Origin of the sequence: Sorangium sp. So ce693 (genome assembly GCF_051521375.1) — a bacterium.
Taxonomy (GTDB): Bacteria; Myxococcota_A; Polyangia; order Polyangiales; family Polyangiaceae; genus Sorangium; species Sorangium atrum.
Genome location: NZ_CP150347.1, coordinates 9,131,017 through 9,592,389, shown reverse-complemented (window position 1 = coordinate 9,592,389; position 461,373 = coordinate 9,131,017). Strand labels below are relative to the sequence as shown.

The following is a 461,373-nucleotide window of genomic DNA, read 5'->3' as shown; positions in this document are numbered from 1 at the left end:
GCGGGCAGCCCCGAGACAGAAAACTCGAGCGGCGCCCGGCCGGTGGCGGGGATGGCGAACAAGAACGGCGACGAGGGCGCGGCACCGTACACGAACGGGCCTTGCAGGCGCGGCGTGGCGGGCGCCTCCGTCATCGAGATGTCGATGCTCGACTGCGCACGTGCGGCGCCGCTCAGGGCGCTGGTCGTCGCGAGCGTGGCCCCAGCCAGAAGAAGGAAGGCGCGAGGTCGTTGCATGATCTCCTCTGAGCTCTTGGATGCATGTCAGGATGGCGTTCGGCGCACGAGCGCCGATGCCCGTGCGTCGCGCCGTGAGCGGTTGCGGCAGCTAGCTCCTGCGGGGCGCGTCGAAGCCCTGGACAGTGATGGGCTCACCGGGCGACTGGGTCGCGTGGTCGAAGACGGCGTAGCGGCAGCCCATCAAGAGCTCATCCGTGATCGCATCGGAGACGTCCGAGCGAACGGAATCAGCGCCGAGAGCGATCGGATGACGAACGCCTCGGTGCGCATGACGACCCATGCAGGGCGAAGCAAACAGATACGATTCAGGCCGATTGTGAACGTTCACATTGTCCGCGTCAATTCGAATCGACCGGCCCGCAGGCATCGTCCAGCCCGAGGGAGGACACGTGATGGTTCGAACGACGGATCCCGTCTCTCGCCTCCCCGCCTCCCCGTGAATCTCTCCTTCTTCCTCTCCTTCCAAAAATTTTCTCGCCCCCCGTATCCTTCCGGCCGTGCCGTTCGTCGGTGGGCCATGACGACGACAACCCCGACCGAACGACGCCTCTACGTCTCCATGATCACCTCCCTCGACGGCTACATCGAGGGCCCGGGCCGCGAGCTGGACTGGTTCCAGGACGGCAACCCGCAGTTCGAGCGGTACTGCGACGAGATGATCGACTCCGTCGGCCTGGCCGTGTACGGGCGCACCTCCTACGAGCTCATGCTCCAGTACTGGCCCGACGCCGAGGCGCGCCCGCGCTCGCCGCAGGACCTCGCGTTCGCGCGCAAGATGAACGCCCTGCCCAAGGTGGTGCTGTCCCGGACCCTGACGCACGCCGCGTGGGCCAACACCCGCGTGGCTGGGACGCCGAGGACCTGGTGCAGGACACCATGGCCCGCGGCTTCGTCACGCTCGGCACCCTGTTCCATGAGCTGCCCAACCCGCGCGCCTGGCTGTTCCGGGTGGCGTCGAACCTCTGGATCGACCGCGCCCGGCGGCAGCGGCTCGAGCGCGACGCGATCGGTGAGCCCGCGGCGCCAGGGCACGCGCCCGATGAGCGGGCGTCGCGCGAGGCCGCCGGCGCCCTGGTCGCGCACCTGTCGCCCCAGGAGCGCGCGGCGGTCGTGCTCAAGGACGTGTTCGATCTCTCGCTCGAGGAGGTCGCCGCGTCGCTCTCGACCTCGGTCGGCGCCGTGAAGACGGCGCTGCACCGCGGCCGCGGCAAGCTCGTGGCGCCCGAGGCCGACGAGCCCCGGGCGCCCGCGCCGGGCGTGCTCGACGCCTTCTGCGCCGCCTTCAACGCCCGCGACCTGCAGGCCCTGACCTCGCTGCTCCTCGACAGCTCGATCACCGAGATCGTCGGCGTGGTGACCGAGTATGGGCGCGAGCCCCCGGCCGATCCGCGCACCGGGTCGTTCGTCGGGAGCCTCTCGCCGATCACGACCACCGACGCCGGCGGGGTCGATGCCCGTCACCTGGTGGGCTACCTCGGCGGCCCGCCCCGCTGCGAGGTGCGCGAGCATCGCGGCGAGCTCTTGCTGCTCCTCTGGTTCGATCACGACACCGGGCCCGCTGTGCGCACCGCCTGGACCGTCGAGACCGACGGTGAGCACATCGCCCGCATTCGCAACTACTTCTTCACCCCCGATGTGATCGCCGAGATCTGCCGCGAGCTCGACGTGCCCTTCCGCACCAACGGTTACCGCTACTGGATCCACGGTTAGTACTGCAGTTGCGGCGGCCGAGCGGCCCCGGCTGCCCGAATGGCCCGCCTGGCGCCCCCCCGCTCTCGGGCGGATCGGCTCTCTGCGCTGCTTACGGGAGCGGCTTGTTCCGGAGAGCCTCGTTCTTGATATAGGCAGCCTTGTAGGCGTCGTGGCACGTTTTGCAGTCGGCCTTCACGTCGTCCGTCTTGTTGGCCCTGGCGTCGTCGGCCGTCTTCTTGGCCATCTTGGCCCAGTCCGTCATGTCAGGACCGCCGAAGTTGCCCGCCTTCTCCATCGCCTTCACAACCGCGAGGAGGTCGCCGGATGCCATGGGCGTACCTGCGTTGTCGCGCATCCACTGCTGGAGCGGACAGGGCTTCGCCTTGCCGTCGCACTTCCCCGCGGCGATCGCTGCGCTCGGGAGCGCCGCGGCACCGGCGCCCCCGGCCACGGCCGCCACCAGGATAGCCAGCCACACTTTCTTCATCCTTACCATGAAAGAACCCTCCAGATTGAGCCTAGAGCGACAAATGGGTTGAAACTGCCTGAAAAACGCAGGATTTTGAACGCCAAGGCGCCATGAGACGCCAGGAGACGCCAAGGTATTTGTTCTTCTTATGGCGTCTTCTGGCGTCTCATGGCGCCTTGGTGGTTCATTTCTCGCTTGAGCAACGTAATCGATATTCTGGCCAGGGCGTCGTGTTCGCCAGGAATGCGGCGCCCTGACGAGGATCAGATGACGCAGAGGGGCCAAGCGAACCATGTGCCATGCTCGTCGCATCGGTTTGCCTGCGGGAAACATGGGTTACGGGGGTGCCGACGGCTGCGTTGATGGGTGCCCTTTCGGGGCCGCGCCTGCCTCGCCGGGGCCGCAGGTGATGACGGGAGGCTGCGGCCTCGGCGCATCACTCGGCGCATCTTCTCCGGGGGATCGAGGCGGCTTCGCGCAGCCCGGCAAGCCGATCGTCGCGTGGGCCGGGCGCAAGGGGAGCACGGCCAACGAGGCCAAGAGACGATCCGAGAAGTACGCGCTGGAGATCTCCCCGACAAAGAGCGCAGAATGGCCCGCGCGATGAGGGCGACCTCCCGATCTGGCTTCAGGCTCACCAGCCGCCGCGTCGCGAGGCGCCACGAGGCCCTCGGCCGCATCTTCGGAGGCCTCGCGCTGCTCGCGATCGTGGGGCCCTTCCTCGTCAGCGTGATCGCCTCGGTCCTCGCAGGCGTGCTCCACGATCCGAGCCTCGGCAGGTTCGCGGTCAGCGCTCTGTTCCTGACCCTGCCCGGCGTGCTCGTCGCCTTGGGCCTCTCCTTCTTGAGCGCCCTGTTCGCCACCACCGCCGTCGGCGGGAAGGGGCCGGCGCATGTGACCGCCGACGCGGCCGGCCTGCGCTTCACCTCCGGCGCCGTGAAGCGATCGATCCCGCGCACCGACATCCGCTCTGGCCTGGTCCTGTCGGATCCGCACGTCCGCGTGGAGCTATGCCTGCGCCGCGGGCAGGTGATCGAGGTGCACGTCGCGCGCGAGGAGGAGGGGGCGCGCCTGCTCGCCGCCCTCGGGATCGGCCCCACGGAGCGGCGCGTCGCGGTCTCGCTCGGCAGCGTCCACCGCGAGCTCGCAGCCGGCTGCGTCGGTGTGCCGGTCTTCACGATCCTCTGGCTCATCGTGATCTCGGCGCTCACCAGGCCGCTGTCGAACCCCGGCAGCTTCTGGCCGGTCGTGGTGTGGGCCGGCCTCGCCCTGGTGTCGACGTGGCTCCTTCGCCGCGCTGCGCGCAGCACCCAGGTCGTGGTGGGCACCGACGGCGTGCGCGTCGAGCGGCCCTTCTCGACCGCCTGGATCCCCTACGCCGAGCTCGCCGCGGTCCGGACGCTCGGCGAGCGGCTCCTCCTCTCTCGCCGGGGCGGCGGCTCGGTCGTGCTCCGGGCAAAGGACACCCTGACCGAGGCGCTCGCGCAGCGCATCCGCGATGCGCACGAGGGCGCCACCGCGGGCGGCGCGGCGCTGCGCGGCGCCGAGGCGTTGGAGCGGCGCGGCCGCGAGCTTGGGGCCTGGCGCGAGGACCTCCGCAAGCTGCTCGCCGCCGGCGATTACCGCGCCGCCGGCCTGACCCCCGAGGACGCGCTCCACGCCCTCGACGACGCCAGCGCCCCGCGGGATCGCCGGGTGGGCGCCGCCTTGTTCCTGCGCGTCGCCGGCTACCCCGAGGCGCAGGAGCACATCCGCGTCGCCGCCGGGGCCACGGCCGACGATGCGTTGCGCGCGGCGCTCGAGCACGCCGCCGAGGAGGAGGTCGACGACGCGGCGCTCGCGCGGGTCCTGCGGTGAGCCGCGCGCCGCTGAGCCACTCTGAGCCACGCGCGACGGGGGGGCAGGCGGCGCTGTAGAAGGCGAGATCTTCAGGGATATCCGGCGATAGCGAGATGGCACATGCCCTGCACGCTGACGCCAGCGGAGGTGTTCATGTCACGTAGCTTTCTTCCGGACGATGCAGCCTTGTTATCGCCGCTGCCCACGCCGCCGCCTAGGACGGCGGCCCTGGTGCAGCGGGTGTCTCGAGCGGCCGCAGCGGCTGCTGCCGTCTTCGTGGTCGCCTGTGGTCCTGCGGGCGTCGACGAGGGACACGACCCGGGCGATCAAGGCGAGATCATCCCGCCGATGCCGCCGCCGCCTCCGGACGAGGAGATCATCCCGCCGATGGCGCCGCCGCCGGACGGGGAGGATGGCGAGATCATCCCGCCGATGCCACCGCCTCCTCCGGATTGCGAGGGTGGGGAGATCATCCCGCCGATGCCGCCGCCGCCGCCGGACGGGGAAGATGGGGAGATCATCCCGCCGATGCCGCCGCCTCCTCCGGACGGGGAGGATGGGGAGATCATCCCGCCGATGCCGCCGCCGCCGCCGGACGGGGAAGATGGGGAGATCATCCCGCCGATGTCGCCGCCTCCTCCGGATTGCGAGGGTGGGGAGATCATCCCGCCGATGCCGCCTCCTCCCCCGTGCAAGTGAGGCGCTCGATCGTCGCACCGTTGCGCTCCCCAACATCGTGAGGTCGAAGATGGGCGAACAGGAACGCGAGCTGGAAGTTGCGCCCGAGTGGTGGCGCTGGGCCACGGAGAACCTGCTGCGGGGCGTGCCCGAGGGCGTGATCTCGCAGCAGCTCCAGGCGGCCGGCGTCAGCAGCGCGCAGGTCGGAGAGTTGCTCTCTGCCATCGTCCGTTCGCCCATCTTCGTCGCCGCTCGGCCCTTCGCCAGGTCGGCGCGGCGGCACGAGATGCTGGCGCGGCTCCAGCAGAGAATGGCGTCGACCGCATGCGACCCGACGCGAATTCCGCGGCGCTCCGGCGTGTCTGGCGAGGAGCTCCGCGACGTCTATGTCGCCGGCAACATCCCGGTCATCCTGACCGACGTCGTGACCCGCTGGCCCGCCTTCGGCCGGTGGACGCCGGACTACCTCTCCGAGCGCTTCGGCGATGTCGTGGTCGACGTCACGACAGGACGCCAGAGCGATCCCGACTACGACATGCACGCGGCGCGGCACACGGAGAGCACGCGGCTGCGCGACTTCGTCGCGCGCATCGTCGGCGCCGCGCGCGAGGAGACGAACGACTTCTACATGGTCGCCAACAACCGCGTCCTCGAGCGGACGAGGCTCGGCGCGCTGCTGGACGACGTGGTGCTCCCGGACGGGTACTGCGCCGTTCAGCGGCTGCTGGGCGCCTCGGCGCTCTGGCTCGGCCCTGCCGGGACCGTCACGCCGCTGCACTACGACACGTCCAACATCCTGTTCGGGCAGGTGTACGGCAGGAAGCGTTACCGCATGATCGCGCCGTTCGAGACGTCGCTGTTCGACGGCGCACGCGCGATGTACGCCGATCGGGACCCGGAGCAAGGCTCGATGGCCCCGGTGCTCGTGAAGGACGTCGTGCTCGAGCCGGGCGAGGCGCTCTTCATCCCGGTGGGCTGGTGGCACCACGTCCGCGCGCTCGACGCCAGCATCAGCCTGGGGATCAACAGCTTTCCGTTCCACAACAACTTTGACTGGTACCGGCCGAGCAACATCGGTTAGCCGAAACACTCGGCCGTCGTTCACCAACGTGAACGTCAACGTCAACGTCAACGTTTACGTGGTCGTGGTCGTGGTCGTGGTCGTGGTCGTGGTCGTCAACGGTAGGCCGTGAACGACCACGACCACGACCACGACCACGACCACGATTACGACCACGACCACGATTACGACCACGACCACGACCACGACCACGACCACGGGCAAGGCGTTCGAGACCTGGCTCCGCGCCCAGATCGCCGAGCTCACCGGGGTCCTCACGGGGCGCGCCCAGCCCGACCTCACCTTCGGCGACCTCCAGGCCCTCGCCGCGCAGCACCCGGGCAGGGCGCGCGCGCTCTACGTCGTGACGACCAACCTCACAAGGCAGGTGGCCGAGGTCTTCTCCGCCGAGGCGCAGGCGGACGTCCCCGTCTACCAGGCCGTGCGCATGTCGATGAGCATCCCTCTCTTCTTCGAGGCCTATCCCTTCCGCGGCGACCTCTACGTGGACGGCGGCGTGTCGTGGAATTACCCCATCGACCTCTTCGACGGCACGCACCGCCGGCCGATCCTGGGCCTGCTCGGCAAGGCGGTCGGCGTCAACCCCGGCACGCTCGGCTTCAGCCTGGGGACGAAGGCGCAGATCGACTCCGCAAAGGACGGCTGGCGCCCTCTGCCGGCTCGCATCGACGACCTGGAGGGCTATGTAAAGGCCCTTACCTCGTTCATCCTCGATACCTCGACCCTCCTGCACCTCGACAGCGCGGCCATCCAGAGGACCGTCTTCATCGACAACGCGAACATCCCCACCACCGATTTCGAGATCACCCCCGCCCAGATGGACGCGCTGATCGAGAACGGCGCCGCGGCCACCCGGCGCTGGTTCGAGGCGCACCCGCTGGCCAGCTGGGCGGCGGCCAGCCGCTGAGACGCCGCGCGCGGGGCTCGTTGTCGACGAGGAGGTCTGCTCGACCGGGCGCTGGAAATTCTGCGAAATGCGGGCGCTCGGACTCGGCGAGCGTCGCCATGGCGCCGTGCCTGCCGCGCAGTACACTGCACGGTGGAGGCAAAGGGGGGTTGGCTCGAGGAAGCCCTCGGTGCCGCCCGATGGGTACACGTGCCGCCCAACCCGAAATTGGTTCTTGCGGCCGAGACGCCCGGGCAAGCGCGAGCCAGGCACGCGCACCTGCGGATCCTGGCAAAAGCCGCGAGTCGGCTCGTCCTCTGCGACGAGCCTTCGGCTCTCCTCGGATCCCTCTTCGAGGAGCTGGCAAACGACCTCGGCGTCGAGCTCTACTTCAATTACATGATCGGCGACGAGCCGAATACCCTCGTCCTCGAGTCGGCCGCGGGCATCTCGCCCGAGGACGAGCAGCGATATCGGACGATCAGGTTCGGCCAGTTCATGTGCGGGACCGTGGCGGCGACCCGGATGCCCCTCATCGCCTTCGATCTCCAGCGCTCGACCCTGGAATGCGGGTCGGAGCTGAAAAAGGCGGGCGTTCAGGCCTATGCGGGATATCCGCTCATCTCGCACGACCGACTGCTCGGGACCCTGGCCTTCGCCACCAGCAAACGCTCGCACATGGACGCCGACGAGCTCTCGCTCATGCAGACGCTGAGCGTGCAGGTGGCAGCCGTCCTCGAACGCAATCGCCTCTGCAGGAGCTTGCGCGCGAGCGAGCAGGCCGCGCAGCGCCACCTCGCGCTCCTGCAGAACGTGTATTCGACGGCCCCCGTCGGCCTCTGCTTCCTCGACCGGGATCTCCGGTACGTGAGCGTCAACGAGACGCTCGCGCGCATCACCGGTCGGCCCATCTCCGAGCACCTCGGCCGCACGCTCGGCGAGTTCATCCCCGAGGTCACGCCTTTCAAGGACCTCTGCGAGCGTGTCCTCGAGACGGGGCAGGAGGTGACGGATTGCGAGCTCCGGGTTGCGCGGCCCGAGGGGGACCACGATTGGCTGGTCAGCGTCCACCCCGTGCGCGACGAGGCGGGCACGATGCTCGGCATCAACGTCGTGGTGCAGGAGGTGACCGAACGAAAGCAGGCAGAGCAGGCGCTGCTCGAGAGCGAGCAGGCCCTCCGGGCGGCCGATCGCCGCAAGGACGAGTTCCTGGTGATGCTCGCCCACGAATTGCGCAATCCGCTCGCGCCCATTCGCACGGCCATTCAGGTCCTCGACATCACCGGCGGCGACGCGCCCGAGGCCGTCCGGACGCGCGAGATGATCGAGCGCCAGGTGGCGCACATGGCCCGGATGATCGACGATCTGCTCGACGTGTCGCGTATCGCCCGGGGCAAGATCGAGCTGCGAAAGGAGCCCTGTGATCTCGCGCGGATCGTCCGTCAGGTCACGGACGATTATGCGCCGACGTTCCGGGGCAATGGCATCGAGCTTCTGGTGTCCCTCCCGGACGAGCCGGTCTGGGCCTCCGGGGATCACACGCGCCTCGCGCAGGTCATCGGCAACCTCCTGCACAATGCGCTCAAATTCACGGACGCGGGGGGCCGGGTGGGCGCCTGCCTGGAGACGGATCCGGCGACGAACACCGCGGTGATCGTGGTGGAGGATTCGGGGATCGGCATGGATCCATCGATGATCCCGCTCGTCTTCGAGACCTTCAGTCAGGCCGACAGCAGCCTTGATCGACGGCGCGGCGGCCTCGGCCTCGGGCTCTCGCTCGTGCACAGCCTGATCGCGATGCACGGCGGATCCGTCGAGGCCCACAGCGAGGGCCCAGGGCTCGGATCGACCTTCCGCGTCCGATTGCCGCTCTCCTCCGCGCCAGTTCGTTCCATCCGACGACCGGAGCCCGTCCGGCCTGCGACCGCGTCGCGGGAGGAGTCGCTCCGGGTGCTCGTGGTCGAGGACAACCGCGACATGGCGGACATCCTCAAGCAATTGCTGGCCCTCCTCGGGTATCAGGCCGAGGTCGCGTACACGGGCCCCGCGGGGCTCGCCATGGGGCGCACGCTCGCGCCCGACGTGGTGCTCTGCGACCTCGGATTGCCGGGGATGGATGGGTACGCCCTCGCGCGGGCGCTGCGCGCCGATCCCGCCACGGCGCGGGCCTACCTCATCGCTCAGACCGGGTACGGCCACGCGGAAGATCGCCGCCGCGCCCGGGAGGCGGGGTTCGATCTGCACATGACGAAGCCAATCGATCCCATTGAGCTCGAGCGGGTCCTCTCCTCCGTCGGCACCCGCGCTCAAGTCAGAACGTCCGCAAGCCAATCGTGACGCCGGGCCAGCCGAGGACGGGGTTTGCATCGTCCAGCGGGAGGCCCGAGCTGGCTGCCCGCGCCGGGCAGCGCCGCAGCTCGGTCCCGCGGTGATCGTGGTGATGGGCCGAGGCCGCCCGCTTCAGGCGGCGGGGAAGCGAACGCGCAGCGAGCTCGGCCCGCGGTCCTGCAGGTTCGAGCCGGCGTAGCTCAACGTCTGTTCGGCGAGCTCCCAACGCGGCAGCGAGAGCAGGGCGCGCACCGACTCCTCCACTTCCATCCGGATGAGCGGGGCACCCGGGCAGTAATGAGCGCCGCTCCCGAAGGTCAGGTGCCGGCTCTGCTGCCGGGTGATATCGAAGCGGTCGGGCTCGGAGAACAGCCCGGGATCGCGGTTCGCCGCGGCGATCATCGCGAAGACGAACTGCCCCTCGGAGACCCTGGTGCCCCGGATCTCCGTGTTCCTGGCGCACATGCGGCTGAGGGAGAGCACGGACGGCTCGAAGCGCAGGCTCTCCTCGACCGCGCCGCGGACGAGGCCTGGCGCCTCCCGGAGCTTCGCGAGCTCAGCGGGGTGGTCGAGGAGCGCGAGCACGGTGTTCGCGATCTGGTTCACGGAGGTCACGAATCCCGCGGCGACCATCTGGAAGCATTGCATGGCCGCCTCGCCCGCAAGCTCGGTGTCTCCGTCCTCTGCCTCGATGAACCGGCTCGCGACGTCTTCGCCCGGCGCCTTCCGGCGCTCCTCGACGAGCCGCATCATGTAGTCGACCATGTCGCAGCAGCTCTGCTTCACCGCCCGCTTTTGCTCCTCCGAGCTGACCCCGCCGCCTGCGAGCTTCAGGAGGTCCGTCGACCATCTCATGAACTGCGGCCGATCGGACTCCGGTATCACGAACATCTCGGCGAGCGTGTTGAGCGCCACCGCCTCGGAGAACGCCGAGACGACATCCATCTCGCCGTCGCGCCGCGCCTCCTCGACGGCGCGCTGCACGAGCCCCACGACCCGCGGGCGCATCCACTCGACGGCCGACGGCGAGAACCCTTTCATGATGAGCTGTCGAAGCTTCGTGTGGCGCGGCGGGTCCTGAAAGAAGGCGAGCCGCGACAGGGAGTCGAACATTTTTCTCGAGAGCTCGTCCTCGCCGAGCATGCCGAGGCCGCCGAGGAGCGCCGTCGCCCGCCGCGCGGTGAAGCTCGAGTCCTTCACGAGCCCCTCGATATCGGCAGGAGCGGTGATGATGATGCACTGCAACGGCTCGAAGAAATAGACCGGCGCCTCGGTGCGGAGCCGATCGAGCGTCGGGAATGGATCGGCGAAGAAGCGTTCGCTCGTGAGGTCGAAGCCAGAGGTGACGGCCATGGTCCTTCTTTCCTTGGGGCGCTCGCGGCGCGGCGGAGAGCCACGGCCAGGCTAGGGTATCGCCACGCCGCCGTGAAGCAGCCTGCCTGCGCGCCGATCGCCGCGGGACGGCGGCCGAGATGGGCGCGCGAGGCTCCGCGCGGCGCGCCCTGCGAGGCGCTGGCCCGGGGCGACGCTGCCGCCCTCGCCGACGTGGGCGCCGAGCGGGACCTCAGCGAGCAGGCGCCATGGCCAGGACGATCTTGCCACGCGGGCGGGGGCGGATGCCATCGAGCATCTCATGCGCGTCGCGGACCTCGGCGAGCGGGAGTACGGCGCCGATGTCGACCGAGAGCTCGCCCGCGTCGAGCAGGGCGGCGATGCGGTCGAGGTGCGCCGTCGTGACGTCGACGAGAAAGAAGCTTGCCCGCACGCCGCGGCGGGCGGCCTCCTCCTGATCAGGGGGCGACACCGCCGAGACCAGGGTGCCACGTGGCTTGAGCACGGCGAAGGACCGCGCCTGCGTGTCGCCACCGACGAGGTCGATGACGGCATCGACGGCCTTGGCGGCATCCTCGAAGCGCTCGCTCCGGTAGTCCACGACGACGTCCGCACCGAGGCTGCGGACAAAGTCGCGATCCTTGGCCGAGGCCGTCGCGATCACACGGGCGCGGGCCCGGCGCGCGAGCTGCACCGCGTACGCGCCGACGCTGCCGGCCGCGCCGTGCACCAGCACGGTCTGTCCGGCCTCGAGCTGGGCCTGATCGAACAGCGCCTGCCACGCCGTGACGGCGATGACCGGCACGGAGGCGGCCTGCACGTCGTCGAACCGGAGAGGCTTGCGCGTCACCCTGCACGCCTGCGCCACGGCATAGCCCGCCTGCGCGCCGGTGAAGCGCCTGTTGGCGGCGCCAAAGACCGCTGCGCCCGGCGCGAGGCCAGTCACCTCGGGGCCGACCGCGACCACGGCACCGGCGAGGTCCGAGCCGAGCGTCAGCGGCAACGGCTGGGGCAGCACGCTCTTGCCGGCACGAATCCAGGCGTCCCACGGCCCGACCCCGGCCGCCGCGACGCGGACCAGCACCTCGCCCGGGCCGGGCAGCGGGACCGGCACCTGTTCGATGGTGATGACCTCGGGGCCGCCGAACCGGTGGACTCGGGCGGCGTCGGTCGAGCTGGGAGGAAGCATCGTCGTGAACATGGTGTGGCCCTCGCGAGCGTCGAGGGGGGCGCGCCGGCAGAGCCAACGCGCCCGCGCAGAGCCCGCCCGCGGGGCCCGCGCCGCTCGAACGCCCCGGCTTCGGCGCGGGACTCAAGGCCATGCTGGGCGGCTACGGTTCCCTCTTCCCTGGCGGCGGCTCGGGCGGGCGCGTCTGCCGCTGTCCGAGCCGCCGCGTCGGCGGGGCGCGAGGTCAGAATTGCGTGAAGAAGCTCCAGATGGCCGAGCTCGCGAAGCTCGGTGTCTGGTGGTCACCGGGGAACTCGCAGCGGTGCACCGGGTATCCCTCCCGGCACCCTTGATAGGCGACGCACGAGTTGGGGCCCACGGGGGTCGTCGCGGTGCTGCAGCCGTTCTTGCGGACGAAGACGTCGAGCGCCGCCCTTCCGTCCGAGACAGGGACGACGCTGTCGGACAGGCCGTGCGACATCCAGACGGCGACGGGCTGGGTGTTGGATTGGTTGCAGCCGCTGTAGAGGGCGCCGGACATCGGCGCGATGGCCCGGAAGACGTCGGGCATATCACAGCCGAGCGCGTTCGACATCATCCCCCCGAAGCTCCACCCGGTCGCGAAGACGCGGCTCGTGTCGACGCAGAGGTTGGCTTTGAGGGAGTCGACCATGGCGCGGGCGAAGGCGATGTCGCGCCCGCCCGTGTTGGCCCAGCCGTTGTCGATGCCGTTCGGCGAGACGAAGATGGCGCTGCCGTTCGCCAGCGCCTTGAGCCCATAGTACCCGTTGTTCACGACGTCGTTGGCCGATCCGCCGCGCCAGTGCCAGCCGAACACCAGCCGATACGCCTTGTTCGGGTCGTAGTTCGCCGGAATGTCGAGCACGTACTGGCGCGTGGTGCCGTTGACGTTGATGGTGCGGTTACCGCTGGTGAGGGAGGTGGGAATGCCGCAGCCGGCGCTGCGCGTGCCGGCGGAGCCGCCGCCGCCACCGGAGCCGCCGCCGCCACCGGAGCCGCCGGAGCCGCCGGAGCCGCCGGAGCCGCCGGAGCCGCCGGAGCCGCCGGTGCTGCTGGTGCTGCTGGTGCTGCTGGTGCCGCCGGTTCCCGAGCCCACGGGTGTGAGTCGGAATTGCTGATTGGTGCCGCCGTTCGACGCCCATTGAATCACGGCGGTGCCGTCCGCGGTGCCGCGGCCGTAGACGTCCAGGGACTTGCCGCTGTGGCGCGCGGTGAGGCGCACGACGCCGCTGGCGACGTCCGTGAACGACCACTGCTGGTTTTGCCCGGTCCAGCAGGAATATTGCTGGACGGCGGCGCCGTCGCTGGTGGAGGCGCCCGTGACGTCCATGCAACGGTTGCTGTTGACGTTGCGGATGCGATAGTAGCCGCCGCCTGCCGATTCCATGCGGAACTGTTGCCGCGTCGAGCCGTTGCAACCGGCGATCTGCATGGCCGCTGCATCAGCGGTGCTGCCTCCAGCCACCTGCACGCATTTTCCACTCTGGACGCCGACGATCGTGTAGACCGCGTTCGCATCGATCGTGATGGCGCCCTCGAGCGAGCCTGCCTCCTCGATCTCGGCGTCGTACGTCTCGTCGGGGCCGATGACGCACGACACGGCGAGGATGCCCGTCGCCGCCGCAAGCAAGCTCAGCTTGGTTCCGAATCTCATCTTGTCCTCCTCATCATATCAAGTAAGTGAAACTGCCCTAGGGCAGATTGGCAGAAGAGACCTGCCAGGTTCTGTCGGTGCAGAAGCGACAGCTCGGGCCGACGAGCATGCCCTTGCCGGTGGCCGATTCGTCGCCCTTGAGCCACCAGTTGAGCCACGCCAGGTTGACCTGAGTGAACTCGCCGCCGTTCCGGGCCCACAGATCGCCCCCATGATCCGCGCCGACCTTGGCGAACATCATGACCGGGATATCACCCAAGGCGGCGATGTTCGCGAAGTCTCTCGCTCCGTTCGCGTTCGCACCCAGGCTATCCGCGGTGCCGGTGACGATCAATACGGGTGTGTGAATCGAGTTGTAGAATGACTGATTCGCCGAGAAAGAGCCGCTGCTCGTGTGTCCCCATGTCGTCATTCTGGGATCTGCAGCAGTCCCCGCCGCCATCAAGCCCCCGCAGGAGAAGCCGTTCGCGGCGACCTTCGTGGTTTCGATTTTCTGGTAGTAGGCGCTGCAAGGCTTCTCGTTCTGGGCGATCACCCAGTCGACGTAGGCGCGCAGCACCTCGCCTCCGCTCCCGAGGTCGCGGTTGGGCTGGCTGTTGACCGGTGTCCCGTCCGCCACCACGAAGTAGCCATGCGAGGCAATTTCGGCCATGGCCGCTTGATTCGCGAGCCCGTCTCGCGAGCATGCGCCCTCCCCCCAGACGAATATCGGATACTTGGCGCCTCCACCGAGATCCGCCGGACGAAAGATAGTGCCCTGGTTGATGCCCGGGTCCGAATTCGTCTCGACGACCACCCTGTGAGGGCCGCTCCCCGACACGTTTCGACCAGTCGGTTGTGACGCGGTGCACGTGCCGCCGGAGCCGCCCGTGCCGCCGGAGCCGCCCGTGCCGCCTGTGCCGCCGGAGCCGCCGGAGCCGCCGGTGGCGCCCGTGCCGCCGGAGCCGCCGGAGCCGCCGGAGCCGCCCGTGCCGCCTGTGCCGCCCGTGCCGCCGGAGCCGCCCGTGCCGCCGGTTCCCGAGCCCACGGGTGTGAGTCGGAATTGCTGATTGGTGCCGCCGTTCGACGCCCATTGAATCACGGCGGTGCCGTCCGCGGTGCCGCGGCCGTAGACGTCCAGGGACTTGCCGCTGTGGCGCGCGGTGAGGCGCACGACGCCGCTGGCGACGTCCGTGAACGACCACTGCTGGTTTGTCCCGGTCCAGCAGGAATATTGCTGGATGGCCGCACCGTCGCTGGTGGAGGCGCCCGTGACGTCCATGCAACGGTTGCTGTTGACGTTGCGGATGCGATAGTAGCCGCCGCCTGCCGATTCCATGCGGAACTGTTGCCGCGTCGAGCCGTTGCAGCTGGCGATCTGCATGGCCGCTGCATCAGCGGTGCTGCCTCCAGCCACCTGCACGCATTTTCCACTCTGGACGCCGACGATCGTGTAGACCGCGCTCGTATCGATCGTGATGGCGCTCTCAAGCGAGCCTTTCTCCTCGATTTCGGCGTCGTACGCCTCCTCGGGGCCGATGACGCACGACACGGCGAGGACGCCCGTCGCCGCCGCAAGCAAGCTCTGCTTGGTTCCGAATCTCATCTTGCTCTCCTCGTTATATCAAGTAAGTGAAGCTGGAGTCTTCTCACTGCTCAATGCTGCCCCTGCGCAGGTCGGGGTCGCTCGCCGCACGCTCAAGGCTCCCGAGCGGGCCGCCGCGCTGGCCATTGCCGCTGCGGATGATTGCCGAGATGCGCGCAGAGTGGATAAGTTCAGTTCGCGCGCGCCAGGCAGCGCGAAGGGGGTATCTATTGTTCTGGGCTGGCAGGTCCGTCAAGCCGATTGTGCATCGCGAGGGGACCTGATCCTCATGAAGGTGCGATAAGCTCAGATGCGGAGTCACGATGGTGGCTTGACGCCGACATGGGGCCGAGTCCTTGACGGACGCGATCGCCCGGCGCGCCAGGCGCGCGAATCTCGTGCGAAACTCGTCGAAAATCGCCTGCGACCAGCGGGCCGCGCCGGCCGCGCTGAGCATGCGAGCGCGCTCGAAAAGCTGGAGTGAGATGGACGATGTGCCGGGAGCCAGGAGATCCAGACGCGGAGATCAAGCCCCTCGCAGCGGCCGTCCCATCGTACCGCCATGCTGCACGTTGGTCGGCGTAGAGAACCTTATTCGAGCTGCCTCACTCCTGGAAAAGTGATGCTGTATCAAACTTGTGCATGCATCGAACGGGCCCCCTTCACGCACAGCCTGCAGGCTCCGACAGGACAATGAAGCGCACGAGCAGTAGCCACACCATCATCGAGCAGCTGGCGTTGCCGTGCAACACAACCAGAATGTTCGTGGTGCAGCCCCCCGGGAAAGGCTTGCTGCTGGGCGGGATACGTCGGGTCGCTTCCGGGGTTCCCTCCGCTGCCGGCTGCACCGGGGTCCCACCACCGCTGGGATCGTTGCTTCAGCCACGGTCACCGCTGGCCAGGACAGCGAGCCCAGCCGCGAGCAACATGACCGATCGCTACTTCATGACCGTCTCCTGGATGCGCATGACGGCCCATCCGGAGCGAAGCAAAAGCATGACGACCGGTCGACACTGTGAGCGCTCACATGTCCGGTGTCAACTTCGATCGACCGGCCTGCCGCTCGGCTAGCGAGGTGCGCGCTGCTGTGAGCATTCACAATTTCACCCAGCCAGCGCGCTCGCGTGCTGAGCCGCGGCACGCCAGTTCGTGTCAGCGCGAGCTTGCGCACCTCCGGTGCCACAGGCGGCCTGAGCAGCCGCCCGATCGCCTCGTGAACGACTCGGACCGCCTTTTCATCCCCGAGCGCTACGGCACGGCTCCGGAAGCCGGCGAGCGAGGCAACGATGGCGGCCCGAGGCGAGTGGTCGGTCGGCGCCGGCTCTCCATGCCCGGGTGTCGGCGATTGGGCCCGGGTTGGGGCCATGCCCTCCCACAGGGACGATCGGTGGTCTGGTGCCCCCAAGATCGGGGCAAATGCGACGGAGCGCGCCGGTTCGCCACCACGAAATCGTTGCCCAAGAACTTCCCTGGTTCCGCGCTCATGGCAGGCCCCCGGGCGGCTTGGCGCCACCTCACACGCAGCCACGCAACAACCTGGGCGACGAGCCGCTACACATCCGGAGCTCGTCCTGGGCTAGGGTAGCGATCGCTGGACCGAGGCGACGCCCCGCGCACCCCCGCCCAGCGCTGCGAAGGAGCCCCCCCGATGAGCCTTTATGCCGACCATGAACCCGCCTGCGTGGACTCGCCCACCGAGGCCATCGAGCTCGTCATTGACGCACGCTCCCGCGATCTGGGCGGCTTCTCGGTGCGGCGCGTGCTGCCGTCGGTCCGTCGCCGGCTCGTCGGCCCGTTCGTCTTCTTCGACCACATGGGCCCTGCGCGCTTCGCGCTGGGACAGGGCATCTCGGTGCGCCCGCACCCGCACATCGGGCTCGCGACGCTGACGTACCTGTTCGAGGGGGAGATCCTCCACCGCGACAGCCTCGGCACGGCGCAGCCGATCCGGCCGGGCGACGTCAACTGGATGGTCGCCGGGCGCGGCATCGTCCACTCCGAGCGCGGCGACCTGGCGCACGAGACGCACCTCCACGGCGTCCAGTGCTGGCTCGCGCTGCCGATGGAGCACGAGGAGGACGCGCCCCGCTTCGAGCACCACCCGGCGGCGACGATCCCCGTCGTCACCCGGGACGGCGCCGTGCTGCGCGTGATCGCGGGGGAGGCCTACGGCGCGCGCTCGCCGGTCGGCGTCGTGTCGCCGACGCTCTACGTGCACGCGGAGCTCGACGCGGGCGCGACGCTGCCGCTGCCCGAGGAGCACGCGGGGCGCGCGGCCTACGTGATCGACGGGTCGGTCGGCTGCGAGGGCCAGCGCTTCGGGGAGGGGACGATGCTCGTGTTCCGCGCCGGAGCGCGGCCTGCGCTCCGCGCGCTCTCGCAGAGCCGCGTGATGCTCCTCGGCGGCGCCCCGCTCGACGGCGACCGCCACATCCTGTGGAACTTCGTCTCGAGCTCGCCGGAGCGCATCGAGCGGGCGAAGCAGGACTGGAAGGCCGGGCGCTTCCCCACGGTGCCGGGCGACGACATCGAGTTCATCCCGTTCCCCGACGGGTGAGGGGGCGCGAGGGCCGGAGCGGCGCTCCCAGGCGCCGCGTTCGAGGGAGCCAGAGCGGCGCTCGCAGGCGCCGCGTTCGAGGGAGCCAGAGCGGCGCTCTCCAGCGCCGCGTTCGAGAGAGGTAGACGGGCCATGTTGAACGGAGCTTGTTATTGCGGTGCCGTGCGCTTCGAGGTCGACGACGCGTTCGGCTACGCCTTCTACTGCCATTGCTCGAGGTGCCGGAGGCGCACCGGCGCCGCCTGCGCCGCCGTCGGCGGGATCGAGATCGACAGGCTCCGCGTCACCGCAGGGCGGGAGCACCTGCTCCGGGTCGGCGAGTCCGAGGACGGGTACCGCTGCCTCTGCAAGCAGTGCTTCTCGCCCGTGTACGACGTCGTCCGCGAGCAGCGGTTCGCTCACGTGCAGCTCGGCACGCTCGACGGCGCGCCGACGAAGGGGCCCGATCACCACATCTACGTCGGCTCGAGGGCGCCCTGGCATCAGATCACGGACGCCTTCCCCCAGTTCGAGGAGCTGCCGACGTAGCGCGCGGCCCGACCCGGGCCCGGGATCGCCGCGGCCTTCCCCCCGGAACTCGGTCGACTACATTTGTAGTTGACGAACGGTCGCCCATGAACGACACTTGTCGTCGTGGGAACCGAAGCGCTGACCGATCTGCAGCTCGCGGTGATGAAGGCCCTCTGGGCCGTCGGGGAAGGCTCCGTCGGGGAGGTCGTCTCGGCGATGGCGGAGGACGGGCGGGAGCTCGCTCCCACGACGGTGGCGACCTTGCTGCAGCGGCTCAGCCAGCAGGGGTGGGTGGAGCGCAAGCGGTCTGGCAGGCAGTTCGTGTACCGCGCGTCGGTCGACCAGAAAGAGGCGGCGAGGGGCGTGCTCCACCGCGTGCTCCGCTCGTTCTTCGGCGGCAGGGCGTCGGCCCTCACCGCGCAGCTCCTGGAGTCGGAGCAGCTCAGCCCTGAAGAGCTCGAGGAGATGCAGCGGCTGATCAAGGAGAAAGGCGCGTGATCCTGGCGCTCCACCTGCTCGCAGGGCCGGGCGCCTGGTCCGGCATGGCGGCCCTCTGGCTGGCGCTGCTGCTCACCTGTTCGGCCCACGCCGCGGTGTGGACCGGGGCGGCGGCGCTCCTGGCTCGCCGCAGATCCCTCTCGTCCGCCACGCGGCACCTGCTCTGGAAGATGGCGCTGTTCGGTCCGCTCGCGACGCTGCTGCTCGCGGCGGCGATGTCATGGGGCTTCGAGCGCGCGCCCGGGGACACCGCATCTGCTGGAGAGATCGCTGTCCTGTCGCTCGAGGACGCTCCCGCGCCGGCGGTCCTCGATGCCGCGCCGGAGATGGGCGGTTCGACCAGGGAGAGCGCCGGCGCCGCATCGCCGGCGCGGCGCGCGGGGGGAAGCCCGGGGTGGAGCCTGCTCGCTGCGTGCACGGCCGGAGCGGCCGCGCTGGGGCTGCTGCGGTTCGCCACGTCGGCGCTGCTGCTGTGGCGTGGCCTCCGCGGGCGCAGGGAGGTGCAAGACGCGCGGCTGCTCCAGCGGCTGGAGCGGCTGCGCGCCCGGATCGGAATGCGCCGGGTCGCGCTGACGGAGAGCGCCGGCATCGGCAGCCCGCTCGTGATCGGAGCCTCCGAGATCTGCATACCGCTGGCGAGGCTCGCAGCCCTCACCGACGCCGAGGTCGACGCCGTGTTCGCGCACGAGCTGGCGCACATCGAGCGCCGCGACGGGCTGTGGTTTCCGGCCGCCGGCCTCGTGCAGTCGCTCCTGTGGGCGAATCCTCTCGTGCACTGGGCGTCGTCCCGCTTCCGCCAGACAGCGGAGCTGGCCTGTGACGATCGCGCCGTCGAGCTCACGGGGGATCCCCTCGGTCTGGCGCGCGCGCTGGTCCAGGTCGCGTCGGGCGCGTCGCTCGCCCCGCGGCGCGCGCTGGTCCCGGCCATGGCGCGCTCGGCGGGCGCGCTCCTTCCGCGCGTCAGGCGCCTCCTGCATGCGGGGAGCCGGGCGCGCTCCACGCCGAGCCCTCGGGGCCGGCGGCGGGCCATCGCCAGCCTCGCCGCGGCCGGCGTGATGGCTGCGGGCCTGAGCGTCCAGGTCGCGCGCGCGCGGCCGCCGCTGCTCGCGGCAGGCGCGGGCGACGCGCTCGCGCGGGATCGCGGCGCTGCCCTCGACGCGACGGCATCGCCGCCCGACGCGGCCGCTGCGAGCGAGCAGATGGTCGAGCTCGCGCGCCGCGAGCAGGAGATCGAGGCGCGTCTCGAGGAGGCGCTGCTCCTCCCCGACGCGCAGCGCGAGGACACCCAGGCTGCCGTTCTGGTGCTCGAGCTGCGCCAGGAGCTGAGGCACGCGCGCGCCGCGAAGGCCTGGATCGAGGAGCGATTCGTCGACGAATGGACGACGTGGGAGAGGCGCCCGCGGGCGTCCGGCAGCGCGCCTCGATAGCGCGCCCCGCACACCGCACGAGCCTGTCCAGAACAGGCCGAGAATCCCCCTCGTTTTGCAGCCATTTTCAGCGGGAAATTGAACAGGGAGGCGGGGAAACAGGGAGTATTTGAAGACTTCCCTCCCTGTCTCCCCGTCTCCCTCTGAATTTCCGAAGCAACTGAGGGGATACCTCAGCAGAACAGGAGCTGACATGTCGATCATGAACAGGACGCCGAGCGCGCGGCGCACGGCTGCGCGCTCGGCGCGTGCGGGGTTGACCGCCCGGGCGCTGTGCGCGGTTGCGACGATCGGGCTGACGGCCGCCGGCTGCGCTCGCACGGAGGTCGTCACCCTGGAGCGCACGGGACAGCCCATCACCGTCCACAGGCCGGCGCTGTATCCGGAGACGATCGAATTCGACAGCAGCAGAGGCAAATTCCTTGTGAGCTCGTTCAGGGAGGGGGCGATCTACGCGGTGGACGGCGACGGCGGCGTCTCCCGTGTCGTCGACGACCCACGCCTCTGCTCGGTGCTCGGCATCGCCGTGGACGTCGAACGGGGGCGCCTCTGGGCGGTGAGCTCCGATCTCGGCGCGAGCGTCAAGCCGTCTGCCGCGGGGCCGAAGAACGTGGCCGCCGTGGGCGTCTACGATCTCTCCACGGGCAAGGCCATCCACTACGTGGATCTCGCGCCGCTGTCCCCCGGCGCTCACCTCGTGAACGGCATCGCCCTCGACTCGGCCGGCAATGCCTACGTCACCGACAGCTTCTCGCCGACCATCTACAAGGTCGATTCGCAGGGAAACGCGGCCGTCTTCCTGCGGGACGAGCGATTCACCGGCGATGGGATCAACCTCAACGGGGTGGTCGTCCATCCCGATGGCTATTTGCTGGTCGTCAAGAAGAGCGATGGCACCTTGTTCAAGGTGCCCCTCGCGGACCCCTCGCGGTTCTCCAGGGTCGATGTCGCCGAGCGGTTCGTGGGCGGAGACGGGCTGACCCTGGTGGGGAAGAAGGATCTCGTGGTCGTCGCGAACCAGGCCGCCGGCGTCGCGTCGAACGCCGCGTTCTCGCTGTCGAGCGAGGACGGCTGGAGCACCGCGAGGTTGCGCGCGGTCCAGCGGCTCGGCGACGTCTATCCGACGACCGGCGTGCTCCGGGATGGAAAGCTCTATGTCATCTACAGCAAGCTGAACGAGCTTATCCAGTCGTCTCCGGAGCAGCGAGAGCGGCTGCAGGTGGAGGCGACGATCCAGCAGATCGGGAGCGCTGCGCTGTAGCCGCGGCGCGCCTCGCGGCCGGCCCGGGGCGGGCGGAGGGCCCGCGGGGCGCGCCTTGCGGCGGCGTCAGGGCTGGTCTTCGCCCTGGTCTTGGCCGTCGTCGGTGTTGCCGAGATCGGGGCATTTCTGCGCGATGACGTCACACGCCGCGACGGGGGCCTCGAGCGCGCTCGTCGCGGAGTCGCAGCTGAGCGCTCGGACCTTCTCGGCGTTCCCAAGCATGCACGCCTCGTACTCGGCCACCGTCGCGGTGCAGCCTGCGCGCGTCTCGGCCGGCGGCAGACAGCTCGCCGTGGCCGTATCGTCCGCTCGCGCCGGCGGCTGCTGGCCCTCGGCCAGGCACTTGTCCCTCACGACGGTGCACTCCTGCCCGACCGTGGACCACAGGAGTCCGACGAACTCGCAGGTGTCCTCCCTGGTGAGCACGAGGCTCGGCGTGAGCGACTGGCACGTGGTGTCTTCGTCAGCGGTCGTCAGGTCCTTGAGCTGCTTGCTGCTCAGCGCGGCGGGGATCGGAGCGGCCGCCACGTCCTTGCCGCCCCAGAGGACGAGCGACAGGAAGGCCGAGAGTGCTCCGAGTCGAATCAGTCGATTCATTCGTTCTCTCCCTTGTACGAGCGGCCGGCTCCGGCCGCGGACGGGCTCGGAGCAACCGACGTACCCGGGGCCGCGTTGTGCACGACGGGGCCGCGCGGGTCACCGTCGCCGCCCGCGGCGCGACGATCGAGGACCAGGCGCTCACGGGTCTTCCAGGCTTCTCTCCCTTCGCGATCGCGCGCTCTGGCGGGATCCCATCCAATCCACCCTGGCGGCCTGTCCTTCGGTGTGTGTGTGCGCGCGCTCGCCGGCGCGGGCAGGATCGGTACAGGGCCGCTCGCCCCGCCATGGCGGCGACGGGCTCACAGGGGAGGGCGCTCTGGTGCTCGGATGAAGTGAATACGAGCCATCCGGCGCAAGGACGCCAGGGAGAGAAAATCCTGGCTCTCTTGGCGGCCTTGGCGTCCCGGTGAACTCCCGACACGCGCTGCCGCGTCGGCCGCGGTGAGCGCCGCGCCGGAGCGAAGGGCGGCCGGGAACGGGGCCGTCAGAAGAGGTCCCGCTCTCCGCCCGGATACACGAAGGAGCTGCGGGGCGAGTACCATGAGGCGGTCTTCACCACCTGGATCGGGCTCCCGGGCCGCAGCGCGTACACCGGATGATCCTTCGCGAGGAACTCGGCGGCGAGGAGCTCGTACGGGTCGGCCATGTCCGCGATATAGGGGTAGTTGCCGGCGACGAGCCGCCCGCCGACCTTCGTCACGTAGGCGAGGTGGCCGCGCGCGACCACGGCGATCTTGTTGCCGACGAGCGCCCTGGTCCGGATGATGGGCACGCCGTCGACCGAGGTGGTCGCCACGAGCTCTCTGCCGTGCAGCTCGAGCGTCGTCGCCCCGGGCGACGCCGGCACGCCGCGCTCGCGCACGTACCCGAGCACCGTCTCGGAGGAGTTGAAGTAGTGCGTGAAGAACCGGGCCGGGCTCCCGCCGTCGGGCGTCGTGTGATCCGCGAGATCCAGCCCCAGGTAGGTGAGCGAATAGGCGCCGAAGCCGGAGGTCTGCTCCGGTTTGTCGACCACGTACTGGTTCATGTAGATGGCCTTGTTCTCCGCCGGCCTGATGCCGTCCGGCAGGAGCGCCGCGGCGGCGGCCGGATCCGCTGGGACCCAGCTCGAATAGAGCATACGGCTGTCGATGACCATCTGCGGCGCGGCGAGCTTCGACTCCGACATGGTGCGTTCCTTCTCCCCCCGGGGAGACGAGCAGTATCACAACTCGGCGCCCGGCGACCCGCCTCGACGGCCGGCGGGCGGCACGCCTGTGAGCGACCTCGGCCCGCCGCGGGACTTCGTAACAGCTGTTCTCCAATCCCCCGTCCTGGGTCGAGCGAGGGGTTCAGGCGTGGGTGTGCGTCGTCCCTTCGCGCTCGAGGCGACCGGCGCGAGCGCCCGCTTCAGGGCGTCGCTCGGCTGGGTGATGGGGAGGAAAAAGTACAGCAAAGCTGGAAGGCGAACAATCGACGTCGAGCCGTGCCCAAAGCGGGACCCCTGCGGTCTCTCCATGTCGAAGGGGCCAGCGAAGGCGGGGCGCCCTCTGGGGCGCCGCGCTGCACCGAACGGCAGGCGTCCCGCCGTGCCTCCAGGAGAGCTCCGTCGGCGGCGCGACCGCACCACGGCGGTGACGGCGCGCGCTGCGCGCGGCGTCCTCTCGCGGATGGCTGGTTTGCTCGTTCACCATGGCTCGTTGTTCTTTTCTCAAGGAGAGATGTCATGAAGCATCGTTCGATTGTCTCTTTTGCGCTCCCGCTCCTGCTCGCCGCGTGCGGCGACCCCCAGGTGGGCTCCGACTATCCGGGCGAGGCGCTCCTGACGGTCGAGGGCACGATCGTCAATGAGCTCGACGTCGCGCCGACGGGGCCGGTCGACGCCGTGCTGGTCTGGAACACCCAGGGCGATGTCGAGAACTTCCCCGTCCAGACGGCGGTGACCGGGAGCTTTCCCGCGAGCTTCACGCTGTCGATCCATGCGCCCCCGCCGGAGAGCGCGCTCAACGATTTCAGCGAGTTCGGCGTCGTGGACACCCGGGTCGGCATCGCCACCGTCGAAGCGGCGCTCGACGAGGCCTCGGCCGGGGAGGGCACCTCGCTCGGCGTCGATGAGGACCATGTGATCGTGTACGTCGAGAGCGAGATGGCGGAAGACAGCTTCTGGTCGAATCTCTTCGGGGGACCGCTCTCCCCGGGATTCCATGTCATGGATGTGTTCAGCCGCGAAGGCGACGTGGACGCAGAGCTGCAAGCTGCCTTCGACGCCTGCGACGCCGCGGCGACGACGGAGGCGGAGCACAACGCCTGCGCCGGCTATGACGTGAAGATCAAGATCCGTCCCTCGGCCAGCGGGTCGAGCGCGGCGCTCACCGTCCGGATGGCGCCTGCCGAGGATTTGACGTACCCCGACTGGCACTGATCGTGGTACACGCTCGGACGTGGAGGATCGCGAGGCGCTGGTGTCGCTGATCGAGGCGGCTTACCGGCAGCATGGGCACATCGTGCTGCGCCGGGCGCGGCGGCTCCTCGGGAACGAGCAGGAGGCGCGGGAGATCCTCCAGGATGTCTTCGCCTCCCTGCTCGGCGAGCCCGGGCAGCTCGACGGCAAGGGCCCGATGGTGGGCTGGCTCTACGGCGCCACCACGCACGCATGCCTGAACCGCATCCGCGATCACAAGAACCGGCTGCGGCTCCTCGACACCCACGTTGCACCCCTGCAGCAAGAGAGCGCGGCGGCGTCCGCCGAGAACGCCCTCCTCACGCGGGAGCTCCTCGCGCAGCTCCCGGGCGACCTCGCGCAGGTCGCCGTCCACTATTACTCCGATGAGATGACCCACGAGGAGATCGCGCGCGTGATGGGCTGCTCCCGCCGGCACGTCGGCAATCTGCTGGAGCGGCTGAAGGCCACGCTCTCCGACCGGATGAGAGAAGGGAGTTCGAGTCCATGACGCCAGCGCGACCCGAAGGGTGCCTCTCGGATCTGACGCTCGACGAGCTCATGGCGGGCCAGCTCGACGCGGCCGCGGGGCAGGAGGCGAGCGCGCACGTCGCTGGCTGTCCGCGGTGCTCGGCGCGGCGCTCCGAGATGGAGGCGGCGCGGGCCTCGTTCGCGGCGTCGGCGCCGCCCCTGCGGCTCGCCCGCGGCGCCCCGGCGGCCCGCGCCGCGGAGAAGGTCCGCCCGGCGCGCCGATGGCTGGCGCCCGCGGCGGCGAGCGCGCTCGCCGCGGCGGCGGCGGCGCTCTTCTTCTTCCGCTTCCACGCCGCGCCGGAGGGGCGAGACGCGGAGATCCCGGGAGAGCGCATCAAGGGAGCGGAGCGCATCGGCTTCTACGTCAAGCGCGGCGGGAGCGTCCTGCCCGGCGGCGCCGGCGAGCGGCTCCAGCCCGGCGACGCGATCCAGTTCACGTACTCCAGCGCGGAGGCGCGATATCTCGTGATCCTGAGCGTCGACGGGGCCTCCCAGGCGAGCGTCTATTACCCGAGCGGTCCTGTCGCGGCGCGGATCGAGCCGGGGCGGGAGGTCCTCCTCCCCCAGAGCACGGTGCTCGACGACACGCTCGGGACCGAGCGGATCTTCGGGCTGTTCTGCTCGGAGGCGATCGCGGTCGAGCCGCTCCGGGCCGCGCTCGCGGCTCACCCCGACGCGCCGCCCGCCCCGCCGGGCTGCGACGTCGACGCGCTCACGGCGGAGAAGGCCGCGGCGTCGCCGTGATCCGCCGTCGCAGAGCGGCGCTCGCCGCCGGGGCGTGCGGCCTGGCCGTCGCTGCCTCGGCGGCCCCGGCCGAGGCGCGTATCGAGCGCTTCGCTGTGCTCATCGGCAACAACGCCGGAGAGAAGGGCGAGGTCGAGCTCCGGTACGCGGAGGACGACGCGGCGAAGATGTACGACGTGCTCAAGGACCTCGGGGGCTTTCCCCCGGCGAACCTGGTGCTCTTGCGGAGCGAGGGCGTAGAGACGGTCCGGCGCACGCTCATCACGATGAACGACCGTGTCCGCGCGGCCATATCGAGCCCGGACACCGATGTGCTCTACCTCGTCTATTACTCTGGCCACGCCGACGCGAACGCGCTTCACCTCGGGACGACGCCGCTCTCGCTGACGGAGTTCGAGCAGCTCGTCCGCGGCTCGGCGGCCTCGGCGCGGCTCTTGATCGTCGACTCGTGCCGCTCCGGGGCGCTGACGCGGGTCAAGGGCGGCGCGAGCGCGCCGCCCTTCGTCATCAAGCTCGATCAGCGGCTCGCCGGGCAAGGGATGGTGACGCTCACGTCGAGCTCCGGAAACGAGGACGCTCAGGAGTCCGATGAGCTCAAAGGGTCGTTCTTCACCCACGCGCTCGTCTCGGGGCTGCTCGGGACGGCCGACGCCGATCGAGACGGCGCCGTCTCCCTCGAAGAGGCGTACCGCCATGCGTACGAGAGCACGCTGCGCGCCACGAGCCGCACGTGGGCCGGGGCGCAACACCCCACCTTCCGTTACGACCTCCGCGGCCAGGGCAAGCTCGTCCTGACGGAGCTGCCTGTCCGTGCGTCGCTCCGGGGCATGCTCCGATTTCCTGCCGGCAGGGCCTACCTCGTGATGCGGGACTCCAGCGAGGGCGCGGTGGTGGCCGAGGTGGGGGCGAGCGACGCGACGCGGACCGTCAGCCTGCGCCCTGGCCGTTACTTCGTGCGGGGGCGAGGCCCCGACTTTCTCCTGGAGGGGAGCGTCGAGGCCGGGGCCGGGGAAACGATGGATGTCGGCGACGAGCGATTGAGCCGCGTCATGTTCGCTCGGCTCGTACGCAAGGGCGGCGGCGTCCGCGAGGTCGCGCACGGGCCGGTGGCGGGCTATCAGCTCAGGACGCCCCTTGTCCCGGGGGATTCGCTCTGCCACGGCGGCTTCGTCGGATACGGGATCGAGCTCCAGCACCTCGGCGTCGCGCCCCGGCTCAGCGCGTGCCGCAGCGCCTTCCAGAACGAGCACCTCACGGCGAGCGACGATGAGCTGGGCCTGGACGTGCGCCTGTCCCGCTCCTGGGATCTGCCCGTGATCAGCCTCGGTGTCGGCGTGGACGTGGGCCTCGCCGTCATGAGGCAGCGGTTCGAGACCGCCGGGCGCGCGCCCGACCGCCATGGCCTGGCAGGGGCGTTCGGCGTCGATACAGGGGTGAACCTCGATCTGGCGGAGGGCTTCTACCTCGGCGTCGAGGCGGCGGCGCAGACGTACGTCTTCAAGCAGCAACGCGCGGGAAGCGACGAGGGCGAGGTCGGCGCCGCGGTGGCCATGCGGCTCCGCGTGGGCGTGGGCATGAGCCTTTGACGCCGCCAGAGACGCTCGGCGTATTCCCGGCGGCCCGTCGGGCGGATGGCCCAGGGTCATTCGGTGGGCACGTGCAGGACGAATGCGTCCGACGTGGTAAAGAACAGGCCGGTGTACCCGGCGACGTACAGATTGCCGTCGGCGCCTGAGGCCGCGGCGAGCGCCGTGTCGCTGCGCGGCGTTCCGATCTCCTTGGTCCATTGCGCTGCGCCGCTCGCGTCGAGCTTGCGCACGTAGACGTCCTCTTCGCCGCTGCTCGTGGATCCCACGAGGTAGACGTCGTCCTTGCCGTCGATGGCCAGGGCAAAGCCGTAGTCGTAGGACGCATTGCCGGCGTGGTGAGTCCATGACGTCGCGCCGCCTGCGTCGAACTTGCGCACGAAGGCTTCTGGGGATCCCTCGCTCGGGCCGCCGACCTCGCCGGCGGTGCTCCCCGCAACATAGAGGTTCCCGCTGCCGTCCACGCGCGCTGCGAAGACGAAGTCGTTCTCCGTGGAGCCGAACTGCCGAGTCCATGACGTCGTGCCGCTCGAGTCGAGCTTGCGGACGAAGGCGTCCCGCTGTCCTCGGTCCGAGTCTGCGACGACGCCACCGGAGGTGTATCCGCCGACGTAGGCGTTGCCGCTGCCGTCGACCGCTACGGCCATGGCCTCGTCCTCGTCTGGCCCACCAAACAGCTGAGTCCACGCTGGCGCGCCGTTCGTGTCGATCTTGGTCACGAACGCCTCACCCGTGTTCTGGGGGCCCCCGTAGCTGGTTCCGGCAACATAAGCATTTCCTTGGCCATCGACAGCCAAGGCGTTCGCCGACTCCGAACGCCACGTGGCAAGCTGCCGTGTCCACAGCGTCGCGCCGCTCGAGTCGAGCTTCCGCACGAACGCGTCGCCAAAGCCTCCGTTGGCACCCTCGAGCGCGCCCCCCGTGGTTCCAGCCACGTAGACGTTGCCGCTGCCGTCGACCGCCACGCCCTTGGCATGGTCGTCGCTCGATGTCCCAAACCGCTGAGTCCACACAATGGATCCATGCGCATCGAGCTTGCGGACGAAGACGTCCGATTCACCGCCGTCCGCTCCGAACGCGCCGTAGGTGTTTCCCGCGACGTAAACGTTGCCGCCGCCGTCGACCGCCACGGCAAAGGCCACGTACAAGCCCTCCGAACCGAACTTGAAATAAGGGTCGGCGCATACGGCATCGGCGGTCGCTGTTCCGGGGGTCGCCACACCGCCCTGTGGCCATGAACTCGAAGCCGGCGCGCAACCCGTCCACGGCGAACACTTGTCCATGTTGGAGGACTGGCTGAAGCTGCCAGACGGGCAGCCCGTGCACTCTCGATCCGTGGCCGCGCTGCCTGCGCGCGAGACGTACGTGCCGGCAGCACACGTGGCCCACGGGGAGCAGCACGTGGCAGGATCACCGTCGTGATCCCAGGTGCCGCTGTCGCAACGCACCTGGGGGGTGAGCCCGCCGGCGCAGTCATCGCCGGCGTTGCAGGCCTCACAGTCGACCGGTGTGGTTCCTTCGCCCGTTGCTCCGCCTGAGGTCCCTCCGCCTTCGCCGGTTGCTCCGCCCGACGCCCCTCCGCTGCCGCCCGAGTTGCCCGCGGCGGCGGTCGTGTTCCCAGCGTCGCTCCCAAGGCCGCCGCTCGCGCCCGTTCCTCCGCTCGATGTTCCGCCGCCTGTCGCTCCGGTGCCTTCCGCGTGACCCGTGCCTCCGGAAGAAGGCCGGGTGTCCTCCTCGCGGACCGTGCTTCCGCAGCCGAGAAGGACGATTCCGCTGATGAGGAAGCCGCTGACCTGGCGGTGCGCTGGCCGCTGGCGCTCGTGGTTTGAATGCATGCTGACCCCACTGCCCCCGCGCAGCGCGAGTGCTGAAGTATCGTACGCCACTCTGCCGAGGAAGTCGGTTGGTTCCTCGAGCTGGCCCGCGCTTTCAGTGTGAATGATAGGTTGTGGTATCGCTGCTCGCGGCGATGTGCCGGCGCCGCGATGCGAGCGCCCCCTGCGGCGTACTTTCGTACGCCTCACTCGCCTACCTAGCGGCTGAGCCCGTACCACACGAACCCTGCTCCCCGCTGTAGTCGTCCTCGCGGGGGCATGCCGGCCCTCCTGGAACAACGACGCTGGTTCAACGACCAGTCCGCGTCGCGACCCGAGGCGACGCCGCGCCGCTGGACGGCGCCCGCGGATACGGCTAGCTCGAGGCCATGGACCTCACCAACGTCATGCGGGACCTCGCCGCGCTGAGCAATGACAAGATGCGCGAGGTCAACGCCCGCGCGGGAGACGCCCACGGCGTGAACCTCACCCAGCTCCGCGCGCTCGCGAAGCAGCTGAAGACGGACCACGCCCTGGCCGGCGAGCTGTGGCGCACCGGGGACCCCGACGCCCGCCTCCTGGCGACGCTCGTGTTCAAGCCAAAGGCCTTGTCGGCGGACGAGCTGGACGCGATGGTCCGGGAGATCGGCTATCCCAAGCTCCTCGACTGGTTCATCGTCAACGTGGTCAAGGCGTCGCGGTACGTCGAGGAGCTGCGTGTCCGCTGGAAGGACTCCGCGAGCGAGCTGGTCGGGCGTGCTGGCTGGAGCCTGACGACGGATCGCGTCGCGAAGAGCCCAGCCGGCCTCGATCTCTCCGCGCTGCTCGACCAGATCGAGGCGGAGATGAAGGCGGCGCCGGGCCCGAAGCAGTGGTCGATGAACCACTGTCTCGCCGAGATCGGCATCCACAACCCCGGGTTGCGCGCCCGCGCAGTGGCCATCGGCGAGCGGCTCGAGGTGCTCAAGGACTACCCGGCGTCGCCTGGCTGCACGCCGCCGTTCGCGCCTGTCTGGATCGCGGAGATGGTGCGGCGGCAGAAGGCGGCGAAGACGCGGGGCAAGTGAGGGGGCGGCTCGATCTGGACGGTGGGTTGCGGGGAGTCGTACAGCCGCTCTGCGCGATTTCCGGGGGCACGCACCAGCCATGATAGCGCCGCTCCGGCCGGCCGGCCGAAGCCGGCCAGCGGCCGGCCTGCGCGGCGCTCGGCCTACCGTGCGTTCACGGCTTTCATGAGCGCCTCACCAGACCGTCGTAGGGCTTGAGCGTGAACGGCAGCGTCAGCGCTCCGAAATCTGGTAAGCCGTCCATGGTGGCGTCCTCGGTCGGCGGTCCGTCTTGCCTGGCGTCCTGCTCCAGCGCGATGTCCTGATTGCGAGTCACGTAGGCGCGCAGGTCGTCCTCGTACGAGGCGATGCCGCTCACCAGATCATCCCTGTGCGCGGCGAGCTCACCCGCCAGGACGTAGGAGCCGACCATCGCGACCGAGGTGGCTTGACCCGTGCCCAGAGAGACGGCGTATCCAGCATCGCCGACCAACACGATGCGCCCGCGCGACCAGGTGCTCGTGCGGACCTGGTTCAGCGAGTAGAAGTGGAAGTCGGTCGCGCGCATCATGTGCTCGACGATCTGCGGGATCACCCATCCAGCGCCCGCGACGCGCTCGGCCAGCATCTGCTTCTGCGCGGCGATGTCACGAACGTCGTAGGCGAGCCCCTCCGGGGCGTTGAAGCCGAGATAGGTCCTCGCGTCGACATCCTTCCGCAACCCCATGACCAGCGCGCCCACGGAGTCAGGCTGCCGGTACATCACCTGCCAGCGCTCGAGGCCGAGGAAGTTCGGCATGCCGAAGGTGGCGACGTACAGGTCACCGACCGTACGGAGGAACTGCTCGTCGGGGCCGAAGGCAACCCGCCGCACCCCCGAATACAGTCCGTCGGCGCCAATCACGAGGTCGAAGCGGCGGGGCGCGGTGGCGGCGAACGTGACGTCGATGCCCGACTCGTCCTGGGTCAGCGACGCGATGGAGTCGCCGAAGACGTACTCGACCCGATTCCCCACGGCTTCGTGAAGCACCTGACAGAGGTCGTCCCGCAGGATCTCGACATCAGGGCTGTCGAGCCGGCCGCCCGTCAACGTGCTCTCGGTGCTGCGGAAGAGCTCGCTGCCCTCCGCGTCGACCAGGGCGATGCCCGTCAGCCTCGTGCTGCGATCGCGGATCGTGGGGAGGATGCCCATCCGCTCCGCGACCTCGATGGCCGGACCGCGCACATCGAGCGCGTGACCGCCCGGCCGCAGGTGCGGCGCGCGTTCGACCACGGTGACCTCGAAGCCATAGCGGGCGAGCCAGTAGGAGGTGGTGAGACCGGAGATGCTGGCGCCGGACACCAGCACGCGGGGGGACTTTGGACTCGTGGTGCTCATGGGAGCTTACGTACGCTTCCGATATCGAGCCGTCCAAGACATTGATTGTGATTGTATGATACCTCCAAGGCAACGGTCGAACCCATGGAACTCCGACACCTGCGCTACTTCGTGATCATCGCCGAGGAGCAGAGCTTCCGGCGGGCCGCCGAGAGGCTCCACGTCTCGCAGTCGCCGCTGAGCCGGCAGATGCAGGACCTCGAGGAGGAGATGGGCGTCGAGCTCTTCGAGCCCGAGGGACGTGGCATCAAGCTCACCGCCGCCGGGAAGTCCTTTGCCGAGAGGGCCCGGAGTATCCTGGCGAGCGTCGACGCGGCCGTCGACGAAGCCAAGGGGATCGCCGAAGGAAGGCTCGGCACCGTGGTCATCGGCTTCGAATCGGGGACGACCTTCATGGGGGCGCTCTTGTCCCTCGTCGCGGCCTTCCGAAGGCGAACGCCCCGCGTCGGGCTGCAGCTCGTCCCCATGAGCAGCGTCGAGCAGTGGACGGCGCTGCGGCAAGGGACGATCGCCTTCGGCTACGGCGCCTACGCGCCCAGCGACGACGCCCTCGGCCACCTGGAGATGACCCGCGACCGACTCGGCCTGCTCCTCTCGCCTGACCACCGGCTCGCGCGCCTCAAGAAGGTTCGACTTCGCGACCTCGAGGGCGAGCGCGTGCTCCTCCAGCCACGTCAGCTCTATCCGCGGCTCCACGCGGACCTCATCACGGCGGCGCGCGCCCAGGGCGTGACCTTGCACGTGACGGCGGAGGTGATCGATCTCGAGGCGCTCATGGCGCTGGTCGCGATCGGCGATGCGGTCACCTTCGCCGGGGAGAAGATCTCGGACATGGCTTCGCAGGCCTCGATGGTGTGGCGCCCCATCGAAGGCCTCCTCCTCAACCTGAGCGAGTTCGTCACGTGGCGCGCCGAGGATTCACGCGCGCCCGTCGTGCGAGCGCTGATCGAGAGCGCACGAGAGGTCCGGCTCCCCGCGCGACACGATGCGGCCCACGTGGCGTCCAGCCCATCGAACCCAGGGCGACGCAAGAAGCGCTGAAGCTCGAGCGACGTGTCCCCTCCGCGCTCAGGAGCGCGAGCGACAGCCCTCGCGCGCCGCGCGTCGCGCGTTCATGCCGGTAGAAAGGCCTGCTTCGAGGAGAGGAGCGCGTCCATCAGGGCCTCTCGCTCCGCGGGCGGCTGCGCCGCGACCCGCTCCCACGCCTCCCTGCGGAGGCTCGCCTTGGCGAGGCGGAACGCCGCGGCGGGGCGGCCGCACGCCGTGGCGAGGAAGCGGCGCGCGTCCTCGAGCGGGTCGGCGGAGAGCGCGTCGCCGACGCCCATGTCAAAGAGGCTCGCGGGGGAATGGAGCTCCGCGCCGAAGACGAGCCTCCGGAGCGCGCGGGGGGGAGAGGCGGCGCGGGCGATCTCGAAGGCGACGCGCGGGAAGGCGATGCCCACGGCGAGCTCGGGGAGACCGACCTTGTAGTCGCCGGCGCCGAGGGCGAGGAAGTCAGCGCACATCGCGAGCAGGAGCCCGCCCGCGATCGCGTGGCCGTGAACGGCGGCGGCGAACGGCTTCGGAAAGCGGAAAGCGGCGCCGAACGCGGCGTCGAAGTCGTCGAGGAAGCTTCCAAGCCCCTCTCGATCGAGCGACGCGACCTCGCGGAGATCGAGACCCGCAGACAGGCAGTTGCCGGCGCCCCGGACGAGCACGCCGCGCGCGGCGTCGTCCTCCGCCAGCCGCTGGAGGACGTCGGCCAGCTGGCGGAGCACCGCCTGGTTCATGGCATTGACCTTCGGTCGGCTCAGCGTGACCTCGGCGATGCCGTCTCTGGTGATCACCTCGACGAATTGCATGGCGAGAAGATCGCGCAGAGACGAGCTCGGCGCAAGCTCGCGCGCCGTGGCTCCCGGGCCGCGGCCCGTGGTGATCAGGCTGCGTGTGCGGGATCGCAGGCGATCCCTTCTTCAGACGCGGCGCTCTATCAACAGATGATCCATGCGACGAACGAACAGCGTTGACTCCACAGCCACCCTGAGCGGACCTGTCACAGGTCCCGGACGAGCGAGACGGGCATGATGCGCTCCGCGTCGCCTGCAAAATTTCCGTGCTGTAACCGCACAGTTCCAGCACCCGGTCGTTCTTGACGCGGGATTGCTGTGAGCCCAACCTCGCGGCATGCGGAACCCGTGGTGGGTGGGCGTGTTTGCGGCGATTGCGCTCGCGTCGGCCTGTGGGGCCCGGGATGACCTTGACGTCGAAGGACCGCCGGCGGAGGGAGACGAGGTAGGATCGATGGCAGGGGCTGGCGGTGCCGGCAGTGCGTCATCGAGCTCGGGCGACCCGGCGATCGGCGCGAGTGCCAGTTCAGGCGGTCAATCCTCGGGTGGCGGGCCGGGCGTCGGTGGCGCGGGTGCCGGGGGCGCAGGTGCCGGGGGCGCGGGGGGCGCCGAGCAGGGGTGCGACCCGACCCGCGTGGAAAACGGGACCTGGAATGTCAATCGCCAGGAGGATCTCGAGAAGCTGCGCGGCGTCACTCGGCTCAATGGCAGGCTCAACATCGGCGGCGAGGTCTCCGACCTGTCCCCGCTCGCGTGTCTGACGACCATCACGGGCCGCCTCGTGATCAGCGACACCACGGTGTTGTCGAGCCTCGACGGTCTCGACTCCCTTTCCGTCGTCGGGGCGCGGCTGGAGGTGGCGCGGAACGCGTCGCTGCTCCGCCTCGGCAAGCTTCCGAACCTGCTCCAGGTGAAGGGACTCATCGAGATCCGCGAGAACCCCATCCTCGAGAGCGTCGCCGGCGTCGGGCTGAACGCACATGAAGTGCACGTGGTCGACAACGATGAGCTCGATTCCTTGTCAGGCTTCGAGAGGTTCGAGGAAGGGGTGCTCTTGATCCAGGGCAATGACCACCTCGTGTCGCTGGACGGGCTTCAGGGCCTCCGCCGGGGGACGCTCCGCCTTGTGGACAACGATGCGCTCCTGTTCTTGCCAGGCGTCGAGAACTTCGAGGAGGGGGAGCTCTGGATCGAGGGCAACGACGGGCTGGCGACGCTGCGCGGGGTGGAGAGCCTGCGCAGCGGGCGGCTCAGCGTGATCGACAACGACGGGCTGACCAGCCTCGACGGCCTCGGGGCCGTCGAGGATCTCGAGGAGCTCGCCATCAGCGGGAACGACGGGCTCCGCGAGCTGAACGGTGTCTCGCGGCTCTCGACCGTCCAGAACCTCGTGTTGGCGGAGAACCCGCAGCTGACCTCGCTGTACGGCCTCGACCAGCTCCGTCACGCGGGATCCATCTCCATCGCGCGGAACGAGCGTCTCCGGCACCTGGTCGGGCTCGGGGGGCTCGAGACCGTCGACGGTCTCATCATCACCGGCAATTCATCGATGGGCACGCTCACGGGCATGCTCTCGCTCCGTGGTGTCCTGTATGCCGTTATCGAATCGAATCCCGAGCTGGTGATCGCCGACGCTCTCGCGTACATTCGCTCGGACTCGGGCGATGCGCCGTCGCTCTATCTCACCTCCAACCCCAAGCTCACCGGGATCGATCTCGGCGGCGTGACGCGCCTGCGAGAGCTGTTCATCACCGATTGTGGCTCTCTGGCGGACCTGTCCGACCTCGCCGGCGTGACCGAGCTGTCGGTGCTCTCCCTGGGCCATAACGCCGGGCTCGTGAGCCTTACAGGCGTGGAGCAGATCTCGGCTCTCTCTCTGCTGTCGATCGCGTACAATCCCCGGCTCACGGATCTGCGGCACCTGAGCGGCCTCCGCGACGTCCGAAACGGGATCGAGATCGTCGGTAACCCCGCGCTGACCAGCCTCGACGGGCTCGGTTCGTTCAGCGCGGGCGACGGCGTGACCGAGGTCGTGAGGCTCGAAGGCAACGGATCGCTCGTGGACATCGACGCTCTGCGTGGCCTGGTCCGGGTGAGCCAGCTCGTCATCCAGGACAACGACGCGCTGCTCGGGTTGACCGGACTCGAGGGTCTGGCCGAGCTCGATAGCCTCATCGTCGAGGAGAACCGCTCGCTCGCGACGCTCCGTGGCCTGGGCGCCCGGACGATCGGTGGTTGGATCGAGATCATGGGCAACGAGAGCTTGCCGAGCTGCGAGGTCGACGCGCTCGTGGAGCGCCTCGACTGGCCGCCCGAGAGCGTGCGCGAGGAGAACAACGGCACCGGCGCCTGCGCGCCCTGAGCCGGCGGGGAGCCGGCCGCCGCGCGCGAACGACACCGTGGCGCGCCACGCTCGGGCGCTCGAAGCGGCATTGTGCTGCGACGGCATTGGCGCCCAGCGATCCTGTTTTCCCGCCCTGCCGAGTCCGAATGATTGTACGGTGACGCGCGTGAAAATGCGCCTCGTTGCCATTCTCCTCCCGTCCTGCGCCGCGGTTTCGCTCCTGGCCTGCGGTCCATCGGCTCCGCCCGCAGACGCCCCGCCCGCGCAGGCGCCCCCTGGTGCGAGCGGCGCGGCGCCTGCCCCGGTCGTGAGCCCGGCGCCCGCCGAACCCGCGTCGAGCGCGGCGACCGCGGCCCCCGCGCCGGCGAAGACGTGCAGCGATGCGCAGGACATCGACACCTGCGAGACCGAGTGCTCGGCGGGCAAGGCGGCCGCATGCGAGACGCTGGGCGACCTCCACGCGAAGGCGGAAGGCAAGGAGTCTCCGGGGTTCTCGCTCGGGTCTGCGCTGCGGGCGTTCGGCGAGGCGTGCAAGCTCGGCGCGAAGAGCGCGTGTGACAAGCGCGAAGCCCATCTGAAGGAGCTCCGCGCCGCCTGCCAGAAGAGCGCGAAGAGCTGCTTCGCGCTCGGCCATGCGCTCTCGGGACAGGACGGCCACGACAAGGAGGCCGACGAGAGCTTCGACCGCGCCTGCAACGCAGGAGACGTCGCCGCCTGCGAGGAGCGCGGCGAGCTGCACATGGACCTCGAGCCCGAGAAGATTCACGCGGCGATCGCCGAGAAGGCCCTGGATCGAGCGTGCGCGAGCGGCTCGGCGCACGCGTGCTGTTCGCTCGTGAAGGTCTACACGGACACCGACCGCGAGAAGAAGGCCGATGCGGCGAGGGCGCGGGTCGAGGCCGCGAACGACAGGTCGCAGCAGGGCCGGATCGCGTGCGACGTCTTCCGCATGGGAGGCAAGCCCAAGGTGCGGGTGATCGCGAAGGCAAACGCGGAGAGCGCGAAGGCCTTGAGCAAGCAGGAGATCGCTCTGCTCGAGGAGGTGCTGTCGCGCCGAGTGCCGTATTGCTACGCCGAGCCGCCGAAGGGCCCCGCCGAGCTCGACATCGAGCTCAGCCCGGATAGCGCTGCCAAGCTGGCCGGCTACACGGGGGTCGACAGAGAGCAGTGCGTGAGCCGCATCGTGGAGAGGATCCACCTCGCGGGCGCGGCACCGCGCCGCGCCCGCTTCGGGCTCAGCTTCGAAGCGGCCAAGTAGCGCCCCATCCTTGGGGCCTGGTCGTCGCCAGGTCCAGGGGAGGGCGCCCGAGGCTCTTCAACCTCTTCCACGTCGATGGGGAGGTCAGGGTCTTCGATGACGCGAGCGAGAGAGAGGTGCTGGGGACGATCGAACCTCAGTTCGACGAGCTATGGTTCGATTGGGATTACCGTGGCAGGGATCCGCTGGGCTATCACGAGCAATTCGACATCTTCAAGGATTGAGCGGCGGCGACGCGGGGCGCGCGTGACGCGTAGGACGCCTGCCGGGCCGATTGCCCCGGGGCTCCAGGCGGCGGCGAGAGGGCCCTCCTCGCGGTGACGGCGAAGGCGGCCAAACGGCCGCAGGTCCTGCGGGCTCCGCTCGCCTATTTCAGATCCACCTCGCGCCGCAGCCATCGAGACGCTGTGCGCGCGCGTGCCCTGCAACCGAACCGTACAGCCGACCCCAGCAGCTCCGTGAGCCCGTCCCTCCCGCATTCGGCGCCGCAGCCCGGCCGTGCAGCCCGCCGCGGGCGGCCACCAGGACGAACGCGCGTGCCACCGCTGTCGCATCTCCTCCTCTCTTCTGCTCCGCCAGTGCTCGACTCCACCCTCCCTCACGCTCCCGCGCCTCCCGCGCTGCGCAGGGCCGCCGCCCGCGACGATCGGGCCTCCCGCCCGAGTTAGGGCCCCGTCCCCGAGCCCATTTACCCATTTGGGAAACGCTCCTGTTACCTTGGGCAGCGCTCCGCAGCGCACTGCGGGCGCAGGTTCGACGGCAGCGCCGGCACGCCGGCCCCTTGCACCACCGCCAGCCGAGGTCCGGATCCACATGCAGCAGGACACGAAGAGCGCGCGCGTCTCGTTCCGTATCGACAACCTCGAAGCCGCGCTCGAGCAGGGGATCGACAACGAGGCGGCCGCGCTCGACGTGCTCGTGGCCGCGGCGGCGAAGGGGAGCCTGCACCCCGAGCTCTGGACGAAGCTCCACGAGGCCTCCGCCCGCCACGACCGGTTCTCCGAGCTCGCGTTCGCCTACGAGCGCCTCGTCGGCGAGCGGCGGTTCGGGATGCTCCCGCAGGCCGCCCAGGCCGAGGTCCTCGTGCGCGCCGCCGAGTTCCTCGCCGACTCCTTCGGCGACCCCGGCGGCGCTCGCCCCTACCTCGAGCGGGCGCTCTCGGTGCTGCCCTCGCATCAGGAGGCGTTCTTCCGGCTCGAGCGCATCCTCCAGGAGGCGAACGAGCCGCCGAAGCTCGCGGACCTCTACGCCCTCGCCGCGGGCCACCGCGCGGACCGCGCCGAGCAGCTGTCGCTGCTCCACCGCGCGTTCGAGCTCGTCGACGTCAACGGAAACGGCGCCAATGACGAGGAGCGCGCGATCAAGCTGCTCCAGCAGATCCTCAAGGTCGACCCGGGCGACTCCTCGGCGCGCTGGGAGCTCGAGGCGCGCTACGCGCGCGCCGGGCGGCACCAGGAGATCGCGAGGATGCTCGAGCAGGCGCTCACCGCGGAGGCGCCGCCGCCCGACGCGCTCGAGATCCGCGCGCGGCTCATCGACCTCTACAGCGGCCCGCTCAAGGAGATCGAGCGGGCGCTGCCGCACGTCGAGGAGGTGCTCGCGCAGAACCCGGACCACGAGGCCGCCCTCCGCGCCGGTGAGGCCCTGCTCGCGCGCAAGACCGTCCTCGTGCGCGCGGCCGCGGCGCTCGAGGCGGCCCACGCGCGCCGCGGGGACGCCCAGGAGGCGGCGCGGATGATGGCCCTCCAGATCGAGAACCTGCGCGGGCCGCGCCGCGTCGAGGTGCAGAAGCGGCTCGTCGAGCTGCAGTTCCAGCGGCTCGGCGATCTCGCGTCGGCGTTCTCGCTGTCGGAGCAGATCCTCGCGGTCGACCCGTCCGACGAGGCGGTGCGCGAGCGCTTCGTGGCGCTCGCGTCGGCGCTCGACCGCCAGGCCGACGCGGCGCGCGTGCTCGTGCGCGCGTCGTCCGGCGCCAAGGAGAAGCCGCTCAAGGCGCGCATCGCCGCCGAGCTCGGCGAGCTGTACGAGGGCCTCGGGGACGGCAGGAAGGCGCGCGCGTCCTTCCAGCAGGCGCTCGACGGCGAGCCCGACGACGCGGCCGTGCGGCGCGCCGCGCGCGGGCTCGCGAAGCTCTGCGAGCGCGAGCGCGACGCGCGCGGGCTCGCGGGCGCGCTCGAGCGGCTCGCCGGGGCCGAGCCGGAGGCCGACGCGCGCGAGGCCGCGGCGGAGCGGCTCGCGCGGCTCTACGAGGAGGAGCTCGGCGACGCCGCGGGCGCGATCGCGGCCTACCGCAGGCTCGCGGAGTCGGGCTCCTCGCGCGAGCCGGGCGCGCTCGCCGCGCTCGAGCGGCTGTACGAGGCCACCTCGGCGCACGAGGGCCTCGCGTGGGTGCTCGAGCGGCGCGCCGAGGCGGAGCCGGACCGCCGCGCGGCGCGGGAGCTCGCCTTCCGCGCGGCCGAGCTGCGCACCCGGCTCGCGGATCTGCCCGCCGCCGTCGCCGCCTGGCGCCGCTACCTCGCGGCGTTCGGGGCGTCGCGCGAGGCGCACGCGCGGCTCATCCCGCTGCTCGAGCAGGAGCGGCGCTGGGCCGAGCTCGAGGCGCTCCTCGAGGCCGAGGCCGAGCTCGCGGCCGGGCAGGAGCGCGCCTCGGTGCTCGCCCGGATCGGCGCGATCCGCGTGGCGCGGCTCGACGATCCGGCCGGCGCGATCGCCGCGTACCGCCAGGCGCTCGCGCTCGATCCGGCCGACCGATCGAGCCGGCTCGCGGTCGAGAAGATGCTGGGCGCGCCCCCGGGCAACGGCGCCGCCGGCGCGGAGTCGTCGCGGCAGAGCTCCCACCTCCTGCTGACCGACGATCAGCGGCTCGCGGCCTGCGCGGTGCTGGAGCCGATCGCGCGCGCGGAGAAGGCGGCGCCGCTGCTCGTGCGCGTGCTCGAGACGAAGGCGGAGCTCGGGCCCGTCGCGTGGGCCCCGGGCGCGTCCGCGCCGACGCCGGCCGACGTGTCGGGCAGGCTCGCGGCGCTCGAGGAGGCGGCCGCCGTGGCCGAGCGCGAGCTCAGGGACCCGAAGAAGGCGCTCGATCTCTCGGCGCGCGGGCTCTCGCTCGCGACCGCGTACGCGCCGGAGAGGCTCGCGCGGTGGGTCGCCGAGGTCGAGCGGCTGACGGAGCACGGCAGCGAGTCCGCGCGCCGCGCGCCGGCGCTCGCGGGGGCGCTCGGGGATCGCGCGGTGGACAGCCCGGCGCTGTCGCACCTCGCGCGGCGCGCGGGCGAGGCGCTGCTCGCGAGCGGCGACGTGACGCAGGCGCTCGCCCTCTACCGCCGCGCGCTCGCGTTTGAGCCCTCGTCGCTCGAGCTCATCGCGCGCGTCGACGCGCTCCTGCGCGAGCAGGGCAGCCCCGAGGAGCGGCTCGCGCTCTACCGCGAGGCGCTCGCGCAGCCGTGCGCGCCCGCGCGGCGGCGGGAGCTCTTGCACGCGATCGGCACCATCCAGCGCCGCGACGTCGGCGACCTCGCCGGGGCGGCCGCGACGTACCGCGCGGCCATCGAGGACGACCCGGGCGACGACGCGGCGTACGAGGCGCTGCTCGAGACGTACGCGGCGGGCGGCGCGTGGGGCGCGCTCTACGGCGCGCTGGCCGAGCGGCTCCCGGGCGTGGCGCCCGACGCGCGCGTCGCGCACGAGCTGCGCATGGCGGACGCTGCGGCGAGGGGCGGGGAGGTCCCGAGCGCGGTCGCGCACTACCGCGCGATCCTCGCGAGCGGCGCGGCGATCGAGGGCGCCGCGCTCTCCGCGATGGAGGCGCTCGCGCTGTCCGCCGGCGACGCGGCGCTGCTCCGCGAGGTGCTCGAGCGGCGCGTCGCCGCCGCGGGCGATCCGCAGGACGAGGCGCTCTGGCTGGAGCGCCTCGGCGAGCTCGCGGCGTTCGGCATCCGCGCGCCCGACGCGCCCGACGCGCCCGATACCCGAGCGGCGCAGGCCGCTCCGGGCGACCTCGACGCCTCGGTGACGGCCTGGCAGCGCGCCGCCGGGCTCGCGGAGGGGCCGCTCGCGGATCCGGAGCGGGCGCAGAAGCTCTACGAGCGCGTGCTCTCCGTCGCGCCGAAGCACCGCGACGCCGCCGCTCGCCTCGCGGCGCTCTACCGCGGTCAGGGAGCCTGGGCACGGCTCGCGGCCGTCTGCGAGGTCCTGATCGAGACGGCGGCGTCCGACGACGAGGCGCTCGCAGCGCTCGCGGCGCTCGAGGACGCGGCGATCCGGGCGCGCGCGACGTCGCGCTTCGTCGACGCCGCGCTCGATCTCCGTGATCGCATGAGGGCCGAGGGGGAGGGGAGCGCGCCCGCCGGCAAGGCGGCGGCGCGGGTCCGGGCGATCGAGGCGGCGCTCGCGCGCGTGCTCGCCGCCGATCCCGAGCGGCAGGACGACGCCGCGTCCGTCTACCGGCGCCAGCTCTCGCCGCAGGACGACGGCGACGCCGCGCCGGGCGCGCTCGACGCCGCCGCGCTCGAGGCGTTCCGCGCGTTCCTCGCGCAGAGCCCCGACACGCTCGCGCGCCGCGTGGACCGGCGCTGGCTCTTCACGCTCCTCGTGGAGCGCGGGCGCGAGGGCGAGCGCCCGAGGGCGCTCTCCGCGTGGGCCGCGTGGGAAGAGGAGATCGGCAACCGCGCGGCGGCCGCGGCGCTCTACGCCCGGCTGCTCGAGGCGGATCCCGAGAACGACGACGCGCTGGCGGCGCGGGGGCGCCTCCTCGCCGAGGTGGGCGATCACGAGGGCGCGGCGGAGGTGCTCGCGGTGCGCCGCGACCGGAGCCAGGGCGGCGCGCGGGTCGCGCTCGACGTCGAGCTCGCGACGCTCCTCTTCGATCGGCTGGATCGGCCGGCGGACGCGCTCGACGCGGTCGCGCCCGCGATCGAGGCCGGGACGATCGAGCCCGCGGTGCTGGAGATCGTGCAGCGCGCGCTCGGGCGCCCCGAGACGCAGGCGCGCGCGGCGCTCCTCCTCGAGCGCGCGTGCGACGCGGTCGACGACCCCGAGGCGCGCGTGGCGCTGCTGGAGGCGCTCCTCGCGAGCTCGCCGGCGGACGCCGCGCCGGGCGCCGCGCTCGACGCGGGCAGCCTCGCGGCCGCGCAGCGCGCCGCCGTCCGCCGCGGCTGGTTCGAGCGCCTGCTCGAGCACCACGACCACGACGCACCGCGCGGCCTCGACGTCGCCCTGCGCGCGGTCTCCGAGCTGCCGGGCGAGCTCGACCTCTGGGATCGGCTCGAGGAGCTCGGCCGCCGGGCGAAGCAGCCCGAGCGCGTCGCGGCCGCGCACGCCGCGGCGCTCGACGCGGGCGCCGCGCTCCCGCCCGACATCGCCGAGGAGATCGGCCGGCGGGCCGTCGAGCACCACGAGGAGTGGTTCGACGCGCCGGAGGCCGCCCTCGCGCTGCTCCGCCGGCTCGTCGAGCTCGTGCCTGGCTCGCTCTGGGGCTTCGAGCGGCTGAAGCTCGCCTACAACGCGGCCGAGCGCTGGGAGGACCTGTTCGCGCTCTACGACGCGATGCTCGAGCGCACCTCGGCGGCCGACGAGCGCGTCTTCCTCCTGGAGGACGCCGCGGCCGTCGCGCGCGACCTCGCCGGCGACGGCGAGCGAACGATGCGCTACCTCGAGCAGCTCCTCCCGCTCCAGGACGACGCGCGCACCCGCGCCGCGCTCGAGCGGCTCTACGAGCGGCACGGCAGGCACCGCCCGCTCATCGATCTCCTGTCGGCCGAGCTGCCGAGGCTCTCCGGCGACGCCGCGGATCGGCTCCGCGAGCGCGTCGCGCTCCTCTGGATCGAGGGGGTCGGCGACGCCGCGTCGGCGCTCCCCGTGGTCGAGGAGCTCCTCGACGCGCCCCCGGAGCCGCGCGCCGTCCGCGCGGCGCCGCGCTCCGTCGACGCCTTCGCGCTGCTCGAGCGGATCCTCGGGGCGCTGCCGCCCGAGCAGGCGCCCGCCGGCGAGGCCGGCGCGAGGCGGCGATCGGCCGCGCTGCTCGCGAAGCACTACCGCGAGGGGGCGAGGCCCACGGACCTCGTGCGCGTGCTCGAGATCCAGCTCGAGGGCGCCGACGTCGGCGATCGCCCGGCGCTGCTGCGCGAGATCGTGCGGCTCCGCCGCGACGCCCTCGGCGACGAGCCGGGCGCGTTCGCGCGGCTCGCCGAGCTCGTCGAGCTCAGGCCGTCAGAGGCCGGCGATCGCGCGGAGCTCGCCGAGCTCGCCGAGCGCCTCGGCCGGCACGACCGCCTCGCCGAGGTCCTCGCCGCGGCCGAGCCGCGCGCCGGCGACGCGCGGCAGGCGCTCTCGCTCGTGCGCGACGCCGCGCTCCTGCGCCGCGACCGGCTCGGCGACGCCGACGGGGCGATCGCGCTCTTCCGCCGGCTCTTCTCGCTCGCCGAGGCGAGCGGCGACGCGGAGGCCGCGCGGGACGCCGCCCGCGCGCTCGATCGGCTCTTCGCGGAGGGCGACCGCGTCGCCGAGCGGTGCGACGTGCTCGACACGCTCGCCGCGATCGAGACGGACCCGGCGGCGCGGCGCGAGGCCCTCGGGGAGCTCGCGCGGCTCGCCTCCTCGCGGCTCGGCGACGAGGCGCGGGCGATCGCGGCGTACTCGGCGCGCCTCGTCGACGACCGCCAGGATCTCGCGGCGCTCGACGGCCTGGCGGCGCTCCTCGAGGAGGGCGGGAGGTACCGCGAGCTCGCGGCCGTGCTGGAGCGCCGCGCGGCCGTGCGCGGCGGCGCGGGCGGCCGGCGCGATCTCGGGCGCGTCGCGCGGCTCTTCGAGCGCGAGCTCGGCGACGCCGACGAGGCCATCGCCACCTGGCGCCGCATCCGCGAGGAGCTCGCGCCCGACCCGGAGAGCGGGGACGCGCTGGCCGCGCTCTACACGCGCGCGGAGCGCTGGGGCGACCTCGTCGCGCTGCTCGAGGTCGAGGCGTCCGCGGCCGGCGCGCTCCCCGGCGGGGCGGGCGCGGCGCGCAGCGTGGAGCTCTTCCAGCGCCTCGGCGACACGCACCGCGATCGCACGCTCGCGTGGGAGCTCGCCGTGAAGGGCTACCGCCGCGCGCACGAGGCCGAGCGGGACGCGCGCCGCGCGGGCGGCGAGGGCGGCGGCGGTGCGGCCGACGGCGTGGGCGAGCGCGCCGCGCGCCCGCCCGCGCCGCGCGCGGGGCTCGAGGAGCTGCTCCGCCGCATCGACCCGGCATCGGCCGAGCACCGCGGCGCGCTCGTCGCCGCTGTCGGCGCGTTGCTCGAGATCTGCGCCGACGCAGACGACTGGCGCGGCCAGATCGCGCTGCTCGAACCGCGGCTCGCCGCGGCCGGGACGGGCGCCGAGCGGGTCGCCATCCTGAAGGCCTCCGCGGCGCTCCTCGAGGAGCGAGGCGACGACCGGGAGGGCGCCTTCGAGCTCGCCTTCCGCGCGTTCCTCCTGTCGCCCGGCGCCGAGCCGCCCGAGGACCTCTTGCGGCTCACGGACCTCGCGGGCCGCTGGCACACGATCGCCGACGCGCTGCCCGAGCTCGAGCGCCGCGGCGACGTCCCTGCCGCCACGCTCCGCGACCTCACGGCCCGCGTGGGCCGCTGGCACCGCGACGCGCGCGCCGACGAGGACGCCGCCGAGCGCGCCTTCGAGCGCGCGCTCCTCCACGACCCGGCGAACCGCGCCATCCTGCTCGATCTCGCGGAGCTTTTGCGGCGGCGGCGCGGGCCATCGCTCGTCCCGACGCTGCTCCGGCTCGCCGCGGCGACCGGGCACGACCTCGCCCTCTACCGCGAGGCCGTGGAGGCGGCGCGCGACGCGGGCGACGCGGCGCGTGCCCGCGAGATCGCGGCGGAGCTCCTCGAGATCGCCGTGCAGCGCGTCGGCGACGAGGCGGGGCAGCCCCCTGGGCCCGGCGCGTGGCCGGCCTCGCGCGCCGCCCTCTGGGCGATCGACGCGCTCGTCGGCATGCTCGCGGGCGCGGGCGACGGGCCGCAGATCGTCGCGCTGTGCCGGCGCGGCGCCGCGCTCCCGTTCGCGCCGAGCGAGCGGCGCCGGCTGCTGCGCGTCGCGGCCGAGGCGGCGGAGCCCGGCGAGGCGATCGCCCTCTACGGCGGGCTGTTCGCGGACGATCCGACGGACGAGCCGATCGGCGAGAGCCTCGCCACGCTGCTCCGCGCGGCCGGTCGTCGCGAGGAGCTCGTGCGCCTGCGCGAGTTGCAGATCGAGGTCTCTGGCGATCTCGAGCGCCGCGTCGCCCTCCGCTACGACGCCGCGGAGCTCCTCGCGGACGCCACGCGCGCGTCCGAGGCGATCGCGCTGCTCCGCCTGAACCTCGCCGAGAGCCCGGGGCACGGCCCGTCGGTCGACAGGCTCGCCTCGCTCCTCGAGGCGGGCGGGCTGCACCGCGAGCTCATGCTGCTCCGCGAGGAGCAGGCGGCCGCGCGCGGGTCGGCGGACGCCGGCGGGGCGGCCGCCGAGCTCTGGCTCCAGGCGGCGTCCCTCGCCGAGCACGAGCTCAACGAGCCCGAGCGCGCGATCGCGAGCTACCGCCGCGCCGCGGACATCGGGTCCGTCGAGGCGCTCGACGCGCTCGCCCGGCTGCTCGCGCGCCGCGGTGAGCACGCGGCCGCCGCCGAGGCGCTCGAGCGGCTCTGCGCCGGCGCAGGGCCCGAGGAGCTGCACCAGGCGGCGCTCCGCCTCGCGGACGCGTACCTCGCCGCCGGCGAGCCCGATCGCGCCCGCGCCGCCCTCGAGCGAGCGCTGCCCCGCGCCGCGCAGCCCGCGCCGCTGCGCGAGCGGCTCGCGTACCTCTACCGCGCGTCGGGCGCGTGGAGCGCCCTGGCCGCGCTCATCGCGGGCGACGCCGCGCGCGCCGACGAGGCGCCGGCCCGGCTCTCGCTCCTCCGCGAGGCCGCGGACCTCTACCTCACGCGCGGCGGCTCGCCCGCCGCCGCGATCCCGCTGTTCGACGAGGCCATCGCGCTCGCGCCGGACGACCTCTCGCTGCGCCTCGCGCGGAGCCGCGCCCTCTCCGCCGCCGGCCGGACCGACGACGCGACCGCGGCCCTGCGCGGGATCATCGCCGACTTCGGCGCCCGCCGCCCCAAGGAGCGCGCGCTCGTCCACTACGAGCTCGCCCGGGTCGCGCTCGCCACGGGCGATCGCGCCCGCGCGATGGCGGAGTTCGACCTCGCGCTGCGCGTCGACCCCGCGCACCCCGACGCGCTCCACGGCCTCGCCGGCCTCGCCCTCGAGGACGGCCAGCTCGAGCGCGCGCACCGCGCCTACCGCGCGCTGCTGCTCGTCGCGCGCCGGCCCCGCGACGAGGGCGAGGGGCTCGTCGGCGCGCGGCGCAGCACGATGCCGCCGACGCGCTCCAGCGTGGGCCTCCCGTCGGCCACCTCGTTCAGCCGGGCCGAGGTCCTGCTCGCGCTCGGGGAGATCGCGCGCCGGCAGGGGGCGCCCGACCGCGAGGCGGAGTACGTCGAGTCCGCCTTCGAGGCGGCGCGCGAGAGCGACGCCGAGCACGAGAAGCTCCTCGCCGCGCTGCGCTCCCGCGGGCGCCACGACCTGCTCGCGCGCGCCCTCGAGGCGCGGCTTGCCGGCCCTGCGCTCGAGCCCACCGAGGACGCCGCCGCGGCGCTCGGCGAGCTCGCGTCGCTCTACGAAGGCCCGCTCGATCGCCCGGAGCTCGCGCTCTCGGCCCGCTTGCGCGTCCTCGATCTCACGCCGGGCGCGGGCGCCGCGCACGACGCCGCCCTCGATCTCGCGCGCCGCTCGGGCCAGGCGCAGCGGTACGTCGACGTCGTCGAGCGGCTCGTCGCCCGGGCGGCCTCCGAGCCGTACGAGGTCGCGCTCCTGCTCCGCTTCGGCCGCGCCCTCGAGCTCTCGCCGGCCGATCAGGAGCGCGCCGCGGCCGTCTACCGCCGCGCGGAGGCGAAGATCGCGGCCGGCGCGCCCTTCCACGACCGCGCGGGCCGCGACGCCGGCGCCGACATCGAGCAGCTGTGGCGCTCGCTGGAGGCCATCTACGAGCGCCTCGGCGACCGCGCCGCGCAGGCGGACGTCCTCCGCAAGCGCATCGGCCTCGCCGACGCGCCGGCCGCCCCCGCGGGCGGCGCGGATCGCGCCGGGCCGCGGTACCGCCTGGCCGCGCTGCTCGCGGCGGACGCGGCGGACGTCGATCAGGCGATCTCGCTCCTCGAAGAGGCGCTCGAGCTCCACGCCGATCCGGACCGGGCCGAGGCGATCCTGCGCGACGCGCTCCGCACCGATCCGAGGAACCCGCGGGCGATCCGCCTCTTCGAGCGCCTCGCCCGGCAGAGCGGGCGGCCGCGCGCCCTCGTGGACGCGCTGCTGCTCCTCGCCGAGGTCGAGGGCCCCGGGGTCCTCGAGGAGGCCGTCCGCACCGCGCGCGCACTCGGCGATCGCGAGCTGGCCGAGTCGATCCTGCAGCGCATCGTCGGCTCGGGCGCGCGGTCTTCGTCCGATTCGTCGGATCCGTCCGGCTCCGCGTGGGCGCTCGTCGCGCTGGCGGAGCTCCGCGAGGAGGCCGGCGATCTCGCGGCCGCCGCGTGGCTCTCCGAGCGCGCCGCGCGCGCCTCGGCGCCCGAGGAGGAGCGCGCGCTGCTCCTGCACGCCGCGGAGCTCGCCGCCGGCCCGCTCGCCGACCTCGTCCGCGCGGCGCGCCTCTACGAGGAGCTCCGCGCCCGCGAGCCCGCCGAGCGCGAGATCTGGACGCCCCTCGCCGGCGTGTACCGGCGGAGCGGCGACGCCGCGCGCCTCTCCGCGCTGCTCGAGGAGACGGCGCCCCTCGTCGACGATCTCTCCGAGCGCTGCGCGCTGCGCCTCGAGCGCGCGCGCCTCCTCGCGCAGGGGTCGCCGGAGAAGGCGGCGGCCCTGCTCCGCGACATCCTCGACGAGGATCCGACCCAGGTGGAGGCCGCCATCCTCCTCGCCACGATGCTCGAGGAGGCCGGCCGCACCGACGAGCTCGGCGAGCTCTTCGCGCTGCAGCTCGACGCCGCCAAGGATCGCGCGGACGTCGCCTCGATCGCGTCGCTCTCGATGCGCCTCGGCGCCCTCCTCGAGCAGCGCGGCGACGATCGCGGCGCGCGCGACGTCTACCTCGGGGCCGCGGACTGGGACGGCGCGAACCGCGACGTGCTCCGCGCGCTCGTGCGCCTCAGCCGGAAGCGCGACAACGCGGACGACCTCACCGACGCGCTCGAGAAGCTCCTGCGCACCGAGCAGGGCGGCGAGGCGGCCCAGCTCGCCCTGGAGCTCTCCGAGCTGCACGGCGCGCGCGGCGACGACGCCGCGGCGGAGGCCGCCCTCAAGGCCGGGTACGCCGTCTGCCCCACGAACGACCGGCTCCGCGAGGAGCTCGCGTCGCGCTACGCGGCCCGCGAGGCCTGGCGCGCCCTCGCCGAGCTCCACGTGCTCACGGCGCACGTCGCCGACGCCGACGAGGCGCGCGTCGAGTCGCTCTGCCGCGCCGCCGAGATCCTCCGCGATCGCGCGGGCGACGCGGCGGCGGCGGCCGAGCTCCTCGAGCGCGCCCTCGGCGTCGCGCCCGGGGATCGCGACGTCTTGATCGCGCTCATCGACGCGTGCGGCGCGGTCTCCGACCACGCCCGCGCGGCCCGCGCGCTCACGGCGACGCTCGAGGCGAGCCCGGACGACCCGTGGCTCCACCGCGCGCGGGCCGAGGTCCACGGCGCGCTCGGCCAGGGCGATCGCGCCCTCGCCGATCTCGAGCGCGCCTACGCGCTCGGCGGCGCCGAGTACGCCGCCGAGCTCGTCGCCGAGCTCGAGCGGGCGCTCGCGCGCGCGGACCACGCGGGCGCGCGGTCCGCCGAGGCCGAGGCCGCGGGCACGCCCAGCGAGGCCGCGGCGGAGGGGGCGGGCGCCGCCTCGCCGCGCGCGCTCCGGCTGCGCCTCGCCGACATCCTCGCGCGCTCGGGCGACGTCGAGCGCGCGCGCGCCCACCTCGGCGATCTGCTCCACGCCGACTCCAAGGACCGCGCTGCGCTCAAGGCGCTCGCCGGCCTCGAGGAGTCCGCCGCGCGGTGGGACGCCGCGAGCGCCGTCTACCGCAGGCTCATCGCGCTCGAGGAGGGCGACGCCCTCGTCGCGACGGCGCTCCTCCTGGCCGGCGCGTGCGCGCGCGCGGGCCACCTGGGCGACGCCCGCGGCGGGCTCGAGCGCGCGCTCCGCGCCGCGCCGGGCAACGCCGAGATCCGCGACCGCCTGCGCGCGCTCTACGCCGAGATCGGCGCGAACCGCGAGCTCGCCGCCATCACGCTCGAGGACGCCGCCGCCGCCTCCGACGTGGCCGGCCGCTTCACGCTCCTCGTCGCCTCCGGCCGCCTGCTGCTCGACGTCGGCGACGCCGCGCAGGCGGCCGCGGCGCTCCGGGAGGCGCGCTCCCTGCGCCCGGAAGATAACGAGGTCGCCCTGCTGCTCGTCGATGCGCTCATCGCCGCGGGCGACTCGAGGGAGGCGCGCGCGGTCACCGCCGAGCTCATCGTGGCTGCCAAGGGGCGCCGCTCGCGGCACCTCGGCGCCGTCTACCACCGCGTCGCGCGCATCGAGGACGCCGAGGGGAATCTGCACGAGTCGCTCACGGCGCTCACGAGGGCGCTCGAGAACGATCCTCAGAACGGCGAGCTCGCCATGGAGCTCGGCGAGAGCGCGCTCGGGCTGGGGGAAGAGGACATCGCCGCGCGCGCTTACCGCGCGGTCACCCTGATGAAGATTTCCCCCGAGCCCGGCGAGGGAGGCACGACGCCCGCCGCGCGGGCGCTCGCCTATTACCACCTCGGGGCGATGGCGCTCGCGGCCGGTGACCGCCGGAAAGCGCGCTTGATGCTCGACAAGTCCGTCTCGGAGGACGGCTCGCTCGAGGCAGCCCGGGCGCTCCTCGACGAGCTGCGCGCCGGCTGAGGGCTTGTCCCGCGCGTCTCCGCGGGTATGCCCAGGTCGCGGCGGCCGCCTGCGCGGCCGCCCCAGGCGGCGCGCGCATGACGTGGAGCGTGCAAAACCGCGCCACTCCAGGCGTTTCTTGACGCTCTCCGGCCCGCGATGGCGCCGCGCCGCCGCCCTTCCCGGCGGCTGGTTCCCCCTCTGGCGCACCGCTCCGGCGCGGTCTTTCAGGGGTCCGCGCGATGCCCCGTCTCAGAAATCGCTATTTCTCCCCGCATTTTTGTCTTTTTTTGTCCTGTGTCGTGTGTAAGGTTCACTGAGGCTGTGCGCGGCGAGGTGTCGCGCGCGAGCTCATGTCCGAGGAGAGTGCCATGGCAAGTAAGAAGACGGCCGGGGGCGGCGCGAAGAAGACGTTGAGCAAGAGCGGCCTGATCCAGGCCATCACCGAAGCTGCCGGTGATGAGCTGAGCCGCAAGCAGGTGAAGAACGTTCTCGAGTCCCTCATCACGATCGGTCATCGCGAGCTGAAGAAGTCGGGCGTGTTCACGCTGCCCGGCTTCGCGAAGTTCCGGGTGGTCAAGCGCCCTGCGACGAAGGCGCGCCAGGGGATCAACCCGTTTACCAAGCAGCCGATGACCTTTGCCGCGAAGCCGGCGAGCAAGTCGGTCCGCGCTCGGCCGATCAAGGCCATCAAGGACGCGCTCCTGTAGTCTTACGGGATCTCCCAGCGGAGCGCAGGGCGGCCACGGCGACGTGGCCGTTCTTGCTCCATGGCCTCGGCGCACCATCGCCGGGGCGGCGGAAGGGCGTCCAGCGCGCAGCGGGGCGGCCCGCGTCGCGTGCCGGCAACGCGCGCCGCCGCCGGGGGGCCGGGCGGATTGATGCCGCCGCCGCCCCCGCGGCGAGGTCAGCTCACTTCTTGCGGCTGTAGGCCTGCGCCGCCACCGGTCCCGAGCCGGTGCGCGCCTTGACAACCAGCTTGGCCGTCGCCGCGATGGGGAACGGCCATTGGTAGCAGCTCTGCTTGGCTCCGATGGCGGCTGTCGGTCCGGTGTCCGAGTCGACGGCGAGCACCGGTTTCAGGTTGAACGCAGCGAGCCCTGGCTGCCCTCCGGCGTTCAGATCGAGCTCCAGCTGGATGTCCACCTCGGTGACGGTGGGGAGCGCCTGCGCCAGGAACGTATAGCAATAGCCGGGCTGGAGCATGAAGGTCTGCCCCGAGGCCGTCTGTCCCTCGGGCACCACGCTGCAGACGGGCGCCCCTTCCGGCTGCATCTTCGGCGCCTCGCCGGCGGCGCGGCCCTGGAACATGGTGGTCATCGCGAGCGACTGGACTCCATCGCAGGGCGCCACCGTGGGCGCCGCCGCCGGGGGCAGGCCGGCGTCCGGGGGCGGCACGGACGCTGTCGGCTGCGGGGGCGGCGGCGTCCCCGCGTCCGGGGCGTCGTCCGCGAACTCGGACTCCTTGCTGCTGCCGCCGCAGCCCAGCGCTGCCGCCCAGAGAGCCAGGAGCACTGCTGAACCCAACGACCTACCCGTCACCGTCATCTGCGGCCTCCTCGCGCACAGCCCTGCCGCACGCCGCGGCCCCTCGTTGGGACAGCTGTGCTCGCGGCGCTCATACACCCGCCAGAGGGCGGGGGCTATGTGCGAGGCGTCTTGCGCGGCTGCGTCGGCGGCGCAAGCCCGCAGGCAAGCCGGCACGGGCGTTCGGCCCCTCGCGCCGCCGCGCCGCTCAGCCGCCGGGCTCGCCCACGAACTCCCGCAGGATGCACATGCGCGCAATGAGCAGCGCCTCGGGTCGGATCGCCTGATCGAGGTACGCGGCCGAGTTCGCCTCCACCAGCGACTCGCGCAGCATCCCCTGCTCCAGGAACGTGACCGCGCGTCCGAGGTGCAGCCGCGCCCTGTCGGCCGCGATCCCCATGCCGGCGCTCGCCAGCATCTCTCGTTCCAGGAACCACTCAGCAAACTCTCCGGGACGATCGGGCTTCGCTCGGGAGCCGTGGTCGGTCATGCCGTAGGCTACCTCACTTTTTGGCCCCGGCCAGCCGCGCCTGGCCGCAATAACCCGGGAAATCATGGCAGAAACAGCATCAATCCGTCGGATGGGCGCGATGAAAGCGAGGGCGTGCCACGTCCAAAGCGACATCCGGCGGACGGACCTGGAGCTCGGTTGAGCGGGCTTCGGGGGGCGCGCCGGGGAGCTCCCCGCGAGCCACCCGTTGCGTCGCGAGCCCGTCAGTGAGATTGAACGCGGCGTTCTGCCGGAAATTCGAGGAGGTTCTTTTGCTCCGTACGATTGGCGTCCTGCCCGCCCTGGTCCTCACCGTCGCCCTCGCTGCTGGTTGTCAACAGCGGGAGGCGTCCACGCCGCCGAGCTACGCGAACCAGCCCCCGCCCGGCTACTACCAGCAGCCCGGGTACCAGCAGCCTGGCTATCAGCAGCCCGGGTATCAGCAGCCTGGCTATCAGCAGCCCGGGTACCAGCAGCCTGGGTATCAGCAGCCCGGGTACCAGCAGCCGGCCCCGACGCAGCCTGCCCCCACGCAGCCCGCCCCGACGCAGCCTGCCCCGACGACGACGCAGCCCGCCCCGACGGCGCAGCCTGGCGGCTTTCCCTGGCCGTTCCCGATCCCAGGCCAGCAGACCGGCGGGCAGCAGCCGGCCCCGAGCGGCGGGAGCAGCTCCGGCAGCGCGTCGGCGATCGATCCGAACCTCGCCTCCGCCGCGACGATCCCGCTGAACAACCTCGCTGCGACCGAGGCGCCCGGCATGACGAAGGAGGGAGGGCCGATCGCGGGGCAGTTCAGCGCCGGACAGACCCTCGAGCAGCAGATCCAGCTGATGCCCGGCAAGTGCTACACGATCGTCGGCGTCGGCGCGGGGATCACCGAGCTCGACATCAGCCTCGTCGCGCTGACCCCGATCCCGATGGGCTCCTCGGTGCTGGCGCAGGACAACTCGAGCGGCTCGAACGCCGTGCTCGGCGGCCGCGGCAACTGCTACCGCTGGTCGCTCCCCGTCGGCATCAACGCCAAGTACATCGTGAAGGCCACCGCCGGTTCGGGCGTCGCCGCCGCGCAGCTCTACGTGAAGTGACGCTGGCAGGGCGCCGAGGACGCCGGGAGATCGCTCTCCGTGGCGTCCTCGGGCTCGGCCACAAAAACGCCGAGGACGCCAGGAGATCGCTCTCCATGGCGTCCTCGGTGGCGGCGCCGTGGCTCGCCGCAGGGCCGGCTAGAGCCGGATGCCGGGCGCCGGGAAGCCGCGGCAGAGCTCCGCGACCTCGGCGGCGATGCGCGCGATGCGCGCCTCGTCGTTCACGTTCTGCGCCACCTCATCCATCCATGCCGCGAGGCGCTCCATCTCGGCGGCGCCCATCCCGCGCGACGTCACCGCCGGCGTGCCGATGCGGAGCCCCGACGGGTCGAACGGCTTGCGCGGATCGAACGGGATCGAGTTGTAGTTCGCCACGATGCCCGCGCGATCGAGCGCCTGCGCGTACGGCTTGCCCGCGATCCCCTTCGGCGTCATGTCGATGAGGAGCAGGTGGTTGTCGGTCCCGCCGGTGATGAGCCGGAAGCCGCGCGACTCCAGCGCGCGCCCGAGCGCCTGCGCGTTCGCCACGATCTGCTTCGCGTAGGCCCGGAACCCTTCCTCCGAGGCCTCCTTCGCCGCGACCGCGATGGCCGCGGTCGTGTGGTTGTGCGGACCGCCCTGGAGGCCGGGGAACACCGCCTTGTCGATCGCGCTCGCGTGCTCCTTCTTGCAGAGGATCATCGCGCCGCGCGGGCCCCGGAAGGTCTTGTGCGTCGTCGACGTCACCACGTCGGCGATGCCCACCGGCGACGGGTGCACCCCCGCGGCCACGAGCCCCGCGATGTGCGCGATGTCCGCCGCCAGGATCGCCCCCACCTCGTCGGCGATCGACCGGAACGCGGCGAAGTCGAGCGTGCGCGGGTACGCCGTCGTCCCGCACCAGATGAGCTTCGGCCGGTTGGCGCGCGCCAGGTCGCGGACCTGATCCAGGTCGATGCGGTGATCGCTCTCGCGAACGCCGTACGGGACGCTCTTGAAGTACTTCCCGGTGATGCTCACCGACCAGCCGTGGGTCAGGTGCCCGCCCGCGGGCAGGCCGAGGCCCATGATCGTGTCGTTCGCCTGGGCGAACGCCAGGTAGACGGCCAGGTTGGCCGGGCTGCCGGAGTAGGGCTGCACGTTCACGTGGTCGGCCCCGAACAGCTTGGCCACCCGCGTCCGCGCGAGCTCCTCGACCACGTCGACCTGCTGCTGACCCTCGTAATACCGCTTCTGCGGGTACCCCTCGGAGTACTTGTTCGTCAGCACCGAGCCCGTCGCCTCGAGCACCGCCCGAGACACGTAGTTCTCGCTCGCGATGAGCCGGAGCGTGTCCGCCTCCCGCCGCTCTTCCAGGCGGATCAGCTCGGCGATCTCCGGATCGACCTCGCCGAGCGCCCGCAGGCCCTGAATTTCGCTTGTCGCGCTCATACCTCGAACTCCCCGCGTGTGAGGATGTCGGTGACGCGCCAGAGGAACGAGTTCGCCAGCACGCCGTCGATGATGCGGTGGTCGTACGAGAGCGCGAGGAACATGACCGGATGGATCGCGATCGAGTCCTCCTTGTCCTTCGTGACCACCACGACGCGCTTCTTGATCTCCCCCATCCGGAGGATGCCCACGTTCGGCTGCGAGATGATCGCGCCGCCGAAGAGGTTCCCCTTGAGGCCGGGGTTCGAGACCGTGAAGGTCGTGTTCGCGAGATCGTCGGCCGTGATCTTGCCGGACTTCGCGCGCCCGGCCAGCTCGTCGATGCTCCTCGCGATGCCGCGCAGCGACAGCTCGTCCGCGTGCTTGATGCTCGGGACGATGAGGCCGCCGGGCGTGTCCACCGCCACGCCGAGGTTGACGTCGCGCAGCACCACGTACGAGTTCTCGAGCACTCGAGCGTTGAACTCCGGGTGCTCGCGCAGCGCGCGGACGGCCGCGGCGCAGATGAAGGACAGGAACGTGAGCGACACGCCCGCCTTCTTGAACTCGTCCTTGTGGAGGTCGCGCAGCTTCGACGTCTCGTGCAGGTCGACCTCGGCGACCGTCACCACGTGCGGCGACGTCACCTTGGAATAGACCATGTGGTCGGCGGTGATGCGGCGGCGCCGGCTGAAGGGCACCACCTTGTCGCCGGGCTTCGGGGAGTAGGGCGGCACCTTGTACGCGCCGTACCCGACGCCGGGCACCGGCGGCACGAACCCGCCGCTCGCCTGGATGAGCTGCGACAGCTCCGCGGCCGCGCTCGCCGGCTGGGCCGCCGCGCTCGGCGGAGGCGCCGGCTCGGCCGGCGCGCCGTGCGCCGCGCGCATCACGTCGTCGCGCGTGATCCGGCCGTGATCGCCTGTCCCGTGCACGTCGCGCAGGTCGACGCCCGACTCGCGCGCGAGCTTCTTCGTCGACGGGCTCGTCAGGGGGCGGGCGCTCTCGTCGTGCCCGTTGCTGCCGGGCGCCGGTGCGGCGGCCGGCGCCGGCGGCGCGCTCGCGCGCTGGGCCGTCGCCTGGGCCTCGCCCTGCGCCGTCTCGTCGATCTGACAGAGCAGACCTTCCTTGGCGACGACGGTACCCTCGGCCACCGCGATCCGCGAGACACGACCCGCGACGGGCGCCGGGATCTCCGTGTCTGCCTTGTCGGTCGCAACCTCGAGCAGCGGCTGCTCGCGCTTGACGAAGTCGCCCTCGCGCACGAGCCACCTCGAGACGGTTCCCTCGACCACGCTCTCGCCGAGCTGTGGCATGCGGACTTCGACCATCGCTTCTCGCGCCTCCAACGCGCGCCGCCGTGAGCGCCCGTTTCACCTCTCCGGGCAAGGCGGCACGGTCGTATACGCCGCCCGCCCTTCGAGAGCAACGACACAGTGTTCGTCCGGTGTGTATCCTTTGTCGACGCACGTAGACGCTGGCGGGCCCCAGCCGGTACAAGGGCCCCGTGCGTGACGCCGCGCCGGATGCGACCGCAGCCCCCGTCCCCCTGGCCCCCTCGAGCGAGAGCGCGCGCCAGCTCCTCGCCGCCGGGCCGCCGCGCGTCGTGGGGGCGCGGGCGATCCGGGCGGCCTCGCTCGGCGTCATCGCGTTCCTGCTGCTGCAGGTGCTGACCTACGGCTACGGCCGCGATCAGGGCATCTACGCCATGGTCGCGCGCGCGGTGCTCGACGGCGGCATGCCTTACAGGGACGCGTTCGACTTCAAGCCGCCCGGCATCTTCCTCATCTACGCGCTCGCCCGCGCCGTCTTCGGGCCCGCGCAGTGGGGCATCCGTGTCATCGAGGTCCTCGGCCTCGCCGGCATGTGCCTCGCGATGGCGTCGCTCGCCGCTCGCCTCTTCGGCGACCGGAGGATCGGGGTCGTCGCCGCCGCGCTCGCCGTGCTGGTGCACGCCCAGCTCGATTTCTGGCACACGGCGCAGCCCGAGTCGTTCGGCGGCATGCTCACCATCGCCGCGCTGCTCGTCGCCACGCCGCGCGGCCGCGACGGCGCGTCACGAGCCGCGCCGCGCGGCGCCGCGCTTGTCGTGTCGGGCGCGCTCTTCGGCGCCGCCGGCCTCCTCAAGCCGCCCCTCGCCGGGGGCGGCGTCGTGCTCGCCGTCGCGCTGGCCGCGCCCGCCCTCGCCGAGCTCGCGCGGCGCGGCTCGGAGCGGGCCGCCGTCCAGCGCCGGAGCGACGCGGGTCCGACCGCGATCCAGGGCGAGCCGGCGCGCTCTGCGACGCCTGCGTCCGGGCCGGTCCGATCGACGGCGGCCGCGCTCCTCTGGGCGGCGCTCCGGCCCGCCTTGCTCATCGCGCTGGGCGGCGTGCTCCCCGTGCTCGCCTGCGCCGCCTGGTTCGCCCTGAGGGGCGCGCTCGGCGATCTGCGGGAGGTCCTCTTCGTCTTCACGCCGCACTACACCGCGCTCGGGTGGCGCGGAGCGAGCGTGCTCGGCATGGCGTGGTACGGCGTCTGCGAGTGGCTCGTCCACTACTCCGGCCCGCTCGCGTTCGGCCTCGCCTGCCTGGTCGCGCTGCACCCCGAACGCCACGAGCGGGCGGGCGTGGCGCTGCTCGCGGGCGTGATCGCCATGCACCTCGTCGGCGTCGTGATGCAGGCGAAGTTCTTCCCCTACCATTACGGCGCGACGTGGCCGCTCACCGCGATGCTCGCCGCGCTCGGCCTCTGGAAGGCGTGGCAGCGGTGCACGCGGTCCGGCGTGAAGGCGGCCGCGGCGGCGCTCCTCGCGGCGCTCGTCGCGACCGCCTTCGCTCGCTCCGCGACCAAGGACGTCGCCGACGACTACATCGAGCGCTGCGCCAAGCGGCTCGCGGTGCTCGCCACGGGCGCGAGGGACCAGGCGCGCCTCGACCGCCTCGCGTCGGTCGCCGACGTCAACGCCGCGGCGAACCGGGAGGTCGCCGCGTGGCTGCGCGAGCGCGTCGCGCCGGGGCGCCCCGTGTTCGTGTGGGGCTTCGAGCCGGTGATCTACGATCTCGCCGATCGCCCGCCGGCGACGCGCTACCTCTACAACGTCCCGCAGCGCGCGGCGTGGGCCCGGCAGGAGGCGCGCGACGCGCTGATGCGCGACCTCGCCGCGAGCCCGCCGGCCGCGATCGTGGTCGAGCGCCACGACGTCTTCCCCTCGGTGACCGGCGACGTGATCGACTCGCGCGACACGCTGAACGGGTTCCCCGAGCTCGCGGGGCTCATCGAGGCGCGCTACGAGCTCGCCGTGAGCATCGAGGATTTCGACGTCCACCTCGAGCGCTGAGCTCCGGAGCCAGCGCTGGGCGGCGGCGCGGCACGCCGCGCCTTCAGGGGCAGGGGAGGGTGTTGGGCCTGCGAGGGGTCGGCGCCGCCGCCCCGAAGCGGCGGCCGTCGCGGAGGCCGTCGGCGCAGCGCTGGATCGACTGCGTCTGCGACAGCGCGGAGGTCGCGCCCTCGCTGACCTGAACGCGCCCCGGAGCGCTGGAGATCAGCGCGTTCAAGAGCTGCGTGTCCTCCTCGGCCGCCGGTCCGTAGACCACCGCGTCGATGAGGCGCGCCGCCGTGGCCGGCGTGGACGTGGGGAACTCCGCGGGCAGCGCCTGGTACAAGGCGACCGCGTCCGGGCCGTTCTGCAGGGTGTTGGTCGGGAAGACGAGGGCGGGCGCGGGTACGACGCCGCTGTTGCCGACGAGCAGGAGGCCGCCCACGTCCGTCGTCGCGTTGAGCTCGATCGCGCGGTAGGAGCCGTCCGTGGCCCCGTTGTAGAGCACGAGCGTGTAGCCGGCGAGGTTCACGTACCGCCAGCCCGCGCTGATCTCGATGAACTCGAGCACGTCACTGCTGTCCGCCGTGTCGGCGTCGATCTCGTTGATCTGGAGCTGGATCACCGTCACCGGGAACGACGTCCACCGCGCCCCCGGCCGGTTCACGACGATGTCCATCGAGCCGATCGGCGTCTCGTTCGAGAGCGCGGGGATCGTGATCTGCGTGTCGGAGTCGACCGTGAAGGGCTGCGGCGTGAAGCCAACGGTCACCCCCGTCGCCCCGGTGAAGCCGGAGCCGGTGAGCACGAGCGCGCCGCCGACCGCGATGACCGGATAGTCGACGGACGTCACCCTGGCCGGCGCTCCGCACGGAGGGCAGGAGCTGCCGCCGCAGTCGATGCCGCCCTCGTCGCCGTTGCGCAGGCCATCCTCGCACGAGGCGACCTGGCAGACGTAGTTGATGCACACCTCGGTCGGGCAGTCCGTGTCGACGAGGCACTGCACGCAGACCCCGGCGGGGTTGCACAGCCCGCCGTCGGCCCGGGAGCACCAGGTGCCGGTCTCGACCGGGGCGTTGATCGGCGAGCCGCCGCGGCAGGAGTCGACCGTGCACTCGCTGTGGTCGTCGCGCACGTCGCCGTCGTCGTCGACCTCCGTGACTGCGCCGTCACCGTCGCAGACGCGTTCGCGGCAGTCGCCGTCCACCTGCACCTTCACGGACGTCCCCGAGGCCACGGGCTCGGTCGTGCATCCACCGTCGGTGCACCTCGCGATCGCGCACTCGCTGTCGGGCGCGGGGCAATCGGTGTCGCCGGTGCACGGGACGCCGCCCCCGCCGCTGCCGCCGGAGCCGTCGCTGCCGCCCGCTCCGCCGCCCCCGCCGGGTCCCTCGCTGCCGCCTGCTCCGCCGCCGCCGCCTGCTCCGCCGCCGCCGCCTGCTCCTGCGTCGCCGCCGTTGCCACCGTTGCCGTCGACTCCGCCGGCGCCACCGTCGCTTCCGCCGTTGCCACCCCCGGAGCCACCATCGCCACCGCCGGAGCCACCGTCGCCACCGCCGGAGCCACCGCCGCCGTCGCTGCTCCCCCCGCCGTCATTGCCGCCGGAGCCACCGATGCCGCCCCCTCCGCCCGTGCCTCCCTGTCCGCCGCCCCCTCCCGTGTCCTCATTGATGAGGCCGCGATCGGGCATCGTCGCCATCTGGCAGCCCGCGGTGGCCACCAGCGAAATGCTCAACGCGAGCGCGGATCCGTAACGATTCGATCTCGAAGTCATTGACCACCTGTGTGCAGATTGGCTGGGGCGCTCGGGCTCTCGACGGTCCCCGCGCTGCCCCGCGCGCAGGAGCGAGCGGGAGGGCGCATCCTAGACGCACGGGACGCCTGAAGAAAGCGCCGCACCGCCGCTCGTTGGTTCGGATCGCGCTGGCCTGGCGGGCGCCGCGCTGCGCGGCGCTGCGTCTGCTGCGCAGCAGCTGTCCTCGCGCGCTCCCTCGGCCGGGCAGGTGGAGAGCAGCCCGCTGGCATGCTCGTTGATGGGTCCCGGTTGCGGGTATGCGCTCCGCTGCGAGCGGGGGCGAGCATGGCGCCCCGGTCGCGGCGCGGCGACCGAGGAGCAAAGAGCATGCGGATCGCGATCGTCTCCACCCCGTTCATCCGGGTGCCCCCCTCCGGGTACGGCGGGACCGAGCTGTTCTGTCACGAGCTGGCCGAGGGGCTGTCGGCGCATGGACACGAGGTCACGCTCTTCGCGACGGGAGATTCGGTGGTCACCTGCCGTCGCCGGTCCCTCTACGGGAGCCCGATCTGGCCCCCGATGCCGGAAGACGAGGTCAACCACGTCGCCTGGGCCTTCGTGGAGATCGCGCGCGAGGACGGGTTCGACGTGATCCACGTGAACAGCCCGATCGCCGTCCCGTTCACCCGCTTCGTCCGCGTCCCGGCGGTGCACACCCTGCACCACGCGCCCTGCGGCGAGAGCTCGCGCATCTACGCGCGCCACCCGGAGGTCGCGTACGTGGCGATCAGCGCGCGGCAGCGCGCCCTGGAGATCCCGCTGCCGCGCTCGTGCGTCATCCATCACGGCGTCACGCCGGCGCGTTATCCGCCGAGCCTGAGCGACGAGGGCTACCTCGCGCACCTGGGCCGTTACGCCGAGGAGAAGGGGACCCACCTGGCGCTCGACATCGCGAGGGCCGCGGGCCTGCCGATCAAGCTCGCGGGCCGCGCGCACCCCAAGGACCAGATCTATTATCTCCAGGAGGTCGTCCCGCGCCTCCGGGAGAGCGGGGTATCGGATCTCGGGGAGATGGGCCACGACCGCAAGGTCGCGCTCCTGCGCGGGGCCCGCGCCGTCCTCTGCCCGCTCCAGTGGGAGGAGCCGTTCGGGCTGATCGCCATCGAGGCCATGCTCTGCGGCACCCCGGTGCTCGGCTTTCGCCGCGGTTCCTTTCCCGAGATCGTCGACGAGGGCGTCACCGGCTACCTGGCGCCGCCGGGCGACCTGTCGCGCCTCGCCGCGCTCGCCGCGGGCCTGGCCCGCTTCGATCGCGCCGCCTGCGCGCGCCGCGCGCGCGAGCGCTTCAGCAGCGCCGTGATGGTGGGCAAATACGAGGAGCTCTACCGGACCGTGACCGGCCCGCGGCGCGCCGAGGGCTCCCGGGCCGCGTGATCGATGCGCGGAAGATCGAGGGGCTCAGTTGACCTGGGGTGGGATGGCCACCTGGCACTCGTTGGCCGGCGTCATCCATTTGATGGCGTTCAGCCAGAAGCGCTCGACCTGATACTCGGGATGATCGACCCACTCGCTGTTGTAGGTGATCCACTCGTCGCCCCAGACCAGGACCCGGCCATTGCCGACCTCCAGCGCCTTCAGCACGTCGTAGCCGTCGCCGGTCGCCAGCGTGGTGCCCTCGCCGACCACCGGGTAGCCGGTGTCCACGCCGACAGCCTCGATCCCGTCGAGCACCGGGTGCCCTCCGCTCCACTCCGTGATGGGGACGGTGGCGCCGCCTCGCCTCGGGAGGATCTGCTCTTCGCCGTAGCTGACGCCGAGCGGAGCGAGCAGCGTGTTGACGTTCGCGCGCTCCCTGGTCTGGCCGTACCCGATCAACGTCATGAGGCCGCCGCCCTTCGAGAGCCAGTCGCGGAGCGCCTCGACCTCGGCGTCCGAGTACGTGCGCCCGATGTCGCTCACGTCCTGGATGACGATGACCTGGTGCTTCGCGAGCTCCTCCGCGGTGAGCTCGGCGTCGTTCAGGCCGACGGCACCGTTGATGCTGCGCTCGTTCAGCCAGGACTCGAAGACGTCGCCGTCGCCCCACCGGCCCGGTTTGCCCAGCGTGGCGATGCGGAGGCAGTCGCAGACGCCGTCGCCGCCGACGTCGACGTCGTCGACGATGCCATTGCCGTCGTTGTCCAGGCCATCGCAGGTGTCCTCGGTGCTGGGCGTGCCGCTCCCCGAGCTGCTGTTGCCGCTGCCGGCGCCCGTGGTCAAGCCGCCGAAGTCGTCCCCGCCGGTGCCCGCGGCCGCGCCGCCGACGTCGTTTCCGCCGCTGCCCGCGCTGCCCACGCTCCCCGAGCTCCCTGTCGTGCCGCCGCTGTCCCCGGCGCTGCTGGGGCCATCGTCGCTGGAGCACGCGGCCGCTTGCAGCGCCGCGCCGATGCACGCGACGCGCAGCAGATGTCCGACCGGAACCCGACCGAAGGACGACAGGCGAGATCTCGATTTCATGGCTCTCTCCAAGAGGTCAAGCGTTGATGGCGGCGGACCCGGCGAGCCGCCGAAAGCACCAGAGCGAGGCTTCATAGTGTCTTCCCGGCGGGGCATTGCGCAACGCGAAATAGCGGTTCTCATGACAGACACTTTGGTCGGCAGTGTGTGCCATGGCCTCTCGGTGTGACGTCGCACCGTGAAGCATTGTAAATTTCAACCCCGACGCGGCCTTCGACAGAGCTCGCGCCCAGGACCTCGTCGTCCAAGTCCATCCATGGTCGCGCGCCTCCGGCAGGCCCCCTCCCAGGGGGCCGGGCAGTTCAGCGAGACCTCACGCCCGACCGGAAGTCCCTGTCCTCGCGCGGCCAGGGCTCCCCTCAGGGTTGCACGAGCTCGACGCCGCTGAACTCGATGGGAAAGGTGATGACGGTCGTGACCCCGCCCTGGGGCGCGGGGAACTGCATCTTCTCGAACGTATCGGCCACGCAGCGATCGACCTGCTGATTCTTCGCGGTCGACCTCACCACGTCAGCCTTGTTCACCTTGCCGGTCGGGCCGATGGTCGCCTTGACGGTCACCTTCCCCGTGAACTTCGGCGAGCTCTTGACGCCGATCTTGTAGCACTCGTCGAACAGCTCGCCGTGCTTCTCCACGACGTCGCGGACCTGCGATTCGGAGATGTTGCCCCCCAGCGTGCCGGTCGCGGTGGCCTGGCCAGGCCTCACGTTGCCGTCCGGTCTCCCGGTGGCCGGCGGCGGCGGGGCCGCCTCGACCGGCGTGGCCGCCGCGGGGGCCTGCGCGTCCGGCGGGGGCGCCGCGGGCTTCGGCGCCGGGGGGGCCGAGGTCTCCGGCTCCGGGGACGTCGAGCCGGTCGGCCCTTCTGACGCGGGCTGCGCCGGCGACGCGGGCTGCGCCGGCGACTGGGCGGCTGGCGGTGGTGCGCCGCAGCCCGCGGCGAGCGCGAGGATCAGAACCAACCCTGTTCGGCGAGAGCTCATGCCCGAAGGTAAAACCGGAACGCGGGGCCTTGTCCACGGGGATAGCGGCGCGTGCCCGCTCATCGCAGCCGCAGGACCTCGACCTCCGACGCGCCGCCGCGATCCACGAGCTTCGGCGCGCGGCCGCGCTCGCGCGCCGTCAGGGACGCCCAGAACACCTCCGTCCCTGGCCGCTTCCGGATCGGCACCGGATCGGCATAGAGGAAGCCTGCCCTCCAGCGCTGCGGCGAGATCGCCGTCGGCAGTCCGACCTCGCGGACGACCGGGTCCGCCATCGTCGTGGACAGCGGGGCGCGCTCGACGACCCGGGAGCGCACCGCGAGCGCCACGTCGCTCGCCGCCGGGCCCCCCGCGCGCACGAAGATCGTGAGGAGCGAGCGGGCGCCCTCGTGGAACGTCGTCCCGAGCAGCTCCGTGCCGTCGTCGAACCGCGCCCCGATCGGCGCGAGCGCGGCGCTGATCTCCCCGAAAATCGCCGCCGCGCGCGCGCCGTCGCCTGCGGCCAGCGCCATGTTGTGCGCGATCCGCTTCTGCTCCAGCGTCTCGGGCGGCGCGGCCGGCGGCTCCGCCGGCTGTCCGAAGTGCGTGCGGAGCTCCCACGTGAGGAACGGATCCGGCACAATCTCGCGCTCGGGCTCTGTGCCCGAGACGAGGTACCAGGCGAGGAGCCCCGGCTCTCGCTCGCGGAACGAGAACGCCTCGATGCCGCTCGCCGAGGAGGTGCGCGCCCCGTCGCCCGCGCCGAGCGCCCAGAACGGGCCCACCGCCGTCACGGCGAAGCGCTGCGCGAGGCTCGCCTGATCCCGATCGAGCATGAACCGCGCGTCCACGAGGTAGGCGCCGCGCGGCGGGGCTTCCTTCGGCGGGGGTCGGTTGGGCGCCACGACGCGCCCGCCGAGCGCCCAGACCTGGGCCCAGGTGGCCTTCATGCTCTCGTGCATCGCGACGGGCGCGTCGGTCGGCGTCCCCGGCAGCCTCGGCGCGAGCCATCGCAGGAACGCCGTCTTCGCCCCGTCGGAGTCGATGAGGTGCCCCCGCTCGTTGAAGCGCCCGCCCGTCTCGCGCGCATAGCGCAGCGCCGGGATCCCGTCGCGCAGGATGGCGGCGAGCGGCACGAGCCACAGCGCGAGCGCGGCGAGCGCCGGCCCCCCTGGCGGCGTGGCGAGCGCCGGCCCGCCTGACGGCGCGTCGAGCGCCGGCCCGGCCGACGGCGTCGCGATCCGGGCGGCTCGCCGCGCGGCGGCGGCGCGCTCCAGGAGCAACGCGCCTGTGTCGACGAGGGCGGCGGCGGCGAGGGAGAAGTAGGCCGCGAAGTAGTGCGGCCAGAAGATGTGGATGTCGGCGCCTTGCCGGAAGACGACGTACTGCACCGTCGCGGTCGCGAGGTAGAGCAGCGGCAGCGCGTCGTGCTCGCGCCGGAGCAGGGCGAGCCGCGCCGCGCAGACGATCGCGGCGAGCTTTCCGGCGGCGATGGCGATCGGCGTGAACGAGAGCTCGAGCCAGTACCGCCGGCTCTCGAGCACCTTGCTGAGCGGCTCGGCGTTCCCCGAGGAGCGGAGCCCGTAGCTCGTCAGGAGGTCGCCGAGCTTGCCGGCCTGCTGGAAGAGGGCCAGGTAGAGCGCGGCCGTCAGCGCGGCGATCGAGGCGGTGAGCACCCACCACGCGGCGTAGCGCCGCTCGGGGAGCGGGCCGAAGACGCGCCTCGGGAGCAGGTAGGCCCGGATCGCGCCGAACGCGAGCAGCCCGCCCGTGAGCACGAACGCGGGCCAGTCGGCGTGCATCCCGAGCGCGAGCCCGAGCGCGCTCACGGCGAGGTAGCGGCGCCTGGACGTCTGTAACAGGCGGACGTAGCCGAAGAGCCCGAGCAGCGTCCAGGCCATGACCGGGACCTCGAGCGCGTTGAAGTTCGCGAACGACAGCGTGATCGGCAGGACGACGAACGCCGCCGCCGCGGCGGCCCCTGCGGCGGGGCGGTAGATGCTCCGGCCGAGGGCGTAGAGCAGGGGCGGCGTCGCGGCGCTCAGCAGGACGGCGGGCAGACGGCAGACGACGTCGTGCCGCCCGAGGACCTTCATGAACGCGGCCGTCGTCCAGAAGATCCCCCACGGGTGGTGGCAGTAGTACATCCCGGGCGCCGGCCGGCTCGCTGTGTACTCCCAGACGGGTCCGGGGATCTTCCAGCGGAGCATGTTCTCCGCGATGATCCCGACGCTCGCCGACGACGCGTAATGTCCGGCGAGGACGGGGCCGAACATCTCCCACGCCGCCGCGAGCGCGAACCACGCCGTGGCGAGCGCGGTGACGGCGAGCGCCGCGCGGGCCTCGCGGCGGGACGCGGCGGGGAGGCCGCGCAGGTCGGTCGGATGGGGGGCGAGGCGCGGGGGCAGCAACGTGGGCGCAGCCTATCGCGTCGGCGGCGTCGCGCGGGCAGGTGCAGCGCCGAGGAGCGGGCCCCGCGCGCCGCAGCGGCGCGGGTCGATGCGCGAGCCCCGGTCGGGTAGGATGGGGCATGTCGACCGAGGCGCACAGGCAGGTCCATCGGCGGGCGCACCGTGACGGCAAGGAGCGTGATCCGACGTTCTATCCCGTAGAGAAGAAGATGGGGGAGGACTCCCTTCAGACGTGGATCGTGGAGCTCCTCCGTCCTCTCATCGAGCGCTGGTACGAGGCGCTCGGTCGGCCGAGGTTCGTGGGGGCGGACCAGTTCATCTATTATCGGCAGTTCGATCCTTCCAAGGTCGTGGCCCCGGACGTGTACGTGCTGCCTGGCGTGCCGCCGGGCCGGCGCGTGCGGAGCTGGAAGGTGTGGGAGACGGGCATCGCCCCGAGCTTCGCGCTCGAGGTCGTCTCGTCCGACGAGCCCTACAAGGACTACGTGGACGCGCCCGAGCGCTACCGGGAGCTCGGGGTGAAGGAGCTCGTGATCTTCGATCCCGACTGGGAGCGGGGCCGCGATCGGGTGCGGTGGCAGCGCTACCGGAGGCTGAAGACGCGCGGCTTCGTCCGGGTGGAGACGACGAACGTCGACCGGATCCACGCGCGCGTGCTCGGCTGCTGGCTGCGGGTGATCGGCGCCGGCGAGGAGGCGCGCCTCCGGCTGGCCACGGGGCCCGAGGGCGAGGAGCTCTTCCCGACCGCCGCGGAGGCGGAGCGCGCGGCGAAGGAGGCGGAGCGCGCGGCGAAGGAGGCCGCGCTGGAGCGCGTGGCGGCGCTCGAGGCCCAGATCGCGAGCGCCGCGGGGGCGAGGGGCAAGGGACCCGGGGCGCCGTGAGCTTCGCGCGGCCCGCGGCCGTTCAGGCCCGGAGCAGCGTCACCTGCCGGCCGGACGGCGTCCGGGCCTCCTCGATCCGCGTGCGTGCCTCGACGTCGCCCGCCGCGGCGCGGCGGTCGAACAGCACGAGCACGCCCTCGTCGAGGCCGAGCTGGGCGAGGTAGCCGTCGAGCTGCGCGAGCCCCTTCGGCGTGGGATCCTTCTCTCCCTCGCGCCAGACCTTGAGCTCCAGCGCCGCGCGCTGCACGGCGCGTGACCCGTCCGGCGCGCGGTAGGGCCACCGGACCAGGAGGTCGATCCGCCCCCGGCCGAGGCCGTACTCCCGCTCGATCAGCCCGCCGCCGTTCACCACCCGCTGCAGGAAGGCCATCAGCACGAGCTGCGGGGCGACCTCGTGGTAGCCGAGGTTGCCGGAGAGCGCCTCGCCGTGCTCCCTCCAGAAGGCGGCGAACTCCCGGAGCAGGCGCGCGACGTCGAGCTGGCCGTCGGGCAGCACGAAGCTCCTCGGCTCGGCCAGGATGACGGGCTCCACGTCGCCGGCGAGCACGCGGGCGATGACCTCGCGGTAGATCGGGTTCGCGATGCGCGCGGGGTTGTCCGGCGCGATCAGCCCGAGATCGCGAGCGTACTGGAGATCGTCCTGGTAGGCGTCGCCGACGATCGCGAGCGTGCCCGAGAGGATGGGCTCGAGCACGCGACGGACGCGCGGCTCGTGCAGGCGGGCGACGAGCGAGTCGAGGTGGGTGGCGCGCGCCAGGATGAGGCGCTCCTTGGCCGTCTCGACGTGCGCCGTGGTGATCGGCTCGCTCGCGGGCACCGCGAGCTCCTCCACGATCTCGCGGGCGAGCGCGTTGACGAGCCACGGCTGCCCGGCCGTGAGCGCGATGGCCCGCTCGACCGCTTCTTCAGCAAAGACCTGGCCGGTGTCGGCCGTGTGTTGGGCGTAGAGCTCGCGCACCTCGCCGGGGTCGAAATCGCCGAGCTTGAGGGACTTCAGCTTGACGTTGAACGGGCTGGCCGTCCCGAGGCGGCCCGGGTCGCCGCCGCTCGCCGCCTTGTACTCGCGCACGTCGCGCAGCCCGCAGAGCGCCACCGCGGCCGGAAAGTCGGCGGGGCGATCGGGAAAGCCGGCGCGCAGCTGGCGCAGCACGCTGAGGAGGCTCTGGCCTCGCAGGGCGTCGATCTCGTCGAAGAGCAGCGCCAGCGGCCGCGGGCAGGCGCGGGCCCAGGCGCGCAGCGCGATCTCGACGCGGTTGCCCTCCGGGGCGTCGGGGAAGGCAGGCGGATGCAGCGCGGGGGGAAGGGTGAGCTCGGCGCGCGCCCGGAGCGAGCTGAGCAGGATGCGCTCAGCCGCGCCGTAATCGTCGCCTGCCGCCTCACCCGCCTCGCAGGAGAAGTGCAGCGCCGCCCAGCGGCCGGAGGCGGTGAGCTGATCGGCGAGCGCGCGGAGCGCCGTGGTCTTCCCCGTTTGCCGTGGCGCGTGGACCACGAAATAGGCGCCTTGCTCCACCAGGCCGGGCGCCTCGGGCAGGCGCCGCTCGGCCGGGATCATGTAGTGCAAATCGGGGCGGCAGGGGCCGGCCGTGTTGAAGCGGCGTGCCATGCGCGCAGCTTGCGTCCCGGAGCCGGGTGGCCGCAAGGGCCGCGCGGCGGGGTTGGCGTGGCGGCGCTGGCGTCGCCGAGGTGGAGCCGGCATATCGCGACCTCTGCGCGAAGGCATCCGAGGCCCTGGGACCGGTTCCAGAGCGACCGAACCCCCTCGGGGAGGGGGAGCCAGCACATCGTGACCTCTCCAGGTGGGCACCCGAGGCCCCATGTTCGGTTCCAGATCGACCGAACCCCCCTCGGAGAGGGAGCCGGCACATCGCGACCTCTCCCGGCGGGCATCCGAGGCCCCATTGTCGGTTCCAGATCGACCGAACCCCCCTCGGGAGGGGGAGCCGGCACATCGCGACCTCTCCAGAAAGGCCTCCCGGGGCCTCGGTTCGGTTCCGAGATGGTAGCTTCCCGCCACCTTGGGTACCCCGTCCCCTCCGGCGGAGCCTCTGGCGGCGCCCGCTCCCGAGCGCCGCGCGCCCTCCAGCCTGCTCCGCCGCGGCGCGAGCTCCGCGCGCCGCGCGCTCTCCGGCCTGCTCCGCCGCGGCGCGTGTCGACCGCGCGCCGCGGCGCGTGTCGGCGGCGCGCCGCTCAGCGCGGCGCTCGCCCTCGTCGTCGTCGCCGCGTCCGTCTATGTGATCGCCGTCCCGCTCGCGGTCGTCCGCTATCCGCCGATGACCGATCTCCCGTTCCACGCGGCCGAGACGGCGGCGTTCAGGCACTACCTCGACCCGGCGTGGCACTTCCGCGAGCAGTTCACGCTCCAGCCGCTCGCCGTCCCGTACATGTCCATGTACGCGCTCGGCGCCCTGCTGATGCTCGTCCTCCCTCCCGTGGCCGCGGTGAAGGTCGCGGCGGCGGCGATGCTCGCGCTCCTGCCCGCGGGCCTCGCCGTCCTCTTTCACGGCCTGAAGCGGAGCCCGCTCCTCGGCGTCCTCGGCCTGCTCCTCGTCTGGTGCAACCTCACCCACTGGGGCTTCCTCAATCACATGGGCGCGCTCGGCCTCTTCGCGATGGTCGTCGGCCTGACGCTCCTGCTCCTCGATCGCCCCTCGCGCGGCCGGCAGATCGCGCTCGCGCTCGCGCTCGTCGCCCTGTTCTTCACGCACATCTTCCGCTTCCCGTTCGCGCTCGCCGCCGTCGTCGGCACGGCGATCGTCGTCTTCCCGGCGACGCGGCGGCTCCGCCCCATCGCGCTCCCGCTCGCGCCCTCGCTGGCCCTCTTCGCGGCGTGGCTCGCGGTCAGGACCGACACGCTGCACGCGGCGCCCATCGCGCCCGCGCTCCACTGGGAGCGGCTCCGCGAGGTCCCGTCGCTCCTCTTCACGAGCTTCACCGATCCCGCCGAGGCGGCGGCCGCCGGCCGGGCAGCGCGCTTCGTGCTCGCCGCGCTGCTCGTATGCGCCGCCGGCGCCGCCGCACGGCTCGCCGGCGCCAGCGCGGCGCGCTCACCCGCAGGCGCCAGCGCCAGCGCCGACGCGGCGCCCGCAACCGCCAGCGCCGACGCGGCGCCCTCACCCGCGACGGACGCGCCGCAGCTGTCCTTCGCGCGCCTCGCCGCCCTCGTTCCGGTCGCCTGCGCGGCCGTGTTCCTGGGCCTGTTCCTGACCCTGCCGCTCCAGATCGGCCTCTGGTGGTACGTCTACCCGCGCGAGATCGTCGCCGCGCTGTTCCTGGCCCTCGGCGCCTTCCCGGACCTGCCGCGATCGCCCTGGCTCAAGGTGCCGGCCGTGCTCGCGCTCTCGGCCGCCGCGCTCTCCCTCGGCGCCGTGGTCCGCGACAACTACCGCCGATTCGACCAGAGCACGCGGGACTTCGACGCCATCATCGCCCGCATCCCGCAGGCGCCGAGGCTGCTCTACCTCGTCTTCGATCACGGCGGTTCGACCCGGACGACGACGCCGTTCATCCATCTCCCCGCCTGGGTGCAGGCCACGCGAGGCGGCTGGCTCAGCTTCCACTTCGCCGTCTGGGACGCCTCGCCCGTCGCCTACAGGCTCCGCGAGGAGCCGGGCGCCGTCGTCCCGCCGCCCACGCCGCTCCGGTGGGAGTGGACGCCTTCGATATTCGACGTCCGCCGCCACGGCGCCTTCTTCGACTGGTTCCTCGTCCGCCGGCGAGCGGGGGCGAGTCACCTCTTCGCGAACGACCCGAGCATCGTCGCCGTCGACCACGTCGGAGACTGGTGGCTCTACCAGCGCAGCCGAGCGCCCTAGCGGGCACGCCGGCTCCGACTTTGGGTTACCATGTCGCCGATGCGCTCCTCGACTGCGTCTCCCCTCGTCGCCGCCGGCCTCGCCTTCCTTGCCCTGTGCGCGTGCGGCTCCGACGACCCGATCGACCCTGGCGGCGCGGGAGGCGGCGGCGCGGAGGGCGGCGGGCTCCCCGCCGGGCCCGTCTGCTCGGAGCCCACGCCGGTGCCCTGCGAGGACGAAGTCTTCCAGCAGATGAACCTCCAGGACACCGTGGCGGCAGGGGAGATCCTCAACGAGCAGGACGGCGCCGGCATCCGCTCCCTCGTCGACGCCACCGCGGGCGGCCCCTTCGCTTCCGATCCCGACGCCTACGTCTATGCCCGGTTCACGGACGCCGGCCTCGAGAAGGTCGAGATCTCCGACGAGGCGTCGCTCCAGTCCATGGACTGGGACATCGCCTTCCGGCGCTACATCGTGCGCATCAACAGCGGCCACTCCGGGCCGTCCTGCGTCACGGCGGCGCGGCTCCCGGGCACCCCGGACTACGATGGGATCACCGAGGCGCCCGGCGAGCTGAGGCTCCGCAGCGACGAGTATTTCACCGAGAGCTGCGAGCTCATCCCCGACGGCTCCGGGCTGGACTCCCCGGCGACGGCGCTCTCCGGCTACTGGACCTACCCCGGGTGCGTGAAGATGACCGGCCTCGTCTACGTGCTCCGGCTCGCCGATGGCCGGAGCCTCAAGCTGACCGTCACGCACTTCTACAACGAGCAGACGCAGGCGCAGTGCCAGGAGACCGGGATGGTCCCGATGGAGAACACCGGCTCCGCCAACTTCCAGGTCCGGTGGGCGTTCCTGCCGTGACGCGGACCGCCGGCGCTGAGCCTGCGTGGCGCAGCGGCCTGGCCCGCGCCGCGGCCCCGTGGCGCCGCCTGGGCCGCGCCGCGGCCGTGCTCGCGGCCTGGCTCGCGCCGTCGCTCGCGGGCTGCGGCGCGGACGACACGGCCGCGCCGCCTCTCGACGGGCCCGCCGCGGCGCCGCTCGACCGGCCCGACTCGCGCGGCACGGGCCTCCAGTTCCGGTTCGATCCGGACGACGTCGTCGAGACCTTCGCGTCGGCGTCGGGGAGCTTCCTCGTCCATTTCGCGCGCGAGGGGCGCTGCGCGGTGCCCGCCGCCGACGACGACGCGACGGGCGTCCCCGACTTCGTCGAGGAGGTCGCCGCCGTCTACGACGAGGTGATCGCCCACTACCGAGACGTCCTCGGCTTCCGGCCGCCGAGGAGCGACGAGGACCTGCCCGACAACGGCGGCGACGGCCGCTTCGACGTCTACCTCGTCGACTTCGCCGGCGTCGGCGACGGCGTGTTCCGCGTCGACGCCTGCGCCGAGGACGCCGGGGACCGCTGCGCGGGCTTCATGACCCAGGAGAACGACTACAGCGGCTACGGCTATCCGTCGACGCTGACGGCGAACCGGATCCTCGGTAGCCACGAGCTCTTCCACGCGGTGCAGGCGGCCTACGACCACGGCCAGGACACGCTGATCACGGAGGGGACCGCGGTCTGGGCGACCGAGTCGTTCGACCCCTCGCTGAAGGACTTCGAGGGCTTCGTCGACGGCTACCTCGCGAACACGGATCGGTCGCTCGACGTGCCCTTCACCGGCCCTGTGGACCCCTTCAGCTACGGGAGCGCGCTCTTCTTCCAGTTCCTCGAGGAGCGCTTCGGGGACGGCACGGTCCGCGCGCTCTGGGAGCGCCTCGAGGACGGCGCGAACGGCGAGGCGGAACCTGTGTGGTTCGAGCAGCTCGACCCCTTGCTCTCGTCGCAGGCGCAGACGACGTTCGCCGAGGCGTTCGTGGAGTTCGCCGCCTGGAACCTGCTCACCGGATCCGCCGCGGATCCCCAGCGCTCCTACGCCGCCGGGTCCGGCTACCGCGGGCTTGCCCCGGAGGAGGTCGCGGCGCCCTACGCGGACGGGCTGCGCGTCTTCCATGCGTCGGCGCAGTACTTCAGCGTCCCCCCCGCGGGGCGCGCGACCATGACGGCCGCGCTCGCGGCGCCCGCGGACGATCCGGCGCAGCTCTCCGGCCTCGCGCTGCTGCTCGCGGCGCGGCGCGGCCGCGTGTACGGCGAGGTGGTGCGCGCCGGCGACGTCGCCTCGGGCGAGGCGCTCGTCGACACGGCGGGCGCCGATGACCTTGCCGTGATCGTGGTGAACGGCCTTCAAGAAGGCGAATCGCGCAAGCCGACGCTGTGCATCGGCACGCCGGACGAGGTTGCCGCGTGCCGGGCCGATGCGGAGGCCACCGGCGGCGGTGGCGGCGGCGCCGGCGGCGAGGCGCCTGCCGAGGGGGCAGCGGGCGTCGACGACGGCGGGTGCGGCTGCCGCGTCGTGGCGCCGGCCGCCGCGCCCGCGAGCTCCGCCGCGGCCTTCGGCTGCGCGCTGGGCGCCTCGCTGCTCGCGCTGGCCGCGCGCCGGCGCAGGCGCTGAGCGGGGGCTTATGCGCCGGGCGACGCGCGGAGCGGCGGCGCGCGGAGCGGCGGTCGGTGAGGCGCGTCACCCGGCGAGCGCTCTCCCGCGCCGGCCCCGCGAGCGCTCGTCTTGCGGTGGGCCGAATGCGCTAGCCTGCGGGAGATGAGCGAGCCCCGTTCCGAGGACACGTGCCGTTTCCTCCGCGAGGACGCCGACGGCTTTCTTTGTTTCGCCATCGAGGGCGATATCTCGGAGGAGATCGCGCGCTCTCTCTGCGCCGTGTTCAGGCGCGTGGCGGACAGCGGCCGCGAGGTCTTCGTGCTCTCCGACTCCCGCCGCGTCGGGACCCTGACGGCGGCGGCGCGCAGCGCGCTGGCGGAAGAGCTGCGCGGCGTGCGCTTCAGCGGGGTCGCGGTCTTCGGGGCGAGCTTCTCCCTGCGCGTCGTGACCACGCTCGCCTCGAGGAGCGTGCAATTCTTCACGGGCGAGGTCTATCCGCTGGCGTTCTTCGACACGGAGGACGAGGCGCGCGCGTGGCTGCTCGCCCAGCGAGACGCGCTCCGTGCCACGCAGCGGCAGGGCGCATAACGCCCGCCGCCCTCCGGGGCGCGCGCCATCGGCGCAGCGCCGGCGCGCGGGAGGCCGGGCGGCGGATCCAGGCGTGACGTCACCCTCCGCGGCGGGCCCGCGGGGGCAGGACGTGCGTCTTCTTCGCAGGCTCCACGTCCGATGTTCCACGCGTCGCCGCGGCGCGCCAGCGTCTCCCCGGCGGGCGCGCGAGCCGTGACGGACGCGCTCGCGCGGCGCGGATGATCCGGCGCATGCGCGGGCCCTGAACGGCGACCCACGCGCTCGATCGGCCGCTCCGCCGGTCGTCGCGCGGGTGGCGTCCGTGATCGAGCGAACGTCGTACCGCCGCGCAAACGAGCTACCGTGCAACGCCATGAGCGACCCCCGCATCGACGACGCAAGCCAGGCCCTCCGCGAGGACGCCGACGGGATCCTGTGCACCGCCATCGAGGGCGACATCTCGGACGACACGGCGCGCGCGATCTCCGCCGCGTGCAGGCGCCTGTCGGAGGGCGGCCGCGCGGTCCTCGTGCTCTCCGATGCGCGCCGCCTCGGGACCATCTCGGCGTCGGCGCGCAAGGTGATGGCGGAGGAGCTCCGCGGCGTGCGCTTCGACGCGATCGCGCTGTTCGGCGCGAGCTTCGCCGTGCGCGTCGTCTCGACGCTCGCCGCGAAGAGCGTGCAGATCCTGTCGAGGCAATCCTATCCAGTCGAGTTCTTCGAGACCGAAGGCGAGGCGCGCGCATGGCTGCTCGCCCAGCGGGATGCGCTCCGGGCCGCGCGGCGGGGCGCATGAGCGATCCCCGACCGGAGGGCGCGCGCCTCGACCTCCGCGAAGAGCCCGACGGCGTCTTGTTCATCACGGTCGTGGGCGATATTTCGGAGCAGATGGCGCGCACGATCACCGCGGCGTGCCAGCGCCTGAGGGACAGCGGCCGCGACGTCCTGGTGCTCTCCGATGCGCGAGGCAACGGGGCGATCTCACCTCCGGCGCGCAAGGCGTTCGCGGAAGGGCTGAGCTCGGCGCGCCTCGATGCGGTCGCGCTCTTCGGAGCGAGCTTCTCCCTCCGCGTCATCGGGACGCTCATCTTCAAGAGCATGAACCTCCTCGCGCAGCGCTCGCACGCCATTGCGTTCTTCAACACGGAAGGCGAGGCGCGCGCGTGGCTGCTCGCGCAGCGGGACGCGCTCCGGACGGGGCGGCAGCCCGGAGCCTGACGTCATCCTCCGCGGCGCGCGCGGGCCGCGCCGCGCCGGCGCGCCGCCGCGGCCAGGCCGAGGAGCGCCGCCGCCGCGAGGCCTCGCCGCTCGCCCGAGCCCGCGCCGGCCGAGGCGCACGCGCAGCCGGCGTGCTGGTCGTCGGCGCCCTCGCCGCCTCCTGCCAGCGGCGGCGGCGCGTCCCCGAGCACCTCCGTGAGCGCCGCGACAGGGTCGATGATCCCGTGCCCGAAGATGGGATCGTGCCCGCTCTCGTCGGGGACCGCGTACGGCGCCAGCCGCGCCGTCCGGATCATGACGTCGTAGAGCTCGCCCGCGGTCCGCTCGGGCGCGGCGCTCACCAGCAGCCCCGCGACGCCGGCGGCGACAGGGCACGCCGACGAGGTGCCGCCGAACCGAGAGGTGTAGTCGCTCGCGTCGTCCCCCTCGCTCCCGGCGATATCGGTGCTCAGCGTCCCCGTGGGCGCGACGAGATCGAGGGATCTCCCGCGGTTCGTGAACGGCGTCGCGTCTTCCAGGTGGTTGACGGCGCCCACGGTAAGGACGCCCCGCACGGCCTGGAGCTCGTCGTCGAGGATCTCCCGGTCGTCGTTGCCGGCGGCGAACAGGACGAGCGCCCCCTTCCCGTTGCGCCCGGCGTCGAAGAGGCGGTTGATCGCGGCTTCGACCACCCTGGGGACGGGCATCGGATCGGCGTACCCCCAGCTGTTCGACACGACGGCGGCGTTCACCTGCAGCGCGAACTCGAAGGCGTCGACCGAGGCGGAGATCGGCCGTGGCTCGTCGTCGAGCAGCCGCACGCACCGCAGCCTGCAGGCGGGGCAGCCGCCCGCGATGCCCACGCCGTTGTCGGTGACGGCGGCGATCAGGCCCGCGCAGGCCGTCCCGTGGTTCACGCTCTGTCCGCCAGGCTGGTAGGTGGGGTCGTCGTCGCCGTCGATGACGTCCAGGCCTGGATCCATCTTCGCGGCGAGGTCCGGGTGATCGAGGTCGCAGCCGGTGTCGATGACGACGATGGAGGTGGCCGCGTCCCCCTGCGTGCGCCCCCAGGCCTCTTGCATCCGGAGGTCGTCGAAGTACCACTGGTCGGGCAGGCGCGGGTCGTCCGGCGCGAACGGCGCGCCGTGCGCCTTGAGGCGCACGTGGAGGTCCGGGATCGCCTCGCGCACGAAGGCCGGGCGCGCCGCGCCCTGGAGGCGCAGGGCGAGGTCGAGGCCATCGCCGCCGCCGGTGTCCCTGACGAGCCACAGCCCGATCGAGGGCATCAGCGGCCTCACCACCTCCACACCTGCGGCGCCGAGCGCGCCCTCGGCGCCAGGCTCGACCTCCACGATCGCTGTCGCGCCGACGCTCGCCTGAACGGTCCGGCCGCCTGGATAGCGGAGCCGCACCGGCGCGAGCGCGCGCTGCGTCGAGGACGCGCCCAGCGCGGCTGGACCGAGCCGCTCGACGTCGACGCGGCGCCCGCCGTCCATGAACCACGCGTCGCGTGCCTGCTCGCGCACGGCCGCGCGCGGGCTGGCGAGGCCGTCGCCCGCCATGGCGGCGAGGAGGAGCGCCGCCGAGGAGAGCACGATCGAGGGCGTGTGTCGCATCGCTCTCCTGGATCTACCGGACCGCGCGGCGTCCTACCAGGGCCGCCCTGGAGCGGCGCTCGGGCGAGAAAGATGCAGACCGTCAACCGGTGCTCGGGCAAGGAGGATACAGACCGCCAAGACGCCAGAAGACGCCAATAAAGAGGGAGGTTTCCGGGGTCTCTCGGCGTCCTTGCCGACTCGGAAGTTCCTCGCTTCGAGCGCCAGCGACTCTATCCCTGAATCAGGTCCGCAGCGCGCCGACTGCCCTTCGACGCTGGCGTGCGCGCCGGATCATCGGTGTCGGGCGAGGTCGTGCGCCGTCGAAGCGGACTGTCCGAAGAACCACGTGTGCGATGCGACCGGTGCGTGCGCCCGCACGGCGTGCTCGAGTGACGCCGATTGCGAGGGCTTCTGCGTGCTCGGGAGATGCGAGGAGAAGCCGGGGATATGTTTCCTGTACTGACCCGCTTCGACGGAGGCCCAGCGGGGCTCCCGCAACGTCGTCCCTGATTCCGAGCCGCGCGACGACCCCCCTCCCGGGGGCATACGCGTTAACCAAGCTCGTTCGGCCACCAACGTGAACGTTTACGTGGTCGTAGTCGTGGTCGTGGTCCTGGTCGTTCACGGCCAACCGTTGACGACCACGACCACGACCACGACCACGACCACGACTACGACTACGTAAACGTTCGGATGTAGGAGAACGCGGCGGGGTGCTTGGTTAACGCCTATACCTCCCCGGGAGCCGGGAGCCCCGGCAAGACCTCCCGCGCAGGACGACCCCTGGGCGGCGCTGCTACCCCTTCCCCGGGCCCCGGATCACCATCGACACGAGCAGGTCCCTCAGCTTCGAGAGCTCGTCCCGCACCGCTCCGTCGTCGGGGAGCGACGTCAGACGCAGCGTGACGCGCTCCAGGAACTGCTGCCTCGCCCTCTCGAAGCCCGGCACCTGCTGGTCGTGCAGCGCGCAGGTCACCAGCTCGTGATCGAGCAGCCGCCAGAAGAACTTGCCGTCGACGGTCGTGGCGCCGAGCCTCCCCGTGAAGCCGACCACCGCCCGCGCCCCCGCGTCGAGGAGCCTGTCGAACAGCGGCCCGTTCGCTGTCTCGCCACAGCAGAAATAGAGCACGCGACCGCGCGCCCAGAGCTCGATCTCCTGCGCAGGGCTCTCGTGCGAGAGCAGGATGCCGTCGGGCGACTCGTCGTCCACAACGCAGCTCGTCTTGCCGTGGGACGACACCACGATCGCCCGGAATGGATTGCCGGTGCTTTCGGCGCGCGCGATCTGGCGGAGTATCCTCCGCCGCTCCGCGCTGGCGCGTCCGAACGGTACGATGGAGAACTGCTCGCCCATACGCCCGTAGAGCTGGGTGCGTCCGGCCGCGAACCACGCGCTGTCCGGGTCGAAGGATGTGTCAATCGAGAGTACAGGTCGAGCCGTCATCCTACCTCCTACCTCCGTCGAAGATCCCCGGTGAGCGTCGGGCATCGCTCGCTCGCACGCCAGACTGCGCCCGCTGCGCCGAGCAGCTGGCGTACGGCATCAGGCCCTGCCCATCGGCTTCTTCGCACCATGCTCTCTTCCCGCGACCATTCCGGACCACCGCCACGAGACTCGCAGCAGTCTAGAATAACGACCATAGGGAAATTCCTACTAGAAAAATCGCATTCGCTCCGACGAATTTCTCGGGTTTCGATGACTTGTAGGGTGGCGCCGGCGCCTGCATACGGCTCAGGTTTTTACGTCCGGCTCGAGCACGCGCGTGTTGCGTGAGGGTATCTTTTCTAACAGCCGTCGCGTGGGCTTGCGTGGGCGGGCGCCGCGTCCGGGCGCTCACGGCGCCGGGGGCCACCGAGGAGAGGGGGCTGGAGGGGCATGGGTTCAGGGGAGGGGCGCTGCGGCGTCGGTCTGGCCCAGGACGAGCCTGCGGGGCTCCCCCTGCTGCAGCGCGCGCATCCTCGCCTGCATCTGCTGCCCGAGCGCTTCGCGCGCGCCGTCGTCAAGGAGCTTCCTGACCTTGGGGAACAGGTGCTCTTCCTCCTCCTTGTGGTGGTGCTCGAGCTGCTCGGCGAGCACATGGACCTTGGCCCCGAACGTCTCGTCCGCGGCGTCGAGGGCCACGAGATCGGCCAGCACGCGCTTGATGGACAGGTGCTCCTCCAGCGACTCGAGGAGGATATCCTCGGTGCGGCGAGCCCGGACCGCCGGGTAGAAGTCCTGCTCTTCGATCGTGATGTGGGTGGCGAGGAGGTCGGCGGCAGCGGTGAACTGCGCCGCGGTGACGGAAGAGGCCTCCTTCAGCTCGGAGAATCGCTGCTCGAGCTCGCGGTGGTGGCTTACGAGGAGATCGATGGCATCCATGAGACCTCTATGGAGCGGATGCCGCCGACGAGCAAGCGGGAGAGGCGCGCAAAGCCTGCCAGATCGAGACGCACGGATTCAGCTGCCTCCTGGCGTCGGACCCGCAGCGCGGCGGCGACATCGCGCCTCTGCGGGGGTCGAGCGAAGGGGGACGATGATCATGGCGGTGGTTCGAGCCGCCGCCCGCAAGGTGCCTGTTTGCCCCAGGGAGCTCCCTTGCAGGCGGCAGGCTTCTCCTGATGCCGTGGAGCATGCGCGAGCTCGCGCTGTTTCATCTGTCTCTTTGAGCCGCCGCCGAGCGGAGGGAGCGAGAGCCGCCCCTCAGGCGAGGTCGAACAGCAGCACCTCGCCCGCGCCCTTCCCGACGAGGTGGAGCGACTGACCTGCTCCTCCCGCGCCGGCTGCGCCGATGGCCGCCGCATCTCCGGCCTCGAGCAGCGTCCCGTTCAGCTCGACGCTGCCGCGCGCGACGTGGACCCAGGCGTTTCGACCGGCCGGGAGCTCGTAGCGCGCCTCTTCGCCTTGCCCGAAGAGCCCCGCGAACAGGCTCACGTCCTGGTGGACCGTGACCGAGCCCTCGCGCCCGTCCTGCGAGGCGACGAGCCGCAGCTTGCCCTGGCGCTCTTCCTTCGAGAACGCCTTCTGCTCGTAGCTCGGCGTATATCCGCGCCGATCCGGCACGATCCAGATCTGCAGCAGGTGGGTCGGGCCCGCCTGCGAGGTGTTGTGCTCGCTGTGGTACACGCCCGTCCCCGCCGACATGCGCTGGACCTCGCCTGGGCGGATGATCGACCCGTTCCCCATGCTGTCCTTGTGCGCGAGCTCCCCCTCCAGGACATAGGTGACGATCTCCATGTTCTGGTGCGGGTGCATCCCGAACCCCCGCGACGGGGCGACGCGGTCGTCGTTGATGACCCGCAGCGCACGGAAGCCCATGTGCTCCGGATCCTGGTAGTCGGCGAACGAGAACGTGTGGAACGACTGCAGCCACCCGTGGTCGGCATAGCCGCGCTCGCCAGAGCGCCGGATCACCATCGAAGAAGTGTTGTTGGTCATGACCTCAGCATGCGCCCGCCGATCCATCTTGTGAATCGGCATTGTTCTCATAAGAACCATCTACAAGATAGATGGATGCCCCCGGGGCACCTTCGGGTCAGACGACCTCGAGGTTGGTCGTCTCGGCGTCCAGCCATGGCCCGCCCTTCGGGTGGATCACGAACGCGTCGAAGGTCGCGGCCGTCGCGCGCACGCCGGCTGGCCTCAGCTGGTCCTGGGGGACGATCGCCAGGTTCGGCGCGCTCACCACCGGCGCGGTCGCCTCCCCGGCGAACACCTCCGACGCCGCGCGCATCACCGCCGCGAGCCGATCGGCGGTCGGCTCCGGCAGGAAGAGCGTGTCGACCGTCGCCACCCGGTCGATCCCACGAGCGGTCGCGATCTCCGACAGGAACACCGCGGCGGCGCCGACGGCCCGGCCTGCCTCCTCGACGAGCAGCAGCCGGCGCGGACGCGGATCGCGCAGGCCGTGCTCGAGCTGGGCCGCGTCGGGCGCCGACCACAGCACGCGCTCGTCGCCGCACGCCCCCATCACGGCGAGCGCGTCTTCCAAGGCCCCCGCCGGCGTGGCCACGGCCCGCGGCGGCGCGGCGCCGGCCCGGGGGAGGAAGCCGTGGTTCCGGCACGCGGTGAGCTGCTTCAGCTCGAGGCCCACCGCCGCCACCGACTTGAAGAGCACGCGCTGCGCAGGCGCGGACCGCGCCTCCACGAACACCGCGATCGGCAGGCCGGTCGCCCGGAGGCCGGCGAGGAGCTCCGTGTACAGCCGGCTCGCCAGCCCTTGCCCCTGGAACTTCGGCCGCACGCTCACGAACGAGAGGACATATGCCTCCGACGTGACGCCCCGGAAGCGGAAGCGGCGCGGGGCGACGCCGATGAAGCCGGCCGGCTCGCCGCCCTCGCGCGCGAGCACCGCCTGCGGCGCCGGTCCGGGGGAGCCGAACTGCCACCTCAGGTAGTCGGCCGTGTAGTGGAGGACCGGCAGCGGCCACGCCTCGCGCAGGACGAAGCTGGCCTCGTCCGCCGCCGCGACCGGATCGACGCGCTCGAGCTGCATGGCAGCGAAGCCTCTCTACAGACTGGCCATCTCGGGAGACCGCCGCACGACTTCGGGCCAGCCTGTCGGATCATTGCCGTGCTGGGCCAGGAACGCGTAGACCCACCGCTCCAGGCCGAACGCGATGCACACGCTGTGCATCGGGCCCGCGCCCTCGACATTGCAGCTGAACGCGCGGCCGAAGAAGTCGGTGTGGTAGTTCAGCGAGCCGGCCGCCACGCGCTCGCCCTCCGGGAGCATCAGCGAGATCTCGTACTTCGTCTCGCTGCTGATCTGGAAGTACGTCTTGGCGGCCGCGTCCGGCGCGATGAAGAACGGGTCGCTCGCCGTCCGGATCTCGCCGGCGAGCCGGTGCTCGTCGAGGTAGCGCGCCACGAGCTCGTTCCCCTGCTCGCGCAGCGCGAGGACCTCCTCCCGCGACCCGAGGAAGACGATCTCCCGCATCGTGAACTCCCAGAGCCGCCGCAGGTCGACCATCTTGCTCGACTCGTAGCGGAAGCAGCGGCCCGCGAGGGCGTAGCGCGCGCCGCCCGCCGGCAGCACCCGGTCCCGGTTCGCCGCGTACACGTGGTAACAGACCGCCGGCGAGAGGCACACTTCCGGCTGCGCCATGTCGCTCAGCGCGCGCTCGTCGAGGGTGTCCCGGTCCTGGTGCCGCGCCCGGAAATCCTCGATGAGGGGCATGTCCTCCGGCAGGTGACAGGTGAACGTGACGATGTGCGGGAACGAGCGGAAGTAGTCGCACTTCGCCAGCGTCGCCGCCGGGATCAACGTCGGCACCAGGATCGGGCTCGGCGAGAAAGGCGCGCCGAGCGCCTCCAGCGAGCGATCGAAGTACCGATAGAGCCGCAGCGGGATGCCCTCGAGGGCGACCTGGCCCTGGCCCATCTGCGTGATCCCGCCCGGGAGCGCGCCGCCGCGGAACTCCACCCGATCACACGCCGGGCTGCGGTACACGAGCTTCCGCTTGAGCTGGCGCAGGCTGCGCTGCATGGTGCGCGCGAGGCCCTCGGCCGCCTTCGCGAGGGCGCCGGCCTGCTCCTCGGGGGCCTCGAACTCCAGCGCGGCGCCCTCGCGGACGAAGCGGATGTTCGCGATCTCCTTCGAGAGGAAGGCGATCTGCTTCGGGATCTCCTCCTGCGCCATCTCGGTCGCAGGCGTCGCGAGCTCGACCGTGACGACCCTCCTCACGGGGCGAGCTCCTGGATGAGAGCGCTCAGCGCGCGCGGCGTGCGGGCGACGCTGAACCTGTCGTCGGGGAGCGCCACGTTGAACCGATCCTCCAGCTCGGTGAGCAGCTGGAGCGCGCGAATCGAGGAGAACCCCGCGTCGTAGATGTCGTCGTCGGGCTTGATCTCAGCGGGCAAGCTGCCGACCGTGACGATGACCTCGATGACCTTCTCCACCTCGATCGCCATGTAAAGAGCTCCAGGGTCAAGATGCGCTGTCGGAGACCGAGCGCCTGCCCGCGTCGTCCGCGCCGTGCTTCTTCGCGTCGGCGCGGTTCGCCTCGGGCGCCGGCTCGGTCCGCAGTGATGCCACCCGTCGGGCCGGATTGCCAGCGACGACGGTGTACGGAGGGACATCGGCCATCACGATGGCGCCCGCCGCCACCACGCTGCCCTCGCCCACCGTGACCCCCGGGAAGATCATCGACCGGGCCCCGAGCCACACGTTGTCCTCGATGACGACCGGCCGCACCTCGGCGTCCGAGGGCGGCAGGCCCTGCTTCCGGGCCTCCGGATCGCTCGGGTGGCCGCTCGAATCGAGGATGAAGACGCTCCCCGCGATGCGGCAGTGCTTGCCGATGGTGATCGACTTGCCGACGATGATCCGGCAGCCGTGCCCGATCCCGGTGTTGTCGCCGATCCGCAGCGTGGGGCGGTCGCAGAACCGCCGGGCGAAGACGAAGTTGATCTTGCCGTCGAGCACCACGTTGTCGCCAAGGAGGATGTCGCCCCGCCCCTGGATGTAGTGGATGAAGTTCCCCGTCCGGACGCCCTTGCCGTACTGCGCGCAGTGCGACTTGAAGTGCGGCTCGCAGACGAGCACGCGAGCGCCGAAGTAGTACGCCTCGCGCGCCGCCTCGAACGCCATGCGCATCGGGACCACGACCGGCCGCGGCGCGGGCAGGGTGAAGCCGCGGACCTGCTGGCGCACGTGGCGAACGGCGCGGGCGACGTCGTGATCGGAGGAGGCGAGGAAACGAACCAGGTTCTTCATAGAGGGTCGCTCGGCGCGGACTGGCCCAGTCCGCGATGTTCAGCGGGACGCGCCCGGCCAGAAGGACGAAAGGAACGCCAGGGGGTCGGAGACTATAACCCGAAACTCGTCGCGCCGAACGTTCTCCCAGCAGACCTATCTCTCTTTGGGCTCGTTGGCCGCTTTGACGCTTTTGACGCTGTCGACGCTTTTGACGCCGTTCACGCCGTTCACGTCGTTCACGTCGTTCACGTCGTTCACCTGGTGGCAAACCATGCGCCAACGGCCATAACCCACAGCGTCTTTCTGCAAAACTTTGCAAATACCGTGACGGTTCCGCGATGGCGAGCCGCGTTAAGCCGCGTCATGTCGATTCATCCCTGGCGCTGGAGGGGGAAGCGCTCGAGGCCGCAGCGTCGGTGGGGCGCTTTGCCTCCATATGGGGCAAAACGCCCCGGAGCAGGGCCAGGCCCAGCGCGGCCTCGACGAGGGTGAGCGCCACGGCCCACGTCGTCGTCGAGGCGGCGATGGCGGCCAGGCGTGCGTCGCGCGTCGCGCCGGCCGCGAAGCCCTCGAAGAGCGCGGCGGCGAGCACGTCGCGCGTGCCGAAGCCTTGCGGCGTGATGGGGAGCGTCACCGCCACCATCAGGATCGGGATGTACGTGAGGGCGGCTCCAAGGGGAATGCGCACGTCGAAGAACCAGAAGGGGAGCCAGGTGCCGGCGAACAGGACGAGGAGGTGCGGGATACGCGCGGCGAGGGCGACGAGGTGGCCGCGCACGCCCGCCTCGAAGAGCGGGGCGAGGAGCTTCGTGCGGGCGAGCCGGGCGGGGCGGAGCGCGAGAATCGAAAGGTAGAGCGCGCCCGCCGCGAGGAGCAGGGCGGACCCGGCGAGCGACCCGCCGTTCGCGGGCACGGCGACGGCGCCGAGGAGGAGCAGGCAGCCGAGCCACGACGCGTACACGACGAGCGTCGCGCCGGCGACGCGCGCGAGCGGCACGGCGTGCACGCGCGCGAGGAAGACCGTGATGAAGGCCTGACCGACGTGGTGGTTGAGCAGCGACGGGAGGTAGGAAGCGCCGCGGAGCACGAGGAAATCGCGGAAGGCGACGGGCGCGATCAGCCGGCGGTAGACGAGGACGGTCGCGAACGTGTCGGCGCCGAGGAGCGCGAGGACGAAGAGGGCGGCGAAGGCGACGAAGAGCGGCGCATCGACGTGCGACAGGGCGGCGAGGAAGGCGTCGAAGTCGAGCCGGCCGAGGACGAACGCGACGAGCGCGGCCGCCAGCGCGAAGGGCAGGGCGCGGCGCGCGCGCCCCGCGAGGCGCGGCGCGGGACGCTCCTGCAGGTCGCCGTCGCGCGGGCGCGGTGACGGAGCGTCGGCGAAGGTTCCAGTGTGGGTCGAGGAGCGCAACGGCGGGACCGTAGCAGAATCCCCGCGCCGGTGGCCGAGCCGAAGCCGAAGGGAGCGGAGGCCGAGGGCGCGGCGACCGCACGGCGCGCGGCGACCGCGCCCCGCATGGGGCATAGTCGTCCGCCATGTCCAAGTACGATTACGATCTGTTCGTCATCGGCGCCGGCTCCGGCGGCGTGCGCGCAGCCCGCATGGCCGCTTCCTACGGCGCGCGGGTCGCCGTCGCCGAGTCGCGCCACCTCGGCGGCACCTGCGTCAACCTGGGGTGCATCCCGAAGAAGCTCCTCGTCTACGCCTCGCACTACGCCGAGGACTTCGAGGACGCCGCCGGCTACGGCTGGACGGTGCCCGGCCACGGCGCCAGCGGGAACGGGCATGCCGGCCCGTCGTTCGACTGGCCGACGCTCCTCCGCAACAAGGACAAGGAGATCGAGCGCCTGAACGGCGTCTACGAGCGGCTCCTGAAGAACTCGGGCGCCGACATCCGCCGGGGGCACGCCCGGGTCGTCGATCCCCACGCCGTCGAGATCGACGGTGCCAGGATCACCGCCGAGCGGATCCTCATCGCGACCGGCAGCTACCCCTGGATCCCCGATCTCCCCGGGCGCGAGCTCGCCGTCAGCTCCGACGATCTGTTCCACTTCCCGACGATGCCGCGGCGGGCGGTCATCGTCGGGGGCGGCTACATCGCGGTCGAGCTCGCCGGCATCCTGCACGGCCTCGGGGCCGAGGTGTCGCTGGTCCACCGCGGCTTGCACCTCCTGCGCGGCTTCGACGACGACATCCGGACGTTCCTTGCCGCCGAGATCCAGAAGAAGGGGCTGGACCTCCGCCTGGGCGCGACCATCGAGAGCCTCGAGCGGCGGGGCGACGCGGTCTGCGCGATGCTCGCCGACGGCACCGAGCTCGCGGCCGACTGCGTGCTGTACGCGACGGGGCGCCTGCCGAAGACCAGGGGGCTCGGCCTCGAGGAGGTCGGGGTGAAGCTCGACGAGGACGGCGCGGTCGTTGTGGACGACGCGTTCCAGACGTCGGTCCCGTCCATCTATGCGCTCGGCGACGTGATCTCGCGCGTGCAGCTCACCCCGGTGGCCATCGCCGAGGCGATGGCGCTGGTGAAGACGCTCTTCCGCGGCGAGCGCGCGAGCGTGGACTACGCCGGCATCCCGACCGCCGTCTTCAGCCAGCCGAACGTCGGCACCGTCGGCCTGTCCGAGGCGCAGGCGCGAGAGCACCACGACGTCGCCATCTACCTCTCGACCTTCCGCGCGCTCAAGCACACCCTCTCCGGGCGCGAGGAGAAGACGATGATGAAGCTCGTCGTCGACCGCGCGACCGACCGGGTGCTCGGCGTCCACATGGTCGGGCCGGACGCCGGCGAGATCGTCCAGGGGTTCGCCGTCGCGCTGAAGTGCGGCGCGACCAAGGCGCAGTTCGACGCCACGATCGGCATCCACCCGACCGCGGCCGAGGAGTTCGTGACCATGCGCGAGCCGCTGCGGAACCTCGAGCGCAGCCCCCCGATGGGGATCGCGCCGAGCTCCGCCTAGCCCGCCGTCGCTCGGGGCGGCTCCGTCCGCGCCCGTCCGCTTCGGTCGGCCTGCGAGCGCTGGCGTTCGTCTCCGTCCGCTTGTGGTGGGAGAACTCCCCCACGCTCCCGGAATGATGGAACCGCCAAGTCGCCAAAAGACGCCAAGAGACGCCAAATTTTGTTGTTTTCTTGGCGTCTTTTGGCGGCTTGGCGATCCAAGAGCCCCCACCTCTGTCCGCTTCGATCTGGCCGTGAGCGCCGGCGCTGCTCTCCGTCCGCTTCCGTCCGCTCCCGTTCGCTGATCCGAGGTCGCCCGCTCGCGTTCGCGCTCGGCGCGCTCCTCTGGTATGGACCGCGCGATGTCGTCCCACGCCTCGAGCCACTTGAAGCCCGTCGGCCTGCTCGCCCGCACAAGCGACCGATCGTTCTACGCCTTCAATGCCGTGCTCTCCGCGGCCGCGCTGGCGTTCCTCGCCTACATCCTGATCATCCGGCGGGGCGCGGGCGGCGCGGATCTCCGCTTCATGCCCCCGTTGAACGCCGCCTTGAACGCGACGGCCGCCACGCTCCTCGTGGCGGGCTGGTTCGCGATCAAGCGCCGCGCGATGGTCGTGCACAAGTACCTGATGGTCTCGGCGTTCGCCGCATCGTCGTTGTTCCTCGTCGGCTACCTCGCCTATCACTTCGTCCACGGCGACACGAAGTACCAGGGCACCGGACCGCTCCGCGCCGTCTACTTCGCCGTCCTCATCTCGCACATCGTGCTCTCGGCGGGCATCGTGCCGCTCGCGCTGACGTCGTTCTACTTCGCCTACAAGGCGAACTTCGCGAAGCACGCCAAGATCGCTCGGGTGACGCTGCCCCTCTGGCTCTACGTCTCCGTCACGGGGGTGCTCATCTATTTCATGCTGCGTGGGAGCACGCCCGCAGTGCCGTGAGCGGCGGTCACCCGCTTCGGATACGGGCCCATCTCGACGTTTTCGGTGCTCAGCGCACCGGAGTGCGCTTCCGCGCCGAAAACGCCGATCTGGGCCCGTCTCCTGTGCGGGTGACCGCCGCTCTGCGACGCTCCATGGGCGGGTGGGAACCGCTCTAGAAGTCTTTGATGCTGCCGCGCCGGCCCTGGAACCCTCCGAAGACGTACCGGTAAGCCGAGAGCACGGCGTACGACAGCTCCTCGTACTGGTAGATCTCCTCCATCAGCGGGATCGGGTCCTGATAGAGCGTGTCGCTCGCCACGATCCTGGGCCATGGCAGGCGGTCCGGGTCGGCGCCGGGGACGCCGGCCTCCTTCATGACCTTGAGGAACTCGTGGGCGAGGAGGCCCTGGCCGATGACGCTCGGGTGAACCCCGTCGAGGCTGACGATGCCGCCGGCCCTGCGGCGCCCGGCGCGATCGACGTGGTAGAAGCGGGTGTCCATCGGCGGCGCGACGTTGGCCGCGAAGTACGCGGGGAACTCGTACGACGGCTCGCCGCTGGTGCGCCGGTACGCGAGCCGGTCCAGGCCGCCGGAGACGTCGACGAGGTGATACCGGGGCGTGCGGTGGCGGGCGTTCTTCTCCTCGATGAGCCGGAGCAGCTGCGCGTTGCAGGCGTCGACGGTCGCGTCGATGCGCCGCGCTTCCGCCGCGGTGAGGTGCGGCGCGCCCGCCTCGATCAGGCGGGTGCCTCGAGCGAACGGGGGATAGGTGTAATAGGGGAAGTAGCGCGGCGAGCCAGGGAGCGGGTCGCCGACGCCCGTGGCGATCGGCACGATCGTCACGTGAGGCACGTTGGCCACGAACACCCTCCAGCCCGGGCTCTCGTTGCGCCGCATCAGGGTGTCGACCCGGTCGAGCAGCTCGCCGTACTCGGCGACGAAATCGTCGGGCATCCAGAGGTTCCACTGCGCCCGGGTCCGCTCGTCGAAGTTGAGCGAGACCGGCCGGCGCTCGGGCCTGTCCTCGGTCGCCGCGACGCTGAGGAGGATCGCCGAGCCGACGGCGTTGTTGGGGCCGAGCCAGAGGAGGAGGTTCTCGACGCCCTCGCCGCGCGCGTGGTGGCCGAGCCAGTCGAGCTGGCTGTACCCGTCGAGGCGCTCGTCCCGCGACGGGTTGAGGACGCGGAGCGCGGTCCGGTAGAACGCGGCGTTGGGCCCCTGGAGGAAGCCGTCCATGGCGCCGGGCGCCGCTGCGATCCGCTCCCTGCAGAGCCTCGGGGTCACGAGCCACGCGTCGGCCACGTCGAAGCCGTACACCGAGACGTTGTGGAACCAGGGGACGGTCCCGCCGCGGTAGGGGCCGGCCCCCTCGCCGCGCTCGTAGTAGTCCTCGGCGACGTCGAGCACCCGGTTGATCTCCAGCAGGACGGCGGCCCACTCGAGCCTGTCGATCGTGGTGCCGAAGGCGAGCTGGAGGCGGCGGAGCACCACCTCGAGATCGAGCAGCAGCCCGTGGGCCGGGTAGTCGGGCACGCGGTACGCCGGGCTCGACAGCGCGTCGCCGACGTCGACGCCGAGCGCGTACGCGATCCACGTGGAGTAGGCGAGCTGGGTGCGCGCCGCGCCGAGCGACATGAAGCCTTGAGAGATGCTGTCCCCGATGGTGAAGAGCTTCATGACGCCGTCCTCACGCGTTCCACGTCGAAGCCCCAGGGTATCCGAACGCACGTCGCGGCGCGGCAGGTTCGCCGCGCGGCGACGACGTGACGACGTGACGGCGCGACGCCGGCGCTCAGCGCGGCGCCGCGCGCCTGCGCAGGACGGCGCTCGCGATGCGCACGGCGAAGAGCAGCGCGAGCAGCGCCCCGTAGATCATCGGCTCCGTCGTGTCCTTCTTCACGCGGAGGAAGAAGTGCGCGATCCCGAGGACGGCGGCCACGTAGGCGAGCCGGTGCAGGCGCTTCCAGCGCGCGGCGCCGAGGCGCTTCAGCATGCGCGCGGTCGACGTCACCGCGAGCGGGACGAGCGCGAGGAGCGCGACGAAGCCGGCGAGGATGAAGGGGCGCTCCGTGATGTCCTCGACGATCGCGCGCACCTCGAGGCCCTGATCGACGATCGCGTAGGTCAGGAAGTGGGCGCACGCGTAGAAGAAGGCGAGCAGCCCGAGCGCCTTGCGGATACGCAGCGGAAAGGTCCAGCCCGACACGAGCTTGACCGGCGTCGCCGCCAGCGAGGCGACGAGCAGCACGAGCGCGAGCAGGCCGAGCTGGTTCAGCGCCTCGGCGACGGGGTCCGGGCCGAGCGACCCGGACCCGGCGCGCACGCCCAGCACGGTCAGCGGGATCAGCCCGCCGGCGACGACCGCGGGCGGGAGCCAGGCCAGCTTGCGGCCAGCCGGCACGCCGGCGGCGGCAGCGCGCGGCGGCGACATCGTCCTCGCTGGCGCGCGCATCATCAGAAGCTCTCCCGCAGGTCCATCCCGCTGTAGAGGCCGGCGACCTCCTCCGCATAGCCGTTGAATGGCAGCGTGGGACGGCGGCGCAGCTCACCGATCCTCCGTTCCGTCGCCTGGCTCCAGCGCGGGTGATCCACCGCGGGGTTCACGTTCGCATAGAACCCATACTCGTCCGGCGCGGCGCGGCTCCAGCTCGTCGCCGGCTGCCGCTCGGTGAGCTTGATGCTGACGATCGATTTGCACCCCTTGAACCCGTATTTCCACGGCACCACCAGGCGAATGGGCGCTCCGTTCTGGCCGAGCAGCGTTTTGCCGTAGAGGCCCACGGCCAGCATCGTGAGAGGGTGCATCGCCTCGTCGATCCGCAGCCCCTCGACGTAAGGCCACTCCAGCACGTCGCTCCGCTGGCCGGGCAGCTGCTCTCGATCGAGCAGCGTGGTGAACTGGACGTACCGGGCGCGAGAGGTCGGCTCGAGGCGCCTGAGCAGCGCGCCCAGCGGGAACCCGAGCCAGGGGATCACCATCGACCACGCCTCGACGCAGCGCATTCGATAGACGCGCTCCTCCAGGGGAAACCATCGGAGGAGGGTGTCGAGGTCGACGACCTCGGGCTTCTTCACCTCTCCCTCGCACGCGATGGCCCAGGGGCGGAGCCTGAGCCGGCCGGCGTTCCTGGCCGGCTCGGACTTGCTCAGGCCGAGCTCGTAGAAGTTGTTGTACGAAATGATGTCCTCGTAGGAGGTCCGCGCTTCGTCGGTAACGAACGGGTCTCTCGAGCTCGTCCCGGAGGACGACGCGCCGGCGGCGGGCGGCCCCGGCGGCGCGGCCGCGCTGCCGAGCGGCGTGGCCTCGCCGCCGGGGGCGCCCGCCGCCGAGAGGCGCGCCGCGCCGCCCGTGAGCCAGACGAGGCCGCCGCCGATGGCCGACGCGGTGCCGGCGAAGAGCGCCGCGCTCTTGAGGAGCTCGCGCCGCCGCAGGTAGAGCGCTGGAGGGGTGATCTCGCCGGCGGGCGGTTCCTTGGGCAGCTTGCTCATGCCCCCATTCTACGATCGGGCGGGGCTCCGGTTGCGGTCGGCCGCGATCACGCGGCCCTTGACAGGAGGCGGAGCGCCGTATGAGGGGCCTGGTGGAGCGAGGGCAGCGCGAGCATCTGGGCGATGCGCATGGAGCGCCGCTCGATCCCGCGGGAGAGCGCCGCCCGCTCGCTCCCGTCGCGCGCGGCGAGGAGCGCCAGGACGTCGTCCCAGACCCGCTCGCGCCACCGCGAGAGCATCTCCATGGACACCCAGATCGCGACCTCCGGCGCGTTGTCCAGGAAGAACGCGCTGAGGGGGCAGCCGTGCCGCGCGGTGAGGCGCGCGAGCGCCTCGACGACCGAGGCGCGGAGCAGCGTATTGATCTGATCGTGATCGTGCTTGAGCCGCGCGAGCATCGCCCGGTCGGCGCCGTGCCCGAACTCCACGATCGTCGCGTGGATCCCGAAGATCAGGTCGTAGTTGATGTGGGCGCTGAAGCCGAGCAGCGCGTTCTGCACGGGGGGCGTGAACCGCGACGCCGTGCTCGCGTACGCGATGTGCCAGGCGCCGCAGTCCTGCGCCGCGCCCCGATCGTACCAGCCGAGCGTCTGGAGGTAGCGCTCGCAGAACCGGCCCGCGAGCCGCGAGATCCACGCCGGCTCGAGGAACATGCCATCGCGTCGCCCGACCTGCGCCGCGACCGCGCGCGTGACGATACCGTAGACGTCGGTGAAGGCCGCCCGCCGATCACCCGCGGCGAGGAGCCGATCCGTCACGGTGTCGAGAACAACGGCAGCATCGTGGACGCTCGTCGGATGCAGATTAAGGCCGTCGATGCAGCACCTCATGAAGTTCCCCTCCTACTTCTTCGCTCGTCCAAGAGACCTGTCTGATGTTCGAACTCCCGCATCCGATCAGCCTCGCAGACCCCGGCGCGCGTCGAAGGCGCGCAGCACGAACAGTGCAGCAGGGCGCCGTCAGGCGATCTGCCCGGCCCCGGTCGGTCTGGTTTGCGGTCCCGGTGCGCGTCGTTCCCATGTGGAAAGCGGATCTCCTGACCCGCCGGGAGAAAGGTCGCCGCGGCCGTTGCCTCTGGCTTCTCCTCCTGCCGGCCCTCCCCTCGAACCGGCTTCCGCAGAAGAGCGATACTCGATGCGATCCTCGACGCGCTCGCCGCGGGATGCCCCCCCTCGCTGCGGCGCTCTAAGTTCGACCTAGTCTACGACATGGTGTGGGGTGACCACAATTGTCTTATGACGACTGATCCCGTTCAGGACAATTTCGAGGTTATTCCAACTCGTGGCCTCGAACAAGTGCCTGTTGACCCTGACACGTTTCATTGCGGCGCGGGAGAGCGCCACGGCATCTTCGCGGTTGCGCTGCTACTGGAGCGACGGCTCGTCACGCTCGGAAAGCCCCCACTGGCATAGGCGCGAGTCGCGGCGAGATGTTCTCGAAACATGCCGAGTGCTTATCCCACGTTGACTGTACGGTTGGGGCTCTCGATGTGAAGACGGTTTAGGAAGTCCCTGAGTCGGTGATCAGGAAACTCCTGGTTTGTTTTCCACAGGTGGCCTGCAAATCCTTGTGTTTTTGGTGAAAAATTGTACGAAAACGGGGGGTGAGGGCGGCCTCGTGCCACACCTGCGGCGGCCGTCGGGATCGTGCTGGCGCACCCACGGCACCAGGGCTCGCCTGTCATGCCGCGGGGCCGTGCTCGGGTGAGCCTCGTGCCGAGGCGCTGCAGCCTGCGCCTGCAGGCACCGGGGGCCGGCCGTACGGGCGGTGATGGGCCGAAGGGCCGGCCTGACCCCGTGGGCCACGGGCGCACCTTCGGCGCAGCGCGTCCGGGCGGCGAGCCGGTGTCAATCAGGGGCGCACCCGCCTTGACGACGGGGTGGCGGCGACGGAGCGCCGCCGTTCATGGCGTGCGGGAGGAGGGAGTTCGCCGTCGACGAGAGGGGAGGGAGGGGAGGCGCCGCCGGCCTCGAGCGGCCGGCGGTGCGGCGCCTCAGCCGGTGCCGCCCTTGGCCTGCACGTCGCGGTGGACCAGCGTCGCGCGCAGGTAGTCGCGGTTCATCTTCGCGATCATGTCGAGGGGGATCTCCTTCGGGCAGACCGCCTCGCACTCGCCGACGTTCGTGCAGTGGCCGAAGCCCTCGACGCGCATCTGGGCGACCATGTTGAGGCTCCGCTGATCGCGCTCCGGCTCGCCCTGCGGCAGGAGGTTCAGGTGGGTGAGCTTCGCCGCGGTGAAGAGCGAGGCGGACGCGTTCGGACAAGATGCGACACAGGCGCCGCAGCCGATGCACGCCGCCGCGTCCATGGCGCGCTCGGCGACCACCTTCGGCACCGGGATCGCGTTCGCGTCCGGCGCGCTGCCCGTCGACACCGAGACGAAGCCGCCCGCCGCGATGATCCGGTCGAACGCGCTGCGGTCCACCGCGAGGTCGCTTACCACCGGGAACGCCTGGGCCCGCCACGGCTCGAGCCACAACACGTCGCCGTCCTTGTAGTGACGCATGTGCAGCTGACACACGGTCGTCCCACGGAGGGGGCCGTGCGCCTGGCCGTTGATCATGAAGCCGCACATGCCGCAGATGCCCTCGCGACAGTCGTGATCGAACGCGATTGGCTCCTCACCCTTGAGGATGAGCCGCTGATTGAGCACGTCGAGCATCTCGAGGAAGGACATGTGCTCGCTGACGTCGGGCACCTCGTACGTGACGAACCGGCCCGCTTCGTACTTGCCCTTCTGCCGCCAGACATGGAGGGTGAGGCGCATTATTTGTAACTCCGCTGCGTGGGGTGAACCTCGTTGAACTGGAGCGGCTCCTTGTGGAGCTCCTGGGCCTGACCTTCGCCGCGCCATGCCCAGGCGGCGACATAGGAGAAGCGCTCGTCGTCGCGCTTCGCCTCGCCCTCGGGCGTCTGGTGCTCCTCGCGGAAGTGCCCGCCGCACGACTCCTCCCTGTCGAGCGCGTCACGACACATGAGCTCCGCCAGCTCGAAGAAGTCGGCGACGCGCGCCGCCTTCTCGAGCTCCTGGTTCAGGCCGGTGCCTGTCCCCGAGACGCGGACGTCGCGGTGGAACTGCTCGCGGAGCTCCGGGATCCGCGTGAGCGCGCCCTTGAGCCCGGCCGCGTTGCGGGCCATCCCGCACTGCTCCCACATGATCTTGCCGAGCTCGCGATGGAACGAGTCGGCCGTTCGCGAGCCGTTCGCGCCGAGCAGCTTGTTCAGCCGCGCGCTCGCGTCGCGCTCGGCGTCCCTCACGGCGGGGTGGAGGTCGTCGACCCGCTCGAGCTTCGTCGACGCGAGGTAATCGCCGATGGTATAGGGGATGATGAAGTACCCGTCCGCCAGGCCCTGCATCAGCGCGCTCGCCCCGAGCCGGTTCGCGCCGTGGTCGGAGAAGTTCGCCTCGCCGAGCACGTACAGGCCGGGGATCGTGCTCATCAGGTTGTAGTCGACCCAGAGCCCGCCCATCGTGTAATGGATGGCCGGATAGATGCGCATCGGGACGCTGTACGGGTCGTCGCCGGTGATGCGCTCGTACATGTCGAAGAGGTTGCCATAGCGCTCGGCGATGGCCGGCTTGCCGAGGCGCCGGATGGCGTCCGAGAAGTCGAGGTACACGCCGAGCCGCGTCGGCCCCACGCCGCGGCCCTCGTCGCAGACCGCCTTCGCCGCGCGCGACGCGACGTCGCGCGGCACGAGGTTGCCGAAGCTCGGATAGCGGCGCTCGAGGTAATAGTCGCGCTCGCCGTCGGGGATGAGCTCCGGCGGGCGCGTGTCGCCCGCGTTCGTGGGCACCCAGATGCGGCCGTCGTTGCGGAGCGACTCGCTCATGAGCGTCAGCTTCGACTGGTAGTCGCCCGAGACCGGGATGCACGTCGGGTGGATCTGCGTGAAGCAGGGGTTACCGAAGAGCGCGCCGCGCTTGTGCGCCCGCCAGATGGCCGTGGTGTTCGACCCCTTCGCGTTCGTCGAGAGGAAGAAGACGTTGCCGTAGCCGCCCGACGCGAGGACGACCGCGTCGCCGAGGTGCGTCTCGAGCGCGCCGGTGATCAGGTTGCGGGTGATGAGCCCGCGCGCCTTGCCGTCGATGACGATGAGGTCGAGCATCTCGGTGCGCGGGTACATCTTCACCTTGCCGAGGCCGATCTGCCGCTCGAGGGCCTGGTAGGCGCCGAGGAGGAGCTGCTGCCCCGTCTGGCCGCGCGCGTAGAACGTGCGCGACACCTGCGCCCCGCCGAACGAGCGGTTCGCGAGCACGCCGCCGTACTCGCGCGCGAACGGCACGCCCTGCGCGGCGCACTGGTCGATGATGTTCACGCTGATCTGCGCGAGCCGGTACACGTTGGCCTCGCGCGCGCGGTAGTCGCCGCCCTTCACGGTGTCGTAGAAGAGGCGGTAGATGCTGTCGCCGTCGTTCTGGTAGTTCTTCGCGGCGTTGATGCCGCCCTGCGCGGCGATGCTGTGGGCGCGGCGCGGAGAGTCCTGGAAACAGAAGCTCTTCACGTTGTAGCCGAGCTCGGCCAGCGTCGCGCTCGCCGCGCCCCCGGCGAGGCCGGTGCCGACGACGAGGACGGTGTACTTCCGCTTGTTCGCCGGGTTGACGAGCTTCAGGTTGAAGCGGTGCTGGTCCCACTTCTTCTCGATGGGACCTTCGGGGATCTTCGCATTCAGCTGCATGATGACGGACGCTCCGGGCTCAGCGGACGATGCCGAACAGGACGGCCAGCGGGATGGACGAGAAGCCGGCGAAGAGCAGGATCGACGACGCGGCGGCGAACTTCTTGAGCCCCGGCGAATAGCGCGGGTGGTTGAAGCCCACCGACTGGAACATGCTCCACGCGCCGTGGTAGAGGTGCAGGGCGAGCAGCCCCATCGCCACGACGTAGGCAATCGCCGCGGGGCCCGGGCTGAAGGCCTTCACGACGTTGTCGTAGGCGTCGAGCGCCACGAAGTCGGGGTGCACGGTGCCCGTCGTCAGGTGGAGCAGGTGATAGATGATGAAGGCGCCGAGGACGCCGCCGCTCAGCAGCATCGTGCGCGCGGCGACGTTCGGGCGCCGCTGCCCCTTCACCTGGTAGGGGACCGGCCGGGCAGCGCGGCTGTGCTGCGCGAGCGTCACGCCCGTGTAGACGTGGACGATGAGGGAGGCGAGGAGGACGAGCCGCGTCCCCCACAGCAGGGAGGGCGTCCCGTGGAGGAAGGCGGCATAGTCGTTGAACTTCTGCCGGCCGAGGAAGACCTGGAGGTTGCCGGCCAGGTGGCCGATCACGAAGCCGAAGAAGATGACGCCGCTCAGCGCCATCGCGATCTTCTTCCCGACGAGATCCCGGTAGAAGGTCGCGGCGCGCTGGGCCCTGGCGGGGAGAGTCGATGGTGCAGCGGTGGAGCTCATCGCTCCCCTCCTTTAGTGGGGTGCGAACGCGTTCGCCAGAGGGAATCTTGAGCTCGATTGCCGAAGAATTTGCGGGCGCCAGCCGCAGATCTCGGCCCGGGTGAGCGCGCCGCGCGCGTGTCCACGCCGCGCGCGGCGTCAGGCGGCGCAGGGGCCGACCGAGCGCCGTACCTTGTGGCCGTAAAAGGCGAGCGCGAGCTCAATTGCGAAGATGCCGATGGCCTGCTCCTCCTGGCTGGTGAACGCCGGCAGGCGCTCGTCGCGGAGCACCACGAGACCGCCAAACGAGCTCTCGCCAAGGCGGAGCGGCGCGACGATGGCGGCGCCGAAGCGATCGCCCTCTGCGGTACAGAGCAGATCGGGCGCGTCGTCGGCGGACAGGCGGACGGGCGAGAGCGCGCCCTCGATGCGCCCGGCGAGCCGAGCGATGAACGCCGCGGGCACCTCGGCGCCGGAGGCCGCCTGGTACAGCGCGGCCCCTTGATCGAGCGCGAGGGAGAGCGCCGCGCAGGTCGTATAGACGACCTTCGCAGCGAGATCCACGGCGCGCTCGGGGAAGTCGTCCCGCGAGAGGGACGCGACGAGGGCGGCGCTCGCCTGGTGGACGGCCGCCACGGCGTCGAGGTGGGTGCGCAGCATCGCCGCCTCGAGCAGCCGCTTCAGGTCCTCGATGTCGTAGGGCTTCTCCAGCATGTCGTACGCGCCGCGCTCGATGCACTCCACCGCGTCTTTCGCGCTCGAGCACGGGGCGCCGACGATGATCTCGAGGTCCGGGCCGAGCGCCTTGAGCGCGGCGATGGTCCCGGTGCCCTCCGTGCCGAGCGCCCCCACATCGGCGACCACGAGGTCGAAGCGGCGCGCCTTGACGAGCTCGATCGCGGCGAGCCCGCTCTCGGCGCAGGTGACGTCGAAGCCGCCCTGGTTGAGCTCGAGCGCGAGCCTGTCGAGGACCCTCGTCTCGGCGTCTACCACCAGCACATGGGGTCGGGCCTGGCTCACTGATGCCTCCTCCTCTGGTCTACAAGGGGTGCGCCGCGCCGCCTCGCCATCCGGCGCTGCCGTGATCGCGTGGCGACCGCGGCGGTCGTGGTGGAAGTCGCTCCGCCCGGCGGAGCCCTCCCCGCCCTCTACCACCCGTCCGAAGTCCGCCTACCGTCCAATAGAACCGGTATTCCAGCGAAACGGAAGTCGAAGCGGCGTTGCCGCTGTCCTCCTTTGACAGGGGACAGCGCCGCGCGCCCGGCGCAGATGTGCTCCGGTATGCCGACTCCTGTGGAGCGTGAGCGCTTCTCGCAGCGGGAGGCGCGCGATAGAGGCCTATTTCGCGGGAGGCGCCGTGGTGGTTGCGCGGCGCATGGCGGAGAGGATGTGGTCAATGATCTCGGGGACTCCTTGGCTCCGGTTGCACTGCGCGAACAGGAACGGCCCGTCTCCCCGCATCCTCCGGGCGTCCCGCTCCATGACACCGAGGTCGGCGCCGACGTGCGGAGCGAGATCGGTCTTGTTGATGACGAGCAGGTCCGACTGCGTGATCCCCGGTCCGCCCTTGCGCGGCACCTTGTCGCCGCCGGCGACGTCGATCACATAGATCGTGTAGTCGACGAGCTCCCGGCTGTACTGGGCGGCGAGGTTGTCTCCGCCGCTCTCGACGATGAGGAGCGCGGGCGCGACGTGATCCATGAGGTCGTCGAGCGCGACGAGGTTGTGGCTGATGTCCTCGCGGATCGCCGCGTGCGGGCAGCCCCCGGTCTCCACCGCGCGGATGCGCTCCGGCGGCAGCGCCTTGTTGCGGTGCAGGAACTCGGCGTCCTCCTGGGTGAAGATGTCGTTCGTGACGACGCCGAGCGGCATCCTGTCGCGAAGCGCGCGGCAGAGCGCGAGCACGAGCGCCGTCTTGCCGCTGCCGACGGGCCCTCCGATCCCGACCGTGAACGCCCGCGCCGAGAAATCGCGGTCCTTCGGCACATCCCGCTCGCTGAAGAGCCCCGGATGCGCCCAGTGCTCGTGCGTGTGCCCGTGCTCGTGCGCATGCCCGTGACCACCCTCGTGAACGTGGTCGTGGTCGTGGCCGTGAACGTGGTCGTGGTCGTGGCCGTGAACGTGGTCGTGGTCGTGAACGTGGTCGTGGTCGTGAACGTGGTCGTGGTCGTGAACGTGGTCGTGGTCGTGGCCATGAACGTGGCCGTGGCCGTTGTGCCCATGCCCGTGATCGCCAGGGTCGTGCATGCTGTCACCTCACGATTGAAAGAGACGCGAGTAGAGCCGATCCTGCGTGGCCCCGAAGAGATCGAGGAGCGGCGCCGGCTGCGCGAGCTCGTCGATACCGTGATCTCCGCACTCATGGATCACCGCGTCGAGGATCGGCGCGCTCTCGAGTTGCAGTCGCTGTGCCTCCAGGGGCCCGACGAGCCCGAGGCGCACCGCCGCCGAGACGACGCCGCGGAGCGAGGCGTGCAGGTAGACGGCCTGCGCGTCCTGGCGCGGGACGCCGAGCGCCGCGAGGGTCGCGCCGAACGCCGGCGCGTGGTGGCCCAGCGCCTCCCGCGCCCGCACGGCGGCGTCGAGGCGACGGATCTCGGCGGAGGGGAAGACGCGCGCGCTCGTCGCGAGGAACGCGCGGCCCTGCGTCCGGCTCGCCCGGTTCGCGACGTGGTTCACGAGGAAGGCGTCGCACGCGTCGTCGACGGTCGCGATGTCGAGCGGGCGCTCGTGCGCAGCTCGCACGAGCGGCAGCGCGCCGAGGCCCACCTGCCAGAGAGCGTTCGCGATGAACGACGAGAGCGCGCTGCCGGGCCCGACCTCGCCGAGCTGCACCGCCGCCTCCAGGCCCGCGGAGTGCGCGAACCCTCCGACCGGGAACGCGGAGTCGGAGAGCTGGAGGAGGAGCCACCTGTTCATGCGCGCGGATGGAAGCGGACGGAAGCGGACGGAAGCAGACGGAGACAGACGGCAGCAGACGGAGAGAAGGGTGAACCCGCAGGCGAGGAGCGGCCGAGGACGAGCTCCCCGCCTCAGAAGAGGCTGTACCTCTGGGCGAGGGGCAGGATCTTCGCGGGGTCGCAGCGGAGGAGCTCGCCGCCGGCCCTCACCTCGTACGTCTCGGGATCGACCGTGATCGGCAGGAGCGTGCTGTTGAGCCGCATGTCGGCCTTGCCGATCTTGCGGCACCGGCGGACCGCCGAGAGGCGCTTCTTCAGGTCGAGCCGGCGGATGCTCCCCTCGTCCATGGCGCGGCTCGACACGAACGCGATGCTCGTCTCGCCGACCGCCGTGCCGAGCGAACCGAACATCGGGCGCATGTAGTACGGCTGAGGCGTCGGGATCGACGCGTTCGGATCGCCCATCTGCGCCCAGGCGATGAGGCCGCCCTTGATCACGAGCTCCGGGCGCACGCCGAACATCTGGGGCCGCCACAGCACGAGATCCGCGAGCTTGCCCGGCTCGACCGACCCGATCTCGTGGGACATGCCGTGCGCGATGGCCGGGTTGATCGTGTACTTGGCCACGTAACGGCGGATCCGGAAGTTGTCGTTGTCGCCCTGCTCCTCGGGCAGCCGGCCGCGCTGATCCCGCATCTTGTGCGCGGTCTGCCACGTCCTCGTGATCACCTCGCCGACGCGGCCCATCGCCTGGCTGTCGCTCGAGATGATGCTGATCGCGCCGAGGTCGTGGAGGATGTCCTCCGCCGCGATGGTCTCGCCGCGGATGCGGCTCTCGGCGAACGCCACGTCCTCCGGGATGTTCCGATCGAGGTGGTGGCAGACCATGAGCATGTCGAGGTGCTCGTCGAGCGTGTTGACGGTGTACGGGCGCGTCGGGTTCGTCGAGCTCGGGATCACGTTCGGCTCGGCGCAGATGCGCAGGATGTCGGGCGCGTGCCCGCCGCCCGCGCCCTCGGAGTGGTAGGAGTGGATCGTCCTGCCCTTGAACGCCGCGATGGAGTCGTCGACGTAGCCCGACTCGTTCAGCGTGTCGGTGTGGAGCGTGACCTGGATGTCCTCGTGCTCGGCGAAGCTGAGGCAGCAGTCGATGGCGGGCGGGGTCGTGCCCCAGTCCTCGTGCAGCTTCAGCCCGACGGCGCCGGCGCGCACCTGCTCGAGCAGCCCCTCGGGCGACGAGGTGTTGCCCTTGCCCGTGAGGCCGATGTTGAGCGGCAGGACGTCCGTCGCCTGCAGCATCAGCGAGATGTGGCGGGCGCCCGGGGTGCACGTGGTCGCGTTCGTGCCCGTCGCCGGGCCCGTGCCGCCGCCGACGAACGTGGTGACGCCCGCCGCGAGCGCCTCGTACCCCTGCTGCGGGCAGATGAAATGGATGTGCGCGTCGACGCCCCCCGCCGTGACGATGTGGCCCTCGCCGGCGATGACCTCCGTCGTCACGCCGACGATCATGCCCGGCGTGACGCCGACCATCACCTTCGGGTTGCCGGCCTTGCCGATCGCCGCGATGCGGCCGCGCTTGATGCCGATGTCGGCCTTGTAGACGCCGGTCCAGTCGACGATGAGCGCGTTCGTGATGACGCAGTCGAGCGCCTCGTCGTTCGAGGCGCCGGGCATCTGCCCCATGCGATCGCGCAGCACCTTGCCGCCGCCGAACTTGCACTCGTCGCCGTAGGACGTGTGATCCCGCTCGACCTCGGCGATGAGGCCGGTGTCGCCGAGCCGCACCCGGTCCCCGACCGTCGGCCCGTAGATATCGACATAGTGCCGCCGCTGCATCTTGTGGCTCATGCCTGCTGCTCCTCCGGCGCGGCGTGCGCCGCCCCGCCGTGCGGGCCGACCTGCACCAGCGTGATCGTCTTCTCGTCGCCCGGCTCGAAGCGGACCGCGGTGCCCGCGGGGATGTCGAGCCGCATCCCCGCCGCCGCCGCGCGGTCGAACTCGAGCGCGCGGTTCGTCTCCGAGAACGGGTAGTGACTGCCCACCTGGATCGGCCTGTCGCCCAGGTTCTTCACGGGGAGGGAGAGCCGCCGCCGGCCGGGCGAGAGCTCGATCTCGCCGGGCTTCACGAGCACCTCGCCGGGCGCCGGCTCGGCAGTCGCCTCGCCCTGGCCTGCCTGCTGGAAGAGCGACAGGTCGGGCACGGGGAGGAAGCTGCCGTAGAGCGCGAGCGCCAGATCGCCGTGCTCGAGCGCGATCGGGTGGTGGACGGTGACGAGCTTCGTCCCGTCGGGGAAGGTCCCCTCCACCTGGACCTCGGCGATCATCTCGGGGACGCCGGCCATCACCTGCGCTCGCCCGAGAAGGCGGCGGCCGACGTCCATGAGCTCGGCGACGCTGCGGCCGTCGCGGATCAGCTCGAGGATCTGCGTCGCGATGAGCGCGACGGCCTCCGGGTAGTTGAGCCTGACCCCGCGCGCGAGGCGCTTCTGGGCGAGGGAGCCCGCGCCGTGCAGCACGAGCTTGTCGAGATCACGAGGCGCAAGGTGCATGTTCGCCCTCTCTCCGGCGCGGTGACGCCGCGGCGTCGCCGGCGCGGCGCGAAGCTACCACTTTCGTGCGAACGGATCATCACCGAGCTCACCCGCGAGGAAGCCGAGCGCGCCGCGGAGGAAGCCGGCGACGCGCTCGACGCTCGTGCCCGCGACGCGCACGACGGCGCCGCCGCCCCGGAGCGGGCTCGCCGACGCGACGAGCTCGGCGCGCCGCTCGGGCGGCGGCCGCGGCGCGAGCAGCGCCTCCGCCGCGCTCGCCGCGCGCGGGCCGAGCGCGACGAGCGTCGCGAGGGCGTCGAAGCGCCCCATGCGCTCGGGCAGCGCGCCGTGCGCCGGGTCGAGCAGCGTCGCGTCGAGCAGCGCGGCCCGCCCGCCGCGGCTCACCCGGATGCGCGACGCGTACCTGTCGAACGCCCAGCGCTCGCCCCGCGCGCTCCGGCCCGAGGACAGCGCGTCGACGAGCACGAGCGACGCGTCGTCGGCGAGCGCGACGTCGATGTCCTGCTCGTACCGCGAGCCCGCGAAGCAGACGACCGGATCGGGGATCGCGACGAGGAGCCCGCCTCCCTGGACGTCGGCCTCGAGGCGCTGGCGGCTGCCGAGCGGCGAGCGGTAGACCTTGGTCGAGGCCTGCGTGCTGAGCAGCGCGGCGGCCCCGCGCCCGACGCGCGCGTGGAGGTGGAGCTCGTCGCCGCCGACGAGGCCGCCGCCGAAGCTCGCGACGAACACCCACGCTGCCTGCCCGTGGTTCTTCGGAGCGAGCAGCCTGAGCGGGCTCCTGGCGAGCGCCTTCTCGAGCACGGTGCGCGCTCCGACGCGCGTGAACACGAGCTCACCGCTGCCGGCCTTCCCTGCGCGCCGCGCGGGCGGCGGCGGGTCTCGCGGGGCGGCGGGAGGATCGCTGGGCGTGTCCACGGGCCGGCGTGCGTACCACGGACCGCGCCCCGGCCGCGAGGGAGCGCAGCGCGTGGCCGGTCGGGAGCGGCGCGAGGGCGTGCTGCGCGCCCGGCCACGACGGAGCGGAGCGCTTCCCGGGTGGGATGGAGCACAGGCGCGCTCCGGGCGCGAGGGGGTGCAGCGCATACAGCGGATGGGTACGTCACGCGACCAGGAACACGACCAGGAAGGTAGGGAGAAATTCGAATCATCTTCCCGATTTCCCTCCTTCGTCTGGAACATGAAACATCCCGGACACGCGAGCATGTTGTCGGGACTCTCCCGAACACCACTACGGTCCTATGAGCGAGCCGGTCACTGCGTTCCTCCTGTCCCTGACGACAGCGCGTGTCCGGGGTGTCCGCCGGCCGCTGTGGGCGTTCGGTGACTCGTTGTGATGGCATTTGCATGGATGACATGTCGCTTGACGGGAAAGCGCAGCTCGGGTCAGCTCGTCGAGCGGCCGGGGGGCCGCGGAGGGGGTCCGATGTTCATCGTCAGGAAGGGCGAAATGCCGCCGTGGTCTCGTCGGTTCAAGGAAGCGGCGTCGCGCCTGCTGGAGCGCCACGGCGGGACCCCGTTCGAGCTGCGCTTCTGGGGCGGCGAGCGGCTGCGCTTCGGCGCGGGCGCGCCCGAGTTCTCCGTGACGTTCAGGACGCGTCGGTCGCTCTGCGAGACGGCGTTCCGGGGCACGCTCGGCCTCGGTGAGGCGTATGTCCGGCACGAGGTCACGTTCGAGGGAGATCTCGAGGACTCGCTCGCCGGCCTGTTCCAGCTCGCTCGGTCCGTGGAGGCGCGCCTGCCGCGCCTCGTGCCCGCGTCGTCGTCGTTCGACCGCGGCCTCTCGGGCGTGCTCGACGCGCTCCGGCTCGGGCTGCTCTCCGGGGCGGCGAAGCGCGAGAGGCTCGCCGTCGAGCGTCACTATGGGCTAGGCAACGACTTTTATCCTCTTTACCTGGACAGGCGCCTCCAGACGTCGTGCGGTTACTTCAGCTCTCCGGGCGAGACGCTCGACGACGCGCAGGCGCACAAGATCTCCCTCGTCGCGCGGAAGCTCGCGCTCCGGCGCGGGCACCGGCTCGTGGATCTCGGCTGCGGGTGGGGGCACCTCATGTTCCACGCCGCGGAGGCGTACGGGGTGCAGTGCCTCGGTATCACCCTTTGCGAGAACCAGGCGAGGTACATCCGCGAGCAGGCGGCGGCGCGGCGGCTCCCGGTCGAGGTCCGCGTGATGAGCTGCGACGAGCTCGAGGACGAGCCGCGGTGGGACCGGCTCGTCTCCCTGGGCTCGATGTGCCATGCCGGCGAGCGACGTATCGAGGTGTTCTATGACAGGGTGAAGGCGCTGCTCGCCCCGGGCGGCGTGTGCGTGCTCGAGAGCGTCACGAGAGAGCAGGAGTCGTCGCGGACTGACCCCTTCCTGCAAAAGCACATCTTCCCGGGGTACTGGCCTCCTTCGCTCGACGGGATGGCGACGCGCGCCTCGACGCGCGGCCTCGACGTGCTCGACGCGGAGAACCTGCGGCGCCACTCCGCGCTCACGGCGCGCTGCTGGCGCCGTAACTTCCTGGAGAACAGGGAGAAGATCGAGCGGGTCACCGGCTTCGACGGCGCCTTCATGAGGACGTGGGAGTTCTATCTCGCGTGCGCGGCCGCCGCGTTCCGCAGCGGGCACCTGGGCGCCATCCAGATGGTGCTGTCGAACGGGGCGCCGCGCGACTACCCGCTCGCACGCGAGCCCCTCTATGCCACGGAGGAGCCCTCTCTACGGGAACGCGCGCCGATCGTCCCGGCCGTGCAGCTCAGTTCGTGGGGGGCGGCGCTGCCGTCCTGATCGGTCGGGCGCGCCCCCGCGCGCCCCACCGGCACGCGCGGGACGCGCGTCCTCTGCGCGGAAGAGCTTGTTAAGCACGCGCGGCCAGCTATCAGCTAGAGGATGAGCGAAAGGCTTGCGGCCAGCGCCCGTCGCGGCGCCGCGCCCTCGTGGTCCGTGTCGCGCCCTCGCTCCGCGGCGCGCATGGCCTGCGCCGCCGCGGGGCTCGTCGCGCTCTGTCTCCTGCTCGCATCGTGTACACAGGCCCGCTACATCGCGCAGGCGGGCGCCGGCCAGCTCTCGATGGCCTGGCGCGCCGAGTCGCTCGAGGACGCCGCCTTCGACGCCCGCAAGCCGTGGCGGACGCGCGCGCTGCTGCGCGAGGTCCCGCACATCAAGCGCTTCGGTGAGCGCCACGGGCTGACCCCGACCGGCAATTACAGGACGTATGTCGAGCTCGATCGCCCAGCCGCGGTCTGGGTGGTGAGCGCGTGTGAGCCGCTCCGGTTCCGCTCGAAGACATGGAGTTTTCCTATCGTGGGTACCGTCCCCTACATGGGGTGGTTCCATCTCCAGGATGCCAAGGCGTTCGCGGCGCCGCTCAAGGCGGCCGGCTGGGACGTCGACGTGCGTCCGGCGGGCGCCTACTCGACGCTCGGCTGGCTCGAGGATCCGGTCCTGTCCACGATGATCTCGGACGGGGACGAGGCGCTCGGCGACCTCGCCAACGTGGTGCTCCACGAGTCGCTGCACGCGACGCTGTACGTGAAGGGGCAGACGAGGTTGAACGAGAGCCTTGCGAGCTTCGTCGGGGACGAGCTCACCAAGCTCTACCTGGACGAGCGGGTGGGCCCCTTCTCCGCGGAGAAGACGGCCTACATGAGGGAGCTGGAGAGGAGCGAGGTGCGGACGCGCGCGCTGCACGCGGCCTACGTCCACCTCAATCGGCTGTATGCGTCCGCGGCGCCCGACGCCGAGAAGCGGGCAGAGAAGGACGCGGTGCTGGCGCGGCTCAAGGCCGACATCGGCGCGCGCCGTCCGATCAACAACGCGTCGCTCGTGCAGTTCCGTGTCTACAACTCGGGGACTCCGGAGCTCCGGGCGCTGCTCGCGACCTGCGGTGGCAGCTGGCCGAGGTTCCTGGGCGCATTGCGGAAGCTCGAGCGCCACAGGTTCTCCGCGCCCCAAGAGAACATCGCCGGGGTGGTCGAGCCGTTGATTCAGGCCGGCTGCAAGTAGCCCTGCGAGCTGCGCTGTGTGCCGCGAGCTCTGCCGGATATGCCGCGAGCTGCGCTGTGTGCCGCGAGCTCTGCCGGATGTGCCGCGAGCTGTGCTGTGTGCCGTGCGCTGCGCCTCATGTGCGGTGAGCTGCGCGCCGCGCTGCGTATCGCGGGCTGCGCTGCGTAGCGCGCTGCGCCTTTGGCGGGGAGCACGTCGTCGAGATACGACGCAAAGCGTCGATCGGAGTCGTCCTGCCCTGTTGCACTTCTACGCTTTCACCGTGCAGCGCAGGGCGTCCCGCCGCTCGAGGATGAACATATTCATGTCCAGGTAAACTCTGCGTTCTGGATCTGAACCCATCCCTGGATCGGACCAGTCCCTGCGGAAATGTATGACCGGCGCTGGCCTCCGGGCTCGCGCGCGCGCATCGGAGGGTGGGTTTCAGCGGCAATTTTGGCTGCTGGGCGCCAGGACCGCGGCGCCTCCGCCGTTGGCCCGCCGGTTGCTTTATGTATCCACCAGATGTCGCCCCTGCTCGTCGTCCTGTTTCATGCGGACTCGAAGGGGATGACCCCTGGCATGACCTTCGCAATACAAGCCTCAGTCTTCGGGGGGACGCCGAGCGAGGAGATCGGCGGCGCAAGCCGAGCGATCGCGACCCCGCCGTCACCCGAATGCCATGGCCCTTGCGGTATCGGGCTCCTTGATTGACTTGTCGCCGGTGCCGGCGGAGAGCTTCGGTTCACGTGACGACAGACGCCTTACGAGGCGATTGAGGAGGGATGGTCGAAGTACGCGCGACCCGCGTCGCCCGTTGCGTTGGCTCATCCTGATCAGCTTGTCAGATTTCGGTTCGAGCTTTTCTTATCTGTTGTGCCGCTCTCGATGTTGACGCTGCTTCACGCTTCGCTTCAGCTTCTCCCCTGCTTCGCTTGAGCTTGCCCGTTCGATTCCGGATTGCGCTTCGTTCTTTGCTTCAGCTTCTTCTTTCGGTTTGACTGGCTTCTTGATTTGTCTTAGCCTCCCGCCCGTCTTCGCTTTGTCTTCGCTCTTTACTTGATTGCGCTTCGTATTGCTTTCCTGACTTGTTTCTTCTGATCGTGGGCCTTCCCAGGACTCCGGTGGATTTCCCTCCACCGGCGCTCCTGTGCGGTCCCGGTGGGTCCGCGAAAGCGGGCCTCAGGCCGGCGGGTTCTTCCCGACCGGCCTTTCTTTTTTGGTGCGCGTGAGCGCTCTCCTGGCGTGCCCTCGACGCCCCAAGGAACTCCCTTGGCTACAGCTTTTTTCAACGGAAAATTGAACAGAGAGGCGAGGCGATAGGGAGTGTTCGAAGATCTCCTCACCGTCTCCCCGTCTCCGTGTGAACTCTCCGAAGAATCTAAGGAGATGCCTTGGCCAGAGGCCGCGAAGTTCGTGGCCGTCGTGTCTCGCGTCTGAGCGCGGTTATCAGCGGCCCTCGTCGCCAGGGGCTTGCCTGGGGTGGACGGTGGCAGAGACGATCTTCCACTCGCCGTCGATCTTCTCGAGCCGTAACGCTACGGGCAGCTCGTCGCGCCGGACCTCTTGCCCATGCCGGGCGCCCGTGACCGTCGCGGTGGCGGTCACCTCCGCCGTCATGCCGCCCGGGTCGATCTGGATCTCCGTGCCTCCCAGGCTCACCTCCGCGGTCTGATAGACGACCGCTGCCTGGGTCGCCGCGTTCGCGAGCTCGTCGCGGCCGCGGAGGCTGTCGCCGATCTCGGCGATGCGGGCGCTCGCCTCCTTCGCGAAGATCTCGGCGAACTCACCGCGAATGCGGCCGTGGCGCACCAGCGGATTCCGCTCGCCCTCGTCGATGCGCACCGCGTCCTCGAGCTGGGTGAGCCGCTCGCGGATCCGCTCTTCCTCGGAGGGCGATAGCAGCAGCGCCGCCGCGCCGAGGACGGCGCCGGCGGCGATGAGCCCGAGCGGGAGCCAGCGCTTCATGCTCCAAGTATAGGCGAAGGCGCCGCGCGGGCGCGCGGAACCGCGGAACCGCGGAACCGCGGAGACGAACGCCCGCTGGCGCTTCCGGTGAGCTATCGCCCTACGATCGGCTCGAGGCACCGATCACGCGCCTCGCGCAGGGCGCGGACCTCGACGTCGATCCCTTCGCCGCCGCCCGCGTCAATGGTGAGCCGGTCGCCGCCGGTCGTGCCGAGCTCGGTGCAGGGCACGCCCGCCGCCTTGGCCTGCCGCGCGACCTCGGCCGCGTCCTCGGGCCGGACGCTCACGATGATCCGGCTCGGCGCCTCGCCGAACAGCGCCTCGGCGAGCGGCTCGCGCGCGACGCCGTCCGGCGCGTCCGGCAGCCGCACCCGCGCGCCCACCAGCGCCGCGGGATCGTCGGCGGCGGCGCAGCACTCGCCGAGGGCGATCGCCAGCCCGCCCTCCGAGACGTCGTGCGCGTTCCGGAGGAGCTGCGGCCGCGAGCGCGCGAGCGCGAGGCAGAGCCCCTGGAGCTGCGCCTCGCGGTCGAGATCGAGCGCGGGGGGCGGCCGGTGTCGGTCACCTTGCCGATGATCGCCGCGTCGAGCTCCCACTTCGTGCAGATCTCGATGACGCGCGCCTCGCACCCGGGCTTCGCGACGAGCAGCATGCGCTCCTGCGACTCGCTCAGCAGCATCTCGTACGGCGTGAGCCGGGCCGCGCGCCGCGGCACGAGGTCGAGGTTGAGGTCGAGGCCGCTGCCGCTCCGGCCCGCCATCTCGACCGACGACGAGGTGAGCCCCGCGGCGTCCATGTCCTGGATGCCGACGAGCAGGTCCTCCGCGAAGATCTCGAGGCACGCCTCGAGCAGGAGCTTCTCCATGAAGGGATCGCCGACCTGCACCGTGGGGCGCTGGCTCGGGCCGCCCTCGGAGAACTCGTCGGAGGCCGTGGTCGCGCCGTGGATGCCGTCGCGCCCGGTCTTGGCGCCGACGTAGAGCACGTTGTTGCCGACGCCGCTCGCGCGCCCGTAGAAGATGCGGTCGGCGCGGACGACGCGGCCAGACCCGAGCCGAGCTCTAGGCGTCCCGCTTGACGAGCAGGGCGGTGAGGTCGTCGATCTGCTTGGCCGAGCCGGCGAAGCGGCGCACCTCGGCGAGGAGCGCGCCGAGAATGTCGGACGTGGGGCGCGCGTGCAGGCGATGGATGAGGTCGCCGACGCGCTCCTTGCCGAACACCTGCCCGGCGGCGTCCTGGTACTCGTAGAAGCCGTCGGTCAGCAGCACGAGGAGATCGCCCGGCGCCATCACGAGGGGCGGCGTCGGGGGCAGGTCGAGATCCTTGAACATGCCGAGCGGGACGGTCGATGGATCGCGCCACACGACCTGGCCCTCGGCCGCCCGGTAGTGGAGCAGCGGGCCCTGCCCGGCCGCGTGGAAGCGGAGCTGGTGCGTCGTCGGGTCGAGGATCCCGAGGAACGCCGTGATGAAGCGGTCGTTCGGCAGGTCCTCGAGGAGCTGCTGGTTCACGTGGTGCATGAGCGCGTCCATGTCGGCCGAGAGGCGCAGGCCGATGCGGAGCATCGCGCGGAACTGGGTCACGCTGAGGGCGGGGCCGATGCCGTGGCCGGCCGCGTCGGCGAGCAGCAGGAGAATCGGCGACATGTCCGCGCGCTCCTCGAGCCGGATGACATCGTAGATGTCGCCGCCGGTGTCGTCCGCCGGCTTGCTGAACGCCGACAGCGAGTATCCGGGGCAGCGCGGCAGCCGCCGCAGGAGGATGTTCTGCTGGATGTCGCGCGCGATGGTGAGGTCGTGCTCGAGCTTCAGCTTGATCATGCGCTCCTCGAGCAGGAGCGTGCGCTGCACGGCGACGGCCGCCTGCGCCGCGAGCAGCTCGGCGACGTCGCGCTCGTCGGGGCCGAAGTGGTCCGCCTTCGAATTCAGCATCTGGAGCACGCCGACGAGCTTGTCGTCGAGCCCGATGAGCGGCACCGTGATGAGGGATTTCGTGTGATACCCCGTCCGGCGGTCGATCTCCTGATTGAACCGCGGGTCGGAATAGCAGTCGTCGACGAGGATGGTCTGGCGCTTGCGCGCGCACTCCCCGGCGATGCCCTTGTCGATGCTGACGCGGATCTGGGCCTCGCCCGTGGCGACACGGGAGTAAAGCTCCTTGGCCTCCTCGTCGTAGAGGAAGACGCTCCCGCGGTCGGCGCCTATCACCTCCCGCCCCGTCTTGATGATGAGCTCGAGCAGCTCGGTGAGATCGCACGGCGCCGCGAGCTTGCGCGAGACGTCCAGGATCAGGATGAGCGACGACGCATCGATCAGGGAGGGAGTGCCGGCGCGCATGCGGCCGGAGAGTTTGGGCTACGTGGAAATAGGGGTCAAGACATGGTCTCGCCCCGGGGGCTCATGGCGACCTCGTCGCCAGCGCGTGTCCACGCCGCCGTTCCGCCGTTCCGGCAGGGTTCCGCCGCTCCGCGCTGGCCGTCGCGCCCGTCGTTTTCGTTCCGCCGCCCTGGGGCTCTCCGGCGTCCCTCGGCGCGCTGCGGCGAGCGTCGGCGTCCCTGCCCTCGGCGTGGCCCATTTTTCGAGCGACGACGGCCGCGAGCCGCCCCCCGCGACGATGCGAGAGCGCGGTCGATGCGGTCGGCCCGGGGCCCGGGGCGGTGGAGGTCGGCGCTACCACCTCGGCCCTACCTGTCCTAGAACACGCGACGCACTCTCCTTGAAAGCGAGCTCTTCGATGAACCGCCTCCGCCTCGTCGCCCTCGTCCCGGCCGCTGCCCTGGTCGTGGCGGCCTGCGACGCGCCGCCCGCTCCCGTCGGCGCGGCGCCCGACGCCTCGCCCTCCGCCGCCGCGCCGGCCCTGCCGCAGTCGGCCGACGCGCCGCCGCAGCCGGCCGACGCGCCGCCTCAGGCGAGCGCCCCCACGGCGGCTGACGGCGCGGGCGCTCCGGCGACGACGGACGGCCGTGCGTCGGCCGACGCGGGCGCGCCGGCGGAGGACGCGGGCCGGAAGCGCGAGGACGCGGGCGCCGCGACGGCGGGGCGCGATGCGGGGCCGCTCGCCGGCGACGCGGCAGCGCGTGACGCGGGCGGCGGGCGCGCCGAGGCGACGGCGGCGACCTCCGCGCCCGCGCCCGGCACGGCGGCGCCGCCCTCGGTGCCGCCCGCCGCGGCGGGATCCGCGGACGCCGTGGCGGCCGAGGTCGACGCGATCTTCGTGGGCAAGAAGACGTACTCTGCCCGCTTCAAGCAGGAGCACACGCAGAAGGTCTCGGGGGCCGTCAAGAAGCAGAGCGGCACGCTGTCGGTCCAGAAGCCGGACAGGATCGCGTTTCGCTACGATCCGCCGAACCAGAACCGCATCGTGTCCGACGGCGTGTCGCTCAAGATCTACGTCGCCGAGGACCGGCAGATGTTCGTCACGCCGGTGCAGAACTCGGAGTATCCGGGCGCCCTCTCGTTCCTCATGGGCCACGGGCTCCGGCCGTCGTTCACGTTCACCTTCAATGAGAAGGCGCAGTTCGAGGGCGGCCCCGTGCTCGTCGGCAAGCCGCGGTCGCCGACTCCCCACTACGAATTCGTGATGTTCTATATCGACAAGGCGCTCCTCGCGAAGAAGGACCCGGGCGTCGTGCGCCGCGTCCTCATCGTCGACGCGCAGGGCAACCGGAACCGGTTCGACTTCGAGAACGCGTCGCAGCCCGCGTCGATCGATCCGGCGGAGTTCCAGTTCACGGCGCCGCCCGGCACCGACGTCAAGCAGAACTGATGACCCCGCGCCTCTCGCTCTCGGAGCTCTTTCCCGACATCCATCCGGAGTGGATCCTCGCCGAGGACGACGATCTCATCGTGGTCGACAAGCCGGCTGATCTGTCGACGCACGCGCCGGAGGCGGAGCGGATCGACGACATGGTGACGCGCCTCCGCGCCTTCCTCCGCGGCCGGGGCGACGCGGAGGCGTACCTCGGGATCCACCAGCGGCTCGATCGCGACACGTCGGGCGTCCTCCTGTTCACGCGCCGGCGCGAGGCGAACGCGGCCATCGCGCGCCAGTTCGAGGGGCGCACGGTGCAGAAGACGTACGTCGCCGCGGTCTCCGGCTTCGGCGATCGCCCGCCGCGCGGCACCCTCCGGCACCGCCTCGTCCCGGCGCCGGGAGGTGCGATGCGCGCGCTCGCCGAGACCGGCGGGGCGCGGGAGGATCGGGCCGCGAAGCGGGAGGATCGGGCCGCGAGCGGTGTGCTGGCGATCACCCGCTACCGCCTCCTCGAGCGCCGCGGCGACCGCGCCCTGCTCGAGCTCCAGCCCGAGACCGGCCGCACCCATCAGCTCCGGGTGCAGCTCGCGGCGATCGGCCTCCCGATCGTCGGCGATCCGCTCTACGGCGGCCCCGAGGCCCCGCGGCTGCTCCTGCACGCCGCCGAGCTCCGCCTCGATCACCCGGCCACGGGCGCGGCCGCGAGCTTCCGCTCGCAGGTGCCCGCGGCCTTCGAGGCGTGGCTCGCGGCCGCGCCGGCGGACCCGTACGCAGGCGGCGTCGCGGCCGTCGAGCGCGCCATGCGCGAGGCCGCCGAGCGGCGGTACGGGATCGCGCGCGCCGGCGACACAACGGCGCTCCGGCTCGTCCACGGCGCGGGCGACGGCCTCCCCTCCGTCTCCGTCGACCTGTACGGCGAGCACCTCGTCGTGTCGCTGTTCGGCGCGGGCGAGGGCGAGCCGGGCGCGCCGCCGCGGGACCTCGTGCTCGACGCGGCCCACCGGCTCGGGGCGAAGGGCGTCTACCTCAAGGCGCGCCCGAAGCACGCGAGCGTCATCGTCGACGCGCGGCGCGAGGAGTTCGCGCCGCGGCACGCCAGCCGGGGGGAGGACGCCCCGGAGGAGTTCACCGTCCTCGAGCACGGCCTGCCGTTCAAGGTGCGGCTCGGCGACGGGCTCTCCACCGGCATCTTCCTCGATCAGCGCGAGAACCGGCGGCGGGTGCGGGAGCTGGCCCGGGGGGCCCGGGTGCTGAACCTGTTCGCCTACACGGGGGCGTTCACCGTCGCGGCCGTGGCGGGCGGCGCGCGCGAGAGCGTGACGGTCGACGTGTCCCGGGGCGTGGTCGCCTGGGCGCGCGACAACCTCGCCGCGATCGGCGCGGACCCGGCGGCGCACGTCGTGGTCGAGGCCGACGTGTTCCCGTGGCTGAAGGCCGCCGCCCAGTCGGACCGGCGCTTCGACCTTGTCGTGCTCGATCCGCCGAGCTTCGCGACCACGAAGAAGAGCCGCTTCAGCGCGGCGAGCGATTTCGGCGCGCTCGCAGCGCTCGCCTTCCGCGTGCTCGCCCCGGGCGGCAGGCTGCTCGCCTGCACCAACCACCGCGGCATCGCGCGCGCCAGGTTCCGGCGTCATTTGCACGAGGCCGCGCGTGAAGCAGGATGCGACGTCGTGCAGATGAAAGATCTCCCCGATCCCGTCGATTTTCCCAGTGAACCAGGGGCGGAGTCCCACCTGAAGAGCGTCCTCGCCAGCGTGGGCGCGCCGTCCGCGAAGGCAGCGAAGGCTGCGCCGTCCGCGAAGGCAGCGAAGGCTGCGCCGTTCGCGAAGGCAGGAAAGGCCGCGCCGTCCGCGAAGGCAGGGAAGGCTGCGCCGTTCGCGAGGGCGGCGAAGGCCGCTGCTGCCCGGGGCGCGCGCCGAGGGCCCGCCGCTCCGGCCCGGACGACCCGCCGAGGTGCGCGATGAGCCAGCGGCGCCTGCTCATCACGATCAGCTCGTACAGCTACCTCGAGCCTGCCTTCCTCGCCGCGGGCGACTTCGAGCGCGGCCTCGTCGAGCGCAAGAGCTTCCCCGACGGCGAGCGCTACCTGCGCGTCGCGGTCGACTGCTGGGGGCGCGACGTGGTCCTGCTCGGCGGCGCCCCCCGGGACCTCGACTGGCTGGAGATCTACGATCTCGGCTGCGCCATCTCGCGCGCAGGCGCGCGGTCGCTCTCCATCGTGATGCCTTATTTCGGCTACGCGACGATGGAGCGGGCCGTGAAGCCGGGCGAGGTGGTGACCGCGAAGACGCGGGCGCGGCTCATCTCGGCGATCCCCTCGTGCGACGCGGGCACGCGCATCTTCCTCTTCGATCTGCACACCGATGGCATCGAGTTCTACTTCAGCGACTCGCACGTGACGCGCCACCTCTACGGCGCTCCGCTCATCACGCAGGCGGTCCGCGCGCTGATGGGCGATCGCCCGTACGTGCTTGCGGCGACGGACGCCGGTCGGGCCAAGTGGGTGCAGAGCCTCGCCCGCGGCCTCGGCGTCGAGCCGGCGTTCGTGTACAAGGAGCGGAGAGGCGACGGCGTCGGCGTGACCGGCATCAACGCCGATGTCTCGGGCCGCGAGGTCGTCATCTACGATGACATGGTCCGCACCGGCTCATCGCTCGTCCAGGCGGGGCGCGCCTACCTCGCCGCCGGCGCATCCAAGGTCCACGCCGTCGCGAGCCACCTCGTCTTGCCGGGCGACTCGCTCGAGAAGATCAGGAAGGCTTCCGTGTTCACGACGCTGCTCGGGACCGACTCGCACCCTGGCAGCCAGCAGCTCGCCGATGCGCCCGGCGCGCTGCACTCGGTGGCGCCGCTCCTCGTGCGCGCGCTCGAGCGGGAAGTATAGCGCACCTCCGGCGAGAGGCGGTTCAAGGACCGCATCGCCTGGCCAGGCATCGAGGGAAATGCCTACGTGAGGTTCGTGAGCGGCCCGGTGCAGTACTGCTGCGCGCCGAACGTGGTCCGGGGGTCGCCGAACAGGTTCAAGATCGAGACGAGCAGGTTGTTGTGCGGGAGGCTCGGGTACCGGACCCAGCGCCCGGTGCGCAGGCCCCCGCCGCCGCCGGCCAGCAGGAACGGCATGTCCGTCTTTCTGTGGGTCGGCGGATCCGAGATCTCGGAGCCGAAGAAGACGACGCTCTCGTCGAGCAGCGAGTGCCCGCCCATGTCGACCTTCTCCATCTCCTGCAAGAGATAGAGGTGCTGCTCCGAGTACCAGGTGTAAATGAGCTCGCACTCGGCCGGCCTGTAGCCGCCCATTTCCTGGTAGAAATGGTGGTGCTCGGGCAGGTTCAGCCACGGCAACGTGTACTTCGCCTCGGTGTCGCTCCACTGCAGGGTGCCGACCGCGGTGATGTCGCAGGCGAGCGCCATCACCAGCATGTCCGTCATCAGCTTGCCCACCTTGGGGATCGCCGCGTCGGTCGCGCTGTCCACGATGACGCCGGCGTCGTCCGAGTTGAGCCCCGCGCTCGGGTCGTAGTCGGACGTGTCGACCATCATCGGGGCCCGGCAAGCGCTCGTCGTGGCCGGCGTGCTGCCGAGGCTCTGCTCGATCTCGCGGATCTTCGTCAGGTGCTGGTCGATCTTCTGCTTGTCGGCCGCGCCGAGCCGCGCGGAGAGGGCGTCGTAGCGCCGGTCGAGGTAGTCGAGGATCGATCGCTTCCGCGCGAGGCGGAGGGCGGCGTCGTTGCTGGCGCCCGGGTCCAGCGTTCCGAAGAGATCGGTGAAGACCTCCACCGGATCGAGGCGCGGCGGGATGGGGCTATACGGCGCGGTGTCCTCGAAATTGGCGATGTTCATCGGCGCCATCAGGCCGTGGGACTTGCCCGTCGCCCATCGCACCGCGAGCTGGAGGCTCGCCTTCGCCTTCTGACCGGCGGAGATCCGGGAGGCGATCACCTGATCGATGGACGGCCCCCTCGCGTAGCCGGTGGAGGTGACCATCTGAGCCGTGCCCGTGAGCCAGGCGATGATCCCGCTCTGGTGCTGCTCTCCGATCGCGCTCTTCATGTCGAGGCCGTCGAGGACGAACAGCCGGTCCTGCACCGGCGCGAGCGGCGCCAGGATGGGGCCCAGGGTGAAGCTCGTCTCGGTGCCGGTCGGACGCCAGCGGTCGATCACGGTCCCGCCGGGCGTGTAGACGGCGAGGAAGCGCCGGGCGGGGGCGGGCTGCGCGCGCGCCGGGCGCTCGGCTCCCATGATCTCCAGCCACGGGAGCGCGATGGCGATGGCGCCGGCGCCTCGCAGCATGGCTCGTCGGCTCAGGCGGAATCTCGACATACCCCTCGCTCCTTTCACGCAGCCATGCAGAGGAAACCGTCCGTCTGGGTGAGCTCGACGAGGAGCGCAGGTTCGTGACTTGCGGACCCGGACATCGTTCTCGCTCCCTCGCCCCTCGCCCGCGCCGGGCGAGCTGATGTCCCGTGATTCAACAACACTATTTACGAAATGACCAGGGGGATTGTCGCGCGGGGCCCACCACGATGCGGCTCACCACGAGAGCACATGCCGCCGCGCTGGTGCGAGGGGCGTGCGAGGGGCCACGTCGTCGAGCGCGCCGCGCGCAGCGCGCAGCGCGCTGCGCGCGGCGCCGAATTCCCTTGCCGGCACCGATCGGCGCGTGGATGCTCGCCCCGGATGCGCGGCTCGCGCAGAAAGGATGAGCGTCGAGGCCATGGACGAGCTGGTACGACAGGTCGCAGAGAAGGTTGGCATCTCGGAAGACAAGGCCCGGGTGGCCGTGGAGACGGTGGTCAATTTCCTCAAAGAGAAGCTCCCCGCGCCGCTCGCCGCCCACGTCGACACCGCGCTCGGCGCGGCGGCCCCCGCCATCGCCAACCTCGACGTCGGCAGCCTCGCAGGCTCGCTCGGCGGCCTTTTTGGCAAGAAGTAGCGGCATCTCCGCCGAGCGCGCCGCCGGAGCGCTCTCGACCGAAGTCCACCTCTCCTCCTCCTGATCCTGACCTGGACAACGCCGCCTTCGCGCTTCGGGCGCTTCGGGAGGAGACGCGATCATGTCCGGGACGTGCTCGCGCATCGCCGCCTGGTGCGGCGCGAGCACGCGCCGATTGCGCCCTGGCACGTCACGGCTCCGTCCTGGTCCGGCGCGCGCTCGACCCGGCGTCGCGGGGCCGTGGCCTCCATCTGGGTTGAGTCTTCGCATCCCCTCGAGCGCAGGCCCTGGAGAGGGCCGTCTCGGGCGCGGCGGCGGGCGACAAGCGTGGAGAACCGCGGGTTTCCTGGACGACGCACGCGCAGCGATGGATAGCGGCTGCACAGGCGGGCCCCGGCACCGGGCTTGCGAGCATCGAAGGCCTGGAGAAGCACCCGCCCACCTCCCTCTTCACGCGGGCGGTCCGCTTCCGCGAGGAGAGGAGCGATATTCCATGGCGTCCGTGATCGGCGGCGAAGCCGCGTTCATCGGGTCCTTGACCGAACTGATCGAGCTCAATTGGTCCACGGTGGACGCGCTCGCAGCAGCGCTCTCGCGGATGAGCCGACCAGGCGACAAGAGCCGGCTCGCGAGCTTCCTTCACGATCACGAGCGTCACCTCGAGGTGCTCGCCGCCCTGGCCCACGAGCTCGGCGAGCCGCCGGTGGAGAGCGCCGTCCGACCCAAGCTGAAGAGCAAGGCGCTGACGAACGGGATGGTCGGAGATCGCGCGATCCTCGAGGCGATGAGGCATTACGAGGAGGACAGCTGCGCTGCTTACGAGCGGATGATATCGTCCCGTGAAGGCCTCTCCGAGCGCGCGCGCGACGTCCTCCGGCACTCGCTCGCGGTGGAGCGGCGCCACCGGGACTGGTTCTCCGAGCAGCTCGACTCGCGACAAGGGCTTTTGCTGTTGCCGCTGTAGCGCGCGAGGGCCCTTTAGAAGACGCGGCTTTCCTGCGTCGTCTCGTGTATCATCGCGGCGATGATTCGCCCTCTCGTCCTTGCATCCCTTGGCATCGCCCTTCTCCTCCTCGGCTGCGACGAGCCTCAGAAGCCCGTTGCGGGGGCGGCTTCGGCCGTGCCTTCCGCGGTGAAGCCCGCCGACGCGCCTCCTGCCGCGAGCCCCGCGGCCGCGGCCAGCGCGCCGCCGAAGAAGCAAGACGTGGTGTGCACCAAGAGCGATCCGGTGACCTTCTCTCATCCGGCGCTCGAGGCCAGGGTGCGGCAGCAGCTCCAGAAGCCCGAGGGGCCGATCAAGCGCGCCGAGCTCAAGAACATCAAGACCATGAACCTGTCCGAGGCCCAGGGGCTCGACGAGCTCGATCCGTGCATCTTCCCCGAGCTCACGGGCCTCAAAGGGCTCTACCTGCCGCCGGGCAAGATCGACGACCTCCGCCCGATCAAGGGCCTGCTGCGGCTGGAGTCGCTGCGCATCTCTGCGACCCTGGTCAAGGACCTCTCGCCGCTCTCCGGCCTTGTCAAGCTCGACCGGCTCGACATCGGCCGCACGCCCGTCGCCGACCTCTCGCCGCTCGCCGGCCTCACCAGCCTCACCGAGCTCCAGTTCGATGAGACCGAGGTGACCGACGTGAGCCCGCTCGCTGGCCTGAAGAAGCTCGAGATGCTCCAGATGAAGCGGACGCGGGTGAGCGACGTGTCGCCGCTCCGGGAGCTCAAGAGCCTGAAGAACGTCTACCTCGAGGGCTCTCGGGTCGAGGACGCGAGCCCGCTCCGGTCGATCCCCGGGATCAAGATCCACGAAGGCTGAGCCGGCCGGCCCTCACGCGGCGCGCTCGCGCGTCGCGCCGAGCGCCGCCGCGTGCGGGCCGCGCCGAGCGCCGCCGCGAAGAGCCCGATCTGCCAGCCCGCTCCGGCAGAGCCCGCGGCGCCTGCGCCGGCTGCGCCGCACTCGCAGCGCAGCTGCCCGTGAACGCCGACGTTCGTGCCGTGTGCGCCCTCCTCCACGTCTCCGGCGGCCGGAGCGCCCCCGGAGCCGGCCTCGCCAGCCCCACCGGCGCCCGCGCCGCCGGCTTCGCCCGGCAGCGGCGGCGCGTCGATGACGTAGAGCGGCCCGGAGCCCTGCACAAGGAACGGGCGCGGCCGCAGCGCAGGCCCGAGCGGCAGCGCGGCGAGCCTCGCTTCCGGCCACACGACGGCCCCGTCCGGCTCGAGATTCCAAGCGCCCGCCACCTCGGCATCCGGCACGGCCCGCCGCTCGGCGCCGTCGATCAGCCAGAGGGAGGCCGCGCCGTCGTCGCCGCGCACGAGCAGCGGCGACGAGGGGAACGCGTCGCCCTCCGGCAGCGCCTGGAGCGCCGCGTCCGGCGCGCTGGCGACGTCCCAGAACCGCGAGAACCCCCAGGCGCCCAGCGCGCCGTCGCCGCCGAGCGGCCGCCTCACGCCGGAGGGCAGATCGAGCGGGCACTCGAGCGCCCTCGGGCTCCCCTCGAGCTCCACCTCCTCGCCGCTCAGCGCGTCGACCCCGTAGGCGTGGACCGCGTGCTCGCCCCCGAGCAGGCTGAGCGGCATCGGCGCCTCGAAGCCGTGCGTGCACGAGCCGAGCGGCTCGCACAGGTCATCGCGGCGCAGGTCCGCGGGGAAGCTGTAGCCCTCCGCGCCCGCCTCGGTCGCGGGGACGTCGAAGTAGAGCCGCGCGTCGCCCGGCGCGCTCTCCGCGTCCGGGTCGCGGGCCCACCCCGCGATACCGCTGCAGCCGGCGGTCTCCAGGGCGCCCTCGGGGGGCTTGTTGAGCAGCGCCTCGTACGAGGCCACGAGCGATGTGTAGGGCGGCACGTAGACCACGCCGACGCCGCTCACGGACTGCCGCACGTTGAAGTGCAGGTGAATCGTCGTCGGCGTGCCACCGAAGACGTTGGACACCCGCCCGATGCGCTCTCCCCGTGACACGTCCTGGCCGGGCGAGACCTGGACATCGGACATGTGCAGGTAGTCGTAGCGAGTCCCGTCCTCGCCGGTCAGGTAAACGGAGTAGCTGCCGACGCTCGTGATGGTGCCATCCACCACCGCGACGACCCAGTGTCTCCCCGCCTCGCACGTCGCCGGCCGCACGTCCTGCCCCTGGTGCCCTGTGCCGGAGGGGCAGAGAGGCATATCCCACGAGCGCAGCTCGCAGTAGTTGTCGCGCCACGGATAGGCGTAGTTGTCCGCGTCGCACTGTCCACCGGCAGGGCCCGCGCTCCCGCCTTTGCCGTAGACCTGGGAGTTGGCGAACGCCGGGCCCTCCTCGAGCGGAAAGCGCATGGAGGGGGCATACACCATGTCGTCGACGCGCCCCTCTCCCGAGCCTGGAAGGAGCTCGCCGGCCGGGCGGTACGAGAACGGATCGGCCGCGGCGGCGCGCGTCGGGAGCGCGAGCGCGGCTGTCGCGATCAGCGAGGCCAGCGCGGCGGAGCGGGGGCGGGGCGGGCGGAGCGGGCGGAGCGGCGCGATCATGGCATGTCTCCCGCGGCCCTGGGCTCGTCGCCGCCCACATAGACGAGCTCCGCGGCGAGCTCGAGGACGAGCGCGTCCGAGGCGCAGGCCGGCGCCTCCGGGGAGGCGCACTCGACGTCGAGCGCGTACGAGACGCCGTTCTCGATCCACGCCGCGCTCCAGATACCCTCGTTCGCCGTGACGAACGCCGGCGCCCCGCGCACGGCGCGGGCCCCCCGGAACGGTGGAATGCTCGGATATTTGCGAGCGAGGCGGGTCATTGTGAGCGAGACGGTGATCGCGTCCGTCTTTGCCCAGAACGAGGTCCAGTGCTCCCTGACGACGAGGACCGGCGCCGCGAGGAGCTCGCGCCGGGACGGCACGAGCACCGGGACCCGCGAGGTCCTGGCGGCGTGAGCCGCCGGCTTGGGGAGCGCCGCGAGCGCGGTCCGGTCGACCGAGGCGGCCGGCGGCCAGGTGACGGTGGTGATCACCTCCGTCACCGCCGCGACCAGCGGCTGGGCGGCCGCCGGATCGGGCGGCGCCTCGGACGGGGGCGCGGTCGACTCGCACGCGGCGATCGCAACAGAGAGGAGGATAACAACAGCAGTGGGCGCGCCGCGCATGAGGCCTCGCGGAAGGGGACCCTCTATTCTAGTCGAAAATCGGCAGGCCTGGCCAAGAGGCGGTGGGGGCGCGCAAGATGTCGCCGGGATGTGACCGGGACGACGTGACGTTCCGCGCGAAGGCTGTGCGTGGGCGGCGCGTCGAAGGACACCAGCCTTTGCCATGCCTGCGTGAGCCCATGGCGTTGGCCGTACGGCCGCGCTCGGCCGGCGACGGCAAGAGACAGACGTCCATCGACCGCGCGTGAGCCGTGGACGTACCCCGAGATCGTCGAATGGCGGGGACGTGTTTCGAGCTTTCCAACGAGACGCGCCGTGGTAGTTCAAATTACGTCCTGCAGGGAGCGTCCGCGGTGGGCCGCTGACGCACGCAGAGTCGAAGAGGGGATCGACAGCAAACAACTGATGTCTCGCGGAACCGCGAGAGCGTGCTCGTGCGGAGCGATCGGCGCGCGAATCGTCGCGCCGATCGCTCCGCCGCGGCCCTCCTCGTCATCTCCTCCGCTGTCGACCGTCGGCGACGAGGCGCACCGGCCGCGGCGGCTGAACACTGCGCAAACTGATGGTTTTTGACCATCGAATCGAAGGGAGCTCGCATGAGAAAGTATAAACTCTCCGGTCGGGTCGTCCGAGCCAAGACCGAAAGGGGCGTCGAGAATGTGCGCGTCGAGGCGTGGGACAGCGCGGAGGTCACCACGGATCTCATCGCCGTCGCCGTGACCAACCAGACCGGCGATTTCGAGATATCGCTCGACCAGGCCGCCTTGGATCGCCATTTCCAGGGGCGGAAGCCGCTGATCGCGCTCCGCGTGTTCTCGCCCGGGGCCGAGGAGTACGTCACGCGCTACACGCAATGGAAGGTGTCGCCGACGCCTGCGACCGTGCGGATCGAGGTGGACCTCGCGTTGACCTCGACCAAGCGAGCTCCAGCCCAATCGGTCGTGCGCGGCATCGTGCGGAACGAGCAAGGCGCGACGATCGCGAACGCGACGGTGCGCGCCTACGACGTGAGGCTGACGTCAGAGACAGAGATCGGCTCGTCGACGACCGATTCGACGGGTCATTACAAGATCTCGTACTCGCCCCTGCTGGCATCCGGTAAGCAACAGCCGGATCTCCGGGTGATCGTCTACAACGGGTCGAATCAGGAGCTGGGCCGCTCCCGGCTGATCGTCCGCGCCCCATCGACCGCCGTCGTCGACCTGGTCACCAGCCAGAACCAGGAAGATCGCGGCCCCTCGGAGCTGCAGCAGCTCAAGTCCCGCACCGCGGCCCATACGCAGGGGGTGGTCCTCGGAACTCTCCAGGCCGAGCAGGTCGAGTTCGTCGCGATGGCGACCGAAGTGGATCGCGGGAAGGTCGAGGCGCTCGTCGCGGCCGACTCCCTCCTGACGTCCGTCGGCGTCGGCGGGTCCGCCGATTCTTTTTACCCCTTCGTCCGCATGGGCTTGCCGACCACCCGGCGCGGGCTCCTTTCATACCCCAAACCCGCGCTGCGCCGCGCGCTCGACGAGGCGAAGGAAGCGAAGATCGTGGGCGGCGAAGTCAGCGATAGCTTCGCCGATCTCCTCACCCAGGCCGCCGTCGACCTCGCCATGGGGGCGCCGCCCGCGGGAGCGACCTGCAGCCTCGGTCAGCTCGTCGAGCTCGTGCTGTCCGAGGAGGGCTACGCGGAACAGTTCCTCGCCGAGTACCTGGCGTTCGATGGCACGCCGGAGGCCTTCTGGGCCCACCTCGCGTCCCTGCTCGAGTACCAGAGCGAGGGCTCGCTCAACATCCCGCGGCTCCAGCTCGTGCTGCAGCTGGGCGCGCTCACGCGCTATCACTTCCCGCTCGTCGAAGAGCTGTGGGAGCGCTGGCAGGACGCCCAGTTCGCCGAGCTCAGGGACCTCGCGGCCTACAGCGAGGCCGACTGGATCACGGTCCTCACCATCCAGCGCAACGGCTCGCCCATCAACACCCCGGCCGACACGCCCGGAGCGACGGTGGCCGAGAGGCGCGCGACCTACGCGAAGGTCCTCCGGCGGGCCCTGGAGGAGGCGTTCCCGTCGAAGGCGGTCGCGTCCGCGATCGCCGCGGTCGGCGGGAGCGAGCTGCCCACGTTCTTCAACAACAACCCTTCGTTCAAGCTCGGCGAGGCGCGCGTCGGCCACTTCATCGCGTCGAACCCGGGGGCGTTCGCGGGGCTCTCCAACCCCGCGGTCGCGGTGCGCGATCTCAAGGCGGTCGAGCGGCTGCACAAGCTCACACCCAGGTACGAGGAGGCGAAGGTGCTGCTCGACGCCGGGTTCAAGTCGGCGCGGGAGATCTCCATCCGCGGCAAGCCCCGGGTCGGCGCCGAGCTCGGCGCTGCCCTCGGAGGCGTCGAGATCGCGAACGACATCTACGAGAAGGCGATCGCCGTCTCCGATGTCGCGCTCGCGCTGTCGCTCAAGTTCGGCGCGGCCTTCAACCAGGGCTCGGCCTACGCCCTGCCCGACCCAACGCGCCGCGCGAGCCAGCCGGCGCCCGACCTCGCGACGTACGAGGCGCTCTTCGGCTCCTCCGACGCGTGCGCGTGCGCGCACTGCGCCTCGGTCTACGGCCCGGCGGCGTACCTCGTCGACCTGCTCCGCTTCCTCGACCGGTACAACTCCACGATCACGAAGAGCGGCAGCACCAAGTGGACCGCGAAGGAGCTGCTCCTCGGCAGCGCGCCGGGCTCCACGCCGGCGCGCGCCGGGCGGCGCCCGGACATCGGCCGGATCGACCTCACCTGCCAGAACGCCGACACGCCGCTGCCGTACGTGGATCTGGTGAACGAGATCCTCGTCCACGCCTTCGTGAGCGAGGGCCAGGCGCCGCTCGCCTTCCCGGAGCACATCGCGACCGCCGGCACCGCCGAGGAGCTCGCGGCCATGCCGAACCCGCCCAGCGGCGAGGAAGACTGGCACGAGACGGCTTACGAGCACCTGGCAGGAAGCGACTTCCCCTTCAGCTTGCCGTATCACCACCGGCACCACGAGGCGCGCGTCTATCTCGAGCACCTCGGCGTGCCCCTGCACGCATTCCTGAGCGAGCTGAGGGCGAAGTGGTCCAGCCCGGAGGCCATGTATCCCGAGGACGCGGCCGCCCATCGGCTCGGGCTTTCAGGGCGCGAGCTCGATCTGATCCGCGGCACCTGGATCTCGGGCGTGACCCTGGCGAGCGCCTGGGGCGTCTCCGTGATCCCCGGCGGGCTGCTCAACGTGCCGGTGTTCCTCAAGCACTCGGGGCTGTCCTACGACGAGCTGCGCGACCTGCTCGAGACGTCCGTGCTCCATCGCTTCGGATCGCCGGCGATCCAGCCGGCGGATAGCTGCAAGATCGACGAGCAGAGCATCGGCGGCCTGAGCGACGCCGTGGCCTCGCTGGACATCTTGCACCGCTTCCTGCGGCTCCGGCTGCGCCTCGGCTGGTCGATCCGCGAGCTCGATCAGGTGCTGGCCGCGTGCGCGCCCGGCGGCACCGACGTCGTGAACGGCCGCGCGCTGCGCGTGATCGCGGTGATCCAGGCGCTGCGCGCCGACCGGGGCATCTCGCTGCCGATCGCGGCGCTCGCGAGCTGGTTCGGGCCGCTCGACACCCAGCGCCGCGACGCCGGCGAGACGCCCTCGTTCTACGAGCAGCTCTTCCAGAACAAGGCCGTGACCAACCCGGTCGACGCCGCGCTCGCGCTGCCGGGGGTCGCCAGCCTCCCGACCACCACCCTGTTCGAGTCCCACACGCCCGCGATCCTCGCCGGCCTGCGCATCAGCCGGGAGGAGCTGTCGCTGCTCACCGCGAGCTCGGGGCTCGGCCTGCCCGCGCTCGTCCCGGCGGACACCTCCGACCTCGCGCCGGTGACGCTCGCGAAGCTCCACCGCTACGTGACCTTTGCGCGGGCGGCGCGGCTGTCGCTGCCCGATTTCCACGCGCTCTACAACCTGAGCACCTACAAGCCGCTCGAGGCCGACAACCCCGAGCATACGCTGCGTTTCCTGGACACGGTCGATCGCGTGCGGCGCTCGGGGCTGTCGCCCGCCGACCTCGAGGTCATCTTCCGGGCGCGGCCGTCTCGACGCGCGCGGATCGCCGCGACCGACGAGGCCATCAACCCCGTGCTCGACCAGATGTTCGGCGCGCTGCTGGCGCTGCGAGGCAAGAACGGCGCCCCGGACAGCGAGGCCGAGGCAGCCCTCATCGAGGACACGCTCGGCGCGGCGCTGAAGCTGGACGCGCGATCGACGCACCTGCTCATCGCGGACATCCTCACGACGGGCGAGCCCGACGACGTGCCGCTCGGCAGCGCGTTCTCGCTGCCCACCTCGCCGCCGCCGTCGCTCGACGACCCGAGCCGCGCCGCACAGCGCGCCGCCTACCGGCACCTGGCCAGGGCCGCGGCGGTCGTGCAGCGGCTCGGTGCGCGCGCCGACGAGATCGAGTGGATGTTCGCCGGCGCGTCGCCGGCGCTCGACCTCGACGGGCTGCCGCGCGCCGAGATCGACGGCGCCGGCGGCTCGCCGTTGTTCGCGGACTGGGAGAAGCTCGTGGATTTCGTCGAGCTCCGTTCCCACCTCGTCGGGCCGAACCCGTCGCTGGCGAGCCTGTTCGAGGCCGAGCCCGCGAAGCTGGCCGCCGCCACGGGCTGGCCCGTGGAGGACGTCACGGCGCTGCTCCTCGCCCGTGGCTACGAGGCGCTCGATCCGAGCAACGCCGCGGAGCTGGTCTCGGTCCTCGGGCTCGTGCGCCGCGCGATCGTCGTGCTGAAGCGGCTCGGCGTTTCGGCCCAGCAGGCGTTCGACTGGGAGATATCGATGCACTCGGTCGACGCCGGGCCTGCCCAGAGCATCGTCCGGGCCGCGAAGGCGAAGTACTCCGACGCCGAGTGGGCGCGGGTGGCGCCGCCGCTGCGCGACGTGCTGCGCGAGCGGCTCCGGTCGACGCTGGTGGCGTACCTCGTGGCGAAGCGGGGATACGAGGACAGCGACGACCTGTTCGCCGACCTGCTCGTGGACGTCGAGACGAGCCCCGCGGTGATCACCTCGCGCCTGAAGCAGGCCATCGGCTCGGTGCAGACGTTCGTGCAGCGCGCGCTCATGAACCTGGAATCGGGAGAGCTGAAGCTCCCGGAGGAGGCGGCGCGCGAGTGGGCGTGGCGGAAGAGCTACCGCGTCTGGGAGGCGAGCCGCAAGGTGCTCCTCCAGACCGAGCTGTACCTCGACCCGTCGCTGCGCGACGACAAGTCGCCGTTCTTCAAGGCCCTGGAGGCCGAGCTCCGGCAGCAGGACATCACCGACGACTCCGCGGAGCGCGCGTTCGAGCGGTACCTGGACAGGCTCGACGAGGTCGCGAACCTCGAGATCGCGAGCGCGTTCCACCAGAAGGAGGATGGCGACGACACGCACCTTCCGATCGACGTGCTCCACGTCGTCGGCCGCACCGCGGGCCAGCCGTACAAGTATTTCTACCGCACGCGGGTGGACGGGCTGTCCTGGACTCCCTGGGAGCCCATCGATCTCGACATCGAGGGGGACAGGGTCGTGCTCGCCGTGGTGGATCGTCGGCCACACCTCTTCTGGCCGATCATCGAGGAGCGCGCCGAGCCGGAGCAGCCGATGCCGAGCGACACGCGCGAGGCGGGCAAAACAGCGGTGACGAGCCATTACATCCGCCTCGCATGGAGCCAGCGCCGCAATGGCGCGTGGGGTGCGCGCCGGATGAGCGGCGGCTCGGAGGTGACGCTGGAGTCGGAATCCAATACCGATTTTATCTCGCTGCTCGTGGAGCGCGACGACGAGCAGGCTCCGCCCGGGATCGCGGCGATTTATAGCAACACCTCGTTGGGCACTCGCCTCGGACACTTCGTGCAGAGCGCTTGCGGTGCGCTCGAGGGCACCAACTTCGGCTACGAGATCCGGAACCACAATCTCTTCGATCCGGCAATTCCCTACAGGACCGTCTGGCAGGGGCAGCACGTGGTGTCGAGAGATGCGACAGAGCTGGTCGTTCCGATCAAGATCAACGGCTTCGCGAAGACCATCCCGCTGCTCCGCAGCGTCACCCCGTTCCGCGCGCTCATTCCGCGCGAGATCGGCAGCGGGCACTTCAAAGACACCGCCGCGGCCGGTGTGTCGTTCTTCTTCAAGGACGCGAAGTCGACGTTCTTCGCCGATATCGTCCTGACCGAGTACACCGAGTGGGATAAGGCCTCGCAGGTCCAGCCCGGGATGACGGCGTACGGCGACATCGGCCTGAAATTCGGCGCGTTCGCCATGCGCGCGGGGTCGACGGTGGACGAGTGGGCGCACAGGGCGCCCGAGGAGACGCGCATCGCGCACGTCTACGAAGACGCGAAGCGATACCGCTTCATGTCCTTCTACCACCCCTACGCGTGCCTGTTCCGGAAGGAGCTGCAGCGCTCGGGCGTGGACGGGCTGCTCAAGTGGTCGCTCCACCCGACCGAGCCGCTCCAGCGCAGCTCCAGCGACCATTTCGAGGAGACGTACGACCCGGATCCCGAGTACGTGCTCACGCCATATCCGAAGGAGGACGTCGACTTCTCGTTCCGGGGCGCTTACTCGATCTACAACTGGGAGCTGTTCTTCCACGCGCCGTTCCTGATCGCTCTCCGGCTGATGCAGAGCGGCCGGCACGCCGAGGCGCAGCGCTGGCTCCACTTCATCTTCGACCCGACCACGGGCGATCCGGCCCCGGCGCCCGAGCGCTTCTGGAACGTGCGGCCGTTCCGCGAGAACAAGGATCTCGCCTCGATCGAGGACGAGCTCCGGGAGCTGCCGGCCTCGGAGCAGGGCGCGATGGCCAAGCTGATGAGCGCGCTCCTGACGAACCAGGGCGACGCGTCGGAGAAGCTCGATCTCGCCGCGCAGATCGAGGCGTGGCGGAAGGACCCGTTCAATCCGCACCTCGTCGCGCGGATGCGGCCGATCGCCTACCAGAAGGCGGTGGTGATGAAGTACATCGAGAACCTGATCGCCTGGGGCGATCAGCTCTTCCGGCGCGAGACCATCGAGTCGATCAACGAGGCGACGCAGCTGTACATCCTCGCCGGCAACATCCTCGGCCGGCGACCGGCGCGCGTCGAGCGGCAGGACGCGGTGACGCCGCGGAGCTACTGGCAGCTCGAGGCGCTCGGGCTCGGAGACCTCTCCGACCCGGTGATCGGGTCGCGGTCCCGCGTCGAGGCGGAGAGCCTCGCGATCCTGATCAAGCCGCCGCACCCCACGATCCACGAGCGGGCGCCTGACCTCGGAGAGCTGTACTTCTGCGTGCCTCGCGACGAGGCGCTCTCGGGGCTGTGGGACACGGTCGCCGATCGGCTCTTCAAGATCCGACACTCGATGAACATCGAGGGCATGGTCCGGACGCTGCCCCTGTTCGAGCCGCCGATCGATCCGATGCTGCTCGTGCAGGCCAGGGCGCTCGGCGTGGATCTCGCGACGGTGCTCGGCGAGGCGAGCTCCCCGCGGCTCCCCTACCGCTTCCAGGTGGTGCTCGCGAAGGCGGTGGAGCTCTGCGGCGCGGTCTCCGGGCTCGGCGCCGCGCTGCTCGCCGCCATGGAGAAGAAGGACGGCGAGGCGATAGCGCGGCTTCGCTCCGGCCACGAGGTCGAGCTCCTCGCGGCGGTGCGCGAGATCAAGGCGCAGCAGGTCAAGGAGACGCAGGCGACCGTCGCCTCGCTGGAGCGGTCGCTCGAGACGGCGCGGCTCCGCCGCGACCACTACGCGGGCTTGCCGCGGATCAGCGCTGCGGAGCAGGGCGCGCTGGCCATGAGCCTCACGGGCCTGGAGCTCGGGCTCGCGGCGCAGGTGATCGCCGCCGTCGCCCCCGGCGTCGAGGCGACCCCGTCGACGACGTTCGGCGGCGCGGGCACGATGGGGAGCCCGGTGGCCCTCACCACGATCGGCGGGCAGGCCTCGGGCGCGTCGATCGAGGCGGCGGCACAGGCGCTCTCCATGGCCGCCGGCGCGCTGCGCGAGGGCGCGTCGATCGCGTCCACGATCGCCGGCTACGAGCGTCGCGCCGAGGAGTGGGCGCTGCAGGAGCGGCTCGCGGCGAAGGAGATGCAGGGCCTGGAGAAGCAGATCGTCGCCGCGAAGATCCGCGCCGCGGTGGCCGAGGTGGAGCTCAGGAACCACGATCGGCAGACCGAGCAGGCGCGCGAGGTGCTCGAGTTCCTCCGGGACAGGAAGCGCACGACCGAGGAGCTGTACGACTGGATGGTGGCGGAGCTGTCGACCGTCCACTACCAGACGTACACGCTGGCTTTCGACATGGCCAGGCGCGCGGAGCGGGCGCTCCGGTTCGAGCTCGGCACGGCCGACAGCACGCCCGCGATGGTGCGCTTCGGCGCCTGGGACAGCCTGAAGCAGGGTTTGCTCGCGGGCGAGCGGCTCCAGCACGATCTCCGCCGCCTGGAGGCCGCGTTCCTGGAGCAGACGCTGCGAGAGGCGGAGCTCGTCAAGAACGTCTCGCTCGCCGAGGTCGCGCCCGAGCAGCTCATGCGGCTGCGCGAGACCGGCACCTGCGACGTCGTGCTGGCGCAGGAGGTGTTCGATCTCGATTACCCGGGTCACTACTTCCGGCGCATCAAGTCGGTCGCCGTCACGATACCGACCGTGACCGGCCCGTACGCGGGCGTGAGCTGCACGCTCACGCTGAGCAACACGAAGGTGCGCCCGCCGCCGCAGCAGCAGCCGGTGACCGCCCAGACCTACGGGGAGACCGAGAATTTCCGGACGGATCTCGTGCCGGTGACGCATGCAATCACGACCAGCGGAGGGGTGAACGACGCGGGCCTGTTCGAGACGAACCTGCGCGACGAGCGGTATCTCCCCTTCGAGGGCGCGGGCGTGCTGGGCACCTACACGATCGAGCTCCCTGCGGCGAACAACCGCTTCGACATCGCGGCGGTGAGCGACGTGGTCCTGCACGTCCGGTACACGGCGCGCTCGGACGGCGCCCTCACGGGCGTGGCGAAGGACTATTACGCTGCACACCCGCCGGTGCGGCGCCGGCTCTTCAGCCTGCGGTCCGAGCTGCCGGCCGAGTGGGCCCGGTTCCTGGTGGCGCCGTCGGATGACGACGTGGCACAGCAGCTGTCCATCCCGCTCACGCCGGAGATGTTCCCCTACGCCCCGGCGACGCAGAAGATCGCGCTGAAGAGCTACACGCTCTATGCGCGGTGGAACGGGAAGACGCATTATTCGGAGGGAGGCGTGCTCGGAGTCACGATGGCGCGGCCAGGCGTCGCGCCGGCGGACACGCTGAATCTCGTGGAGTACCCGGACGACAACGAGCGCAACACGGGGGCGAGCGCGAGCCAGGCGTTGCCCCAGAACGAGCAGGATCTCGGCACCTGGACGCTCAGCGCGAGCCGCAGCGCGGTGGGCGCGATCGCGAGCAATCTCAGCACGAACAGCCGGCTCGACGAGACGCTCCAGGACATCTACCTGCTCTGCGAGTACAGCTTCGAGCCGGCGTGACCGCGGAAGAAACCCAGGCGATCTCTCACCAAGGAGTCAGCAATTATGTCGGACAACATCACGCTTCCTGAGGGCGCGGGCACGCTCCTCGCCACCGATGAGATCCTCGGGGTCCACGTCCTGCGCGCCAAGCTGCAGACGGGCGTGGACGGGACCGCCGTCGACGTCTCGCAGAACAACCCGCTGCCGGTGGGCCTGCTCGGGTCGCTGCCGGCCGGCGGCAACACGCTCGGCGCGGTCAACGTGAAGCCGGCCACCGCAGGCGGGCTCTCGGTCTACCGCATGATCGGCCTGAGCACCACCGGGCAGAGCGTGAAGAGCTCCGCCGGGCAGGTGTTCGGCTGGCACCTGGCCAACTCGGGAGCGAGCGATGCGTTCGTGAAGCTCTACGACATGGCCACGGCCCCGACCGTCGGCACGAGCACTCCTGTCGCGACGCTCTACGTGCCGGCCGGGCAGAACGCCTCGGCCGAGTACACGAACGGCATCGCGTTCACGAACGGCATCGGTATCGGCGCGACCGCCGCCGCGGCAGACGACAACACCTCCCAACCGGGAGCGAACACGATGATCGTGAACGTGTTCTACAAGTAGCGCTGCCCGCAGAGGGGACGAGCCCTCGTCCGGGGGGGACCGGGCGACGAGGAGAGGGCCGTGGAGAGCTTGAACCGTCCGTGAGCGGCGCTGGCCCGGCGCCGCTCACGGACTCGGCGGCCGACGCCGTCGTGCCGGAGCGAGACGCTCCGGGCGCGCGGGCCGCCCATTGCCATGGGAAGAGGGAGACGGATGAACGCTCGTGAGCCCAAGAAGGAAACCACCGCTGCTCCGGCAGCATCACCGGCCGCGCCGGACGGCGGAGCTCGCGGCAAGAGCCGAGATCCCGCGTCCCTCGCCCGGGAGGGGGCTGGTAAAAACACCGAGGCTCCGAAGGGCCTCCCCGGCGCGCCCAAGGCGCCGGAGCTGCCCGCGCCCGCGCTGCCGAAGGGCGGCGGCGCGATCCGCGGGGTGGATGAGAAATTCTCCGCGAACCCGGTGACGGGCACGGGGTCGTTCTCGATCCCGCTGCCGCTGAGCCCCGGCCGCGCGGGGTTCGGGCCGACGCTGGCGGTGACGTACGACTCCGGGGCAGGCAATGGCCCGTTCGGCGCCGGCTGGCAGCTGTCGATCCCGCGCATCACGCGAAAGACCGACAAGGGCCTTCCCCGCTACGACGACGCGCACGAGAGCGATGTGTTCGTCCTGTCCGGCGCCGAGGATCTGGTGCCCGCCCGGTCGATCGACGGCGCGGGTCTCGACCGGTACGAGACGGAGAGCGAGCGGGTGATCCGCTACCGTCCCCGCGTCGAGGGCGCGTTCGCGCGGATCGAGCGCCGCGAGGTCAAGGAGGGCGGGAACGTGTACTGGACGGCGACGACGCCGGACAACATAACGAGCGTCTACGGGCGGAGCGCGGAGGCGCGGATCGCCGACCCGGCGAGGCCGGAGCGCATCTTCTCGTGGCTGCTGGAGGAGACGCGGGACGACAAGGGCAATGTCGTCGTCTACGAGTACAAGGCGGAGAACCTGACCGGCGTCGCGCGCGACGAGGCCGCGGAGAGCCACCGCCACGCGGGCCGCGCGGCGGTCGCGAACCGCTATCTCAAGCGCATCCTTTACGGGAACACCGTGCCGGGCGACGCGGAGAGCAGCCTGTTCGAGGTCGTCTTCGATTACGGCGAGCACGACGCCGAGGCGCCGACGCCCTCGGAGAGCGCCCCGTGGCTGGTCCGCCAGGACCCTTTCTCGGTGTACCGCGCCGGCTTTGAGATCCGCACGTACCGGCTCTGCCGTCGCGTGCTGATGTTTCACCATATGTCCGAGCTCGGCGAGACGCCGTGCCTCGTGCGGTCGCTCGACCTCACGTACGTGGAGAACGCTTACCTGACGCGGCTCGCCACCGCGATCCAGGCCGGATATATCCGCCATCCGCAGACCCAGGCGTACAGCCGCGAGGCGCTCCCGGCGATCGCGCTCACGTACAGCGAGCCGGTGATTCACCGCGAGGTGAAGTCGCTCGACCCCGAGAGTCTGCGCGACCTGCCGGGCGGCACGATGGGGTCTGGGCGGCGGTGGGTCGATCTCGACGGCGAGGCGCTGCCCGGCGTGCTGATCGAGGAGGGCGAGGCGCTGTATTACAAGCAGAACCTCGGCGGGGGCCTCCTGTCCGCGGCGCGGCCGCTGCAATCTCGCCCGGCCGTTTCCGGCGGGCAGCTGCTCGACATCGACGGAGACGGGCGCAAGGAGATGGTGGTGTTCGAGCGGCCGGTGGCGGGCTACTTCGACCGCACCGACGCGGGCTGGGCGGCGTTCCGCCCGTTCGCGTCGCAGCCGAACGTCGACTGGAGCGACCCGAACGTCCGCCTCATCGATCTGAATGGCGACGGGCACGAGGACATCCTGATCACGGGGCCCGACACGTTCACGTGGTATCCGTCGCTCGCCAAGGGCGGCTTCGACCGGCCGATCACGATCGCGCGCCCGAGCGACGAGGAGCGCGGGCCGTCGCTCGTCTTCGCCGACGCTGCACAGAGCATCTTCCTGGCCGACATGAGCGGCGACGGGCTGGTGGACCTCGTGCGGATCCGGAACGGCAACGTGTGTTACTGGCCCAACCTCGGCCATTGCCGCTTCGGCGCGAAGGTGCAGATGGGTGGCAGCATGCGGTTCGATCACGAGGGCCGCTTCGACCCGAAGCGCATCCGCCTCGCCGACGTGGACGGCTCGGGGACGACCGATATCGTCTACCTGCACCCGGACGGCGTGCGCTTCTATGCGAACAACGCCGGCAACACGCTGGCTGCGCCGGTGATCTTGCCGCGGCTGCCCGACGTGAGCGATCTGGCGGCGGTCGAGGTGATCGATCTGCTCGGCTCCGGGACGGGGTGCCTGGTGTGGGCCTCGTCGCTGCCCGGGGCGCGCCCGCGGGTGCGCTACATCGATCTGCTCGGGAGCAAGAAGCCGCACCTGTTGACCTCGATCGCGAACAACCTCGGAAGGACGACGACGGTGACGTATGCGCCGTCAACGAAGTTCTACCTGGCCGACGGGGCGGCCGGCCGGCCGTGGGTGACGCGGTTGCCGTTCGTGGTCCATGTGATCGAGCGCGTCGAGGTGTTCGATGCGGTCTCGCGGCATCGCTTCGTGACAACGTATGCTTATCACCACGGCGACTACGACGGTGTGGAGCGGGAGATGCGCGGCTTCGGCATGGTGGAGCAGCGGGACACCGAGTCGTTCTCGGCGTTCAGCGGAGCCGGCTTCGCGCCGCCCGCGGCCAACGCGGATCCCGAGCTGCACCTGCCGCCGGTGCTGACGAAGACGTGGTTCCATACGGGCGCCTGGATCGAGCGGGCGAAGATCTCGGCGCAGTACGAGAGCGAGTATTACGCCGGCGACGCGGAGGCGGTTCGTCTGGCGGATACGCTGCTTCGCGAGGATCTCGGCGCCGTCGAGATGGGCGAGGCGTGCCGGGCGCTCAAGGGGCGACCCCTCCGCCAGGAGGTCTATGCGCTCGACGGGTCGGCGGAGGAGCCGCGTCCGTACCTCGTCACCGAGCACAGCTACGCGATGCGGCGGCTCCAGCCCGCGGTGGGCGACGCGCACGCGGTGTTCTTCGCCCATGCGCGCGAGGCGCTGGAGTACCATTACGAGCGCAGCGAGAGCGATCCGCGGGTGACGCACGCGCTCACGCTGAAGGTCGACGACTACGGTGCGGTCCTGCGGGCGGCACAGATCGGGTATCGCCGGCGGGCGGCGTGGGCGGAGTTCCCCGAGCAGGAGCAGGGGAAGGCGACGCTGACGGAGAACATGGTGAAGCACCTGGTCCCGGACGAGGAGGGTGCTTATCGGATCGGGGTCCCGACCGAGACGCGAACCTACGAGCTGCACGGCCTGCCGCTCGGCGCGGAGGGGGTGCTCGGGTTCCAGGCAGTCTTCGACGCGGCGGACGGCGCGACGCACCTCGATTACGACGGGGCGCCGGGCGGGTTGTTCCAGAAGCGCCTGTTGCAGCACGCACGCACGACGTACTGGAGCGACGATCTCACGGGGCCGCTGCCGTTCGGCGAGGTCGGCAGCAGGGCGCTCGTTTACGAGAGCTTCGCCAAGGTCCTCACGCCTTCGCTGATCACATCCGTGTTCGGGACCCGTGTCACGAGCGGCATGCTCGCGGAGGGGGGGTATGTCCAGCTCTCGGGCGATCCGGACTATTGGGTGGCCTCGGGGCGGGCGGTGCCTTCGGCGGCTCACTTCTACTTGCCGACGACGTTCGTTGATCCGTTCGGCAATGCGTCGCAGGTCGCCTACGACCCGTATTGCCTGCTCGTGACGGCGGTGACCGATCCGCTGAGCAATCTCGTCGAAGCCGTCCCCGACTACCGCGTCCTGGCCCCGCGGCAGCTCACGGACGCAAACCGCAACGTGAGCGAGGTGCGCTTCGACGCGCTCGGCAGGGTCACGGCGATGGCGCTGATGGGCAAAGCGGGTGCCGGCGAGGGCGACACGCTCGACGACCCGACGGCCACGTTCGCGTACGATCTGGAGCGATTCGAGTCCGCCGGCAAACCGAACATGGTGCACGCCCGCGCCCGCGAGCAGCACGGACCGGGCAACCTGCGCTGGCTGGACACGTACAGCTACTCGGACGGTTCGGGCAACGAGGTGCTGCGCAAGGTGAAGGCGGAGCCGGGGCTCGCGCCGGAGCGCGACGCTAACGGCGCGCTGGTGCATGACGCGCAGGGCGACCTGGTGTTTTCGCATGCGACGTCGCGCTGGGTCGGGACCGGGCGCACGGTGCTGGACAACAAGGGCAATCCGGTCAAGCAGTACGAGCCGTTCTTCAGCGCGACGCACGAGTACGAGGACGAAGCGGAGCTCGTGGAGTGGGGGGTCACGCCGATCCTGCGGTACGATCCGCTCGGCCGGCTCATCCGGACCGACGTGCCCAATGGGACGTTCTCGCGGGTGGTGTTCGATGCGTGGAAGCAGACGTCGCACGATCCGAACGACACGGTGCTGGAGAGCTCGTGGTACGCGGCGCGGCAGGCGCTGACGGCGGGTGATCCGGAGCGCCGCGCAGCCGATTTGGCGGCCGCGCACGCCGGGACGCCGGCGGTGAGCCACCTGGACGCGCTGGGGCGGGTGTTCCGCGCGGTGGCGGACAACGGGGCCGAGGGGGAGTACATCACCCAGACGACGCTCGATATTGAGGGGAAGCCGCTCGTGATCACGGACGCGCGCGGCAACGAGGCGATGCGGCATCGCTTCGGGCTGGGCGGGCAGCTGCTCTATCAGCAGAGCAACGACAGCGGCGAGCGCTGGATGCTGGCGGGCGCGACCGGACAGCGGCTGCGGGCGTGGAACGGGCGAGGGTTCGTCTACCGCTCGTCGTACGATGGGCTGCGCCGGCCGACGCACGAGCAGGTGCAGCTGGGCTCGGGCAGCGAGCGGCTGGCGCGCCGTTACGTCTACGGCGAAGCGCACCCGCAGGCGACGGCGCTGAACCTGCGCGGCAGGGCGTACCAGGTGTATGATGGCGCGGGAGTTGTGACGAGCCAGGCGTACGACTTCAAGGGCAATGTGCTGCAGGCGTCGCGCCGGCTGCGCAGCGACGTGCACGCGGACGCCGACTGGTCGGTGCTGTCGGCGTTGACGGATGTGGCCGCCATCGCGACGGCGGCCCAGCCGCTGCTGGAGACCGAGAGCTTCGGCACGCAGACGGCGTACGACGCGCTGAACCGGCCGACGAGCGTGACGGCGCCGGATACGAGCGAGGTCAAGCCCACGTACAACGAGGCGGGGCTGCTCGAGCGGGTCGAGGCGCGGGTTCGAGGTGTGTGGACGACGTTCGTCGACAACATCGATTACGACGCGAAGGGGCAGCGCGAGCGGATCGAGTACGGCAACGGCACCTCGACGGCGTACACGTATGACCCGCTGACGTTCCGGCTCTCGCGCCTGAAGACGACGCGGAGCTCGGACAGCGCGGTGCTGCAGAACCTTACGTATGTGTACGACCCGGTCGGGAACATCGTGGAGATCGGGGACAGCGCGCAGCAGACGGTGTTCTTCAACAATGCCGTGGTATCGCCGAGCGCACAGTACGTGTACGACGCGGTCTACCGGCTGATCGAAGCGACGGGTCGGGAGCACGCGGGCGGGCTGTCGGACGCGCCGCGGGACCAGAACGACCTGCCGATCCAGTCGCTGCCGCACGCGAACGACGCGCAGGCGCTGAGGAACTATACCGAGCAGTACGTCTATGACGCCGTGGGCAACCTGCGGAGGATGGTGCACCAGGCGGGCACGGGAAGCTGGACGCGGTGGTATGCGTACGAGGAGACGGAGAACAACCGGCTGACGAGCACGACCGGGGACCCGGAGAACGGGCCGTTCCGCAACTATGCGCATGACGCGCACGGCAACATGACGTCGATGCCGCACATCACGGCGCTGACCTGGGACGAGAACGACCAGGTGCGGAGCACGGATCTCGACGGGGGCGGCGATGTCTATTACGACTACGACGCTGCGGGTCAGCGCGTGCGCAAACTCTGGGAGCACAACGGGCTCGTGGACGAGCGCATCTACCTCGGCGGCTACGAGGTGTACCGGAGGCGCAACGGGTCGGGGCTGGTGCTGGAGCGGCAGACGCTGCACGTGATGGATGGCGCGCGGCGGGTGGCGATGGTGGAGACGAAGACGGTGGACACCTCGGGGCCGTTCACGGTGACGCCGCGGGTGCGCTACCAGCTCGACAACCACCTCGGCTCGGCGTCGCTGGAGGTCGACGGGGCGGGGCTGGTGATCGGGTACGAGGAGTACCACCCCTACGGGACGACGGCGTACTGGTCGACCAGCAGCGCCTTGGAGGTGAGCCAGAGGCGGTATCGGTACACGGGCAAGGAGAAGGACGAGGAGACGGGGCTTTACTACCACGGGGCGAGGTACTATGCGCCGTGGCTCGGGAGGTGGACGACTGCGGACCCAGCGGGAATGGTGGACGGTCCGGGGTTGTATAATTATGTGAGGGGAAATCCAGTTCGGTTGACGGATCCGAACGGGAAGGAGAGCGCGACCGACAAGCAGATTGCACAGATGACCGATGTGCAGTTGCACCGGCATTTTACTAGCCTTTCGCCAGAAGCCCGCGCGTCGTTTGCCGGTGCCGCAACCGGCAAATTTGCAGAAAGAGCATGGGCGACACTCAACCGGGGTGGAATGGATATTGGCTATAATTTCCCAGTCGACACAATCACGGGTTCTGCTTCAAAGGCGGCTACGCCGCACATGACTGCAGTGAACCCGCGTCCAACGGCGGAGCAACTCCGAGACAAGACGCCGCTCCTGCCGTTCTTTCTCAGGGTGCCCGCGCAGTATCTTCGAACGAATCAGGAAACACCCCAGGGAGCTCCGGTTGGTCTGGCTGCCCTACGGCAGCTAAATGGAGGTGCAGCACTCGCGGTGGCCAATTTTTCGCGGGACATCGCTCCAGGAACAGCTGTCGAGAATCTCACGCTGCAATCCGTCAACGTCCTTTCTGCCGGCGTTGGAGTTCTCGCTGCAGCTGCACCCCTTGAGAGTACTGGGGCAACCGTGGGACCGCTCGCGAGAGCCGTTTCGAGCAGCGAGAGGAATGCTAGCCCTCTCAGCGAAGCGCAACGTGCGGAGGCCCTTGCAATGGCCGAAGAATTGGGGATGCCAGCGGAGCGCACCGTTGTAAGCAGCTCGCAGAACACCTCTCATGCAGGTGGCATGCTGGATATCCTCATCATTGGTCCAGATGTGCTACCCGCGGCCAACGCTCCAGTCGGCACAACGGGCGCAAACGCAAGGATCGGCATGCGCGGTGCCCTGGCACATGAACTGATCGGCCATCGCGAGGCTTATCTCGCGGGGCGTACCCTTTCGGACGGCATTTTCGAAGAGGCACAGGCGAGCATCAGGGCTGCCAAGTTAGCTCCGGGACTCTCCAGCACCGAGCGCGTGACGCTGTTGAGGGATGCTGTTAATCGTCTCCATAACGCCGGCCGGACGACCGAAGACATTAGGCCGCTTCTCTTCCTCGGGAGGGCTGAATGAAAAAGGTGATGACAATACACGATGTGTGGGAGTTCTCTCATGTTGATGGCGTGGTCGCTGCTGGCACAAATGCGGACTTTGATGCGATGGATCGCCGGAGAGTTGAAGCGCTCTTGTGTGGGCGTGAGGTCGTGGTGATCCTTGCTAGTGGTGCTGTCGCCCGGCTGATTCCTGCCGGTGTTAATGTGTCCGAATCGATTGTTGGCAAGAAAAACATTCTTCTAACCATGCCGAGATCCATATCCAAGGCAGATCTGGTCGTGGGGTCTGACGTGTGTATGGTCGACGAAGGTGGATAACCCGGACTGCCGCAAGGCTCATTTCTTGTTCGCTCATTGAAGTTTCGCTTCGTCTTGCTCGGTTTTGTTTCGCGTAGCAGCGGAATCGAAGCCAGAGGCCGGGTCGAACCCTGGATACTGCTTTTCCCCTCCAGCCCTCGAGGCATCAGAAAGGTGAGAGAGCCCGTACCGGTGGCTAGCAACGTGTGTTACTGGCCCAACCTCGGCCATTGCCGCTTCGGCGCGAAGGTGCAGATGGGTGGCAGCATGCGGTTCGATCACGAGGGCCGCTTCGACCCGAAGCGCATCCGCCTCGCCGACGTGGACGGCTCGGGGACGACCGATATCGTCTACCTGCACCCGGACGGCGTGCGCTTCTATGCGAACAACGCCGGCAACACGCTGGCTGCGCCGGTGATCTTGCCGCGGCTGCCCGACGTGAGCGATCTGGCGGCGGTCGAGGTGATCGATCTGCTCGGCTCCGGGACGGGGTGCCTGGTGTGGGCCTCGTCGCTGCCCGGGGCGCGCCCGCGGGGGCGCTACATCGATCTGCTCGGGAGCAAGAAGCCGCACCTCTTGACCTCGATCGCGAACAACCTCGGAAGGACCACGACGGTGACCTATGCTCCGTCGACGAAGTTCTACCTCGCCGACCGGGCGGCCGGCCGGCCGTGGGTGACGAAGCTCCCGTTCGTGATCCATGTCATCGAGCGCGTCGAGGTGTTCGACGCGATCTCGCGGCATCGCTTCGTGACAACGTATGCATACCACCACGGCGACTACGACGGGGTGGAACGGGAGATGCGCGGCTTCGGCATGGTGGAGCAGCGGGACACCGAGTCGTTCTCGGCGTTCAGCGGGGCCGGCTTCGCGCCGCCCGCGGCCAACGCGGATCCCGAGCTGCACCTGCCGCCGGTGCTGACGAAGACGTGGTTCCATACCGGCGCCTGGATCGAGGGAGCGAAGATCTCGGCGCGGTACGAGAGCGAGTATTACGCCGGCGACGCGGAGGCGGTCCGTCTGGCGGACACGCTGCTTCGCGAGGACCTCGGCGCCGTCGAGATGCGCGAGGCGTGCCGGGCGCTCAAGGGGCGGCCCCTCCGCCAGGAGATCTATGCGCTCGACGGGTCGGCGGAGGAGCCGCGTCCGTACGTTGTCACGGAGCACAGCTACGCGATGCGGCGGCTCCAGCCCGCGGTGGGCGACGCGCACGCGGTGTTCTTCGCCCATGCGCGCGAGGCGCTGGAGTACCATTACGAGCGCAGCGAGAGCGATCCGCGCGTGACGCACGCGCTCACGCTGAAGGTCGACGATTACGGCGTGGTCATGCAGGCGGCGCAGATCGGGTATCGCCGGCGGGCGGCGGTGACGGTATTCCCCGAGCAGGAGCAGGGGAAGGCGACGCTGACGGAGAACAAGGTGAAGCACCTGGTCCCGGACGAGGAGGGCGCTTATCGGATCGGGGTCCCGACCGAGACGCGAACCTACGAGCTGCACGGCCTGCCGCTCGGCGCGGAGGGGGTGCTCGGGTTCCAGGCAGTCTTCGACGCGGCGGCCGCGGCGGAGGACGTGCCGACGCTCGCGTACGAGGGGACGCCGAGCGGAGGCTTCCAGAAGCGCCTGTTGCAGCACGCGCGCACGACGTACTGGAGCGACGATCTCACGGGGCCGCTGCCGTTCGGCGAGGTCGGCAGCAGGGCGCTGCCGTATGAGAGCTTTGCCAAGATCCTCACCCCTTCGCTGATCACGTCCGTGTTCGGGACCCGCGTCACAAGCGGCGTGCTCGCGGAGGGGGGGTATCTCCAGCTCCCGGACGATCCGGATTATTGGGTGTCCTCGGGGCGGGCAGTGCCCTCGGCGGCTCACTTCTACTTGCCGACGACGTTCGTCGATCCGTTCGGCAATGCGTCGCAGGTCGCCTACGACCCGTATTGCCTGCTCGTGACGGCGGTGACCGATCCGCTGAGCAATGTCGTGGAGGCCGTCCCCGACTACCGCGTCCTCGCCCCGCGGCAGCTCACGGACGCAAACGGCAACGTGAGCGAGGTGCGCTTCGACGCGCTGGGGAGGGTCACGGCGATGGCGCTGATGGGCAAGCCGGGTGCCGGCGAGGGCGACACGCTCGACGACCCGACGGCGACGTTCGCGTACGATCTGGAGCGATTCGAGTCCACCGGCAAACCGAACATGGTGCACGCCCGCGCCCGCGAGCAGCACGGACCGGGCAACCCGCGCTGGCTGGACACGTACAGCTACTCCGACGGTTCGGGCAACGAGGTGCTGCGCAAGGTGAAGGCAGAGCCGGGGCTCGCGCCCGAGCGCGACGCGAACGGCGCGCTGGTGCACGACGCGCAGGGCAACCTGGTCTTTTCGCATGCGACGTCGCGCTGGGTCGGGACCGGGCGCACGGTGCTGGACAACAAGGGCAATTCGGTCAAGCAGTACGAGCCGTTCTTCAGCGCGACACACGAGTACGAGGACGAAACGGAGCTCGTGGAGTTGGGGGGTCACGCCGGTTCTGCGGTACGATCCGCTCGGCCGGCTCATCCGGACCGATCTGCCGAACGGCACGTTCTCGCGGGTGGTGTTCGATGCGTGGAAGCAGACGTCGCACGATCCGAACGACACGGTGCTGGAAAGCTCATGGCACGCGGCGCGGCAGGCGCTGCCCCAAGGCGACCCGGAGCGCCGTGCGGCGGATCGGGCCGCGGCGCATGCCGGGACGCCGGCGGTGAGCCACCTGGACGCGCTGGGGCGGGTGTTTCGCGCGGTGGCGGACAACGGCGCCGAGGGGGAGTACATCACGCAGAACACGCTGGATATCGAGGGGCAGCCGCTCGTGATCACGGACGCGCGCGACAACGAGGCGATGCGGCATCGCTTTGGGCTGGGCGGGCAACTGCTGTACCAGAACAGCAACGACAGCGGCGAGCGGTGGATGCTGGCGGGCGCGACAGGACAGCGGCTGCGGGCGTGGAACGGGCGAGGGTTCGTCTACCGCTCGTCGTACGATGGGCTGCGCCGGTCGACGCACGAGCAGGTGCAGCTCGGCTCGGGCGGCGAGCGGCTGGCACGGCGCTATGTCCACGGCGAAGCGCACCCGCAGGCGACGGCGCTGAACCTGCGCGGCGGGCCGTACCATGTGTATGATGGCGCGGGAGTTGTGACGAGTCAGGCGTACGACTTCAAGGGCAACGTGCTGGAGGCATCGCGGCGGCTGCGGAGTAACGTGCACGCGGACGCCGACTGGGCGGTGCTGTCGGCGCTGACGGATGTGTCCGCCATCGCGACGGCGGCCGAGCCGCTGCTGGAGACCGAGAGCTTCGGCACGCAGACGGCATACGACGCGCTGAACCGGCGGACGAGCCTGACCGCCCCGGATGGTCTGACGGCCTCGGATGCGAGCGAGATCAAGCCCACGTACAACGAGGCGGGCCTGCTCGAGCGCGTCGAAGCGCGTATCCGCGGGGCGGTGGCGTGGACGACGTTCGTTGACAACATCGACTACGACGCGAAGGGCCGGCGAGAGCGGATCGACTACGGCAACGGCACCTCGACGGCGTACACGTATGACCCGCTGACGTTCCGGCTCTCGCGCCTGAAGACGACGCGGAGCTCGGACAGCGCGGCGCTGCAGAACCTGACGTATGTGTACGACCCGGTCGGGAACATCGTGGAGATCGGGGACAGCGCGCAGCAGACGGTGTTCTTCAACAACGCGGTGGTATCGCCGAGAGCGCAGTACGTGTACGACGCGGTCTACCGGCTGATCGAGGCGATGGGGCGGGAGCTGTCGGTGATCATCGCGTCCCGCGTCCGATCGGTGAAGACACCGCCCATCGTCGAGAGTAACTGGCTAGCAGGTATCGAGCGCGAGGCTGCTGTAGGCATCACGCCCACCGAATTCGCTGCCAGGGCGACAGGCATAAGCCTCGGCGTGTCACGCGTGGCGCTTGGCAAATCGGCATTGAACTTCCGACGACCGTCAGCAAAGCGTCACTCAGCGCGGAGCTGGGGAGACTCACGCCTCTCACTGAGGAACAGATCAAGCAATTCCTTAAGCGTGTGATATTTTAGAGAATATGGGAGAGTTTCAGGTCTACGCCATAAAAACGACCGTCGACGGGGCACATGTGACAGGTCGCCTCATCGTGGGCACGTTCACGCTAGGCAAATCCGTTCATTCTGCCCACCACGCTGACGAGATGGGTGTGAAACACGGGGAGCTGGTCGAGCTTGATCTCTTGATCGATGGAATTGTCATCTACAGTAACGAGATCGACGAAATTCAGGAGGGCCTTACCGCGTTGATACGGCTCCGGGGCCACTGGCCCGGCCAGATCTCACAAGGATGGATTTTGGAGGGCGACTGACCATCTCACACTGCATCCGTCCGCCACGTGAAGATGCCGACGCTGGTGGGGCTGGGAAGCCGCACTGGCCAGACTGCCGTCAATACGGAGATCGCAAACCTGGTGCGAAGTTTCCTGACTGGACGTTCACTGCGGAATTGGGCAAAGAGATGGAGGGACCATGTCGGTTGTTCTGACGACAACTTCACGGCAGGGTGACACCAGGTCGAATCGCCTCGTCCCGGTCGCTGCGCAGGCCACCTTCAAGGAGTTCTGGGTGCCGGCGGCCGAGGCGCTGGGGCTCCAATGGGTCCCGTTGTTCGAGACCGGAATCCCAGTGGAGCGAAGCGACCTGCCGGGCGTCATCCGAGAACTCGCGGCTCTGCGCGCCTTGTGGGTCTCGTCAGAGCCGCATCGCGAAGCGATCCTTGAGCGCCTCGATCGGCTGATCGATGAGCTCAACAAGATCAACAGCGCTGACGATGACGTGGAAATATTTATTGGATAACGTCCAGACACGGCGAGCATGTGCCGAGCCGCATCATCGATGCTTCGGGCCGCCAGCGCCTCAGAGCGTCGTCCCGCCCGCCGCGCGCGCGAGCGCCTGGTCGATGGCCCCCGGGCTGAACCCCACGAGGATCTGCCCCCGCACGTCGATGATCGGGATGCTGCCGCCGCGCTGGTGGCTCTTCGCGAGCTTGTCCTGCATCTCCGCGGCGGCGCCCGCGTCCTCCTCGATGTCCTTCACCACCGCGGCGATCCCCTTCGAGCGCAGGTAGTCCGCGGCCTGGTGGCACGGCTTGCACCACGAGGCGCCGTAGATGATCACCGTGACCCCCGCGAGGTGGCTCGGCGCGCCCGGCGCGCCGGCGCCCGCCGAGCCGCCGGGCCCCGGCGCCGCGGGCGGCGGCGCCGTCTTCGCGAGGTACTCGGCGCGCCGCTTCTCCAGCAGCGACTCCCATTCCCTCCGCGGCATCGTCCGGACCGCATACGTGCCGTCCGGCCGCTTCTGCGTCAGATCCGCGACGTAGAACGCGTCCCGCGTCCCCTCCGTCCGGTCCGAGAGCATGGCGCGCACGAGCGCGCGGCCCTCGGCCGGCACGTCGGCCGGGCGCATCTCGACGTGCGTGTCGCCCTTCTCGTCGATCCACGTCAGCATCAGGTTCGCCGTGTCGTCGCGGAGCTCGAGCGGCGGCAGCTCGGCGACGGCCTGCGCCGGCGTGGTCCCGTCGTCGCGCTTCTCCTTGCACGCCGGGCCGAGCGCCGCCGCGGCGAGCGCGAGCAGCACCCCCGCGACGCGGGCCCCCGCGGCGCGCCCCCCTCGCGGGCCCCCCGCCCGCCTCACGCCTCGCCTCCCAACGTCGCCGCGGCCCCGAGCTCCTCGCTCAGGGCCATCCACTCCGCCATCGCCGCGTCGACGCGCTTCGCGAGCGCCTGCTCCTCGCGCGCCGCCGCCGCGAGCTTCGCCCAGTCGCCGCCCGGGTCCTGCTTGAGCGCCTCGCGCATCTCCGCGAGCCGCGACTCGCCCGCCGCGATCTCCGCCTCCAGCTCCTTGACCCGCTTGCGCTTGCGCTCCGTCGCCCGCGCCGCCGCCTTGTCGCTCTCGAACGCCCGGCGCCGCGCCGCCGCGTCGCCCGCGCCCGCGTCGTCCGGCGGCGGCATCGTCGCGCCGCTCCGCCGCACCGCGCGGCCAGGAGCCTTCGCGCCCCTGTCCGCCGCCTCCGCCCGCGGCTCCTCGCGCGGCGGCGGCGCGCTCGCCGCCTTCCGCGCTCCCCGCGCGCCCTTCGCCCTCTCGCCCTCCTCGCGCGCGCGCTCCGCCTCCTCCGCCTCGGCCGCGAGCTTCTCGAGGTTGTCGCGGTAGTCGCGGAAGCCGCCGGGGTAGATGTCCACGCGCCCCTCGCGCACAGCGACGATGCGCGTCGTCACCGCCTCGAGGAACCTGCGGTCGTGCGAGACGAGCAGCACCGTGCCCTCGAAGCCCGCGAGCGCCTCCTCGAGGATCTCGGCGGCGGGGATGTCGAGGTGGTTCGTCGGCTCGTCGAGGAAGAGCAGGTTGCGCGGCTCGAGGAGCAGCTTGCCGAGCGCGAGCCGGCTCCGCTCGCCGCCGGAGAAGCCCTGCACCTTCCGGAGCGCGTCGTCCCCGTAGAAGCGGAAGCGCGACAGGTACTGGCGTGTCGCGTCGACGTTCATGTCGGCTCGCACGCTGCGGATCTCCTCGACCGCGGTCCTCGACGGGTCGAGCGAGCCGAGGTGCTGGTCGAAGTAGCCCTGGCAGAGGTTCGTCCCGCGCCGCACGTCGCCCGTGTCCTCGGGCGCGCCCGCGCCGGCGAGCAGCTTGAGCAGCGTCGATTTGCCGGTCCCGTTGGGCCCCACGATGCCGACGCGGTCGCCGCGCCGCAGGAGGAGGTCCACCCCGGAGAAGAGCGTGCGCCCGCCGCGCGAGGCGCCCAGCCCGCGCGCGTCGAGCACGATGTCCCCGCTGCGCGGGGCGGGCGCGAACCGGAACCGGACCCTCTCGGCGGTCGCCCACACGTCCTCGGGCCGGTCGATCGTCTCGAGCTTGTCGAGCATCTTGCGCCGGCTCTGCGCCTGCTTCGTCTTCTGGCCGGCGATGTTGCGCCGGATGAAGTCCTCGGTCTTGGCGACGAACGCCTCCTGCCGCTCGGCGAGCTCCCGCTCCCGGGCGAGGTCCTCCTCGCGGGCGAGCGCGTAGTCGCTGTACTTGAGCGGGTAGGCGCGGAAGCTGCGCTGCCCGAGCTCGAACGTGTGCGGGCAGACGGCGTCGAGGAACGCGCGGTCGTGCGAGACGCAGAGCAGCGCGCCGCCGAGGCCCGCGAGGTGCTTCTCGAGCCAGGTGATGGTCTCGATGTCGAGGTGGTTCGTGGGCTCGTCGAGCAGCAGGAGATCGGGCTCGATGGCGAGCACAACGCCGAGCTGCAGGCGCCCGCGCTCGCCGCCGGACAGGCTCGCGACGGGGCGCTCCATGTCGGCGGGCGAGAACCCGAGGTGGGCCGCGATGATCTCCACGCGGCGCTCGAGGTCGTCGCCGCCGGCGATGTGGTAGCGGTCGGTGAGATCGCTGAGGCGGGCGAGGTCGGCCTCGCTGCCGCTGGCGGCCGCGTGCTGCGCCGCGGTGAGGGCGTGGCGCAGCTCGAGCACCTCGGAGAAGCCGGAGAGGAAGGCGTCGAGCACCGTGCCCTCGGCCGCGAGCTCGTGCGACTGCCGGAAGTACGCGAACCGGATCCCCTTGCGGATCACGACCGAGCCCGTGTCGGGGGTGAGCTCGCGGGTGACGAGGCGGAGCAGCGTCGATTTGCCCGCGCCGTTCGGGGCGACGAGCGCGGCGCGCTGGCCTTGCTCCAGGGAGAAGGTGATGCCCTGGAAGAGCCTGTCCGCGCCGTAACCGAAGCTGAGGTCGGCGACCTGGAGGACCGTCATTGCGGCCGAGTTCTAGCATGTGTCGGCCCCGCGCAAGGGGGCTCGGAGCGCGACGCGCCGGGCGCGCGCAAGGGCGCTCGGGGCGCGGGCCCCGACATCGCGCGCCGACATGACGTCGACAGCGCGCGTGACGGTCGGCGCGGGCCGCGCGGGCGGTGAAGAGGCGGCGGCGCCTCGCCCGCTCGGGGCGAGCGAGGCGCCCGCGGGCTCAGTCGTCGACCATGGCGGCCTTCACGGCCGGGCGCTCCATGATACGGCCGAGCCAGCCCTTCAGGTTCTTCAGCTCCGAGGTGTCGATCTTGGTCATCGACAGGCCCCACCCGAGCACGGACGCGAGATCGAGATCCGCCAGGGTACAGCGCTCGCCGGTGACGTACGGGCGGCCGTCGAGCCGGCCGTCGAGGATGCGGAGCAGGCCGCGCACCTCGTTCAGCGCCGCCTCGGCCTGCTTGGCGTCCTGCTGCTCCTTGGGGAACCACTCGCTCGTGTTCTTCATGTAGCGGTACAGGGCGCTCGTGACGTTGACCTGTCCCCAGACGAGCCAGGTCAGGGCCATGAGCTGCTCGGGCGAGCCGGGGGCCGGCCACAGGCCCTTCTGGACGCCGTAGCGCTCGCCGAGGGCGATCTGGATCGCCACCGACTCGAACATCGGCGTGCCGTCGATCACGACGGTCGGCACCTGGCCATTGGGGTTGAGCGCGAGGAACTCCGGCTTCCTCTGGTCTCCGGCGCGCAGATCGACCCGGACGGCCTCGTGGGGGACGCCGAGCTCGGCGAGCGAGATGCGGATGCGACCAGCGCTGGACTGAGGGGCGTAATAGAACGTGATGGTCATGATTGGCCTCCGGCGCCCCTTGTAGTGGATCCGATTCGCCGCCGTCACGCTCATCGTGCGTGGGGCCGCCAAGTTTCCTCGGGGCCCCGTTGAAACAGCGGTGTTCCCATTTTGTCATGGGGAGCAAGAAATCGACAGCAATGGGCGGCTCACGAGAGGCGGTCCCTCAAGCACCGATCGGCGCGAAGAGTGAACAGGAGAGCCGTCAGGACAACACGAGAGCTTCTTCTCGCCGACGGTCGTCATGGTCAATCCACGCGCTCTCCGCGCAAAGCGCAGATCGCGAGCGATCCGACTCGATCCCGGCGCGGCGACATCGCGCCGGTCCTCCTCGGCGGCGTGCCCTCCCGATGGCGTCGTATCCTGCTGCATCGGAGCAGATTTTTCCTGTTCGGACGAGGACGGGAGCGCGCCGCGCGCCCGCGGCACTGTCCTTGCCCGTAGCGGGGTCGCCGCGCCCCGCGCACTGGAGGCGCGCTCTGGAAGGGAAACACGATGCGCAAAATGCTTCTTCACTTTCACGTCGTCCCGATCCTCCTTGCCCTCGCCGGCGGCTGCTCCGGCGAAAGAAACCAGCAGACAGACACCGGCGGTACGCAGAGCGGCGGTACGCAATCGGAGCAGCCCCCGGCGCCGCTCGGGCCCGAGCAGCAGGCGGAGCTCAGCGCGCTGCTCGATGAGCAGGAGTCCTCGGCGAACATGACCGCGGAGGACTTCGCCTCGAGGTACGCCGTCCCCTTCGCCTCGGGCCTGGCTTACGCGCCGGCGGACGCCGAGGGCCTCTCGCTCGTCCAGGGCTCCACGCTCGCCCTCGACCAGGACGAGCTCGCGAAGCTCTCCGCGAACGGCTTCGTCATCTCGGAGAAGAAGGCCTTCCCGACCTTCACTTACGGCTACGCGAGCATCTACGCGCTCGATCTGCCGCTCTACGTGTCCGCCGACTCCATCCTGTACGCGGTCCACCGCTCGTACGACGCGATCCTGAAGGACGTGGAGCTCGCCGCGCTCGCGCCCGAGCTCGGGGCGATGCTCGAGGAGATGCGCGCGCGGCTCGCCGCGGGCGCCGCCGGCGAGCTCGGCGCCGAGGCGCGCGCCGATGCGGACCTCTTCACCGCCGTGGCGCTCTCGCTCCTGAACGACGCGCCCGTCGCGCCCGTCGCTGGCGCGGACGCCGCGAAGATCGACGAGCTCGTCGCGGGCGCCAAGGCCCACCAGGGCGCGGGCAACGTGCGCCTCTTTGGCACAGGCCGGATCATGGACTTTTCACAGTTCGAGCCCCGCGGCCACTACACCGACTCCCCGGAGCTCCAACGCTACTTCCGCAGCATGATGTGGCTCGGCCGCGTCGACTTCCGCTTCCTGGAGACCCAGCAGGACGGCACGCAGATCCTCCAGCGGCGGCAGCTCGAGGGCGCCTACGCGCTGCGCGCCCTCGCCGACCAGAACACCCTCGCCCGGTACACGCGCATCGACGACACGGTCCAGACCTTCGTCGGCGAGAGCGACACCATGACGCTGCCCGAGCTCGACGTCCTGCTCACGGACCTCGGCCTCGCCGATGCCGCCGGCCTCGCCGGGCTCTCGGACGAGCAGATCATCGACGTCGTGGTGAAGAAGGGCCACGGGACGCAGCGGATCTCGAGCCACATCATGATCAACGGCCTCGACAAGGGTACGATGCCCCTCTCGTCGAGCTTCGCGCTGCTCGGCCAGCGGTACGTCGTCGACTCCCACGTCTTCTCGAACGTGGTCTACGATCGGGTGAAGGGCGGCACCGTCAAGCGCATGATGCCGAGCCCGCTCGACGTAGGCTTCGCCGCCCTCGGCAACGATCAGGCGGGACAGCTGCTCGCGCCCGAGCTCGGGCAGTTCCCCTACGCGCCGGACCTGCACATGATGCGCGTGCTCGTCGACGCGCACCCCGGCGACTTCTGGAGCAAGAACCTCTACAACCGCTGGCTCGGCGCGCTGCGGGAGCTGTCGCCGGCGAAGGCGCTCGCCGACACCGCGGGGCTGCCCGCGGTGGCGAAGACCGAGGCGTGGGGCCGGCGCCTCCTGAACACCCAGCTCGCCTCGTGGGCCGAGCTCCGGCACGACACGCTGCTCTACGCCAAGCAGTCGTACACGAGCGGCGCCACGTGCGAGTTCCCTGACGCCTACGTCGACCCGTACCCGGCGTTCTATGCGCGCATCGCCGAGCTGGCGGAGCAAGGCGGGCGCGTCGTCGACGCGCTCGATCTATCGGGCTCGCCGGGGCTGAACCAGCGGGTGCCGGCGTACTTCGCGCGGCTGCAGAGCGTCGCGCGGACGCTCGGCGAGATGGCCGAGAACGAGCGCGCCGGGGTGCCGCTCACGGCGGAGCACCTCGATTTCATCAACCAGGCCGTCCGGATTCAGCACGGCTGCGGCTCGGACGAGGGGGCGGAGGGCTGGTACGCCGGGCTCTTCTACGACGTCTTCCAGACCGTGGCCGAGGACCCGACGATCGCCGACGTGCACACGCAGCCGACCGACGAGGGCGGCGCGCCGGTCGGGCGCGTGCTTCACGTGGGCACCGGCCGGCCGCGGCTCATGGTCGTCACCGCCGATCCGTGCGGCGCGCCGCGCGCCTTCGTGGGGCTCGCCTCCTCGTACTTCGAGAAGATCACCGGAGACTTCCAGCGCATGACCGACGAGGAGTGGGCCGGCGAGATCCGGGAGACGACGCCGGACGACGTCGCCTGGATGCAGGACCTCGTCTCCCGCTGACCTCGCGTTCAGGGCTCGCGCCCGCAGGATCGAGCCCTGAAGTCTGTGCCGTGCTGTGCCGGCCAACGCGCCCGTGTGTCTGTGGGATCACGGTTTGGTGATGGAGCCGCCAGGACGCCATCCGTTGCCAAGAGTTCTTGGCGCCCTTGGCAGTTCAAAAGACCCCACCTTCGGCCAAAGTACCCCACTGCCTCCGGACAGCCTCCGGTTTGAGCTTCAGCTCTGGCGGGCGGCTCCGGACAGCCTCCGGTCTGAGCTTCAGCTCTGGCGGGCGGCTCCGGACAGCCTCCGGCTTGAGCTTCGGCTCTGGCCGGCGGCTCCGGACAGCCTCCGGTTTGAGCTTCAGCTCTGGCCGGCGGCTCCGGACACCTCCGCGTCGAGCTGAACGCAGCCGCCATGGTGGCCTCGCGCGCCGCTCCCGGCGGCGCCGGGCGCGCCTCACGCGGCAGCGGCCGCCGCGAGGAACGCCCGCGAGAGCTCCGACGGCGCCGGCAGCGCCGCGCTCGCGAGCCCCCGGCGCGCCACCGCGAGCCAGCGCATCGGGTCGGCGACCGCGCCGCTCGCGATCGCCGCGAGCAGGCGGCGGCGCATCCAGTCCTTGCGGCGGTAGAAGCTCGTGCCGTGCTCGGCCGTCGGGCGCGGGACGTAGCTCGCCAGCGAGACGTGCGTCTTCTCGTGGAGCAGGAGATCCGCCAGCGCCGTGAAGGCGACCGCGTCGTCGCGCAGGAGCACCGCGGTGAGCAGCGCCCGCACCCGCGCCGACGCGAGGTTCACGCTGATCCCGCTCCCGTCGGTGTGCGCCATCTCGTCGGGGCCGTAGAGGTCCTGGTGCACCCAGATCGGCGACGCCGGCAGGTCCGTGGACTCGGAGATCGCCGCGTCGAGCCGCTCGATGATCGTCATCACCGCGGCCACGGCGCGGACGCCGGGCACGTCGATCGCGGTCTTGAGGAGCGCCTCGCGCGAGGTGCGGGGCATCGGGCACGGGGCGGCGCTCGGCGCCCGCGGAGGCGCCCCGGCGGCGGCCTGGAGGGGCTGCGACGCCGCGCCCTCGCTCGCGAGGCGCCGCCAGAACGCCTGCGCGAGCGGCTCGTCGAGCGCGAGGTACACGAGCTCCCCGGGCCGCACGCCGGGCGCCTCCCGCCCCACGGCGAGCTCCGGCCCCGGACCGGAGGCGCCGAGCGGCCCGCGGGCGGTGCTGCGGACCTGGCTCGACGACAGCGACGGCGCGGCCTCTAGCGGGCGGAGCGCGCCGGTCCGGTGCGCCTGGAGCAGCTCGCGCAGCGTCAGCGGCGCGCTCCGGTAGTGGACCTGGCCGGGCGGGGACAGCGCCGCCCCCGAGGGCCGCTGGCCGGCGTCGACCACGATCGACCGGAAGAGGGGCGCGTCGAGCAGACCGCTCGCGAAGCGGATGACGTGCTCGGGCGCCGCCACCGTGGGGGTGCGCGCGACCGGATCGAGCTCGTCCACCGCCTGCGCGGACGCGATCGTGATGCTCTCGCCGAGCAGCGCCGCGTGGAGGAGCCGGTCGAGGACCGAGGAGAGGCGGTGATCGACCGCGCGCAGGAGCTCGCGGTCGTACAGGGCGTCGCGCAGGACGAACCGCTCGAAGGCAGCGATGAGCGCCGCCTCGACCGCCGTGGACGCGGTGGCCGCGACCGCGGAGCGGCCCTTGTTGAGCGGCACGCCGAGCGGCAGCTCCGCGACCAGGCCGAAGCCCGCCGCCGTGATCGCCCGCGCGAGCTCGCGGTGAAGCCCGAGCTCGGGGCCGGGGAAGGGATCGATCCGCGTCGCCACCGTGAGCCCCTTCTGGGTGATCGTGAGCTGCGGCTCGATGCCGTCGCCCCGGCCCACGAGCAGCTCGACCGCCCCGCAGAGCTCGCCCGACGGCGGGAGCCGGAGCGGCACCTCCGCGGCGCGGCGGAGGCGCCCGCGCGCCGTGTTGACGAGCGCGCCGTCCACGTAGATCCGCGCGACGGCCGCGTCGACCAGCCCCACCGCCGCGGCGACCTCCGCGGCGAGCGCGGGCCGCGAGATCGGCTGCGCGAGCGACAGCCTCACCGAGGTGCCCGTCGTCGGGCGGCGCGGCGGCTCGGAGGCGCGCGGCGACGCGGGGACGCCCGCGCGGCCGCCGTCCGCGTACGGCGCGGGCGAGGGGCGGGGCAAGGACAGGAGCGTCCACGAGAAGTCCTCGTAGGGCGGCCCCCCGCCGAGCGGCGCGACGAGCAGCCGGTGCCCGCCCGAGGGCGTCGCCGTGACCACCTCGATCCACGGCGCGATCTCGAGCACGGAGAAGAAGCCTATCCCGTGCTCGCCGATCGCGTCGGGCTCGCCCGCCTTGCCGCTCCGGAAGGGCACGAGCAGGTCGGCGAGGAGCTCGGTCCGGCTCATGCCGCGGCCTTGATCGGTGACCGAGATCTCGCGCCCGTCCTCGGACGAGCGGACGTCGATGCGGGCGCCCGGCGGCGACGCGTCGAGCGCGTTCTGGAGCAGCTCGCGGAGCGGGCCGATGCGCGACGACGCCTGCGCGTAGATGGTGCGCGAGAGGATGCGCTGCGCGAGGTCGGGCACCGTGGCCTCGCCGCGGCAGGCGGCGACGAGCGCGAGGCGCTCCGCGCTGCTCGCCTGCAGGTAGGCCTCGGCGCGCCCGTGGATCCGCACGAGCAAGAGCTCCGAGAAAAGCCCGTACGAGATCTGGGTCATGGCTCGCCTCCAGACGTCCTTTCGCCGGGCCGGGGCGCCGCGAAGGCCGTCCCGTCCACGGGTTCGCCGACGATGAGATCGCGCTCGAGATCGGCCTCGCGCACCCCGGAGGCCCGGTCGAAGGCGGCCCGCAGCGCGTACCAGTCGCTCCAGCCCGAGGGGCGCCGCACCGGCGCGCTGTCGTCGCGGATGAGCAGGAGCCGGCGCGTGCCGAGGCACGGCAGCGGCCCGGCCGGCCGCCGCCCCGGCGCGTCGGGGAGCGGCGGCGCGCCCGGCGCCCGGCGCGCCGCCGCGCCCGCGCCGCGATCCGGCTGGAGCCGGCTCCGGCAGAGGGCGACCATCGTCGTGTGCGGGCTCGTCGCCCGCGCGACGAGCAGCGGCAGCCCCCCGAGGTCGCCGCGGCGCCGCGCCAGGGCCGAGAGCGTCTCCGGCGCGTCGATCTCGAGCTCGTCCTCGAGCAGCTCGCGCTCGCCGGGCAGGTGAGGCTGCCACTCGCGCTCCGCCCAGAAGCTCTCCGGCACGAACAGCCGCTCGGCCACGCTCGGCCCGAGGAACCCGAGCAGCGCCTCGCGCCGCTCGGGGGTCACCATGCAGCGCCCGGGGCCGAGCAGGGCGCGCGCGAGATCGAGGGCGACCTCGTCCCAGCCCGCGGACTGCAGCATGAGCGCGCTGATCTGGGCGGCCATCTCGGCGAGCCTGTCGCGCGTGCGACGGCCCTCGCCGCTCGCCGCGGCGAGCTCGATGAGGCGCCGGTAGAACGCCGTCGCGACCGCGGTGAACTCGGGCCCGACCTTGAGCGCGTCCCGCCCCTCGGTGAGCTCCACGGCGGCCGGGAAATCGATGAGCGCGAGCTCGGCGAGGGCGAGGCAGGCGTCGACCTTGACCCCGGCATGGAAGGTGGCCGCCGAGATGCTCGGGAGCAGCCCTCGCCCGCCGACGTGGAACCGCGCGAGGAGCGCCTCGTCGCGCTCCGCCTCGAGGTGGGGCCGCGACTCCAGCGCGGCCGCGCCGGGGGGCTGCGGCGCGACAGCGACCCGCTCCTGGATGAGCTGCCCGCCGCAGATCAGCCGGCCGTCGTTCACGGCCGCGCCGTCGAGCAGCACGAGGGCGCGGCTCGCGGGGAAGAAGTGGAGCGCGTCGCGCAGGTAAGCGCGGACCGTGGCGGTCTCGAGGAGCGCCGAGGTGACGCGCACGCGCGTCCCGAGCAGCGGCGCGATCCGGCGCACCGAGCACATCAGGGCGGCGGTGAGCTCGGGCGACGCGCGGCCGCGGGCTTGCCCGAGCTCCTCCGAGGCGGCCGCAGGCGCGCTGCTCGCGTCGCCCGCGCTGGGCCAGGCCACGACGCGGATCGCCCAGCCCTCGACGCCGTCGCCGGTGGTGAGGTGCAGGCTGAAGCTCTCCGGATCCGAGAGCCCCAGCCCGAGCACGGAAAAGAACCCGACCCCGAACCGGCCGAGATCGATCCCTGGCCGCTTGTCCGTCGCGAACGGGATGAGCAGCCGTGAGAGGATTGCCCGGAGCCCCATGCCGGCGCCGGCGTCGCTGACCTCGACGCGCCCGTCGGTGACGGCGACGTCGACGACGGGCTGCGGCGCGCGGGCCGCGTCGGCCGCGTTGAGCACGAGCTCGATGAGCGGCCGGAGCGGATGCCCGAACTGGCGGCAGATCTCCTCGTCGAGGATCTTGAGCAGGTACGCGCGGTCGATGGGCGGCTCCGCGAGGTCGCGCTGCCCTGCGCACAGCGCCTCGAGCGCGGGGCGGTGCAGGCCGACGGCGACGAGCTCGTGCAGCGCCCCCAGAAAGTACAGCCCGGCGTCGCCCGGCAAAGGCGCGGCGCGTCGGTCGCCGCCCCCGTCACCCCCCGCTCCGTAGTGCGCGTGCACGCTCGACTGCTCCCCCTCACGCCCGCCCTCGACATGCCCCTGCGCGAGTTGCGCGCACCCACCGTGCGAATGCGCGCCGAGTGAGCGCCGAGTGGCGGACGAGCGAAGGCGCTTTCACCGCCCGTGCCGAGCCGAACCGTCGCGCGTCGACCGTCCGTCCTTCAGCGCGCGGCCGCCGGGGGCGTCGGCCTTCGCCGCTTCGGCCTACCCAGCGGCTTGGTGCTCGCGCGGCGAGCTCGGTGCGCCGCGCGCTTCGTCCTCGTCCGCGCCGCCCGCGCCCTGGGCGTCGCCGAGCCGCGCCGCGGCCCCGCGGGGGAGCGCTGCGCCCTGGGGGAGGGTGGTGCTCAGGGGCAGCGGCGTGACGCTCTGGGGCGGCGGCGTGACGCCCTGGGGCAGGTCGGAGAACTCGGGCAGGTCGGAGAGCGCGAGCGCGCTCCACTTGCCGGGGGGTGGGATCGACGTCACGCCGGCGCGCTCTCGCTCCAGGCGCGCGTTCAGCTCGCCCCCGATGAGCAGCGCCAGCGCCAGGAGCCACAGCCAGAACAGGAAGATCGCGACGGTCGCGAGGCTCCCGTAGAACGTGGCGTAGCGGCCGAGCGTGGCCACGTAGAGCGAGAAGAGGGTCGACACGGCGGACCAGAGCACCACCGTGAGCACCGCGCCCGGGAAGATCCGGCGTCGCTCGATGTTCGGGCGCTGGATCGAGATCCTGAAGAAGGCGGCGACCATGCAGATGACGAGGCCCCCGGGGAGGGCGAAGGCGACGATGCGGGCGCCGATCGATCCGGAGAGCGTGCCGATCAGCACGCCGACGCCTGCGACCACGGGCACCACGGCCAGGCTGGCCATCACGCACGCCGCCGCGATCGCCCTGCGCACGTACCAGGGGCGCTCGCGCGTGTTGTAGATCGTGTCGAACACGCCCATGGCGGTCGAGAGCCCGGAGGACGTGATCCAGAGGAAGCCGGTGATGCTGATCGGCGCGACCGCCGACGACTGCGAGAGCCGGATGAGCTCCTCCGAGACGAGCTTCGCGACGTCCGGGGGCGCCGCCTGCAGGATGGGCCGCACCACCACATCCGACCACTGGTGGATCCGGCTGAGCACATAGCCGGCGAAGGCGGCGAGCGGGATCAGGCTGAGGAACGCGTCGAAGGCCATCGCGCTCGCGGCCCGCGGCCCGTTGTGGCGATCCAGGCTGATGATGACGCTCCACACCGCCTTCGCCGCGCGGTGGCGCGCGATGTGTTGCCGGATCGGAGCAGGCACGGGCGCAGCGTCGCTCTCCCTCGTGCGGGGCGCAATACCATCCGCCCCGCCGCCGCGCGCGGCCGATCTCGGGACGGCGGCGATGTCCGCGCAGCGGCGCTCGGGCGCTCCAACGCTACGGCGCGCGCGCCTAGGCGTCGGTGTTCCTGTCGGCGGCGAGGAGGCTCTGTACGGCGTAAGGCACCGACTCGACGCCCGCGAGCTCGGCGAGGGCGTACGCGATGTGCTCGCGGCTCGCGTGCGGCGGGATGCCGACGATCGCCCACGAGCCGCCCTCGCCGCGATGCAAGTTGCTCCCGCGCTCGACGCGCATCGCGGCGAGCGCGGGGTAGACGGCCACCGTCATCCGCTTCGGCCGGAGGCGGTCCAGCGTGCGCATGGCAAAGGCGATCCGGTCGAACTCGCTGGGGTCCCGGTACTCGACGTGCCGCGCCCGGTCGAGCTCCACATGATGGGCATCACGCTCGCGCACGTCGTGAGCATAGCCCAAGGAGACCGCCGCGCCGCTCCGGCCTGCGGCCCCGGACGGCGGCTCGAGCCGGCTCGAGCGAGCCGCGGGTGCCGGCGCCGGCCGGCCATGCTACGCGCCGAAGCGCCATGGACAGCCTCCCCCTGCTCGCCGACCACCCGTACGCCTCCTTCCTCGATCAGGTCGAGAAGCCCGCGCGCTACGCGGGCGGCGAGGTCGGCTCGGTCGTGAAGGACTGGGCGTCGGTCGAGGCGCGCGTCTGCCTGGCATTCCCGGATGTCTACGACATCGGGATGAGCCACCTCGGCTTCAAGATCCTCTACAAGCTCCTGAACGACGACCCGCGCACGCTGGCCGAGCGCTGTTATACGCCCTGGATCGACATGGAGGCCCAGCTCGTGAAGCGCGGGCTGCCGCTCGTGTCCCTCGAGTCCGCGCGCCCGCTCAGGGACTTCGACGTCGTGGGCTTCTCCCTCCAGTTCGAGCTCACGTACTCCAACATCCTCACGATGCTGCACCTCGGCGGCATCCCGCTGCGCGCGGCGGACCGCGGCGAGGACGACCCGATCGTGATCGCGGGCGGCCCGACGGCGACCCACCCCGAGCCGATCGCCCCCTTCCTCGACGCCATCGTCATCGGCGACGGCGAGGAGAAGGCGACCGAGGTCGCCCTCACGTGGGCGCGGCTCAAGCGCGAGGGCGTGCCGCGGCGCGAGCGGCTCGTCGCGATCGCGCGCCTCGGCGCCGTCTACGTGCCCTCGCTCTACGCGACCCGGCTCGATCCCGACACCGGCTTCGAGGTCGTGGACCGCCCGCTCGCCTCCGGGATCCCTTTCCCGATCGAGCGCGCCCTCGTCGATCTGAACCAGTACCCGTTCCCCGACGAGAGCCCCACCGGCGGGCCCGAGGCCATCTTCGACCGCATGTCGATCGAGATCGCCCGCGGCTGCACCGAGGGGTGCCGCTTCTGCCAGGCCGGCATGATCTACCGACCCGTCCGCGAGCGCGATCCCGAGCAGATCGTCGACACCGTGATGCGCGCGGTGCAGAGGTCCGGCCAGGACGAGGTCTCGCTCACGGCGCTGTCGACCGCCGACGTCTCGTGCATCTCGCCGCTCATCAAGAAGGTCACCGAGCGCCTCACCGCGGAGCGCATCTCGCTCGGCGTCTCGTCGCTGCGCGCCTACGGGCTCGAGCCCGACCTGCTCGACGAGCTCAAGCGCGTGCGCGCGACAGGCCTCACCTTCGCGCCGGAGGCGGGGACCCAGCGGATGCGCGACGTCGTGAACAAGAACGTCACGGAGGAGCAGCTCCTCGAGACGGCCGAGCGCGTGTTCAGCCGGGGCTGGGGCAAGATGAAGCTCTACTTCATGATCGGCCTGCCGACCGAGACCGACGAGGACGTGCGCGGCATCGTCGAGACGGGCGCCCGCGCGGCCGGCGCCGGGCGGAGGGCGGCGGGCAAGGGCAAGCCGGTCGACGTGACGGTCAGCGTCTCGACCCACGTGCCGAAGCCCCACACGCCCTTCCAGTGGGCGGCGATGGACCCGCTCGGCGAGGTCGGGCGCAAGCAGCAGCTGCTCAAGGACACGGTGCGGCCGTATCGCGCCGTCACGCTGAAGACCCACGAGGCTCACGCCAGCGTCCTCGAGGGCATCTTCGCCCGCGGCGACCGCCCCCTCGCCGACGTCCTTGAGCGGGCCTGGCGGCACGGCGCCCGCTTCGATTCGTGGGAGGACCAGCTCGATCTCGCCGTGTGGGAGGAGGCGTTCACGCACGTCGGCGTCGACCGCGCGAAGTACCTCGGAACCCTCCCCGTGACGGCGCGCCTGCCCTGGGATCACATCGACGTCGGCCTCGAGGAGGGCTTCCTCGCGAAGGAGTACAGGAAGGCGCTCCAGAGCCGCCTGAGCCCGCCGTGCGGCAAGGTCGCCGGCGCGTTCGTCCACCACACGAACCTCGACGACGCCAAGGCCGACACGCGGCGGCTCGTCTGTTACGACTGCGGCGTCGCCTGCGACATGACGCAGATGCGCGAGGAGCGGCTCACCTTCCTCGATCGGCTCGGCGCCCACCGGCGCTCGCTGCCGGTGCTCACCGACGCAGGCGCCGCGCCGCCCGCGGCCGCCGCGGGTCCCTCTGGCGAGCCGGCGAGCGGAGGCGGAGCGGAGCGGGCGAGCGGAGGCGGAGCGGAGCGGGCGAGCGGAGGCGGAGCGGAGCGGGCGAGCGATGGCGGAGCGGAGCGGGTCAGCGCGCCCGCTGCGGAGCCGGCGAGCGGCGACGAGAGGGAGCCCTCGCGCGCCGCAGGGGAGGCGCCCCACCGCGCGCGGCGGAACGCGCCGGCGCCGAAGGGGCGCGGCGGCTTCCGCTACCGCTTCCGCTTCGAGAAGGCCGGGCCGATGGCGCTGCTCGGCCACCTCGACGTCGTGCGCGAGCTGCCCCGCGTGCTCCGGCGCGTCGGCGCGCCGATGACCTACACCGCGGGCTTCCACCCGAAGCCCGACATGACCTTCTCGCCGGCGCTCTCGCTCGGCGTGATCAGCCTCGACGAGTACGTCGACCTCCGCCTCGAGCGCGACCTCGATCCCGCCGCGCTCGACGCGCTCGTCGCCGCGATGTCGGCCGCGAGCCCGCGCGGGCTGGTGTTCCGCGGCGCCGTCAAGCTCGGCCCGGAGGACCCGTCCCTGAGCAAGCTGATCGCCGGCGCGCGCTACGCGCTCGCCTTCGCGCGCTCCGCGATCGGCGGCGACGCGGAGGCGCTCCTCGCGGCCCGCTGCAGCGCCGCCCTCTCGGCCGCGTCGCTCCCGATCCGCCGGGAGATCGAGCGGCTCGCCAAGATGGTCGACGTGCGCCAGTACCTCGTGCGGGCCGAGGTCGGCGGGCCCGAGGTCCACTCGGCGCTCGCGCGCGCCGGGCTCGTCGGCGACCTCGTCGCCCTCGAGGTCGAGGTCGACATCCGCGGCTCGGGTGCGGTGAAGTCGTCCGAGGTCGCGGCGGTGATCGCGGGAGAGCCGGGAGAGGCGCCGGGCGCGATCACGCCGCCGCCGCACCGCGCCGTGCGGCTTCAGCTGTTCGGCCGCGCCTCGCCGGCGGGCTCCGCAGCGGGCGAGCGCTTCTCGCTCTTCGATCTCGAGCGGGCGCGCCGCGTCAAGTCGGCTCCGGAGCAAACACCCGCCCTCCCGGTCGCCGCGGACGCCGAGTGAGCCAGCCCGGGACGGTCGCGTCGTAAAGATCCTCCCGGCGGCGGCGGCGGCGGCGTACGGGGCGCGAAGCGCGAAGCGTGGAGCGCGCGCGGGCGATCGCTCGTGGATCGGCTACGCTGGGCTTTGCTTTATGGCGAAGGAGGGTCACGAGATGGCGTGCTGCGCCGCGCGCCTGGCCGCGGCGGGGGCGGTCGGCGCGAGCGTCGCGCACGAGCTGCGCAACGCCCTCGCGGTCGCGGAGTCGTCGCTCTACCTGGCGCAGCGCGATCTCGACGATCGGCCTTGCCTGCTGCGCCACCTCGATCGGGTGACGTGCGAGATCCGCAAGGCGCACGAGGTCATCGGCAGCGTCCTCGGGCTGGCGCGCGGCGAGCCGCTGCGGCGCGAGCCGGCGCACCTCGGCCGGCTCATCGAGAGCGCGCGGCACGCGCTGGTGTTGCGCACGGCGGTCCGGTTCGAGGTCGCCGTCGCGCCGGCCGACCTCACGCTCCTGTGCGACCCGATCCTTCTCGAGCGCGTCTTCTCGAACCTCTACCTCAACGCGATCGAGGCGTTCGACGAGGGGGCCGGCGGCGTGATCGTCACGCGGGCGTGGAGGGGCGATGAGCGCACGCACCTCGAGGTCGAGGACAACGGCCCCGGCGTTCATCCGTGCGTGGCCGACCACCTCTTCGATCCGCTCGTGACCGCCAAGGTGAAGGGGACCGGCCTCGGCCTCGCGCTGAGCCGGGTCATCGTCGAGGCGCACGGCGGCGAGATCGCCGCGACGGCGGGCCGGTGCGGGGGCGCTGCGTTCCGCATGTGGTTGCCGAACGCGTGACGGCCGCGGAGCGTGGCGAGCGTCGCCGGGACGCCACCTCGACGTGCTAACGTCCTCTCATGCAGGTCAAGCGCCGGACAGCGGAGCGAGGCCCTTTCCGCGCGGAGCACCTCCGCGCGGGTGATCCGTACGAGCTGTCGAACGGCCACCCCGTCTACTGCGCCCCCACGGGGGGGCGCGCCTCGGGGCCGAACCACCTGGGCAGCTCGGTCGTCGGGTGGGACCCGGCGGTCAAGGAGGTGGGCGTGGACACGGGGTACTCCCCAGATCCGGGCACTCTCCTGGCGCCGGACGTCGCGGTAGGGAACGTGCCCGACAGGCCGGGCTGGGTGAAGGGCGTGCCGGAGCTCGCGATCGAGTACGCCGACGTGGGGCAGGACGAGGCGGCGCTGAAGGAGAAGATCGCCGACCTGCTCGCGGCCGGTACGAAGCTCCTGTGGGTTGTGCGCCTCATCGGTCCACGGCGGGTCGAGGTGCACGAGCCGCACCGGAAGGTGCGCGTCGCGCTCCCCGGAGAGCAGCTGAGCGCGCCGGGCATCCTGAAGAACGCGGTCCGCGTCGAGGCGCTCTATGACCGAAGCGAGGCGGAGAAGAGCACGCTGACCAACCTCCTCCAGCGGCGTGGATACGAGGATCTCGATGCCGTGCTCGATGCAGGGCGCGAGGAAGGTCGCGAAGAGGGGCGCGAGGAAGGTCGCGAAGCGGGGCGCGAGGAGGGGATCCTCGAGGGCAAGCGCGACGCGCTGAGGCGTGTCCTCGATCGGCGAGGATTGCGGCTCACGAAGGCGGCCGCGGCGAAGATCTCGGCGTGCAGGAGCGAGCGCGAGCTCGACCGCTGGCTCGACCGCGCCCTCGTCGCGTCGGCCACGGCGGAGGTGTTCCGCCGCGCGGGCCGCTGACCCGGGCCCGCGCGCCGCATGGATCAGGCGCGGCCGCGGCCGCCGACGAGCTCGGCGATGGCCTCTCCCAGGCCCTCCAGCGTGAGCGCGAACATCGGGAAGATGCCCTTGATCGCGTCGACGGTCGGGTGGGGGTAGGGGCCGATCCCATCCGGGTTCAGCCACACGGCGCGATCGAAATGGTCGCGGAGCATCATCAGCCAGGCGACGCCGGGCAGCCGCGCGTCGGGGTCGAACGAGGAGCCCGCACCGCCGCCGGAGCCCGACGAGCCGAGCAGCTCGTAGGGCGCCATCGAGGCGTCTCCGACCATCACGAGCTTGTGGTGCTTGCCGCACTCGCGGAGGAGCTCGCGCACCGGGATCGGGTCGAGGAGCCCCTCGGTCCTGAAGACCCTCTCGTAGACGCAGTTGTGGAAGTAGTAGCTCCTCAGCTCCTTCCAGTGCGTCGCGCGCTTCGCCGCGCTGAAGAGCTGCGACACGAGCGCGGCGCTGGGATCCATGGAGCCGCCCACGTCCATCATCAGGATCACGCGCGTGTTCGGCCGGCGCGGGGGCCGCGTGACGATCTCGATCTCGCCCGCGTTCCTGGCCGTCGCGTCGATGGTCGCCTCGATGTCGAGCTCGCGATCGCCGCCCTCGCGCGCGAAGGCGCGCAGCTTGCGCAGCGCCACCTCGATCTGGCGCACGTCGAGCGTGAGATCGCTGCGGTAGGGGCGGTAGCGGCGGGCGTCGGCGTTCTGCACGGCGCCGCTGCGCCCGCCTGCGGGGCCGCCGACCTGGATGCCGCTCGGATGGAAGCCGCCGCGGCCGAACGGCGAGGTGCCGCCGGTCCCGATCCACCGGCTCCCCCCGTCGTGGCGCTCGCGCTGCTCGCGGAGGCGCTCCTCGAACCGCCGGAGCACCTCTTCCAGATCGAGCTCCTCGATCATCGCCCTCTCCTCGTCCGAGAGGGCGCGCATCTTGATGGGATCCCGGAGCCACGAGAGGAGCTCCTCCGTGACCGCCTTGGCCTCCACGTGCACGCCGCGGAAGTGCTGGGCGAACGCCAGATCGAAGTCGTCGAGGTGCGCCTCCGAGTGGACGAGCATCGCCCGCGCGACGTGGTAGAAGCCTTCGAGCGAGCTCTCGTGGAGGCCAGCGGCGAGCGCGCGCGCGAGGCCGACGGCCTCCTGGGCGCCGACAGGGACCTTGCGGGCCCGGAGCTCGTAGAGGAACGCGACGAACATCGCTACGACCGGAACCGCCTGCCGCCCGCCAGCTGATCGGCCAGCGCGACAAGGTCCTGCTCCTTCTTGAGCAGCGCGCCGAGGAACGGCAGCGCCTTGTCGAGCTTCACCTCACCCACGCCCGCCCTCCGCAGGACGGCGATCCAGTCGATGAGCTCGCTCGTCGAGGGGCGCTTCCGGATCCGTGTGTTCTTCCGGATCTCGTAGAAGACCTGCATCGCCTGGTCGGCGAGCGTCCGATCGAGATCGGGGTGATGGACGCGGATGATCTCCCGCATGAGCTCGGGCTCCGGGAAATCGATGAAGTGGAAGACGCAGCGGCGCAGGAAGGCGTCCGGCAGCTCCTTCTCGTTGTTGCTGGTGATGATCACGACAGGCCGCTCCCGCGCGGTGATCTCGTCGCCGGTCTCGGCGACGCGGAAGCGCATCCGATCGAGCTCGTGGAGGAGATCGTTCGGGAACTCGAGATCCGCCTTGTCGACCTCGTCGATGAGGAGCACGACGCGCGCCGAGGCGTTGAACGCATTACCGAGCGGGCCGAGCTTGATGTACCTGCGGATGTCGCGGACGTCGCCGTCGCCGAAGCGCGCGTCGTAGAGCCGCTGCACGGTGTCGTAGACGTAGAGCCCGTCCTGGGCCCGCGTGGTGCTCTTGACGTGCCAGGTGATGAGCTCGGCCGACAGGCTCCGAGCGATGGCCTCGGCGAGCAGCGTCTTGCCGGTGCCGGGCTCTCCCTTGACGAGGAGCGGCCGCTCGAGCACCAGCGCGCAGTTGACGGCGGCCTCGAGCGCCTCGCTCGTGAGGTAGCGTTCGGTGCCGCGGAAGCGGCGGAAATCGGACATGCCGCAACGGTAGCACCCCCGGCCGAGCGCGGCGGACAGCGCCGGATCAGAGCCAGTCGCGCGCGAGGTAGGCCGTCCACGATGCGGCGCGCTCCCAGAGCGGGCGCCGGGCCCAGCGCGCGACGGTGATCTCGCGGCAGTGGGCGAGGTCGTCGGCGAACATCCGCTCCATCGCGCCCGCGAACCCGCGGTGCGAGATGATGGCGTTCACCTCGAGGTTCATGCGGAGCGACTGGCTGTCGAGGTTGGTGGAGCCGACGGTGGACCAGAGGCCGTCGATGACCGCGGTCTTCGCGTGAAGGACGCGGCCGCGCCACTCGAACATGCGCGCGCCGGCGTCGAGCAGGTGGCCGTAGATCGCGCGCGACGCGAGCAGGACCGCGGGCACGTCGGTGGTGCCGGCGACCATGATCCTGACGTCGACGCCGCGGCGAGCCGCGGCGGAGAGCACGTGGATGATCCGGAGCGGCGGCAGGAAGTAGGCGTTGGTGATGAAGATCCTGCGCCGGGCGCGCTCGATGGCGAGCCGGTAGGCTTCGCGGATGCCGTGGCGGTGCCTCCGGCGGGGGAGGTCGTTGCTGATGATCTGCACGGCCGGGTCGGGCCTGCGCTCGGCGTAGCCGTAGCGCTCGTCGTCGATGGGAGCGCCGCCTGTGCGCTGCCACGTGCGCAAGAAGAAGTACTGGAGCTCGGCGGCGGCGGGGCCCTCGATGCGGAGGTGGGTATCGCGCCAGTCGGCGCCGCCATCCTCCGGAGCGGCGTAGTCGTCGGAGAGGTTGAGGCCGCCCGTGAAGGCGACCGCACCGTCGACGATGAGCGCCTTGCGGTGGTCGCGGCGGGCGACCTTCCCGAGGGGGGCGGAGAGGTCGAGGGGGCGGAAGGCGAGGGGGCGGACGCCGGCGCGGCGGAGCCCGTCGAGGAAGGACGACGACACGGAAGAGCCCCAGGCGTCGAAGAGGACGTTCACCTCGACGCCGGCCGCCGCCCGCTCCATGAGCGCCTCGGCGAAGCGCTGGCCGGTGCGATCGCCCCGGAGGATGTACGTCTCGAGGCAGATCGTGCGCCGGGCGCGGGCGATGGCCTCGAGCATGGCCGGGTACGCCTGCGCGCCGTCCTTGAGGAGCGCGAGTCGGTGCGCGCCGACGGTCATCTCGGCGAACGCGGGCGCGGTAGGGGGCTGGGACATGCGGCGGGGGCCAGGCTGCCCGGGACGAGGCGGCGCGATGATAGCGCGGACGGGCGCGCGACGCCGCGGCGTGATGCTTGGCCGGCGTCGGTCAGCGGTCGATTCCGCGGGCCTCGCCTCGGCCCGCCATCGCGTCCGGCAGGCCAGGGGCGACGCTGCACCGCGCCGAACATTCATGTCCTCGGGCAGAAGCGGTATGCGGAGCTACCCGCGTATCTCGGGGGCTGAGACGTAGCGTCCATGTCCTTTGCCCGGAGTGAGGCCGCGCGGTTCATGAGGCCCCACCTGTCATCGACTGTCCGAACGAGCACAACCACACGTGGGCATCGAGCTCAACCGGCGCAGCATCCGTCGGGGGCGGCGACCTGTCTGCTCCATCGGAGGAAAAGGGGCGCGGCCAGGTGGCGTTGCTTGCCCCTACCTACGCGAGCACCTAGCCTGGACCGCGAACGAAACCAGCGCAGCGCGGAGGGAAACACCATGATGCCGATGATGAGCCTGCCGATGATGGGGCCTATGGGGATGATGCCCCAGACGATGGGAATGATGCCGCAGATGATGGGGATGATGCCGCAGACGATGGGGATGATGCCGCAGATGATGGGCATGATGCCCCAGATGATGGGCATGATGGGTCAGATGCCGATCATGGCGCGGATGACCTGTGAGATGGATAAAGAGGGTATGGTCTGCAAGATGATTCCCATGGATGGCATGGGGATGGACATGCTGCGCCAGCGCTGCGAAGCCATGATGAAGATGATGGGAATGGGCATGCCCATGATGATGATGTGCGGCAACATGCCAATGATGATGTGCATGAGCACCGGCATGGGCGTCGGCGCGAGCGGCACGAGCAACATGGGCGCCGGCTCGAACGTCGCCAGCATATCCAGGTGAGCGCGGCGGCGCGGCCGGCATCTCCCGAGCGCAGCGCAGAACACACGGAATCGCCGCGGCACCGGAGGGAGAAGAGCAGCGCCGGGAGACGTCCTTTTCCTCTCGGCGTCCTGGCGCCTCGGTGATCCGAGCTGTCGAGCGCCCCTGTCAGCCCGTCTTCTCGACGTACGTCATCACCAGGTAAAGGATGACCTGCTGATCGGTCAGGTTCCTGTACTGATGAGGCACGTCGGCGTCGAACATGATCGCGTCGCCGGTCGCAAGCACATGGCGCTCGGCGCCGACGACCATCTCCAGCGTTCCGGAGGTCACCACGAGGTTCTCCACGGTGCCCGGAGGGTGAGGATCCGCGTGTTCCGTGGCGAGGGGCGCGAGCGTGATCTCGTAGAATTCGACGGTCCTCGGCACGTCGAACGGGAACAGCGCGCGGGACGTGAACGAGCCGTCATGCGACGTCAACACCTTGGCGCGCGCGGCCAGGATGAGCGATGTGCCGCCGAGCGACTGGTCGCTGATCAGCGCCGAGAAGGGCACGCCGAGCGCCCGCGCGATCTTCCAGAGCACGTTGATCGTCGGCGTGCTCTGGCCGAGCTCGATCTGGCTGAGCATCGCCCGGCTCACGCCAGACGCCTTCGCCAGCCGCTCGAGGGAGAGCCCTCGCTTGGTCCGGAGGCGACGCAGGTTGGCCCCGACGATGCCGGTGAGCGCCGAGGAGGCGTCCTGCGGGGCCATCTCGTAGGCCCAGGCGTCTCCGGAGGCCTCGTCCACGTCCCGCTGCGGCCCCTCTCCGTTTGCGCGGCTGGAGTACGAGCTCGCGGGGCCAGCGACGCTCTCCGGTCTGCGCTGCGAGCGCGGTCCAGCGGGCGATGAAGGGCGCCCCGCCGATACGGCGGACGCTTGCACGCCGTTCTGGTAGCCCTCCACGGGCAACGACGCGCCGAGCCCATCGCCGGAAACGAGCCCAGGAGAGCTCCGTGGTGTGTTCTGACGGACGGTCTTCATCGCATCTGCCAGACGGGCATCCACGTCCACATCGGGAACCACCAGAGGGCGACCTGCATGGTCAATGAGCTGCCCGGCAACGGCTTCCTGTCGGGAGTATGCTCGTTCCGAGCCACCCGCCGCTGCTGCCGGTATTCCTCGAGGTCGATCACTTGAGCACTCTGGGGGCGCATCCGCTTACCTCCAACCCGTAGGTCCATCATCCGTTATAGCGGATTGTTTGTCAAGGGACAGCTCGGCCATGACGCACGAGGGTCGGCACGCTGCGTTGGCCCGGGGACGGTACGATGCCCTCTCGTCCGTGGCGACGGGCACCTGCCTCTCCGCCCATGCCGAGAAAATCGAGCTTTTCATCCGCCCTGTCCATGTTCAGGGCGTGCAAGGATGAGGCTGCTTTGTGTTGACGCGTTGCGTCTTTTGCGGCTGGGCGGAGCGAAGCGCCTCCGAAATAGTGGACGATGCGGAGTGTGGGCCGCCTGAGAGTGCGCTCGTCGCGCGCATCGGGATCGCCGGCGCGGCCCACCCGCGCGAGCGGTTCACCCGTGGCGGGGGAGCGGACGTTGGTGCTTTCCAGGAACATCCGGCGCGCGCCGCGCTCTGTCCTCCTATCGCAGCGCGGCCGCGGAGAGGGCGAGTGCGCCGCGACAACACGAACACACAAGGAGGCAGCCATGGCGGGCGTCGACGTGGGAGGTGGCGAGAGGCGGGCGCGAAACAGCGAGATCAACATGATTCCGTTCATCGATCTGCTGATGGTGACCATCGCCTTCCTGCTGATCACGGCGGTGTGGGTCACGAACTCGCGGCTCAAGACGAGCGCGGAGGTGCCTGCTGCCGCGGGGTGCGGTGAGGAGTGCCAGAAGGAGCCTCTCAGGACGATGCATGTCCACGTCGGCGAGGATCAGTTCAACCTCGTGTGGAAGCAGGGCGCGACTGTCCTGAGCGAGGTGAGCGTCCCCAAACGTCCTGTCGAGATCGGCAGGGCGGGAGCCACCGCGATCCGTTACAGAGAGCTCGGCGAGGCCATCCAGCGCGAGTGGGAGCGGAGCGGCGAGCACCGCGCGCCGAGCGATCGCCGCGCCGACCAGGCGGTGCTCCACAGCGACGACAAGACGCCGTTCCGCGAGCTCGTCGCCGTGCTCGACGCGATCAATGCCCCGCGCCGAACCGTCCTCCTCCAGGACGGCCGCAGCGCGGAGATGCCAGCCTTCCTAGCCACCTTCTCAGCGCGATAGAGCGGCGTCGTCTAGAGACGGGCGGGAAGTTACGCGGTGAACTCGGTCGTCAGCGCGACCCAGTTCGAGGGCGGGCGGACGGCGTAGCTCAGGGCCAGGACCTCGATCAGCACCACCCGGTAGATCGCGTGGACGTCGTCGACGTCGACCTCGTGCGCGTTCGCCTCGAGCGCCGCGTCGAGGTGCTCCTGCACGAAGGCGAGGACGTCGGGCTGCTCCATCGCGATGACGTCGTCCGAGTCGACCGCCTCGGCAGGATCGTGGAGGCGGATCTGCTCGTCCAGGTTCAGCGACTCCTCGACGCCCGTGAGCGCCGTCTCGGTGACCTCGTCGAGGTCCTGACCGAACAGCTCGTCGAAGGCGAGCCAGATCGCGAGCGTCAGGAAATAGCCGAGGGCGAGCGCCGTCTCGTCGAGCGGGCCGGAGAGCACCGAGGAGATCCGGTCCGCGAGCGCAGGCTGCGTCTGCTCGAAGCGCGTGAACGCGTCGTCGAGCTGCTTGCGCGAGTCGTCGTCATCCTCGGCGAGCTGATCCTCGATCTCGGACAGGACGCGCGCCGGCACCTGAGCGTACGAGGGGACGGGGCGAATGGCTGCGCGGCGTACCCACACGCGGACAACCTAGCACACGATGGCGCGGCTCATGGAGCGAGCAGCCGGATGCTCGACGCCGGAACCCACCCCTCCGTTGCGCCCCAGCGGACCTCCGCGAGCCCGCCCGATCTCCTGCCGACCTCGACCGACGCACCCTCGGGGATCGCGCTGTGCTCCGCGCGGGGCAGCGCGCGCCCGTCCTCGTCGAGGAGCCGGACCTCGGGGACCACCACGACGCCGGCCCGGGTCGTGAGGCGGAGGTGCCGCGCCGCATAGGTGAGCGGCACCAGCGCGAGCAGCGCGACGAGCGCCGTCGGCGCAAGGACGCTGCCCGCGACGTGCGCAGGGCCGGCAGGGCGGCGCCGCAGGACCACGCCCAGGGCGAGGAGCAGCGACGCGAGGAGCGCGGCCGCCGCCCACGTGCGCTCCGAGGCGAGGCCGACGATGACCCGGCCGAGCGTCGGGCGCACGTCGACCGCATCCGTGGCGCGGCGCGAGCGCCGGCGGGTGATCTCGGCGCGCACGAGATCCAGCGCGCGATCCGCGTCGGCGTCGCCCGGACGGAGCCGCAGCGCCTCCTCGAACGCGGCCGCCGCCCGGCCGAGGTCGCCGGGGCGATCCGCGCCCTCGCGGACGCGCGTGACGTAGGCGAGCCCGCGGTTGTAGCTCGCGTCCGGGTGCACGAAGCCGCGGTCGGCGAGCAGCTCGAACGTGTCGATCGCCGCGCCGTACTCGCCGCGGTCGAGCGCCGCCGTGCCTTCCTGGAACATCACCTCCGGGGACTCCGCCGGCTGCGCGCGCGCCTCGCTCGACGGCAGCGCCGGCGCGAGGCTGGCGGCGAGGAGGAGCGCGCCGGCGAGGAGGCGCCTGCGGCGGCCGTTCATGCGGGCTTCCATCGCGAGAGCTCGGTCACGACGGCGCGGCTCTGCTCGACGAGCGCCGCGGCGGCGGCGCCGCCGCCCTCCTGCGCGGTCGGCTCGAAACGGATCGCCTCGCACGCGGCCAGCGCCTCGCACGCGCGCGACGAGAGCGGCTCGGGGACGCCGCGCCGGCCGAGCTCGCCCGGGAGCTCCGCGAGCAGGACGCCGCGCGAGCGGAGGCCCGTCGCGGACTCGATCGCCCGGTGCACCGCGCGCTCGATCGCCGCGGCCGTCGCCCCGAGATCTCCCTGCGCGGCCGCCTCCTCCGCTTCGCGCTGGGCGATCGCCGCGAGCCGGGCGGGCGAGCTCGCGCCCGCCGCGCGGCGATCGCGCGCCCGGCGCAAGAGCCGATCGCCCGCGCCGAACAGCGTGACGGCGAGCGGCGGCGCGGCCAGGAGCAGCCAGAACGGCGCGCCGTCGAGGGGCAGCGTCGCGGGCGGGGTGTGCGGGCCGAGCGACGTGCGGAGCCCCGGCATGCCGGCGAACGGCGCGCCGCGGCCAGCGCCGTCGCCCTCGGCGAGAGGCGCCCTGGACGGCGGCCCGGACGACGCCGGAGGAGCCACCGGGCTGACCTGGACGACGCCGAGCTCGGCGCGCTCGACCACGTAGCGCTTCTGCGCCGGATCCCAGTAGGGGAGCTCGATCTTGCCGAGTTCGACCGCGCCGCTCTCCTGGATCCGGACGACGTAGCCGAACGAGCGGGTGCCGCCGATCGCGCCGCCGCGCGGCTCGATCGCGTCGCGCTTCTCCGGGTCGAGCCAGTCGAGCCCGGTCCGCTCCGGCACCCGGAGCGACTGGGGGAAGTTGCCGGTGCCCGCGATCTGCACGTTCACGGCCACCGAGCCGCCCTGCTCGATCTGGCGCGGCTGCACCGTCGCCTTGAGCGTGAACTGACCGACGTCGCCGACGGCATAGCCGGACGGGCGGCCGGCGAGGGGCGGCTCCGTGACCTTGACGACGACGTCGTTCGATTCGCGCAGCACGCGCGCGCCGATCCGGCGACCGGTGATGCGCGTCTGCATGCTGCCCGTGCGCAGCTCGCCCGTCTTCAGCGGGAACAGCGCCAGCTTGTCGACGAGGCGGGCCGCATAGCGGTACCCGCCGACCCGCGTGTACACGGGCCGTTCGGTGCGGGGGTCCTCGAGGAGCGTGTGGCGAAGGAAGTCCGGCGCGGGCGCCGCGCGGGGCTCGGTCATCTCGGCGTTCTCGCGGAAGTACAGGTAGAACGAGACAGTGACCTGCTCGCCGACCACCGCGGTCGTCTTGTCGGGGATGGCGCGCAGGAACACCACCGGGTCGGGCTCGCGCGGCATCGCCAGCTCTGTCGCCTCGGCCTCGGGCTGGTCCTGGGTCGCCTCGTCGTCGAAGAGGCCGCCCGGACCGCCGAACGGCCACGGGAAGCCCTGCAGCGGGCCGCCGGGCAACAGGAACGGGTTGCTCGGCCGGCGAGGCCGCCCGCTCGCCGGCGCGACCTTGATCAGGATCGGAGCCGCCGGCAGGCGCCTGCCGTTCCAGGAGATCGTCGGCCCCGGGATGGTGTAGCGGCCGGGTTTGTTCGCGACGATCTGCCACGTCGCGCTGATGCCCAGCTGCGTGATCATGACGCCGCCCCCGAGCTGCGTCTTCATCTGCGTCCCGATGCTCGGGCCGGAGACGATGGAGAGGTCGGGCGGGACACGCAGCTCCGGATCGGAGGGCATGCCGGCGCCGCGCTCGACGAGGGCCTTCACCTCGACCGTGAACGGCTCGCCGACCTCGACGTCGGTGGAGCTCGCGCGCGCCGTGAGCTCCGGCTGCTGCTGGGCACGCGCGCGGAGCGGGGCGATCAACGCGAGCAACGCCACGAGCAGCGCGGTCGCGAGCGGCGCGAGGCGCGGGGGGGCGAGCGCGAGCGTCACTTGTCCTCCATGCCGCGGCCGCGCCGCATACCGGCCTTGTTCTTCGCCTCCTGCTCCTGATACGTCGGCGCCTCCTCGAGCTGGTCGAGGATGCGATCGTCCTGCCGACCGGTCTGCGGCGGCTCCTGGGGCTGCTCGCGCGGCGGCTCGGGTTGCTCGGGTGAGCCGGCGTCGGGCGTCTGATCCTGCGGGCCAGCGTCGGGGCTCTGATCCTGGTCGCCGCCGTCGTTGCCCGCGTCCTGGCCGCCGCCGTCGTCGCCCGCGTCAGGCTCGCCGCCGTCGTTGCCCGCATCCTGGTCGCCGCCGTCGTCGCCCGCGTCGGGCTCGGCGTCGGGCGGCGCATCGGGCTCGGCGTCCGGCGGCGCATCGGGCTCGGCGTCCGGCGGCGCGGCGTCCTTCTGGTCCTCGATGCGCCGCAGCGCGATCGCCCGGTTCCAGGCCGCGTCCCGGCCGACGCCGTCGCCGCCGGCCTCCTCGAGGACCCCGGGGATGATGGCCAGCGCCTGGTCGTAATACGTCACCGCATCCTCGTACTTGCGCCGCAAGAACTCGAGGTTGCCGGAGAGGTAGCGGGCCCGCGCGCGCAGGTCGGCCGGCACGCTCGGATCGGCCCCGATCGCCTTCACGAGGACCAGCGCGCAGTCGATCTCGATCCCGCGCAGCGCGTCGCTCTGCTCCTGCTCCGGCCCGCCGTCCGCGAGCCCCTCGTCACCGAACCGATGACCGTAGCGCTCGGCCAGGTGGAACAGCGTCAGCCCGAGATCGAACGAGCCGTTCGGCTTCTGGCGAACGGAGTCCGGCAGCCCGATGCCGGCGTCGCTGCACGCGCCCGTCCCCAGGTAGCTCTCGAGGGCCTGCGCGGCAGACTCGAGGTTGCCCGCGTCGAGATCGCGGATCGCCTGGTCGACCGCCGGCGCGTTCCGCTCGAACGGGGACGTCGGATCCCACCCGCTGCACCCGGTCGCCGCCGAGAACGCGGCCCCGGTGAGGCACGCGGCGGCGAGCCCGATCGCGATCCAGCGCCCCCGGCGCGCGAAGAACCCGGCGAGATCCACGCGCTTGCGATCACGACGCGGCATGCTGCCCTCCCGCGTTGCCCCGAGGCGTCGGCCCCGCTCCCGCCGCGAGGTCCGCGCCGAGCGGGCGCCCCTTCAGCAGCCCGGCGCGCTTCGGCGCGGCCTCGGGGTGTGTCGCCACGAAGCGACGGCGCGGAGCGTCCTTGAGGAACACCTCGGCGATGAGGAGCAGGATCGCGAGGCCGAGCGGGTAGAAGTAGACGTCCGCGTAGACCGTCTCGACCCGCTCCGAGAGCTCGCTCTTCATCTGCCGCCTGAGCTCCGCGGCGATCGTCTCGATGCCCGTGGTCCCCTTCTCCGCGCGGATGATCTGCCCGCCCGGCGTCGCCTGCGCGATCGACGCGAGCTGCTGCTCGCCCGACAGCGACAGCTCGGTCGTGAGCGGCTTGCCCTGGCGATCCGTCCGCCACCCGACGATGCGGCCGTCCTGGCCGATCTCCGGGATCGGCTCCGGCGTGCGCCCGCCGATCTGAACGACGTGGATCGTCGTGCCCTGGGCGCCGATCGCCTGGGCGACGCTCAGCGGGTAGCCCTCGAGGTCCTCGCCGTCCGTGACGAGCAGGATGATCCGCTTGTGCTCGGCGGACTTCGGATCGCGCCTCAGGAGCTCGTTCGCCTGGTCGAGCGCGCGCGCGATCGCCGTGCCGCCGATCGGCATGTCGTTGGGGTCGAGCTGGCGGAAGAACTGCGCGATCGCCGCGCCGTCGGCGGTCAGCGGGAAGCCCATCGGCTCGCCGGCGAACGCGACCGCGCCGAAGCGCGCGCCCTCGAGATCCTTGATGAGGCGGGCGACCTCGACCTTCGCCCGGAAGATGCGGGACGGCTCGACGTCGCGCGCGTACATGCTCTTCGAGTAGTCGAGCACGATCACCACGTCGACGTTGGTCGCCGGCACGAGCCGCGTGCCTTTGCCGTACTGGGGGCGCGCCGCGGCCACGAACGCGAGCGCCGTCGCGAGCACGAGCAGCACGCCCTTCCAGGCGCGGCGCTTCGCCGGATCGGCGGTGGTGAGCGCCTTCACGCGATCTTCGTCGCCGAAGCGCTTGATGGCGCGCGCCACGCCGAAGCCGCCGAGGATGAGCAGGAGGCCGATCAGCGCGGCGAACGCCGTCCCGAGCAGGAACCAGGGAGCCGCAAAGTTCACGGGAACCTCCGGAGCAGCCAGGCGCGCAGGAGCGCGTCGAGCCCGATCAGGAACACCCCGGGCAGGAGCAGGAACGGGAAGAGATCCTCGTACGCGGCGCTCGACGCCTCGAAGCGGGTCTTCTCCAGCCGGTCGAGCACGTCGTGCATGCTGGCCGCGAGCCCCTTCGCGTCGGTCGCCACGTACGACGCGCCGCCGGTCTTCTGCGCGATCTCCTGGAGCAGCGCGGGGTTCACCGGGAAGCGGTGGCGCACGTAGCGCGGCTGCCCGAAGAGATCGATGCCGTCCTCGACCTCGACCTCGTCGTCGGTGCCGATCTGGATCGTGTAGACCTTCGCGCCGAGCGAGGTCGCGAGGTGGGTCGCGTACTCGGGGGAGATGGCCCCGGCGTTCGAGTCGCCGTCGGTCAGGAGGATGACGACCTTCGACTGCGCGTCGCTCCTGCGCAGGCGCGCGACCGCGGTGCCGAGCGCGTCGCCGATCGCCGTCGCGCTGCCGTCGATCACGTTGAGCGTCATCTGCGAGACCATCTGCGTCAGCAGGTGGTAGTCGAGCGTCGGCGGCGACAGCACGTAGGCGGCCTTGCCGAAGACGACGACGCCGAGGCGATCGGTCCTCCTGCGGCTGATGAAGTCCTGGAGGACGAGCTTGGCCGTGTCGAGCCGGGTCAGCCGCTTGCCGCGCGGCAGCTTCGGCTGGCCGGGGAGGTCGCTCGGCCGCGCGTCGAGGATCGCGCGCATCGAGCCCGACAGGTCGAGCGCCACGACGATGTCGATGCCCTTGTCGTCCGAGCGCTGCTCGCGGAGCACGCTGACCGGCCGCCCCATCGCGAGGACGAGCAGCGCGAGCGCCACGGCGCGCAGCACGCCCGGCAGGTCGCGCAGGTGGCTGCGCAGGCCGCGCGGCCCGCGCGCGAGCGGCGCGACCGTGCCGAGCCGGAGCCGCGGCCTGCGCGCGTCCTCCGCGAAGATGCCCCAGTACCAGACGACGGGCACCGCGATGAGCGCGAGCAAGAACCAGGGGTTCTGCCAGCTCGCCGAGGACCAGGCCTCGCGGCGCGCGAGGTAGGGGTACACGCAGGCGACCGCGGCGACGACGAGCGTCGCGATGAGGGCGAGCGATGCGCGCTTCGTGCGGCTCAAGGCGCCTCCTCCGGCGCCCCGGACGGGCGAGCGGGCGGCTGCTGCCCGCCGGCGGGCGAGCTCCGGGGGCCGGCGCCGTCGCCGGGCCGCGCCGCCGGCGGGGTCGTGCGGTGCACGATGTTCTCGCCGTCGTCGAGCGCCGTGAGGCAGTCGGCCTCGCTCGGCTGGAGGCGCGCGAACTTCACGAGATCGCAGTCGGCGAGGAACCGCGCGATCTGCGGCAGCACCGGCACGGGCGGGCGCACCCGCGCGAGCAGCTCCCGCATCTCGTCGCTCGTCGTCTCGAGGCCGTCGAAGCCGTACCGCGCGCCGAGGTACTTGCGCACGCAGTCGCTCACGCGGTCGAAGTACTCACCGGTCCGCCCCTCGCCGAGCAGGTCGGAGCGCCGGAGCGCCTCGAGCTCCTCGAGCGCGGCGATCCACGGCAGCTTGGGCGGCGGCGCGACCACGACGCGGGGCCGGCGCAGCCAGCGCCGGACCAGCCACGCCACGAGCAGCCCGAGCGCCGCGCCGATGAGGATGCCGACCGTGAGCTGCTTCGCGAGCACCCACTCCTCCCGCTGCGGCCGCGGCGGCGGGTTCGGCTTGACCTTGGGATCCCGCTCGTTGGCGATCGGGTCCTCGATCACGATCTCGTGCGGCCGGGTGCAGACGGTGACGAGCTCCCCGCTCGCGCGGGACACGGCGATCGGCACCGGCGGCAGCAGGAGGGCGCTCCTCCCGGGCTCCTTGGGCAGCGGGACGAACGGGATGACGAGCTTGGTCGTGGCGCCGGCGTCGGTCGCCGTCGTCGTGCTGGTCGGCCCCGCGCCCGCGTCGGCCTCGGGCAGGACGAACCCCGCCTTCTGGATCGCGCGCGCGGCGTCGCTGTCGCCCTGGACCTTGAAGCCCTCCGGCAGCACCGTCTCGCCCTTGCCGTGCGTGACCGTGATCTCGAGGTGGGCCGCGTACCCGCTGAACCCGTTCTTCGGGAACGTCTCCTCGATCCGGGGGCGCGTCGCGCCGGGCGGCACGTGCTCCGCGCACGAGGCCCACACGCTCTCGCCGCGCTCCTTCGCCGCCGGCGCTGCCGGCGCCGGGGCCGGCGCTGGCGGCGGCGGCGGGGTGTCGTCAGCGGCGGGCCCGCCGGCGCCGCCAGCGTCCGGCTGCGATCGCGCCGGCGCCGCGCACGCGAGCGCCGTCGCCAGCGCGGCCCACGCGAGCGGGCTCGCGCCGCGCGCGGCGTGGACCGCCGAGCGGCGCGTCCTCATCGCCTGAGCCTCCGCGCCCGCTTGGCGAACAGGTCGCGCAGCGGGCTCACGAAGCTCTCGCCGGTCTTCACCACCACGGCGTCGAGCGCGAGCTTCTTGAACAGCTTGTCGCGGTCGCTCCGCACCTTGCGCATGGCGGCGCGGTAGTGGTCGCGCACCGCCCGATCGCCGGTGTCCACCACGACCTCTTCCCCGGTCTCGAGGTCCTCGAACGTCGCGAGCCCCACGTCGGGCAGCTCTTCGTCGCGCGGGTCGACCAGCATCACCGGGATCACGTCGTGCTTGGCGCTCGCGAGCGAGAGCGAGCGCTCGAAGCCGGAGGCGAAGAAATCGCTGATCACGAAGGCCACGCTCCTCCGCTTGGCCACCTTCACCAGGGTCTCGAGCGCGAGCTTCAGGTTCGTCCCCGTGTACTTCGGCTCGTGCCCGAGGATCTCCCGGATGACGCGCATCACGTGCTTGTCCCCCTTCTTCGGCGGGACGAGCTTCTCGATGGCCTCGGTCGCGAGCACGAGGCCCACGCGGTCGTTGTTCTTGATGGCGCTGAAGGAGCAGAGCGCGGCGATCTCGGCGGCGACGCGCGCCTTCGACGCGCGCCGCGTGCCGAACTGCTCGCTCTGCGAGGCGTCGACGACCAGCATGACGGTCATCTCCCGCTCCTCGACGAACACCTTCACGAACGGCTCGCTCATGCGGGCCGAGACGTTCCAGTCGATCCAGCGCACGTCGTCGCCGGGCAGGTACGCGCGCACCTCGCGGAACGAGAGCCCTTGCCCCTTGAAGACGGACGAGTACGTCCCGGAGAGCTGCTCGTTGGCGAGCCGTTGCGTCCGGATCTCGATGCGCCGGAGCTGCTTCAGGAGCTCGGGCGGCAGCGGGTTCTTCGAGCCGGAGGCCTTGATCACGGCACCTCGACCACCTCGAACACGCGCCGGACGATCTGCTCGGACGTGACCTCCTCGGCCTCCGCCTCGTAGGTCAGGACGACCCGGTGCCGGAGCACGTCGGGGCCGATCGCCTTCACGTCCTCCGGCGTGACGTAGCCCCGGTGGCGCAGGAAGGCGTGCGCGCGCGCCGCGAGCGCCAGCGCGATCGAGGCGCGCGGGCTCGCCCCGTACTCGATGAGGCTGCTCAGCTCCCGCATCCCCTTTTGCCCGGGCTCGCGCGTCGCGAAGACCACGTCCACGATGTAGTCCTTCACGCGATCATCCATGTACACGTCGCGCACGACCTTGCGCGCGGACACGAGCTCCTCGGGGGTCGTCACCTTCGCGGCCTTGCCCTCGATCGCGGACGTCGTGCGGTCGATGATCTGCCGCTCCTCGGCCCGCGCGGGGTACCCGACCTTGACCATGAGCATGAACCTGTCGACCTGCGCCTCCGGGAGGCGGTAGGTCCCCTCCTGCTCGATCGGGTTCTGGGTCGCCATGACCACGAACGGGCTCGGCAGCGGGTAGGTCGTGTCGCCGATCGTGACCTGCCGCTCCTGCATCGCCTCGAGGAGCGCGCTCTGCACCTTCGCGGGGGCGCGGTTGATCTCGTCGGCGAGCACGAGGTTCGCGAAGATCGGGCCCAGCTTGGAGGTGAAGTCGCCCTTCTGGTGGTTGTAGATGACGGTGCCGATGAGGTCGGCGGGCAGCAGATCCGGCGTGAACTGGATCCGCGAGAACTTCGCGTGGATGGCGTCGCAGAGCGTCCGCACCGTGAGCGTCTTGGCGAGGCCCGGGACGCCCTCGAGGAGGACGTGTCCCCCGGTGAGCAGCCCGATGAGGATGCGCTCGATCATGTACGTCTGACCGACGATGACCTTGCCGACCTCGCTCAGCAGGGTGTCGATGAAGGCGCTCTCTTTGGCGACCAGCTCGTTCAGGGCGCGTACGTCGTGCATAACGGGTGGGAGCTCATAGCAAGCCCGGCCGCCCGAGGACAACCGGCGCCTCTCGAATATTCCTCGGCGCGAGGCGGGGCCCCGGCGCGCGCTCGTCGGCGCGGGGCGGGGCCCCGGCGCGCGCTAGAAGCCGGGCTCGCGGAACTTGGCGCGCCCGGTCTCGCCAGGCGATCGGGAGCGAGGCGGGCTCGCGCTCGCGGCGGGGGTGGAGGACGGCGGCGCCGCGGGCGTGGTGGACGGGGCCGGCTCAGACACGCGCGCGGGCTCCGGGGCGCGCGGCTCGGCGGTGACGACCCCCGGGCGCGGCTCCACCGCGATGGCCGGCGCCGCGGGCACCGCCACGGGCGGCGCGCCGGGGCCCTCCCCGAGGCCGATCCACAGGAGCGTCGCCGCCCCGAGCAGCGCGCCCGAGGCGACGAGCGCCGCCGCGGTGGCGATCGTCCGGGCGCGGCGGCGCGGGTCCAGGCGCGAGGGGGGGCGCCCCCGCGATCTGCCCTCCGCGGCGCGCAGCGCGTCCTTGATCAGCGCCGCGCGACGCGCGCTGCGCGCGGCGAGCGCGTTGCGGATGTACCCCGTGACCTCGCCGGGGCGGCTGCCGAGGGCGGCGCTCACCGCCTCCAGCGCGTCCGCGAGCTCGGCCATCGTCGCGAAGCGCTCGGCCGGATCCTTGGCGAGCGCGCGCATCACCGCCGCCTCGAGCGCGGCGGGGTACCCGGGGACGAGGGGGCCCGGCGGATCGACCGGCTCGGGCCGCGCGATGCGCGCCATCGTCGCGAGGTCGTGGCTGGCGGCGAACGGGTGGGTGCCCGTCGTCAGCTGATAGAGCACGATCCCGAGCGCGAAGACGTCGGACCGCCGGTCCAGCTGCTCGCTATAGACCTGCTCGGGCGCCATGAAGAGGATCTTGCCCTTCATGTGCCCGGTGTTGGTCGTCGGGTTGTCCACCTGCGCCATGGCCTTGGCCACGCCGAAATCGGCGATTTTGACCGAGCCGTCCCGCGTGATCAGGATGTTGTGCGGCGAGACGTCCCGGTGAACGAGCCCGACCAGCGCGCCGCCGTCGTCCCGTAGCTCGTGGGCCGCATGGAGCCCCCGCGCCGCCTCGATCGCGATTTTCACCGCGACAGGCAGGGGGAGCGGGCTGCCCTGCTTGCGGGTGCTGCCGCCGAGCAGCGCCACGAGCGCGTCGCCGTCGATCCACTCCATCACGAAGTAGAGCACCCCGCTCTGCTCACCTTGATCCAGGATCGCGCACACATTGGGGTGCTTGATCCGGGCCGCGATGCGCGACTCCGTGAGGAACATGCGCTTGCAGCGCGGATCGCTGGAGAGCGCCGGCAGCATCGTCTTGACTGCCACGATCTTGTCGCCCGCCGCCCCGCCGCGCTCTCGGGCCGCCCACACCGTCCCCATTCCGCCCTGCGCGATGGCGATCAGCAGCTCATAGCGGCCGAGAAGCTGGCCTGGCACAAGATCGACGGGCGCTATCACAGCTCGTACCTGCGACTCCTGTGTCGTCGTGAATCCGACCATGCTGAAGCTCTCACCGACAATGGGAGAGCGTTCCAGGCGGGTCGTGCAAGAGCGTTCCAGGATCGGACGCCAATCTCAAACAATTTTCCAGTTGTCGAGGATCGATCGGCGTGAGTACGGTTAGACTGCCTCTATCGCTTGGTGATGGAAGGAGGCGTGGGTGAAGCATCGGATCACCATCGGCGGAGTGGTATTCTTCGCCCTGGTCGGCGTCGGTCCGGCTGCGTTCGCCGAGCCTCCCCCGGAGGACGCCGGGCGCGCGCCGCCGGCCGCGGTCGCGAGCGACACTGCGGCTCTCGCCGCGCCCCACAAGCCGAGCGCTGCGGAGCTCGCGTCCGCGCGGCGCCTCTTCGCGCTCGGCCTCGCCGCGGAGGACGGCGGCCGGTGGGCAGAGGCGCTGGAGACGTACGAGCGCATCAGCAAGATCGTCGTGTCCCCGCCGCTCTGGTATCACCTCGGGGTCTGTCATGAAGCGCTCGGCCACGTCGTCGAGGCGCTCAACGCATTTGAGCTCGCCGCGTCCGGCGCGACCGCGCGGAGCGAGCTCGCGCTCGCCAGGGAGTCGCGGGCACGGCTAGAGAAGCTTCGCGTGAAGACGTCGCAGATCGTCCTGCAGCTGCCCGAGGACGCGATCGGCGTGCGCGTCGAGATCGATGGTGAGCCGATCCACGCCGCGCTCGTCGGCGCGGCCATCCTCGTGAGCCCCGGGGCGCGGCGGGTCGTGGTGGAGGCCGAGAACTATGCGGCGCGGTTCGAGGCGTCGGTGCAGGCCGAGACGGGCGCGGTCGTCGAGCTGCGGGCCGATCTCGGTCGCAAGCGATCGCCCGCGGTCCTGCTGTCGATCGCGCCCGCGCGCCGGGCGCTGCCCAGCGCGCCCGCGCCCGGCCCGCGCATCTCGCCGGTGGTCGTCGTGGGGACGGCGGCCGCGCTCGCCGCCGGCGCCGTGGTCACGGGCGTCGTGGCGTACGACGTGCGGCACAGCTTCCTGAAGAAGAACGCGAACCCTGCCCCGGGCTCGCTGGGCGAGCGGCAGGCGCTGCACGACCGCGGGCAAGCGCTCGCCGTCACGAGCACGGTGCTCACCGGGGCTGCCCTCATCGCAGGCGGCGTCGCCACGTACCTCTTCTGGCCCTCGTCCTCCTCGCCCGCGGCTCCTCCGGACGCCGCCGGGCGGCGGCTTGCGCCCGCGCCCCGCACCCCCGGCCCGACGGCGCTCTCGCCATGGGTCGGCGCGGACGGCGCCGGGGTCGCCGTGCAGGGAGTGCTGTGAGCGGCGCCCATCGGCCCGGAGCGGGCGTCGTCGCGGCGCTCGCCTTCGCCTGCACCGGCCTCGGAGCGTGCGCCTTCATCGCGCCGTTCCCCGACGTGGCGGCGGATCCCGTGTCGGTGGGCGAGGGGGGAGCCGGCGGCGGCGGCGTTGGGGCGAGCGGCGGCAGCGAGGAGCAGGAGATCTGCGTTCCCCGTACCGAGGCGGCCTGCTACGCGGGGCCGCAGGGCACGCAGGGCGTCGGCCTCTGCGTGGGCGGCGTCGCCGCGTGCAATGACGACGGGACGGACGTCGGCGCCTGCGTCGGCCAGGTGCTGCCCGCGTTCGAGAGCTGCGCCACGCCCGAGGACGAGAACTGCGACGGGCGAGCGTGCACGGGCGATCCCGTGCACAGCGTCGCGCTCGGCGGGGCCGGCGCTCAGCAGGGCCTGGGCATCGCCGCCTCGGCCGACGCCGTCGTGGTGGTCGGCTCGGCGTCGGGCAGCACCGATCTCGGCGCGGGCCCGTCGGACGAGCTGGGAGCGCTCGCCGAGCCGGACTCTTTCCTCGTCTCGTTCTCCCGCGACGCCTCCACGCGCGAGGGGCGGTTCCGGTTCGGCCGCCGCTTCGCGGACAGCGTCGCCCGGGCGGTCGCGCTCGCGCCGGGGGGCGACGTGGTGCTCGCGGGCAGCGTGGCCGGCGACGTCGATTTCGGCGGCGGCGTGCTCGCGGGCGCCGGCCGCCGCGCCGACGTCGTCGTGGCGCGGTTCGACGCGACCGGGGCGCACCAGTTCAGCCGGCGCTTCGGCGACGAGGCCACGCAACAGGCCGCGGCGGTCGCCGTGGACCAGGCGGGGAACGCCTTCATCACCGGAGAGTTCTCGGGCACGCTCGACTTTGGCGAGGGCCGTCAGGGCGAGCGGTTCACCCTGGAGAGCCACGGCAGGAGCGATGCCTTCCTGGCCAAGCTCGACGCCGCCGGCCACGTCGAATGGGCCAAGCGGCTGGGCGGCAAGGGAGATCAGGCCGGCACGGGCGTCGCCGTCGACGGCGACGGCAACATCATCGTCGTCGGCTGGTTCAGCGGGGAGGTCGATTTCGGGGGCGAGAAGCCGCTCACCACCGAGGCCAAGACCGACCTGTTCGTCGCGAAGCTCGACCCCTCGGGCGATCACGTCTGGAGCAAGGCGGCCGACGCGACCAACGCGGCCGAAGCGCTCGGCGTGGCCGTCGATGGAGCGGGCAACATCCTCGTGACCGGCTCGTTCCGGAGAGCGATCTCCTTCGGCGAGTCGCTGCTCACGAGCAATGGAGACAAGGACATCTTCCTCCTCCGGCTGGACGAGAACGGTGTCCTCCAGTGGTGCGAGGACTTCGGCGACGACGCCGATCAGGAGGGCGCCTCCGTCGCGGTCGATCTGGCGGGCAACATCCTCCTCACCGGCTCCTTCCAGGGGAGCCTCGACATCGGCAACGAGGCGGACTCCGCCACGGGCGCCGCCGACGTGTTCGTGGCGAAGCTCGACCCTGCCAGCAACCCGATCTGGCTGCGCTCGTTCGGCGACTCGGGCGAGCAGCGCGGCGCCGCCGTCGCCGTCGATCTCCTCGGCGACAGCTGGGTGACCGGCCGCTTCGACGGCGTCCTCGATCTCGGGGCGGCCACGGCCACGAGCCGGGGCGCCGGCGACGCGTTCCTCGTGCAGATCGGGCCGTGAGCGCCGCTCGCCGGCGGCTCACTCGCCGGCGAGCGGGTAGATCGGCCGGATGTCGATCGGGATCCCCGCGAGGCCGCCGAGCGCCTGCTGCATTGGCTCCGAGACCTCTCCGTACCTGGCGAGGAGCTCGCCGGCGGCCTGCCTGTCGCCGCGGTGCTGCACCATGCAGAGATCGCGGACGAGGCGGGTGATGGCGGCCTCGAGCTCCGCGGCGTCGACGGTGAAGCGCCGTGTCGCCGGGTCGAAGCGGGCGGCGCGCTCCTCGAGGAACCGGTTGATCTGGAGCGCGGCCCCCTTGCCGTGCGCCTCGGCCACGCCGAAGCGGGTGCTCCTGAAGAGCCCTGCGAAATAGGAGATGAGGAGCTTTTCCCTGAAATCGGCCGCGAAGTGGCCTCGCTGGATCATGAAGAGGACGTTGTAAGCGCCCATCACGTCGGCCTTGGCCTCCTCGAGCGCCGAGTACGTCGGGCCGAGCGCGATCCGCACCTCGACCCGCTCCCCGCCCACGGTCGTGAACGCAGGGCCCAGGCTGTGCGAGAGCTCGTGGAAGAGCGTCTCGTTGAAGAACGCGTCGGAGGACAGGTGATCGAGCTGCGCCGGGTCGAGGATGCGCTCGGCGATGGGGCGCATGATCAGCTCGAACTTCGTCTCGATGACGTTGCGGAGCAGGACCTTCTTGGCCCCCTTCTCGGCGCGGACGCGCTCGTCGTTCGGCAGGTTGAACGCGATCGTCTGGACCGATTTGCGGGCGTCGCCAGCGCTGAACACGAGGTCGACGACCTGGATGGGGCTCTCCCCGCCGCGCGCCGTCTTCACGTCCTCGGGGACAGGCAGGTTGCGCTCCATCTCCGGGAGGAGCTCCTTGTACTTCGAGAGCTTCCGGGAGGCGTCGGGGTCGCTCACCGTGACGAACGACTCGAACGAGGCCTTGAGGCCGAGGAGCTCGTCCTCGTAGGTCTCATAAGGGCCGATGGTCGCCTCGACGCGGCTGTCGAGGTCCATCCAGTCCTTGTCGGATGCATAGTAGTCGTCGGAGCGGAACGCGGCGGCCCGGGACCTCAGGAACCGTCGCAGGCTCTCGCTCGCGGTGAGCGCCGCGGCCTCCTCGAGGAGCGCGCCGGCGGGGCCGAGCCACGCCGCATAAGCCTGGCTGTACGGCACGGCGACGAGCCGGCCCTGGTCCCGACGGATGAGCGTGAACAGGCTCGTGAAGGCCTCCTTGTCGCCCGGGTGCTGCTCGATCCACGCGTTGAGCTCGTCGGCCGAGAGATCTTCCGGGTAGAAGCCGGCGCCAGGCGGATGGGGCTCGTCGATGGCGAAGGGGCGGTGGTGATCCTGCCTGTCCCATGGGCCGCGCATGATGTCGAAGTAGGCGAGCCTGTCCCGCCCCTCCGGGGTGCCGTCCGCGACGAGCTCCTCGCGGAGCTCCGGGTTCCCCGCGTAGGCCTGCCGATCGAACACGGGATCGAGCTGCCGCGAAGCCTCGATGAGCTTGGCGAGCGCCCTCTTCTCCGGCTCGGGCAGATCGCCGATGTCCGCGGTGAGCCTGGCCGGCGCGAACTGCTTGACCTTCTCGGACAACATCAGGACCTCCTTATCTCATGAGAGGTTATCCCCCGGCTCAGGAGCGGCTCGCTGGGACCGGGTGGGCGTCGCGGTACTCGCGGATGGCCTGGGCTTCGTCGATGGCGTGCTTGAACCCGGTCGCGGCGCGGAACGCGGCCCCGTCCACGACGACGGGGTACTTGATGTGGGTCAGCGCCGCGCGCGGGAGCTTCGGCAGGCCGAAGCGGCCGAGCGCGTTGCGCAGGACGAACTCGGGGAGGGGCACCGCCACCCGGCCCGCCGCCCGGATGATGAGCGACAGGGGCACAGGCTGCGGGCCAGAGACGTTGTAGACGCCCCGGATGCGCTTCTCGAGGGCGAGGCAGATGGCGGTGACGACGTCCTGCTCGTGCATGAACTGGAACAGCGGGTCGAACCCGAGCACGTACGGGACGTGGGGGCCGCGGAGGAAGCTCGCCAGCGTGCCGTGGCCTGTCGGGCCGAGCGTGTAGCACATGCGGAGAACGGTCGTGCAGAGCTCCGGAGCGCGCCAGAGCGCCGTGCAGGCGTAGAGATCGGCCGCGACGAGGTCGGCGAGCTCGGGGAAGGTGGACACCGCCATCGGAGGATCCTCCTCCGTGTGGTAGAGCGGCGACTCGGGGCCGGCGCCGTAGTAGGTGTGTCGGCCGACGAAGATCACGTGCTCGACCCCGCAGGCGCGGCTGTTGTCGAAGACGACGCGCGTGCCGCCGAGGTTGATCCGATACCGCTCCTCCGTCTGCTCCACGAGGTGCGTCACGGTCGCCATGTGGATGACGGCCTGGGGCCGGGTCTTGCGGAACACGTCCTCGGCGGCGCGCTTCTGCAGATCCACGTTGTGCATCTCGATGCCGGCCGGGGCGGTCGGCCACGGCCGCCGGTCGATGCCGATCACCTCGTGCCCCTCCTCGAGGAGGCGCGTCGCGACCATGCGGCCAAGCTGGCCGGTGATCCCTGGAATGAGGACCCTCATGCGTGCTCCTTCGATGAGGCGGGCCTGGGCGGCGTGGCGCCGCGCCAGTCCAGCGAAAGCTTCCCGCGGCGCCGCTTTCGACCGGCCTCGATGAGCTCGGCGATCCTCGCCTTCACCTGCTCGACGTGGCCCAGGATCACCTCGTCTTCCTCGGCGCCGGTCCCGGCGAACGTCATCGGCTCGCCGTAGGTGATCTCCAGCTGGACCGGCAGCGGCGCCGGGATGAGGTACGGGGTGATGGGGATGTACGGCACCCCTAGCAGCCGGCCGATCGTGTACGAGTTGGCGATGGTCGGCACCGCCTCGCCGCCGCCGACGAAGCCGAAGGGGATGACGGGCGTCCTCGTCTTCATCGCGAGCCGGACGAACCCGGACCCGAAGTGCACGAGCGAGTTGCGCTCGCTGTAGAGCTTGGCGGTGCCGCGCGCCCCCTCGGGGAACACCATGAGCAGCCGCTCGTCCTCGAGGAGGCGGCTCGCGTGCTCGGGGAGGCCGGTGAACTGCCCTGTGCGGCTCGACCAGAGCGAGGTGAAGGGGAGGCGATTGATGAATTTCTCCGCCATCCCCTCGGCCAGGCGCGGCGGATCCATCTCGAAGAACATCGACGCGACCACCATCGCCCCGTCGATGGCGACTCCCCCGCAGTGATTGCCGACGAGCATCGCCCGCCCGCGCGCGGGGACGTTCTCCAGGCCCGTCACGCCCACCGAGAAGTAGTGATGATAGAAGAAGTCCAGGAGGGAGAAGAAGAGACCCAGGTGCTTCTGGGAGATGCCGTAAGGATCGACCCCGAAGCTGTTGAAAGGGATCTCCAGCCGCTGGACGCGCTGGGCAATCGAGTCGCTGACGAGCAGTGTCAAGGGTCACCCTCCGGGAGGCTTCGGCGCCCGGAGGGTATGCGCGATCGGGCGAGGAGCACAACCTCCGCCAACCGGCGCAAGAGGCCGCCGGCGCGGCCGAGCCACGGACCGCGCGCCGCGCTCCGCGCGCGCCCATCGAGGATCGCTCCTTGAAACATAACGCGCCGCGGCGACGCCTTCGCGGGCGGTCGTCGCCGGCCGCGCTCGTCGCTGGATCGAGGCGCTGCGCGTCGTGCGCGTTGTGCGTGCGCGTAGTGATTGAGCAGCCGTGCTGCCCGCGCTATGGGGTCGGCCATGTCGATCCGACGCCGCGCTCCCGAGCTCTCCGGCCGTACGGGCGGAGAGCGTCCCTGCGACGCCCGCCGGGAGGTCGCCTCGTGACAGCGCTCGTGATCCGCCGGGCGGCGCCCACCGACGCCGCGCTGATCGCGGCGAACAACCGGGCCATGGCGCTCGAGACGGAGGGCAAGGTGCTGGATGCCGCCACCACCCTCCGCGGCGCCGCCGCGCTGATCGCGGATGAGGCCAAAGGGTTCTATCTGGTGGCCGAGCACGCGTCCGAGATGGCCGGGCAGCTGATGATAACCTATGAATGGAGTGACTGGAGAAACGGTACTTTCTGGTGGATCCAGTCCGTCTATGTGACCCCCGCGCAGCGGCGCAACGGGGTCTTCCGGGCGCTGTATCGGCGAGTCCACGAGATGGCGGCGGACGCGGGGGACGTATGCGGCATTCGCCTGTACGTGGAGACCGCGAACGCGCGAGCGCAGTCGACGTATGTCGCGCTCGGAATGCGGCGTTCGCACTACGAGCTCTACGAGCTCGATTTGACCTTGGGCTCGTCCTGAGCCGTCCGGCTCTCCTGGTTCGAATCAGGGGGGACGACCGCGGCCATCGACGGCCAGGAGCCCTTGACGAGGGCTCGCATCGCGGCCGTCTTCAGCGCCACCTCCCCAGGATCGAGGAAGACGCCGAGGGCCTGGCGGATGTGCGGGAGCGAGCGGATGAGATCGGCTGGCGTCATCGCTTCGGGCGGCGACACGTCGCACCGCTCGCAGGCCTCCTGGATGATCCTTCTGGCGAACGCGGGTGCGAGGCCACAGCACTCGACGACCTGCTCGAAAAGCGAGCGCATGAGCTGGTTCCCCCCGGGGTAACGTCCGACGTGCGGCGCGTCTTTCACTTGGGCGAGCACATACCGCCCCACGACAAGAATAGCCTACCTCCCCTATCGCGCTCGTGAGGCGACCACTGACGTTCTGCTGTCTTCCGTGAGCATGTAGGCCACGCTGCGGCGCGTTCAATGTGCGATAGCGCGACCCGACGTCGCGCTATCGGCGCCGAGGTCGCGGGTGCTCGCGGTCGTCGGGGTATTGGACGTGTCTCCATGGTCGGAGTGTTGGACGAGGTGGCGAAAAGGATCATGGCTCGGCCCGGGGGCCGCGCTGGGGCCATGCGCAGGTACCGTCTCGGGCTATCTCCGCAGTGACGTCGTGCGTCACAGCCCTGTGCGCGTCACAGGCCTGATGGCTTGAAGGGCGTCCGGGAGGTCGTCCGTGGAGCGCTCCGCTTCGGCTCTGGCGCCTTTGGCGGGGTCTTCGGCGCCGGGCTTCGAACGGTCGATGAGCGGGTGGCCGGCTTCGCCGTCGGGGCCGTGGATCCGCTGGTCGTGCGCGTGTCGGGCCGGCTCGTCCTGGGCTTGACGGCCGTGGGCGGGGTCGCTCTGGAGCTCGGCCGCGGAGCGGGGCTCGTCGCACGGTTGGCGGTGGGAGCAGGGACCTGTGCGGGCCTCCCCGCGGAGCCCGGGGCGGAGCTCTGGGCGGCTCTGCCGGGAATCACGCCCTGAGCGGAGCTGTCGGGAACAGCGCCCTGAGCGGAGCCGCCGGGGACTGAGGATCCCGTCGGTTCGCCGGGATGCCCGGGCGCGGCCGCCTGGAGCGGCCCGCTGGCCGCCGCGGCCGCGGGGAAGAAGGACGAGATCCGGGAGACAGAGGCGCTCTCCGCCGTGAAGGGAGCGGCGGGCTCGCGCTGGCCGACGGCGAGAAAGGCGCCCGCCCCGAGCGTGAGCGCGACCGCGCAGGCGCTGGCGAGCACGCGGCGGCGCACGATGTGGTGCCGGCCGCGGGAGACGGCCTCGGAGACGACGGCGCCCAGCCCCGGCGCGCTGCCCTCGACGCCCGAGTTGTCCGGCGCCGCCTCGGCGCTCCGCTGGCTCAGGGGCAGACGATCGCTCGACGGAGCGCGTTGGCTCAGGGGCAGACGATCGCTCGACGGAGCGCTCAGGGGCAGACGATCGCTCAACGGAGCGCGCTGGCTCAGGGGCAGACGATCGCTCAACGGAGAGCGCTGGCTCAGCGGCGATCGCGCCGATCTGGGCGCCGACGCGGGACCGCTCCGCGCGCTGACCGGCCCGGCGAGGCCCTCCGGCGGCCCGCGCAAACCGACCTCCTTGATGAGCGCCTCCACCGCTCGGGGCGACGACACGGCGAGGCCCGGCGTCTGCATGGCCGCGTCTTCCAGCGCCTCGGCGAACGCCGCGGCGGTCGGGAAGCGGTCGTCGGGGTCGGTGCGCAGCGCGCGCAGGCAGATCTGGTCGAGCGCGGTGGGCACCGACGGGACCACCCCGCGCGGACCCGTGGGCGCGCCCTCGAGGATCTGCGCGATCAGCGCGCCGTCGTTGTCGGCCTTGAACAGGCGCTCCTCCGTGAGCATCTCCCAGAGCACCACGCCGGCCGAGTACACGTCGCTGCGACGATCGACGTTCGCGGCCCGGATCTGCTCGGGCGCCATGTAGGCGAGCTTGCCCTTGAGCGCGTTGCCCCGCGTCGACACGAGCCTCGTCTCGGCGCGGGCCACGCCGAAGTCGGTGATGCGCGCGATGCCGTCGACGCCGACGAGCACGTTCTGCGGCGAGACGTCGCGGTGCACGAGGTGGAGCGGCTCGCCCTCGCTCCCCGTGAGCTCGTGCGCGGCGTGGAGACCCGCGAGCACGTCGAGGAAGATGCGGAGCGCGATCCCGAGCGGGACGGGCCGCTTCGCCCGCGCGCACGTGCGGAGCAGGTTGTGCAGCGACGGCCCCTCGATGTACTCCATGACGAGGAACAGCGGGTCCTCGACGAGATCGAACGTCGCGACGACGTTGGGGTGGCGGACCCGCGCCGCGAGGCGCGCCTCGTCGAGGAACATCGCGACGAACTCGGGCTCCGCCGCGATGTGCGGGTGCATCATCTTCAGGGCGACGAGGCGCTCGAACCCGCCGGCGCCCACGGCACGCCCGAGATACACCGTCGCCATGCCGCCTGACGCGATGGCGCGCAAGCTCTCATAGCGGCCCGCGTGCAAGGTCACGTGACCAGACTACACCATGCGTGGTGCGTTCTCCACGACTCCCGCGCCGCTCGCGCGAGCGCGTGCTCCTCCCACACGGCCCACACGGCCGCGAGGAGAACCGGATTCTGTGTCGATGTGAGGCGCCCTGCGACTGATCACCGAGCCCAGAGGCGCCGAGCCCAGGGCTCACGTGACCTGTCTGTCGGCGATCCGGGGCTGTGGTGCCGCGCGCGGCGTGGGAGGAGGAGGCGCGATCAGCTGACGATCGGCAGCCGCCGGGCCGCCCGCCGTGAGCGCGCGCCGCCCTGCTCGCGCTCGCGCAACGCAAGGTCGTGCTCGATGATCGTTAGGGGGTTGTCGTAGGCCGGTAAAGGAAGATCCTGATTCTTCGCATAGACAGGGTGCCTACCGTGCTTCTTGTACCACTCGGCCACGGTGGCGTTGGCCTTCATCTTCTCGAGGATGTTCCGCCATCCAGCCCCGGTGTTGTACGCACAAAAGCTGATCTCGCCGAGCTGTGTTCCGTACGGAATGATGCACATCTCGGTGCGGCGGAAGTCGTAATTGAACAGATCCTGGAACCACATGCCCGCGACGAACAGGACCCGCCACTCGTACTCGCGGGCGTCGCCCTCGCCGGCGTGCGCGGCGCCCGTCTGGCTCATGAACTGCTTCAAGAGCGTCGCGAGGTGGAAGCCGGGCGGCGCCTTGTCCGGTTGGTAATGGCGCAGCAGCGCCGCGACGACCTGCGCCTTCGTGAGGGCGCGGCCGCGCCCCGCGTCGAAGATCGCGCGCAGATCGGAGAGCAGCCCTTCGACATCGATGAAGTCGAGCAGCGGGACCATCCGCTTCGTCTTCTTGTGGACGAACAGCACGGTCCCGATCCCGCAGTTCGGGTGGCAGCCGCAGTTGATTTGCCCCCAGTCCTTGTCGGGGCCGTCGAGGAGGTCGGTCACGTTGCCGAAGGGGCTGAGCGCCGACAGGGGGAACCAGTCGCGCAGCGGGTCGGTCACGCCGGTCTGCCGGGCGATGTCGTGCGCGAGGTGGCTCAGCGTATAGCGCTGCTTCTCGCGCAGCTCGTCGGAGATGTCCTCGTCGCGGCCGGTGAAGCTGACCGGCTGGAAGCTGACGACCGTGATCTTGTCGGCGTTCTGGACCGCAAAGTCGATGATGGGCCCCACCTGATCGTTGTTGACCCCGTTGACGATCGTCACGACCAGGATGACGTCGATCCCGGCGGCCGAGAGCTCCTCGATCGCCCGCAGCTTCACGTCGTAGAGGTTCCCGATCTTCCGGTGGCCGTTCGCGTCGTTCGTGACCCCGTCGAACTGCAGGTACGCCATCCGGAGGCCCGCTTCCTTGGCCTTCCTGGCGAAGCCCGGCTCGTCCGCGAAGCGGATCCCGTTCGTCGCGCACTGCACCGCGAAGTACCCCTTCTCGCGCGCGTACCGGATCGCGTCGAGGAAGTGCGGGCTCAGCGTCGGCTCGCCGCCGGAGAACTGGATCGACATCTGGCGGCGCGGGCGCACCGCCGCCGCGTCGTCGAGGATCCGCGTGATCTCCTCCCAGGAGAGCTCATGCACGTAGCCGACCTGATTGGCATCCATGAAGCACGGGTCGCACATCATGTTGCAGCGGTTCGTCAGGTCGACCGTGAGCACCGCGCCGCGGCCGTAACGGATGGTGCTCGAGCCGTGGTCGTGGATCCTGTCCTTCGTCATCTCGACGTCGCGGCCGCCGAAGAGGCGCTCGATCCGGGCCAGGAACGCCGGGTCGATCGAGATCGTGTCCGAGAAGAAGCCGTGCTTCGGGCACGTCTTCTCCATGACCACGCGCCCTTCGCGCGCGACGATGCTGGCGCGGATCTCACCGGGGTTGTCCGTGATGAGCCTGGTCCAGTCCGCCCTGCCACTCAGGATCTCGGCGCGCGCCTCCTTGACGCAGCGCGGGCACAGGCTGTCCGTCTCGCGAGGCCAGCCGAGCGGGGGCGCCGTGCGCTCGCCGCCCCTCGGGATCGGCTTGTCGCTCCACTTCGGGTGAAACGGCCTGGGCTCGCCGCCGAGGCGGCTCAGTCGCCGCAAGACCGGCCACGCCTTGTCGGCGGAGACCGTGATGGCCTTTTCCAGTGTCCGTACCAGGTCGATCAAGCGTCACCTCTCTCACAGCCGTATTTCGCGGCTGCACGGTAGGTCGACCTAGCGCGTGCTTCCATCAAATTCCAGGCTGTCACGCGGCGCTGACACGGCCTGGCCTGGGGCGTGACAGCGGGCCGTCGATCGCGGGATAGTGCGGTGCAGCGAATGCGATTCCTCCCTGGAACCCCCCGCGCCCTGGGCCTCGCCGCGGCGCTCGCGGCCACCGCGATGGCGGGCTCGGCAGCGCCTCAGCCGGTCGCGCGGACCGCCCGGGCGCCGCAGGCCGCGGACGAAGGCGGCAAGGCGCCCGCGGGGGCCGAGGCCGGCGCGACGCCGCTGCGCGGCAGCCTCGGCGTGCCCGTCGGCGAGCGGCTGCTCTCGTCGAGCGACCCGGCGGCGCGGCTCCGCGGCATCGAGCGGCTCGGGGCGATCGGCACCGAGGAGGCGGTGAGCGCGCTGCTCGCCGCGCTGGAGCAGCACGGCGCCCCGGGGGCGCGCGATCCCAGGGCGCGCCTCGCGACGGTGCGGGCGCTCGCGCCGCACGCGCAGCGCGACAGCGTGCGCCAGCTCCTCGCGCGCGAGCTCTCGGAGAGCGCGCCCGCGCGCGGCGCCGCCTCGCCGCTCGGCGAGGTGCTGCGCGGCACCGCCGCCCTCGCGCTCGCGCGCACCGGCGAGCGGCGCGCGCTCGGCGTGCTCGTGAACGCGATCGTGCAGGGCGGGGCCGCGGGCGAGGCCGCCGCCCGCGCGCTCAAGGCGCACCCGCCCGCGTCGCTCCAGCTCCTGCTCGGCAGCCGCAAGCGCCTCGAGCCGGCGCTCGCGAGCTTCCTCGGCGATCTCGGCGATCTCCGGGCGATCGCGGCGCTCCGGCCGATGCTCGAGGGCGGCGACAGGGCGGCGCAGGTGGCCGCCGCGCGCGCCCTCGCGCGCCTCGGCGACGAGGCGGCGCTGGCGAAGGCCCGCGCGTGGCTCCGGAAGCCAGAGCCGGGGCTCTTCGAGCCGACCGCGGAGATCCTCGTCTATCTCGGCGCGCCGGAGGCGCCGGACGCCGTGGCCGCGCTGCTCGGATCCGAGCTCGGGCGGATGGAGGGGCTCAGGCTGGCCGAGCTGGCGCCGGCGGAGCGGCTCGTGCCGGCGCTCGCGCGCTCTCTGCCGCTGCTCCCCGACGACGCGCGGCCCCGCGCGGTCGCAGCGATCGGCCGCGCGGGCGGCGCGGAGGCGGCGCGGCAGCTGCATCGGCTCCTGAGCGAGCGCCCCGAGCTCGCGACGGCGGCCGCGTTCGCGCTGGCGACGATGCCGGGGGCCGAGGCGCGGGCCGCGGTCGCGGAGCTCTTCGACGGCCCGCGCGCGGCGAAGGACGCGGACCTCCGCAGGCTCGGCCTGCGCGCCGGGGTGGTCCGCGGGCTCGCGCTGCGCGACGCGCCCGAGGCGCTCGAGAAGCGGCTGCTCGCCGCGCTCGCCGCGCCGAAGGGGTCGAGCGATCGCGCCGTCGGGGTGTTCGGCGCCGTGGCGCTCGGCCTCCGCGACGCGGTCGATGTCGTCGGCGCCTGCTCCCCGTCCTCCTGCGATCGCGTGGCGGTCCACGCGGCGGCGCGCGGCGCGCTCGCCCGGGGCGAGCGCGCCCTCGCCGCCCTCGCGCCGCTCTTCGCGGCGCTCGCGGCGTCGGGCGCCGCGTCGCCGCCCGGCGCCGCGAGCGCCGCGAGCGCCGCGAGCGCCGCGCAGAGCGGCGATGCGGCGCCCGACGCGGCGGGGATCTCGGCCGGCGTCGCGCTGCTCGCGGAGCCCGGGGGCGGGGCGATCGCGACCTCGCGGCTCGCCGCGCTCGCAGAGGCGGGCGGGCCGCTGTCGCCGCTCGCCGCCCGCGCGCTCGCGACCCGCGACGACGAGGTGGTCCGCGGCAGGATCGAGCGGCTGCTCGAGGGGAGCGATCCCGTCGTGCGCGCGCACGTCGCGCTCGGCCTCGGGAGCGACCCCATGCCCGACAGCGTCTCCCTTCTCGCCCGCGCGTACCGCTTCGAGGACGACCCCGCGGTGCGCCGCGCGATCGTCCGCGGCCTGTCCCGGCGCGCCGAGGTGCAGCGCAGGCGCGTCCTCGTCGCGGCGCGGGATCTCGATCCTGACGAAGGGGTGCGCGCGCTCGCGCGGGCCGCCCTCTCCGGCGTCGACGCGCGGGCGCTCGATCCGCCGCGCTCCGCGCTGGCGACGGGCGTCGTGTGGGTGGCCATCGTCCCGAACGACCGGAGCGCGTCCATGAGCGCCTCCTCGCGCCCAGCACGGCTCGTCCGGCCGGATGGGCTAGCGGTCCCCGTCGTGGCCGATCCCGACGGCGTGCTCCTCGTGCCGGCGGTGCCGCCCGGCGCGAGCGCCGTCCTGCTTGCGCCGGCCGCACCCCCGGGGGACCCTGGCTCATGACGACGATGAGCAACGCGACGGACGAGGGCGACGCGGGCGTGGAATCACGCGCCGAGCCACGCGTCGAATCGAGCGCGGAGCCCCGCGCCGCCGGGGCGCCGGCGAAGGCCGAGGCCGACCGCGCTCCGCGGAGCGGCGGCGCGGCCGCGGGCGCCGACGCGATGTCGTTCGAGGAGTCGACGCGCCGCCTCGCGAAGATCGTCGCGGAGCTCGAGGGCGGCGACCTGCCGCTCGAGCGCGCGCTCTCGCTCTTCGAGGAGGGCATCCGCCTCTCGCGGTCGGCGCAGGAGCGCCTCGATCGCGCGGAGAAGCGCGTCGAGGAGCTGCTCGGGATGGACGCCGACGGGCGCCCGGTGACGCGCGAGTTCGAGAGCTGAGCGGAAGAAGGGTGACATGAGGACCGCAGCGGCGCTGATCATCGGCAACGAGCTGCTCAGCGGGAAGATCGCTGACGAGAACCTGGTCGTGCTCGCGGGCACCCTGCGCGCGCTCGGCGTCAGGCTGGAGCGGGCGGTCATGGTGCTCGACGAGCTCGAGGTGATCGCCGCCGAGGTGCGGGCGCTCGCGGCGTCGCACGACTGGGTCTTCACGAGCGGCGGCGTGGGCCCGACGCACGACGACCTGACGATCGCGGGCGTCGCGCGAGCGTTCGGCGTGCCGGTGGTCAGCGCGCCCAACATCGAGAGCCTCCTGCGCGATTACTATGGAGATCGGCTCACCGAGGGGCACCTGCTCATGGCCCGCATCCCGGAGGGCGCGCGGCTCGTGACCGGCGGCAGCGCCGCGTGGCCCGGCGTGGTGATGCGCAACGTGTGGATGCTGCCCGGCGTGCCGCAGATCTTCCGGGCGAAGCAGGCGCTCATCCAGGCGGAGCTCTCCGGGGGGGCGCCGTTCGTCTCGCTCGCGGTGTTCACGACGCTCGACGAGGGGCAGCTCAAGCCGATGCTCGACCGCGTGGTCGAGGCCCACCGCGACGTCGACATCGGCTCCTATCCGAGGTGGTCCGGCGTCGAGTACCGCACGAAGCTCACGTTCGACGGCCTCGTCGAGGCGAGGGTGCGCGCGGCGCGCGACGCGTTCGCCGAGAGCCTCCCCGCGGAGACGATCGTCCGCGTCGAGTGACGCGCGCCGTTCTCGCTCCGCCCGCCGGCGTCGGGCTCGTTCGGGATGCGGCAGCCGACGGGCGGAAGCGGTAGCCGAGCCTGTCTGGCGAGCGGAAGCCGACGGGTCTCCGCCGGATGACGACAGGTTCCACCTCGGATGACGATGAACCCCCCGTCGGATGACGGCGGGTACCCGCCTTGATGACGACGTCTCCGGGCCGGCTGACAATGGCTCGCCGCCCGGTGCCGATGGGTTCCGTCCGGATGCTGACGGGCTCCGGCCTCATGCCGATGGGCCCCAGCCCCGATGCCGATGTCTCCGGGTCGGGTGCAGATGGCTTCCGCGCGGATGACGATGACGTCCATCTCAGATGACGACGGCCCTCTCCCGGAATGACGAGGACCTCCGCCGCGATGCCGACGATTCCGCGCCGCGCGCTTGCGGGTCGCGCGTCGCCATCCACGGGCACGCTTCCCGGCGCTAGCTGGCGCCACGGCCAAAATTTGCCACGCCGTCGACATGCCGCTCCGCACCCACTTAGCCTGCGCTGATGGCCAAACCTACCTCTCGTCCCGAAGAGACCGACGACAACGATCCCACGCTCGAATCCCTTGCCGAGCGGCTCGGCAAGCCGGAGCCAGGCATCATCGAGGCATTGCTCGACGGCACGACCGGATCCCAGCTCGTCGAGCGAGGGCGGCAGATCGCCTCCTCGCGCGTCTTGACCGACCTTCGCCGCCTCTACGCGACGGCGCACGCGTGCTGGTCGGGCGCGTCGAAGGAGAAGCGGGAGAAGCTGCGCGGCTTCTCGCCGGAGCTGCTCGCGCTCGCGGTCGACCAGGCGCTCGCGCTGGAGCGGCTGCTCGAGGCGCACGAGAGCGCTGGGCAGAAGAAGGACGCGGCGCGCGCCACGACGGACGCGGCGCTGCGGGAGCGGCACTCGCGCGCGCTGCTCCTGCGCGACCAGGCCTACGAGGTCCTGCGCGGCGTCGCCGGCTCGGGCAAGGAGGCGCGCGAAGAGCTCGCGCAGGCCGTCGGGACCGCGGAAGATCCGGGCGCGCTCGCGCGCGGGCTCACGCAGCTCGCCGCGCTCGGCAAGCGCTACCTCGCGCAGAAGAAGGGCCCCCTCGCCGTGCGCGCCAAGCTGATGCGGCTTGACCAGGACTACGTCGCGCGCCTCGAAGAGACCGCCGAGGAGCTCACCCAGGCGGCGAAGACCGCGGCCGCTCGCCCCGCAGGCCAGAAGGTCACGAGCGGCGACCTCGACCGGGCCGACGGCATCAATCTGATCCTCCTCGAGCAGATCGTGCGCGTGTTCGAGCGCGCCAACGAGCAGGATCCGACCATCCCGCGCCTCGTGCCCATCGCGACACGGCGGCTCTTCAGCCGGAGCACCAGGAAGAAGGCGACCGAAACGCCCGGCGGAGGAGGCGGCGCCGCTGGCGGCGGCGGCGCTGAAAGTGGCAGCGCCGGCGGCGCGCCGCAGGACGAGGAAGATCCGGTCGAAGGCGACGACGCGCCGGCCTGAGCCCAGAGCGCCCTGACCGGACCCGAGCATCGACCGAGGGCCCAGGCTGCATGGAACCTGGGCCCTCTTCCTTTTTTGTCACGCCCTTGCCGGCGACTTCACGGGCGGACCCTCGCCCGCGGCCAGCTCGCATCCATTTCCCATGGATTCCCGTGGATCTGCGTGGCCAGCCAACGTGCTCCTCGGCCGAGCAATGTCCTACCGATTTTGTGAGGACGCTTGCACCTCGAGAACATGCAGGCGAGCGTGCTTTGGCGAGAAAAATCGCGGGGTGGAGGCAATGAGATGAGAACGGCGCGATTGGCGACGATTGTTGCGGCGGCCCTTGTCGCCCTGGTGCTTGGTGCGACGGCGCCCGGGTGCCTGTGGGATCGCGAGGAGCCCCTGAGCGGGAGTATCTGCGCGATACCGAATACCGGCGTTGTCGAGCACTGCGTCGACGCGAGCGAGGGCCCGGCCAGCGCGTGGAACAAGGCCGAAGCGGACGGCGAGCTGCCGATATTCATGTGGGCGCGGTGGTCGGGTCGCGTGACGCCCGACGAGCTCATCGCGAACGAGGCGGAGCTCGGGGCCTGGTTCGACACCATCGATCGGGTCGTGTCGTATGTGCGCGACGAGAAGAAGCACGCCGAGTCGCTCCGGGCGACGCTCCATGGCGAGCTCGGTAAGCTGCTGCGGCTGATCAGGGATAGCCAGGAGGAGGCCCTCCAGGCAGAGCCGATCCATGCGGCCGACAACTTCAAGGAGGCGATGACCGGCAAGGCGAGCGCCGAGCGGGAGCCGCTCATTGCCGCGATCGCGGCGGACAAGCTGGCGATGGCCGCCGTGCAGGCCGTCCTCGATCGAGCCAGGGACGAGGGCGCGCCGCTGCAATCCAGGTACGCGGGCGCGGCGGCGCGCTTCGCCGTCTACCGCGCGACCGAGGCGGCGGAGACGGCGGCGTACGCGGCGCTCTCGGCGCAGGCGTCGCGCTCGGCGATCGACGAGCTCGACGGCGTGGAGCAGGCGGTGCTCGCGGCGGCGCGCGAGGCGAGCCGCGCGCCGAGCGAGCTCGCTGCGGAGGTGATGACGCTGTCGGCGGAGCTCCAGGCGCTCGCGGTCTCGTTCGACGAGGCGATCGCGCCGCACAGGGAAGTCCTTGCGACGCACGGCGCGGTGGTGCCGGACATGACGTCGGGGGCGCTGCGCTCGCTGAGCGCGATGCTGGGCTACGCGCAGCGGCGGGTCGCCCGGAGCGACGCGACGGCGACGGCGCTGCTCGGGGGCATCGCGCTGCGCCGGCAGGCGCTCGTCGCGCTCCAGGCGGACGAGGGTGCGCGCGAGGCGAGCGCGCGGTCGCGGATCCGCCGGGCCTCGGAGGCGTTCAGCGAGGGAGCGCGCGCGCGGGCGGCGGCGCTGTCGGCGGCGCCGCCGATGAGCGAGAAGCTCGGGCTGCCGCTCTTGGCCGAGCGGTGCGGGGAGCTTGTGGCGCTGGTGCAGATCCGGCCGCTCTGCGAGGCGGCGTCGTCCTCGTGGCGAGAGGCCGGGTGCGCGGCGCTCCGAGAGCGGTTCGACGCCGCGGAGGCCGAGCTCAGGACGGGCTTGCCGCAGAAGATCGCGGCGGGCCTCGCGGCGCTGCGGGAGAAGGGGATGGGCGCGGCGGAGCTCGACGCGGCTCAGGCGAGGCTCGACGCGGGCGACGTGAAGGGCGCCGCGATCGCGTATGACGCCGCCGTGCGCGGCGCGGAGGGGACATGAGCGGCTCGAAGGACGTTGCGCAGCGCGGGCGGAGTGTCGCGGCGTTCCAGAGGCTCGTCGCGCTGGTCACGGCGCTGGCGGTGCTGGCGCCGTCATTCGCGTGGGCCGGGACGCCGTACAGCGTGCGCTGGGTCAGCTGGCAAGACGCCGCCTCGTGCGCGACCCCCGAGCTGGAGACGGAGGGCGTCCCGATCTTCGAGGTGAACCAGACGCCCCTGCCGACCTACGAGGTTCCGGGTGCGTTTCAGTTCCACGGCGACGGTTCCGAGAGCAACGCGTTCGAGGGGGCGTTCGACTCGGTGCTGCTCCTCATGGGGCCAACCAGTTCCATTTCGGGGTCAGCACCGTGGACGGCCGCAACGGGTGTACCCACGCGCGCGAGGTGGTGCACCTCGTCTCGGAGCCGCTCGGGCTGAACAAGCATCTCTTCGACGTCCGCCGCGATGGGGTCGCTTTCACGGGCAGCACCGTGGCCGACCTCGGCCTCGCGGAGATCAACCCGGCGCTCGCGCGCGACATCGCGGAGCTGGAGGTCGCGATCGGCAAGCTGATGGAAGCGATCCTCCGGAACGCCGTCAGGGTCGCGGACCTGAGGGAACGGATGGACCTGCTGCGGCAGCTCGACACCGAGCTGCACGACCTGGTGAGCCGGCCGCTCGACGAGATCTCGCGGACCGATCTCGACGCGATCCTCGACCGCTACGAGGACGTGGTCGACCCGGAGACGCGGGCGGCGATGGAGCAGCTCGTCGACGACCTGAAGAAGAGCGTCAGCGACCTGGAGGACGAGCTCGCGCGGCTGATGGACGAGTTCGGCGCGCAGGCCGACGAGGTGGCGGACCTCGCGACGCAGGACGCGCGCGCCGAGGGATGGAACCCGGACGACCCGTGGGCGTACGCGCTCGGCGAGAGCGATGTGCCGTGGGTCGAGGTGCCGGACATCTCGGAGGTGGACGGGGCGTTCGAGGAGGGGAGAGACCCCTACGCGGCGTATGCGGACGGCGTGATCGCAGCGCTGGAGAAGGACGTGAGCGGGGGCGCAGTGGTCGCGCGGGCGGACTTCGTGGCGAACGTGAGGGCGTGGCGGGCGAACAGCGCGGCGCTGGAGATCGCGCTGCGCGACCGGATGGGCGTGTCGGTTGCGGAGACGAACGCGTTCCTCAAGGCGCAGAACCGGATCACGGGGTACGTGCGGCGATTCATGGACGTGTCGGACTGGTTCGTGGACACGCCGGTGCCGCCGGACCTGCGGGCGCAGGTCGACACGGTGCTGAAGCCGAGGTTCGACGCGCTCGCGGACCAGATGAAGGATAACCTGAACCAGTGGACGGGGGACGGCCTCGACCTGGAGCACACGCAGCTCTACCAGACGATCAGCGCGTTCGCGGGGGCGATGTCGACGGTCGCCGAGGGGGTCGGGGCGTACGCGGAGGTGATGCAGACGCTCGTCCACGCGACGACGCGCATCGGGGTGGGGTTCGTGCCGGTGGTCGGGCCGGCGCTCGACCTGTGCGAGGCCGTGACGGGCAAGGCGTGGTGCTTGCCGTCGGGGCAGGAGCTGAGCGACGAGGAGCGGATCTTCTCGGGGATGGGGTTCGGGCTCGGTGCGGTCGGGCCGATGTGGCGCGCGGTCAAGACCAGCAGTGGGCTCAGGCCGGCCGCGATTCGGGTGGCGGGAGAGATCGCCGAGATCGAGGAGGCGTTCGCGCAGATTGTCAAGACGAACCGCGTCAGGGGGTACAAGAACCTCACCGGGGCGATGACGACCAAGCCGGTAAACATCTTCGAGAAGAAGGCGGCCAAATTCCTGGTGGACGACGGCCGGTCGCTCGTTGGGGTCGGCGACGACGGCGTGCGCACGGTGCTCGGCATTCCGAAGGAGTCACCGACCGGCACCATCGAGGGGAAGGCTCCCGACTTCCTCTCGGTGTCCAGCGGGCACAAGCTCATCCTGAGCGAGGCAAAAGGCGGAACGATCGACGTCTTCGAGGTGCGCAATCAGCTCACGAACGCGATGGAGGCGGTGAAAAAGAAGGGGCTCGCTGGAGACGTGCAGCGGGTCGAGCTCATCATGGAGCAGGGGGCGGAGTTCAAGCCGGATAAGTTCATCGTGAAGGACGGCTACCTGTTCGACACGGACAAGGGGAAAACCGTGACCCTGAAAGGCTTCAACACATTCATCATGGTGATCCGGCTATGAGCGAATCAAGACCTCACTTCTTCGCCTGGTGTGACGAGCCAGAACGTATCGATGCATTCGCGGCGGCGCTATATGCGCTGGTGATTCCAGGGGATCTCATGAGCGTGGACCTGAGCACCGATATTTGGTGCAAGACGTCCTCCATGGACGAAGCGCTCGCGATGGTCCGCGCTCACTTCGGAGGAAGGAACAGCGCTCACGTATCGTCCGGCGTGATGCTGAGCGATTCTGAGCGCGTCCTGGTGTTCAGCGCCGCGTGCTACCCTGAAGAAAGCGAACGTCGTCGTCCCTTCGGCCCGCTCAGCATGGCGGCGGGTGAACGCAAGTGGGATTTCTACCCGTACGAGATCGCCGTGGGCAGCTACAGCCCGCGCTTCGTGGAGGCCGAGGCGGCGGTCGCCTACCACATGGTTCAGGGCGACATCGAGGACCTCCTAGTCCGGCTCTGCGCGCCGGATGCTAGCGGGCGCGTGCCGACCGGTGCGTGCACGGACAAGGAGGACTGGATCGCCCCGGTCGAGATGTGCGCAACCTACAACGCGAACGCCGGGGAACTCGCGCGCGACCTCGCCCTCTCGTGGGTGAGCCTCCACGAGAAGCAGAGCGTCTCGCGCATCGCACGCACATCGCTGGAGGCGCTGCACGCGCGCGTCGACGCCGCGCCGCGCGGCGCGCGCGTGCCGATGAAAGGCGGCAGCGAGCTCACGCGTTCGATCTCGCGCGAGACCGTGCTCAAGGCGCTCGCAACGCCGCCGGCAACGCTGATCGAGGCGCTCGAGGCCGCGGCAGTGCCCGACGACGCGTGGCGCGCGGCCGAGCCAAAGGCGCACGAGATCATGGATCTGCTCCGTCAGCTCGGGGAAGCTCCCGAGGGCGAGGGCCGGCCTGCATTTCGGGCAGACATCACGACGCGCGGGCACACGCGCTTCCTCGAAGAGCACGCGCCCTTCCACGTCCGCCGCCTCCCGAGCGGCGGCGTGGTGCTGGCCACCCACCCCTACCGCACGCTCTGGCCGCTCTGGTCCGACGCCCTCTTCGTGCTCGGCCTGATGTCCTGACCCGCATCGGGACTGGCCAGACTCGCAACTGCCTGGCGGCCGCCACCCTCCGCCGCCGCTCCGCCGCCTCGCCGTCGCGCGCGCCCCCGCGGCGCCCCGGGCCGGCGGGCGGGCCCGCCGCGTGCTTGTCGCTCGCGCATGAGCCCGTGGAAGCGCGCCGCTTTGCTCCCTGATCACCTCCCCGAGACGTGCACCGACGACCCCGCGGCGCTGGCCGCCTTCGTCGGCCCGCGAGAGCGAGCGCTCGAGGAGGGGATCTGGTCGCTCGGCGACGCCGACCTGCTCGCGATCGTGCTCGGCACAGGGCTGGTCGGCACCCCCGTGACGCTCGTCTCCGCCGCGCTCCTCTCGCGCTTCGCGGGGCTGGAGGGGCTCGCGCGGCTCGGCCCGCACGCGCTCGCCGAGCACCCCGGCCTCGGGCTCGCGAAGGCGCTCCGGATCGCTGCGTCGCTCGAGCTCGGGCGGCGCGCCTTCGAGCGCGCGGTGCGCCCGCGGCCTCCGGTGCGCACCTCGGCCTCGATCGCGGCGTGGTGCGCGGCGCAGCTCGGCCCGCTCGATCACGAGCAGATGTGGGTGATCTCGCTCGACGGCCGCAACGGGATGAGGGGAGCGCGCAGGGTCGCGCAGGGCGGGCTCCACGGGTGCTCCGTCACGGCGAGGGACATCCTCCGCGCCGCGCTCTCGGACGCGGCCTCGGCGCTCGTCCTGGTGCACAACCACCCGAGCGGCGACTCGGCGCCGTCGCCCGAGGACGTGGCCATGACCAACGCGGTCGCCGCCGCCGGCGAGGTGATCGGCGTGCCGCTCGTCGACCACGTCATCCTCGCGCCGGACGGGCACTACTCCTCGCTGCTCGATCTCGGGATGATCGCGCCCGGCGACGCGCCCCGCGCCGCCGCACCGCCGAGCCGAGGCTAGGCGCGCTGGCCGACCAGGAGGCCGTGCCGCTCGCCGCCGGGCGCCCCTCCGGTGCCTGGCACGCTCGCGAACCGCAGCGTCGCGCCGCCCCAGTCGACCGAGGGGCTCCCCTTCAGCAGCGAGGTATAGAGCGCGCTCGCCTGCGTCATCGGGCAGCCGATCGCCTCGCGCACGAGCGTGAGCGACGCGCCCGTCGCGTAGCTCACCGGCGCCTGCCTGCCGTCCTCGCCGATCACCGTGACCTTGAAGACGTCGTCCTCGGCGCGCGCGGCGCGGTCCGGATCGGTCAGCGCGAGGTGCAGCGCCTCGATCGCGCCGCTCCCGGGGCCATTGTTCGGGGAGTCGAGGGTCACGTGGAGCTCGAGGAGCGGCGCCGTGTAGCGGACGATCTGCCGCGCCGCCGCTCCCTCCGCCGTCGCGGGCGCCGCGCGCGCCTCGCGGCGCCTGAGCTGGGCCTCCATGACGAGCGCCGACCGCGCGAGCTCCCGCTCCGTCTTGCCGAGCAGCCGGCGCGCGCGCATCTCGGCGAGCGCGCGCTGCAGCACCTCGCGGTTCCTCGCCGCCTGCTCGTGGCTCCGCTCGCGCGCGAGCAGCGCCTCGAGCTCGCCCAGCGCTCGCTCATGCTCCCCGATCGACGCGAGCGCGTCCGCGAGCGTGAGCCGGGCGTCGGCGAACGAGGGCGCGCGCCTCACCGCCTCGCGGTAGGCCGCGATGGCCGGCGCGATCTCCCGCCGCGCCTCGTGCGCGAGCCCGAGCGCGAAGGCCGCCCGCGCGTCCTCCGGCGCCGCCTCGCACGCGCGCGCGAGCCAGCGCGCCGCCTCGTCGTAGAGGCGCAGATCGTAGAGCACGACCCCGAGCTCGCGCAGCGCCCGCGGATCGGGCGGCTCGATCGCCGCGCCCCGCCGGAGCTCCGCGGCCGCCTCGTCGAGCCGGCCGAGGCGGACCAGGGCGCGGGCGTAGGCGAGGCGCGCCTCGATCTGCTCCCCTCCGCCAGTTTCCACCCCGCGCGCGAGCGCCCTCGCCGCGTCCGCCCAGCGCTCTTCCGCCGCGTACGCGGCGCCGAGCGCGAGCCACGCCCCCGCGTCGTCCGGCGCGCCCGCGACGTGCGCCTCGAGCCCGGCGATCCCGCCCGCCATGTCTCCGCGGCTCAGCAGATCGAGCGCGCGCGCTCGCTGCGCTCCGGACGACGTCATGGCGGCAGCGTACGCCGGCGCGGCGGCGCAGGTCGAGCGCCCGAGCGGGCCGGGCCTCGCCGCGCCTTCGGCGTCAGTAGCCCTGCGGAAGATCGCCCGCCAGGCACGAGACGGTGTTCGGCGCCCCGCGCGACGACCACTTGGCGCCGGTCGGCACCCCGCCGGCGAAGCGCACGCCCTCGTGTGGATCCCACGACGGCGTCTCGCCCGGGCGCAGCGAATGCGTCCCGCTCTGGTAGAACGCGATGATGTACGTGTGCCCCGCGACGCGGCAGCCGAGCCGCCTCGCGAGCGCCTGCGCGAAGGACCGGCCGGTGTGCCCGAACGCGCTGCAGCAGCGGAGCCACACGACGGCGTCCGGCCCCGCGAGCTCGGCCCTCAGGGCGTCGAGCGCCTCATCGAGCGGCGAGCCGGGCCGGAGCGCGGCCTCGTCGAGCCGCGTCCCGCCCATGCGCATGTACCCCCAGCCGCCGTGCCCCCAGGCCTGCAGCGACGCGATCTTCCGGCCGCGCTCCCGCGCCGCGCGCGCCGCCCAGCCGAGCGCCTCGGCCCAGCTCGCGGCGGACTGCCACGCGTCGGCCGCGCCCGTCATGCGGTGCAGGAGCGCACCGGCGCGCCAGATCGGCGTGAGCCCGATCGTCGCGCCCACGGCCTCTCCCAGGACCTCGAGGTCCCCGGTCTCGGCGGAACCGGCGGCGTCGGCCGCTGCTGGGCGCGCGCACGCCGCCGCGTCATCGCGCCGCCTCGCGCCGTTCGCCCGCCGCGCGCTACCCCACCCGACGTCGGTGTTATCGAAGAGGACGAGCCGCATACAACCCCCATTCTACGCGCTCTGAATGTACCGCCGCTCGCAACCGCGGCCACGCGGTCGATTCCCCACCCGCCCCCCGAGCGTCTCCCGACGCCGCACGCCGCACGCGCCGCACGCGCCGTACGCCAGCGGCCACGCCCCGGGCGCGGTGAGGGCGCGATGGACGGGAGGAGGTCGTCCGTCGACGTCCTCCACCGCCTGGTTCGTGGTGGGCGCAATCGGTAGTGATTTCCTCCCGCGCCCTCGGTTAGCCTGCCCGAACCGATGGGCCTGTCCGAAAACATCAGGTTTTATGCGGCGACCGATGTTGGCCGCATGCGGGACCACAACGAGGACAACTACCTCGTCGACAAGAAGCTCGCGCTCTTCGTGGTCGCCGACGGGATGGGCGGGCACGCCGCTGGCGAGGTCGCGAGCGCCCTCGCCGTTCGCATCATCCACGAGGAGCTGAAGAAGGAGCGGGACCTCATCGAGAACCAGGCGCGCAGCAACGTGCGGCGCGCCGCGATGAAGGAGGTCCTCAGCCTGCTCGAGCACGCCGTCCAGCGCGCGTGCGCCCGGATCCACGAGGAAGCGAAGGCCGACACGACGAAGCGCGGCATGGGCACGACGCTCTCCGCGCTCCTCATCGCCGGCTCGCACGGCTACATCGCGCACGTCGGCGACAGCCGCATCTACCTCCTCCGCGAGGGCCGCATCCAGCAGGTCACCGAGGATCACACCGTCTACAACGAGCTCATCAAGCGCGGGAAGCTCACGCGCGATCAGATCGAGAAGGTCGCGCAGAAGAACGCGATCACCCGCGCCGTCGGCGTGTACGAGCGCGTCGAGGTCGACACGCTCACCATCGAGGTGCTCCCGGGCGACCAGTTCCTCCTCGCGTCGGACGGGCTCCACGGGTACATCGCGCACACCGCGGAGCTCGAGCCGTTCTTCGAGGAGGAGAACGGCGAGATCGCCGCCAACGGCCTCATCGATCTCGCGAACAGGAAGGGCGGCAAGGACAACATCACCGCGATCCTCGTGCGGCTCGGCCAGGGCGACCACCGCGACAGCGTCCGCGCCCGGCTGCTCGCCCTGAAGCGCGACGTGCTCGCGAAGATGCCGCTCTTCGCGCGCCTGCAGGAGCGCGAGATGCTCCGGGTGATGCAGGTCGCCGAGGTGCTCTCGTTCGAGCCCGGCCAGATCGTGGTGCGCGAGGGAGATCGCGGCGACGAGCTCTTCATCGTGCTCTCGGGCCTCGTCCGGATCATCCGCGGCGAATCGGTGCTGAGCGAGGTCGGCCCGGGCGAGCACTTCGGCGAGATGGCCCTCATCCGCAGCATGCCGCGCTCGGCCACCGTCTCGGCCGTGGAGCAGAGCGAGCTCATCGCCGTCCGTCGCGCCGATTTCTTCGAGATCCTCCGCAAGGAGCACGAGCTCGCCGTGAAGCTGCTCTGGCAGTTCCTGGGGGTGCTCGCCGACCGGCTCGACCAGACGTCGCGCGACCTGAGCACCGCCCGCGAGGAGCTCGCCGCGGAGGACATCACGAGCGAGATCTTCCCCGACAGCGAGGAGGGGAAGAGCCCGTTCGCCCCCGAGGAGCGCTCCTCGGCGCGCTGAACGGCGCCCCCGCGGCCGCGGACGACGCGGAACGACGCGGAACGGAGCGAATTGCTGCGGCGTGAGCGGCGGGGCGCGACCGCGCGAGCCGGGCGAGCGATTCGCGGATTGACACCCTCCTACCCCGGCCGGTAGCGTCCGTCCGACGGATAACCATGAGCATGCACGGCAGAAGGTACTGCGAAGGCCATCTCGCTCGCGTCGCCATCAACGTGGCTGGGGGCTCGGCGTTCGCGTCGCTCGCGCTCGCTGCGGCGGCTCTCCTCGCCGCGTCCCCCGCGGCCGCCGACGAGCCGCGGAGCGCCACCGAGCCGCGGCTCATGATGGAGACGGGCGAGATCACGAGCGTCGTCGACGCGTTCGACGACGGCGACACCTTTGATCTGAACTTCAGCTTCGGCTTCGAGTACGCGTCGAAGAGCGCGAAGATCCGGCGCGAGACGAGCATCGCCGGGCCGGGGCTGTCGTCGGGCGGCTACACGTCGAACCTGCTCAACGTGGCGACCTACAACGAGGCGACCTCGAAGCTCAACCTGCGCCTCGACGTCGGCCTCTACCGCGACCTGGCGCTCTACCTCAGGATGCCGCTCATCCTGAACCACACGCGCGAGCTCACCGATCTCAACGGCAGCGCCGGGGCGGAGGCGCAGGCCGTCGCGCTCGCGGGAGCCCCGGGGGAGCAGCTGTTCCAGATGCCCTTCACGTCGCCGAACCGGAGCGGCATCGAGTACCTCGCCGTCGGCCTCGACGTGAACATCATGAACCAGGCGCGCGACCGGACGAAGCCGACCTGGCTGTTCGGGGTCGAGGGGCGCTTCCCCGTGAGCGAGCCGATGCACGCCTGCACCGAGGCGCCGAAGAGCGGCCAGGTGAAGTGCGCCGATCCGACGGACGTCAACCGGAACAACAGCAGCGACAGCGAGTTCGAGGGGGAGGGGATCGCCCAGCGCGACCCCGGCGTGTCGCGCGGCACCATCGGCCTCGAGGTCCACACGTACCTGTCGAAGCGGATCAAGTACGTCGAGCCGTACGGCGGGTTCAAGGCGCTGTTCGAGTTCCAGCAGGAGTCGAGCGACTACGGCCTCACCGACCTGAAGACGTCGCTGGTGAACCACCCGCCGCTCGTCGGCAGCGTGATGCTCGGCGTGATGATCGTCCCCTGGGAGAACCGCGAGAAGTACACCGGGCTCACGCTCGATCTGCGCTTCACCGGCGAGTACCACTCCGAGGGGCGCGACTACTCGGAGCTGTTCGACGCGCTCGGCTCGAGCGACGCGAGCTCGCTGCGCCAGCCGCAGTGGGCGGCGTTCCGCGACAACGACGCGTACGATCCGGACCTGTGCAGGACCGGCGATGCGAGGGCCTGCTCGCCGTCGGTCGTCGACCAGGGCTCGCAGCGGACGTACTTCACGGGGCTCAGCGACGTCCAGCCGTACGGCTCGTACCGCGCCTCGGCGAGCGTGACGTGGAGGGCGGCGGAGCTCGTGAAGTTCCAGATCGGCGCGGGCTTCCGCCACGATGGCGGGCACGGCATCGGCGGCGACCAGCCGTGCAACTCCCAGTACAAGGACAGCCTCGGGGCGGCGGGGCCTTGCCGCCGCCAGGACGCGGACGGGCGCCTCACCGTCACCGGCAGCCCGAACCCCAACTACCGCCCGACCATCAACGCGGTCGGCCGCCGCTTCTACGTCAACGACAGCAACACGTTCGACCTCTTCGCGAGCGGCACGTTCATGTTCTGATCGACGCCCCGAGCGGCGTGGCCACCGCGGCGAGCGCCGCCTCTGGCCGAAGCAGCAACCCCATGATCGACCCCTGGCACCTCCGCGGTGGCGCGGGCGCCTTGGCGCTCGCCGCGGCGCTCGCCGCCGCGCTGCCAGCGTCGGCTCAGCCTGAAGGCGCGGCATCACCCGCGTCGGTTCAGCCTGAAGACGCGGCGTCGCCCGCGCGCTCCGGAGGACACGAGCGATCGCCGCGCTCGGCGCAGCCGCCGGCATCCGCGCAGCCGTCGAGGTCGGCCGTGGTGCTCGCGACAGCGGTCGCGCCCGAGGCCGGGGAGCGCGCCGCGCCGCTCGCCAGCGCGCTCGACGCGCTCCTCTCGGACACGGCGCAGGACCTCGGCCTCTCGGTGGATCTGGCGGACCGCGTCGCCTCGCGATCGCGGCCCGACGAGGCCGAGCTCATCGAGCGCGCGCGCTCCAGCGACAAGCTCTTCATCGCGCCGAGCCTCGAGCTGCGCGGCGACGAGGTGGAGCTCAGGCTCGCCCTTGCGTCCGGCGGATCGAGGTCGCTGAGGGTGCGGGTCGAGCGCGTCGCGCGGGACGACCTCGCGGTGCGCGCCGCGGTGATGCTCCGCGACCTCCTGGCCGAGCTCGACGCCGGCGCCGCCGCGGCCTCTGCCTCGGCCCGCGAGGCGCCGTGCCCCGAGCGGTGCCGCGGGCGCCTCGCCACGCCGGCGCGCAGCATGGGGAAGGCGACGCTCGCGGCCAACGCGACGCTCTACGGAGGCCTCGTGGGCTTCTCGATCCAGCGATCGAGCGGCTCGGACGATCCGCGCCTGCTCTACCCGCTCCTGGCGGTCGGCGCCGGCATCGGGCTCGGCGGCGCGATCATCATCGCGGAGGAGTGGGACGTCGGCGTGGCCGACGCGTGGTACCTCGGGTCCGGCACGTGGTGGCCGACGATCGCGGGGCACCTGATCTACCAGGGCCGCTTCGCGCAGCACGCGGAGGATCCGGGCCAGGAGCGCTGGGCCTCCGGGCTGATCGGCGGGACCGCCGGGATCACGCTGGCGGCGCTCGGGCTCTCGCTGGGCCGGATGTCCGAGGGCGGCGCGCTGATGGCGCAGTCGGGCGGCGGGCTGGGGCTCATGCTGGGCGGGCTGGTCGAGTGGGCGGGGCGGGGCGACGTGCAGCGGACGCCGATCGCCGGGATGGGCTACGGCGCGGCGCTCGGCTGGCTGGCGGCGGCCGCGGCGGCGACGCAGCTCGACGTCACGCCGTCGGAGATCCTGGCGATCGACGTGGGCGCGATGCTCGGCGGGCTGGGCGCCGCCGCGCTGGCCAGCCCGCTCGTGTTCGAGTCGCCGACCGAGGCGCAGCAGCGGGCCTGGGTCGGCGCCACGGCCGCGGGCTTTCTGCTCGGGGCGGGCGTCGCGTGGCGCGTGACCCGCCCTACCACGGCCGGCGCCCGCAGCGCGGGCCCCTCGTGGAACCGGTTCGGCCTGCCCATGTTGGGAGTGATAGGAGAGAGCGTGGTCGGGAGCCGGCGAGCGCCCGCGCTCGGCCTCGGGTGGCAGGGGGCGATTCCGTAGGAGCTATGAAGATCACGATCACCGAGCTGGATGCAGGGACGCGCCTCGACAAGCTGCTCGTGCAGCTTCTCCCCGGGCTGGGGCGGGCGGGCGCGAAGCGGCTGTTCTCCGAGGGGCGCGTGCGCGTGCTCGGGGTGGGGAAGAGCGGCGCTGGCCGGCGCGCGTCGAAGGGCGACGTCGCGGCGGCCGGCGAGGTGCTGGAGGTCGACGTCGAGCCCACGGAGGCCTCCGGCGCGGCGACGCCGGATCCTTCCGCGCCGCTCGACGTGGTGCTCGAGCGCGACGATCTGGTGGTGGTGAACAAGCCCGCCGGGGTGCCGACGGCGCCGCTCCATCCGGGCGAGCGCGGGACGGTCGCGAACGCGCTCGTGGCGCGGTACCCCGAGATGGCGGGCATCGGCTTCTCTCCACGGGAGCCCGGGCTGTGCCACCGGCTCGACACGGACACGAGCGGCCTCGTGCTCGCGGCGCGCACGGCCGCGGCGTTCGCGGCGCTGGGCGCCGGGCTGAAGGAGGGGCGGCTCGACAAGCGCTACCTGCTGATCTGCCAGATCGGCGATCTTCCCGAGATGGGCTCGATCGAGGTGCCGCTCGCGCCGCACCCGAAGGACAAGAAGCGGGTCTACCCGTGCATCCACCCGCGCGACGTGGCGCGATACGCCCCGAGGCCGGCCGCGACGATGTACAAGCGCGTGCGGCAGGTGGGGCTCTGGGAGCTCGTCGAGGCGCGGGCGCCGCGGGCGCTGCGGCACCAGATACGGGCGCACTTCGCGTCGGTGGGGCACCCGCTGGCCGGCGACGTGCTCTACGGCGGGCCCGCGGTGGAGGGGCTGAGCCGCCACGCGCTGCACGCGCACTACATCGGGTGGGGCGGCAGCGACGCGGTGCCTGCGTTCGTCGTGACGTCGTCGCTGCCCGCGGACATGGCGGCGCTGGTCGGCGAGGCCTGAGCCGCGGGCTCGCCCGGTCGCCGCGCCGCCTCAGGGCGCGCTCGCCTCGACGACATGGCCCTCGACGTCGCGCGCCCGCGCCGTGATCTGGAGGTCGTCGGCCGACGCCGTGCCGCCGAGGTCGCTGAAGCGGAACGCGATCACGTACGCCGACGACTGCGCGTTGAACTTCGCCGGCTCGATCCGGATGCCTCCGAGGCTCTGTTCGTCGATGGTCGCGGCGTCTCCCTCTCCTGTATATTTGCGGTTCCACTCCTCGTAGTTGAACACCCGCTCCTCGATGACCTCTCCGGTCGACCGGCTGGACGTCGCGACCGCGACCTCGACGAGGCCCGGGGAGATGCCTGGCAGGGTGGCCTCGACCTCGACCGAGACGCTCGACGTGGCGTCCTCGTCGGTGCGGCGCGCGGAGAGCGCCGGCGGCAGCCCGCCCGGCGTCGGGAGGAAGCGGAGCGGGTGCACGCAGTACACCTTCTCGTGCCCTCCCTCGCGGATCTCGAAGTGCAGGTGGGGGAACAGGCTGCTGGCCGCGAGGCCGGTATAGCCGATGTGCTGACCGCGCCCGACCTGATCGCCGGTCTCGACGACCGGCATCGCCAGGTGGATATAGGTGCTGTAGAAGCAAGCGCCCGGCGGATCGCAGTGCTCGATCTGCACAACGACGTCCTCGAAGTCCTGGTAGCGGCCTGCGCGTATCACCTTTCCGTCGGCGACCGCGTACACCGGGGTGCCCATGACGGTGGGGATATCGATGCCGCGGTGGAAGTCGTAGACGCCATCGCGCGAGGTCTGCAGGCGGGGACCGAAGCTCGACGACATCGGCTGGATCTCGTCCGTCCCTCCGATCGGCCACACGAGGTCTGGGCCTTCAGTCTCCGAGCCGCAGCCGGCGGCGAGCGCGGAGAGGGCCAGCACGGGCGCGAGAGACGATGGCTTCATGGTGGCGAGTCCGTGGTGCGCGGGCGCAGCGCAGGTGGCGAGTCCACGGCGCAGCGCCGCCCCCGCAGGGTATCGAAGCACCGCGCGGAAGTCGAGCCAGGGGTGCTGTGATGGATCCATGCGGCGCCGTGATGGACCCGCGCGGCGTGACGCCGCACCATGGCTCGATTCACCGCCTGCGGAGCAGCCTTTCGGCGCTGCACGCGTGTACGATGGTGCGATGTCGCGGTGCGCGAGGTGTTCTCTTCGGACCGCGCCGATCGTCGCGGCCTGCGCGCTCGCTCCGGCCGTGCTGGCGCCGCGCAGCGCTCTTGCGCAGCAGCCGGCGGACGCGGCGCCCGGGCGCGCCGCGCCCCGATCTGCCGGGCCGAGCGACCCATCCGGCGCCGGCGGCGCGGGCGGGGAGCGGGCGCGCCGCGGCCCGGATACGCCGTATTTCCCCGTCAACCTGTCGCTCATTTTCCCGCTGAGCACCAACGCCACGGCGCCCGATCTCGCGACCCACCTCGATCTCGCGCTCCTGCTCGGGCGCGTCGGGTTCGTGGACGGCGCCCAGATCGGCCTGTTCTCGTGGACGTCGGGGGATCTGCGCGGGTTACAGCTCGGGGTCGCGAGCGTCGTCTCGGGGCGCGCCGAGGGGCTGCAGCTCGCGGCGGGCTTCGCCTTGGCGGACGCTCCGCTCGCGGGGGTGCAGCTCGCGGGGCTCTTCGGCTGGGCGAGCACGACGGTCGCCGGCGCGCAGATCGCCGGCGTCGCCAACCAGACGTACGCCGACGTCGACGGCCTGCAGGCGGCCGGCACCGTCAACGTCGCTCGCGGACAGGTGACGGGCGTGCAGGCGGCTGCCGTCAATATCGGCCGCGTCGACGGGCTCCAGATCGGCGCCATCAACGTCTCGCAGGAGCAGCGCGGGCTCCAGATCGGCATCATCAACGTGGCCCGCAAGATCGACGGGCTCCAGATCGGCGTCATCAACGTGACCGACAACCTCGAGGGGGAGTCGCTCGGTCTCATCCCGCTGCCGCGCGAGGGGGGGATCCGGCTCGCGCTCTGGGGGAGCACTGGCCTGCACGGCAACGTCGGCCTCAAGTTCTCGAGCCGGTATGCCTATACGATTTTGAGCTTCGGGCTCCACAGCGAGCCGCGCGCACCGAACGCCGACGACGGGCGCGCGGCGGAGCGCGAGCCCCTGTATGCCGTGGGCCTCGCGATGGGCTCTCGCCTGCCGCTCGACGTCGAGGACCTCTCGCTGAGCGCCGATATCGGCGCCTACCACCGCGGCCCGTTCCAGGGCGATCTCCCCGGGCGAAACGAGGTGCTGAAGGCGCGCGTCTCGGCCTCGTACGCGCTGGCGGAGCGCCTCTCGCCGTTCGTCTGCGCGGGCGGCTACCTGACGTTGCGGGGCGAGGGCGCGCTCGACGTCGGCGGCGGGCCCGAGCTCTGCCTCGGCGTCGAGCTCGGCCTGCTCGACGCTGCGCGGCGTGTTCGCGCGCCCGCCGCGCCCCCCGCCGTCGCGGGCCGCGGCGGCGCGCTCAGGGCGTCGCCGGGGCCAGCGCGTACGACCGGTGCGTCATCGTCACACCGAGGCTCGTGAGCGCGGGATCCGTGGCGGTGCAACGCACGAAGCTCCAGTCGTTCGGCGTGGCGAACGCGAACCCGAGGGAGCTGTCGGCGACCGTGCCCTCCCACTCGATGAGCGACACGTCGTCGAGGAACGAGGTGGCCTCGCCGCTCGCCGGCACACCCGCCCTGAAATAGAACCGGACGGAGCCCGCGTTCGCCGGCGGGGTCAGGTCGACGGTGAACGGCTGCCAGCCGTAGGTGCCGGCCGCGCGCGTGAACACGACGCTGTTCGACACGCTGGTCCCGCCGCTCGTGTACCAGTAGACCTGCACACGCATCTGGCCGGCGTTGTCTCCTTTCATGTAGCCGGTCAGGGTCAGCTTGCGGCCAGGCTCGAACTTGACGCGGTTGTTCATGTAGGTGGAGACCTCGGAGGTGCTGCTCGACTTGCGCAGGAACACCATCGCTCCGGTCCCGCCGTGGACGACGCTGTTCTCGATGTAGCGGTATTCGCTCATCGACCACATCGAGCCTTCGTGCGAGGTGTCGTCGATGTCGCCGTCCTCGAAGTCGCCGTAGAGCATGATCTCCCGGCCGTAGTCGCAGCTCGCGGCGGCCGTCGTCCGGACGGCGGCGAGCGAGTCCGCCGGGCTCGAGCGCAGGTGCGCGAGGGGGGCTGTGCGGCGGCTCGTGAGCGGCGCGCTCCGCGTCTCGACGGCGTCGCTCGTCGTGTACTGCGAGGGGCTGCTCGCCGCGACGGCCCGCGGGCCGCTCGCGAACACGACGGCCCCGGTGAGGCCGTCCGCCGCCTCGCCGGGCGCGGGCGCCGCTGGCAGCGTCGTGGAGAGGTGACCGATGTGGCGGATCGCCCGGCCGAGCCAGGCGCCGCCCACGAGCTTCGGGACGTAGTCCTCGTTCTGGAACGGGATGAGCTGCACGCGGTGCACCGCGCGGTTGCCGCTCGCGTCCTCGTCGATGTCGATGGCGGCGAGGTACGACTGGTACGTCTCGAAGACGTCCTGATCGAAGACCATGTTGCCGAGCGACATGAAGATGTAGCGGGGGCCGGCGCCGGCGTTGTACAGCCCGATGCCGTGGATCGTGTGCGGGTGGTGCGCCACGACCATGCCGGCGCCCTTCTGGACGAGCTGGGTGAACCGCCGCCGCATGCCGGACGACGGATAGTCGCTGTACTCGATGCCTCCGTGCACCACCGGGATGGCGAAGCGCCCGACCGCGTCCTGCGCCATGAAGTCGCTGATCTCCGTGAGGCCCAGCTCGAGCGCGCCCGCCTTGGGAGGAGGCCCGTCGGAGGCGGTGAGCGCGTACTCCGGGAGCGTCGTCCCGTCGTTGACGATCTGGTTGAACCCCTGGAAGGCCACGTCGACGCCGCGGAGCGTCCGGTAGAGCACGGTGCCCTTCGCCATCGTCTCGTCGAGCCCTGCGCCGAACCAGTCGAGGCCGGCGTTCGGGACGGCGGTGAGCGTGTCGGCGACTCCTGCCCCCAGGTAATCGAACATGTGGTTGTTGCCGAGGCTCACGGCGTCGACGCCGGAGAGCGCGAGCGCCCTGACCGTCTCGGGGTAGGAGAAGAACGTGAACGACTTGTAGGGGTGGGGCGTCTGCGGGTTGGCGGTGACGGGGCACTCCAGGTTGACCTGGGTGTAGTCGGCCGACGAGAGGACGTCGCGCAGGAAGGTGAGGATGGCGCTCGCGTCGGCTTGCCGCGTCGCGGGGCGGATCAGGTCGCCCACCTCTCCCTCGATGCCGTCTTCGTCGCTGTCGATGAAGCGCCGACCGAACATCGTGTCGCCTCCAACGAGGATCCGCGCGCGGCCAGCGCGCTGCTCGGTCAGCACGACCCGGCCGACCCCGGCACCCGCCTCGGCGAGCGGCCGGTGCAGGTCGGCAGGGATGATCTCGCTGTAGTACCCGTCGACCTCGACGCGCAGCAGGACCGAGCGCCGCGCGAGCGCCGAGAGCGTGAACGCGCCCGCGCCGTCGGTGAACGCGATCTCGCCATGGTTGACCGCGCCGCTCCCCCAGCCGATGGCCGTCACCTCCGCCCCCGCGACCGGCGATCCCGCCTCGTCGACGACGACGCCGGTCACGTCGATGGGGGCCGCCGCGTAGGTCGCGTCGTACGCGGCCTCCGTGGCGTCGAACTGGTACGCCGCCGACGCATCGCCCGCGGCGAGCCAGGCGCAGGCCGCAGCGCACACGGACAGCGGCCTGGATGTGATGACGCGGACAATGGGTCTTTCTGCCATGTTCGCTCCCGATCGGTTGAGGCCTGTTCGAGGATGGATGACCGCAACAGGGGTGATGGGCGCCAGAGCTCCTTCAGGGCCGGTTGGACACGTGCAAATGTGCCGTGTGACCAGACTCCGAGGTGACCAAGGCCGACGATGGGGTCGCGAGCGTCGACTGGCCGCTCAACCCTCGCTGGAGAGGCCGCGAGGGCGCCGACCCATGCAGGATTCGATCCGTTTCAGCGATGGCGCTGGAGACAAAGACGATTATCTCGAGACTACCATGCTTCGGTCATCGCTCGCTATACGCTCGAGCGGAGCCGACCGCGATTTGTTGTCTTGTCGTCTTGTCGCCTTGTCGCCTTGCCGGCGTAGCAAGGTGTTCTTGCACGTGAAGGCGTGTGCATGGATGGTGTGCTGTGGCGATGCGCGCCTGTGTCGCATGGGGGCGTACTGCCCTGGGCGCACTACCCGACCAGCGCCGAGCCCTTGGCGAGCTGCGCGCGGCCGATCACGGCCAGGAGATCCGTTTGGGTCACGATGCCGCGCAGGCGCATCTTGGCGTCGACGATCAGCGCTTCGTGCACGCGCCCTCGCGAGAGGAGCTGGAAGAGCTCGTTGATCGGCGTGTCCTCGCCGGCGGTCTCGAAGTAGATGGACGGCAAGTCCCGCACGGTGGCCTCGGGCATGGCAGACGCGATCGAGACGTCGATCGCGCCGTGCACGACGCCTCGCTCGTCGACCACCGGCAAGACGCGCAGGGCGCGCTCGCGGAGGCGGCGGAGCGCGAGCGCGCTCGGATCGTCGGGGTGAATCGTGACCAGATCGCGCGACATGATCTCGCCGCAGGTGAGGCCTCCGCGCAGCCGCCGGTGCGCCTCCTCTTCGACGTGCCGGACGAGGGCGATCAGGTCTTCGCGCTCGACGTCGAGGGGCGTACCCAGGCGCTCGAGGGCGGCGTCGATGTCGCTCGGCGAAAAGCCGACGCGGAGCTCGGGCGGGGCGTCGGCGGTGCCGTGGGGCGAGACCGGCAAGGTCACGACGTGCGGGTAGCTGCGGCGCACCAGGTTGTTGAACAGCAGCCCGGCTGCCACGAGCAGCAGGGAGTTGATGGCGACCGGCACGAGCGCGAAGTGATAGCCCAGGCTCGTCACGACCGGGCCGCCGATGACCGCCGTGAGCGCCACCGCGCCCGCGGGCGGGTGCAAGCACCGGAGCAGGCTCGTGACGGCGATGGTGAGCGCGACCGCGGCGGCGCCGGCGCACAGCGGATCGGGGATGACGCGAGCCGCCGTGACGCCGATGACGGCCGCCAGCACGTTGCCGCCGAGCACGGACCACGGCTGGGCGAGCGGGCTCGCGGGGACCCCGAACACGAGCACGGTCGAAGCGCCGATCGGCGCTATCAGGAGCGGAGCGTGCGCGGTGGGGCCGAGGCAAGCGTGCATCACGACCCCGGTGGTCAGCAGCCCGAGCAAGCCCCCGACAGCAGCGTAGATCCGCTCGCTGACGAGCAGCGGCGTGCGCATGGGCTGGAACCGCGTAAGAAAGCTCGAGCCCGCAACTCCGAAGCTCATCGCGCGGCCATATATCGAGATGTTCGCGCGCTGTCTACGAAGGCTTACGAAGGCTCACGGACGCTGACGAGGGGCTCGCGGATCGCGAGAGCGTGTCGGGACGGGGGCCGACTCGGCGCTACGCCGCAGCGGAGACCGCCTTCTTGCGGGGGCGCGGCGCGCGGGTCGCCCCGGCCGCGCCGGCGCCGGACGGCTTCGTGGGCGTGGCGCTCGCGGGCGGGGTGGATACGGCGCGGACCAGCGCGGCGGCGATGGCCGCCGTCATCCTTGCGGTCGGCAGGCGCGGCGTGAACGCGAGCACGCGCTCGCCGGGGCGCCGGCCGCGCGAGGAGCGGCCGCTCTTCGCGACCCCCTCGACGGCGCGCTCGCACGGAGAGCCGGGGGCGACGCGCAGCAGGACCTCGGGCAGCCCGATGGCGCCGCCGGCGCCGGGCGCGTAGACGACGCCGACCTCGAGCGCGACGAAGCCGGGGAGCGCCGCGCGCGGCGAGAGGCCGAGCCGGAGCTCGTCGGCGTCGGGGCTGCCGTCCGGGATGCGGAGGCGGCCGACGACGCGGAGCTCCTGCGCCGCAGCCGCGGCGCCGGCGGGGGCCTTCCGCAAGCGCCGCACGCGCCGCGCGACGTCGCGCAGGAACGCGACCGGCCGCGCCGCCGGATCGGCGGGGAGCTCGGCGAGCCGGCCGGTGCAGAAGATCGCGAGCAGCGCCGTCGCGTCGAGCGCGAGCAGGTGGGCGTGGTACGGCGAGGCCGCCGCCACGGCGTGGACGCCCGCGCCGAGCGCGGCGAGCAGCGCGACGAGCAGCGCCTTGCCGGCGCGCGTCGAGACGTCGAGGTAGACGCCGCGCACCCGCGGCGCCTCCCGGAACGCCTCGGCCTCCGCGATGGGGAGCCACTTGCCAGGGCGCCGCAAGGTCGCGGCGGCGCGCTCCGGGCGGGGCGTGCGGTGCGCGGCGAGCGCGGTCGCCGCGGCCACGAGCGCGGCGCCCGGCGTGCCGTCCCTGAGCAGGAGCTCCAGGGCGACGCCCGCGACGAGCGCGAGCCCCGCGAGCGCGGCGCGCGGCGCGAGCGGGATCGGGACGAGGGGCCGCGGCGCGACGCCCGCGGCGCGGGCGAGGCGCTCGTGCTCGCGCGCCTTGAGCGCGACGAGGGCGCTGTAGAGCGCGAAGAGGACCACGCCGGCGGCCACGTAGAGGGTGCGGCTGCGATCGGGGCTGCCGGCCGCGGCGTCCGAGATGCGGCCGAGCGTGTCGGCCCCGGGCTTCGCCGCGGCGGGCTCGGGCTGGAAGGCGCGCGCGTCGGCGCGGACCGCCCACCGGATCGGCTCGGCCTTGGGGGCGTACGGGCGGAGCAGCTCCAGCTCGTCCTTGTCGAGCGCGCGGCGGAGCGTGGAGAGCGTCGTCGGCGCCGGGAGCGCGTCGGGGGACGCCGCCTCGTCGGCCCGCGCCTCGTCGACGCGCGGCTCGTCGGGCGCGGCCGGCAGCGCGACGGTGAGCCGCGCCGAGTCGTAGCCGTCGTCCCAGACGGGGCCGCTCCAGGAGACGCGGGAGCTCGGGCCGTCCTGCCGGATGAGCCCGCGCTTCATGAGGTCCGTGCGGTAGCGGAAGAAGAGCACGAACACCCCGCGGCTCAGCCCCTTGCCGTCGAAGCGGGCCCGCATCGCCGCCGGGCGGCGCGTGCCGTCCTCGCGCGGCCGGGGGTCGGGCGGCAGGAGCTCGATCGCGACCGGCGTCGCGGACGCGAGCGAGCCCGCCTCCGCGGCCTTGAAGGGCACGGCGTAGCTGCCCTCGTCGAGCTGGGCGTCCGGGTCGACGCCCTGGATGTCGAGCGCGCGGAGCGGCCCGCCCGAGATCTTCAGCGTGACCTTGTGCTCGACCGTGGCGGCGCCGGCCCGATCGATCGACAGCCGCACGTCGTCGCCGGCGACGTGCACCTCGACCCACGCGCGCGCGGGGAGGGCGAACGCGATCGACAGGAGCGCCGCCAGGAACGGGAGCAGCAGCGCCGGCCCGGGGCGGCGGGCGATGCGAGAGGGCATGGTCCAGGAGTCCCACGGCGCCGCGCGCGGGGCCAAGTTCCAGGGACGCCGCCGGCCGTGCGGGGGGTCGATCCGCGCGCCGCGCGCCGCGCGCGAGAGGTCCGCCGCCGGTCGCCTTTCCCGTGGCAGGCGCCGCGCTCACCCGCCGGGCCGGCGCCGCGTGCGGGCAGGCTGGAGCCACGAACAGGCGAGGGCGTCGATCAGAAGACGACGCCGAGCGAGAGCGACCCCATGAGCTTGATCTTCCCCGCCTTCTCGTAGAAGGAATACTGGTAGGGGCCCGCGGTGATCGTCACGGGATCGGCGAGCGCCACGCCGATCCCGAAGCCTCCCGACATGGCGAATCCGCCGTCTCGGCTGAGCACGTTCGTGCTCCCCACCATGCCGCCGAGGACGACGCTGCTCACATCGCCGCGGCCCTCGAGCCGCCCGGGAGGGGTGATGACCGCCTCGAACGACTCGTAGCCGATGCGCCCTTTCACCCAGAAGCCCCGCAGCGCCTTGCCTTCGACGTAGACACCGACGTCCGCTGCGAGCGCGTAGCCGGTCGTGTCGAGCGACGCATCCTCGAGCGAGCCCCAGATCCACGACGGCGCGATCCCGATGGTGAGCGGCCCGATGACGGCGACCTCGCCCTCGAAGGTCATCCTTCCGAACAGGAGATCCAGGGCGTTGTAGCGGACCGACCAGCGGCAGCAGGTGGACTCGGGGGGCTTCGGGGGCGGTGGGGGCCCGGCCGGCAAGGCGTAGCCCGGACCGTAGCCGGGCGGCTGTTGAGGATAGCCCTGCTGAGGGTAACCTTGCTGGGGGTAGCCCTGCTGAGGATATCCCTGTTGAGGATACCCCTGCTGCTGAGGGTAGCCCTGCTGAGGGTAGCCTTGCTGGGGATATCCCTGCTGCTGAGGATATCCCTGCTGCTGAGGATATCCCTGCTGCTGAGGATATCCCTGCTGCTGAGGATATCCCTGCTGCTGAGGATATCCCTGCTGCTGAGGATATCCCTGCTGCTGAGGGTAGCCTTGCTGCTGAGGATACCCCTGCTGCTGAGGGTAGCCTTGCTGCTGAGGATACCCCTGCTGCTGAGGGTAACCTTGCTGAGGATACCCTTGCTGCTGAGGATACCCGGACGGCGTCTGGGCAGCTCCGCCGGGCTGCGCCTGGCCCTGCGGGAGCGGCTGAGCGTTCTGTTGCGCTGTCGCCGCTGGCGCGAGGAGGAGCGAGCCGAGGCCGAGAAGGAGGCCGCAAGCTGCCGGGTGGAGAGCTGCCCTGGAGGAGGGCGCGCGCGCGGGGCCCCGACCCGTGGTGAAAGCGCAATCCATGGCGGTGGACTGTACCGAATCCCGAGCACGCCGGCTACACGTGCGCCGCGAACCGTCGCTGCGCTCGCGCGCGCGATCTCCAGCCTGTAATCTCCGTGCCGATGCCGCCAGTCCCCGAAGTCGTCGCCGTCACAGAACTCGCGCCCGGAAGCGCCGCCTCGAGCGGAGCCGCGGCCGTGCCGGCCGTCGATCCGCGCGCCGCGCGCAGCGCCGAGACCCCCTCGGCCGAGCTCGATCGTGCGCTATCCGAGCTGGGCGACGCCGCGCTCGGGTTCGCTCGCATGCCGGCCCTCGAGAAGGCCTTCCTGCTCCGCTCGTCGCTCCCCGGCCTGCTCGCCGCCGCGCGCGCCGAGGTCGAGATGGTTTGCGCCGACAGGGGCCTCGATCCCGGCTCGGCGGCGAGCGGCGAGGCGTGGCTCGCCGGGCCTTGCGTCACGCTCTCGCAGGTGCGCCGCCTCGCCGAGGCGCTCGAGGAGATCGCCGCGCGCGGACGCCCCCGGCTCGGCCGTGGGGCGGTGCGCGCCCGCGCGGACGGCCGGATCGAGGTGGAGGTGTTCCCGGCGCGCCTGAAGGACACCGCCCTGCACGGGCCCCTCCGCGCGCGCGCGCTGATGCAGCCCGGGGCGACGCGCGAGAGCGTGCGGCAAGAGCAGGCGCGCTTCTACCAGCAGCGCGACCCCGAGGGGGGCGTCGCGCTGGTGCTCGGCGCGGGCGACGTCGCCGGCGTCCCCCTCCGGGATGCGCTGCACGAGCTCTTCGTCGAGGGGCGCGTCGTGGCGCTCGCGATGAGCCCGCGGAGCGCGCCCCTCGGCGCGGTGGTCGAGCGCGCCCTCGCGCCGCTCGTCTCGCGCGGGCTCCTCCGCTTCGTCTACGGCGGCGCCGATGCGGGCGCCTACCTCGCGGCCCACCCCGCCGTCTCGGAGATCCACGTCACGGGCACGGCGGCCGCGCACGACGCGCTCGTCTGGGGGCCGCCGGGCCCGCTGCAGGCGCGCCGGCGGGCCTCGGGAGAGCGGCTGCTGGACAAGCCCGTCTCCTCCACGCTCGGCGGCGCCAGCCCGGTCCTCGTGATGCCGTGGCTCTACGGCGGCGACGAGCTCTGGTTCCAGGCGAGGTGCCTCGCGAGCCAGGTCGTCAGCGGAGCGTACGGCAGCCACGCTGCGAGCGTCCTCGTGCTGCCCCGGGGCTTCGCGCAGCGGCCGCTGCTCTTCCGGATGCTGCGCCGCGCGCTCGCCGCCATTCCGCCGCGGCGCGCCGCCCACCCGGAGGCCGAGGCGCGGTACGCCGCGCTCACGGCCGGGCGCGCGCCGATCGAGCCCGAGCGCCTCGAGGCTTCCGCTGACGTGCCGCTGCCGTGCGGTGTCGCGCGCATCGGCGCGCCAGGGCCGAGCGAGCTCCCCTGGACGCTGATCGCCGGGCTCGCCGCGTCGGACGCCGCCGAGCCGCTGTTCTCGGCCGAGCCGGTCGGGGGCGTGCTCTCCGTCGTCGAGGTCGGCTCGAGCGATCCGGTGGAGTTCCTCGAGGCGGCGACCCGCTTCTGCAACGACCAGCTCAGGGGCAGCCTCGGCGCGACGATCCTTGTGCACCCGATGAGCGAGGAGGACCCCGCCGTCGGGGCCGCGCTCGACCGCGCGCTGCTCGATCTCCGGTACGGCGTCATCGCGGTGAACCAGGCGCCCGCCGCCGTGCACGCGGCCGTCGTCCCGCCCTGGGGAGGCCACCCGGGCTCGACGCTCGCCGACATCCAGAGCGGGCTCGGCTTCGTGCACAACACGGCGATGCTCGCGCAGGTCGAGAAGACGATCCTGCGCGCGCCGCTCACCACCTTCCCGCGGCCGCCCGGCTTCTACGATCACCGGCGCTCCCACGTCGTCGGGGAGAGGCTCGCGGCCTGCGCGGCGGATCCGCGGTGGGGGAGCGTCGCGCGCGTCGTGGCGGCCGCGCTGCGGGGCTGATCCGGCGTCGCGCCCCCACCGCGATCTCGTTGCGTTCCCGTCTCGATTCCGCCGCGATGACGCGGCGATCAGGACGGGAGCGACGAGCGGAACTCCTTCACCTTCTCCACGATCTCGCGCAGCGCGTTCCGCGAGGCCTCGGAGACGTCCTCGGCCAGCTTCTCGGCGTCGAGGAGCTTGGGTTCCAGCTTGTCCCAGGCGTCCTTCGCGTCCATGCCGGCAAGGTGGAGCCTGACGCGGATCTCGTCGCGCAGGGTCTGGAGCGACGACAGGCTCTTGTTCAGATCGCTCTTCAGTTCGGACGTGATGTTGCTCATTCTTGTCCTCCCGTTTCTACGAGGTGTTGATTGCTCCTCCTCCGCCGGTGATGCATTGGCCGCGCCAGTTGGCGCGCTTCGACGCACCGCGCGACGTTCGCGCGCCCCGACTGGATCCGAGCCCATCCATACTGGGCGCAGCCGCCGCGCGACCTTCTCTCGATGTGTGGCGAAAGCGCCCAAGGACGTGCGTTTTGCCCCACCTCGGACGCGAGCGCGCGTTCGGGCTCTCAGGCAAGCTGCTTCTGCGCGCAGACGATGCCGTCATGATCGGCATAGACGAGCTCGCCAGGAACCCACGTGACCCCGGCGAACGTCACGGCGACGTCGCGGTCCCCCGCGCCCTTCTTGGCGCTCTTCCTCGGGTGCGTCGCGAGGGCCTTCACGCCGATCGGGATGCGGGCGATCGCCTCCGCATCACGGATGCAGCCGTGGACGATCACACCGGCCCAGCCGTTCTGATGGGCCATGGCGGCGATGTTGTCTCCGAGGAGCGCGCAGCGGAGGGAGCCGCCTCCATCCACGACCAGCACCCGCCCCTGGCCGGGCTCCTCGAGCGCCTTGCGGACGAGCACGTTGTCCTCATGCACCTTCACGGTGGTGATGCGCCCGTGAAACAGCCGAGCTCCGCCGTAATCCCGGAAGATCGGATCGGCGACCAGGACGTCCGGGTGCTCATCGCATAGATCCGTGGTTCTGATCTCTGAGCTCATGAAGACCCCCTGTCCCTTTTCATAGGTTGTCGCCCGCCGGATTCAACCGCTCATCCGCCGCCGGTCACGAGGGCTCGTGGCGCTCGCCATCCTTGGCGGTGGGGAGGGAGGCGCCGCTCTTGCGCTTGCCCGCGCCGGCGAACGCCGCCGAGTCGATGCCATGCCGGGCGAGCCACCGGCGCAGCTGGTTCCTGTGCATCCCGAGCGAGCGCGCCGCGCGCGTGACGTTCCCCTGCTCGCGCCGCAGCGCCGTCTCGATGGCGAGCCGCCGCATCTCCGGCGGCGCCGGCGTGCGCCTCGCGACCTCCGTGATGTCGAGGCCCGCGGACGGCGCGAGATCCGCCACCTCCACGGCGGTGCGCCCGGCCGCGAGCGCCGCGAGGCCCGCCTGCCGCACCTCGCAGAGCAGCTCCCGCACGTTGCCCGGCCACGCGCGCAGCGCGCAGCACTCCAGGAAGCTGGCGCCCGGCGCGAGCCGCGCGCCGGTGCGCCTGAGCTCCGCCGCCGCCAGCCAGGGGAGCTCCTCGAGACGCTCTGTCAGCGACGGGATCCTCACCTCGGGCCGGCCGATCCGGTAATAGAGGTCGTCCCGGAACCGGCGCGCCGCGACCTCGGCCTGGAGATCCTTCAACGTGGCCGCGCACAGGCGGAACTCCACCTTGCGCGGGCGCGTGTCGCCGAGCGCGACCACCTCCCGGGTCTCGAGGACGCGGAGCAGCTTGGGCTGAACCGACGGATCGAGCTCCGCGACCTCGTCGAGGAACAACGTGCCGCCGTGAGCCGCCTGGACATAGCCCTCGGCGTCGGCGGTCGCGTCCGAGTAGGCCCCGCGCCGCGCCCCGAAGAACAGCCGCTCCGCGAGGCCCTCCGGGATCGCGGCGCAGTTCACGGCGACGAAGGGGCCGCCCCGCCCCGTCGCCGCGTGATAGGCGCGCGCCGCGAGCTCCTTGCCCGAGCCGCTCGGCCCGGTGAGCAGCAAGGTATCCCCGCGCATCCCCGCGCGGTGGATCGCCTCGCGGACCTGCCGGAGCGTGGGGCCGACCAGCCCGTCCTCGTGCTCCAGGACCCCGCCGCGCTGGAACGGCTCGATGTCCGCGGTGAAGCGCAGCAGCGTGCTCCCGAGCCGGATCACGCGCGGGAGCGACGAGAAGACCTGATCCTCGATCTGCGCTCCATCGACGAAGGTGCCGTTCCTGCTGCCGAGATCGGTGATCCGGAGACCGTCGCCCGACAGCGCGATGCGGGCGTGCCGGCGCGACACCTGCTCGTCCTCGACGACGACCGTGTCGTCCGCCGCTGCGCGGCCCAGCACGACCGCGCCGCCCTCGAGCGGGATCGGCGCGCAGGCAGGCTGGCCGCGGGCGAAGATGACCACCAGGCCAGGCGTCGCCCCCTCCGGCGACGCCGACGGCTCGGTGTCGGACGCCCTGATCGTCGACTGATCGTCGGCACCCACACCTTACGCATACATGATCCCACGCCGGCCCTGAAGGTTCTCACGTGTCGGACGGTGTGGTCGAAAAAATCTACCGAGACACGATGCCTGCGTGTCTCTCGCCGTGGGTGTGCCGCTGCTCGTCGTGGGCGTGCCTCTGGCCGAGGCGCTCAGTACCGCGGCACCGAGGGGTCGACATCTTGCGACCACGCATCGATTCCGCCCTGGAGGTTGTAAAGGTTCCTGTAGCCCTTCGCGAGGTAATGCTCGGCGGCCGCCTGGCTGCGGCCGCCGTGGTGGCAGTGGAAGACGATCCGCGCGTCCTTCGCGAGCGTCTCCAGGTGCCGCTGCCCTGCCTGGTCGAGGTGACGGGCCCCCTCGATCCTGGCGATCTTGCGCTCCTGCTCGGTCCGGACGTCGAACAGCTCGATCGCCTCGCCGCCGTCCATCAAGGCCTTGAGCGCGGCCGACGAGATCTGTTTGACCTTCGGCGGCTCGTTCGGGCTCTCCAGCTTGAAGCCGCCGCCGGAGGGGCCCTCGACGAAGTCGATCGACAGCCCCTCGGCGCGCCGCGCGCTCGCGCGGTCGAGCAGGAACACCGCCCCGCCCGCCTGGGCTTCGATGTCGCCTGCCTGCCGCGGTCCAAAATAAAGACCGTAGTTGTAGGACGGGTCGATCTCGATGTGGACGAAGTCGGCCTCGGACTCCTTCGCGGCCGCGAACGCTGCGAGCGCCGCCGTGGTCACGCGGAGCGTGGGCGGCGCCTGCCCCTCGCCATGCGCGAGCCCGAGCGCCTTCACGAGCTCCCCGGTCGCGTGCAGCTCCTTCACGATGTCGCAGCCGCCGATGAACTCGCCGCGGATGTAGAGCTGCGGGATCGTGGGCCAGCTCGAGAACTCCTTGATGCCGTCGCGCAGGGCGGGATCCGAGAGGACGTCCACCGTCTGGTACTCGGGGAGGTGCTCGTCGAGGATGCTCACCACCGCGGCGGAGAACCCGCACTGCGGCGTGGTGCGCGTTCCCTTCATGAACAGGACGACATCGCTCTCGCGGATGATGGTGGTGATCCTGGCCCGTATGGGCTCGCTGAGGCTCATGTGCTTGCTCTCCCTCCGCGGCGGTGGCGGTGCGGTCGACTCCAGCGCGCGTCCGCGGGCCTCTCGCTAGCATGAGCAAAGCACGGCAGCGAGGGCCTCCAGCCGGGCTCGCTCGCGTCGACCGAGGGCGGAGCGAGCGACTCCCTGCGCGCTCAGCGGCCGAACAGGAGCCCCAGGACCGCCGCGATCGCGGCGAGTGTCGCGATGAGGGCCGGCGCGCCGAGCCCGGCGCCGAGCACACCGAAGCGCCCGCCGCTCGCGCTCGGGGGGCGCGCGAGCGCGTCCGACGGGGGCGGCGTGACGCGGTGCACGCCCGGCGACGCCGCGCTGTCTTCGCGGAGCTCGACGAGGAGCTGATCGAGCGGGGCGAGCTCGCCGAACGGGCGCACGAGGCGGAGCGTCACGCCGCCGCTGAGATCGGGGGGGAGCCGGAGCCGCAGCGTCCTCGCGGCGACCTCCGTCGGGGCGCGGTGGGCGCCGCTCCGGGCGCAGCTGTCGCAGCCGCCGCCGTCGCAGCGGGCGCAGGTGACGCGGGCGGGCACGGCGACCTCGATGTCCGCGCCGTCGCGCGCCCACGCCGCCGGGACGGCGATCGCGAGGCGGCCTCGCGAGCCATCCGAGGCGTCGAGGCCTTCGCGGTCGATCAGCTGCGCGAGCTCGGCTCTGCCCATGGACCTTGTGTGCCGCACCCGGGCCCCGGCGCCAAGCGCGGGCGTCGGGCGGGACCCGCCGCCGCGCTCCCGCCCGCCCTCTCCGCCGGGTGCGGGAGCCCTCGCGGCCGCGCGGCCGGCGCTCATGAATGCGCGTCGCGCGGCTCGCCGCGGCGCGCGCCGCCGTCCGCCGGCGCCCGGCCGGCGCGCAGGACGCCCACCGCCGAGAGCAGACACGCGATGGCGAGCAGCAACCCGCCGAGCGACCCGGGCCGCGTGCTCTCCTTCAGCCCCACGATGAGCACGCGCGCGAGCTCGCCGTCCGGCACCTTCGCCGGGTCGGACAGGGCGCTGAACACCGCGCCGAGGTCGATCCACGTCGCGTGGATCGTCGCGACCAGCGTCGTCAGCCCCATGGCCGCGACGAACCCGAGCTTTCCGGGCTCCGGCCGCCGGGCGAACTGCAGCCCCGCGCCGACAGTGACCATCCCGAAGACCAGGATAGGCCACATCCCCCAGCCGCCCTCGACGAAGAAATCGAACATCGGTGTCTCCCTCTCGTCTGCTCTTCTCTGCCTGCCGCGTGTCGTCGTCGCCGCCGCCGTGTGCGCCGGCTTCACGAGCCCCAACGCGGCGCCGCGGATCCCGTGACAGGAAAACTTCCTTGTCACGCCCGCGGCGCTCGCGCGTTATGTCGGCGTGGAGAGGGAGGGCGCAGCAGCTCCGTCCGACGCCGAGCTCGCGGCTCGCCTGAGGCGCCGCGATCCGCGCGCCTTCGACGCGCTCTACGCGCGCTATAACGCCCGGATCTTCAGCTTCCTCGTGCGCCTCTCCGGCCGGCGCGACGTCGCCGAGGACCTGTTCCAGGACACCTGGCTCGCCGTCGCGCGCCACGCCGGCCGGCTCGCCGAGGACACGGATCTCGCCGCGTGGCTGTTCACGATCGCCAGGAACCGCTACCGGAGCCACCGCCGCTCCGCCTTGCTCGACCTCGCCCGCGCCGCGCTGTTCTCCCGCGAGCCCGCGCCGGCCGCGCCCGAGCCCGAGGGCGCGGCGGACGCCCGAGCCGACGTGGCGGCGCTGGACGCGGCGCTCCGCGAACTCGCGGCGGTGCACCGCGAGGTGTTGCTCCTCGGGGCCGTCGAGGGGCTCGACTCGGCGCAGGTCGCCCTGGTGCTCGGCATCCGCGAGGACGCCGCGCGCAAGCGCCTGTCGCGCGCCCGCGCCGAGCTTGCGGCCCACCTCGAAAGGCGAAATGCTGAGCGGCCCCGGCGGGGATCGACGACCCCGATCTCCGCCGCGGACGCGACGGACGCTGTGGATGGACACGCGCGGAGAGGTTCTCGATGAAGCCGTTCTCAGGAGAGGATCCGCTGGCGAGGGGCCTCGCCGATCTGCCGCAGGTCGCCCCGCTCGATCCGGCCCGGGCCGACGCGGTCCGGCGCCTCGCCCGCGCCGCGCTGGTGGAGACGGAGCGCCCTTCGCCGAGCGCGCGGCTCTCGCTCGCCTGGTCGGCGGTGATCCTGCCCGGGCTCCTGCTGACCTCGGGCTGCGTGTACGTGTGGGATTCGGTGCAGAAGATCGGGCAGATCTACGGGGGAGGGTAGCGGCCGGGCGGCGCCTTCGCCGCGCTGCCCGTGACGAGCCGCGCGCGGCGAAGGGGCGGCGCGCGCATCAGTCGCCGAGGTCGACGACCTCGAGCCCGTTGTACCAGAGCGCGCAGAGCGCGGTGTCGCCGGAGACCGTCACCTGCGAGACATACGACGAGAGCTCGCCCTTCGTTTCGAGCGTCAGCTCGTCGAGGTCGGCCGCGTCGAGCACCGAGAGCGCGGGCGGGCTGTAGCCGGCGAGGAGGAGGCGCGTCCCGTCCACGGCGCGCGGCCAGCCGGCGTCGGGGGCCGAGAGCTCCTGCATCGCGACATCGATGCTGCCTTCCACGAGCCCGCTGGCCACGAGGATCCCGGACGAGTACGCGCCCCCGCCCGCCACGTCGCCCACGCCGTAGTACCCGGACATGTACATGAACACGCGGTCATCGCCCACGAACACCTGGTCCACGCGGGTGTCGTCGTCGAGCGTGTGCTCGTCCCGGAGGCGCGCGCTCGCGCTGCCGACGTCGAGCAGCTTGAGGGTGTGGCGCGTCCCGCGGCAGACGCCGGGCCCCTCATAATTCTCCTGGTTCGCCGGCACGAATTCAGCGGTGTAGCTGAACGCGCTGTAGCACTCCTGGTATTTCGCGACCTGGATCTCGACCGCCTCGTAGTCGACCGTGAGCGCGCGGCCCGACGCGCCATCGAAGGCGAGCAGCGAGCCGGGCACATTGACCGACGTCCGCACGACCGGCGAGGAGGGATCGGCCACATCGATGCGGTCGAGGTAGAAGCGCGCCCTGGAGGGGTCGTTCGGCAGCGGCACCCAGTGCGACGTCAGCACGGTGGTGCCGTCGACCTGCAGGCCCGTGTAGCCGCCGCCGTCGGGCAGGGGCAGCGAGCGGTGCGTCGGGCTCGACGGGTTCGAGAGGTCGATGATCTCGAGCGACGGATCGCGGGGCTGCGGCTGCGCGCTGCCGTCCTCGTAGTAGTAGTACTCTTCCTGGACATTGCGGAGCACGAGCGTGCTCCCTGCCTGGACCACGGCGCTGCCGGCGGAGACGATCCTGCCGTAGTACCCGTAATAGTAGAGCGCGTTGCTGTTGAACGGCAGATCGCGCTGGCTCGCGATCCGGGGGGCTTGGGGGTTCGTGAGGTCGATGACGGCGAGGCTCGTCTTCGTCGAGTCCGCGTACGAGGGCCAGAGCAGGTAGGCGTATTGCCCGTGCGCGAAGAGCTGCGCGCTGGAGAGGCCGGATCCATAGCAGTCGTCCGTCGATCCGGCGGCCAGCGCCGCGAGGTCGAGCTTCCCGATCGGCTCGGCGCGCCCCGGCTCCGCGGCGTACACGACATCGAGCTCTGCGGCCTGCGTCCACCAGTCCGCGCCCATGCGGACCACGAGATCTCCGGTGGCCACCGTGTTGCTGACGACCGTCGCCAGGGCCAGGTCGGCGGCCTCGACCGGAGCGTCGCGATCATCGATGTTGAACGTCCCGACCTCCTGGTCGGAGACGGCGAAGAGCCGCGTGTCATGGACGAACGCGCGGCGCGCCTGGCCGCGCGCCGGGGCGGAGCCGCGCTTCGTGAGCGTGTCGGCCGTGAAATCGATCAGCTGGACGCCGCTCTTGTACGAGCCGCAGCCCTTGCCCTCGGCGATGTCCCAGCCGCTGTACGGCACGAGGAGGGTGCCGAGATCGTCGAGGATGGTGAAGGCCTTGTGGATCCGGTCCTGGTCCTCGGCGAAGCTCGCCCAGTCGCCGCCGAAATGGACGCGCTTCAGCATCGTGGGCTTCGCGAGATCGGAGACGTCGAAGAGGGAGACGTGGAGCGAGCCGTCGGTGGCGGCGTTGTCGAAGCCGAGGGCGAGCAGCCGGTCGCCGCGCGGCTCCATGTGGTAGACCCAGCCGGGCATCTCGAGCTCGCCGACCTGGGCGGGGTGCTCCGGGTCGCTGAGGTCGATGGTGAAGAGCGGGTCGGTCTGCTCCGCCGTGATCGCGTAGGCGCGGTCGCCGTCGAAGCGGACGGAGCGCAGCGTCTCGGGCTTGGGCAGGGTGAGCTCGGTGAAGCCGAGGGGCGTGAGCTCTTGCGAGGACGCGACGGTGAAGGTCTGGACGCCGGGCAGCGCGTTGGTCCGCCAGATGCCGGGCTGGCTGACGACGCGGAGGACGCCCTCGTGCTCGTCCATCTGCCAGCGGCTCTGGATCTGGCCGACGGCCTCGACGCTCGCGCCCTCGACGAGCGCGCCGCCGGGGTCGGAGATGTCGACGACCTGGATGGTGGAGTGCCCCTCGTCGGTGCCGTCCCACTCGATGCCGGCGATGTACATGCGGTCCTGGGTGACGCTCACGCTGCGCTGCCACCCGTAGTCGTTGGGGTCGTCGTCGTAGCTCAGCTGATCGACCACGGCGATATGGGCTGGGTCGCCGACGGCCAGGGAGGTGACCGTGGTGTTCCGCGATTCCTTGCACCCCCAGCAACCGCCGTCCTCGAACGTGACGGTATAGAGCACGTCGCCGACGATGCGCGAGTCGGAGATGGCGCCCGGCAGGTCGAACGAGCCGATCTGCTCGATATCCGCCGGGTCGGAGACGTCGAGCGCCTCGATGTGGCTCGATTGCTCATAGGAGTACTGGCCGGTGGCCGCGTCGTAGATGTATTGAGTCCACGACGAGAACATCGCGTAGACGACCCCGTCGCGCAGGTACATCTCGAAGGGGATCCCGCTCGCCCGGTAGCGCCCGACGAGGTTCAGCCGGTCGCGCCGGGAGATGTCGATGATGCTGAGCCCCGAATACTGCGAGAGCGCGTAGAGCTTGCCGTCCTTGACCTGGATGATGTCGGCCTCGGTGATCGCGCGCTCGGCGTCGCCATCGGCCGGGGGCGCGGTCGGGGCGCCGTCGCCGCCGGTGGCCGCTGCGACGCCGCCACCATCCTCGGCCGTATCTCTTCCACCGCCGGCCCTCGGGTTGTCAGAGATGAAATCGGTCGAGCCGGTTTCGGAGGAAGGCCCCGTCGAGCCGTTCCCGCAGCCGGTGAGTCCGGCCGAGGCCGCCGCCGTCGCGAGGACGAGCCAGCCGGCGTAAGTTCTGGACAGGAAGGTCATTGTTCACCTCGTTGAGGACGAGACTCAGGGCGTCATGTCTGCGCCGGTGCGCGTGCACTGTTCAGGTCCCGTGCCCGGCGCACTTAGCAAGCCGTGGGCCATGCAGAACCCCACGAAAAAGCCAAGGAATTTGCGTGTATTCCCGCGGCTTGTGCCAGAGTGTGCGACCGGCGGACCGCCGGCGGTCAGGGACCTGCCCGCAAGGCGTGCGCCGTGGCGCTGTTCGATGCCCTGATCTCGGGGTGAGCTCTCATGACCAGGAGGCGGCTCACACCGCTTGTGGGCATCTGTTCGTCACCGAGGGAGCATCGCGCCGGCGCGCAGGGATGCGTGGGGGCGTCGGCGCCGCGCTTGGCACGAAGTATGAACCCTGGCGCCTGCGGCTGCCGAATGGCACGGTCAGTCTATCTCTTGATAGGAGGCTTGATGATGGATCTTTTCAGCAAACGTCACCGGCTCGTCGTTGCGATGCTCATGCTCTTCGTACCTTTGCTCACCGGCGCCAAGGGCAGAGGCTGTCAGGGCCCGATCGAGGGCGGGGGGGCTGGCCCTGGGGGAGGCGGGGTGGCGGGCGGCGAGCCGGCCTCGTGCAAGGTGACCGGCTGCAGCGGTCAGGTCTGCGCCGATGCCGATGAGGACGTGGTCACGACCTGCGAGTGGCGCGAGGAATACGCGTGTTACAAGGAGCACGGCGTGTGCGAGCGGGGCGCGTCGGGCGAGTGCGGCTGGCGCGCGACACCGGAGCTCGAGGCGTGCCTTGGCGGCGACGAGCCTGCCCCGTGCGTGGTGACCGGCTGCAGCGGTCAGGTCTGCGCCGACGCCGATGAGGAGGTGGTCACGACCTGCGAGTGGCGCGAGGAGTATGCGTGTTACGAGGAGCACGGCGTGTGCGAGCGGGGCGCGTCGGGCGAGTGCGGCTGGCGCGCGACGCCGGAGCTCGAGGCGTGCCTCGGCGGCGACAAGCCTGCCCCGTGCAAGGTGACCGGCTGCAGCGGTCAGGTCTGCGCCGATGAGGAGGTGGCCACGACATGTGAGTACCGGGAGGAGTATGCGTGTTACAAGGAGCACGGCGTGTGCGAGCGGGACGCGTCGGGCGAGTGCGGCTGGCGGGCGACGCCGGAGCTCGAGGCGTGCCTTGGCGGAGGCGAGGCTGCGCCGTGCAAGGTGACGGGCTGCAGCGGTCAGATCTGCGCGGACAAGGATCTGGACGTCGTCACCACGTGCGAGTGGCTCGAGGAGTACGCGTGTTACAAGGAGCACAGCGTGTGCGAGCGGGGCGCGTCGGGCGAGTGCGGCTGGCGGGCGACGCCGGAGCTCGAGGCCTGCATCGAGGCGGCTTCCGGTGAGTAGAGCGGAGCGCAGGTTCGGGCGCCGACTTCGGCGCTGACCGTTGCGGCGCCGATCTCTTTCATGATCTCCCTCCGGGCGACGGATCTCGACATGTGACCGCCTGAGCCCGGAGGCGGCCTGCGGGTGCGTGGACCGCGCCTGCTCTCTCTGGAAGTGAGACCGTCAGTCGATCTCGAAGCGTGCAGAAGCGCTTTCCCTACTCTCCCACGAGCCGCAGCCCCACCGGCAGCCCCTCTCCAAAGAACGCCGCGCGCTCGGACTCCTCGACGGCCACCACCTCGCGCACCGCCTTGAGCCACGCCTCGGGCGCGCCCGCCTTGACGAGCCGCCGCTCCACCTCGCCGCGGACCCGGTCCGAGACGTCGCGCGCCCGGTCCCCGGTCCTGCGCGCGAGCTGCACCGCGGCCGGCGCCGCGGACGGCAGCTCCTGCCACTTCTCGCGCAGCAGGTGGTCGAGCCACCGCTCGGCCGCCGCCGGCGACACCACATGGTGGACGCTCGCGTAGGCCGGCACGCGCGCGCCGAGGCGGCCGATCGCCGCCCAGAGCCGCGCGTCGCGGTCGGTCCACGTGCGCTCCAGGATCCACGCGCCGAGCTCGCTCCTCCGGCCCGCGGGCACGCGCTCCAGCGACGCGCAGAGCTCGAGCAGATCGTCGAGCGCCTCCGGCTTCACCCCCTTCGGCTTCTTCAGCCGCTGCTCGGCCGGGGCCAGGAACGGATCCGCCAGATCCCGGATCGCGACCTGCAGCGGCTCGTCGAGGCCGCCCGCGATGCGGCGCCAGGCGATCCAGAACTGCTGCCAGGAGCGCGCCTCCTGCGGGAACGCCAGCCGCTCGGCGAAGAGCGGCGCGAGCGCGGCGACGCGCGCCGGGTCGCCCGCGTCGCCGAACCCGGGGCGGAGGCAGTAGCCGGCGAGCGACCAGAACACGCGCTCGTGATCGGCCGAGCGCCGCCGCGAGCGCGCGCTCGGGACGAGGGTGTCGAGCAGCGCCCGCGCGGTCTCCGTCGTCCAGGCGGCGCGCTCCCCGAGGACGCGCTCGAGCTCGCGCACGAGGTTCTTCGCCTCCCGCGGCGCCACGTCGGGCCGCCCCTTGCCGAACACCCGCTCGATCGCCTCCCGGGCCTCGTCGAGGCGCTTGCCGCCTGGCGTCGCCGCGGCGTGAGGCCTCGCCTGCGCCCGCTCCGCCGGGGCGCCGTCCGGCGCGCTTCCCGCGGTCTCGGCCGCGCGCGCGCCGCGGCCGTCCTCGCGCAGCTGGAACGCCAGGCGGAATCGGCGCGGCGCCGCGGCGTCCACCTCGACGCAGGCGAGGTCCAGGGTGCCGATCGCGGTGAGCTCCCCCTCGATCTGCACCCGCACCTCCGCCTGCTTTCCGGTCGCGGCGCGCGCCGCGTCCCCCGCGTCGAACGCCACAGCGATCGGCGGCAGCGCCTCGAACCGGTCGTCCTCGAGGGGGACGAGGTCGCCCGCGCGATCGGCGCGCGCGTCGTCCGACGCGAACAGGTCGAACCGCACCGGGCGCCCCACGACGAGGGCGAACGTCCGCCCGGCCGCCGCGTGGACGCTGCCCTCCTTCGCGCCGCGCGGCACGACGCAGACCGCCGGCCGCGGCCCCCCGGCGGCCGGCGGCTCGAGGCCGACGTAGTAGCCGCGCGCCGCGCCCCCCTCGATGCGCACGCCGCGGCCCGCGAGGGCGAGGCCGTACGCGACCGCGCCCCGCGCCACCGCGAGGTCGGGATCGGCGTGCGGGAGCAGATCGAGCGGCGGGCCGCCCCAGCGCTCGACGACCTGCGCGAGGCGCTCCGCGACGCGGCGGGCGCGGAAGACGCCGCCGTTCAGGAGCAGCGCGGTCGGCCCTCGCGCCTCGGGGGCGTGGCGCGCGAAGAACCAGGCCACGTGCCGGGTGATCGCGACGTCCCGCTCGTAGGGCAGGCCGAACGCGACGAGCCCGCTCCGCCCGCGCTGCGGCCGGGCGTCCCGCGGCGCCTCCGGGAAGAAGCCGTCCAGCACGACGCCCTCGACCTCCTCGCGGCCGAGGCGCGTCGTCAGCGCGCCGCCCACGAGCCGCGCGCCCTGCGAGAGCACGGTGACCGGCGCGTCGTCCGGCGGCGCCGGCGCGGCGCTGCCGGCGCCGTCGGACGGCGCGGCGCTGCCGGCGCCGCCCGACGACGCGCCGCCGGCGAGCAGGCGCTCCTTGGCGGCGCGGCAGGCCAGCACGAGCTGCCCGAAGCGCGCCGGGTCGAGCTTCTCCCCTGCGCCCACGAGGCGCGGCTCGCAGAGGTGGGCGAGCGCCAGGTCCATGTTGTCGCCGCCGAGCAAGAGGTGGTGGCCGACCGCGACGCGCGAGACCTCGGGGCGGCCCCTGGCCGCGTCAGCGCCCTGGGCCACCCGGATGAGCGACAGATCGGTCGTGCCGCCGCCGACGTCGCAGACGAGGACCATCGCCTCGCCGCCCGAGCGGGCGAGCAGGGCGTCGAGGCCCTCGGCGCCGGCGAGCCGCATGAAGTCGTAGAACGCGGCCTGCGGCTCCTCGAGGAGGCGCGCCGAGAGGCCGGCGCGGCGGGCGGCCTCGACGGTGAGCTCGCGCGCGACCTCGTCGAACGAGGCCGGCACGGTGAGCACGACCTCCTGCGCCGCGAGCGGGCGCTCCGGGAAGGCGTCGTCCCAGGTGCGCCGCACGTGGGCGAGGATCCGGGCGCTCGCGTCGAGCGGCGAGACGCGCGGCAGGGAGGCCGCCTCCTCGGCCGCGCCCCATGGCAGGATGGGCGCCGTGCGGTCGACGGCGGGGTGGCAGAGCCAGCTCTTCGCCGAGGCGATGAGCCGCCCGGGGATCTCGCCGCCGCGCCGGCGCGCGTGCTCGCCGATCGCGAAGGGCGCGTCGCCGAACGGATCGGCCGGCGCCTCGCCGGGGAGGGGCGCGTAGAGCAGCGACGGCAGCAGCGGGCGCGCCTCGATCTCGGTGGCCGTCACGAGCTGCGGGATCGAGAAGACGCGGATCGCGCCGGGATCGGCGTCGCGCTCGGCCCACGCAACCACGGTGTGCGTGGTGCCGAGGTCGATTCCGACGATCAGGCTCGAGCTCTTCGCGGGGGCGGACATGCGTGCGCGCAGCAACGATACTGGATCGCCGCGGCGCATTCCGCAGGTCCGGCGCGCCGCCGCGCCGGCTCGCGCGCGCCCGCGCGCTTCTTCCGGTTCTTCCGGGCGATTCCCCGTGCTAGAGCCGCGAAATGCGAGCGAACCGAGCGATCTGGCTTGTGGTCCTGGGCGCCCTTGCGGCGGGGTGCGGGTCGGCGAAGACCGAGATGTCGGTGGCGGCGAGCGCGGCGCCGCCGCCGCCTCCTCCTCCGGTGGTCGTCCAGCCGGCGGCGCCTGCCGAGGCGGTCATCGAGGGGGATCGCATCAAGATCGCCCGGCCGATCTTCTACGACCTCGACAAGGACGAGATCCGGCCGGAGTCGTTCTCGGTCCTCGACGCGGTGGCGAACATCCTGCGGACGCACCCGGAGATCACCGCGCTCACGGTCGAGGGGCACACGGACAACCAGGGCAGCGTGGATCACAACATCAAGCTGTCCGAGCGCCGCGCGAACGCCGTGGTCCGCTACCTCGTCCAGCACGGCGTCGCGACGCCGATGACGGCGCCGGGCTACGGCGCCGGCGCGCCTCTCTGCTTCACGAACGACGAGGGCTGCCGCGCCATGAACCGGCGCGTGGAGTTCCGCATCAAGTCGAAGTGACCCGCTGGCGGCCGACCGAGGCCGCCCGCTCGTCGCTCCAGGTAAGGCACGCCCCTCCCCGAGCCTTCTCCCTGGGCCACCCAGGTCTCGGAACAACAGGCCAGGTTAACACAGCCCCTCATTCGAAATCGACTGATTTCGATCGACGTCAGCGCGTGCGCCGTTTTGTCGCCGGGTTGCGGCGCACTGGCCCGCTGGTTGTTGGTCGCGTCGGTCACGTCGGTCACGTCGGTCACGTCGGTCGCCTCGGCTTCGTTCGTTGCCCCCATTACGCTCGTCGCCCTTCCTTCCGTCCTCGCGCAGCTCGCCCGCGCAGCGCTGCCTATCGCATCGCCGTGCGCCCCGCGAGGCGCACGGCACGAGAGGATGCCTGTCCGTCTGTGCGCCTGTGGGACAATCAACTCCCAAAGATGATTGTGCTGCAAATTTGTATTGAACGGCGCCTCTCGATCGTACTTAATACATCACGGGAATCCGCGCGCTGAGTGCGACGCGCCAGTTCGAGCAACTCATTGCATTCCAAGGTGGATCATGGCGAGCGTTCGTCGTCGTATGCTGGAGATCGCTTGTCTCGTCCTTCCGGGGCTCGTGTGGTTTTCGCCGCGCACCGCCGCTGCGCATCACGTCGACCATCTCAGGTGGGCGGAGAGCCTCGTGGACAACATCAGCACTGAGAACAACGAATACAACTCGAGCCCCAGCTTCATCAGCTGGGCTGGTGTGGCCGGCGCGCGGCGCTACGCGAACCGGACGCAGTGCGCCACCTTCCTGACGGAGCTGCTCAAGCGGGGCTACGGCTTCACCGAAGCATCGCTGAGCGACTGGCTGGGCAGCCGGAGCCCGAGCGCGGCCGCCTACTACGACGCCATCGTCGAGGAGAATGGATTCGAGAGGATCCACGACCCCAGGGACGCGCGCGCCGCCGACATCATCGCCATCCGCTACCCCGCTGGCGAGTCGTCGACAGGACACGTCGCGATCCTCCGCCGGGCGCCGAGGGCGAAGCTCCCCGTCAGCCCCCTCGTCGCGGGCACATTCCAGTTCGAGGCGAGCATCGTCGACTCGACGAGCACGCACCACGGCTCGTCCGACTCCAGGTACGCCTCGAGCGGCCGGGGGGCCTCCGGCGCCGGCTATGGGACGATGCGGCTCTATACGAACACCTCGAACACCATCGTCGGGCACACCTGGAGCACGGCCGCCGTCACGGCCTATTACCCCGCGACGGTGCGTCAGGTGGTGATTGGCAGGCTGGTGTTCGAGGACGACGATCGGTCGGACCGGGGCAGGGGGTCGGACGACGACGACTCCGACGACCGGTGGTAGCGAGGGGCTGACGGCTGCTTCCGAGTGCCCAAGGCGCGTCCCTGAGGCCGTGAATGGCCGGATCATTGGCCCGCTGAGCTCGGCTCTGCCGAGGCCCGATGTTCATCGCGCGCCGCTGCGCGACGTGACGGGAATGCGCGCGACGCCCCCTTCTTCGAGCCAGGTCGCGAGCGTCTTCAGCGTCGGGTGAAGCGCGCGCAGCGAGGCGACGTCGATGTCGACGCGGAGCTTGACCGCGGCCTCCACGATGCGCTCGAACAGGGGATTTTCGCGCAGGGCCTCGGCTGGGATGCGCGCATAGGCGAGCGGCTGCCCCGTCGCGCGCCCGAGCGCGGCCGCCGTCTCGACGCCGGTCAATACGTCGCCTCCGAGCTCGAGGGTTCTGCCTGCGAAGGCTTCGGGCGCAGCGAGGACCGCGGCCGCGATCGCGCCGATGTCCTCGGCCGCGATGAAGGGGATACGGTGCCCCGGTGGGTAGAAGAACGTGAACTTCCCCGGCGCCGCGTAGAACTGCGGCTGGGTGAGCAGCTCGAAGAACGCCCCCGGGCGCAGGATGGTGAAGGGCACGTCGAGCGAGCGAACGTACGTCTCGATCTGCCACTTGCTCTCGAAGTGGCCGACACCCGTGCCCGGCTCGAGGCCGGCCATCGAGGTGTACACCAGGTGCCGGACCCTCGCCGCGCGCGCGGCGTCGGCGACGTTCTTGCCGAAGCGCGCCTCGTCCTCCGACGTGACGCCGTACTGCGGTTGCCCCTCGCTCGGCTGCACGCTGAAGACGGCGTCCGCCCCCCGGGCCGCGGCCTCGAGCGAGGCGCGGTCGCCCAGGTCGCCGCCCACGACCTCTGCTCCGAGCCGGCGCAGCGCCGCGGCGGGCTCTCCCTGGGGATTTCTGACAAGAGCACGGACGCGAACGCCGCGCGACAGCAGCGCCCGCGCCGTGCCGCCGCCCTGCTGTCCGGTAGCGCCGGTGACGAGGACGAGCCTCTCCTTCGTGGTCATGACTGGTCTCCCTTCGCGTGGGTCGGGCCCGTGGCGCAGCAGCGCCGGCCCCCCACGCACTCCACGATAAGGGCTCGCGAGGAGACGAACAGCGCTGTAGCGTCCATAGAAATGGTTCGATCGTCCAGAGAGGAAGATGCATGGACGTCCTGACGGAGGCGCTCCGCAGCGTCCAGCTGCGGAGCCAGATCTACGGCCGGCTCGAGCTGAAGGCGCCCTGGGGCATGCGGATCGACGCGCACGACGTGACGACGTTTTACGCGCTCTCGCGGGGCGGCTGCGTGCTCGACGCGGGCGGGCGCCGCCTGACGCTGGCGCCCGGCGATGTCGTCTTCTTGCGCGCCGGGCTCGCGCATACGCTGCGCGACCGCCCCGGCTCGCGCGCCGTCTCGCCAGAGGTGGTGTACGCGCAGCGCGGGGGCCGATGCGGGGGCATCGTGCACTACGGCGGCGATGGGGCGCCGACGACGATCGTCGCGGGCGGCCTTCACTTCGCCGACGCGCGCCTGAACCCGCTCCTCGCGAGCCTGCCCGAGCTCATTCACGTGCAGGGCGACGGCGGCGTCGCGACCCGGTGGCTCGAGTCGACGCTGCAGTTCGTCGCCGCCGAGATGGACGCGGAGCTGCCCGGCTACGAGCTTGTCGCGGGCCGCCTCGCCGACGTGCTGTTCGTGCAGGCGCTGCGCACCCATGTCGCGGGCGTCACATGCGGGCAGCCGGGCTGGCTGCGGGCGCTCTGGGACCCCACCCTCGGCGCCGCCTTGCAGCGGATGCACGAGCGGCCCGCCGACCCGTGGACGGTCGAGGCGCTCGCGCGCGTCGCGGGCGTGTCGCGCTCGGCCTTCGCCGCCCGCTTCAAGGGGGCGCTCGGCGTCGCGCCGCTCGAGTACCTGACGCGCTGGCGCATGCACCGCGCCGCCGAGCTGCTCGCCGACGAGGCCGCGAGCACGGCGTCGGTGGCAAGCTCCATGGGGTACGCCACCGACGGCGCGTTCGTGAAGGCCTTCAAGCGCCACATGGGCGAGACCCCGGGCGCCTACCGGCGCAAGGCGCGCGCCCCGTCCGACCGGTAGCGCCCGCTCTGGAGCGCCGGCTGGCGCGCGCCTCAGAACGCCGGCACCACCGCGCCGCCGTAGCTGGACTCGATGAAGCGCCGCACCTCGTCGGAGTGCAGCGCCTTGATCAACGCCTGCACCTCGGGCCGCGCCTCATCGCCCTTCCGCACCGCCAGCACGTTCGCGTACGGGTTGCCCTTGGCGGACTCGCGGGCGAGCACCTTCGCGTCCAGCTTCAGGTTCTTCTGCGCCTCGAGGAAGTAGTTGCCGTTGATGACGGCGGCGTCGACGTCCGCCAGCGTGCGCGGCTGCTGCTCGGCGTCGATCTCCCGCAGCGCGAGCTTGCGCGGGCTGTCGAGCACGTCCTTCACGGTCGCGGCGACCCCAGCCCCCTCGCGGAGGCGCAAGAGCCCGTGCTGGGCCAGGAGCTGGAGGGCCCGGCTCCCGTTGGTCGGGTCGGCCGGGATCGTCACCTGCGCTGCCTCGGGCAGGTCCTCGAGGCGAGCGTGCTTGGTGGAGTAAAGGGCCAGTGGCTCGAGGTGCACAGCCGCCGCGCTGCTCAGCGAGAGCTGGCGATCGGCGCTGAAGCGCTCCAGGTAGGGCACGTGCTGGAAGTAATTGGCGCCGAGCTGGCCGTCGGAAAGCGCGATGTTCGGCTGGATGTAGTCGGTGAACTCGACCACCTCGATCTTCACACCCTCCCGCTCGGCCAGCGGCGCGGCCGCCCGGAGGATCTCCGCGTGCGGCACCGGGGTGGCGCCGACCTTCAAGGTGCGGCTGCCGCCAGCGCCGGCGGGTTCGTCCGGCTTACCGCAGCTGGAGAGCAGCGCCGTCACCGAGAGCAGGAGCGCTGAGACAACGATCGCTGGGGTTCCCTTCATGGTCCGTCCTCCGGAGGGTTCATGGGGCGAGGCGGCGCGGGCCAGGCCCCTGCAACAGGGTCAATCGCGGGCGCCGGCGCCCCGGGGGCTCGTGCGGTCGAGCCGGGAGGCGAGGCGGTCCCCGAGCAGCTGGACGCCTTGCACCAGCGCGAGGAGCACGACGAGACAGCCCAGCATCACATCGGTGCGAAAGCGCATGTAACCGTATTTCACGGCCAGGTCGCCGAGGCCGCCGCCGCCCACGGCGCCCGCCATGGCGCTGTATCCGAGCACGCTGATCACCATGAGCGCCGTGCCGCGCACGAGGGACGGCAGCGCCTCGGGCAGGAGCACCCGGAGGATCACCTGCCGGTGCGTGGAGCCCATCGCCACCGCCGCCTCCAGGAGCCCAGGGTCCACCTCCCGCAAGCTCTGCTCCACGACGCGCCCCATGAAGGGGATCGCAGCGACGACCAGCGGCACGATGGCGGCCGTGGTGCCGATGGTGGTGCCGACGAGGAGCCGGGTGAGCGGCACGATGGCCACCATGAGGATGATGAACGGCACCGAGCGCCCCACGTTCACGAGCGTGCCGAGCGAGCGGTTGAGCAGCGGCCGCTCCCAGAGCCCGCCGCGGTCGGTGATCACCAGCAGCACGCCGAGCGGGAGCCCCGCGAGCGCGACCAGGATCGCGGAGACCGACGCCATGTAGAGCGTCTCGACGGTGGCTGTCCACAGCGACGCTACGAGCTCGCTAGGCATGGGCGACGGGCTCCGACAGACAACGCTGCTCGCGCAGGTGGCTCAGCGCCTGCTCCAGCGCCTCGGGGGCGCCGGTGAGCTCGACCAGCAGCCGGCCCACCGGGACGCCTCCCACCCGCTCCAGCGTGCCTTCGAGCAGGGTGGCGTCCACGCCGAAGCGGCGCGCCAGCACGGCGAGCACCGGCTGAGCGGCGGCGTCCCCGGCGAGGGACAGGCAGACGAGGCGGCCTCCGGGGCGGACAGGCCAGCTGCCCGCGGTGAAGGGCGGGTAACATAGCGCGCTCAAGCGCGCGCCGGGCAGCGCCAGCAGGTCGACGACCTTGCCCTGCTCGACCACCCGGCCACGCTCCAGCACGGCCGCTGAGTGGCAGATCTCCTTGAGCACCTCCGTCTGGTGGGTGATGAGCAGGATGGTGAGCCCCAGCTGCCGGTTGATGTCCCGCAGCAGGCCGAGCACCGCGCGCGTCGTCTCCGGGTCGAGGGCGGAGGTGGCCTCGTCCGACAGCAGCACGCGCGGCCGCGGCGCGAGCGCCCGGGCGATCCCCACCCGCTGCTTCTGGCCGCCGGACAGCTGGGCCGGGTAGGCCCACGCCTTGTCCGAGAGGTTGACCAGCGAGAGGAGCTCCTCCACCCGCTCGCGGATGCGGCCCGGCGGCCAGCCCGCGATGGCCAGCGGATAGGCGATGTTCTCTGCCACGGTTTGCGCGGAGAAGAGATTGAAGTGCTGGAAGATCATGCCGATGCCCTGGCGGGCCTGCCGGAGCTCCCGCGGGCCGAGCGCCAGCATGTCCCGTCCCTCGACCTTCACCTCACCTGCGGTGGGCCGCTCAAGCAGGTTGACGCAGCGGATGAGGGTGGATTTGCCCGCGCCGCTGTGCCCTAGCACCCCGAACACCTCGCCGGGGGCCACGCGCAAGGAGACGCCCTCCAGCGCCGTCACCTCGCGCCCGCCGTGCCGGTATACCTTGCTGACGTCACGCAGCTCGATCACGGCCGATGACCACCTCCCACCCGCCCCGCAGCGGTCTCCGGGAGCGGGCCACCAGCGGAGAGCGACAGCTGTGTCGCTCGCGCAGAAGCCGTGGATCCGCTTGTAGCGTCCACGTCGTGCCCTAGCAACACGAGGCCCCACGATTGCTGCCCACGCAGCAGCGCGCCCGCGCCGCCTGCTGCCCCGCCACCAGCTCTACGACCCCCTCCGGGCAGGAACGACGCCAAGGCTCTCTGACAGGCTGATGAGGCTTGATGAGATGGGCAGGCCAGGGGCCGCCCCGCAGGCTGCCGCGCCGTGAGATCGGCGCGCCCGCGGCGCTCGTCCGCGTGGGACCGCTCGCCGGAGCCGTGACTTCATGGATCCTGCCCCCGGTTTACGTGTGACCCTTCGGTTGATAAGGTTGTCTCCAGGAGGGCCCCATGCGCGAGCCGAGCGAGACAGGAGGTGCCGAAGACGGCCGTCGTGGCATGTTGAGGGCGGTCGCGACGACCGCGGCGGCCGCCGCGGTCGGGGCAGCCGGCGACGGGCAGCCGGCGGCGCCTGCGGCCGCCGGGGGGCCGGCCCGCACGCTCGGGCGGACCGGCGCGCAGGTGGAGCCGGTGTCGCTCGGGGGCGAGGGGATCCTCCGGACGACCGGCCGTCACCGCGAGGCGGTGCCCGTGATCCTGGAGGCCCTGCGCCTCGGGGTCAGGTATTGCGACACCGCGCCCGCATACCAGCAGAGCCAGGACTACTACGGTGAGGCCTTCCGCGCCGCCGGCCCGAAGGCGCGCGAGCAGGTCTTCCTCGCTTCCAAGACCCACGCGCGCGATCGCGACGGCGCGCTGCGGCTGCTCGACGACAGCCTGCGTCGGCTCGGGACAGACCACCTCGATTTATGGCAGCTGCACGATCTGCGGGAGGTCGAGGAGCTCGACGCCATCTTCGGCAAGCGGGGCGCCATCGAGGCCGTGGAGCAGGCCAGGGCGGACGGCCGCGTGCGCCACGTCGGGATCACCGGCCACCACGACCCGCGGATCCTCCTGGAGGCGATGCGGCGGTATCCTGTGGACACCGTGCTCTGCGCGGTAAACCCCGCAGATCCGGCGCGGCGACCGTTCCTGACGACCGTTGTCGAGGAGGCGCGGCGGCGCGGAGTCGGCGTCATCGGCATGAAGATCATGGCCGCGGGCCGCCTGCTCCAGGATCGCGCCGCGAGCGCGAGCGAGCTCATCCACTACGCGGCGAGCCACGCCGACACGGTGATCATCGGCTGCTCGTCGATCGCCGAGGTGCGCGAGAACCTGGGCGCGCGGTCCCTCTCCTTCCCGATGCCGCCCGCGGAGCGCGCTGCGCTGGAGGCGCGCGTCGCGCCGCGCGCCGGCCGTTACGACACGTTCAAGGCCGGTTGAAGCGGCGGATACGCGGCTCCGCGAGCGAGGCGCGGCCCGCGGAGCTTCGGTGTGTAAAATTTCTCCTTCACTGCAATCCTGCGTTGTCTGCCGCACACCAACCATGCGCCAACGCGCAACACGGCGCGACGGAGCGCGACGGAGCGCGACGGAGCGCGACGGAGTGCGACGGAGCGCGGCGTTCTCCCTGGCAAAACGCCGGCGAGCGCGCCCCCAGGCCCCGTTGACAAGCGGAGGCGCCGGGGTCTAGAGTGGCGACCCTCTGAGCTCGCTCGGAGGCCCCAGGCCTGACAATCATCGGCTTATCCGACCCGGGGCAGCGCTGCCTCCGGGTTTTTTTCTGTCGCTATCCACGGAGACCGCGCGTCCATGAGCAATCAGTACGGCCACTTCGACGACGAGAGCCGCGAGTACGTCATCACCCGGCCCGACACGCCGCTGCCCTGGCTCAACTACCTGGGCTCGGACGAGATGTTCGGCCTCTGCACCAACACGGCCGGCGGCTACACGTTCTGGAAGGACGCCAAGCTGCGCCGGTTGACGCGCTACCGGTACAACAACGTGCCGATGGACCTCGGCGGGCGCTACCTGTACGTGAACGACGGCGGGGTCGTGTGGAACCCCATGTGGAAGCCCCTCAAGACGGCCCTGGATCGCTACGAGTGCCGCCACGGCCTGGGCTACACGAAGATCACGGGCGAGAAGAACGGCGTCGAGGTGGAGGTCCTCTTCTTCATCGTTCCCGGCGAGAACGTGGAGATCTGGCGCACCCGGGTCACCAACAAGAGCGGCTCGAAGAAGGACATCCAGCTCTTCTCCTTTCAGGAGTTCTGCTTCTTCGAGGCGCTCAACGACATGACGAACTACCAGCGCACCTACTCCATCGGTGAGGTGGAGATCGAGGGGAGCGCCATCTATCACAAGACCGAGTTCCGCGAGCGCCGCTCCCATTACACGCTCTTCGCCTGCACGCGCGCGATCGACGGGTTCGACACGAGCCGTGACGCCTTCTGCGGCAGCGTCCACCACGGCCTCCACGAGGCCCAGGTGCCGGCCAAGGGGAAGGCCACGAACTCCAAGGCGTTCGGCTGGAACCCGATCGGCAGCCACCAGGTGAGCCTCTCGCTCGAGCCCGGCGCGAGCGAGACGATGAGCTTCGTGCTCTCGTACGTGGACCACGGGGACCTGCCCAAGTTCAAGGCGCCCTTCGTCCTGAACAAGCAGAAGGGCAAGGAGATCCTCGCCAAGTACTCGGCGCCCGGCGTCGTGGACGGCGCGTTCGCCCAGCTGAAGTCGGACTGGGCCGGGATCCTCTCGAACTTCCAGGCCGACTGCCCGGACGAGCACGCGACACGCATGCTCAACACCTGGAATCAGTACCAGTGCATGGCGACCTTCAACCTCTCTCGGTCGGCCAGCATGTACGAGACCGGCATCGGCCGGGGCATGGGCTTCCGCGACTCGAACCAGGATCTCCTGGGCTTCGTGCACCTCGTCCCCGAGCGCGCCCGCCAGCGCATCCTCGACATCGCCGCCACCCAGCTCAGCGACGGCACCTGCTACCACCAGTACCAGCCGCTGACGAAGAAGGGGAACGCCGACATCGGCGGCGACTTCTACGATGATCACCTGTGGCTGATCCTCTCCACGTGCGCGTACATCAAGGAGACCGGCGACAAGGCCATCCTCAAGGAGGCTGTGGGCTACGCCGACAAGCCGGGCTCGAAGGAGGACCTCCTTCACCACCTCGAGACGTCCATCGCCTACACGATGAAGAAGCGGGGCCCGCACGGCCTGCCGCTGATCGGCCACGCGGACTGGAACGACTGCCTCAACCTGAACTGTTTCAGCACCGAGCCCAACGAGAGCTTCCAGACCGCGGGCGACGTGAAGGACTCGAAGGCCGAGTCCGTGATGATCGCCGGCCTCTTCCTCTATGCCAGCCGCGAGATGGCGGCCCTGTACGACTGGATGGGCCAGAAGTCCGACGCTGCGCGCATGCGTGAGCAGTACGCGGAGATGCTGGCCGTCATCGAGAAGGAGGCCTGGGACGGCGAGTGGTACCGCCGCGCCTACGACGCCGAGAGCCGGCCGGTCGGGAGCAAGGAGAACGAGGAGGGGAAGATCTTCATCGAGAGCCAGGGCTGGTGCGTCCTGGGCGGCGCCGGCGCGGACAACGGCCGCGCCAAGCAGGCGATGGAGAGCGTGCACAAGCACCTCTACACGAAGAACGGCATCGTGCTGCAGCAGCCCGCGTACACGACCTATCACCTCGAGCTCGGTGAGGTGACCTCGTATCCGCCGGGCGTGAAGGAGAACGCGGGCATCTTCTGCCACAACAACACCTGGATCCACCTCGGCTGGTGTCTCCTCGGCGAAGGGGAGCGCGCGCTGGAGTACTATCTCTCCATCTGCCCCTCGGCGAAGGAGAGCCAGATCGAGACCTATCGCGCCGAGCCCTACGTCTATGCGCAGATGATCGCTGGCAAGGACGCCCCGGTCTTCGGTGAAGCCAAGAATGCCTGGCTCACCGGCACGGCGGCCTGGACGTTCGTGTCCGTGAGCCAGGGGATCCTCGGCGTGCAGCCCCAGTACGACGGGCTGAAGCTCGATCCCTGCGTGCCCAAGGCGTGGAAGAGCTTCTCCATCTCCCGCCGCTTCCGCGGCGCCACCTACGAGATCAGCGTCAAGAACTCGGGGGTGTGCAAGGGCGTGAAGAAGCTGACCGTGGACGGCAAGACCGTCGCGGGGAACGTGATTCCCCTGTCGCCGGCCGGCTCGACGGTGCGCGTCGAGATCGAGATGGGCTGAAGGCCCTCTGTCGGAGCGCGCCGCGCGATGGCGGCGGCGCGCTCCGCGTGCGCTCGTCCTGCCCGCGCAACTCCACGTAACGCGCGCGCCGAGCCCGCGGCGGCGAGCGCGCGTGCGGCTCACTCGGCCTGAGCCGGGCCGACCCACCTCCCGTTCAGCATGACCCGCTTCACACGGCGCATCGCCCGGATGTCCGCGAGCGGGTCGCCTTCGACCAGGACGAGGTCGGCGAGCTTGCCCGGCTCGACGCTGCCGAGCCGGTCGTCGACGCGAAAGTACCTGGCGTTCTCCAGCGTGCCAGCGACGAGGACCTCCATGGGCGAGAGGCCGCTCTCGACGAGCAGCTCCATCTCGTGCTGGTAGGCCCAGCCTCGCTCGGCGCCCGGCGCCTTGCCGTGGGAGCCGACGACCACCCGCACGCCGGCGCGACGCGCCGCGAGGGTGAGCTTCATCATGTTCTCGAAGCCGCGCACCTCGGTCTCCGTCGCGCCCGCGTCGCCGGCGCGGCGCTCGAAGATGGCGAGCGTCGGGGTGAGGAAGGTGCCCCGCGCCACGAGCAGCCCGAGCAGCGCTCGGGTCCGCGGCGCGCCGAGGGAGATGCCGCGAAAGATCTCGTAGCGCCCCGGAAAGCGCGCGTCGTTGTCGGCGATCACCGACTGGCGGTAGCGCTCCGCCTCGCGCGGCGGCACGAGGGCCGTGCCGAGCGACGTGATGTGCTCGATGCCGTCGAGCCCGGCGCGGACCGCGGCCGCGGCGTCCACGGTCTCGAGGTGCGCGACGGCGATCACCCCGCGCGCGTGCGCGGCCTTGGCGATCTCCTCGACGAGCCCGAGGGGCAGGCGGAAATAGACCTTGATGGCCGATGCCCCGCGCTCGACCAGCTGATCGACGGCCCAGCGCGCCTCGGCCGCGTCGCGCACCAGCATCGCGTTCTCCGGATAGGCCGGATACGGCCCGTCGAGCAGCGGCCCCGCCAGGAAGAGCCGCGGCGTCGGGCCGAGCTTGCGCGCGGCGTCGTACGCCTCGATCCAGTTCCCCGGCTCGCGCAGCGAGGTGACGCCGCGCTGCAGGATGACGCCGGGCAGCCCGTCATCGCCCTCGAGGTGGAAGTGCGCGTCGATGAGGCCGGGCAGCACCCAGAGCCCCGCGCCGCGGACGACCTCCGCGCCGGCCGGGACGTCGGTGGCGCCGCGCGCGCCCGCGGCGACGATGCGGTCGCCCCGGACCACGACGACGGCGTCGCGCACGGGCGGCCCTCCCCGGCCGTCGATGAGCGTGGCCCCGACGATCGCCGCGCAGTGCGCGGCGTCCGGCCGCGCGACGGCGTTGATCTCCCGCGGGGGCGGGCGCTTCGGCTGCCCTTCCGGCGAGGCCCATTGCACGGGTGTGCTCGCGCAGGCGGACAGGCCCGCGAGCGTCGCCGCCAGACACACGCGCAACACGCGCAACCGGATGCTCATCGTGCCCTCCCCCGTGACGCGCGACGAGCCCCGCGCGCGCCGCAGCTCCGCGGCGCGCGTGGGGCCGTATCGCTGGCGCCGTCGTGCGCGATCGCAGCGCGAGGCCGGGCTCTGCGATCGCGCACGACGCAGGCGCCGCGCCTCTGATCATAGCAGAGCCGCGCTCCAGGGCCGCTGTCACGAGCGCTTTCCAACTTCCACCTTCAAGTCGTCGAAGGCGCGCGCTCCCGGCCACGTCCGCCGCCATCTCCAGATTCGCTCGAGGCATCGAGATGGCGCAGCGCTGCGCGGGCGGTGGCGCTCCGGCGACGGGGCGGCGTTCCGTGGAGCACAAGGAGGCTCGGAACTCGCGACTTGCGGGATTCGGTGCGACGCTCGCGGCGAGCGTGAGCCGCGAGCCCCGGCCACGGCGGCGCGCGCGGCTCGCGACGCGCGATTTTGGTGCTGTTTCGTCGGGGCGTCCGAGTCGGGCGATCCCCGAACCGCGGGCGCTGGTCGGCTCGTCCTCAACGCGCATGCCATGGTATTTGGGGTCGCTCGACCGGGCCAGGCGCGGTCAGCCGTTTCGCGCGCCGCATGGAAGATAGTTGAGCGTCACAGCCTGGGTGGAGTAGTGTGCCGCCGCCGGCACGCGGGGGTTGTCGCGACCGGCGAGTCCCCTTGGGACTGACAGACGAAGCGACGATCGACGACGGGCGCTCGTTCGAGCGCGCCGGAGGACAACATGCGTAATATTAATCTTGTCAGCATTGGCTCGATGGCTCTCATCCTTGGCGCGACCGCCTTCTCCGCGGGGTGCGGGGACGACACCGAGACGACGGGCTCGGGCGGCGGGACCACCGCGAGCACCTCGGCCGGCGAGGGCGGAAGCGGCGGCACGGGCGGCAGCGGCCAGGGCGGCAGCGGCCAGGGCGGCAGCGGCGAGGGCGGTGCCGGCGGCACGGGCGGCGGCGCGGACTGCGTGACCTGCTCGGCGCCTCTCGTGGCCGACGCCGACCCGGCGGACCTCTGCGAGTCCTCGATCCCGAAATACGAGGCGGTCACGCAGTGTATCTGCGAGGCCTGCGGCGCGGCGGAGGGCGACCCCTGCTATGTCGCGTGCACAACGGACGAGGCGGCGGACGAGGCGTGCAACGCGTGCGGCACCGAGGCGGCCACCACCGCTGACGGCGCGTGCATCGAGCAGGGGACCGCCTGTCTCCAGGACGGCCAGTGATCTCGACGCGCTGAGGTCCAGCGGCTCTGTCCGACCGACCTTCAGCGATTCGCCCCGTGGCCGCAGGGGAAGGCAGGACGCCTGCCTCCCCCGCGGCCGCCATTTCGCGCTCTCCCATGTCGTTGTGCCCTCGCTGCGACAGGCGTCTGTCGGTGAGCGGGCGAGCCAGCAGAGCGAGCTAGTCGACCTCGGCCACCGTCACATCGACGCTCATCGTCTCGGCGGCGGCTGTGTAGAGCGTCCCCGCCGTCGGCGTTGCGTCCATGTAGTTGCGGCCGTAACCGACCCGCACGTGGTCGAGGCTGGCCAGCACGCCGTTCGTGGGGTCGAACCCCTTCCAGCCGATGTTCGGGATGTAGAGCTGCACCCACGCGTGGGTCGCGTCGGACCCCGCGCGGCTCGTGCCGACGTTGCCGGTATAGAGGTATCCGCACACGTAGCGCGCCGGAATGCCGAGGAGCCGCGCCATGCAGATGAACAGGTTCGCGAAATCCTGGCAGACCCCGCGCCGGTTCACGAAGGCGTCATACGGGGTGGTCGCCAGGTTCGTGGAGCCCGGCACGTATTTGTATTCGCGGAAGAGCGTCAGGTTGATCGCGAAGAGCGTCTCCATCAGGTCCGCGTCGTTCTTCTCGACGAACGACATGGCGTAATCGAAGAGCTCCTGGAACTGGGTGTCGGGGAGCTCTGCCGGGCGCACGTACGGCGCGATGATCGCCTGCTCCCAGGGCATCCAGACGAGGGGGAACGCAGGCCGGATCTTCTTCTTCGCGAACGCGAAAGGATCGGCGTCGCAGAGCTCCACGATCGAGTCGGCCGAGATCGTGAGCGCGGTATACGGGGCGGTGATCTCGAAGCGTGTGACCCGGTTGCCGAAGACGTCCTCGAACTCCACCGTGGGCACGCAGGGATCGATCGTGAGCGTGTGCGAGAGCACCCGTTGATCCCAGTCGTGCACCGGGCAGAGATGCAGCATGTGCACGCTGCGCTCCACCGGGCGATCGTAGGTATATCTCGTCGAATGGACGACGCGGAGCCTGCGAATCATCGTCAGTGCCATGTCGTGTCCTCGATGAGCGCGCCCCGGCTCGGCCTCTCGCTCCGTGGCCTCCTGCATGCTGCGGCGCGCCGTGAGGGTAGCGCGCGTGGGCGCGCTGCGCTTCAGGACGGACGGCGGGTCGTGCCGCTTCAGGCTGCTCCGGACGCGGGCACCCCTGCGCTCACGCCTCGGCGCGCACCGACAGCTCGATCCGCCAGCGCTCGTTCGGCTTCTGCGCCTCGCGGGGGATCGCCTCCAGGAGCAGCGTCCCCACCTCGGTGACCGACGCGCGCAGCTGCACTGGCACCATGTCGCCCTCCCGGCGGCCCTCGGCGGGCAAGGTGACCTCGATCGGCGAGAGCTCCTCGAGCTCTCCGGGCTTCCAGCTCTCGAGCTCGGTCCCGGCCTGGTCATCCCGGCGCACCGACGAGCTGAAGAAGCGGAAGCGCACCGGCTCGCCGACCACCACGCCGAACTCCTGCGGCGGCAGCGTCGCCTCGGTGCCTTCCTCCATGCCGAACGGCGCGAGGCAGAGCGCCGTGATCGGCGGCTCCAGGCCGGGCACCGCGGGAACGGCCCCCTCGATGCCCACGTAGTAGGCCCGCGCTGTCCCGCCGCGGATCCGGAGCCCACGGCCGCGCCGCGCGAGGCCGTAGGCGGCGGCGCCCCGCGCGACCGCGAGATCCAGGTCGTCGCTCGGGAGCACCCGCGGCCGGGGCGCGCCGTCCTGCTCGAGCCAGGCGCCGAGCGTCGCGACGAGCCGCTCGCGCAGCGCCGCGCTCTTCATGACGCCCCCGTTGAAGAGCACCGCCGTCGGGTGCAGGAGGAGCGGCGCGCGGCCGGGCTCGGCGTTCGCCCCTCCCTGTGGGGCGAAGCCCGAAAGCTTCGACGTCGCGCCGGCCTGCCGCCCCAGGAACGCGGCCAGGTGGCGGGTGATCGCCGGGTCCTGCGCGTACGGGAGGCCGAGCTGCGTCAGGCCGGCGCGCGCGCGGGTCGCGGGGCGCGCGGACGAGGGGACCTCGGGGAAGAACCCGTCCACGAGCGTCCTCGTGATCTCGTCCCGCGTGAGCTCGGTCCGGATCGCCGCCCCGAGCAGCTTCGAGCCGCGGCCGGCGATCGCGATCGGCGCCTCGCTGATCGACGGATCGCCGAGCAGCCGCTCCTTGGCGACGCGCGCGGCGTGGGTCAGCGACGACATCTGCCAGCGATCGAGCTCCTTGCCCTCGGCGGCGAGCTTCGCCTTCACGACGTGCGCGAGCGCGAGGTCCATGTTGTCGCCGCCGAGCAGGATGTGGTCGCCGACCGCCACGCGGACGAGCTCGAGCGAGCCGTCGCGCGGGACCGCGGCGATCGCGGAGAAGTCGGTGGTCCCGCCGCCGACGTCGATCACGAGCAGCACGTCGCCCGGCTGGAGGTGCTTGCGCCACGCCTCGCCGGCCGCGTCGATCCAGGCGTACACGGCGGCCTGCGGCTCCTCGAGCAGGGTGAGGTCCTCGAACCCCGCGGCGCTCGCGGCCTCGACCGTGAGATCGCGCGCGGCGGCGTCGAACGACGCGGGCACCGTGATCACGATCTCCTGCTTCGCGAGGGCGAGCGCCGGATCGTCCTTCGCGAACTGGTGATCCCACGCCTCGGTGAGGTGCTCGAGGTAACGCCACGACGCCTCGACGGGCGAGATCTTCTCGATGTCCTCGGGCGCGCCGAGCGGGAGCGTCGAGCCGCGCCGGTCGATGCCAGCGTGGCTGAGCCAGCTCTTCGCGCTCGAGATGAGGCGCGCCGGCGCGTCGACGCCGCGCGCCCGGGCGTGCTCGCCGACGGCGAAGCGCCGCTCGGCGTCCCAGGGCAGCGCCTGGGGGCCCTCGCTCTCGTGAGGGATGTACATGAAGGAGGGCAGGAGCGGCCGCGCCTCGAGCGTCCCCTGCGCCACGAGCTGCGGGGCGGCCATCACCTCGGGCGACGGCGCGAGCCGCGCGTCGGCTCCGTCCTCGGGCAGGCGCGCATAGGCGAGCGCGCAGTGGGTGGTGCCGAGATCGATGCCGATGATGTAGCGCGCGCTCATAGCTCGACCTCCGCGGGGGCGATGATGCTGGCGTCGTGGCCGGCGACCGGCGTCGGCAGCGAGACATCGTCGGCGCGCCAGCCCCGGTGGCGCAGCACCCCTCTGTAGGGCGCGGTCCCGGACACGTTGCCGATGAGCTTGATCTCGGAGGGGTTGTAGCCGGCCTCGAGCGTCACCTTCGCCCCCTCGTCCTCGCGCCGCACGGGCGCGAGCTTCGCGTGGCTTCGCAGCGCCTTGCGGCAGCCCTCGTGGACCATCCTCGCCGCCACGCCCACGTCCGCGTCGCCGAACGAGGCGATGTCCTGCTCGAGGAAGTCGACGAGCCGCCCCTCGCGCTGGAGCAGCGAGAGCAGCTGGAGCGCCGAGCTCACCGCGGGCGCGGCCTGCGGCGCGGGCGCGATGACCGGCGCGGGGGCGGGCTCCCTCGCCGCAGCCGCGGCCGCCTCGGGGGCGGCGGGCGCGCCGCCTGCTCGATCTCGCTCGAGCTGCCGCGGCTCGGCGCGCTCGGCCGGCGGCAGGGCGGCGACCGCCTCGCGCGCCTGCCAGGCCCGCTCGGCGAACTGGGGATCGAACAGCACGCGGAAGAAGCACGCGAAGGCGAACCAGAGCCGCGTGGACCAGGGGAGCGGAGGGTCGTGGAGGTCGGCCACGGCGAGAGCCTAACGCCGAGCGTAGGGATCGGCACAGAGACCGGCGCGCGGGGCAGGGGGGCGCCTGCCCCGCGCCGCCGCCCGGGGCGACCCCGGGCCCCTCAGAAGGTCGCCCGGAGGACGGGGACGCGGACCTCGTGCCCCTGCGCCACGCCGAACTTGAACATCTCGTCCTGGGAGTAGAGCGGCTTGAACGAGAGCGCGGGCACGCCGAGCGCGACCCGGCGCGGCGTGATGTCGACGAGGCCGAGCCGGGGCGCTTCCCGGCGGGCTCGCCGGAGGACCTGCGCTGCGTCCGTCGTGAGCTGGACGTTGATCCCCGGCTGCGCGGGCTCCGCGGCCGGCTCGTTGCGGATCGGCTCGCTCTGGTCGGACTCGGGGGGCTTGTACGCGGTGGCGTTCAGGGTGACGACGAGGGTCGGGATGACCAGCGCCATGCCCCCGGCGAGCATGTAGAGCGGCACCTCCGCGGGCGGCTCCGCGGCCTCGACGAAGTAGCCGGCGACGCCGCCGCCCACCGCGCCGAGCCCGCCGAACACGAGGTACGGCCAGGCGCGCTCGACCCCGATCGCCCCCATGGTCAGCATCACGACCTCGCCGCCGAGCAACGCGCCGCCGACGATCCCCTTGCCGTCGACGCTCACCGTGTCTCCCCCGCTCGCCTGCTGAGCGCTCGCGCGCCCGGCGGCGCCGGCGAGCACCGCCGCTGCCACGGACGCTCCTGCCAGACAATGCGCTGCCTTACGATTCAAGCGGTTCATCGGCATCGTGTTTTCCCCGTGTCGACTGTCGCGAAGCCTGCGAGGGCTCGAGCCATGGATCACCGCCTGCCTCATCCGAGGCTGGCGTCCGGGCCGGTCGGCTGGCGATCCCGTCTGGACCGTCGAGCCGTTCTTGATTTGTGAACCGCTGGCGGAGCGAGCGGGTGCTCACGCGCCTGGTCTCTCCTCCAGCGAAGCCGGTGCGCGAGCCTAGCACGGGTCTCCGCGCTTCGAACCGCTGCGTTGCCGGTGCGGAGGATGGGTGGTATGGGTCCACTCGAACCGGGCTGTGGACCGCCGCCACCTGCCGCAGAGAGCGTGGCAGCCTTCAAGGGATCAACGCTATGGGCCGCATCGGACCGCTTGAAATCGCCCTCCTCGTAGGCCTCGCACTGCTCCTCTTCGGCGCGGGGAGGATCGCCGACGTCGGGAAGGGGATCGGCGAGGGCATCCGGAATTTCAAGAAGGGGCTCCGCGACGACGACGAGGAGGCGGCCAAGCAACTCCCGGCGAAGCCCGAAGAAAAGCAAGAGGACACGCACAAGCCCGTGTAGCGCCCGCGCTGGAACGCGGTGCTCGGGCCAGCGAGCATCGACGTCGGTCGACGCTCGCTGGAGCGCGTCTATACTCGATCGCCGTATGCCTCACCGACCCATGGAGCGCATCGCCAAGGCGCTCGTCGTGTCCGCCGCGTTCCCGCTGGCAGCGTACTTCGTCCTTCAGTTCGGCCCTGGCGGGCTCTGGCGCGGGTTCGAGCCCGCGCTCGCGGTCACCGGACAGGTGGCCAAGGCGCCGTACGACCTCACCCGCCTCGAGGCCGTCAACGAGACGCTCAAGATGATCCGGGACAAGTACGTCGAGCCGGATCGCGTCAAGCCGAAGGAGATGCTGCTGTCGGCGCTCAACGCCGTCCAGCGCGACGTCGCGCAGGTGATCGTCCTCAACGAGGATCCCAACGAGGTCACCGTCCGCGTCGAGACCAGCGAGAAGAAGTTCCGGATCGACAACATCCAGGGCCCCTGGGACGTCTCCGCGCGCCTCCGCGAGGTCTTCACCTTCCTCCAGAAGAACCTCCGCGGCACCGAGGTCGATCTGCGGGACGTCGAGTACGCCGCGTGCAACGGCATGCTGCACACGCTCGACCCGCACTCGACGTTCCTGAGCCCCGAGGCGTACAAGGAGATGAACCTCTCCACGTCGGGCGCGTTCGGCGGGCTCGGCGTCGTGATCTCGATCCGCGACCAGATGCTCACCGTCCTGAACCCGATGCCCGACACGCCCGCGGGCAGGGCGGGCCTCAAGCGGCTCGATCGGATCGTGAAGATCAACAACGAGTCGACGCTCAACATGCCGCTCGACGACGCTGTGCGGAGGCTCCGCGGCGATCCGGGCACCCCGGTCACCGTGTGGCTGACCCGCGAGGGCGAGGGAGGGTGGCAGGGGCCGAAGGCCTTCGAGCTGACCCGCGAGGTGATCAAGGTGAGGTCCGTCGAGTCGCGCGCCCTGGAGGGCGGCGTCGGCTACGTCCGGCTCAAGACGTTCCAGGCGACCTCCACCGCGGAGCTCGACGCGGCCCTCGACGGGCTGCGCAGCAAGGGTCCGCTGAAGGGGCTCGTGCTCGATCTGCGCGGCAACCCGGGCGGCCTGCTCGATCAGGCCGCGCGCATCGCCGACAAGTTCCTCGCCGACGGCGTCATCGTGTCCACGGTCGGCGCCTCCGAGGGGCGCGAGGAGAAGCGCGCCAAGGGGCCGGGCACCGAGCCGCTGTACCCGATCGTGGTGCTCGTGAGCGGCAACAGCGCGAGCGCGAGCGAGATCGTGGCCGGGGCGCTGAAGAACAACGATCGCGCCGTCATCGTCGGCTCGCAGACGTTCGGCAAGGGCAGCGTGCAGCTCGTCTTCCCCGACGTCACGGCCGAGAAGGCGGCCCTCAAGCTCACGATCGCGCAGTACCTCACGCCGGGCGACATCTCGATCCAGGGCGTCGGCGTCACGCCGGACATCGAGCTCGATCCGATGACGGTCGACGAGCTCGAGATGGATCTCACCGTGCAGAAGGATGGGCTCCGGGAGCGCGATCTCTCGGCGCACCTCTCGAACGCGCGCGCGGCGGCCGCGGGCAAGCCGTCCGAGGTCGTCCGTTACCAGCTCACGAGCGCCGAGCGCGAGCAGATGCGGGAGCGCGGCGGCGACATCGACGAGGACTTCGCCGTCGACTTCCCCATCCGCTTCGCGCGGGATCTCGCCGCGCGGATGCCGCCCTCCACGCCGAGGCTCCAGCAGCTCCGGGCGATGCACGACTACATCGATCAGGTCGGCAAGGAGGAGCTTGGCAAGGTCGCGGCCGAGCTGACGAAGCTCGGCGTCGACTGGTCCGACGCGCCCGAGGGCGCCACGCCGGCGGCGAAGTCCGAGCTCGACGTGAAGGTCGAGACCGATCGCCCGAGCGCCGAGGTGACCGCGGGCCAGCCGATGGAGCTCCGGGTCACGGTCAAGAACAACGGAAAGCAGCCGGTCTACCGGCTCCGTGGGACGACGGAGAGCGACAACCCGTACTTCGACAGCAAGGAGCTCATCTTCGGCAAGATCGGCCCCGGCCAGACGAAGAGCGCGAAGGCGCCGCTCGGCTGGTGCGAGGTCGAGGGGCGGAAGATCGGCTCGACGAAGCCGAGGAAGGCGAACGAGAAGCGCGTCTGCACGATCCCGATGGACGCCCTCTCCCGGAGCGACGGCCTCAAGGTGAAGTTCGAGGTCGCCGCCGCGCCGGAGCCGCCGGCGGTCGAGATCCGGCCCACGGTGCGCGCGCTCGACCGTCCGCTCTTCCAGTACGCCTATCAGATCGCGGATGACCGCGAGGGCAACGGCGACGGGCTCATCCAGAAGGGAGAGCGGGTCAGCATGTACCTGACCGTCAAGAACGTCGGCAAGGGGCCGTCGTACGAGACGCAGGCGAACATCGCGAACCTCTCGGGCGACGGGCTCATGCTGCACGCGGGGCGCTTCGACATCTCGAACATCAAGCCGGGCGACGTGCGCAAGGTGGTCTTCAGCTTCGACGTGGAGCAGCAGCTGTCGGAGCCCGAGGCGACCCTCACGCTCTCGGTCGGCGATCGCGATCTCCGCGAGTTCGCCAGCGAGAAGGTGAAGATCCCGATCTCGCCGCGCATCCAGCTGAGCGGCGGCGGCTCCACCATGAAGGCCGGGGCCGAGGGGGCGACCCTGCTCCCGTCGCCGGAGGCGAGCGCGCGCGGCTTCGGCCGGCTCGCGGCGGGCGCCGTGGTCAAGGTGCTCGGCGAGGCGCCAGGCGGGTTCGTCAAGATCGACCTCGGCGCCGGGCGCTTCGCGTTCGTCGCGCCGCGCGAGGTGACCCCTGGCGGCGGGCCGGCTCCGGCGGCGGTCGCGTTCGAGGACCTCTACTCGCACGCGCCGCCGACGCTGGACATCGCCGCGGCGGCGCTGGCGACGAGCGCCGGCACCATGAAGATCACGGGGACGGCGTCGGACAGCGAGCGGCTGCTCGACACCTTCATCTTCGTCGGGTCGCGGAAGCTCTACTACAAGTCGAACCGCGACGGCGCCGACCCGAAGAAGGCCGAGTTCTCGTTCGAGGCGCCGCTCCGGCCGGGGGTCAACGTGATCACCGTGGTCGCGCGCGAGACGCCCGACACCACGACGCGGCGCACGCTCGTCGTGCGCAAGGACGGGCCTGACGGCTCGATCCTGAAGACCCCGAAGTCCGACAACCCCGTGGACGATTGGATTGCGGACCGCGGCGGCGAGGAGTAGGCCGCTGGGGAATGGACCAAGGCGACGGCGACATGGACGAACGCGGTGACGGGCGTGATGGGCGTAGAGGGCGGGGCTCCGCCGGGCTGCCCTGCCCGGCGAGGATCTGGTAGCCTCATCACGTGGGACTCCTCGCCTGGCTCGGCCTGAAGCAGGGGGGCTCGTTCCCTAACCTCGACGCCCTCCTGACGGAGCTCCGCGCGGCGCTCCCGGACGACGAGGCGGTCGTCCTCCGCTACATCGCCACCGTCATCGTCCTGCTCGGCAAGGTCGCGTGCGTCGACGGCCGCTTCTCCGACAAGGAAGACGAGCTGCTCCGCGAGCTGCTCACGCACGTCGACGGGCTCGCGCCGAGCGGCGTCGAGGCGGTGTTCAACGCCCTGCAGGGCAAGCTGCCCGCGCTCCAAGAGGGCGAGGTCGACCGCTGCTACCGCGAGCTCAAGGCGCTCTGCAACGCGAGCGAGCGGGTGGAGGTCGTGCGCCTCTTGATCCGGCTCGCGGCCGCGGATGGCGCGCCCACGCCGGCCGAGCGGGCCGAGATCGAGCGCATCGCCGAGGAGCTCGGCGTCTCGCTCGCTGACATCGAGCCGGACCTCTCCGTCGAGGCCGGCCCTCAGGCTGGCTCTCCGGCGCCGCCGGACGACCGGAGCGATCCGGGCGGCGAGCCCCCGGCGTGACCAGGCCGCAAGCGCCGCCCGGCTGATCCGTCGCGCGTGTCGCGCAGCCGCCGGGCGCAAGCGCCGCTCGGCAGATCGCCGCGCGCGGCGCGCTGCTGCCGGGCGCCAGCGCCGCTCGGCTGATCAGTCGCGCGCGTCGCGCTGCTCGGCGCTGCCCTCGGGGCTCGGAGCGCGGCTCGCGAGGCCGAGCGCCCGTCGCTGCTTCAGCGCCGTGAGCGCCACGAACAGGACGAACAGGACGGCCCCGAGAACCGCCACGAGCACGCCGAAGTTGAAGAGGTAGTGCGCGCCCTGCGCGCCCCCCACCCCCATCAAGAAGATCCCGAGCAGCGCGATGCCCGCGCCGATGACGGGATCGGGGCCGACGTCGTTCTCCGACGTCGCACGCGAGAGCCCGCTCCCCTGGACCCCGGAAGCCTCGTTGCTCATCGGATGGCTCACACGAGGAGCTTAGCAAACTGGTCAACCGCCCGAAACCCGCCCGCGCTGGACCCGGGCTATGCTGCGCGGGTGAGCACGCCCACCCACCCACGAAACGACCGTCCCTCTCCGCCCGCGCCGTCTGACTTCGCCGGGCGCCGCGTCATCTGCTTCGAGAGCCGCCGCGCCTCCGAGATGGCCTCGCTGATCCAGCGGTATGGCGGTGTGCCCGTCACGGCGCCCACGCTCCGCGAGGTGCCCATCGAGAGGAACGAGCGCGCTCTCGACTTCGCGCGGCGCCTCGCGGGCGCCGAGTTCGACGTCGTGATCCTGATGACCGGCGTCGGGACCCGGGCGCTCGTGGCCGAGGCGGCGCCTGCGCTCGAGCCGAGCCAGGGCGGCGGGGCGTCCGAAGGTGACGCTGGTGCGGACGCCCAGGGCGTATCTCTCCTGGCGGCGGCGCTCTCGTCCGTGCAGATCGTCGTGCGCGGCCCCAAGCCGGCCTCGGCGCTGCGCGAGCTGGGCCTGACCCGCTTCATCACCGTCCGCGAGCCGAACACCTGGCGGGAGATCGTCGAGGCCGTCAGCGCGCTCGGCGACCTGAGCGGAAAGCGCGTCGCCGTCCAGGAGCACGGCGCGCCGAGCCACGAGCTTTACGCGAGCCTCTCGGCGGCCGGCGCGCATGTCACGCCGGTGCCGGTGTACCGCTGGGCGCTCCCGGAGGACACCGCGCCGCTCCGGCAGGCGCTCCGCCTCATGGCGGACGGCGGCGCGGCGATCACGCTCTTCACGAGCCGCGCGCAGGTCGAGCACGCGCTCCTCGTGGCGGCCGAGGAGGGGCTCGTCGAGCGGCTGCGCGCCGCGCTCGCGCGGGGCGTGGTGGCGTCCATCGGGCCGGTCTGCACGGAGGCGCTGCGCGCCGAGGGGATCGAGCCGGATTTCGAGCCCGAGCACCCGAAGATGGGCCACCTGGTCAAGGCGGCGGCCGCGCGCGCGCTCGAGATCCTCGTCGCGAAGGGAAACCGGGGCGACGCGCCCCTGCCGGCTCAGTCCTCGTAGTCGTCGTACGCCTCGTCTTCGTCGGCGGAGCGCGCCACGGTCGCCGGTCGGGGCGCGGGGCTGGGCTCTGCGCCGGCGGCCGCGCGCTCATCCATGTCCGCGTGGCCCCTGTCGATCAGCTCGGCGCGGTAGAGCACGCGCCCGTCCTCGGCCGTGATCTCACCGCCCACGTCGCCCCAGGCGAAGTCGTCGCTCTGGAGCGTGCGCATCGTCGCCTTCGTCTTGCCGATGCGCACGCGGAAGCTGGTCCGCTGGCACGGGATGGAGGAGCCGCCGACCTCGACGTTCACCGCCTCGCTGCCGAGCACGTCCTCGTTCTCGTCGGCGGCGAGCGCGGTCTTGGCCATCATCGCGTCGTAGGCCGAGAGGGTCGCCGGCCGCTCCGCGCCGTCGTCGATCCACGCCGCGCCGAGGATCTCACCGCGCCTGCTGGGCTCGTCGCTCATGCGGACCCGCAGGGCCTCGGTCTTCTTGCCGTCCTCGAGGGTCACGTCGACCACGAGGACGTCCCCTTCGCGCGCCACGACCCGCTGCGTGAGGAGCAGCGGCGTCTTCCTGAAGCTACCCGAGAACCGGTAGGCCACATAATCGCCGGGCTTGCGCGCGCCGGACGCCTCCTCGACGATCGCGCCGCGCTCGTCGAGCGAGCCCTTCGCCCGCTGCGGGACCTCGCGCCGCGCTTGCGCCGCCACCTTGGCGGAGCCGTCCTGCGGGCGACCGGATCGAGCGTTCGTCTCGATCCCGGCGCCGCAACCGGCAGCCAGGACCGAGGTGAGGGCGGCGAAGAGGAGCGGTCGGTTCATGCCCCTCCGGTACCGGAGAGCGCCCGCCGTGGCCCAATTTCTGTCGTTTCCAGGGCGCACCCGCGCGACCGCGCGCGCGATGCGTTCAGGGCAGCTTGCCGCTCGGGAGCATATCGTCGAAGGCGGCGTCGAACTCGTCCGCGATCATCTCGGCGCCGACGGCGCGCGCGGCCGGCTTCGGGACGTCGATGCGGCGCAGCCGCTCCGCCACGCTGCCGCGCGGGTCGCTGTAGCTCGGGCTCATCCGGGCGACGCGCTGGAAGTAGTAGAGCGCCTGCTCGGGGACGCCGCGCATCTCGTAGGCGTTCGCGATCTCGTAGGTCAGCGCGAGCTCCTGCTCGACCGTCTTGTGCGAGGCGTGCAGCCCGCGGATGAGCGCGTCGATGCCCGCCTCGATGTTGCCCATCTGGAGGTGGGTGACGCCGATCATCGATTGGCAGACGCACTCTCGCCCGGGGTCGCGGGCGGCGAGCTCGAACTCGCCGATCGCGTCGGCGTAGAGCCCCATCTCCTTGTAGGCGACGCCGAGATCGTAGTGCGTCGACGCGTCGGACTCGGAGATCTGCGCCGCGACGCCCGCCTTGAACTGCTCGAAGACGCTCTCGACGCTGATCTGCCGAGGATCGTCCTGGACGCCCGTCACCGAGCTCGGAACGACCTCGAGCTCGTCGATCATCTTGAGCGACTCGGCGATGTCGAACGCGCGATCCTCGTCCGGCCGCTCGCTGCCGCGCGGGACGGCCCGCGTGCCGCTCTCGTTGTCGGTCGCCGCCCGCACCACCCCCCGCGCGTCCGAGGCCAGCTCCGTGACCTCGCGCAGCCGCTCCATCAGGAGCGGGTGGTTCGGCAGCCGCGCGAGCTGCTCCTCGAGGATGTTCCGCGCCTCGTCGAACATCCCGTGCTGCGCGAAGAACTCGACCTCCTCGAGCGCGTCCTCGTCGAGCGCGTCCGCGCGCCGCAAGGACCCCGGCGGCACGGAGCGGCCCGACGCCGGCCGGACCGACGCCGGCCGGCCCGACACCGGGCTGTACAGGGCCGGCGGCGGCGCCGCGAGCACGGGAGGGGGAGGTATCGAGGACGCCGGGGGCGGAGCCTGGGACGCAGCGACGGCCAGGGGGTGCTCGGGCGCACGGCTCGGGTTGACCGACGCCGTCTCCTCCTCCTCGTCGTCGATGGCCTCGAGCTCCTCGACGTCCTCGACCTCTTCGACGTCCTCGATCGGGAAGCTCGGCAGCGGCGGCTCGTTCGCGAACGGGTCGTCGAGGTGCGTGACGAGCTCGGGCCGCCGGGGGAGCGCCTCGACGACGCCGTCTTCGTCGAGGGTGTACGCGGGCAGCGGCGCGTCGGGGTCGTAGAGGTCCTGGCTCGGCACCTCGGACGCGTACGCGTCGTTCTCGCCGGCCGTCGGCGAGGCTTCCGGCTCGGCGTGCTCCTCGTCGGCGAGCTCGTCCTCCTGCGGGACGGCGTAGCCGAGCAGGTTGAGCATCTCCGTGGCCTGCGCGTTGCCGGGATCGAGCAGCAGCACCTCGTCGAGGAGCCTCGCCGCGTCGTCGACGGCGTCCTCGCTGGCCAGCTGCTGCGCGAACGCGAGCATCTGCTCGACGGCGGCGTCCTGATCGCCCGCCTCGATCAGGACGTCGCAGAGCTTCTCGCGCAGCTCTCGAGCGGCCGGCAGCCGGGCGACGCCGCCCTTGAGCAGGGCGACCGCCTTGTCGTACTGCCGGTCGCGCCGGAGGCTCTCGGCGTGCGCGACGAGCTGCCGCGGGCTCGCGATCGGCGACGTCGAGGGCTGCGACGCGCGGAGCGGGATCGGCACCGCGGACGCGGGCTCGTCGTCCTCGACGTCGAGCTCCTCCGCCTCCTCGTCGTCGCCCTCGCCCTCGTCGAGCTCGACGTCGATCGACGCGCGCGTGCTCCTCGACGAGGGCGCGATCTGGGAGGCGAGCTGGCGCACGCCCTCGTCGTTCGGGGCGCGCGTGATCAGGGCCGAGACGAGCGCGGCGAACTGGTCGACCCGCCCGGCCTCCTTGGCGATGCGCGCCGACTCCTTCTGCACCTCGATCGCCTTGGCCGGCTGCCCGAGCAGATCGAAGGCGCGGGCGAGGAGCGCGAGCGTCTCCAGGTCTCGCGGGTTCTCCTTGAACGCGATCTGCAGCTTGGTCAGGGCCGACATCCCGTCGCTCGGATCGCCGCGATCGAGGTAGATCTCGGCGGCCATGCGGGCGAATCGGGCGTCCGGGCGGTGCTGCAGCAGGCGCTCGACCACCTTCAGCGCGTCGTCGCGCCGCCCGAGCTTGAGCAGGAGCTCGGCCGCCGTCCCGAAGCGCTGGATCGCGGCGTCGTAGTCGCGGACCCGGATCAGCGCCTCCGCGAGGCGGAGGTAGGCGAGGGGGTTGTTCGTGTCGAGGTCGACGACCCGCTTGAAGATGTCGATCGCGTCGCGGTCGCGCCCCGCGCGGAGGAGGCGCGTCGCGACCTCGTCGTAGGCGGCGAGCGCGTCGCTCGTGAGCCCGAGCTGCGTGTAGATCTCCGCGAGGCGCGGGACGATGTGGCCGAAGCGATCCTCGTACTGCGGGACGTGCTTGTGGATGATCTCGCGGATCTGCTTGTAAACGGCGATCGCTTTGAGCGCGAAGCCCTGAAGGGAGTAGAACTGGCCGACGCGCTCGTAGGTGGTGATCGCCTCGACGTACTCCTCCGTCTTCAGGTAGAGGTCGCCGATCTTGAGCAGCGTGCGGACGTCCTTCGGATCGTCTGCGACCAGCTTCTGGTACTCGACAATGGCCTTGTCGAAGCGCTTCCGCTCGACAAGCTTCTGCGCGGTCTGGAGTACCTTGTCGCGATCGACCGCCACGGCGATGGGAATCTCCTGCTGAGGGCAGCAAGGCGTTGCTCGGGCGCCTCGTCGGCATCCCTCACCTCGCCTAAAAAACACCTAGCCAATCCCGCCACCACGTACAAGCGCGCGGCGCCGGAAGTTCCGGAAGCTACCGCGAAGGTGCTTGTTTGCAGTGTGCGGGCCCCCGGGGGCCCCCTGTCTGGCGACGCGGCGACCGCCTGGCGCGGTGGCCGCGAGCCCCCGCCCCGGTCGGACGCTGGGCGGTCCGGTCGAGGCGCGTCGAAGAGCGCGCCCTACCCTGTAGGAACGCGCTGAACGGCCGGGGATTCGCGAAGATCGCGGGGAAGGTGGCGAGCGCCGCCATTCCCGCGAAGACAGCGTTAAGCCTAGCAGTCGAGCGGCCTTGTTGCACATTTCGTGAGATCTTCTGCGATCCGCCGACCCGCGGCCGCTTCGCTGGCGGTCGTGCGACCCCGCGACCCCGCGATCACGGCGTGGGCGTCGGGCGTGGGCGCGCGGGCGATGTATGCGCGCCGCGCCGGATGAAAGGGCAGGGGGTAGGTCGCGAGCTCGGCCGTCGGCGGGGGCGGGCGCGGGCGTCGGCGGGAGGGCGCTCCGGAGCGCCGCCGTTTCTCGACCGTCCCGGCGAATGGACCTAGAGTTGGGCACCATGTCGCGCAGCCAGGCCTACCGTGCCCCGTTCGCTCCTGGAGAGGAAAATGCCGTCGACGCCGCGCTTTGCGAGCGGCTCCTCTCCGTCGCCCTGTCCAAGGGAGGTGATTACGCTGACCTCTTCTTCGAGTACCGCGCCGGAGGCGGGTTCACCTTCGACGAAGGGATCCTGAAGGCGGCGTCGCGCGGGGTGTCGATGGGGGTCGGCGTCCGCGTCCAGCGAGGAGACGCGACCGGGTACGCGTACACGGAGGACCTCACCTGGGACGCGATGCGGCGCGCGGCCGAGACGGCGGCGCAGATCGCGACGGGCTCCGGCGGCAAGGAGAAGATCGAGCTCAGGCGCCGCGAGCTGCCGACCCGCTACGAGCTGCCCAGCATCTCGCTCGACGCCCCCGGGCTCGCGAAGCGCGCGCTGCTCGAGCGCGCGAGCGCCGCGGCGCTCGCCTACGATCCCAGCATCGTCAAGGCGGAGGCGAGCTTCGTCGAGGAGGTGCGCGAGGTCCTCGTGGCCACGAGCGACGGGCGGATGGCGCACGACGTCCAGCCGCTCATCCGCTTCGGCGTGCGGGCGCTCGCCGAGCGCAGCGGAAAGCGCCAGGAAGGATCGAGCGGCGGCGGCGGGCGCATGACGACGGCCTACTTCGAGGGCAAGTCGCCGGAGTGGCACGCCGAGGAGGCCGCCCGGCAGGCGGTCGCGATGCTCGACGCCCGCGACGCGCCCGCGGGCGAGATGAACGTCGTGCTCGCCCCAGGCGACAGCGGCATCCTGCTCCACGAGGCGGTGGGGCACGGGCTCGAGGCGGACTTCAACCGCAAGGGGACCAGCAACTACGCGGGACAGATCGGCAAGGACGTCGCGAGCCCGCTGTGCACGGTGGTGGACGACGCGACGCTCCTGCAGTCGCGCGGCACGATCAACGTGGACGACGAGGGCCACGAGCCCGAGCGCAGCACGCTCATCGAGAACGGCAAGCTCGTCGGGTACATGCACGACCGGCTCTCGGCCCGGCACTTCGGGCTCACGCCGACCGGCAACGGGCGGCGCGAGAGCTTCGCCGCCGCGCCGATGCCCAGGATGACGAACACCATCCTGCTCGCGGGCCCGCACGATCCCGAGGAGATCGTGAGGTCCGTGAAGCGCGGCGTCTTCGCGAAGAAGTTCGGCGGCGGCCAGGTCGACATCTCGAACGGCGATTTCGTGTTCTCGCTGACCGAGAGCTACCTCATCGAGGACGGCAAGCTGACCGCGCCGCTCAAGGGCGTGAACCTCATCGGCAACGGCCCCGAGGTGCTCCGGCGCGTCACCATGCTCGGCCACGACGTCGCCGTCTCCGACGGCATCTGGACGTGCGGCAAGGACGGACAGAGCGTCCCCGTGGGTGTTGGCTGCCCCACAATCAAGATCGATCTCATCACGGTCGGCGGAACGCGGATCGGCTGATTTTCAAGGCTGGAACTCCAGGCGGAAGGTAAGCACGACAGCGGGATTGGTGGGTTTAGCGCGGTGCGTCTTGCCGGCCCGTCGTGACACCCGTATACGGGGCGTTCATGGCGCGTCGCTCGTTCATAGCCATCGTTGGACACGGACCGGATCTGGAGCGCGACGAGGGTGCCGCATCGGTCTTGCGCTCGCTGGGCGCTGACGTGCGGACCCTGGATCTCTGGGACGATCCACCGCGGCTCTTCCACGACGACGAGAGCAAGGCACGGGCGATCGTCGTCGAGGCGCTCGACAGGCCGGATCTGGCCGCCGCAGCGCTTCGCGCGCTGCGCCGCGAGCCGCGCCTCGAGGAGGTCGGCGCGCTGGTCGCCGTGAGCGTCGCGCAGATCGCGCGGATCGAGCCGTCGAGCGGCTTCGACGACTTCCTGCTCGTGCCGTACGTGCCCGCCGAGCTCTACGCGCGCGTGCGCCTCGTCGAGTGGCGCCGCAGCGAGTTCGCGACCGAGGAGCGGGTGAAGGTGGGCGCGATCGTCATCGACCGCGCGGCCCATGACGTCTCGGTCGGCGGCATGCATGTGCCGCTCACCGCGAAGGAGTTCGCGCTGCTCTCGTACGTGTGCGAGCGCCGCGGAAAAGTTGTGTCGCGGACAGAGCTTCTCCGCCGTGTCTGGGGCAGCCAGTACGAGGGCGGCGCGCGGACCGTCGACATCCACGTGAGGCGCCTCAGGGCGAAGCTCGGCGCGGCGCTGCCCCTCGTCACGCTGCGCGGGGCCGGGTACCGCCTCGAGTCGCCGATCCCCGGCGCCGGTGGTCCCGAGGGCGGCGACGCGAGCAGGGCGCTCCAGCGGAGCGGGGCCGGCGAGGAGGCCCAGGGCGACGAGCGCGGGGAGCTGCGCGACGAGGACGAGGACGAGGAGAGCGACGACGAGGGCGACGAGGACGAGGGCGGCGAGGACGGCGAGGACGAGGAATCCGCGCAAGCCGAGCGGCGAGCGGGGCCGTCTGCGCACGACGCTGCGCCGCCCGGGCGCGAGCGGCGCATCACCCGATGACGTCGCCGGTTCGCCGCGGCGGCGCGCGAACGACCGCCGCTGCGGCGCGCGGCGGCGGCCGCTCGCGCGCCGAAGGGCCGCCGATCGTCGCGATCAGCGTCGGGTGCCCCAGCGGGGTGGGCCCCGAGGTGGCCGTGGCCGGCGCGGCGTCCGTCGAGGGCGCGCGCTGCGTGCTCGTCGGCGATGAGGCGATCGTCCGGCGGGCAGCGCGGCTCGTCCGGGTCGCGGCCCGCCGGCTCGTCGTGGTCGATGGGCGCGCGGCCATCGAGCAGCTCGCGCCCGGCACGATCGGGCTCTGGGCGGGCAGCGCGCGGCTCTCGCGGCCGAGCGCGTTCGGTCGGCCCGAGGCGGAGGACGGCGCGGCGCAGCTCGCGTGGATCGACGCGGCGACGGACCTGGTCCGCGACGGCGTCGCTGCGGCGCTGGTCACGGGGCCCGCGTCGAAGCACGCGATCGCCACGAGCGGCGCGCCGGGATCCGCGGACTTCCTCGGGCACACAGAGCACCTGGGCCGGCGGCTCCGCGCGCGCGAGGTCACGATGGCCTTCGCCTCGGGCAAGCTCGTGACCGCCCTCGTGACGACGCACATGCCGCTGCGCGACGTGCCGGAGGCGGTGAGCCCGCGCGAGGTGGCGCGCGCCGCGGTGTGGCTCGCGCGGCTGCTCGGCGACCTCGGCCGCGAGAAACCGCGCGTGGCCGTCGCCGCGCTCAACCCCCACGCTGGCGAAGGCGGTCTCCTCGGCGACGAGGAGCAGGTGCGGATCACGCCGGGGATCCGGCTCGCGGCGCGGCGGCTTTCGCGCTCGGGCCCGGCGGCGGAGCTGACCGGGCCCGTCGGCGCGGAGACGGCGTTCCGGCTCGCGGCGCGCGGCGCGCTCGACGGGGTCGTCGCCATGTACCACGACCAGGCGACGATCCCGAGCAAGCTCCTGGGCTTCGGCGAGGCCGTGAACGTCACGCTCGGCCTGCCGATCGTGCGCACGAGCGTCGACCATGGCACCGCGTACGATCTCGCGGGGACGGGCCGCGCCGACCCGCGCGGCATGCGCGAGGCGATCGTGCTCGCGGCGCAGCTCGCGGCCGCGCGCGCGCGCTGACGCGGCGACACGCCGACCCGCGCCGACGCTGGGCGCGGGCGCAGGAAGGCGCGGCTCAGCGCGCCCCGGGGCGGCCGCCGAGGTGCGCGAGCAGCCGCTCGAGCGCCGGCATGCTCACGCCGCGCTCTCGGCCCATCTCGAGGACGGTGGCGCCCATCGCGAGGTGCTGCGCGTGGAGCTTGGGGCCGAAATGCACGTCGAGGAACCGCAAGAACTCCGGGGCCAGCAGGCGCACGAGCGCGATGCCCGGCTTCAGCGTGAGCGGCCCGATGAACCGGAGGAGGAGCTTCGTCCACGGGGCCACCTTGCCCAGCCGGTCCGCGAGCGCCACGGTCTCCCTGGTGGCCTCGACCACGGTGCCGAGCACGGCGTCGTTCTCGAGGAGGGCGCTCGCCCCGCCGCCCGCGTCGATGGCGGCGATCAGGGGGAAGAACGCGGTCGTGGTGGCCACGTTCTGCGCGCCCACGTCCGGCTCGAGCCGCGCCGGGACACCGGCGCTCGTGAGGCGGCGCGCGAGCTCCTCGAGCAGCGGTCGTTCGGCGGGGGCGCCCCCCTCTTCGTCGATGAGCGTCGGCGCGAGCTCGGTGATCCAGGCGCGGACCACGCCGCGCTCGTCCAGGTAGCCCGAGACGCCCGGCATCGCGGGGGTGATGCGGCGCTGGGCGGCCTCCTCGAGGTCGGCGCGCTCCCTGGGCAGGAGCGGCGTGAGCACCACGGCGGGCGCGGCCGGGCCGCCGCGGAGCAGATCCGCCACCGACCTGCCGCCCGCCCCGCGCTGCGCGGCGCCGCCGAGGTCGGCGCGAGGGACGAGCTGATCGAAGCGCACGGTGATCAGGACGACGTCCGCGTCGGCCGGGATCTCGGCCGCGAGGCGCGGGCGAGCGAGCGTGTCGCGTCGATCGGCGCCGTTCACCTGCTCGATCACGAACGGCCGTGCGTCGTGGACGCGCTCGGGCCGGACCACGAACGTGACGTCGCTTCCCTGGGTGGCCAGGCGCACGCCGTAGATCCGCCCGAGCGCGCCCGCGCCCACGATGCTGATCCGCATGGCTCCCCCGTAGCCTGCGCGGCGCTCGGGGAGAAGGGGGTGGCTGTCGCCGTCGATCGCGGCGGATCCCTCAGAACGTCCGCTTCGAATCGATGAGGATGGTGACCGGGCCGTCGTTCTCGACGAATACGCGCATGTCGGCGCGGAAGCGGCCCGTGGCCACCGTGAGGCCGCGGGCCCGCAAGGCGGCGACGAAGCGATCGTACAGCGCCTCGGCGCGCACGGGCTCCATGGCGCCGTCGAAGCTCGGCCTCAGGCCGCGCCGGACGTCCCCGAAGAGCGTGAACTGGCTGATCGCGAGCACGCCGGCGCCGCGCACGTCCGAAAGCGCCCGCGACATCTTGCCGACGTCGTCGCTGAACACGCGGAGGCCCGCGATCTTGCCGGCGACGTGGTCGGCGTCGGCGTCGCCATCGTCCTTCGCGGCGCCGACGAAGGCCACGAGGCCGCGCTCGATCGCGCCGACCACCTGGCCCTCGACCTCGACGCGCGCGCCGAGCGCGCGTTGAACGACCGCGCGCATCGCTAGCGCTGCGCGGCCGCGCTTCGACTCGGCGCGGCGGCGGCGGGCTCCGCCCCGGTGCCCGCGCTCAGCCCGAGCTCGCGCATCAGCTTGGCCGTGAGCTTGAAGTAGGTGCCGCGATCGTACGGCTGGTTGAGGATGTGGAAGTCCTTCCGGACGAGGCCCACGCAGCCGAAGCAGTAGGTGCAGCCGGTGCAGTCGACCGAGCGCACGAGGTACGACGACTGCGTGCACCGCTCGGACGCGACGCAGTGGCTGCACGCGATGAGATCGCGGCAGCCGCGGCAGTGCGTGCTGTCCGAGGAGCGCTGGGTGTCGACGCAGTAGTGGCACCGCTGCAGCGCCTTCGAGTTGCGGCAGAACGTGCAGTCGACGCAGCGCTCGCACGACACGCACGCGACGCACCGCTCGTTGCCGGTGCCCGTCTCGAACGTCTGGATCAGCTTGCGGAGCTCGGCCTCGAATTCCGCGCGCGTCATTCCGCCTCGCCGCTCGCTTCGGAGATGTCGCCGCCCGCGCTGCGCCGGGGCGCGCCGTCCGCGGCCGGGGCCTCGGGCCTGCCGCTCACCTGGCGGCGCAGCCGCTCGGCGGCCTCGCGCGTCGCGGGCTCCTCCGCGAACTCCTCGATGCGGCGGAGCCGCGACTCGAGCACGGCGCGCCGCTTCGGCAGCTCGCCGACGAGGATGCCCGCGAGCTCGTCGATCGCCTCCTGGATGCGCTGCTCGTCGCTGTGCTCGAGCAGCTGCAGGTACACGTCCTGCTCCGCGGGGAACGCGTGGCCGGCGCGGAGGAACTCGTTCGCGGCCTTGGAGATGTTGGGCCGGCCCGACGCGCAGAGCAGCTTCGACAGGAGCCGCTGGCGCTCGACGGCCTTCGGGTCGCTCTGCGGAGGCGGGGCGAGGACGATGCGCCCCGGCGCCTTGGACGCGGCGTCGCGTCCGGACTTGACGCGCCCGCCCTTGCTGTCCTCTGCCTCCGGCTCCTTGCGCGGAGAGAACAGCGCCTCGAGCGCGGCGCGGTGTTGCTTGGCTGCCCGCCGGTCCTCGCCGGTCTGCGTCGGACGCGGCAGCCCCGCGCTGTTCGGCTGACCACGGCCATAGGCCGTGTGGAGCTCGGGATTGTGCCAGACCTTGGTTGCGTCTCTACGAATTCGCCGCATGTCGTGCCCCTGGTGACCTCGGAGCGATCATGGACGCGCCACCGGGTTCGGCTTCCGCATCCCGCGTGTGGCGCCCCGCTTGCATCGATGGTGTGGTGAATGAGGCTGGTGCGTGTTGGGCCGGGCGCTTCCCCCGCGATCCGCGATGGCCCGGACGATGTTGCGCAAGGGACGCGACGCCTATCTCCGCGCTGATCACGCTGGCCGCGTTGATCGTGAAGGTAGGGCCACGCCGCAGTGCGTGGTGCGCCGGGCGATACCCGACCGCGGACCGCGTGACGAGGGGCTCTGCCCCCATGCACCCCGGAGCCGCGCTCACGACCCGACCGCAGTCGCGAGGCAGCTGGTTCCTACCACAGCCTTTGGTCAGCGCCGCAGAAAATTGGGCTGCCCTCCGCACTTCATGCCATTCCTGTCCTCAGGGTTCGGTCCCTTCTGAGCTTGCCTTCCGAGTCTCCCTTCCGAGGTTGCCTTCCGAGTCTCCCTTCCGAGCTTTCGAGCTTCCGCGAGGGGCGTCTCGGAGACGCCGTTTCGAGGTTGCCGGTCTCGTCCCAGGTCGATTCAAGAAGCGGACCGCCGACTGCCCTTACCAACCCCCATCCTGCGGACGGGCGGCGACGCCGTGTCCTGGAGATCTGCTTCGTGGTGGATGGCACTCGCACCCGACCCGACTGGAGCTTTCCATGATGAGCCTTCGATCCGTGAGCAGTGCAGGCGCGGCGCCGCGGGACGCAGGGGGAGCTGTGCGCAGGGGGGAGCCGCGTGCGCGCCTGAGGCGTGCTCGCGCGGCCGCGCTCTCGGTGCTGGTGAGCATCGCGGTGCCGGCGATCCTGGCGGGGCCCGTCCGCGCGGAGCCGCTGCCCGGGGCGCACGCCGCTGCCGAGAGGTCCGGGGAATCCAGGGAAGAGGGGAGCGTGCAGACCCGTCGGGATCGCGCGCCAGCGAGCCCTGCAGGTGCGGAGCAAGCCCCGCGAACGAAGACGCGGGAGAGCTCGCACCATGGCCGTGCGAAGAGCGCGTCGGCCGCGACCGGTGGCGAGAAGACGAGCGGGGCGGGGGATCGGAACCGGACAGGGACGGCTCGCTCCCGCGGGAAGGCGCCGCACGCGGCTGCAGACGCGGAGGAAAACGCGGGCGGTTCGGCGAACGCGGGCGGCGGGAAAAAGGGGGTCGCCAAGAAGAAGGCAGGCGGCGAGAAGAAGAAGGAGAAGAGGCGGGCGGCGCGCACGGTCGAGAGCAAGCGGCGCGGGGCGAAGAAGGGGATGGAGCGGGATGCGCCTCCGAAGCCGTGCCACGGACCGGTGCTCTCGATGGATCGCAGCGGGCTGGAGCCCGAGCGCCTCGAGCTTGTCGACTGCAAGGGGAAGCCGCGCGAGGAGGCCCGGCGCGCCCTCTCCTTGCTTGCGCGCCCGTGGGGCACGCCGCGGCCGATCCTGTCCGACGAGGGCGCGCCCGCGCGGAGGCCGGAAGCGGCGAGCCGCAAGGGGCGGCGCGCTGGCGATGAGCCGCGAGCCGCCGGGAGCAGGGCGAGCGGGGTGCAGGCAGGGGAGGTCGCGCCCGGCGTGCGGCTGCTCGATCCCGGGCTGCTTTCCCGCATCGACGCGCTGGCGCGGCGGTACCCGGGCCGGCTCGTGTCGCTCGTGAGCGGGTACAGGCCGCAGAGCCAGGGCAGCCTGCACCAGACGGGGCGGGCGCTCGATCTGCGCATCGCCGGGGTGAGGAACGACGAGCTCGCAGCCGCCTGCCGCGCGCTCGCCGACACGGGCTGCGGGTACTATCCGAACAGCTCGTTCGTGCACGTCGACGTGCGCGCGCCCGGGACGGGGAGCGTCTCGTGGATCGATGCGTCCGGACCCGGCGAGGCACCCCGCTATGTGACCGCGTGGCCGCCGCCGCAGGACGAAGGGCGAGGGGCGACCGAGGGGATGCCCGGCGAGGACGCGGAGGAGGTGCTCCGGCGGGAGCGCCGCGACAGGTCTGCGAGCACGGCGCCGGAGAAGATGGCGGGCCCTGTGTCGGATAAGGCGAGCGCGGCGCCGGAGAGGGCGAGCTCCGCTTTGGAGGCGGCGGGAGCGGTGCCGGAGAAGGCGGCGAGTGCGGCGCCGGGGAAGGCGAGCACCGTGCCGGAGAAGACGGGAGCGGCGCCGGAGAAGGTGGGCGCCCCGCCGGAGACGGCGGCGAGGGGCACGCCGTAGTAGTGAGGCGGGATGGGTATCACGATTCCTCGCCGGCACGCCTCGGCGCTCGCCGGTACGTTCGGTCCGCTCGCGATCCATCGCCACGAAGTCATGGCCGCGGGCGCGTCGTATCCCGCCTTCACGCTGGAGCTCGCCGACTGGATCTCGGTGGCCGCGATCACGGATGAAGGCCAGTTCGTCCTGGTGCGGCAGTACCGGCACGGGGTCGACGCGGTGACCATCGAGACGGCAGGCGGCCTTGTCGATCCAGGGGAAGAGCCGGCGGCCGCTGCGCCGCGCGAGCTCCTGGAGGAGACGGGGTATGCTGTGGAGTCGCTCGAGACGCTCGGGTGGGTACACCCGAATCCCGCGCTCCAGGCGAATCGCTGCTTCCTCTACCTGGCGCGCGGCGCGCGGCGGGTCGGCGAGCCCGAGGGCGACGAGCACGAGAGCACGGAAGCGGTCGTGATGAGCACAGACGACGTGATGGCCGCGATGCAGGACGGCCGGATCAGCCACTCGATCGCCGTGATCACCCTGCTGCGGGCGCTCGCCGTCGCGACGGCGGCGCCGCGCTGACCGCGTGATTCGTGGGAACGGCCTGTCCGCCGGCACACGCGATAAGCTGCGCTATCGACGTCCGGCGTGGGCGAGAGCACTCGCGCCTGCGCAGGCCGGTTGACACGGTCGGACCCGTCGCGTCTTGATGCGCGCCCTTCGTGGGGCCGCCCCGGGAGATCGGGAGCGGCGCCGCCGAGCGCAGCAGTGGACCTCACGGGGAGGCCATGGAGACCCGATCGATGAGCCGTGTTCTTCGGCCGACCGCTTTCTTCTCTTGCATCGGCGTTGTCCTGCTCGCGGGGTGCATGAGCTCCTCGCCTGCTCCGCTCGACACGGTGGCCACCGCGGACGACGACGGCGGTGGGAGCGTCGGAGTCGGCAGCGCCGCCGCTGGACCCGGCGGCTCAGACGGTACGCCGGGCGCCGGCTGCGACGAGCTCTCGCTGGAGCTCCAGAGAGCGCTCGACGCGGCCGTGGAAGCGCAGCGGCTCCCCGGCGCGGCCGCCGCCGTGCGCCTCGGCGGGTGCAGCTGGCTCGGCGCCGCGGGGGTCGCGGACACCGAGGCCGACGTGGCCATCCAGCCCGGCGATCTCTTCCGCGCAGGGAGCATCACGAAGACCTTCGTCTCCACGCTGGCGCTGATGCTCCGCGCAGAAGGCCGGCTGTCGCTCGACGATACCGTCTCCGCGTACGTCGGCGGTGTCCCCCACGGAGAGAAGATCTCCGTGCGACAGATCCTGAACCACACGAGCGGTATCTTCGACTACACGGCGCTCGACGAGTTCTGGACCGCGGCCCTCGACGATCCGACGCGCACGTGGACACCCGCGGAGCTCATCGAGCTCGCGGCGTCGAAGCCGCCGTATTTCGAGCCAGGACGCGGCTTCGCCTACTCCAACACGAACTACATCATCGCCGGCCTGATCGTCGAGGCGGCCTCGGGAGAGCCGATCGGCGAGCTGCTCCGCAGCCGCGTCCTCGAGCCGGCGGGGCTCGCGCACACGTACCTCGACGGCGCCGAGGAGGCCGTGGCCGGCCTCGTGCACGGTTACGGGCGGAGCCGAGGGGAGCTCGTCGAGATGACCTCCGCGATCGACGCGTCCGCGGCGGGCGCGGCGGGCGCGCTGGTCTCGACCACGGGTGACCTCACGAGCTTCTACCGCAAGGTGCTCGACGGCGCGCTGCTCGGCCCCGCCGAGCTCGAAGAGATGACCGCGTGGGTCGACGCGCCCCTCGGCGAGGTCACCGGGTACGGCCTCGGGCTGTCGCGCCGGGAATCTCCGCTCGGCGTCCTGGTCGGTCACGACGGCGGTATCTGGGGCTTCACGTCGTCGTCTTATTACGCGGTCGACAAGGATGCTTCTATCACCGTGCTCGTCAATCTCGAGGGCGGCGATGTCGGCAGGATCGTCGATGATCTGGCGAATGTCCTGATCTCGCCCTGAGCCGGGCAGGGGCGTCGCGTCGATAGCGACGCGCACGCGCTCAGGCCGGTGCCGGTCGCTGTCCACCGCGCGCACACGCGACGCCCCGGGGCGTGCGAGGCGCGCGCGCGGCGCCGAGCCGCGGTTATCAGGAACCCGCGCCGCCGCGCGCGGAGCCAGCGGTCCGCCGCGAACGGGCCTCACGCTTGCATCGCCATGGACGCAGCCTGCACGGGATGACGCCCGGCAAGGCGCTCGCATCGTGAAAGGATTCCGTCATGAAGCTGGTGAAAGCGCTCGGGGCCCTGACGCTGTCCGGAATGGCGCTCGGCACCGCGCAGATCGCTGCTGCGGAGAGCACGACGCCCATCCAGGATCTCGTGCTCGTCGAGGAGACAACGAGCTCGGACTTTCCCGACGCCTGGTTTCCCCCGGATGATGTCCCTTATCATGGGAATTTCCGGCCGTTCAGGCCATTCTGGCCATACAGGCCGTATGGGTACTTCCGGCCGCACAGGCCGTACAGGCCGTATGGGAGCTTCCGGCCGTTCAGACCGGTCCGGCCCTACGGGGACTTCCATCCCTACGGGCGGCCCCTTGACCACGGGCGATCGGATGCAGCGCCGGCAGAGGACCCCTCCGGGCCGATCATGAGCCTCGGAGAGCCTCGCTGACCTCGATCCAGGAGCGCCGCCTGGGCGCGGCGGGCCCCGTTCGTCGCGTCGCGCTGTGTGGAAACCGCAGGATCGGTCCAGCCGGAGAACCGATGACTCCGCGCGCGCCGCGGGGAGGTGCCGGTCCTCGAGCGCGGGGGCCGGCGGAGGGAGCCTCATGGGTGGAAGACAAGGACGTCGGCGCCTCGCCCCGTTGGCCATGGCCGCGGCGGCAGCGCACCTCGGCTTCGTCGTGCTCGGGGCGCTCCAGGTCGATCTGCACGAGGCGGGGCGGCTCGGCCAGGCGGCCGCGTATTACGGGGCGCTCTCCGGGGCCGACAGCGGCTACAACTTCTTCGCTCCCTCGGTCAGCGCGCTGCCCTGGGCGAGGTTTCGGGTGACGGACGCGCGAGGGAGGGTGATCTCCGACGTCCTGGAGTCCGGGGCGAACCACGAGGCGGATCTCCGGGTCAGGAGCATCGTGGCGCTCTTCATGACCGAAGAGGACGAGTCGCTGCGGCGCTCGCTCGCGGCCTCGTGGGCAGGCAAGGTGCTCGCGAGGTACCCAGGAGCCGCGAGCGTGATCGTCCGGCTGGAGGTCTGCGATCTCCCGTCGATGCAGGAATACCGCGAGGGCAAGCGGCCGACGTGGGGCCTGATCTACCAGGCGAAGCTCGTCCCCCGGCGCAGGTTCCAGGCCGCCTCGCGCGCGAAGGGCGGCGCGCCGTGACCGTGAGCAGCGAGCCGAGCGGCGCATCGGGCAGGGCCGGGCTCTCCCCGGTCTCCGCGCTCGCCTCGGCGGCCTCGGCGATCGAACGGTTCGCGCTCGCCCCGGCGTCCGCCATGCCCCTCGCGGCGCTCCGCATCGGGCTCGCCGCCGTGCTCCTCACCCAGGCGGCGCTCGTCGCTCCGCTGCTCTTCGATCTCTACGGCCCCGCGGGCATCCTGCAGGACCCGCTCCGGGACGCGTTCACCCCGCGCGAGCTGCCCGGCATCGGCTGGCTGACCGAGCTCCTCGTCCCGCTCGGGGTCGGCGAAGCCCCGATCCTCGTGGGCACCGGAGCCGTCTACGCGCTCTCCCTGGCCGCGCTGCTCTGTGGCCTCAGGACGAGGGCCGCTGCGCTGCTCGCCTGGAGCACCCACAGGATGCTGATGGTGACGGCGGACCCGACCGTCTACGGAGCCGACGTGTTCGCCAACATCTTTCTTTTCTATCTCGTCTGGGTGCCCTCCGGCGCGGCGCTGTCCTTCGATCGGCGGGGGCATGGGTCACGTCGCGCCCTCGCCTGCGCGCCCGACGAGCCGACGCCTGCCGCGCGGCTCGGGCTGCGCGTCGTCCAGCTGCACCTCTGCGTCGCCTACCTGGCGAGCGGACTGGAAAAGGCTGCAGGCCAAGCCTGGTGGAACGGTGAGGCGATCTGGCGCTCGGTGATGCTCCCGGAGTATCGCCAGCTCGATTTCTCCTGGCTGGCGAGTCACCCGTGGGTCGCGCAGGCCGCTGGGTGGTCCGTGCTCGCCGTGGAGCTCGGGTACGCCTTCCTGATCTGGCCACGGCTCACCCGGCGCGCCGTCGTCGTGGCCACCTCCCTGCTGCACCTCGGGATCGCGGCCTTCATGGGGCTCGGCGTGTTCGGCGCCATCATGCCGGTGCTCACGCTGGCTGCCTTCGGGGTGCCGGCGGAGCCCTGCTTCCCCTCGCCGCGGTCCGCGCTCCCGCGCGCGGGAGGCGGCTGAGCTCCACGCGCGGTCGGGCGGCGGGGCGCGGCGCGCTCGGCCCGATGGCGTATGCTGCGCCCGATGCGCTCTCACGACGCGGCCCGCCCCGGCGCGCCGCAAGCCGCCCCCTCGCCCGCCGAGCTCTTCCATCGCATCTTCGAGCTGCTCGCCGACATGGAGGGAGCGCAGAGGGCCAAGGTCATCGACCTCGCGCGGCGCCTCATCCCCACGCTCACGGCCGAGGACATCCGCAACCCGCACGACTTCCCCGGCCTCGACGACCCCGACTGGCACTTCGAGGACGGGCAGCTCGCCGGCATCGAAGCCGTCCGGTTTGCACTCCGCGGCCTCGCGAGCGATGTTCTGGGGGATGGCGAAGGGCGCGAAGCGCGAGAGAGACCTGAAATCGGCGGCCAGCCCGGCGCGAGCCGCGAAGGCGGCGGCGCGCAAGGCGGATGAGGCGTTCTATCAGCCGTTCGCCACGCTCCGGCAGCTGAACAAGCCCAAGGCCAAGCCGGCGCCCGAGGCGAAGACCAAGGCGACGGCGTCCTCGCCCGAGGCGAAGACCAAGGCGACGGCGTCCTCGCCCGAGGCGAAGACCAAGGCGACAGCGTCCGCGCCCGAGGCGAAGACCAAGGCGAGATCGACCGCGCCCCCGGGCGCCGGCGCGGCGCCGCGGGCAGGCGCCGAGCAGGCGCCGCGGCCCGTCGACCCCGAGACCTTCGCCATCTACATGGCCGGCGTCCGCGTGCTCGAGGATCGCGCGACCCGGATCCCGGTCACCGCCAGCCGCGTCGAGCGGGCCGCGCTCCCGACGATCGCGTTCGACCCGGACGAGGACGCGCGCTCGCGCATGCGCTCGCTCGTCATCGAGGGGATCAAGTTCGAGACCACGGACGACAGCGAGCGCATCGAGGGCCGGCGCCTCGACGTCGATCCGCGCGAGCTCAGGCGGCTCCGCCGCGCACGCTACGCCGTCGACGGCACCCTCGATCTGCACGGCCTGAGGCTCGAGGCGGCGCGCGAGGCCGTCGAGGCGTTCGTCTGCAAGCGGCAGCGCGACGGAGACCGCGTCGTCGCCATCGTCCACGGCAAGGGCAACCACTCGCCCGGCGGCCACGCCGTGCTCCGCGGCGAGATCGCCGCCTGGCTCAGCAACGGCCGCGTCGCCCGCCACGTCGCCGCCTTCGCGACGGCCCCGGACGTGGAGGGCGGCGCAGGCGCGTTGCTCGTGCTGCTCACGCGATGAGGTCCGCGTCGCGCGCCGAGCCCGGCGGAGCGCCGGGGCACGGGTCGCAGCCGAAGGCGCGCGCGCCGCGCCGCGCCCTCGCGCCGGCCGCCGCGCTGCTCGCCCTGGTGCCCGCGTGCGCGCCGGCGCCTGCCGCGCCGCCCGAGCCGCCGAGGCCCGCGCCGCCCGCGCAGGCGGCGTCGACGCTCGGCGACGGCGAGCTCGGCGAATACCGCTCGGATCGCTTCGATCTCCGGCTCCCGCTGCCCGACGCGCGCGGCTTCCGCGTCGAGGACGGCGAGGGCCCCTGGCTCGTCGCGACCCACGCCGCGTCGTCGACGTCGCTGCTCGTGCGCACCTGGCGCGAGGACGGCCGCGCGAGCCGCGCGGCGTGCGAGGCGCGCGCGCGGCTCTGGCGCGACCTGCCGAGCCCCGGCGAGGGCCTCACCGCCGCCGAGCGCCGGATCGACGTGCCGGAGGGCTTCGACACCGTCGTGGCGATCGGCGTCGCCGACACCCCGCCGGGAGCGCCGATCGACGGCTTCGCGGTCGCCTTCGGCGGATCCGGCCGGCGCTGCTTCGCCTTCATCGCGGAGACGCGCGCCGCGGGGCCCTCGGCGGAGCAGCTCGTGGCGGAGCGGCTCGCCGCGGTGGTCGAGATCTCGCTCGGCGGCCTCCGCCTCGTGCGCGAGATCGCGCCCGCCGTGCCGCGCGAGCCGCTGCGGTGAGCCGCCAGGAGCCGCCGCGGTGAGCCGCCAGGAGCCGCTGCGGTGAGCCGCCAGGAGCCGCCGCGGTGAGCCGCCAGGAGCCGCTGCGGTGAGCCGCCTCGAGCCGCCGCGGTGAGCCGCCGGCTCAGCGGTAGACGCCGCTCCGCGCGCGGGACTCGAGCGCCGCGGCGAGCTCCTCCTCGCCGATCGACCAGGCCTCGGCCGACAGCGCGCGCGCCTCGACGGGCTGGAGCGCCTCCACCGCGTGCGGCGCGAGGCGCAGCCGCGACAGCGACAGGAGGCGCTCGAGCGCCTCGGACGCCACGCCGCCCTGGAGCTCCTGCCGCCACGCGCGATCGATCGCCTCGAGCCGCGCGGGGCTCTTCCACGCGTCGGCGATCACCACGCGGCCGAGCCGCGCGTCGATGGCGTCGATCCCCGTGGGCAGCGCGACGATCGCCTGCTGCGCCGCGCGCGCCGGGTCGCCGAGGCCCAGGGAGAGCAGCGCGCGGGCCGCTTCGAGCAGCCGCGCCTCGTCGGGCCGGAGCGCGGCCCGATCGACCGACGGGAGCCGCTCCAGCGCGGCCGCGTAGCGCTCGCGGCGCGTGGCGTCGATCACGGCGGCAAGCGCGCGCAGGACCCTCGCCGTCGGCGGAGAGAACCACGGATCCGCGCCGGCGCGCGGGCGCTGCGCCGGGTCGTCGAGGTCGAGCGCGGCGGCGCGCCACAGCGACGCGCGCGCGTCGAGGACGGCGCGCGTCGCCTGCACCGCGAGCACGAAGAATGTGACGGCGGGGAGCAGGCCCTTCACGCCCCAGATCTCGCTGAGGAAATAGCTCGCCGCGACGATCGACGAGAGCGCGAGCAACAGCACAAGCCGCCTCCGGCGCCTCGCGTCGTCGCCCGCGGCGCCGGCAGCCCCGTCCGTCGCGCCGACGAGCTCGGCGCACCACTCGAGCAGCCACGTGAAGGCGGATCCCACGTCTGCGGGATCAGGATGCCCTCCGCTAGGCCTCCGCGCGAGGCCTTTCGATCTCCGCGCAGAGCGCCCGGGTGAAGTCGCCTGTGCTCGCGGCGCCGCCAAGGTCGCGCGTGCGCACCTGGCCGGCCCGGTAGAGCGTCGTCAGCGCCCGCTCGATCCGATCGCCCGCGTCGTGCTCGCCGAGGTGCCGCAGCATCATCACGGCGCTCTGCACGAGCGCCGTCGGGTTCGCGTAGCCCTTGCCCGCGATGTCCGGCGCCGACCCGTGCACCGCCTCGAAGACCGCCGCGTCGTCGCCGATGTTCGCGCCGGGCACGATCCCGAGCCCGCCGACCAGGCCGGCCCCGAGGTCCGAGAGGATGTCGCCGTAGAGGTTCTCCGTCACGATCACGCCGAGCCGGTTCGGATCGCGGACCATCGTCATGGCGGCCGCGTCGACGATCATCTCGCCGAGCTGGATCTCGGGGTGCCCCACGGCCACCCGCCGCGCGCAGTCGAGCGCGAGGCCGTCGGAGATCTTCATGATGTTCGCCTTGTGGACGATCGTCACCTTGCTCCGGCCGTGCTCCTTCGCGTACCGGAACGCGAACTCCGCGATGCGCGTCGAGCCCCGCTCGGTCGTGAGCTTGATGCTCTGGGCCACGCCGGGCAGGATCATGAGCTCGAGCCCGGCGTAGAGCCCCTCGGTGTTCTCGCGCACGATGACCATGTCGACGTCGAACCGCGTGTCGACGCCCGGCAGGCTGCGGATCGGCCGCACGTTCGCGTAGAGATCGAGCGTCTGCCGGAGCGTCACGTTGACCGAGCGGAACCCGCCCCCGATCGGCGTCGTCACCGGGCCTTTCAGGGCGATCCGGTTCTTCCGCACGGCGTCGATCACGGGGAGGGGGAGCGGCGATCCGGTCAGCTTCGCGACCTCGATGCCCGCGTGGTGGATCTCCCAGTCGACGGCGACGCCGGCGGCGGAGACCACATCCTGAGTCGCCGTCACCACCTCCGGGCCGATGCCGTCGCCCGGGATCAGCGTGATGCGATAGGCCATGGGCCGTCCCAATAGCAGGTGCGCAGGCGGGAACAATGGACAAGCGCACCCGTGTTGCGATGGCGCATACACGCGCCGCGTCAGCGCGCCGCGCCTGGCTGACGCGGTGATGGGACGCGGCGACGGAGAGAGGCGCACGAGGCAGCGGGTCGGGCGGCTCGATACGGCCTTTTACAATCGCGCGCGACCTCGGTAGGGTACGCCTCCGCACGGCCTGACAGGCCGCTGTCCCCTGGAACCGGGCGCGGGCCGGGCGATCGGCCCCAGCTCATGTTCACCAACTAGAGTGAAGGAGCGTGCTCATGCACCCTCGTGTCTTGAAAGGTCGCAGAACCGCTTTCGCGGCCTTCCTGCCTGCCGTGATCGCGTCGTCCTCGCTGGGGTGCGGCTACTCCGAGGAGGAGTGGAAGGCCCAGCTCGACAAGTACAACCGCCTTCAGAGCCAGCACCAGACCACGGAGGGCCGCCTCGCCGAGACGCAGAAGGAGCTCGAGGCGACCCAGGCGAAGGTCGCGGAGCTGACGAAGCAGCTCGAGGCGGCCGGGGTCGACATCAGCAAGCTGAACGAGAACCTCCAGGCGACGAGCACGCAGGTGTCGCAGCTCAGCTCGACGCTGGAGGAGCGTGAAAAGGCGCTCGCCGAGTTCAAGGCCCGCGCCCGCCAGCTGGAGGCGATCAAGGCGCGGTTCGAGACGCTCAAGAAGAAGCTGGACGAGCTCACGAAGCTCGGCCTGGCGGTGAACATCCGGAACAACCGGATGGTCATCTCGCTGCCGGGCGACGTCCTCTTCGACTCCGGGCGCGAGACGCTGAAGAAGGAGGGCAAGGAGATCCTCCTCAAGATCGCGACGGTCGTCAAGAACGACAAGTCGCTGCTCCAGCGCGACTACCAGGTCGCCGGCCACACGGACAACAAGCCGCTCGCGGGCGGCCAGTTCCGCGACAACTGGGGCCTGTCGCTGATGCGCGCCCGCGAGGTGCTCGTGTTCCTCGTCAGCCCGGCCGACGTCAAGGGCGGCGGGGGCGCGCTCCCCGTCGCGAACTGGAGCGCGGCGGGCTTCGCGGACACCGATCCGGTCGCGACCAACGACACCGACGAGGGCCGGCAGAAGAACCGCCGCTGCGACCTCATCGTGGTCCCGAGCGTCGAGGAGATGCTCGACCTCCGGGCGATCACGCAGTAACCCGCGACCTCGCTGCGCGCGCCGCCGCCCGCGGCGCGCTCTTCGACGGTCGCGTCCGCGCCGTCAGGTCGGCTCGGGTCAGCTCTTGTGTCCGCCGCCCGGCGATGGCCGGGCGGTCCTGCGAAATTCGCTCGGCGTCTGGCCGGTGACGGCGCGGAACGCGGCGGCGAACGCGCCGAGGCTCTGAAAGCCGACGTCCAGCGCGACCTGCGTCACGCTGGCGTTCGGGCCGGAGAGCAGATCGATCGCCCGGAGCACGCGCGCGCGGGTGACGAAGCCGCGCCACGTGACGCCGGTCTCCTCGCGGAACCGTCGCCGCAGCGTGCGCTCCGTCGCCCCCGCGAACGCGGCGGCCCGCGAGAGATCGGCGCTGGAGACGTCGCGGAGCGCGCACTCGATCGCGCGCTGCACCGGCCGCGTCCTGCCGCGGGGCAGCCGGTACGTGGCGCCGCGATCGAGGAGCGGGCCGATGATGTCCGCCATCGCCGCGAAGAACGTGTTGGCCGCGGCGTCGTCCGGACGCCGCGCGACCGGCCAGCGGCGCGCGTAGATCACCATCTCGCGCAGGAGCGCGGGGATCTCGAAGATCCTCACCGCCGTGAGGGGGGAGGGGAACGCGGCGGGCTCGAAATAGATCGAGACGATGGACGCATCGCCGCAGGTGGTGGCGTGCCGCTCGCCCGCGGGGATGAGGGCGGCGAGCTGCGGGGGGAGCAGGAAGGACGCGTCCTCGACCTCGAGGCGCGCCGTGCCGGCCAGCGGGCAGAGCAGCTGGTGCCGCGCGTGGGTGTGCCAGCCGTAGGCGGCTCCCGGCAGCTCGTCTTCGTAGGAGAACGCGCGCGCGCCGGCATGATCGAGCCCGAGGCGCGCGAGGTGCTCGGTGGTCTCCGTCGGGGTCAGGACGCGGGCTTGCAAGGCGTGGCCTCTCGGCGGTGATCTTTGTCCGTTCGCCGGCAGCCGTAAAGCCGAAGAGCGTCCACCCTCGAACGCCATGAAGCAAGCCACTCCCACGGCGCACGATGCGTTGATACAGGAACAGTTCACCCGCCAGGCCAGGCCGTTCGCCGAGGTCCAGGCCCACTCGGCGGAGTCCGCCATGGGGCTGCTGCTCGACGCGCTCGCCCCGGCGCCGGGCGACGCGGCCCTCGACGTGGCCTGCGGGCCGGGGATCGTCGCCTGCGCGCTGGCCCAGCGCGTGGCGAGCGTGCGGGGGCTCGACATCGTTCCGGCGATGCTGGACGAGGCGCGGAAGAGGCAGGCGAGCCTCGGCCTCTCCAACGTCACCTGGGAGCTCGGCGACGCGAGCCGGCTGCCCTATCCGGACGAGAGCTATCGCCTGGTCACGACGCGCTACAGCTTCCACCACCTGCTGGAGCCGCTCGTGACGCTGCGCGAGATGGCCCGCGTGTGCCAGAGGAGCGGGCGAGTCGCCGTGATCGACGTGGCGCCCGCCGAGGACAAGCAGGCAGCGTACGATGCCGCGGAGAAGATCCGCGATCCGTCGCACGCGAGCGCGCTCACCGAGCGGGAGCTCCGAGCCCTGTTCGACGCGGCGGGGCTGGAGATCGAGACGACGACGCGGTACCGGCTCGAGGTGGAGCTCGAGGCCGCGCTCCGGGCCTCCTTCCCGGAGCCCGGCGGAGCGGACCGGCTCCGGGCCCTCTACCGCGCCGACGTCGGCGTCGATGCGCTCGGCGTGGGCGCAGAGCTCCGGGGGGATGAGGTCCACTTCGCGTATCCGATCGTGATCCTGGTGGGCCGGAAGCGCGGCTGAGCCGAGAGGCACCTTCTGCCCAGCGACTGGATCGAGGCGCCAGGACTCCGCAGCTCAGGGGAGCGGCGCGGCCGGGCAGGAGGGGTCGGTCGTCGCCTCGACGTCGTCCACATGTAAGGCCTCGTCGTCGAGCGGCGCGTCGCAGGTCCCGCTGGCCTTTATCTTGAACGAGAGCTGCTGGGGCCTGCCCGCCGTGCGCGGATCCAGGCAGATCGTCTGTTGCGTCCAGCGCTCGCTGGCCGCCAGGGCGCCCCCTGGCGTCGAGGAGGCGGTCGCCTCGAGGAGGTGGCTCGTGCGGTACCAGAACTTCAGCGCCGGACCGGCCGTCCCCTGGGGCTCGGGGACGGTGAACACGGTGGAGGCCGAGGGCTCGCGGCACGGCTTCCGCACGGACAGCGAGAGCGAGACGTCGCCGGCGTGCGCGGCCGCCGAGTCGACGGCGAGCCTGGCGCTGCCGCGCGCCGGGTCCTCCGCGTTGAGGACCCATGTCGGCGAGAGGCCGGCGTCGGCGCCGTCGTTCTCGAAGCCGGGGTCGAAGAGCGGCGCGTCTTCGGGGCAGCGGTCGTCAGAGACGATGGCGAGATCATCCACCGTGAAGTCCCGCTCGTTCTCGTCCATGCAAGGCTGGCTGTGCCGGTTCCGGAAGGCGAACGCGAGGCGGTGCGCCATGCCGAGCGCCCACCGGGGCAAGCAGGCATGCGAGACCCGCGCCTCGCCCGTGCCCGTCAGGGCCGTCAGCCGGTGCGCGCTCAGCATCACGTCGACGATCGCCCCGGGGCTGCCACGGCTCCAGATGCGGAGCGCCGGGCTCGGCAGCGCGGCGGACGGCAAGGGCGCCGACAGCGTGCCCTCGAGCGAGGGAGCCTGGCAGAACCGTGTGGTGGCGAGATGTCCACCCTTGCCGCCGCCCTGGCCCAGGCCGCCCCCGATCTCGGAGACGCCGCTCTCGGGGGTCGCCTTCCAGCCGGCGGCGCCTGCTTCGAAGTCGCCGTTCAACACCTGGCCAGGCTGCGGGCACTCGTTCATTTCATCAGGCTGAAGGGCGACGTCATCGAACGTCAGCGTGAAGTCCTGTCCGGCGCCCTCATCGCACAGGGGAGAACGCCGGGCGGGCCCGAGGAGCAGCTCGATCGGCCTGCCGTAGGCGCGCTCTCCCAGGCACACGCGTTGCGGGGCAAAGGACGAAGAGGGCATGAGATCGAGGTCGGTGAACCCTCCGTCGATCCGGACCCCGACCCCCGGAGGGCCGAGGCAGTCCATCGCGAGCTCGCAGCCGATGCGCGCGGCGAACGTGAGGAGGAGCGGGCCGACGCACGCGAGGTCCGGCAGCGAGAGGCGCTGATAGAAGCCGGCCATCTGGCACACCGCTTCTCTCCCGATGATGCCGGCCCCCGGGTTGCCGTTGCCCTCGATCTCGGGGGAGACGAGCGCTTCCCCTGTGGTGAACCACGTATCCGAGCGCTGGAACGACGGGTCCTGCAGGCCTCCCCGCCAGTCGCAGTCGCCGTGGACCGTCGCGTCATCATCGGCGCTGGCACACTCCGAAATACAACCGCTGTCTGCGCAGCAGAGCCCGTCGTCGCACCGACCCAGAGGCCCGCACGGACAGCCTTCCTCACCAGGAGGGCAGTCGGCGCCCCCGCCCGCGTCCTCGACGCCTGCGCTCTCGGCGCCGCCCGCGCCCTCGGCGCTGCCGTCGCCTCCCGCCCCGTCTGCGCCCGCCACGCCCGCGGCTGCGCCGGCGGAGCCCTGCTCCGTCCCGGAGCAAGCGCTCGCGAATGCGCCAAGCACGGCAGCGACACAGCAGGTCAACGGGCGTGACCATCCCATCATCAATTCAAGCTAGCGGCCGAATCCCGCGATCGCAAGGTAGATAGGATGTTTCCTTTTTTTCGGGCGAGACATCGAGATAAGGAGAACTCTCAAGTCGTATCGGGCGAAGCCGGAGACGCGGACGTCCGCACGCTGAACTCGAGCCCATCGTGACGCGGGCAAACATCGGTTGAGGAAGCGCAGCGAGCGCGAGCGTCCGAGAGGCGGGCGCGCCCGGCGGCTCGTCGTGCGAGCGCAGGAGTGTCCGCGAGAGCTTTGCGATGCGAGCCGGGCGACGACGCACCGCGTACTTGGCCCCGCGCCGAGCGCGTCAGCCGCCGGATGCGGCGCCGAGCGCCGTGGAGGGCACGAGGCTCGAGACGGGGCTCCCCCCGGCATCCGCGCCGAGGAAGGCCTGCAGCTCCGCGAGCAGCGGACCCGACTCGCCGACGAAGGGCAGGTGATCGACGCCCGGCAGCTCGACGTAGCGCGCGCCGCGGATGCGGCCGGCGAGGTCGCGCCCGGCCGCCGCCGGGACGGCTCGATCGCCGGCCCGGTGCAGCACGAGCGTGGGGGCGCTCACACGGCTCAGCGCGGTCCGGACGTCGGCCGCCGCGTGTGCCCGGAGCATGCGCGCCGCCCCGCCCGGGCTCGCGCCGTGGCGCAGGTACGCGGCCCAGAAGCGCCGGAACGCGCCGTCATCCGCCGCGGACGGGGCAAGGCGATCGAGGAAGAGCGGCTCGCCCCAGCCGCTCCGCAGCGCGCGCTCGGCCTCCTCGGCGTCCTCGCCGGCGAGCCCGAAGAGGCACCCCGGCCAGGCAGACATCTGCGCCGCGCTCCCGAGCGCGATCAGGGCGCGCGCCCGAGCCGGGTGAGCCGCCGCGAGCAGCGCGCACGGCGCGAACCCGGCGCCGACGCCGAGGAGCGCGGCGCGCGCCACGCCGGCCGCGTCCAGCACCGCCAGCAGATCCTCCGCCTGTTGCTCGGCCGGAACGCCCACGCCCTCGCGCTCGCTCATCCCGGTGCCGCGCTGGTCGAGCACGATGAGCCGCGCCCACGCGCCGAGCTCGGCGAAGAACCGGGAGATGAGCGCGCCCTCCCACGCTGCCTCCACGTGTGTCACCCACCCCTGGACCAGCACCAGATCGATCGGCCCGCCGCCCGTGGTCTTGTAGGCAAGGCTCGCGTCGGCGCTCGTGGCGAAGCGGGTCTCCGCCGCGTGCAGCCGCGCGGGCGCCCGCGTGGAGGAGACCGCCCCCTCCCGCGCGGCCTCGAGCCCGCGCCGCATCGCCTCGGCGACCTGCGCGTACGCGCCCGCCCACGCCCGCGCGGTGGTGGGCGCCCACGCGTCTCCTTCGAGCTCCTCGAGCGCCTCGAGCAGCGCGCGGCCCACGGCGTCGAAATGCTCGGGCAACGCGGCGTACGCCGCGTGGCGGCGCCCGAGCGCCTCGAGCATCTCGACCAGCTTGTCCGGCGCGCGCAGGTTGTCGATCACGAGCTGCAGCGCCGCGGCGAGCTTGAGCCGCTGCTCGCGCATGTCCGGCGGGAACAGCGCCCGGAGCGCCGGCTCGCGGGCGAAGAGCCGCTCGTAGAAGCGCGTCACGAGCGCCTCGGCGCGCGGGGCGAGGCGCTCGAACGAGGCGCGCACGACGTCCGCGCCAGCGTCCTGCGCGCTCGCGGGGGACGACGCGTGGCGCACGATCTGGAACGCCCGGCAGAGCGCCTCGGTCTCCTCGAGCGCGGCCTGCACCTCCTCGGCCGACGCGAAGCGCGCCTCCGGCTCGCGCAGGACGCAGCGATCGATGACGGCCGCGAGCATCTCCGGGACGTCGGGGCAGATCGAGCGCAGCGGCGGGAGCGCCCGCGCCGTCACCCAGCTGGCGATCGCGTGCACCTCGAGCCCCGCGTGAGGCAGCCGGCCCGCGCACAGCTCGTAGAAGACGAGCCCGAGCGCGTAGACGTCGGAGCGGGGCGTGCCGGCGGTGCCCGCCCAGAGCTCCGGCGCGAGGTAGAGCGGCGTGCCCATCATCATGCCGCCGTCGGTCAGGCTCGCGGTCCCGAGCGCGGAGGCCGCGTCGAGCGCCACCGGGATCGCGGTCGTCAGGGCGGACATGTCCGCGAGCGCCCACGGCGCGGGCGCGACGGAGGCCTTCGGCGCGGCGCGAAGGCCCGCGTCGAGGGCGACGGCGCCGGGCCGGTCGGCGAGCTTGGCGAGGCCGAAGTCGAGCAGCTTCACCTCGCCGCTCGCGTCGAGCATCACGTTCGCCGGCTTGATGTCGCGGTGGAGGACGCCCCGCCGGTGCGCCGCGGCGAGCCCGCGGGCGAGGCCGAGCGCGAGGCGCAGCGCGGACGGCCACGGGAGCGGCTTCGGGAGCAGCTCGAGCGGCTCACCCTCGACGAACTCGTAGGCGATGTACGGCCGCCCGCGCACCTCGCCGATCCGGTAGACGGCGACGACGTTGGGGTGCTGGAGGCGCGCGATCGCGCGGGCCTCGACGCGCAGCCGCTCGATGGTCCTGGGATCCGGGCTGTCTGCCGCGACGAACTTGAGCGCGACGGGCCGGTCGAGGACCTCGTCGTGGGCGAGGTACACCTGCCCCATGCCCCCGCGGCCGAGCGGCCGCACCACGCGGTAGTCGTCGAAGGTCGAGGGCGGCGTCCAGGAGAGCGGGGGCGGCGGCGGCAGCTCGCTCTCGCCGAAGCGCTGGTGCGTCGCGTGGAGGAAGAGCGGCGCCTCGAGGTCGCTCTCGCTCGGGCGCGCCGAGATCCGCGCGCGGCAGCTGTTGCAGCCGGCCACGTGCCCGCGGATGCTCGCCGCGTCGTCGTGCGGTAAGTTGCCCGCGAGCCAGGTGGCCAGGGCGTCGTCGGACGGGCACGGGGTCATGCGCTGCTGTTCTCCGGAGCGGCATTCTCCGTGCGCGCTGTGGGCAGCGCAATGGCCGCGCGGGCTCTGCCGCGCTGCGCTGCCCCGCCGTCGTGAGAGTCAGCACCTGTGCGCCTGTCGTGCCCACGCCGCGCTGGAGAGCGGCGCGAGCGCGCTCGCGCGCTGGACCGGCGCCGCCGCGGTGTCACGCTCGCGGAGAGCGATGAGCGACCCGAAGCCACCGCCGAGCCCAGCGCCCCGGTCGGAGACGGTGCGGCAGGCGCTCCTGGAGGAGCTCCGCAGGGGAGCGGCGACCGCGTGGGAGCTCTCCACCCGCCTCGGGATGCGGGAGCGCGACGTGGCGCCGCACCTCGAGCACCTCGCGCGCTCGTTGCGCGCGCGCGGCGAGCGGCTCTCGGTCGCGCCGGCGCGCTGCCTGCGCTGCGGCTACGCGTTCGACGAGCGGCGGTCGCTCGCGAAGCCGAGCCGCTGCCCCGCGTGCCGAGGGGAGCGCATCGAGGCGCCGCGGTTCCGGATCGACGCAGGCGAGGGGTGAGGCTCCCGGGCGGCGGCGCTCCTCACAGGGTCGGCCGGTCGGGCGGCTCCGGGCGCCCGCGCCGCGCGGCGCGGGCCTTCACCTCGCCGAGCAGCCGCGGGCCCGCGCGCTCGCCCGCGCCCGCGAAGAAGGCGCGGGCCTGGGTGAGGTCGCCGTGCGCCGCGTAGAGCTCGACGAGCTCTCGCTCCGCGGCCTCGTCGATCGTCGCCTCAAGCGAGCCGGCGCGCCCGGGGCCGAGCTGCACGATCGCGCGCAGCGCCCTCATGGCCCCCTCGGCGGCGCCTCGGCCGCCGATGCCCCGCAGGCTCCACGACTTCACGTAGAGCGCGCGCTTGCGCAGCGGCGCCCCCGCGGCGCCGCGGAGCGCGCCGTCGCAGGCGCTCACCGCCTCGTCGAGGTGTCCCGCGGCGAACGCCAGGTCGGCCAGCGCGAGGTAGGCCTCGGCCGCCTCGCCGGACGCCGGGTGCTCGAGGGCGAGCTGGCGCAGCCGCGCCTCGGCGCCGCGCGCGTCCCCGCCGTCCTGGAGCGCCCGCGCGAGCGCGAGGAGCGCCCGAGGCCGCTGCTCCGCTGCGCGCAGCGCCGGCGCATCGACGAGCGCGGCGTAGGCCGCCGCGACGCCGGCCCGCAGCCGCGCGGCCTCTGCTTCGAGCGCCGCCCGCCGCGCCGCGCCGCGCGCGCCGTCCGCGCCCGCCTCCGCGGCCTGGTCGAGCACGAAGAGCTGCACGCCGATCACGCGGTAGCGCCCCGCGAGCGACTCCGCCTCACGGAAGAGCGGCTCGGCCGCCGCGCTCGCGCCGGGGTCGGCGCCGCCGCGCGCGGCGGGCGCCGGAGCTCCCGTGCTCGCGCCGGGGTCGGCGCCGCCGCGCGCCGCGGGCGCCGGCGCGCCCTGCGCGGCGCACCCCGCCGAGGCGAGGGTGAGCGCCATGAACGCGGCGACCCGCCCCGCCGCGGCCCTGCGCCGCTCCGTGATACTGCTGGCGGCCTTCGCTGCGCGCTCCACGACCCGTGACACTTCTTCTCCTCGTGACTCGCCGCCGGCAGAGAGGGCGAAACGCCGCGCGCCTCGTGCCGAACGGCCCGGGAAGATAACCGCGGGCGCCCCAGGGACCAGGGCAATCCACGGCGGACGCGCCGATTCTCTCCGTGAACCGCGCGGAGAACAGCGCCTTTCGAGCGCTCTGCGCGGCGGCACACACGCGGCGCGCGCGGGGCGGCGCGACGCGCCGCAGAGCACGCACCTCCAGCACGCTCCGCCTCGGCCCATCCATTGCGTCTCGGCCTTCATCGTCCCGCGCCCGGACCGGCGCTTCACACCGGGCGGGGGCGTACCCGGATGGAGAGTCACGACATGGCGACAAAGGTGAACTGCCTCCCGTTCACGATCCCCACGATGCCGCGCCTCGGGCTCGCCGACCTGGAGGCGCGCTTCCGGCGCCTCTCGCTCCTCATGTACGACACGAAGGTTCCGATCGCGACGCTGGAGAAGGAGGTCTATCCCTACCTCGCCCGCGGCATCGAGTTCGTCAATCCATGGCGGCGCGTGCGCGGGATCGAGACGTACCAGGTCGGCCTCTCGGGATCTCGCGTCGGCGTCCGTTTCGACCTCGACATCTCCCAGCTGGACGTCCAGCTCTCCGAGCCGCGTGACGCGGGCCGTACCCTGGTCGACAGCACCTTGTACCTGAGGCTGTTCCCGCGCTGCGCGTATCCCGTGCGGCTGATCCTGACCTACGATTTCTGCATGATCGACGGCGGCGAGAGCTTCGAGATCACGCGCATCGAGGAGATGTGGCGCATCGGGGACATTCTTCGGAGCGCTCCGCTGCTCGGCCGCTCCTACGATGTCTTCCGGTCCTGCTCGGGCTACCTCTTCACCGGCGCGCTGCTCCTGTCCCGCGCGGTCGCTGTCCGTCCCTGAACCTGAACCTCACGAGGAACGTCCGGGTTGACGAGATCCGGACGCCGCGATACACATGTCCACGTGAGCGCCGGCTTCACCGCGACCACGACGACCACGACCCGCACCGGCGGGATTGGTCTCGTGTGCGTGCGGTGAGCTGACGAGCATACGAGGAACCAAGCCCCGCCGGGATCCGGACGGGGCACGTCGCTTTGCAGCGCTCCGTCTGGCCGGCCACCGCCGACGGAGACTGACATGCTCGACGAAGACGATCATCGTTATCTAGGCCAGCGCCTCGACCTGTTCCACATCCAGGAGGAGGCGCCAGGCATGGTGTTCTGGCACGCGCGCGGGTTCACGCTCTATCGCCTCCTCGAGGAGGCGGTCCGGCGCCAGATGATGCGTGACAGCTATCGAGAGGTCCGGACGCCCCTCATCCTGCGACAGGCGATCTGGAAGGCCAGCGGCCACTGGGACAATTTCTCCTCGAACATGTTCCGGCTGCACGAGGAGGATCAAGCCGCCGCGATCAAGCCGGTGAACTGCCCGGGTCACATGCAGATCGTGGCGCGCATGGCGCCTTCGTACCGGGATCTCCCGCTGCGTATCGGCGAGCTCGGCATGGTGCACAGGGACGAGCCGAGCGGCACGCTCCACGGCCTCTTTCGCCTGCGCCAGTTCACCCAGGACGACGGCCACATCTTCTGTGTCGAGGAGCAGGTCGAGGCCGAGGTCGTGCGCTTCGCGAGCGCGCTGCGCGACTTCTATGCTGGCTTCGGCTTCCGCGACATGGTGGTCGGCTTCTCGACCCGCCCCGCCGAGCGCTCCGGGAGCGACGGCGTGTGGGACAGGGCGGAGGCGGCGCTGTCCGGCGCGGCGAGGAGCGCGGGGCTCGAGTACAGGCTGCAGCCCGGGGAAGGGGCCTTCTACGGGCCCAAGCTCGAGTTCGTGCTGCGCGACCGGCTCGGGCGGAGCTGGCAATGCGGCACGATCCAGCTCGATCTCGTGCTGCCGGAGCGCTTCGACATCACCTATGTCGACGCGTCCGGCGCGCGCCGGCGACCCGCCATCCTGCACCGCGCCCTGTTCGGCAGCGTGGAGCGCTTCCTGGGCATCCTGCTGGAGCATTATCGGGGCGCGCTGCCGCTCTGGCTGTCTCCCGAGCAGCTCGTCGTCGCTCCTGTGACGGACGCGCAGCGCGCCTATGCCGAAGAGGTCCTCCTCGACTTCCAGCGCAAGGGGGTGCGCGCGATCCTCGATGCAGGGGGCGACACGCTCTCGCGGAAGATCGCCATTGCGCACGCGGCGGCGATCCCGCTCGTCGCGGTGATCGGAAGACGCGAAGCCGAGCGCCGCTCCGTGACGATCCGTGAGCGGGAGGGCGGGCAGCAGCGCGAGCTTCTGCTCGAGGAGGCCGTTGTCGAGGTGGCGCAGCGGTGCGCGCCGCTCGCCTGAGCGCGGGCCGGCGATCGCTCGGAATCGACGAAACCGACGGAACCGAACGCCGGTCCGCGTGTCGGAATGTCCCCGGCGCCCTGGTCGTCTCCGGCCGGGGACACCCCGACAACCCTCGTTTTACTCACGGAGCAGCACCATGGGAACTCTGCCGCCCGGGCCGAAGTCGCTCGGCCTCGTGGATACCATTCGCGCAGGATTCTTCTCCTCCGAGCCCGTCTTCAGGCGCTACGCCGCCGAGTACGGTCCCACATTTCGCGTGAGGTCGCCGAACGGAGTGCTGACTATCACGGGCGATCCGCAGGCCATCCGCGCGGTCTACGCGGCCGACCCCGACGAGTTCGATGTCTGGGGCGTTCAGCTGACGGAGCCGGTCTTCGGGACCTCGTCGGTGGTCGTGACGGCGGGCGCGCGGCACCGACGCGATCGGCGGCTGCTCGCCCCGCCGTTCAACGCCGGAGCGATGCGGGGTTATGGCGGCGCGATCGCGGACATCAGCCTGGACGTGGCGTCGCGGTGGCGGCCGGGTCACTCGTTCTCGATGCTCGCGGCGACCCAGGCGATCGCGCTCGACGTGATCGTCCGCGTGGTCTTCGGCGTGAGAGGCGAGGCGCGCGTCGGCAGGACCCGCGAGGCCGTGCTCGGGCTCATCGAGTCGCTGAGCCGGAGTTTCATGATCCTCCCTGCGCTCCGCCGCGATTTCGCCGGCTTTGGCCCCTACGCGCGCCACAAGCGCGCGGCCAGGGCGCTCGATGCGCTGCTCTTCGAGGAGATCCGGGCAAGGCGCGCGGAGGGGGACGCTTCGCAGGACATCCTGGGCCTGATGATGAGCGCCCGCCACGACGACGGCGCGGGCATGAGCGACGTCGAGATAGCGGACCAGCTCCGGGCGCTCCTGTTCGCTGGCCACGAGACGACGGCCATGTCGCTCGGGTGGGCGATGTACTGGCTGCACCGCGAGCCGGCCGTGCTCGCGCGCCTCTGCGAGGAGCTCGACGCGCTCGGCCCTGCGCCCGAGCCGGACGCGCTCGCGTCGCTGCCCTACCTGGAGGCGGTGTGCCTGGAGGCGCTCCGCATCCACCCGCCGGTGGTGGACGTGGCCCGCGTCGTGAAGAGGCCGTTCCAGCTCAAGGACTATACCGTTCCGGCCGGCGAGGCGATCGCCGCCTCGCCGCTGCTCCTGCACGGCCGCGAGGACCTCTACCCGTCGCCTCAGCGATTCCGCCCTTCGCGGTTCCTCGAGCGGAAGTTCACGCCCTTCGAGTTCATCGCCTTCGGCGGCGGCGCCCGCCGGTGCCTTGGCGCGGCGTTCGCGATGTACGAGATGATGGTCGTCCTCGGCACGATCCTCGGGAGATACAGGCTCCGGCTCGAGAGCCAGGCGCCCATTCGACACGTGCGCCGCGGGCTCACCATGGGGCCGAGCGGGGATGTGGCGATGATCCTGGAAGGGGAGCGCGAGCGAGCGAGCGCGGAAGGCCGCGCGGCTGCGGTCCAGGGCAGCCCGGCGGAGCCGGCGCTCCGGCCCGCCGCGCCGCAGCCTGCAGGGCGGTGCCCGATGGGCTTCTCCTGAGCGCTTCTCACCGGGGCTCCTCGCGACCGGAGCTCCTGCACCAGCATCGCTCGTAATGAGCGGCCCAGTCGTAGACCGCGCGCAGCGGCGCGGCCTCCACGTGGTAGAGCCGCGAGCGCCCCTCCCGGCGGGGCGCGACGAGCCCGGCGTCCCGCAGCACCCTGAGGTGCTGCGAGATCGCCGACTGGGTCACGTCGAACATCGCGCACAGCTCGGTGACCGAGCGCTCCCCGCCGGCCAGCGCGTCGAGGATCGCGCGCCGCGTGGGGTCCGCGATCGCGCGGAACGTCTCGTCCGGGGAGCGCGCGTCCGTCACCTCACGTCACCTCACGCCGCCGCGCGCCACCTCGCGCCACATCACGTCGCCGCGGGGAAGTGCTTCTTGGCGCCGGCGTCCAGCTCCTCCTGCGTGGCCGCCTTCTTCCGCGTCGCGAGCGACCAGCGGTGGCCGAACGGGTCGGTCATGATGCCGTATCGGTCGCCCCAGAACATGTCCGCGAGCGGCATCTCGACATTGGCGCCCGCCTCGACCGCGCGCTTCCAGGTCGCGTCGACGTCGGGCAGATCGAGGTGGAGCGTCACCGCGGTGCCGCCGAACGCCTTCGGCGTGCGGCTCACCCCGCCGCACTGTTCCGGGAAATCGTCGCTGAGCATCACGAGGCCGCCGTTCACCAGGAGGGCCGCGTGGATGAGCTTCTTGCCGTCCGGCGTCGGCTGTTCGGCCACCACCGTCGCGCCGAACGCGCGCTTGTAGAAGTCGATGGCCGCGCGGGCGTCGTCGACCGTCAGGTAAGGCGAAATCGGGGGAGGAGCGGGGGGTTCGTGGCTCGTGGTCATGCGCCGCACCATATTAGTAACCTCTAATATGTCAACGACCGGCATGACGGCGAGCTCGCCCGCTCATGGACGGATCGCGACCGTCCTTGGCGACGGGATCGCGCGCGGCGCCGCGAGCGCGCTCGATCCGTCCGAGCGTCGCGGTGGCGGCGGTGCAGCGCCGCGCGGAATCGCGGGCGCGCTGCACGGAATCGCGGGCGCGGCGCGCGGGAGCGGGCGAGCGGCGCCGGGGAATTCGCGTGCGAGGAGATCTGATCACCCTCTACGCTGAGCGCCTCCTCGAACCGCGAAGGTTGCCATGAGCGATGACATCGTCGAGCTGACCACGAAGCACACGTACGGCACCTGGCGCGCCCAGCGCGGCTGGAAGCCGATCCATGTCACCCGCGCGGAGGGCTGCGCGTTCTGGGATGCGTCCGGCAAGCGCTACCTGGACCTGTCCTCGCAGCTCATCTGCTCGAACCTCGGCCACCAGAACGAGGCCGTGATCGAGGCCATCTGCGCGCAGGCGAGGCAGCTCGCCTACATCAGCCCGGCGCACACGTGCGAGGTGCGGGCCAGGGTGGCGCAGAAGCTCCTGGAGGTGATGCCCAAGGGGCTGGACAAGTTCTTCTTCGCGACGTCGGGCACGGAGGCGAACGAGGCGGCGTTCAAGATGGCCCGGCTCTACACGGGCAAGCACAAGATCATCGCGCGCTACACGTCGTACCACGGGTCGACCGCGGGCTCGGTCGCGGCGACCGGCGACTTTCGCCGCTGGTTCATCGAGCCGGCCGGCAAGATCCCGGGCGTGGTGTTCGGCCCGGAGGTGAACTGCTACCGCTGCCCGCTCGGCCGGAGCCACCCCGAGTGCGGCGTCGCGTGCGCCGACTACCTGGCTTACATGATCGATCACGAGGAGAACGTCGCGGCGGTGATCGTCGAGCCGGTCGTGGGCACGAACGGCGTCCTCATCCCGCCGGCCGATTACCTGGCGAAGATCGCCGAGGTCGCGCGGAAGCGCGGCGTGCTCCTCATCGCGGATGAGGTGATGAGCGGCTGGGGCAGGACCGGAAAGTGGTTTGCGGTCGATCACTGGGGGGTGGTGCCGGATATCCTGACGACCGCGAAGGGCGTGACCAACGCGGCCGCGCCGCTCGGGGTCGTCGCGACCTCCCGCGCGATCGCGGACTACTTCGACGACAACATGTTCGCGCACGGCCACACCTACGAGGCCCATCCCCTCACGCTGGCTCCGGTGATCGCCGCGATCGACGAGTATCGCCGGCTGGACCTCCTCGAGCGCGCGACGAAGATGGGAGACGTCGTGGGCGCGAAGCTCCGCGCCCTCAAGGAGAAGCACCCCTCGATCGGCGACGTGCGCGGGATCGGCCTGTTCTGGGCGGTGGAGCTCGTGAAGGACCGCGCGACCAAGGAGCCGTTCAACGTGCCGCAGGACAAGGCGGCTCGGCGGCCCCTGGTGGTCGACGCGGTGGTCGCCGAGGCGGCGAAGCGCGGGGTGTCCGTCATGGGGTGGGTGAGCCACCTGCTCGTGGCGCCGCCGCTCATCATCAGCGAGGCGGAGATCGACGAGGGGATCGCGGCGCTCGACGCGGCGCTCGACGTGGCGGACCAGCGGCTCTCGGCCTGAGGACGTCGGGCGCGACGCGGCCCTTCACGGGCCGCCGGAAGAGCACGTCTGTGGCTGCGGCGAGCGCGCCCGGCGAAGGGGGGCGCGGCGACGTGCTAGGATCGTGGGCATGACTGCACGCACGAACGGCCTGCCGACCCGTCCGCCCCGGAACACGGGGCCGATCGAGCTGCGCGATTTCGGCCCGACCGGCCGCCGTCTGGGCACGCCCGACGACTGTTACGACGGCAGCCCGTGGGAGCTGCACCGCGGGGAGCTGATCGAGCAGATGGGGAGCAAGGACATCCATGGCATCGTGATGGCGCTCCTCGCGGCCCTCTTCCGCACGCACGCGCGCGAGGGCTTCACGGTGATGACCGACGTGTACTGCGATCTCAGCGACCCGGGGGGGCCGTCGCTCCGGGCGCCGGACGTGGTGGTGGTGGGCGATCTCTCGTCGCCGCGGAACGACGCCTACCGCGGCACGCCGCTGCTGGCCGTGGAGATCCGGGGCACGCAGTCGAGGCGCTACCTCGAGGAGAAGGTGAAGCTCTACCTGGAGCACGAGTGGCCGTGGGTGTGGATCGCGCACGCGGAGCGGCGGGAGCTCGAGGTCGTGCGGCCGGGGACGGCGTCGATCACCTACCGTCCGGGCGCGGAGGTGCCCCTCCTGCCGGAGCTGGGCAAGCACGGCCTCGGCGCCGTGCCGGTCGCGGCGCTGTTCGAGGAGCGCGACGCGGCGCGGTTCACGGACGAGTGGGTCGAGGCGCGCACCCAGGCGCGCACCCAGGCGCGCGCGATCCTCGCGGTGCTCTCGGCGCGGGGGCTCGCGGTGCCGGAGGCGGTGCAGGCGCGGGTGCTCGCGTGCGACGAGCCCGCGGCGCTGGAGCGATGGCTGGCCAGCGCGGCGACGGCGGCGAGCGGGGCGGTGTTCGCGGCGGCCGTGGATCGAGGGTGAGCCGACGGCTGTCCGCGGCTCGGTAGGGGCGCCGCCCCCGCTGTGATCACCGCGACGGCGGCGCCGAGCCGCCCGCGCACGCGGCGGCGCGCGCGAGGAGCAGGTCGCGCTCGCGCGTGTTGCGCGTGAGCGACGCCGCGCGCTCGAGCTCCACGCGGGCCTCGTCGAGGCGGCCGAGCTTCGCGAGGAGGTCGCCGCGCACGCTCGGCAAGAGGTGGTAGCCCTCGAGGGAGCGCTCCGAGGTGAGCGCGTCGACGACGGCGAGGCCCGCCGCCGGGCCGAACGCCATCGAGAGGGCGACGGCGCGGTTCAGCTCGACGACGGGCGACGGCGTGACCTGGGCGAGCGCCGCATAGAGCGCCGCGATGCGCGCCCAGTCCGTCTCCGCCGCGGCGCGCGCGCGCGCGTGGCAGGCGGCGATCGCGGCCTGGAGCGCGTAGGGACCGCGCGCGCCGCCGAGCGCCTCGGCGCGCTCGAGCGCGGCGAGGCCGCGGCGGATCAGCAGGTGATCCCAGCGCGCGCGGTTCTGATCCAGGAGCAGGATAGGCTCTCCCGACGGGCCGACCCGCGCCCTGGAGCGCGACGCCTGGATCTCCAGGAGCGCGACGAGGCCGTGGACCTCTGGCTCCTTCGGCACGAGCTCGGCCACGATGCGGCCGAGGCGGAGCGCGTCCTCGCAGAGGGCAGGCCGCATCCAGTCGCCGCCGGCCGTCGCGGAGTAGCCCTCGTTGAAGACCAGGTAGATGACCTGGAGCACCGACGAGAGGCGGGGCGCGAGCTCGGCCCCGCGGGGGACCTCGAAGGGGACGCGCGCCTCGGCGAGGGTCCGCTTGGCGCGGACGATCCGCTGGGCGACGGTCGGCTCCGGGACGAGGAACGCGCGCGCGATCTCCTCGGTCGTCAGGCCTCCGAGAAGGCGGAGCGTGAGCGCGACCTGCGCCTCGGTCGAGAGGACCGGATGGCAGGCCGTGAAGACGAGGCGCAGGAGGTCGTCGCCGACGTCATCGTCGAGCGCGGCGTCCAGATCCGGCGCGGCCAGCGCGTGCTGGGCCTCGATCTCGTGGCCGAGCTCCTCGTGCTTGCGCTCGAGCCGCTTGCTCCGGCGGAGCTCGTCGATCGCGCGGCGCTTCGCGGTGGCCATGAGCCACGCGCCCGGCTTGTCCGGGACGCCCGACTCCGGCCACCGCTCCAGCGCGGCGACGAGCGCGTCCTGCGCGAGCTCCTCGGCGAGGCCGACGTCGCGCACCATCCGCGCGAGGCCGGCGATGAGCCTGGCCGACTCGATGCGGAAGACCGCGTGGATGGTGCGATGCACATCGGGGGCCGTCACGGCGCCCGATCAGAACACCTTCCGCCGCCGGCGCAAGCCCTCCGCCGCCTGCGCGCGCCCCGAGGCGCGCGGGGCTACTTCTTCTCCGCCGTCTGCGCGCGCAGGCGCTCCTCCTGCTCCCTGAGCTCGGGCGTGAGCGCAGGGCCGAAGTCGTCCGCCGTGAACACCTGGCGGATCTCGATCTCGGAGTCTTCGTACATCGGGTTGGGACAGCGCTTCACCCACTCGATCGCCTCTTCCTTCGACTTCACGTCCCAGATCCAGAAGCCCGCGATCAGCTCCTTCGTCTCGGTGAAGGGCCCGTCGACGACCGTCCTCTTCTCGCCCGAGAACCGGATGCGCGCGCCCTTCGTGCTCGGGTGGAGCCCCTCGCCCGCGACCATCACGCCGGCCTTGACGAGCTCTTCGTTGAACTTCCCCATCTCGGTGAGGAGCTGCTCGCTCGGCATGACACCCGCTTCGCTGTCCTTGGTGGCCTTGATCAGGATCATGAATCGCATGGTCGTGTCTCCTTGCTTCCGTGGTGGAGCTGGGCTCCGGAGGGTCTCTTGCCCGGGGCGAGCCGTGGCTTCATCGTCACGACGAACGGCGGTGCGCGGGATCGACACGCCGGGCGATCTTTTTTTGAGATGCTATCAAGTATGCGTAATTCCTGTTGATTATGGAATTGGCCCGCCGGCGGCGCCGGTCCGGGCCCTCAGAAGCGGCTGCGCAGCAGCGCGCCGCCGCCGCCCGGCAGGATCGCGGGCGCGAGGGCGACCGAGCTGCGCTCCTCCGGCGCCGTCAGGAGCAGCACAAGGCCAGCGCCGATCCCGGCGAGGCCGACGGCGCCGAGCACGGTGCTCGCGGTGGTGAGCGTCTGGCCCCGCGAGCTGAGGGACATGCCGTCGTCGCTGCACCGCGAGGGATCCGGGCATTCCTTCTCGAGGTCGCCCTTCGTGCCGAGCGCGAGCCCGCCCGTGATGAGGCTCCCGCCCACGGCCGCGGCGCCGACGCCGCCGATGACGAAACCGAGGGTGCGCCTGAAGCTCGAGGGAGGGGGCAACGGGGGAGGGGAAATGGCGGGCGAGCCCGGGGAGATCGCGGGGGCCTGCGGCGCGTCGGGTACGGGGACCGGAGGCGGCGCGGCGGCCGGCGGCGGCTCGAGGCGCACGACGTTGCGCGCACCCTCCGCGAGGGTCACGGGCGCGTCGGTCTGCCGGCCTCCGGGCCATCGCGCGACGACGCCATGGTTCCCGGGGTCGAGCGGGAGCTCGTTGCCGATGCTGGCCTGCGGCAGCGGCGCTTGATCCAGGAGCAGCTCCGTCGGCGCCGGTGCGCCCTGCGCGAGCTCGATGACCAGCTTGGGCAGGCGCGGCTCCAGCTCCCTGATGCGTTGCTCGGTGATGGGCAGACGGGGATCGCCCGATGTCAGCTGCGTGAGCAGCTCCTTGAAGTGCTGCCATGCGCTCGCCACGCGCCCGAGGTCCGCTTCACACTGGGCCAGGTTGAACAGCGTACCGCGCGACGGATAGGTCGCCTGGCTCCGGCGGAAGAGCGGAATCGCGCGCACGCAGTCTCGCGCTTCCACCGCTGCGCGGCCCTGCTCGAAGAGCTCCTGTGCCTGGGCCTTCGGATCATTGGGCTGCGCGGAAGCCGGGGGGCTCATCGCGCAGAGGACGGCGCATAGCGCGGCGCAGCGCAGCGCGCGAGTGCCCCTTGTTCGTCTCAGTCCCATTTGTTCCAAGGATCCTCGCGCTTGTTCTGCGTCCTGACCTGTGAAGACGACGGCGGTCTGGCCGTGCTCACGGTGTTCGCGCTCGCCTTCACCGGCGGCTTCACCGCTGTCGAAGATGCCGCTGCCTTCGCGCCGACGTCCGGGGAGGCGCTCGCGACCGGCGCTGCGCCGGCCTCTAGCGCAGCGCTCGCGGTCTCCATCACGGCGACGGTGGGGGTCGCCGTCACAGCGCCGGCCGCGCCGGGGACGCCGGCCGCGCCGGGGACGCCGGCCGCGCCGGGGACGCCGGCCGCGTCGGGGGTGCGGGTCGCGCCCGGGGATACAGGTCCGCTCTCGGGCGCAGCGCTCGATGAGGCCACCGGCGAGTCGCTGTCAGGGGACACGCTCGCCGTCTGCCGCCACGCAAGGAAGAACCCGGTCATCAGGACGAGCGCGGCGGCGGCGCCCGCCAGCAGCGCCACGCGGCTGCGCGGCCCCCGGGTCCGCGTCGTGTTGCCCCAGGAAGCGTGCGGCAGCGTCGCGTGCGCTGCTCCCGCCACCTCGCTCCCGGGCGATGACGGCATGTCCGGGCGATCCGGCATGGGCGCCGTCGCGGCCTCGGCCGCTCCGGGCGCTCCACGCCACGCGGGCGAGGACGTGCCGAGCGCGCCGGGGGCCGCGGGGGGAGCGCCCACCGGCGGGTACCCGGCGCGGGATGCACGCTCCGGCAGGATCCGGTCGATGCTCTCGAACGAGAGCCGCCCGCGCTGCGTCCCGAATGGCGCGAGCACGCGGCCGATCTCGGCGACGCTCTGGACGCGGGCGCCCGGGTCCTTCACAAGGCACCTGCTCACGAGCTCCCCGACGGCGGGCGGCAGGTCCGGCCGCAGGGCGAGGACGGAGGTGGGCGTGTCCATGATGATGGCCGCCGTGACCGCGGTGATGCTGTCGCCCTCGAACGGGTGCCGCCCGGTGAGCATGCGATACAGGATCACGCCGAGTGCCCAGATGTCCGTGCGGACATCTGCGTATTTGAGGCTGCGAATCTGCTCCGGCGACATGTAATGGATGGAGCCCATGATGAGGCCCGTCGCGGTCAGGCTCGCCTCCTTGACGGAGTCGCCCGTGGCGACGAACTTCGACAGGCCGAAGTCGAGGACCTTGAGGAGGGGAGTCCCGTCGGGGCGGCGGGTGAGGAAGAGGTTCTTCGGCTTGAGATCGCGGTGGATGATGCCGCGCGCGTGGGCCTCGGCGATCGCCTCGCAGGCCTGGAGCAGGTAGTCGGCGGCGTCGGCGAGCGGGAGGTGGCCGCGGGTCTGGAGCACGTGGCCGAGATCGTCGCCGGTCAGGTACTCCAGCACCATGTAGGCGGCGCCGGTGCTCAGCGCGCCCATGTCGAGGACACGCGCGATGTGCTGCCCGTCGAGGGCCGCAGCGGCGCGGGCCTCGCGGAGGAAGCGGGCGCCGGCGTCGGGGAGCGCGGCGGCCTCGGGAAGGAGGAACTTGACGGCGACGCGGCGCTCCAGGACGACGTCCCAGGCCGCCAGGACCACGCCCATGCCCCCCGCGCCGAGGACGCGCTCGATGCGGTACTTGCCCGCGAGGACGTCGCCGGGAACCGGGACGCCGGAGGGTACGGCGGGCTGCTGCGCCATGGTGGGAAGAGAGCGTAGCGGGGAGGTGGTGCGGAGTACAAGAGGCGGGCAGCCTCCTGGGGCTCTCGAGAGCGCACGGCCCGGGAGGGCTCGCGCGATGACGTACTCGACGCGATCCGCTCGCGACGTCCGTCGGACTACGCTTACGGCTCGGCCCCGATCCGCGCGGCGTCCTTCTTCTGCTGGAGCCTGTGCTTGATCGCCCCGAAGAGGACCGGCGCCACGGAGACGAAGATGATCAGGTAGACGACCCGCTCGATCTGCTTGGCGTCGAAGACCTTGCCAAGGAAGTAGCCGAGGAAGGTCATCGAGAAGACCCAGAGCACGCCGCCCACCACGTTGAACATCGCGAAGCGCCGGTACTGCATCTGCCCCACGCCCGCCACGACGGGCGCGAACGTCCGGGCGAACGGCATGAAGCGCGCGAGGATGATCGTCTTGCCGCCGTGCTTCTCGTAGAACTTCTGCGTCGCGATCAGGTGATCCTTGCGGAACAGGAGCGACTGCTCGCGCGTGAAGATCTTCGGGCCGGCGCGCCGCCCGATCGTGAAGCCCACCGCATCGCCGATGATCGCCATCGCCATCAGCGTGACGTTCATCAGGAGCAGGTTCTGGAAGTTCGGTAGACCGAGCGGGTTGATGAGCCCCGCGTTGACCAGCACCCCGGCGGTGACGAGCAGCGAGTCCCCGGGAAGGAAGAACCCGATGAGCAACCCCGTCTCGGCAAAGATGATGATCATCAGGACGGGGTAGCCGCCCCACTGGAGCAGCGACTCGAGCTCCCTCAGCCTGCTGAAAAATTCACGGAGGAGATCCACGGCCGCTCGATAGCTCACCTCGGCGGCCGCGTCGAACCCCGCGTGCGCCCTGGCCGCCAGCGCGCCGCCAGCGTCCGGCGTGGGAGCCGCCGGCGGCGAGGTGCCCCGCGCCGCTCACGGCCTGCCGGGCTGCTCCCGGGGTGAGCTCCCCGGCTCCACCTCCCCGAGCGCCGAGGGCGAGCCCCCCGCGTTCCGCCCGCGCCGTCCGTGGCCGCGCGCGCTATCGCGCATAGCGCGCCAGGTACTCCTTGAGGTGCAGCTTCCGGGCCGTGTTCTCTGACGACATGTAACGTATCGTGCCAAAGATCTCCCGCTCTGGACCCCAGGCCCGATCGTAGCGGCCGAGCACCCAGAAGATGCCGGAGGTCGAGTTCGGGTCGCGGCCGTCGAGCGCATAGCGGTCGTTGAGCTCGATCATGATCTCGAGCGCCTCGCGCGGCGTCCGCGACCATTCCAGGATCTTCTTGCCCCACAGCATCCGCAGGTAATTGTGGATTCGCCCCTCGCGGAGGAGCTCGACCTGCGACGCGTTCCAGATCCTGTCGTAGGTCGCCCCCGCCGCGAGCGCCTCGAGCGGGTAGACGCGCGGGCGCCTGTCGCGCGCGTGCTTCTCGAGCGTCGCGAGCGCCCAGTCCGGGAGAGACGCGTAATCGGTCGGATCGCGCTTCCACGAGGGGCGCGGCCCGTCTCCCTCGCTCGCCCCGAGCGCGAAGGCGTTGAAGCCGAGCTCCCGCCAGGTGACGAGCTGCTCGAGGAACGCCTCGGCAGAGGCGCTCATCCCCCAGAACCCCTCGCGGCTGCCGCTCGGCCGCTTCACGCCGTCCCCGGGGAGGCCGAGCCGTTCGACGCGGAAGGCCTCGCGCCGGGCGACGGCGGCAAAGACCTCGTGCGCCGCGAGGTGGCCGAAGTGCAGGTACGGCGACAGGCCGCTCGTCGCGCCGGCGTCGGGGTGATCGCGCTCTTCCAGGTAGCGCGGCAGCCGCTCCGAGACGAAGCGCGCGAGCGCCTTGCCAGCCGCCTCCGGGCCGCCCCGGCAGGGCGCCGGCGGGACGGTGTGATCGATGGGGAGCGCGGAGAGCGCCGCAGGGTCGCCCCCGAGGAGCGCCTGTGAGGCCGCCGGCCACCTGCGCGCGATCGCGCGGGGGAGGGGAGCCGCCGGCCGGAGCTTCGCCCGCTTCAGCGGATCGGCCGCCGGCTGCGCGCCGAGGTGCTCGCCGATCACCCGCTGCCAGAAGATGCGGAACGAGCGCGCGGTCGTGAACACCCGATCGGCCGCGCGCATCGGCAAGAGGCCGTTCGAGTCCACCTGCTCGAGGCGGACCGGCGCCTGCCGCGCGGCGGAGGCGACCATCCGCGGGAGAAAAAAGCAGGGGTAGTCGTCCGTCACCACCACGCACGCCCGCGCCGCGAGCGCGCCGAGCAGGCCCTTGCCGGCCCCCTCGGCCGGCTCGACGTAGGGGTGGTGCGCGACGCCGGCCGCCGCGAGGCGGCGCGCGTTGTCGGCCATGCCGTCGATCACGAAGCGATGGATCCTGTCGCTCGCCCAGCGGTAGCCGCACCGGAGCGCCTCGAGCACGACGAGCGGTCGATCGAGCGCCATGGACCAGGCGATCGCGCGCTCCAGACCGAAATTGTACCGTGTCCGGCGACTCGCGATCATCCAGTAAAGGACGTAGTCGCCGCCCTCGCGGACAGGCATCGCGTTGCGGGTGCGGAGCCGGAGCTCGGGGACGCTGCTGGAGATCACGACACCTCCTCCACGACCGGCCCGCCAGCGCGCCGCGGCGGCCCCGGCGCTCTGCTCTCTCTTCAGGACGAGCGGTGCTCTAGAGCGACAAACGGGTTGAAATTGCCTGAAAAGCGCGGAATTTCGAACCGCCAAGACACCAAGAGCGCCAAGAAGAGAATCTTATCTTGGCGTCCTTGGCGTCCTTGGCGTCCTTGGCGGTTTATTTCTCGCCTGATCAACGTGACCGCTCTTCTAGCACAGCGCGGACGCGGGCGCGCACATGCGTCTGGCGGATTCATGCGGGAAAGGCCGGCGCGCGGACCCGGCCTCTCGGGATAAACCCACGCTTGCGCCCTCGTGAAGGCGGCTTCAGGTACCGCCGCAGCGGTCGTTCATCGGCGCACCAGCACGGCGCACGAGCGCGACGCGCGAGGAGGGGCAACATGGCTCTTGATCTCCTGAGAGAGCGGGGGACACCGCTCGACCGCCAGTCGTTCAACTGGCGTGATCTCGTCCAGGTGCCGTTCAGCAAGCTCGACGACGACGCGTTCACCCGCGTGCGCGTCATCCTGATGAACGGCATCGAGCTCGAGAGCGTGCGGTTCCTGCACAGCTTCGCGCGCATGAACCGGGATCTGCGGCGCGTGCTCGCCCAGGTGCGGCGCGTCGACCACCACCAGGCCACGCTGGTGAACTGGCTCAACCCGCCGGATCAGTCGCCGCTGGAGACCACCATCGGATACGAGCAGGTCGCGATCGAGATCACCGCGCACGTGGCGCTCGCCGAGCCTGACCCGTACCTCGCGCAGGTCTATCGCTTCGGCATGCTCGAGGACTACGATCACCTGTATCGCTACTCGGCGCTCCTGGACCGCCTGGAAGGCAAGGACGCGAACAACATCCTGCAGTCGTACACCGACGTGACGGCGGGGCGTCCGACCGCGGTGGAGCACCGCGCCCCCGAGGACGACGTGCGCGCGCCGTACGACCGGCGGACCGCGAGCGGGATCACGAAGCTCAACGCGCTCACCATCATGGCGGCCGAGCAGCAGACGCACAACTACTACGTCAACGTCGGGCCGTTCTTCACGGACCCGGTGGCGCGGCTGCTCTATGCCGAGATCGCCTCGATCGAGGAGCAGCACGTCACGCAGTACGAGGCGATCATCGACCCCGAGGAGACCTGGCTGGAGAAGTGGGTCCTCCATGAGGCCACCGAGGTCTACAACTACTGGAGCTGCCTCCAGCAGGAGCAGAACGCCCGCGTGAAGCGGATCTGGGAGCGGTTCCTCGACTACGAGCTCGGGCAGCTCCACGTGGCCATCGACCACCTCAACCGGATCGAGGGGCGCGACGCGGCCGAGATCCTCCCCGCCTCGCTCCCGGACCCGATCTCCCACGAGAGCCACCGCCAGTTCGTGCGCGACGTGCTGTCCAGGGAGGTGCATTTCCGCGCCGTCGGCGAGGACATCGTCGATCCGAGGGTCGTCCCGGAGAGCGCCGCGACGATCGCCTACCGGCAGCAGATGAACTCCGCCGGCTCCCCCTCCGAGATCGTGGCCGCGGGCTACCGGTTCACGCCGGGCACCGAGCTCTCGCGGCGCGCCGAGAAGATCGACGGACAGAAGGAGGCGACGCCATGAAACAGATCAAGATGGGGACCAACACCACGGGCATCGCGACCTCTCCCATCGACAGCAAGGAGCTCATCGAGTTTGCGCAGGTGATCCCGCCGAGCTCCCCCGGGAGCGAGGCCGACGCCGCGGCGGTCAGGAGCGAGTACGCGAGGGAGTCGGGCACGGTCGGGAGCGTGCCGCCGCCGGCGAGCGTCAAGGGGGTCGTCAAGGCAGCCGGAGAGCTCATCCACGGCAGGCCCCCCGCGCTCCTCATCGACAAGCTCGGCGAGCGCCTCCAGTTCGAGCGCTCGGGCACGCGCCTCTACGAGGCGATGATCGCCAAGCACGACGCGGAGGGGAGCTTCGAGGGAGGCCCGACGCGCGCTGACCTCGAGGCGATCCGCGACGAGGAGCTCCTGCACTTCGCGCTGGTGAAGCGCGCGATCGAGCGGCTCGGGGCCGATCCGACCGCGATGACGCCCGGCGCCGACGTCATCGGCCTGGCGTCGACCGGCGTCCTCGCGGTCGCCGTCGAGCCGAGGATCAACCTCGGGCAGAGCCTGCAGGCGCTGCTCGTCGCCGAGCTCACGGACAACGACGGCTGGCGGATGCTCATCGACCTGGCGATCGCCTACGGCCAGGAAGAGATGGCCGCCGAGTTCCGCGTGGCCGAGCAGCACGAGGCGCTCCACCTCGAGCGGGTGCGAGCGTGGCTGTCGAGCAAGCTCGCGCTCGACGCGCGCGGCGCGCCCACCAGCACGACCCCGCAGCAAGCCGCCTGACGCCGAGCTGGCACACCGCCGGCTCGGGCGATCCGAGCTGGGCGGATCGCAGGCGCCTTACGCGCGGCGCCGTAGACCGGCCTCCGGGATCTCGGTTATGACGCTCGGCGCGCGGGCCCGGCGCATGCGGGGTGCCGCCAGTGGCTCCGCGCCCCGGGTGAACCCATGGACTTGCCCCAGAAGCTCCGATCCCTGTTCTTGCTGCCCTTGGTCGCGCCGCTTGCCTGCGGCGGCGCTCCGGCGTCCGCGCCGCCGCCCCCCCGACAGGCCGCAGCGCCGGCCCCGGCTGCGCCCTCGGCCCCGACGGCAGCGGCCCCGGCGGCAGCGGCCCCGGCCGCGCCGACGAAGGCCGGGCCGCGCGCCGACGCGACGCTCATGCCCCGGCGCATGCTCTTCGGCAACCCGGATCGCATGTCCCCCCAGATCAGCCCGGACGGCCAGCGGCTCGGGTTCCTCGCCCCCTCCGACGGCGTGCTCAACGTGTGGGTCGGCCCGGCCCAGGCGCCCGCGTCGGCCAAGCCTGTCACGAAGGAGCAGAGCCGCGGGGTGCGCACCTTCCTGTTCCCTTACGCGAGCGACTACGTCCTCTATCGCCAGGACAAGGCCGGCGACGAGAACTGGCACATCTACGCCGTCGAGCTCAAGACCGGGCAGATCAAGGATCTCACCCCCTTCGACGGCATCTCCGCGATGTTCGAGGGGATGAGCCCCAAGATCCCGAACGAGATCCTGATCGGCATGAACGATCGGGACAAGAAGGTCCACGACCTCTACCGCGTCGACGTGCGCACCGGCGAGCGCAAGCTCGTGCGGCAGAACGACGGGTTCGTGGGGTTCGTCACCGACCATGACTTCAAGGTGCGGTTCGCGTCGAGGATGACGCGCGACGGAGGCCAGGAGTACCTCGACCTCACCGGCAAGGAGCCGAAGCCCTTCGTCGCGTTCGGGCCCGAGGACGCCGTGACGAGCGAGGCGATCGGCTTCGACGCGGCCGACAAGGCGCTCTATTTCCGCGACAGCCGCGGCCGCGACACCTCCGCGCTCGTCACCCTCGATCTGCGGACGGCGAAGCCCGCGGTGCTCGCCGAGGACGCGAAGGCCGATGTCAGCGACGTGATCGTCCACCCGAAGACGGGCAAGGTCCAGGCGGCGGCCTCCGAGCGCGAGCGCAAGCGCTGGCAGGTGCTCGACAAGAGCATCCAGCCGGATCTCGACGCCCTCCGCGCGGTCGCCGACGGCGAGCTCGACGTGCTGAGCCGGTCGCTCGACGACAAGCGCTGGACCGTCGGATACACGGTCTCGGACGGCCCGGTCCGGTACTACCTCTACGATCGTGGCGCGAAGAAGGCGACGTTCCTTTTCACGAACCGCGCCGCGCTCGAGTCGCAGCCGCTCGTGAAGCTGCGGCCCGTGGTCATCAAGGCGCGCGACGGCCTCGAGCTCGTGAGCTACCTGTCGCTGCCGCGCGGCGCCGACCCCGACGGCGACGGCAAGCCGGACAGGCCGCTCTCGATGGTGCTCCTCGTCCACGGCGGCCCCTGGGCGCGCAGCTCCTTCCGCCTCGATCCGATGCACCAGTGGCTCGCGAACCGCGGCTACGCCGTGCTGAGCGTCAACTTCCGGGGCTCGACGGGCCTCGGGAAGAAGTTCGTCAACGCGGGCGACCTCGAGTGGGCGGGCAAGATGCACAACGACCTGCTCGACGCGGTGGACTGGTCCGTCGCGCAGGGCATCGCCGACAGGGCTCGCGTGGCGATCATGGGCGGCAGCTACGGCGGCTACGCGACGCTCGTCGGCCTGACCTTCACGCCGGAGACCTTCGCCTGCGGCGTCGACATCGTCGGCCCGTCGAACCTCGTGACCCTGCTCCAGTCCATCCCGCCCTACTGGGCGCCGATGCTCGAGCTCTTCGCGAAGCGGGTCGGCGACCCCCGCACGGAGGACGGCCGCGATCTCCTGCGCACGCGCTCGCCGCTCTACCGCGCCGACCAGATCAAGCGGCCCCTCCTCATCGGCCAGGGCGCCAACGATCCGCGCGTGAAGCAGGCCGAGAGCGATCAGATCGTCAAGGCGATGACGAGCAAGGGGATCCCGGTCACGTACGTGCTGTACCCCGACGAGGGACACGGCTTCGCCCGCCCGGAGAACTCCATGTCGTTCAACGCGATCGCGGAGACGTTCCTCGCGCAGTGCCTCGACGGCTCCTACGAGCCGGTCGGCGGCGACTTCAAGGGGTCGAGCGTCACCGTCCCCGTGGGCGCCGAGGCCGTCCACGGGCTCTCCGCGGCGCTCCCCCGGCCCTGAGCGCTCCGCGCGACCACGGCGCAGGCGCGGCGGCCCCTGAGCGGGGCGCCGCGCCGGCCTCGTGCGCAGGCGCGCCCGGACCACGGCGCGCCAGCGCATGACGCGCGCGTCCGACGCCGCTACGTCCGCTGCGTCGACGCGGTCCGCGTGCGCCGCCGCGCCTCTGGCGCGCTCACCGGGGGCGCGCTCGTGAGGTCGTCGAGCGTCTCCAGCAGCTGCTCCAGGTCGAACGGCTTGTTGATGATCCTCGTCGCGTCCGGGTGGTTCGGATCGATGCAGAAGCCGGGATCGCTGAGCGCGGTCACGAGCACGACGGGCGCCGCTCTCCCCTCGGCCGCGAGCGTCTCGATGAGGCGCGGCCCGTCCAGGAACGGCATCACGCAGTCGATGACGATGGCGTCGGGCGGCGCCTGGGAGCGCAGCCGCTCCAGGGCCTCGAGGGGGTCGGTGTACCCCTCGACCTCATACCCTTCGGCCAGCAGCACCTCCGCCAGCGTCTCGACGATCGCGTCGTCGTCGTCGACGACGACGATGCGCCGCCGCTTTCCCCGCTCTGAGTCTCCTTGGTCGTCTCGCTCGTCGCTCACACTCACCTCGGTGGAGAACCCCGGTGTCACTTCTGGGACCGGCCGCTCTCGCCGTCTACCCTCGGAGACCACCTCTGTGCGAATTGTTTACAGGCTCTCCCGGTGCTCGCTCCAAGAGCCCCGGTCTCCGCCGCCTCTCCGGCTCTTCCGCGGAGATCCCCGCGTGGCCTCAGCTCCCCGGAGGAGCCTGCTCGTGCGCAGGCGAGAGGTCTGGAGAGCTCCCCATCTTCGTGCGCCGCTGGCGCGCCCGGAGGTGCATGTTGATGAGCTCGACGCCGAGCGAGAAGGCCATCGCGAAGTAGATATACCCCTTGCTGATGTGCTGGCCCATGCCGTCGGCCACCAGCACCACGCCGATGAGGAGCAGGAAGCTCAGCGCGAGGATCTTCATGCTCGGGTGGCGCTGGATGAACGCGCCGATGCTCCCGGCGAAGACGAGCATCACGCCCACCGCGATGAACATGGCCACCATCATGATCGAGATGTGCTGCGCCATGCCGACGGCGGTGATGACCGAGTCGAGCGAAAAGACGATGTCGAGCAGCACGATCTGCGTGATGACGGAGACGAACGACCCCTTCGCCTTCGGCTGCTCTTCCTTGGGATCGTCGACCTCGAGTTTGTCGAACATCTCGTGGGTCGCCTTGCCAATCAAGAACACACCGCCGCCGAGCAGGATCAGATCACGCCCGCTGAAGTCCTGTCCGAGCAGGCTGAACAGGGTGGCCTTGAGTCCCATCACCCACGAGATCGCGAGCAGGAGGAGCAGCCGCATCCCGAGGGCGAGCAGGAGGCCGATGCGGCGGGCGAGCGGCTGTTGCTCCTGCGGCAGCTTCGCCGTCATGATGGAGAGGAAGACGATGTTGTCGATCCCGAGCACGATCTCCAGCGCGCTGAGGGTCGCCAGCGTGATCCAGCCGTCGGCGTGCAGAAAGGCGCTCAAGTCGGGCATCGGGGTGGCGCTTTGTAGCACGGACAGCCGTGACCGCCTGCCACGTCCGGACCATCGCCCCGCTCTCCCGTGGATCCATCGCGATCTTGCTCCCGTGTTCAGGGCGCGGGGCGACCGCGATTACGACGGACGCGTGAACGAAGGTACGTGGCGCCGTGGCGCCGTGGCGCCGTCGACGACGTTGACGACGACGTCGATGCACGTCGGCGCGCGCGGCACGGGCGGCGCTTGACGCGGGATGTTGACATCCGGTACAGAGGATATGGAAGTACGCGCAAGTGGATCTGCCTCCTTCCCGGCTTCCAGGTGAGCTCCTGCGGGGTGTTGGCGAGCTCGCCGAACGGCGTCGTGCTTCTTCGCCACGTCGGCGGAGCAGCATCGTTGCCTGTTCCTCATCTGGAGCGCGTGGCCTCACGGCAGAGGGGGCGACCGCGTGACCGTGATTCCGAAGGTCGGCTTCGGGCAGGACGCGCGCTGGACCGCCGCCGGCAGCGCGGATGGGGCGCCGCTGGATCGGGTGCTCCTCGGGGGCGATCCGGCGATCGGGGTGCCGGAGGCGTGCTGGCTGGACGGCGGCGCGGTCCGGCTGCGCATCGAGGGGCGGGATCCGAGCTACCCGGTCGTCCTGCTAGGCTCGATGGGCGCCTGGATCGAGCCCGACTATCGGACCTCGTTCCCTTTCGGCAGCGTCGTCCGGGTGCGCCTGTACGCCCGCGACGTCGAGATCGGTCCGCTCTCCGCCGTGCTGGTGCTCCAGTCGATGGGCCTGCGGGGGCCGCTCATCGGGCTGTCGTTCCAGGACGCGACCCCCTCGCGCGCGGCGGGGCAGATCCACGACGTGCTGCGCGCCCTCGTCGATGAGGGCGTGGCCAAGGCGGCCGCGGCGAGCCTGTTCAGGCCCACGGCCACGGACGCGGGGCAAGTGCGCGAGATCATCGACGACCCCAGGAGGGTGCGCAACATCCTCGGCTTCCTGCTCCGGAGGAAGGGCGTCGTCCGCCGCTCCGCCGAGAGCGCGCCGCCCCTCTGCGTGATGCTCGGCGAGGTGGGGGCCGGGACGGTCACGTGGTTCGGCATCAAGGGCTGGAGCGAGGACGCCGCGGTCGAGATCGCCGGGCAGAACTCCGTCTTTCGCTTCAGCGTCCGCGCCGACGAGGTGCGCCCGGGCGAGCTCGTCTCCGCGCTGCCGGCGCGCGTGGAGCGCCTCCGCAAGAGCCTGCAGCAGCGGGGCGTCGAGGCCGACCTCACCGCGCGCTTCCTGCACCCCCAGTGGCTCCACATCCCGCCGATCGAGGCCGAGGTGGTCGACGTGTCCTTCGCGGGCCTGCGGATGGCGCTGACGAGGGGGCACCCGCCGCTGCTCCCCAGGCTCAAGCTCTCGCTGGAGCTCCCCGACGGCGACGACGGGGTCGTCCACCTGCGGGGCGAGGTGCGGTCGGTGTCGGCCGTGGAGGGCGCGGACACCCAGCTCTGCAGCGTGCACGTGACCGCCGCGCGGCGTGAGGACGAGCGGCGCTGGCTCAGGCTCGTGTCCCGCATCCTGCACGCGACGACCTACGGGGGGACCGCGTGGCAGGCGGAGCTCTGGGATCTCTTCGACTCGTCCGGCTATTTCAACCTCTCCGGGCGGCGGCCAGAGCACTTCGAGGCCATCAAGCCGAGCTTCCTGACCATGGCGCAGAAGGCCGCGGCGGTGCCGCACCTCCTGTACAACGTGGCGTGTCTGTCCGAGCACGGGATCGAGGGCAATTTCTCGATCATGAAGCCATACCACAGCACGTGGATGATTCATCAGCTCGCGAAGCGGCCAAAGTCCGCGTCGAACCTGAGCTCACGGCAGGTGCTCCGCGACATGTTCACTCGCTGCTTCGAGCACGCGATGGCCGATCCGGAGTGCCGCTGGATCATCGCCTACGCGGAGGCGCACGTCGCGTGGAACGAGCGATCGCTGTTCGAGTTCGCCCGCGCGCGCCAGGAGACGGGCCACGTGCTGTCGCTGCCTTTCCGCCTGATGGGGGTGGACGCGCGCGCCGCGCCGCGCGCTCCGCACGTGGCGGGCGGGCAGCACGTGGCCGGCGGGCCGATCGAGATCGGCGAGCCGACCCCCGGGGAGCAGGCGGCGCTGCTCGGCCTCGTGTGCGCGACGTCGCCGCGCATGTACGCCGAGGCGCTCGATCTCGTGCCAGGCAGGCTCGGGATGGGGCCCTGCGTCGAGCGCTGGCGCAGCGCGGGCCTGGAGCGGGAGCGCGCGCTCCTCGTGGCGCGCCAGCACGGCGAGCCGCTGGCGGTCGCGGTCCTCGAGCTCGGCGAGCTCGGCACGAACCTCTTCCGCCTCCTCGACTCGGTGCGCATCTTCCCGATGCACCCCGGCGGAGACGCCGCGCTCGGCCCGCTGCTCGACGCGGCGTGCGGCTGGTTCCGCGCCCATGACAGGAAGTCGTTCATCTACTTCGGTGAGCGCGGCAAGCTGACGTACGAGGGTCCTGCCGGCCTGCTCGACCTCGGCGAAGGACGGCTGTGGATCGTCGCGAGGGAGCTCGTCCCGGAGTTCGTGGAGCACGTCTACCGGCTCACGGAGCCGAAGCTGCGATAACGGCCTGGATCGGCGGCGGCGCGACGCTATGGTCTCTTGGTCTCGGTTCTCCAGGTGAGGCGGCATGTACCAGCTCAAGATCGACCTCATCAACGCTCTCATCGAGGTCACGTTGCAGGGCGTCGTGCGCACGGAGGAGGCGCAAGCGTACGCCGCGGAGTACAAGAAGGCCCTTGGCTCGCTCTACGGCCGGAGGATTCGCGTCCTCGTGGACTTCCGTGGCTTTTCCATCGCCTCGGAGGAGGCGACGGAGCTCCTCCGCGACATCGCGGCGACCTCGACCGCGATGGGGGTGATCAGGGCCGCCGAGCTCGTGCAAAGCGATCTCGCGGCGCTGCAGGCGAACCGGATCGCCCGTGAGGCGGGGACCGCGCAGCTCGTGCGGGTCTTCAAGGACGAGGGGGCCGCGCGCAGCTGGCTCCTCGGCGATCGCCCGACGCCGTGAGGGCCGGCGCCGCGCGGGCCGCCGCGGCTCTGCGCAGGCCGCCGCGGAGCGGCGCGGGCCGCCCGCGCCGCCGGGTCAGCGCACGACGAGCACGTCGTCGAGGGGGCGGCGGAGAGAGCGCGCCGACACGGGGCCCGCGAGCGACAGGCGGAAGAGCAGGACCTCCGCCGTCGCGTCGGTGACGTCGAACAGCCGGAGATAGCGCTCCCGGAGCCCGGTCGCGGCCTCCGCGGTCTCCGCGTCGAGCCCCTCGCCGCGGCCCCGGATCAGCCGCGCGAACAGGTAAGGCAGCGTCGTCATCGGGTAGACCGCGATGCCCAGCTGCGCCGCGGTGAGCCACGCGCGCTCGACCGCCCTGCCGCCCTGGAAATAGTCGGTGAGCCGGGCGCGCGGCAGGGTGATCAGCCCGACGGCCGTCGCGCAGCGGATCGCCTTCTGCGCCATCCTCTCCAGCCCCCGGCCGCCACCCCAGCGCCGCACGAGCTCCAGGGCGCGGTAATCCCGGCAGATCTTGAACCCCGCGAGATCGGTCGGCGAGAGCTCGAGCGTGCCGACGAACAGCCCGTCCCGGCGCGCCTCGGCCTCCGCCTCGGTCCAGCGGACCTCCCTCATCATGTCGGCGTGGGTCTGCCTCGCGAGCATCCGGAGCCGATCCCCGGCGCCGATGAGGGCGCCGATCTCGTCGAGCTCCGCCGGCGCCTCGAGCAGCTCGAGGCGCGCCCCGGGCACGGACTCGACCGCGGCGCGGAGGGCGGCGCGGTGCTCCTCCGCGAGCGGCGCCCGCTGGCCGGGGCGCCGGTTCGTGTGCCGGATCCCGATGGCGTCCGCGAGGCCATCCATCAGGTGCTCCTCGGCGCCGGGCGGCGGCGCGCCGAAGAACGCGAACGTCGCGGCCAGGTCCTCGTCGCCCTCGCGCGGGAACGGCGAGACGCGCACGCTGAGCCCCTCGCGGTGCGCGGCGAGGACGACGTTCTCGGCGGCCGCGCCGAGCGCGACCACGCCGCCCGCGCCCTGAAAGTCGGCGAGCGACTCGGAGCGCGCGCGGTCGTGGAACAGCCCGAGGCGACGGCCCTCGTGGACCCAGAGCCAGGGCTGGCAGTTGCCGCCCGAGGGCGCCGCGACGCCCGCCGTGACGAGCCGCCGCAGCCGCGCCGGGTCGAGCTCGACGGCGCCCGCCTCGGCGGCCGGGAGCGGGCCCGCCGCCGCGGCGAAGGCAGGGCCCGGCGCGCGCGGCGCGTCCGCGGCGGCAGGCTCGCCCTCGGGGCCGCCGATGAGCTGCTCCAGGTCGACATAGTACCGGCCCGACCGCACCGGCTCGCCGAGGGCGATCCTGCGCGCCGTGTCCGCGGCGGCCGCCCCGCCGTGGACGACCGCCGACCCGAGCTGAGGCCATGTGCTCACCGATTGCTGCACCTCGATGAGCGACGCGCGGAGCCGCAGCGAGATCGCGTCTTGCCCGATGATCTGCATGACATAAGGCACCTTGTCCTCGGTCGACAGGCCGCGGAGGCGCTCGGGCGTGAGATCGCCGACGAGCCCGTGGAGGATCGGCCGATCGCCCTCCAGATCGAAGCGCTCGACGTCGATGAGCCCCCGGTCGCTCGTCTCCATCACGACCGGTATTCGGTGGGCGCGCGCGTTCGCGCGGAGCAGGAGCTTGATATCGAGGCTGTCGCACTCGTCCACGAGGACATCGAGCTTGCCCCCGTCGAGCAGGAAGCGATCGATATTGTCTGCCGTGACCCCCTCGGGGAAGCACTTCACGTCGAGGAACGGGTCGAGCTCGGCGATCTCGCGCGCCGTGGCGACGACCTTCGGCAGATCGAGGTTGTGCGCGCCGGTCCGGATCCGGTTCAGGTTCGAGAGATCGAGGTGGTCGAAGTCCGCGAGGCGCAGCTCGCCGGCGCCCCGCTCGAGCGCGATGGTCATCGCCACGGACTGCCCCACGGAGAGGCCGACGACGCCCACGCGCCGGCGGGCGAGCGCGGCCTGCTCCTCACCGCTGATCTTGTGCTTGTTCCGGTCGGTCCGCAGCTCGACGAACTCCGCCTCATCGAGCAGGTGCACGAGGCGGTGCGACCACGGATAGTAGACCCAGACTCCATAGGCCTCGATCGGGACGCCGTTCAGGCGCTCTCCCACGAGCCGCGCGATGTCCCGCTCACCGAGGCGCTCCCGGGGGTGGCGGGTCTTCACGAGATCGGCGAGCTGCCGGTCGATCGTGTCGAAGATCTCGATCCGGGCGTCGTCGTGGAGCAAGCGGCCGAGCTCCTCCGCGTCGTCCTCGCGCGCCGGGCGGAAGAAGCGGGGTCGCCACGCGCCGTTCGGGGCCTCTCGCGCCTCTCGCGCCTCTCGCGCTTCTCGCGCTTCTCGCAAGGAGATGAGCTGCTGCCAGCGGGTCGTGTTCATCGCGGTGGTCCGGTCCCTGTCCTACCACCCCCGCGCCCCGCGCGTCGCCCCGATCTCCCCGGCGGCCCCCGGGTCAGCGCGGCGCGCGGGACGGCCGGCCCTCGATCTCGAGTCTCATCTTCGTGACCTTGTGTTGCACCAGGGCGGCCTCAGGCCCGGTGATCTCCAGATAGCGCAGCGCGGCCACGACGTCGCTGCCCCGGAACGCCTTGACCCGCGGGTTGAACCAGCTGAGCGCGGTCCCGATCTGCCTGACGAGGAGCGCGTCCGTGCAGATCGCCACGGTGAGCGCGGTCTTGCTCACGTAGTCGTTGATGGATGCCCGCTGCTTCGCGTTGGGTCCCCCTCCGGCGGTCACCACGAGAGTCTTCGTGCAGGTGGGCGGCAGGCTGCCCGCCGCCACCATATACGATTCCCATTCCTCGTCGCTCGGCGGTTCCCTGCCGTGGACGGCGATGAGCACGTGCTCCGTCGTGTCGAACAGCATGCTGGGTCTGGTCATCGTCTCACCGAGCGCGCACCGATCTTACGTCTGCGCACCGCCGAGCCGCCAGCGCGCACAGCCATCCCCTGGGATAGTCGTGCGCCTGGCCACCGGGCAAGGATCCGCGAGGTCCATGGGGTGCACCTAGGACGGTTCGATCGACGGGGCAACGACCAGGAGCGACTTTCGATGCGGTGCTCCGGTCGAGGTGACGCGCGGTGCTTCGGCGCGACTCCTCCCTGGCCGCGCGTGACGCCTTGACCGCGCGCGACGCGCCGCGCGTGGCCAGGGCGGTGCCGCGCCGGGCCGGCTCGGCGTGGGGCGTCGCGGCGGATGGAGTCGCTCGAGCGGCATGGTCCTCTCGTTCGCGTCGTTTGCGTCGTTCACGCGGCCCACCCAGGGCATACCCGAGTTATTTCCAAAGTATTTCATGACGTCCTGCTGGGCAGTTGCACGGTGGGCCGCCAGCCGCTCTGTGGTCTATACTACGGGATGTGCGCTGGGGATCTTCCGCAGGCGGGTGCGGCGCGCGCCGCTTCGCAGCGAGGCTTGACGGATGGCCCCCACCGCATGTAGCGCTCGATCGGTGGGCTGTGATGCCCAGCAGCCAGGGGCGGCGCCCGGCCTGTCGGTCGGGGATGCCGAGTGACGACCTCGCCGGGGGGAAAGGTTTTTCACGATGCGTGTGCTGGAAAACTTCGTCGGCGGAGCCTGGTCTCGAGCTTCGGGGACGACGCGCCTCGAGGTGAAGAACCCGGCGACCGGGGAATCTCTTGCGGAGGTCCCCCTCTCGACGGCGGCCGACGTCGACGCGGCGGTGAAGGCCGCGCAGGCGGCGTTCCCCGCATGGAGCGCGACGCCGCCGGTGCAGCGGGCGCGCTACCTCTTCAAGCTGCGCGAGATCTTCGACGCCCACCGCGACGAGATCGCGGCGATCTGCACCTCCGAGCACGGCAAGACGCTGTCCGAGGCCCGGAACGATTTCGGTCGCGGCATCGAGAACGTCGAGCACGCGGCCGGCATCCCGGCCCTCCTGATGGGGCAGGGCCTCGAGGACGTCGCGTCCCGGATCGACTGCCACACGATCCGCCAGCCGCTCGGCGTCTTCGCGGCGATCACGCCGTTCAATTTCCCCCCGATGGTGCCGCTCTGGTTCTTGCCGTACGCGATCGCGACGGGGAACACGTTCGTGCTCAAGCCGTCGGAGCAGGTCCCGCTCTCGCAGCAGCGCATCTTCGAGCTGATCGAGCAGGCCGGGCTGCCGCCCGGGGTGGTGAACCTGGTCCACGGCGGCCGCGACGTCGTGAACGCCTTCTGCGCGCACAGGGACATCGCGGGCGTGTCGTTCGTCGGCTCGTCGGCGGTCGCGCGCCACGTGTACAAGAGCGCCGCGGAGGCGGGCAAGCGGGTCCAGGCGCTCGGCGGGGCGAAGAACTTCCTCGTCGTGATGCCGGACGCCGAGCGGCAGATGACGGTCGCCAACGTGGCCGAGTCCATCTACGGCTGCTCCGGCCAGCGATGCCTGGCCGGCAGCGTCGTCGTGTGCGTCGGCGACACCTACGAGGCCGTGCGCGACGGGCTCGTGCGCCACGCGAAGGGGATCGTGCTGGGCGACGGGTCGAAGCCGGGCGTGACCATGGGCCCGGTGATCTCGGCGGCGCACAGGGACCGGGTGCTCTCGTACATCAACCAGGGCGTGGCGGAGGGGGCGACGCTCCTCCTCGACGGCCGGGACGCCAGGGTCGAGGGGTATCCGGACGGCAACTGGGTAGGGCCCACGGTCTTCGACGACGTGCGGCCAGGGATGGTGATCGCGACCGAGGAGATCTTCGGGCCGGTCGCGTGCCTGATGCGCGCGAGCGACCTCGACGAGGCGATCGCGATCGCGAACCGGAGCGAGTACGGCAATGCGGCGTCGATCTACACGTCGAGCGGGCGCGCGGCGCGCGAGTTCCAGCACCGCGTGGGCGCCGGGATGGTCGGCGTGAACATCGGCGTCGCGGCGCCCATGGCCTTCTTCCCCTTCGGCGGCCAGAAGGGCAGCTTCTTCGGCGATCTGAAGGCGCACGGCCCGACGGCCATCGACTTCTACACGGAGCGCAAGATCGTCATCACGAGGTGGTTCTGATGGCAAGGAATGTACTTGGCGGGCTGATCCAGTGCTCCACCCCGATCGGCGACGACGGCGCCTCCGTCATGGCCATCCGGGACGCGATGTTCGAGAAGCACCTGCCGTTCATCGACGAGGCGGGGAAGAGGGGTGTGCAGATCCTCTGTTTGCAGGAGGTCTTCAACACACCTTACTTCTGTCCTTCGCAGGACGCGAAATGGTGCGATGTGGCCGAGCCCGTCCCCGGCCCGACGGTCGAGCGGCTCGCGGCGTATGCCAAGAAGTACAAGATGGTGATGATCATCCCCATCTACGAGCGGGAGATGGCGGGCGTCTACTACAACACGGCCGCCGTGGTCGACGCCGACGGCACGTACCTCGGCAAGTACCGGAAGACGCACATCCCGCACACGAACGGGTTCTGGGAGAAGTTCTTCTTCAAGCCGGGGAACCTCGGGTATCCCACGTTCCAGACGCGGTATGCGCGGATCGGCGTCTACATCTGCTATGATCGCCACTTCCCGGAGGGGGCGCGGCTGCTCGGCCTGAACGGCGCCGAGATCGTGTGGAACCCCTCGGCCACGGTCGCCGGGCTCTCCCAGTACCTCTGGAAGCTCGAGCAGCCCGCGCACGCCGTGGCCAACGGCTACTTCATCGCCGCCTCGAACCGCGTCGGCACCGAGGCGCCGTGGAACATCGGCAAGTTCTACGGGACGAGCTACTTCTGCGACCCGAGGGGCAGCTTCCTCGCGACGGGGAGCGAGGACAAGGACGAGCTCGTCGTCGCCGAGATGAACCTCGACCTGATCGAGGAGGTGCGGAGGACGTGGCAGTTCTACCGCGATCGCCGGCCCGAGACGTACGGCGAGCTCACGGAACAGCTGCCCTGAGGGCCCGGGGCGGCGGGAGGACGGCGAGGTCGGCCAACGAGCGCGACGAGCGATGCGAAGTCCACCGCGAAGACACCAGCAGCGCCGGGGCGCTGGTCGCGGACGGCTCTCTCCCCCGGTGTTTCCCTCGCCATGGCGGCGCCGCCCCCCGGAGGGGACCCGCCGCCCGGCGCTCACCCGCGGAGGAGCAACATGGGCATCCTGATCAAGAACGGCGAGATCATCACAGCGAGCGACCGGTTCGTCGGCGACGTCTACTGCGAGGACGGGAAGATCGCCGCGGTCGGCGCTGGGCTGTCGAAGGAGCGCGCGGGGGACACCGTGATCGACGCCTCGGGGCAGCTCATCTTCCCCGGCGGGGTCGACGCCCACGTGCACATGGAGCTGCCGTTCATGGGGACCGAGAGCTCCGATGATTTCGAGACCGGCACGGCGGCGGGCGTCGCCGGGGGCACGACCTCGATCATCGATTTCGTGATCCCGGCCCGAGGGCAGGCGCTGCTCGACGGGCTCGCGATGTGGAACGAGAAGGCGAAGAAGGCGGTCTCCGATTACGCCTTCCACATGGCCGTCACCTGGTTCGGCGACGACACCCTCGAGGAGATGGCCGTCTGCACGCGCGAGCACGGCATCCCGTCGTTCAAGACCTTCATGGCCTACCGCGGGGCCATCGGCGTCGACGATCCGGAGCTCATCCAGGTGATGGAGGCCGCCAAGGGCCTCGGCGCGCTCGTGACCGTCCACGCCGAGCACGGCGATGCGGTCGTCGCGCTCCAGAAGAAGCTCCTGAAGGAGGGCAAGACCCACCCGCGGTACCACGCGCAGAGCCGCCCCGCGCCGATCGAGGGCGAGGCCACGGGGCGCGCGATCATGCTCGCCCGGATGATCGGCGAGCCGATCTACATCGTCCACCTCACCTGCAAGGAGGCGCTCGCCGCGGTCACCGAGGCGCGGAGCCGGGGCCAGGTGGTCATGGCCGAGACGTGCCCGCAGTACCTCCTGCTCGACGACTCGGTGTACGAGAAGCCCGGCTTCGAGGGGGCGGCCTACGTGATGAGCCCGCCGATCCGGCCGAAGGGCCACCAGGACGCGCTGTGGGCCGCGCTCTCGTCGGGGCTCATCCAGACGGTGGCCACCGACCACTGTCCCTTCAACCAGGTCGGCCAGAAGGACATGGGCAAGGACGATTTCTCGCGGATCCCGAACGGCGCCGCGGGCATCGAGAACCGCCTCGCCCTCCTCTGGACCTACGGGGTGCTCGCGGGGCGGATCGACGTCCACCGCTTCGTCGATCTCTTCTCCACGCAGCCGGCCAAGATCTTCGGGCTGTACCCGCGCAAAGGCTCGATCGTGCCGGGCGGCGACGCCGATCTCGTGGTCTTCGATCCGAAGGGGACGAGCACGATCTCCGCGAAGACGCACCATCACCGGTGCGACAGGAGCATCTTCGAGGGCTTCGAGGTGAAGGGGAAGCCGACGCACGTCATCGTGAACGGCCGGGTCCAGTGCGTGGACGGCCGGCTCGACGTGGAGCGGGGCGCCGGGCGCTACCTCCCGCGCCGGCTCGGCCCGACCCAGGGAGCCCGGGCCTTCTAGTCACCACTCACCGAGAGGAGCCGCGCGAGCGCCAGCATGACCCGAGCCCCGATACGCCTCTCAACCCTCCCGTCCGGTCGGATCGAAGAGCGATTCGAGGACAAGAGCCCGCGCTACACCGACGCCGAGGCGATCGCCGAGGCGAACCGGTGCCTCTATTGCGTCGACGCGCCCTGCGTCAAGGCGTGCCCGACCTCGATCGATATCCCGACGTTCATCCGGAAGATCGCGGCTGGCCAGGTGAAGGGCGCGGCCCGCACCATCCTCACGGCCAACCTGCTCGGCCAGTCGTGCGGGCAGGCCTGCCCCGTCGAGGTGCTCTGCGCGGGCGACTGCGTCTACAACGCGTGGGGGCGCGAGCCGATCGCGATCGGCCGCCTCCAGCGCTACGCGGTCGAGTCGGCCCTCGCGCGCGATCCGGGGATCTTCCGGGCGAAGCCGCCCACCGGCAAGAGCGTCGCGCTCGTGGGCGCGGGGCCCGCGTCGATCGCCGCGGCGGGCTACCTCGCCCTCGAGGGGCACCGCGCCGTGATCTTCGAGCGGAAGGCGATCCCCGGCGGCCTGAACACGCTCGGGATCGCGCCGTACAAGATGAAGGGGCACGAGGCGCTCCGCGAGCTCGAGTGGGTCCTGTCGCTCGGGGACGTCGAGCTCCGCGCCGGCGTCTCGGTCGTCGCGCAGGCGGCCGGGCCGGGGGAGGTCTCCGCGCGCGACCTGCTCGCGGAGCACGACGCGGTCTTCCTGGGGCTCGGCCTGGGCGCCGACGCGCGCCTCGCCCTCCGCGGGGAGGACGGCGACGGCGTGGTGGGCGCGACCGCGTTCATCGAGCGGCTCAAGGCCGACCCGGGCCTCGACCTCGCGGGCGTGCGGCGCGCGGTCGTCATCGGCGGCGGCAACACGGCGCTCGACGTCGCCCACGAGCTCGCGCTGCTCGGGGTCGACGTGGCCGTCGTGTACCGCCGCTCCGAGGCCGAGATGTCGGGCTACGCGCACGAGCTCGAGGGCGCGCGGGTCGCCGGCGCGCGCCTCGTCGAGAACCGGGTGCCGGTCGAGGTGGTGCGCGAGGGCGGCAAGGTCGTCGCGCTGCGGATCGCGCCCGCCGACGCGCCCGCCGACGCGCCCGCCGATGGCGCGCGGGGCCCCGCGCCGGGGCCGGCCGAAGAGGAGCTCCTGCCCGCCGACCTCGTCGTTGTCGCGATCGGGCAGAGCCGGGCGACGCAGGTGGCGCTCGCGTTCGAGGGGGTGGTGCTCGACGCGAGGGGGCGCGTTGTGGTCGACCCGGCGACGCACCGCACGGGCAACCCGAGGGTCTACAGCGGCGGCGACTGCGTGAACGGCGGCAAGGAGGTCGTCAACGCGGTCGCCGAGGCGAAGATCGCCGCGCGCGCGATGCACGAAGCGATGATGACGACGACGCGGGCGGGCGGCGCGGCGCCCGGGCCCTCACCGCAAGGGAGCTGAGCGATGGCCGACCTCTCTATCGACTTCGCCGGGATCAAGAGCCCGAACCCGTTCTGGCTCGCCTCGGCGCCGCCGACCAACACAGGAGATCAGGTCCGGCGCGCCTTCGACGCCGGCTGGGGCGGCGCGGTCTGGAAGACGCTCGGGAACCCCATCGTCAACGTGTCGAGCCGGTTCGGCGGCATCGACTACGGCAACACGCGGCTCATGGGGCTCAACAACGTCGAGCTCATCACCGATCGCCCGCTCGACGTGAACCTCAAGGAGATGCGCGAGATCAAGCGGCGCTACCCGAGCCACGCGCTCATCGCCTCGCTAATGGTCGAGACGAAGGACGAGTGGCGCGAAATCATCCGAAAGGCCGAGGACACGGGCGCGGACGGGCTCGAGCTGAACTTCGGCTGCCCGCACGGGATGTGCGAGCGCGGGATGGGCTCGGCCGTCGGCAACGAGCCGGCGGTCCTCCAGGAGATCGCGCGCTGGGCCGTCGAGTTCGCGACGACGCCGGTCATCGTGAAGCTCACGCCCAACGTCGGCGACATCCTGGAGCCGGGCGAGGCCGTGCTCCGCTCCGGGGCGCACGGCGTCTCGCTGATCAACACGGTCAAGTCGCTCATGGGCGTCGATCTGGAGCGGATGGTCCCGCTCCCGCGGGTCGGCGGCGCGTCGACGAACGGCGGCTATTGCGGGCCCGCGGTCAAGCCGATCGCGCTCCACCTGCTGAGCCAGCTGGCGCGCCACCCCGGCGTCGGCCGGCTGCCCATCTCGGGCATCGGCGGCATCTCGAACTCCCGTGACGCCGCCGAGTTCATCGCGCTCGGCGCGACGAGCGTCCAGGTCTGCACCGCGGTGATGCACTACGGCTACCGCATCGTCGAGGAGATGATCGAGGGGCTCAGCGACTGGCTCGACGATCACGGGATGCGCTCGGTGAACGAGCTGCGCGGCAGGGCGATCCCGCAGGTCCAGGAGTGGGGCGAGCTCGACCTGTCGTACCGCGTGGTCGCGGACATCAGCGCCGACAAGTGCATCGGGTGCCAGCTCTGTTACGTCGCCTGCATGGACGGGGCGCACCAGTGCATCCACCTGCCGGGGAGGACGGAGGCGGAGGCGCGCGCGGCGGGCCACACCCACCTCCCGAAGGTCCTCCCGGATCGCGCGGTGACGGCGGATCCGAGCGGGGAGGCGGCGCCGTCGCGGGTCCCGTTCGTCGACGAAGAGGAGTGCATCGGCTGCAATCTGTGCGCGCTGGTGTGCCCGGTGCCGGGGTGCATCACGATGCGGGAGGTGCCTTCAGGCAAGCCCCCCGAGACGTGGAACGACCGTGTCCAGAAGGGGACGGACTTCGTGCCCGGCGGGCTGGAGTCGACCGCCCGCGCGCGGAGCTCGTGATCCCGGGCTCCTGGCCAGGCGCCAGGAGCCCGCGACGACCGCGACCGCGCCGGGGCGCTGCCCGGGCTACGGAGCGAGCTTCACGACGATCGCGTCCTCGTGGTCGTACGTGCCCGCGCCGATCACGTTGCCGGCGCTGTCCACGGCCAGATCGAAGATCTGCCCGTGTTCCGCGTCGCCGATCGGGTCGACCGACCACAGCACTGCGCCCGACGGCGAGAGCTTCGCGACAGCGCCGCGGGGGTTGACGAACACATTGCCGGCGCTGTCCACGGCGACAGAGCTGATGTCCCAGTAGCTGGAGAGCGTGCCGAGGCCGCTCGTATCGACGCTCCACAGCGGAGCGCCCGAGCCGGTGAACCTGGTCACGGTCGTTCCCAGGGCGACGACCAGATCCCCGGACGGGGTCGCGGCGACCTCGCCGTCGCCCGGCACCCAGGAGACGACCCGGCTGAAGACGTGATTCCCGGCCGCATCGAACTTCGCCAGGTACGTGCCCTGAGCCGCGGGCGAGCTCGCCAGCGGTCCGCCGCCGAGGTCGAGGGCGCCGGAGAAGCTGCCGAGGACGATGACATTGCCCGCGCCGTCGACGGCGACGCTCGTGGGGTCGCTGTCGTACGGGTCCGCCGCGAAGGTCCTGGTCCAGATCGGCGTGCCCGCCGCGCCGAGCTTCGCGACGAGGAGCTCGCTGCCCGGCGCGCCGCCGAGGGGGCCGGTGCCGAGATCGACCGCGTCCCATAGGACGCTGGCGAGCGCGGCGCCCGAGCCGGCCCGGGCGACCTCGACCTGGTAGAGGCCCTCGACCTCCGCGAGGAGCTCGCCCCACGCGCTGTACCGCTGCAGCCCGGTGTTCGAGCCCACGAGCAGCTCGCCGGCCCCCGACGCGGCGACGCTCAGGACGGTGTTGCCGTGGAGCGGGCGCGTGTTCCACCCCCCGTACCCCGCGGGGTCGAGCTTCGCGAGGAACTGGGTATTCCACAGCTCCATGGAGGCCGGCGCGCCGTTCTCGGCGAAGTCGATCGGGCCATAGGCGTAGCCGCCGAAGATCACGTTGTCCGCGCCGTCGACCGCGACGGCGCGCGCGCGCATCGACTCGTACCAGCCGTTGATGAAGAGCCTGCTCCAGAGGACGCTGCCGGGGGCGCACGGCGCGCAGCTCGGGCCCCCGCAGTCCACGCCGGACTCGGCGCCGTTGCGGATCCCGTCCTCGCAGGTGTCGTGGTAGCAGACCGTGAGCGCCGGCCGCTCCGTGGTGCTCGCGCTCTCGCTGCTCCGCAGCGAGCTCCGGGTCACCGCGGCCTCCTCGAGCAGCACGCCGTGGTTGGCGAGCTCGCCGCTCACCCAGGCCTGCGCGAGCGCGGTCACGTCGACGTTCCGGAAGCCGGTGGTGCCGCCTGGCCCGCCGGTGACGAAGGAGGCCTCGATCGCCGGATCGAAATGGCCGCCGCCGCCGAAGTTGCCCCACGTGACGCCCGACTCCGTCCACGCGGCGGTGGCCCGGTGGACGCGCACGGTGCTGCTCTCGATCTTGTACGTCTGGTACAGCGACAGCGTCGCCGAGGCGATCTCCGCGCTCGCCGGGACGCCGGCGAGGTTGAACCGGAGGAGGCTCCGCCGGACGCCGCCCGTGCCGGTGCCCGTCGAGAGCGTGGTGCTCACGGCGTCGTTCCACGTGGGCGAGACCTGCCAGAGCGTCGCGTCGGCCACGTCGCCGCCTAGGCCGCGCCGGAAGGTCACGCACCGCGGGTCGCACGGGTCGCCGTGACCGTCGGCGTCGCTGTCCACCTGCGACGGATTCGCGGCGGCAGGGCAGTTGTCGTCCGCGTCGATCACGCCGTCGGCGTCGCTGTCCTGGGCGAGCTCGAACGCGTACGCGGGAGAGCCCACGATGACCGAGCTCCCCGACATCGCGACGGTCTTGCCGAACGCGCTGCCTGTCGGTCCGCTGCCGGCGAGCTTGGCCTGCGGGCCCTCGACCCACTCGCCGCCCGTCGGCACGAACACGTACGCCGCGCCCGCGTCCGGTTGATCGAAGCGATCGGCCAGGATCGCGCCGGCGATCGCCGCGTTGCCGGAGACAGCGACGGCGCCTCCCAGGCCGTCCCCGGTCCTGCCGTCGTTCGCGATCAACCGGGCCTCCTGGTTCCAGCCGCTCGCACCGCGGTCGAACACGTAGGCCATGCCCCGCCCGAGGCGGTACCACGGCATCGGCGGGCTGTCGGCGCCCGGCGCGCCCACGACGATGCGCCCGCCCGAGATCGCGACCGAGCTGCCGAAGCGATCGAACGTATCCGGCGGGTGCGCCGCGAGCCTGCGCGCGTCGCCCCAGTCGCTCGCCTCGAAGACGAACGCGGCGCCCGCGCCGTCGCCCTCCCACCACCACGAGTCCCCCGGCGAGCCCACGACCACCGTGCCGCCCTCGATCGCGACGGGCGGCGTGCTCCAGGCGTTGGCGCCGGCCGGGGCGACGAGCTCGACCTCCTCGCTCCAGGCGCCGCCGCTGCGGGCGAACACGTAGACCGACGTCTCGGCGGAGAGGACGGCCCGGTCCCCGTCGACCGCGACCGCCCCGCCCGCGGGGTTCGAGGCGCCGCCGCTCGCGACGAGCTTGGCCTGCTCGGACCACACGCCCCCGCTCCGCACGAACACGTAGGCGGCGCCCGCGCCCCCGGTCCCCCAGGGCGCCCCGACCACGGCCGTGTCCGCCGAGATCGCGACCGAGGTGCCGAAGCCGTCGCCTGCGGGCCCGTCGCCCGGGACGAGCCTGGCCTGTTGCGTCCAGGCGCCGCCGCTCTTCACGAACACGTACGCCGCGCTCCCGGGCGCCCCGACGATCGCTGTGTCGCCCGACATGGCGATCGCGTCGCCGTTCAGGTGGATCGAGGTCGAGCCGTCGACCGCGATGAGCGCCGTCCGCTCCGAGGCGGCGAGCGGATCCACCGTCACCGGGTACGCGGCGCCGGCGGTGTCCACGCGCAGCGACAGCGTGCGCTCGTCGACGCCGAGCTCCATCCACGCAGGCAGCGTCCGCCCCGCGGCGTCGGTGGCGTGGAGATCCGTGTACCGCATCGCCACCGCGCCGGACGCCTCGCGCAGCGCGACCCCGTCGCCGCCGGCGAGCGGCGTCGCGCGGAGATCGCCGCCCAGGGCGAGCTCGATCACGAGGTCCTGGTCCCCGGGGGCGAGGCAGGGAGGCGCCCCGGGCACCGTGAAGCCCTGCTCCAGCCCGAGCGGCCCGTTCACGTACCACTCCACGAGCTCCTCGCCCGGCGCCCCGCCCTGCCGGCGGAGCTCCACGCGGTTCTTCGTGGCGCTCGGGGACGCGCGCGCGACCTCGCGCAGATCGCCCGCGCATCCGTACCGGGCGGCGGCCATCGAGAAGCTCCACCGCGCCTCGCCCTCCTCCGGCGCGATCCGCACGCCCGACGCGCTGAAATCGGCCGCGAGCCGGTGCGCCGGGTTCGGTGCGCGCAGGCTCGCCTCGTTCCCGCCCGGGGACACCTCGATCACCCGGTAGCTCTCGGGCGCCGACGCCTGCACGGCCGCGATGTACGCCGCCCGCAGGCGCGCGGGGGCCACCGCCGTGTCGGGCGCCGCGGGCGCCGCCGCCGCGCCGTCCACCGACGGCGCGGGGTCCCGCGGCGCCTCGGTGGAGGCGCAGCCCCCCACCATGGCGGCTGCGGCCATCACCTGTCCCATCCTCCCCATTCGATCTCGCATAGGCTGGCTCTCCATCTGGCTGGCGCTCCTCCGCGCAGGCGCACCGGGCGCCGGAGCGCTCCACGCCGGAGGGCAGCGAGCTCGCGGCGCCTCATCGCAAGGTCCGCGCCCTCGCCGCGGGCGGGGGCCGCGCCCTCGCGATGGACGACGGGCGCAGCCGTCGCCGCGCGCTCTCTGCCGATCGAGGCGGGGTCCAGGGCGCCTCCGCGGCCCGCTCCCGGCCCCTGGCCGGCCATCGGCCGCACGAGGATGTGCCCTCTCCGCCGGCCGTGCGCGCCGGGCGGTCGTCCGCCGGGGCGCGAACGGGCGCGCGCGCGCCGGAGCGGGCTCGAAGCGCCCCGGTGCAGCGCCGTGCGGCCGGTGTTTGCGAGCGATGCGAGGTCGCGTCCGATTTCGTGACACCCGCGGCGTGGTGACCGGAACAAACAACACGGAGGGCAGGAGCCCTCGCTGGAGGAACATGGTCCCGAAAGACGCAGCGACGATCACCCCGCGGAATCGCGGTCTCACGCCGAACGCCTACGCGAAGCAAGGGCGGGCGGGCATGTCCGATCACGAGGAGCGGGCCGAGCTGCTCGCCGATCACCGCCCGGAGCTCGCGCGCCTGCTGCAGCGCCTTCCGGCCCGCAGCAGCGCCTCCTCGCCGCTGACGGGTTATCTCCTCTCGTTGCGAGAACCGACGGGCTACCTCATCGCGATCGGCCTGCAGCAGCGCGACCCGGCGCTCGAACCCGAGCGCGTGCTCCGCTCCGCCCTGGCCGCCGGCGAGCGCGCGCCGATGCTGGTCGGCGTGATGGCGCGCTCGGCGATGGCCGAGATCATCGCGCCGCTCGCGCCGGTCACGCGCGCGGTCGCCGCGCGCCTGAAGCGACCGGCCCCCTCCGGCACGCTGCGGGTCGTCGTCGCAGCGGCCGGCGGGGCGGAGCTCTTCACCGTGAAGCTCTCGGACCTCACGTCCCTCTCGTCCGGCTCCGGCTGAGCGAGCCGCCCGCTCCGGCGCTCACTCGTTGGCGTAGACGCGCCGCTCGCTCGAGTCGAGCCCCAGGTACACCACCCGGCTGTCGAGGCTCGCGGCCGCGCGCTCGGCGCCCTCGGGCGCCGGCCGGCGGTCGGCGGCCTCGTCGCCTTTGCGCAGCGCCTCGTACTCCGCGACGGAGGCGCGGTGGCACCCGTCGAGCGGGGCGTCGATCTCGAGGGCGGCCGCGACCGCCCCGGCCTCCGGCCCGATCCTGCCCGCGAAGAACTCGGCGCAGCAGCCCGAGCCGTAGCTGAACAGCCCGACGCGCTGCCCCTCGAGCGCGCGGGCCTCCGCGTTGAGCAGGGACGCGAGCGCCAGGTAGAGCGAGCCCGTGTAGATGTTGCCGATGCGCGACGGCAGATCGAGCGACGGCTCCACCTCGACGGCGAAGCTCTCGTCGGCGGCCTGCTCGGTCAGGCCGTCCATCGCCAGCCGGTGGCGGTGCGCCTTGCGGGCCATCTTGCCGTAGGGGACGTGGTAGCAGGTGCGCGCGAGGGGATCGCCGTCGCCCGCCACGCGGCGCCAGTCGCCGTAGGCCCCGGCGAGGGCGTCGAGGTAGCACTGCACCGAGTAGTGACCGTCGACGAGCGCCTCCTTGTGGTGGAGCGGCCGCCAGAAATCGTAGACGTCGCGCGCGTACGTGCCGGTCTGGCCGACCTCGATCTCGACGAGGCGCGGGCGCTCGCGCACGAGCAGCGCCACGGCGCCGGCGCCCTGGGTGGGCTCGCCCGCGGAGCCGAGCGCGTAGCGCGCCACGTCCGAGCACACGACGAGCGCGGCGCGGCCGCGGGCCGAGCCCGAGGCGATCCAGTCCACCGCGTTGAGGAGGCCCGCGGTGCCCCCGAAGCAGGCGTGCTTGGCCTCGAAGACCCGGCACGCGCTCGGCAGCCCGAGCAGGCCGTGGAGGAAGGAGGCCGCCGGCTTCGCGTGGTCCACGGCGGTCTCGGTGCCCACGACGCAGAGCCCGATGTCCGCAGGGCTCGCGCCCGACCGCTGGAACAGCCGGCGGGCCGCGTTGGCCCCGAGGGTGATCGGATCCTCGTCGGGCGCGGCGATCGCCATCCGGCGGGTCCCCAGGCCGGTCAGGTACTTGGATGGCGCGATCCCTCGCGCCTCGGCGAGCTCGGTGAGCTCGACGAAGCGGCGGGGGACGGCGAGGGCGATCGCATCGATGCCGATGCGAGGAAAGTCATGACGTAGGCTCATACCTGCATCCTAGGGGCGCATTGTGCAGAGACCATCCAGCCCACGCGGAGCGTCGGAGGAGCCGAGGCGCCCGACGCGCCGCGGCGCCGCGTTCCAGCTGGCGCCCGCGCTTCGCGGCCGGTGACCGGTGGCCGGCGCCGGTCACCGCCGGCCTGCCCGCGCCTCCCTCCACGCGCCTCGCCGTGCGCACCACGTGGAATGACAAAGGCCCTTCCATGACACATGTCATGGAACAGCCCCCGAGAAAAATCGCGGTCGGGTCAAAATCGTCACCACATCTCGTTGCAGTTGTGCAATCTGTAATGGCGCGTTCATGCGCCCTAGCGGTCGAGGTTCATGTGAAGCTCTCCCGGTCTACCATGTTGGTTCCGCTTGTTGGGTTGGGTGTCCTGGTGATGACCGGCGCCACAGGGTGCTCCTGCAGCTCCGGGGCGGAGGGCGAGGCGAGCGCGACGGCTGGAGCGAGCGTCGGTGGAGGCGACGGCGTGGGTGGGGGCGGCGAGGGCGGCGCGGGCGGGGGCGTGGGCGGCGCGGGCGGTGAAGACGGGGGGATGATCGGAAACGGCTCCAGCGGCTCCAACACGGGCGGCAGCGGCCCCGTGACGCCCGACACCGCCTGTGTCGCCACGGTCGCCCACGCCACGCTCACGAAGCGGCCGGTCGACATCGTGTTCGTCATCGACAACTCGCCCAGCATGGCGAACGAGATCATCAGCGTACAGAACAACATCAATGAGAGCTTCGCCTCGATCATCGGCGAGAGCGGCATCGATTACCGCGTCATCATGATCTCCGCGCACGGCGCTGCGGAGGCAGACGACTCGATCTGCGTCGGCGCCCCGCTCAGCAGCGCGAGCTGCTCCCCGGTCCCCGAGGCGCCGGGGAACAACCCGCCCGTCTTCTACCATTACAGCCACGAGATCAGGAGCAACGACGCGCTCTGCGTGCTCCTCGGGAGCTACAACGGCGGCCTGCCCGACGAGTTCGGCGTGGCGCCGGCCGGGTGGTCGGAATGGGTGCGCGAGGACTCGCTCAAGGTGATCACCGTGATCACCGACGACCACGTGGGCTGCCAGTCGACGCACCTGCCGCGCAACATCTATATCGACGACACGCGGCAGGACTGGGAGGACGTCGCCACGGACTTCGAAGAGATGCTGTTCGGCCTGGACCCGGCGGTCTTCGGCGACGCGCTCGCGCCCAACTACGTCTTTCACAGCATCGTCGGGCTCCACGAGAACACGGTCGCCACGGACGCTTACGCGCCCGACGCGGACGTGGTCGAGGAGATGTGCGGCACCGCCGTTGCGCCGGGCACGGGATACCAGACGCTCAGCAAGAGGACGGGCGGCCTCAGGTTCCCGCTCTGCCAGACGAGCTCTTATGACGTGGTGTTCCAGGCGATCGCGGAGGGCGTCATCACGGGCGCGGTGGTCGCGTGCGAGTTCGAGGTGCCGGACTCGCCGCCGGGGGAGGTCATCGATCTCTCGACCGTGGTGGTCCAGTACACGCCCGGCGACGGCAGCGATCCGCAATCGTTCGACCAGGTGGCGAGCGCGGCGGCGTGCACCCCGGGCTCCTTCTACATCGCGAACGACATGATCACGCTCTGTCCCGACGCGTGCCGGCTGGTCCAGGACGACGCCATGGCCGCTGTCGACGTCCTCTACGGCTGCGATCCCGAACCGGCGCAGTGAGCTCGTCGGCCGGGCGGCGGCGCCGATGAGCGCGGCCGCCGCCCGCTGGCGGCCGGCGCGGGGCGCGTCGAGCGCCCTCTGCGCCCCGCCGCGAGCGCGGCGGCCGGGCGGCCGCCTGGCGCGTATCCGGCGCGGGCGCTCAGAGACAGCAGCGGAAGCCGATGTCCGCAGACGGGGTGAGGCGATCCTGGTCCAGGAGCGCATCGCACCTGGCCGCCTTGAGCGCGTCGCGCGCGATGTCATCCGCGTCCTGCTGCGAGGCCCGCGAGCCGCCGCGGACGAGGCAATTGCCCTGCGCGTCGCACGAGTTCTCCCACTCCGCCACGTTGCCGCTCATGTGAAAGAGGCCCGTGATCCCGCCTTCGCAGGGCGAGATCGGCGGGATGGGGTTGGGGGGCACGGGCTTCTTGGCGAGCTCGCCGGTCGGGTCTTCCACCTTGCAGGTCGCCTCACTGTAGAGATCGCTGTACGGGTATTCGTTCACGCCCTGGCCGGAGCACGCGTTGAACCACTCGCTCCGCGTCGGGGTCGCGAAGTCGGCAGGCGAGTTCGCGCCTCCGCCGATCCTGCCGCAGAGGTGCTTGCCCATGTAGGAGCAGTACGCGTAGGCATCGCACCAATCGACGTAGGTGACGGGCACTCGCCCCTCCGTGTAGGGCCACCCGCTCGAGGGACGGTAGATGTTCCCCGCGCACTCCGCCGGCATGCCGGCGAGCACCGGGTTCGCCATGAGGAAGACATCGTACTCCTGCTTCGTCACCTCGTATTGATCGATGCAGTAGCTCCCGCCGCCGCTCACGGGCGAGATCACCATCCACGCCGGGCACGCGCAGACGTGGTTCGTGGTGTTGCAGATCGACGTCGCGCAATCGGTGTTGGCGTTGCAACGCTGCCCCGCAGGGCACCGGGTGTTGCACCCCTCCGTCCCGCCGCAGTCGATGTCGGTCTCCTTGCCGTTCTTCACGCCGTCGCTGCAGGTCGCGTCCTGGCAGACCTGCTCGTGGCAGACGAGCTCGATACAGTCGGTCGACTTGGAGCACGCGTCGCCAGGCGGGCAGCTGGGGCAGATCCCGCCGCAATCGACGTCGGTCTCCTGGCCATTCTTCACGCGGTCGCTGCAGGTCGGCTCCAGACACTGGCCGTTCACGCAGCTCGACGACTCGCAATCCGAGCCCGCCGCGCAGCCCTTGCTGGTCTTGCATGGGGGGCACGCCGGGTTGCCGCCGCGCGGCCTGGCGCCGCCGCCGCAGTCGGTGTCCGTCTCGTCGCCGTCCTTCACGCCGTTGTCGCACTGCGCCGCCACGCACGCGCGCCCGGCGCCGCCGCTGCCCCCGCTCTCCTCGCACCGCCCCGAGAAGCAGTCCGCGGCCTCCGCGCACGCTTGATCGACCCGGCACGGCGTCGCGCAGGCGCCGCCGCAGTCGATGTCCGTCTCGTTGCTGTCCTTCGCGCCGTTGGAACAGCTCGGCATGTCGCCGCCGCCCTGCCCGCCGGCGCCGCCCTGCCCGCCGGTGCCGCCGCCCTGCCCGCCGGCGCCGCCCTGTCCGCCGGTGCCGCCGCCCTGTCCGCCGGCGCCGCCCTGTCCGCCGGTGCCGCCGCCCTGTCCGCCGCTGGTCGTGACGCCGCTCGAGGGCAAGTCCCCCGTCGTGGGAGGCCGGTATCTGTCTTCGCTGCTGCACGAGACAGACACGGCGAGGGCCACGAGGGGAATCAGAGCGACGGACGATCTGCGCATGGAGCTGCCTTCCTGTGTTCGAACACGAGGTCAGAGGTAGAGGATCAGCTTACTTGCGACGTCGCCTGTCCCGGGCGACAAAAAGATGCTCCCGCCAGACGGCCGGAATCACCGCCATACGGGCTCCCCAGGACGCCGTGATGGCCTCTCGCCCCAGGGCGGCTCGCGCTTCAGGGCGGCTGTCCGTCGAGCCAGCCCTGCGCGAGCGCCAGGATCCGCGCGTTGTTGGGGACATCGCGCAAGAAGCGCTCGCGCCAGACAGGATCGCCGATCCTCCCGGCCCGCACGAGCAGCCCGTTGCGGGCCAGGGCGATGGCGCCCTTGGCCTCGGCCATCTGGCCCGTCGCGGCCAGCGCCTCGGCGTGGACAAGGCGCACCAGCGGGCCCTCCTCGTCACGGCGGCCCGACTCGAGCAGGGACAGGGCCTCCGTCGTGGCGGCGAGCGCCTCGCCGGCGCGCCCGAGATCGAGCAGCGCGCGCGCGCGCGCCGCGATGGCCGCGGGGAGCCGCTCCGGCACCCCCCGCGCGAGCGCCTCGGCCGCCTGCGCCTCCGCCTCGGCGAGCGCGGGCTCGCCCGCGAGGAGCAGGACGCGCGCGAGCTGGAGCCGGCTCTCGCACTCCCGCCGCCGGTCGCCGCGGCGCGTGAGCGCCTCGATCGAGCTCCGCAGGGCCGTCCTCGCCGCGTCGACCTCGCCCGCGTGGGCCAGCGCGAGGCCGAGGTTCTGCAGCGCGTTCGGGACCCGGTCGTCGAGCGCCATCCGCTCCGCCTCCTCGAGCCCGGCGCGCAGCACCCCCGCCGCCGCCTCGAAGTACCCGAACTGGACGTAGCAGAGGCCCATGTTGAGCCGCGCCCGGCACGCCTCGCGGCGATCGCCGATGTCCTCGAACGCGGCGAGCGCCGCGCTCATGCTCGCGATGCAGGCGCTCGGATCGCCGTTGTGCTGCCGGAGGAGGCCGTGCAGGTAGAGGAGCTTCGCCTCGATCATGAGATCCGCGGCCGACGCGTCCTCCGTCGCCCGCTCGACCGCGTCGATCAGCGCGTCGACGCACGCGTAGCGGCCGCCGAGCAGGAGCACGATCGCCCCCTCGAGCAGGCAGGCGTTCCTCGCGATGCGCGCGCCGTCGAGCGGCTCCGTGCCGAGGACGACCATCATCCAGCGCTCGACGCGCTCGTAGTGGCCCTGCTTGTGCCCCGCCCCCGCGAGCTGCGTGAACGCCGAGAACCACGCCACGGAGCCCGGCACGAGGTGCCGCGTCGCCTCGATCCCGCGCTGCTCCGCGAGGGCCGGCTCGCCGCGCCAGAGCAGCGCCTCGGCCTCGACGAGCCGGAGCGCGCCCACAGCGGCCGGATCCGGCCTGCAGGCGATGCCGCGCTCGGAGCAGGCGATCGCCTCGGCGAGGTCGTTGCCGCGCAGGGCGTTGTCGGCCGCGCGCAGGTACCACTCGGCGGCCTTCTCGGGCTCCTCGCCGCGCTCGAAGTGCTCGGCGAGGGCCCTCGGATCGCCCTCGCCGGCCGCCTCGAGGAAGCTGCCCGCGAGCGCGTGGCCGATGCGGAGGTCGCGCGCCGTCAGCATGCCGTAGGCGGCCTCGCGGACGAGCGCGTGGCGGAAGCAGTACTCCGCGTCGTCCCGCGGCCGCCCCTCGCCCCGCCGCACGATCACCTCGCGCCGGAGCAGCTCCGCGAGGACCTGCGCGATGTCCGCGCTCCCGAGGAGCGCCGCGACCGCGCTCGACCTGAACGTCTCGCCGAAGATGCTCGCCGCCCTGAGGAGCCGCCGCGCCTCGGCGTCGAGCGTCTCCAGCCGCGCCTGCACCATGGCCACCACCGTCTCGGGCTGGCCCTCGCTCTTGCCCTCGGCGGCCGCGCGGATCTGCTCCTCGAGGAAGAACGCGTTGCCGTCCGCGCGCTCGACGAGCCGCCCCACGAGATCGTGCCGCGCGTGCGCTCCCAGCGCCTCGCGCACGAGCCGCTCGCTCGCGCGGCGCGGGAGCGGCGTGAGGTGGAGCTCGTGGGCCAGCCGGCCCTCCCACAGCTTCGGGAAGAGCCGGCGCACGTCGGGCCGCCCCAGCGCCAGCACGAGCAGCGGCATGTCCTTGAGCTGGCGCAGCGCCTCGTCGACCATCGTGACGGTGGGGAGGTCGCCCCACTGGAGGTCCTCGAGCACGAGGAGCACGGGCCCCGCGCGGCACGCCGCCCGGAGGAAGTCCTCCCAGGCGAGGCGGAGCTGGTCGCCCATCAGCACGGCGTCGCGCCGCGCGAGCCGGAGCTGCACGTCGTGCTCGTCGGGGAACGGCGCGCCGACCAGCTCGCCGAGGAAGGCCGCGACCCGCGGCGCGTCGGTGCCCCCGTGCTGCTCCACGCGGCTCCGGATCTTGCGCTGCCGCGCCTCCAGGGGCTCGCCGTCCGCGACGCCGAGCGCGTCCCGGAGCGCGCTCGCGAGCAGGCCGAAGGCGGCGCCGGCGCCCATGGGGTCGCCCTGGCCGATCCAGACCTCGAACCTGTCTCCCCGCTCGCGGAGCTTGCGGATGAGCTCCTTGCGCAGGCGCGACTTGCCCATCCCGGCCTCGGCCGTCACGAGCACCGCGCCCGCGGCGCCCTCGTCGATGCAGCGATCGACCTCGGCCACGAGCATGGCGAGCTCGCGCTCGCGGCCAACGTAGGTGGTCGGCTTGCCGAGCAGCTGCGCGGTCCGCTCGTCGCGCGCCCCGTGCAGGACGCGGCCCGCGGCGTCCTCGGTGACGTCGAACCGCATGCCGATGAGGCCCGCGGTCACCTCGTCGATGCGGACGCCCGCGGGGAGCGAGCCGTCGTCGTGGGCCGCGAGCATCTGGAAGGCGCGGTCGATGAGCTCGCCGACGGGCACGCGCGCCGAGAGCTCCGCCCGGCCGGTGGCGAGCGCGACGGGCGCGCCGCCGAGCAGCTCCTGCAGCGCGAGCGCGCACCGGGCGGCCCGCGCCGCGAGGTCGGTCGGCGCGCCCGCGCCGGACAGCACGATGAGCGGCGAGCGGCCCTCGAGGAGCTCGAGCTCGCCGCGGTACTGCTCGGCCACGTCATGCAGCTGCCAGAGCTCCGCCTGGCGCGGCTCCGACGCGGCGCCTGCGTCGTCCCGGCGCGGCTCCGACGCGCTGCTTGCGTTGCCCCAGCGCGGCTCCGCCGCGCTGCTTGGGTTGCCCCAGCGCGGCTCCGCCGCGCTGCTTGGGTTGATAACGCGCTCGCGGGTGACCACGAGGCAGGTCACGCGCCGCTCGCCGGTCGTGAGCTCCACGGCGCGCGGCGGGAAGGAGCGGGGCCCGCCGACGCTGCTCTCGGGCGCGCCGATCGTGGCGAGCTCGGCCGCCACGGCGCCGCCGTCGGCCGGCCGGTCCAGCGGGGATTTCGCCAGCATGCGGGCGACGAGGTCGTCGAGCGCGGCGGGGGTGCCGGGCCGGAGGTCGCGCGCGCGGGGCGGCTCCTCGAGGAGGACCTTCATCAGCACGGCGAGCCCGGCGTTGCCCTGGAAGGCGGCGCGGCCGGTGAGGCAGCGGTAGAGGATGCAGCCGAGGGCGAACACGTCGGCGCGGGTGTCGACGCTGAGCTCGCCGCGCGCCTGCTCGGGGGCCATGTACCCGGGCGTGCCCAGGACGAGGCCGGCGGCCGTGAGCGGCTCGTCGGCGACGGCGCGGGCGAGGCCGAAGTCGATGAGGTGCACGCGCTCGAGCGAGCCGTCTTCGAGCAGCAGGTTGCTCGGCTTCAGGTCGCGGTGGACGAGGCCGAGCCTGTGGACGGCGCCGAGCGTCCTCGCGACGTGGAGGCCGAGATCGAGGGTCTCCTCGAGGGTGAGGCCCTGGCGGGTGAGCCGGTCGGAGAGCGTCTCGCCGTCGAGCCACTGCATGGCGAGGAACGGCTGTCCCCACGCTGTGGCGCCGTGCGCGACGTAGCGCACGACGCCGGGCACGCGGGCCGCTGCGAGCACGTGGGCCTCGCGCGCGAAGCGGACGAGGTGCTGCGCGCTCTCGGTGGTCAGGAGCTTGATCGCGACCGCCTCGCCGGTCTCCTGATCGCGGGCCCGGTAGATGGCCCCCATCCCGCCCGAGGCCGCGAGGTGCTCGATGCAGAACCGGCCGTCGATGATGTCACCTGCCTGCATCGCTCACCGAGGACCCGGACGAGGAGCCTCGCCGGCGCGCAGCCTGCCAGCGGGGTGAGCGCTGCGTCCAGTGCTCATTGGAGCGGGTGCGCCGCGGCCAAGCGGGCGTACGTCTTAAGGAAAAACCCGGTCGGGGAAACCGGCGGCGGCCGTGCGTCGGACGGGGCGCGGCGCGCGGCGCGGTCGTGGGGCCCTGTTCGGGGCCGTGGTCGAGCGCGTCCCTGCGCCGCTACCCCAGCAGCCGCTTCCACTGCTCCGTCAGCCGCTGCGCCGACACGGGGACAGCCGCCTTCAGCTCGGGCGCGAAGAGCGACACCCGGAGCTCCTCGATCAGCCAGCGGAACGACTCGAGCTCTTCCGCGGGCACGCCCTTGTCGCGCAGCCCATGCTGGTGCTTGAGGTAGTCCTGCCAGAACGGCAGCACCTGCGCGGCCTTGCTCTGGTCCTTCTGCGGCCCGTTGGGCAGCCGCTCGAGCCGGATCTGCGCGGCGCGCAGGTACCGGGGCAGGTGCGCGAGCCGATCGACCGGGGCGCGCGAGAAGAGCCCGACCGGCAGCAGGAAGTCGACCTGCGTGCGCACGTCGTCGAGCGCCGGCCTCGACGCGCCCGGCTTCCCCGTCATCGATCGGAGCATCGCCTGCACGCGGTCGAGCTCGACGCCGATCTCCCGCGCCAGCCCCGCGAGCTTCCCCAGCACGCCCTGCAGCGACCCGCGGCCCTTGTCCAGGCGCGCGAGGAACGCGGCCTTCGTCCTCGGAAAGGCGCCGGGATCGCCGAGCTGGAACGCCTCGTCGAGCGCGCGCAGCGCGATCTGCCGGGCGAGGCCTGGCTCGCCCGGGGCCACCTTGGCGCCGAGGCCGCTCACGGCCACGGCGCTCCGCAGCGGCTGCTCGAGCTGGCTCATCTTGCCCCCGAGCTGCAGCAAGAGGAGCCGCCGCAGCCCGGCGCGCGTCGCCTCGGCCGCCGCGGCCCTCGAGGCGAGCACGCGCACCGACACGGACGTCTCCCCGTCGATCAGCGCCGGGTAGCCGAACACCTTGTGGCGCCCGGCGTCGACCTGGACGCGCTCGGGCAGCGCCTCGACGCTGAACGACGTGAGCCCGTCCCGCTCCAGGCCCGCCTTGCCGACTTTCGCCCAGGCCTCGCGCGCCCGGCCGGACAGCCGCTCCTTGAGCTCCCGGAGCTCGCGCCCCTCGCCGATCACCCGGCCGTCCTCGTCGACCACGCGGAAATAGAAGCGCAGGTACGGCGGCAGATCCTGGGGCCGGAACGCGTCGGCGGGCACGCGCTCGGCGGTGCGGTCCTCGACCGCGCGCGCGAGGACGGCCCGCAGCGGGCCCTGGAACGGCCGTAGCTCCGCCGCGATCTCCCGGGCGACCTCGCGGAGGGGGGCGAGCGGGACGAGCGCTTTGCGGAGCGATTTCGGCAGCGACTCGAGCAGCTGCGCGATCTTCTCGGCGTGCCACCCGGGGATCATCCACTCGAGCTCGTCGGGATCGGCCTGCGGCAGGAGCACGAGCGGCAGCGAGAGGGAGATGCCGTCGTCGTCCTCGCCCGGATCGAAGCGGTACGAGAGCGGCACGGCGGCGCCGTAGAGCTCGAGCGAATCGGGGAAGCGCTCGGGCGTGAGCTCCGCGGCCTCGTCGAGCAGGACGTCGGCGAGCGACAGGTGGAGCGCCCGCGGGTCCTCCGCCTCGGCCTCCTTCCGCCACGCCTCGAACGTCTTGCCGCTATAAACGCCCTCGGGGACACGCCGGTCGAAGAAGAGCTCGAGCGCGTGCTCGTCGGCCAGCATCTCGCTCCTCCTCGCCTTGTCGCGCAGCCGGCTGACCTCCTCGAAGAGCCGCCGGTTCGCGTCCATGAACGGCGCGCGCGTCGCGTACTCCTGCCGGACCAGCGCGTGGAGGAGGAAGATCTGGCGCGCGGACTTCGGGTCGATCGCCCCGAAGTCGACCCGCCGATCCCGCGCGATCGGCAGCCCGTACAGCGTCACCTGCTCCCGGGCCATCACGGCCGCCGGCTTCGCGGCCCAGTGCGGGTCGCTGTGGCTGCGCTTGCAGAGCGGCCCGGCCGCGGCCTCGATCCACGCGGGATCGACGGCCGCTGCCATCCGGGCGAAGAGCTGCGACGTCTCGACCAGCTCGGCGGCCATGATCCACGCGGGCGGCTTCTTCGCGAGGCCCGACGAGGGGTGGAGCTGGAAGCGCGTCTGCCGGGCGCCCAGGTACACCTTGTTCTCCTGGTTCCACATGCCGATGCGGCTGAGCAGCCCGGGCAGCAGCGCGCGGTGGATGGCGTCGCCCTTCGCGGGCGCGTCGTTCGGCGAGAACTCCATCTCCTTCGTGATCCGGCTGATCTGACGGTGCACGTCGGCCCACTCGCGCATGCGGAGGTACGAGACGAAATGGTCGCGGCAGGCCTTCCTGAGCTGGTTCTGGGTCAGCCGGCCCTGCGCGTCCTGGTAGAAGCTCCACAGCTTCAGGAGCCCCACGAAATCCGAGGCCTCGTCCTTGAACTTCCGGTGCGCGTCGTCGGCCTGCTTCTGGGCGGCGAGCGGCCGCTCCCGCGGATCCTGCACGCCGAGCGCGGCGGCGATGATCAGCACCTCGGCGAGCGCCCCCTCGCTCTCGCCGCCCAGGACCATCCGGCCGAGCCGCGGGTCGAGCGGCAGCCGCGCGAGCTTCCTGCCGATGTCCGTGAGCTCAGCCGCGTCGTCGAGCGCGCCGAGCTCCTCCAGGACCCGGTAGCCCTCGTCCACGGCGCGCTTCGACGGCGCGTCGAGGAAGGGGAAATCCTCGATGGCGCCGAGCCCGAGCGCCTTCATCTGGAGGATGACGCCCGAGAGGCCGACGCGCAGGATCTCCGGATCGGTGTACGCGGGCCGCCCCCGGTCGTCCTGCTCGTCGTAGAGCCGGAAGCACACGCCGCTCTGCACGCGGCCCGCGCGCCCCTTGCGCTGATCGGCGCTCGCGCGCGAGATGGGCTCGATCTGGAGCTGCGTGACGCCCGTGCGCGGGCTGTAGCGGTTGACGCGGGCGAGCCCGGAGTCGATGACGTACACGATGCCCGGGATGGTGAGCGACGTCTCCGCGACGTTGGTCGCGAGCACGATCCGCCGCCCCGGCAAGGACTGGAACACGCGCTGCTGGTCGCCCTGAGGGAGCCGCCCGTAGAGCGGCAGCAGCGTCGTGTGCGGCAGGCCGTGGCGCGTGAGCTCGGCCATGGTGTCGTGGATCTCCCGCTCTCCGGGGAGGAAGACGAGGATGTCCCCGCGCGGATCGATCGAGGTGATCTCCTCGACCGTGGCGGCGACGGCGTCGGCGATCTCGGCCTCCCCGCTCTCCGGGCGGCGGTGGATGACCTCCACGGGGTACGTGCGGCCGGAGACCTCGATGACCGGAGCGCCGCCGAAGTAGGCCGCGAACCTGTCGGTCTCGAGCGTCGCGGAGCTGACGATGACGCGGAGATCCGGGCGCCTCGGCAGCAGGCGCTTGAGGTAGCCGAGCAGGAAATCGATGTTGAGGCTGCGCTCGTGGGCCTCGTCGATGATGAGCGTGTCGTAGCCCGAGAGCCGCGGATCGCCCTGGATCTCGGCGAGGACGATGCCGTCGGTCATGTACTTGACGTACGTGGCCGGGCTCGTCCTGTCCGAGAAGCGGATCTTGTAGCCGACCTCCTTGCCGAACTCGACGCCGAGCTCCTTGGCGACGCGGGCCGCGACGCTGGTCGCGGCGATGCGGCGCGGCTGCGTGACGCCGATCCGGCCGGAGAGGCCGCGGCCCATGGCCAGGCAGATCTTGGGGAGCTGCGTCGTCTTGCCCGAGCCGGTCTCGCCCGCGACGATGACGACCTGGTGCGCCTCGATGGCCCGGGCGATGTCGAGCACCCGCGCCGAGATGGGCAGCTCCTCGGGAAAGCGGACCGGGCCCCCCGAAGCGGGCGGGGACGAGGTCCGGCCGCTGGAAGCGGGCGTAGCGGATGACTGCTCTTGCGGAACGCGGGGGCTCACGGTGCGCGAGGGGGTAGCACCTCTCGCCGCGGGATGCCGTCCGAAGCCGCTCGCTCGCCACCCCGCGCGCCCATCGCGCTCCTGCCATCGATGGTCTGCTCTGTAGGCCCTCGAATCTGCTCCATCGCTGCGACACGCACGGCCACGTGCACCGACGTCACCGCGGTCCCGCGCCCTGCCATGAGCCCCTCGGACCGGCGCTCTCGTGGCCATCGTTCTCGCCTGGACGTGCATCGAATTGCGCCGGTACCCTCATGGCCGTCAGCGCATGCCGCGCAGTGCCGTTCGTGGCGGCAGGTTTACGGCGAGGCGTCCATCGTTGCTGCCTGCATGCCTTGCGGGATAGACGCACGCCCCTGGCCAAGATCCTCGGGGAGGTGCCCCGGTCGATAGGCAACAAAAAGGGCGAAGCGCGAGTCAGAATCGGCTTGGAATTCCTTCTCCCCCTGATCGTCGTGGACAGCGACGTTGAGCTCGCTGGAGCCGATCTCGACGCCCTCCTCGCGCCCTCGACGTCAGCGCCCCGAGATGTCCGCTGACCGACCCTCGATCGCCTTCGTCCGAGCCTTGACAGTTTTCTTGTACTACAGATAATTAGGCCGCTGTTTGCTGCCATCAATCGATTCGGGGGAGGTCACAGATGAGATTGCGCGACAGAGGACTGTCGGTAGGCGGTTCGTCGCTGGTCATGCTGGGCATGTTGCTGATTGCAGGCAGCAGCGAGGCCGCCACGTGGTACGTCAAGGCTGATCCGCCGCATGCAGGCAACGGCTCGAAGAATCGGCCCTTCAACTCGTTACAGGCCCTGGAGGCTCGCTCCGGCCCCGGCGACACCCTTTATGTAATTCAGTCCCATGGCGTGCTCGACGGTGGGATTCAGCTGAAGGACGGACAACAGCTGATTGGATTGGGCCCCAAGGTGACGGTCGCCAACCCCCATAGCGCCCGCGCGACGCTCACCAATACGAGCGGCGCCCGCTACGACGGAGACGTGATCCGGCTGGCCAAGAACAACGTGGTTCGGAACATCCATATCGACAACGCGTTCCGCTCGTCGATTCTCGGTATCAACGCCGAGAATCCACGTATCGAGGACAACCTGATGACCAACGACATGGCGGTCCACGATCTGTTCGAGATCGAGGGGCCGGCGCCCTCGACGTGCAGCGGCACGACGTGCACCGGCGAATGGCCGAATGGCTACATCCTCTTCGCGCCTCAGACGAACCACTTCGGCGCCATTACCCTGGTGTCGTGCGGTCCGGACGCGCGGGGGATGCCGAAGCTCGATGTGCAGCTGCAGACCCAGAGCTACTGCAGCTTTCTCGGCGCACCGGGATCGATCGCCGACGCTGGGACCGTCACCATCAAGAGCAACGTGATTCGCGACAGCAATTCTGACGGGATCATGCTCATCGACGACACGGGCGTGACCTCCACGTTCGACGTCGATCACAACGTCATCAAGGACCTGTCGCAGGACCTTCCCGATCCGACGACGGTCGGGATCACCGACCACGTGGTCCGGTCGAGAGGCATCACGCTCATCACGATCGACCACTCCGTCTCGAACTTGGAGTTGACCAACTACGACGCGTCGAATCTCTCGCCGTTCGGAACGTTCGCGGCCGACGGCCTGGTGTTCCTGGCCTGCGGCTACAGCCCCCTCGTGGACGCGGACGTGTGGGACGTCTCGATCAGCAATCCGTTCCTCACGGGCGACAACGCCAACGGCGATTCGATCGAAATCCAGCACCACGCGAGCGCGGACGGCATCCTGAACGTCGACATTCGCCGTGCTCATCTGAGCGATCCAGCGAGCACGAACGTCAAGCTCATCGATGCCGCCAACCCGCAGAACGGCACCTACAATGTCTCGATCAGCGACTCCGTTCTCAGCAACAGGAACACGAACGGCATCTACGACCCCGTGACCAACAACAACGGCAACGAGGACGCGCAAATTCGGTACAGCGGGACGGAGACGCCTCAGACCAAAGCAATTAATCTCACCGTTCGGAACGTCGATATCTCGGGCCTCGGCCGCGGGATCGGTTTGAGGGTGGCACCGACCCGGACCGTGAACACGAACAAGATCGACCAGCTTCACGTCCTGGTCGAGAGCTCCTCGTTCGAGGACCTGACGGGAGAGGCCGTCTACTGGTCGCAGTCGAGTAGCGTGCCGATTGGATCGGATGGCGGGGCTGTCATCGATCTGGGCGGCGGGACGCTCGGGAGCGTCGGGAACAACCGCTTCGTCAACAATGGCGTACCCGGCAATCTGCCGCCAGGAGTGAATCCAGCCGGCATCGATCCTGTCGCGCCGGTCGACGGGGACGTGTCGGTCTCGTTCTCGCCGGCAGACGAGGTGCCGGACTCGCGCATTTACCTGTTCGCCGAGCACAACTACTGGGGAGGCGGGGCGCCGGTCATCTCGACGACCCCGGGCGGGGCGCCGATCACGGACATCTATTTCACGCCGCCTGGTGTCGTCTTCGAGGGCGTCACCGATTATTTGACCGTGGATCCGCGGCCCTAGCGCCTGGGAGAGCCAACTTCGGAGGAGTTGGCTTTCGGCGTTCTTTCACTTGAACGTGATGTTGGACACGTACTGGTTTACGTTCCAGCCGTTTCGCCCCGTGACCTTGTTGCCCTGGATGGTGAAATTGTCGAAGTGAATCCCATTGAAGTTCACGGTGCTCGACTTGCCGTGAATGTAGATCTCTTTGTTCACGGCAGAGGCAACATTGTTGATGAACACTTCCTTGACCGTGGCCCGGTTGGGAGCGTTGCGCCAGGTCGCCGTTGCATCTTCTTCGAAGTCGATGATCCTGCCGTCGACCGTCTCGACCCTGACGTCCTGCCAGGTGATGTTCTGGATGACAGCGGTGTCGTCCGCGTTGATCCCGAGGGCCCGGCCGGCCTTGACGACATCGATGTCTTTGAAGGTGATATCCTCGATCACCTGACCGTAGGTCTTGGTTCCGATCTTCGTCGCCGCTGAGTTGCTGTAGGCGACCACCTTCTCATAGGTGATGCCCTTGGTGTCCAGCTTGCCTTCTTGCTCGCGCTTCGGCGACATGCTGTCATCACCGCTGTAGATGAAGGCGTTGTAGAGCTTACCGTTCGTGGAGCAGTCGAAGTCCACTCCGTCGGTTTGGTTGTAAGCTGTTGTGGTGGGGCGGCGATTGATCACCTTGAAGTTCTGGATGGTCACCTTGTCGCTGTCGAAGATCAGCGTGTTCCAGAAGACTGGATCGCGCACGACGATGCCGTCGACCAGCACGTCCGTGCTGTCGTCGATCCGGAGGGTGTTGATCTTGAAAGAGGGTGTATCGTTGTTGGTGCCACGGATCTTCGAGCCGTTGCCGTCGATCACCCCCCGCCCGAGGAGCTTCGTGTTGCTCACCTTGTTCATGTGAACCACGCCGTGGGAGGTGTTTTCGACGGCCGGTGCGCCCGTGCCATTGTAGTCGCCCGTGCTGGTCGAGCCGTCCAGGATGGCGCCGGCCGCCAGATACATGGTCATGTTGCTCTTCAGCCACAACTCCCCGGTCTTGTAGCGTCCCGGAGGCACGTAGAGGATGTTCTGCGCGGATCCGGAGGCGGCGTCGATGGCGGACTGCACCTTGGAGGTGACGAGCGCTGCGCCCGTGTTGTCCACGCCGTAGTCTGCGAGGTTCTTCACGTCGGCGTCGCCCAATTTCGGCGGATCGACCTCTTGGTCGTCAATGAGGACGAACAGCAATTCCTTCGAGGCGATCTGCAGGATCAAGTAGTTGGGCCCGCTGTCGAAGGTGAGCGTGTCACCGTTTTTGGTCGCCGACAGCATTCGGCTCTTCGGGCTCAAGGTGTAGGAGCTGAAGCCGCCGTTCACCGTGACGGCGACGGTCGCCTTGCAGCCGCTTGCCACGCCGAAGTGGGCGTAGTGCACCTGCATCTCCTGGCCAAACTTGGTCATCTTTTCGACGAATTGCGCCGCCCCGTTGGCCGTCACGGTATAGAGCGGGCTCTCGGAGGCGCCGGGAAGGGTAGGGTAGGTCATCACTGCCCCGTCGGAATCGCAATCGATGGGCGCGGCCCCGCCGGAGCCTTCACCCGTCTCACCGCCCGAACCTCCACCCGTCTCACCGCCCGAACCCGAGGTAGCCCCACCATCCGCGGCACTGCCGCCCGCGTTGGTCGCACTGCCGCTTCCGCCTGCGCCATTGCCGCCGACCTCACCTCCGCCGGTGCCTGCTCCTCCGCCGGTGCCCGCTCCTCCGCCGGCCGTGCCGCCGCCCGAACCTGGAGGAATGACCGTGCCGCCGCTGCTCGTTCCGCCTCCGCCGTCATCGCCGGTTCCGGAGCAGCCTGCTCCGAAAGCCAACGAGACGCCCACTGCGAGGCCCATCATGGTAGAAAGGTTCATCTTCGCTCCTCCAAACCGCAGCGGCCACCTTGGCGCTCGCGCGTCAATATTGCAGTGACGCAAGCGGATAGGACAAGCAAACACGCTCCGCAAAGTCGAGATTCTCGGAGCCGTTCCTGACTCGTGCAGTCCGAGTGTACGAGATCATCGACAGAACAATCCTCATGCGATGAGACAGGCCTTCCACTCGTGAAACGCCTGCGATTACCGCGATGTAGCACCAAGCGGAAGGCATCCTACCGTATGGCTGTACCGTACTGAGCTCGTCCCAACGGCCGCCGTCGCGGTTCACGGCGCGTCGAATCCAACATCAGCCCACGGCAGCACAGCGCCCAGCGCAGTCGACACCCGCTCGCGCTCGACCTCGCCATGCACCATCGTCAGCAGCGGCCTGGAACGTCGGTCGGCTCGCCGAGCGCGGTGAGGAAGCGGGCGATGTTGCTCGGTTCGGTGATCATGGCGACGAGCTTCATCCTGCCCTTGCAGGCCGGGCACTCGAGGACATCGAGCGCCATACCGCATGTCCACTTGTACACCCAGAAGCTTCTCAGTCGGGGCCTCTGCGGACATGGGCCTCCCGGCGCTCCGCGAGGGTGCGAGCGTCCTGCCCTGAGCTACCCCCCTTGCGCGCCCCGCGCAGAAGTCGACGAGCGCTCCCGCTTCAAGGCGCCGGCGCCGCGTCCCCGAGGCCGTCGGCGGCCCGCCCGATGCGCTCCAAGATCTCGCCCACCTCGTCGTCGGAGGTGTCGTGCTCGACCCCGGCGTACTCGCGCAGCTCCGCGGTGTACCCGGCGAGCCGCAGCTCGGCGATCGAGGCGCGCGCGCCTCGGGTTGGCACCGCCAGGTCGGAGGCGCCGTGGAAGGCCGTGATCGGCGGAAGCGTCGCCGGGCGCGGCCCCGAGCTCAGCGCCGCCGACGGGTAGAGCGACGGCGGGAGCAGACCGCTGATGGGGAAGGCGGCCGCCAGCGCCTCGGGGTGGGTGACCGCCAGGGCGAAGGTCATGATGCCGCCCTGCGAGAAGCCGGTGACGAGGGGCTGGCCGACGGTGGGGCGGGCGGCTACCAGGGCGGCGAGCGCGGCGGCGATCCGATCTGCTTCCCGCGTGACCAGGGGGGCGGCGACGTCGTCGCTGACGGAGTCGTACCAGATGTACATCCCGCCGCTCGGGTGGCCGTACGGGAGGATGAGCCGGGCGCGGCGGCGGTAGCGCCGGAGCAGCTGTAGGAAGTCCGCGGGGTCCCCGCCCATGGGGTGCAGCGCGACGATCATCGGCACCCGCTCGTCGGGTCGCGCCCCGCCCGTCATGTGCTCGAGGTAGCGCACGCCCGCGATCTCGCCCCGGATGGTGCTCCCCGGCGCTCCCGCCGGCGGCGGAGGCGCGACCGGCCCCGCTGACGGCGTCTCCGACGACGGACGCGCGGCCGCCGACCCCGCTGGGGGCGCCGGCGCCGGCTCGCGGCTGCACCCAGGCCGCGCCAGGAGGGCCACGCCGATGAAGAGGAGCAGGCGCAAGCGAAGGGGATCGGCCGACGGGTGGCGCATCGGTACAAGAGAATCGTGACGTTGCGGAGCGCGTTGGCTTGTCCTATCCGCAGGGACCCTCGCCGGAGTCGGGACGGAAGACGGAGGCCTCGGTCTGCCCGTCTCGGATCTTCAAGGCGACTGTAGCACGTGACCTCGTTATCCTCGTGCGCGACGGCTGGGGAGTTGACGGGGTATCGAACGGGCGCCCCGGCAGCGCTCAGCGCGCCGCGGCGGGGGTCGGGAAGAAGCGATTGGGGGGCCGCGCGAGCCCCAGGTTCTCGCGCAGCGTTCGCCCTTCGTACTCACGCCGGAACAGGCCCCGGCGCTGGAGCTCGGGGACGACGCGATCGACGAAATCGTCGAGGCCGCCCGGCAAGTAGGGGAACATGATGTTGAAGCCGTCGCAGCCGTTCTGGACCAGCCACTCTTCCATCTGGTCCGCGATGGTCCCGGGCGTGCCGACGAACGCGAGCCCCCCGAAGCCGCCGAGGCGCTGCGCGAGCTGCCGCACCGTCAGCCCTTCTCGACGCGCCAGCTCGATCGCGCGTTCGCGCCCGCTCTGGCCGGCGTTCGTGGGCGGGATCTCGGGGAGCGGCGCGTCCGGATCGAACCGCGATGCGTCGCAGCCGAGCGCGATCGAGAGCGAGGCGATGCTGCTGTCGAAGTGCACGAGGCTGTCGAGCCGCGCGCGCTTCTCCTGCGCCTCCTGGACGGTGTCCCCCACGACGACCAGCGCGCCCGGCAAGATCTTGAGCGTGTCGGGGTGCCGCCCCAGGCGCTCCAGCCTGCCCTTGACGTCGGCGTAGAAGCAGCGCGCGCCTTCCAGCGTGGATTGCGCCGCGAACACGACCTCTGCGGTCTCGGCCGCGAGCTGCCGGCCTGCTTCCGAGGCGCCCGCCTGCACGATCACCGGCCAGCCCTGGACCGGGCGCGCGATGTTCAAGGGACCGCGCACCGAGTAGTGCTTGCCCCGGTGATCCAGGACGTGCAGGCGCGCCGCGTCGAAGTAGATCCCGGCCTCGACGTCGCGCACGAACGCATCGTCGGCGAAGCTGTCCCAGAGCCCGGTGACCACGTCAAAGAACTCGCGCGCGCGCCGGTAGCGCTCGTCGTGCTCGACGTGCTCGGTGAGCCCGAAGTTCAGGGCTGCGTCCGGGTTCGCGGTGGTGACGATGTTCCAGCCGGCGCGCCCGCCGCTCAGGTGATCGAGGGACGCAAAGCGCCGGGCCACGTGGAACGGCTGATCGAACGTCGTCGACGCGGTCGCCACCAGGCCGATGTGCTCGGTGGCGCCGGCGAGCGCGGAGAGCAGCGTGAACGGCTCGAACGACGTGACCGTATGGCTGCGCGCGAGGGCGTTGAGCGGCATGTTCAACACGGCCAGGTGATCGGCCATGAAGAACGCGTCGAAGCGAGCCTGCTCCAGGCGTTGCGCGAAGCGCTTGAGGTGCGCGAAGTTGAAGTTCGCGTCCGGGTAGGCCCCTGGGTAGCGCCAGGCGCCGGTGTGAATGCTGACCGGGCGCATGAACGCGCCCAGCTTCAGGGTGCGTGCGACCACCGTTGAACCCCGAGCCGCGCGAGCGGCCACTTCGAGCATTTCGCCTTCATGCGGAGTGTCTACTATAACGGATTCTACGACGCTAGGGCGGATGGCGACCCGGGTTGGCCGACCAGCGGCGGCCCGGCGGCCCGACCCAGGTTGCCGGCGGGCGGCCCGACCCAGGTTGCCGGCGGGCGGCCCGACCCAGGTTGCGGCGACCCGACCCAGGTTGCGGCGACCCGACCCAGGTTGGGCGACCCGACCCAGGTTGGATTGCACGCAGCCAGAAATCTCTGACAAGGTGGAAATCCACTGCCACCAGCCTTATTCGCTCGTGCTGAACCCTCCTCGCCCCGACACCTCGCGAACCGACGGCTGTCCGAACGATGCGCAACCGTACGATCGTTGCGCAAGATCGCGTGATCGCTCAAGCCACCGAATCGCGCCATCGAGGTGATCGCCTCGTCGTTCCCCACGATGAGCGTCATGGCCGCCTGCTTGCAATGTCCTCGCGTCGAAGCACCTGGCGCACGCGTCGTGTACGCGCCTCCAGCGTCATCAGCCAAACAACGAGGACCACGACCCATGAACCGATCGCGCAAGAACCGGATGACTCCCACGATGCATCGGTACGCTCCGCCGGGCGCCCTGCTGCTCGCCGTCGGGCTCTTTCCCGCATGCGCGACGCAAGGCGGACCCGATGAGTCCGACTCCGACACGCTCGGCGCCGGGCTCGCCTCGGGCGCGACGATGACCTGCTCGAAGCTGACCGTCCTCAAGGGGTCCACCGGAGGCCAGGGCGCTCAGGCCCTGGCGACGAAAGATCTGAGCGGCACGGCCGACACGTGGAGCAAGTATGTCGAGTTCAACCCCGGCAGCCAGGCTCAGTGCGAGTACGCATTGCCGACCGGCGCCTCGGACGCCGACGTCTCGGCGCTCAGCCTGTCGGTGAACTACCGAGGACCCGCGAAGGCCCAGATGCTCTGGACCTTCGACGCCTGGGACTACAGCACCAGCACCTGGGTCAAGATCGGCGACAACGCGTTCGCTTCGTCCTGGGCCTGGAGCGCCGCCACCCTCGCGCTCCCGTCCCCGCACGCTCGGTTCGTGTCGGGCGGCAAGCTCAAGATCCGCTATGGAACCACGAGCACCGCCGACGCGTCCGACGTCGACCTGCTGGTCCTCAACGCCACCCTCACCAGCGGGCCGCCGCCCGAGTGCGTCCCCGAGACCGACGCGCAGCTCTGCTCGCGGCTCGCCAGGAGCTGCGGCCCGCTCTCCGCCAATGACAGCTGCGGCAACCCCCGCACCGTGGCGAGCTGTGGAACGTGCTCTGGCACCCAGACGTGCGGCGGTGGCGGGTCGCCCGGCGTGTGTGGCGACGCCGGCTCCACCTCCGATCCCGACCCCACCCCCGGCCCGGTGGCCGGGGCGTGCGGCGATCGCTCGAGCGGCAGGACCATCACCGTCGCGCCATCGGGCGGCGACCACAGGACGATCCAGGCCGGCCTCAACGCGGCGGCCGCGGGCGACACCGTTGTCGTCAAGGCAGGCACCTACAACGAGAAGGTCTCGTTCACGAGGAGCGGCACCGCTGCAGCCGGCTGCATCACCCTCAAGGGCGAGGCCGGCGCGATCCTCGACGGGACGGGCAAGAGCGGCGTCGGCATCGACATCTCCAGCAAGAACTACATCAAGGTCACCGGCATGACGGTGCAGAACTTCAAGGGCAGCGGCGACACGCCGATGGGCATCAGCGTGAGCGGCAGCTCGAGCTTCCTCGAGATCCGCAACAACCTCGTGCACCACATCGAGAGCTCCCAGGACGCTCACGGCATCGCCTTCTACGGGACGTCCGCGACGCCGATGACCGACCTCCTCATCGACGGGAACGAGATCCGGAACTGCAAGCTCGGCTCGAGCGAGGCGATGGTCCTCAACGGCAACGTCACCAAGTTCGTCGTCTCGCGCAACACGGTCCACGACAACGACAATATCGGCATCGACTTCATCGGCTTCGAGGGCACCGGCCCCTCGGGCTCGGACCAGGCGAGGGACGGCGTGTGCGTGGACAACATCGTCTACAACATCTCCTCGGCCGGAAACCCCGCGTACGACGGCGAGCGGTCGGCTGACGGCATCTACGTCGACGGCGGCAAGGACATCGTCATCGAGCGAAACAAGGTGGACTCGAGCGACATCGGCATCGAGATCGCCAGCGAGCACGCGGGCAAGACCACCAGCAACATCACCGTGCGGAACAACTTCGTGTCGCGGAGCTACCAGGGCAACATCATGATCGGCGGCTACGACACGAGCAGGGGCAACGCGGCGGACATCGCGGTGCTCAACAACACGCTCTACCAGGGCGCCGGCGGCGAGATCATCCTCCAGAACAACTCGAACGGCGTGCTCATCCAGAACAACATCCTCCGCGCCACGTCGGGCAACGACTACGTGAGCAGCGGCAGCAACAACAGGAACGTGACCGTCGACAACAACATCTTCTTCGGCGCGAGCCGCACCTCGGCGGGCGCCTTCTCCGACCCGCACGCGAGGTTCGTCGACCCGCTCCTCGTCGGGCCCCCGTCCGACCTCCACCTGACCAGCGGCTCGCCGGCCGTCGACGCTGGCATCGATCTGGGCAGCCGGAGCGGCGCCACCGACATCGACGGCGGCGCGCGGACGAGCGGCGCGCGCATCGACATCGGCGCCGACGAGCGCTGAGGCCGCGCCGACTCCGCGAGGCGCGGGGTCACGCAGGCCGGGTCGGGCGCCCTCGCCAGCAGGGTACAGCTATACGGTAGGATGCCTTCCGCCTGGTGCTGCGTCGCGGTAATCGCAGGCGTTTCACGAGTGGAAGGCCTGTCTGAATGAACGTCGACAGCCCCCGATCCGGCGCCTGAGATCAGCGCAACCTGCCCTCGATATCATATCATCCCACGTTCGCTGACTGTCGAAATAGGTCTTCATCCGCCGGGCGAGCGTGGGGTTCTTCGCTCGCGGGCGCGAGCCCATCACGGTGTCGCGGCGAGGGCAACGGCTTCCCAGCCGATGGACGCGAAGGAACGGCGGTTACGGCCCAGCCCGGGCGCATCGGCGCAATGGGCGTTGCCGCAGGCCGCATCCAGGTTCGTCACGCATTTCAGCAGGCCGACCTTGGGCACTTTCCGGACGAAAGCGCTGCGGGCGAGGTGGTAGGCCGGGGCCTCGCCCCAGATATTCCGGCGCATCTCCGCCAGTTCCTCTTCCCGGTAAGCCGCCAGCGGTTTCCGCCGCTCGTCGGTGGCCCGTTCGGCCCGCTTGCCCTCCAGCCAGGCGTGATGATGGCCGCTGCTGGCCAGCCGCTCGGCGATGCGGCCGATCTGCTCGTGGAACTGGGAGAAATGGCTGTCGCCCAGGTCGTCCTGCACGATGATGTCATCCACCAGGCCGATCGCCTTGGCCTCGCGGATGCCGAGCGGCAGGCAGCGCTCGGTGAGCTCCACGGCCTTGGCCAAGCCCACCCGCTTCGGCAGGGAATAGGTCCAGTATTCGGAACCGTAGAGCCCTCCCATGCCTTTGTAATGCGGGTTGAGGACGATGCCGTCGCGGGCGAGCACCCGGTCGGCGGCCAGGGCCATCATCACCCCGCCGGCTCCGGCGCTGCCGTACATGGCGGCGATCACGATCTGGTCGGATGCGGTCAGGATGGCCTCGCAGAGGTCATCCATGGCATTGATGTTGTTCCAGGACTCCTGGGCCGGGTCGGCGGCGGCCTCGATCAGGTTGAGGTGGATGCCGTTGGACCAGAAATCCCGCCCGCCCTGCAGGACGATGACCCGGGTGGGGCGGCGGCGGGCGAACAATACAGCCTGCTCCAGGCGCCGGCAGTGGTCGGTGCCCATGGCGCCGTTGTAGAAACGGAAATTCACGTAGCCGACGCTGTTCTTCTCCTCGTACCAGATGTCGCGGAAAGTCTTGCCCCGGGTGAGGGCGTCGATGAAGAGCGGCAGCTCCGGCACCTCCTGCATCGCATCGGGACCCAGCACCATGGCCGCAGGCAGCTTGAACCGCCGCTCCTCCGGGCCGTTCTTCGGCCTCAGGTGGGAAATCCACACGGCCCCGTCCACCGCTGCCCGACAGACGGCGCCATGGCGCTGGGCGATGATGTCCCCCGGCTTGCCCACCAGTGCGCTCTCCTCGTGGGCACCGAAGAGATAGACCTCTTGGCCGGCGATCTCGTCCAGCACCCCCGGTGCGCCGTCCCCGGTCCGCACCTTGCGGAGGATGTCCGCCACCCGGTCCGACTCCCAGTCGACGCGGCGCTGGGCCTGCTTCAGCACAGGCCGGAAATGGCCCATGGGCTCGGCCCGCGAGTAGTCCAGGGGCGCCGGCACGAACATCCGGCTCTCGAAGCGCTGCACCGCCACCTCCATGGCATTCACCGCGCAGCGGGTGATCTCGTCCCGATACAGGCTGCTCTTGCTGCCCTCGCGCATGGCGCAGCGGTAGGTGGCCCAGATGGGGCCGGAATCCATGTGCTCGACCGCCTCCACGACGGTCACACCCCACGCGGTTTCCCCGTTGTAAATGGCCCAGTCCAGGGAACTGGGACCACGGTCGCCGACGATGCCCGGGTGGACGATCAGGCAGAGCGTTCGGCTCCAGATGTCACGCGGAATGACATGGGCCAGCATGGGGCAGAGAATCAGATCGGGCCTGAACTGCGCGACCACTTCGCGCATCGCTCCCGCGGTCGTCGCCGCGGCAACACCCACCTGATGGCGATCCTTGAAGAGCACGTACGCCTGCTGGGTCAGGCTGTTGAAGCTGCTGGATAGCAATAGTAGTCGCATGGTTGCTCCGGACGGTTGATGGGCTTCAACAGGATTGATTGCCATGGAAAGTACCGTCGGAATGGCGGCTCATGTGCATGCGCCGCGCCAGGGCGTCGACGCTCAGGTTGGCCTCGGGATGGGCGTCGATCCAGGCCTGCAGCTCCCGGAAATCCCGCCGGGCGCCGGAGCTGTTGTGCAGGGCCACGTTGAACTGGGACTGCCCACCGGGTCGGTTGGGGAAGACCAGCAGCCAGCGCCCCACCATGGCGGTCGCCTCCGGCCCGAAATCCTCCTCGATCATGCAGAGGGCGAGGTCCATGCCCGCCGTGACGCCACCCGAGCTGTAGCGGGAGCCGTCACGGAGGGCGAGACGATCAGGTTCCACCCGGATGTCCGGGTATTCCTCTGCCAGTTGCTGGCACCAGTGCCAGTGGGTGGTGGCGCGGCAGCCGTTCAGCAGCCCGGCCTCGGCCAGCAGAAAGGCGCCGGTGCAGACCGAGCCGATCCGCCGCACCCGCTGGTCCATGCTCCGGACCCAGTCCACCAGGACCGGATTGATGCGGGCCCGGTCGATCCCAATGCCGCCCGTCACCAGCAACGTGTCGATGTCGTTCCCCACATCGGCAAGGTCATGGTCCGCAATGATCTGGAGCCCTGACATGGTCCTGATGGGTCCCGCCCGCTCGGCGATCACCGAAAATCGGTACGCCATCCAATCGGGATTGCAGGTGAGGTGGAGCCAGCAGTTGACGAAGGAGAATACTTCCAGTGGACCGCACACATCCAGGATCTGGCAGTCGGGGAAAGCCAGCATGGCAATGTGGCCGGTCTTCGGTGAGGTCGTCGGGGTGATGTCGGTCAAGGCCACCTCCTCGGACTGGGATTCCGCGCCGATTGGGGCCTGGGCTGGATGGTGCGGCGGCTTGCGCCTGTCGGCAATGTCAAAGATCCCACCTTATCTGCCAACGACCAGCCTCGGCGCCGGGATTCGTATCGCGCGCTCTTGTCCTGCCTGACCGACGCGGGCGGTAGCCGCACCTGAAAGAGGCCGCGCGCCGGGCGATCCCTGGGTATCAGGCTAGTTGTCGCTTTCCTGGATCTAGCAAGGGTAGAAGGACCTGGATAGGGCGGAGTTGGAGCCCGCGTGCGACGACCGTATTCAGCAGCATTTCGAGCCAAGATGATCCAGCGAATGACCGGTCCCAACAGGTGACGGCAACGGAGCTCGCTCGTGAGGTCAAGATCCCGCAGCCGACCTTGTCAAAGTGGCATGCCCTCTCTCAAGCAGTCATGCCGCAGGGAGGAACGCCCAACGACCTCAAGCAGCTCGCCGGACCGGTACGATCGGCCGGCGACAAGGTCCGCATCGTGCCGGCTGCCGAGCGGCTCTCCGACAACGAACTGGGCGCGTTGCTGAGGCGCGAAGGCGTGCACACGAGCGAGTTGGAGGCGTGCGGTAGTGGTCCTGCCGGCGCGCGCGTCCGGGATCTACGCCGCGGCGATGCTGGGTTCGCTGGCGACCGCGATCCTGCTGTGGCGGCGCAAGTCCGCGCCCCGCGCCGCCCAGGCGCCTCAGGATCGCGTCAAAGGGTCGTGATCGTCACGTCGTCGAAGCGCACGTCGCTCATCGCCCACGAGAACAGGGCGACCGAACCCCACGCGTACGTCACCTCGCTCGACACCGCCAGCACGACCTGATCATTGACCTTGATCCGGTGCGTCGTCCCCTCGCGCTCGACCCGCACCGTCATCCATGCGTTCTGCGGCGGCACATAGCTCGTGTTGACCGCGAGCTCGGTGAAGACGCCGTTGTCCACCCGGACCAGGCGCGCGACGCTCAAGCTCGCGTCGAACATCACCCGGTAGTAGCTCGAGCCGGTGTCGTTGATGGCGTACATGAGGCCGAAGCCGTCGGGGTCGCCCGCGTAGATCTTCGCCGACAGCGCTCCCTGCCCGAAGGCCGTGTGGGGCGCGACGAGGTAGGTCCCGCGCATGTCGACAGCTCCGTCGGCCGCGGTCTGGGGGTAATCGAACGCGCTGCCCGTCTCGGTCGCCGCTCCGCCTACCCCCCTCCAGATCGGCGAGCTGTTGGTGATGCCCTCGTTGATCACGGTCCAGACGCTCCGCGCGACGCCTTGATCGAACGTCTCTTTGAAGGGGATGGTGCCCTGCTTGGCCACGTTGACCGAGCTCAGGTCCACGGTGACGACGGAGCCGGCCGCCTTCCCGCATGAGGTGGTCTTGATCTCCTCCCAGAGGACGTAATCGTGGGAGACCCAGGTGTGCCGCACCGACTGCAGGTTGACGTTCTCCACCGGGTAAAGCGACTGATCCTGGAGGCTCGCCGCGTAGATACCCTCGTATTCGTCCGTGAGCGTGCTCTTGGCGAGGTTGGGCAGGCCGTAGAGGCCGCCCCACGTGTCGTTGTGGAGGTCCTCCCATTTCTTGTAAGGATGCCCGCTCACCGAGGCCAGCTTGTATTGCCAGCCGAAGATCGAACCCGAGGAGAAATCGATCACGTCGAAGTCGTTCAAGGACTGAGAGGCCTGCTCGCTCACATCGAAGCTGAAGCTCGTGGACGGCCCCTCGACGCCCACGCCCGCGCCGACCGAGAACCCGTTCGAGGTGGTGAACGTCGAGGACTCGTTGGCCGAGTGGGGCCTGTGGGCGTAGGGCGAGAGGCCCCCCGACAGGGGACGAAGCGAGTGCTGGAGGGTCTCCTGGAAGTAGCCGCGGTTGTTTCCCGAGTTCCACTTGAGCCCGCCGGGGTTGTACTGGGTGCCATTGCCCGCGAAGACGACGTATTTGCCCTCCGGCGCGTTGGAGGCGAGGAGCGTCACCGTGAAGTTGCGGTCGATGACGGAGCGCTGGCCGTCGTCGCCGCACTCCCAGTTGATGGAGGGGGACGTCACGTTGTACGAGCGGTAGGTGCCCTCGGGCAGAGGCTCGGTCACGAGCTGGGCGAGCGCGTGGGTCTTGTGGTCCGCGAGCAGGCCCTTGATCTCGGCGAGGAGCTCGCCCCGGGCAGGTAACGCCGTCTGCGCGATCTCGGACCTCGAGGCGATCCGGGGCTTTGCGTCGATGGTGATGGGCTCGGCCTCGGGCGCCGCGTCGAACAGCGCGTCGAGCTCGGCCTCGCTCCTTTCGAGCCTCTTTCCGAGCTCGGCCCGCTCGTCCGCGGTCATCCGGGCGTACCTCGCCTTCGCGGAGGCCGGCAAGCGCACCGAGCTATGCTCCTCGGTCTCGTCGCCGGTGACGTCGCCAAAGACGCGCACGTCGAAGCGCTGGCCGCCTGGGCTGGGCGCCGCGTAGATGACTTGCGCGGACATCCCGATGCCCAGCGCCAGCGCGACCTTCTCGGCGTCGCGCGCGTTCTCGAGGATCACAGGCACCCCCGCGAGGCGCGCTGCCCGGAACAGGGACGCGTAGGAGCGGATGTCGTCGGCGCTCGCGGCCTCGGCGTCGATGAGCACGGCGGACGCCTCTGCCAGGCGGCTCGCGGGGCTCGGATCCGCGATGAGGTCCGCCCGGAACCTCGAAGGGGCGCCGTCCATGAGCTCCGCGAGCAGAGGGGCCTTTTCGCGTCGAATGGACGTGAGAGCGACGACAGGGCCCGTCGTGACAGCGGCTGGGTCGCTGGGCTCCTCGGCGCCCGGTTCGTGGTCAATGAAAGGATCCGCCTGGGTCTCTGGGGCAAGGCCCCCGCAGCCCGCGGCGGCCAGGACGGTGAGGGCCAGGGGAGAGAGGCGAGCCAGAAAGGTGAATTGTCGCATGGGGGTCCTCCCGGAACATTCGTTGCAGGGTGAGGTCGGACGCGCGGGTGGTGGGGGCGCCGATGCCCTTCGCTCCACGCGCTTCAAACCCTTTCCGTAAACGGAGAGGAAGACCCGACACGGGCTCGGTCGATTTCTGGATCGACCGAGCCCGCGCTCTCCGAGTCCCGCGGCGCGCTACGGAGGCTCGATCGCGATGGCATCCTGGGGGATGACCTCCCGGACGCCGGCGTCCTGGTGCCAGTTCTCCGGGATGTTCGGAGGCCAGACTCCGTTCGAGCACGCGCAGACGGTCGGCGACGAGGCGCCGTCCTCGCTCGGGTCGAACCCAGCGGCCTCCTCGATGCCCGGCTCCTCCTCGGGCGGGTCATGCGCGTGCTACGGGCAAGAGACCTCCGTCGGCAGCGGCTCACAGCCAGCGACCCCGCGGTGGTGGGAGCAGCACCCTCGGTGAGGCCCGTGGCAGCGGCAGGTGGGGCTCATTGTCCCGTCTCGACACAAGAGGCCCCGCAGCTACTCGAACTCGGCCCGCTCAGCGCGGAGGAGAGGCGCCTCCTTCGCCTTCATCAGGGTGAGCGCCTCGCGGAGGTCCAGCGCGGCTCGGTCCTTGGCTTCGATGGGGTCGAGGAGCTCTCTGGCACGGCAGTAGGCGTGCTTCGCCTCACCGCCGTCGCTCGTGAGGACCTCGGTCGCGAGGGCGGCGCGCTCCGCCGGCGGCCTGGTCGCTCGGGCGGGGGCTGCTGTCCGGCGGCGAGAGGTCGCCGAACGCCCCCGCGACGATGAACGCGAACATCGCGGACAGCAGGAGTACGACGCCAGCCTTCTGGATGAACGTGAGCCCGCCTCAGCCCGAGTCGTCAGCGGCCGCTTGGGCGCGCCGCACCCGCTGGCACGCATCGCAGTAGGTTTGACCCTCCGGCGCCCGCATGTCGCACCGCTCGCAGCGCGCCGGGTCGTCGTCCCCCACGCAACCAGGCTACCAGGATCCGGAAGCGACCGATTGCCGTTCTGGCGCTCGTTCCACCCCGTTGGTGCACGGACGCTACAGGCTGTACACCCACCAGACGCGCATCACGCCGTCCCAGGGGTCGAGCGTGGTGAGGACGCGATACCGCCCGACGCGCAATCTCATGACACCGGCATGGTCAGCGGGGACGCGGCGGACGTCGCCCTCGCCGGTCGTGGCGAAGCGCTGCACGGCCGCGTCGATGCGTTCACCGTCACGCCAGTGGATCCGCTGCAGCGAGATGATGCCCGACGGCATCCACTCGACCTCCCAGCTCATCGACGCAGGCGCGCGCGCATCAGCTCGTCGAACTCCGCCCCAGCGCCTTCGGCTTCTGCCCGCCGCCGGAGCTCAGTCGTGACCACCTCGTGCGGGATCCCCTGGCCGTCCGCCCCAGCCTCCATCGCCGCGCGCTCCTCCTCCGTCAGCGGCTCGTCATCGATCGGCGCGTGCAGAACGGCCTGCCACACCGGGTCGTTCTCGGGGATGACCGGCTGCCGAGCAGGCGCGGCGCTGTCTCGTCGGGGGCTCATGCCTGAGATGCTACTACGGGCCCCTCGTCAGATCGACGGCGCAGGATGTGGAAATTGTAGACCGCTGACGGCAATGCGTGGCGTCAGCGGAGCCGATCCCGCTCCCGACCCGGAGGGGGTCGGCTACCAATTCTCCATCGTCTACGCGACAAAAGCCTTTACGTGCGCTCCTGCTCATGCAGACTCGCCTCTGTCAGGCAACGGACCTCCTGATCCCGTGCATGCTGTTTCACTGCCACGTCCGTCTGTTCGCGGGTGGGGGGCAGCGAGGCCCTCATCGCCTCCACGCCTAGGCCGAGCCACCGCCCGGCTCGCTGCGCCAGGCGGCCACAGCCTTTCCGTGTTGTCGGTTCCCCCCGCCAGCAGGCATCACATCTCGGACGGCAGTTCGCGCGCGGCCTCCGCTCATCGCCGCCCAGGACGACCAGCCCCGCGCCCGGCGCAGGTCGCCAGCAGCTTCCGAGCCTCCCGCGCCGAAGTCGCAGTCGGGGCGCCGCCGGGGTACTACCGGGCCGCCGCGGCGGCCGAGGCGGGGCGGGTGGTCGACGGGGGCGGGCGGCCGACGCGGGGCTGTCGGCCCTGCCGGGGGCGACGGACGCGGGCCCCTGGGACGCGACCAGCGTGGCGAGCGTCAGCGGGGCTGCTCGGCCGGGGCGCTGTCCGGATCGGGGCGCGGCGCGCTCGGCCGGGAGGACGGTAGCGGCGAGGGGTCCACCGCCGAGTTCACGCGCCCGCGCCGGGCGGTGTCAACGTCCGCCTTGCCCGCGCACGAGGCGCGCAGGGCGCGGGCCGATCACGGCGGCTGTCACTGCTGCTCGCGAAAGAACTCGATGCTTTGCCTCATCGCCTCCGGGACGGAGGTGAAATGATCCCCTGCGACCGGCACCACCTTGACGTCGAGCCCGCTGCGCTGCGCCAGCAGGGCGAGCCGCTGGCTCGCGGGGCCGAAGAAGCGCTCTCCGCCGGACAGCCCGTGGTACAGCCGCACCGGGCACCGAAAGCTCGTCGCATACGCGACCGCATTGGCCGCACTCGTGGTTGAGCGCGACCGGCCCTGCTGGTCCCACGGCAGCCGGTCCTCCCCAAAGCTCGGGGCGCTGATCGAGCGCGACTTTGCCTGGTGCTGGGCGGTAAACACGTACGGCAGGAGATACTAGGCAAGACCCGTCCGAGAACCGCTCTAATAGCCGAGCTCGAGATTGTTGTTCATCGCGAACTGCCCCTGGAAGAGGTCCGTGATCTCGACGATCTGGTTTGCCGGAATACCCCGGCCCGAGCTGGAGAAATAACACACCGCGACGCAGGTCATCGCGCCGTAGGCGAGGGCAACCTCCTCGTCGGGCCCCAGCGCCACCGTAGCGCCTTCATTGGTATTGAGCAATTTGGTGCGCCCAGCGGTGCGATGGAGATACGGGAACGCGATGCCGGCAGGCGGCACGATGCTCGCCGCATGGAAGACGCTGCTGAACGTGACAGGCTTCTGGCCGATGTTCCTGGCAGCAGCGATGATTGGCATGGTGTTCTCCTTCGAATGTGCCTTCATGTCGAGATTCCGGCGCGCAGCCCGTTCCAATTCGAAGCCGCATGCTCGCCATCGGCGCCCGTCGTCTGGATCGGCCCAGACGCCACACCCCAAGCATGCTCCAGCGGCGAAGCTCTGTAAATGGCTGGAACCGACCGGAGGGTCTCGTTGCTCGACCGCGAGGGACCGCGGATTTGTACCGCGACCGTCAGAGAGCGGTGAATTGCACAAGCCTTACACGTCGGTGCGGGCGCGGAGGTTGCAGCGGACGGAACCGGGGACGGCGCGTTCCATATCGGCTGTGGCGCCGTCGCCGGAAGGGATGGATTTATGGCCACCAAAACAGAGCGCAGGGAAGCGGGGCAGGGAAGGCCGGCGCTGGTCTCTTTGACGAGCCCGGCAGTGGTCCTCCAGGGTTACGACAGCGTCAACGGCGACGCCCGGCAGACCGCCCTCAAAGGCGAGACCGCCTCCACCGGCGCCAACGTTATTATGTACCATCGGATCTGCACGGACCTCGAGAGCCTGAGCCAGGCGCTGCAGATCAACCAGTCGCTCTCGGTCGGCATGGCGTCCGTGGGCAGCGTCGACGAGAAAATGGAGTTCATCCACAACCTCACGGTCACGACCTACAGCGTCTCGATCGTGGTCTACGTCAGCAAGATCATCAGCACCGAGACGGTCACCAATGCCTGGATCAAGGACGATGTTGTACCACCCACGGACGACGCGGCGCTCAACGAGTTCTTCCAAATCTACGGCGATTCCTACGTGTCCGCGCTGACCCGCGGCGGCGAGTATTACGCCGTGTATACGTTCCACTCGCAAACCCAGGACGAGCAGACGAACGTCAAGGCGACGATCAATGCCCATGGAGTCGTGGGCGGGACGAACATCAGCACCGACCTGCAGATCCAGCTCGACGAGATCCGCAAGAGTACCCAGGTGTACGTGGAGGTGCAGCAAGGGGTGCGGGGTGTCGCCAATCTGGAGCTCCCGAAGGATGAGGAGATCGTCGAATTCGCCCGGACCTTTCCGACGCGAGACCTCACCGCGCCGGTCATCACCAGCTTCCAGTCCGCCGGCTACGAGACCATCAAGGGGATCGGCACCCACTTCTCCAAGGTAAAGAACAACCGCCTCAAGTTCGTGGGCACCAAGGTGAAGCCTGGTCTCTCGGCCAAGCTGGCGTACGTCCTGATGCTGAAGAATCAGATCGATCTGCTCCACCAGATCTATGATTTCTACGGCGGACACTCGGACACCGCCCTCGATCAGGTGGCAAACGAGGTCGATGCGGATCTGGACGCCATCAACAATACGATGAATGATTATTCGAATGATCCCACCGCGGAGCTCGAGCATCCCGACCTCAAGTCGCTGAGCCACAAGAAGATACCGATGCTCAACTACAGCACCTTCTACACGCCCTATTACGGGAGCCCCGATCCGGGAGTAGGCTTCCCCTTCGATGACGTCGACAACATCGGCAGCTACCTCCAGCTGCGGACGCATATCACGTCGATCCAGTTCTGGGCCACCGATCAGGTCTTCAAGTTTGTCACCAGGTACGCGGACACGAGCAAGGAGTCTGAAAAAGTTCACGGCGGCGATTTCGGCACCCCGAGCAACGTGCTCTCGCTCCAGACCGGGCAGTACGTCCAGCAGATCACCGGGACGTCCGCCGTGAACAGCACCGGTAACGTCAGTATCACGTCCCTTGGGATCACGGCCACCAACAGCGACGGCAGCAATCCCAGCACCGTGCAAGGCGGCATCCCCGCGGGGGTCACCTTCGCCTCCTTGAGGCCGGCCGATACCTTCGTCCTGGGATTCCGTGGCAGGAACCGCAACGAGCTCCACGCCCTCGGGCTCGTCTGCGCAAAGTTCTTGGATGCAACCTGGCAAAAGGCGCCCTGGAAAATCTAGACCTCCTCGACGGGCCAGTAGCCTCTTCCATCCGAAGTTCGTGCATGACCTACAAGACTTCGGCGCGCGTCCCAGAGCGTGACGCCTCAGAAGTGCAAGACCGAGCCATGCCTTTGAACACTGACGCCTGGGATCACCTGACCGCTGTTCGACGCACCGATGAGCGGCGCCATGAAGATGGAGGGGCTTTCGCGAGATTTGCGGCTCGTCGACCTCATGGTGCCAGAGCTCGATGCGGTCCCGCGGGACGCCGAGGAGCAGGAGCACCAGCGCCATGCTGTCCTTGCCGCCCGAGAGTCGCGCGGCGTACTACCCAGCGGGTCGTAGCGATCCTGAGCAAGCACCGTCGCTCGCTCGACGGGCTCGGTCACGAAACAGAGAGCGCTGCCGAGCGCGACCCGGCGCTTGCCTCGTGCGTCGGCCCAGCAGCGCGCACGCCTGCGCTGCGCGTCGGCTGCCATCCTGGGCGCGGGCGGGCTATCCCGGAAGGTGGGGCTCACGCAGCGGAGTTGACGTCACGACGTTCACACCGCGACGACCCCGCCGTCCACGAACAGCTCGGCGCCCGCGACGTAGCTGCTGTCGTCCGACGCCAGGTAGAGCACGGCCTTGGCGACCTCCTCCGCGCCCCCGAACCGCCCGAGCGGCACGGACTGACTGAGGGCCGAGATCTGCGCCTCTGCAGCCTCTGTGTGGCCGCCGACGAAGCGGCGCATGCCCGGCGTGTCGATGGCCCCCGCCGAGACCACGTTCACGCGGATGCCGGAGCCTTTCAGGTCGGTCGTCCAGGTCCGCGCGAACGAGCGCACGGCGGCCTTGGTGGCGTTGTAGACCGACTGATTCGGGAAGCCTTTGCTCCCGCTCATCGAGCCGTTGAGGACGACGACCCCTCCGCTCTTCATGAGAGGCAGGGCCTTCTGCACCGTGAAGAGCAGCCCTTTGACGTTCGCGCCGAAAATGCGGTCGAAGTGGTCTTCGTCGATCGCGCCCATCGTCGCGACCCCGGAGATGCCGGCGTTGGCGAACACGACGTCGAGTTTGCCCTGCTCTCGCCGGATCCGCGCGAAGAGCCGGTCGAGGTCGGCCAGGTTGGCGACGTCGCCCTGGACGCCGACGGCGCCGCCTCCGATCTCCTCGACCGCTTCGTCGAGCCTCTCTTGCCTCCGACCCGTGACGTAGACGGTGGCTCCCTCCGCGACGAAGAGCTTCGCCGTCGCGAGCCCGATGCCGTCGCTCCCGCCCGTCACCACCGCGACCTTCCCGTTCAATTTCGCCATTGGACGCTCGCTCCTTGTGGATGCGCACCCCCGATATTCACACTGTGAACATAGGCGCCAGAGTTCACAGTGTCAACATCGCGTCGCACGAGCGCGCGAACGGCGCGGTTCGGGCCGGTCGTCAGGACGCGAGGGTCACGGGCGCCGTCGCCGAGGCCCCTTCGCGCCGGCCTGGCTCGCGCCGAGCCCTCGAAGCGCGAAGTCCAAGAGGCCCTCGAGCACCTCCGCGCGCGAAGCGACCGTGGCGAAGGCGCCGTCGAGCACCAGCGAAGCGAAGCCGTGGACCACGGTCCAGGCGCGGATCTCGCCGTCGATGCGGCTCTCGGGCGGGATCACCCCGCCGCTCACCAGACGGTCGAGCGCCTCACCGAGGATCCGATCCGCCGTGGGATGGTCCGCGGCGTCCGCACGTGGCTCGCGCCTCATCTGACACAGGCCGCTCGGCCCGTGCATGAGACGAAAGAGCTCCGGTTCCTCCGTCGCGAAGGCGACGTACGCGCGACCGATCGCCTTGAAACACTCGATCGCGACCTCCGCGTCGTCTCGTCTCTCGAAGGCTCGCTCGGCGTCGGCCATCTTGCGTCGCATCCTCCGCGCGAGCTTGTCCGCTTCCGCGCTCGCGACCGCCGTGAGCAGCGCGGACTTGCTGTCGAAGTGCCGGTAGGTCGCGTTCGCCGAGACCCCGAGCGTCCGGGCGGCGTCGCGGAGGCTGAAGCCCTCCGCGCCGGAGGTGCGCACGAGCTCGGTCGCGGTCTCCACCAGCGCATTGCGCAGATCTCCGTGGTGATAGGCGGCCTTGGCGTCCGTCATCCAACGGAGGGTGACACCGTGAACCTCGGGCGTAAAGCGCCCCGTGGCTCGCGAGCGTGCCGCTCAAGCAGCGCCGCGCCCGCAAGCACTGACTTCCCCGCGTGGTCTTCACCGGGTAAGTTCACCGGCGCGAGTCGCGCTTTTCACCGGCGCTCGGCGCGTCTTCATCGGCATCGCCGTGCGTTCTTCACCAGTGAACTTCACCAAAAAACTGACGGGCGGCACCAGAATACCGCTCACCTTGTGGACTCGAGAGAAGACAACAGGGAGACGAGGAGGCGGGGAGGAAGAGAAAGAAAACATCTCCTCGTCTCCGTGCCTCCCTGTGAAATTTCTGCTCCTTCTCGGGTTTTCAGCCTGTTCGGCGCGCTAGGGTCTGTGCGGCGATTCGCGGCTGCATACGAGATGAATACGTCAATCGGGACGTCCGCAGGAACCACGAGGATAGCGTAACGGGAAGGAGCCAGGCGGACGAGCGGAGCGGGCTTTCATCAAAGCCTTTCGTTGTCATCCAGATGCTGGCAAGTCTGTACATCGAAGAGGGCTGGCCCCGAGGTGCAAGGCTTGTCCTCCGGCATCCGTCCTGTACGAGGACCGGCTGCATCCGCACCGGTCGAATGGCATGGATCGCTGGAGACGCCATTGCGTCGTCCCAGACCGAACGCTTCAACGAGGCGCCCGTCCCCGCCGGCCCTGGCCGGCCAGCGCGACCAATTTGCCGAGGGGGGAAGGAGAATTCAATCCTGTTCGTGGTAGGTTCACGCATTGCGCGCCTGCCCGAACGACGATGCAGCTCCGCTCGCATCCTTCGGCGGAGCCGTCCTCGAGCGCCGCGTGGACACGCAGGTGAACATTCTCGTTGATGGGGGCCCGATGATACGGATGAGGCTTCTTGGATTGTTGATGGCCGGCCTCTCGCTCTCGCTCGTGGCATGCGGCGATGGCGAAGGGAGCAATGGGGGCAAGGCCGGCGGCGAGACCGGCGGCGGAAGCGACAGCGGCGACGGGACCGACACCGGCGGCGGAAGCGACAGCGGCGGCGGGACCGGCACCGGCGGCGGGACCGGCACCGGCGGCGGGACCGGCACCGGCGGCGGAAGCGACAGCGGCGGCGGGACCGACACCGGCGGCGGAACCGATACCGGCGGCGGAAGCGACACCGGAGACGGAAGCGACACAGGCAGCGGAAGCGACACTGGCAGCGGAAGCGACACTGGCAGCGGAACCGACACAGGCAGCGGAAGCGACACTGGCAGCGGAAGCGACACTGGCAGCGGAACCGACACCGGCGGCGGGGATCCTCTCGACGGCGAGCAGCTCGGCGAGCTGACGGCCGCAGAGGCCCAGCAGGTGTGCGACGCCGTCACCGGGTCACTCGATCTCTCGAAGGAGGACCTGTGCGACCTCACCGGGGTGCTCGCCAGCGTCGTGGATGGAACGGACTGCGAGACCGCCAGGGCGGATTGCATCCGAGCTCCGGAGGCGCCCGAGCCGACCGGCTCGTGCGACACGGCCGGCTTCGCGGGGTGCACCGCCACGGTCGCGGAGCTCAAGGCCTGCATGATCGCCACGGGCGACGCCTTCGAGGCGATCACGTGTGCGTCGTCCATCGACGAATTCTCGCCGCAACCCGCGGCGTGCGCGGCCGTCAACGTGAAATGCCCAGGGCTCCTCGCAGGCGCCTGAGCAGGAGCGCGGGGGCGAGGTCGACATGCGCCCCCTCGCGCGCGAGCTCGGCTACCGCCAGAAGCACGTGATCGGCCTGTTCCGCGAGCACGTCGGCGTCCCCCCAAGCTCCTCGCACGCCTCGTGCGCTTCGACCGGCCGGTGCGGCACCTCAAGACGGGCGCCACGGGGACGTGGGCGGTGCTCGCCCAGCGGTTCGGCTACTGCGACCAGGCGCACCTCGCGCGGGACGTGGCGCGTAGGTAAAAGAAGCCGGAGCCTGTCTCCTATTTCTTCCCCACGCGCCTCTTCATCGCCGCGAGCTCCGCGTCGATCTCGGCGTCCACGTCCCTCGACGGGAGCTCCCGGGCGGAGCTCGGGGACGGCTCCCCGGGAGGGGCGGCCGGCGCGGGCTTCTCACGGTCGAGGCCGACCGCTCGCGCGACGCGCTCCGTGAGCGAGGCCTTCGGCTCCTCCGGGAGCGGCGGGACGTCGGCCGGGTCGAACGCCGTCAGGCACTGGCCGCACTGGACGACGTCCTCGGCGCTGTCCCATAGCGAGACGGCGACGAACAGGCTCACGTTGAACGTCTTCTTCGCCCGGTAGAAGACCCCGGCGGTCCCGCACTGCGGACACCCGCCCCGGAACTTCTCCCCCGATCGCTCCACCCGCTCGCGGGTGCCGAAGATGAGCGGGAGCTTCATGGATCGCTCCGTATCACGGTGCGCCCCGAGCGTCACGCGACGGATCTACCGCGCCCTGTGCATGGACGGGCAGAGCGTGGAAGAGGCCCAGCGTCGCAGTCGACACGGGTGCCGTTCGCGCGATGCGCGTCGATCGAGTCATTGGATGTTCCCTCGTTGCCTTGAAGGACCTATGCACGTAGGTAAACGGTACAAGGTCTCTCGTGAGTTGGCATAGCCCATCATCGAATTAGTTGTTGCGGCGCGCGGCCGAGCTGTAGGACAATCGTTCCGTGAATACGCTCGGCTCACGTCTCCACGGGTTCGCGCTGTTCTCCCTGATGCTCGCCGTCTCTGCCGGGTGCGGCAGCTCGTCCGACGACGCCGACGCCCCGGCGAGCGGCCAGGGCGACGACGAGCCGCCCCGGATGGTCGGGATGACGGCGGCCCACAACGCGGCGCGCGCCGCGGTCGACCCGCCCGCCGATCAGCCGCTGCCCCCGCTCTCGTGGTCGTCCGAGCTCGCCGCGGTGGCTCAGGCCCATGCCGATAAGTGTGTGTTCCGCCACAGCGCGAACGGCTACGGAGAGAACCTCTTCGCGACGTCGAGCGGCGCCTCACCCGCCCCCGAGGATGTCGTCGGCTCGTGGATCAACGAGGCGGTGAGCTACGACCTCGCGAGCAACGCCTGCAGCGCCGCCACGTGCGGCCATTACACCCAGGTGGTCTGGGCCGACTCCCTGCGGCTCGGCTGCGGGATCGCCAGCTGTGCGGACGGCTCACCGTTCGAAGGGGGCAGCGCCTGGCAGTTCTGGGTGTGCACGTACGATCCTCCCGGCAACTTCGTCGGCGAGCGCCCCTACTGAGCCGAGCGCGCAGCGCGCCCTGAGCCTTGCTAATGAAGAGTCGCGGCATCTTCTTCGCGCCGATCGCGACAGGCGCGAACCGCGCCATGGGTGAGCTCCGGGTCACGGGGAACGGGCCCAAGGAGATTCCGGGTGATCAACGGAAATTCATGGAGCTCCAGAGTCGACAGATAGAAGAGGCAGTGACGGCGGCGGGCGCCGAGGGCATGGTCATCACGCCCTTCGGCGGAGGCAACGTGGCCTCTCTCGACAAGGGCGCAGGAAGACGCCGCGGCGGCACAGGAATCAAAGTATTGTTGCGCAGGACAGGCGCGAGGGTGCGCAGGAGGACGCCGCCAGCGGCGCAGGACCCGTGCGACTGTCACAAAGGACACCGAAGTAGCTGCGCAGGAGGGACGTCGGGGCTGCCCAGGAGGGCGCCACGGCCGTTGATGGGGCGTTTGCGTATCGACGGTTATCCGATCGCTGGTTGATCACTCGAAGTGCGCCCCCTTGACCTGGCGTGCGCCGCCGCGTAACCATCGCCTTCGGTGGCTCCAGAGTGGAGCGTGGGTTCTCTAGGAGAAGATGGTCATGCAAATGTATTACTTGATCCCGCTCGTGTTCATGGCGGCCGCTTTCGCGTACTCGATGCACGTCCGCAAGAAGGCCATGGCCGAGGCCGCCAACATGACCCCGGAGGAGATCGAGCAAAAATTCAGCGACTTCTACGCCCAGTATTACGAGCTCCAGCCCGACGAGCGCATCATCGGCAACTGGAGCGGAGTCGAGTACCAGGCGCCCGCCGGCACGGCCCGCCGCATCGCTGGCGGAGTCCTCAACGCCGCATCTGCCGCCATGATCGGCGTCTCCACCTACGTTCCCAACGTTCACGTCGGCCTTACCAACCGCGGCCGCGTCCTCGTCTCTCGCGAGTACAGCGACTTCGGCAAACGCGGCAACTACAAGCACCTCGCCGCCCTCGATCAGGGCACGCGCGCCTTCAACCAAGACGCGGCGTATCCCGGCCAAGACATCGGCCCCCGCCCCGGCAACCCCTTCAACCCTCTCGTGAGCCTCGAGTTCATCCAGCTCCGTTCGCCGAGCGGCGACACATACGAAGCGTGGCTGTCCCCGCAGGGCAGCCGCCACGGCCAGCACGGATTCAGCTCGATCTTGCAGTCGCTCGGTTGAGCGCAGCGAGCGGGGCGACGCTGACAAAACCACTCATCCCTGCCAGTTTGCAGCCTCATGGGGCCACCTGATGGCGTTTTTTGCAGGGTCATGGGGCCACCCCAAACGCAGCAGGATGGGGCGACCCGCGCGGGGGCGTGACCCAGTTTTTTACAAGGTCATGGGGCCAGCTTCCGAGGATTTTGCAGCCTCATGGGCCCATCTCGGGCGTTTCGTACCTATCTGGCGTGCGGGGACTTCTCACGGGGATTCTGCCGTTTCATCGCGACGCGTGTGGTCACGATCTCTTCGTCGTGGAAGTACATGGGCCTGATGCCGTGTTTCCAACCGCGGCGTCGGTCAAGCGAGAGGCCGTCCGGCGGAACCTACCGCTCGGCCGCGGCTACGACGTTGGCCGGGGCTTGTCGAGCAAGGGATGGCGGAAGCCTGCCGAGGCGTTACCTTCCCCGATCCCTCTCAGCCGATCCGGCCGCATGGACGCGGCTCCTCGGCCTTGAGGGTACGGAGGGAACCATGTCCGGAGGCAAGGGTGGCGGCGGCGGTGGTGGCAAGGGTGGCGGCGGCGGTGGCGGCCACGGAGGAGGTGGCGGTGGTCGTGGTGGTGGCGGCGGTGGTGGTGGTGGTGGCGGCGGGAAGGGCGGGGGAGGCGGGGGCGGCGGGAAGGGAGGCGGGGGCGGCGGCAACTGGCCGAGCACGACCGGCAACCCGTCCGGCCCCGGTCGAGGGAACGCCCCGCCGTCGAAGTAGAACCTGAGCCGCTCCTACGCGGCGATCCGGAACTGTCTTCGGCTGATTCCGGCGGACTGGCCGGAAGGTGGCGAGCAGGCTGTCGATGTGGCCGAGCGCTGGGCGGCGCAGATCCGCGGGGGGATCTTCGCGACCATCCTGGGCGACGCGAGATAGCCGCACCACACGAGGGCTGCGGCGAAGGTGGCCGTATCCGGGATCGCCGCCAGCGCCGCCTCGGTAGGCGGCGGGCGCGGGTCCTGGTCTTCCGGCTCAGGGGGCATGGCGAGTCCCTCTATCACTTCGGTCTACAGGGCTGAATTCAGTGGGCCAGCTGGCTTCCGATCGCGGGTTTTAGGATAGCCCTCACAGGCGAGCGAGCCGTCCGTCTTCGAGCAGCACCCAGGGGGCCACAGGTGAGTAAGCCTCGGTCCCCGCTACGGGAAGGCGCGGCGCGTCCGCGAGCTGATCAATTCCCCTGTCTCGGAGCTGCGCGCCACGTTCGGTGAGGCGGTACACCCACGACTTCATCGCAACGTCAGGCCTCACGTCGGGTGCGCGTTCTACGAACTCGTTCGAAGCGTGCCTCGCCCATTGGGCCAGACGATCTTCCAGGAACAGGTCGCCTGTACAGGAGAGGAGCTCCCGCAGCTCCAATCCAGACTGCGACTTGTGGCAGAGCACGGACACGTCGGTTTGGTACTCACCTACCGAGAGGATGGTCAGGATGAGTTCATCGAGTTGGCTGAGGTGCAGGGTACCTTCCGTAGTCTTCCTAGGAAAGAAAGACGACAGAAGTCCCCATAAGGGAGCAAGTTCCGGAAATCCTTCGACACCAGCCATGCAGCTTTCGACGAAGGGCAAAGGATCCTCATCAGCGTAGCCTTCCCAGAGGCGAACGGCACGATCGTAGCGCTCCACTGGCCACGGGCACGACTTGGCGAGACGATCCAGAAGAACGTTGTCGAGATGGTCGGCGACCGACGCGGAGCAGGTGAACCGCGGCACGCTCGGTGGCTCGCGGAACCTATTCATTGTGCCGTAGACACGCTCGAACTCGACGATGAGGACGTCACTGCACGCGATCCCGATGTGCCGCAGCCAGCTACAGACCCTCCATAGGTTCACTCGTTCATGGAGGCTCACTGATACCCACAAGACGACGGGCAGCTCCCAGCGAACATCCTGCGAATAGAGCTGATCCCACTTGTGGCCCGATTCGTCTGCACCCGAGCGCATCTCAGACAAAGAGCACCAGGCCTCACGCGTCCGGACATGTTCCAGGGCATCGAGGCGGCTCGGCCCGACAACAAGGCAATCTGACGAACGCACGACGTTGGCCGCGCCGAGTTGCACAAGGCGGTCTGCTGTTGGCGGGTCAAAGGCAACATGCGTCGCATCGAGAAGGGCAGGCAGGTTCGTCGTGTTCATTCGAATCCACAGCTGTAGCATTCACTGTACTTGTACGGGCGCTTATCCTGACAATCCTCGCGACAGTAATCACAAAGGCTCCGATGGCCGATCGGACGCGTGCACGGCCGCCCCATGTTCCTGCACTTTTCGTACATCTCGGTACATTCGTGAACTGGCGTGCAGCCTGCCATTAACGCGGACGAGTCGCTGCCCACGTCTTCGTTTCCGCCTTCGTCTTCTTCGCCGTTACTTGGAAAATCTCCCGCCCCTGCGGATTCTGTCGGGTATCCAGCACCCGCGCTTCCCGGCTCCACTGTGTCGCAAGTGTAGGACAAGTCGCATGCCGACACGAGCATCGCTGCGAGCCCGCCACACAACACGAGCGCGCTCGCCTTCATCACCGACCCATGTTCCATACATTTCCCCGTTTCGGATGCGCGCATCGATCCCCTACCGGAAAGTCGGCGTCAATCGGTGATCTGCAATCCTGCCCCGCGGTTATGCGCCCGGGGAATGGGCTCGGCGGGTTGCGTCGAGCGTCGGCACCGTCGCCATCCGTCCAGTGGGCAAGTACGTCCTGCGCGGATCTTATGACGCCTCTAACCGGACCTTACGGGCGTCGCCCTGGGCTCGTCTGCCTCCGCAGATCGTCTGCGGACCGCGTCGTCCTTCCGAGAAGATCCCGACTAGTCAGGAAACCGGAACGTCTCGGCGGCGATGCCCTCCTCCCCGGTGACCTCGTTGCCGGACCAGATATCCCAGCTCACGCCGCCCTTGCCTGGCAGTCCGAGCTCATAGGAGACGCCCTCCAGCGTGAGCTGATCCTCGTCGAGGTAGGCGATGCCGATCGAGTCGCCGCCACGCCCGGGGCCGCCGTAGCCGCCGTAGCCCCCATCGCCCCCGTTGGCGCCGTGACAGGACCACATGCCGCCCCCCAAGGCGCCTCCCGGAGCGCCTCGGCCGCCTAGACCGCCTCGCTCGGGGGGCCCGCCGTCGCCGCCCTCTCCGCCCCAGGATGTCACGATCTCGCTATCGCGCAGGGTCAGCTTGGCGTGAAGGGCGACGATGCCGATCGAGGGCCAGGCGTTCTCGCCCCCTTGGCCGCCTCGACCGCCACAGCCGCCGGCGCCGCCGGAGCCGCCGCCGGCGCCTCCCTTCGACGCCGCACCGCACGCGGAGAGCCCTCCCCGACGGCCGCCACCCCCGCCGCCGCCCTGGCCCGGCATACCCCTGCTCCCGTCCTCGGCTTTGTCTCCCTCCCATCCTGTCTCGGTGATGCGCCCCCTGCCCTTGCCGGCTGCACCGATGAAACCGTGCGCGCCGTGGAGCGCCACCTGTCCATGTTCGCACCCGGTGCTCGGCACGTCCCCGTCTCCCCCCCGCCCGTACGTCGGGCTGGACGCATCGAACGGCAGCCCGTCCTCGCCGTCGCCAGCGCCGTCGGGAAGCCCGTCCCCTCCCTTCCCACCGACGCTCGGGATCCCTCCATCGCACGCGTTCACCGCCGCAGGGGCGCCAGGGACGACGGCCGCCGAGCAGGCGTCGCCCCCATACTGCCCATCGGGCCCCTGCGCTGCCTCGTTCGGATAGGGCCATTTCTCGCCGTTGTGGCCCGACCAGCCCCAGGCCGCGCTGGTCCGGCCCCGGATGAGCTCCACGGCCGTGCCGGACTGGACGAGCATCCCGATCGGGCCGTTCGAAAAGAACCGCATGTCGACGATCGTCGATACCCCGTCCGCGGCGCCGGTGTCTCCGGGGCTCGCGGGCACGACGGTCAGGACAGGCTCGAACGTATCGACGATCTGGAGTGTCGGGCGCCCGCCAGCCTCACGCGCAAAGCCCAAGCAGTGGTATCCGCCGATGAGATCGACGCCGGACGGCAGCGCGAGGGGGCCGAAGAACCCATCGTTGCACGCGAAGACGCGCCCTCGTCCGGTGCGCGCGAGCTCGACGCCGCGCTGCAGCGTACGCACCGGCTTGTCCTTCGTGCCGGGGTTCGCGTCGTCCCCGTTCCCGAACATCCCCGCGACGAACACCCCGCAGCCATCCTCCAGCACGTTGGCGGCGAGGCGCTCGAGACAGACCGACTCCGGCGGCGCGTCGCCTGGACACCACGACGCGCCGTCGCACGACGCTCCGCCAGCGTCGCTCGGGCCTGGTGCGGTGCCGCAGCCGACCGCAACGAGCAGCACCGCGGGGAACAGGGTGATCGCTCCTGTGATTCGCATGGTTCTCCCTCGGGGTGACGCGGCGTGCTCCCTGCCTTTCAGCGAGGTGGTTCTGGCTCGGGTGCCTCGAACTGAACGTAGGGCAACGAGTGGCCCAACAGGTTGGAGCCCGGCGGCCTGCCTGCCTGCCTCGACGAGAAACGTGGGCTTCCAGGGGTCTGAGCCGACGTACGCGTCAGCGCATCACTCCACGCCCTGCGTGGCGCGCTCTTCAAGTAGCTGGACGCGCTGGTGATCTGTGTCGTCGTCCACCACCACCCAAGGAGCCAGCGGATCGTACGCTGTGACACCCCACACCGGCAGCGGTGGTCCTTGGGCGATGTCTGCAAGACCGTGTCGCTTTATTTTATCGCCGACCGCCGTCAACCTATAGCGAGCCTCTAGCATAGGTGGTCTGTCCGTTCTATAGGGCACACTCTCCAGCGCAGCCTCAGCCCCCCGGTGCTCGGCCCACTGGCGCAGCCGCATGGCAAAAAAGCAGTCGCTGATGCGTATCATCCAATGCTTAAGCAGCTCTGCGCCAGCCGATGAGCCGTGCGTTAACACGTCCACGGGCGTCAACCAGTCCTTGCCGAGACATGAGAACAATAGCTCGTCAATCCGAGATAGGATGAGTGTACTACCATCCACCCGAGGAAAGAATGCCGCTTGGTGGGTGCCCAGTTCTACAAGATCCTTCCGTGCTGGATCTGCGTACCCACCCTCGGTAGACAGGACCGGAGATCGACCGGATACCTTTCGCCAGGAGCGCGCCATATGCTGGACGCGCGTCCGAGATAGAGCGCGTGCGTCGTCTAGACCGCGGCGCGCGTCAGCCGGCTTCACATGGACGAATCCACGGCTAAACCCATCCTCTGGCGCATCTCCCAGGACGACGATGTCGAGATCCGGGTGCTCGGGCCGGTAGCGGAGCCTCCACGCGCAAAGCGCCCACAGCATCAGCCTATCACTCCACAACCCGGACGTCCACACGACGACTCTATGTCGCGATTTCAACGCGTTGATAACATCATGAAACCGCGAACGAAATTGCGCCCTTTCCCGCCCTCGAACGCGCCAGTAATCGCACCGCTGCTCACAATGGACTTCTGGATCGGACGCACACGGACCCTCCAGCACGTTATCGCGAATAGAACGTACAGGAAGGCGAAGCCCGCGCCGGCCCGCTCTCCGAATGTCCTCATTTGTAGTGATGTGAACAGTCATTGGAGCCTCAGAATAAACACTTTTTGCATTCCGGCGATGGAGGATCCCCGGACTCACACCGTTTAAAGCAGCTCCGACACTTCGAACCTTCGCTTCCAGACCCTGGTCTTGCACAAGACCACGGGCCGCGGTTCATGCAATCCTGATACTTCTCGTTACAGCTTTTATTGCTTGTTCGCTCGCAGCCTTCTCGACAGCTCTTATATCTAGCGTATGCGCTATCTCGACACTCTGCCCGCTGCGCTTCGTTCTCGATTTTCCCACACTGAATATTGTCAGACTCGGAGTCCGCCTCGCATTTTTCCTCGCATGGTGTCTGGCTCGCGATGTTGCAGACTGGAGGAGAAGGCGGATCCATGTCCTGCGTCTCCAGCGGTACGGGCCCGAAGCCGCCGGCCCCTGTCTGGCCGAACCCGTAGCCGCCGACCCCTGTCGCGGTAATGATGACGCCGCCGGCGCCGCTTTCTCCCTCACTCCGGAGGTAGCAATCCCCGACATCGAAGTTGCACCCCGCTAGAACGAAACATAGACCAACCAACAGGTTGTTCATTTCGACTCTCCCCCGAATCTCCAGATAGGCGCAGCAGTTACCATCACGACCACGCTGCCAGGAAGAAGACGACTGCTCCCACCAGCCCAGTCCACGTTGAGGCTCGTGGATGCCCCCAGACGCCCAGCGAAGTACCAGTCGGACTGTGCGCGCCCGCCTGGAGCAAGCCCCATCACGCGGTCACAGATGACGGCACCGCATACCGGCATCGAGTAGAGCGACAGGGATGGACCAAGGCTGACGTTGCCCGTCTCCGTGGCATATCCAACCGTAACCGCCGTTCGATCGTAGACTCCTACGCGTGCCCCCGGAATGATGCTGAGCATGTTGTGGACTTCGATCCGAAAGCCCCTTTCTTTTCGCCAGAGCCAGCCGGTGAAGGGGCTCACGGCCAGCTTGGGTTCGGTCCCGACCTGGATCCCGCCCACGCTCACGCCACCGCTGAACTCGAGTGCCTGCGCCGACGCCGGAACAAGGATGAGTGCACATGCGCAGAGCAGGCAGACGTTGCCGTGTAAGCGCAACGACATGGTGGAGGTCCCCCGGCCGAGCCCCGACACGCGCCACGCGGGGATGCGACCAGTTTTTCTGGGTGAGATTCGGGTGTCAAGGAAAGTTGAGATCCGGCTAGTCGATGTAAGGGCCGTTCGACCCTCCCGGGCACATCTGGTGCGCAGGCGGCTACGCCGCGGGAGTGTTCGTCAACCAAACGGTCGACGAGCGCCCAAGGGCCAGGCGCACCTCGCTCGGCGAGGTGGCCGCTCGCGCTACTCGAGCGGCAGCGTAGACACGGTCAGGGGCGCCGGGGAGGTTCGGGCGGCGGCACCTTCGGCGAAGCGCCCCACAGCAGCGTGGGCGCACCGCGGAGGTGGCCGAGGGGGGAGCTCGGGTAGCTCGACTCAGCGAGGCGGCTCGTGTGGCGCGTACGGAGCGCACTCCAAACCAGGAGGTGTTCGTCCGATGCGCTCTGATCCTGCTCACTCAGGGAACCGAAACGTCTCTGCGGCGATGCCCTCCTCCCCCGTGACCTCGCTGTCGGCCCAGATATCCCAGCTCACGCCGCCCTTGCCCGGCGGTCCCAGCTCGTAGGTGACGCCCTCCAGCGTGAGCTGGTCCTCGTCGAGGTAGGCGATGCCGATCGAGTCGCCGCCGCGCCCGGGGCCGCCGTAGCCGCCGGGACCCCCGTCGCCCCCGTTGGCACCCTGACAGGACCACAGGCCGCCCCCCAAGGCGCCTCCCGGAGCGCCGCGACCGCCTCGGCCGCCTTCCTCGGGGGGCCCGCCGTCGCCGCCCTGCCCGGCCTCGGATGTCTCGATCTCGCTATCGCGCACGGTCAGCTTGGCATGAAGCGCGATGATGCCGATCGACGGATAGCCGTTCTCGCCACCTCGGCCACCTCGACCGCCGCAGCCGCCGGCGCCGCCGGAGCCGCCGCCGGCTCCTCCCTTCGACCCCGCACCGCACACGGCGAGCCCTCCCCGATGGCCGCCACCCCCGCCGCCGCCCTGGCCTGGCATGCCCCTGCCCCCGTCGCCGGCTTTGTCGGATTCCCACCCTGCCTCGGTGATTCGCCCCATGCCCTTGCCGGCGGCGCCGATGACACCTTGCGCGCCGCTGAGCCCGGCAGATCCCTCTTCGCAATCGACGCCTGTCACTTCCCCGTCTCCCCCCCGCCCGAAGCGCGGCGACTCGGACGCCGGGAGCGGCTGCCCGTCCTCGCCGTCGCCAGCGCCGTCGGGAAGCCCGTCCCCTCCCTTCCCGCCGACGCTCGGGATCCCTCCGTCGCACGGGTTCACCGCCGCAGCGCCGCCAGGGACGACGGCGGCCGAGCACGCATCGCCCCCGTACTGCCCATCGGGCCCCTCCGCTGCCCGATTCGGATAGGGCCATTTCTCGGCATCGCGGCCCCCCCATGCGGAAGAGGCGCGAACTTGGCTCCGGATGAGCTCCACGGCCGTGCCGGACTGGACGAGCATCGTGATGGATCCCTGCGAAGCGAACCGCATGTCGACGATCGTGGATATCCCGTCCGCCGCTCCCGTGTCGTCGGGGCTCGCGGGCACGACGGTCAGGATGGGCTCGAAAGTGTCGACGATCTGAAGTGTCGGGCGCCCGCCGGGCTCATGCTCAAAGCTCAAGCAGTGGTATCCGCCGACGAGATCGACGCCGGACGGCAGCGCGAGGGCGCCGTAGAACCCGTCGTTGCACGCGAAGACGCGCCCTCGTCCGGTGCGCGCGAGCTCGACGCCGCGCTGCAGCGTGCGCACCGGCTTGTCCCTCGTTGTGCCGGGGTTCGCGTCGTCCCCGTTGCCGAACATGCCCGCGACGAACACCCCGCAGCCATCCTCCAGCACGTTGGCGGCGAGGCGCTCGAGACAGACCGACTCCGGCGGCGCGTCGCCTGGACACCACGACGCGCCGTCGCACGCCGCTCCGCCAGCGTCGCTCGGGCCTGGCGCGGTGCCGCAGCCGGCCGCAACGAGCAGCACCGCGGGGAACAGGGTGATCGTTCCTGTGATTCGCATGGTTCTCCCTCGGTGATGCGGCGTGCTCCCTGCCCTTCAGCGGGGCGGTTCAGGGTCCGGCGCACCAAACTGAACGTAGGGCAACGAGTGGCCCAGCTCTCCCTTGCCCACAGGGTCATCGGGCGCCGCATTGCCTCCGGAACCGCCAGCGCCAGCGCTTCCAGGCTGGAGATGGGCGCCCAGGCCGATGCCCACGAAGGCGCCGAAGGATGCGACGCCGTAGGAGGGCCCCCCGAGGCCGCCGCCGGCATCTCCGCCGCGACCGCCGTTGCCTCCACGGCCGCCACGACATGCCTCCCACATCCCCATCACGAAGGTCGTGCCCCCGTGCCCGCCCCATCGCCCGACGCCGCCCGGCTGGCCCGTTCCGCCGACGCCGCCGTTGCCGCCGTTGCCCGCGGTCACGGTGGTCGCCTCGAGCGTTACCGAGCTCCCCTGCAGCGCGACGACGCCGATGCTCGCCCCGCCATAGCCGCCGCCGTGACCGCCCCGGCCCCCGCAGCCGCCGCTCCCGCCCGAGCCACCGGCCGCGCCGCCCTCAGGCAAGCCCGCCCGACACGCGAGCTGCTCGCCTCGCCCCTTGCTGCCGCCCCCGCCACCCCCCCCATGGCCGACGCCGCCCCGCTCCCCGTCCTGACCGCGAATGCCGACCCAGCCGTCCTCGGTGAGGTAACCCATGCCGACCGCGCCGTCAGCGCGACCGGCGTTGGCGCCGTCGGGGCCATCGTCCCCGTCTTTACATCGGAGGGCACCCGCGCCGGTGCCTCCGAGACCCGTCTTCTCCTCGTCCTGGTTCGCCGCCGGCCGCGGCTCCCCCGGCGCGCCATCGCCCCCCGCGTCGAGCCCGCCGTCGCCCCCGTAGCCTCCGGTGGACTCGGCGCCGTCGTCGCACGCCGTCACGACCGGAAGGGCACCCGTCGGGGAGTCCTCCGTGCAGGCGAGCGCGCCGTCGTTCCCCGGCACGCCGTCCGCTGCCCGCTCGCTGTCCGCGTCCTCCCCCGGCTCCCCGTCCTTGCCGTCGCCCGCGACGATCGCGCTCGATCGCACGATCGCCGCGGCCCCCGCGCTCAAGATCATGGCGATCGACGACCTGCCGTCGCTCGCGGAGGCGTCCGCCGCCACGACGCGCACGCCGAAGATCACCGACGTCGCGCCCTCGTCCCCCACGACCCGCAGCGGGATCCCCGAAGGCGGGGCGATGATCGTCGGGTGGTTGGCGCCATCGAACGACCACGCGCCGTCATCGCAGCTACGGCCGCCCCAGAGGTGGATCCCCGAGACGAGCGTGACCTCTTCCTCGAACGTCTCGCCGCACGCATAGACGTGGCGCAAGCCCCGCGCTTGCGCCTCCACGATCGCGGCTTGCAGCGAGCCGAGCGGCTCGAGCCGCGTGCCCGAGCGCGCGCCCTCCGCTGGAGCGCTGGCGCTGACGAACACCCCGCACTCGTCCATCACGGGCCCCATGCCCGGCTCGTTCACCTCGCACGGCGACGGCGGGGGGGCGAGGCACATCCGCTCCTCACCGCAGTCCTCTGCGTACGTGCAGCCGGAGAGCCCTCCCGCGCCGCTCGTCGAGAAGGCGGCGACGGCGCACAGCCGCCGCACGTGTCGTCCCTGGAGAAAGTGCATGTCCCTGGCTCCTCGGATCACCACACCCCGTGCGCCACGAGGCCGATCTGCCCTGGCGTTGCGGCCGGCGAGAACGCGACGCGGGCTCCCGTGGGCTCGGACTGCAGAAACGAGAAATCCGTGAAGAACGAGGCGACCGTCATGGCGCCGACCACGCCGCTCGCCACCACCATCGCCGTGCCGAGTGCGGCGAACCGATCTCGCTCTCGCCGGAGGACCGCTAGCTCGTTGCACGCTGAAGGCGGCGACGGTTCGCGGCACGCCCACGGCGTGAACCCGAGCGCGTCCAGCTTGCTGTTGCGCTCCTTGAGATCGCCGTTGGATGCGCTCGCGCGGACCATGAACAGGGCGCCGAGGGAGGCCGTCGCCGTTGTCAGACCGATGCCGGCGATACGCGCCGGCCCGAGCCACGATGCTGCCGGCCCCGGGGCCTGCGGCTTGACCGGTCCGCTCTTCCTCGCGCCCGGAGCCGGCGCGCGCGCGGGCGCGTCGGCCGCGCGCACGAGCTGCAGCGCCGCGCTGACCGTCTTCCCCGCATCGACCTCGACCCGCTGCGAGCCCTCCCCGTGCCCCGACAGCCGGGCCCGGAGCGTGTACGTGCCCGGCGCGACGAACAGCTCGTGGACCGTGGCGCCCGTGCCGACGGGCTCCCCGTCCAGGAGGATCTCGGCGTCGGGCGGGGAGGCAGCCACATAGATCCTGCCGACGTGCTCGATCGCCGTGTCGAACGCCCGCGTGAACCTGTCGAGGAGCGCGCGACTCAGGGCGGCGTCCTGCTCGAGGCTCCGCCCCAGGTGCTCGGCGGCCTCCCGGTGCTTGCCCTGCTCCAGCTCGCAAAGCCCGAGATAGCCGAGCACCTCGGCCCGCTGCACCGCGGTCATTACGGCGGCGTCGGGCGCCGCCAGGACGGCTTCGAAGCTCGCTTCCGCCTCGGTCCACTTCCGTGCGCCAAAGGCAATCCGGGCCTTCTGGCGCGCCTTCATCGCTGCCGCGCTCTCGGTCAGCGCAGGTGCTGCGCGCGCGAGCCCGATGCCGCTGCCCAGCACGCCGAGAAGGCAAATCCCGGACAGGGCCGAGCGCAAGAGCGTCATGCGGCCCACTTTATCAACGAGGCTGTCGGCCCAGCAAGCGCGTGTGGATACCGAGCGCTGCGCTTTTGCATGATAAATCCAACGTCGCCTGCGCAATGATTCAACGGAGCCGTGGCCTTCTCGTTATCCCCCTGCGGACGCACCTTCGCGCACCGTTCTTCGTCGCACCGGTCGATTGGGTCACCTCTTTTCGCGCCTGAAGCATCTGGACGTGCATGGATGTGAGCACCTCCGCGAGCCTGCCCATCGCGGCCCCTGGTACGCTTGGTTCCGATCGCTTCCGCCGGCTCGCGCGCGCCATGCGCGTGCCGGCTCAGGACGTCGACGACGTCATCCAGGACGCGTGGCTTCGCATCCTGGAGAACCGCGCGCGCATTGGCCTGGCGAGGGACGCCGCGGCGTATGTGGACGAGCTCGTCAGAAACGTGGTGCGCAACAGCCGGCGGCGATCGCGCCGCCGGCAAGAGGTGATCGCACCCCTCCAGGACGAGGATCCTTCGGACGAGCGGCCGGGCCCGGAAGCCTCCTTGATCGCCCGCCAGCGGGCTTCCGTCCTCTGGCGCTTCATCGACAAGCTCGACGACGCACGTCGCACGGTCTTCATCGAGCACGAGCTCCTGGGCCGGACGCTCGCCGAGATCGCCGGGGCGCACGCGCTCCCCGAGAACACCGTCAAGTCACGGCTCGCTGCCGCCTGGGACAAGATCGAGCAGGAGGCAGGGCGCTGGCAGGCGGCGCAGCACCGGCGCAGGCAGCCCGCGGTGCCCTGCTTCGTGCCCTTCTTCTCCGGTGCCTGGCTTCGCGACGCCTTGCGCGGGCTTCGCCGGTTCAAGCTGCATGGGACGGCGGCGGCGGGGCTCGTGCTCGGGGCGGGCGCTGCCTGGCCCGGCCCAGCGGCTGGCTTCGTCGAAGCGCCGCTGCTCGCGGCCTCGGGGCGCGCGCAGCCCGCGCTCGAGATGCCGGCGGCGCCTGCCGACCAGCGCGGCGTGGGGTTGGGCCGACCCGAGAGCGCGATCCGGCGAGAGGCCGTCACGGCCTCCGCCGTGTCTGCCCATCAGGGCAGCACCACGACGGCTCGCGCGGCCTCCGCCGCGGGCAAGGTGTCGCCCCGGGCGCACTCCGGCGCGGCGCATGCTCGGATCGATCCGATGCTCGAGCGCGCGCGAGCGATGCTCGAGCTCGGGACCACCGAGGGACAGCTCTCGGCGTGCCGTCTCCTGCACGAGCACCGCGAGCGTCGTGGTCGCGGAGAGCACACCGCGGAGCGCGACGCGCTCCTCCGGCGGGTTCGCTGCGAACGCCACGGGTCGATCGGGGCGCAGAGGTGATCGCGTCGCGCGTGGGGTGGCGGGATGATGGGCCAGAGAGGGCGACTCTCGCGCGCCACGTCTCCCTGGTCGTGCCCGCGCCGCGCGGACGTCACGGTGGATCGACGACCACGAGCGGTCTCAGTCGTTGGAGGGAACGCCGGCCAAGACCCTTCACCCGCTGCAGATCATCCACTTTCCGGTAGCGCGTAGGTAAAAGAAGCTGGATCGCTGCGCGAGGAAGTGTAGCGGGTGAACCGAAGTGGCGGGACCGCGCGCGTCGCGACGCCTCGTTCATGGGTCGAAAGAGCGGGTCGAGCGTGCCGCAGAGCGTGCAAAGGGGCGCATCGGCGTGCCGCGGGCACACGTCGCCCTCCAGGCGTTGGTCTGGCCCGGAATGTTCTTGCGGCTATGGGGCGTCCCCGAGCGCCTTGCGGCGCAGGACGGTGCTCTTCCAGTACGGCGGCCCTCGGTTGGGTGAGCGGCCTGGAACGTCGGTTGGCTCGCCGACCGAGGCCGCTTGACAGTAGGACATTTATGTCCTACTGTCCTGGCAACGGAGGTCGCGGTGATGGCGAAGGCGTGCGTTGACGACGGGGACGAGACGAGGGTGCTGCTCTGGGCGACGGGCCGAGATCCGGTGTCGTTCGATCGGCTCTCCCCTCAGGGGGCGCGCTCCCTCGCTGAGCACCTGGTGGCGGTCTCGACGGAACGGGCTCTGCTGGAGCGGCAGGTGCTGCTGCTGCTCCAGCAGCACGCCACCATCTGCGAGGTCGAGCAGCTGGATGCCGCTCGATCCTGGATGCACCTGATCGCCGCAGGGGAGGTACCGGAGCAGACGTTGGGGGTGCACGAGGCTACGCTTCGCGGCGTTCCGCTCGCGGTATGGAAGGAGCGCTATGGCGACGACTCAGACGGACGCGTCAGCTACGAGCGCCGCCGCACCGAGGCGACTCTGCGCCTGGCCTCGGCTCTACTCATAGCCCGCACGTCCAAACGGCTGAACGATGTTGAGATTGCATCGATTCTGACCGACGCTACCGCTAGTTGGGTGGGAGCCTCGCTCTCGGCGCCGGCCGCGCAGCGGGCGGCAGACGCCGATGCCGCCGCCGTCCGCGATGCGCTCGCCGCCGCGTCCGGCAACGTGGAGCGCGCCGCAGAGGCGCTCTCCGTGAACCGGAGGACCCTCGACCGCCGCATCAACGCGCTCGGGCTGCGAACCTGGCTCACGGAGACGTACTCTCGCAGCGCGAGGCAACCGAGGCGCGGCGCCTAGACTAGTACTACAGCCGTACTTGCGGCCCATTTGCGGCTGTAGGCGTGCGGACGTACAGGGATTTCTCGACGATTTTGATGCCTACAGCCGCACCTCGAACCAAGTACGGCTGTAGTACTAGGCGTATCAGCGATAGCCGTAATTCAGGTTGCCTATCATGGCTTGCACGACGTCGTAATTGGGCCCAGCCACGAAGAACGTGGCTACTCCCCTGCCTGGGGCGCACGTGATCGCTGCTCCATAGTCGCCCGTGGTCGCCAATACGCTGTGTCCAACAATCACGATGTTCTGGTAACCATAGCGCCCAAAGTCCACCTGAGCCGTAGCTAGGCACTGATTCAGGTCTAGCGGCGCTTCTTTCCACACCGAGCTGACAACCGGAGGAGCCGCGCGTGCCATGGCAGGTGCAGACAACATGGCGACGACGACGAGAGAGGTGCTGCCGATTTTCATGAATTTTTCAATCCTTCCTGCACGCCGACGCGAAACCTTCTTTCACGCCGCTGCTGGTGGATCCATGGGGCCGCGAGCCCGAGCCGCAATGGGCAGCGGGCTGCCCAGCGATTCCCCGCGCCTACTCGCCAGATCACCGGGCAGCCATGCAGGTTGTTGGGAGCTCGTCGGCGCTCGCCCTCATGGGCCAAACCGTTGAGCGCGATGGCATGCTCGCCACTTTCTCTGGTTCGCTCGCCGGGGGTGTCGAGAGAGTGGCCATTAGTCTGTCACATCCTCATGAATGCTTGGGCCTCGTGAGCGTGGGGGCTGAAGGTCACGGGACCGATGGGCGTGCAGTCTGGCCGCGCGACGACGCACAGCGACACCGTCGCCGCCCCGGGCGACGAGGCGCCGGCTGAACCGGCGGCGTCCGGCGCTGCGACCCCCGCAGCGCCGAACGGCACGGCGGCGCCTGCTGCGCTGAACGGCACGGCAGCACCCGCGGTGCTCGGGGCCGCACCGAACGGCACGTCGCCGCCCGCCTCCGCGGCGAGCGCCTCCCGCTCCCAAGGATCGGCTGCCCAGGCGAACGCACCGTCGGAGAGCAGGCAGACTCCCCGCTTGCGGCGCCGTTCGCGAGGCGGGATCGAGCTAGTCGCCGCCCGCGCACGCCGGCTTGGGGGGGCAGCGACCTTCCAGGATGTCGCGGCACACCTTGTCGCGCTCCTTCTTGTCGACCGCGCCGAGCGCGGCGTAGATCTGCTGCGTACTGCACCCGAGCGAGCCCTCGGCCATGAGCGGACCGCACGCGTCGAACACCTCCGGCGCCGGCAAGGGCGCGCAGAGGACCTCGCAGGCCGCGATATCCGCGAGCTCGATCGGGCATATGGCCGCATAGAGCGTGCACATCGCCTCGCACCGCCCGACGCACCCGGCGTCGCCCTCGGGGCCGAGCGGCCCGGCCGCGGTGCAGCCGGCGGGATCGCCGGCCTGCGCCGCGCGGCACCCGGCATACCCCTCGGGCGACGGCATCGCCTCGCAGAGGGTGCAGCACGCCTCGACCGACGGATACTGCGGCGTGAGCTCGCAGAGATCCATCGACCGGGCGCAGTGCGCCGAGCACGCGGCGATCTCGCACGGGCCGCCCTCCTGCGTGGGCGGAGTCCAGCTCTCCGGGCTCCCGTCGCCGGCGTCGCCCGCGGCGGCGCCGCTGTCGATGCCGTCGCCCCCGGCCGAGGTGGCGCCGTCCTCGCCGTCGGGCAGCGGGGCGACGACCTGACACCCGGCGAGCCACGCGGCGAACACGCAGGCGGCAGCGCGGCGTGCCCTCACAGCGTCCCTCGCATGCTGATGTAGCCCGGACCGACCGCCCAGGTGACGCTCGACTCCGGAGCCTTCGAGCGCTCCATGCCGAGGGCGATGCCGCCGACGGCCGCGCCGGCGATCGCGAGGCCGAACCCCACGTTCGAGACCCAACCCAGGGCGTTCGCGTCGCCGCGCGTGCCCGCGGAGCAGTCCGAGGTGCCCTGCCGGCACGCCTCGGTGAGGTCGCTCCTCGCGCTCAGGTAGGCCGCGCCCACGCCGATCCCCACAGCCAGCCCGGCGCCCGAAGCGATGAACCCGCCGACGGCCCACGGCGAGACGCCGTGCGGGCGGGGCTCCGGCGTGAGGGCGACGTCGAGCGCCGTGGTCTCCCGCTCCGGGACGTAGACCCGCTGCCGGGCGCCGACGTAGCCGTCGGCCTCGACCTCGACCCAGTGGTTGCCAGGATCGATCAGGGTCCCCTCCGAGGAGACCTTCACCTCCTGGCCGTCGACCCTGAGCCTGGCCCCGGCGGGGCTCGGCACGAGCCGCACCTTCAGCCGGGGGATGCGGTCGTCGAGCTCGTCGCGCAGGGCGTCGGCGCGGCGCCGCGCCTGCATGAACGGCCAGGGCTCCCCCGGGAGCGCGCGCGACGAGGCGATCGCGGCCGCGAGCTCGCGCGCCTCGCTGAGCCGGCCGATCGCGGCGAGCGCCTTCGCGACCTCGATGGAGGTCGAGGGCACGCGGACGAGCTGCTCGGCGCGCTGGTAGGCGCGGAGCGCCTCCGCGTACCTCCTCAGGATGAAGAGCTCGTCGCCCTGGTACACGAGCTCCCGGGCGTCGCGCCGCGCCTTCTCGTCCGCGGCGCCGCTGGTGTCCGCCGCGTCGCCGGCGAGCGCCGGCGGCGCCGCGAGGATCAGGCTGGCGATCACCATCAGCGTGCTGGGCCGGGGGCGCATGGGTCTCCTCTCCTGTCAGAAGCCGAGATCGCGGCGCCAGCGCGTGCGCGTCGCGACCGTCTTGCCTGGCGTCGCGGTCGGCGCGGCGAGCGCCGCCGTCGGGGCGTTCTGGGCGCCAGACACGGCCGGCACCCCGGCGTCGGCTACCGCCCTGACCGCAGGCTGCGCCGTGGCCGCAGCCCGCGCCTCGGCCTGGGGCGGCCGGACGTCGGCCTGCGCCGTGGCCGCGGCCTGCGCCTCGACCTGCGGCGCCGTGGCCGCGGCGTGCGCCTCGACCTGCGGCGCCGTGGCCGCGGCCTGCGCCTCGGGCTGCTGCGCGATCGTGGCGCACTGGGCCGCGGGCTCGACGGCGGGAGCGGCGCGCCCAGGCGCTCCACCCGCCACCATCGCGAGCGACGCGGACTGCGCTGCCGGCGCGGTCCGGGTGACGCCGGAGGCCCCAGCCCACGCCAGGGTGCTGAGGCCCATGACGGCGCCCGCCGCGAGGGCCCAGGTGCGCGTCCGCGCCCGATGCCGAGGCGAGCTCATGCCCGCGCCCAGCGTGCCGAACGGCATGAGCGTGGTCACGAGGGACGAGAAGCCTTCGCCCGAGCAGAGGGACTCGCGCGGGGGCATGACCTCGGTCTGGGCGGGCCGCGTGCCGCGCGGGGCGGCGACGGCGGCGTCCAGCGCATCGAGGACGGCGCGGGCGCTCCGGGCGCGGCGCGCCGGGTCGGGCTCGAGCAGCGAGAGGACCCAGGCGTCGATCGCGGGCGGCACCTCCGGGGCGAGCCGGGACGGCGGCGGGGGCGGCCCGCGGTCGATCGCCACCGCCACCGCGGCGACGGTGGCGCCGCCGAAGGGGATCTGCCCGGTCAAGCAGAAGTAGGCCACGACGCCGAGGGCCCAGAGATCGCTGTGCGGTCCGACCCGCGCTCCGCCCGCCATCTGCTCGGGCGACATGAAGTGCGGCGTCCCCAGGATGGCGCCCGTGACCGTGAGCCGCTCGGCCTCGTCGGCGGTGTCCTTGGCGATGCCGAAGTCGAGCACCTTCACGAAGGGCTCCCGCTCGCCTTCGACGAGGAAGATGTTCTCCGGCTTGATGTCGCGGTGAACGATGCCCGCCTCGTGCGCCCTGGCCAGCGCGGCGCAGAGCTGGCGAAGGATCGAGACGGTCTCCTCGAGCGAGAGCCGCCGGCGGCGCTCGACCAGATCTTGCAGCGTCTGCCCTTCCAGGTGCTCCATCACGATGTAGGGGACCCCCTGGTCGGTGAAGCTCACGTCGAACACGCGCACCACGTGCGGGCTCTGGATGCGGGCCGCGGCCTCGGCTTCCCGGTGGAGGCGCACGATGGCCAGCGGGTGGTCCATGTACATGTCGCGGAGGAACTTCACCGCGACGTGGGTCCTGAGCGCGACGTGCTCGGCGAGCCAGACGCTCCCCATCCCTCCCTGGCCGAGCGCGCGGATGAGGCGGAGCTGGGAGCCCACGTGCATCCCCGGCAGCGGACCGCGCTCCGAGCTCGACGCGGTGTGGCAGCCTGCCTCAGCTGGGGCGATCAGGCAGGGCGATGGCTGGGTGGCCTCGCCTATTCCTAGCGTCTTGCTCATGCCGGAGCCGGCTTGCACGCCTCGAGCCATCGCTCCGGCGGAGGGGTTGCCGGGACATGCGCCGGTGTCGGGGGGTCCTGACGTGGCGTGGAGCCGCGCTGCCTGGCGCGCTCGTGACAGTTCGCTACAGGCGCGGTAGCGGCTGCGGCGCGCGCCGTCGACACCGGCTCACGGACGGCTCGCGGCCGCCGTCGTCGCGGGCTCCACGCGCCGCCTGTCGCCGGAAACCGTGACGTAACGCGAGCTGCGCTGTCGGTGGACGCTAGGACGCTGGACGCGACAAGGGCGCGCGTCGAGCAGGGGCTTGTCGTCTGCGCGCGGAGTCACCACGCTTGGGGGCTTGTCGTCCGCGCGCCGGGTCACCAGGGTAGGCCGGGCGATGCAGCCTCTCCTCCTCTGTTCCCTGCTGGCTGGCGTCGGCCTCCTCGCCGCGGCGTGCGACTCGCGTCCCGCGGAGGCGCCCAGGCCGGTCGCTCTTCCGCCCGTCGCTCCGGGCGAGCTCCGCAGTCCGGAGGCGTTCGCGGCGATCCGGGACGACGACGCGCGCGCGGCCTCGCTCTTCCTCGAGGCGAGCAAGGTGCTTCTCCACCCGCGCTGCGTGAACTGCCATCCTCACGATGGCGTCCCGCGCCAGGGCGACGCCGGCGAGCGCCACAGCCCGCCGGCCGAGCGCGGTCCGAACGATCGCGGGGTGGCGGCGATGGAGTGCACCTCATGCCATCAGGCGCAGAACCTCGAGCTCGCGCGCGTCCCCGGGGCGCCGGGCTGGCACCTCGCGCCGGCGGAGATGGCGTGGCTCGGGCGGTCGCCGGCGGCGATCTGCGCGCAGATCAAGGATCCGGCGCGCAACGGCAAGAAGACGCTCGCGCAGATCGTCGAGCACGCCGAGCGCGACGAGCTCGTGGCGTGGGGGTGGGCGCCCGGCCATGGCCGCACGAAGGCGCCCGGCTCGCAGGCGGCCTTCGGCGCGCTCGTCGACGCATGGGTGAAGGCGGGCGCGGCGTGCCCGCCCGAGGAGTCCCGACGATGATCATCCTGAAGGTGAACGGCGCGGAGCAGAGGCTCGACGTGGATCCGGACATGCCGCTCCTCTGGGTGCTGCGCGACGTGCTCGGCCTCACGGGGACGAAGTACGGCTGCGGCCAGGCGCTCTGCGGGGCGTGCGTCGTGCACCTCGACGGCGAGACCGTGCGCGCCTGCGTGACGCCGGTGAAGCGCGCGGCGGGCGGCTCGGTGACGACGATCGAGGGGCTCAGCCCCACCGGCGATCACCCGCTGCAGCGCGCGTGGGTGGAGCTCGGCGTCCCGCAGTGCGGCTTCTGCCAGGCGGGGCAGATCATGAGCGCGGCCGCGCTCCTGCGGAAGAACCCGCGGCCCTCGAACGACGACATCGACAGGTCGCTCGCCGGCAACATCTGCCGGTGCGGCACGTACACGCGCATCCGCGCGGCGGTCCGCAAGGCCGCCGGCCTTCCCACGGAGTGAAGATGGAACAGCAACGCGTCGTCCTCCTCCGCCGCTCCTTCCTCGCGGGGCTCGGGCTCGCGGTGGGCGGGCTCGCGCTCGGGGTCGCCGAGGCCGCGCCGCCCGCGCGCGGCGACGTCGACAGGCCGCCGCCTGCGCCGCCCACGCCCGGCGGCGCGAAGGCGCAGCCGGGGCTCCGGACCGGGGTGTTCCTCCACATCGCGCCCGACGGGACGGTGTCGATCGTCTGCCACCGGTCGGAGATGGGGCAGGGGATCCGCAGCTCGCTGCCGGTCCTCGTCGCCGACGAGCTCGGCGCGGACATGGCGCGGGTCAAGATCGTGCAAGCCGAGGGCGACAAGGCCTACGGCGATCAGAACACCGACGGCTCGCGCAGCGTGCGCGGCAGCTACGAGCCGATGCGGCGCGTGGGCGCGACCGCGCGCGCGATGCTCGTCGCGGCCGCGGCCAGGAGGTGGCGCGTCCCCGCCGCGGAGTGCGTCGCCCAGCAGCACGCGGTCCACCACGCGAAATCGAAGCGCTCGCTGGACTTCAACGAGCTCGTGGCCGACGCGGCGAAGCTCCCGGTGCCCGACGCGGCGTCGGTCGCGCTCCGCCCCACCTCGGAGTTCAAGCGCGTCGGCGGCCTGCTCCCGCTGCTCGACGGCCCGGCCATCGTCACGGGCGCGGCCCAGTTCGGCGCGGACGTGCGCCTGCCGGGCATGCTCACCGCGGTCATCGCGCACCCCCCGGTCGTGGGGGGCAAGGTCGTGCGGTACGACGGTGCGCGCGCGCTGGCGGTCCCGGGCGTGAAGAAGCTCGTGGAGCTATCGGCGCCGAAGGGCGTCGGGGTGGGGTTCCAGCCGCTCGGGGGCGTGGCGGTCGTGGCAGACACGACGTGGGCCGCGATGCGCGGCCGGGCGGCGCTGGAGATCGTGTGGGATCACGGCGCGAACGCGTCGTACGACTCGGCGAGCTACCGCGAGGCGCTCTCGCGCGCGGTGCGCGCGCCGGGCAAGGTCGTGCGGAAGGTCGGCGACGTCGACGGGGCGCTCAAGGCGGCGGCGCGCACGGTCGAGGCCGAGTACTACGTGCCTCACCTCGCGCATGTGGCCATGGAGCCGCCCTCGGCGGTGGCGAAGGTCGACGCGGACGGCTGCGAGGTGTGGGCGCCGACGCAGAACCCGCAGGCCGCGCGGACCGAGGTGGCGCGGGCGCTCGGCGTCGACGAGGGCAAGGTCACCGTGCACGTGACGCTCCTCGGCGGCGGCTTCGGCCGGAAGTCCAAGCCGGACTACGTCGCCGAGGCGGCGCTGCTCGCGCGCGAGGTCGGCGCGCCGGTGCGCGTGCAGTGGACGCGCGAGGACGACGTGCAGAACGGCTACTTCCACGCCGTCAGCGCGCAGCACCTCACGGCGGGGCTCGACGCGGGCGGCAAGGTGACCGCCTGGCTGCACCGGACGGCGTTCCCGCCGATCCCGTCGACGTTCGACGCGAGGGTGAAGACCCCGAGCGAGAACGAGCTCGGCCTCGGCGTGCTCGATCTCGCGCTCTCGGCCCCGAACGTCCGCGCCGAGGCGTGCGACGCGCCGGCCCACGTCCGGATCGGCTGGCTCCGGTCGGTCTGCAACATCTTCCACGCCTTCGCGGTGCAGAGCTTCATCGATGAGATCGCGCACGCGCGGCAGGCCGATCCGCGCGAGGTGCTGCTCGAGGTGCTCGGCCCCGCGCGCCATGCGACGCCCGCCGAGCTGGGCGTCGACAAGGTCCCGAACTACGGGGCGTCGATCGAGCAGCACCCGGTCGACGTGGGCCGCCTCCGGCACGTCATCGAGCGGGTGACGGAGCTCTCGGGGTGGGACGCCGCGCGCAAGGCGGGCCGCGCGCTCGGCCTCGCCGCGCACCGGAGCTTCCTCACGTACGTGGCGGTCGTCGCCGCGGTCTCGAAGGACGCGCTCGGCAAGGTGAAGGTTGACGAGGTGTGGCTCGTCGCGGACCCCGGCACGGTCATCAACCTGGACCGCGTGCGCGCGCAGATGGAAGGCGCGGTGGTCTTCGGGATGAGCATCGCGCTCCACGGCGCCATCACGATGAAGGGCGGCGCGGTCGAGCAGACGAACTTCCGCGACTACCCGGTGGTGCGGAGCCCCGAGGTGCCGGCGCGGATCCACGTGGAGATCGTGAAGAGCGACGCCCCGCCCGGGGGCGTCGGCGAGCCCGGGGTGCCGCCGGTGGCGCCCGCGATCGCGAACGCGGTGTTCGCCTTGACGAAGACCCGCGCGCGGGAGCTCCCGCTGCGGCGCCTGGGGCTGTGACGGGAGCGGCTGCGGCGGGCCCCTTCTCGTGAGGCGGCCGCGAGCGCGAGCCAAAGAGCCCGGGGCGCCGCGCTGTCCGGCGATGCCACGAGGCGGCAGGCGCACCCGCTCGAGGCATCCCCGTCCGGCGACGAGTTGGGGATCCCGCCGAGGAACCCTTCCGGTACGACGCGCCCGAACCTGTTGTTGCTCTCGTCCGGATCCTTCGTGTCGCTGCGGGCGGTCGCCCATGTCTCGACCCTCTCCCCTCGATAATCGAGCTTGCCACGCACGGTGATGGGCCAGGAGTCGAACTTTGTCAGCTCCGCCAGCTCGCAAGACATCTTGCTCGCTTGCACGGCGCAGTCCGCATCCTCGTCCGACGTCCAGGTGACGCCGACCATGCCCTCAGGTAGCTCCTGCTCCAGGCGCACGCGACGCGCCGCCGAAGCGCCGTGGGCCGCTCACGGTGGAGCTCGATGGTTTCAACGTCGAGGCGGCGGTGCGCATCGAGGGCTACGACGACGAGGGGCGCGAGCGGCTCGTCCGGTATTGTGCGCGTCCCTGCTTTGCTTTGGAGCGGCTCAGCATCCTCCGCGACGGTCGGGTGGCCTATCAGGTGAAGTACCCGCGGCGAAAAGGAACGCATCGGGTGATGACGCCAATTGTGTTTCTCGCGAGGCTCGCCGCGCTGGTGCCGCCGCCGCGCCATCCGCTGGTGCGCTACCATGGTGTGCTCGCGCCGCATGCGAAGCAACGCAACGTCGTGGTGCCGAAGGCGACGGGGAAGGCGTGTAAGGGCGAGCAGCGCGCCGGAGCTGATAGCGCGGGCAGCGATGACAAGAAGACGACGAACACGCCCATGCCGACGAGGCAGGCGCCGAAGGGGCCGGCGAGAGGCATGGAGAAGCCGTCCCTATCCGCTTGCCCGCGGCCATCGCGTCCAACCCGGCAGACCAGGACATCTGGTTTCAGGACACGATGGGGATCGGATACACGCAGATTCCAGGCAAGCCGCCCATGCACGTTGTGATGAATGCCCAGCGCGGCAATTCCGCGGACAACGTCGCGCCGACGCTGCTCGCGCCGAACCTCGGGCTGATCACCGTCGGATCGCCGCGGAGCCGAGCGCGCGGCGTCGGCGCGCTGCGGGGCGCGCGCGCCGCGTGCCCGGCTCAACGAACGCGCGCCCGTACCATCCCGGCTATTACGCGGCGTTCGTGCTCGATCCCGACGGGAACAACATCGAGGTCGTCCATCACGGGCCGGCGAACAGGTCGGCGGACGCGATCAAGATCACGTTCTGAGCAGCGCGAGCCCCGTGCCCCTCGGGTCGGCGGCATTGGCGACCTCACGAAGCGAGGCGACGCGGAGCGCGCTTGACATCAAAGCAGGACGCGTCGTACAATCCACACTGGACCGAGCTTAACCACTGGAGCAGCATTGAATACTTCAAAGATTACGGCGGCGGCGGGCGCGCTCGCGATCGTCTCGGCCACCAGCGTCGCGCGTGCGGATTGGTACATCGAGGCCGAGACCATCCAGTCTAACTTGTATCCGTACGCGGTCGGGTACGGCTGGGGCGCCAACGCCGACGCGTTCCTGCAGCTCAACTGGGACGGCGGACCTTACAAGTACTTTTACGTCGGGACCGCGGGCTCGTATGTCCTCCACGCGCGCCTGGCCGGCTCGATCTGCAGCGGCTATCCGGCCGCGCTCTTCCTCATCGACGCCGTGGCCCGCGGCCGGCGCCCGATCGGCACCGGCTGGACGCATCAGACGTCCGATGCAGTGTGGCTCGAGGCGGGTTGGCACTCCTTCGCGGTCGCGCTGGAGAACGACTATGCCGCGGGGGGGTGCGACCGGAACATCTGGTTCGACGCGGCGTGGATGTACGGCAACACCTCGATATGACGCCCGCGCCGCGCCGCCTCGAAGGGGTGTGCTGTCCCGTTTCGTGATCCGAGAGCTCCTTGCGGCGGCCCGTCGCGCCGATGGTCACGTCGCCGGCTCCTCCACCTCGATCCGCTTCCACCTGGCGCGCCGGTGGGGTCCGGCTGTCACGCGCTCGGCGGCTGCTCCGGCGCGCCCGGCGCCGCGGCCGGCGGCGGCGTCGGCGCGGCGGGCTCGTCCTCGCCGGTCTCCGGGTTCACGTCCGCGATCGCGCGCCGCGCGCGCAGGTAGTGCCCGACGGCCTCGTCCTGCTGGAGAATCGGCGCGAGCAGCGCGAGCCGGGCCGCGGTCCCCTCGCGGGTGCGCTCGTGGTGCTTGCCCAGGATGATGGCGACCGCCTCGAGCAGGAGCCCCTGGCCTTCCGCGCACGTCGATGCGCTGGGCGGCGGGATTCGCCTCCGTGGCCACGGGCTCGCCGGCCCAGCGGCGCTCCAGCGCGCGCGTGGCGAGGTCGTGTTCGACGGCAGTGGCGCAGTGCTTCACGAGCTCCGTGAAGCGCTGCTCCTTGGCGATGGCGCGGACCTGACGGAGCGCGAACAGCCGGCGGCCGGTGGTGAGGACATGCAGGTTGAAGATCGACTCGAGCGTACCATCCATGGAATCCTCCCTTCGGGGGAAGCGGCGAACGTGCATGGAAGAAGCCCACGGTCGGCAAGCGGAAATCATTGAATGGTGAGCGGATAGCACGGAATCGACGCGCTCGACCCAGCGAGCCATCGAGCCATCGAGCCAGCGCCGCTCACCGTGGCGCTTTTACGGACGCGCACGCACGCGCGCAGGCATGCGGGGCGGGGGACGAAAAACATCCCGCAACATACCGGACGTCGCCACCTCACTTCGATCCGAATTTGACCATACAGTCCAGGTGCTCATGGATCCGACGACCTGGACAGCGTATCCGACGCCCGCCCCGCCGCGTCAAGGAGACCGAGGCAGGAGCGTACGGGCCCCCGATGCCATGGCAGATGCATCGACGAGGAGGTCCCGCACGCCGCAGCTCGCGCCAGCGCGGCGGACCGCACGCCAGCGCCGCGGCGCTCACGCCCGCGCGAGGCGACGGCGATGACATGCAGAGGATGCATGGCGGACATGCAGATTCCGATTTTGAAAATGTATTTACAATGCTCCAGATGTCCGTCGGATCTACTCCATGCTGGGCACTGCGCACCCACGGGCGAGCTGGCCTGCCGCGATGGGCATCTCACGCCGTACGCCCGCCCGAGCGCGCGGGGCCCAGCATCTCCGAGGAAGGCATCATGATCGACACCAGCATCTCGTCGACGCAAGTCACGTCTCGTCGCACCCGGCGCGCCGCCCGTCACGGCGACGCTCTGGCCCTCTTGTTCCTCGGCGCCCTCGGCCCGGTCGTCGGATGCGCCGACGACGAGCTCGCGCTCGAGACCCCGGTCGAGACCTCCGCTCAGGAGCTCGCGAGCATCCCCAGCATCCCGGACGAAGCGCTCCAGAAGACCCTGGCGCCTCTCCGGGCCCTCGAGGCCCCTGGCAGGGTCTACCTGAAATCCGTCGAGCAGACGCTCTCCGGCTCGGGGACCTTCACGCAGATCGTCCACGTCTATCAACCCGACACGAACGGGGAGAGGATCCGGTTCGAGGTCGCCGCGAAGACGTCGACGGGGCAGGTGGACACGAGCCACAGGTTCGAGGCCGTCAAGGCCATCTCGCGCCCGGGAGAGCCTGACCAGAGCGTTCACGACCAGACGAACAGCAGCGGCCAGCGCGTATACGAGCTCTCCAGCTCACGCCAGGGCTGGTACCGCTTCGAGTTCAGCTACGTCGCCCCGAACGCGGGCCGCACCCTGAGCTTCAAGGCGACCGACGTCTCCGGGAACTCTCTGAAGATCGGCTGGGTCGACCCCCCGAGCGCCGCCGTGCAGGTCAAGGCCAAGGTCGCCGTGGATGGCTCGGCGTCTCCGGTGTTCCTCAAGGGAGGCGCCTACAGGAACACCGATCCCAGCCAGTTCGCCCATGCCGACAACGTGAAGCTGAACGGCAACCTGCTCTATCGCCGCGGGTTCGATCAGGGTCGTTACAACTTCCCGCTGGGGCAGCTGAACGCGGCGGAGCACACGCTCGAGTTCTCGCTCGGCGCCAGCAACTACAATCCTGCCAAGTTCTGGTTCGGCGTCAGCGAGAAGAGCTTCGCGCCGACGGGCGCCAAGACGAGCTGGGACCGGGTCCAGTTCCTCTACCAGGGCGCGATGCGCACGGGCGACTACGACGCCTGGAGCGAGGGCGTGGCCTTCGCGCAGGGCTCCACCGTCACGAACGGGGTCCGTCCTCCGCCCGTCCGCCGCGGCACGACGTTCTCGGTGGCCGTCGAGGACTCGAGCCTGAACGGGACCCAGAACGCGACGCTGCGGATCATCTCGGACGCCACGGGCGCGGAGGTCCCCTGGGCGAAGTCGCTGCCCGCCGAGGGCGACTACAGGGGAGGGATCTTCACGAGCGGCGCGTTCTCCAGCCGGAACCGCGAGCACTGGCGGATCACCGTGCCGGGCGACGCGCCCGTCGGACGCTACTTCGTGCGCGCCTTCGCCCCTTCGGGCGCCCGGATCGGTCAGGACGTCGTGTTCTACGCGATCCACAACCCCTATCCGCTCGTCGACAGCGGCGCCATCTCCAAGGCAGAGCTCGAGACGTACGGCTACGACGAGGACGAGGATGGCGTCAACGTGCACGGCGCGTACGGCAGCGATCAGGACAACATCCGCGACCACTTCACGGTGCTCTACGAGTGGTCGCCGCCGTACGAAGTGCACACGAAGCTCACCGCGGCGTTCCGCCGGACCACGGACGAGTCGAAGTTCTCGTTCCTGGATCACGCCGTGGCGGCAGCGCAGGGGACCACGAGCGAGTTCGAGACCATGCGCCGGCTGTATCGCCTCGTCACGCAGCGTTACCGGTACAGCCAGCCGACCAACCAGGGCGATGTGTCATCCATCTTCCTGAGCGATGGACTGGATCCCGCCGAGTCGCTCCAGTACGGAAAGCCCAACTCGCAGCTCACCTGGGAGGACGGAGTCATGGGCGCCCAGTGCTATGACTACGCGCCGGTCCTGGCGGCCATCGCGCGCAGCGCGGGTGTCCTTTCCCGGGTCGTGTCCAGCAACGGCAACCTCGGCGGCTGGGGGAACCATTTCTTCACGGAGGCGTACATCCCGACCGTGCCCCATCACGGCGGCAAGACGCAGAACAGCAGCTCGGCCCCGAACAGCGACACCGGTCCCTGGTACGTCTTCGACGCCACCAACCCCGATGCCTCCGGCAGCGTCCCGTATCAGTTCCTCTGGGAGCGCTACTCGGAGGGGATCGCGCCGCAGGCGCAGTACGGCAAGGCGGCGTTCGTGCTCTCGGGGTACAAGCCTCTCGGCACGACGACGAACACCGTCACCTGGGATCCGCTGGGCCCCACGGACGACGTCGGCGCGGACGACGTCCTGTCCCTGCAGGCCGCGTACGAGTCCGGACCGGACTTCTGGCTGACGCAGAGCGGCGTCACGGGCTACCTCGGGCGCGGCGAGAAGGACGTCTATCGCATCAGCAAGGCGACCACGGGGGCAAGGGCGGTCTCCGTCAGGACGGTTGGCGGGAGCACCCTGCAGCCCGTGCTCTGCGTGGGGCCCTATGTCGATCCCAACGGCCCCCCCGTCGTGAACGAGCCCGACATGGCGCCCAGGTGGACCGTCTCCGTGCCGGCGCGCTGCGCGGATCGGGCGACGACCTATCCCCTGCCCGAGGGGGAGTCGTACGTCGTCGTCTTCCACGACCATGGCCAGCCGGATGACGCCTACCCCGACCCGAACGACAGGCTCAAGCTGGGAGACTCGGTCCAGTACGTCCTCGACCTCCAGTTCTGAACCTGCCGAGACCCCCTCCCGCCACGGCAGAGAGCCCTGGCGGGAGAGGGACCGCGGACTGCCCGCCGCTGTGCGACATGAGCGGCGGCGCTAACGCAGCCCGAGCAGCTGCTTCAGCGCTGGCAAGGAGCGACGGCTCACCGTCACGGTCTGACCATCGGAGAGGTGGAGCAGCGCACCACCAGCGTCCGGCGTCAGCGCCCGCACTGCGTTTGCACGAACGAGCTCGGCCCGGTGCACGCGGACGAAGCCGAAGGGCGCGAGGCGCTCCTCCAGCGTGCTCAGGCTCTCGCGCAAAAGATGCTCCTCGCCGTCGAAAAGGAAAGCCGTGTACTTGTCGTCGGCGCGAAAACGCGTGACGAGGAGGAGTCGCAGCCTTTCCCGCAGATCCAGCAGGCTGGTGCCGGTTCCACGGTGGCTGGAGCCGTCCGGCCCGGGGCCGTCGTCGAGCACGAACAGCAGCAGATCGTCGCCGGCGAGCTCGGCGCGGAGGGGCAACGTGCCGCCCTCTACGCGGCGGCTGGCGCCGTGCTTGACGGCGTTCTCCACGAGCGGCTGGAGCAGCATCGGTGGCACCTTGATGGAGTGGAGCGCCGGGTCCACGAGGATCGCAACCCGGAGCCGCTCCCGGAAGCGGATCGTCTCGACCTCCAAGTAGTCGGTCACGTTGGCGATCTCGTCGCCGAGCGGAACGACGTGCCGCTCCGAGCCTTCGAGCGAGTAGCGAAAGAGCTTGGCGAGCCGCCCCAGGGTCTCCTCGGCGAGCTCGGGATCGGTGGCCGGCAAGGTGAAGGTCGACGAGGTGTGGCTCGTCGCGGACCCCGGCACGGTCGTCAACCTGGACCGCGTGCGCGCGCAGATGGAAGGCGCGGTGGTGTTTGGGATGAGCATCGCGCTCCACGGCGCCATCACGATGAAGGGCGGCGCGGTCGAGCAGACGAACTTCCGCGACTACCCGGTGGTGCGGAGCCCGGAGGTGCCGGCGCGGATCCACGTGGAGATCGTGAAGAGCGACGCCCCGCCCGGGGGCGTCGGGGAGCCTGGGGTGCCGCCCGTGGCGCCCGCGATCGCGAACGCCGTGTTCGCGTTGACGAAGACGCGCGCGCGGGAGCTCCCGCTGCGGCGCCTGGGGCTGTGACGGAGTGTCGGGCCGGGCAGCGCGCCCTGCTCACGATGTCCCTCTTTTGCTCTACTGTTGATAGATGTCCCTGATGTTGATCTCCATCATCCTGTCCGGCTTCGCGAGGGGCGTGAAGCCGAACTGCCGGTAGAGCCCGTGCGCGTCCGCGGTGGCGAGCAACGTCCGCCGCAGCCGGAGCCGGCCGAGCGCCTCGGTGATGTGGGCGATCAGCGCTTTCCCGTACCCTTTTCGTTGCTCCGCCTGGACGATGAACACGTCGGCCAGGTACGCGAACGTCGCCTGGTCGGTGATCACCCGGGCGAACCCGATCTGCGCGCCCGCCTTGTAGACGCCGAAGCAGAGCGAGCCCTCGATCGCCCTCTCGACCACCTCCCGAGGAATGCCCTTGCTCCAGTAAGCAGAGGCCAGGAAGGTGTGGATAACATCGAGGTCGAGACGCGATTTGTCCGACGAGATGACGAGCTCTTCGTTTGTCTGGTGGTCCACGCTGGCGATCCTCCGTTGAGCTGAGGCTGCGGGGCCGAGCCCTCGTGGCCTCGTCGGCGACCCTTGTGTCCGTCGCCTCGGGGCACGCCATCCGAGGCGCCGGCCGGCGTCAAGGAGAGGCGGCCGGCCGCGCTGTGCTGCGCGCGCTCATGGGCGGTGTCGTCGCCGGCGTGCCACGGTGGCTGCGAACACGGGGGAAGAAGCATGCTCACGTTCCTCGGGGTCGCGGTCGTGGTCGTCGGCTTCGTGGCCCGGATCCATCCGCTCCTGGTCGTCGCGGCGGCCGCCATCGTGACAAGCCTCTCGGCGGGGATGGGCCTCATCGAGGGGATCTCCGTCCTGGGCAAGGCGTTCAACGACAACCGTTATGTGAGCCTTGTCTGGCTCGTCCTGCCGGTCATCGGCCTGCTGGAGCGCTCGGGCCTCCAGGAGCGGGCGCGCGCGCTGATCTCGCGGGTGAAGACGGCCACGACCGGGCGCATCCTGCTCGTGTACTTCGCGGTGCGGCAGCTCAGCGCTGCGCTCGGCCTGACCTCGCTCGGCGGCCACGCGCAGATGGTCCGGCCGCTGATCGCGCCCATGGCCGAGGCCGTGGCGGAGAACCGGTACGGACCGCTGCCGGACAGGACGCGCTGGCTGATCCGCGCCTCGGCGGCGGCGGCCGACAACGTGGCGCTGTTCTTCGGAGAGGACATCTTCCTCGCCATCGCGTCGATCCTGCTGATCAAGGCGTTCCTCGAGCAGAACGGCATCTTCGTCGAGCCGCTCCAGCTGTCGGTCTGGGCCATCCCCACGGCGGTGCTGGCGCTCCTGATCCACGGGACTCGGCTCCTCCTGCTCGATCGGCGGCTCCACCGCGAGCTCGCCCGCGCGGACGCGGGGAAGGCGCCCGAATGATCACGCTCGATGTCGTCTACGTCGTGGGAGGGCTGTTCTTCGCGGCGTCGGCCGTCCTGAGCGCGGTCGACCGCGAGAACTCGAGGCGGTGGAAGAACACCCTGTTCTGGGGTCTCCTGGCGATGAGCTTCCTCTTCGGCTCGCGCCTCGGGGATCTCGGCAACGGGGTGCTCGTGATCTCGCTCGTGCTCCTCGCGGGCGTCAGGGGCCTGGGCCAGGGGCGCCCCGCCACCACGACACCCGAGGAGCGGCGCGCCAGCGCCGAGCGGCGCGGCGACCTGCTCTTCATCCCGGCGCTGATCATCCCGGCGACCGCCCTCCTGGGCGCGCTGGTCCTCAAGCGGGTCGAGATCCGCGGCGCGCACTTGCTCGACCCGAAGCAGGCGACGCTGATCTCGCTCGCCCTCGGCGTGGTGCTGGCGCTCGTGGTCTCCGTGGCGTGGCTGCGCCCGCCGCTGCTCGCGCCTCTGCAGGAAGGCCGGCGCCTGCTCGACATCGTGGGCTGGGCGGCGATCTTGCCCCAGCTGCTGGCCGCGCTCGGGGTCGTGTTCGCGGCCGCGGGCGTGGGGGACGTGGTCGGCGAGCTGGCCGGGAGCGCGCTCCCGCGCGGCGGCCGCCTCGCCGCGGTGGCCGCCTATACCGTGGGCATGGCGCTGTTCACGGTGATCATGGGGAACGCCTTCGCGGCGTTTCCCGTCATGACCGCGGCCGTGGGGCTCCCCCTGATCGTGCGCCGGCTCGGCGGCGACCCGGCGATCATGAGCGCCCTCGGCATGCTGTCCGGCTTCTGCGGGACGCTGATGACCCCCATGGCCGCGAACTTCAACATCGTCCCAGCGGCCCTGCTCGGATTGCCCGATCGCGACGGCGTGATCAAGGTCCAGCTCCCCACCGCGCTGCTCCTGCTGATCGGCAACACGCTCCTCATGTACCTGCTCGTCTTCCGGCGCTGAGGTCGCCATTCCATGACGCACGTCCTGACACCCGAGATCGCCTCGCATTTCGCCGCCATCGCGCTCGGGCACGTGACGCGGGAGTATCCGAACAAGCTCGATCACGTCATGGCCGGCCCCGAGGACGTGAAGGGCCCGCGCGACCTTCACCCCATCTTCTACGGCAGCTTCGACTGGCACTCGTGCGTTCACGGCCACTGGCTCCTCGCGCGGATCCACCGCCTCTTCCCGGGCGTGCCCGGCGCCGCGTCGGTCCGCGGGCTGCTCGACGCACAGCTCACGGAGGACAAGGTCTCCGGCGAGCTGGCCTATCTGCGGCGGCCGTCGAGCCGCGGCTTCGAGAGGCCTTATGGGTGGGCGTGGCTGCTGATGCTGGCGGCCGAGCTCTCGCGGTACGAGACCGAGGACGGGCGGCGCTGGTCGGCAGCGCTGGCCCCGCTCGGCGACGCGTTCGCGGGGCGGCTCCTCGAGTACCTGCCCAGGGCCACGTATCCGGTCCGCGCCGGCGCGCACACGAACAGCGCCTTCGCGCTGGCGCTCGCGCAGGAGTACGCCACCGTGAAGGGCGACGAGCGGCTGTCGCTGCGCTGCGCCGAGGCCGCGCGCGCCTGGTACGGCGGCGACGCGGACTGCCAGGCGTGGGAGCCCTCGCAGGACGATTTCCTCTCGCCCGCCCTCGTGGAGGGCGAGTGCATGCGCAGGGCCCTGCCCGGACCGGAGTTCCGCGCCTGGTTCGCGCGGTTCCTGCCGCGGGCGGCGCGGGGCGAGCCCGCGACCCTGTTCGAGCCAGCGACGGTCAGCGATCGGAGCGACGGCAAGATCGCCCACCTCGACGGGCTCAACCTGAGCCGCGCCTGGTGCTGGCGCTCGCTCGCCGCGGCGCTTCCCGAAGGGGACGCGGTCCGCGCCCGCGCCCTCGACGCGGCGGAGCGGCACCTCGACGCCAGCCTGCCGCACGTCGCCGGCGATTACATGGGCGAGCACTGGCTGGCGAGCTTCGCCCTCCTCGCGCTGGGCGAGGGCGCTGATTGACGCGCCACGGGGACGCGCTGAGCTGTGCTCAGCGGCGTCCGGTGTTGCAGCGTCTATATCGCGGAGCGGGAGACGGGATTTGAACCCGCGACGTCAACCTTGGCAAGGTTGCACTCTACCACTGAGTTACTCCCGCGAACGGCGGTCCCATGGCTCAGGAAACCACTCTCGTGCGACGCCAACAGCGATGAGGCTGAGTGCGCCGGGACCTCCTCAGAGGCCGTCTCCGTCGATGGGGGCGCAGGAGTATCAACCGACGTCGCCATAGTCAAGCACGGATGTGCGTGGTCGTGGCGCTTCTCAGCGACGGAGATCCGGGCGCCGTGGTTTTCCGGGCTCCGGCACCGGCGGGGCCCGGTTGCCGTCGAGGGGACCCCTCGCACACCTCTACCCCGCGCCGCGCGCGTACTTCCTGAGCTTCCTGTAGAGCGTCGACGCGCCGATCCCGAGCTCCGCGGCGGCGCGGGCCTGGTTGCCGCCGTGCCTCTCGAGCGCCGCGAGGATCGCTCGCTGCTCGACGCCCTCCAGCGTCCGCGCGGCCGGCGCCTCGCCCGCCTCGCCGCCGGTCGGCGCGGCGCCGCGGACGTCGTCCGGCAGGTCGTCCAGATCCGCGGCGCCTCCCCGCGCCAGGGCGACCGCGTGCTCCACGGCGTTCTCCAGCTCGCGCACGTTGCCGGGCCACCCGTGGCGCTCCAGCGCGCCTTCGGCCTCCGGCGTGAAGCCCGCGACAGGCCGATCGAGCCGCCGCGACGCCGCCCCGAGCAGCGCCCGCGCGAGCGGCAGGATGTCCTCGCGGCGCTCGCGGAGCGGCGGAAGGCGGATCTCGATGACGCGCAGCCGGTAGTAGAGGTCCCGCCGGAAGCGGCCCGCCGCGGCGTCGGCCGCGAGATCGCGGTTCGTCGCCGCGAGGATCCGGGCGTCGACGGGGCGGCTCGTGTTCTCGCCGACGCGGCGCACCTGCCGCTCCTGGAGCGCGCGGAGGAGCTTCGCCTGCACCCCGGGCGGGGCCTCGCCGACCTCGTCGAGCAGCAGCGTGCCCCCGCGCGCCGCCTCGAACAGCCCGGCGCGGTCGTGGGTCGCGCCGGTGAACGAGCCGCGCGCGTGCCCGAAGAGCTCGCTCTCCAGCAGCGTCTCGGTGATCGCCGCGCAGTTGACCGCGACGAACGGGCCCGCGGCGCGCGCCGACGCGCCGTGGATGAGCCGCGCCACGCGCTCTTTCCCTGCGCCGCTCTCGCCCGTGAGCAGGATCGTCGAGTCCACCGGCGCGACCCGCCGCGCGCGGTCGAGGGCCCGCTGCATCGCCGGGCTCTCCGCGACGAGCGGGGTCGGCGGCTCGCCCCGCGGCGCGGCGAAGGGCAGGGCGCTCGCCTTCGCGACGAGCGCGCGCCCTGGTGTCGCCCTCCGGGGCGGCGCGGGCTGCGCGGGCTGGCCGAGCGACGGGTCGAGATCGCTCTCGCGGAAGAACGGCAGGTGCTCCTCGAGCGCGCCGCCCCACGCGGCGCGCGTCCGACCCTGGAAGTGGCAGACGTCGTCGCCCCGGCCGATGCACCGATCCTCGATGACGTAGACCGCCTCGCCCGTCGCCCGGGTCATGTAGCCGCTCGCGATGCCGGCGAGCATCCAGCACACCGGCTCGTCCGCGCGGCCGAGGTGCAGGAGGTGCTGTTCTGCCTCGTACGACGAGAGGAGGGTGGCGCCGCGCGAGGCGAGGGGCGTCGTGTCCCCGGGGGCGAGCCGGATGAAGCCCTGCAGCGTGTGGAGCAGGGCCCCTGCGCCGTGCAGCTCGGCGTCGCTGTCCCAGGCGAGCCGGGACACCATCGCCTCCGCCATCCGGGCGCCGTGCTCGACGCCGAAGCGCGTGAGCACGGCGCGCGCCCCCGCGTACCCCGCGAGCCGGACGAGCTCCTCGCGCAGCCTCCCGAGCGCCCCGGCGTCGAGGATGACCGCGCGCTCCCCGGCGAAGCGGACGACGCCGCCGCGCGCATCGACGTCGAGCAGCTTCCGGATGTCGAGATCGGCTGCGCGCATGGGACGACCTTTCAACGTGACAGGAGCGACCGGTCACCCTGACCGGCGGGCTCGCGAGGCGCCACGGAGGAGCCCCGGATCTCCCATGAAAGCGGCCTCTCCCGCGCGGGCCCGGCGTGTGCTCGGGGCCATCGCGGGAGGTCTCTTCGCATGAGCGAGCGCGTGGACATCATGACACCCGCCTTCCGGGCGGATCCTTATACGCCGTACGCTGTGATGCGCCGCGAGGCGCCGGTCTGCCAGGTGGATCCTGGCGGGATGTGGGCGGTGAGCCGGTACGCCGATGTCGCCACGGTGCTCCGGAGCCCGGAGCGGTTCTCGTCCCAGGGGTTCCGGGCCGCCTGGCAGCCGGCGTGGGTGGGGCACAACCCGCTCGCGAGCTCGATCCTGGCCATGGATGGCCCGGATCACGCGCGGCTCCGCGGCCTGGTGAGCCGGGCCTTCGGGGCGCCGGCGATCGCGCGCATCGAGCAGCGGGCCCGGGATCTGTGCGAGCGGCTCGCGGGCCGCCTCGACGGCGAGGTCGACTTCATCGCCGCGGTCGCGGCGCCGCTGCCGGCGTTCGTGATCAGCGAGCTGCTCGGGCTGGATCACGCGCTCGAGCCGCGCTTCAAGCGGTGGATGGACGACCTCCTGTCCGTGACGCCCGAGCCGGCGAGCGCCGAGCACGCCGCCCGCGTCCGCGCCACGATCGCGGAGCTCGACAGGTACATGGCCGACGTCATCGAGGCCCGCAGGCGCTCGCCCTCCGACGACCTCGTGAGCGAGCTCGCCCGCGCCGGCGATCTCCTCGGCGACCGCGAGATCATCGATCTGCTGGTCAGCATCCTCGGCGGCGGCCTCGAGACCACGACCCACTTCCTCGGCAGCTCGATGCTCCTGCTCGCGGAGCGCCCCGCGGAGCTCGAGCGGCTGCGCGCCTCGCCGCAGCTCATCCCGAGGTTCATCGAGGAGATGATGCGTTATGACGGCCCGACGCAGTCCGTCCCCCGGCTCACGACGTCGGACGTCGCGCTGGCCGGCGTGACGATCCCCGCGGGCTCGCTCGTGCTGGCCCTGGTCGGCTCGGCGAACCGCGACGAGCTGCGCTTCACGGATCCCGATCGGTTCGATCTGCACCGCGGGCAGCCGAGCCTGACCTTCGGGCACGGCGCGCACTTCTGCCTTGGCGCTGCGCTGGCCCGGATGGAAGCGAAGGTCGCGCTCGAGGTGCTGCTCCCGAGGATCGGCGAGGTGACCCGCGCGCCGGGCGAGATCCCCTACAACCGCACGCTCACCGTGCGCGGCCCCGTGTCGCTGCCGCTCCGCTTCAGGCCGGCCTGACATGCCAACGAAATGAGGGGATCTGTCAGGTCCTGTTCTGCACAATGGCTGTCCATGCGATATCGAGCGTTCCTGCCGCTGGTCTTCGCTCTACCGGCGTGCGGCCCGGCGGCCGCGCCCTCGCCTGCCGCGAGCGCCGCGCCCGCCGCGGCCAAGGCGGCGGCCACCACGGCGCCGTCTCCGTCGGCGCCCGCCGTGGGCGTCGCGCCTGCGCCGGCAGCGAGCGCCGCGCCGGCGCCGCAGAGCGCCTGTGCGCTGGAGCGCGGCTTTCACGGCACGATCGGCCCGAAGCTCGAGATCTTTGCGCGGATCGAGCGCGACGGAGGGACGGTGCGGGGCCGTTACTTCTATGCCCACGTCGGCGTCGACATCCCGCTGGCCGGGGCGGTCACCGACGCTGGCGAGCTCGCGCTTGTCGAGGGCAACCCGGCGCGCCCGACGGGCCAGTTCGCGGGCACCTGCCGGGCGGACGGCCACCTCATCGGGACGTGGACGAGCCCGCGGGGCGCCTCGCTGCCGTTCGACCTCGCCTCGGTAGGCGCCCGCGATGTGCTGCTCGTGGCCACGAAGAAGAGGGCGCGCCGCTTCCCGCCGCAGCCGAACCCCGATGGCCCATCCGACGGGATCGGGATCCCCTTCGAGCCAGGCGAGGCGTGCAGCGAGGATCTCGCCTGGCCAGAGATCTTCGGCGCCGCGACGGCGAAGAGCGAGGCGGCCCTCAACCGCGCGCTCGAGAGCGGCGCGTGGGTGTTCGGGCAGGGGGATGAGGCGAGCTTGCGCGCGTGCAAGACGGGCGAGCGAATGGCCGCCTCGCGCACCTTCGAGATCTCCCTCAACGAGAAGGGGCTGCTCGCGGTCCGCTCCCACGATGCGATGCGCTACGAGGGGGGCACGCACCCCTGGGATCCTGGGCCCGAGCGCTGGCAGGTGCTCGACGCGCGCACGGGCGCGCCGGTGACCCAGCTGCTCGAGCGGTCCGCCGCGTCGAAGAAGGCCCTGCGGCCCTTGCTGGAGCGCTGCCTCGCGCCGCTCGCCGACGGCGACGCGGCCGTGCTCGAGCTGCTGCGGGAGCGCGTGAGCCTCGACAACCCGGAGCTGCTCCTCCTGCCGACGCCCGCCGGGCTGAAGCTCGCCGCGACCGGATATCCGCCGCCGCTGCGCGTGCTCGAGGGGGATGGCCCCATCCTGACGTGGGCGGCGCTCGCCGGCGCGGGCGCGGTCGGCCCGAGGAGCCCCCTCGCTCGTCTCTGGGAGGGCCGCAGCGCGGCCGCGGCGGCGGACCCGTGCGCGAAGCAGGGGTCGCCCTGAGCCGGATCCGATCGGGCCTGTGAACCCGATCCGGTCGAGACGACAACCGACAACCCGACCCGGGTTGAGGCGACCATCGTCAATCTCATGGTGTGACGAGCCCGGGAACCTGGCCGGACCTGACCGGACTCGACAGCTGGATCCGCCGCGCCGTCGTGATCGGCGACGCAAGTGAGCTCCTCATCCAGCAGACGTCCGCCGGGTTGAAGCTCGCCGCAACCGGAGATACAACGCTGCGTGCCTCCTGTCTGCGCGGGCCGTCCTGTCATCAACGCGCGCCCGCGCCGCGCTCGTCGGACGCGACCCGGCTCACACCGAGGCCGTCTTTCCCGGGGAGGATGCTCGTCACGGAGCACGCGGACCAAAAGAACATGGAACAGAAGACAACTCCGACGATCACCGAGCTCGAGCGTGAAATCGATACGCTGCGCCGACGCGTCGCCGATCTGGAGATCCCCGCGCGCCGCTACCAGGCCCTGCTCGACGGGGGCATCGTGAGCATGATGATCTACGACGGCGAGAGCCGCGTGCTCGAGGTGAATCGTCGGTGGGAGCAGCTCTGGAGCTTGAGCCTCCGGGATGTCGCCGAGTGGCGGTTGCTGAAGGACGAGCAGGTATCCGCCAATGGGTCCATGCCCCTCGTCGAGCGGGCGTTCTGGCGGGGCGAGGCCACGGCGTTGCCCACGATTCGCTACGATCCGGTCCAGGCAGACACGCTCCAGAAGGGACTGGCCCGCTGGGTCGCCTCTTCGCTCCATCCCATCAGCGACGCTGCGGGCAACGTGCGCGAGGTGCTGCAGATCCACGTGGACGTCGGCGAGCTCAAGCGGTCCGAGGACGAGCTGCGGGTCCAGACGGCGCAGCTCGAGGCCGCGATCGCCGAGCGGACTCAGCGGCTCGAGGAGCAGCTCCGCGTGAGCGAGGAGCAGCAGCGCGCCATTGCCGCGCTGTCCACGCCCGTGCTCAGGCTCTGGGACGGCATCCTCGCGCTGCCGCTCATCGGTCGCATCGACGCCGAGCGCGCCGCCCATCTCCTCGAGGTGCTTCTGCAGGCCATCGTGGACACGCAGGCGGAGCATGTGATCCTCGACGTCACCGGCGTGCCTTTCATGGACGCCGAAGGGGCACGCCACCTCGGCAATACGGTGCGCGCTTCCTCGTTGCTCGGGGCGCAGTGCATCGTCGCGGGCATCTCGCCGGCCATGGCGAGATTGCTGATCGACTGCGATCTCGGCTTCGATGGCGTCCCCATCGTCGCGAGTCTCCAGGACGGCCTTCGGAGCTTGTTGTCCAGCCGCAACGGCGATCGGGAGAAGGGGAGTAAAGTCCCATGACTCTCCCCTCCTCCCTGTTCAATTTTCTCTCTCGAGATGCCAACAACAGTCACGTCATCTTGGCGAACCAGCTGTCGAGGATGGTTTGCGCCCGCGCGAGCTCCGAGAGCTCCGTCACCTCGTTCAGAGCGTGCATCGTCCGCTCCGCGCCCGGTCCGAAATTCGCCGCCGGGATCCCGAGCGTCGTGAAGCTTGCCACTTCCGTCCAGGTTTGCCGCGCCTCGACGCCTTGAACGCCGCTCTGTTCGAGAGCGGCGATGAGCGCGTGGTTCCGGTTCGGCGGCGCCGGACGGGAGAGCTCCTCGAACCGGACGGCTCCCACGCGGTCCACGAGCGCCATCAGTCGTTCTTGCGAGGTATGGGAGCTCGTGCTCGGACCGTACGTGTGGTGCACGTTCACCTCCAGGTGGTCCGCCACGACGCTGCCGGAGCGGCCCCCGTGCGCCGAGGTGGCGTTCATCATCTCGTACCAGGTGAGGCCGTCGACGACGTCGGGTACGGGCTCGAACGCGACAAGCTGAGAGAGCACGCGCGCGAACTTGTGAATCGCGTTCACGCCGGCCCCGGGCAGCCCGCTGTGCCCCGTGCGGCCTGCAAAGGCCAGCGTCGCGTGCGTGGAGCCTCCCGAGCCGAGCTGGAGCTTGTTGTCCGTGGGCTTGAGCACCAGGGCGAAGTCGGCCCCCCGGAGCTCGGCATCCTGCTTCATGACCACCCTGAGCTCGCTCGCGTCGAAGCCGCACGCTCCGCGCGCGTGGAACACGAGGGTGATATCGGCGTGTACCTGCGGCCGGCGCTCGGCCAGATCGAGCATCAGGCAGAGGCCGCTCTTCTCGGCGGCTCCAGCGCCGAGCACGCGGTTCTTCTCCGTCCTCGCTTCGCCTCGTTGCCCCGCGTTCGCCACGTCGAGCTGCCCGACGAGCAGAATCTTGGGGCCTCCCGACCCGCGCGTCAGCGGCGCCACCAGGGAGTCCCCGTAGCGGCGCGGCGGTGAAGCCAATGGGAGCGCCGCGAGACGTTGAGCCAGCTCGTCGGCCAGGTTGCGTTCCTCACCCGACGGCGAGGGGATCTTGCACAGCCACAGCAAATTTTCGAGCAGCTCCACGTCGACCTCCGATCAGACCAGACGATTCGCGCTGGCTCACCCCTCAGTCGTACCGGAATTTTCGGTACCAGGACACCAGCCAGAAGGCGAGTATCGCTCCTAGCACGGTCACGCGCATGCCGGTGAGCCAGAGCCTTGGGTGAAGCGCGAGGGACAGCGCGCCGGCCGCGAAGATCGCCGCGAGTTGTCCGACATGGATGATCCGGAGATCGGCGAGACCACGCGGGTGACGCACCCGCAGGGGAGCCCCACCGAGCGTGGTCGACGCGCCGAAGTACGGCCTTAGCTCGCGCACCAGCGCGTCGTGCGAGGCATCGTCGTCGGGCACGCCCTGCAGCTCGAGCTCGACCCGAGAAGTCCACCAGAGCAGCCGGCGGAGATACCACCGCTGGAGGACTCCTCCCGCCTGGTGCCTCGCCGAGGAATCGATGTAGCGAAGGAGCGCCTCGCACAGCGGCGGGGAGAAGGTCTTCCGGGCGAACGGGCGGACGATAACGATCTCCCCGATATGCGCCGGATCGAAGCGGGCGTCGCGCTCCAGGAGCCTACCGTCGCTCCACCACGCCGCCTGCTCCAGGGGCACGACCCTCGCATGCCGGTCCTCCTCGGTCTTTGCTAGGGAGCGGTCCATGGTGCGGACACTCTCCGTCATCTGGAGCGCGTCGCCGCCCACCGCGAGCACGGCGACGGGCGGGTAACCGCGACGCGGCCGGCGGTAGATAACAGCGACGGCGGCTTCCTCCTCGAGCGAGATCCCGCGGGATGGGATCTCGGCCCGGATTCGGCGCTCGTCGGCGTGAAGGCGGATCACGTGCGGCACGCAGGATCCTTAATCCGGTGGAGCGGCGCAGGCGAACAGGTCCACGCCATCGCCGCTCTGCCATGGTCATGCCGCCCACATAAGCACCCCGACGCCGTTGTGCGGAGCCCGCGCGCGGACAGGCGGATGGGGGACGTCCTGCGAAGCCTGGGTAAATACTCTTGACGCTCAAACGGATGCTTTGCTCGCTTCTTCCTCCGGGAGCTTGCGCGGAGGCGCTGGCTAGCTCGCGGGGCGCACTGGCGCAGCAAGATCGAAGTCACCGTATACCCAGATCCCGGCGGCGTCGTAGAGCTTCGTCAATGCTGGCTTGAAAACTCCGTTCTTCCCCCACGGCTGGAGATCCCCGTCGAGCTCGCAGAATGAAAGATCTGTTGCCCCAGCGGCCTTCAGCCTCTCGGCCCGTACCAGTACCGCAGCCAAGATCGCTTGGTCGAACGGCTTGACGAACTCGAGCTCGCCGCCGCTCAGCTCGATCGCGCGCGCCAGCATGGCGTCGTCGAGCGCGAAGACATCGAGCCCCGGGTGCTTGCGCAGCGCCGCGAGCATCGTGTCGAGCTGCTTGAGCTCCTCTTTCACTCTGCTCTCGAACATGCTGAGCACCCGTAACGCCGTGGCCTCCTCGTTGAACGAGATTTTTTCCGTTCGCCTTGCCCCAGCGCAGAAACTGGCGAATGGCATCTGCTTCATGCCGAGGCTTGAGCTCCTGGATTGGACGACGTGCCTCGTTCAGGCAAATGGACGGAAGATGAAGCTTGAGCTCTCCCGCGGCAGCACGGTTGAGAAGATCAACCGCTGCTTTTTTCTTGTGATGCGCAGGCGCAGCATAGTCTACGACCCAATTGGTCTCGACGAAGACGTGCCGCATCGTTCAGGTCCCGGTGCGCCTCATGCTCGCACGCGGCCCAGCCGCACGCACCTCTCCTTGCTCCAGAGCGGGCACCACGTGATCCTCGACGGCCTCACGCAAGTCTGGCGCCAAGGTGGCCAGATTCGATGGATTCGTGAGCCCTTCCAGCCAGCGCTGGACTTCGTCCTCGAATTGAACCCCGCGCAGTCCTGGCTCTTCAATCGCACGAATTGTCGACGCCACGCCGGCTTCGAAGACGCCTGCCGTCGAGAACGCCCCGACCAGCTCCACCGATCCTTCCTCGTAGCTCGCAAACGTATCGCGGTAGATGCGCACTGCGTCCGACGTAACGAGCATCCCGGTAGCGTAGCCATGGCGCACCATGTACGCCTTGAGCTGTTGTTCTGACGCCTGGAGATCGTGGATCGACAGCTTCACCTCGACGACGAGCGAGCGGCTCGTTCCGTCGCGGGAGGTGACCAGAATGTCCGGAGCAAACGACATGCACGCATTGTAGCACGTCAAGCTCCCACGGGGAGACGCGGCCTCGCTCAGCGAGATCGCGCAGCTCGGGCAGCCTTCGGCTGGCTCCCGACGAACGCCGCAAGGTGCTCGCCGGTCAGCGTCGACTTCGCCGCCACCAGATCGGCCGGGGTGCCTTCGAACACGATCCGCCCGCCGTCGTGGCCCGCGCCTGGACCGAGGTCGATGATCCAGTCGGCGTGCGCCATCACCGCCTGGTGGTGCTCGATCACGATGACCGACTTGCCGGAGTCGACCAGCCGGTCCAGCAGCCCGAGCAGCTGCTCGAGGTCGGCCAGGTGCAGCCCGGTGGTCGGCTCGTCGAGCACATAGACGCCGCCGTCAGCGCCCATGTGCGTCGCGAGCTTGAGCCGCTGCCGCTCGCCGCCCGACAGCGTGGTGAGCGGCTGGCCGAGCCGCAGGTAGCCGAGCCCCACGTCGGCCATGCGCTGCAGGATCGCGTGCGCGGCCGGCGTGTGCCCCTTGCCAGCACCGAAGAAGCCGACAGCCTCCGTCACCGACAGGTCGAGCACCTCGGCGATGTTGAGCTTGCCGAGGCGGTACTCCAGCACAGACGCCTGGAACCGCCGGCCCTCGCAGTCCTCGCAGACCGTGGTGACGCCGGCCATCATCGCGAGGTCGGTGTAGATCACCCCCGCGCCGTTGCAGGTCGGACAGGCACCCTCGGAGTTGGCGCTGAACAGCGCGGGCTTCACGTTGTTGGCCTTCGCGAACGCCTTGCGGATCGGCTCCAGCAGGTCGGTGTACGTCGCCGGGTTGCTCCGCCGCGAGCCGCGGATCGGGGTCTGGTCGACCGACACCACCCCGTCACGGCCGGACACCGAGCCGTGGATCAGCGAGCTCTTGCCCGATCCCGCCACGCCGGTCACCACCACCAGCACGCCGAGCGGAATGTCGACATCGACGTTCTTCAGGTTGTGCGCGCGCGCGCCACGCACCTTCATCACACCCGACGGTCTCCGCACCGACTGCTTCAGGGACACCCGGTCGCTCAGGTGACGTCCGGTGAGCGTGCCGCTCGCCCGCAGCCCGTCGACGGTGCCCGTGAAGACCACCTCGCCGCCGGCGGTGCCGGCGCCGGGGCCCAGGTCGACGACGTGATCGGCTATCGCGATCGTCTCGGGTTTGTGCTCGACCACGAGGACGGTATTGCCTTTGTCGCGCAGCCGCAGCAGCAGCTCGTTCATCCGCTGGATGTCGTGGGGGTGCAGCCCGACCGTCGGCTCGTCGAAGACGTAGGTGACGTCGGTGAGCGACGACCCGAGGTGGCCGATCATCTTGGTGCGCTGCGCCTCGCCGCCCGACAGCGTGCCCGACGGCCGGTCGAGGCTGAGGTAGCCCAGCCCGATCTCCACGAACGAGTCGAGCGTGTGCCGCAGCGTCGCCAGCAGCGGCTTGACGGACGGCTCGTTCAGATCGCGCACCCACTTGGCCAGGTCGTTGATCTGCATCGCGCAGGCTTCGGCGATGTTGATCCCCTTGATCTTGGAGGACCGGGCCGCCTCGCTGAGCCGCGTGCCGCCGCACTCGGGACAGGTGGAGAACTTGATCGCGCGCTCCACGAACGCCCGGATGTGCGGCTGCATCGCGTCGACGTCCTTGGACAGCATCGACTTCTGGATCTTCGGGATCAGCCCTTCGTAGGTCAGGTTGATGCCCTCGACCTTGATCTTGGTCGGCTCCTTGTGGAGCAGGTCGTGGAGCTCCTTCTTCGTGAACTTGCGGATCGGCTTGTTCGGGTCGAAGAAGCCGCAGCCGTTGAAGATGCGCCCGTACCATCCATCCATCGAGTAACCGGGGATGGTGAGCGCACCCTCGTTGAGCGACTTGCTGTCATCGTAGAGCTGGGAGACGTCGAAGTCGGATACCGATCCCATGCCCTCGCATCGCGGGCACATGCCTCCATTGACCACGAACTCGCGCTTCTCGGTCTTCTTCCCGCCGGCCTTCTCGATCGAGATCGCCCCGACCCCGCGGACCGACGGGACGTTGAAGGAGAAGGCGTTGGACGAGCCGATGTGCGGCTTGCCGAGGCGGCTCCACAGCACCCGCAGCATCGCGTTGGCGTCGGTCGCCGTGCCGACCGTCGAGCGGGAGTTCTGGCCCATCCGCTCCTGGTCGACGATGATCGCGGTCGTCAGCCCTTCCAGCACGTCGACCTCGGGCCGGGCCAGCGTCGGCATGAACCCCTGCACGAACGCGCTGTAGGTCTCGTTGATCAGCCGCTGCGACTCGGCCGCGATGGTGCCGAACACCAGCGACGATTTGCCCGATCCCGAGACGCCGGTGAACACGGTCAGCCGCCGCTTGGGGATCTCGACGCTGACGTCCTTGAGGTTGTTCTCCCGGGCGCCCTGGACGCGGATCAAGTCGTGGCTGTCTGCGGCGTGCTGTCTGTCTGTGGCGTGCTGTCTGGAGGAGGCCATGTCCGCGATCATGTCACCAACACCGACGGTCTGTGAAGGGGTTCCGGCAATCTGCGCGAGTCCGGCCGCAGCGCCCACGACGTCACCGCCAGCGCGAGGACCACGAGCGGCGCGACGACGTGGCCGGCGTTGCTCGTGGAGTCGCTGGCGCCGACGGCGGCCCAGGCGAAGGCGGCGCCGGTGAGGTCGAACACGAGGCCCGCATACGCCCACTCCTTCAAGCGCGGGAATCTCGGCGCCAGCAGCGCGAGCGCGCCGAGGATCTTCCAGATGCCGAGGAACGTGACGAAGTGCATCGGGTAGCCGAGGCGCACGAAGCCGTCGACGCTCGCTGGCGCGTGGATGACGTGCGCCACGCCGCCGGAGACCATGGACGACGCGACCAGGCCTGTGGTCGCCCAGTAGGCCACGAGCCTTGCCCGGCTCATGAGACCCTCTCGAGCAGGTCGACGAGCTTCCCGCCCATCATCTTCCAGCCGTAGCGCGCGCCGGCGAAGTTCTGCTTCTGGTCCGGCTTGAAGCCCGATTGCACGAGGGACAGGCGCGTCCCCGACGCCGTTGGCGTGAGCGTGAAGGTCACGACGGTCTCCAGGAAGGGGACGCTCCACGTGTAGCTGAGCTTCCGATGTGCTTCGATCTCGACGAACCGGCAATTCACGGTGCCGTCCCAGCCGGGGTAGGGCTGCGTCTTGAGCGTGAACGCCGCCCCCGGCTCGAGCTGGAGGCCGATGGTGGGCAGGAGCCACTCCGCGAGCAGCGCCGGTTCGGTGAGCGCGCGCCACACCTTCTCGGGCGCATGCTTCAAATCGAACTCGAACGAGATGGATTCGGTCTGCGATTGTGCGGTCGTGTCGGTGAGGTTCATTCGTCCATTTTCTCCAGCAATTGTTCGAGGCGATCGACGCGCTCCGTCCAGAAGGCGCGGTAGTGCGTGATCCAGTCGACGAGCGGCTTCAACCCGCGCGGCTCCACCCGGTAGTAGACACAGCGCCCCTCGCGCCGGCCGCTCACAAGGCCGGCGTCTTTCAACGTGGCGAGGTGCTGCGAGATCGCCGGCTGCGAGATGTCGAAGCGCGCCGTGAGGTCCTTCACGGCCGCTTCGCCACGCGTGAGCGACTCGAAGATCGCCCGGCGGCTGGGGTCCGCCAGCGCCTGGAAGATCTTGTCTTCGAGCACGGCCGCGCTCTGCATGCACGACTTATAAGCCGCTGCTTATCGATTGTCAAGCGCCTGGATCCAGCGGCGAGGCGTGGGCGTGGCGCGCTTCGACGCGGCGAGCGGCCGCCACGTCGCCGGCGACGCGCTGCGCTGGACCGCCGAGCGGCCGGCGTGCGGCGTGCGGCGAGGCCGTGCTGGTCGAGGGCACGACGCCGCGTATGGCTGCAGGGCCAGCGGGTTCCTCTCGGGCGAGTCCTTCGTCGCGCGCGCTCCGATCGAGCGCCTCATCCGAGCGCGGCGCCGGACACTGGGCCTGGGATGCCGACGGGGCGTTCCCGCCGTTCACGGGCGGCGCGTCGATCATTTTACAGAAAGGCGAGAAGGTTCCTGGAGGTGCCCCAATTCCCACCTTCGCGCCGGTCAGCGCTGAGAAGGCGCTTCCTACCACGACCAATTTAACGGCAGCTCGCGGCCACATCCGTGAGTCGTGCGGCGCCGCTTCCGGAAGTCAGAAGGCCGCTTTATGAGACCGGCGAAGAGAGCGCTGCCTGCAGTTCATTTGCTGGCTCTCTTTGAGGGGGTCCTATGCAATTTCTCGGGTACCGTTCGGCGGGCATGGCCGCTGCCAGTGTCGCCTTCTTGTTCGCGTCTCACGGTCTGGCCCAATCTGTGCCGAGTGGACCAGTTCAGGTGATCTCGGAGAACAGCGGCCTGTGTCTGGATGTCCCGGGCTTCAGCACGAGTCCTGGCTCCACTCTTCAGCAGTGGGGATGCAACGGCGGCAACAACCAGCGATTCTCGCTGGTGGGCGCGGGCGGCGGCAATTACTTTATTGTTGCCACGCACAGCGGCCTGTGTCTGGATGTCCCGAACTTCAGCAGGAATTTCGGGACGACCGTCCAGCAGTGGGGATGCAACGGCGGCAGCAATCAGCGGTTCTCGCTGGTGAGCGCAGGCGGCGATAACTATTACATCGTTTCCGAGAACAGCGGCCTGTGCCTGGATGTCCCGGGCTTCAGCAGGAATTTTGGGACAACCATCCAGCAGTGGGGATGCAACGGCGGCAACAACCAACGTTTTCGTCTCGTTCCATGATCCGTTAGGAGCGCTGCGAGGGCGCGCCGAGGGCCGGCGCGACGAGCGACCGGCCCTCACGGCTGTAGCGAGTCGGGTGCAACGAAGGGTCAGGCCTCGGGTTCGTGGCAAACCACTTCGATGTTGTGCCCGTCCGGACCAATGACGAAAGCCGCATAATAGTTCGCGTGGTAGTGCGGGCGCAGACCAGGCGCGCCATTGTCTTTGCCACCCGCCTCCAGAGCCGCGCGATAGAAATCCTGGACTTGCTGACGATTCTCGGCGGTGAAGGCCAGGTGAAGATGCGCCGGCTTCTCCTCGGTTTGGAACAGGCACAATGAAGCCTTACCCTTCGGGCTAAGCTCGACGCCGTACGTCGGCGGCCCCTCCGAGACAACAGATACGCCGAGCGGTTCGAGCGCCTTGAGGAAGAATGCTTTGCTCGCTGCATAGTCGCTGACTCCGAATTTGACGTGATCGAACATGATTTCTCCTGAAGCGTGTGGGCCTGCGCGAGGTCTGACGTCTGGCCGTTCAGCTGCGGGGATGCTTGCGTCAGCGCGCGTCCCCGGCAGCCGCAATGGCTTGTTAGCCATCGTTGCTGCGTTTGCGAGCGCGCCAGAGTCTACGATCGCTCCGACGGCCCTAGCGATCTGGTCTCCTTCGTTCATTCGTTCCCTCGATTCATTCCATGCCCCTCCACGCGCCTGACGAAGGCGCTCATCAACGCAGCGCACTCGGCCGGATGGGTCTCCAGCAGGAAATGCGGGCCGTCGAGGATGTGCGCCTCCATGCGCGGGAGCGCCTTCATCCAGGAGAGGGTCTCCTCGAGGCCGAAGAAGATATCGTGGCGCCCCCACAGCATCAGCGCCGGGGGTTGCCAGCGCTCGAGATACTCGGCGATCTCCCCGAACCGCGCGACATGGCTGCGATAGTCGAGCACCAGCGCACGCTGCATCTCGAGGCGGCCGGGGAGCGACATGATCCGCCAGTCCTCCTCCCACAGCCGGGGATCGATGCGCTCGGCGATGTCCCGGGGTACGCCGCCCACATATTGGTCGCGCGTCCCCTCGAAGGTCAGGTGCGCGGTCGCCTCGGCTTCCCGCTCCGGCGTGGGATCGTCCCAATAGGCCCTGGTCGCCGACCATTGCGGCCCCATCCCGCTCTTATGGGCATTGGCATTCTGGACGATGAGGCTGCGTATCCTGCGCGGCGCGCGCGTGGCGAGATGAAGTCCTACCGCCGTTCCATAGTCGTGGAGGTAGAGGTGGAAGGACCCGGCTCCGAGCCGTGCGAGCAGCGCCTCGATCATGTCCGCGAAACGCGAGAATGAGGGGCGCTCGACCGGCTCGGAGCCGCCGAACCCCGGAAGGTCCGGGGCGATCACGAAGCAGTCCCGCGCGAGGATGCCGATCACGTTGCGGAATGATTCCGAGGAGCTCGGAAAACCGTGGATCAGGAGGAGCGCCGGCTTCTCCCGATCGCCCGCCAGGCGGGCCGCGATTTCGGCATCTTCAACCTCGAACCTCCTCACTTCCGGTTCTCTCATGGCACCTGGTTCCTTCGATGCTTTCAAATGTCTGACAGGCCTCCCGGTAGAAGGTGACACGCCCTACCCGTTCGCGCGAGGCGTGCGCCGAGGCTGTCGGCAGGCCGAGCCGTAGCTCGCGCTCTTCGCCGCGTTGCGACTGATGAGCACGATGTCGGCGCCGAGCATCGCCAGGGACCGCGCCGTCTCTTTGCCGATGCCGGACGTCGCGCCCCTGATGAGCACGCGTTTGCCTCTCATGAACAGCCATGGTCTCGTCTCCTGGGTCCAATGCCCGCGGCGGGGGTGAGCGGCCGCCCTGCGGCGCCGCGCTGTCACGCGCTGGACCCATCGCCGGGCCTCCGTGGCGGCCAAGGCGGTGATGCGCGGCAAGCAGCGATGCCTCGCGCGCGAGCCTCTTCGTCCGGCCCCCACCCACGGCGGGGCACGGCGAAGAACAATGTGCTCCTCGGTCGCGTTTGTCAGGGAGGAGCACCCGGAGCGTGTGCGTGGTACCTTGGCCCGCATGAAGGAGGCCGGCGCGTCGGGGCTCAGGGAACGCAAGAAGGAGCGCACGCGCGCGCAGATCATCGAGACGGCGATCGAGCTCTTCTTGAAGAACGGCTACGAGCAGACGACCCTCGATGACGTGCTCGGGGTGGTCGAGGTCTCGCGGAGGACGTTCTTCCGCTACTTCGAGTCGAAGGAAGACCTCGTGATCGCGTGGATGGACCAGTTCATCGAGGCGGCGCGCGAGGCGGTGCGGGCGCGCCCGCGGAGCGAGCCGCCCGTCGTGGCGCTGCGAAACGCCCTCAAGACGATCGTGAAGCTCCACGAGGGGGATCTGCCCCGCTTCGCCCTGATCCAGCAGTTCGTCGCGCGGACGCCGGCGATCCGCGCGAGGCAGCGCGAGCGGCTGGGACACTGCGGGGAGGAGATCTGCGAGCCGCTGGCCGAGCGCATGGGCCTGGACGCGCGGCACGATCTCGCGCCGCGCGTGCTGGCGAGCTGCGCGATGGCGGTCGTGCAATCCGCGATGGACGCGTGGGTCGCGCGCGGGGCCACCGACGACCTGCCAGAGCTCGTGGACGAGGCCTTCGGGACGCTCGCACGCGAGTTCGGCCGCGGTGGGAGCGGCACCTCGGCGCAATGAGCGCCGGCTCGGTCGTCTCCGCCTGAGGCGCGCCGCCGGTTCGTCTGCCGGCGAGGAGCGCTCGCGAGAGGAAGTGCGCCTTCTTGACAAATGCCACTGAGTAGCTATTCTTCCTGGGTAGCTGCTTCCAGTCGCGTTCCGGTGCTTGATCGCTCCACGATCCTGCGATCGAAGGGGGCTCAGCGCGCCTTTACAGCTTCCGTTTGGATCGACCTTGCCGAGCCGCTTGGCCGAGGCGGCCAGGTCTGACCTGGCGGCGGATGCTCACGATCGCGCGACGCCAGCGCATGAGACCCTCCATGGCACCTCGGCGCGCGGCGGCGCTGGCTTGCTTCTGATTCAGCTTCGAGCGGTGTCAGACCGTCGGCGGCTGGCTGGACAACGCCGGTCACGACAAGAAAGGAGTCCTATGGCAAGGGTATTGATTACCGGGTGCAGCAGCGGGTTCGGCTTCGAGGCAGCCAAGGCGTTCCGAGCGCGTGGGGACGAGGTGTTCGCCGGCGTGCGCGACTTGAGCGGAAGAACCGTCGGCGAGCTGAGGGAGCTCGGCGTGACGCCGGTCGTGATCGATGTCACCGACGACGTGGCTGTCGAGCGCGGTGTCACCCAGGTGCTGGCGGCAGGCCCGCTCGACGCGCTGGTCAACAACGCGGCGATCTTCCTGCACGCTGCGGTCGAGGAGACGTCGGACGCCCTGGCATACCGCATGTTCGAGACGAACTTCTTCGGTCCGCTGCGGATGAGCAGGGCCGTGCTGCCCTCGATGCGCGCCCGAAGACAAGGGGTGATCGTCAATGTGTCTTCCGTCGCCGGTTTCCTCGGAATGCCGGGGCACGGCATCTACGCCGCGACCAAATTTGCGCTCGTGGGCATGTCCGAAGCCCTCTACCATGAAGCCAAGCCGTTCGGCGTCCGCGTACGGGTCGTGGAGCCCGGCGCCTTTCCAACGACGGAGATCTTGCGCAAGGCTCTGGGAGCGGCGCGTCACTTCGGATCTCCTTACCAGGCCCACCTGGACGCCTTCGCGTCGGCGATGAGCTCGTTCCAGAAGGCCGCACCGTCGCCGGACGAAAGCCTCGTGATCGAGGCCATCTGGCGCGCGGTGCACGAACCGGAGACGCCGTTCCAGCAACCTGTCGGCGCCGACGCGCAGGCCGTGGCGGCGGCTCGCCGCGCGCAGCCGTTCGAGGCCGTCGAAGCGATGATCCAGCAGACGCTCGGGCTCGGGTCGGCGTCGTAGGTCGAGACCGAGGACCCTCGTTCAGCGGAAGGCGAAGCGGTCGACCGTGATCTTGTAGCTGAGTTGTTCGCCGCGCTCGATGCGGCCACCGAGCGATAGGTTGTGCTCCTCGCCGCTCGTCGCCACGTACTTCGCGTCGGCCGCCACGAACGTGCACGCACCCTCGATCGGCTGCGGGCGCTCGGAGAGGCAGCTGTGGCCGTCCTCGGCGACGGGGCGACAGACGCGGGTGTCGATCTTCAGCGCCTCGACCTCCCCGCGCGAAAACAGGCGCTCCTCGTAGGTAATCTTCATGGGCTCCTCGCAGCGAACGTAGATGGGCAGATACTGATGCTGCGTGTCCCGGTACACGACGCCGTCTTCGATCTCCTCGCGCGTGCCCTCGGCCACGTCCAGATAGCCCTTCAGGCGGACCGGCGCCTCGACCGCGGCGGGGAGACCCTCGGCGGGCATCGCCTCGGCGTGCGGGTGATCGCCGGCGTAGACGAGGACGTTGAGGAAGCGTTGCCGCGCGCCGTCCCCGGCGGGGTCGAAGATCTCGCTGACCGCGTCGCAGCGTGCGGCCTGCTCGGCGGAGTGGCTCTCCATGTTGTCCCCGATCGACCCGAACCCGAGCGCGTAGACGCCCACGCTCGCTCCCCAGCCATTGTCGTCCTTGGACGCGGCCAGGCCGGCGGCGTCGTTGTTTGGGGCGATCCAGAGGTTGTTGGTGGTGAGCGCGGGGACGTGCGTCAGCGAGCGAACGAGGGAGCCGTTGTCACCGCAGCCGCGCCCGATCTGTTCATAGGTGGTGTCTACCTCCGCCGGAGTCGACGGGGTTGCCGGCGCCTCGGTGGGCTCGGCGAGCGTGTCGCCGTCCGATCCGCCGCAGCCCGCGACGAAGATGAAAGGAGCCCCCACGAGAACCAGCGAACGAAAGTAGTTCCTCATGACGGCGGCGGGGAGCAAAGCTCGTACCTCCCCGATCCATGCGGATTTTCCGTCCAAATCGCGGCGCGAGACGCGACGCGTGAACGGGGCGCCACACCTCGGCCGCTTGCGACGCGGCTGGCGTCATCAGCCTCGCGGCCGGCTACGAGCGCCGCAGAGAGCGCCAAGGCCGCCTTCGGCGGGCGCTCGTCGAGGAGAGCGCGCTGCCGTGGCCATCGTCAAAAGGCCCGATGCCGTGGCGTCATCCATGGGGCGCAGTCCTCGCGTCGCCCTCGATCTCGCGCTTCAACGCCCGATCCAGCGCGAAGGTCCCGCCCGGTACGAGCGACGCGAGGAGCGCCATGAGCGAACGGCAACGCGGCCAGTCACGCTCGGTGGCCGCGCGAAACAGCGCGGAGACGAAGAGGAGAAAGAAGAGCCCGTGGGCGCTGCCGGCGATCCGGACCGCGATCGGCAGGCCGAAGATGTATTTGAGCGGCATCGCGACGGCGAGGAGGACCAGGAACGACAGCCCTTCCAGGAAGCCGACGACGCGCAGGGTGCGAAGCGCGCTCATGATCGGACGTCAGACCAGGTGGGCCGAAAGACCATCATCAGCAGCACCACGAAGAGAGGGGCAAAGGTCGAGACGAACGCGCCGAGCGTGCGCCGGTCGCGCGCGACGCTGCGAACGAGGGCGAGCTGCGAGACCAGCGACAGGACGAGCCCTGCGATGACCCAGAGCTCCATCAAAGGAATCTGCAGCTGCGTGGTCATCAGGTATCCCGCGATCCACGTGACGACCAGCCCTGGGGAGGCCACGGCGTGGACGGCGCGTTTGCGATCGGCGTGCACCGTGGCGACGAAGCTGCCAATGAGGCCGCCCGCGTACAGGATGACGCCCAAGAACTTGATCAACCGTAGTATCTGGTAAGCGGGCATGAGGGGGATCCATGGCGCGGCGCGAGGCGCTCTTCGCGGTTCGCCTTCTCGGGATGACCACGACGACTCCGAGACGTGAGACGGTCGGAGGGGCTCGCAAACGAGGGGATGACCCGGATGCCGGTGGCATCAAGCCGTCATCGCTCGGCATAAGGCACGGCTGGGATATGGCACTGCCGGGACGGCCCCGCGAGGGGCGTTCGTGCCAATCTTCGACGACTTCTGGCCAGCTCGACGTCCCGGACCCGCGCCGGATCATAAAACCGTTGGCATGAAGTGGATAATCAAGCATCTTTCAGCCATGCACGTCGTGGCTGTGGTCGCGATGGACGGGGTCGTCCCCTTCGACCTGTCGACGCCCTGCGAGGTGTTCGGGCGTGTCCGGCTGCCCGGGGGTCGGGCCGGGTACCAAGTCCGTGTTTGCGGGGTGACGCGCGAGGTGAGCGCCGGAGCGTTCGATCTCCGGGTGCGCTGCGGCCTCGACGAGCTGACGCGAGCGGACACCATCATCCTTCCGGGCGTCGCCGAGGCGAGCGTCCCGGTCCCGGACGCGCTCTTGCACGCGGTCCGCGCCGCGGCGGCCTCGGGCGCCCGCGTCGCCTCCATCTGCACCGGGGCGTTCCTCCTCGCCGCGACCGGGCTGCTCGACGGGCGCCGCGCCACGACCCACTGGCTCGCGACGGACGAGCTCGCGCGCCGCCACCCGGCCATTCGCGTCGACCCGAAGGTGCTCTACGTGGATGAGGGGCAGTTTCTGACGTCGGCGGGCGCCGCGGCGGCGCTCGACCTCTGCCTCCACATGGTGCGGCTCGACTACGGCTCGGCCGTGGCCGCGGACACGGCGCGGCTCTCGGTGATGCCGCTCGAGCGCGACGGGGGGCAGTCGCAGTTCATCCTCCACGAGCCGCCCGCGCCGGACGGGTCGTCGCTCGAGCCGCTGCTGCGGTGGATCGAGGAGAGCCTCGACAAGCCGCTCACGCTCGAGGACATCGCGCGGCGCGCGGCCCTCAGCGTGCGCACGCTGAGCCGCCGCTTCCGCGAGCAGACCGGCACCACGCCGCTCCAATGGCTGCTCCGGGCCCGCGTGCGCCGCGCGCAGCAGCTGCTCGAAACGACGGGGCACTCGGTGGAGTCGATCGCGGCGAGGGTCGGGTTCGGCTCGCCGACCGCCTTTCGCGAGCACTTCCAGCGGCTCGTGACCACGAGCCCGCAGGCGTACCGCCGCGCCTTCCGCGCCGCGCCGATCAAGGCGAACGGACGCCGGGGGGCGAGCGTGAAGTCGAGCGCTTCTTGAGCGCTGGATCGGGCGAGGATGGAAGCCGCACCTACATCGATGCCATGTGTCAACGTTTTGACTGCCTACTGCGTATGACACCCGAGAATCTCTCCCACAGGGCACCTTCCTCAAACCAGCGACGGGCCAATCCGAGGGCTGGTGCGCGATAATCGTCCATTATCGCGCACCAGGACGCCCCTGAGCAAAAGCAGGAAAACGACGTTCCATATTTGTTGATATTTTAGTTGATTGTGATTCCAGTTAATGGATCGGATTCGATCTGTGTCAGATTTGTCGACTTTGTTCATGTCGACAAACATCGATCGGCGGACCGAGCCCGGTCCTCCAGTATCTGGCCCGCAAATTCCCCCGTCAGAAGGCGCGTTCGTGCGGCGCTCGCCTCATCGCCGAGTCTCGCATGGCCCATCCACGCTCAATCGGCTTTGGCCCGCGACTCGCATTCCTCAAACATCATGCTGCACGGTCGGCTCATTTTCGCGGTTGCTTCTCTCCCGTGGTTCGCTCTCTGTGTCGCCTCATGCTGGATGCCCTCGGAAGCGATCCTGGAGACCAAAGGCACTGCGAACGAGTCAGAAGCCGCCGACATGGCGCTATCGGAGGAAGGCGCTACGAGCGATCCAGAAGCGGCCGAGACGATGGATGGCGAAGTTGTGGACGAATCCATAGAAGAATCACTGGATGCGATTGGGGGTATCAAAATCGTCCGCTGCAAGAAATTCGATCGTGGCATTCCATGCATGATGAAGTGTGCAGACGAGGGGATCTCGTGTGCAGCGAAGCGACCTCATCCAACAGATCGCAACGTCGGAGACGGAGAGCTTGGGCAGTGCAGACGGAGAAGCGTCGTCAACAGTTGTTGGTATCACTACCCAAATGGTCAGCTCTGTGTCTTTGTCTTGTGGAGGTCGTTCTGTCGCGTTGATAACGACTGATGGCGAAGTTTATTGATCTGGATCGCGCAAGCTGCGGGCGGCTTCGCGCGCCGCTCGCTCCCAGTCCGAACCGAACAGACCCTCCATGCACTGGAGCGAGAGCTGGTACAGCTCGGGCGGCCGCTCCCCTCCGGCCAGCGCTGTGGAGCCCATCGTGTGAAGCCGGCGCATCCGCTCGACGTCCTCCAGGGTGATGGTCGTGGGGCCCTGAATGCGCCCGTCCACATGCTCCATCATCGCCCGCTCGACGGCGCCCATGGTGTTCTCCCACGCGGATGGATCAACCCCTAGATCAGCGTCACCGCGCTTCAGCGCGCAGGCCAGGAGGTAGATATAGCCCATGGCGAAGACCTGGGCATCGACCGCCCATGCGAGCTCTTCTTCCAAGTCTTCTTCCGCCTCGGTCCGCTCCTCGTTGCTCATGGCGTGGACTGTACTTCCGTGTCGAGAGGCTGCCAGCGGCGGAGGCCGCTCCAGGCGAGCGGCCACGGAGGCGAAGAACCGCCGCGGGCACCTCTAATCGCTCGCTGTGCGCGCGTTCGTCGCGCGCGCCGGCGCCCTGGAGCACGGCCGCTGCTCAGATCCTGGCGCGCGAGCATCCCGAGCGCGCCGGTGTCGATGTCCACCAGGGCGAGCGCGACGCCGTCAGGCGAGCGTCGGCCGTGCGTTGCGCAGCGAACAACCCGACGCGGGCGCGCGGGTGCTGCGCCCGGTGGACGCCGGCGCGGCGCAGGGTGTGGCGCCGGCTTCGGCCTGGTCGACCTCGCGCCGCTCGGCCCCTGCGTCCAGCCCCACCGGGGCGCACGGCCCCCCACGCGGCCGCGCCGCGCTCACTCGTTGCGCGTGCCGCGCACGCGGTGAGCGCGAACACCGATCGGTGCGTCATCCGGGCCGCGCCAGTCGGGTTCGACGTGGACTAGCTTGCGCAGCTGAGACCCAGGACCATGAGGCTGTTGCTTCCAATGTCCGCGCACAAGCGTCTGCACCGTCGGCGAGTCACCCGAACGGCCTTGCACGAAGGACCGGATTGCGGATCTCACGCCATCGTGATCACCGAGCTCACCGCGTCGTGATCGCTCGGATCAGCGCATCGTGATCACTCTGCCAACGATTGCTCCTCGCGGCGTAGGACGGCGATTGTGGGCCTCGGCCCCGCCTGCGTCCAACGCGTGAAGCTCCGGGCGCGGTCCTCGAGGCCAAAGTCAGCCGACATCGATGACTGCCAGCCGGTCCGGCACCGGTCGTGCGCTGCGGCGGTAGTTCCGGTAGACGCCGAGCCCCTGCTTCAGCAACAGTCCGGGAGAGCCAAAGTTACTGTCGCTTGACAGCGCCGGGAGCCGATGCTGCCGGCGTCATTGATCTCGCTGCCGAGCGCGCTCGCCGCGGCGGGTAGCGCCGGCCGGCGTGGCGCTCGCCGGTGGGTCGAGCACCCCGCCATCAAAGAGCTGGATCGACAGGCGCGCCATCGGCATCAACGACGGCGCTCAGTAACAGCGTCGCTCGAGGACGCCGCCGTCTCCACCACTGGCCATCTGTCGCCAAGGCGGCCGCCGATTCAGCGAAGTTGCAGCAGCAGCGCCTCGCGCTCCCGGGCCAGCTGACCCCGAGGGAACTCCATGGCGTGCATGTCGAGCAGGCGTCGCGCCTCGACGTCAGCCCTGGCGTTGTAGGCCTCGATGGCCTTGCGCGCCTGGAGGATCAGGTCCTTCTCGCGCTCGCTCGCGACCGTGCCTACGGCGCGGACGGGCGGTGAGGAACGTGCAGCTGTTGCGGCAGGTGAAGCAGGCTTGCCGTTCATTGCGGCCGGTGCATTCTCGCCGGGGGCCGGGATGCCGCCCTGCACCGGGGCGAGGCTGCGGCGACCGCGCGGCGTGCGTCTGGCTGGTCGAGGGGCGGTGTGGTGTGCTGCTGCGGGGGCGTGGCCGCACCGGCGTGGATCGCTGCCGGCCGTAACCACGGGGTCGTGCTGGCCGAGCCTGACGAGCGTGGAGCTGTTGCGACGACGGCGCCCACCAGCACGACGAGCGTCGCCTGCGCGAGGACCTTCGCCCCGACCTTCTGCAGATGCAGCGCGGTCGTCCACCGCGGGCGACGGAACAGGCCGAACGCCACCGGGACGCAGGGTTCCTTGTCCCAGCCTCGGAATTCTTGCTGCGCCATCCAGCGCCGCTTCGCCTCGTCGAGCTGCTCGAGTGCCCTGCGGTGCTGGCTCCTCACGGTGGCCAGCTTGAGCCCCAGCTCGGCGGCGATCTCGGCGAGGGGCTTCTCCTCGAGCTCGTGCTTGACCAAGAGGTCGCGGTACTTGGGGTCGACCTGCTCGATCAGGTCGCGCATGGTTGTCTCCCGCTGCTGCCTGCGGAGCAAAGCTTCCGCGCTCGGTTGGTCCCCGCGGAAGTCGTGCTCGTCGAACGGGGTCAGGACCTCACCCCGACGGCTCGCGTCCCGTAGGTGGCTGCGGGCGAGGTTCAGGGCGATGGTGACGGAGTACGGCGCTGGATCCACGCCCGACTCGAGCCGCCCTCTCGCCTCCCAGTTCCGTAGGAGCGCTTCCTGCGCGAGGTCCTCGGCGTGTCGCGCGGGGACACCGACCCGCCTGATGAGGCGGCGGAAGCGCTCGAAGTGGGGGGGAGTTCGTGCTGGCTTGCCCACAGCTGGTAGCACCCCTGAGCTGGCCGGAAGGGTTCAAGAAAGAGAAGGGTCGATCAACTTTGGTAGGATAATGTGCGCTTTGTGATGTGCGTACCTGGGCAGCTCCACTGCTCGGAGGGTCAACGAGCTCCTTTGCGTCGTCGGGCCGATCTTTGCCTGGCAAAACGTCCGTTCCCTGCGAATTTGTCGTCGTTGACGTCGCGCGCCGGGCGTAAGTACGTTCCGCGCATGCGTGACGTTGCGCCTTCGTTGTTGTTCTGCCTGATGTTTGGTGCCGCCGCTGCCTACACGAGCCCCGCCAGCGCCGAGGACATCTATTCGACGCTGGAGCGAAGCGGCAGCTCGACGGTGAAGGACCATGTTCGCCGTGCGCAGAGAGCCCGTGACGCAGGTCGGTGGACCGAGGCACACGCGGCCTACAAGGCGGCGCTCGAGGCGACAGACCCGGCGTCGAACACGGAGAAGGAGCGCGCGGAGATCGCCGGAGAGCTCGGCCTGTGTGAGCTCGAGCTGCGCAAGTACCGTGATGCTGCCGAGCATCTCGCCTGGAGTCTCGAGCAGCGCAGCGTCCTGCCTCTTGAACTACAGCTGCGGTTCGACGCCGGGCAGCGCAAGGCAGCGTCGCATGTCGCGACCCTCTACCTGTCCGTCGACCCGCCGGACGCGGAGGTGCTCATCGACGGCAAGCCCATCAGCGCGCCTGCACGGACCTACAGGCTATTCTTGGAGCCCGGTCAGCACATGGTGCGGGCCCGGTTGGCGGGCCATGAGGAGGCGTTCGCGTCGTTCGACGCGCAGGCCGGGAAGCCGACGACCATCTCGCTGCAGGTACCGCGCGCAGCGCCGGGCATCCCTGCGAAGGGAACCTCAACCATGAGCTCCGCGCGAGGTGCGCAGGCGTCGTCCGTGGCGCCGTCCACCACCGCGTCGACGCTGCGCATCGGCGGGGCGGTCGTGGCGGGGGCAACCATGGCAGCCGGCGGCGGGTTGCTGATCTGGAGTGCCTACACCGAGGATGAGCTCCACGATCGAGCTACCGCGCTTCGTGGCGCAGACGAGGACGCGAGCCGATGTGCCCGCCCGAACGCACCGCGCGCGTGCTCGGAACTGCGCGACCTGCAAGGGAAGCGGGATCTCCTGAAGAAAGCCGGCTGGGTGACCCTCGCGTCCGGCGGCGCGATCGGTGCGCTGACGCTCCTGTCTCTGCTCGTGGACCGAACCTCGCCGCCCAGCGATGGCGTGCGTGTCGTTCCCACGGTGAGCGGGCAGCACGCGGGGCTGATAATAATCGGTGCATGGTGACGAACGTGGAGCTCCGGGTCATGGATACCTCATCGAAAAGTCGGCGCGGGGTGGCTATCATGGTGCCCATCGCGCTCGCGCACGGGATCGCGGCCTTCTTGTGCGGGTGTTCCTCCGGTCCGGATAGGGTACCCGTCTGCGACGATGACCCCTTGGTGAGGACGCCGGAAGACGGATGCGGTATCTTCGTTAGCTCAAGCCTGGGAGACGACGCGAACCCCGGCAGCCGCGCGGAGCCGGTGAAGACCTTCTCGAAAGCCCTCGATCTTGCAGACATGGGCACCCATCGCGTCTACGCGTGCGCGGAGACTTTCGAAGAATCACTTTGGTTCTACGGCATCAGCATCTGGGGCGGGTTCGACTGCGCGAACGGCTGGCGGCACCTCGGTGCCAGCGCCAAGACTGTCGTTGCTCCGGAGGGGCCCGTCCCGCAGGTGGCGCGGTTTGGCGGGCAGGGACTTACGTTTGCCAACCTGCGGTTCCTGGCCCCCGACGGCAACGATGTGGACCACGTCCAAAAAGGATCCATCGGGATAGCAACCCTCGAAGGGGTCCAGCTCAAGCTCGTGGCGAGCGAGGTCATCACCGGGCATGGTGGAAAGCCGGGCGGAAGCTCGATTCCGATCTACCTCCGTGATGGCAGTGAGATCGAAGTGATCGACAGCCGCATCGTCGCTGGAGACGGAGCAGACGGCGAGCCTGGAGCCGCGGCTGAGGGCGCGGCAGCATCCGATGGAACGCCAGGACGTCCGGGGGCAGACGCGTGTACGGCGGACGCCATGGCAGGGACGTCGGCCGTTACAACCGAGTGCGACGACGGGCGATCGGTCAGCGGCGAGGGCGGCCTCGGGCTCGTGGATCGGGGCTCCGGAGCTGGGAACGGGGAGCCTCTCCCAGATCCCAACCCGACCGGCGCCGGTGCCGGAGGCGTGGGCCAGCTGGGAAGTACGGCGTGCAGCGATGGGCAGCGCGGTCTCGACGGTGCCGTTGGTGCGCAGGGTCAAGGAGGGAGGCGCCCAGGCGCCGTCAGGTGGGGTGTTACTCTGGGTAAGGGACAGGACGGCAAATTCGGGCGCCCTGGCCAGGGGGGCGGTGGGGGCGGTGGCGCGAGGGGTGGTTCCATGGCTTGCGGTGCTGGCCCGATCGGGGGTGCATTCGGCGGTTCAGGCGGCTCTGGCGGTTGCGGCGGCAAGCCGGGGAAAGGTGGCTTTGCCGGGGGCGCGAGCATCGGTATTGCCACGAGGGGGTCCAAGGTCAAGATCCGCGGGACGACGATCGAGACGGGACGCGGCGGCCGGGGTGGGGCGGGCGGGGCGGGGCTGCCGGGGGGTAGCGGAGCCCCCGGCGGCGATGGCGGACGAGCGGTGCCCGACACACTTCCAGGGTGTCGCGGCGGCGATGGCGGCAACGGGGGGCCCGGAGGCGGCGGAGGCGGTGGGCTCGGCGGCCATTCGGTCGGCATCGCGTATCTGGGGGCCACGGAGGTGACGCGGGAGGAGGTCGAGGCGACGTTCGCGCTCGGAACCGCGGGCAAGGGTGGACCTGGTGGCGACCCAGACGCCACCGAGAGCGCGGGTGACGATGGCGTGGTGGCCGAGTTTCTTCCCTTCGTTACCGACGATCCGAACGACCCAAACCCCGCTGCGCCAGAGTAAGTGGCATCGATACGAGGAGAGAGGATGATGAGCTCACTGTCGAGGCGCAACCGGTGGCACAAAGCGTCCGAGGAATGGCCTCGACTGCTTGTTGTCGCCATATCTGCGGGGATGGGGACGCTCGGGTGTAGTGCTGACCCGGGAGCGTGGGAACCTTGCGAGGAAACGCTCACGTGCACCCCGGTGGTAGGCTGCAATGCCGATCACGGCATCCCCAATCGCCCGGTCGACTGCGAGGGTATATATCTAACCGTGGATGGTCGTGATGATCGTCCGGGCACACGAGACAAACCCGTGGCCACCTTCGCGCGTGCGTTCGATCTCGCCCGCGACCATGGAATGCGCGTCTACGTGTGTGCCGATATCTTCAACGTAGAAGTGCGCGTGCCAGCAGGTATGGAGGTATGGGGTGGGCTCAATTGTCGCGATCCCCGTAAACATTGGCCTCTGCATCCGCTCGGCGAGCTCACCACGATCGCTCCAGGACCGAACCGGATCCCGCTCACCGTTGCGGACGACGCGGCCGAGTCCGAACCCCGAAGCTCCGTCGCCACGACGCTCACCAGGATGCGGATGGTCGCGCTCGACGCTACGTTTCCGGGCGGCTCTTCCATCGCCATGCGCGCCCTGCCGGGGGTGACGGTGGACGTGCGCCTGAGCGAGATCGTGGCCGGTGACGGCGCAGATGGGGCCGCTGGCGCTGACGGAGGCGCCGAATCAGCACGGGAGGGTGCAGCAGGGAACCCGGGAGCCGTGGCGTGCTCTGCGGACGTCGTGACGGGAGGGGCGCGGGTCACCTCCTCATGTGACGACGGCGTTTCCTCAGGCGGGATGGGCGGCGTCGGTACCAACCGCGATGGTAGCGACGGCGAAAGTGGCGACCCTGTGCCAGTCACCAACCCGATGGCGTACGGCTTGGGTGGAACCGGCCAAGACGTCATGTCCTGCACAGATGGAAGGCGCGGCCTGGTGGGGGATGACGGCGCGAACGGTAACGGTGCGTCAGGGCAGGGGAGGCTTACAGACACAGGGCTAGAAGGCAGCGCTGGCGAGGATGGCCAAACGGGGCAGCATGGCTACGGCGGCGGCGGTGGCGGCGGCTCGCGCGGCGGAGCCATGTTCTGCGGCACAGGAGCGGCACAGGGCGGCGCTTCGGGCGGTTCCGGCGGTGCTGGCGGCTGCGGCGGCAAGCCCGGCAAGGGCGGCGGTCCAGGCGGATCCAGCATCGGGATTCTGTCTTACCACGCCAGCGTCCACGTGAGTAAAACCAGCATCATCACGGGTCGGGGTGGCAATGGCGGGCGAGGCGGAAAGGGCCAGTACGGCGGCGTGGGTGGGTACGGCGGCACTGGCGGAGGCAACAGGGCTGGGTCGCAGCCAGGCTGCCGTGGTGGCGATGGCGGGAAAGGCGGCAACGGCGGCCGGGGCGGTGGAGGCCACGGAGGACACTCTCTTGCGGTGGCACATACCGCCGACCTGGGCCCCAACGTCGAGTCCGACTCGCCGATCAAGTTCGGCATCCCTGGTGACGGTGGAGGCGCCGGCGATCTGAACGCGAACCCGGGCAAACCCGGTTCCGCAGCCGTCTCGATGGGCTTTCAGGACTAGGCCAATGGCATCCCGAGCGTGTCGACGGCGTTGACCTCCCCGCCGCGCCGAAACGACCGCCGCCGATCACGATCCCGCCCGAGGCGATCCTCGCCGAGAGCGGGCTGATCCGCGCCATGCTCGCCAGGTCCGGCGTGCCCGCCGCCGACCGCGACGACGTGCTTCAGGAGTGCCTCATCGGCGCCGTCGTGGCCGTTCGCGAGGGTCGCTACCGCCCGGAGCCCGGGTTGCCTCCGAGGCGCGTTCTTCAGCGCTGGCTGATCGGCATCGCCGGCCACCAGGCCAGGAAGTATCACGAGAAGGCGTACCGCCGCCGGGAGGTCGCCGTCCCGGACCCGCGGGCTTGCATCGCCGGCCGGGAACGCGTGCCGTCGCCTCACGGGAAGGTCGAGGCGCGCGCCCTGCTGGAGCTGCTCTGGGAGGTACATCCCCGGGAGCGCGGGGTGCTCATTCTGGTCGGCGTGGGCGAGCAGGTGAGCGACATCGCCCGGAGCCTTGGGATGCCCGTCGCGACGGCGTTCTCACGGCTCCGCCGGGGACGCAGGCGCCTGGCCGCCGTGCTCAAGCGGTGGCGTCGCTTCCGGAGCGCGGCGGTTGTTAGCCGCGGCTAAACTTTGCCCTTGCACAACGTTACGACGTATCGTAATATAGAATATTTATGTTGACATGTTTGTGCTTCGGTGCCAGAACCGGACCTGGAGGCACGAGCTTGTCAGGCTCATAAAATTCCGCCGGATATGGAAAGCGAAAGGGCCCGGGCTGCAACCCGGAACCCCTTCTCGTCTTCCTGTCGCGCAGCTCTGAGAACCACGACCGACAGTCCCTGCACGGGCGACTGCGCCAGATCCTATCGAGGTTCTGGCACGCGTCAAGGTTTCGGTGCTGCCAAGGCGGTGGTCTGTCCTCCTGGCAGGAAAGCCGAGATCATATGTTTCACTCCTTGAAGTTCCACGTTGAGATCCTCGCCGAGCTGGAGGATGAGCAGAAGCGGGTTCCCTCTCCGGCTCCGTTGCCGCGCCACGAACCGCTCCCTCGGGTTCCAAGGCCGTTCGTGCAGGCACCGCCGTTCATGCGGCCCGAGTACAGGCGGCGTAGGTAGCGATCGCCGATCCGTGATCGTCGTGCGGTCCCTCGTGGCGCGAGCTCACCTCATGCCCGAGGGTCGCCGACGACCGGGGACGCCGGACCGGCGGTTCAGGAATTCAGGCGCCCCGGGATCGCTCCCGCCCGCCGCGAGGCACACGAGTTCCAGAACGAGGCCGGGGGGCGACTGGTATGCGAAAGGCTTGGACTGGGGGAGTTTAGCTTCGTATACCGGTTCGGTGCATCGCTACCGGTCACGGTGAAGTTGTGTTGGCAGCGTTCAGCGGAGGTTGTGAATGAAGGTGATGCTGTCATGTAATACATGCATGATGGAGCTTATCGAATCCGGAGTGCAAATCGGGAGTAAAGAGTTCGAGGAGCATCACTGGGCGGAGCATGTGGATGTTGGTGAGCATGGCGTCTATGAAGCGACTTGCCCGCAGGGGCACAGGATTGTCTGTGGGGTGAGCAACCGTCGATTTGAGTTGCTTTTTGATGCTGCGGCTCTCGCTCTGGTTGATGGATACTATCGTGAGGCCATCGCGACGTTTGCAAGCGCGCTAGAGCGGTTCTTTGAATTCTATATTCGCGTGGTTCTTCGTAATTGTGGAGTGGGAGGAAAGGAGATCGACGGGGCGTGGAAGCTCTTGGGTAATCGTTCCGAGCGGCAGCTTGGCGCTTTTTGTGTGACGTACTTGCTACATAATAAGCGGCCGTTTGAGATGTTGACCCGGCGCATGGAGGAGCTTCGCAACGATGTTGTTCATAAGGGCCTGTTTGCAACTCGCGCGCAGGCGCTCGAGTACGGAGAGTATGTGTACAACGTCATTTATGCTTTGATAGACGAGTTGCAGCGAGAGGCGAGTGAGTCGGTGCGTCAAGAGGCGGACGACTCGTATCTTCGAGAAGTACGCGCTGGAATAGGAAAGATCGGATACGAGGGTAGTGTTTCCGGGATCGGATACTCCACTCTTATTGGGTCGCACAGGACTGATAGAATAGGCTTTCGAGAGGCTTTTGCTAAATTTGGAGAACGAAACCCGTGGAGTCTTGGTGTGGATGCCATCTCACTGGGGAAGCTGGCGGACAAATTCGGGATGACGGCGCGTGAATTCCTGCGCGAGCTCGCGAGCGGGAAATATGCGGCCGCGTTTGGGCATCCGCAGGTTGGTGACGGTGCCGGCGAGGAACAGTAATGAATGTTGCGGGCCGATTCGTGTCGCAGCAATTCTGCTGAGTCCAATGCGCCTGCGCGAGGGGAGGGACTATCTCGACATTGCTGCTGCTCCAACTACGCCCATAGCCGCCACCCTCTGCGCGGCGATCCGAGACACCGTCCCGCGTCGAAAGGGGAGTGCCTCCGGTGCTCCCGCAGGGAGAAAGCCGCCCGGTCGCCGGGCTTCCAGCGAGCGGCTTCTGGGTCGTTCCACTGTGGGCGTATGCGGGTCCCAGGATCCCGCCTGCCACCAGGCACGCCTGCCGCGAGGCACGCCATCATGCCTCCCCGATCTCGACCGCCCTCCACCATGGCCCGGCCCGCCAGGTCGCGGCGAACAGGCCGGAGCTGTCGTAGGCAAGCTCCAGGACGAGGCCAGGAGCGACGGGCAGGGAGAGGGTCTCGGCCTGCTTGGCGAGGACAGCTTCAGCGACGGCGTCGAGCTCGTCAGGGTCGGTCATGCCCGAGGTATTGGCGGGCCGGGGATGCCGGTTGCGTGGCAGTGAAGAGGCGCAAGCTTTCGTCGCTGGCCGGGTGCGGTCCCACCCATGAGGAAGTCGAGGCGCGTGCCGCCCTGGACCTGCTCTGGCTCCTACGTCCACGGGCGAGCACGGTGCCTAACTGTTACTCCCCGTGCGGCTTATTCTCTTTGAGAGCAAAGAATTCGATCGGAGACTGGCGTGCTCCCCGGCATCGCACGTACATGTTCAGGGCAAGAGAAGTCGGTGTTAGGCCGGCATTTAGGTCGATGGATTCCGCCGGAAATCCACCATTTAGAGCATTTAGCAGACCGATTTCACGAAGGTGATCAAGTTCGTGGTCAAGTTGATGAATGTCGTCTATGCCAGATATTTCTTGAAGCGTCTTGAGATTGACGGTGAATTCTTCGGCCAGGATGAGTCCATTTGGTGATAATTGCTTTGGTGCCTTCGTGCAGGCATGCTGGAGAATGCGGGCTTGAGAACGGGTGAGTTTTGATAGGATCTCTATGAATATCTTGTTCGTCTCGTCTTTCCCGGTCTTAGAACAGGCGGACACGAGGAGTCCTGCCCACATTTGCTGCAGCTCGTCGTCCTCGGTCCAGGAGGATTCCTCTATGATCTTGTGTGCCAGTTGAGGGTGAGCGCCAATCGGCTCTGCGCCCGGTTGCGCCGGCATCAGTCGTCTGGCGTGCTCCAGTGTATTTGTGGCATTTTTTGCTCTCCACCATCGGACCCTATCTTGAAGCAGTAGACCAAATTCTTCAGCAACAGGGAGACAGATGCGGCTTAAGAACGCGCCGATGCCCGAGACCGCACCCTCTGTTGCGATTTTTACCGCTTCGGCGCCTGGTTTGATCCCCAATAGATCCACACTCTTCTCGTCACTCATGATTCTCCTGATAAAAGGAGTGTCGCATCGCGCTGGGTTCCGGAGTTATCTCCCTGTTCCTCACCGCTATGCCAGCTACCCTCATAGCTACCCCACTCTGCGAGGCGAGCCGAGATGCCGTCCCGTGTCAAGACGAGGCCGCTCGGCAGGGCGTCGCCGGCAGGGCGGAGGGGCCGACGGGCCGGGCAGAGATCCCCACCCGCCACGCCGCGCAGTCGTGTTCGCTCGCTCGGCTTTCTGCTCCGGGCTGTGTCAGCACGCAGATTTGGCACCGGGATCGTCCCTGCTGGCCTGGTGCCCGCCGTGGAGCTCGGTGGAACCCCGTACCGTCGCGTTACCTGCCGCGCCCGATCCCGGTTGGCTCGCTCACGCCGTTCCAGCCCCAAATCCAGGGTCGCCAAAATTTATCAGGTCACACGCAGATCCCACAAAAGCAAGAAGACACGGCTCTCGCCGTGTCTTCTTGGTGGAGGCGCCGGGAATCGAACCCGGGTCCGCAAGGCATCCAGTCTACCTTCGTTCACGTGCGTAGTCGCCATGCGCCGGCGACGGCGTTCGTAGATTCGGCTACGACCTATCCCTCACTGAATCTCGGCCGCGTTATCGAGGGCGTCCTCACGCGACCCAGCCCTGTGGTTGACACCCTTAGAGTACTAGGACGACCTTCTCCTCGGATGGCTTAGCGGTTATTAGGCCGCGACAGCGTATGCGTTGTCGTTCGCACTTGTAACGTCCCGCTTGATAGGCGGAGCAGGAGCCGCCAGCACGCAGACAGACCTTCAGTCCCCACGTCGAAGCCGATCGCCCCCTCGTGGTTCGTTCAGACGGACCGAATATTGCTAGAAACCGTGCTGGCGTCAACCCTTCGGTGTCAGATCGTTCCGTCGCTGCCGCCGTCGCGGACGGCGCTGTGCGCCGGTCGAGGCCGTTCCCGTTCGATTCTTCCGGATTTCCTGCCGGCTGCTGTCACCACGCGCCTCCACCGGCCTTGGCCTCCGCCCCTTTCCTCGCCCTCCTGCACCTGCCTCAGTCTGCTTGCCGCCTGCCCGCCCGGTCGCCCCGCCTGCCGCTCTGGTCGGGCCGCTACCTGCTCGGCCCCCCGCTGGCCTCGTCCGCACGCCTGCCGCGGTCGACGGCTCCTCGGGCTCGGCTATCTGGTTGGCCCCCTGCTGACCTCGCCCGCGCGCCTGCCGCTCTCGACGGCTCCTCGCGGCTCGGCTAAGAAGCCCGCGAAAAGGAGTCGGGCAACTTATGGCGAGGATGGTCCAGTGCGTGAAGCTCGGCCGTGAGGCGGAGGGGCTGGAGAAGCCGCCGCTGAAGGGCGAGCTGGGCAAGCGGATTTTCGACAACGTCTCGAAGGAGGCGTGGCGGCTGTGGCTCGAGCACTCGAAGATGCTCATCAACGAGTACCGCCTCGATCTCATCTCCGAGGCCGGCCAGCGGATCTGGATGACCGAGCTCGACAAGTACTTCTTCACCGGCGGGAACGAGGCCGCGCAGCTCCCGCCCGACTACGTGGCCCCCAAGGACAAGCCGGAGTAGCCGACCCGCCCGCCGCGGCCCTGCCCGGCAGCCGTCCCACCCGCCCCCGGTCACCAACGTGGTCGTGGACGTGAACGTGGTCGTGGACGTGGTCGTGGTCGTTCACGGCCTATCGTTGACGACCACGACCACGTCCACGACCACGACCACGTTCACGTTCACGACCACGTCCACGTAAACGTTCACGTAAACGTTCGGATGTAGGAGAATGTAGCGCGCTCTTGGTTAACCCCAGGGCCGCTGCCCCTCCGCCCCTCAGGGCAGAGGACCCGGAGTCGGCAACGCCCCTCCTCCGCGCACGTACTCGATCAGCGCCGCCGCCATCTGCTTGTCGACCTTCTCGCACTTGGCGGTGACCGCCCCCATCGTCGCGCCCTTGCACTCTCTCTTCCGCTCGATGATGAGCTTGCCCGTCTTCTCGTCGGCCAGGAACGCGTCGCGCGTCTTCTGGTCGAGGCTCTTCCACGGGATCGCCGCGAACTTCGGCTTCGGCGGTACGTGCTGCCGGACCTCCTCCGCCATCAGCGTGGCGCACGTCCCGTCCCATCGCAGGACCTCGTATCCGCCGCCGGCTCCGCTCACGACCATGCCCCCCGTCTCCGGCTCCCGGTGATAGAGGATCAGCACCTCCTCATCGAAGAGCAGCTTGTCGTTCGAGGACGACCCGCCAGAGGCGTTCACCGCGTCGGTGTCCCGCGTCAGGTACCCGCGCGTGAACGGCGATCCCTTCGCGAACAGGGTGAGCGCCACGTCCGGATGGAACCCGCTGCAGAGGCGCTTCACGAACGCCACCGGCGGCAAACACTCGTTGCCCCGCTGCTCGCACGTCGTCGGGATCTGCCGTGACGCCTCGGCCGCCGCGTCCTCCTCCTTCTTCCCACCTTCACCTTCCGCCGCCTCGCCGCCCTCCTTCGCAGCCGGCGCCGTAGATGCCGCCTCGGCCTCCGCACGATCCGGCTCCGACGGAGGAGGCGCCGCGCCACCGCAAGCGACGAGGGCACCCATCAGGACAAGCGCAAACGAGCTCTGGACAGATCGCATGGCCGACGAACCTACCGGAGCCAGCCCGCCCCTCCGCATGGAAAAACAACGTCGACCCGCGACGCAATGCGCCACCACGGCGTCAAAACACGTGGTGCATTGGCAGGAGGCCCGCCGCTGCCCGCGACGCAATGCGCTGAACGCCTCGAAGGATTCAAATTTCCGACAGCGCTTGACATCAGCATCCCATCAGCAGAGTCTGAGCTGATTCCGGCAGGAGGTGGTCGTGCTGGATCTTTCTTCGTCGGCATTCTCGTCATCGTGTGTTGGGGGTTCGCGTAAGTGCAAGTCTCACACGGGTGCTCGTCGAAGGCGACGGCGAGTGTCCGCTGCTCTCGGAGGGTGTGTGATGGTCGCCGCCAGTGCTCTCCTCGCGGGCTGCAGCGCGGCCGGGGAGCAGTTCGATCCGCCGGCGAGCACCGGCGAAGTGCTCACGGGCGCGGGCGGCGGCTCCGCCTCGGGCGTCTGGACGAGCTCGTCGGGCTCGCCGGACGACCCGGGCGAAGCGGGCGGCGGCTGGCCGTCAGGGAAGCTCGGCCCGCCGTATCCCATCGTGCTCGCTCACGGCTTCTTCGGATTCGAGGACTTCGCGGGCGCGGGATACGTCAGCTACTTCTACAACCTCAAAGAGGCCCTCGCGGAGAGCGGCGAGACGGTCTTCACGCCCTCCGTCGACCCGTTCAACAGCTCCGAGGTCCGCGGCGCGCAGCTGCTCGCGCGGATCGAGCAGATCCTCGCGGCGACAGGCCACGAGAAGGTGAACATCATCGCCCACTCGCAGGGGGGGCTCGACGCCCGCGTGGTGGCGCACGATCGGCCCGATCTCGTCGCCTCCATCGTCACCGTCGCCACACCGCACCTGGGCTCGAAGGTCGCCGACGTGGCGCTCGAGCTCGTCGCCGACGAGCACCTGCAGGACATCCTGGACGATCTCATCAACGCCATCGGCGCGCCGCTCTACGATCAGATAGGCAACGAGACGAGCGTCTTCGCGGCGCTCGAGCAGTTCTCGACGCCCGGCATCGCGGAGTTCAACGCGAGGTTCACCGATTCTCCCGGGGTGTACTATGCCTCCTTCGGCGGGCGGACGAACCGCGCGCGCGGCGGCAGGGACTGCTCGACGCTCAATCCAGCGCCCTTCGTCGCGCAGTTCGACGACGGCCTCGATCCGGTCCACCCGCTGCTGTCGCTGACCGAGACCCTCCTCGACGGCGGCATCGGCGAGTCGTTCCCGAACGACGGCCTGGTGCGCGCGCGGGACGCGCGGTGGGGGGACTTCTGGGGCTGTATCCCGGCCGACCATTTCGACGAGATAGGCCAGCTCTTCGGACAGAGTCCGGGCGACGGGAACCCCTGGCTCTATCTCGACTTCTACCGCTCCGTGATCGCGCGGCTCCGGCAAGAAGGCTTCTGACGAGGCCGCCGTCGTCCACACTCGCCGCTCGCCGCTCGCCCGCGCTCGATCCGCCGAAAACCGCCCCGAGCGGCGACCTCTCCACTACCATCACCCGCCGATGCTGAAGGCGCCGCTCACCTGCTCGCTCCCGCTGCTCGCCCTGCTCAGCGCGGCGTGCAGCGGCGACGTGCGCCGGTTCCCCCTGCGCGATCCGGTCTGGCGCGACGCCGACCTGAGCCCCGTCTCGTTGCCCTGCCGGCCCGATCCCGAGGCGCCCAGCGACGATCCGCAGCACCGCCTCTGCTCGCCGGCGCCCTACGAGTCCTCGTTCGCGTGGGACGCCGCCGACAACCTCGTCTTTCGCCCGGTGACGCGGTTCTTCGCCGTGGATCCAGGGGGAGAGGCGGTCAACGTGAACAGCGTCGACGAGGTGCCGGACTCCAGCTGGTTCACGAACCGGATCGGCAAGCGGCCGCTCTCCGTCGAGGAGCTCGTGCGCGGGCCGTGCGGCGACAAGACGCTGGATCCCGAGGCGCCGGACGGGTCCTGGGTCATCGACATGGGCAAGCCGAACGGCGCGAACCCCGGCTTCCGGATCAAGGTCGAGGGCGTCGGCAAGTTCATGCTCAAGGCCGACCCGTCGGACCAGCCCGAGCGGGCCACCGGCGCGACCGCCATCGCGGCGCGCCTCTACCACGCCGCCGGCTTCTGGGCGCCGTGCGACAGCGTTGTCTACCTGAAGCCGTCGATCCTGAAGCTGTCGCCCGGGCTCACCGTGACCGACAACAGCGGTGTCGCCAGGCCCTTCGATCAAGCGGCGCTCGACGGCGTGCTCGCCAAGGCCTCGAAGCGCGGCGACCGGGTCCGCATGGTCGCCTCGCGCTGGCTCCCGGGCCGCGCCCTCGGCCCGTTCAGGTACGAGGGGACCCGGGAGGACGATCCGAACGACGTCATCCCGCACGAAGACCGGCGCGACCTGCGCGGGGGGCGCCTGCTCGCCGCCTGGCTCAACCACTTCGACTCGCGCGAGCAGAACTCGATGGATGTCTGGCTCGCCGAGGACCCGAAGGACAAGGACGCGTCGCCAGGCCACGTGCGCCACTACTACATCGATCTCGGCGACTGCTTCGGCAGCGAGTGGGAGTGGGAGGAGATCTCGAAGCGCCTCGGCCATGCCTTCTACTTCGACGCCGAGTACGCGCTCCTCGACTTCGTGACGCTCGGCATCCCCGAGCGGCCCTGGGACCGGGCGAGCCACGACCCGCAGGGCGACATCTTCGGCTTCTTCAGCGATCGCGACTTCCGGCCGGAAGCCTGGCGCGGCGGCTACCCCAACCCGGCCTTCGGGCGGATGACCGAGCTCGACGGCGCCTGGGCCGCCAGGGCGCTCGCGCGCTTCACGCCGGAGCTCATCGAGGCTGCCGTGCGGACCGGCGACTTCACGGCGCCGCGGCACACAGCGTTCCTGATCGGCAAGCTCCTCGCGCGACAGCGCGTGATCATGGCGCGGTACCTGACGCGCCTGTCGCCCATCGCCGACGTCGCCCTGGCCTCGCCGGCAGCGCTGTGCGGCGTCGATCTCGCGCGGCGCACCGGCGTCGCCCGCCCGCAAGACCTCCGCTACGAGGCCGCGATGTACGCCGGCGAGTCGCTCGCCCTGAGCGCGCGGCCGGTCGTGCGCCCCTCGCCGGACGGCCGCGTGTGCCTCTCGCTCCCCCACATCGCCGCGGACGGCGGCGCGCCCGACGACGCGCCCTCGCGCTACGCCATCGTCGATGTCCTGAACGGGCAGGCGCCCGGTCCGCTGCGCGCCCACCTCTACGACCTCGGTCCGCGCCGCGGCTACAGGCTAGTCGGCATCGAGCGCCCCGACGACGCCGAGCCGCCCAACTGAGCTTCCCCCGGGACACGCCCTGCCGAGCGGCGGTCACCCGCACAGGAGACGGGTCCAGATCGGCGTTTTCGGCGCGGAAGCGCACTCAAGTGCGCTGAGCACCGAAAACGTCGAGATGGGCCCGTATCCGAAGCGGGTGACCGCCGCTCGCTCAGAAGCCGTGGGTGGCGCCGACCATGAACCGCAGCTCCTGCAGACCGGCCCCCTGCTCGAAGGTCTCCGTCGCCGAGCCGATCAGGACATCGATGGAGTGGTCGCGCTCGCCGCTCGTGCGCAGGCCGAGCACGAACGACATGCGGAGCAGGTCGAGATCGAAGTCGCGGAGGTGCTCGCCGAACACGTTGCCCGCGGCGACCTGCATCGTGCCATCGACGAACGCCCAGATCGGGTAACGGTACTCGAGCGTCGCCGCGGCGGCGCTCCGCCCGCGGAGGCGCCCTTCGCGGAAGCCCCGCATCGGCGCGTCGCCGCCGAGCTCGGCGAGCTCGGTGAAGGGGACCTCCGCGGGGCCGAGCGGGTCGGCGAAGGCCGCCGAGAGGACGAGGCTCACGACGCGATCGTGCCCGGTGAGGTCGACGAACCCGCCCAGCGAGCCGCCGTAGCGGATCCACCGGCTCTCCAGCGGCCGCTCCAGGTCGGCGGCGTGCTCTCCGGAGAGCTCCAGCCGGACGCCGTTGCCCCGCGCAGGGCGCGGCCGGCGCGAGTCGAGGCCTGCGCGGGCCCCGATCCGGTAGGCCGTATACCCCGTGTCGTACGACGGGGGCATCGGATAACGGCCGTGCGCGACCCGGAAGCCGACCGTCGGCTTGCAGCAGATGTCGTGGAAGTCGACGGTCTTCGCGCCGGTTGTCGCCTCGACGAAGCTGAACGCGCCGAAATCGGCGTGGAGCGTCGCGGTTCCCTCGACGCTGCGGGCGTTGTAGCGGGCCCAGTCGCGCTCCAGTGAGCTCGGGCCGATCCCGGAGAACAGCCAGTCAGGCCGGATGTCCCCCTCGCCGCGGAGCTTCAGGTGAGCGCGCCCGCCGAGGGGGATCCGGTCGGCCACCGTGAGCCTCCACCAGTCGACCCCGCCGGTCGCGGCGTGGACGCGGAGCTCGTTGCCGGGGACGAACAGGTCGTCATAGAAGAAGTAGACGCCGACGCTCGCGCGAAAGCCGAAGTCGAAGAGCGCCGTCGGGACGATGCCGATGTTGTCGTTCGGCCCGAAGGTGAAGATGTCCTTGAGCTCCTTGATCCACTCGCCCTGCTCCGCCGCGACGGTGAGAACGCCGAGCGGCCGCCGGACCAGGTACTCGCTGGCGAGGTAAGCGGGGAAGAACACGACCCGCGGCACCCAGAGCAGCACGTCGCCGGCGCTCGTCGCCTCGTCCGGGCGACCATCGTAATCCGGCACAGGGCGCTTCGCGCCGGACGCCGGCGGCGCCGCGGCGGGAGGCCGCGGCGGCATAGCAGGCTCAGCCGATACGCGAGGAGCCGCCGGCGGAGCCCCCGGGAGCACGGGCGGCGGCATAGCAGGCTCAGCCGATGTGCGAGGAGCCGCCGGCGGAGCCCCCGGGAGCACGGGCGGCGGTGTGGCGCCCTCTGCCTGCGGCGCGGCCTGCGCCTCGGCGCACAGCGACAGCGCGGCGCAGCCCGCGAGCGCGGCCGCGCGTCGCCGAAAGGCCGTGCCGAGCGCGCGCGTCGGTCCCTCTTCGTTGGTGCCCAATCCGCCTCGCCTCTCGCACGCAAACACGTCGCGGCGCGGGAGCATAGCGGAGTTCACGACCCGAGAGACGCCTGTCTGCGCGGCGCGCGCCTGTCGAGCGTCCACGCGACGGCGCGGCGGACGCGGCGGACGCGGCGGTTCACATGCAGGGCCGCGAGAGGGAGGTTGCCGGCCGGGACCAGGCTCGATAGCCTCGCGCGCTCGGGATCGGTCCTGTTCCGGTTCCGGTGCCGCCAGGACGGCGGGTTTCCCGGGATGGAGCGGCGGGTGGCGAGCACAGGAGAGAACGAGACACGGTCCCGGGGCGTGCTTCACAGGCTCCTCTCGATCTTCGCCGAGGTGAAGCCGCGCGAGGTCTTCAGCGTCCTCGTCCTCACGCTGAACGTATTCCTCCTGCTCACCGGCTATTATCTCCTCAAGGTGGTCCGCGAGCCGCTGATCCTCGCGGGCGGCGGGCTCGAGATCGGCGGGCGCCGGCTCGACCTCGACGGCCCCGAGGTGAAGGCCTACGCGGCGGCGGGCCAGGCGCTCCTCCTCGTGGGCGTGGTCCGCGCCTATGGCGCCCTGGCCAGGCGCTTCGGGCGCATGCAGCTCACCACCGCGCTCACGCTCTTCTTCGCCGCGAACCTCGTCCTCTTCTTCGTCCTCGCGCGCCTCGGCGTCCCCCTCGGGGTGCCCTTCTATCTGTGGGTGGGCTGCTTCAACCTCACCGTGATCGCGCAGTTCTGGTCGTTCGCCAACGATGTTTATACGCCCGAGCAGGGCAAGCGGCTCTTCGCCATCGTCGGCATCGGGAGCTCCCTCGGCGCCATGCTCGGCGCGCAGATCGCGAAGCGCGTCTACGTGCCGATCGGCCCGTACAACATGATGCTCCTCGCGGCGGGCGTGCTGCTCGCCTGCCTCGGGCTCACCTACCTCGTCCACCGCGACGACCTCGCGGGCTCGAAGGGCGCCGCGGACAAGGCCGACGCGCCGCCCGGGGGCGCGGCGGGCGGCTTCAAGATCATCGCGCGCGACCGCTATCTCCTCCTCATCGCCGGCCTGACGCTCGTCCTCAACTGGGTGAACTCGACCGGCGAGTACATCCTCGATCGCACCCTCATCGAGTCCGCCACGAGCGCGCTCGACCCGGGAAGCGAGCAGCGCGGCGCGCCCGAGCCGGCCCCCGCCGGCGCGGCCCCGGGCGCGCCGCTCGCGGCGGGCGCGCCGGTCTACCTCGTCGATCCGCAGGCGTCGCGCCTGCTCGAAGGGAAGATCGCCGCCGTCAAGGGCGGCGCGTTCGACGTCGAGGCAGGCGGCAAGATCGTCGAGGGCGCCGAGGCGGGGCTCGTCCACCCGCGCACCGAGAAGGGGAAAAAGGCGGCGCTCGGCGCGATCATCGGGACCTTCAAGGGAGATTTCTTCTACTGGGTCAACACGTTCGGCGTCGTCCTGCAGCTCTTCTTCGTCTCCCGCATCTTCAAGTACCTCGGCGTGCGATTCGCCCTGTTCATCCTCCCGGCCATCGCTCTGCTCGGCTACGCGTCCCTCGCCGTCCTGCCGGCGCTCGCCGTCGTGCGCGTCGCGAAGATCGCGGAGAACAGCGCCGATTACTCCATCCAGAACACCGCGCGGCAGGCGCTCTTCCTGCCGGTCGGCCGTGACGCCAAGTACAGCGCCAAGGCGGCCATCGACACCTTCGTCGTCCGCGCGGGCGACGTGCTCGCCGCCATAGGGGTGATCGCCGGCCAGGTGCTCGCGCTCTCCACACGCCACTTCGCGATGGTCAACATCGCCCTCGCGCTCGTGTGGCTCGGCGTCGTGGTCGGCATCGCCCGGGAGCACAGGCGGCGCGCCGCCGACGAGCCGGCGGCGCCGAAGTCGGGCGACCGCGAGGCCGCGTAGCCTCAGGGCCGCGCGGCGTTCGCCTTCCAGCCTTCGTAGGCATCCATCAAGGCCAGGTACAGCCAGCGGCCGATGACCTCGGCCCCCGCGCCCGACGGGTGCGCGAGATCGGCGCCGCCGAGCCCACGCTGGACCCAGATCCCCATCGAGCCGGAGCCGCCCATCGCGCCGAAGGTGTCGAAGTAGCCGCAGCCGACCTGCCCGGCCACCCTGCGCTGGATCGCCGCGAGCTTCGGGATCACCGGTCGGCTCCGGTACACCTCGCCCTTCTTGTCGGCGCGATCCATCGGGCCCACGAGCAGGCACGACGACCCGGGCAGCGCCGCCGTCACCTGCTCGAGCACCGCCTTCATCGTCGACTCGACCTGATCGAGCGGGAACAGCTCGCCGTCCTCGCTCTCGTTCATGCCGTAGTGGAACACCGTCAAGGACGGGCTCCGCGCGCGCAGCTGCTCGGCGAAATGGGCGTCGTCGCTCTTGTCGAGGAAGCGGATGCGGCAGCCCTGGATGCCGATCGCGTCGAGCACCACCCCCGGCGTGTCCCGCTCCATCCAGACGCCGAACGCCCGCACCCCGGGGCCGTGCGCCCGCACCTCGATGGCGTGCGGCCCGTCCGGGACCTCGTAGGTCGCGATCGCCGAGGTGGCCGCGTCGGCCCGCGTGTCGATCATCTCGCGGCTCTCGCCGTCGATCTTGATCTCCATCCGCCCGCCCTCGGGGTGCTTCAGGTAATCGACGGCGAACCGCGAGACCGCGCGCCCGAAGGTCCCGGACTCCGCGGTGCCGAAGCGCGAGAACACCCCCGCGCCCTGCGAGCGGAACGACACGCCGCCGAGCCCGTAGAGCCCGTCCTTGGCGAACGGGCCCACAACGCGGCTCACCTGCCAGCCAGGGCCGGCGAAGCGGACAACGTCGTTGTGGAAATATCCCGGCCAGGCGTTGGCCATCAGCATGAACCCGTGGCCCGCGTCCCCGAACCGCTTCTGCAGCTTGCGCCGCAGCGTCGCCGTCACGAAGTCGCTCGCCACGATGGAGTCGCCGAAGTAGGTGATGCGCGCGATCGACTGCGGCGCCTTGCGCTCCACCGCCGCGAGCGCGCGGAAGAACGGCGTCATCGCCTTGCCGCTCGGGTCCTCGATCGGCCGCGGCGGCTTGCCCTCGGAGGCGACAGCGGCCGGCACGAGCTCGGCGGCCGCGGCCGGCAGCGCGACCTCCTCGGGCTGGCGCAGCTCGGCCTGCTCGGTGGTCTCGGTGGCGAGCGTCGTCTCGCCGACCGACGCCACCGGCGCCGGCGCCGGGACCACGACGAGCCCCTCCCCCTCGGGCAGCGGCGTGAGCACCCGCAGCCGCGACAGGCTCGGGTGCGCGTAGGGGACGAGCACGAGCAGGGCGAGCGTCGCCATCGCCCGCGCAGCCGGCGACGCGAGCCCGTTCCGCGCCGGCGAGGGCCCAAGCACGGGGCGCACGGCGCCTCCGCCGCGCTCCGCCGGAGGAACATCACGCCCGCCAGGCTCCGGCGCCTCGTGGACGTGTGCCTCGCGGACATCCGGCTCGCGGACGGCCGGCTCGTGAGCCCTGGTGCTGCTCCTGGAGGTCATCGACGCACGCGGAAAGGAGAATGGAAGCGCCCGGCGGCTACAGGCCCTTCTTGTCCAGCTTGTCCAGGGCCGCGGTCGCCTTGTCGCGGCAGACGGCGTCGCCCTGGTGGATGCAGATGGCGCGCAGCAGCTTGATCTCGCTGGCCGACGCCTTCCCGTTCCAGACCTTCGGCTCGAGCGCCCGCCGCTGCGCGGGGTACGAGCTCGAATCGAGGGCAGAGCTCGCCGGCGCGGCGCCCGAGGCCGAGGGCGCGGGCGCCGAGGCCGAGAGCGTGGGCGCAGGCGCAGGCGCAGGCGCAGGCGTGGGTTGCTGCGGCAGCCAGGACGCCGGCGAGCCGACGTGCGCCGGCACCGGCTCCGGCTCGGGCGGCGCCTCGGGGTCGACCTGCCGCCGCATCTCGGCCACCCGCGCGCGGAGCGCCGTCGGGACGCCCGTCGTCTTCGCGATCTCGTTGAGCAGCGCGAGCTTCTCCGCCTTCGTCCCGGCCTGCTCGACCTGCCGGAACATCCCCTCCGCCCAGCGCTCCTCGATCTCCTTGAAGCGCGGCGTCTCCCGGACCGGCGACGTCTCGGCGATCTCCTGCAGCTTCCGGTGCGCGGCGTCGATGTTCCCCGAGAGGAGGTGCTCCTGCGCCGCGTCGAGGATCTGCGCGTCGTTGCCCGCCAGCGCCGGCGCCGCGGGCCTCACGTCCGGCTCGGGCGTCGTCGACCCGTGCGACCGGGCGCGCGTGGCCACGATCACGGCGATGACGACGATCAAGGCGACAGCGAGCAGGAGCCCCATCGCCTTGCTCGCCCCGCCGAGCGAGCGGGACGACTGCGCGGAAGGGGCCACGCTCCCGTAGGCGCCCGGCGCCACGCCAGGCCCGCCGTCCGGCCCCGCGCGAAAGATCTTGCCTGCAGCGACGAAGCGGAGGCGGACGTCGCCGAGCTCGAGCGCGTCGCCCGCCTCGAGCAGGCCCCGCTTGAGCTCGACGCCGTTGATGCGCACGCCGTTCGCGCTCTGCTTGTCGACGACCTCGTAGCGGCCGCTGCCGAGGCTGATGAGCTCGGCGTGCAGGCGGCTCACGGAGCTGTGGTTGATCGAGATGGTCGCGTCCTCGGAGCGCCCGATCGTGAAGCGCTCGCCGTCGAGCGGGAACTCCGCGCCGGGGGTCGGGCCGACGACCATGACGAGCCGGTTCGGGCGGGTGTGGAGCGGCAGGTGCGCCGTGCTGCGGCTGCCCGGCGGCGGCGTCGGGCTCGTCACGGCGGACGAGAGCGCCTCATCGACGATCTCGATGCGGTAGTCGCCGAGCTGCACGAGGTCGCCGTGGCGCAGGTGCTGCTCGCCCTGGACGCGCCCGCCGTTGACGTACGTGCCGTTGTAGCTGTCGAGATCCCGGATGAGCCAGCCCTGGCCGTTCTTGGCCAGCGTGGCGTGGGTGCGCGAGACGTTGCGATCGGTCAGCCGGATCGAGTTCGACTCTCCGCGTCCGAGCGCGTACTCCTCATGGGCGAGGGGGAGCCCCGTCTGTTTCCCCTCGTCATCCTCGATCGTCAGCTTCCACATAGCGGGTTCGGGGTACTCAGGCGGGGCCAGGCTCGCCCCGCGAGCCCCTGTGGATCCGTGGCAACCACCGCTCGCCGTACGAGCCTCCTCAGCGAGGCGGGACTACTTTAGCGAGTCCGCCTCCGGGAAGGCAATGACGGCGCGCCGGCCCACGGCGGGCGGCCGGGACCGCGCCGTCGCCGGCGCCGAAATCCACGAGCGTTCCTCGGACCTTCGCGCGCGCAGGGGGCATGCGCGCGGCTCCGAGGCGCGCGCCGGGGCACGCGCGCAGCGAGCGCCGGGCGGGCCAGGCAGGCCGCCCGCCCGCGCGGCGAGCCCGGAAGGACTGGCCGGCCTTCTGGCGGGCGGAGCTAGTGGCCGCCGCCCACGGGCCGGAACGGATGGAGGAACGCCGAGAGCGCCCCCGGGTTCCGGGTCTGCAGCCAGAGCCTCCCGTGCCCGCGGAACTCGCAGACGAGCCCCTCGCCGGACAGGAACAGGCCCTTCAGGCCGGCCAGCTTGCGCACCTGATACCTCAGGCCCTCCGTGAACGCGAGCAGATGGGTGTTGTCGCAGAGATATCCCTCGTGCTGGCGGCCGACGTCGATCGCGTGGATACCGCCGTAGCTCGAGAACCAGATCAGCCCTTCGCCGTACGCCCTGATCAGCAACAGGCCGCCGGCGAAGAAGCCCTTGGCCCCCTGCCACGTCGTGTCGAGCGTGATGCCGGGCGTGGAGGCGAGATAGGCGCCCGACTGGAGGAACACCTCCATGCCCGAGCGCAGCACGAGGCGCTCGATCGAGCCCTCGGGGGCCGGCGCGAGCCGCATCGACTGCATGGGCGCCGTCGCCGTGAAGGTGTCCTGGAAGAGGCTCTCTCCGGCCGTCATCCTGCGCTTGAGCGCGCTGGCGAGCCCGCCCTGCAGGCTGGTCTTCACGTCGATGGCCGGGTCGCGCGCGACCATCGCGCCGCTCTCCGCGACGATCTGCTCGCCGGCGTGCTCGAAGGTCACGTGGAGCACGCCGAACTCGGGGTTGCCTCGGATCTCGTCGCGCACGCCGTCCCCCGATCTCTAGGGCTGCCGCGGGGCGAGCCGCGCGCCGATCGCCGCGCCGTACCTGCCGGCGTTGCGCGACTGGACCCACAGGCTGCCGTTCCCCTCGACGTGGCAGACGAGGCCCTCGCCCGAGAGCCACGTGCCGTGCCACGTCGACGTGTTCTTGCCGATCCGGCAGGCGAGCGTCGACTCCCACGCTGCGATGTGCCCCGTGTCGATGACGACGTGGCCTCTCACCTCGAGCTCCTCGAGCGCGCCGAACGCGCCGATGATCATCTGACCGTGCCCCGCGGTCTCCAGCGCGAAGAGCCCCGCCCCCGAGAAGAAGCCGCGCAGGCCGGAAGAGCGCGTCCTCACGTCGACATCGGGGCTGGACGCGACATAGGCGCTGCTCTGGACGCACCATTGCCTGTCACCCACCTCCAGCACGGCCATGTCCCCGGACAGCGGTGTCGCGAACAGCACCTCTCCGCGCCCGCCCTCCGCGGCGAACGCGTTCCTGTAGAAGGACTCTCCGGCCAGCATCCGCTTCAAGCCCGACATGATGCCGCCCGACTGCGTCTCCACGCGCACGTTCGTCGACATGCCCACGAGCGCGCCGCTCTCCGCGAACACGCGCTCGCCCGGGTCGAGCCAGCACTGCGCGAGGGCCTGGGAGGGACGGTAGAGGAGATTCACCTGCATCGGACGTCTCCGCCGCTCCCTCAGGGCGGGAGCAGCGGCGCGAGCCACCCCACGAGCGCGCCGGCGCTGCGCGACTGGATCAGCACGCGGCCGGTGCCCGAGAGCTCGCACACCACGCCTTCGCCAGAGACCATGAGGCCCGTGAGCCCGCCGCCAGGGCTCCTGATCTTGAGCGCCAGCGACGCGTCGAACCCGACGAGGTGCCCGCTGTCCACGACGAGCGACCCGTCGCAGGGGAGCTCCTCGATCGCCCCGTAGCTCGTGATCCAGAGATCCCCGACGCCGGAGGCCTCGATGAAGAAGACGCCCTCCCGCGCGAGGATGGCGCGCAGCCCACCCCAGCGCACCTTGACGTCGACGTCGCCCGCGCTCGCGAGGTACGAGCCCGCGCTGAAGAGCAGCGTCTCTCCCTGGAGGCGGACGTGCTTGATGCCGCCGCTGAGCGGCGGGGCAAGCCACACCCACCCGCCCTCCGGCGCCTCGATCCAGCTCACGAAGAACGTCTCGCCCCCCGCGAGCTTCCGGAGCAGCGCGACGAGGAACGCCTTGAGCCGCCCGAGCAGCCCGGCCCCGCGGCCCGCGTTGAGCCGGACCTCCGTCCGCAGGCTCGGCGACCGCGCGACCATCGCGCCCGCCTCCGCGAGCAGCGCCTCGCCCGGATCGAGGCTCACCTCCAGCAGCGAGGACGACGGCTCATGCTTGGTGCGATGCTGCATTCATCCACCCGCGGAGCGCATACATATAACGGAGCGACGCCAGGAGCGGAAGCGGGAAGAAGGTATGTCGAGGTGAGCGGGACGCGGCGAATTTCATGTTTTCTGTCCGGTGGTTCGCTCGCGCTGACTTCTGCCCTTCAGCGTGGGTAGACTGAGCGGGTGAGCGACAGGCGATTTACGGCCTCCGAGCCGACGCCCCGCGCCGAGCCGCGCAGCGAGCCGAGCCATGGGTCTGGCTTCGTCGCGGCGCCACAGCGCATCGCCGGGCGCTACGAGATCCTCGGCCTGCTCGGCACCGGCGGCATGGGCAGCGTGTACCGCGTCCGCGACGTGGAGCTCGACGAGATCGTCGCCCTCAAGATGCTCCGCCGTGATCTCGCCGACTCCGCCGGCATGCTCGAGCGCTTCCGGCAAGAGGTGAAGCTCGCGCGCCGCGTCACGCACAGGAACGTGGCGCGGACGTTCGACTTCGGCGACCACGACGGCGAGAAGTTCCTCACGATGGAGTGCGTCGAGGGCGAGTCGCTGCACAGCGTCCTCGCGCGGACGGGCCCGATGCCGTCGCAGCAGGCCATCGGCATCGGCTGCTCGCTCTGCGACGGGCTCGGCGCCGCGCACGCGGCGGGCATCGTGCACCGCGACCTCAAGCCCGAGAACGTGCTCATCGACAGGAACGGGCGCGTCGTCATCACCGATTTCGGCATCGCGCGCGCCTCGTCCGGGCCGAGCGCCGGCGAATCGCAGGGCTTCGTGCTCGGCTCTCCCGCGTACATGTCGCCGGAGCAGCTGACCGGCGAGCCCGACCTCGACGCGCGCACCGACATCTACGCGCTCGGCATGATCCTCTTCGAGTGCCTCACCCACCGCCGCGCGTGGCCGGGCGCCGGCGCGATCGCAGCCGCCATGTCCAGGCTGAAGTCTCCGCCGCCCGACCCGCGCTCCGTCCGTCCGGACGTGCCCCTCGCCGTCGCGGACGTCGTGCTGAGGTGCATGGCGATACGCCGGGAGGATCGCTACGCCAGCGCGGCCGAGGCCCACCGCGCGCTCCTGCTCGCGCGCTCGCGCCTGTCGATCGCGCCGCAGCCGGCGCAGTCGCTCGTGTCCGCCATCGCCGCGTCCGCCGCCACGGCCGCGCCGACGGCGCCGCAGCCGATCGAGCAGAACCCGACCCGGGTCGCCGCGGCGCCGGTCGAGGAGGTCACGGCGCCGCAGCGTCGCCTCAACTCGCCCACGCTGGCGGCGCCCGTGCCCACGCCCGCGCCGACGTCGTCGCTGAAGACGGTCGCCGTGCTCCCGTTCCGCAACGTCGGCGCGCCGGACGACGAGTACCTCGCCGACGGCTTCACCGAGGACCTCACCGACACCCTGTCGATGACCGCCGGCCTCAAGGTCCGGCCGCGCGCCGCGGTCTCGCGGGTGCGGCTCGACGGCCGCGATCCCAGGGATGTCGGCCGCGAGCTCGGCGTGCAGGTCGTCGTCGAGGGATCGATCCGCCGCACCGGCGGCGGCGGCTACGGGCCCGATGGGCCGCGCTCGCAGCCCCCTGCGCCGTACTCGCGGCCGGGGTCGCGCATGCCGCCTGGCGGCGTGCGCGTGACCGTGCGTGTCATCGGCGTCGAGGACGGGTTTCAGCTCTGGGCGAAGCGGTTCGACAGCTCCCCCGAGGCGCTGCTCACGGTGAGCGACGACGCGGCGGGCGCGATCGCCGCGGCGCTCACCGTCGACGCCGCGAGCCGCGAGCGCGAGTCGCCGAGCGACCCGCGCGCGATCGATCTCTACCTGCGCGCGCGCCACCAGATGCGTCGCCTCTGGTATGGGGATGCCGCGCCGGCCGTGGCGCTCTTCGAGGAGGCGCTGTCGTTCTCCCCGAACGATCCGAGCATCCTGTCCGGTTACGCGATCGCCTTCGCGCGGCTGATGGGCGCGCGGGGCGAAGGCGCGGCGCAGTTCACGAAGGCGCAGCAGGCCGCCGAGCGCGCGATCGCGCTGGCCCCCGCGCTGGGCGAGCCGTGGGTGGCCCTCGCCACGGTCCGCTTCAGCGCGGGCGATCCGGTCGGCGCCGTCCCGGCGCTGCGCAAGGCGCTCCAGTGCGCGCCGAGCCTGGCCAAGGCGCACGAGCTGCTCGGCCGCATCCTCCTCGAGGCGGGGCTCGTCGACGAGGCGATGTTCCGGCTCGACACGGCGCTGGCGCTCGATCCGAGCGAGCCGTTCCCGCGCTGGGAGCTGGCGCGCGGCCGCGCGCTGCTCGGCGACTGGCCCGCGGCCGGCGTGCTGCTCGACCTGCCGGCGGAGGACCCGTCGAGCCGCTTTCACAAGGCGGTGATGCGCGCCCGCTTCGGGCTGTGGCGCGGCGCCGCGTTCTCCATCGACGACCTGCCGCTCGCGACGGAGACCATCCCGATCCAGTACGCGCGCATCTACCGCGACGTGCTCGCGACGTCGCGGCTCTCGGACGAGCAGCGGGCGTTCCTGAGCGCGAAGGCGGACAGCTCCGAGCCGGGCAGCCGGCTGCGCCCGCTCTTCTTCCAGATGTACGCCGAGATCCTCGCCTTCCTCGGCGAGGACGACGCGCTCTTCCGCGTGCTCGCCGGCGCGGTGGACGCGGGGCTCTTCGACGCCTTCTGGATGCAGCGCTGCGCTGTGCTCGACGGCGCGCGCGCGGACGCGCGCTTCGCACCGCTCCGCGCGCGCGTCGAGGAGCGGGCCGCGGCGATCATCGCCGCGTTCAAGGCCTGAGCGCCGCGGCGCGGAGCACAGCGCGCGGAGCACAGCGCGTGGAGCATGCGAGGAGCTCGGCTCGCGTGCGCGGCGCTCGGCTCGTGCGCCGCGCTCAGCTCCTGCGCGCGTTCTTGGCCGCCTTGGAGACGGCGGGCATCAGCAGGTCGCCCTCCACGTGGCCGGAGACGTCCAGGATGGTGCGCCCCTCCGCGTCGCGCCCGGGGCGCTCGCGCGTGTAGCGCTCGGCGGGCGCGGCGAGCACCACGCCGAGGTCGCGCGCGGCGCCGGCGAGCTCGACCGAGAGCGCCTCCTCGACGAGGCGGGCCCGCTCGCTGCTCGACGAGCCGGCGGGGATGGCGACGGCCACCGAGCCCGCGACGACCCCGCCCTTCGCGAGCAGCCCGTGCGGCGAGCCCGTCGTCTGCGCGAGCTTCAGCGCGACGCGTGCCGCCTCGCAGCGGTCGCGCGCGGCGGCGAGCGACGCCGCGCCGCGGCGGAGGATCTCGCGCGCGTCCTCCGCTGGAGCGCCGCGGTACTCCTCGGCGAGCTCCGCGTTCTCCTCCCTGATCCGCGTCACCTCGGCCTCGGCGGCCGCGACGTCGGCCTCGTACTGGGACAGATCGATCGAGCTCATGGCGTGTCGTCACCCTCGGTTCGTGAACAGCAGGCTCCCTGCGAGCAGCGCCCCGGCCGCAGCGGCGCCGTAGAGGCAATAGCGCGCGAGCGCCGCCTGGCCAGCCAGGTACAGCTCTAGCCCCGCGAAGCCCGCGGCGATCGCGAGCGCCGCGTAGATGAGCTGGCGCACCCCCGTATAGACGAGCGACGCGGCCTGGGCGAGGCCGCGGATCTTCACCTCGGCCTCGCCGCGGTTCGCGCGCGTGAGGTACTTGCGCAGGTCGTCCGGGATCGTCAGCGCCTTGATCCCCATGTCCTTCGCGGCCTCGAGGGCGATCTGGGCCCAGTCGCGGCTGCCGAGGACGAAGTCCTGCAGGTAGGGGCGCACGACGTCCATCGGGTTCAGGTCCGGATCGAGCTGCGTGCAGACGCCGGTCAGGAGGAGGAGGGTGCGCTCGAGCAGCACGAAGTCGCGCGGCACGTGGAACGCGCCGGAGAGCTCCTTCAGCCCGATGTTCATGCGCCGGAGGTCGATCAGGCTCTCGATGCCCTTCTGCGGGTCGAGCTTGATGTCCTTCAGGTTGAACGACTCGAGCTTCACCTCGTCCTGGAAGCGCTGGTGGAAGAACTCGACGACCTTCTCGCTGACGTCGACGGCGTCCCGCCGCGAGAAGAAGCGCATCTTGCGCAGCGCCTTGATGATCCCCTCCGTGTCGCGGCGGATCACCGCCTCGAGGAACTCGGGGATGCCCTCGCGCATCTCCTGGGAGAGCTCGGCGACCGCGCCGAAGTCGAGCAGGATGAGCTCCCCGCCCGGCCCGACCAGCATGTTCCCCGGGTGCGGATCCGCGTGGTAGATGCCGTCGATGAAGATCTGCTGGCAGAAGACCTGCACGATCTGCCGCGCGAGCGCCTTGCGGTCGACGCCGTGCGCGTCGAGCGCCGCGACGTCGCCGACCTTGATGCCCTCGACGAACGTCGTCGTCATCACCCGGCGCGTGCAGTAGGCCTCGATGGGCCGGGGGAACCGGACCTGCGGCTGCTTCGCGAAGTTGTCGGCGATGCGCACGATGTTCCTGGCCTCGCGCACGAAGTCGAGCTCCTCCAGGATCATCGAGCGGATCTGGTGGTGGTAGGCGTCGAGCCCCTGCACGGGCACGAACTGCGCGACGATCGCCATGATGCGGCGGATGGTGCGCAGGTCGAGGCGGACGATCTCGTCGATGTCGCGGTGCTGCACCTTCACGGCCACGCGCGTGCCGTCCATGAGCCACGCCTCGTGCACCTGGCCGAGCGACGCGCTCGCGAGCGGCTCCCTGTGGAAGCGGGCGAAGACCTCGCCGATGGGGCGCCCGAGCTCCTCGGCGATGCGCGCCTCGATCTCCTCGTAGGGGCGCGGCGGCACCTGGTCCTGCAGCCCCTCGAGCCCCGCGCGCAGCGTCGCGGGGAGGAAGTTCGCCATGATGCTGAGCATCTGGCCGACCTTGATGAAGAGGCCCTGGAGCTCGACGATCGTGCGCTCGATGCGGCGGGCGTTCCTCGCGTGGACCTCGTCCACGCGGTTGTTCGCCCACGTCTCCCCGAAGAGGCGGCGGAGGAAGAAGAACCAGAGGTAGCTCGCGAGGACGGTGAACGTCGTCAGGTACGCGCGGATGAAGCGGCCGCTCTGCGCGGCGTTCTGGCGGAGCGAGCTCGGCGTCGCGGCGGGGGTCTGCGCGCGCCGCGGCGCCCTGGCGGACCCGGGCGGCGGGGCGTTGCCCGCGTCGGGAGGCCTCGGCGCACCGTCCGCATCGTGCTCGCGCTGGACCACGCCGGGGTGCGGCTCGCCGCCTGCGTCGTCGCGCTCGCGCTGGACCATGCCGGGGTGCGGCTCGCCGGGCGCGCGCGGCGGCTCTGCGGGCGAGCGAACCAGCCCGGAGGACGGGCCCAGCTCTTCGGGGACGGCGCCGTGTGACACCGCGGCAGCCTAGCATCGCTCCGCGCCGGCCCGCGAAAACGCGGGAGCGATGCGGCGCGCCATCCGTCCTCGCGTCATCGCGCCCGCGCCATGGTCTCTGCGATCGCGTCATAGACGGCGGGCCGCGCGCGACGGATCGCGTCGGAGGCGCGCGTCGGGTGGACGCGGTTCGTGAGCAGCACGCCGACGAGCTCCGCTTCCGGATCGATCCACAGGCTCGTCCCGGTGAAGCCGAGGTGGCCGAAGGTCTGCGGGCCGAAGCGCGCGCCGGAGCTCGGCCTCTCGCCGCTCCTGCCGTCGAACCCCGCGCGCAGCGACCCGCCCGGGCGCGGCGCGATCAGCCGCCGGACCTCGTCGCGCGAGAGCCACTCCGGGCGCTCGCCCGCGAGCGCCTCGAGCAGCGCGACCCCGAGCCGCGCCACGGACATGGCGTCGCCGAAGAGGCCCGCGTGCCCGGCCATCCCGTCGCGCGCGATCGTCCACGCGTTGTCGTCGTGCACCGCGCCGCGGATCATGCCCCCGCGGAACGCGACGTCCTCGGTGGGGACGACCCGCTCGTCGAACCGCGGATCGCGCCGCCGGAGCGCGCGGACCGGCGCGACCGCGAGCCCGAGGGGGCCCGTCACCTCGCGCGCGACGACCTCGTCGAGCTCGGCCTCGCCGCGCCGCGCGACCGCTGCGCCGAGCAGCAGGTACCCGAGGTCGCTGTACACCGGCGGGAACCCGCCGGCGGGCGGATCGCCCTCGCACTCCGCGCGGCGCCCGTTCGCGCAGGCCAGCAGCGCGCCGAGGGGATCGATCGGCGCGTCGTCGCCGGGCGGATGGAGCGGTCGGTGCGCCTCGAGCCCGGCGCGGTGGGCGGCGAGGAGCTCGAGCGGCACGCGCGCCGACCGCGTACCGGCGAGCTCTGGCAGCACCTGCCCGAGCGGCTCGTCGAACCTCACCTTGCCGGCGCGGGCGAGCCGGGCGAACGCGAGCGCGGTGAACGGCTTCGTCACCGACGCCAGATCGAAGATCGCATCACCCGTCGCCGCGGCCGGCGTCGCGCCGCCGGCGCCTGCCGGCGGGCTATCTTCCAGCCACAAGCGTCCCGCGGCGCCCGCTCCGTACCGGACGTTGTCTCGCGTGCGCACGGCTGCTGCGACGCACGCGCACGGCGCGGCCCGATGCGCTTCGATCGCGAGCGCTGCGATCGCCGTGAGATCGACGGGGGTCATGGCCGAGGATGAGGAGGGCAGGGCGCCCGTGTCAAACGAGCTCTGGTGGCCGGCCGGATGGCTCGGCGGATGAGCCGGACGACGCATGGACAATCGCGACGCGCTCCCCGAAAAACCGAGCCGCACGGCCGGTCCTGCTTCAGGATCTCCCCGTGGCTTCTCCCGTGGGCACCGAAACACGCGCCGCCGTCGCGCCGCTCGCCGCGCTCGCGGCGAGGTACGACGATCGCCGGCCCGATCGCTGGGAGCCGGTCCCCGAGCGGCTCGACGCGGCCATCGCGTGCGACGTCGAGCTCGCCGAGGCCGGGCGTGTTGCGCGGGCGCCGCTCGTGGCGGAGCTCGCGCGCCGCTTCGAGTTCCTCGCCCACTACCTGGACGCGATCCTGCTCGTGCCGCGCGAGCGCTTCGTCCTGCCGGAGGATCTCGCCGCGTCAGCGGACGACACCCCGCTTCCGCTCGACCGCGCGGGGCACGCGACCGTGAGCGCGCCGCACGCGTACCTGCTCACGTACAGCCTGCTCGATCTCGGCCCGGGCGATCGCCTGCTCGAGCTCGGCACGGGCACCGGCTACGGGGCGGCGCTCGCGCGGCGCATCGTCGGCCCGACCGGGCACGTCGCCTCGATCGAGATCGACCCCGTGCTGCACGCGCGCGCGGTCCGTCTGCTCGGCGCGCGGCTGGATCGCCAGGAGGGCGACGAGGCGCTCGTGGCCAGCGCCGCCGGCCCGTCCGACGAGGGCGCGGGCGTCACGCTGCTGTGCGGCGACGGGCGCTCGCTCGCCGAGCGCGTGCTCGCGCGCTGCCCGACGTCGTCGTCGGAGCGGCCCTGGAAGGTCGCGGTGACGTACGCGCTGACCGAGCCTCCCACGGCGCTCGAGGCGCAGCTGAGCGACGGGGGTGTCCTCGTCGCGCCGGTCGGCGCGTGGGAGGGCCACCAGGAGCTCGTGCGCGTCGAGCGCCGTCAAGGCGCGCTCCTCCGCGAGGTGCACGGCGCGGTCCGCTACGTGGCGGAGCGCGGGCACAGCTAGCTCTCGCAGCGGCCACGCTCGACGGCTTCGCCGTCTGGTGTCGACCCATCCGGATTGGACGCTCCGTTCTCCGGACAGCGGGAGCCACCGCATCATCCCGTGCTGGCGGCCTGGTTCGTACGGGCGAACCTGTGCCATGTCCGTGCGGCACCCCTCGTGTCCAGATGGCCCATCATCCCGTCCAGATGGCACATCCTCATGTCCTGATGACCCACCCCCTGTCCAGATGGCACACCCTCATGTCTTGATGACCCACCCCCCTGTCCAAATGGCACACCCTCGTGTCCGTGTGTGAGCCCCGGCGATCCGGGCCCATGTCTCAGGGCCACCCGCTCTGATGGAAGCGCGAGGGCTGGATCGAGGTGAGCGCCGGCGGGGGTCTCCGCGCGGCGGGGGCGGGTGGGCGCGGCGAGCACCGACCGAGGTGCCATCCGGTCTCAGTGGGCGCGGCGTCTCTGGCGCGCCTTGTGTGGCGCGCGACGAAACGTTCCAGGTGGCAGGGCCCGAAGGGAGACATGCCGGGCGGTGTTCTCAGCGCAAGCTCTCCCGCTCCGGTCTTGGCGGATGGCCGAGCGCCCGCCCGCCCCCGCCGCGCGGAGACCCCCGCCGGCGCGTGCCGCTCGGCGCGGCGCCCTCTCCCTTCTTCTCTTTCCCCCCTCCCTTCCCCGTCGCGTCGCCCCGCCCACCGGATCAGAGAACGCCCCACCGTCTTTGACCCTGGACCGCCTGGAACTTTATCCTGGCCTCCCCGAGGCGGGGCCGCCCCGGCGCGTCGGCTCGCCCGTCGTGGACCAGGGAGAAGACCGGGAGCACTATGGCGGAGTTCGTTTGGGAGGCGCGCGGCCGCACCGGAGAGATCCGGAAGGGCACCATGGAGGCCGAGAACGAGGCGGCGGTGCAGAACCGCCTCCGCGCTCAGCAGCTCAACCCCACCCGAGTCAAGAAGAAGGGGGCGCAGTTCAGCCTCAACCTGAACTTCGGCTCGGGCGTCGAGGCGAAGGACCTCGTCAAGTTCATCCGCCAGTTCGCGACGATGATCGACGCGGGCCTCCCGCTGGTCCAGTGCCTCGAGATCCTCTCGAACCAGGAGCCGAACAAGGTCTTCCAGGCGGCGCTGAAGGACATCAAGAACACGGTCGAGCAGGGCGCCACGTTCAGCGACGCGCTCCGGCGCCACCCGAAGATCTTCGACGACCTGTTCGTCAACCTCGTCCAGGCCGGCGAGGTGGGCGGCATCCTCGACAGCATCCTGAACCGGCTCGCGATCTACATCGAGAAGCGCGTGAAGCTCGCGCGCCAGGTGCGCGGCGCGCTCGCGTACCCGATCGCCGTCATCGTGATCATGGTCGTCGTCATGATCGTGCTGATGTCGTTCGTCATCCCGTCGTTCGAGACGATGTTCGCGGAGTTCGGCGCGAAGGACGCGCTCCCGCAGCTCACGAAGATCGTCATCGCGGTCTCGAAGACGTTCGTCACCTACCTCCCGCTCATCGTCGTCCTGACCGCGGCCGCGGCCTTCGGCGCGACCTACTTCTACCGCTCGCCGGCCGGCAAGCGGATGGTGCACCGCCTCATCCTCAGGCTCCCCATCATCGGCCCGGTCATGCAGAAGATCGCCGTCGCGCGGTTCTCGCGCACGCTCGGCACGCTGCTCGGCTCCGGCGTGCCGATCCTCGACGCGCTCGACATCGTCGCGAAGACGGCCGGCAACGTCGTCGTGGAGGAGGGCCTCATGTACTCCCGCCAGAAGATCTCCGAAGGGAAGAACATGGCCGAGCCGCTCGGCGAGATGAACGTCTTCCCTGGCATGGTCGTGCAGATGGTCGCGGTCGGCGAGCAGACCGGCGCCCTCGACACCATGCTCAACAAGATCGCCGACTTCTATGAAGAGGAGGTCGACGTCGCCGTCGCCGCGCTGACGTCGCTGCTCGAGCCGCTCCTCATGGTGATCGTCGGCGGCATGGTGGGCGTCGTGCTCATCTCGATGTACCTGCCGATCTTCGATCTCGCCGGCAAGATCAAGGCGGAGTGATGTCGCCCGCGGCCTCCCCGGCGAGCCCGGGCGCCGAGGCCGGGGCGCCGCGAGATCACGCCGAGGCCGGGCCGTCGCGCGACGCCCGCCTCTCGACGCCGGCGATGCTGCTCCCGTCCGGCGCTCCCGCCAGCGCCGAGGCGCCGCTCGCGAGCCGGCTCACCTGGCTCATCGCGCTGCGCCTCGCGGTGCTCACGGTCTTCCTCGTCGTGACCGCGGCGGTGTACCTCGGCGGCTTCACCCCCGGGAGCTTCTCCAGCAACGTCGCGCTGGTCACGGTCGCCACCGCGTACGGCGTCTCCGGCATCTACGCCGTGTTCCTGCGCATGAACCGCGCCCTCCGGCCGATCGCGCGGGCGCAGCTCGTGACCGATCAGATCACCTGGACCGCGCTCGTGTACATCACCGGCGGCGCCTCGAGCGGCGCGACGTCGCTCTACGGCCTCACCTGCCTCACGGGGGCGATCCTCCTCGGGCTCCCCGGCGCCATCGTCGCCGCGGCGTCGGGGGCGGCGGCGTACCTCGTCCTGTGCGCGGCGCTCGGGCTGCACCTCGTCGGGGTGCCGCCGGACCAGCCCGCCGGGGCGTACGCGACGCAGTGGGGCGAGCTGCGGTACCCCATGTTCGTCAACCTGCTCGCGATCGTGGTGGTCACGCTGCTCGCGAGCTACCTGGCGGAGCGGCTGCGCGCGACGGGCGGCCGGCTCGTGCAGGCCACCGCGCGGGCGGAGCAGGCCGAGCGGCTCGCGGCGCTGGGCCGCCTCGCCGCGGGGCTGGCCCACGAGATCAGGAACCCGCTCGGCTCGATCGCCGGATCCATCGAGCTCCTCCGCACGGGCGGCACGCTCTCCGACGAGGACCGCAAGCTCTGCGAGATCATCGAGCGCGAGACCGCGCGCCTCAACGACCTCGTGGGCGACATGCTCGATCTGTCGCGCCCGCGGGTGCCCACGCTCGAGGGCGTGGACCTCTCGGCGACGGCGCGCGACGTCGTCGTGCTCGCGGGGCGCTCGGGCCGCGGCGTCGACGTCGAGGTCCGCTTCGATGGGCCGTCGTCCGCGCCCGTGACCGCCGACGCAGCCCAGATGCGCCAGGTCGTCTGGAACCTCGTGCGGAACGCGATCCAGGCGAGCTCCGCGGGCGCCGTCGTGACCGTGCGCCTCTGGCGCGACGCGAGCGCGTGGCTCCTGGAGATCCGCGACCAGGGGCGAGGCATCCCCGCGGGCGCCCGCGATCGCCTCTTCGACGCGTTCTTCACGACCCGCACGCACGGCATGGGCATCGGCCTGGCCGTTGTGAAGCGGATCCTCGACGACCACGGCTTCGCGATCGAGGTGGACAGCCGCGAGGGCGAGGGCACCGCGTTCCGGGTGAGGATCCCGGATCGGCCATCCGACGCAGGCCACGCCGAGCGCCTCGCCGTCGCCGCGGAGCTCGCCCCACGATCGCGTCCGGCGGGCTGACGCGGAGCTCGCCCCACGATCGCGCCCGCTGCGTCGTCATCGTCACAGGGGACGCGTGGCGCTCCGTTCACGCCTCGCGCCGCCGCCGCGCGCGGCTTCTCCCGAGCGCCCGGCCGAGAGATCGCGGCCGAGCCCGCCTCCGCGCGTGAATAGGCCGCGAAGGCCGCCGTCTGCCCCTGGGAAGCGGGCCAGTGCAGGCGGATTGCTGTCTCTTTTCGCGGTGTTCATGGAGAGCAGGGATGCGACGTCGCCGGGCCACCGGGGCCTGCGTCCGACCTGGCAGGCCGTTTGCCATGCCGTTTGCCGAAGGACAGGGTGAGCAGTAGAAGCGTCCCGAGGCGCGCTCGCGGCCCGCAGGCATAGAAGGAGAACCATACGTGACACGTAGGATGAACCATCTCTTCGCGGCGGCGTTCTCGCTGCTCGCGCTCACGCTCGGCCCGGTGGGCCTCGCCAGCGCCGGGCCGGCGACGGACGTCGTCAAGGCCAGGCAGACGGCCCTGTTCGACCTCCTGAAGAAGGGGGGGGTCGAGAACCAGAAGAAGGTGGGCGCGGTCTTCGACGAGATGCTCGATTACTCGGCGCTGGCGGAGGCCTCGCTGGGCGGCGAGTGGGCCGCGCGGACCGACGCCGAGAAGAAGCAGTTCAGCGAGCTCCTCAAGCAGCTCGTGCGCAAGGCCTACGAGCGCAACCTGAAGAAGACGCTCGACTTCAACGTCGAGTACCTCGGCGAGACCGACAGCAAGGGCGTCATGACGGTCAAGACCAAGGCCGTCTCCAAGAAGGACGCGCGCGAGGAGCCGGTCGAGATCGCCTTCAAGCTCTCCCAGAAGGGGGGCGCCTGGCTCGTGCAGGACATCGTCACCGAGGGCGTGAGCCTGGTGGGGAGCTACCGCGCCCAGTTCACGAAGATCATCAAGAAGGATGGGTTCCCGGCGCTCATCCAGAAAATGAAGGACAAGCTCGCCAAGGGCGACGTCTGACCCGCCCCGCCGCGCCTCGTCCGGCGCGATCGCCGTGAACTCGCCTGAAATGCCGCCGGGTTGATACCCTTGGCGGGTATGGCTGCTGGACAGAGGCGCGGCCGGTCGGCGCGCGCGCTGGGCCTTGCGCCGTCGATCCGCGCGCTCGCGCCCGGCGGCGGCGCGGCCCCGCGCCCGCCCGACGACCGTCCTGTCCTCCGGCTCGCCGTCAGCAAGGGCGCGCTCGCCATCGAGCTCGGGGAGCCGTTCGCGCTCGGTCCGCTCCGCGTCACCGAGCTCGTGGTGCGGCTCGCCGGGATCCGGTTCCCCGTCGACCTCTCCGGCGGCGTGGCGCGCTTCCGGCACCGGCGCGGCCAGCTCGTCCGGCTCTCCGTCGAGGCGCAGGGGACCGAGCTCGCCGGCTGGGCCGCGCCGCGGCTCCGAGGCCTCCTCGGCGACGGCGCGCCGCAGCTCATCATCGCGCCCATCGAGGACGGCGCGCTGGTCGCGCTGCGATCCGGCGAGACGGCGCTCGCGTTCGACGTCGCCGTGGCCCCGGCGGAGCGCGCGCTCAGGCTCCTGCCGGAGCGCGCCCGCGGCATCGGCCTCGCCGCCCCGCCGCACGCGCTCGCGCTCCAGGCGCTGTCGATGATGGCGGGCGCGCACGGGCGCCTCGTCGAGGGCGCGATCGTTCTGGACGCCGCGGTCGAGCGGATCGTCCGCCTGCTCCTGCCCGCGGCGGGCGCGAGGGCGCCCGCGGTGGAGGGGGTGCAGTGGGCCGTGGTCAGCGCGGAGGCCGGCCGCTTCTGCGCCGAGGGCGCGCTGGGCGCGGCGCCTCCCGCGCTTGGCGACCGCGCGATCAGGGCGCTCGAGGTGGCCGAGCTCGCAGGCGCCGCCGACGAGCTCGCGTCCGCGGGCGGGCTCGACGAGGCGCGCCGCGCCTACCTCGCCGCGCTGGAGCGCGCCCCGCGGCACCCCGAGATCTCCTCGCGCCTCGCCTGGCTCGACCTCGTGATCGGCGAGCGCGCCGAGGGGGCCCTCTCGACCGTCGTCGACGCCATGCCCGCCGTGGACGCCGGCCTCCTCGGCGGCGCGCTCCTCGAGGCGGTCGGCGATCGCGACGGCGCGTTCTCCGCGCTCGCCCGCGCCGCGCACGCCGAGCCTTACGGCCCGCTCGCCGCGCTCGCGTGGCTGCGCGCGGCGGCGCTCGCGGACGCTGTCGACGTGCGCCTCGACGCGCTGAACCTCGGCGTCGCGCGCGCGCCCGGGATCGAGGCGCTGCGGTGGGCGCGGCTCGACGCGCGGCTCGACGTCGCGGACGTGCGCGCCGCGCTCGCGGACGCCGAGCACCTCGAGGCCTCCGCGCGCGGCGCCGAGGCGCGCCACGCCGTGTCTCGCAGGGCCGCGGAGGCGTTCCTCGCGCGGGGCGACGTCGCCGACGCGCGGGTGCTCTTCGAGCGGGCGCTGCGCTACGCGCCGGAGAGCCCCGACGTCGTCGCGGGCCTGGCGCGCTCGCTGCGGGCCGCCGGGGAGGGGAGGCGCGCGCTCGACCTCCTCGCCCGGGCGCGCGCCCTCGCCGCGCGCAGCGGCGCGCCCGCGTGCGCGCTCGACCTGGAGCTCGGCCGCGGCCTCGCGGAGATCGCGGGGGATCTGCCGGCGGCGATCGCGCGCGTGCGGGGCGTCCCGCCCGGCGTGCCGGAGGCGCTGGAGGCGCGGCTGCTCGAGGGCCGCTGGTGCGCCGGGCTCGGCGATCTCGGCGGAGCGTCGGTCGCGCTCGGGCGGCTGCGCGACGCGGTGGAGCTCGCCCTCCAGGGCCGCGCCGACGACGCGGGCCCCGCTCGCGCGAGGGGAGCGCCGTTCGGCGACGGCGCCGCCGCCGTCGCGGCCCTGCTCGCCGAGGCCGCCGAGATCGAGGAGCGATCCCGGGGGGATCTCCTCGCGGCGCAGCGCCACCTGGGCCTCGCGCTGCGCCTCCGGCCGCGCGATCCGGGCATCACCGCCGCGTTCCGCCGCGTCTCCGGCGAGATCGCGCGGCCGATCGCGCCTGCCCCGGCGGCGCCCCCTGTCCCGGTCCAGCGGCCCAGCGCGGCCGAGCAGCGGATCGAGGTCCACGTCGCCGCCCCGCGCCGGCGCACGCTCCCGCCCGAGCCCGTGGTGGTCGCCCCGTCGCCGAACAAGCCTCCCCCTGGCCCCCGCGCGCCGGCCGCCCCGCCCAAGGCCGCGCCGCCCAAGACAGCGCCGATCGACCCCGGGATCATCGACGAGATGCCCACGCTCGATGGTACCGACACGTCGACCGACCTGACGGCGCCCATCCCCAGCAGCGTCACGCTGGCGGAGGGGCAGGTGCCGCTGGCCCGCGCGTTCGGCGTTGACGACGAGCTCCTGGCCGAGCGGCTCGCCGATCGGCTCCGCGCAGATCCCGCCGATCAGGCGGTGGCGATGGCGCTCGCCGATGCGCTCGAGCG

344 protein-coding genes, 1 tRNA gene, 1 other RNA gene and 7 pseudogenes (2 of these 353 cut by a window edge) are annotated in these 461,373 nt (G+C 71.1%); 164 read left to right on the top strand and 189 right to left on the bottom strand.

The genetic code is table 11. The annotated features are described in order from the left end of the window. A protein-coding gene (locus tag WMF14_RS35845) for a putative Ig domain-containing protein (RefSeq protein WP_437793497.1) crosses the window boundary here: on the bottom strand, positions 1-236 show its beginning. It extends 1,726 nt beyond the left edge of the window; the window shows 236 of its 1,962 coding nt (coding positions 1-236); the start codon lies at positions 234-236; its stop codon lies off the left edge, out of view. A gap of 250 nt (positions 237-486) precedes the next feature. On the opposite strand from WMF14_RS35845, the pseudogene WMF14_RS35840 reads away from it, so the two are divergent. Further along, positions 487-1,020, top strand: a pseudogene (locus WMF14_RS35840) (dihydrofolate reductase family protein); the annotation flags it as partial. A gap of 44 nt (positions 1,021-1,064) precedes the next feature. Continuing rightward, complete coding sequence (locus WMF14_RS35835; RefSeq protein ID WP_437793495.1) at positions 1,065-1,949, top strand: RNA polymerase sigma factor; 885 nt, start codon at positions 1,065-1,067, stop codon at positions 1,947-1,949. A gap of 91 nt (positions 1,950-2,040) precedes the next feature. Here the strand turns inward: WMF14_RS35835 and WMF14_RS35830 are convergent, their stop codons facing one another. Then, complete coding sequence (locus tag WMF14_RS35830; RefSeq protein WP_437793493.1) at positions 2,041-2,409, bottom strand: hypothetical protein; 369 nt, start codon at positions 2,407-2,409, stop codon at positions 2,041-2,043. 582 nt (positions 2,410-2,991) lie between these two features. Here WMF14_RS35830 and WMF14_RS35825 point away from each other — a divergent pair. From WMF14_RS35825 to WMF14_RS35815, 3 genes are all read left to right on the top strand, one after another. After that, complete coding sequence (locus WMF14_RS35825; protein WP_437793491.1) at positions 2,992-4,257, top strand: hypothetical protein; 1,266 nt, start codon at positions 2,992-2,994, stop codon at positions 4,255-4,257. A gap of 213 nt (positions 4,258-4,470) precedes the next feature. Continuing rightward, complete coding sequence (locus WMF14_RS35820) at positions 4,471-4,938, top strand: hypothetical protein (protein WP_437793489.1); 468 nt, start codon at positions 4,471-4,473, stop codon at positions 4,936-4,938. 49 nt (positions 4,939-4,987) lie between these two features. Beyond that, a complete protein-coding gene (locus tag WMF14_RS35815; RefSeq protein ID WP_437793487.1) occupies positions 4,988-5,998 on the top strand; it encodes a cupin-like domain-containing protein in 1,011 nt (336 codons plus the stop codon). Between the two features lie 54 nt (positions 5,999-6,052). Here the strand turns inward: WMF14_RS35815 and WMF14_RS35810 are convergent, their stop codons facing one another. Further along, positions 6,053-6,256: a hypothetical protein gene (locus WMF14_RS35810; protein WP_437793485.1), complete on the bottom strand. Its 204-nt coding sequence runs from the start codon at positions 6,254-6,256 to the stop codon at positions 6,053-6,055. On the opposite strand from WMF14_RS35810, the gene WMF14_RS35805 reads away from it, so the two are divergent. Both WMF14_RS35805 and WMF14_RS35800 read left to right on the top strand, forming a co-directional pair. After that, positions 6,162-6,905 carry a patatin-like phospholipase family protein gene (locus WMF14_RS35805; protein WP_437804355.1) on the top strand — a complete coding sequence of 248 codons (744 nt, stop codon included), beginning with the start codon at positions 6,162-6,164 and terminating at the stop codon, positions 6,903-6,905. The two genes, WMF14_RS35810 and WMF14_RS35805, sit on opposite strands and share 95 nt — an antisense overlap. Before the next feature lie 189 nt (positions 6,906-7,094). Next, positions 7,095-9,221: an ATP-binding protein gene (locus WMF14_RS35800; RefSeq protein WP_437793483.1), complete on the top strand. Its 2,127-nt coding sequence runs from the start codon at positions 7,095-7,097 to the stop codon at positions 9,219-9,221. Between the two features lie 123 nt (positions 9,222-9,344). Here the strand turns inward: WMF14_RS35800 and WMF14_RS35795 are convergent, their stop codons facing one another. From WMF14_RS35795 to WMF14_RS35780, 4 genes are all read right to left on the bottom strand, one after another. Next, positions 9,345-10,565, bottom strand: a complete 1,221-nt coding sequence (locus WMF14_RS35795; protein WP_437793481.1) for a cytochrome P450 — start codon at positions 10,563-10,565, stop codon at positions 9,345-9,347. 211 nt (positions 10,566-10,776) lie between these two features. Further along, positions 10,777-11,745, bottom strand: a complete 969-nt coding sequence (locus tag WMF14_RS35790; RefSeq protein ID WP_437793479.1) for an NADP-dependent oxidoreductase — start codon at positions 11,743-11,745, stop codon at positions 10,777-10,779. Between the two features lie 211 nt (positions 11,746-11,956). Continuing rightward, positions 11,957-13,387: an RICIN domain-containing protein gene (locus WMF14_RS35785; RefSeq protein ID WP_437793478.1), complete on the bottom strand. Its 1,431-nt coding sequence runs from the start codon at positions 13,385-13,387 to the stop codon at positions 11,957-11,959. 37 nt (positions 13,388-13,424) lie between these two features. Further along, on the bottom strand, positions 13,425-14,972 hold the full coding sequence (locus WMF14_RS35780) for an RICIN domain-containing protein (protein ID WP_437793476.1): 1,548 nt from the start codon (positions 14,970-14,972) through the stop codon (positions 13,425-13,427). Positions 14,973-16,599: 1,627 nt separating this feature from the next. On the opposite strand from WMF14_RS35780, the gene WMF14_RS35775 reads away from it, so the two are divergent. The 5 genes from WMF14_RS35775 to WMF14_RS35755 all read left to right on the top strand — a co-directional run bounded on the left by WMF14_RS35775 (position 16,600) and on the right by WMF14_RS35755 (position 21,204). After that, the gene (locus tag WMF14_RS35775; RefSeq protein WP_437793475.1) at positions 16,600-17,508 is read left to right on the top strand and encodes a pirin family protein; all 909 of its coding nucleotides are present in this window, start codon (positions 16,600-16,602) and stop codon (positions 17,506-17,508) included. Between the two features lie 132 nt (positions 17,509-17,640). Beyond that, positions 17,641-18,036 (top strand): GFA family protein, encoded by a 396-nt coding sequence (locus tag WMF14_RS35770; RefSeq protein ID WP_437793473.1) that lies wholly within the window; start codon positions 17,641-17,643, stop codon positions 18,034-18,036. Positions 18,037-18,141: 105 nt separating this feature from the next. Continuing rightward, positions 18,142-18,516 (top strand): BlaI/MecI/CopY family transcriptional regulator, encoded by a 375-nt coding sequence (locus WMF14_RS35765; protein WP_437793471.1) that lies wholly within the window; start codon positions 18,142-18,144, stop codon positions 18,514-18,516. Further along, a complete protein-coding gene (locus tag WMF14_RS35760; RefSeq protein ID WP_437793469.1) occupies positions 18,513-19,943 on the top strand; it encodes a M56 family metallopeptidase in 1,431 nt (476 codons plus the stop codon). The genes WMF14_RS35765 and WMF14_RS35760 overlap by 4 nt, the downstream gene beginning before the upstream one ends. 193 nt (positions 19,944-20,136) lie before the next feature. Beyond that, positions 20,137-21,204, top strand: coding sequence for a hypothetical protein (locus tag WMF14_RS35755; RefSeq protein ID WP_437793467.1), 1,068 nt, complete (start codon positions 20,137-20,139; stop codon positions 21,202-21,204). A gap of 66 nt (positions 21,205-21,270) precedes the next feature. On the opposite strand, the gene WMF14_RS35750 is transcribed toward WMF14_RS35755, so the two are convergent. Further along, positions 21,271-21,801: a hypothetical protein gene (locus WMF14_RS35750; RefSeq protein ID WP_437793465.1), complete on the bottom strand. Its 531-nt coding sequence runs from the start codon at positions 21,799-21,801 to the stop codon at positions 21,271-21,273. 487 nt (positions 21,802-22,288) lie between these two features. After that, complete coding sequence (locus WMF14_RS35745) at positions 22,289-22,972, bottom strand: hypothetical protein (RefSeq protein ID WP_437793463.1); 684 nt, start codon at positions 22,970-22,972, stop codon at positions 22,289-22,291. 537 nt (positions 22,973-23,509) lie between these two features. Between WMF14_RS35745 and WMF14_RS35740 the strand changes: the two genes are divergently transcribed. From WMF14_RS35740 to WMF14_RS35725, 4 genes are read left to right on the top strand one after another with little or no spacing between them, the layout of a single operon-like run. After that, positions 23,510-24,205: a hypothetical protein gene (locus WMF14_RS35740; protein WP_437793462.1), complete on the top strand. Its 696-nt coding sequence runs from the start codon at positions 23,510-23,512 to the stop codon at positions 24,203-24,205. Between the two features lie 19 nt (positions 24,206-24,224). Next, on the top strand, positions 24,225-24,734 hold the full coding sequence (locus WMF14_RS35735) for an RNA polymerase sigma factor (protein WP_272095554.1): 510 nt from the start codon (positions 24,225-24,227) through the stop codon (positions 24,732-24,734). Beyond that, entirely contained in the window at positions 24,731-25,498 is a 768-nt protein-coding gene (locus tag WMF14_RS35730) for a DUF4384 domain-containing protein (protein WP_437793460.1), read from the top strand. The genes WMF14_RS35735 and WMF14_RS35730 overlap by 4 nt, the downstream gene beginning before the upstream one ends. Further along, positions 25,495-27,084, top strand: a complete 1,590-nt coding sequence (locus WMF14_RS35725; protein WP_437793458.1) for a caspase family protein — start codon at positions 25,495-25,497, stop codon at positions 27,082-27,084. The genes WMF14_RS35730 and WMF14_RS35725 overlap by 4 nt, the downstream gene beginning before the upstream one ends. A 56-nt stretch (positions 27,085-27,140) precedes the next feature. On the opposite strand, the gene WMF14_RS35720 is transcribed toward WMF14_RS35725, so the two are convergent. Then, entirely contained in the window at positions 27,141-28,226 is a 1,086-nt protein-coding gene (locus tag WMF14_RS35720; protein WP_437793456.1) for an SBBP repeat-containing protein, read from the bottom strand. A gap of 1,061 nt (positions 28,227-29,287) precedes the next feature. Between WMF14_RS35720 and WMF14_RS35715 the strand changes: the two genes are divergently transcribed. Continuing rightward, complete coding sequence (locus tag WMF14_RS35715; RefSeq protein ID WP_437793454.1) at positions 29,288-29,965, top strand: DNA alkylation repair protein; 678 nt, start codon at positions 29,288-29,290, stop codon at positions 29,963-29,965. A 163-nt stretch (positions 29,966-30,128) separates the two neighbouring features. On the opposite strand, the gene WMF14_RS35710 is transcribed toward WMF14_RS35715, so the two are convergent. After that, on the bottom strand, positions 30,129-31,322 hold the full coding sequence (locus tag WMF14_RS35710; RefSeq protein WP_437793452.1) for an FAD-dependent monooxygenase: 1,194 nt from the start codon (positions 31,320-31,322) through the stop codon (positions 30,129-30,131). An 84-nt stretch (positions 31,323-31,406) separates the two neighbouring features. On the opposite strand from WMF14_RS35710, the gene WMF14_RS35705 reads away from it, so the two are divergent. Further along, entirely contained in the window at positions 31,407-32,363 is a 957-nt protein-coding gene (locus WMF14_RS35705; RefSeq protein ID WP_437793450.1) for a LysR family transcriptional regulator, read from the top strand. A 71-nt stretch (positions 32,364-32,434) separates the two neighbouring features. Here WMF14_RS35705 and WMF14_RS35700 read toward each other — a convergent pair whose 3' ends face one another. After that, complete coding sequence (locus tag WMF14_RS35700) at positions 32,435-33,163, bottom strand: enoyl-CoA hydratase/isomerase family protein (RefSeq protein ID WP_437793448.1); 729 nt, start codon at positions 33,161-33,163, stop codon at positions 32,435-32,437. A gap of 619 nt (positions 33,164-33,782) precedes the next feature. On the opposite strand from WMF14_RS35700, the gene WMF14_RS35695 reads away from it, so the two are divergent. The 4 genes from WMF14_RS35695 (at position 33,783) to WMF14_RS35680 (ending at position 50,390) form a co-directional block, all read left to right on the top strand. Further along, positions 33,783-35,510, top strand: a complete 1,728-nt coding sequence (locus WMF14_RS35695; RefSeq protein WP_437793446.1) for a leucine-rich repeat domain-containing protein — start codon at positions 33,783-33,785, stop codon at positions 35,508-35,510. Between the two features lie 139 nt (positions 35,511-35,649). Further along, positions 35,650-36,750, top strand: a complete 1,101-nt coding sequence (locus tag WMF14_RS35690) for a hypothetical protein (protein WP_437793444.1) — start codon at positions 35,650-35,652, stop codon at positions 36,748-36,750. Positions 36,751-37,563: 813 nt separating this feature from the next. After that, on the top strand, positions 37,564-49,701 hold the full coding sequence (locus tag WMF14_RS35685) for a tetratricopeptide repeat protein (RefSeq protein WP_437793442.1): 12,138 nt from the start codon (positions 37,564-37,566) through the stop codon (positions 49,699-49,701). Positions 49,702-50,051: 350 nt separating this feature from the next. Further along, the gene (locus tag WMF14_RS35680) at positions 50,052-50,390 is read left to right on the top strand and encodes an HU family DNA-binding protein (protein ID WP_012239209.1); all 339 of its coding nucleotides are present in this window, start codon (positions 50,052-50,054) and stop codon (positions 50,388-50,390) included. Between the two features lie 202 nt (positions 50,391-50,592). On the opposite strand, the gene WMF14_RS35675 is transcribed toward WMF14_RS35680, so the two are convergent. Then, positions 50,593-51,228: a hypothetical protein gene (locus WMF14_RS35675; protein ID WP_437793440.1), complete on the bottom strand. Its 636-nt coding sequence runs from the start codon at positions 51,226-51,228 to the stop codon at positions 50,593-50,595. 187 nt (positions 51,229-51,415) lie between these two features. Further along, positions 51,416-51,625, bottom strand: coding sequence for a hypothetical protein (locus WMF14_RS35670; RefSeq protein ID WP_437793438.1), 210 nt, complete (start codon positions 51,623-51,625; stop codon positions 51,416-51,418). Positions 51,626-51,969: 344 nt separating this feature from the next. On the opposite strand from WMF14_RS35670, the gene WMF14_RS35665 reads away from it, so the two are divergent. Next, positions 51,970-52,782, top strand: a complete 813-nt coding sequence (locus tag WMF14_RS35665) for a hypothetical protein (protein ID WP_437793436.1) — start codon at positions 51,970-51,972, stop codon at positions 52,780-52,782. Positions 52,783-52,920: 138 nt separating this feature from the next. Here the strand turns inward: WMF14_RS35665 and glyA are convergent, their stop codons facing one another. Continuing rightward, the gene (gene glyA / locus WMF14_RS35660) at positions 52,921-54,192 is read right to left on the bottom strand and encodes a serine hydroxymethyltransferase (RefSeq protein ID WP_437793434.1); all 1,272 of its coding nucleotides are present in this window, start codon (positions 54,190-54,192) and stop codon (positions 52,921-52,923) included. After that, positions 54,189-55,502, bottom strand: a complete 1,314-nt coding sequence (locus WMF14_RS35655; protein ID WP_437793432.1) for a dihydrolipoamide acetyltransferase family protein — start codon at positions 55,500-55,502, stop codon at positions 54,189-54,191. Before WMF14_RS35655 ends, glyA begins: the two co-directional genes overlap by 4 nt. A 176-nt stretch (positions 55,503-55,678) precedes the next feature. Between WMF14_RS35655 and WMF14_RS35650 the strand changes: the two genes are divergently transcribed. Next, on the top strand, positions 55,679-57,487 hold the full coding sequence (locus WMF14_RS35650) for a glycosyltransferase family 39 protein (RefSeq protein ID WP_437793431.1): 1,809 nt from the start codon (positions 55,679-55,681) through the stop codon (positions 57,485-57,487). Between the two features lie 43 nt (positions 57,488-57,530). Here WMF14_RS35650 and WMF14_RS35645 read toward each other — a convergent pair whose 3' ends face one another. Beyond that, positions 57,531-59,201 carry a hypothetical protein gene (locus WMF14_RS35645; RefSeq protein WP_437793429.1) on the bottom strand — a complete coding sequence of 557 codons (1,671 nt, stop codon included), beginning with the start codon at positions 59,199-59,201 and terminating at the stop codon, positions 57,531-57,533. 387 nt (positions 59,202-59,588) lie between these two features. On the opposite strand from WMF14_RS35645, the gene WMF14_RS35640 reads away from it, so the two are divergent. Continuing rightward, positions 59,589-60,635, top strand: coding sequence for a glycosyltransferase family 4 protein (locus tag WMF14_RS35640; protein WP_272095537.1), 1,047 nt, complete (start codon positions 59,589-59,591; stop codon positions 60,633-60,635). 24 nt (positions 60,636-60,659) lie between these two features. Here WMF14_RS35640 and WMF14_RS35635 read toward each other — a convergent pair whose 3' ends face one another. The 3 genes from WMF14_RS35635 to WMF14_RS35625 form a co-directional block, all read right to left on the bottom strand. Next, the gene (locus WMF14_RS35635) at positions 60,660-61,697 is read right to left on the bottom strand and encodes a hypothetical protein (RefSeq protein ID WP_437793426.1); all 1,038 of its coding nucleotides are present in this window, start codon (positions 61,695-61,697) and stop codon (positions 60,660-60,662) included. Between the two features lie 359 nt (positions 61,698-62,056). Beyond that, positions 62,057-62,677 (bottom strand): TonB family protein, encoded by a 621-nt coding sequence (locus WMF14_RS35630; protein ID WP_437793424.1) that lies wholly within the window; start codon positions 62,675-62,677, stop codon positions 62,057-62,059. Between the two features lie 59 nt (positions 62,678-62,736). Further along, entirely contained in the window at positions 62,737-65,067 is a 2,331-nt protein-coding gene (locus WMF14_RS35625; protein ID WP_437793422.1) for an ArnT family glycosyltransferase, read from the bottom strand. Between the two features lie 119 nt (positions 65,068-65,186). Here WMF14_RS35625 and WMF14_RS35620 point away from each other — a divergent pair, with 119 nt between their 5' ends. Then, a complete protein-coding gene (locus WMF14_RS35620; protein ID WP_437324431.1) occupies positions 65,187-65,948 on the top strand; it encodes a Uma2 family endonuclease in 762 nt (253 codons plus the stop codon). 22 nt (positions 65,949-65,970) lie between these two features. Here the strand turns inward: WMF14_RS35620 and WMF14_RS35615 are convergent, their stop codons facing one another. After that, positions 65,971-67,551, bottom strand: a complete 1,581-nt coding sequence (locus tag WMF14_RS35615) for an ATP-binding protein (RefSeq protein ID WP_437793420.1) — start codon at positions 67,549-67,551, stop codon at positions 65,971-65,973. 412 nt (positions 67,552-67,963) lie between these two features. Here WMF14_RS35615 and WMF14_RS35610 point away from each other — a divergent pair, with 412 nt between their 5' ends. The 6 genes from WMF14_RS35610 (at position 67,964) to WMF14_RS35585 (ending at position 74,004) form a co-directional block, all read left to right on the top strand. Next, the gene (locus tag WMF14_RS35610; protein WP_437793418.1) at positions 67,964-69,760 is read left to right on the top strand and encodes a hypothetical protein; all 1,797 of its coding nucleotides are present in this window, start codon (positions 67,964-67,966) and stop codon (positions 69,758-69,760) included. 39 nt (positions 69,761-69,799) lie between these two features. Then, positions 69,800-70,603, top strand: a complete 804-nt coding sequence (locus WMF14_RS35605) for an HmuY family protein (protein WP_437793417.1) — start codon at positions 69,800-69,802, stop codon at positions 70,601-70,603. Next, positions 70,600-72,234 (top strand): MXAN_6640 family putative metalloprotease, encoded by a 1,635-nt coding sequence (locus WMF14_RS35600; RefSeq protein WP_437793416.1) that lies wholly within the window; start codon positions 70,600-70,602, stop codon positions 72,232-72,234. Before WMF14_RS35605 ends, WMF14_RS35600 begins: the two co-directional genes overlap by 4 nt. A gap of 144 nt (positions 72,235-72,378) precedes the next feature. Continuing rightward, entirely contained in the window at positions 72,379-72,804 is a 426-nt protein-coding gene (locus tag WMF14_RS35595; RefSeq protein ID WP_272095526.1) for an STAS/SEC14 domain-containing protein, read from the top strand. A gap of 355 nt (positions 72,805-73,159) precedes the next feature. Then, positions 73,160-73,582: an STAS/SEC14 domain-containing protein gene (locus WMF14_RS35590; RefSeq protein WP_437324424.1), complete on the top strand. Its 423-nt coding sequence runs from the start codon at positions 73,160-73,162 to the stop codon at positions 73,580-73,582. After that, positions 73,579-74,004, top strand: a complete 426-nt coding sequence (locus WMF14_RS35585) for an STAS/SEC14 domain-containing protein (RefSeq protein ID WP_437793414.1) — start codon at positions 73,579-73,581, stop codon at positions 74,002-74,004. The genes WMF14_RS35590 and WMF14_RS35585 overlap by 4 nt, the downstream gene beginning before the upstream one ends. Before the next feature lie 2 nt (positions 74,005-74,006). Here WMF14_RS35585 and WMF14_RS35580 read toward each other — a convergent pair whose 3' ends face one another. The 9 genes from WMF14_RS35580 to WMF14_RS35540 form a co-directional block, all read right to left on the bottom strand. Beyond that, the gene (locus WMF14_RS35580) at positions 74,007-75,599 is read right to left on the bottom strand and encodes a S8 family peptidase (RefSeq protein WP_437793412.1); all 1,593 of its coding nucleotides are present in this window, start codon (positions 75,597-75,599) and stop codon (positions 74,007-74,009) included. A 778-nt stretch (positions 75,600-76,377) separates the two neighbouring features. Continuing rightward, the gene (locus WMF14_RS35575; protein ID WP_437793410.1) at positions 76,378-77,025 is read right to left on the bottom strand and encodes a hypothetical protein; all 648 of its coding nucleotides are present in this window, start codon (positions 77,023-77,025) and stop codon (positions 76,378-76,380) included. A gap of 438 nt (positions 77,026-77,463) precedes the next feature. Next, the gene (locus WMF14_RS35570; protein ID WP_272095518.1) at positions 77,464-77,943 is read right to left on the bottom strand and encodes a hemerythrin domain-containing protein; all 480 of its coding nucleotides are present in this window, start codon (positions 77,941-77,943) and stop codon (positions 77,464-77,466) included. Positions 77,944-78,264: 321 nt separating this feature from the next. After that, positions 78,265-78,978, bottom strand: coding sequence for a pirin family protein (locus WMF14_RS35565; RefSeq protein WP_373372195.1), 714 nt, complete (start codon positions 78,976-78,978; stop codon positions 78,265-78,267). 118 nt (positions 78,979-79,096) lie between these two features. Next, positions 79,097-80,056 carry a GNAT family N-acetyltransferase gene (locus WMF14_RS35560; protein ID WP_437793408.1) on the bottom strand — a complete coding sequence of 320 codons (960 nt, stop codon included), beginning with the start codon at positions 80,054-80,056 and terminating at the stop codon, positions 79,097-79,099. Between the two features lie 15 nt (positions 80,057-80,071). Next, positions 80,072-81,247, bottom strand: coding sequence for a hypothetical protein (locus tag WMF14_RS35555; protein ID WP_437793406.1), 1,176 nt, complete (start codon positions 81,245-81,247; stop codon positions 80,072-80,074). Then, positions 81,244-81,474, bottom strand: a complete 231-nt coding sequence (locus WMF14_RS35550; protein ID WP_437276288.1) for an acyl carrier protein — start codon at positions 81,472-81,474, stop codon at positions 81,244-81,246. The genes WMF14_RS35555 and WMF14_RS35550 overlap by 4 nt, the downstream gene beginning before the upstream one ends. Before the next feature lie 16 nt (positions 81,475-81,490). Beyond that, positions 81,491-82,279, bottom strand: coding sequence for an acyltransferase (locus tag WMF14_RS35545; RefSeq protein ID WP_437793404.1), 789 nt, complete (start codon positions 82,277-82,279; stop codon positions 81,491-81,493). Positions 82,280-82,622: 343 nt separating this feature from the next. After that, positions 82,623-83,672, bottom strand: a complete 1,050-nt coding sequence (locus WMF14_RS35540; protein WP_437793402.1) for a lysylphosphatidylglycerol synthase domain-containing protein — start codon at positions 83,670-83,672, stop codon at positions 82,623-82,625. A gap of 125 nt (positions 83,673-83,797) precedes the next feature. On the opposite strand from WMF14_RS35540, the gene gor reads away from it, so the two are divergent. Both gor and WMF14_RS35530 read left to right on the top strand, forming a co-directional pair. Beyond that, the gene (gene gor, locus WMF14_RS35535; RefSeq protein WP_437793400.1) at positions 83,798-85,222 is read left to right on the top strand and encodes a glutathione-disulfide reductase; all 1,425 of its coding nucleotides are present in this window, start codon (positions 83,798-83,800) and stop codon (positions 85,220-85,222) included. 328 nt (positions 85,223-85,550) lie between these two features. After that, positions 85,551-86,141, top strand: a complete 591-nt coding sequence (locus WMF14_RS35530) for a DUF420 domain-containing protein (protein WP_272095510.1) — start codon at positions 85,551-85,553, stop codon at positions 86,139-86,141. 154 nt (positions 86,142-86,295) lie between these two features. On the opposite strand, the gene WMF14_RS35525 is transcribed toward WMF14_RS35530, so the two are convergent. The 13 genes from WMF14_RS35525 to WMF14_RS35465 all read right to left on the bottom strand — a co-directional run bounded on the left by WMF14_RS35525 (position 86,296) and on the right by WMF14_RS35465 (position 101,354). Next, positions 86,296-87,801 (bottom strand): hypothetical protein, encoded by a 1,506-nt coding sequence (locus WMF14_RS35525; RefSeq protein WP_437793398.1) that lies wholly within the window; start codon positions 87,799-87,801, stop codon positions 86,296-86,298. A gap of 115 nt (positions 87,802-87,916) precedes the next feature. Beyond that, positions 87,917-88,576 carry a sulfite oxidase heme-binding subunit YedZ gene (locus WMF14_RS35520; RefSeq protein WP_437804353.1) on the bottom strand — a complete coding sequence of 220 codons (660 nt, stop codon included), beginning with the start codon at positions 88,574-88,576 and terminating at the stop codon, positions 87,917-87,919. 2 nt (positions 88,577-88,578) lie between these two features. Further along, positions 88,579-89,613 (bottom strand): protein-methionine-sulfoxide reductase catalytic subunit MsrP, encoded by a 1,035-nt coding sequence (gene msrP / locus WMF14_RS35515; RefSeq protein ID WP_437793396.1) that lies wholly within the window; start codon positions 89,611-89,613, stop codon positions 88,579-88,581. Between the two features lie 47 nt (positions 89,614-89,660). Beyond that, the gene (locus WMF14_RS35510; protein ID WP_437793395.1) at positions 89,661-90,443 is read right to left on the bottom strand and encodes a DUF5995 family protein; all 783 of its coding nucleotides are present in this window, start codon (positions 90,441-90,443) and stop codon (positions 89,661-89,663) included. Between the two features lie 1,163 nt (positions 90,444-91,606). Beyond that, positions 91,607-92,380 carry a succinate dehydrogenase/fumarate reductase iron-sulfur subunit gene (locus tag WMF14_RS35505; RefSeq protein ID WP_437324409.1) on the bottom strand — a complete coding sequence of 258 codons (774 nt, stop codon included), beginning with the start codon at positions 92,378-92,380 and terminating at the stop codon, positions 91,607-91,609. Continuing rightward, positions 92,380-94,293, bottom strand: coding sequence for a fumarate reductase/succinate dehydrogenase flavoprotein subunit (locus tag WMF14_RS35500; RefSeq protein ID WP_437793393.1), 1,914 nt, complete (start codon positions 94,291-94,293; stop codon positions 92,380-92,382). Before WMF14_RS35500 ends, WMF14_RS35505 begins: the two co-directional genes overlap by 1 nt. Before the next feature lie 19 nt (positions 94,294-94,312). Continuing rightward, on the bottom strand, positions 94,313-95,008 hold the full coding sequence (locus WMF14_RS35495) for a succinate dehydrogenase cytochrome b subunit (RefSeq protein WP_437793392.1): 696 nt from the start codon (positions 95,006-95,008) through the stop codon (positions 94,313-94,315). Between the two features lie 138 nt (positions 95,009-95,146). Then, a complete protein-coding gene (locus WMF14_RS35490; protein WP_437793390.1) occupies positions 95,147-96,007 on the bottom strand; it encodes a response regulator in 861 nt (286 codons plus the stop codon). A 318-nt stretch (positions 96,008-96,325) separates the two neighbouring features. Further along, positions 96,326-97,234 (bottom strand): urease accessory protein UreG, encoded by a 909-nt coding sequence (ureG, locus tag WMF14_RS35485; RefSeq protein WP_437793389.1) that lies wholly within the window; start codon positions 97,232-97,234, stop codon positions 96,326-96,328. Between the two features lie 9 nt (positions 97,235-97,243). After that, entirely contained in the window at positions 97,244-97,906 is a 663-nt protein-coding gene (locus WMF14_RS35480) for an urease accessory protein UreF (protein ID WP_437793387.1), read from the bottom strand. A 113-nt stretch (positions 97,907-98,019) separates the two neighbouring features. Continuing rightward, positions 98,020-99,735 (bottom strand): urease subunit alpha, encoded by a 1,716-nt coding sequence (ureC, locus tag WMF14_RS35475; protein ID WP_437793385.1) that lies wholly within the window; start codon positions 99,733-99,735, stop codon positions 98,020-98,022. Beyond that, positions 99,732-100,436, bottom strand: a complete 705-nt coding sequence (gene ureA, locus WMF14_RS35470) for an urease subunit gamma (RefSeq protein ID WP_437793383.1) — start codon at positions 100,434-100,436, stop codon at positions 99,732-99,734. The genes ureC and ureA overlap by 4 nt, the downstream gene beginning before the upstream one ends. A 54-nt stretch (positions 100,437-100,490) precedes the next feature. Beyond that, complete coding sequence (locus tag WMF14_RS35465; RefSeq protein ID WP_437793381.1) at positions 100,491-101,354, bottom strand: urease accessory protein UreD; 864 nt, start codon at positions 101,352-101,354, stop codon at positions 100,491-100,493. Between the two features lie 532 nt (positions 101,355-101,886). Here WMF14_RS35465 and WMF14_RS35460 point away from each other — a divergent pair. Next, entirely contained in the window at positions 101,887-103,209 is a 1,323-nt protein-coding gene (locus WMF14_RS35460; RefSeq protein ID WP_437793379.1) for a class I SAM-dependent methyltransferase, read from the top strand. A 102-nt stretch (positions 103,210-103,311) separates the two neighbouring features. Beyond that, positions 103,312-104,427 carry an aminopeptidase gene (locus WMF14_RS35455; protein WP_437793378.1) on the top strand — a complete coding sequence of 372 codons (1,116 nt, stop codon included), beginning with the start codon at positions 103,312-103,314 and terminating at the stop codon, positions 104,425-104,427. 1,428 nt (positions 104,428-105,855) lie between these two features. On the opposite strand, the gene WMF14_RS35450 is transcribed toward WMF14_RS35455, so the two are convergent. The 4 genes and pseudogenes from WMF14_RS35450 to WMF14_RS35435 form a co-directional block, all read right to left on the bottom strand. Continuing rightward, entirely contained in the window at positions 105,856-106,374 is a 519-nt protein-coding gene (locus tag WMF14_RS35450; RefSeq protein ID WP_437793376.1) for a nuclear transport factor 2 family protein, read from the bottom strand. 92 nt (positions 106,375-106,466) lie between these two features. Next, positions 106,467-106,970: an AIR synthase-related protein gene (locus WMF14_RS35445; RefSeq protein ID WP_437793374.1), complete on the bottom strand. Its 504-nt coding sequence runs from the start codon at positions 106,968-106,970 to the stop codon at positions 106,467-106,469. Continuing rightward, a pseudogene (locus WMF14_RS35440) lies at positions 106,922-107,413 on the bottom strand (AIR synthase-related protein); the annotation flags it as partial. The pseudogene WMF14_RS35440 and the gene WMF14_RS35445, both read right to left, overlap by 49 nt. 22 nt (positions 107,414-107,435) lie before the next feature. Then, positions 107,436-108,710 carry a SpoIIE family protein phosphatase gene (locus WMF14_RS35435; RefSeq protein ID WP_272095490.1) on the bottom strand — a complete coding sequence of 425 codons (1,275 nt, stop codon included), beginning with the start codon at positions 108,708-108,710 and terminating at the stop codon, positions 107,436-107,438. Positions 108,711-109,107: 397 nt separating this feature from the next. Here WMF14_RS35435 and WMF14_RS35430 point away from each other — a divergent pair, with 397 nt between their 5' ends. The 3 genes from WMF14_RS35430 to prs are packed head-to-tail and all read left to right on the top strand — an operon-like array spanning position 109,108 to position 113,011. After that, positions 109,108-110,139, top strand: coding sequence for a LolA family protein (locus tag WMF14_RS35430; RefSeq protein ID WP_437793372.1), 1,032 nt, complete (start codon positions 109,108-109,110; stop codon positions 110,137-110,139). Next, positions 110,139-112,091, top strand: a complete 1,953-nt coding sequence (locus tag WMF14_RS35425; protein WP_437793371.1) for a class I SAM-dependent methyltransferase — start codon at positions 110,139-110,141, stop codon at positions 112,089-112,091. Before WMF14_RS35430 ends, WMF14_RS35425 begins: the two co-directional genes overlap by 1 nt. Next, positions 112,088-113,011, top strand: coding sequence for a ribose-phosphate diphosphokinase (gene prs / locus WMF14_RS35420; protein ID WP_437793370.1), 924 nt, complete (start codon positions 112,088-112,090; stop codon positions 113,009-113,011). The genes WMF14_RS35425 and prs overlap by 4 nt, the downstream gene beginning before the upstream one ends. Positions 113,012-113,073: 62 nt before the next feature. Here prs and WMF14_RS35415 read toward each other — a convergent pair whose 3' ends face one another. Next, positions 113,074-114,417 (bottom strand): DUF1552 domain-containing protein, encoded by a 1,344-nt coding sequence (locus tag WMF14_RS35415; RefSeq protein WP_437804352.1) that lies wholly within the window; start codon positions 114,415-114,417, stop codon positions 113,074-113,076. 424 nt (positions 114,418-114,841) lie between these two features. Between WMF14_RS35415 and WMF14_RS35410 the strand changes: the two genes are divergently transcribed. From WMF14_RS35410 to WMF14_RS35400, 3 genes are all read left to right on the top strand, one after another. Beyond that, positions 114,842-115,060, top strand: a complete 219-nt coding sequence (locus WMF14_RS35410; RefSeq protein WP_272095485.1) for a hypothetical protein — start codon at positions 114,842-114,844, stop codon at positions 115,058-115,060. Between the two features lie 493 nt (positions 115,061-115,553). Then, the gene (locus WMF14_RS35405; protein ID WP_272095484.1) at positions 115,554-116,024 is read left to right on the top strand and encodes a ferritin-like domain-containing protein; all 471 of its coding nucleotides are present in this window, start codon (positions 115,554-115,556) and stop codon (positions 116,022-116,024) included. Positions 116,025-116,084: 60 nt separating this feature from the next. Further along, on the top strand, positions 116,085-116,870 hold the full coding sequence (locus WMF14_RS35400; protein ID WP_437793368.1) for a leucine-rich repeat domain-containing protein: 786 nt from the start codon (positions 116,085-116,087) through the stop codon (positions 116,868-116,870). On the opposite strand, the gene WMF14_RS35395 is transcribed toward WMF14_RS35400, so the two are convergent. Both WMF14_RS35395 and WMF14_RS35390 read right to left on the bottom strand, forming a co-directional pair. After that, entirely contained in the window at positions 116,795-118,555 is a 1,761-nt protein-coding gene (locus WMF14_RS35395; protein WP_437793366.1) for a M23 family metallopeptidase, read from the bottom strand. The two genes, WMF14_RS35400 and WMF14_RS35395, sit on opposite strands and share 76 nt — an antisense overlap. Next, the gene (locus WMF14_RS35390) at positions 118,552-119,160 is read right to left on the bottom strand and encodes a hypothetical protein (protein WP_437793364.1); all 609 of its coding nucleotides are present in this window, start codon (positions 119,158-119,160) and stop codon (positions 118,552-118,554) included. The genes WMF14_RS35395 and WMF14_RS35390 overlap by 4 nt, the downstream gene beginning before the upstream one ends. 596 nt (positions 119,161-119,756) lie before the next feature. Between WMF14_RS35390 and WMF14_RS35385 the strand changes: the two genes are divergently transcribed. The 8 genes from WMF14_RS35385 to WMF14_RS35350 all read left to right on the top strand — a co-directional run bounded on the left by WMF14_RS35385 (position 119,757) and on the right by WMF14_RS35350 (position 141,919). After that, positions 119,757-128,663, top strand: a complete 8,907-nt coding sequence (locus WMF14_RS35385; protein ID WP_437793362.1) for a neuraminidase-like domain-containing protein — start codon at positions 119,757-119,759, stop codon at positions 128,661-128,663. A gap of 45 nt (positions 128,664-128,708) precedes the next feature. Further along, a complete protein-coding gene (locus WMF14_RS35380) occupies positions 128,709-129,257 on the top strand; it encodes a hypothetical protein (protein WP_437793360.1) in 549 nt (182 codons plus the stop codon). Between the two features lie 192 nt (positions 129,258-129,449). After that, on the top strand, positions 129,450-136,781 hold the full coding sequence (locus tag WMF14_RS35375; protein WP_437793358.1) for a SpvB/TcaC N-terminal domain-containing protein: 7,332 nt from the start codon (positions 129,450-129,452) through the stop codon (positions 136,779-136,781). Then, a complete protein-coding gene (locus WMF14_RS35370) occupies positions 136,778-137,080 on the top strand; it encodes a hypothetical protein (protein WP_437793356.1) in 303 nt (100 codons plus the stop codon). Before WMF14_RS35375 ends, WMF14_RS35370 begins: the two co-directional genes overlap by 4 nt. A gap of 171 nt (positions 137,081-137,251) precedes the next feature. Then, entirely contained in the window at positions 137,252-140,209 is a 2,958-nt protein-coding gene (locus WMF14_RS35365; protein ID WP_437793355.1) for a toxin TcdB middle/C-terminal domain-containing protein, read from the top strand. Beyond that, on the top strand, positions 140,100-141,128 hold the full coding sequence (locus tag WMF14_RS35360; RefSeq protein WP_437793354.1) for an RHS repeat domain-containing protein: 1,029 nt from the start codon (positions 140,100-140,102) through the stop codon (positions 141,126-141,128). Before WMF14_RS35365 ends, WMF14_RS35360 begins: the two co-directional genes overlap by 110 nt. A gap of 13 nt (positions 141,129-141,141) precedes the next feature. Next, positions 141,142-141,432 carry a hypothetical protein gene (locus tag WMF14_RS35355; protein ID WP_437793352.1) on the top strand — a complete coding sequence of 97 codons (291 nt, stop codon included), beginning with the start codon at positions 141,142-141,144 and terminating at the stop codon, positions 141,430-141,432. A 160-nt stretch (positions 141,433-141,592) separates the two neighbouring features. Next, a complete protein-coding gene (locus WMF14_RS35350) occupies positions 141,593-141,919 on the top strand; it encodes a hypothetical protein (protein WP_437793350.1) in 327 nt (108 codons plus the stop codon). A gap of 60 nt (positions 141,920-141,979) precedes the next feature. Here WMF14_RS35350 and WMF14_RS35345 read toward each other — a convergent pair whose 3' ends face one another. The 3 genes from WMF14_RS35345 to WMF14_RS35335 all read right to left on the bottom strand — a co-directional run bounded on the left by WMF14_RS35345 (position 141,980) and on the right by WMF14_RS35335 (position 145,684). Then, positions 141,980-142,756: a glutaredoxin domain-containing protein gene (locus tag WMF14_RS35345; protein WP_437793349.1), complete on the bottom strand. Its 777-nt coding sequence runs from the start codon at positions 142,754-142,756 to the stop codon at positions 141,980-141,982. Next, positions 142,753-144,849, bottom strand: a complete 2,097-nt coding sequence (locus tag WMF14_RS35340; protein ID WP_437793347.1) for an ABC-F family ATP-binding cassette domain-containing protein — start codon at positions 144,847-144,849, stop codon at positions 142,753-142,755. Before WMF14_RS35340 ends, WMF14_RS35345 begins: the two co-directional genes overlap by 4 nt. Before the next feature lie 208 nt (positions 144,850-145,057). After that, on the bottom strand, positions 145,058-145,684 hold the full coding sequence (locus WMF14_RS35335; RefSeq protein WP_437793344.1) for a glutathione S-transferase family protein: 627 nt from the start codon (positions 145,682-145,684) through the stop codon (positions 145,058-145,060). A 495-nt stretch (positions 145,685-146,179) separates the two neighbouring features. Here WMF14_RS35335 and WMF14_RS35330 point away from each other — a divergent pair, with 495 nt between their 5' ends. After that, on the top strand, positions 146,180-148,432 hold the full coding sequence (locus tag WMF14_RS35330) for a DUF3160 domain-containing protein (RefSeq protein ID WP_437793343.1): 2,253 nt from the start codon (positions 146,180-146,182) through the stop codon (positions 148,430-148,432). Between the two features lie 438 nt (positions 148,433-148,870). Here the strand turns inward: WMF14_RS35330 and WMF14_RS35325 are convergent, their stop codons facing one another. The 4 genes from WMF14_RS35325 to WMF14_RS35310 form a co-directional block, all read right to left on the bottom strand. Beyond that, on the bottom strand, positions 148,871-151,135 hold the full coding sequence (locus WMF14_RS35325; protein ID WP_437793341.1) for an ATP-binding protein: 2,265 nt from the start codon (positions 151,133-151,135) through the stop codon (positions 148,871-148,873). Further along, positions 151,132-153,018: an ATP-binding protein gene (locus WMF14_RS35320; protein WP_437793340.1), complete on the bottom strand. Its 1,887-nt coding sequence runs from the start codon at positions 153,016-153,018 to the stop codon at positions 151,132-151,134. The genes WMF14_RS35325 and WMF14_RS35320 overlap by 4 nt, the downstream gene beginning before the upstream one ends. Positions 153,019-153,222: 204 nt before the next feature. After that, positions 153,223-154,287, bottom strand: a complete 1,065-nt coding sequence (locus tag WMF14_RS35315) for a YihY/virulence factor BrkB family protein (protein ID WP_272095462.1) — start codon at positions 154,285-154,287, stop codon at positions 153,223-153,225. Positions 154,288-154,417: 130 nt separating this feature from the next. Continuing rightward, positions 154,418-154,759 carry a hypothetical protein gene (locus WMF14_RS35310; RefSeq protein WP_272095461.1) on the bottom strand — a complete coding sequence of 114 codons (342 nt, stop codon included), beginning with the start codon at positions 154,757-154,759 and terminating at the stop codon, positions 154,418-154,420. 125 nt (positions 154,760-154,884) lie between these two features. Between WMF14_RS35310 and WMF14_RS35305 the strand changes: the two genes are divergently transcribed. From WMF14_RS35305 to WMF14_RS35295, 3 genes are all read left to right on the top strand, one after another. Beyond that, positions 154,885-157,959, top strand: coding sequence for a TIGR03960 family B12-binding radical SAM protein (locus WMF14_RS35305; protein WP_437793338.1), 3,075 nt, complete (start codon positions 154,885-154,887; stop codon positions 157,957-157,959). A 151-nt stretch (positions 157,960-158,110) separates the two neighbouring features. Continuing rightward, positions 158,111-158,779, top strand: coding sequence for a sensor histidine kinase (locus WMF14_RS35300; RefSeq protein WP_272095459.1), 669 nt, complete (start codon positions 158,111-158,113; stop codon positions 158,777-158,779). A 59-nt stretch (positions 158,780-158,838) separates the two neighbouring features. Next, positions 158,839-159,678, top strand: a complete 840-nt coding sequence (locus tag WMF14_RS35295) for a Uma2 family endonuclease (RefSeq protein WP_437793336.1) — start codon at positions 158,839-158,841, stop codon at positions 159,676-159,678. Between the two features lie 23 nt (positions 159,679-159,701). On the opposite strand, the gene WMF14_RS35290 is transcribed toward WMF14_RS35295, so the two are convergent. The 3 genes from WMF14_RS35290 to WMF14_RS35280 are packed head-to-tail and all read right to left on the bottom strand — an operon-like array spanning position 159,702 to position 162,932. Then, entirely contained in the window at positions 159,702-160,904 is a 1,203-nt protein-coding gene (locus WMF14_RS35290) for a vWA domain-containing protein (protein WP_437793334.1), read from the bottom strand. Positions 160,905-160,906: 2 nt separating this feature from the next. Then, on the bottom strand, positions 160,907-161,746 hold the full coding sequence (locus WMF14_RS35285) for an AAA family ATPase (protein WP_437793332.1): 840 nt from the start codon (positions 161,744-161,746) through the stop codon (positions 160,907-160,909). A gap of 46 nt (positions 161,747-161,792) precedes the next feature. Further along, positions 161,793-162,932: a phospholipase D-like domain-containing protein gene (locus WMF14_RS35280; RefSeq protein ID WP_437793331.1), complete on the bottom strand. Its 1,140-nt coding sequence runs from the start codon at positions 162,930-162,932 to the stop codon at positions 161,793-161,795. A 480-nt stretch (positions 162,933-163,412) separates the two neighbouring features. Between WMF14_RS35280 and WMF14_RS35275 the strand changes: the two genes are divergently transcribed. After that, positions 163,413-163,832: a hypothetical protein gene (locus tag WMF14_RS35275; protein ID WP_437793330.1), complete on the top strand. Its 420-nt coding sequence runs from the start codon at positions 163,413-163,415 to the stop codon at positions 163,830-163,832. 147 nt (positions 163,833-163,979) lie between these two features. Here the strand turns inward: WMF14_RS35275 and WMF14_RS35270 are convergent, their stop codons facing one another. After that, positions 163,980-164,600: a helix-turn-helix domain-containing protein gene (locus WMF14_RS35270; protein WP_308738114.1), complete on the bottom strand. Its 621-nt coding sequence runs from the start codon at positions 164,598-164,600 to the stop codon at positions 163,980-163,982. A 905-nt stretch (positions 164,601-165,505) separates the two neighbouring features. Here WMF14_RS35270 and WMF14_RS35265 point away from each other — a divergent pair. Further along, positions 165,506-166,069, top strand: a complete 564-nt coding sequence (locus tag WMF14_RS35265) for an ExbD/TolR family protein (RefSeq protein WP_272095451.1) — start codon at positions 165,506-165,508, stop codon at positions 166,067-166,069. A 29-nt stretch (positions 166,070-166,098) separates the two neighbouring features. On the opposite strand, the gene WMF14_RS35260 is transcribed toward WMF14_RS35265, so the two are convergent. The 10 genes from WMF14_RS35260 to WMF14_RS35215 form a co-directional block, all read right to left on the bottom strand. Next, complete coding sequence (locus WMF14_RS35260; RefSeq protein WP_012239127.1) at positions 166,099-166,680, bottom strand: hypothetical protein; 582 nt, start codon at positions 166,678-166,680, stop codon at positions 166,099-166,101. Between the two features lie 29 nt (positions 166,681-166,709). Next, positions 166,710-167,546 carry a hypothetical protein gene (locus WMF14_RS35255; protein ID WP_437793327.1) on the bottom strand — a complete coding sequence of 279 codons (837 nt, stop codon included), beginning with the start codon at positions 167,544-167,546 and terminating at the stop codon, positions 166,710-166,712. Further along, on the bottom strand, positions 167,543-169,480 hold the full coding sequence (locus WMF14_RS35250; protein ID WP_437793326.1) for a BatD family protein: 1,938 nt from the start codon (positions 169,478-169,480) through the stop codon (positions 167,543-167,545). The genes WMF14_RS35255 and WMF14_RS35250 overlap by 4 nt, the downstream gene beginning before the upstream one ends. Continuing rightward, positions 169,477-170,559 carry a tetratricopeptide repeat protein gene (locus WMF14_RS35245; protein ID WP_437793324.1) on the bottom strand — a complete coding sequence of 361 codons (1,083 nt, stop codon included), beginning with the start codon at positions 170,557-170,559 and terminating at the stop codon, positions 169,477-169,479. Before WMF14_RS35245 ends, WMF14_RS35250 begins: the two co-directional genes overlap by 4 nt. Continuing rightward, positions 170,546-171,700 carry a vWA domain-containing protein gene (locus WMF14_RS35240; RefSeq protein WP_272095447.1) on the bottom strand — a complete coding sequence of 385 codons (1,155 nt, stop codon included), beginning with the start codon at positions 171,698-171,700 and terminating at the stop codon, positions 170,546-170,548. Before WMF14_RS35240 ends, WMF14_RS35245 begins: the two co-directional genes overlap by 14 nt. Next, entirely contained in the window at positions 171,697-172,842 is a 1,146-nt protein-coding gene (locus WMF14_RS35235) for a VWA domain-containing protein (protein ID WP_272095446.1), read from the bottom strand. Before WMF14_RS35235 ends, WMF14_RS35240 begins: the two co-directional genes overlap by 4 nt. Beyond that, positions 172,839-174,092: a hypothetical protein gene (locus WMF14_RS35230; protein ID WP_437793323.1), complete on the bottom strand. Its 1,254-nt coding sequence runs from the start codon at positions 174,090-174,092 to the stop codon at positions 172,839-172,841. Before WMF14_RS35230 ends, WMF14_RS35235 begins: the two co-directional genes overlap by 4 nt. After that, on the bottom strand, positions 174,089-174,997 hold the full coding sequence (locus WMF14_RS35225) for a DUF58 domain-containing protein (protein WP_437324365.1): 909 nt from the start codon (positions 174,995-174,997) through the stop codon (positions 174,089-174,091). Before WMF14_RS35225 ends, WMF14_RS35230 begins: the two co-directional genes overlap by 4 nt. Next, positions 174,994-175,980, bottom strand: coding sequence for an AAA family ATPase (locus WMF14_RS35220; RefSeq protein ID WP_272095442.1), 987 nt, complete (start codon positions 175,978-175,980; stop codon positions 174,994-174,996). The genes WMF14_RS35225 and WMF14_RS35220 overlap by 4 nt, the downstream gene beginning before the upstream one ends. Positions 175,981-176,103: 123 nt before the next feature. Then, a complete protein-coding gene (locus WMF14_RS35215; RefSeq protein ID WP_437793321.1) occupies positions 176,104-177,450 on the bottom strand; it encodes a protein kinase domain-containing protein in 1,347 nt (448 codons plus the stop codon). Between the two features lie 223 nt (positions 177,451-177,673). Between WMF14_RS35215 and WMF14_RS35210 the strand changes: the two genes are divergently transcribed. Both WMF14_RS35210 and WMF14_RS35205 read left to right on the top strand, forming a co-directional pair. Next, positions 177,674-178,783 (top strand): hypothetical protein, encoded by a 1,110-nt coding sequence (locus tag WMF14_RS35210; protein ID WP_437793320.1) that lies wholly within the window; start codon positions 177,674-177,676, stop codon positions 178,781-178,783. Next, a complete protein-coding gene (locus WMF14_RS35205) occupies positions 178,780-180,474 on the top strand; it encodes a hypothetical protein (protein ID WP_437793318.1) in 1,695 nt (564 codons plus the stop codon). The genes WMF14_RS35210 and WMF14_RS35205 overlap by 4 nt, the downstream gene beginning before the upstream one ends. Before the next feature lie 18 nt (positions 180,475-180,492). Here the strand turns inward: WMF14_RS35205 and WMF14_RS35200 are convergent, their stop codons facing one another. The 3 genes from WMF14_RS35200 to WMF14_RS35190 are packed head-to-tail and all read right to left on the bottom strand — an operon-like array spanning position 180,493 to position 183,891. Beyond that, positions 180,493-182,058 (bottom strand): dipeptidyl-peptidase 3 family protein, encoded by a 1,566-nt coding sequence (locus WMF14_RS35200; RefSeq protein ID WP_437793317.1) that lies wholly within the window; start codon positions 182,056-182,058, stop codon positions 180,493-180,495. A 37-nt stretch (positions 182,059-182,095) separates the two neighbouring features. Further along, on the bottom strand, positions 182,096-183,031 hold the full coding sequence (locus tag WMF14_RS35195; RefSeq protein WP_437793316.1) for an SDR family oxidoreductase: 936 nt from the start codon (positions 183,029-183,031) through the stop codon (positions 182,096-182,098). Then, on the bottom strand, positions 183,028-183,891 hold the full coding sequence (locus WMF14_RS35190) for a lysophospholipid acyltransferase family protein (RefSeq protein WP_272095436.1): 864 nt from the start codon (positions 183,889-183,891) through the stop codon (positions 183,028-183,030). The genes WMF14_RS35195 and WMF14_RS35190 overlap by 4 nt, the downstream gene beginning before the upstream one ends. Positions 183,892-184,268: 377 nt before the next feature. On the opposite strand from WMF14_RS35190, the gene WMF14_RS35185 reads away from it, so the two are divergent. Beyond that, on the top strand, positions 184,269-184,739 hold the full coding sequence (locus WMF14_RS35185; RefSeq protein ID WP_437793314.1) for a GNAT family N-acetyltransferase: 471 nt from the start codon (positions 184,269-184,271) through the stop codon (positions 184,737-184,739). On the opposite strand, the gene WMF14_RS35180 is transcribed toward WMF14_RS35185, so the two are convergent. The 3 genes from WMF14_RS35180 to WMF14_RS35170 form a co-directional block, all read right to left on the bottom strand. Beyond that, positions 184,706-185,026 (bottom strand): hypothetical protein, encoded by a 321-nt coding sequence (locus WMF14_RS35180; RefSeq protein ID WP_272095434.1) that lies wholly within the window; start codon positions 185,024-185,026, stop codon positions 184,706-184,708. The two genes, WMF14_RS35185 and WMF14_RS35180, sit on opposite strands and share 34 nt — an antisense overlap. Positions 185,027-185,406: 380 nt before the next feature. Further along, a complete protein-coding gene (locus WMF14_RS35175) occupies positions 185,407-187,239 on the bottom strand; it encodes a protein kinase domain-containing protein (protein WP_437793312.1) in 1,833 nt (610 codons plus the stop codon). 236 nt (positions 187,240-187,475) lie between these two features. Continuing rightward, positions 187,476-189,368, bottom strand: coding sequence for a radical SAM protein (locus WMF14_RS35170; protein WP_437793310.1), 1,893 nt, complete (start codon positions 189,366-189,368; stop codon positions 187,476-187,478). A 153-nt stretch (positions 189,369-189,521) separates the two neighbouring features. On the opposite strand from WMF14_RS35170, the gene WMF14_RS35165 reads away from it, so the two are divergent. The 9 genes from WMF14_RS35165 (at position 189,522) to radC (ending at position 200,310) form a co-directional block, all read left to right on the top strand. Further along, positions 189,522-191,765 carry a HEAT repeat domain-containing protein gene (locus WMF14_RS35165; RefSeq protein WP_437793309.1) on the top strand — a complete coding sequence of 748 codons (2,244 nt, stop codon included), beginning with the start codon at positions 189,522-189,524 and terminating at the stop codon, positions 191,763-191,765. Then, positions 191,762-192,142, top strand: coding sequence for an exodeoxyribonuclease VII small subunit (gene xseB, locus WMF14_RS35160; RefSeq protein WP_437793307.1), 381 nt, complete (start codon positions 191,762-191,764; stop codon positions 192,140-192,142). The genes WMF14_RS35165 and xseB overlap by 4 nt, the downstream gene beginning before the upstream one ends. A gap of 16 nt (positions 192,143-192,158) precedes the next feature. Further along, the gene (locus WMF14_RS35155; protein WP_437294310.1) at positions 192,159-192,887 is read left to right on the top strand and encodes a competence/damage-inducible protein A; all 729 of its coding nucleotides are present in this window, start codon (positions 192,159-192,161) and stop codon (positions 192,885-192,887) included. Between the two features lie 532 nt (positions 192,888-193,419). Beyond that, on the top strand, positions 193,420-194,397 hold the full coding sequence (locus tag WMF14_RS35150; RefSeq protein WP_437793306.1) for a hypothetical protein: 978 nt from the start codon (positions 193,420-193,422) through the stop codon (positions 194,395-194,397). A gap of 300 nt (positions 194,398-194,697) precedes the next feature. Further along, a complete protein-coding gene (locus tag WMF14_RS35145; protein ID WP_437793304.1) occupies positions 194,698-196,134 on the top strand; it encodes a hypothetical protein in 1,437 nt (478 codons plus the stop codon). Beyond that, entirely contained in the window at positions 196,131-196,550 is a 420-nt protein-coding gene (locus WMF14_RS35140; protein ID WP_437793303.1) for a hypothetical protein, read from the top strand. The genes WMF14_RS35145 and WMF14_RS35140 overlap by 4 nt, the downstream gene beginning before the upstream one ends. Beyond that, on the top strand, positions 196,481-198,334 hold the full coding sequence (locus tag WMF14_RS35135) for a hypothetical protein (protein WP_437793301.1): 1,854 nt from the start codon (positions 196,481-196,483) through the stop codon (positions 198,332-198,334). The genes WMF14_RS35140 and WMF14_RS35135 overlap by 70 nt, the downstream gene beginning before the upstream one ends. Beyond that, positions 198,331-199,392: a hypothetical protein gene (locus tag WMF14_RS35130; protein ID WP_437793299.1), complete on the top strand. Its 1,062-nt coding sequence runs from the start codon at positions 198,331-198,333 to the stop codon at positions 199,390-199,392. Before WMF14_RS35135 ends, WMF14_RS35130 begins: the two co-directional genes overlap by 4 nt. Positions 199,393-199,530: 138 nt before the next feature. Beyond that, positions 199,531-200,310 (top strand): RadC family protein, encoded by a 780-nt coding sequence (radC, locus tag WMF14_RS35125; RefSeq protein WP_272095429.1) that lies wholly within the window; start codon positions 199,531-199,533, stop codon positions 200,308-200,310. Here the strand turns inward: radC and WMF14_RS35120 are convergent. Both WMF14_RS35120 and WMF14_RS35115 read right to left on the bottom strand, forming a co-directional pair. Continuing rightward, positions 200,307-201,503 (bottom strand): tetratricopeptide repeat protein, encoded by a 1,197-nt coding sequence (locus tag WMF14_RS35120; protein WP_437793296.1) that lies wholly within the window; start codon positions 201,501-201,503, stop codon positions 200,307-200,309. The genes radC and WMF14_RS35120 overlap by 4 nt on opposite strands. Before the next feature lie 73 nt (positions 201,504-201,576). Next, a complete protein-coding gene (locus WMF14_RS35115) occupies positions 201,577-202,314 on the bottom strand; it encodes a hypothetical protein (RefSeq protein WP_437793295.1) in 738 nt (245 codons plus the stop codon). 264 nt (positions 202,315-202,578) lie between these two features. Between WMF14_RS35115 and WMF14_RS35110 the strand changes: the two genes are divergently transcribed. The 4 genes from WMF14_RS35110 to WMF14_RS35095 all read left to right on the top strand — a co-directional run bounded on the left by WMF14_RS35110 (position 202,579) and on the right by WMF14_RS35095 (position 208,179). Beyond that, positions 202,579-203,916 (top strand): Stp1/IreP family PP2C-type Ser/Thr phosphatase, encoded by a 1,338-nt coding sequence (locus tag WMF14_RS35110; RefSeq protein WP_012239102.1) that lies wholly within the window; start codon positions 202,579-202,581, stop codon positions 203,914-203,916. Positions 203,917-204,077: 161 nt separating this feature from the next. Continuing rightward, positions 204,078-205,658: a hypothetical protein gene (locus WMF14_RS35105; protein WP_437793294.1), complete on the top strand. Its 1,581-nt coding sequence runs from the start codon at positions 204,078-204,080 to the stop codon at positions 205,656-205,658. Between the two features lie 62 nt (positions 205,659-205,720). Then, positions 205,721-207,229 carry a hypothetical protein gene (locus WMF14_RS35100; RefSeq protein ID WP_437793293.1) on the top strand — a complete coding sequence of 503 codons (1,509 nt, stop codon included), beginning with the start codon at positions 205,721-205,723 and terminating at the stop codon, positions 207,227-207,229. A gap of 5 nt (positions 207,230-207,234) precedes the next feature. After that, on the top strand, positions 207,235-208,179 hold the full coding sequence (locus WMF14_RS35095; RefSeq protein ID WP_044966392.1) for an RluA family pseudouridine synthase: 945 nt from the start codon (positions 207,235-207,237) through the stop codon (positions 208,177-208,179). A gap of 30 nt (positions 208,180-208,209) precedes the next feature. On the opposite strand, the gene WMF14_RS35090 is transcribed toward WMF14_RS35095, so the two are convergent. Continuing rightward, the gene (locus WMF14_RS35090) at positions 208,210-209,118 is read right to left on the bottom strand and encodes a M23 family metallopeptidase (protein WP_437793292.1); all 909 of its coding nucleotides are present in this window, start codon (positions 209,116-209,118) and stop codon (positions 208,210-208,212) included. 220 nt (positions 209,119-209,338) lie between these two features. On the opposite strand from WMF14_RS35090, the gene WMF14_RS35085 reads away from it, so the two are divergent. Beyond that, positions 209,339-210,712: an LA_2272 family surface repeat-containing protein gene (locus WMF14_RS35085; RefSeq protein ID WP_437793290.1), complete on the top strand. Its 1,374-nt coding sequence runs from the start codon at positions 209,339-209,341 to the stop codon at positions 210,710-210,712. On the opposite strand, the gene WMF14_RS35080 is transcribed toward WMF14_RS35085, so the two are convergent. The 4 genes from WMF14_RS35080 to WMF14_RS35065 form a co-directional block, all read right to left on the bottom strand. Then, positions 210,651-212,951, bottom strand: coding sequence for a CapA family protein (locus WMF14_RS35080; protein ID WP_272095420.1), 2,301 nt, complete (start codon positions 212,949-212,951; stop codon positions 210,651-210,653). The genes WMF14_RS35085 and WMF14_RS35080 overlap by 62 nt on opposite strands. A gap of 449 nt (positions 212,952-213,400) precedes the next feature. Then, positions 213,401-214,510 carry an HPP family protein gene (locus WMF14_RS35075; protein ID WP_437793288.1) on the bottom strand — a complete coding sequence of 370 codons (1,110 nt, stop codon included), beginning with the start codon at positions 214,508-214,510 and terminating at the stop codon, positions 213,401-213,403. Between the two features lie 118 nt (positions 214,511-214,628). Next, entirely contained in the window at positions 214,629-216,545 is a 1,917-nt protein-coding gene (locus tag WMF14_RS35070) for a hypothetical protein (protein ID WP_437793286.1), read from the bottom strand. A 200-nt stretch (positions 216,546-216,745) separates the two neighbouring features. Then, on the bottom strand, positions 216,746-217,288 hold the full coding sequence (locus WMF14_RS35065; protein WP_272095417.1) for a hypothetical protein: 543 nt from the start codon (positions 217,286-217,288) through the stop codon (positions 216,746-216,748). 30 nt (positions 217,289-217,318) lie between these two features. Between WMF14_RS35065 and WMF14_RS35060 the strand changes: the two genes are divergently transcribed. Together WMF14_RS35060 and WMF14_RS35055 are read left to right on the top strand one after the other, a co-directional pair. Next, entirely contained in the window at positions 217,319-217,954 is a 636-nt protein-coding gene (locus WMF14_RS35060; RefSeq protein ID WP_437793284.1) for a hypothetical protein, read from the top strand. Between the two features lie 86 nt (positions 217,955-218,040). Then, positions 218,041-219,819: a hypothetical protein gene (locus WMF14_RS35055; protein ID WP_437793283.1), complete on the top strand. Its 1,779-nt coding sequence runs from the start codon at positions 218,041-218,043 to the stop codon at positions 219,817-219,819. Positions 219,820-219,887: 68 nt separating this feature from the next. Here WMF14_RS35055 and WMF14_RS35050 read toward each other — a convergent pair whose 3' ends face one another. From WMF14_RS35050 to WMF14_RS35025, 6 genes are all read right to left on the bottom strand, one after another. Next, complete coding sequence (locus WMF14_RS35050; protein ID WP_272095413.1) at positions 219,888-220,136, bottom strand: hypothetical protein; 249 nt, start codon at positions 220,134-220,136, stop codon at positions 219,888-219,890. A gap of 230 nt (positions 220,137-220,366) precedes the next feature. Beyond that, positions 220,367-220,849: a ribonuclease E activity regulator RraA gene (gene rraA, locus WMF14_RS35045; RefSeq protein ID WP_437324342.1), complete on the bottom strand. Its 483-nt coding sequence runs from the start codon at positions 220,847-220,849 to the stop codon at positions 220,367-220,369. A 64-nt stretch (positions 220,850-220,913) separates the two neighbouring features. Next, complete coding sequence (locus WMF14_RS35040) at positions 220,914-222,305, bottom strand: sigma 54-interacting transcriptional regulator (RefSeq protein ID WP_437793282.1); 1,392 nt, start codon at positions 222,303-222,305, stop codon at positions 220,914-220,916. A gap of 149 nt (positions 222,306-222,454) precedes the next feature. Further along, entirely contained in the window at positions 222,455-223,381 is a 927-nt protein-coding gene (grxD, locus tag WMF14_RS35035) for a Grx4 family monothiol glutaredoxin (RefSeq protein WP_437793280.1), read from the bottom strand. Between the two features lie 152 nt (positions 223,382-223,533). Beyond that, a complete protein-coding gene (locus WMF14_RS35030) occupies positions 223,534-224,052 on the bottom strand; it encodes a hypothetical protein (protein WP_437793278.1) in 519 nt (172 codons plus the stop codon). A gap of 122 nt (positions 224,053-224,174) precedes the next feature. Further along, positions 224,175-224,576 carry a hypothetical protein gene (locus WMF14_RS35025; RefSeq protein WP_437793276.1) on the bottom strand — a complete coding sequence of 134 codons (402 nt, stop codon included), beginning with the start codon at positions 224,574-224,576 and terminating at the stop codon, positions 224,175-224,177. Between the two features lie 154 nt (positions 224,577-224,730). Between WMF14_RS35025 and WMF14_RS35020 the strand changes: the two genes are divergently transcribed. After that, positions 224,731-225,381: an RNA polymerase sigma factor gene (locus WMF14_RS35020; protein ID WP_437793274.1), complete on the top strand. Its 651-nt coding sequence runs from the start codon at positions 224,731-224,733 to the stop codon at positions 225,379-225,381. Next, positions 225,378-225,638, top strand: coding sequence for a hypothetical protein (locus WMF14_RS35015; RefSeq protein WP_437793273.1), 261 nt, complete (start codon positions 225,378-225,380; stop codon positions 225,636-225,638). Before WMF14_RS35020 ends, WMF14_RS35015 begins: the two co-directional genes overlap by 4 nt. A 67-nt stretch (positions 225,639-225,705) precedes the next feature. Here WMF14_RS35015 and WMF14_RS35010 read toward each other — a convergent pair whose 3' ends face one another. Continuing rightward, the gene (locus tag WMF14_RS35010) at positions 225,706-228,723 is read right to left on the bottom strand and encodes a beta-propeller domain-containing protein (RefSeq protein ID WP_437793271.1); all 3,018 of its coding nucleotides are present in this window, start codon (positions 228,721-228,723) and stop codon (positions 225,706-225,708) included. 426 nt (positions 228,724-229,149) lie between these two features. On the opposite strand from WMF14_RS35010, the gene WMF14_RS35005 reads away from it, so the two are divergent. After that, positions 229,150-230,073: a hypothetical protein gene (locus WMF14_RS35005; RefSeq protein ID WP_437793269.1), complete on the top strand. Its 924-nt coding sequence runs from the start codon at positions 229,150-229,152 to the stop codon at positions 230,071-230,073. Positions 230,074-230,269: 196 nt separating this feature from the next. Here WMF14_RS35005 and WMF14_RS35000 read toward each other — a convergent pair whose 3' ends face one another. Further along, entirely contained in the window at positions 230,270-233,170 is a 2,901-nt protein-coding gene (locus tag WMF14_RS35000) for an Hsp70 family protein (RefSeq protein ID WP_437793267.1), read from the bottom strand. Between the two features lie 131 nt (positions 233,171-233,301). Between WMF14_RS35000 and WMF14_RS34995 the strand changes: the two genes are divergently transcribed. Together WMF14_RS34995 and WMF14_RS34990 are read left to right on the top strand one after the other, a co-directional pair. After that, positions 233,302-233,811 carry an OmpA family protein gene (locus WMF14_RS34995; RefSeq protein ID WP_272095399.1) on the top strand — a complete coding sequence of 170 codons (510 nt, stop codon included), beginning with the start codon at positions 233,302-233,304 and terminating at the stop codon, positions 233,809-233,811. Positions 233,812-234,465: 654 nt separating this feature from the next. After that, positions 234,466-235,137, top strand: coding sequence for a hypothetical protein (locus WMF14_RS34990; RefSeq protein WP_437793265.1), 672 nt, complete (start codon positions 234,466-234,468; stop codon positions 235,135-235,137). A 102-nt stretch (positions 235,138-235,239) separates the two neighbouring features. Here WMF14_RS34990 and WMF14_RS34985 read toward each other — a convergent pair whose 3' ends face one another. Continuing rightward, on the bottom strand, positions 235,240-236,136 hold the full coding sequence (locus WMF14_RS34985; RefSeq protein ID WP_437793263.1) for an NmrA family NAD(P)-binding protein: 897 nt from the start codon (positions 236,134-236,136) through the stop codon (positions 235,240-235,242). 140 nt (positions 236,137-236,276) lie between these two features. Here WMF14_RS34985 and WMF14_RS34980 point away from each other — a divergent pair, with 140 nt between their 5' ends. Further along, complete coding sequence (locus tag WMF14_RS34980) at positions 236,277-237,209, top strand: cupin domain-containing protein (protein WP_437793261.1); 933 nt, start codon at positions 236,277-236,279, stop codon at positions 237,207-237,209. Positions 237,210-237,241: 32 nt separating this feature from the next. Here the strand turns inward: WMF14_RS34980 and WMF14_RS34975 are convergent, their stop codons facing one another. From WMF14_RS34975 to WMF14_RS34965, 3 genes are read right to left on the bottom strand one after another with little or no spacing between them, the layout of a single operon-like run. Continuing rightward, positions 237,242-238,072 carry a MetQ/NlpA family ABC transporter substrate-binding protein gene (locus WMF14_RS34975; RefSeq protein ID WP_437793259.1) on the bottom strand — a complete coding sequence of 277 codons (831 nt, stop codon included), beginning with the start codon at positions 238,070-238,072 and terminating at the stop codon, positions 237,242-237,244. A 60-nt stretch (positions 238,073-238,132) separates the two neighbouring features. After that, positions 238,133-238,813, bottom strand: a complete 681-nt coding sequence (locus WMF14_RS34970; protein ID WP_437793257.1) for a methionine ABC transporter permease — start codon at positions 238,811-238,813, stop codon at positions 238,133-238,135. Further along, entirely contained in the window at positions 238,806-239,804 is a 999-nt protein-coding gene (locus tag WMF14_RS34965; protein WP_437793255.1) for a methionine ABC transporter ATP-binding protein, read from the bottom strand. The genes WMF14_RS34970 and WMF14_RS34965 overlap by 8 nt, the downstream gene beginning before the upstream one ends. 422 nt (positions 239,805-240,226) lie before the next feature. Here WMF14_RS34965 and WMF14_RS34960 point away from each other — a divergent pair, with 422 nt between their 5' ends. Beyond that, entirely contained in the window at positions 240,227-241,198 is a 972-nt protein-coding gene (locus WMF14_RS34960) for an aldo/keto reductase (RefSeq protein WP_437793253.1), read from the top strand. A gap of 369 nt (positions 241,199-241,567) precedes the next feature. Next, complete coding sequence (locus WMF14_RS34955) at positions 241,568-244,009, top strand: GH36-type glycosyl hydrolase domain-containing protein (RefSeq protein ID WP_272095390.1); 2,442 nt, start codon at positions 241,568-241,570, stop codon at positions 244,007-244,009. A 119-nt stretch (positions 244,010-244,128) separates the two neighbouring features. Here WMF14_RS34955 and WMF14_RS34950 read toward each other — a convergent pair whose 3' ends face one another. Beyond that, the gene (locus WMF14_RS34950) at positions 244,129-245,469 is read right to left on the bottom strand and encodes an amidohydrolase family protein (RefSeq protein WP_437793250.1); all 1,341 of its coding nucleotides are present in this window, start codon (positions 245,467-245,469) and stop codon (positions 244,129-244,131) included. Positions 245,470-246,226: 757 nt separating this feature from the next. On the opposite strand from WMF14_RS34950, the gene WMF14_RS34945 reads away from it, so the two are divergent. Further along, on the top strand, positions 246,227-246,685 hold the full coding sequence (locus WMF14_RS34945; RefSeq protein WP_437793248.1) for a hypothetical protein: 459 nt from the start codon (positions 246,227-246,229) through the stop codon (positions 246,683-246,685). 178 nt (positions 246,686-246,863) lie between these two features. Here the strand turns inward: WMF14_RS34945 and WMF14_RS34940 are convergent, their stop codons facing one another. The 4 genes from WMF14_RS34940 to WMF14_RS34925 all read right to left on the bottom strand — a co-directional run bounded on the left by WMF14_RS34940 (position 246,864) and on the right by WMF14_RS34925 (position 251,146). Further along, complete coding sequence (locus WMF14_RS34940; RefSeq protein ID WP_437793246.1) at positions 246,864-247,745, bottom strand: transglutaminase family protein; 882 nt, start codon at positions 247,743-247,745, stop codon at positions 246,864-246,866. A 160-nt stretch (positions 247,746-247,905) separates the two neighbouring features. Next, positions 247,906-249,783 (bottom strand): Hsp70 family protein, encoded by a 1,878-nt coding sequence (locus WMF14_RS34935; RefSeq protein ID WP_437793244.1) that lies wholly within the window; start codon positions 249,781-249,783, stop codon positions 247,906-247,908. Next, on the bottom strand, positions 249,780-250,433 hold the full coding sequence (locus WMF14_RS34930; RefSeq protein WP_437793242.1) for a DUF2760 domain-containing protein: 654 nt from the start codon (positions 250,431-250,433) through the stop codon (positions 249,780-249,782). Before WMF14_RS34930 ends, WMF14_RS34935 begins: the two co-directional genes overlap by 4 nt. A 101-nt stretch (positions 250,434-250,534) precedes the next feature. Continuing rightward, on the bottom strand, positions 250,535-251,146 hold the full coding sequence (locus tag WMF14_RS34925) for a hypothetical protein (protein WP_272095381.1): 612 nt from the start codon (positions 251,144-251,146) through the stop codon (positions 250,535-250,537). A 392-nt stretch (positions 251,147-251,538) separates the two neighbouring features. Between WMF14_RS34925 and WMF14_RS34920 the strand changes: the two genes are divergently transcribed. The 3 genes from WMF14_RS34920 (at position 251,539) to WMF14_RS34910 (ending at position 255,657) form a co-directional block, all read left to right on the top strand. Further along, positions 251,539-251,748: a twin-arginine translocase TatA/TatE family subunit gene (locus WMF14_RS34920; protein ID WP_272095380.1), complete on the top strand. Its 210-nt coding sequence runs from the start codon at positions 251,539-251,541 to the stop codon at positions 251,746-251,748. A gap of 85 nt (positions 251,749-251,833) precedes the next feature. Further along, positions 251,834-254,980, top strand: a complete 3,147-nt coding sequence (locus WMF14_RS34915; RefSeq protein WP_437793239.1) for an MXAN_5808 family serine peptidase — start codon at positions 251,834-251,836, stop codon at positions 254,978-254,980. A 122-nt stretch (positions 254,981-255,102) separates the two neighbouring features. Continuing rightward, positions 255,103-255,657, top strand: a complete 555-nt coding sequence (locus tag WMF14_RS34910) for a TerB family tellurite resistance protein (protein ID WP_437324322.1) — start codon at positions 255,103-255,105, stop codon at positions 255,655-255,657. Between the two features lie 123 nt (positions 255,658-255,780). Here WMF14_RS34910 and WMF14_RS34905 read toward each other — a convergent pair whose 3' ends face one another. Next, positions 255,781-256,086, bottom strand: coding sequence for a hypothetical protein (locus WMF14_RS34905; protein WP_044966374.1), 306 nt, complete (start codon positions 256,084-256,086; stop codon positions 255,781-255,783). 81 nt (positions 256,087-256,167) lie between these two features. On the opposite strand from WMF14_RS34905, the gene WMF14_RS34900 reads away from it, so the two are divergent. Beyond that, the gene (locus tag WMF14_RS34900) at positions 256,168-257,136 is read left to right on the top strand and encodes a uroporphyrinogen-III synthase (protein ID WP_437793237.1); all 969 of its coding nucleotides are present in this window, start codon (positions 256,168-256,170) and stop codon (positions 257,134-257,136) included. Here the strand turns inward: WMF14_RS34900 and WMF14_RS34895 are convergent. Together WMF14_RS34895 and WMF14_RS34890 are read right to left on the bottom strand one after the other, a co-directional pair. Then, complete coding sequence (locus WMF14_RS34895) at positions 257,124-257,939, bottom strand: hypothetical protein (protein WP_437793235.1); 816 nt, start codon at positions 257,937-257,939, stop codon at positions 257,124-257,126. The genes WMF14_RS34900 and WMF14_RS34895 overlap by 13 nt on opposite strands. 85 nt (positions 257,940-258,024) lie before the next feature. Beyond that, positions 258,025-260,793 (bottom strand): tetratricopeptide repeat protein, encoded by a 2,769-nt coding sequence (locus WMF14_RS34890; RefSeq protein ID WP_437793233.1) that lies wholly within the window; start codon positions 260,791-260,793, stop codon positions 258,025-258,027. 655 nt (positions 260,794-261,448) lie between these two features. Here WMF14_RS34890 and WMF14_RS34885 point away from each other — a divergent pair. The 3 genes from WMF14_RS34885 (at position 261,449) to pdxA (ending at position 265,043) form a co-directional block, all read left to right on the top strand. Then, positions 261,449-262,894 (top strand): TldD/PmbA family protein, encoded by a 1,446-nt coding sequence (locus tag WMF14_RS34885; RefSeq protein ID WP_437324318.1) that lies wholly within the window; start codon positions 261,449-261,451, stop codon positions 262,892-262,894. Between the two features lie 203 nt (positions 262,895-263,097). Then, entirely contained in the window at positions 263,098-263,946 is an 849-nt protein-coding gene (locus tag WMF14_RS34880) for a winged helix-turn-helix domain-containing protein (RefSeq protein WP_272095371.1), read from the top strand. Beyond that, positions 263,943-265,043 carry a 4-hydroxythreonine-4-phosphate dehydrogenase PdxA gene (pdxA, locus tag WMF14_RS34875; protein WP_437793231.1) on the top strand — a complete coding sequence of 367 codons (1,101 nt, stop codon included), beginning with the start codon at positions 263,943-263,945 and terminating at the stop codon, positions 265,041-265,043. Before WMF14_RS34880 ends, pdxA begins: the two co-directional genes overlap by 4 nt. A gap of 55 nt (positions 265,044-265,098) precedes the next feature. On the opposite strand, the gene WMF14_RS34870 is transcribed toward pdxA, so the two are convergent. From WMF14_RS34870 to WMF14_RS34855, 4 genes are all read right to left on the bottom strand, one after another. Next, positions 265,099-266,091, bottom strand: a complete 993-nt coding sequence (locus WMF14_RS34870) for a ketopantoate reductase family protein (RefSeq protein WP_437793229.1) — start codon at positions 266,089-266,091, stop codon at positions 265,099-265,101. 70 nt (positions 266,092-266,161) lie between these two features. Then, positions 266,162-266,614 carry a D-aminoacyl-tRNA deacylase gene (gene dtd / locus WMF14_RS34865; RefSeq protein WP_437793227.1) on the bottom strand — a complete coding sequence of 151 codons (453 nt, stop codon included), beginning with the start codon at positions 266,612-266,614 and terminating at the stop codon, positions 266,162-266,164. A 2-nt stretch (positions 266,615-266,616) separates the two neighbouring features. Further along, positions 266,617-267,093, bottom strand: coding sequence for a hypothetical protein (locus WMF14_RS34860; RefSeq protein ID WP_272095367.1), 477 nt, complete (start codon positions 267,091-267,093; stop codon positions 266,617-266,619). Then, the gene (locus tag WMF14_RS34855; RefSeq protein WP_272095366.1) at positions 267,090-267,773 is read right to left on the bottom strand and encodes a hypothetical protein; all 684 of its coding nucleotides are present in this window, start codon (positions 267,771-267,773) and stop codon (positions 267,090-267,092) included. The genes WMF14_RS34860 and WMF14_RS34855 overlap by 4 nt, the downstream gene beginning before the upstream one ends. Before the next feature lie 914 nt (positions 267,774-268,687). Here WMF14_RS34855 and WMF14_RS34850 point away from each other — a divergent pair. The 9 genes from WMF14_RS34850 (at position 268,688) to WMF14_RS34810 (ending at position 276,260) form a co-directional block, all read left to right on the top strand. Further along, positions 268,688-269,968: a YcbK family protein gene (locus tag WMF14_RS34850; RefSeq protein WP_437793224.1), complete on the top strand. Its 1,281-nt coding sequence runs from the start codon at positions 268,688-268,690 to the stop codon at positions 269,966-269,968. 12 nt (positions 269,969-269,980) lie between these two features. Next, positions 269,981-270,529, top strand: a complete 549-nt coding sequence (locus tag WMF14_RS34845) for an NUDIX hydrolase (RefSeq protein ID WP_437793222.1) — start codon at positions 269,981-269,983, stop codon at positions 270,527-270,529. 221 nt (positions 270,530-270,750) lie between these two features. Continuing rightward, positions 270,751-271,956, top strand: a complete 1,206-nt coding sequence (locus WMF14_RS34840) for a serine hydrolase domain-containing protein (protein ID WP_437793220.1) — start codon at positions 270,751-270,753, stop codon at positions 271,954-271,956. 257 nt (positions 271,957-272,213) lie between these two features. Then, positions 272,214-272,609: a hypothetical protein gene (locus tag WMF14_RS34835; protein WP_437793218.1), complete on the top strand. Its 396-nt coding sequence runs from the start codon at positions 272,214-272,216 to the stop codon at positions 272,607-272,609. 157 nt (positions 272,610-272,766) lie between these two features. Continuing rightward, positions 272,767-273,318: a hypothetical protein gene (locus WMF14_RS34830; protein WP_437793216.1), complete on the top strand. Its 552-nt coding sequence runs from the start codon at positions 272,767-272,769 to the stop codon at positions 273,316-273,318. Beyond that, positions 273,315-274,322, top strand: coding sequence for a hypothetical protein (locus WMF14_RS34825; RefSeq protein WP_437793214.1), 1,008 nt, complete (start codon positions 273,315-273,317; stop codon positions 274,320-274,322). The genes WMF14_RS34830 and WMF14_RS34825 overlap by 4 nt, the downstream gene beginning before the upstream one ends. 63 nt (positions 274,323-274,385) lie before the next feature. After that, positions 274,386-274,763 carry a hypothetical protein gene (locus WMF14_RS34820; RefSeq protein WP_437324306.1) on the top strand — a complete coding sequence of 126 codons (378 nt, stop codon included), beginning with the start codon at positions 274,386-274,388 and terminating at the stop codon, positions 274,761-274,763. After that, positions 274,675-275,553 (top strand): Smr/MutS family protein, encoded by an 879-nt coding sequence (locus WMF14_RS34815; protein WP_437793212.1) that lies wholly within the window; start codon positions 274,675-274,677, stop codon positions 275,551-275,553. Before WMF14_RS34820 ends, WMF14_RS34815 begins: the two co-directional genes overlap by 89 nt. Then, the gene (locus WMF14_RS34810) at positions 275,550-276,260 is read left to right on the top strand and encodes a hypothetical protein (RefSeq protein WP_437793210.1); all 711 of its coding nucleotides are present in this window, start codon (positions 275,550-275,552) and stop codon (positions 276,258-276,260) included. Before WMF14_RS34815 ends, WMF14_RS34810 begins: the two co-directional genes overlap by 4 nt. A gap of 124 nt (positions 276,261-276,384) precedes the next feature. Here the strand turns inward: WMF14_RS34810 and WMF14_RS34805 are convergent, their stop codons facing one another. Together WMF14_RS34805 and WMF14_RS34800 are read right to left on the bottom strand one after the other, a co-directional pair. After that, positions 276,385-277,221, bottom strand: coding sequence for a hypothetical protein (locus WMF14_RS34805; protein ID WP_437793208.1), 837 nt, complete (start codon positions 277,219-277,221; stop codon positions 276,385-276,387). 25 nt (positions 277,222-277,246) lie between these two features. After that, positions 277,247-278,263, bottom strand: a complete 1,017-nt coding sequence (locus tag WMF14_RS34800; RefSeq protein WP_272095353.1) for an isocitrate/isopropylmalate dehydrogenase family protein — start codon at positions 278,261-278,263, stop codon at positions 277,247-277,249. A gap of 302 nt (positions 278,264-278,565) precedes the next feature. On the opposite strand from WMF14_RS34800, the gene WMF14_RS34795 reads away from it, so the two are divergent. Continuing rightward, entirely contained in the window at positions 278,566-279,447 is an 882-nt protein-coding gene (locus WMF14_RS34795) for an OmpA family protein (RefSeq protein WP_437793205.1), read from the top strand. A gap of 78 nt (positions 279,448-279,525) precedes the next feature. Here WMF14_RS34795 and WMF14_RS34790 read toward each other — a convergent pair whose 3' ends face one another. Beyond that, positions 279,526-280,362 carry an AraC family transcriptional regulator gene (locus WMF14_RS34790; RefSeq protein WP_437793203.1) on the bottom strand — a complete coding sequence of 279 codons (837 nt, stop codon included), beginning with the start codon at positions 280,360-280,362 and terminating at the stop codon, positions 279,526-279,528. A 76-nt stretch (positions 280,363-280,438) separates the two neighbouring features. Here WMF14_RS34790 and WMF14_RS34785 point away from each other — a divergent pair, with 76 nt between their 5' ends. Beyond that, positions 280,439-281,221, top strand: coding sequence for a class I SAM-dependent methyltransferase (locus tag WMF14_RS34785; RefSeq protein ID WP_437793201.1), 783 nt, complete (start codon positions 280,439-280,441; stop codon positions 281,219-281,221). A 54-nt stretch (positions 281,222-281,275) separates the two neighbouring features. Here WMF14_RS34785 and WMF14_RS34780 read toward each other — a convergent pair whose 3' ends face one another. Both WMF14_RS34780 and WMF14_RS34775 read right to left on the bottom strand, forming a co-directional pair. Continuing rightward, entirely contained in the window at positions 281,276-283,012 is a 1,737-nt protein-coding gene (locus WMF14_RS34780) for a hypothetical protein (protein WP_437793199.1), read from the bottom strand. A gap of 352 nt (positions 283,013-283,364) precedes the next feature. Then, on the bottom strand, positions 283,365-285,917 hold the full coding sequence (locus tag WMF14_RS34775) for an alpha/beta fold hydrolase (RefSeq protein ID WP_437793198.1): 2,553 nt from the start codon (positions 285,915-285,917) through the stop codon (positions 283,365-283,367). A gap of 202 nt (positions 285,918-286,119) precedes the next feature. Between WMF14_RS34775 and WMF14_RS34770 the strand changes: the two genes are divergently transcribed. Continuing rightward, positions 286,120-286,452: a transcriptional regulator gene (locus WMF14_RS34770; protein ID WP_437324296.1), complete on the top strand. Its 333-nt coding sequence runs from the start codon at positions 286,120-286,122 to the stop codon at positions 286,450-286,452. A 22-nt stretch (positions 286,453-286,474) separates the two neighbouring features. On the opposite strand, the gene WMF14_RS34765 is transcribed toward WMF14_RS34770, so the two are convergent. After that, a complete protein-coding gene (locus WMF14_RS34765; RefSeq protein ID WP_437793196.1) occupies positions 286,475-287,464 on the bottom strand; it encodes a hypothetical protein in 990 nt (329 codons plus the stop codon). Positions 287,465-287,800: 336 nt separating this feature from the next. Between WMF14_RS34765 and WMF14_RS34760 the strand changes: the two genes are divergently transcribed. The 3 genes from WMF14_RS34760 to WMF14_RS34750 all read left to right on the top strand — a co-directional run bounded on the left by WMF14_RS34760 (position 287,801) and on the right by WMF14_RS34750 (position 291,380). Beyond that, entirely contained in the window at positions 287,801-288,370 is a 570-nt protein-coding gene (locus WMF14_RS34760) for a hypothetical protein (protein ID WP_437793194.1), read from the top strand. A gap of 237 nt (positions 288,371-288,607) precedes the next feature. Next, the gene (gene thrS, locus WMF14_RS34755) at positions 288,608-289,807 is read left to right on the top strand and encodes a threonine--tRNA ligase (RefSeq protein WP_437793192.1); all 1,200 of its coding nucleotides are present in this window, start codon (positions 288,608-288,610) and stop codon (positions 289,805-289,807) included. 139 nt (positions 289,808-289,946) lie between these two features. Then, positions 289,947-291,380 carry a cytochrome P450 gene (locus WMF14_RS34750; RefSeq protein ID WP_437793190.1) on the top strand — a complete coding sequence of 478 codons (1,434 nt, stop codon included), beginning with the start codon at positions 289,947-289,949 and terminating at the stop codon, positions 291,378-291,380. Between the two features lie 7 nt (positions 291,381-291,387). Here the strand turns inward: WMF14_RS34750 and WMF14_RS34745 are convergent, their stop codons facing one another. Together WMF14_RS34745 and WMF14_RS34740 are read right to left on the bottom strand one after the other, a co-directional pair. Then, positions 291,388-291,696 carry an ArsR/SmtB family transcription factor gene (locus WMF14_RS34745; protein ID WP_437793188.1) on the bottom strand — a complete coding sequence of 103 codons (309 nt, stop codon included), beginning with the start codon at positions 291,694-291,696 and terminating at the stop codon, positions 291,388-291,390. A 41-nt stretch (positions 291,697-291,737) separates the two neighbouring features. After that, entirely contained in the window at positions 291,738-292,217 is a 480-nt protein-coding gene (locus WMF14_RS34740; RefSeq protein ID WP_272095340.1) for a VOC family protein, read from the bottom strand. Between the two features lie 298 nt (positions 292,218-292,515). Between WMF14_RS34740 and WMF14_RS34735 the strand changes: the two genes are divergently transcribed. Both WMF14_RS34735 and WMF14_RS34730 read left to right on the top strand, forming a co-directional pair. Continuing rightward, a complete protein-coding gene (locus WMF14_RS34735; protein WP_437793186.1) occupies positions 292,516-293,847 on the top strand; it encodes an aminotransferase family protein in 1,332 nt (443 codons plus the stop codon). A gap of 109 nt (positions 293,848-293,956) precedes the next feature. After that, positions 293,957-294,784 (top strand): Uma2 family endonuclease, encoded by an 828-nt coding sequence (locus tag WMF14_RS34730; protein WP_437324290.1) that lies wholly within the window; start codon positions 293,957-293,959, stop codon positions 294,782-294,784. A 46-nt stretch (positions 294,785-294,830) separates the two neighbouring features. Here the strand turns inward: WMF14_RS34730 and WMF14_RS34725 are convergent, their stop codons facing one another. The 6 genes from WMF14_RS34725 to WMF14_RS34700 form a co-directional block, all read right to left on the bottom strand. Then, positions 294,831-296,114 carry an RNA polymerase sigma factor gene (locus tag WMF14_RS34725; protein ID WP_272095337.1) on the bottom strand — a complete coding sequence of 428 codons (1,284 nt, stop codon included), beginning with the start codon at positions 296,112-296,114 and terminating at the stop codon, positions 294,831-294,833. 74 nt (positions 296,115-296,188) lie between these two features. After that, positions 296,189-296,614: a YciI family protein gene (locus WMF14_RS34720; RefSeq protein ID WP_272095336.1), complete on the bottom strand. Its 426-nt coding sequence runs from the start codon at positions 296,612-296,614 to the stop codon at positions 296,189-296,191. Positions 296,615-296,811: 197 nt separating this feature from the next. Further along, on the bottom strand, positions 296,812-297,666 hold the full coding sequence (locus WMF14_RS34715) for a tetratricopeptide repeat protein (protein WP_437793183.1): 855 nt from the start codon (positions 297,664-297,666) through the stop codon (positions 296,812-296,814). A 155-nt stretch (positions 297,667-297,821) separates the two neighbouring features. Then, positions 297,822-299,465, bottom strand: a complete 1,644-nt coding sequence (locus tag WMF14_RS34710; protein ID WP_437793181.1) for a serine/threonine-protein kinase — start codon at positions 299,463-299,465, stop codon at positions 297,822-297,824. A 143-nt stretch (positions 299,466-299,608) separates the two neighbouring features. Beyond that, positions 299,609-300,301 carry a VTT domain-containing protein gene (locus tag WMF14_RS34705; RefSeq protein WP_437793179.1) on the bottom strand — a complete coding sequence of 231 codons (693 nt, stop codon included), beginning with the start codon at positions 300,299-300,301 and terminating at the stop codon, positions 299,609-299,611. A 202-nt stretch (positions 300,302-300,503) separates the two neighbouring features. Then, positions 300,504-302,030: a deoxyribodipyrimidine photolyase gene (locus WMF14_RS34700; protein ID WP_272095332.1), complete on the bottom strand. Its 1,527-nt coding sequence runs from the start codon at positions 302,028-302,030 to the stop codon at positions 300,504-300,506. A gap of 425 nt (positions 302,031-302,455) precedes the next feature. Here WMF14_RS34700 and WMF14_RS34695 point away from each other — a divergent pair, with 425 nt between their 5' ends. From WMF14_RS34695 to WMF14_RS34685, 3 genes are all read left to right on the top strand, one after another. Beyond that, positions 302,456-303,655: a hypothetical protein gene (locus WMF14_RS34695; protein WP_437793176.1), complete on the top strand. Its 1,200-nt coding sequence runs from the start codon at positions 302,456-302,458 to the stop codon at positions 303,653-303,655. After that, a complete protein-coding gene (locus WMF14_RS34690) occupies positions 303,652-304,410 on the top strand; it encodes a ferritin-like domain-containing protein (RefSeq protein WP_437793174.1) in 759 nt (252 codons plus the stop codon). The genes WMF14_RS34695 and WMF14_RS34690 overlap by 4 nt, the downstream gene beginning before the upstream one ends. Positions 304,411-304,575: 165 nt before the next feature. After that, positions 304,576-306,714, top strand: a complete 2,139-nt coding sequence (locus WMF14_RS34685) for a S9 family peptidase (RefSeq protein ID WP_437793172.1) — start codon at positions 304,576-304,578, stop codon at positions 306,712-306,714. A gap of 119 nt (positions 306,715-306,833) precedes the next feature. On the opposite strand, the gene WMF14_RS34680 is transcribed toward WMF14_RS34685, so the two are convergent. Further along, the gene (locus tag WMF14_RS34680) at positions 306,834-307,301 is read right to left on the bottom strand and encodes a response regulator (protein WP_437793170.1); all 468 of its coding nucleotides are present in this window, start codon (positions 307,299-307,301) and stop codon (positions 306,834-306,836) included. Between the two features lie 169 nt (positions 307,302-307,470). Continuing rightward, entirely contained in the window at positions 307,471-308,253 is a 783-nt protein-coding gene (locus WMF14_RS34675) for a TerC family protein (RefSeq protein ID WP_437793168.1), read from the bottom strand. Between the two features lie 433 nt (positions 308,254-308,686). On the opposite strand from WMF14_RS34675, the gene WMF14_RS34670 reads away from it, so the two are divergent. Both WMF14_RS34670 and WMF14_RS34665 read left to right on the top strand, forming a co-directional pair. Beyond that, the gene (locus WMF14_RS34670) at positions 308,687-310,846 is read left to right on the top strand and encodes a hypothetical protein (protein ID WP_437793166.1); all 2,160 of its coding nucleotides are present in this window, start codon (positions 308,687-308,689) and stop codon (positions 310,844-310,846) included. A gap of 64 nt (positions 310,847-310,910) precedes the next feature. Beyond that, positions 310,911-311,291, top strand: a complete 381-nt coding sequence (locus WMF14_RS34665; RefSeq protein WP_437793165.1) for an STAS/SEC14 domain-containing protein — start codon at positions 310,911-310,913, stop codon at positions 311,289-311,291. Between the two features lie 75 nt (positions 311,292-311,366). Here the strand turns inward: WMF14_RS34665 and WMF14_RS34660 are convergent, their stop codons facing one another. Both WMF14_RS34660 and WMF14_RS34655 read right to left on the bottom strand, forming a co-directional pair. Next, positions 311,367-313,700 (bottom strand): Rv1355c family protein, encoded by a 2,334-nt coding sequence (locus WMF14_RS34660; RefSeq protein ID WP_437793163.1) that lies wholly within the window; start codon positions 313,698-313,700, stop codon positions 311,367-311,369. A gap of 73 nt (positions 313,701-313,773) precedes the next feature. After that, positions 313,774-314,202 (bottom strand): hypothetical protein, encoded by a 429-nt coding sequence (locus WMF14_RS34655; RefSeq protein ID WP_272095323.1) that lies wholly within the window; start codon positions 314,200-314,202, stop codon positions 313,774-313,776. Between the two features lie 661 nt (positions 314,203-314,863). Between WMF14_RS34655 and WMF14_RS34650 the strand changes: the two genes are divergently transcribed. From WMF14_RS34650 to preA, 5 genes are all read left to right on the top strand, one after another. Further along, positions 314,864-316,312, top strand: a complete 1,449-nt coding sequence (locus tag WMF14_RS34650; protein WP_437793161.1) for a CoA-acylating methylmalonate-semialdehyde dehydrogenase — start codon at positions 314,864-314,866, stop codon at positions 316,310-316,312. Then, positions 316,312-317,184, top strand: a complete 873-nt coding sequence (locus WMF14_RS34645; protein WP_437324274.1) for a nitrilase-related carbon-nitrogen hydrolase — start codon at positions 316,312-316,314, stop codon at positions 317,182-317,184. The genes WMF14_RS34650 and WMF14_RS34645 overlap by 1 nt, the downstream gene beginning before the upstream one ends. 192 nt (positions 317,185-317,376) lie before the next feature. Next, the gene (gene hydA / locus WMF14_RS34640; RefSeq protein WP_437793159.1) at positions 317,377-318,780 is read left to right on the top strand and encodes a dihydropyrimidinase; all 1,404 of its coding nucleotides are present in this window, start codon (positions 317,377-317,379) and stop codon (positions 318,778-318,780) included. Positions 318,781-318,816: 36 nt separating this feature from the next. Further along, the gene (locus WMF14_RS34635) at positions 318,817-320,241 is read left to right on the top strand and encodes an FAD-dependent oxidoreductase (protein WP_437793158.1); all 1,425 of its coding nucleotides are present in this window, start codon (positions 318,817-318,819) and stop codon (positions 320,239-320,241) included. Between the two features lie 3 nt (positions 320,242-320,244). Then, positions 320,245-321,633: an NAD-dependent dihydropyrimidine dehydrogenase subunit PreA gene (gene preA, locus WMF14_RS34630; RefSeq protein WP_272095318.1), complete on the top strand. Its 1,389-nt coding sequence runs from the start codon at positions 320,245-320,247 to the stop codon at positions 321,631-321,633. A 66-nt stretch (positions 321,634-321,699) separates the two neighbouring features. Here preA and WMF14_RS34625 read toward each other — a convergent pair whose 3' ends face one another. Then, positions 321,700-325,320, bottom strand: coding sequence for a DNRLRE domain-containing protein (locus tag WMF14_RS34625; RefSeq protein WP_437804351.1), 3,621 nt, complete (start codon positions 325,318-325,320; stop codon positions 321,700-321,702). A gap of 493 nt (positions 325,321-325,813) precedes the next feature. Between WMF14_RS34625 and WMF14_RS34620 the strand changes: the two genes are divergently transcribed. Then, complete coding sequence (locus tag WMF14_RS34620) at positions 325,814-326,332, top strand: hypothetical protein (protein WP_437793156.1); 519 nt, start codon at positions 325,814-325,816, stop codon at positions 326,330-326,332. Between the two features lie 21 nt (positions 326,333-326,353). Here WMF14_RS34620 and WMF14_RS34615 read toward each other — a convergent pair whose 3' ends face one another. Further along, the gene (locus WMF14_RS34615) at positions 326,354-327,577 is read right to left on the bottom strand and encodes a hydroxymethylglutaryl-CoA synthase family protein (RefSeq protein WP_437793155.1); all 1,224 of its coding nucleotides are present in this window, start codon (positions 327,575-327,577) and stop codon (positions 326,354-326,356) included. A gap of 395 nt (positions 327,578-327,972) precedes the next feature. Between WMF14_RS34615 and WMF14_RS34610 the strand changes: the two genes are divergently transcribed. After that, positions 327,973-329,274: a hypothetical protein gene (locus tag WMF14_RS34610; RefSeq protein WP_437793153.1), complete on the top strand. Its 1,302-nt coding sequence runs from the start codon at positions 327,973-327,975 to the stop codon at positions 329,272-329,274. Between the two features lie 139 nt (positions 329,275-329,413). On the opposite strand, the gene WMF14_RS34605 is transcribed toward WMF14_RS34610, so the two are convergent. The 3 genes from WMF14_RS34605 to hrpA all read right to left on the bottom strand — a co-directional run bounded on the left by WMF14_RS34605 (position 329,414) and on the right by hrpA (position 339,022). Further along, positions 329,414-331,009 carry an SUMF1/EgtB/PvdO family nonheme iron enzyme gene (locus tag WMF14_RS34605; protein ID WP_437793152.1) on the bottom strand — a complete coding sequence of 532 codons (1,596 nt, stop codon included), beginning with the start codon at positions 331,007-331,009 and terminating at the stop codon, positions 329,414-329,416. Between the two features lie 170 nt (positions 331,010-331,179). After that, complete coding sequence (locus tag WMF14_RS34600; RefSeq protein ID WP_437793149.1) at positions 331,180-335,136, bottom strand: serine/threonine-protein kinase; 3,957 nt, start codon at positions 335,134-335,136, stop codon at positions 331,180-331,182. Between the two features lie 229 nt (positions 335,137-335,365). Next, positions 335,366-339,022, bottom strand: a complete 3,657-nt coding sequence (gene hrpA / locus WMF14_RS34595) for an ATP-dependent RNA helicase HrpA (protein ID WP_437793147.1) — start codon at positions 339,020-339,022, stop codon at positions 335,366-335,368. A gap of 811 nt (positions 339,023-339,833) precedes the next feature. Here hrpA and WMF14_RS34590 point away from each other — a divergent pair. Continuing rightward, the gene (locus WMF14_RS34590; RefSeq protein WP_437793145.1) at positions 339,834-341,684 is read left to right on the top strand and encodes a hypothetical protein; all 1,851 of its coding nucleotides are present in this window, start codon (positions 339,834-339,836) and stop codon (positions 341,682-341,684) included. Between the two features lie 45 nt (positions 341,685-341,729). Here the strand turns inward: WMF14_RS34590 and WMF14_RS34585 are convergent, their stop codons facing one another. The 4 genes from WMF14_RS34585 to WMF14_RS34570 all read right to left on the bottom strand — a co-directional run bounded on the left by WMF14_RS34585 (position 341,730) and on the right by WMF14_RS34570 (position 346,678). Continuing rightward, positions 341,730-343,556, bottom strand: a complete 1,827-nt coding sequence (locus WMF14_RS34585) for a glycoside hydrolase family 28 protein (protein ID WP_437793143.1) — start codon at positions 343,554-343,556, stop codon at positions 341,730-341,732. A gap of 380 nt (positions 343,557-343,936) precedes the next feature. Continuing rightward, on the bottom strand, positions 343,937-344,092 hold the full coding sequence (locus WMF14_RS34580) for a hypothetical protein (RefSeq protein WP_272095307.1): 156 nt from the start codon (positions 344,090-344,092) through the stop codon (positions 343,937-343,939). A gap of 125 nt (positions 344,093-344,217) precedes the next feature. Next, on the bottom strand, positions 344,218-345,099 hold the full coding sequence (locus WMF14_RS34575) for an alpha/beta hydrolase (RefSeq protein WP_437793141.1): 882 nt from the start codon (positions 345,097-345,099) through the stop codon (positions 344,218-344,220). A 199-nt stretch (positions 345,100-345,298) separates the two neighbouring features. Further along, positions 345,299-346,678: an LLM class flavin-dependent oxidoreductase gene (locus WMF14_RS34570; protein WP_437804349.1), complete on the bottom strand. Its 1,380-nt coding sequence runs from the start codon at positions 346,676-346,678 to the stop codon at positions 345,299-345,301. Between the two features lie 528 nt (positions 346,679-347,206). On the opposite strand from WMF14_RS34570, the gene WMF14_RS34565 reads away from it, so the two are divergent. After that, positions 347,207-349,348, top strand: coding sequence for a right-handed parallel beta-helix repeat-containing protein (locus WMF14_RS34565; RefSeq protein WP_437793140.1), 2,142 nt, complete (start codon positions 347,207-347,209; stop codon positions 349,346-349,348). A 290-nt stretch (positions 349,349-349,638) separates the two neighbouring features. Here the strand turns inward: WMF14_RS34565 and WMF14_RS34560 are convergent, their stop codons facing one another. From WMF14_RS34560 to WMF14_RS34530, 7 genes are all read right to left on the bottom strand, one after another. Further along, entirely contained in the window at positions 349,639-351,504 is a 1,866-nt protein-coding gene (locus tag WMF14_RS34560; RefSeq protein ID WP_437793139.1) for an enoyl-CoA hydratase-related protein, read from the bottom strand. After that, positions 351,485-352,303 (bottom strand): GlxA family transcriptional regulator, encoded by an 819-nt coding sequence (locus WMF14_RS34555; RefSeq protein ID WP_437793137.1) that lies wholly within the window; start codon positions 352,301-352,303, stop codon positions 351,485-351,487. Before WMF14_RS34555 ends, WMF14_RS34560 begins: the two co-directional genes overlap by 20 nt. Positions 352,304-353,024: 721 nt before the next feature. Beyond that, positions 353,025-354,995: a hypothetical protein gene (locus WMF14_RS34550; RefSeq protein WP_437793135.1), complete on the bottom strand. Its 1,971-nt coding sequence runs from the start codon at positions 354,993-354,995 to the stop codon at positions 353,025-353,027. Positions 354,996-356,256: 1,261 nt separating this feature from the next. Next, complete coding sequence (locus tag WMF14_RS34545) at positions 356,257-356,499, bottom strand: type II toxin-antitoxin system RelE family toxin (RefSeq protein ID WP_437793134.1); 243 nt, start codon at positions 356,497-356,499, stop codon at positions 356,257-356,259. Next, a complete protein-coding gene (locus WMF14_RS34540) occupies positions 356,496-356,753 on the bottom strand; it encodes a hypothetical protein (protein WP_437793132.1) in 258 nt (85 codons plus the stop codon). Before WMF14_RS34540 ends, WMF14_RS34545 begins: the two co-directional genes overlap by 4 nt. Positions 356,754-357,558: 805 nt before the next feature. Beyond that, positions 357,559-357,741 (bottom strand): hypothetical protein, encoded by a 183-nt coding sequence (locus tag WMF14_RS34535; protein WP_272095297.1) that lies wholly within the window; start codon positions 357,739-357,741, stop codon positions 357,559-357,561. A gap of 192 nt (positions 357,742-357,933) precedes the next feature. After that, positions 357,934-358,269: a hypothetical protein gene (locus tag WMF14_RS34530; protein WP_437793131.1), complete on the bottom strand. Its 336-nt coding sequence runs from the start codon at positions 358,267-358,269 to the stop codon at positions 357,934-357,936. 336 nt (positions 358,270-358,605) lie between these two features. Between WMF14_RS34530 and WMF14_RS34525 the strand changes: the two genes are divergently transcribed. Further along, on the top strand, positions 358,606-360,204 hold the full coding sequence (locus tag WMF14_RS34525; protein WP_437793130.1) for a jacalin-like lectin: 1,599 nt from the start codon (positions 358,606-358,608) through the stop codon (positions 360,202-360,204). A gap of 524 nt (positions 360,205-360,728) precedes the next feature. Here WMF14_RS34525 and WMF14_RS34520 read toward each other — a convergent pair. Further along, positions 360,729-361,481 (bottom strand): SDR family NAD(P)-dependent oxidoreductase, encoded by a 753-nt coding sequence (locus WMF14_RS34520; RefSeq protein ID WP_437793128.1) that lies wholly within the window; start codon positions 361,479-361,481, stop codon positions 360,729-360,731. Positions 361,482-361,616: 135 nt separating this feature from the next. Beyond that, a complete protein-coding gene (locus tag WMF14_RS34515) occupies positions 361,617-362,291 on the bottom strand; it encodes a TetR/AcrR family transcriptional regulator (RefSeq protein WP_437793126.1) in 675 nt (224 codons plus the stop codon). A gap of 903 nt (positions 362,292-363,194) precedes the next feature. Here WMF14_RS34515 and WMF14_RS34510 point away from each other — a divergent pair. Continuing rightward, positions 363,195-363,977: a hypothetical protein gene (locus tag WMF14_RS34510; RefSeq protein WP_437793125.1), complete on the top strand. Its 783-nt coding sequence runs from the start codon at positions 363,195-363,197 to the stop codon at positions 363,975-363,977. A gap of 123 nt (positions 363,978-364,100) precedes the next feature. Beyond that, positions 364,101-364,223: a hypothetical protein gene (locus tag WMF14_RS34505; RefSeq protein WP_437793123.1), complete on the top strand. Its 123-nt coding sequence runs from the start codon at positions 364,101-364,103 to the stop codon at positions 364,221-364,223. Between the two features lie 20 nt (positions 364,224-364,243). On the opposite strand, the gene WMF14_RS34500 is transcribed toward WMF14_RS34505, so the two are convergent. Then, positions 364,244-364,660, bottom strand: coding sequence for a hypothetical protein (locus WMF14_RS34500; RefSeq protein ID WP_437793122.1), 417 nt, complete (start codon positions 364,658-364,660; stop codon positions 364,244-364,246). A gap of 272 nt (positions 364,661-364,932) precedes the next feature. Between WMF14_RS34500 and WMF14_RS34495 the strand changes: the two genes are divergently transcribed. The 3 genes from WMF14_RS34495 (at position 364,933) to WMF14_RS34485 (ending at position 367,425) form a co-directional block, all read left to right on the top strand. Beyond that, the gene (locus tag WMF14_RS34495; protein WP_437793120.1) at positions 364,933-365,505 is read left to right on the top strand and encodes a CAP domain-containing protein; all 573 of its coding nucleotides are present in this window, start codon (positions 364,933-364,935) and stop codon (positions 365,503-365,505) included. 573 nt (positions 365,506-366,078) lie between these two features. Next, positions 366,079-366,678, top strand: coding sequence for a hypothetical protein (locus WMF14_RS34490; protein WP_437793119.1), 600 nt, complete (start codon positions 366,079-366,081; stop codon positions 366,676-366,678). Between the two features lie 513 nt (positions 366,679-367,191). Then, positions 367,192-367,425: a hypothetical protein gene (locus WMF14_RS34485; RefSeq protein WP_437793118.1), complete on the top strand. Its 234-nt coding sequence runs from the start codon at positions 367,192-367,194 to the stop codon at positions 367,423-367,425. 345 nt (positions 367,426-367,770) lie between these two features. Here the strand turns inward: WMF14_RS34485 and WMF14_RS34480 are convergent, their stop codons facing one another. From WMF14_RS34480 to WMF14_RS34460, 5 genes are all read right to left on the bottom strand, one after another. Next, a complete protein-coding gene (locus tag WMF14_RS34480) occupies positions 367,771-368,835 on the bottom strand; it encodes a DUF1835 domain-containing protein (protein ID WP_437793117.1) in 1,065 nt (354 codons plus the stop codon). Positions 368,836-369,503: 668 nt separating this feature from the next. After that, on the bottom strand, positions 369,504-371,045 hold the full coding sequence (locus WMF14_RS34475; RefSeq protein ID WP_437793115.1) for a hypothetical protein: 1,542 nt from the start codon (positions 371,043-371,045) through the stop codon (positions 369,504-369,506). Positions 371,046-373,778: 2,733 nt separating this feature from the next. Beyond that, the gene (locus WMF14_RS34470; RefSeq protein WP_437793113.1) at positions 373,779-375,326 is read right to left on the bottom strand and encodes a hypothetical protein; all 1,548 of its coding nucleotides are present in this window, start codon (positions 375,324-375,326) and stop codon (positions 373,779-373,781) included. 36 nt (positions 375,327-375,362) lie between these two features. Beyond that, positions 375,363-376,955: a hypothetical protein gene (locus tag WMF14_RS34465; RefSeq protein WP_437793112.1), complete on the bottom strand. Its 1,593-nt coding sequence runs from the start codon at positions 376,953-376,955 to the stop codon at positions 375,363-375,365. Positions 376,956-376,972: 17 nt separating this feature from the next. Next, positions 376,973-378,046 carry a PEGA domain-containing protein gene (locus tag WMF14_RS34460; RefSeq protein WP_437793110.1) on the bottom strand — a complete coding sequence of 358 codons (1,074 nt, stop codon included), beginning with the start codon at positions 378,044-378,046 and terminating at the stop codon, positions 376,973-376,975. A gap of 215 nt (positions 378,047-378,261) precedes the next feature. On the opposite strand from WMF14_RS34460, the gene WMF14_RS34455 reads away from it, so the two are divergent. After that, on the top strand, positions 378,262-379,374 hold the full coding sequence (locus WMF14_RS34455) for an RNA polymerase sigma factor (RefSeq protein WP_437793108.1): 1,113 nt from the start codon (positions 378,262-378,264) through the stop codon (positions 379,372-379,374). Between the two features lie 550 nt (positions 379,375-379,924). Next, positions 379,925-380,629 (top strand): helix-turn-helix domain-containing protein, encoded by a 705-nt coding sequence (locus WMF14_RS34450; protein WP_437804347.1) that lies wholly within the window; start codon positions 379,925-379,927, stop codon positions 380,627-380,629. 126 nt (positions 380,630-380,755) lie between these two features. Here WMF14_RS34450 and WMF14_RS34445 read toward each other — a convergent pair whose 3' ends face one another. The 4 genes from WMF14_RS34445 to WMF14_RS34430 all read right to left on the bottom strand — a co-directional run bounded on the left by WMF14_RS34445 (position 380,756) and on the right by WMF14_RS34430 (position 384,915). Further along, positions 380,756-381,082 (bottom strand): hypothetical protein, encoded by a 327-nt coding sequence (locus WMF14_RS34445; RefSeq protein ID WP_437793106.1) that lies wholly within the window; start codon positions 381,080-381,082, stop codon positions 380,756-380,758. 633 nt (positions 381,083-381,715) lie between these two features. Continuing rightward, complete coding sequence (locus WMF14_RS34440) at positions 381,716-382,396, bottom strand: hypothetical protein (protein ID WP_437793105.1); 681 nt, start codon at positions 382,394-382,396, stop codon at positions 381,716-381,718. Then, on the bottom strand, positions 382,393-383,325 hold the full coding sequence (locus WMF14_RS34435) for a PEGA domain-containing protein (protein WP_437793103.1): 933 nt from the start codon (positions 383,323-383,325) through the stop codon (positions 382,393-382,395). Before WMF14_RS34435 ends, WMF14_RS34440 begins: the two co-directional genes overlap by 4 nt. Positions 383,326-383,340: 15 nt before the next feature. Then, on the bottom strand, positions 383,341-384,915 hold the full coding sequence (locus tag WMF14_RS34430; RefSeq protein ID WP_437793101.1) for a serine/threonine-protein kinase: 1,575 nt from the start codon (positions 384,913-384,915) through the stop codon (positions 383,341-383,343). 379 nt (positions 384,916-385,294) lie between these two features. Between WMF14_RS34430 and WMF14_RS34425 the strand changes: the two genes are divergently transcribed. Genes WMF14_RS34425 through WMF14_RS34415 form a run of 3 tightly spaced genes read left to right on the top strand, consistent with a single transcriptional unit; the run spans position 385,295 to position 388,694 of the window. Next, positions 385,295-385,945: an Isoquinoline 1-oxidoreductase subunit gene (locus WMF14_RS34425; protein WP_437793099.1), complete on the top strand. Its 651-nt coding sequence runs from the start codon at positions 385,295-385,297 to the stop codon at positions 385,943-385,945. Continuing rightward, positions 385,942-386,400 (top strand): (2Fe-2S)-binding protein, encoded by a 459-nt coding sequence (locus WMF14_RS34420; protein WP_272095274.1) that lies wholly within the window; start codon positions 385,942-385,944, stop codon positions 386,398-386,400. Before WMF14_RS34425 ends, WMF14_RS34420 begins: the two co-directional genes overlap by 4 nt. 2 nt (positions 386,401-386,402) lie before the next feature. Beyond that, positions 386,403-388,694 carry a molybdopterin cofactor-binding domain-containing protein gene (locus WMF14_RS34415; protein WP_437793097.1) on the top strand — a complete coding sequence of 764 codons (2,292 nt, stop codon included), beginning with the start codon at positions 386,403-386,405 and terminating at the stop codon, positions 388,692-388,694. Positions 388,695-388,885: 191 nt separating this feature from the next. Here the strand turns inward: WMF14_RS34415 and WMF14_RS34410 are convergent. After that, positions 388,886-389,119, bottom strand: a pseudogene (locus WMF14_RS34410) (hypothetical protein); the annotation flags it as partial. Between the two features lie 23 nt (positions 389,120-389,142). Between WMF14_RS34410 and WMF14_RS34405 the strand changes: the two are divergent. The 5 genes and pseudogenes from WMF14_RS34405 to WMF14_RS34385 form a co-directional block, all read left to right on the top strand. After that, positions 389,143-389,415: pseudogene (locus WMF14_RS34405) on the top strand (transposase); the annotation flags it as partial. Positions 389,416-389,654: 239 nt separating this feature from the next. Further along, positions 389,655-389,732, top strand: a pseudogene (locus tag WMF14_RS34400) (hypothetical protein); the annotation flags it as partial. A 128-nt stretch (positions 389,733-389,860) separates the two neighbouring features. Continuing rightward, positions 389,861-389,980: pseudogene (locus WMF14_RS34395) on the top strand (VOC family protein); the annotation flags it as partial. Positions 389,981-390,116: 136 nt separating this feature from the next. Beyond that, positions 390,117-390,587 carry a hypothetical protein gene (locus WMF14_RS34390; protein WP_437793095.1) on the top strand — a complete coding sequence of 157 codons (471 nt, stop codon included), beginning with the start codon at positions 390,117-390,119 and terminating at the stop codon, positions 390,585-390,587. Positions 390,588-391,882: 1,295 nt separating this feature from the next. After that, entirely contained in the window at positions 391,883-394,504 is a 2,622-nt protein-coding gene (locus WMF14_RS34385; RefSeq protein ID WP_437793093.1) for a transglutaminase-like domain-containing protein, read from the top strand. A gap of 90 nt (positions 394,505-394,594) precedes the next feature. On the opposite strand, the gene WMF14_RS34380 is transcribed toward WMF14_RS34385, so the two are convergent. Continuing rightward, positions 394,595-395,395 (bottom strand): LytTR family transcriptional regulator DNA-binding domain-containing protein, encoded by an 801-nt coding sequence (locus WMF14_RS34380; RefSeq protein ID WP_437793092.1) that lies wholly within the window; start codon positions 395,393-395,395, stop codon positions 394,595-394,597. Here WMF14_RS34380 and WMF14_RS34375 point away from each other — a divergent pair. Next, positions 395,286-395,642, top strand: a pseudogene (locus WMF14_RS34375) (molybdopterin cofactor-binding domain-containing protein); the annotation flags it as partial. The gene WMF14_RS34380 and the pseudogene WMF14_RS34375 overlap by 110 nt on opposite strands. A 51-nt stretch (positions 395,643-395,693) precedes the next feature. Here WMF14_RS34375 and WMF14_RS34370 read toward each other — a convergent pair. After that, complete coding sequence (locus WMF14_RS34370; RefSeq protein ID WP_437793090.1) at positions 395,694-396,131, bottom strand: GNAT family N-acetyltransferase; 438 nt, start codon at positions 396,129-396,131, stop codon at positions 395,694-395,696. Positions 396,132-396,335: 204 nt separating this feature from the next. Between WMF14_RS34370 and WMF14_RS34365 the strand changes: the two genes are divergently transcribed. Genes WMF14_RS34365 through WMF14_RS34355 form a run of 3 tightly spaced genes read left to right on the top strand, consistent with a single transcriptional unit; the run spans position 396,336 to position 399,013 of the window. Continuing rightward, positions 396,336-397,028, top strand: coding sequence for a DUF969 domain-containing protein (locus WMF14_RS34365; RefSeq protein ID WP_437793089.1), 693 nt, complete (start codon positions 396,336-396,338; stop codon positions 397,026-397,028). Next, on the top strand, positions 397,025-397,981 hold the full coding sequence (locus tag WMF14_RS34360; protein WP_437793088.1) for a DUF979 domain-containing protein: 957 nt from the start codon (positions 397,025-397,027) through the stop codon (positions 397,979-397,981). Before WMF14_RS34365 ends, WMF14_RS34360 begins: the two co-directional genes overlap by 4 nt. Positions 397,982-397,993: 12 nt before the next feature. Continuing rightward, positions 397,994-399,013 (top strand): DUF2891 domain-containing protein, encoded by a 1,020-nt coding sequence (locus WMF14_RS34355; protein ID WP_437793086.1) that lies wholly within the window; start codon positions 397,994-397,996, stop codon positions 399,011-399,013. A gap of 64 nt (positions 399,014-399,077) precedes the next feature. Here the strand turns inward: WMF14_RS34355 and WMF14_RS34350 are convergent. Next, positions 399,078-399,149 (bottom strand) — tRNA-Gly (locus tag WMF14_RS34350). A 251-nt stretch (positions 399,150-399,400) separates the two neighbouring features. Then, entirely contained in the window at positions 399,401-401,041 is a 1,641-nt protein-coding gene (locus WMF14_RS34345) for a sigma 54-interacting transcriptional regulator (RefSeq protein ID WP_437793085.1), read from the bottom strand. A 150-nt stretch (positions 401,042-401,191) separates the two neighbouring features. On the opposite strand from WMF14_RS34345, the gene WMF14_RS34340 reads away from it, so the two are divergent. The 3 genes from WMF14_RS34340 to WMF14_RS34330 all read left to right on the top strand — a co-directional run bounded on the left by WMF14_RS34340 (position 401,192) and on the right by WMF14_RS34330 (position 405,006). Further along, positions 401,192-402,364, top strand: coding sequence for a cytochrome P450 (locus tag WMF14_RS34340; RefSeq protein WP_437793083.1), 1,173 nt, complete (start codon positions 401,192-401,194; stop codon positions 402,362-402,364). Positions 402,365-402,418: 54 nt separating this feature from the next. Beyond that, entirely contained in the window at positions 402,419-403,672 is a 1,254-nt protein-coding gene (locus tag WMF14_RS34335) for a hypothetical protein (protein ID WP_437793081.1), read from the top strand. 371 nt (positions 403,673-404,043) lie between these two features. Further along, positions 404,044-405,006 (top strand): STAS domain-containing protein, encoded by a 963-nt coding sequence (locus WMF14_RS34330; protein WP_437793079.1) that lies wholly within the window; start codon positions 404,044-404,046, stop codon positions 405,004-405,006. Between the two features lie 49 nt (positions 405,007-405,055). Here the strand turns inward: WMF14_RS34330 and WMF14_RS34325 are convergent, their stop codons facing one another. From WMF14_RS34325 to WMF14_RS34290, 8 genes are all read right to left on the bottom strand, one after another. Continuing rightward, positions 405,056-406,108 (bottom strand): peptidase dimerization domain-containing protein, encoded by a 1,053-nt coding sequence (locus WMF14_RS34325; protein WP_437793077.1) that lies wholly within the window; start codon positions 406,106-406,108, stop codon positions 405,056-405,058. Positions 406,109-406,151: 43 nt separating this feature from the next. Beyond that, the gene (locus WMF14_RS34320; RefSeq protein WP_437793075.1) at positions 406,152-406,928 is read right to left on the bottom strand and encodes a hypothetical protein; all 777 of its coding nucleotides are present in this window, start codon (positions 406,926-406,928) and stop codon (positions 406,152-406,154) included. A 222-nt stretch (positions 406,929-407,150) separates the two neighbouring features. Further along, positions 407,151-407,618 carry a hypothetical protein gene (locus WMF14_RS34315; RefSeq protein ID WP_437793073.1) on the bottom strand — a complete coding sequence of 156 codons (468 nt, stop codon included), beginning with the start codon at positions 407,616-407,618 and terminating at the stop codon, positions 407,151-407,153. 181 nt (positions 407,619-407,799) lie between these two features. Next, positions 407,800-408,282 (bottom strand): hypothetical protein, encoded by a 483-nt coding sequence (locus WMF14_RS34310; RefSeq protein ID WP_437793072.1) that lies wholly within the window; start codon positions 408,280-408,282, stop codon positions 407,800-407,802. A 47-nt stretch (positions 408,283-408,329) separates the two neighbouring features. Further along, positions 408,330-410,747 carry an ATP-binding cassette domain-containing protein gene (locus WMF14_RS34305; protein WP_437793070.1) on the bottom strand — a complete coding sequence of 806 codons (2,418 nt, stop codon included), beginning with the start codon at positions 410,745-410,747 and terminating at the stop codon, positions 408,330-408,332. Between the two features lie 8 nt (positions 410,748-410,755). After that, positions 410,756-411,175 (bottom strand): DoxX family protein, encoded by a 420-nt coding sequence (locus WMF14_RS34300; RefSeq protein WP_437793069.1) that lies wholly within the window; start codon positions 411,173-411,175, stop codon positions 410,756-410,758. Further along, positions 411,172-411,612, bottom strand: a complete 441-nt coding sequence (locus WMF14_RS34295) for an SRPBCC family protein (protein WP_437793067.1) — start codon at positions 411,610-411,612, stop codon at positions 411,172-411,174. Before WMF14_RS34295 ends, WMF14_RS34300 begins: the two co-directional genes overlap by 4 nt. Then, positions 411,609-411,938 carry an ArsR/SmtB family transcription factor gene (locus WMF14_RS34290; protein ID WP_276596697.1) on the bottom strand — a complete coding sequence of 110 codons (330 nt, stop codon included), beginning with the start codon at positions 411,936-411,938 and terminating at the stop codon, positions 411,609-411,611. Before WMF14_RS34290 ends, WMF14_RS34295 begins: the two co-directional genes overlap by 4 nt. Positions 411,939-412,490: 552 nt before the next feature. Here WMF14_RS34290 and WMF14_RS34285 point away from each other — a divergent pair. Next, positions 412,491-413,000, top strand: a complete 510-nt coding sequence (locus tag WMF14_RS34285) for an RICIN domain-containing protein (protein WP_437793065.1) — start codon at positions 412,491-412,493, stop codon at positions 412,998-413,000. An 89-nt stretch (positions 413,001-413,089) separates the two neighbouring features. On the opposite strand, the gene WMF14_RS34280 is transcribed toward WMF14_RS34285, so the two are convergent. From WMF14_RS34280 to WMF14_RS34270, 3 genes are all read right to left on the bottom strand, one after another. After that, positions 413,090-413,464 (bottom strand): VOC family protein, encoded by a 375-nt coding sequence (locus WMF14_RS34280; protein WP_437793063.1) that lies wholly within the window; start codon positions 413,462-413,464, stop codon positions 413,090-413,092. A gap of 182 nt (positions 413,465-413,646) precedes the next feature. Further along, positions 413,647-414,528, bottom strand: a complete 882-nt coding sequence (locus tag WMF14_RS34275) for an alpha/beta fold hydrolase (protein WP_437793061.1) — start codon at positions 414,526-414,528, stop codon at positions 413,647-413,649. Positions 414,529-414,591: 63 nt separating this feature from the next. Then, positions 414,592-414,768: an SDR family NAD(P)-dependent oxidoreductase gene (locus tag WMF14_RS34270; RefSeq protein ID WP_437793059.1), complete on the bottom strand. Its 177-nt coding sequence runs from the start codon at positions 414,766-414,768 to the stop codon at positions 414,592-414,594. A gap of 244 nt (positions 414,769-415,012) precedes the next feature. Between WMF14_RS34270 and WMF14_RS34265 the strand changes: the two genes are divergently transcribed. Together WMF14_RS34265 and WMF14_RS34260 are read left to right on the top strand one after the other, a co-directional pair. Further along, positions 415,013-415,660 (top strand): acyl-CoA-like ligand-binding transcription factor, encoded by a 648-nt coding sequence (locus tag WMF14_RS34265; RefSeq protein ID WP_437793058.1) that lies wholly within the window; start codon positions 415,013-415,015, stop codon positions 415,658-415,660. A 409-nt stretch (positions 415,661-416,069) separates the two neighbouring features. After that, positions 416,070-416,900: an SDR family oxidoreductase gene (locus WMF14_RS34260; protein ID WP_437804345.1), complete on the top strand. Its 831-nt coding sequence runs from the start codon at positions 416,070-416,072 to the stop codon at positions 416,898-416,900. Positions 416,901-416,921: 21 nt separating this feature from the next. Here the strand turns inward: WMF14_RS34260 and WMF14_RS34255 are convergent, their stop codons facing one another. The 3 genes from WMF14_RS34255 to WMF14_RS34245 form a co-directional block, all read right to left on the bottom strand. Then, the gene (locus WMF14_RS34255; RefSeq protein WP_437793056.1) at positions 416,922-417,800 is read right to left on the bottom strand and encodes a hypothetical protein; all 879 of its coding nucleotides are present in this window, start codon (positions 417,798-417,800) and stop codon (positions 416,922-416,924) included. 271 nt (positions 417,801-418,071) lie between these two features. Next, entirely contained in the window at positions 418,072-418,386 is a 315-nt protein-coding gene (locus WMF14_RS34250) for a DUF3817 domain-containing protein (protein WP_437793055.1), read from the bottom strand. Continuing rightward, positions 418,383-418,751, bottom strand: a complete 369-nt coding sequence (locus tag WMF14_RS34245) for a hypothetical protein (protein WP_272095241.1) — start codon at positions 418,749-418,751, stop codon at positions 418,383-418,385. Before WMF14_RS34245 ends, WMF14_RS34250 begins: the two co-directional genes overlap by 4 nt. Positions 418,752-419,052: 301 nt before the next feature. Here WMF14_RS34245 and WMF14_RS34240 point away from each other — a divergent pair, with 301 nt between their 5' ends. Continuing rightward, entirely contained in the window at positions 419,053-420,045 is a 993-nt protein-coding gene (locus WMF14_RS34240) for a GlxA family transcriptional regulator (protein WP_437793053.1), read from the top strand. Between the two features lie 944 nt (positions 420,046-420,989). Here WMF14_RS34240 and WMF14_RS34235 read toward each other — a convergent pair. From WMF14_RS34235 to WMF14_RS34225, 3 genes are all read right to left on the bottom strand, one after another. After that, positions 420,990-421,403 carry a hypothetical protein gene (locus WMF14_RS34235; RefSeq protein WP_272095238.1) on the bottom strand — a complete coding sequence of 138 codons (414 nt, stop codon included), beginning with the start codon at positions 421,401-421,403 and terminating at the stop codon, positions 420,990-420,992. A gap of 1,132 nt (positions 421,404-422,535) precedes the next feature. Continuing rightward, the gene (locus WMF14_RS34230; RefSeq protein ID WP_437793051.1) at positions 422,536-422,778 is read right to left on the bottom strand and encodes a hypothetical protein; all 243 of its coding nucleotides are present in this window, start codon (positions 422,776-422,778) and stop codon (positions 422,536-422,538) included. After that, a complete protein-coding gene (locus WMF14_RS34225; RefSeq protein ID WP_437793049.1) occupies positions 422,775-423,629 on the bottom strand; it encodes an RNA polymerase sigma factor in 855 nt (284 codons plus the stop codon). Before WMF14_RS34225 ends, WMF14_RS34230 begins: the two co-directional genes overlap by 4 nt. 228 nt (positions 423,630-423,857) lie before the next feature. On the opposite strand from WMF14_RS34225, the gene WMF14_RS34220 reads away from it, so the two are divergent. The 5 genes from WMF14_RS34220 to WMF14_RS34200 all read left to right on the top strand — a co-directional run bounded on the left by WMF14_RS34220 (position 423,858) and on the right by WMF14_RS34200 (position 430,473). Next, positions 423,858-424,931: a hypothetical protein gene (locus WMF14_RS34220; protein ID WP_437793047.1), complete on the top strand. Its 1,074-nt coding sequence runs from the start codon at positions 423,858-423,860 to the stop codon at positions 424,929-424,931. Beyond that, positions 424,925-426,586 (top strand): hypothetical protein, encoded by a 1,662-nt coding sequence (locus WMF14_RS34215; RefSeq protein ID WP_437793045.1) that lies wholly within the window; start codon positions 424,925-424,927, stop codon positions 426,584-426,586. The genes WMF14_RS34220 and WMF14_RS34215 overlap by 7 nt, the downstream gene beginning before the upstream one ends. Before the next feature lie 294 nt (positions 426,587-426,880). Further along, on the top strand, positions 426,881-428,194 hold the full coding sequence (locus WMF14_RS34210) for a hypothetical protein (RefSeq protein ID WP_437793043.1): 1,314 nt from the start codon (positions 426,881-426,883) through the stop codon (positions 428,192-428,194). Positions 428,195-428,310: 116 nt separating this feature from the next. Next, positions 428,311-428,805, top strand: coding sequence for a sigma factor-like helix-turn-helix DNA-binding protein (locus tag WMF14_RS34205; RefSeq protein ID WP_437793041.1), 495 nt, complete (start codon positions 428,311-428,313; stop codon positions 428,803-428,805). 768 nt (positions 428,806-429,573) lie between these two features. Beyond that, complete coding sequence (locus WMF14_RS34200) at positions 429,574-430,473, top strand: hypothetical protein (RefSeq protein ID WP_437793039.1); 900 nt, start codon at positions 429,574-429,576, stop codon at positions 430,471-430,473. Positions 430,474-430,771: 298 nt separating this feature from the next. Here the strand turns inward: WMF14_RS34200 and WMF14_RS34195 are convergent, their stop codons facing one another. The 3 genes from WMF14_RS34195 to ssrA form a co-directional block, all read right to left on the bottom strand. Next, entirely contained in the window at positions 430,772-430,954 is a 183-nt protein-coding gene (locus WMF14_RS34195) for a hypothetical protein (protein ID WP_437793038.1), read from the bottom strand. A gap of 163 nt (positions 430,955-431,117) precedes the next feature. Continuing rightward, on the bottom strand, positions 431,118-431,864 hold the full coding sequence (locus WMF14_RS34190; protein ID WP_437793036.1) for an Abi-alpha family protein: 747 nt from the start codon (positions 431,862-431,864) through the stop codon (positions 431,118-431,120). Between the two features lie 464 nt (positions 431,865-432,328). Continuing rightward, positions 432,329-432,673, bottom strand: a transfer-messenger RNA (tmRNA) gene (gene ssrA, locus WMF14_RS34185). A 442-nt stretch (positions 432,674-433,115) separates the two neighbouring features. On the opposite strand from ssrA, the gene WMF14_RS34180 reads away from it, so the two are divergent. After that, on the top strand, positions 433,116-433,406 hold the full coding sequence (locus WMF14_RS34180) for an oxidative damage protection protein (protein ID WP_437793035.1): 291 nt from the start codon (positions 433,116-433,118) through the stop codon (positions 433,404-433,406). Positions 433,407-433,661: 255 nt separating this feature from the next. Here WMF14_RS34180 and WMF14_RS34175 read toward each other — a convergent pair whose 3' ends face one another. After that, positions 433,662-434,447, bottom strand: a complete 786-nt coding sequence (locus tag WMF14_RS34175; RefSeq protein WP_437793033.1) for a hypothetical protein — start codon at positions 434,445-434,447, stop codon at positions 433,662-433,664. 349 nt (positions 434,448-434,796) lie between these two features. On the opposite strand from WMF14_RS34175, the gene WMF14_RS34170 reads away from it, so the two are divergent. Both WMF14_RS34170 and WMF14_RS34165 read left to right on the top strand, forming a co-directional pair. Beyond that, positions 434,797-435,861: an esterase/lipase family protein gene (locus WMF14_RS34170; protein WP_437793031.1), complete on the top strand. Its 1,065-nt coding sequence runs from the start codon at positions 434,797-434,799 to the stop codon at positions 435,859-435,861. A gap of 100 nt (positions 435,862-435,961) precedes the next feature. Beyond that, complete coding sequence (locus WMF14_RS34165) at positions 435,962-437,737, top strand: hypothetical protein (protein WP_437793030.1); 1,776 nt, start codon at positions 435,962-435,964, stop codon at positions 437,735-437,737. 151 nt (positions 437,738-437,888) lie between these two features. On the opposite strand, the gene WMF14_RS34160 is transcribed toward WMF14_RS34165, so the two are convergent. Further along, positions 437,889-439,130, bottom strand: coding sequence for a BamA/TamA family outer membrane protein (locus WMF14_RS34160; protein WP_437793028.1), 1,242 nt, complete (start codon positions 439,128-439,130; stop codon positions 437,889-437,891). A 579-nt stretch (positions 439,131-439,709) separates the two neighbouring features. On the opposite strand from WMF14_RS34160, the gene WMF14_RS34155 reads away from it, so the two are divergent. Next, positions 439,710-441,326, top strand: coding sequence for an NTP/NDP exchange transporter (locus WMF14_RS34155; protein ID WP_437793026.1), 1,617 nt, complete (start codon positions 439,710-439,712; stop codon positions 441,324-441,326). Between the two features lie 2 nt (positions 441,327-441,328). Here the strand turns inward: WMF14_RS34155 and WMF14_RS34150 are convergent, their stop codons facing one another. From WMF14_RS34150 to WMF14_RS34130, 5 genes are all read right to left on the bottom strand, one after another. Continuing rightward, on the bottom strand, positions 441,329-442,792 hold the full coding sequence (locus tag WMF14_RS34150; protein ID WP_437793024.1) for a GDSL-type esterase/lipase family protein: 1,464 nt from the start codon (positions 442,790-442,792) through the stop codon (positions 441,329-441,331). Between the two features lie 169 nt (positions 442,793-442,961). After that, on the bottom strand, positions 442,962-444,476 hold the full coding sequence (locus WMF14_RS34145) for an FHA domain-containing protein (RefSeq protein ID WP_437793023.1): 1,515 nt from the start codon (positions 444,474-444,476) through the stop codon (positions 442,962-442,964). A gap of 350 nt (positions 444,477-444,826) precedes the next feature. Further along, positions 444,827-445,513, bottom strand: coding sequence for a TIGR00266 family protein (locus WMF14_RS34140; protein WP_437793021.1), 687 nt, complete (start codon positions 445,511-445,513; stop codon positions 444,827-444,829). A gap of 15 nt (positions 445,514-445,528) precedes the next feature. Further along, on the bottom strand, positions 445,529-446,197 hold the full coding sequence (locus tag WMF14_RS34135; RefSeq protein ID WP_437793019.1) for a TIGR00266 family protein: 669 nt from the start codon (positions 446,195-446,197) through the stop codon (positions 445,529-445,531). Between the two features lie 20 nt (positions 446,198-446,217). Beyond that, positions 446,218-446,913 carry a TIGR00266 family protein gene (locus tag WMF14_RS34130; RefSeq protein ID WP_272095217.1) on the bottom strand — a complete coding sequence of 232 codons (696 nt, stop codon included), beginning with the start codon at positions 446,911-446,913 and terminating at the stop codon, positions 446,218-446,220. A 159-nt stretch (positions 446,914-447,072) separates the two neighbouring features. On the opposite strand from WMF14_RS34130, the gene WMF14_RS34125 reads away from it, so the two are divergent. Continuing rightward, positions 447,073-449,649 carry a protein kinase domain-containing protein gene (locus WMF14_RS34125; protein WP_437793017.1) on the top strand — a complete coding sequence of 859 codons (2,577 nt, stop codon included), beginning with the start codon at positions 447,073-447,075 and terminating at the stop codon, positions 449,647-449,649. Between the two features lie 94 nt (positions 449,650-449,743). Here the strand turns inward: WMF14_RS34125 and WMF14_RS34120 are convergent, their stop codons facing one another. The 3 genes from WMF14_RS34120 to WMF14_RS34110 form a co-directional block, all read right to left on the bottom strand. Next, a complete protein-coding gene (locus WMF14_RS34120) occupies positions 449,744-450,265 on the bottom strand; it encodes a hypothetical protein (RefSeq protein WP_437793016.1) in 522 nt (173 codons plus the stop codon). Positions 450,266-450,274: 9 nt separating this feature from the next. Next, positions 450,275-452,203 carry an AarF/UbiB family protein gene (locus WMF14_RS34115; RefSeq protein WP_437793014.1) on the bottom strand — a complete coding sequence of 643 codons (1,929 nt, stop codon included), beginning with the start codon at positions 452,201-452,203 and terminating at the stop codon, positions 450,275-450,277. Between the two features lie 74 nt (positions 452,204-452,277). Then, complete coding sequence (locus tag WMF14_RS34110; RefSeq protein ID WP_437793012.1) at positions 452,278-453,420, bottom strand: serine hydrolase domain-containing protein; 1,143 nt, start codon at positions 453,418-453,420, stop codon at positions 452,278-452,280. A 152-nt stretch (positions 453,421-453,572) separates the two neighbouring features. On the opposite strand from WMF14_RS34110, the gene WMF14_RS34105 reads away from it, so the two are divergent. From WMF14_RS34105 to WMF14_RS34085, 5 genes are all read left to right on the top strand, one after another. After that, positions 453,573-454,448: a protein-L-isoaspartate O-methyltransferase family protein gene (locus WMF14_RS34105; protein WP_437793011.1), complete on the top strand. Its 876-nt coding sequence runs from the start codon at positions 453,573-453,575 to the stop codon at positions 454,446-454,448. Between the two features lie 814 nt (positions 454,449-455,262). Next, a complete protein-coding gene (locus WMF14_RS34100; RefSeq protein ID WP_272095207.1) occupies positions 455,263-456,480 on the top strand; it encodes a type II secretion system F family protein in 1,218 nt (405 codons plus the stop codon). Then, positions 456,480-457,943 (top strand): sensor histidine kinase, encoded by a 1,464-nt coding sequence (locus tag WMF14_RS34095; RefSeq protein WP_437793009.1) that lies wholly within the window; start codon positions 456,480-456,482, stop codon positions 457,941-457,943. Before WMF14_RS34100 ends, WMF14_RS34095 begins: the two co-directional genes overlap by 1 nt. Before the next feature lie 389 nt (positions 457,944-458,332). Then, positions 458,333-458,926, top strand: a complete 594-nt coding sequence (locus WMF14_RS34090) for an MlaC/ttg2D family ABC transporter substrate-binding protein (RefSeq protein ID WP_437793008.1) — start codon at positions 458,333-458,335, stop codon at positions 458,924-458,926. 78 nt (positions 458,927-459,004) lie between these two features. Beyond that, on the top strand, positions 459,005-461,373 hold the 5' portion of the coding sequence (locus WMF14_RS34085; protein ID WP_437793006.1) for a tetratricopeptide repeat protein. The gene runs 190 nt beyond the window's last position; 2,369 of the gene's 2,559 nt are visible here — the first part of the coding sequence; the start codon lies at positions 459,005-459,007; its stop codon lies beyond the right edge, outside the window.

What these genes read in the sequence shown, in the direction of transcription:
- WMF14_RS34570 (WP_437804349.1), bottom strand. Translation starts at nt 346,678, where the DNA reads ATGCTCGAAGTGGCCGCTCGCGCGGCTCGGGGTTCAACGGTGGTCGCA.
- WMF14_RS34480 (WP_437793117.1), bottom strand. Translation starts at nt 368,835, where the DNA reads ATGAACACGACGAACCTGCCTGCCCTTCTCGATGCGACGCATGTTGCC.
- WMF14_RS34280 (WP_437793063.1), bottom strand. Translation starts at nt 413,464, where the DNA reads ATGTTCGATCACGTCAAATTCGGAGTCAGCGACTATGCAGCGAGCAAA.
- WMF14_RS35460 (WP_437793379.1), top strand. Translation starts at nt 101,887, where the DNA reads ATGCCGCCGTGGTCTCGTCGGTTCAAGGAAGCGGCGTCGCGCCTGCTG.
- WMF14_RS34590 (WP_437793145.1), top strand. Translation starts at nt 339,834, where the DNA reads ATGCTGGGCATGTTGCTGATTGCAGGCAGCAGCGAGGCCGCCACGTGG.
- WMF14_RS35755 (WP_437793467.1), top strand. Translation starts at nt 20,137, where the DNA reads ATGTCGATCATGAACAGGACGCCGAGCGCGCGGCGCACGGCTGCGCGC.
- WMF14_RS35405 (WP_272095484.1), top strand. Translation starts at nt 115,554, where the DNA reads ATGGCGTCCGTGATCGGCGGCGAAGCCGCGTTCATCGGGTCCTTGACC.
- WMF14_RS35415 (WP_437804352.1), bottom strand. Translation starts at nt 114,417, where the DNA reads ATGCTGCGAGGCGCCGGCGCCATCGCCATCGCGCTCCCGTGGCTGGAG.
- WMF14_RS34800 (WP_272095353.1), bottom strand. Translation starts at nt 278,263, where the DNA reads ATGGCCTATCGCATCACGCTGATCCCGGGCGACGGCATCGGCCCGGAG.
- WMF14_RS35380 (WP_437793360.1), top strand. Translation starts at nt 128,709, where the DNA reads ATGTCGGACAACATCACGCTTCCTGAGGGCGCGGGCACGCTCCTCGCC.
- WMF14_RS34560 (WP_437793139.1), bottom strand. Translation starts at nt 351,504, where the DNA reads ATGGCAATCAATCCTGTTGAAGCCCATCAACCGTCCGGAGCAACCATG.
- WMF14_RS34385 (WP_437793093.1), top strand. Translation starts at nt 391,883, where the DNA reads ATGATCGACACCAGCATCTCGTCGACGCAAGTCACGTCTCGTCGCACC.
- WMF14_RS35605 (WP_437793417.1), top strand. Translation starts at nt 69,800, where the DNA reads ATGCGCTCCTCGACTGCGTCTCCCCTCGTCGCCGCCGGCCTCGCCTTC.
- WMF14_RS34860 (WP_272095367.1), bottom strand. Translation starts at nt 267,093, where the DNA reads ATGACGCGCGCGGAATTCGAGGCCGAGCTCCGCAAGCTGATCCAGACG.
- WMF14_RS35110 (WP_012239102.1), top strand. Translation starts at nt 202,579, where the DNA reads ATGGGCCTGTCCGAAAACATCAGGTTTTATGCGGCGACCGATGTTGGC.
- WMF14_RS34425 (WP_437793099.1), top strand. Translation starts at nt 385,295, where the DNA reads ATGCAGCCTCTCCTCCTCTGTTCCCTGCTGGCTGGCGTCGGCCTCCTC.
- WMF14_RS34985 (WP_437793263.1), bottom strand. Translation starts at nt 236,136, where the DNA reads ATGACCACGAAGGAGAGGCTCGTCCTCGTCACCGGCGCTACCGGACAG.
- WMF14_RS35430 (WP_437793372.1), top strand. Translation starts at nt 109,108, where the DNA reads ATGAACCGCCTCCGCCTCGTCGCCCTCGTCCCGGCCGCTGCCCTGGTC.
- WMF14_RS35550 (WP_437276288.1), bottom strand. Translation starts at nt 81,474, where the DNA reads ATGGCGATCGAGGTGGAGAAGGTCATCGAGGTCATCGTCACGGTCGGC.
- WMF14_RS35390 (WP_437793364.1), bottom strand. Translation starts at nt 119,160, where the DNA reads ATGCGCGGCGCGCCCACTGCTGTTGTTATCCTCCTCTCTGTTGCGATC.
- WMF14_RS34565 (WP_437793140.1), top strand. Translation starts at nt 347,207, where the DNA reads ATGAACCGATCGCGCAAGAACCGGATGACTCCCACGATGCATCGGTAC.
- WMF14_RS34540 (WP_437793132.1), bottom strand. Translation starts at nt 356,753, where the DNA reads ATGAGCCCCCGACGAGACAGCGCCGCGCCTGCTCGGCAGCCGGTCATC.
- WMF14_RS35395 (WP_437793366.1), bottom strand. Translation starts at nt 118,555, where the DNA reads ATGATCGCGCCGCTCCGCCCGCTCCGCCCGCCCCGCCCCCGCTCCGCC.
- WMF14_RS34820 (WP_437324306.1), top strand. Translation starts at nt 274,386, where the DNA reads ATGCGCTCTCACGACGCGGCCCGCCCCGGCGCGCCGCAAGCCGCCCCC.
- WMF14_RS34380 (WP_437793092.1), bottom strand. Translation starts at nt 395,395, where the DNA reads ATGCTCATCCCAAACACCACCGCGCCTTCCATCTGCGCGCGCACGCGG.
- WMF14_RS34455 (WP_437793108.1), top strand. Translation starts at nt 378,262, where the DNA reads ATGGATGTGAGCACCTCCGCGAGCCTGCCCATCGCGGCCCCTGGTACG.
- WMF14_RS34520 (WP_437793128.1), bottom strand. Translation starts at nt 361,481, where the DNA reads ATGGCGAAATTGAACGGGAAGGTCGCGGTGGTGACGGGCGGGAGCGAC.
- ureC (WP_437793385.1), bottom strand. Translation starts at nt 99,735, where the DNA reads ATGAGCCACAAGATGCAGCGGCGGCACTATGTCGATATCTACGGGCCG.
- WMF14_RS34920 (WP_272095380.1), top strand. Translation starts at nt 251,539, where the DNA reads ATGGGCCGCATCGGACCGCTTGAAATCGCCCTCCTCGTAGGCCTCGCA.
- ureA (WP_437793383.1), bottom strand. Translation starts at nt 100,436, where the DNA reads ATGCACCTTGCGCCTCGTGATCTCGACAAGCTCGTGCTGCACGGCGCG.
- WMF14_RS34420 (WP_272095274.1), top strand. Translation starts at nt 385,942, where the DNA reads ATGATCATCCTGAAGGTGAACGGCGCGGAGCAGAGGCTCGACGTGGAT.
- WMF14_RS35500 (WP_437793393.1), bottom strand. Translation starts at nt 94,293, where the DNA reads ATGCAGCTGAATGCGAAGATCCCCGAAGGTCCCATCGAGAAGAAGTGG.
- WMF14_RS34515 (WP_437793126.1), bottom strand. Translation starts at nt 362,291, where the DNA reads ATGACGGACGCCAAGGCCGCCTATCACCACGGAGATCTGCGCAATGCG.
- WMF14_RS35000 (WP_437793267.1), bottom strand. Translation starts at nt 233,170, where the DNA reads ATGTCCGCCCCCGCGAAGAGCTCGAGCCTGATCGTCGGAATCGACCTC.
- WMF14_RS35375 (WP_437793358.1), top strand. Translation starts at nt 129,450, where the DNA reads ATGAACGCTCGTGAGCCCAAGAAGGAAACCACCGCTGCTCCGGCAGCA.
- WMF14_RS34220 (WP_437793047.1), top strand. Translation starts at nt 423,858, where the DNA reads ATGCGTGACGTTGCGCCTTCGTTGTTGTTCTGCCTGATGTTTGGTGCC.
- WMF14_RS35140 (WP_437793303.1), top strand. Translation starts at nt 196,131, where the DNA reads ATGAGCGGCTCGAAGGACGTTGCGCAGCGCGGGCGGAGTGTCGCGGCG.
- WMF14_RS35780 (WP_437793476.1), bottom strand. Translation starts at nt 14,972, where the DNA reads ATGAGATTCGGAACCAAGCAGAGCTTGCTTGCGGCGGCGACGGGCGTC.
- WMF14_RS34260 (WP_437804345.1), top strand. Translation starts at nt 416,070, where the DNA reads ATGGCAAGGGTATTGATTACCGGGTGCAGCAGCGGGTTCGGCTTCGAG.
- WMF14_RS34645 (WP_437324274.1), top strand. Translation starts at nt 316,312, where the DNA reads ATGGCAAGGAATGTACTTGGCGGGCTGATCCAGTGCTCCACCCCGATC.
- WMF14_RS34970 (WP_437793257.1), bottom strand. Translation starts at nt 238,813, where the DNA reads ATGCCTAGCGAGCTCGTAGCGTCGCTGTGGACAGCCACCGTCGAGACG.
- WMF14_RS34270 (WP_437793059.1), bottom strand. Translation starts at nt 414,768, where the DNA reads ATGAGAGGCAAACGCGTGCTCATCAGGGGCGCGACGTCCGGCATCGGC.
- hydA (WP_437793159.1), top strand. Translation starts at nt 317,377, where the DNA reads ATGGGCATCCTGATCAAGAACGGCGAGATCATCACAGCGAGCGACCGG.
- WMF14_RS35155 (WP_437294310.1), top strand. Translation starts at nt 192,159, where the DNA reads ATGAGGACCGCAGCGGCGCTGATCATCGGCAACGAGCTGCTCAGCGGG.
- rraA (WP_437324342.1), bottom strand. Translation starts at nt 220,849, where the DNA reads ATGAGCTCAGAGATCAGAACCACGGATCTATGCGATGAGCACCCGGAC.
- preA (WP_272095318.1), top strand. Translation starts at nt 320,245, where the DNA reads ATGGCCGACCTCTCTATCGACTTCGCCGGGATCAAGAGCCCGAACCCG.
- WMF14_RS34905 (WP_044966374.1), bottom strand. Translation starts at nt 256,086, where the DNA reads ATGAGCAACGAGGCTTCCGGGGTCCAGGGGAGCGGGCTCTCGCGTGCG.
- WMF14_RS34650 (WP_437793161.1), top strand. Translation starts at nt 314,864, where the DNA reads ATGCGTGTGCTGGAAAACTTCGTCGGCGGAGCCTGGTCTCGAGCTTCG.
- WMF14_RS34730 (WP_437324290.1), top strand. Translation starts at nt 293,957, where the DNA reads ATGACTGCACGCACGAACGGCCTGCCGACCCGTCCGCCCCGGAACACG.
- WMF14_RS34605 (WP_437793152.1), bottom strand. Translation starts at nt 331,009, where the DNA reads ATGCGCAGATCGTCCGTCGCTCTGATTCCCCTCGTGGCCCTCGCCGTG.
- WMF14_RS35510 (WP_437793395.1), bottom strand. Translation starts at nt 90,443, where the DNA reads ATGAGGTGCTGCATCGACGGCCTTAATCTGCATCCGACGAGCGTCCAC.
- WMF14_RS35775 (WP_437793475.1), top strand. Translation starts at nt 16,600, where the DNA reads ATGAGCCTTTATGCCGACCATGAACCCGCCTGCGTGGACTCGCCCACC.
- WMF14_RS35010 (WP_437793271.1), bottom strand. Translation starts at nt 228,723, where the DNA reads ATGACCTTCCTGTCCAGAACTTACGCCGGCTGGCTCGTCCTCGCGACG.
- WMF14_RS34335 (WP_437793081.1), top strand. Translation starts at nt 402,419, where the DNA reads ATGCGATATCGAGCGTTCCTGCCGCTGGTCTTCGCTCTACCGGCGTGC.
- WMF14_RS34525 (WP_437793130.1), top strand. Translation starts at nt 358,606, where the DNA reads ATGGCCACCAAAACAGAGCGCAGGGAAGCGGGGCAGGGAAGGCCGGCG.
- WMF14_RS34635 (WP_437793158.1), top strand. Translation starts at nt 318,817, where the DNA reads ATGACCCGAGCCCCGATACGCCTCTCAACCCTCCCGTCCGGTCGGATC.
- WMF14_RS34915 (WP_437793239.1), top strand. Translation starts at nt 251,834, where the DNA reads ATGCCTCACCGACCCATGGAGCGCATCGCCAAGGCGCTCGTCGTGTCC.
- WMF14_RS34750 (WP_437793190.1), top strand. Translation starts at nt 289,947, where the DNA reads ATGGGAACTCTGCCGCCCGGGCCGAAGTCGCTCGGCCTCGTGGATACC.
- WMF14_RS35165 (WP_437793309.1), top strand. Translation starts at nt 189,522, where the DNA reads ATGCGATTCCTCCCTGGAACCCCCCGCGCCCTGGGCCTCGCCGCGGCG.
- WMF14_RS34675 (WP_437793168.1), bottom strand. Translation starts at nt 308,253, where the DNA reads ATGCCCGACTTGAGCGCCTTTCTGCACGCCGACGGCTGGATCACGCTG.
- WMF14_RS35495 (WP_437793392.1), bottom strand. Translation starts at nt 95,008, where the DNA reads ATGAGCTCCACCGCTGCACCATCGACTCTCCCCGCCAGGGCCCAGCGC.
- WMF14_RS34135 (WP_437793019.1), bottom strand. Translation starts at nt 446,197, where the DNA reads ATGCAGGTGAATCTCCTCTACCGTCCCTCCCAGGCCCTCGCGCAGTGC.
- WMF14_RS35825 (WP_437793491.1), top strand. Translation starts at nt 2,992, where the DNA reads ATGGCCCGCGCGATGAGGGCGACCTCCCGATCTGGCTTCAGGCTCACC.
- WMF14_RS35070 (WP_437793286.1), bottom strand. Translation starts at nt 216,545, where the DNA reads ATGCCCTCTCGCATCGCCCGCCGCCCCGGGCCGGCGCTGCTGCTCCCG.
- WMF14_RS35580 (WP_437793412.1), bottom strand. Translation starts at nt 75,599, where the DNA reads ATGCGACACACGCCCTCGATCGTGCTCTCCTCGGCGGCGCTCCTCCTC.
- WMF14_RS34100 (WP_272095207.1), top strand. Translation starts at nt 455,263, where the DNA reads ATGGCGGAGTTCGTTTGGGAGGCGCGCGGCCGCACCGGAGAGATCCGG.
- WMF14_RS34620 (WP_437793156.1), top strand. Translation starts at nt 325,814, where the DNA reads ATGGTCCCGAAAGACGCAGCGACGATCACCCCGCGGAATCGCGGTCTC.
- WMF14_RS34575 (WP_437793141.1), bottom strand. Translation starts at nt 345,099, where the DNA reads ATGCGCCACCCGTCGGCCGATCCCCTTCGCTTGCGCCTGCTCCTCTTC.
- WMF14_RS35295 (WP_437793336.1), top strand. Translation starts at nt 158,839, where the DNA reads ATGCAGGTCAAGCGCCGGACAGCGGAGCGAGGCCCTTTCCGCGCGGAG.
- WMF14_RS34295 (WP_437793067.1), bottom strand. Translation starts at nt 411,612, where the DNA reads ATGAACCTCACCGACACGACCGCACAATCGCAGACCGAATCCATCTCG.
- WMF14_RS34290 (WP_276596697.1), bottom strand. Translation starts at nt 411,938, where the DNA reads ATGCAGAGCGCGGCCGTGCTCGAAGACAAGATCTTCCAGGCGCTGGCG.
- WMF14_RS35435 (WP_272095490.1), bottom strand. Translation starts at nt 108,710, where the DNA reads ATGCGCGCCGGCACTCCCTCCCTGATCGATGCGTCGTCGCTCATCCTG.
- WMF14_RS35005 (WP_437793269.1), top strand. Translation starts at nt 229,150, where the DNA reads ATGATGGATCTTTTCAGCAAACGTCACCGGCTCGTCGTTGCGATGCTC.
- WMF14_RS35710 (WP_437793452.1), bottom strand. Translation starts at nt 31,322, where the DNA reads ATGAGCACCACGAGTCCAAAGTCCCCCCGCGTGCTGGTGTCCGGCGCC.
- WMF14_RS34840 (WP_437793220.1), top strand. Translation starts at nt 270,751, where the DNA reads ATGAGCCGTGTTCTTCGGCCGACCGCTTTCTTCTCTTGCATCGGCGTT.
- WMF14_RS35080 (WP_272095420.1), bottom strand. Translation starts at nt 212,951, where the DNA reads ATGGCAGAAAGACCCATTGTCCGCGTCATCACATCCAGGCCGCTGTCC.
- WMF14_RS35570 (WP_272095518.1), bottom strand. Translation starts at nt 77,943, where the DNA reads ATGGATGCCATCGATCTCCTCGTAAGCCACCACCGCGAGCTCGAGCAG.
- WMF14_RS35325 (WP_437793341.1), bottom strand. Translation starts at nt 151,135, where the DNA reads ATGACCCAGATCTCGTACGGGCTTTTCTCGGAGCTCTTGCTCGTGCGG.
- WMF14_RS34430 (WP_437793101.1), bottom strand. Translation starts at nt 384,915, where the DNA reads ATGAGCAAGACGCTAGGAATAGGCGAGGCCACCCAGCCATCGCCCTGC.
- WMF14_RS35150 (WP_437793306.1), top strand. Translation starts at nt 193,420, where the DNA reads ATGGCCAAACCTACCTCTCGTCCCGAAGAGACCGACGACAACGATCCC.
- WMF14_RS35575 (WP_437793410.1), bottom strand. Translation starts at nt 77,025, where the DNA reads ATGACGGCTCGACCTGTACTCTCGATTGACACATCCTTCGACCCGGAC.
- WMF14_RS35180 (WP_272095434.1), bottom strand. Translation starts at nt 185,026, where the DNA reads ATGCGCTCGCTTTTCGAGCAGGTCGTCGAGTGCTGTGGCCTCGCACCC.
- WMF14_RS34795 (WP_437793205.1), top strand. Translation starts at nt 278,566, where the DNA reads ATGCACCCTCGTGTCTTGAAAGGTCGCAGAACCGCTTTCGCGGCCTTC.
- WMF14_RS35770 (WP_437793473.1), top strand. Translation starts at nt 17,641, where the DNA reads ATGTTGAACGGAGCTTGTTATTGCGGTGCCGTGCGCTTCGAGGTCGAC.
- WMF14_RS35595 (WP_272095526.1), top strand. Translation starts at nt 72,379, where the DNA reads ATGAGCGAGCCCCGTTCCGAGGACACGTGCCGTTTCCTCCGCGAGGAC.
- WMF14_RS34475 (WP_437793115.1), bottom strand. Translation starts at nt 371,045, where the DNA reads ATGCGAATCACAGGAGCGATCACCCTGTTCCCCGCGGTGCTGCTCGTT.
- WMF14_RS35455 (WP_437793378.1), top strand. Translation starts at nt 103,312, where the DNA reads ATGAGCGAAAGGCTTGCGGCCAGCGCCCGTCGCGGCGCCGCGCCCTCG.
- WMF14_RS34145 (WP_437793023.1), bottom strand. Translation starts at nt 444,476, where the DNA reads ATGTGGAAGCTGACGATCGAGGATGACGAGGGGAAACAGACGGGGCTC.
- WMF14_RS35620 (WP_437324431.1), top strand. Translation starts at nt 65,187, where the DNA reads ATGTCGACCGAGGCGCACAGGCAGGTCCATCGGCGGGCGCACCGTGAC.
- WMF14_RS35085 (WP_437793290.1), top strand. Translation starts at nt 209,339, where the DNA reads ATGTCGCGGTGCGCGAGGTGTTCTCTTCGGACCGCGCCGATCGTCGCG.
- WMF14_RS34315 (WP_437793073.1), bottom strand. Translation starts at nt 407,618, where the DNA reads ATGAAGCAGATGCCATTCGCCAGTTTCTGCGCTGGGGCAAGGCGAACG.
- WMF14_RS35785 (WP_437793478.1), bottom strand. Translation starts at nt 13,387, where the DNA reads ATGAGATTCGGAACCAAGCTGAGCTTGCTTGCGGCGGCGACGGGCATC.
- WMF14_RS35030 (WP_437793278.1), bottom strand. Translation starts at nt 224,052, where the DNA reads ATGGGCAGAGCCGAGCTCGCGCAGCTGATCGACCGCGAAGGCCTCGAC.
- WMF14_RS34365 (WP_437793089.1), top strand. Translation starts at nt 396,336, where the DNA reads ATGCTCACGTTCCTCGGGGTCGCGGTCGTGGTCGTCGGCTTCGTGGCC.
- WMF14_RS34935 (WP_437793244.1), bottom strand. Translation starts at nt 249,783, where the DNA reads ATGAGCGCGCGCTACATCATCGGCATCGATCTCGGCACCACCCACTGC.
- WMF14_RS35790 (WP_437793479.1), bottom strand. Translation starts at nt 11,745, where the DNA reads ATGTTCACGACGATGCTTCCTCCCAGCTCGACCGACGCCGCCCGAGTC.
- WMF14_RS34845 (WP_437793222.1), top strand. Translation starts at nt 269,981, where the DNA reads ATGGGTATCACGATTCCTCGCCGGCACGCCTCGGCGCTCGCCGGTACG.
- WMF14_RS35300 (WP_272095459.1), top strand. Translation starts at nt 158,111, where the DNA reads ATGGCGTGCTGCGCCGCGCGCCTGGCCGCGGCGGGGGCGGTCGGCGCG.
- WMF14_RS34130 (WP_272095217.1), bottom strand. Translation starts at nt 446,913, where the DNA reads ATGCAGCATCGCACCAAGCATGAGCCGTCGTCCTCGCTGCTGGAGGTG.
- WMF14_RS34180 (WP_437793035.1), top strand. Translation starts at nt 433,116, where the DNA reads ATGGCGAGGATGGTCCAGTGCGTGAAGCTCGGCCGTGAGGCGGAGGGG.
- WMF14_RS34830 (WP_437793216.1), top strand. Translation starts at nt 272,767, where the DNA reads ATGGGTGGAAGACAAGGACGTCGGCGCCTCGCCCCGTTGGCCATGGCC.
- WMF14_RS35385 (WP_437793362.1), top strand. Translation starts at nt 119,757, where the DNA reads ATGAGAAAGTATAAACTCTCCGGTCGGGTCGTCCGAGCCAAGACCGAA.
- WMF14_RS34740 (WP_272095340.1), bottom strand. Translation starts at nt 292,217, where the DNA reads ATGACCACGAGCCACGAACCCCCCGCTCCTCCCCCGATTTCGCCTTAC.
- WMF14_RS34785 (WP_437793201.1), top strand. Translation starts at nt 280,439, where the DNA reads ATGAAGCAAGCCACTCCCACGGCGCACGATGCGTTGATACAGGAACAG.
- WMF14_RS34275 (WP_437793061.1), bottom strand. Translation starts at nt 414,528, where the DNA reads ATGAGAGAACCGGAAGTGAGGAGGTTCGAGGTTGAAGATGCCGAAATC.
- WMF14_RS35675 (WP_437793440.1), bottom strand. Translation starts at nt 51,228, where the DNA reads ATGACGGTGACGGGTAGGTCGTTGGGTTCAGCAGTGCTCCTGGCTCTC.
- WMF14_RS34490 (WP_437793119.1), top strand. Translation starts at nt 366,079, where the DNA reads ATGCAAATGTATTACTTGATCCCGCTCGTGTTCATGGCGGCCGCTTTC.
- WMF14_RS34950 (WP_437793250.1), bottom strand. Translation starts at nt 245,469, where the DNA reads ATGAGCATCCGGTTGCGCGTGTTGCGCGTGTGTCTGGCGGCGACGCTC.
- WMF14_RS34660 (WP_437793163.1), bottom strand. Translation starts at nt 313,700, where the DNA reads ATGAACACGACCCGCTGGCAGCAGCTCATCTCCTTGCGAGAAGCGCGA.
- WMF14_RS34995 (WP_272095399.1), top strand. Translation starts at nt 233,302, where the DNA reads ATGCGAGCGAACCGAGCGATCTGGCTTGTGGTCCTGGGCGCCCTTGCG.
- WMF14_RS35090 (WP_437793292.1), bottom strand. Translation starts at nt 209,118, where the DNA reads ATGAAGCCATCGTCTCTCGCGCCCGTGCTGGCCCTCTCCGCGCTCGCC.
- WMF14_RS34530 (WP_437793131.1), bottom strand. Translation starts at nt 358,269, where the DNA reads ATGCCAATCATCGCTGCTGCCAGGAACATCGGCCAGAAGCCTGTCACG.
- WMF14_RS34690 (WP_437793174.1), top strand. Translation starts at nt 303,652, where the DNA reads ATGAAACAGATCAAGATGGGGACCAACACCACGGGCATCGCGACCTCT.
- WMF14_RS35285 (WP_437793332.1), bottom strand. Translation starts at nt 161,746, where the DNA reads ATGTCCGATTTCCGCCGCTTCCGCGGCACCGAACGCTACCTCACGAGC.
- WMF14_RS35705 (WP_437793450.1), top strand. Translation starts at nt 31,407, where the DNA reads ATGGAACTCCGACACCTGCGCTACTTCGTGATCATCGCCGAGGAGCAG.
- WMF14_RS34980 (WP_437793261.1), top strand. Translation starts at nt 236,277, where the DNA reads ATGGACGTCCTGACGGAGGCGCTCCGCAGCGTCCAGCTGCGGAGCCAG.
- WMF14_RS34615 (WP_437793155.1), bottom strand. Translation starts at nt 327,577, where the DNA reads ATGAGCCTACGTCATGACTTTCCTCGCATCGGCATCGATGCGATCGCC.
- WMF14_RS35630 (WP_437793424.1), bottom strand. Translation starts at nt 62,677, where the DNA reads ATGAGCTCTCGCCGAACAGGGTTGGTTCTGATCCTCGCGCTCGCCGCG.
- WMF14_RS34940 (WP_437793246.1), bottom strand. Translation starts at nt 247,745, where the DNA reads ATGGCACTGACGATGATTCGCAGGCTCCGCGTCGTCCATTCGACGAGA.
- WMF14_RS35335 (WP_437793344.1), bottom strand. Translation starts at nt 145,684, where the DNA reads ATGACCATCACGTTCTATTACGCCCCTCAGTCCAGCGCTGGTCGCATC.
- WMF14_RS34165 (WP_437793030.1), top strand. Translation starts at nt 435,962, where the DNA reads ATGCTGAAGGCGCCGCTCACCTGCTCGCTCCCGCTGCTCGCCCTGCTC.
- WMF14_RS34360 (WP_437793088.1), top strand. Translation starts at nt 397,025, where the DNA reads ATGATCACGCTCGATGTCGTCTACGTCGTGGGAGGGCTGTTCTTCGCG.
- WMF14_RS35350 (WP_437793350.1), top strand. Translation starts at nt 141,593, where the DNA reads ATGTCGGTTGTTCTGACGACAACTTCACGGCAGGGTGACACCAGGTCG.
- WMF14_RS35730 (WP_437793460.1), top strand. Translation starts at nt 24,731, where the DNA reads ATGACGCCAGCGCGACCCGAAGGGTGCCTCTCGGATCTGACGCTCGAC.
- msrP (WP_437793396.1), bottom strand. Translation starts at nt 89,613, where the DNA reads ATGAGCAAGCTGCCCAAGGAACCGCCCGCCGGCGAGATCACCCCTCCA.
- WMF14_RS35560 (WP_437793408.1), bottom strand. Translation starts at nt 80,056, where the DNA reads ATGCAGCTCGAGCGCGTCGATCCGGTCGCGGCGGCGGACGAGGCCAGC.
- WMF14_RS34710 (WP_437793181.1), bottom strand. Translation starts at nt 299,465, where the DNA reads ATGGCGCAGCAGCCCGCCGTACCCTCCGGCGTCCCGGTTCCCGGCGAC.
- WMF14_RS35095 (WP_044966392.1), top strand. Translation starts at nt 207,235, where the DNA reads ATGAAGATCACGATCACCGAGCTGGATGCAGGGACGCGCCTCGACAAG.
- WMF14_RS34470 (WP_437793113.1), bottom strand. Translation starts at nt 375,326, where the DNA reads ATGCGAATCACAGGAACGATCACCCTGTTCCCCGCGGTGCTGCTCGTT.
- WMF14_RS34120 (WP_437793016.1), bottom strand. Translation starts at nt 450,265, where the DNA reads ATGAGCTCGATCGATCTGTCCCAGTACGAGGCCGACGTCGCGGCCGCC.
- WMF14_RS34175 (WP_437793033.1), bottom strand. Translation starts at nt 434,447, where the DNA reads ATGCGATCTGTCCAGAGCTCGTTTGCGCTTGTCCTGATGGGTGCCCTC.
- WMF14_RS34735 (WP_437793186.1), top strand. Translation starts at nt 292,516, where the DNA reads ATGAGCGATGACATCGTCGAGCTGACCACGAAGCACACGTACGGCACC.
- pdxA (WP_437793231.1), top strand. Translation starts at nt 263,943, where the DNA reads ATGACGTCGCCGGTTCGCCGCGGCGGCGCGCGAACGACCGCCGCTGCG.
- WMF14_RS34200 (WP_437793039.1), top strand. Translation starts at nt 429,574, where the DNA reads ATGAAGGTGATGCTGTCATGTAATACATGCATGATGGAGCTTATCGAA.
- WMF14_RS35400 (WP_437793368.1), top strand. Translation starts at nt 116,085, where the DNA reads ATGATTCGCCCTCTCGTCCTTGCATCCCTTGGCATCGCCCTTCTCCTC.
- WMF14_RS35330 (WP_437793343.1), top strand. Translation starts at nt 146,180, where the DNA reads ATGCGCAAAATGCTTCTTCACTTTCACGTCGTCCCGATCCTCCTTGCC.
- WMF14_RS34870 (WP_437793229.1), bottom strand. Translation starts at nt 266,091, where the DNA reads ATGCGGATCAGCATCGTGGGCGCGGGCGCGCTCGGGCGGATCTACGGC.
- WMF14_RS35075 (WP_437793288.1), bottom strand. Translation starts at nt 214,510, where the DNA reads ATGAGCTTCGGAGTTGCGGGCTCGAGCTTTCTTACGCGGTTCCAGCCC.
- WMF14_RS35370 (WP_437793356.1), top strand. Translation starts at nt 136,778, where the DNA reads ATGAAAAAGGTGATGACAATACACGATGTGTGGGAGTTCTCTCATGTT.
- xseB (WP_437793307.1), top strand. Translation starts at nt 191,762, where the DNA reads ATGACGACGATGAGCAACGCGACGGACGAGGGCGACGCGGGCGTGGAA.
- WMF14_RS35105 (WP_437793294.1), top strand. Translation starts at nt 204,078, where the DNA reads ATGCACGGCAGAAGGTACTGCGAAGGCCATCTCGCTCGCGTCGCCATC.
- WMF14_RS34110 (WP_437793012.1), bottom strand. Translation starts at nt 453,420, where the DNA reads ATGACCCCCGTCGATCTCACGGCGATCGCAGCGCTCGCGATCGAAGCG.
- WMF14_RS35685 (WP_437793442.1), top strand. Translation starts at nt 37,564, where the DNA reads ATGCAGCAGGACACGAAGAGCGCGCGCGTCTCGTTCCGTATCGACAAC.
- WMF14_RS34240 (WP_437793053.1), top strand. Translation starts at nt 419,053, where the DNA reads ATGCACGTCGTGGCTGTGGTCGCGATGGACGGGGTCGTCCCCTTCGAC.
- WMF14_RS35615 (WP_437793420.1), bottom strand. Translation starts at nt 67,551, where the DNA reads ATGGCACGCCGCTTCAACACGGCCGGCCCCTGCCGCCCCGATTTGCAC.
- WMF14_RS34445 (WP_437793106.1), bottom strand. Translation starts at nt 381,082, where the DNA reads ATGAAAATCGGCAGCACCTCTCTCGTCGTCGTCGCCATGTTGTCTGCA.
- WMF14_RS35025 (WP_437793276.1), bottom strand. Translation starts at nt 224,576, where the DNA reads ATGTTCGATTTCTTCGTCGAGGGCGGCTGGGGGATGTGGCCTATCCTG.
- glyA (WP_437793434.1), bottom strand. Translation starts at nt 54,192, where the DNA reads ATGAGCGCGACAAGCGAAATTCAGGGCCTGCGGGCGCTCGGCGAGGTC.
- WMF14_RS35450 (WP_437793376.1), bottom strand. Translation starts at nt 106,374, where the DNA reads ATGAAGCGCTGGCTCCCGCTCGGGCTCATCGCCGCCGGCGCCGTCCTC.
- WMF14_RS35715 (WP_437793454.1), top strand. Translation starts at nt 29,288, where the DNA reads ATGGACCTCACCAACGTCATGCGGGACCTCGCCGCGCTGAGCAATGAC.
- gor (WP_437793400.1), top strand. Translation starts at nt 83,798, where the DNA reads ATGTCCAAGTACGATTACGATCTGTTCGTCATCGGCGCCGGCTCCGGC.
- WMF14_RS35050 (WP_272095413.1), bottom strand. Translation starts at nt 220,136, where the DNA reads ATGAGCAACATCACGTCCGAACTGAAGAGCGATCTGAACAAGAGCCTG.
- WMF14_RS34510 (WP_437793125.1), top strand. Translation starts at nt 363,195, where the DNA reads ATGGCCGGCCTCTCGCTCTCGCTCGTGGCATGCGGCGATGGCGAAGGG.
- WMF14_RS35425 (WP_437793371.1), top strand. Translation starts at nt 110,139, where the DNA reads ATGACCCCGCGCCTCTCGCTCTCGGAGCTCTTTCCCGACATCCATCCG.
- WMF14_RS34720 (WP_272095336.1), bottom strand. Translation starts at nt 296,614, where the DNA reads ATGCGATTCATGATCCTGATCAAGGCCACCAAGGACAGCGAAGCGGGT.
- WMF14_RS34550 (WP_437793135.1), bottom strand. Translation starts at nt 354,995, where the DNA reads ATGGACGGCGCCCCTTCGAGGTTCCGGGCGGACCTCATCGCGGATCCG.
- WMF14_RS35655 (WP_437793432.1), bottom strand. Translation starts at nt 55,502, where the DNA reads ATGGTCGAAGTCCGCATGCCACAGCTCGGCGAGAGCGTGGTCGAGGGA.
- WMF14_RS35680 (WP_012239209.1), top strand. Translation starts at nt 50,052, where the DNA reads ATGGCAAGTAAGAAGACGGCCGGGGGCGGCGCGAAGAAGACGTTGAGC.
- WMF14_RS35230 (WP_437793323.1), bottom strand. Translation starts at nt 174,092, where the DNA reads ATGAGGACGCGCCGCTCGGCGGTCCACGCCGCGCGCGGCGCGAGCCCG.
- WMF14_RS34340 (WP_437793083.1), top strand. Translation starts at nt 401,192, where the DNA reads ATGAGCGAGCGCGTGGACATCATGACACCCGCCTTCCGGGCGGATCCT.
- WMF14_RS34600 (WP_437793149.1), bottom strand. Translation starts at nt 335,136, where the DNA reads ATGCAGGCAGGTGACATCATCGACGGCCGGTTCTGCATCGAGCACCTC.
- WMF14_RS35305 (WP_437793338.1), top strand. Translation starts at nt 154,885, where the DNA reads ATGGACAGCCTCCCCCTGCTCGCCGACCACCCGTACGCCTCCTTCCTC.
- WMF14_RS34960 (WP_437793253.1), top strand. Translation starts at nt 240,227, where the DNA reads ATGCGCGAGCCGAGCGAGACAGGAGGTGCCGAAGACGGCCGTCGTGGC.
- WMF14_RS34305 (WP_437793070.1), bottom strand. Translation starts at nt 410,747, where the DNA reads ATGGCCTCCTCCAGACAGCACGCCACAGACAGACAGCACGCCGCAGAC.
- WMF14_RS34810 (WP_437793210.1), top strand. Translation starts at nt 275,550, where the DNA reads ATGAGGTCCGCGTCGCGCGCCGAGCCCGGCGGAGCGCCGGGGCACGGG.
- WMF14_RS35480 (WP_437793387.1), bottom strand. Translation starts at nt 97,906, where the DNA reads ATGAACAGGTGGCTCCTCCTCCAGCTCTCCGACTCCGCGTTCCCGGTC.
- WMF14_RS34895 (WP_437793235.1), bottom strand. Translation starts at nt 257,939, where the DNA reads ATGAACCGACCGCTCCTCTTCGCCGCCCTCACCTCGGTCCTGGCTGCC.
- WMF14_RS34545 (WP_437793134.1), bottom strand. Translation starts at nt 356,499, where the DNA reads ATGAGCTGGGAGGTCGAGTGGATGCCGTCGGGCATCATCTCGCTGCAG.
- WMF14_RS34250 (WP_437793055.1), bottom strand. Translation starts at nt 418,386, where the DNA reads ATGAGCGCGCTTCGCACCCTGCGCGTCGTCGGCTTCCTGGAAGGGCTG.
- WMF14_RS34655 (WP_272095323.1), bottom strand. Translation starts at nt 314,202, where the DNA reads ATGACCAGACCCAGCATGCTGTTCGACACGACGGAGCACGTGCTCATC.
- WMF14_RS34770 (WP_437324296.1), top strand. Translation starts at nt 286,120, where the DNA reads ATGAGCGACCCGAAGCCACCGCCGAGCCCAGCGCCCCGGTCGGAGACG.
- WMF14_RS34095 (WP_437793009.1), top strand. Translation starts at nt 456,480, where the DNA reads ATGTCGCCCGCGGCCTCCCCGGCGAGCCCGGGCGCCGAGGCCGGGGCG.
- WMF14_RS34695 (WP_437793176.1), top strand. Translation starts at nt 302,456, where the DNA reads ATGGCTCTTGATCTCCTGAGAGAGCGGGGGACACCGCTCGACCGCCAG.
- WMF14_RS34190 (WP_437793036.1), bottom strand. Translation starts at nt 431,864, where the DNA reads ATGAGTGACGAGAAGAGTGTGGATCTATTGGGGATCAAACCAGGCGCC.
- WMF14_RS34945 (WP_437793248.1), top strand. Translation starts at nt 246,227, where the DNA reads ATGGCTCTCATCCTTGGCGCGACCGCCTTCTCCGCGGGGTGCGGGGAC.
- WMF14_RS35740 (WP_437793462.1), top strand. Translation starts at nt 23,510, where the DNA reads ATGAAGCATCGTTCGATTGTCTCTTTTGCGCTCCCGCTCCTGCTCGCC.
- WMF14_RS35750 (WP_437793465.1), bottom strand. Translation starts at nt 21,801, where the DNA reads ATGAATCGACTGATTCGACTCGGAGCACTCTCGGCCTTCCTGTCGCTC.
- WMF14_RS34855 (WP_272095366.1), bottom strand. Translation starts at nt 267,773, where the DNA reads ATGCGGCGAATTCGTAGAGACGCAACCAAGGTCTGGCACAATCCCGAG.
- WMF14_RS35280 (WP_437793331.1), bottom strand. Translation starts at nt 162,932, where the DNA reads ATGTCCCAGCCCCCTACCGCGCCCGCGTTCGCCGAGATGACCGTCGGC.
- prs (WP_437793370.1), top strand. Translation starts at nt 112,088, where the DNA reads ATGAGCCAGCGGCGCCTGCTCATCACGATCAGCTCGTACAGCTACCTC.
- WMF14_RS35640 (WP_272095537.1), top strand. Translation starts at nt 59,589, where the DNA reads ATGCGGATCGCGATCGTCTCCACCCCGTTCATCCGGGTGCCCCCCTCC.
- WMF14_RS35410 (WP_272095485.1), top strand. Translation starts at nt 114,842, where the DNA reads ATGGACGAGCTGGTACGACAGGTCGCAGAGAAGGTTGGCATCTCGGAA.
- WMF14_RS34355 (WP_437793086.1), top strand. Translation starts at nt 397,994, where the DNA reads ATGACGCACGTCCTGACACCCGAGATCGCCTCGCATTTCGCCGCCATC.
- WMF14_RS34975 (WP_437793259.1), bottom strand. Translation starts at nt 238,072, where the DNA reads ATGAAGGGAACCCCAGCGATCGTTGTCTCAGCGCTCCTGCTCTCGGTG.
- WMF14_RS34345 (WP_437793085.1), bottom strand. Translation starts at nt 401,041, where the DNA reads ATGCGCGCAGCCGATCTCGACATCCGGAAGCTGCTCGACGTCGATGCG.
- WMF14_RS34230 (WP_437793051.1), bottom strand. Translation starts at nt 422,778, where the DNA reads ATGAACGGCAAGCCTGCTTCACCTGCCGCAACAGCTGCACGTTCCTCA.
- WMF14_RS35245 (WP_437793324.1), bottom strand. Translation starts at nt 170,559, where the DNA reads ATGCCGCGTCGTGATCGCAAGCGCGTGGATCTCGCCGGGTTCTTCGCG.
- WMF14_RS35815 (WP_437793487.1), top strand. Translation starts at nt 4,988, where the DNA reads ATGGGCGAACAGGAACGCGAGCTGGAAGTTGCGCCCGAGTGGTGGCGC.
- WMF14_RS34500 (WP_437793122.1), bottom strand. Translation starts at nt 364,660, where the DNA reads ATGAAGCTCCCGCTCATCTTCGGCACCCGCGAGCGGGTGGAGCGATCG.
- WMF14_RS34205 (WP_437793041.1), top strand. Translation starts at nt 428,311, where the DNA reads ATGCTCGCCAGGTCCGGCGTGCCCGCCGCCGACCGCGACGACGTGCTT.
- WMF14_RS34885 (WP_437324318.1), top strand. Translation starts at nt 261,449, where the DNA reads ATGTCGCGCAGCCAGGCCTACCGTGCCCCGTTCGCTCCTGGAGAGGAA.
- WMF14_RS35795 (WP_437793481.1), bottom strand. Translation starts at nt 10,565, where the DNA reads ATGGCCGTCACCTCTGGCTTCGACCTCACGAGCGAACGCTTCTTCGCC.
- WMF14_RS35220 (WP_272095442.1), bottom strand. Translation starts at nt 175,980, where the DNA reads ATGCACGACGTACGCGCCCTGAACGAGCTGGTCGCCAAAGAGAGCGCC.
- WMF14_RS34625 (WP_437804351.1), bottom strand. Translation starts at nt 325,320, where the DNA reads ATGGCCGCAGCCGCCATGGTGGGGGGCTGCGCCTCCACCGAGGCGCCG.
- WMF14_RS35130 (WP_437793299.1), top strand. Translation starts at nt 198,331, where the DNA reads ATGAGCGAATCAAGACCTCACTTCTTCGCCTGGTGTGACGAGCCAGAA.
- WMF14_RS35585 (WP_437793414.1), top strand. Translation starts at nt 73,579, where the DNA reads ATGAGCGATCCCCGACCGGAGGGCGCGCGCCTCGACCTCCGCGAAGAG.
- radC (WP_272095429.1), top strand. Translation starts at nt 199,531, where the DNA reads ATGAGCCCGTGGAAGCGCGCCGCTTTGCTCCCTGATCACCTCCCCGAG.
- WMF14_RS35100 (WP_437793293.1), top strand. Translation starts at nt 205,721, where the DNA reads ATGATCGACCCCTGGCACCTCCGCGGTGGCGCGGGCGCCTTGGCGCTC.
- WMF14_RS34415 (WP_437793097.1), top strand. Translation starts at nt 386,403, where the DNA reads ATGGAACAGCAACGCGTCGTCCTCCTCCGCCGCTCCTTCCTCGCGGGG.
- WMF14_RS34955 (WP_272095390.1), top strand. Translation starts at nt 241,568, where the DNA reads ATGAGCAATCAGTACGGCCACTTCGACGACGAGAGCCGCGAGTACGTC.
- grxD (WP_437793280.1), bottom strand. Translation starts at nt 223,381, where the DNA reads ATGAGCCTCAGCGAGCCCATACGGGCCAGGATCACCACCATCATCCGC.
- WMF14_RS35290 (WP_437793334.1), bottom strand. Translation starts at nt 160,904, where the DNA reads ATGTTCGTCGCGTTCCTCTACGAGCTCCGGGCCCGCAAGGTCCCTGTC.
- WMF14_RS34815 (WP_437793212.1), top strand. Translation starts at nt 274,675, where the DNA reads ATGGCGAAGGGCGCGAAGCGCGAGAGAGACCTGAAATCGGCGGCCAGC.
- WMF14_RS34835 (WP_437793218.1), top strand. Translation starts at nt 272,214, where the DNA reads ATGAAGCTGGTGAAAGCGCTCGGGGCCCTGACGCTGTCCGGAATGGCG.
- WMF14_RS35265 (WP_272095451.1), top strand. Translation starts at nt 165,506, where the DNA reads ATGGCGGGCGTCGACGTGGGAGGTGGCGAGAGGCGGGCGCGAAACAGC.
- WMF14_RS35530 (WP_272095510.1), top strand. Translation starts at nt 85,551, where the DNA reads ATGGACCGCGCGATGTCGTCCCACGCCTCGAGCCACTTGAAGCCCGTC.
- WMF14_RS35635 (WP_437793426.1), bottom strand. Translation starts at nt 61,697, where the DNA reads ATGAAATCGAGATCTCGCCTGTCGTCCTTCGGTCGGGTTCCGGTCGGA.
- WMF14_RS34285 (WP_437793065.1), top strand. Translation starts at nt 412,491, where the DNA reads ATGCAATTTCTCGGGTACCGTTCGGCGGGCATGGCCGCTGCCAGTGTC.
- WMF14_RS35115 (WP_437793295.1), bottom strand. Translation starts at nt 202,314, where the DNA reads ATGCGGCTCGTCCTCTTCGATAACACCGACGTCGGGTGGGGTAGCGCG.
- WMF14_RS35355 (WP_437793352.1), top strand. Translation starts at nt 141,142, where the DNA reads ATGGGAGAGTTTCAGGTCTACGCCATAAAAACGACCGTCGACGGGGCA.
- WMF14_RS34245 (WP_272095241.1), bottom strand. Translation starts at nt 418,751, where the DNA reads ATGCCCGCTTACCAGATACTACGGTTGATCAAGTTCTTGGGCGTCATC.
- WMF14_RS34610 (WP_437793153.1), top strand. Translation starts at nt 327,973, where the DNA reads ATGACCGGCGCCACAGGGTGCTCCTGCAGCTCCGGGGCGGAGGGCGAG.
- WMF14_RS34775 (WP_437793198.1), bottom strand. Translation starts at nt 285,917, where the DNA reads ATGACCCCGTGCCCGTCCGACGACGCCCTGGCCACCTGGCTCGCGGGC.
- WMF14_RS35745 (WP_437793463.1), bottom strand. Translation starts at nt 22,972, where the DNA reads ATGTCGGAGTCGAAGCTCGCCGCGCCGCAGATGGTCATCGACAGCCGT.
- WMF14_RS34300 (WP_437793069.1), bottom strand. Translation starts at nt 411,175, where the DNA reads ATGAGCCGGGCAAGGCTCGTGGCCTACTGGGCGACCACAGGCCTGGTC.
- WMF14_RS34460 (WP_437793110.1), bottom strand. Translation starts at nt 378,046, where the DNA reads ATGACGCTCTTGCGCTCGGCCCTGTCCGGGATTTGCCTTCTCGGCGTG.
- WMF14_RS34585 (WP_437793143.1), bottom strand. Translation starts at nt 343,556, where the DNA reads ATGAACCTTTCTACCATGATGGGCCTCGCAGTGGGCGTCTCGTTGGCT.
- WMF14_RS35015 (WP_437793273.1), top strand. Translation starts at nt 225,378, where the DNA reads ATGAAGCCGTTCTCAGGAGAGGATCCGCTGGCGAGGGGCCTCGCCGAT.
- thrS (WP_437793192.1), top strand. Translation starts at nt 288,608, where the DNA reads ATGCTCGACGAAGACGATCATCGTTATCTAGGCCAGCGCCTCGACCTG.
- WMF14_RS34215 (WP_437793045.1), top strand. Translation starts at nt 424,925, where the DNA reads ATGGTGACGAACGTGGAGCTCCGGGTCATGGATACCTCATCGAAAAGT.
- WMF14_RS34170 (WP_437793031.1), top strand. Translation starts at nt 434,797, where the DNA reads ATGGTCGCCGCCAGTGCTCTCCTCGCGGGCTGCAGCGCGGCCGGGGAG.
- WMF14_RS35120 (WP_437793296.1), bottom strand. Translation starts at nt 201,503, where the DNA reads ATGACGTCGTCCGGAGCGCAGCGAGCGCGCGCGCTCGATCTGCTGAGC.
- WMF14_RS35195 (WP_437793316.1), bottom strand. Translation starts at nt 183,031, where the DNA reads ATGAGGGTCCTCATTCCAGGGATCACCGGCCAGCTTGGCCGCATGGTC.
- WMF14_RS34090 (WP_437793008.1), top strand. Translation starts at nt 458,333, where the DNA reads ATGAACCATCTCTTCGCGGCGGCGTTCTCGCTGCTCGCGCTCACGCTC.
- WMF14_RS35525 (WP_437793398.1), bottom strand. Translation starts at nt 87,801, where the DNA reads ATGAAGCTCTTCACCATCGGGGACAGCATCTCTCAAGGCTTCATGTCG.
- WMF14_RS34235 (WP_272095238.1), bottom strand. Translation starts at nt 421,403, where the DNA reads ATGAGCAACGAGGAGCGGACCGAGGCGGAAGAAGACTTGGAAGAAGAG.
- WMF14_RS34330 (WP_437793079.1), top strand. Translation starts at nt 404,044, where the DNA reads ATGGAACAGAAGACAACTCCGACGATCACCGAGCTCGAGCGTGAAATC.
- WMF14_RS34310 (WP_437793072.1), bottom strand. Translation starts at nt 408,282, where the DNA reads ATGTCGTTTGCTCCGGACATTCTGGTCACCTCCCGCGACGGAACGAGC.
- WMF14_RS35505 (WP_437324409.1), bottom strand. Translation starts at nt 92,380, where the DNA reads ATGCGCCTCACCCTCCATGTCTGGCGGCAGAAGGGCAAGTACGAAGCG.
- WMF14_RS35565 (WP_373372195.1), bottom strand. Translation starts at nt 78,978, where the DNA reads ATGGTGATCCGGCGCTCTGGCGAGCGCGGCTATGCCGACCACGGGTGG.
- WMF14_RS35200 (WP_437793317.1), bottom strand. Translation starts at nt 182,058, where the DNA reads ATGTTGTCCGAGAAGGTCAAGCAGTTCGCGCCGGCCAGGCTCACCGCG.
- WMF14_RS34450 (WP_437804347.1), top strand. Translation starts at nt 379,925, where the DNA reads ATGGCGAAGGCGTGCGTTGACGACGGGGACGAGACGAGGGTGCTGCTC.
- WMF14_RS35255 (WP_437793327.1), bottom strand. Translation starts at nt 167,546, where the DNA reads ATGAACGGCCGCCGCAGGCGCCTCCTCGCCGGCGCGCTCCTCCTCGCC.
- WMF14_RS34485 (WP_437793118.1), top strand. Translation starts at nt 367,192, where the DNA reads ATGTCCGGAGGCAAGGGTGGCGGCGGCGGTGGTGGCAAGGGTGGCGGC.
- WMF14_RS34760 (WP_437793194.1), top strand. Translation starts at nt 287,801, where the DNA reads ATGGCGACAAAGGTGAACTGCCTCCCGTTCACGATCCCCACGATGCCG.
- dtd (WP_437793227.1), bottom strand. Translation starts at nt 266,614, where the DNA reads ATGCGCGCGGTCGTTCAACGCGCGCTCGGCGCGCGCGTCGAGGTCGAG.
- WMF14_RS35520 (WP_437804353.1), bottom strand. Translation starts at nt 88,576, where the DNA reads ATGCGCGCGCCAGCGAGGACGATGTCGCCGCCGCGCGCTGCCGCCGCC.
- WMF14_RS34665 (WP_437793165.1), top strand. Translation starts at nt 310,911, where the DNA reads ATGTACCAGCTCAAGATCGACCTCATCAACGCTCTCATCGAGGTCACG.
- WMF14_RS34195 (WP_437793038.1), bottom strand. Translation starts at nt 430,954, where the DNA reads ATGACCGACCCTGACGAGCTCGACGCCGTCGCTGAAGCTGTCCTCGCC.
- ureG (WP_437793389.1), bottom strand. Translation starts at nt 97,234, where the DNA reads ATGCACGACCCTGGCGATCACGGGCATGGGCACAACGGCCACGGCCAC.
- WMF14_RS35545 (WP_437793404.1), bottom strand. Translation starts at nt 82,279, where the DNA reads ATGAAGAACCTGGTTCGTTTCCTCGCCTCCTCCGATCACGACGTCGCC.
- WMF14_RS35275 (WP_437793330.1), top strand. Translation starts at nt 163,413, where the DNA reads ATGATGCCGATGATGAGCCTGCCGATGATGGGGCCTATGGGGATGATG.
- WMF14_RS35590 (WP_437324424.1), top strand. Translation starts at nt 73,160, where the DNA reads ATGAGCGACCCCCGCATCGACGACGCAAGCCAGGCCCTCCGCGAGGAC.
- WMF14_RS35700 (WP_437793448.1), bottom strand. Translation starts at nt 33,163, where the DNA reads ATGCAATTCGTCGAGGTGATCACCAGAGACGGCATCGCCGAGGTCACG.
- WMF14_RS35340 (WP_437793347.1), bottom strand. Translation starts at nt 144,849, where the DNA reads ATGACGGTCCTCCAGGTCGCCGACCTCAGCTTCGGTTACGGCGCGGAC.
- WMF14_RS35670 (WP_437793438.1), bottom strand. Translation starts at nt 51,625, where the DNA reads ATGCTGGCGAGCGCCGGCATGGGGATCGCGGCCGACAGGGCGCGGCTG.
- WMF14_RS34685 (WP_437793172.1), top strand. Translation starts at nt 304,576, where the DNA reads ATGGACTTGCCCCAGAAGCTCCGATCCCTGTTCTTGCTGCCCTTGGTC.
- WMF14_RS34435 (WP_437793103.1), bottom strand. Translation starts at nt 383,325, where the DNA reads ATGCGCCCCCGGCCCAGCACGCTGATGGTGATCGCCAGCCTGATCCTC.
- WMF14_RS34465 (WP_437793112.1), bottom strand. Translation starts at nt 376,955, where the DNA reads ATGCACTTTCTCCAGGGACGACACGTGCGGCGGCTGTGCGCCGTCGCC.